This is a genomic window from Methylocaldum szegediense, from assembly GCF_949769195.1.
Taxonomy (GTDB): Bacteria; Pseudomonadota; Gammaproteobacteria; order Methylococcales; family Methylococcaceae; genus Methylocaldum; species Methylocaldum szegediense.
Genome location: NZ_OX458333.1, coordinates 576,713 through 1,038,085 on the forward strand (window position 1 = coordinate 576,713; position 461,373 = coordinate 1,038,085).

General features: G+C 56.5%; 361 protein-coding genes, 1 tRNA gene, 11 pseudogenes and 4 CRISPR repeat arrays (2 of these 377 only partly in view). Of the genes and pseudogenes, 171 read left to right on the forward strand and 202 right to left on the reverse strand.

What is annotated here, in order from left to right; translation table 11 throughout:
• A protein-coding gene (locus QEN43_RS02565) for a CAP domain-containing protein (RefSeq protein WP_084162132.1) crosses the window boundary here: on the forward strand, window positions 1-115 show its end. 680 nt of this gene lie to the left of the window's left edge; only the last 115 of its 795 coding nucleotides appear in the window; the start codon falls outside the window, past its left edge; it ends in the stop codon at window positions 113-115.
• 154 nt (window positions 116-269) lie between these two features.
• Window positions 270-617: a hypothetical protein gene (locus QEN43_RS02570; protein WP_026610787.1), complete on the forward strand. Its 348-nt coding sequence runs from the start codon at window positions 270-272 to the stop codon at window positions 615-617.
• A 1,268-nt stretch (window positions 618-1,885) separates the two neighbouring features.
• Here the strand turns inward: QEN43_RS02570 and istB (QEN43_RS02575) are convergent.
• The 8 genes and pseudogenes from istB (QEN43_RS02575) to QEN43_RS02610 form a co-directional block, all read right to left on the reverse strand.
• On the reverse strand, window positions 1,886-2,668 hold the full coding sequence (gene istB, locus QEN43_RS02575; RefSeq protein ID WP_026609733.1) for an IS21-like element helper ATPase IstB: 783 nt from the start codon (window positions 2,666-2,668) through the stop codon (window positions 1,886-1,888).
• Complete coding sequence (gene istA / locus QEN43_RS02580; protein WP_026609734.1) at window positions 2,665-3,687, reverse strand: IS21 family transposase; 1,023 nt, start codon at window positions 3,685-3,687, stop codon at window positions 2,665-2,667. Before istA (QEN43_RS02580) ends, istB (QEN43_RS02575) begins: the two co-directional genes overlap by 4 nt.
• A gap of 69 nt (window positions 3,688-3,756) precedes the next feature.
• Window positions 3,757-4,020, reverse strand: a complete 264-nt coding sequence (locus QEN43_RS02585; RefSeq protein WP_051331614.1) for a Uma2 family endonuclease — start codon at window positions 4,018-4,020, stop codon at window positions 3,757-3,759.
• Window positions 4,021-4,297: 277 nt separating this feature from the next.
• Window positions 4,298-5,266 carry a glycosyltransferase family 2 protein gene (locus tag QEN43_RS02590; RefSeq protein WP_026610265.1) on the reverse strand — a complete coding sequence of 323 codons (969 nt, stop codon included), beginning with the start codon at window positions 5,264-5,266 and terminating at the stop codon, window positions 4,298-4,300.
• Between the two features lie 422 nt (window positions 5,267-5,688).
• Window positions 5,689-6,711 (reverse strand): glycosyltransferase family 4 protein, encoded by a 1,023-nt coding sequence (locus QEN43_RS02595; RefSeq protein ID WP_026610266.1) that lies wholly within the window; start codon window positions 6,709-6,711, stop codon window positions 5,689-5,691.
• On the reverse strand, window positions 6,711-10,847 hold the full coding sequence (locus QEN43_RS02600) for a glycosyltransferase (RefSeq protein WP_317963666.1): 4,137 nt from the start codon (window positions 10,845-10,847) through the stop codon (window positions 6,711-6,713). Before QEN43_RS02600 ends, QEN43_RS02595 begins: the two co-directional genes overlap by 1 nt.
• A 189-nt stretch (window positions 10,848-11,036) precedes the next feature.
• Window positions 11,037-11,203 (reverse strand): annotated as a pseudogene (locus QEN43_RS02605) (IS3 family transposase); the annotation flags it as partial.
• A gap of 407 nt (window positions 11,204-11,610) precedes the next feature.
• The gene (locus QEN43_RS02610) at window positions 11,611-12,267 is read right to left on the reverse strand and encodes a methyltransferase domain-containing protein (protein ID WP_156912719.1); all 657 of its coding nucleotides are present in this window, start codon (window positions 12,265-12,267) and stop codon (window positions 11,611-11,613) included.
• Window positions 12,268-12,673: 406 nt separating this feature from the next.
• Between QEN43_RS02610 and QEN43_RS21635 the strand changes: the two genes are divergently transcribed.
• Window positions 12,674-12,943, forward strand: a complete 270-nt coding sequence (locus QEN43_RS21635) for a transposase-like zinc-binding domain-containing protein (protein ID WP_162144290.1) — start codon at window positions 12,674-12,676, stop codon at window positions 12,941-12,943.
• Between the two features lie 196 nt (window positions 12,944-13,139).
• Here the strand turns inward: QEN43_RS21635 and QEN43_RS02615 are convergent.
• The 10 genes from QEN43_RS02615 to QEN43_RS02660 all read right to left on the reverse strand — a co-directional run bounded on the left by QEN43_RS02615 (window position 13,140) and on the right by QEN43_RS02660 (window position 26,223).
• Window positions 13,140-14,272, reverse strand: a protein-coding gene (locus tag QEN43_RS02615; RefSeq protein ID WP_156912920.1) for an IS630 family transposase whose coding sequence is annotated in 2 segments (ribosomal slippage) — window positions 13,140-13,831 and window positions 13,831-14,272 — 1,134 coding nt in all. Because the reading frame shifts where the segments join, the coding sequence is not laid out codon by codon here.
• Window positions 14,273-14,314: 42 nt separating this feature from the next.
• Window positions 14,315-14,548 (reverse strand): hypothetical protein, encoded by a 234-nt coding sequence (locus QEN43_RS02620; protein ID WP_026610269.1) that lies wholly within the window; start codon window positions 14,546-14,548, stop codon window positions 14,315-14,317.
• 691 nt (window positions 14,549-15,239) lie between these two features.
• The gene (locus QEN43_RS02625; RefSeq protein ID WP_317963667.1) at window positions 15,240-15,719 is read right to left on the reverse strand and encodes a hypothetical protein; all 480 of its coding nucleotides are present in this window, start codon (window positions 15,717-15,719) and stop codon (window positions 15,240-15,242) included.
• Between the two features lie 38 nt (window positions 15,720-15,757).
• The gene (locus QEN43_RS02630; RefSeq protein WP_084161864.1) at window positions 15,758-16,231 is read right to left on the reverse strand and encodes a transposase family protein; all 474 of its coding nucleotides are present in this window, start codon (window positions 16,229-16,231) and stop codon (window positions 15,758-15,760) included.
• A complete protein-coding gene (locus QEN43_RS02635; protein WP_317963409.1) occupies window positions 16,155-16,685 on the reverse strand; it encodes a helix-turn-helix domain-containing protein in 531 nt (176 codons plus the stop codon). Before QEN43_RS02635 ends, QEN43_RS02630 begins: the two co-directional genes overlap by 77 nt.
• Window positions 16,666-17,565, reverse strand: coding sequence for a glycosyltransferase domain-containing protein (locus QEN43_RS02640; protein ID WP_317963668.1), 900 nt, complete (start codon window positions 17,563-17,565; stop codon window positions 16,666-16,668). The genes QEN43_RS02635 and QEN43_RS02640 overlap by 20 nt, the downstream gene beginning before the upstream one ends.
• Before the next feature lie 384 nt (window positions 17,566-17,949).
• Entirely contained in the window at window positions 17,950-18,696 is a 747-nt protein-coding gene (locus QEN43_RS02645) for a glycosyltransferase (RefSeq protein WP_317963669.1), read from the reverse strand.
• 71 nt (window positions 18,697-18,767) lie between these two features.
• The gene (locus tag QEN43_RS02650; RefSeq protein ID WP_317963670.1) at window positions 18,768-24,005 is read right to left on the reverse strand and encodes a glycosyltransferase; all 5,238 of its coding nucleotides are present in this window, start codon (window positions 24,003-24,005) and stop codon (window positions 18,768-18,770) included.
• 570 nt (window positions 24,006-24,575) lie between these two features.
• On the reverse strand, window positions 24,576-24,827 hold the full coding sequence (locus QEN43_RS02655) for a hypothetical protein (RefSeq protein ID WP_317963671.1): 252 nt from the start codon (window positions 24,825-24,827) through the stop codon (window positions 24,576-24,578).
• Between the two features lie 328 nt (window positions 24,828-25,155).
• On the reverse strand, window positions 25,156-26,223 hold the full coding sequence (locus QEN43_RS02660) for a glycosyltransferase (protein WP_317963672.1): 1,068 nt from the start codon (window positions 26,221-26,223) through the stop codon (window positions 25,156-25,158).
• Between the two features lie 116 nt (window positions 26,224-26,339).
• Here QEN43_RS02660 and QEN43_RS02665 point away from each other — a divergent pair, with 116 nt between their 5' ends.
• Window positions 26,340-27,305 carry an IS481 family transposase gene (locus tag QEN43_RS02665; RefSeq protein WP_317963673.1) on the forward strand — a complete coding sequence of 322 codons (966 nt, stop codon included), beginning with the start codon at window positions 26,340-26,342 and terminating at the stop codon, window positions 27,303-27,305.
• On the opposite strand, the gene QEN43_RS02670 is transcribed toward QEN43_RS02665, so the two are convergent.
• The 10 genes from QEN43_RS02670 to QEN43_RS02715 all read right to left on the reverse strand — a co-directional run bounded on the left by QEN43_RS02670 (window position 27,232) and on the right by QEN43_RS02715 (window position 41,422).
• A complete protein-coding gene (locus QEN43_RS02670) occupies window positions 27,232-30,354 on the reverse strand; it encodes a glycosyltransferase (RefSeq protein WP_317963674.1) in 3,123 nt (1,040 codons plus the stop codon). The two genes, QEN43_RS02665 and QEN43_RS02670, sit on opposite strands and share 74 nt — an antisense overlap.
• Window positions 30,344-31,309, reverse strand: a complete 966-nt coding sequence (locus QEN43_RS02675) for an IS481 family transposase (protein WP_317963675.1) — start codon at window positions 31,307-31,309, stop codon at window positions 30,344-30,346. Before QEN43_RS02675 ends, QEN43_RS02670 begins: the two co-directional genes overlap by 11 nt.
• Window positions 31,310-31,813: 504 nt before the next feature.
• On the reverse strand, window positions 31,814-32,437 hold the full coding sequence (locus QEN43_RS02680; RefSeq protein ID WP_317963676.1) for a hypothetical protein: 624 nt from the start codon (window positions 32,435-32,437) through the stop codon (window positions 31,814-31,816).
• Between the two features lie 400 nt (window positions 32,438-32,837).
• The gene (locus QEN43_RS02685) at window positions 32,838-33,152 is read right to left on the reverse strand and encodes a hypothetical protein (protein WP_317963677.1); all 315 of its coding nucleotides are present in this window, start codon (window positions 33,150-33,152) and stop codon (window positions 32,838-32,840) included.
• Window positions 33,142-34,134: an IS481 family transposase gene (locus QEN43_RS02690; RefSeq protein ID WP_317963678.1), complete on the reverse strand. Its 993-nt coding sequence runs from the start codon at window positions 34,132-34,134 to the stop codon at window positions 33,142-33,144. The genes QEN43_RS02685 and QEN43_RS02690 overlap by 11 nt, the downstream gene beginning before the upstream one ends.
• A 389-nt stretch (window positions 34,135-34,523) precedes the next feature.
• Window positions 34,524-35,267, reverse strand: a complete 744-nt coding sequence (locus QEN43_RS02695) for an ABC transporter ATP-binding protein (protein ID WP_026610271.1) — start codon at window positions 35,265-35,267, stop codon at window positions 34,524-34,526.
• An 18-nt stretch (window positions 35,268-35,285) separates the two neighbouring features.
• Window positions 35,286-36,098: an ABC transporter permease gene (locus tag QEN43_RS02700; protein WP_026610272.1), complete on the reverse strand. Its 813-nt coding sequence runs from the start codon at window positions 36,096-36,098 to the stop codon at window positions 35,286-35,288.
• Between the two features lie 368 nt (window positions 36,099-36,466).
• Window positions 36,467-38,329: a glycosyltransferase gene (locus QEN43_RS02705; RefSeq protein ID WP_202901103.1), complete on the reverse strand. Its 1,863-nt coding sequence runs from the start codon at window positions 38,327-38,329 to the stop codon at window positions 36,467-36,469.
• 1,184 nt (window positions 38,330-39,513) lie between these two features.
• Window positions 39,514-40,881, reverse strand: coding sequence for a UDP-N-acetylmuramate:L-alanyl-gamma-D-glutamyl-meso-diaminopimelate ligase (mpl, locus tag QEN43_RS02710; RefSeq protein ID WP_026610273.1), 1,368 nt, complete (start codon window positions 40,879-40,881; stop codon window positions 39,514-39,516).
• A gap of 28 nt (window positions 40,882-40,909) precedes the next feature.
• The gene (locus tag QEN43_RS02715) at window positions 40,910-41,422 is read right to left on the reverse strand and encodes an ankyrin repeat domain-containing protein (protein ID WP_051331619.1); all 513 of its coding nucleotides are present in this window, start codon (window positions 41,420-41,422) and stop codon (window positions 40,910-40,912) included.
• A 205-nt stretch (window positions 41,423-41,627) separates the two neighbouring features.
• Here QEN43_RS02715 and apaG point away from each other — a divergent pair, with 205 nt between their 5' ends.
• The 3 genes from apaG to QEN43_RS02730 are packed head-to-tail and all read left to right on the forward strand — an operon-like array spanning window position 41,628 to window position 43,985.
• The gene (apaG, locus tag QEN43_RS02720; protein WP_026610274.1) at window positions 41,628-42,005 is read left to right on the forward strand and encodes a Co2+/Mg2+ efflux protein ApaG; all 378 of its coding nucleotides are present in this window, start codon (window positions 41,628-41,630) and stop codon (window positions 42,003-42,005) included.
• A gap of 3 nt (window positions 42,006-42,008) precedes the next feature.
• Window positions 42,009-42,836 (forward strand): symmetrical bis(5'-nucleosyl)-tetraphosphatase, encoded by an 828-nt coding sequence (locus tag QEN43_RS02725; protein ID WP_317963679.1) that lies wholly within the window; start codon window positions 42,009-42,011, stop codon window positions 42,834-42,836.
• A 33-nt stretch (window positions 42,837-42,869) separates the two neighbouring features.
• Window positions 42,870-43,985: an AI-2E family transporter gene (locus QEN43_RS02730; protein ID WP_317963680.1), complete on the forward strand. Its 1,116-nt coding sequence runs from the start codon at window positions 42,870-42,872 to the stop codon at window positions 43,983-43,985.
• 239 nt (window positions 43,986-44,224) lie between these two features.
• Here the strand turns inward: QEN43_RS02730 and QEN43_RS02735 are convergent, their stop codons facing one another.
• From QEN43_RS02735 to htpX, 3 genes are all read right to left on the reverse strand, one after another.
• Entirely contained in the window at window positions 44,225-45,061 is an 837-nt protein-coding gene (locus QEN43_RS02735; RefSeq protein WP_026610276.1) for an HDOD domain-containing protein, read from the reverse strand.
• Between the two features lie 25 nt (window positions 45,062-45,086).
• On the reverse strand, window positions 45,087-46,070 hold the full coding sequence (gene ygfZ, locus QEN43_RS02740) for a CAF17-like 4Fe-4S cluster assembly/insertion protein YgfZ (protein WP_051331621.1): 984 nt from the start codon (window positions 46,068-46,070) through the stop codon (window positions 45,087-45,089).
• A gap of 78 nt (window positions 46,071-46,148) precedes the next feature.
• Complete coding sequence (gene htpX, locus QEN43_RS02745; RefSeq protein WP_026610277.1) at window positions 46,149-47,039, reverse strand: protease HtpX; 891 nt, start codon at window positions 47,037-47,039, stop codon at window positions 46,149-46,151.
• A 136-nt stretch (window positions 47,040-47,175) separates the two neighbouring features.
• Between htpX and QEN43_RS02750 the strand changes: the two genes are divergently transcribed.
• The 4 genes from QEN43_RS02750 to QEN43_RS02765 all read left to right on the forward strand — a co-directional run bounded on the left by QEN43_RS02750 (window position 47,176) and on the right by QEN43_RS02765 (window position 52,133).
• Complete coding sequence (locus tag QEN43_RS02750; RefSeq protein WP_026610278.1) at window positions 47,176-48,294, forward strand: PQQ-dependent sugar dehydrogenase; 1,119 nt, start codon at window positions 47,176-47,178, stop codon at window positions 48,292-48,294.
• A gap of 327 nt (window positions 48,295-48,621) precedes the next feature.
• The gene (locus tag QEN43_RS02755; protein ID WP_026610279.1) at window positions 48,622-49,362 is read left to right on the forward strand and encodes a class I SAM-dependent methyltransferase; all 741 of its coding nucleotides are present in this window, start codon (window positions 48,622-48,624) and stop codon (window positions 49,360-49,362) included.
• Window positions 49,353-50,732: a DNA repair protein RadA gene (gene radA / locus QEN43_RS02760; protein WP_317963681.1), complete on the forward strand. Its 1,380-nt coding sequence runs from the start codon at window positions 49,353-49,355 to the stop codon at window positions 50,730-50,732. Before QEN43_RS02755 ends, radA begins: the two co-directional genes overlap by 10 nt.
• 435 nt (window positions 50,733-51,167) lie before the next feature.
• Entirely contained in the window at window positions 51,168-52,133 is a 966-nt protein-coding gene (locus tag QEN43_RS02765) for an IS481 family transposase (RefSeq protein WP_317963682.1), read from the forward strand.
• 41 nt (window positions 52,134-52,174) lie between these two features.
• On the opposite strand, the gene QEN43_RS02770 is transcribed toward QEN43_RS02765, so the two are convergent.
• From QEN43_RS02770 to QEN43_RS02805, 8 genes and pseudogenes are all read right to left on the reverse strand, one after another.
• A complete protein-coding gene (locus tag QEN43_RS02770; protein WP_317963683.1) occupies window positions 52,175-55,330 on the reverse strand; it encodes a hypothetical protein in 3,156 nt (1,051 codons plus the stop codon).
• The gene (locus tag QEN43_RS02775) at window positions 55,330-56,175 is read right to left on the reverse strand and encodes a glycosyltransferase family 2 protein (protein WP_202901104.1); all 846 of its coding nucleotides are present in this window, start codon (window positions 56,173-56,175) and stop codon (window positions 55,330-55,332) included. The genes QEN43_RS02770 and QEN43_RS02775 overlap by 1 nt, the downstream gene beginning before the upstream one ends.
• Before the next feature lie 4 nt (window positions 56,176-56,179).
• A complete protein-coding gene (locus QEN43_RS02780; protein WP_026610283.1) occupies window positions 56,180-56,536 on the reverse strand; it encodes an EamA family transporter in 357 nt (118 codons plus the stop codon).
• A complete protein-coding gene (locus QEN43_RS02785) occupies window positions 56,533-57,366 on the reverse strand; it encodes a sugar phosphate isomerase/epimerase family protein (RefSeq protein WP_026610284.1) in 834 nt (277 codons plus the stop codon). The genes QEN43_RS02780 and QEN43_RS02785 overlap by 4 nt, the downstream gene beginning before the upstream one ends.
• A complete protein-coding gene (locus QEN43_RS02790; RefSeq protein WP_317963684.1) occupies window positions 57,363-58,157 on the reverse strand; it encodes an NAD-dependent epimerase/dehydratase family protein in 795 nt (264 codons plus the stop codon). Before QEN43_RS02790 ends, QEN43_RS02785 begins: the two co-directional genes overlap by 4 nt.
• Window positions 58,158-58,159: 2 nt before the next feature.
• Entirely contained in the window at window positions 58,160-59,302 is a 1,143-nt protein-coding gene (locus QEN43_RS02795; protein WP_317963685.1) for an NAD(P)/FAD-dependent oxidoreductase, read from the reverse strand.
• Window positions 59,299-60,324, reverse strand: a complete 1,026-nt coding sequence (locus QEN43_RS02800; protein WP_026610286.1) for a glycosyltransferase — start codon at window positions 60,322-60,324, stop codon at window positions 59,299-59,301. The genes QEN43_RS02795 and QEN43_RS02800 overlap by 4 nt, the downstream gene beginning before the upstream one ends.
• Window positions 60,325-60,903: 579 nt before the next feature.
• Window positions 60,904-62,126 (reverse strand): annotated as a pseudogene (locus QEN43_RS02805) (IS256 family transposase).
• Between the two features lie 327 nt (window positions 62,127-62,453).
• Here QEN43_RS02805 and tnpA point away from each other — a divergent pair.
• Window positions 62,454-62,882 (forward strand): IS200/IS605 family transposase, encoded by a 429-nt coding sequence (tnpA, locus tag QEN43_RS02810; RefSeq protein ID WP_026610287.1) that lies wholly within the window; start codon window positions 62,454-62,456, stop codon window positions 62,880-62,882.
• 131 nt (window positions 62,883-63,013) lie between these two features.
• Here the strand turns inward: tnpA and QEN43_RS02815 are convergent, their stop codons facing one another.
• Together QEN43_RS02815 and QEN43_RS21640 are read right to left on the reverse strand one after the other, a co-directional pair.
• Window positions 63,014-63,217: a transposase gene (locus QEN43_RS02815; RefSeq protein WP_317963686.1), complete on the reverse strand. Its 204-nt coding sequence runs from the start codon at window positions 63,215-63,217 to the stop codon at window positions 63,014-63,016.
• Window positions 63,218-63,684: 467 nt separating this feature from the next.
• On the reverse strand, window positions 63,685-63,942 hold the full coding sequence (locus tag QEN43_RS21640; RefSeq protein WP_396662282.1) for a DUF1643 domain-containing protein: 258 nt from the start codon (window positions 63,940-63,942) through the stop codon (window positions 63,685-63,687).
• Window positions 63,943-63,970: 28 nt separating this feature from the next.
• On the opposite strand from QEN43_RS21640, the pseudogene QEN43_RS02820 reads away from it, so the two are divergent.
• The 8 genes and pseudogenes from QEN43_RS02820 (at window position 63,971) to QEN43_RS02855 (ending at window position 75,726) form a co-directional block, all read left to right on the forward strand.
• Window positions 63,971-65,225 (forward strand): annotated as a pseudogene (locus QEN43_RS02820) (IS256 family transposase).
• Window positions 65,226-65,574: 349 nt separating this feature from the next.
• Window positions 65,575-65,958, forward strand: a complete 384-nt coding sequence (locus QEN43_RS02825) for a GIY-YIG nuclease family protein (RefSeq protein ID WP_084161905.1) — start codon at window positions 65,575-65,577, stop codon at window positions 65,956-65,958.
• Window positions 65,959-66,316: 358 nt separating this feature from the next.
• A complete protein-coding gene (ygiD, locus tag QEN43_RS02830; protein WP_026610291.1) occupies window positions 66,317-67,102 on the forward strand; it encodes a 4,5-DOPA-extradiol-dioxygenase in 786 nt (261 codons plus the stop codon).
• A 449-nt stretch (window positions 67,103-67,551) separates the two neighbouring features.
• Entirely contained in the window at window positions 67,552-68,724 is a 1,173-nt protein-coding gene (locus tag QEN43_RS02835) for a glycosyltransferase (protein ID WP_026610292.1), read from the forward strand.
• A gap of 1,325 nt (window positions 68,725-70,049) precedes the next feature.
• Window positions 70,050-71,186 carry an efflux RND transporter periplasmic adaptor subunit gene (locus QEN43_RS02840; protein WP_202901108.1) on the forward strand — a complete coding sequence of 379 codons (1,137 nt, stop codon included), beginning with the start codon at window positions 70,050-70,052 and terminating at the stop codon, window positions 71,184-71,186.
• Window positions 71,183-74,368 carry an efflux RND transporter permease subunit gene (locus QEN43_RS02845; protein ID WP_026610295.1) on the forward strand — a complete coding sequence of 1,062 codons (3,186 nt, stop codon included), beginning with the start codon at window positions 71,183-71,185 and terminating at the stop codon, window positions 74,366-74,368. The genes QEN43_RS02840 and QEN43_RS02845 overlap by 4 nt, the downstream gene beginning before the upstream one ends.
• 395 nt (window positions 74,369-74,763) lie before the next feature.
• Window positions 74,764-75,057: a DUF6794 domain-containing protein gene (locus tag QEN43_RS02850; RefSeq protein ID WP_036268752.1), complete on the forward strand. Its 294-nt coding sequence runs from the start codon at window positions 74,764-74,766 to the stop codon at window positions 75,055-75,057.
• Between the two features lie 114 nt (window positions 75,058-75,171).
• Window positions 75,172-75,726, forward strand: a complete 555-nt coding sequence (locus tag QEN43_RS02855) for a DUF2721 domain-containing protein (RefSeq protein WP_084161911.1) — start codon at window positions 75,172-75,174, stop codon at window positions 75,724-75,726.
• Between the two features lie 174 nt (window positions 75,727-75,900).
• Here QEN43_RS02855 and QEN43_RS02860 read toward each other — a convergent pair whose 3' ends face one another.
• The gene (locus tag QEN43_RS02860) at window positions 75,901-76,281 is read right to left on the reverse strand and encodes a PilZ domain-containing protein (protein ID WP_026610297.1); all 381 of its coding nucleotides are present in this window, start codon (window positions 76,279-76,281) and stop codon (window positions 75,901-75,903) included.
• Between the two features lie 17 nt (window positions 76,282-76,298).
• On the reverse strand, window positions 76,299-76,967 hold the full coding sequence (locus QEN43_RS02865; protein WP_317963687.1) for an FHA domain-containing protein: 669 nt from the start codon (window positions 76,965-76,967) through the stop codon (window positions 76,299-76,301).
• Window positions 76,968-77,220: 253 nt separating this feature from the next.
• Between QEN43_RS02865 and QEN43_RS02870 the strand changes: the two genes are divergently transcribed.
• The 15 genes from QEN43_RS02870 (at window position 77,221) to waaA (ending at window position 92,265) form a co-directional block, all read left to right on the forward strand.
• Window positions 77,221-78,627 (forward strand): sigma-54 interaction domain-containing protein, encoded by a 1,407-nt coding sequence (locus QEN43_RS02870; RefSeq protein WP_026610299.1) that lies wholly within the window; start codon window positions 77,221-77,223, stop codon window positions 78,625-78,627.
• A 211-nt stretch (window positions 78,628-78,838) separates the two neighbouring features.
• Complete coding sequence (locus QEN43_RS02875; protein ID WP_235726575.1) at window positions 78,839-80,110, forward strand: sensor histidine kinase; 1,272 nt, start codon at window positions 78,839-78,841, stop codon at window positions 80,108-80,110.
• Window positions 80,097-81,434 (forward strand): sigma-54-dependent transcriptional regulator, encoded by a 1,338-nt coding sequence (locus QEN43_RS02880; RefSeq protein WP_026610300.1) that lies wholly within the window; start codon window positions 80,097-80,099, stop codon window positions 81,432-81,434. Before QEN43_RS02875 ends, QEN43_RS02880 begins: the two co-directional genes overlap by 14 nt.
• A gap of 53 nt (window positions 81,435-81,487) precedes the next feature.
• Complete coding sequence (fliE, locus tag QEN43_RS02885) at window positions 81,488-81,799, forward strand: flagellar hook-basal body complex protein FliE (RefSeq protein ID WP_026610301.1); 312 nt, start codon at window positions 81,488-81,490, stop codon at window positions 81,797-81,799.
• 20 nt (window positions 81,800-81,819) lie between these two features.
• Window positions 81,820-83,523 (forward strand): flagellar basal-body MS-ring/collar protein FliF, encoded by a 1,704-nt coding sequence (gene fliF / locus QEN43_RS02890; protein WP_036268255.1) that lies wholly within the window; start codon window positions 81,820-81,822, stop codon window positions 83,521-83,523.
• Window positions 83,516-84,526 carry a flagellar motor switch protein FliG gene (gene fliG, locus QEN43_RS02895; protein ID WP_026610303.1) on the forward strand — a complete coding sequence of 337 codons (1,011 nt, stop codon included), beginning with the start codon at window positions 83,516-83,518 and terminating at the stop codon, window positions 84,524-84,526. Before fliF ends, fliG begins: the two co-directional genes overlap by 8 nt.
• A complete protein-coding gene (gene fliH / locus QEN43_RS02900; protein WP_317963688.1) occupies window positions 84,513-85,340 on the forward strand; it encodes a flagellar assembly protein FliH in 828 nt (275 codons plus the stop codon). Before fliG ends, fliH begins: the two co-directional genes overlap by 14 nt.
• Window positions 85,337-86,698, forward strand: a complete 1,362-nt coding sequence (gene fliI / locus QEN43_RS02905) for a flagellar protein export ATPase FliI (protein ID WP_396662289.1) — start codon at window positions 85,337-85,339, stop codon at window positions 86,696-86,698. The genes fliH and fliI overlap by 4 nt, the downstream gene beginning before the upstream one ends.
• Before the next feature lie 45 nt (window positions 86,699-86,743).
• On the forward strand, window positions 86,744-87,199 hold the full coding sequence (gene fliJ, locus QEN43_RS02910; RefSeq protein WP_084161917.1) for a flagellar export protein FliJ: 456 nt from the start codon (window positions 86,744-86,746) through the stop codon (window positions 87,197-87,199).
• A gap of 65 nt (window positions 87,200-87,264) precedes the next feature.
• Window positions 87,265-88,539, forward strand: coding sequence for a flagellar hook-length control protein FliK (locus QEN43_RS02915; RefSeq protein ID WP_026610307.1), 1,275 nt, complete (start codon window positions 87,265-87,267; stop codon window positions 88,537-88,539).
• A gap of 218 nt (window positions 88,540-88,757) precedes the next feature.
• On the forward strand, window positions 88,758-89,177 hold the full coding sequence (rpsF, locus tag QEN43_RS02920; protein ID WP_026610308.1) for a 30S ribosomal protein S6: 420 nt from the start codon (window positions 88,758-88,760) through the stop codon (window positions 89,175-89,177).
• Between the two features lie 78 nt (window positions 89,178-89,255).
• Window positions 89,256-89,486, forward strand: a complete 231-nt coding sequence (gene rpsR, locus QEN43_RS02925; protein WP_026610309.1) for a 30S ribosomal protein S18 — start codon at window positions 89,256-89,258, stop codon at window positions 89,484-89,486.
• Window positions 89,487-89,522: 36 nt separating this feature from the next.
• Window positions 89,523-90,431: a YybS family protein gene (locus QEN43_RS02930; protein WP_026610310.1), complete on the forward strand. Its 909-nt coding sequence runs from the start codon at window positions 89,523-89,525 to the stop codon at window positions 90,429-90,431.
• A 52-nt stretch (window positions 90,432-90,483) separates the two neighbouring features.
• Complete coding sequence (gene rplI, locus QEN43_RS02935) at window positions 90,484-90,930, forward strand: 50S ribosomal protein L9 (RefSeq protein WP_026610311.1); 447 nt, start codon at window positions 90,484-90,486, stop codon at window positions 90,928-90,930.
• Window positions 90,931-90,990: 60 nt separating this feature from the next.
• On the forward strand, window positions 90,991-92,265 hold the full coding sequence (gene waaA / locus QEN43_RS02940) for a lipid IV(A) 3-deoxy-D-manno-octulosonic acid transferase (protein WP_026610312.1): 1,275 nt from the start codon (window positions 90,991-90,993) through the stop codon (window positions 92,263-92,265).
• Here the strand turns inward: waaA and QEN43_RS02945 are convergent.
• Window positions 92,262-95,165: a bifunctional diguanylate cyclase/phosphodiesterase gene (locus tag QEN43_RS02945; RefSeq protein ID WP_317963689.1), complete on the reverse strand. Its 2,904-nt coding sequence runs from the start codon at window positions 95,163-95,165 to the stop codon at window positions 92,262-92,264. The two genes, waaA and QEN43_RS02945, sit on opposite strands and share 4 nt — an antisense overlap.
• A 199-nt stretch (window positions 95,166-95,364) precedes the next feature.
• On the opposite strand from QEN43_RS02945, the gene QEN43_RS02950 reads away from it, so the two are divergent.
• The 5 genes from QEN43_RS02950 to QEN43_RS02970 all read left to right on the forward strand — a co-directional run bounded on the left by QEN43_RS02950 (window position 95,365) and on the right by QEN43_RS02970 (window position 102,622).
• Window positions 95,365-96,831: a mannose-1-phosphate guanylyltransferase/mannose-6-phosphate isomerase gene (locus QEN43_RS02950; protein WP_026610313.1), complete on the forward strand. Its 1,467-nt coding sequence runs from the start codon at window positions 95,365-95,367 to the stop codon at window positions 96,829-96,831.
• A gap of 29 nt (window positions 96,832-96,860) precedes the next feature.
• Window positions 96,861-97,952 (forward strand): redox-regulated ATPase YchF, encoded by a 1,092-nt coding sequence (gene ychF / locus QEN43_RS02955; RefSeq protein WP_026610314.1) that lies wholly within the window; start codon window positions 96,861-96,863, stop codon window positions 97,950-97,952.
• 393 nt (window positions 97,953-98,345) lie between these two features.
• Entirely contained in the window at window positions 98,346-98,855 is a 510-nt protein-coding gene (locus QEN43_RS02960) for a transcriptional repressor (RefSeq protein WP_026610315.1), read from the forward strand.
• Window positions 98,856-98,949: 94 nt separating this feature from the next.
• Window positions 98,950-101,037, forward strand: a complete 2,088-nt coding sequence (locus tag QEN43_RS02965) for a TonB-dependent receptor (RefSeq protein WP_026610316.1) — start codon at window positions 98,950-98,952, stop codon at window positions 101,035-101,037.
• A gap of 274 nt (window positions 101,038-101,311) precedes the next feature.
• Window positions 101,312-102,622 carry a citrate synthase gene (locus QEN43_RS02970; protein ID WP_026610317.1) on the forward strand — a complete coding sequence of 437 codons (1,311 nt, stop codon included), beginning with the start codon at window positions 101,312-101,314 and terminating at the stop codon, window positions 102,620-102,622.
• 344 nt (window positions 102,623-102,966) lie between these two features.
• Here the strand turns inward: QEN43_RS02970 and QEN43_RS02975 are convergent, their stop codons facing one another.
• A complete protein-coding gene (locus QEN43_RS02975) occupies window positions 102,967-104,496 on the reverse strand; it encodes a GGDEF domain-containing response regulator (RefSeq protein ID WP_317963690.1) in 1,530 nt (509 codons plus the stop codon).
• A 373-nt stretch (window positions 104,497-104,869) separates the two neighbouring features.
• Between QEN43_RS02975 and QEN43_RS02980 the strand changes: the two genes are divergently transcribed.
• Window positions 104,870-105,253, forward strand: a complete 384-nt coding sequence (locus QEN43_RS02980; RefSeq protein ID WP_036268258.1) for a hypothetical protein — start codon at window positions 104,870-104,872, stop codon at window positions 105,251-105,253.
• 15 nt (window positions 105,254-105,268) lie between these two features.
• Here QEN43_RS02980 and QEN43_RS02985 read toward each other — a convergent pair whose 3' ends face one another.
• Complete coding sequence (locus tag QEN43_RS02985) at window positions 105,269-105,766, reverse strand: response regulator transcription factor (RefSeq protein ID WP_084162031.1); 498 nt, start codon at window positions 105,764-105,766, stop codon at window positions 105,269-105,271.
• Between the two features lie 431 nt (window positions 105,767-106,197).
• On the opposite strand from QEN43_RS02985, the gene istA (QEN43_RS02990) reads away from it, so the two are divergent.
• Entirely contained in the window at window positions 106,198-107,220 is a 1,023-nt protein-coding gene (gene istA, locus QEN43_RS02990) for an IS21 family transposase (RefSeq protein ID WP_026609734.1), read from the forward strand.
• Window positions 107,217-107,999 carry an IS21-like element helper ATPase IstB gene (gene istB, locus QEN43_RS02995; protein WP_026609733.1) on the forward strand — a complete coding sequence of 261 codons (783 nt, stop codon included), beginning with the start codon at window positions 107,217-107,219 and terminating at the stop codon, window positions 107,997-107,999. Before istA (QEN43_RS02990) ends, istB (QEN43_RS02995) begins: the two co-directional genes overlap by 4 nt.
• 250 nt (window positions 108,000-108,249) lie before the next feature.
• Here the strand turns inward: istB (QEN43_RS02995) and QEN43_RS03000 are convergent, their stop codons facing one another.
• From QEN43_RS03000 to QEN43_RS03020, 5 genes are all read right to left on the reverse strand, one after another.
• Window positions 108,250-109,269 (reverse strand): DUF4438 domain-containing protein, encoded by a 1,020-nt coding sequence (locus QEN43_RS03000; protein WP_026610319.1) that lies wholly within the window; start codon window positions 109,267-109,269, stop codon window positions 108,250-108,252.
• A gap of 13 nt (window positions 109,270-109,282) precedes the next feature.
• Window positions 109,283-110,134, reverse strand: a complete 852-nt coding sequence (locus QEN43_RS03005; RefSeq protein ID WP_026610320.1) for a hypothetical protein — start codon at window positions 110,132-110,134, stop codon at window positions 109,283-109,285.
• An 11-nt stretch (window positions 110,135-110,145) separates the two neighbouring features.
• Window positions 110,146-110,472 carry a hypothetical protein gene (locus QEN43_RS03010; protein WP_156912725.1) on the reverse strand — a complete coding sequence of 109 codons (327 nt, stop codon included), beginning with the start codon at window positions 110,470-110,472 and terminating at the stop codon, window positions 110,146-110,148.
• A gap of 76 nt (window positions 110,473-110,548) precedes the next feature.
• Window positions 110,549-111,226 (reverse strand): hypothetical protein, encoded by a 678-nt coding sequence (locus tag QEN43_RS03015; RefSeq protein ID WP_026610322.1) that lies wholly within the window; start codon window positions 111,224-111,226, stop codon window positions 110,549-110,551.
• Between the two features lie 21 nt (window positions 111,227-111,247).
• Entirely contained in the window at window positions 111,248-112,345 is a 1,098-nt protein-coding gene (locus QEN43_RS03020) for a hypothetical protein (RefSeq protein WP_026610323.1), read from the reverse strand.
• A gap of 502 nt (window positions 112,346-112,847) precedes the next feature.
• On the opposite strand from QEN43_RS03020, the gene QEN43_RS03025 reads away from it, so the two are divergent.
• Window positions 112,848-113,816, forward strand: coding sequence for an IS481 family transposase (locus QEN43_RS03025; protein WP_317963691.1), 969 nt, complete (start codon window positions 112,848-112,850; stop codon window positions 113,814-113,816).
• On the opposite strand, the gene QEN43_RS03030 is transcribed toward QEN43_RS03025, so the two are convergent.
• The 4 genes from QEN43_RS03030 to QEN43_RS03045 are packed head-to-tail and all read right to left on the reverse strand — an operon-like array spanning window position 113,786 to window position 118,798.
• Complete coding sequence (locus tag QEN43_RS03030) at window positions 113,786-115,483, reverse strand: hypothetical protein (RefSeq protein ID WP_317963692.1); 1,698 nt, start codon at window positions 115,481-115,483, stop codon at window positions 113,786-113,788. The genes QEN43_RS03025 and QEN43_RS03030 overlap by 31 nt on opposite strands.
• Window positions 115,484-115,518: 35 nt before the next feature.
• Window positions 115,519-116,799, reverse strand: a complete 1,281-nt coding sequence (locus tag QEN43_RS03035) for a hypothetical protein (RefSeq protein ID WP_036269283.1) — start codon at window positions 116,797-116,799, stop codon at window positions 115,519-115,521.
• A 26-nt stretch (window positions 116,800-116,825) separates the two neighbouring features.
• The gene (locus QEN43_RS03040) at window positions 116,826-117,692 is read right to left on the reverse strand and encodes a serine/threonine-protein kinase (protein WP_036269284.1); all 867 of its coding nucleotides are present in this window, start codon (window positions 117,690-117,692) and stop codon (window positions 116,826-116,828) included.
• A 47-nt stretch (window positions 117,693-117,739) separates the two neighbouring features.
• The gene (locus QEN43_RS03045) at window positions 117,740-118,798 is read right to left on the reverse strand and encodes a hypothetical protein (RefSeq protein ID WP_026611910.1); all 1,059 of its coding nucleotides are present in this window, start codon (window positions 118,796-118,798) and stop codon (window positions 117,740-117,742) included.
• 335 nt (window positions 118,799-119,133) lie between these two features.
• Here QEN43_RS03045 and atpD point away from each other — a divergent pair, with 335 nt between their 5' ends.
• The 4 genes from atpD (at window position 119,134) to QEN43_RS03065 (ending at window position 124,142) form a co-directional block, all read left to right on the forward strand.
• Window positions 119,134-120,519: a F0F1 ATP synthase subunit beta gene (gene atpD / locus QEN43_RS03050; RefSeq protein ID WP_026611911.1), complete on the forward strand. Its 1,386-nt coding sequence runs from the start codon at window positions 119,134-119,136 to the stop codon at window positions 120,517-120,519.
• A gap of 206 nt (window positions 120,520-120,725) precedes the next feature.
• Entirely contained in the window at window positions 120,726-121,895 is a 1,170-nt protein-coding gene (gene hxlAB / locus QEN43_RS03055; RefSeq protein WP_026611912.1) for a bifunctional 3-hexulose-6-phosphate synthase/6-phospho-3-hexuloisomerase, read from the forward strand.
• A 235-nt stretch (window positions 121,896-122,130) separates the two neighbouring features.
• Entirely contained in the window at window positions 122,131-123,039 is a 909-nt protein-coding gene (locus QEN43_RS03060) for a cation diffusion facilitator family transporter (protein WP_026611913.1), read from the forward strand.
• 230 nt (window positions 123,040-123,269) lie between these two features.
• Window positions 123,270-124,142 carry a L,D-transpeptidase family protein gene (locus QEN43_RS03065; RefSeq protein ID WP_084162359.1) on the forward strand — a complete coding sequence of 291 codons (873 nt, stop codon included), beginning with the start codon at window positions 123,270-123,272 and terminating at the stop codon, window positions 124,140-124,142.
• 371 nt (window positions 124,143-124,513) lie between these two features.
• On the opposite strand, the gene QEN43_RS03070 is transcribed toward QEN43_RS03065, so the two are convergent.
• A complete protein-coding gene (locus QEN43_RS03070) occupies window positions 124,514-124,675 on the reverse strand; it encodes a hypothetical protein (protein ID WP_317963693.1) in 162 nt (53 codons plus the stop codon).
• A 514-nt stretch (window positions 124,676-125,189) separates the two neighbouring features.
• Between QEN43_RS03070 and QEN43_RS03075 the strand changes: the two genes are divergently transcribed.
• The 13 genes from QEN43_RS03075 to hxlB all read left to right on the forward strand — a co-directional run bounded on the left by QEN43_RS03075 (window position 125,190) and on the right by hxlB (window position 138,532).
• The gene (locus QEN43_RS03075; RefSeq protein WP_026611914.1) at window positions 125,190-127,001 is read left to right on the forward strand and encodes an ABC transporter ATP-binding protein/permease; all 1,812 of its coding nucleotides are present in this window, start codon (window positions 125,190-125,192) and stop codon (window positions 126,999-127,001) included.
• Window positions 127,001-127,633 carry a transglycosylase SLT domain-containing protein gene (locus tag QEN43_RS03080; RefSeq protein ID WP_317963694.1) on the forward strand — a complete coding sequence of 211 codons (633 nt, stop codon included), beginning with the start codon at window positions 127,001-127,003 and terminating at the stop codon, window positions 127,631-127,633. Before QEN43_RS03075 ends, QEN43_RS03080 begins: the two co-directional genes overlap by 1 nt.
• Window positions 127,634-127,832: 199 nt before the next feature.
• Entirely contained in the window at window positions 127,833-130,034 is a 2,202-nt protein-coding gene (gene rlmKL, locus QEN43_RS03085) for a bifunctional 23S rRNA (guanine(2069)-N(7))-methyltransferase RlmK/23S rRNA (guanine(2445)-N(2))-methyltransferase RlmL (RefSeq protein WP_026611916.1), read from the forward strand.
• A complete protein-coding gene (locus tag QEN43_RS03090) occupies window positions 130,035-130,334 on the forward strand; it encodes an acylphosphatase (protein WP_036269285.1) in 300 nt (99 codons plus the stop codon).
• 569 nt (window positions 130,335-130,903) lie between these two features.
• On the forward strand, window positions 130,904-132,814 hold the full coding sequence (locus QEN43_RS03095; protein ID WP_317963695.1) for a DCC1-like thiol-disulfide oxidoreductase family protein: 1,911 nt from the start codon (window positions 130,904-130,906) through the stop codon (window positions 132,812-132,814).
• Window positions 132,815-132,974: 160 nt separating this feature from the next.
• On the forward strand, window positions 132,975-133,595 hold the full coding sequence (locus tag QEN43_RS03100; RefSeq protein WP_026611919.1) for a MotA/TolQ/ExbB proton channel family protein: 621 nt from the start codon (window positions 132,975-132,977) through the stop codon (window positions 133,593-133,595).
• Window positions 133,596-133,600: 5 nt separating this feature from the next.
• Window positions 133,601-134,023, forward strand: coding sequence for an ExbD/TolR family protein (locus QEN43_RS03105; protein ID WP_026611920.1), 423 nt, complete (start codon window positions 133,601-133,603; stop codon window positions 134,021-134,023).
• Window positions 134,024-134,063: 40 nt separating this feature from the next.
• Window positions 134,064-135,047 carry a tetraacyldisaccharide 4'-kinase gene (lpxK, locus tag QEN43_RS03110; RefSeq protein WP_051332041.1) on the forward strand — a complete coding sequence of 328 codons (984 nt, stop codon included), beginning with the start codon at window positions 134,064-134,066 and terminating at the stop codon, window positions 135,045-135,047.
• Window positions 135,028-135,216 (forward strand): Trm112 family protein, encoded by a 189-nt coding sequence (locus QEN43_RS03115; protein WP_026611922.1) that lies wholly within the window; start codon window positions 135,028-135,030, stop codon window positions 135,214-135,216. Before lpxK ends, QEN43_RS03115 begins: the two co-directional genes overlap by 20 nt.
• Before the next feature lie 10 nt (window positions 135,217-135,226).
• Window positions 135,227-135,988: a 3-deoxy-manno-octulosonate cytidylyltransferase gene (kdsB, locus tag QEN43_RS03120; RefSeq protein ID WP_026611923.1), complete on the forward strand. Its 762-nt coding sequence runs from the start codon at window positions 135,227-135,229 to the stop codon at window positions 135,986-135,988.
• A 409-nt stretch (window positions 135,989-136,397) separates the two neighbouring features.
• Complete coding sequence (locus tag QEN43_RS03125) at window positions 136,398-136,991, forward strand: hypothetical protein (RefSeq protein ID WP_026611925.1); 594 nt, start codon at window positions 136,398-136,400, stop codon at window positions 136,989-136,991.
• 356 nt (window positions 136,992-137,347) lie between these two features.
• Window positions 137,348-137,989, forward strand: coding sequence for a 3-hexulose-6-phosphate synthase (gene hxlA, locus QEN43_RS03130; protein WP_026611926.1), 642 nt, complete (start codon window positions 137,348-137,350; stop codon window positions 137,987-137,989).
• Between the two features lie 9 nt (window positions 137,990-137,998).
• On the forward strand, window positions 137,999-138,532 hold the full coding sequence (gene hxlB / locus QEN43_RS03135; protein WP_026611927.1) for a 6-phospho-3-hexuloisomerase: 534 nt from the start codon (window positions 137,999-138,001) through the stop codon (window positions 138,530-138,532).
• Between the two features lie 702 nt (window positions 138,533-139,234).
• Here the strand turns inward: hxlB and QEN43_RS03140 are convergent.
• Together QEN43_RS03140 and QEN43_RS03145 are read right to left on the reverse strand one after the other, a co-directional pair.
• Window positions 139,235-140,194 (reverse strand): annotated as a pseudogene (locus tag QEN43_RS03140) (IS481 family transposase); the annotation flags it as partial.
• Between the two features lie 505 nt (window positions 140,195-140,699).
• Entirely contained in the window at window positions 140,700-141,686 is a 987-nt protein-coding gene (locus QEN43_RS03145; protein ID WP_026611930.1) for a transaldolase, read from the reverse strand.
• Window positions 141,687-142,144: 458 nt separating this feature from the next.
• On the opposite strand from QEN43_RS03145, the gene tkt reads away from it, so the two are divergent.
• The 4 genes from tkt to QEN43_RS03165 all read left to right on the forward strand — a co-directional run bounded on the left by tkt (window position 142,145) and on the right by QEN43_RS03165 (window position 147,128).
• The gene (gene tkt / locus QEN43_RS03150; RefSeq protein WP_026611931.1) at window positions 142,145-144,157 is read left to right on the forward strand and encodes a transketolase; all 2,013 of its coding nucleotides are present in this window, start codon (window positions 142,145-142,147) and stop codon (window positions 144,155-144,157) included.
• A 184-nt stretch (window positions 144,158-144,341) separates the two neighbouring features.
• The gene (fba, locus tag QEN43_RS03155; RefSeq protein WP_317963696.1) at window positions 144,342-145,406 is read left to right on the forward strand and encodes a class II fructose-bisphosphate aldolase; all 1,065 of its coding nucleotides are present in this window, start codon (window positions 144,342-144,344) and stop codon (window positions 145,404-145,406) included.
• A gap of 19 nt (window positions 145,407-145,425) precedes the next feature.
• Window positions 145,426-146,202 (forward strand): HAD-IA family hydrolase, encoded by a 777-nt coding sequence (locus QEN43_RS03160; protein ID WP_026611933.1) that lies wholly within the window; start codon window positions 145,426-145,428, stop codon window positions 146,200-146,202.
• Between the two features lie 50 nt (window positions 146,203-146,252).
• Entirely contained in the window at window positions 146,253-147,128 is an 876-nt protein-coding gene (locus QEN43_RS03165; RefSeq protein WP_026611934.1) for a phosphoribulokinase, read from the forward strand.
• A 108-nt stretch (window positions 147,129-147,236) separates the two neighbouring features.
• Here QEN43_RS03165 and QEN43_RS03170 read toward each other — a convergent pair whose 3' ends face one another.
• On the reverse strand, window positions 147,237-149,564 hold the full coding sequence (locus QEN43_RS03170; protein ID WP_026611935.1) for a dynamin family protein: 2,328 nt from the start codon (window positions 149,562-149,564) through the stop codon (window positions 147,237-147,239).
• A 388-nt stretch (window positions 149,565-149,952) separates the two neighbouring features.
• On the opposite strand from QEN43_RS03170, the gene QEN43_RS03175 reads away from it, so the two are divergent.
• Together QEN43_RS03175 and gndA are read left to right on the forward strand one after the other, a co-directional pair.
• Window positions 149,953-150,663: a retropepsin-like aspartic protease family protein gene (locus QEN43_RS03175; protein WP_026611936.1), complete on the forward strand. Its 711-nt coding sequence runs from the start codon at window positions 149,953-149,955 to the stop codon at window positions 150,661-150,663.
• A gap of 128 nt (window positions 150,664-150,791) precedes the next feature.
• Window positions 150,792-152,303 carry an NADP-dependent phosphogluconate dehydrogenase gene (gndA, locus tag QEN43_RS03180; protein ID WP_026611937.1) on the forward strand — a complete coding sequence of 504 codons (1,512 nt, stop codon included), beginning with the start codon at window positions 150,792-150,794 and terminating at the stop codon, window positions 152,301-152,303.
• Between the two features lie 159 nt (window positions 152,304-152,462).
• On the opposite strand, the gene QEN43_RS03185 is transcribed toward gndA, so the two are convergent.
• Window positions 152,463-153,887 carry a c-type cytochrome gene (locus QEN43_RS03185; RefSeq protein WP_317963697.1) on the reverse strand — a complete coding sequence of 475 codons (1,425 nt, stop codon included), beginning with the start codon at window positions 153,885-153,887 and terminating at the stop codon, window positions 152,463-152,465.
• A 57-nt stretch (window positions 153,888-153,944) separates the two neighbouring features.
• Window positions 153,945-155,105 carry a lipocalin family protein gene (locus tag QEN43_RS03190; protein WP_084162363.1) on the reverse strand — a complete coding sequence of 387 codons (1,161 nt, stop codon included), beginning with the start codon at window positions 155,103-155,105 and terminating at the stop codon, window positions 153,945-153,947.
• 258 nt (window positions 155,106-155,363) lie between these two features.
• Between QEN43_RS03190 and QEN43_RS03195 the strand changes: the two genes are divergently transcribed.
• From QEN43_RS03195 to QEN43_RS03205, 3 genes are all read left to right on the forward strand, one after another.
• A complete protein-coding gene (locus QEN43_RS03195) occupies window positions 155,364-155,912 on the forward strand; it encodes a YihY/virulence factor BrkB family protein (RefSeq protein WP_051332044.1) in 549 nt (182 codons plus the stop codon).
• Window positions 155,912-156,430: a YhjD/YihY/BrkB family envelope integrity protein gene (locus QEN43_RS03200; RefSeq protein WP_051332045.1), complete on the forward strand. Its 519-nt coding sequence runs from the start codon at window positions 155,912-155,914 to the stop codon at window positions 156,428-156,430. The genes QEN43_RS03195 and QEN43_RS03200 overlap by 1 nt, the downstream gene beginning before the upstream one ends.
• 235 nt (window positions 156,431-156,665) lie before the next feature.
• On the forward strand, window positions 156,666-157,214 hold the full coding sequence (locus QEN43_RS03205) for a CAP domain-containing protein (protein ID WP_162144357.1): 549 nt from the start codon (window positions 156,666-156,668) through the stop codon (window positions 157,212-157,214).
• 239 nt (window positions 157,215-157,453) lie between these two features.
• On the opposite strand, the gene gnd is transcribed toward QEN43_RS03205, so the two are convergent.
• The 6 genes from gnd to QEN43_RS03235 are packed head-to-tail and all read right to left on the reverse strand — an operon-like array spanning window position 157,454 to window position 163,542.
• Window positions 157,454-158,545, reverse strand: a complete 1,092-nt coding sequence (gene gnd / locus QEN43_RS03210) for a phosphogluconate dehydrogenase (NAD(+)-dependent, decarboxylating) (protein WP_235726707.1) — start codon at window positions 158,543-158,545, stop codon at window positions 157,454-157,456.
• Between the two features lie 26 nt (window positions 158,546-158,571).
• The gene (mutM, locus tag QEN43_RS03215) at window positions 158,572-159,387 is read right to left on the reverse strand and encodes a bifunctional DNA-formamidopyrimidine glycosylase/DNA-(apurinic or apyrimidinic site) lyase (protein ID WP_026611940.1); all 816 of its coding nucleotides are present in this window, start codon (window positions 159,385-159,387) and stop codon (window positions 158,572-158,574) included.
• 42 nt (window positions 159,388-159,429) lie between these two features.
• The gene (locus QEN43_RS03220) at window positions 159,430-160,395 is read right to left on the reverse strand and encodes a DUF4340 domain-containing protein (protein ID WP_084162367.1); all 966 of its coding nucleotides are present in this window, start codon (window positions 160,393-160,395) and stop codon (window positions 159,430-159,432) included.
• A complete protein-coding gene (locus QEN43_RS03225) occupies window positions 160,395-161,858 on the reverse strand; it encodes a GldG family protein (protein WP_026611941.1) in 1,464 nt (487 codons plus the stop codon). Before QEN43_RS03225 ends, QEN43_RS03220 begins: the two co-directional genes overlap by 1 nt.
• A complete protein-coding gene (locus QEN43_RS03230; RefSeq protein ID WP_026611942.1) occupies window positions 161,855-162,601 on the reverse strand; it encodes an ABC transporter permease in 747 nt (248 codons plus the stop codon). Before QEN43_RS03230 ends, QEN43_RS03225 begins: the two co-directional genes overlap by 4 nt.
• Window positions 162,598-163,542 carry an ABC transporter ATP-binding protein gene (locus QEN43_RS03235; RefSeq protein WP_317963698.1) on the reverse strand — a complete coding sequence of 315 codons (945 nt, stop codon included), beginning with the start codon at window positions 163,540-163,542 and terminating at the stop codon, window positions 162,598-162,600. Before QEN43_RS03235 ends, QEN43_RS03230 begins: the two co-directional genes overlap by 4 nt.
• Before the next feature lie 631 nt (window positions 163,543-164,173).
• Between QEN43_RS03235 and QEN43_RS03240 the strand changes: the two genes are divergently transcribed.
• The 5 genes from QEN43_RS03240 (at window position 164,174) to QEN43_RS03260 (ending at window position 170,816) form a co-directional block, all read left to right on the forward strand.
• Window positions 164,174-165,736 (forward strand): Re/Si-specific NAD(P)(+) transhydrogenase subunit alpha, encoded by a 1,563-nt coding sequence (locus QEN43_RS03240; RefSeq protein WP_026611944.1) that lies wholly within the window; start codon window positions 164,174-164,176, stop codon window positions 165,734-165,736.
• A gap of 15 nt (window positions 165,737-165,751) precedes the next feature.
• Window positions 165,752-167,152, forward strand: a complete 1,401-nt coding sequence (gene pntB / locus QEN43_RS03245) for a Re/Si-specific NAD(P)(+) transhydrogenase subunit beta (RefSeq protein ID WP_026611945.1) — start codon at window positions 165,752-165,754, stop codon at window positions 167,150-167,152.
• 439 nt (window positions 167,153-167,591) lie between these two features.
• On the forward strand, window positions 167,592-167,840 hold the full coding sequence (locus QEN43_RS03250; RefSeq protein WP_026611946.1) for an OadG family protein: 249 nt from the start codon (window positions 167,592-167,594) through the stop codon (window positions 167,838-167,840).
• 34 nt (window positions 167,841-167,874) lie between these two features.
• Complete coding sequence (gene oadA, locus QEN43_RS03255) at window positions 167,875-169,680, forward strand: sodium-extruding oxaloacetate decarboxylase subunit alpha (protein WP_026611947.1); 1,806 nt, start codon at window positions 167,875-167,877, stop codon at window positions 169,678-169,680.
• 8 nt (window positions 169,681-169,688) lie between these two features.
• Window positions 169,689-170,816 carry a sodium ion-translocating decarboxylase subunit beta gene (locus QEN43_RS03260; protein ID WP_026611948.1) on the forward strand — a complete coding sequence of 376 codons (1,128 nt, stop codon included), beginning with the start codon at window positions 169,689-169,691 and terminating at the stop codon, window positions 170,814-170,816.
• 104 nt (window positions 170,817-170,920) lie between these two features.
• Here QEN43_RS03260 and QEN43_RS03265 read toward each other — a convergent pair whose 3' ends face one another.
• Window positions 170,921-171,865, reverse strand: coding sequence for an alpha/beta fold hydrolase (locus QEN43_RS03265; RefSeq protein ID WP_162144358.1), 945 nt, complete (start codon window positions 171,863-171,865; stop codon window positions 170,921-170,923).
• Window positions 171,866-172,089: 224 nt separating this feature from the next.
• On the opposite strand from QEN43_RS03265, the gene QEN43_RS03270 reads away from it, so the two are divergent.
• Together QEN43_RS03270 and QEN43_RS03275 are read left to right on the forward strand one after the other, a co-directional pair.
• Window positions 172,090-174,168 (forward strand): thioredoxin domain-containing protein, encoded by a 2,079-nt coding sequence (locus QEN43_RS03270; RefSeq protein ID WP_036269287.1) that lies wholly within the window; start codon window positions 172,090-172,092, stop codon window positions 174,166-174,168.
• Window positions 174,169-174,192: 24 nt separating this feature from the next.
• Window positions 174,193-175,398, forward strand: a complete 1,206-nt coding sequence (locus QEN43_RS03275) for a phospholipase D-like domain-containing protein (RefSeq protein ID WP_317963699.1) — start codon at window positions 174,193-174,195, stop codon at window positions 175,396-175,398.
• A 321-nt stretch (window positions 175,399-175,719) separates the two neighbouring features.
• Here the strand turns inward: QEN43_RS03275 and QEN43_RS03280 are convergent, their stop codons facing one another.
• The 6 genes and pseudogenes from QEN43_RS03280 to phaE form a co-directional block, all read right to left on the reverse strand.
• Window positions 175,720-176,055: an IS110 family transposase gene (locus tag QEN43_RS03280; RefSeq protein ID WP_026610154.1), complete on the reverse strand. Its 336-nt coding sequence runs from the start codon at window positions 176,053-176,055 to the stop codon at window positions 175,720-175,722.
• Window positions 176,056-176,067: 12 nt separating this feature from the next.
• A complete protein-coding gene (locus QEN43_RS03285; RefSeq protein ID WP_156912706.1) occupies window positions 176,068-176,223 on the reverse strand; it encodes a hypothetical protein in 156 nt (51 codons plus the stop codon).
• A gap of 175 nt (window positions 176,224-176,398) precedes the next feature.
• Window positions 176,399-176,593, reverse strand: a pseudogene (locus QEN43_RS21645) (IS110 family transposase); the annotation flags it as partial.
• Window positions 176,594-177,077: 484 nt separating this feature from the next.
• The gene (locus QEN43_RS03295) at window positions 177,078-177,791 is read right to left on the reverse strand and encodes a PEP-CTERM sorting domain-containing protein (protein WP_036269288.1); all 714 of its coding nucleotides are present in this window, start codon (window positions 177,789-177,791) and stop codon (window positions 177,078-177,080) included.
• Between the two features lie 263 nt (window positions 177,792-178,054).
• Complete coding sequence (phaC, locus tag QEN43_RS03300) at window positions 178,055-179,110, reverse strand: class III poly(R)-hydroxyalkanoic acid synthase subunit PhaC (protein ID WP_036269290.1); 1,056 nt, start codon at window positions 179,108-179,110, stop codon at window positions 178,055-178,057.
• 20 nt (window positions 179,111-179,130) lie between these two features.
• Window positions 179,131-180,417: a class III poly(R)-hydroxyalkanoic acid synthase subunit PhaE gene (phaE, locus tag QEN43_RS03305; protein ID WP_026611954.1), complete on the reverse strand. Its 1,287-nt coding sequence runs from the start codon at window positions 180,415-180,417 to the stop codon at window positions 179,131-179,133.
• 387 nt (window positions 180,418-180,804) lie between these two features.
• Here phaE and QEN43_RS03310 point away from each other — a divergent pair, with 387 nt between their 5' ends.
• From QEN43_RS03310 to phaR, 4 genes are all read left to right on the forward strand, one after another.
• The gene (locus QEN43_RS03310; RefSeq protein ID WP_026611955.1) at window positions 180,805-181,338 is read left to right on the forward strand and encodes a phasin family protein; all 534 of its coding nucleotides are present in this window, start codon (window positions 180,805-180,807) and stop codon (window positions 181,336-181,338) included.
• A 132-nt stretch (window positions 181,339-181,470) separates the two neighbouring features.
• Entirely contained in the window at window positions 181,471-182,649 is a 1,179-nt protein-coding gene (locus QEN43_RS03315; protein WP_317963700.1) for an acetyl-CoA C-acetyltransferase, read from the forward strand.
• 497 nt (window positions 182,650-183,146) lie between these two features.
• Window positions 183,147-183,893 (forward strand): acetoacetyl-CoA reductase, encoded by a 747-nt coding sequence (phbB, locus tag QEN43_RS03320; protein WP_026611957.1) that lies wholly within the window; start codon window positions 183,147-183,149, stop codon window positions 183,891-183,893.
• Window positions 183,894-183,908: 15 nt separating this feature from the next.
• On the forward strand, window positions 183,909-184,415 hold the full coding sequence (gene phaR / locus QEN43_RS03325) for a polyhydroxyalkanoate synthesis repressor PhaR (protein WP_036269292.1): 507 nt from the start codon (window positions 183,909-183,911) through the stop codon (window positions 184,413-184,415).
• Between the two features lie 724 nt (window positions 184,416-185,139).
• Here the strand turns inward: phaR and QEN43_RS03330 are convergent.
• Window positions 185,140-186,272 (reverse strand): IS630 family transposase gene (locus QEN43_RS03330; RefSeq protein ID WP_449814795.1). Its coding sequence is split into 2 segments (ribosomal slippage): window positions 185,140-185,840 and window positions 185,840-186,272, totalling 1,134 coding nucleotides; the frame shifts between segments, so codons are not numbered across the junction.
• A gap of 721 nt (window positions 186,273-186,993) precedes the next feature.
• Between QEN43_RS03330 and QEN43_RS03335 the strand changes: the two genes are divergently transcribed.
• Window positions 186,994-187,347, forward strand: a complete 354-nt coding sequence (locus QEN43_RS03335; protein ID WP_026611959.1) for a hypothetical protein — start codon at window positions 186,994-186,996, stop codon at window positions 187,345-187,347.
• A gap of 626 nt (window positions 187,348-187,973) precedes the next feature.
• Here the strand turns inward: QEN43_RS03335 and QEN43_RS03340 are convergent.
• From QEN43_RS03340 to QEN43_RS03375, 8 genes are all read right to left on the reverse strand, one after another.
• Window positions 187,974-189,110, reverse strand: coding sequence for a carboxylate-amine ligase (locus tag QEN43_RS03340; RefSeq protein WP_026611961.1), 1,137 nt, complete (start codon window positions 189,108-189,110; stop codon window positions 187,974-187,976).
• Window positions 189,100-190,296, reverse strand: a complete 1,197-nt coding sequence (locus tag QEN43_RS03345) for a M20 metallopeptidase family protein (RefSeq protein ID WP_084162369.1) — start codon at window positions 190,294-190,296, stop codon at window positions 189,100-189,102. Before QEN43_RS03345 ends, QEN43_RS03340 begins: the two co-directional genes overlap by 11 nt.
• Window positions 190,297-190,794: 498 nt before the next feature.
• Entirely contained in the window at window positions 190,795-190,926 is a 132-nt protein-coding gene (locus QEN43_RS03350) for a DUF3096 domain-containing protein (protein WP_084162371.1), read from the reverse strand.
• An 85-nt stretch (window positions 190,927-191,011) separates the two neighbouring features.
• Window positions 191,012-191,470 carry an AAA family ATPase gene (locus QEN43_RS03355; protein ID WP_026611963.1) on the reverse strand — a complete coding sequence of 153 codons (459 nt, stop codon included), beginning with the start codon at window positions 191,468-191,470 and terminating at the stop codon, window positions 191,012-191,014.
• Window positions 191,471-191,622: 152 nt separating this feature from the next.
• On the reverse strand, window positions 191,623-191,904 hold the full coding sequence (locus tag QEN43_RS03360; RefSeq protein ID WP_036269295.1) for an EF-hand domain-containing protein: 282 nt from the start codon (window positions 191,902-191,904) through the stop codon (window positions 191,623-191,625).
• A 183-nt stretch (window positions 191,905-192,087) separates the two neighbouring features.
• Window positions 192,088-192,441: a high-potential iron-sulfur protein gene (locus tag QEN43_RS03365; protein ID WP_026611964.1), complete on the reverse strand. Its 354-nt coding sequence runs from the start codon at window positions 192,439-192,441 to the stop codon at window positions 192,088-192,090.
• Window positions 192,442-192,692: 251 nt separating this feature from the next.
• The gene (locus QEN43_RS03370) at window positions 192,693-194,270 is read right to left on the reverse strand and encodes a cation-translocating P-type ATPase (RefSeq protein ID WP_317963701.1); all 1,578 of its coding nucleotides are present in this window, start codon (window positions 194,268-194,270) and stop codon (window positions 192,693-192,695) included.
• A complete protein-coding gene (locus QEN43_RS03375; RefSeq protein WP_317963702.1) occupies window positions 194,258-195,622 on the reverse strand; it encodes a cation-translocating P-type ATPase in 1,365 nt (454 codons plus the stop codon). The genes QEN43_RS03370 and QEN43_RS03375 overlap by 13 nt, the downstream gene beginning before the upstream one ends.
• 130 nt (window positions 195,623-195,752) lie before the next feature.
• Between QEN43_RS03375 and QEN43_RS03380 the strand changes: the two genes are divergently transcribed.
• The 6 genes from QEN43_RS03380 to QEN43_RS03405 all read left to right on the forward strand — a co-directional run bounded on the left by QEN43_RS03380 (window position 195,753) and on the right by QEN43_RS03405 (window position 207,137).
• Window positions 195,753-196,781, forward strand: coding sequence for an SDR family oxidoreductase (locus QEN43_RS03380; protein ID WP_156912905.1), 1,029 nt, complete (start codon window positions 195,753-195,755; stop codon window positions 196,779-196,781).
• A gap of 133 nt (window positions 196,782-196,914) precedes the next feature.
• Complete coding sequence (locus QEN43_RS03385) at window positions 196,915-198,348, forward strand: hypothetical protein (protein ID WP_026611965.1); 1,434 nt, start codon at window positions 196,915-196,917, stop codon at window positions 198,346-198,348.
• Between the two features lie 392 nt (window positions 198,349-198,740).
• Window positions 198,741-199,160: a four-helix bundle copper-binding protein gene (locus tag QEN43_RS03390; protein WP_026611966.1), complete on the forward strand. Its 420-nt coding sequence runs from the start codon at window positions 198,741-198,743 to the stop codon at window positions 199,158-199,160.
• Between the two features lie 228 nt (window positions 199,161-199,388).
• Entirely contained in the window at window positions 199,389-201,461 is a 2,073-nt protein-coding gene (locus tag QEN43_RS03395; protein WP_026611967.1) for a copper-translocating P-type ATPase, read from the forward strand.
• 606 nt (window positions 201,462-202,067) lie between these two features.
• Complete coding sequence (locus QEN43_RS03400; RefSeq protein ID WP_026611968.1) at window positions 202,068-202,880, forward strand: hypothetical protein; 813 nt, start codon at window positions 202,068-202,070, stop codon at window positions 202,878-202,880.
• Between the two features lie 462 nt (window positions 202,881-203,342).
• Window positions 203,343-207,137, forward strand: a complete 3,795-nt coding sequence (locus tag QEN43_RS03405) for an FG-GAP repeat domain-containing protein (protein WP_317963703.1) — start codon at window positions 203,343-203,345, stop codon at window positions 207,135-207,137.
• 546 nt (window positions 207,138-207,683) lie between these two features.
• On the opposite strand, the gene QEN43_RS03410 is transcribed toward QEN43_RS03405, so the two are convergent.
• Entirely contained in the window at window positions 207,684-209,687 is a 2,004-nt protein-coding gene (locus QEN43_RS03410) for a hypothetical protein (RefSeq protein ID WP_026611970.1), read from the reverse strand.
• A gap of 865 nt (window positions 209,688-210,552) precedes the next feature.
• Here QEN43_RS03410 and QEN43_RS03415 point away from each other — a divergent pair.
• Window positions 210,553-211,659 (forward strand): alpha/beta fold hydrolase, encoded by a 1,107-nt coding sequence (locus QEN43_RS03415; protein ID WP_084162373.1) that lies wholly within the window; start codon window positions 210,553-210,555, stop codon window positions 211,657-211,659.
• Window positions 211,660-212,081: 422 nt separating this feature from the next.
• Here QEN43_RS03415 and QEN43_RS03420 read toward each other — a convergent pair whose 3' ends face one another.
• Entirely contained in the window at window positions 212,082-213,146 is a 1,065-nt protein-coding gene (locus QEN43_RS03420; RefSeq protein ID WP_026611972.1) for a Rieske 2Fe-2S domain-containing protein, read from the reverse strand.
• 430 nt (window positions 213,147-213,576) lie between these two features.
• Complete coding sequence (dacB, locus tag QEN43_RS03425; protein WP_084162375.1) at window positions 213,577-215,232, reverse strand: D-alanyl-D-alanine carboxypeptidase/D-alanyl-D-alanine endopeptidase; 1,656 nt, start codon at window positions 215,230-215,232, stop codon at window positions 213,577-213,579.
• A gap of 344 nt (window positions 215,233-215,576) precedes the next feature.
• Here dacB and QEN43_RS03430 point away from each other — a divergent pair, with 344 nt between their 5' ends.
• From QEN43_RS03430 to QEN43_RS03445, 4 genes are all read left to right on the forward strand, one after another.
• Window positions 215,577-218,249, forward strand: a complete 2,673-nt coding sequence (locus QEN43_RS03430) for an AMP-binding protein (RefSeq protein ID WP_036269301.1) — start codon at window positions 215,577-215,579, stop codon at window positions 218,247-218,249.
• A gap of 352 nt (window positions 218,250-218,601) precedes the next feature.
• Window positions 218,602-218,889 (forward strand): hypothetical protein, encoded by a 288-nt coding sequence (locus QEN43_RS03435; protein WP_036269303.1) that lies wholly within the window; start codon window positions 218,602-218,604, stop codon window positions 218,887-218,889.
• 312 nt (window positions 218,890-219,201) lie between these two features.
• Window positions 219,202-220,587, forward strand: coding sequence for an MBL fold metallo-hydrolase (locus QEN43_RS03440; protein ID WP_026611974.1), 1,386 nt, complete (start codon window positions 219,202-219,204; stop codon window positions 220,585-220,587).
• A 350-nt stretch (window positions 220,588-220,937) separates the two neighbouring features.
• Window positions 220,938-221,120, forward strand: coding sequence for a hypothetical protein (locus QEN43_RS03445; protein ID WP_036269306.1), 183 nt, complete (start codon window positions 220,938-220,940; stop codon window positions 221,118-221,120).
• 134 nt (window positions 221,121-221,254) lie between these two features.
• Here QEN43_RS03445 and QEN43_RS03450 read toward each other — a convergent pair whose 3' ends face one another.
• The 5 genes from QEN43_RS03450 to QEN43_RS03470 all read right to left on the reverse strand — a co-directional run bounded on the left by QEN43_RS03450 (window position 221,255) and on the right by QEN43_RS03470 (window position 228,933).
• A complete protein-coding gene (locus QEN43_RS03450; protein WP_026611975.1) occupies window positions 221,255-221,581 on the reverse strand; it encodes a hypothetical protein in 327 nt (108 codons plus the stop codon).
• A 1,624-nt stretch (window positions 221,582-223,205) separates the two neighbouring features.
• Window positions 223,206-225,224 carry a family 2A encapsulin nanocompartment cargo protein cysteine desulfurase gene (locus QEN43_RS03455; RefSeq protein ID WP_084162377.1) on the reverse strand — a complete coding sequence of 673 codons (2,019 nt, stop codon included), beginning with the start codon at window positions 225,222-225,224 and terminating at the stop codon, window positions 223,206-223,208.
• Window positions 225,208-226,140 carry a family 2A encapsulin nanocompartment shell protein gene (locus QEN43_RS03460; protein WP_026611977.1) on the reverse strand — a complete coding sequence of 311 codons (933 nt, stop codon included), beginning with the start codon at window positions 226,138-226,140 and terminating at the stop codon, window positions 225,208-225,210. The genes QEN43_RS03455 and QEN43_RS03460 overlap by 17 nt, the downstream gene beginning before the upstream one ends.
• Window positions 226,141-226,231: 91 nt before the next feature.
• Window positions 226,232-227,161, reverse strand: coding sequence for a serine O-acetyltransferase EpsC (epsC, locus tag QEN43_RS03465; RefSeq protein WP_026611978.1), 930 nt, complete (start codon window positions 227,159-227,161; stop codon window positions 226,232-226,234).
• Window positions 227,162-227,967: 806 nt separating this feature from the next.
• The gene (locus tag QEN43_RS03470) at window positions 227,968-228,933 is read right to left on the reverse strand and encodes an IS481 family transposase (RefSeq protein ID WP_317963704.1); all 966 of its coding nucleotides are present in this window, start codon (window positions 228,931-228,933) and stop codon (window positions 227,968-227,970) included.
• Between the two features lie 1,017 nt (window positions 228,934-229,950).
• On the opposite strand from QEN43_RS03470, the gene QEN43_RS03475 reads away from it, so the two are divergent.
• Both QEN43_RS03475 and pssE read left to right on the forward strand, forming a co-directional pair.
• Window positions 229,951-230,460 carry a glycosyltransferase family protein gene (locus QEN43_RS03475; RefSeq protein WP_084162379.1) on the forward strand — a complete coding sequence of 170 codons (510 nt, stop codon included), beginning with the start codon at window positions 229,951-229,953 and terminating at the stop codon, window positions 230,458-230,460.
• A complete protein-coding gene (pssE, locus tag QEN43_RS03480; protein WP_026611980.1) occupies window positions 230,457-230,909 on the forward strand; it encodes a PssE/Cps14G family polysaccharide biosynthesis glycosyltransferase in 453 nt (150 codons plus the stop codon). The genes QEN43_RS03475 and pssE overlap by 4 nt, the downstream gene beginning before the upstream one ends.
• Window positions 230,910-231,714: 805 nt before the next feature.
• Here pssE and QEN43_RS03485 read toward each other — a convergent pair.
• Entirely contained in the window at window positions 231,715-232,293 is a 579-nt protein-coding gene (locus QEN43_RS03485; protein ID WP_026611981.1) for a helix-turn-helix domain-containing protein, read from the reverse strand.
• 381 nt (window positions 232,294-232,674) lie between these two features.
• On the opposite strand from QEN43_RS03485, the gene QEN43_RS03490 reads away from it, so the two are divergent.
• Window positions 232,675-233,682, forward strand: coding sequence for an IS481 family transposase (locus QEN43_RS03490; protein ID WP_317963705.1), 1,008 nt, complete (start codon window positions 232,675-232,677; stop codon window positions 233,680-233,682).
• Window positions 233,683-234,697: 1,015 nt separating this feature from the next.
• On the opposite strand, the gene QEN43_RS03495 is transcribed toward QEN43_RS03490, so the two are convergent.
• Window positions 234,698-236,344: an alpha-keto acid decarboxylase family protein gene (locus tag QEN43_RS03495; RefSeq protein WP_026611983.1), complete on the reverse strand. Its 1,647-nt coding sequence runs from the start codon at window positions 236,342-236,344 to the stop codon at window positions 234,698-234,700.
• Between the two features lie 512 nt (window positions 236,345-236,856).
• On the opposite strand from QEN43_RS03495, the gene QEN43_RS03500 reads away from it, so the two are divergent.
• Together QEN43_RS03500 and QEN43_RS03505 are read left to right on the forward strand one after the other, a co-directional pair.
• Window positions 236,857-237,027, forward strand: a complete 171-nt coding sequence (locus QEN43_RS03500) for a hypothetical protein (protein WP_156912908.1) — start codon at window positions 236,857-236,859, stop codon at window positions 237,025-237,027.
• Window positions 237,028-237,387: 360 nt separating this feature from the next.
• A complete protein-coding gene (locus QEN43_RS03505) occupies window positions 237,388-238,371 on the forward strand; it encodes a hypothetical protein (protein WP_051332050.1) in 984 nt (327 codons plus the stop codon).
• A 781-nt stretch (window positions 238,372-239,152) separates the two neighbouring features.
• On the opposite strand, the gene QEN43_RS03510 is transcribed toward QEN43_RS03505, so the two are convergent.
• Complete coding sequence (locus tag QEN43_RS03510; protein WP_026611984.1) at window positions 239,153-239,839, reverse strand: hypothetical protein; 687 nt, start codon at window positions 239,837-239,839, stop codon at window positions 239,153-239,155.
• Between the two features lie 402 nt (window positions 239,840-240,241).
• Here QEN43_RS03510 and QEN43_RS21650 point away from each other — a divergent pair.
• Window positions 240,242-240,562, forward strand: a pseudogene (locus QEN43_RS21650) (DUF5996 family protein); the annotation flags it as partial.
• 110 nt (window positions 240,563-240,672) lie between these two features.
• Here QEN43_RS21650 and QEN43_RS03515 read toward each other — a convergent pair.
• Entirely contained in the window at window positions 240,673-241,533 is an 861-nt protein-coding gene (locus QEN43_RS03515) for a pirin family protein (RefSeq protein WP_202901195.1), read from the reverse strand.
• Between the two features lie 23 nt (window positions 241,534-241,556).
• A complete protein-coding gene (locus QEN43_RS03520) occupies window positions 241,557-242,195 on the reverse strand; it encodes an FMN-dependent NADH-azoreductase (protein WP_026611987.1) in 639 nt (212 codons plus the stop codon).
• Window positions 242,196-242,298: 103 nt separating this feature from the next.
• On the opposite strand from QEN43_RS03520, the gene QEN43_RS03525 reads away from it, so the two are divergent.
• The 3 genes from QEN43_RS03525 to QEN43_RS03535 all read left to right on the forward strand — a co-directional run bounded on the left by QEN43_RS03525 (window position 242,299) and on the right by QEN43_RS03535 (window position 243,978).
• Window positions 242,299-243,216: a LysR family transcriptional regulator gene (locus QEN43_RS03525; RefSeq protein WP_026611988.1), complete on the forward strand. Its 918-nt coding sequence runs from the start codon at window positions 242,299-242,301 to the stop codon at window positions 243,214-243,216.
• Window positions 243,217-243,306: 90 nt separating this feature from the next.
• Entirely contained in the window at window positions 243,307-243,444 is a 138-nt protein-coding gene (locus QEN43_RS03530; protein ID WP_156912733.1) for a transposase, read from the forward strand.
• 93 nt (window positions 243,445-243,537) lie between these two features.
• On the forward strand, window positions 243,538-243,978 hold the full coding sequence (locus QEN43_RS03535; RefSeq protein ID WP_084162381.1) for a transposase: 441 nt from the start codon (window positions 243,538-243,540) through the stop codon (window positions 243,976-243,978).
• Between the two features lie 263 nt (window positions 243,979-244,241).
• Here the strand turns inward: QEN43_RS03535 and QEN43_RS03540 are convergent, their stop codons facing one another.
• The 5 genes from QEN43_RS03540 to QEN43_RS03560 form a co-directional block, all read right to left on the reverse strand.
• Window positions 244,242-245,873: a phospholipase D-like domain-containing protein gene (locus QEN43_RS03540; RefSeq protein WP_026611990.1), complete on the reverse strand. Its 1,632-nt coding sequence runs from the start codon at window positions 245,871-245,873 to the stop codon at window positions 244,242-244,244.
• Between the two features lie 254 nt (window positions 245,874-246,127).
• Window positions 246,128-247,351 (reverse strand): endonuclease/exonuclease/phosphatase family protein, encoded by a 1,224-nt coding sequence (locus QEN43_RS03545; protein ID WP_156912909.1) that lies wholly within the window; start codon window positions 247,349-247,351, stop codon window positions 246,128-246,130.
• Between the two features lie 163 nt (window positions 247,352-247,514).
• Complete coding sequence (locus tag QEN43_RS03550; RefSeq protein WP_026611992.1) at window positions 247,515-248,336, reverse strand: nucleotidyltransferase; 822 nt, start codon at window positions 248,334-248,336, stop codon at window positions 247,515-247,517.
• A gap of 14 nt (window positions 248,337-248,350) precedes the next feature.
• Window positions 248,351-249,145, reverse strand: a complete 795-nt coding sequence (locus QEN43_RS03555; RefSeq protein WP_026611993.1) for a metallophosphoesterase family protein — start codon at window positions 249,143-249,145, stop codon at window positions 248,351-248,353.
• Between the two features lie 168 nt (window positions 249,146-249,313).
• Entirely contained in the window at window positions 249,314-252,364 is a 3,051-nt protein-coding gene (locus QEN43_RS03560) for an MASE1 domain-containing protein (RefSeq protein WP_084162383.1), read from the reverse strand.
• 352 nt (window positions 252,365-252,716) lie between these two features.
• On the opposite strand from QEN43_RS03560, the gene QEN43_RS03565 reads away from it, so the two are divergent.
• A complete protein-coding gene (locus QEN43_RS03565) occupies window positions 252,717-252,989 on the forward strand; it encodes a hypothetical protein (protein ID WP_026611994.1) in 273 nt (90 codons plus the stop codon).
• 551 nt (window positions 252,990-253,540) lie between these two features.
• On the opposite strand, the gene eutC is transcribed toward QEN43_RS03565, so the two are convergent.
• From eutC to QEN43_RS03600, 7 genes are all read right to left on the reverse strand, one after another.
• Window positions 253,541-254,311, reverse strand: coding sequence for an ethanolamine ammonia-lyase subunit EutC (gene eutC / locus QEN43_RS03570; protein ID WP_317963706.1), 771 nt, complete (start codon window positions 254,309-254,311; stop codon window positions 253,541-253,543).
• Window positions 254,308-255,705 (reverse strand): ethanolamine ammonia-lyase subunit EutB, encoded by a 1,398-nt coding sequence (locus QEN43_RS03575; protein WP_026611996.1) that lies wholly within the window; start codon window positions 255,703-255,705, stop codon window positions 254,308-254,310. Before QEN43_RS03575 ends, eutC begins: the two co-directional genes overlap by 4 nt.
• Before the next feature lie 36 nt (window positions 255,706-255,741).
• Complete coding sequence (locus tag QEN43_RS03580; RefSeq protein WP_202901196.1) at window positions 255,742-256,419, reverse strand: DNA-3-methyladenine glycosylase family protein; 678 nt, start codon at window positions 256,417-256,419, stop codon at window positions 255,742-255,744.
• Between the two features lie 299 nt (window positions 256,420-256,718).
• Window positions 256,719-258,197, reverse strand: a complete 1,479-nt coding sequence (locus QEN43_RS03585; protein ID WP_036269309.1) for an aldehyde dehydrogenase family protein — start codon at window positions 258,195-258,197, stop codon at window positions 256,719-256,721.
• Window positions 258,198-258,578: 381 nt separating this feature from the next.
• On the reverse strand, window positions 258,579-258,833 hold the full coding sequence (locus tag QEN43_RS03590) for a type II toxin-antitoxin system VapC family toxin (protein ID WP_156912910.1): 255 nt from the start codon (window positions 258,831-258,833) through the stop codon (window positions 258,579-258,581).
• Between the two features lie 128 nt (window positions 258,834-258,961).
• On the reverse strand, window positions 258,962-259,201 hold the full coding sequence (locus tag QEN43_RS03595) for a type II toxin-antitoxin system Phd/YefM family antitoxin (protein WP_026611999.1): 240 nt from the start codon (window positions 259,199-259,201) through the stop codon (window positions 258,962-258,964).
• A gap of 227 nt (window positions 259,202-259,428) precedes the next feature.
• Window positions 259,429-260,088: a DUF2272 domain-containing protein gene (locus tag QEN43_RS03600; RefSeq protein WP_317963707.1), complete on the reverse strand. Its 660-nt coding sequence runs from the start codon at window positions 260,086-260,088 to the stop codon at window positions 259,429-259,431.
• Between the two features lie 93 nt (window positions 260,089-260,181).
• Between QEN43_RS03600 and QEN43_RS03605 the strand changes: the two genes are divergently transcribed.
• On the forward strand, window positions 260,182-260,412 hold the full coding sequence (locus QEN43_RS03605; RefSeq protein WP_026612001.1) for a hypothetical protein: 231 nt from the start codon (window positions 260,182-260,184) through the stop codon (window positions 260,410-260,412).
• Between the two features lie 19 nt (window positions 260,413-260,431).
• A complete protein-coding gene (locus QEN43_RS03610; protein WP_036269311.1) occupies window positions 260,432-261,085 on the forward strand; it encodes a DsbA family protein in 654 nt (217 codons plus the stop codon).
• Window positions 261,086-261,149: 64 nt separating this feature from the next.
• Here QEN43_RS03610 and QEN43_RS03615 read toward each other — a convergent pair whose 3' ends face one another.
• Window positions 261,150-261,389, reverse strand: a complete 240-nt coding sequence (locus tag QEN43_RS03615) for a hypothetical protein (protein ID WP_051332052.1) — start codon at window positions 261,387-261,389, stop codon at window positions 261,150-261,152.
• 321 nt (window positions 261,390-261,710) lie between these two features.
• Here QEN43_RS03615 and QEN43_RS03620 point away from each other — a divergent pair, with 321 nt between their 5' ends.
• The 3 genes from QEN43_RS03620 (at window position 261,711) to QEN43_RS03630 (ending at window position 265,297) form a co-directional block, all read left to right on the forward strand.
• Window positions 261,711-262,673 (forward strand): NAD(P)-dependent alcohol dehydrogenase, encoded by a 963-nt coding sequence (locus QEN43_RS03620; RefSeq protein ID WP_317963708.1) that lies wholly within the window; start codon window positions 261,711-261,713, stop codon window positions 262,671-262,673.
• Window positions 262,674-262,753: 80 nt separating this feature from the next.
• Entirely contained in the window at window positions 262,754-262,969 is a 216-nt protein-coding gene (locus QEN43_RS03625) for a hypothetical protein (RefSeq protein WP_026612005.1), read from the forward strand.
• 66 nt (window positions 262,970-263,035) lie between these two features.
• The gene (locus QEN43_RS03630) at window positions 263,036-265,297 is read left to right on the forward strand and encodes an autotransporter domain-containing protein (protein ID WP_162144361.1); all 2,262 of its coding nucleotides are present in this window, start codon (window positions 263,036-263,038) and stop codon (window positions 265,295-265,297) included.
• A 252-nt stretch (window positions 265,298-265,549) separates the two neighbouring features.
• Here QEN43_RS03630 and QEN43_RS03635 read toward each other — a convergent pair whose 3' ends face one another.
• From QEN43_RS03635 to QEN43_RS03645, 3 genes are all read right to left on the reverse strand, one after another.
• Window positions 265,550-268,501: a transketolase gene (locus QEN43_RS03635; RefSeq protein ID WP_084162385.1), complete on the reverse strand. Its 2,952-nt coding sequence runs from the start codon at window positions 268,499-268,501 to the stop codon at window positions 265,550-265,552.
• 152 nt (window positions 268,502-268,653) lie between these two features.
• A complete protein-coding gene (locus tag QEN43_RS03640) occupies window positions 268,654-269,841 on the reverse strand; it encodes an NAD(P)/FAD-dependent oxidoreductase (RefSeq protein WP_026612009.1) in 1,188 nt (395 codons plus the stop codon).
• A 68-nt stretch (window positions 269,842-269,909) separates the two neighbouring features.
• Window positions 269,910-270,335 carry an OsmC family protein gene (locus QEN43_RS03645; RefSeq protein WP_026612010.1) on the reverse strand — a complete coding sequence of 142 codons (426 nt, stop codon included), beginning with the start codon at window positions 270,333-270,335 and terminating at the stop codon, window positions 269,910-269,912.
• A gap of 154 nt (window positions 270,336-270,489) precedes the next feature.
• Here QEN43_RS03645 and QEN43_RS03650 point away from each other — a divergent pair, with 154 nt between their 5' ends.
• The 7 genes from QEN43_RS03650 (at window position 270,490) to QEN43_RS03680 (ending at window position 278,292) form a co-directional block, all read left to right on the forward strand.
• Window positions 270,490-272,307: a serine/threonine-protein kinase gene (locus tag QEN43_RS03650; RefSeq protein WP_235726708.1), complete on the forward strand. Its 1,818-nt coding sequence runs from the start codon at window positions 270,490-270,492 to the stop codon at window positions 272,305-272,307.
• Window positions 272,308-272,672: 365 nt separating this feature from the next.
• Window positions 272,673-273,650 (forward strand): cytochrome c oxidase assembly protein, encoded by a 978-nt coding sequence (locus QEN43_RS03655; RefSeq protein ID WP_051332055.1) that lies wholly within the window; start codon window positions 272,673-272,675, stop codon window positions 273,648-273,650.
• Between the two features lie 300 nt (window positions 273,651-273,950).
• Entirely contained in the window at window positions 273,951-274,244 is a 294-nt protein-coding gene (locus QEN43_RS03660; protein ID WP_026612011.1) for a hypothetical protein, read from the forward strand.
• A gap of 114 nt (window positions 274,245-274,358) precedes the next feature.
• A complete protein-coding gene (locus QEN43_RS03665; RefSeq protein ID WP_156912911.1) occupies window positions 274,359-274,730 on the forward strand; it encodes a hypothetical protein in 372 nt (123 codons plus the stop codon).
• A 503-nt stretch (window positions 274,731-275,233) separates the two neighbouring features.
• Complete coding sequence (locus tag QEN43_RS03670; RefSeq protein WP_051332056.1) at window positions 275,234-275,953, forward strand: TorF family putative porin; 720 nt, start codon at window positions 275,234-275,236, stop codon at window positions 275,951-275,953.
• A gap of 327 nt (window positions 275,954-276,280) precedes the next feature.
• Entirely contained in the window at window positions 276,281-276,988 is a 708-nt protein-coding gene (locus QEN43_RS03675) for a zf-HC2 domain-containing protein (protein WP_026612013.1), read from the forward strand.
• A complete protein-coding gene (locus tag QEN43_RS03680; RefSeq protein WP_051332057.1) occupies window positions 276,985-278,292 on the forward strand; it encodes a S8 family peptidase in 1,308 nt (435 codons plus the stop codon). The genes QEN43_RS03675 and QEN43_RS03680 overlap by 4 nt, the downstream gene beginning before the upstream one ends.
• 70 nt (window positions 278,293-278,362) lie before the next feature.
• Here the strand turns inward: QEN43_RS03680 and QEN43_RS03685 are convergent, their stop codons facing one another.
• The gene (locus QEN43_RS03685; protein WP_235726709.1) at window positions 278,363-278,905 is read right to left on the reverse strand and encodes an RNA polymerase sigma factor; all 543 of its coding nucleotides are present in this window, start codon (window positions 278,903-278,905) and stop codon (window positions 278,363-278,365) included.
• A gap of 583 nt (window positions 278,906-279,488) precedes the next feature.
• Here QEN43_RS03685 and QEN43_RS03690 point away from each other — a divergent pair.
• On the forward strand, window positions 279,489-280,433 hold the full coding sequence (locus QEN43_RS03690; RefSeq protein ID WP_084162387.1) for a DUF2231 domain-containing protein: 945 nt from the start codon (window positions 279,489-279,491) through the stop codon (window positions 280,431-280,433).
• A gap of 365 nt (window positions 280,434-280,798) precedes the next feature.
• Here QEN43_RS03690 and QEN43_RS03695 read toward each other — a convergent pair whose 3' ends face one another.
• The 5 genes from QEN43_RS03695 to QEN43_RS03715 form a co-directional block, all read right to left on the reverse strand.
• Window positions 280,799-282,586 carry a glycoside hydrolase family 15 protein gene (locus QEN43_RS03695; protein WP_026612014.1) on the reverse strand — a complete coding sequence of 596 codons (1,788 nt, stop codon included), beginning with the start codon at window positions 282,584-282,586 and terminating at the stop codon, window positions 280,799-280,801.
• A gap of 111 nt (window positions 282,587-282,697) precedes the next feature.
• Window positions 282,698-283,846 carry an ABC transporter ATP-binding protein gene (locus QEN43_RS03700; RefSeq protein WP_026612015.1) on the reverse strand — a complete coding sequence of 383 codons (1,149 nt, stop codon included), beginning with the start codon at window positions 283,844-283,846 and terminating at the stop codon, window positions 282,698-282,700.
• 15 nt (window positions 283,847-283,861) lie between these two features.
• The gene (locus QEN43_RS03705; protein ID WP_051332058.1) at window positions 283,862-284,698 is read right to left on the reverse strand and encodes a carbohydrate ABC transporter permease; all 837 of its coding nucleotides are present in this window, start codon (window positions 284,696-284,698) and stop codon (window positions 283,862-283,864) included.
• 6 nt (window positions 284,699-284,704) lie between these two features.
• On the reverse strand, window positions 284,705-285,568 hold the full coding sequence (locus QEN43_RS03710) for a carbohydrate ABC transporter permease (RefSeq protein WP_026612017.1): 864 nt from the start codon (window positions 285,566-285,568) through the stop codon (window positions 284,705-284,707).
• Window positions 285,565-286,884 carry an ABC transporter substrate-binding protein gene (locus tag QEN43_RS03715; protein WP_317963709.1) on the reverse strand — a complete coding sequence of 440 codons (1,320 nt, stop codon included), beginning with the start codon at window positions 286,882-286,884 and terminating at the stop codon, window positions 285,565-285,567. Before QEN43_RS03715 ends, QEN43_RS03710 begins: the two co-directional genes overlap by 4 nt.
• Window positions 286,885-287,425: 541 nt before the next feature.
• Here QEN43_RS03715 and QEN43_RS03720 point away from each other — a divergent pair.
• The 6 genes from QEN43_RS03720 to QEN43_RS03745 all read left to right on the forward strand — a co-directional run bounded on the left by QEN43_RS03720 (window position 287,426) and on the right by QEN43_RS03745 (window position 295,633).
• A complete protein-coding gene (locus tag QEN43_RS03720) occupies window positions 287,426-289,348 on the forward strand; it encodes a PrkA family serine protein kinase (RefSeq protein WP_026612019.1) in 1,923 nt (640 codons plus the stop codon).
• A gap of 23 nt (window positions 289,349-289,371) precedes the next feature.
• Window positions 289,372-290,634 carry a YeaH/YhbH family protein gene (locus QEN43_RS03725; protein WP_026612020.1) on the forward strand — a complete coding sequence of 421 codons (1,263 nt, stop codon included), beginning with the start codon at window positions 289,372-289,374 and terminating at the stop codon, window positions 290,632-290,634.
• Entirely contained in the window at window positions 290,631-292,121 is a 1,491-nt protein-coding gene (locus QEN43_RS03730; protein ID WP_026612021.1) for a SpoVR family protein, read from the forward strand. Before QEN43_RS03725 ends, QEN43_RS03730 begins: the two co-directional genes overlap by 4 nt.
• A gap of 148 nt (window positions 292,122-292,269) precedes the next feature.
• Window positions 292,270-293,787, forward strand: coding sequence for a R3H domain-containing nucleic acid-binding protein (locus QEN43_RS03735; protein ID WP_026612022.1), 1,518 nt, complete (start codon window positions 292,270-292,272; stop codon window positions 293,785-293,787).
• Window positions 293,788-293,815: 28 nt separating this feature from the next.
• Window positions 293,816-294,754: a diacylglycerol/lipid kinase family protein gene (locus QEN43_RS03740; RefSeq protein WP_036269324.1), complete on the forward strand. Its 939-nt coding sequence runs from the start codon at window positions 293,816-293,818 to the stop codon at window positions 294,752-294,754.
• A 42-nt stretch (window positions 294,755-294,796) separates the two neighbouring features.
• A complete protein-coding gene (locus tag QEN43_RS03745) occupies window positions 294,797-295,633 on the forward strand; it encodes a metallophosphoesterase family protein (protein ID WP_026612023.1) in 837 nt (278 codons plus the stop codon).
• Window positions 295,634-295,694: 61 nt separating this feature from the next.
• Here QEN43_RS03745 and QEN43_RS03750 read toward each other — a convergent pair whose 3' ends face one another.
• Both QEN43_RS03750 and QEN43_RS03755 read right to left on the reverse strand, forming a co-directional pair.
• On the reverse strand, window positions 295,695-295,997 hold the full coding sequence (locus tag QEN43_RS03750) for a BON domain-containing protein (protein WP_026612024.1): 303 nt from the start codon (window positions 295,995-295,997) through the stop codon (window positions 295,695-295,697).
• Between the two features lie 1,003 nt (window positions 295,998-297,000).
• Window positions 297,001-297,201, reverse strand: a complete 201-nt coding sequence (locus tag QEN43_RS03755; protein ID WP_317963710.1) for a hypothetical protein — start codon at window positions 297,199-297,201, stop codon at window positions 297,001-297,003.
• Here QEN43_RS03755 and QEN43_RS03760 point away from each other — a divergent pair.
• Both QEN43_RS03760 and QEN43_RS03765 read left to right on the forward strand, forming a co-directional pair.
• Window positions 297,196-298,368 carry a hypothetical protein gene (locus tag QEN43_RS03760; RefSeq protein ID WP_317963711.1) on the forward strand — a complete coding sequence of 391 codons (1,173 nt, stop codon included), beginning with the start codon at window positions 297,196-297,198 and terminating at the stop codon, window positions 298,366-298,368. The two genes, QEN43_RS03755 and QEN43_RS03760, sit on opposite strands and share 6 nt — an antisense overlap.
• A 165-nt stretch (window positions 298,369-298,533) precedes the next feature.
• Window positions 298,534-298,869 (forward strand): hypothetical protein, encoded by a 336-nt coding sequence (locus tag QEN43_RS03765; RefSeq protein ID WP_026612026.1) that lies wholly within the window; start codon window positions 298,534-298,536, stop codon window positions 298,867-298,869.
• A gap of 101 nt (window positions 298,870-298,970) precedes the next feature.
• Here the strand turns inward: QEN43_RS03765 and QEN43_RS03770 are convergent.
• Window positions 298,971-300,347: pseudogene (locus QEN43_RS03770) on the reverse strand (IS1380 family transposase).
• A gap of 805 nt (window positions 300,348-301,152) precedes the next feature.
• Between QEN43_RS03770 and QEN43_RS03775 the strand changes: the two are divergent.
• A complete protein-coding gene (locus tag QEN43_RS03775; protein WP_317963712.1) occupies window positions 301,153-301,638 on the forward strand; it encodes a pilin in 486 nt (161 codons plus the stop codon).
• Between the two features lie 282 nt (window positions 301,639-301,920).
• On the opposite strand, the gene QEN43_RS03780 is transcribed toward QEN43_RS03775, so the two are convergent.
• Both QEN43_RS03780 and QEN43_RS03785 read right to left on the reverse strand, forming a co-directional pair.
• Window positions 301,921-302,091: a hypothetical protein gene (locus tag QEN43_RS03780; RefSeq protein ID WP_156912913.1), complete on the reverse strand. Its 171-nt coding sequence runs from the start codon at window positions 302,089-302,091 to the stop codon at window positions 301,921-301,923.
• Between the two features lie 70 nt (window positions 302,092-302,161).
• Window positions 302,162-303,416 (reverse strand): annotated as a pseudogene (locus QEN43_RS03785) (IS256 family transposase).
• A gap of 473 nt (window positions 303,417-303,889) precedes the next feature.
• Here QEN43_RS03785 and QEN43_RS03790 point away from each other — a divergent pair.
• The 3 genes from QEN43_RS03790 to QEN43_RS03800 all read left to right on the forward strand — a co-directional run bounded on the left by QEN43_RS03790 (window position 303,890) and on the right by QEN43_RS03800 (window position 305,772).
• Window positions 303,890-304,384, forward strand: a complete 495-nt coding sequence (locus QEN43_RS03790; RefSeq protein WP_026612029.1) for a hypothetical protein — start codon at window positions 303,890-303,892, stop codon at window positions 304,382-304,384.
• Between the two features lie 690 nt (window positions 304,385-305,074).
• Window positions 305,075-305,389 carry a type II toxin-antitoxin system Phd/YefM family antitoxin gene (locus QEN43_RS03795; RefSeq protein WP_051332061.1) on the forward strand — a complete coding sequence of 105 codons (315 nt, stop codon included), beginning with the start codon at window positions 305,075-305,077 and terminating at the stop codon, window positions 305,387-305,389.
• An 8-nt stretch (window positions 305,390-305,397) separates the two neighbouring features.
• Window positions 305,398-305,772 carry a type II toxin-antitoxin system VapC family toxin gene (locus QEN43_RS03800; RefSeq protein WP_235726711.1) on the forward strand — a complete coding sequence of 125 codons (375 nt, stop codon included), beginning with the start codon at window positions 305,398-305,400 and terminating at the stop codon, window positions 305,770-305,772.
• Window positions 305,773-306,912: 1,140 nt separating this feature from the next.
• On the opposite strand, the gene QEN43_RS03805 is transcribed toward QEN43_RS03800, so the two are convergent.
• The 11 genes from QEN43_RS03805 to QEN43_RS03855 form a co-directional block, all read right to left on the reverse strand.
• Window positions 306,913-306,989, reverse strand: a tRNA-Met gene (locus QEN43_RS03805).
• Between the two features lie 146 nt (window positions 306,990-307,135).
• Window positions 307,136-307,648 carry a phosphatidylglycerophosphatase A family protein gene (locus QEN43_RS03810; RefSeq protein ID WP_051332062.1) on the reverse strand — a complete coding sequence of 171 codons (513 nt, stop codon included), beginning with the start codon at window positions 307,646-307,648 and terminating at the stop codon, window positions 307,136-307,138.
• Window positions 307,641-308,603 carry a thiamine-phosphate kinase gene (gene thiL / locus QEN43_RS03815; protein ID WP_026612034.1) on the reverse strand — a complete coding sequence of 321 codons (963 nt, stop codon included), beginning with the start codon at window positions 308,601-308,603 and terminating at the stop codon, window positions 307,641-307,643. The genes QEN43_RS03810 and thiL overlap by 8 nt, the downstream gene beginning before the upstream one ends.
• 33 nt (window positions 308,604-308,636) lie before the next feature.
• A complete protein-coding gene (gene nusB, locus QEN43_RS03820; protein ID WP_026612035.1) occupies window positions 308,637-309,227 on the reverse strand; it encodes a transcription antitermination factor NusB in 591 nt (196 codons plus the stop codon).
• Window positions 309,224-309,703: a 6,7-dimethyl-8-ribityllumazine synthase gene (gene ribH / locus QEN43_RS03825; RefSeq protein ID WP_026612036.1), complete on the reverse strand. Its 480-nt coding sequence runs from the start codon at window positions 309,701-309,703 to the stop codon at window positions 309,224-309,226. The genes nusB and ribH overlap by 4 nt, the downstream gene beginning before the upstream one ends.
• 12 nt (window positions 309,704-309,715) lie before the next feature.
• Window positions 309,716-310,825: a bifunctional 3,4-dihydroxy-2-butanone-4-phosphate synthase/GTP cyclohydrolase II gene (ribBA, locus tag QEN43_RS03830; RefSeq protein ID WP_036269342.1), complete on the reverse strand. Its 1,110-nt coding sequence runs from the start codon at window positions 310,823-310,825 to the stop codon at window positions 309,716-309,718.
• Window positions 310,826-310,827: 2 nt separating this feature from the next.
• A complete protein-coding gene (locus QEN43_RS03835) occupies window positions 310,828-311,484 on the reverse strand; it encodes a riboflavin synthase (protein ID WP_026612038.1) in 657 nt (218 codons plus the stop codon).
• A gap of 24 nt (window positions 311,485-311,508) precedes the next feature.
• Entirely contained in the window at window positions 311,509-312,621 is a 1,113-nt protein-coding gene (gene ribD / locus QEN43_RS03840; RefSeq protein ID WP_026612039.1) for a bifunctional diaminohydroxyphosphoribosylaminopyrimidine deaminase/5-amino-6-(5-phosphoribosylamino)uracil reductase RibD, read from the reverse strand.
• 4 nt (window positions 312,622-312,625) lie between these two features.
• Window positions 312,626-313,135 carry a transcriptional regulator NrdR gene (nrdR, locus tag QEN43_RS03845; RefSeq protein WP_026612040.1) on the reverse strand — a complete coding sequence of 170 codons (510 nt, stop codon included), beginning with the start codon at window positions 313,133-313,135 and terminating at the stop codon, window positions 312,626-312,628.
• A 64-nt stretch (window positions 313,136-313,199) separates the two neighbouring features.
• Window positions 313,200-314,456, reverse strand: coding sequence for a serine hydroxymethyltransferase (glyA, locus tag QEN43_RS03850; RefSeq protein WP_026612041.1), 1,257 nt, complete (start codon window positions 314,454-314,456; stop codon window positions 313,200-313,202).
• Between the two features lie 158 nt (window positions 314,457-314,614).
• Window positions 314,615-315,667: a PspC domain-containing protein gene (locus QEN43_RS03855; RefSeq protein WP_317963713.1), complete on the reverse strand. Its 1,053-nt coding sequence runs from the start codon at window positions 315,665-315,667 to the stop codon at window positions 314,615-314,617.
• Window positions 315,668-315,853: 186 nt separating this feature from the next.
• Between QEN43_RS03855 and QEN43_RS03860 the strand changes: the two genes are divergently transcribed.
• Both QEN43_RS03860 and QEN43_RS03865 read left to right on the forward strand, forming a co-directional pair.
• The gene (locus QEN43_RS03860) at window positions 315,854-317,179 is read left to right on the forward strand and encodes a PP2C family protein-serine/threonine phosphatase (protein WP_026612042.1); all 1,326 of its coding nucleotides are present in this window, start codon (window positions 315,854-315,856) and stop codon (window positions 317,177-317,179) included.
• A 109-nt stretch (window positions 317,180-317,288) separates the two neighbouring features.
• Window positions 317,289-318,311, forward strand: a complete 1,023-nt coding sequence (locus tag QEN43_RS03865; protein WP_317963714.1) for a glycerophosphodiester phosphodiesterase — start codon at window positions 317,289-317,291, stop codon at window positions 318,309-318,311.
• A gap of 663 nt (window positions 318,312-318,974) precedes the next feature.
• Here QEN43_RS03865 and QEN43_RS03870 read toward each other — a convergent pair.
• Complete coding sequence (locus QEN43_RS03870; RefSeq protein WP_317963715.1) at window positions 318,975-319,871, reverse strand: LysR family transcriptional regulator; 897 nt, start codon at window positions 319,869-319,871, stop codon at window positions 318,975-318,977.
• Between the two features lie 136 nt (window positions 319,872-320,007).
• Between QEN43_RS03870 and metE the strand changes: the two genes are divergently transcribed.
• Window positions 320,008-322,296, forward strand: a complete 2,289-nt coding sequence (metE, locus tag QEN43_RS03875; protein WP_026612045.1) for a 5-methyltetrahydropteroyltriglutamate--homocysteine S-methyltransferase — start codon at window positions 320,008-320,010, stop codon at window positions 322,294-322,296.
• Window positions 322,297-322,305: 9 nt separating this feature from the next.
• Here metE and QEN43_RS03880 read toward each other — a convergent pair whose 3' ends face one another.
• The 4 genes from QEN43_RS03880 to QEN43_RS03895 form a co-directional block, all read right to left on the reverse strand.
• Window positions 322,306-322,482 carry a hypothetical protein gene (locus QEN43_RS03880; protein ID WP_156912915.1) on the reverse strand — a complete coding sequence of 59 codons (177 nt, stop codon included), beginning with the start codon at window positions 322,480-322,482 and terminating at the stop codon, window positions 322,306-322,308.
• Between the two features lie 376 nt (window positions 322,483-322,858).
• Window positions 322,859-323,245: a YkvA family protein gene (locus QEN43_RS03885; RefSeq protein ID WP_317963716.1), complete on the reverse strand. Its 387-nt coding sequence runs from the start codon at window positions 323,243-323,245 to the stop codon at window positions 322,859-322,861.
• 277 nt (window positions 323,246-323,522) lie between these two features.
• Window positions 323,523-323,888 (reverse strand): hypothetical protein, encoded by a 366-nt coding sequence (locus QEN43_RS03890; protein WP_317963717.1) that lies wholly within the window; start codon window positions 323,886-323,888, stop codon window positions 323,523-323,525.
• A gap of 2,176 nt (window positions 323,889-326,064) precedes the next feature.
• Window positions 326,065-327,096: a hypothetical protein gene (locus tag QEN43_RS03895; RefSeq protein WP_156912916.1), complete on the reverse strand. Its 1,032-nt coding sequence runs from the start codon at window positions 327,094-327,096 to the stop codon at window positions 326,065-326,067.
• Between the two features lie 300 nt (window positions 327,097-327,396).
• Here QEN43_RS03895 and QEN43_RS21655 point away from each other — a divergent pair, with 300 nt between their 5' ends.
• A complete protein-coding gene (locus QEN43_RS21655) occupies window positions 327,397-327,645 on the forward strand; it encodes a hypothetical protein (protein ID WP_026612048.1) in 249 nt (82 codons plus the stop codon).
• A gap of 260 nt (window positions 327,646-327,905) precedes the next feature.
• Here the strand turns inward: QEN43_RS21655 and QEN43_RS03905 are convergent, their stop codons facing one another.
• Entirely contained in the window at window positions 327,906-328,403 is a 498-nt protein-coding gene (locus QEN43_RS03905; protein ID WP_036269345.1) for a hypothetical protein, read from the reverse strand.
• Between the two features lie 464 nt (window positions 328,404-328,867).
• The gene (locus QEN43_RS03910; RefSeq protein ID WP_051332066.1) at window positions 328,868-329,290 is read right to left on the reverse strand and encodes a lysozyme inhibitor LprI family protein; all 423 of its coding nucleotides are present in this window, start codon (window positions 329,288-329,290) and stop codon (window positions 328,868-328,870) included.
• 680 nt (window positions 329,291-329,970) lie between these two features.
• Here QEN43_RS03910 and QEN43_RS03915 point away from each other — a divergent pair.
• From QEN43_RS03915 to QEN43_RS03930, 4 genes and pseudogenes are all read left to right on the forward strand, one after another.
• The gene (locus QEN43_RS03915) at window positions 329,971-330,306 is read left to right on the forward strand and encodes a hypothetical protein (protein ID WP_156912918.1); all 336 of its coding nucleotides are present in this window, start codon (window positions 329,971-329,973) and stop codon (window positions 330,304-330,306) included.
• A gap of 838 nt (window positions 330,307-331,144) precedes the next feature.
• Window positions 331,145-331,984 carry a formate/nitrite transporter family protein gene (locus tag QEN43_RS03920; protein ID WP_026612051.1) on the forward strand — a complete coding sequence of 280 codons (840 nt, stop codon included), beginning with the start codon at window positions 331,145-331,147 and terminating at the stop codon, window positions 331,982-331,984.
• Window positions 331,985-332,399: 415 nt separating this feature from the next.
• Window positions 332,400-332,939: a PP2C family protein-serine/threonine phosphatase gene (locus QEN43_RS03925; RefSeq protein WP_026612052.1), complete on the forward strand. Its 540-nt coding sequence runs from the start codon at window positions 332,400-332,402 to the stop codon at window positions 332,937-332,939.
• Between the two features lie 87 nt (window positions 332,940-333,026).
• Window positions 333,027-333,986, forward strand: a pseudogene (locus QEN43_RS03930) (IS481 family transposase); the annotation flags it as partial.
• Between the two features lie 478 nt (window positions 333,987-334,464).
• Here the strand turns inward: QEN43_RS03930 and QEN43_RS03935 are convergent.
• Entirely contained in the window at window positions 334,465-334,905 is a 441-nt protein-coding gene (locus QEN43_RS03935) for a hypothetical protein (protein ID WP_026612053.1), read from the reverse strand.
• 1,294 nt (window positions 334,906-336,199) lie between these two features.
• Between QEN43_RS03935 and QEN43_RS03940 the strand changes: the two genes are divergently transcribed.
• The 11 genes from QEN43_RS03940 to QEN43_RS03985 all read left to right on the forward strand — a co-directional run bounded on the left by QEN43_RS03940 (window position 336,200) and on the right by QEN43_RS03985 (window position 345,502).
• Window positions 336,200-337,165, forward strand: coding sequence for an IS481 family transposase (locus tag QEN43_RS03940; RefSeq protein ID WP_026610199.1), 966 nt, complete (start codon window positions 336,200-336,202; stop codon window positions 337,163-337,165).
• Between the two features lie 948 nt (window positions 337,166-338,113).
• On the forward strand, window positions 338,114-338,713 hold the full coding sequence (locus QEN43_RS03945) for an SDR family oxidoreductase (RefSeq protein WP_202901197.1): 600 nt from the start codon (window positions 338,114-338,116) through the stop codon (window positions 338,711-338,713).
• Between the two features lie 24 nt (window positions 338,714-338,737).
• Entirely contained in the window at window positions 338,738-338,878 is a 141-nt protein-coding gene (locus tag QEN43_RS03950) for a hypothetical protein (protein ID WP_202901198.1), read from the forward strand.
• Window positions 338,878-339,612: an NAD-dependent epimerase/dehydratase family protein gene (locus QEN43_RS03955; protein ID WP_202901199.1), complete on the forward strand. Its 735-nt coding sequence runs from the start codon at window positions 338,878-338,880 to the stop codon at window positions 339,610-339,612. Before QEN43_RS03950 ends, QEN43_RS03955 begins: the two co-directional genes overlap by 1 nt.
• A 185-nt stretch (window positions 339,613-339,797) precedes the next feature.
• On the forward strand, window positions 339,798-340,031 hold the full coding sequence (locus QEN43_RS03960; RefSeq protein ID WP_202901200.1) for an HD domain-containing protein: 234 nt from the start codon (window positions 339,798-339,800) through the stop codon (window positions 340,029-340,031).
• A 63-nt stretch (window positions 340,032-340,094) separates the two neighbouring features.
• Window positions 340,095-340,268 carry a hypothetical protein gene (locus QEN43_RS03965; protein ID WP_202901201.1) on the forward strand — a complete coding sequence of 58 codons (174 nt, stop codon included), beginning with the start codon at window positions 340,095-340,097 and terminating at the stop codon, window positions 340,266-340,268.
• Between the two features lie 249 nt (window positions 340,269-340,517).
• Window positions 340,518-340,934, forward strand: coding sequence for a cupin domain-containing protein (locus QEN43_RS03970; protein ID WP_026612054.1), 417 nt, complete (start codon window positions 340,518-340,520; stop codon window positions 340,932-340,934).
• Window positions 340,935-342,099: 1,165 nt separating this feature from the next.
• Window positions 342,100-342,228 (forward strand): hypothetical protein, encoded by a 129-nt coding sequence (locus tag QEN43_RS03975; protein WP_317963718.1) that lies wholly within the window; start codon window positions 342,100-342,102, stop codon window positions 342,226-342,228.
• A 497-nt stretch (window positions 342,229-342,725) separates the two neighbouring features.
• The gene (locus tag QEN43_RS21660) at window positions 342,726-342,920 is read left to right on the forward strand and encodes a zinc ribbon domain-containing protein (RefSeq protein WP_162144363.1); all 195 of its coding nucleotides are present in this window, start codon (window positions 342,726-342,728) and stop codon (window positions 342,918-342,920) included.
• A gap of 147 nt (window positions 342,921-343,067) precedes the next feature.
• Window positions 343,068-344,003, forward strand: a complete 936-nt coding sequence (locus tag QEN43_RS03980; RefSeq protein WP_026612057.1) for a lipase family protein — start codon at window positions 343,068-343,070, stop codon at window positions 344,001-344,003.
• A gap of 366 nt (window positions 344,004-344,369) precedes the next feature.
• Window positions 344,370-345,502 (forward strand): IS630 family transposase gene (locus QEN43_RS03985; protein WP_317963719.1). Its coding sequence is split into 2 segments (ribosomal slippage): window positions 344,370-344,811 and window positions 344,811-345,502, totalling 1,134 coding nucleotides; the frame shifts between segments, so codons are not numbered across the junction.
• Window positions 345,503-346,455: 953 nt separating this feature from the next.
• Here the strand turns inward: QEN43_RS03985 and QEN43_RS03990 are convergent.
• Together QEN43_RS03990 and QEN43_RS21915 are read right to left on the reverse strand one after the other, a co-directional pair.
• Entirely contained in the window at window positions 346,456-347,211 is a 756-nt protein-coding gene (locus QEN43_RS03990; RefSeq protein WP_235726715.1) for a hypothetical protein, read from the reverse strand.
• Window positions 347,212-347,586: 375 nt separating this feature from the next.
• Entirely contained in the window at window positions 347,587-347,982 is a 396-nt protein-coding gene (locus QEN43_RS21915) for a hypothetical protein (protein WP_026612059.1), read from the reverse strand.
• Window positions 347,983-348,035: 53 nt separating this feature from the next.
• Between QEN43_RS21915 and QEN43_RS04000 the strand changes: the two genes are divergently transcribed.
• From QEN43_RS04000 to QEN43_RS21675, 3 genes and pseudogenes are all read left to right on the forward strand, one after another.
• Window positions 348,036-349,199: an RHS repeat domain-containing protein gene (locus QEN43_RS04000; RefSeq protein WP_026612060.1), complete on the forward strand. Its 1,164-nt coding sequence runs from the start codon at window positions 348,036-348,038 to the stop codon at window positions 349,197-349,199.
• 27 nt (window positions 349,200-349,226) lie between these two features.
• Window positions 349,227-349,388 (forward strand): hypothetical protein, encoded by a 162-nt coding sequence (locus QEN43_RS04005; RefSeq protein ID WP_156912921.1) that lies wholly within the window; start codon window positions 349,227-349,229, stop codon window positions 349,386-349,388.
• A gap of 36 nt (window positions 349,389-349,424) precedes the next feature.
• Window positions 349,425-349,634 (forward strand): annotated as a pseudogene (locus tag QEN43_RS21675) (RHS repeat-associated core domain-containing protein); the annotation flags it as partial.
• 275 nt (window positions 349,635-349,909) lie between these two features.
• Here the strand turns inward: QEN43_RS21675 and istB (QEN43_RS04010) are convergent.
• The 6 genes from istB (QEN43_RS04010) to QEN43_RS04035 all read right to left on the reverse strand — a co-directional run bounded on the left by istB (QEN43_RS04010) (window position 349,910) and on the right by QEN43_RS04035 (window position 355,262).
• Window positions 349,910-350,692, reverse strand: a complete 783-nt coding sequence (istB, locus tag QEN43_RS04010) for an IS21-like element helper ATPase IstB (RefSeq protein ID WP_026609733.1) — start codon at window positions 350,690-350,692, stop codon at window positions 349,910-349,912.
• Window positions 350,689-351,711 (reverse strand): IS21 family transposase, encoded by a 1,023-nt coding sequence (gene istA / locus QEN43_RS04015; protein ID WP_026609734.1) that lies wholly within the window; start codon window positions 351,709-351,711, stop codon window positions 350,689-350,691. The genes istB (QEN43_RS04010) and istA (QEN43_RS04015) overlap by 4 nt, the downstream gene beginning before the upstream one ends.
• Window positions 351,712-351,960: 249 nt before the next feature.
• Window positions 351,961-352,881 (reverse strand): FG-GAP repeat protein, encoded by a 921-nt coding sequence (locus QEN43_RS04020; RefSeq protein ID WP_026612062.1) that lies wholly within the window; start codon window positions 352,879-352,881, stop codon window positions 351,961-351,963.
• Between the two features lie 378 nt (window positions 352,882-353,259).
• Window positions 353,260-353,502, reverse strand: a complete 243-nt coding sequence (locus QEN43_RS04025) for a hypothetical protein (protein ID WP_084162397.1) — start codon at window positions 353,500-353,502, stop codon at window positions 353,260-353,262.
• Between the two features lie 9 nt (window positions 353,503-353,511).
• A complete protein-coding gene (locus QEN43_RS04030) occupies window positions 353,512-354,648 on the reverse strand; it encodes a CgeB family protein (RefSeq protein WP_051331470.1) in 1,137 nt (378 codons plus the stop codon).
• A gap of 455 nt (window positions 354,649-355,103) precedes the next feature.
• The gene (locus QEN43_RS04035) at window positions 355,104-355,262 is read right to left on the reverse strand and encodes a hypothetical protein (RefSeq protein ID WP_156912922.1); all 159 of its coding nucleotides are present in this window, start codon (window positions 355,260-355,262) and stop codon (window positions 355,104-355,106) included.
• A gap of 810 nt (window positions 355,263-356,072) precedes the next feature.
• Here QEN43_RS04035 and nifL point away from each other — a divergent pair.
• Window positions 356,073-357,668 (forward strand): nitrogen fixation negative regulator NifL, encoded by a 1,596-nt coding sequence (nifL, locus tag QEN43_RS04040; protein ID WP_156912923.1) that lies wholly within the window; start codon window positions 356,073-356,075, stop codon window positions 357,666-357,668.
• Window positions 357,661-359,193 (forward strand): nif-specific transcriptional activator NifA, encoded by a 1,533-nt coding sequence (gene nifA / locus QEN43_RS04045; protein WP_026612064.1) that lies wholly within the window; start codon window positions 357,661-357,663, stop codon window positions 359,191-359,193. Before nifL ends, nifA begins: the two co-directional genes overlap by 8 nt.
• Window positions 359,194-359,620: 427 nt before the next feature.
• Here nifA and QEN43_RS04050 read toward each other — a convergent pair whose 3' ends face one another.
• Complete coding sequence (locus tag QEN43_RS04050; RefSeq protein ID WP_156912924.1) at window positions 359,621-359,785, reverse strand: hypothetical protein; 165 nt, start codon at window positions 359,783-359,785, stop codon at window positions 359,621-359,623.
• A 250-nt stretch (window positions 359,786-360,035) separates the two neighbouring features.
• On the opposite strand from QEN43_RS04050, the gene QEN43_RS04055 reads away from it, so the two are divergent.
• Window positions 360,036-360,443, forward strand: a complete 408-nt coding sequence (locus tag QEN43_RS04055; protein WP_084162501.1) for a c-type cytochrome — start codon at window positions 360,036-360,038, stop codon at window positions 360,441-360,443.
• Between the two features lie 133 nt (window positions 360,444-360,576).
• On the opposite strand, the gene QEN43_RS04060 is transcribed toward QEN43_RS04055, so the two are convergent.
• The 37 genes from QEN43_RS04060 to rpoD form a co-directional block, all read right to left on the reverse strand.
• Window positions 360,577-361,803 (reverse strand): sialidase family protein, encoded by a 1,227-nt coding sequence (locus tag QEN43_RS04060; protein WP_051332070.1) that lies wholly within the window; start codon window positions 361,801-361,803, stop codon window positions 360,577-360,579.
• A gap of 1,080 nt (window positions 361,804-362,883) precedes the next feature.
• Window positions 362,884-365,322 (reverse strand): TonB-dependent siderophore receptor, encoded by a 2,439-nt coding sequence (locus QEN43_RS04065; RefSeq protein WP_051332071.1) that lies wholly within the window; start codon window positions 365,320-365,322, stop codon window positions 362,884-362,886.
• Between the two features lie 411 nt (window positions 365,323-365,733).
• On the reverse strand, window positions 365,734-366,774 hold the full coding sequence (locus QEN43_RS04070; RefSeq protein WP_026612066.1) for a FecR family protein: 1,041 nt from the start codon (window positions 366,772-366,774) through the stop codon (window positions 365,734-365,736).
• A 71-nt stretch (window positions 366,775-366,845) separates the two neighbouring features.
• A complete protein-coding gene (locus QEN43_RS04075; protein WP_036269352.1) occupies window positions 366,846-367,361 on the reverse strand; it encodes an RNA polymerase sigma factor in 516 nt (171 codons plus the stop codon).
• A 238-nt stretch (window positions 367,362-367,599) separates the two neighbouring features.
• Entirely contained in the window at window positions 367,600-368,832 is a 1,233-nt protein-coding gene (locus QEN43_RS04080; RefSeq protein ID WP_317963720.1) for a PepSY-associated TM helix domain-containing protein, read from the reverse strand.
• 474 nt (window positions 368,833-369,306) lie between these two features.
• Entirely contained in the window at window positions 369,307-369,621 is a 315-nt protein-coding gene (cas2, locus tag QEN43_RS04085; protein ID WP_026612068.1) for a CRISPR-associated endonuclease Cas2, read from the reverse strand.
• The gene (locus QEN43_RS04090; RefSeq protein WP_317963721.1) at window positions 369,621-370,388 is read right to left on the reverse strand and encodes a CRISPR-associated endonuclease Cas1; all 768 of its coding nucleotides are present in this window, start codon (window positions 370,386-370,388) and stop codon (window positions 369,621-369,623) included. Before QEN43_RS04090 ends, cas2 (QEN43_RS04085) begins: the two co-directional genes overlap by 1 nt.
• Window positions 370,385-371,326: a CRISPR-associated endonuclease Cas1 gene (gene cas1 / locus QEN43_RS04095; RefSeq protein ID WP_036269991.1), complete on the reverse strand. Its 942-nt coding sequence runs from the start codon at window positions 371,324-371,326 to the stop codon at window positions 370,385-370,387. Before cas1 ends, QEN43_RS04090 begins: the two co-directional genes overlap by 4 nt.
• A gap of 7 nt (window positions 371,327-371,333) precedes the next feature.
• Entirely contained in the window at window positions 371,334-371,618 is a 285-nt protein-coding gene (gene cas2 / locus QEN43_RS04100) for a CRISPR-associated endonuclease Cas2 (protein WP_026612069.1), read from the reverse strand.
• Window positions 371,619-372,440: 822 nt separating this feature from the next.
• Complete coding sequence (locus tag QEN43_RS04105) at window positions 372,441-374,549, reverse strand: CRISPR-associated ring nuclease (RefSeq protein ID WP_026612070.1); 2,109 nt, start codon at window positions 374,547-374,549, stop codon at window positions 372,441-372,443.
• Window positions 374,546-375,130 carry a hypothetical protein gene (locus QEN43_RS04110; protein WP_051332073.1) on the reverse strand — a complete coding sequence of 195 codons (585 nt, stop codon included), beginning with the start codon at window positions 375,128-375,130 and terminating at the stop codon, window positions 374,546-374,548. Before QEN43_RS04110 ends, QEN43_RS04105 begins: the two co-directional genes overlap by 4 nt.
• A complete protein-coding gene (gene csx16 / locus QEN43_RS04115; protein ID WP_026612071.1) occupies window positions 375,127-375,432 on the reverse strand; it encodes a CRISPR-associated protein Csx16 in 306 nt (101 codons plus the stop codon). Before csx16 ends, QEN43_RS04110 begins: the two co-directional genes overlap by 4 nt.
• A gap of 435 nt (window positions 375,433-375,867) precedes the next feature.
• Window positions 375,868-380,961: direct repeats of the CRISPR family, unit length 36 nt; unit sequence GTCTTAATCCCTTCTTGATCAGGTCTCGATTCAAAC.
• Window positions 380,962-381,065: 104 nt separating this feature from the next.
• Window positions 381,066-382,145, reverse strand: coding sequence for a type III-B CRISPR module RAMP protein Cmr6 (gene cmr6, locus QEN43_RS04120; RefSeq protein ID WP_051332074.1), 1,080 nt, complete (start codon window positions 382,143-382,145; stop codon window positions 381,066-381,068).
• 9 nt (window positions 382,146-382,154) lie between these two features.
• A complete protein-coding gene (gene cmr5, locus QEN43_RS04125; RefSeq protein WP_026612072.1) occupies window positions 382,155-382,496 on the reverse strand; it encodes a type III-B CRISPR module-associated protein Cmr5 in 342 nt (113 codons plus the stop codon).
• A gap of 85 nt (window positions 382,497-382,581) precedes the next feature.
• Window positions 382,582-383,502 (reverse strand): type III-B CRISPR module RAMP protein Cmr4, encoded by a 921-nt coding sequence (gene cmr4 / locus QEN43_RS04130; RefSeq protein WP_026612073.1) that lies wholly within the window; start codon window positions 383,500-383,502, stop codon window positions 382,582-382,584.
• 134 nt (window positions 383,503-383,636) lie between these two features.
• Window positions 383,637-384,788 carry a type III-B CRISPR module-associated protein Cmr3 gene (gene cmr3, locus QEN43_RS04135; RefSeq protein WP_026612074.1) on the reverse strand — a complete coding sequence of 384 codons (1,152 nt, stop codon included), beginning with the start codon at window positions 384,786-384,788 and terminating at the stop codon, window positions 383,637-383,639.
• 30 nt (window positions 384,789-384,818) lie between these two features.
• Window positions 384,819-387,788, reverse strand: a complete 2,970-nt coding sequence (gene cas10 / locus QEN43_RS04140; RefSeq protein WP_026612075.1) for a type III-B CRISPR-associated protein Cas10/Cmr2 — start codon at window positions 387,786-387,788, stop codon at window positions 384,819-384,821.
• Between the two features lie 13 nt (window positions 387,789-387,801).
• On the reverse strand, window positions 387,802-388,908 hold the full coding sequence (locus QEN43_RS04145) for a hypothetical protein (RefSeq protein ID WP_026612076.1): 1,107 nt from the start codon (window positions 388,906-388,908) through the stop codon (window positions 387,802-387,804).
• A gap of 297 nt (window positions 388,909-389,205) precedes the next feature.
• Window positions 389,206-390,492 (reverse strand): TIGR02710 family CRISPR-associated CARF protein, encoded by a 1,287-nt coding sequence (locus QEN43_RS04150; protein ID WP_026612077.1) that lies wholly within the window; start codon window positions 390,490-390,492, stop codon window positions 389,206-389,208.
• Between the two features lie 283 nt (window positions 390,493-390,775).
• A CRISPR array of direct repeats spans window positions 390,776-393,487; the repeat unit is 36 nt; unit sequence GTCTTAATCCCTTCTTAATCAGGTCTCGTTTCAAAC.
• A gap of 24 nt (window positions 393,488-393,511) precedes the next feature.
• Window positions 393,512-394,462, reverse strand: coding sequence for an IS1595 family transposase (locus tag QEN43_RS04155; RefSeq protein ID WP_317963722.1), 951 nt, complete (start codon window positions 394,460-394,462; stop codon window positions 393,512-393,514).
• Window positions 394,463-394,570: 108 nt separating this feature from the next.
• A CRISPR array of direct repeats spans window positions 394,571-400,012; the repeat unit is 36 nt; unit sequence GTCTTAATCCCTTCTTAATCAGGTCTCGTTTCAAAC.
• A gap of 104 nt (window positions 400,013-400,116) precedes the next feature.
• Entirely contained in the window at window positions 400,117-400,599 is a 483-nt protein-coding gene (locus QEN43_RS04160; protein WP_317963723.1) for a Uma2 family endonuclease, read from the reverse strand.
• A 53-nt stretch (window positions 400,600-400,652) separates the two neighbouring features.
• Entirely contained in the window at window positions 400,653-402,389 is a 1,737-nt protein-coding gene (locus tag QEN43_RS04165) for an RAMP superfamily CRISPR-associated protein (RefSeq protein ID WP_317963724.1), read from the reverse strand.
• Window positions 402,386-403,360: a type III-A CRISPR-associated RAMP protein Csm4 gene (gene csm4 / locus QEN43_RS04170; RefSeq protein WP_317963725.1), complete on the reverse strand. Its 975-nt coding sequence runs from the start codon at window positions 403,358-403,360 to the stop codon at window positions 402,386-402,388. Before csm4 ends, QEN43_RS04165 begins: the two co-directional genes overlap by 4 nt.
• A gap of 71 nt (window positions 403,361-403,431) precedes the next feature.
• On the reverse strand, window positions 403,432-404,154 hold the full coding sequence (gene csm3 / locus QEN43_RS04175) for a type III-A CRISPR-associated RAMP protein Csm3 (RefSeq protein WP_317963726.1): 723 nt from the start codon (window positions 404,152-404,154) through the stop codon (window positions 403,432-403,434).
• Between the two features lie 228 nt (window positions 404,155-404,382).
• Window positions 404,383-404,766: a GIY-YIG nuclease family protein gene (locus QEN43_RS04180; RefSeq protein ID WP_317964063.1), complete on the reverse strand. Its 384-nt coding sequence runs from the start codon at window positions 404,764-404,766 to the stop codon at window positions 404,383-404,385.
• 35 nt (window positions 404,767-404,801) lie between these two features.
• Window positions 404,802-405,281, reverse strand: coding sequence for a type III-A CRISPR-associated protein Csm2 (csm2, locus tag QEN43_RS04185; protein ID WP_317963727.1), 480 nt, complete (start codon window positions 405,279-405,281; stop codon window positions 404,802-404,804).
• 10 nt (window positions 405,282-405,291) lie between these two features.
• Window positions 405,292-408,066, reverse strand: a complete 2,775-nt coding sequence (gene cas10, locus QEN43_RS04190; protein ID WP_317963728.1) for a type III-A CRISPR-associated protein Cas10/Csm1 — start codon at window positions 408,064-408,066, stop codon at window positions 405,292-405,294.
• Between the two features lie 16 nt (window positions 408,067-408,082).
• Window positions 408,083-409,201: a CRISPR-associated ring nuclease Csm6 gene (gene csm6 / locus QEN43_RS04195; RefSeq protein WP_317963729.1), complete on the reverse strand. Its 1,119-nt coding sequence runs from the start codon at window positions 409,199-409,201 to the stop codon at window positions 408,083-408,085.
• 78 nt (window positions 409,202-409,279) lie between these two features.
• Window positions 409,280-410,242 carry a CRISPR system precrRNA processing endoribonuclease RAMP protein Cas6 gene (gene cas6 / locus QEN43_RS04200; protein ID WP_317963730.1) on the reverse strand — a complete coding sequence of 321 codons (963 nt, stop codon included), beginning with the start codon at window positions 410,240-410,242 and terminating at the stop codon, window positions 409,280-409,282.
• A gap of 382 nt (window positions 410,243-410,624) precedes the next feature.
• A CRISPR array of direct repeats spans window positions 410,625-415,220; the repeat unit is 36 nt; unit sequence GTCTTAATCCCTTCTTAATCAGGTCTCGTTTCAAAC.
• Between the two features lie 104 nt (window positions 415,221-415,324).
• Window positions 415,325-415,621: a Uma2 family endonuclease gene (locus QEN43_RS04205; protein WP_156912926.1), complete on the reverse strand. Its 297-nt coding sequence runs from the start codon at window positions 415,619-415,621 to the stop codon at window positions 415,325-415,327.
• Between the two features lie 21 nt (window positions 415,622-415,642).
• Window positions 415,643-415,804 (reverse strand): hypothetical protein, encoded by a 162-nt coding sequence (locus QEN43_RS04210; RefSeq protein WP_156912927.1) that lies wholly within the window; start codon window positions 415,802-415,804, stop codon window positions 415,643-415,645.
• Window positions 415,782-416,030 carry a hypothetical protein gene (locus QEN43_RS04215; protein ID WP_026612078.1) on the reverse strand — a complete coding sequence of 83 codons (249 nt, stop codon included), beginning with the start codon at window positions 416,028-416,030 and terminating at the stop codon, window positions 415,782-415,784. Before QEN43_RS04215 ends, QEN43_RS04210 begins: the two co-directional genes overlap by 23 nt.
• Before the next feature lie 715 nt (window positions 416,031-416,745).
• Window positions 416,746-419,571 (reverse strand): aconitate hydratase AcnA, encoded by a 2,826-nt coding sequence (acnA, locus tag QEN43_RS04220; protein ID WP_026612080.1) that lies wholly within the window; start codon window positions 419,569-419,571, stop codon window positions 416,746-416,748.
• Between the two features lie 466 nt (window positions 419,572-420,037).
• Entirely contained in the window at window positions 420,038-421,468 is a 1,431-nt protein-coding gene (locus QEN43_RS04225; RefSeq protein WP_026612081.1) for an RtcB family protein, read from the reverse strand.
• A 25-nt stretch (window positions 421,469-421,493) separates the two neighbouring features.
• The gene (locus QEN43_RS04230; RefSeq protein ID WP_036269353.1) at window positions 421,494-421,964 is read right to left on the reverse strand and encodes an archease; all 471 of its coding nucleotides are present in this window, start codon (window positions 421,962-421,964) and stop codon (window positions 421,494-421,496) included.
• 452 nt (window positions 421,965-422,416) lie between these two features.
• Window positions 422,417-422,725: a GYD domain-containing protein gene (locus tag QEN43_RS04235; protein WP_026612083.1), complete on the reverse strand. Its 309-nt coding sequence runs from the start codon at window positions 422,723-422,725 to the stop codon at window positions 422,417-422,419.
• Window positions 422,726-423,040: 315 nt separating this feature from the next.
• Window positions 423,041-424,840 carry an RNA polymerase sigma factor RpoD gene (gene rpoD / locus QEN43_RS04240; protein WP_317963731.1) on the reverse strand — a complete coding sequence of 600 codons (1,800 nt, stop codon included), beginning with the start codon at window positions 424,838-424,840 and terminating at the stop codon, window positions 423,041-423,043.
• Window positions 424,841-425,456: 616 nt separating this feature from the next.
• Here rpoD and QEN43_RS04245 point away from each other — a divergent pair.
• From QEN43_RS04245 to QEN43_RS04255, 3 genes are all read left to right on the forward strand, one after another.
• The gene (locus QEN43_RS04245) at window positions 425,457-425,879 is read left to right on the forward strand and encodes a hypothetical protein (protein WP_026612086.1); all 423 of its coding nucleotides are present in this window, start codon (window positions 425,457-425,459) and stop codon (window positions 425,877-425,879) included.
• Window positions 425,880-426,139: 260 nt separating this feature from the next.
• Window positions 426,140-427,855 carry an ABC transporter ATP-binding protein/permease gene (locus QEN43_RS04250; RefSeq protein WP_026612088.1) on the forward strand — a complete coding sequence of 572 codons (1,716 nt, stop codon included), beginning with the start codon at window positions 426,140-426,142 and terminating at the stop codon, window positions 427,853-427,855.
• Window positions 427,856-427,879: 24 nt separating this feature from the next.
• Window positions 427,880-431,062: a discoidin domain-containing protein gene (locus QEN43_RS04255; protein ID WP_026612089.1), complete on the forward strand. Its 3,183-nt coding sequence runs from the start codon at window positions 427,880-427,882 to the stop codon at window positions 431,060-431,062.
• Window positions 431,063-431,372: 310 nt separating this feature from the next.
• On the opposite strand, the gene QEN43_RS04260 is transcribed toward QEN43_RS04255, so the two are convergent.
• Together QEN43_RS04260 and QEN43_RS04265 are read right to left on the reverse strand one after the other, a co-directional pair.
• On the reverse strand, window positions 431,373-433,799 hold the full coding sequence (locus QEN43_RS04260) for a PAS domain S-box protein (RefSeq protein ID WP_317963732.1): 2,427 nt from the start codon (window positions 433,797-433,799) through the stop codon (window positions 431,373-431,375).
• 576 nt (window positions 433,800-434,375) lie between these two features.
• The gene (locus QEN43_RS04265; RefSeq protein ID WP_051332077.1) at window positions 434,376-434,876 is read right to left on the reverse strand and encodes a Spy/CpxP family protein refolding chaperone; all 501 of its coding nucleotides are present in this window, start codon (window positions 434,874-434,876) and stop codon (window positions 434,376-434,378) included.
• Between the two features lie 748 nt (window positions 434,877-435,624).
• Between QEN43_RS04265 and QEN43_RS04270 the strand changes: the two genes are divergently transcribed.
• Window positions 435,625-436,221: a SagB/ThcOx family dehydrogenase gene (locus QEN43_RS04270; RefSeq protein WP_036269996.1), complete on the forward strand. Its 597-nt coding sequence runs from the start codon at window positions 435,625-435,627 to the stop codon at window positions 436,219-436,221.
• Between the two features lie 270 nt (window positions 436,222-436,491).
• On the opposite strand, the gene QEN43_RS04275 is transcribed toward QEN43_RS04270, so the two are convergent.
• Window positions 436,492-436,962 (reverse strand): DUF6763 family protein, encoded by a 471-nt coding sequence (locus QEN43_RS04275; RefSeq protein ID WP_026612092.1) that lies wholly within the window; start codon window positions 436,960-436,962, stop codon window positions 436,492-436,494.
• A 293-nt stretch (window positions 436,963-437,255) separates the two neighbouring features.
• Here QEN43_RS04275 and lgt point away from each other — a divergent pair, with 293 nt between their 5' ends.
• On the forward strand, window positions 437,256-438,095 hold the full coding sequence (lgt, locus tag QEN43_RS04280) for a prolipoprotein diacylglyceryl transferase (protein ID WP_036269357.1): 840 nt from the start codon (window positions 437,256-437,258) through the stop codon (window positions 438,093-438,095).
• Between the two features lie 19 nt (window positions 438,096-438,114).
• Here lgt and QEN43_RS04285 read toward each other — a convergent pair whose 3' ends face one another.
• Window positions 438,115-438,939: a CheR family methyltransferase gene (locus QEN43_RS04285; RefSeq protein ID WP_036269359.1), complete on the reverse strand. Its 825-nt coding sequence runs from the start codon at window positions 438,937-438,939 to the stop codon at window positions 438,115-438,117.
• Window positions 438,940-439,204: 265 nt separating this feature from the next.
• Here QEN43_RS04285 and gdhA point away from each other — a divergent pair, with 265 nt between their 5' ends.
• A complete protein-coding gene (gene gdhA / locus QEN43_RS04290; RefSeq protein ID WP_026612093.1) occupies window positions 439,205-440,557 on the forward strand; it encodes an NADP-specific glutamate dehydrogenase in 1,353 nt (450 codons plus the stop codon).
• Window positions 440,558-440,683: 126 nt separating this feature from the next.
• Here gdhA and QEN43_RS04295 read toward each other — a convergent pair whose 3' ends face one another.
• Window positions 440,684-441,568: a carbohydrate kinase family protein gene (locus tag QEN43_RS04295; protein ID WP_026612094.1), complete on the reverse strand. Its 885-nt coding sequence runs from the start codon at window positions 441,566-441,568 to the stop codon at window positions 440,684-440,686.
• A 94-nt stretch (window positions 441,569-441,662) separates the two neighbouring features.
• On the opposite strand from QEN43_RS04295, the gene QEN43_RS04300 reads away from it, so the two are divergent.
• Window positions 441,663-442,364 (forward strand): protein-L-isoaspartate(D-aspartate) O-methyltransferase, encoded by a 702-nt coding sequence (locus QEN43_RS04300; RefSeq protein WP_396662383.1) that lies wholly within the window; start codon window positions 441,663-441,665, stop codon window positions 442,362-442,364.
• Window positions 442,361-442,756 (forward strand): TraR/DksA family transcriptional regulator, encoded by a 396-nt coding sequence (locus QEN43_RS04305; protein ID WP_026612095.1) that lies wholly within the window; start codon window positions 442,361-442,363, stop codon window positions 442,754-442,756. Before QEN43_RS04300 ends, QEN43_RS04305 begins: the two co-directional genes overlap by 4 nt.
• Before the next feature lie 75 nt (window positions 442,757-442,831).
• On the opposite strand, the gene QEN43_RS04310 is transcribed toward QEN43_RS04305, so the two are convergent.
• Window positions 442,832-444,070 carry a DUF1015 domain-containing protein gene (locus QEN43_RS04310; protein WP_026612096.1) on the reverse strand — a complete coding sequence of 413 codons (1,239 nt, stop codon included), beginning with the start codon at window positions 444,068-444,070 and terminating at the stop codon, window positions 442,832-442,834.
• A gap of 267 nt (window positions 444,071-444,337) precedes the next feature.
• Here QEN43_RS04310 and QEN43_RS04315 point away from each other — a divergent pair, with 267 nt between their 5' ends.
• The 3 genes from QEN43_RS04315 to tsaB all read left to right on the forward strand — a co-directional run bounded on the left by QEN43_RS04315 (window position 444,338) and on the right by tsaB (window position 447,493).
• A complete protein-coding gene (locus tag QEN43_RS04315) occupies window positions 444,338-444,868 on the forward strand; it encodes a tetratricopeptide repeat protein (RefSeq protein WP_026612097.1) in 531 nt (176 codons plus the stop codon).
• Between the two features lie 103 nt (window positions 444,869-444,971).
• Window positions 444,972-446,801 carry an ATP-dependent DNA helicase gene (locus QEN43_RS04320; protein WP_202901202.1) on the forward strand — a complete coding sequence of 610 codons (1,830 nt, stop codon included), beginning with the start codon at window positions 444,972-444,974 and terminating at the stop codon, window positions 446,799-446,801.
• A complete protein-coding gene (tsaB, locus tag QEN43_RS04325) occupies window positions 446,798-447,493 on the forward strand; it encodes a tRNA (adenosine(37)-N6)-threonylcarbamoyltransferase complex dimerization subunit type 1 TsaB (RefSeq protein ID WP_026612099.1) in 696 nt (231 codons plus the stop codon). Before QEN43_RS04320 ends, tsaB begins: the two co-directional genes overlap by 4 nt.
• A gap of 479 nt (window positions 447,494-447,972) precedes the next feature.
• Here tsaB and QEN43_RS04330 read toward each other — a convergent pair whose 3' ends face one another.
• The 5 genes and pseudogenes from QEN43_RS04330 to QEN43_RS04350 all read right to left on the reverse strand — a co-directional run bounded on the left by QEN43_RS04330 (window position 447,973) and on the right by QEN43_RS04350 (window position 453,104).
• On the reverse strand, window positions 447,973-448,287 hold the full coding sequence (locus QEN43_RS04330) for a hypothetical protein (RefSeq protein WP_036269361.1): 315 nt from the start codon (window positions 448,285-448,287) through the stop codon (window positions 447,973-447,975).
• 596 nt (window positions 448,288-448,883) lie between these two features.
• A complete protein-coding gene (gene istB / locus QEN43_RS04335) occupies window positions 448,884-449,666 on the reverse strand; it encodes an IS21-like element helper ATPase IstB (protein ID WP_026609733.1) in 783 nt (260 codons plus the stop codon).
• A complete protein-coding gene (gene istA / locus QEN43_RS04340; protein WP_026609734.1) occupies window positions 449,663-450,685 on the reverse strand; it encodes an IS21 family transposase in 1,023 nt (340 codons plus the stop codon). Before istA (QEN43_RS04340) ends, istB (QEN43_RS04335) begins: the two co-directional genes overlap by 4 nt.
• A 445-nt stretch (window positions 450,686-451,130) precedes the next feature.
• A pseudogene (locus tag QEN43_RS04345) lies at window positions 451,131-452,789 on the reverse strand (TonB-dependent receptor).
• A 21-nt stretch (window positions 452,790-452,810) separates the two neighbouring features.
• Window positions 452,811-453,104 (reverse strand): hypothetical protein, encoded by a 294-nt coding sequence (locus QEN43_RS04350; protein ID WP_317963733.1) that lies wholly within the window; start codon window positions 453,102-453,104, stop codon window positions 452,811-452,813.
• A 115-nt stretch (window positions 453,105-453,219) separates the two neighbouring features.
• Between QEN43_RS04350 and QEN43_RS04355 the strand changes: the two genes are divergently transcribed.
• The 6 genes from QEN43_RS04355 to rluB all read left to right on the forward strand — a co-directional run bounded on the left by QEN43_RS04355 (window position 453,220) and on the right by rluB (window position 458,381).
• Window positions 453,220-454,170: an IS1595-like element ISMsz1 family transposase gene (locus QEN43_RS04355; RefSeq protein ID WP_317963734.1), complete on the forward strand. Its 951-nt coding sequence runs from the start codon at window positions 453,220-453,222 to the stop codon at window positions 454,168-454,170.
• A gap of 588 nt (window positions 454,171-454,758) precedes the next feature.
• On the forward strand, window positions 454,759-455,379 hold the full coding sequence (locus tag QEN43_RS04360; protein WP_026612104.1) for an L-threonylcarbamoyladenylate synthase: 621 nt from the start codon (window positions 454,759-454,761) through the stop codon (window positions 455,377-455,379).
• A 30-nt stretch (window positions 455,380-455,409) separates the two neighbouring features.
• Window positions 455,410-456,057 (forward strand): site-2 protease family protein, encoded by a 648-nt coding sequence (locus QEN43_RS04365; protein WP_026612105.1) that lies wholly within the window; start codon window positions 455,410-455,412, stop codon window positions 456,055-456,057.
• Window positions 456,058-456,150: 93 nt separating this feature from the next.
• Window positions 456,151-456,942 (forward strand): segregation and condensation protein A, encoded by a 792-nt coding sequence (locus tag QEN43_RS04370; RefSeq protein ID WP_026612106.1) that lies wholly within the window; start codon window positions 456,151-456,153, stop codon window positions 456,940-456,942.
• Between the two features lies 1 nt (window position 456,943).
• On the forward strand, window positions 456,944-457,525 hold the full coding sequence (gene scpB / locus QEN43_RS04375) for an SMC-Scp complex subunit ScpB (protein ID WP_036269363.1): 582 nt from the start codon (window positions 456,944-456,946) through the stop codon (window positions 457,523-457,525).
• Complete coding sequence (rluB, locus tag QEN43_RS04380; protein WP_084162407.1) at window positions 457,503-458,381, forward strand: 23S rRNA pseudouridine(2605) synthase RluB; 879 nt, start codon at window positions 457,503-457,505, stop codon at window positions 458,379-458,381. The genes scpB and rluB overlap by 23 nt, the downstream gene beginning before the upstream one ends.
• 27 nt (window positions 458,382-458,408) lie before the next feature.
• On the opposite strand, the gene QEN43_RS04385 is transcribed toward rluB, so the two are convergent.
• From QEN43_RS04385 to QEN43_RS04395, 3 genes are all read right to left on the reverse strand, one after another.
• Entirely contained in the window at window positions 458,409-459,314 is a 906-nt protein-coding gene (locus tag QEN43_RS04385; protein WP_317963735.1) for a GGDEF domain-containing protein, read from the reverse strand.
• Between the two features lie 214 nt (window positions 459,315-459,528).
• Window positions 459,529-459,807, reverse strand: a complete 279-nt coding sequence (locus tag QEN43_RS04390; protein ID WP_317963736.1) for a hypothetical protein — start codon at window positions 459,805-459,807, stop codon at window positions 459,529-459,531.
• Between the two features lie 185 nt (window positions 459,808-459,992).
• Window positions 459,993-460,475, reverse strand: a complete 483-nt coding sequence (locus tag QEN43_RS04395) for a hypothetical protein (protein ID WP_026612110.1) — start codon at window positions 460,473-460,475, stop codon at window positions 459,993-459,995.
• 805 nt (window positions 460,476-461,280) lie between these two features.
• On the opposite strand from QEN43_RS04395, the gene QEN43_RS04400 reads away from it, so the two are divergent.
• Window positions 461,281-461,373, forward strand: the beginning of a protein-coding gene (locus QEN43_RS04400; RefSeq protein ID WP_026612111.1) for a hypothetical protein. It continues 1,206 nt past the right edge of the window; the window shows 93 of its 1,299 coding nt (coding positions 1-93); the start codon lies at window positions 461,281-461,283; the stop codon falls past the right edge of the window.

A 461,373-nucleotide genomic window follows, 5' to 3' on the forward strand; every position in this document is an offset into this window, starting at 1 on the left:
TAAACCTCCTGGTAATATATCTGGGCAACGTCCTTATAGTGTGAGGCCCGAAGGTGTTATAAATGGAGGACAAAAACAGAATTTAATACCACTGTTTCATCTTCTACTTAAATAAACATAACCGTTAATGTTTTGAAAACATAAATAACCTATAAATTATCTATTTGAAGAGCCGTATCTTTTAAGCATAGTCAGGAGCTATTTCTCGTATGCTGAACTAGATTAATGGATTAGGAATTACAATATTCAATGAATTACTGGAGGACAAAATGAAGACCAAAGCTCTCTTTTTTGCCATAGTATTTAGTATGGTAATTCGATCTAATCTGGCTATAGCGGATCAGGCTGTTTCGGAATGGGGGCGTATTCTCTGGTTCGAAACTGGCTGGAGTGCTGATACAATGGCTGTAATGCTTAATGTTGAAACCGTAAATCCAACAAATCCCTCGTGCAACGTCCTCGATGCTGGATATGCACTGGATCCTCAGGATCCAGGAGTGAGAGTGCATCAAGCGGCAATTATGGGCGCTTTTTTTAGTGGCAAGCAGGTACGCATCCGTGCGGAAGGTTGTGTTTACGGTAAGCCTAAAATCATTGCTGTTGCAGTTAAAAACTAAACGACAACAAGAAAAAGAGCCAGATTAAGCATCTACAATGGGTGGTGAGTTGATTGAGTTGACCCCACGCGGTAGGCCAGACCAAAAAGGGTTGCATGAGATTCATAAACTAATTCAGCCCACCGCCCTAATAAAAACGATAGAAATTTCAAAGGATCGTTCCCCATTGGAAATTGGGGAAAAACGCATAGAGCACATTGCCAACAACGGTGATAGTGTGAGCCGCCGTTTCCACGCCTTTAAGCATGAGTCTGCGAGGAGGAGTAGGCCTCTGTGATTGTCTCCGATCTTCGCGATGAGACGTAAGCGTCCCGCCTAGGACCATCGTGATGGATATAGAGGCTCATGATTGCAAGACCTGCCCCCCTGGTGTTCGCTAAGGTGCGACAATTGGAAACGCAATTGCTAGGACGGGGCCGCCCCCACCGTACGCCCCTCTATCGAGGCGGTGCTTGCCGCCCTCGTTGCCGAGATCGTCGGTAGCCGAGGCCGCATCTGGGCACACATCGATCACGGTTCCGGACCGCCGCCAACGGCGTGACCTACTCGACATCACTCCGGGCTTGGGTGACACCAAGATGTCAGTGCTGCTGACTGCCCTGAGCGAGGTTCACCGCTTTGAAAAACGCGCGCTGTGTTGCCGCCTTCGCCGGTCTCTCGCCCAAAGAGCACTAGTCCGGAAAATGGAGGAGTCATACCCGGCTACCCAAGACCGGCGATGCCTTGCTCCACAAGCCTCGCTACCTGCCGGCCATCGTCGCCCGGCGGCATAATCCGGCGATCCACGCCTTCTGTGAGCGCCTTAAAGCCCGCGGCAAGAACGGCAAACTGAAGGCATTGACAATCTGATCGCCATTGCAATCTCTTGACCGTTCATTCGGTACCCTGAACGAATATCTAGGACGGCAAGGCGAAATTCCGCTGTTCGACTAGTTTTGGCATTTGAGTTAACCGACGCCGGTCATTCGCCGATAGAGACTTCTTTCTTCAAATTCGAATGTAGCGCGGGATTAAAAAATTGGCATTCGTCCAATTTTGACGCATATGATCGGATTTAGGCCTGACGCAGCTGAAGCGCGCCGCTGATGCGGTGTGGAGAAGCTGCGAAGCTTTCCGGCGTCGTTTCCAGAGCCTGCTAGCGCCTTTGGACTCGAGGAATATAGAGTCGTAGTTGGGTTATGCTTCGTTTAACTGTCAACGCCGACTGAAAAGTGACCCCTTTTGAGGGTTTATCGCCGAAGTAAAATTGACCCCTTGAGGCCCAAAAGTTATTCGACGGCCGCTGTCTGCGGCGGGGTTGTGCCTGCCTTGCGCTTGTCCTTCAATCGGTAACTGTCGCCGGTGATTTGCACGATGTGGGCGTGATGCAGGAGCCGATCCAGCATCGCGGCCGTCAGGGTCTGATCATCGGCAAAGGTGCCCGCCCACTGGGTGAACGGCAGGTTGCTGGTGAGAATCAGGCTGCCGCGCTCGTAGCGCTTGGCGACGACGTTGAAGAAGAGATTCGCTTCGTCACGTCCGAGCGGCAGATAGCCGATCTCATCGATGACCAACAGCCTGGGCGCCATCACGACCCGGTTGAAGTACTCCTTGAGACGCTCCTGGCGGTGTGCGGCGGTGAGTTGCAACATCAGATCGGCGGCGGTGACGAAGCGTGTCTTGAGGCCGGCCATCACCGCGCGGTAGGCCAAGGCGATCGCCAGATGGGTTTTACCAACCCCGCTGGGGCCGAGCAGGACGATGTTCTCGGTGCGCTCGATAAAGCTCAAACCCGCCAGTTCCTGGAGCTGGGCCCGGGGCGCTCCCAAGGAGAAAGCAAAGTCGTACTGCTCCAAAGTCTTCACGACCGGCAAGGTGGCCATCTTGAGCAAGGTCTGCCGGGTGCGTTCGGCGCGGGCCTTGGCCTCGGCGATGAGCAGTTTCTCGAGGAAGTCGGCAAAGCTCTCCTCGCGATCGGCGGCCTGCTGGGCCAGGTGGGGCCAGTCCGACCCGATCCGCTCGAGCTTCAGGCTTTGGCTGAGTTCGGTAATCCGGGCGTGCTGCAGATTCATGCCGTCACCTCCAGCAACTGGTCGTACACCGACAGGGGATGTTGCAGGCTGTCATGGGGCAAGACGCGGCCAACGTGCCGCTGGGGTGCCGGCAAGCCTTGGGGTGCCTGAACCGGCAACGGCCGCAGGGCGAGGCGCTCTTCGGCCAATCGCACCGCGGGCTGTACGCCGGTGGTGCCGTGCACCCGTTGATGCGCCACCTGATCGAGCCAGGGGCCGATCTGGGCATTGGCGGTCTCGACATCGAGTGTCAAGCCGGCGCTCTTGAGCGTGGCCGCCAGTGGCGTGATGAAGCTGGCTTTCAGGTATCCGTTGAAGCGCTCCACCTTGCCCTTGGTTTGGGCCCGGTACGGCCGGCAGACCTTGGGCCGGAAGCCATACGCCCCGGCCAGCGCGTACAGGGCCGGGTGCCAGCGGTGCCGGCCTTCACCGTAGGCGTCCCGTTCGGTGATGATGGCGCCGGCATTGTCGAACAGCACCTCTTCGGGCACCCCGCCGAAGTAGTGGAGGGCCTCGCGCAGCCCCGTCAACCAGGCCGCGCTGTCCTCGCGGTCGGAAAAGCGCACGAACGTGGCGCGACTGAACCCCAGCGTGGCCACGAAGGCTTTGAGCGGATCGCGCCCCCGCCGGATCGTCGTGAAATCGGCCTGCATCTGGCGGCCCGGTGGGGTTTCAAAGCGGACCACCGGTTCTTCCGGTCGCCGTTTGAAGGGGGCGAGATACGCCTTGAGCTGGCTGATGCCGCCTGCATAGCCCCGTTCACGAAGCTCTCGCAGCAGCACCGTGGCCGGAATCCAATGCGGACGTGCCGCCTCGATGCGTTGCTGCAGATAGGCTTTGAAGGGATCCAACTTGCAGGGGCGGGGCGCCCGCAGCCGGTACCGGGGCAACGCGCTTTCGCTGCGCAGGTACTTGCGTACCGTGTTGCGCGAGACGCCCAGCTCCCGCGCGATGGCTTTGATGCCATGGCCCTGTCGGGCCAATACTTTGATCTCCACTGACTGCTCCTGAGTCAACATTTCCGCGGCTCAAAAAAGCCGCCATTTTCCCCCAAGGGGTCAAATTTACTTCGGTGTCAGGGGTCATTTTTACATCGGCGGTGACACGGAAGAACCCGGCAGCCGGACGGGATCCTGAACTCTGACCAGGGCGTCTGTACCTCGAACAAAAATCCGGTTTAGCTGAGTAACGCAGGCTGAATGTCTGCTACCGATCGGTGCCGTATCGATGACTTCCCCCTCGATGAGTTCCACCCGGTCATCTTCGGAAAAGATGCCGGCTTCGCCCATGCGATGGTACTCCTCGACGGTGATCCGGTGACGGCGAGGAAACGATTCGGCATTGACATTCATGACGGTCCTCCAGAGGAGAGTGGATAATCCAAAACTTAGATGCGCGAGAGGCAGCTGTCAATCGGTGGCTTTCGGGGCCGGATCGACAACAAGATATCCGACCGCCCGGCTTGGGCACCTCTTCATAAGACCCGAAGAGTGGGAAATCGACGCCGCGAATAGCAAGGCCAAAGAAGGTTGTCATACGGACTCGGCAGAGACGCACACCTTCCTTGGTATGTGAGCTTCCCAGCGACACTAGGCCCTTCGTGCGAGTACCTTGATTTTTCCGTTCATCTCAGCGACGGCTGCGGGTGGGAGTAAGGCGCTTATCCAACACATGCCATATATCCCTAACAGTGGCGACTCGGCTAGCTTGAATTTTCTTGCGCTTCGCCCAAGCTTGGGGCAACGCTTTGATTGCATGCCACTTGGCGCGGAGAATGACCCGGCCTTGCCCGCGAGCTGTGAACCACACTACTGTGACAAGGTTCAGCAATAAATGGAGGGGCAAGAGCAGCCAAAAGAGTGCACCCGGCATGTTCTTTACAAAGGTCCATACGAGATTGCGGTGGCCGTGGTAGACAGAAAAGTCGCTATGCTGGCCCCCGGTGGTTGCGGAGCCTACATGGTGCACTACCGCTTCCGGTACATACATGGCTTTGTGTCCCGCTAAGCGCAATCGGAAACCTAAGTCTACGTCCTCCACGTAACAAAAGTAGTCCTCATCAAAGCCGCCAACGTCAACCAAAGCCTGTCGTCGATATAGAGCCGCAGCAGCGCACGGCGAAAAAAATTCTTTCGCGGTATTGTCGGCATCGCCTTGAAAACGACCATGGCCGTCACGCCAAACTAACCCGGAGACATGATAGACATCTCCCTTTCCGTCGAGCATTCCGGGTACTCCGTGCATCATCTGTCGTGAACCAAAAGCAACTATATCTGGATGGGCGTGAGCAGCTTGGAGCAAGTGAGCCAACCAATGAGTATCAGGGAAAGCGTCCGGATTGAGCAGTGCCACAAATTCTGTGTCACATTCCTCCAAAGCCCGATTGTTTGCTGCGGCGAAACCGACATTCTCGCCGATCCGCCGAACCTTAACTCCCGGTACCAATTCTGCACGTTCAGCCGAACCATCGGTGCTGCCGTTATCTATAACCAAGACGGCCGTCGGCTGGACCGACTGCGATGACAAATGCGTCAGACATTGATCCAGCAGAGTGCTTCCGTTCCAATTAACGATGATGACCGTCACCGATGTTGCCATCAGTTCTGTCCAATATTTAGATTAATCATCGAAAGGTCAAAATTAGCGGATTAGCAATGAAACTCGGCCAAACAAACGGAATGTGCAGCTGGCGTTTTGGAGGGACGTACGGCCATTCGACCTCGCAGCTGAAGACACACCCTAAGATCGAATCGCCGATTGGGTCGGTATTCTAAATTCTAACCCGGGGCGGATGCCGCGGGTATTATTCTCGAAATCAAAGGCGCGATAGGGAGCGGAAATAGCGACTTTTACACATTTGCCCAACGAAAAATAGACTGTTGTGTCGACATTTTCCCGGACTGCAGGATAGGGTAAGAGAGGAACACGACGATCATGTTTTCGCGTTTCCGAGGGAGGGTTAGGTTCGTTGTTGGTGTCCGTTATTCCAAAACGCTGGAGGGTGAGCTTCTTGACCGAAATTACTGGCGTGAGAGATCTGCTAGCAACAGTCGTTTGGTCTTGGCAACAGCCTCAGACCAGCGAAATCTACTTCTACAGAATTCTTGCGCCTTGATCGCGTAACGCAACAACATGTCTCGATCAGAATCGAGAGCTAACAACAACGAGCGGAGCTCAGTCAGATCCGATACAACAAACGGCGTGACTTCAGGATGAGCGCCGACGTCGAACGCTATTGATAACACTCCAGACATCTGCGCCTCCACCAACGGCAGGTTAAATCCCTCCCACAAGCTTGGCGAAATAAAAACATCCAAATTTTGCAAATACGACGATCGTTCTTCGTTCGTACCATTAAGATGCACCAATATCCCCGCGTCCCGAAAGTCCTTTGCATCCGCCTCGGTACCCTTTCCCATCATCGAGAATACAATGTTGTGTTTATCGCGCAGATTCCGTGCGAGTTGAATGAATACGTCGCCACCTTTGTAGAAACGTTCACCGATTCCGAGTCGCATCAATGTTCCAACCCTAAGCGGGCCCTTTTTGGTACAGGTCGGCTGCCGCAAAGGGACATGATCCGCGCCATTCAAAACGACGTCCGCCATAGGCCAACCGATGTCTTCTCGTACGAACTCGGAGATTGCGATAACCCTGTCCACCAAAGGGTAAACATTACGGCGCTTGTTATCGATGACTCTTTCCCGTTCCCCATACTCGGATGGGAACAACTCGGGACTGGGATCACCGTGTTCCCAAACCCAGCACCTTACCCGTCCCCTGAATTCGGGAAGCACCTCGAAGTAGGGAGACGTATGGGCCACTACGTGGGTTACCGAACGAGGATCAATATGGCGCATTAAGATGTCTGGATCGGGATCAAGCTGGAAGACGTTAGGATAACGGTTATAATGATCGTCTGCCTCAAGGCAACCAATGTCTACGTCTATTCCGTCCAGAACAAGGCGCTTCGAGAGCTCATCGACGACAACGGTAACCCCGTATCCCATACTCATCCGGGCTGCGAGGAACAAAACACGCATCAGAAAGCCACCTCGCAGAATCTACTCCACTTTCTCACAAATCGGGCTCGATCCTGATGATTTTCTTCCCCTTTTGGGCGGGTGGCATTCTCGATATGAATAACTTTTCCCACGTGAACCAACTTCGTATTCCAACCCAGACGCTTAGCTTTCAGACATAAGTCAACGTCTTGCGCTTCTGTGCTGTAGCGTTCATCGAAACCGCCACATTCCCGGAATAGGGAGGAGCGAATCAGTAAGCAAGCACCGGTGACGGCCGGAAACTCTTGAGTCTCACCTAGAGGCAAAACGCTTTTGATTTCCTGTCCATGACCGGGGTGATAGCAAAGCCCTTTCAGTTCCCCATCTTTGAATAGATCGATGCCGCCATGCTGAAGCCTACCATCCGGATACACCAGTCGTGTTCCAACAACGCCGGTTGTCGGTTCCCGGTCCAATACACGACACATCTCGAGTATTTGTGCTGACGGGTCTGAAAAGACGATGTCGTTGTTTAGAAATAGTACCTTGTTGTAATTGACATAGCGTGCGAAGAGGTCGTTATTGCATCGAGAAAAGTGATATCGCATGCCATTTTCGAGGCGAATGTTTCTTTCGTGTCGAGCATAGATAGATCGTACGTCTTCGAGCTTCGAGCCGGTATCCCCGACTATGATCTCCATTTCAAACCCAAAATTCCGTTTCAGAACTTGCCGTGCCTCAACCAATGCGTCCAACAACGGCCCGATTAACTCAGGCTTTTCAAGCGTGAGGACAACTACAGAAAGTCCCGGTCCAAAGTGTTTTGACGTGTCGAACGAACGCCCCCCTGCGAGCACTTGCCTTGCACGGTCTATGCTGGATTCAAACGCGTACGGTTCACGAGCCGGGTTCGGCGATTCTCTTCCTGGGCGTTTCTTTTCTCGACGTAGCCACCTGGTCGACGGTCGAAATTCGGCATCAGATAACCCAAGGTTGATGTTGTAAGCCGGGTCGTTCATGATCCAACGATGCCACCGGACCTTCATGAAACGGATTTCTTGAGCAAACGCTTCGATTCGATCCGCGTCATCGCCTCGTGACTCGGATTCGCGGTGCACCAACCGCACATGGGGTGTCCAGCAGACTTTGAGGCCTGCTTCTCTCACTCGGAGACAATAGTCCACATCATTGAAAGCAACAGCGAGGTGCCGCTCGTTAAAACCGCCAAGCTTCACAAATAGCTCTCGCGGGGTTAATAGGCACGCGGCGGTGACAGCACTGTAATTCTGTACCGTGACCAGCCGATTTTGGTAACCGGTTGCCTCTGGATCTTTGCCACGGAATATGTGTCCGGCTACACCACCCTTTCCGATAAGCACACCTGCATGCTGCACGTTCCCATTTGGATAAAGTAGTTTAACGCCGACGCAGCCAGTGCCAGGCTGTTTTGCTAGCGAGACCATTTCCTTGAGCCAATCTGAATCGATAATCTCCGTGTCATTATTAAGAAAACATAGAAAATCCGACACTGTCTGCTCAACAGCGAAATTATTAATGGCGGAAAAGTTGAATGAGTGGTTGTATTGAAGTATTCGAACCTTATTATGCTCTCCGATCTTTTTTAGATATTTTTTCGTTCGTTTCTTGCGTGATTGATTGTCCACGACCACTAACTCATAGTTAGAATACCGCGTATTTTCCAATAATGTTGAAATACAGCGTTCCAGCAGATCGACTCTATCGCGGGTAGGAATAATGATGGTTACGCGGGGTTCATCATCGGGTGGACTGTACTTTATCCGAAAGGTGGCGTTGTATTTCCCGGTTACTGCCGACGCTTGGAATGATTTCAGCTCCTCGTTCAGCAGTTGCAGTCGGCGCTCTAACTTATAAAACTCGTCTATGTTCTTTTCGCGGTGAAACAATACAAACGGAATGTGCAACACATGGGCGCAGAGTTTACCGACAGCCTGCTGAAGGAGAATCCACCAGGCCATCAGCTCCGCGTCTGGGCAAGCATATATCTTGCTGGTTGCCAATACGGATTTCGAGACAGAGACCACCCTGTCGATATAGTCGTATTCGAGGAAATAATCTGGACTCCAATCGGGTTTGAAATTTGGATCGCAGCGCGAGCCTTGAGAATCCAGGAGATCGTTATCCGCGTATACAATATACGGTCTTTCCGAAGGTCCTGATAACTTCTCATTTAGAGCGAGCAAGTAGTATGGTGATAGGATTGAACCCGGTGAAATGAGTGTTACTATTTCGTTTTCCAGACGAGAAATCTCCGATCTTATTTCATCCGAACCAAACGATTCAAACCGTATCCTTTCATCTTCGCTTGCAAGCGCCTGAAAGTGTTTAGGCTCGACGTTCTCACAAAATATCGTGGCTCGCCAAGAAGCGACTTTCTGCGTTGTTATCGAGTGCAGTAATGATGGTAACCAGGAAGCCGATTGTGATGTTACAAATACAAAGAAAACATGTGCCGGTGTTTCCTCAGGCGCAGGTTTCTTTTCCTCCAGACTTGTGAAATATGCTTTCTCGATGCGATCGATCCACTGCTCGTAGGTCAGTTCGACGTCTTCTTCGATGACCGGAGTGGATGTTGCCGGCAAGTGCTTGAGCTTGGTGACAAGCTGCCTAGGTCCGAGCTGCCTGATTAATGCCAAATAATGGGCCACAACTCCAATCGGAGACATTCCCCGTTGGCGGTCCCGTCTATAGTTTGTAATCGCCTTCTCGGCAAGAATAGCGAATATCCACCTGCGCTTGATTATTATTTTTCTTAAGCTGAATTCTCCCGGAATCTCTCTTGGATCGAATCTCACTCGAGAGACCGGTTTGTTGAGCTTGAAGCTAGCCTCGAAATGCCCATTGCGTAATACGAGCGGGTGACATTCGCTGTTGTTGTAGTCGCTGTTCCCGCGGTCCAGATAAAGTTTCGGCTGCTGGAAACCTTGGCCTTCAATTTCAACTCGGTACCATCCGCGGCTTAACCCGAAACGGCCCGGTTGCACGTCGAATTGTGGATCTTCATCGAGCGCACGCCATCGCCTGTTCTCTAATGGCTCTAGCCCACGTAAAGGAACAAACCGGTTTCTTCGCGAAAATTTGATGTGATCAAGCGTATACGCCAACAGCTTATGACTCCAGCGAAGAGGCGCTGTAACTATCCAACTGCGCGAGCGATAAACCTCCGACAATTCACGATCTCGGTCTGCCACGGTTTGCCTCAGGCTGGCGATTTGAATATCACGTTCGGTCAGGGCTTGGTTGAGACTCGCGATCTGGGCATTGCACTCGGCTATCGCGTGGTTAAGGCTAGCGATTTCTTCAAGTCGTTGCTGCAATTCTTCGGCAGGGGTTGCGGGTCGCACAGTCCAGAAGTTGTGTTCCTGTGGAACAGACGGTACTAATGTCCCGTTCAATTGCAGATGTCCGGAAGTAACGAGTTCGGTTTGTCCAGCAATGACCCGATGCCCTAGCCGATTGAACTCCACGTTTTGCTTTCGCACAACACAGAGCGAATTGCTAAATTCAACCGAGTGAATCTGCGCGAGTACGTCGTCGTCAAGACCTAGCCCATATTTCTCACGGAAGCCGACAAGTAATGCACTGCAACTTCTATCGATGCCCCAGTGTTCTTGATTTATTATGTCGATCAATAGTTTGAAGAAGCTGACGGAAGAAAATGGGTGGAACAGCCCACCTTCGAATTGTTGCCAATAGCTGCAGTGAAGGTCTTCTGCAACAAAAACACCTCCGTCTTCGAGGCATGGAAAATAGCGACAGAACGTTTTGACTATATCAGAGGACTGATGCGATCCGTCACCAATAATGATATCGAAACGATCTGACTCCTTTTGAATCCTTTTTTGCGTGTCATCTGTATTTGCATCGCCAATGATTACCGAAATTCGCACGTCGTCGTACAGGAGCTTGCTGCAATCGTGATTAATATCACAACCCACAAGTTTTTCAGCTTGAGAAAAATACTTGGACCATAACTCAAGCGAGCCGCCATTTTGAATGCCTATCTCAAGCAAGCGAATAGGCTTATCCCGATAGTCAGCAAAAAGTCGATCGTATGCGGAAAGAAAGTTAGACCATTTATCCGATACTTTACCCCGATGTGTCGCGTATAGTTCTTGGAGCGTTTTCTTATCCATTTATTACCTCGCGAGACATGGGCTCAAACGAAAGCCCTGTCACCTCTCTGGACGAAGCTTACTCGATGAGACATTGACAACATAGGTTTGTTAGGACCGGCCCCGATTCCTTTCAAAAGGAGAACGAATCATCAATGAAATAGCGGCCTTCCAGTCGGAGTGCGCGATAAAATCCAATTACGGGCGATGTTGCAAAAGAGCCAGGGTCAAGGCCTGAATCAGCCGCTCACGGGTCATCCGCTCTTCGGTGGACCATCCCACTTCTGCACGGGAATACACGGCACCGCCGCCAAGTACAGCGAGCCCTCACGCTCCCACAAATAGGTTATGTCGGAAATCCATTTCTGGCTGGGCGCGCCAGTCCGTTGTCAATCAGACTATCGCTCACCCCTAATGCTGTGCCACCGCTGCAACGGCACGTCCGGACAGCACTCGCTTCACCACGTGTTGTTCAAATTCCGCCGTATACCGCTGGCAGTTTCTGTTTTTCTTTTCAACTCGCGGAACACCTTCAAAGGTTTAGCTCTGAACGATGGGGTATCCATCGAATCGTAGCAAGAGAGGGCTGTTTGGACAGATCAATAAAGCGATCGAAAACTACGTGGAGATACCTTTCTTCCAAAAAGCACTCAACCGTGGCGTCGGCATTCGAGATAAATATAGAGACCAGGGCGGCGATATAGGAAATAGCTCAGAAAAGTTCGATTGCCAGGACAGATTTCATATAACGTGAGACTTAATCTTACTGTATTTTTGAAGTGCTTTAAAGCAATACCATATCTTGTCGTTTTAGTGATAACACTGTTCCGATATGAAACCCTCGCCAATGATTTTCTGGAATGTTTGCTTCAATCAAAGTCTTTGGTGAAAAATCTTCGGTGGCGTCGAACTTTGACGGGAGCTTGAGTAATTTTCCAAGATGAGCGTGAATGTCATCAGACCCAAACCTACGCACATGATCATTTTGTCCAAATCGCCTTATACGCTCATGATCGCCTATATCTTGAAAACATTCATCATATTTTCCAGGCATAAAGGGAATAATGCATAAATGAGTTCCATTGTTGCTTAACATTCTATGTAAATGAAATAGCGTATAAGCAATATTACATGGAACATGCTCGAGAACATGAGAATGAATGATTAAATCGAATTCAAACGAAGGCCAATCCTCTAAGTCGCAGAGATCAATTTTTTTGCACTCTGGCGCGAAAGAGTAAGCTTTTGGATTTATATCCGCTACGACATAATTGCTCTTGTCTGTTAAGGTTTTTATGCGGTCGTATAAACCTCTTTCAGGAGCTAAATGCAAAATTCTCGTATTCTTGCTTATTTCAAGACGCTGAAGGTATAACCAAAGTAACCTAGTACGCTCCAATGACCCGCATTTTTTGCAGCGTACGGATTTTCTTGAGTTCATATCCAAAAACTCATAACAACCACATATATTGCACCTCATTCTCACCCCTTAATTTCGCATCTTTAGATGATAAAGCCTATCAATATGAGAGAAACACTTGTAAACGGAACATGATCAAAAATCTGCGTTCTTCCTTATTCCCCATTTTTCGCCGTTTATACAAGATTCGGCAGTATGGTCACTATCGTTTATTTTTATATTTAGAATATACAAAAAGAGGTCAAGTTGCACGCGTTTCTGCATGGATTGATTGTTCTGTTTAAACTGAGATACATTGTAAAGATCCTTTATAATCGTTTACCGAGAAGACGTAATACTTTGTTCGGGGCCCGGGTAGTGAACAACTCGGGAATGATGAAGTCTGAAGTAAATCCATGCTTCAGAGGTCTCAGCGATGGTGGTTCAAATGCTTGTCTGTCAGCACTGCGGAAGTGAATGGATCGTCCGAAACCGTCGCGCACCGAACGGGAAACAACGCTTTCTGTGCCGCACCTGTGATCGGCAATGTCGTCAAAATCCCGCGCCCCGTAGCTATGTAGCTATTTTCTCAAGCCGAGCGCGAACAGATTCTGCGTGCCTATCAGGAGCGCAGCAGTTTGTGGGGGCTCCAACGGACCTTTGGCGTCGCGCCCGCCACGGTGGTCGCCAAGTGGCTCAAAAAAAGTCCAAAGCCTGACGCCTCTGAACGTTCGCTGTTGTTGTAGTCGCTGTTCCCGCGGTCCAGATAAAGTTTCGGCTGCTGGAAACCTTGGCCTTCAATTTCAACTCGGTACCATCCGCGGCTTAACCCGAAACGGCCCGGTTGCACGTCGAATTGTGGATTTTCATCGAGCGCACGCCATCGCCTGTTCTCTAATGGCTCTAGTGCTCCGTCACCCGTCAAACGTGGGGTAAAGCTTACGGAGTTTGATCCGCGCGTCGGCCGTGGTGAATTGCCAGTTGGCTTTCACTTGGGTTTGGTTACGGCGCTGCGCCCAGGCGGCGACATGCCGGACCCGGTCGGCCCGTTCGCCGATCCGCTCCGGCAAATCGCGGGCCAAAGCGCTGAGTTCAATTTCCGCCATGTCCAGCCAGCTCCCGTGCTTCGGCGTGTGGTGAATCTCCAGCCGCTCGGCGAGCCGTCGAGCCTCCTCCGGCGCAAAAGCTTCATAGAGGCGCGCCGTCGAATGGGTGTTTAGCTGATCCATCACCAACACGATTTTATCTGCCTCCCGATAGCGCCCCTCCAGCAGGGTTCGCACAACCTGGGCAAAGTCCTGACGGGTCCGGCCATCGGTGACCTGAACGTCACGCCACCCGGCCAGCGGCTCGAAGGCCAAGAACACACTCGCCACCCCGTTCCGCACATAGACGCTGTCATAACGTGCCACCCGCCCCGGCTCCCTCGGCAGCGGTTCTCGGACCTCGCCGATCAGCTGGATAAAGGTCTCGTCCAAACAGACGACCGGCCGTTCGCTCCGGTACGGCCGCTGATAAACTTCTAGGACATCCTCCATGGCCGCAACAAACTCGGCCGAGGCTTTCGGCGGAATGACCCACCGCTTGCAGAGGTGCGGTTTGAGTTCGTTTTTTTCAGCACGCGCCGGACCGTTTCGTACGAGACGGTCTCAGCCATTTCCAGCTCGACCAGACGCTCAGCCAAGAGCCGCAAGGTCCAGCGCGACTTGCCCTCCGGCGGCGGCGAACAAGCCAGCGCGATCAGCCGGGCTTCCTGGGCACCATCCAGCCGCCGGAGATACACGCGTTCGCTCGGCTTGGGCACCAAGGCCGCCGGCAGACCTTGTTCCACGAACCGCTGCCGCACCCGTTCCACCGTACGAACGTGGACGTTTAACGCCCGAGCAATTTCGTCATCGGTGCGGCAAGGCCCGCCCTCGGCTTCATCGGCCTGTAACAAAATCCGGGCATGGGCCAGTTTTCGCGCTTCGCTCTTGCCCTTGTTGACCAACCCTTCCAGTTCGCGCCGCTCCTCACAGGTCAGCGTCACCCGATATTTTTTCGCCATCTTCGTCTCCTAACCAAGGATCCGGCCAGAAGCGCCGGACCGTCATTCCTTGGAATCGGCAATCGACGATTGATGCAGTACTAGCCCACGTAAAGGAACAAACCGGTTTCTTCGCGAAAATTTGATGTGATCAAGCGCATACGCCAACAGCTTATGACTCCAGCGAAGAGGCGCTGTAACTATCCAACTGCGCGAGCGATAAACCTCCGACAATTGGCGCTCTCGTTCTGCCTCGGCCCGGCTGAGTTCGGTGATCTGTTTGTTACGTTCGGTCATGGTTGACTCAGGCAGGCGAGCTGATTAATGCGTTCGGTCAAGGTTGGGTTGAGACTCGCGATCCGGGCGTTGTGCTCTGATAGATCACAAGCAAACACAGGAGCGCTGACATGACGAGCTTGCTAATACTCAAAAGGTGCACAGTTTTCACGTATTTGTTGGCTGACTTTTTCCAAAAGTGATGTCACGCAACCGCAGATCATCTACCGCGTGTTATCCATCTGTCGAGAGTCCCAGAAAAGCAGTGTAGAGCGTCCTTGCAGTCGCCGGTCCAGCCTTGTCCAACTTCAAATCGTCCTCCCGGTATCGAGTGTGGTGGCAAGTATCTCCAACGACCTGGGCTTGGTACTCCGCGAATTCGGGACCTTCGAGATTGAAAGTTAGACCTAAAGCCTGGCTTATTCTCGTCAACTCGCTAGCCGGATCGTCGATCAAATGATCATAGTCAACGACGATACGGGTCCGGTTCGCTTTTTGCCGGAAAGAAAAACGTGTGTTCCACCAAAGGTATAACCCTTTTTCTAGGTCGAAGCCATCCCTTTTGGGGAGCGATCGCGTCACACTCTTTGGTTGTTGGAAGCAATGGCGTAACTCGCTCGGACTCGCTACTGACCGAACACACTCTGTCGAAATGTTGGGCGTAGGTAGTTTCCTATTGCCTTCATTCGATATTATCGATTTGTTCACTAGGTTAGCGCTTTCGGATGACGGCCAGGGCATCTGCGCTATTAGGCCCGCCCATATAGTCCATTGAATCAAAGAAGCGGATTTCTGCTATCTCGTCAACGAGATATTTCACATCTTCATCAGAAATGAATGGTGAGTGACATGGCTCCTTTTTTTGGAGAGCATAAAGAAAGTCTCTGGTTTTTAGCGCGTCTTTTTTCTCAAGGTGGGGTGGTTGATAGCCCAAATCTTCGATGAAATAAATTCCACCACGCGCCAGGTGTTTAAATAAGAAGGCAAGAGATATTTGTTGGTGGTGTGACGCGTGGCTTGCATCGTCAATGATTACCCTTATTTCATGATTGCAGCGCTGTACGGCTCTTGTGAGATCGTCAAGATTCGATTGATCTGCCTGGGTAAATGTAATTTTACCGCGCACAGCTTGCGAAAAATCGGCAATATCGATTCCGTGTATTTGAGCGCGTTCGAAATAGTCATCCCACATATATAATAGAGTTGTTTCTGATGCTAAACAATTGTAAATCAACAGATTTTGTAGTTCCAAAGACCGGCGGAAAGTGAGAAAAAATAATCCACGAAGTGACCCAGATGATTTCTAATCCGATGCATCAAGCAGTGGAAGAACTTCATGCCACCGATGGCATGCTCAACGATGACCCGCGTGGCGGCTTGTTTTCTGTTCTGTTTCTTCTGCTCAGGCGTCAATGTCGGATTAGGGTTTTTCTTGGATTTTCTGGGTTTCTTGTGGGGTAGATATATTTGGGTACTTTGATAATCTTTGTCCGCGCCCAGAAATCCTAAGTCAAGCCATAAATTGACCTTCTCGAACCACGCTGAACCCGGTGTGAAGACGTCTTTCATGAGTGTGTAGTCATGTACGCTGCCTGCCACAATGCAGCACAAAAACAATATCCTTCGATTAAAGTCGGAGATTACGAGGGATTTGAGCGTATGTCTTTTTTTTTCCGCTGTAATGCTTTTCCTGTTCAGTTTCATCTTGGGGTCGAACGCAAGCGACCTCTACGCCATCGATCACTATGTTCTTATATTGATCAATGAGTTGAGAGAATTCTTCTGGGGTTGTTAGTGTGCGCTCCGGCATGACGTTGAGGCTTGTCAACGCTCGCACTAAAACCGGCAGCAACCGGTCGATATGGGCATGGGCATGTCCGCCACTAAAACCGAAATGAAAGCCCAGAACGTCAAAAGTGGGATAGGTTTTCAAATAGTACAAAACGAAAAACAGCTTTTTCTCGTAAGAATCAAGATAACCTTTAGGGCCGCCCTGTTTGACGTGTTTTATCTCGCCCTTTTCGACACGCTCTCGATCGATGGCGAGAGCGGCCGACTCGAATACTTTGACGAGGGCTGTGAACTTCGCCTTGGGCATTCCAATCAACGATGCCACGATACGGTCATCGGTTATTTGGCTAAATTTGTCGTAGATCACGGAAGGTTTTTATATTCGGATTTGTTTGAGAAACAAGTGGGCTATCAATACCATGCATTAGCATCAGGTACAACTCTAATGATGGCGTGTCATCGAAGGATTTGCCTTCTGACGCTTTTTGCACATCGTGTCTAAGGAGTCCGATCTCTAAAAGAGTGAATTCCTCGCGGCGGAGGGGCGATAAATAATATTCATAAATTCTTGTATAAAAATGTCTATTATAGTATAAGCTACCCTTATCAGTGCGATATTTATTTGCTAATTTGTCGAGAACAAGAGTATTTCGATATTTGTAACGTCTTTTTTCGTTGTATCCGAACTTAAACATATGTTCATGCGGATCAATACACGCTCTTGCTACATCTGGATTTAACCAAAGATACTCTTGGGCGTTAAAGTCATAAGGAATTCGTCGTTCTCCGACCGGCCAGTCAAACAGAGGATTTGAATTTAGCTTTAAGTCAATTGCCTTGTACGAAAAGTTTTCTCTCCATGCGATGAAGTTAAACGATAATTGATCTCTTTTCGAATATCTGAGGATATGGTTGAACCATATTTCGCTGACTCTTTTAACATCAGCTTGATTGTGCCTGCGTAGAATAAATCCTCCAGCAATCAATCCAGATCCAGGAGGGAAGCCTGCATTGCGATAGACGTCCATTTGCTCGCGAACGCGACTTTCGTCGTCCATCGCGTTCTTAATTATCACTTCTGCTTCATCGAAAATGCAATTGCGCCATGGATGCCTTAGACAAACAAACCCGGGACCGCCTCTGGGTAAAAATTCGTCAAACAACGAAGATGGATCTTTCTTTAATACAATACGATTATCAATATAAAGCGATTCATCATAGTCTGATAAATATAAATGAGGTAACAACTTGAGACGACGGCTTTCACGGGTACTACCAATCGCAATTGTGTCGATGCGTCGTATGTCCCATGTAGCCGACGTAAGATCATCTCTATCGGTGAAGCAAATAAATTTTATATTCTTCTTATTTTCACAATGTTGTTCATTTAAGGTCTCATAGTTACCGAATAAGCATTGTATAAACGACTCTCTTAGGTGACTTTAGGCGTAGCATTCTCAGTATTAAACAATAAAAAGGGAGGATAATAAAATCTGGTTTACGTTTAATGCTTTGATTGACCTAAGGATTGGAAGGTTGTCTTATTGGGACTGTTATGCGTTTTCAATGAGTTCATTCCATATTTTCGGTCCGTCTGTCGGACATCGTCGGCACCTGGCATCTTCGAAAGATTATTTAGCAAGAATCCGATCCAGCAACTTGTAATAGCGATCAATGTTCGCGGTGATCGTGTAACGTTCGCATACCATGCGATGGGCTTCAGACGCGAGCCTTTCACGCAACTGCCGGTCGACTATCATTTCGCGCAAGGCCTTGTACCAGGATTCGGTATCGTTAGCCACCATTAATGCATTTTCTCTGTGGCGGCCGACTGGTCTATACGTGTCAACATCAGAACAGATTATTGCTAATCGTAGCGCGGAATATTCCAAGAATTTCAAATAGCTCTTGCTGCGGTTGAAGACATCATCACGAAGCGGAATGATGCCAATGTCCCAGTTGACCTTCTTGATTAACCAGTTAACGAAATCCGGGTAAGCGTTTTTCTCCGGCAACGGTATTTTTCGCCCAAACATGGGCTCTTTACCTTCGAACGCGCCGATCACCTCGACCTCTATCTTTTTGCCAAAGTCGCGTTCGATGCGTTGTATGGCTTCAACCACAATCTCGAGATCTTGGTCGTGTGTCGGGGTGCCGATATACCCGATGCGTATCGGGTCGCTGTCCGTCTTATTCCGCGCATTGGCACGTGGAGAGGAGTTCAGTTGCCATAGTTCGGCGTCCAAGCAGTTTTCTAATAGTACTAGCTCACCGCGTGGGGACAGTTCGTGCACGCGGTCCAGCAACGCCGGGGTGGAAACGGTAATCAAATCTGCAAGGTTGATAAAAGCGATGATACGTGACGTCGTTTCAATCAAGTCCCTTTCGTTCCGACCAGTCCTTTTAGCCAAGCCTTCAGCATCTAACATATCATCGTCTAGGTCATAAATTATTTTTCCCCGGAAGCCTTCCATCTAAATGACCACGAGAGAAATTCATTTAAGTTAATTTTTGCCATATCACGCTGAAGGTACACAGCTCTAGCAGTGCCGGGTATGGGCAGGCCGTGAGACATATTGACCGTGATGTTCAGTCTCGAAGTCAGCTCTTTCTGAGAAAAGGGTTGTAGCAAACGCACATAAGCTGAACCTACCGGTAGACCTTTCCTGGTGAGAACGGGCAAGATCTCCATGCGCGGAGCATCGCCTTTCAACAACTGAGCGCGTTGACGCAAACCCACGAAGATCGGATTCTCTTCCATGGTCTTGACCGCTCGTCGCACTCGATGAACACCGTGAAGGCGAGATAAAGTCTCCGATGCCGCAGTCATAAGCGGTATTCGTTCATCGTCGGTATAGCTTTTTGATTTAGCGTGAAACACATAGGTATGTGTCGCAATGACGAGCTGAAAGCCGGCGTCCGTTGCGCGGAAACAATAATCGTTTTCCTCGCCGTATCCTTTGGGAAAGTTTTCTTCGTCAAAGAGCCCGATCTTATTGATGACTTCACGGGTTACTCCAAAGCAAAACCCATGGACGAGCGGCACAAACGGCAATATGTGCGCGGTGGTCCACTGCTCGCAATAGCTATTCATGTCATCGGCCGTCAGTCCTGGAGGAAGGTCATTGATCGCCGTTTGCTGCTTGGAACCCCGGTGCTCGGGAATGGATTGATGGCTGGCTGCGTTCGACATCGGTCCAACAATTCCGGCGCCTGGTGTCGAGAACACCGCGTCGGCCATTTTTTCCGCCCAGCCGTCGGTGACGATGGTATCGCTATTGAGCAGTATCACAAGTTCGCCGGTCGAAGCCGCCAGTCCCTGGTTTGCCGCCTTCGTATAGCCTTGAGCTCGCTCGTTTCGGTGTAACTCGCACCAAGAGGTACGGTCTGCAAAAGCTCTAAGGTATTCGGCAGTAGCGTAATCGGAACCGTCATCGATAAGGATCAGCCTTTGTTGTTCGCTGTTTCGTGCCCTGGCAATGGACTCAAGGCAGCGCTTGACCTCTTCAAGCGCATTATGAACGCACACGACGACGTCGATCCGGCGATGCTTCTGTGCGGCAATCCGTTCGTTTCGGACAGCCGCATACGACGGGCCGGCATAAGGATCGGCGAACGGCGCCTTGAGGTCGTAGACCAGTTCGCCCGCTACATCGTCGCCGGTACCATGCGTCACAAACGCAAAATGAGGGTGGTTGCGGAGGCTGTTGGGACGTCTCGTCAACGGGTGCCAGCTGATCCCAGTCAGTGCGAGTGCGTAATTGATGCTCAGCTGATCGCGTCTGCTATAGCGGTCGATTTCGGCCCACCAAGTATCAAGAAAATTCCTGGTGCGCTCATCCTTAAGGTCGAACATGAGCAGATTGCTTTCGATCAAATCATCATGTGCGAATCCTTGGCTGCGATAACGAGCTATTTGCTCATGCATGATTTCCTGGGCGTCCCTCTCATGCTTAATACACGCCCAGCGCTCCTCATAAATGGATTTTCTCATCGGGTGAGGTACGGCGCCGACAGGCTTGCCCGAAGCTAGAAAATTCTCGATCAGGGGATAGATGTCACCTAGAATCATGATGTTGGCGTCAATCCAAATCGCCAAATCGTAATCTTGGAGTAATACATGCGGATGGGTTTTTATATAGCGGGCGGTACGGGTTGCGTCTTCGTGAAAGTAGGTTATGGGTCTTATTTTGTAGACGCCGGTATCCGGCGCAGGGGTATCCGTGAACAGCACGTAGTCGAAGCGTGGGTCGAGTTTCTCGGGCAATTTAATGGAATCGTAACCCCCGGCAATTGCGGTATAGATCGCAATCTTCTTCTTGTCTTTTCCCCCTGAGATGTTTTCCGCGCGTGCCGCAAGATAGCTAGAGATCTGCTCCTTGTATGCATCGATGTGAGATAAGCGATAAATAACACTGCGGTCCACCTTCCTGCCCGCAGCGGCCAAAAGTGCTCCTGCCACTTCCTCGGTGATGCATCGGTCTTGAGTGAACTCAAAGTCTGCCCATGGCCTCCGGACACGCGGCGCGTTGGCGAGTTTAAAGGATGCCGAGTCAAGGGAAAGATTCGGGTTATAGTACGGATCGTTGTCCAGAATCGGGCCCCATTGCCGGCGCATATAGGCGCGCTCGGCATGATTCCTGGAAGCCTTTTTCGGCGTGGCCAGCGGATCACCGCGTGACACACTCTCATAATGGTAAAGCTCCGCGTGCGGTGTCCAGATGATCTTGTAACCCGCCTGCCGAACCCGAAGGCAGAAGTCCACATCGTTGTACGAGACGGCGAGATCCTGCTCGTTGAAGCCACCGACCGCGTCGTAAATCTCTCTACGTGTAGCAATGCACGCTCCGGTCACGCAGGAGAGGGAATGGGTCAAATTGAGCCGGTTCGCATAGCCCGGAGAATTCCGGGGGACGGTACGATGTACGTGTCCTCCCACAGATCCTCTCGCATTGTAGATTCCCAGAATCACGCCGCCATGCTGAAGGGTATCGTCGGCATAATAGAGCTTGGCTCCGACGGCCCCCACTTCGGGCCGCAGCGCATGACCGACCATTTCGCTCAGCCACTCCGGATTGATCACGTCTACGTCATTGTTCAGCAGCACGCAGACGTCCCCGGAGGAGACCGCGACGCCTCGGTTGACCAGCCGGGAGAAATTGAACGGCGCCGGATCGTCCACAACCTTGACGTTTTCCCGCGTCCTCATTTCGGCTAAGAAAGCAAGCGCGTCCGGTTCGCTGCTTCCGTTATCCACGATGATGATTTCAATCGGTTGGTAGTCAGTCCGGTTGACAAGGCCATCGATGCAGGTTCGTAGTAGACCGCACTGATCCTTCGTAGGGATCACAATGGAGACGAGGGGGCGTTGCGCCGGCAGATTCCGTCTGATACGTAGGTGATTTAGATGTCCGAGAGGACTTGCCATGGCGGATTGGCCGGTCCGCGTGAAGTGCTCGTTAACGGCGCGCTGGGCGGCATCGAGCGAAGCCCGTGAAAACTTGTCGGCTGTCTCGCGTCTATGACACAGGATAAAGGGAACGTGCCGCACTTTCGGACCCGAAGCGGCCTCCAATATCCGGAACGCGAAATCCCAATCGTGGGATCCTTCGAATCCTTCACGGAAGCCACCGACCTGGCGAGCCAGATCGGTGCGGTAGGCTGCAAGGCGACTGATCAGGTTCTGGCCTAGAAACAGGTCGTAATCCCAGTCAGGTTTGAAATAATGGTGGGAGCGACGGCCCACCGTATCGATCCGATCCTCGTCAGAATAAACGATCGCCGTGTCGGGGTCGCCGTTAATCGCCTCGGCAAGGAGATAGAGTGCGTGTTCTGAAAGCACATCGTCGTGGTCCATCAAGACGATCCAATCACCGGACGCCAGACCAAGGGCGGTGTTGGTACAGGCTGAGACGCCGCCGTTCTTGTTCCGGAAATACGGCTTAATCCTGCGATCCTTGCGGGCATATTCGTCCAGCAGGCCACGGACTTCCGCCGACGTGGACGCATCATCAACGGCACAGAGCTCCCAGTTTTCATAAATCTGGCCGCTTACGGATTCGAGTGCCTGCCGCAAATATGTTTTAGGCGTGTTATACACCGGCATCAGAATCGAAAACGTCGGCCTGTACTCGAAAGATTCAATGTGCCAGCGGATTAGGGTGCGGTCATAGTCGCTTAGCGTGTCGTTTTCGGCGATCCACTCACAGTAATCGATTTTTTCGTTGCTAAATCTTGTTTCAAACTTTCTTGCTCTTGCCGTGTTCAAGACGGTGCGACCAAAGCGCCGGGGCGAGCGCCCTTCTTGTTGGCCTGCGATGATGTAATGATAAAGGGGATTGACGCGCGCTCTGCGTACGTCTGGGTAAGCGTCGAGATAAAAACGGGTCTCGAAACTCGCGGAAGGATTCCGGCCTTCGTTTGCCCCATGTACGATATAGTGCCGGACTGGATCGATTCCTGCGGCGGCGACGTCGGGATACTGGGAAAGATACCACGCCTCATCGAACAAGGGGGAAGCGCGCAAAACCTTGTATACACGCCACTGTTTCAATCGAGCTTTCCATGCCATAGGGTTCGTGGCCAATTGGGTAATTCGAAAGAGGCGGATTAAGTGGCCACGAACAGGGGTCGGTATATAACCTGACAGGATTCTAAGCGGCTTAGTCAAGCGCCAGGATGTCGATGACAGAATGGCCTTGTTTTCCTGCTCCAGGCATAACGCCCGGTTTTCAGCCCATGTAACGCGCTCCTTCAATCTTTGGATTTCGGCGTCCTTATCGGATAGTCGTTTTTGAATTTTGGCATCTTTGTCGGATATCCGCTTTGCGGCATCGGTTTTCACACGCTCAATCTCGCAAGCCATTTTTTCTTCGATTTTTTTGATCTGATTCAGATGATCGGTCTTTTCCTTAATCGCTTTGGCTTCAGTGGCCCACAGCGAACCAAAGGCCTGAAAACGATTGCGGACCGTGGATATTTTTTCGTCGTCATCGAGACTGCACAGCTCGATAATTGCCGAGGGAGCGTTTTCTCCGACCGCAAGCACGCCGAGGCCATGGCTATGAAGGAATTCGAAAGACGGATAGCGTTCGCGCATTTCCGCCCAAAAGCGCCAAACGCCGAAGTCTTTCCTGTATTCGTTGGTATCGTGAAATAGTACTACCGCTCTGTCAGACAGCTTGGGCTGCCAGGATGTAAAATCATGACTTACCGCTTCATAGGTATGATAGCCATCGATGTGGAGAACATCGATGCTATTATCCGCAAAGTGATCAAGCGCTTCATCGAAGGTGCATCGCAGGAGGGTGGAAAAATGGCCATACCGTTTGTCGTTGAAGTTTTTTAGTTCATCGAATATTTCGTTGCCATACCAACCTGCGTGTTCATCGCCCATCCACGTATCCACGGCATAGCATCGCGTTTGAGTTTTCTCCTTGATCACCGCCGCACAAAAGGCCGAGTAAGAAACTCCTGCGTACGTTCCTAGTTCGACCAGTATCCTCGGACGCGTAACCCTGATTATCCAGTGAGCGAAGGGGATGTGACCAAACCAGGCGCTGGTTTTGTCGAGAAGATCCGGTCTTGCGAAAAGAGGATCCAGCTCATCACATAATAACGCCTCTAGAGAAGGAAATTTCTCGAATTGAGCCGCTTTCATATCCGATTTTGTAATGTTCATATTCATAGGCGTTATTATTTCCCGAAATAAGCTTTCGTGACGACGATGGGATCACCATCCATGCGAATCCTTCCATGGTCGAGCCAAATGACGCGATTGCAGGTATGTAAAATCAGGTCGCGTGAATGGCTGGCTAATACAAGTATGTTGGTAGCCTGAACCAGCTCCTTTGTTTTTCTATTCGCGTTATATTCAGAAAATCAATGCAAACATTGCGATATTCAACGAATGCTAGCGTTGAGGATTCGTCCTATTTTATAGGCAGTAGGCGATGCGGCGCTTGCCATTTTGTCATGGCTTGAACCGAGATGAGATGGCTCAAGGTCCGTTGAGGCTTTGTGGTGGTTGTGCAGTCGAACGATGGGTTTGCAGGACCACCTCATACGGCCGTTGAGGCGGAATCGGGCGGTGTTCGATGGTCTGCTTAGCTCGAAGTCCGTCGGAATCATCGTCGTCCGAGAGCTGCCGAGTTCAGGTCAGGAAACGGTCGGTCAACGCTTAGCGGTCGTCGGTTAGGCACGTCTAGCTAAGACAGGGGCGGTATGAATCGCCAATTTGAGGAAGACCTCGGCGCTCTCAGGGCGGCGCGGTTGTGCTCGAAGGCGACAAACCCAAGCAGGTGTCGCTCTCGATGGCGAACCAGGACTTGACATCCAAGCGAACGAAGCCGGGCTCATAGGCCTTGAAGAGTTTGACCTTGGTCTTCTCCGCTGGCGGGAGCAGGGCCTTGAGGGACGTCACCCCGTAGTGGCGCAGGCAGCGGTCCAGCCCAGAACAGGGCGCAGCGGGATTGAGACATTCTCGCGTCACCGCTAGGAGCTCGTCCACGGGCAGGTGCTGGGACTAGCAGAGATGGAAGACGATGCCTTTCTGGGAGGCTGAAGCGTGGTGTGCAGGGTGCGGGGCCGGTGCGAGGCATCCTCGATAGAATGGCGGCGTTTCCACTTGCGGACGGTCGTTTCGCTGATGCCATGCTTTTTGGCCAAGGCTCGCTCGCTCAACTCGGAATCTCGTGTTTCCTACGGTACGGTGGGGGTGATGCAGGCGTTTGTGTGAAGGCAAATCTCCACCATGACGAACCTTAACTGGCAGAGCCAAAGATCTCCAGAAGAAAGGTCTAGGCCTCAAACAGAGCATCACGCTTCTCGGTAAACCATTACACGGTACGTGACGTGAGGGAATCGATGACTCGCTCCCAAGCGTGCCTGGTGGAATCATTTTCTAGCCGATTTATAGCGCGCTTGTATGCGCAATCAATAATCCGTTGTCGAAGAACATTATCGGTGATTAGTTGAATTATGGAAGATTGCCATGATTCAAAGTCGTTTTCACAAAGCATTCCCGTTTTCAGATGCTCAACAGATTCGGTATACGGAGGCACTTTGCTAAAAATTGTCGGCACGCCGGCAAGAGCGTAGTCAAATGCTTTTATGTCAGACTTTGCGTTATTAAAGTGTGTATCCTTAAGTGGAGCCAAACCGATAGTGGCAGTAGTTGCAATAGCCCTGAACCAGGCAACAAAGTCAGGATATTCACAATATCTTTTTGGGACTGAAAGATAGCGAGCTCCTGGTAATTGATATCCACCACCAATTTGAATGATCTCAATATCAGGGTATTTCTCCAAAACGTAGCTCAAGGCAGGTGCGATCATTTCGAGATCTTCTTTATGGGATTTCGTACCCATATACAAGATGCGACGGCACTTCAGATCCAAGCCTTGCTCTCTGATAACTGATTCACACCATGCTTCTGAATTTGGTTTTAACCAGTATTGCTTGTTGATCCCATTGGGAATTATAAAAACAGAGGGGTTAATCTCGGCGGCCAAGTTTGCCAGCGAAGCCGTCGATGTAACAATTAGATCTGCATGCGACATCAGTTCGAGAATAGAACTTTTCTTAGCTTGATAAATTTCGTACTCAGGATGATTAGGAGGAATTTCCCACAGCAAATCATCGATTTCATATGCATATTTTAATCGAGCGTCCTTAACTTTCTTAATTAGAAGATGAGAAACTTCCGCCGATACCGCATCCCTCTGAATCACTAAGGCATCAATAGCGTTTATTCCTCCTGAAAGTAACCATGTTTCGCTGACTACTCGAAAATTTATTCGGTTATTAGAGATTCTGGAAAGTGGACCAAAGATTCGGATATATGTAGTGGCAGGAAAGGAGTCGTTTTCGGGGTTTACAAGCAAACCTAGAGTTGGTACATGCATTCGTGTATTAGCTGTCACGTCCCGTATGATTATTTACCGAGAAGGAGTTATGCTCTGTTCGAAGCCCGGAGCCTTCTCCAGGAGATATTCGGTTCGTCCAAGTGAGGTTTCTCTCCATGCAGATTCGTCTTCATAAGAACGCCCGTACCACCCCGGCCGTTCGGCAGGCCATTCAAGCGTCCACGTTGAGCGAGCGCGCCTTGGCCCAAAAGCATGGCATTAGCCGAACGACCGTCCGCAAGTGGAAACACCGATCCTCGGTCGAAGATGCCTCACACCGGCCCCACACCCTCAGAACCACGCTCACGCCCGCCCAGGAAGCCATCGTGGTCTACCTCCGCCAAGCTCTGCTCCTCCCCTTGGATGATCTCCTGGCCGTGACCCGGGAATTTCTCAATCCCGCCGTGTCCCGTTCCGGGCTAGACCGCTGCCTGCGCCGCCACGGGGTGGCGTCCCTCAAGACCCTGCTTCCGCCTACAGAGAAGGCGAAGGTCAAACCCTTCAAGGCCTATGAGCCCGGCTTCCTTCACCTGGATGTTAAGTACTTGCCCGCCATCGACGGCGAACCCCGCCGATACCTGTTCGTCGCCATCGACCGCGCCACCCGCTGGGTCTATGTCGCCCTCAAGCCCAACCGCACCGCCTTAAGCGCAAAGGACTTCCTCAAAGCGGTGATTCAGGCCGCGCCTTTCCGCATCCAGAAATGCCTGACCGACAACGGCTCGGAGTTTACCGACCGTTTCCTGACCCGAACTCGGCAGCCCTCGGGGACGCATGAGTTTGACCGCCTCTGTACTGAACAAGGCATCGAACATCGCCTGATTCCGCCGGGCCGGCCCCAAACGAATGGCCTGGTGGAACGCTTCAATGGCCGCATCGAGGAGGTGTTGCAAACCCATCACTTCGATTCAACCGCCGATCTGGACACCACCCTGCACCGCTATGTCGAGCTGTACAATCATCACATTCCCCAAAAGGCCTTACGCCATCTCACCCCGATCCAGGCTCTCAAAAACTGGCAACTGTCCCATCCTCATCTTTTTCACAAGAAGGTTTACAATCATTCGGGACATAACAATTAGCTACTCTTTTATAAATCTTGCGATATTCCTGTGCCATGGCAGCCGTATTGTTTTGAATTCCCTCCGATGTTTGCCAGTCACGGACTGCCTGAAGTTTTTCTCTATAGTCACTTCCGTCCTCAATGACAGAAAGAATTTTTGACAGAATTTCGCGCGCAGAGGCTCGGTGATCTAGTAGCCAACCTGCGCCCGTTTTTTTAATGCGCTCCCCAACAGCGCCAATGTTTAATCCGATCACAGGAATTCCACAAGCCCACATTTCAGTAAGCGTATGGCAATAAGTCTCAGGGCAAATAGACAATATTACGCCCAATTGCGGGCTAATCTTGGCTGCCATCGAGCTAAAATCATTCCGACTATACATGCCATGATGTACACCGATTCCCCTAAGGCCATCCCAGACACGCCCGAGAAAGTGGAACTCAAGTTGCTTATTTTCATCAAGCTCCGCAATCTCTTTAATTAGTAACGCACCTTTGGAGAAGGATATGTTACCGGGTACAAGGACTTTGATTTTATTTCCGTAGAAGGGGAGAGACGCCACTGAGTAGAAGTTAGAGAAATCTCGTCCGTGCGGGATAATACTAAGCTTACTGCTCGTGTCTGGATACGCACGAACAATCAGTTCTGCGGCAGATTGTGAAGTGGTGATCAAATGATCACAATCTGCAATGAACTCACTGAACATTTCTCTCCAGCGAAACACAAAACGGTGTTTAACCGGTGGCAAATCGTTTGGGGACCAAAGGCCAATCTGACAGGTACCGTCACCGCTAGTGCAGATGCCACCACAGAACTTGAGATTTTCATCCAACAAATTAAGAGAAGGGCAGAGCGAATAAAAATCGTGGAACGAATATACGACCGGAATTCCGATGGATTTCGCGGCTCGGGCTAAACCTAAGCTATGCCAAGCAATATGCCGGATATGCAACAACTCGATGGAGTATCGGTATAGCATATCCAGTACTACTCTATCATATTCATCGGAGCGATGAGTCACTGGATCGATAGGTCGAGAAAGTTGATAGGTCTCAAGGGTTTCAAGTTTGTCGCCTCGAAGCTCAAATAATGTTATTTGTCTTGAGTCTGAGCGAAGTAAGAAGCATTGATAGTATCCTTCCATGGCACGCATCAAGTCCATGTTGGTTTGTGGCGTGCCGCCAGTTTGGGTTGATAAGACATACATCGCTCGTGGTAATATAGGTTTAAGCCGATCGCGGGTTGCGGCGACTCGTGCGAGAGATCTAACATAAGAAAACTCAAGATCAACAAAGCGCCGCGTCAGGAAGCTGTAATCTGGATAGTCCTTATTAAGTTGTGAGCGACCTGCTTCCATTAAGTGAATTTTTTCCCTACCGAAGCTCTTTGACCTCTTATGGAAGACATAGACTTTATCACAAACGAGATTCTGCCAACCCTTGCGAAGTGCGCGCATGCAGAAATCGTTTTCTTCGCCATAACCCCTGGGATATTTGAGCTCATCAAATACCCCCAACTCATCAAAGGCAGCACGACGGATATACATGCAAAAACCATTGCCTGTCGGCACCGGCAGCAGACGTCCTTTTGCTGCTCCTGTGATAAGTCTGGCGTATGAACTACCATCCAGATGCGCCGGTACAGGGTTCAATACTCCAATCTCTGGAGCAGAAAAGGCGCCGGCATTGTCCGATAACGGAGTGACGGTTGCTACTTTAGAATGTGCGTAGGCGCAGTAGCGTAAGTTTTCGAGCCAGCGATCAGTAACTACTGTGTCACTATTGAGTAGAACAACATCACTCCGTCCACAAAGCTCGATACCCTTATTAATTGAACGCGTATAACCTATGTTTTCTGAGTTTCGCACTATACGGAAACGAGAACGATTTGCGTATGTAGACAGGAGATCCCGGATCCTCGTATCGGTGCTGCAGTCATCAATAAGGACAACCTCCACGTCGGGGCTTGTTGTGCGCTCTAAAGATAATAAGCACTCGCTAACTGCTTCAAAGGCGTTGAAGATCGTTACAATGATTTTGACATCATTGATTTGACCTGTGCGGTGAAAATCCAGCCACGAAAGATTTGCTCGCTGCGGTTGATGAGTTGAATTCTTTACGACACGTGGACTCATTAGAAGAGACTGACCTGTGGCCTTGAAGCGTAGATCGACGTTCGCACCGTTATGTAATAAGTCAGGGGGGTATCGCAGTGTGAAGCCCGCGCGATTCCCTTGAATGCCATTAATGGTTAGATCGCTTCTTGGCTCAGAGGTCTGAATATCAGTAATATGAATTCCGTCAATGAACAGGCTTAGCTCGACGGGCGCACCTGGTTTGGACTGATCAACCGCCCAACCGGATAAACGGTCTGGTGTGAGTTGATCAAAGTATCCCGTAAAGATTTGTGATTTATTTGTTTTGGCATGACGGGATGCTAAACGCCCTTCCTGCTGCCCAGCGGTAAGATAGTGGAAGAGGGGATTGACGCGCGCTCTGCGTACGTCTGGGTAAGCGTCGAGATAAAAACGGGTCTCGAAACTCGCGGAAGGATTCCGGCCTTCGTTTGCCCCATGTACGATATAGTGCCGGACTGGATCGATTCCTGCGGCGGCGACGTCGGGATACTGGGAAAGATACCACGCCTCATCGAACAAGGGGGAAGCGCGCAAAACCTTGTATACACGCCACTGTTTCAATCGAGCTTTCCATGCCATAGGGTTCGTGGCCAATTGGGTAATTCGAAAGAGGCGGATTAAGTGGCCACGAACAGGGGTCGGTATATAACCTGACAGGATTCTAAGCGGCTTAGTCAAGCGCCAGGATGTCGATGACAGAATGGCCTTGTTTTCCTGCTCCAGGCATAACGCCCGGTTTTCAGCCCATGTAACGCGCTCCTTCAATCTTTGGATTTCGGCGTCCTTATCGGATAGTCGTTTTTGAATTTTGGCATCTTTGTCGGATATCCGCTTTGCGGCATCGGTTTTCACACGCTCAATCTCGCAAGCCATTTTTTCTTCGATTTTTTTGATCTGATTCAGATGATCGGTCTTTTCCTTAATTGTCAAGTCCCGCACGATTGTAAACCCTCTTTCGAAAAAGATGAGGATGGGACAGTTGCCAGTTTTTGAGAGTCTGAATTGGGGTGAGATGGCCTAAGGCCTTTTGGGGAATGTGATGATTGTACAGCTCGACATAGCGGTGCAAGGTGGTGTCCAGATCGGCGGTTGAATCGAAGTGATGGGTTTGCAACACCTCCTCGATGCGGCCGTTGAATCGTTCCACCAGGCCATTCGTTTGGGGCCGTCCCGGCGGAATCAGGCGATGTTCGATGCCTTGTTCAGTACAGAGGCGGTCAAACTCATGCGTCCCCGAGGGCTGCCGAGTTCGGGTCAGGAAACGGTCGGTAAACTCCGAGCCGTTGTCGGTCAGGCATTTCTGGATGCGGAAAGGCGCGGCCTGAATCACCGCTTTGAGGAAGTCCTTTGCGCTTAAGGCGGAGCGGTTGGGCTTGAGGGCGACATAGACCCAGCGGGTGGCGCGGTCGATGGCGACGAACAGGTATCGGCGGGGTTCGCCGTCGATGGCGGGCAAGTACTTAACATCCAGGTGAAGGAAGCCGGGCTCATAGGCCTTGAAGGGTTTGACCTTCGCCTTCTCTGTAGGCGGAAGCAGGGTCTTGAGGGACGCCACCCCGTGGCGGCGCAGGCAGCGGTCTAGCCCGGAACGGGACACGGCGGGATTGAGAAATTCCCGGGTCACGGCCAGGAGATCATCCAAGGGGAGGAGCAGAGCTTGGCGGAGGTAGACCACGATGGCTTCCTGGGCGGGCGTGAGCGTGGTTCTGAGGGTGTGGGGCCGGTGTGAGGCATCTTCGACCGAGGAGCGGTGTTTCCACTTGCGGACGGTCGTTCGGCTAATGCCATGCTTTTGGGCCAAGGCGCGCTCGCTCAACGTGGACGCTTGAATGGCCTGCCGAACGGCCGGGGTGGTACGGGCGTTCTTATGAAGACGAATCTGCATGGAGAGAAACCTCACTTGGACGAACCGAATATCTCCTGGAGAAGGCTCCGGGCTTCAAACAGAGCATAACTCCTTCTCGGTAAATAATCATACGGGACGTGACACCTACATGGCCGCCTCATTCCCGACGAGGTTGAACTAGCGCCATTGGTTGATAACGTGACGCTTTTGTAATTCAAGACGCGGTCATGGTGCCTCGCTTTATCCTAAAGGGCGGCGCGAAATGTTGGATTGGCCTTTGTGACGTCGGAGAGTCAGCGCGAAATGGCGAAGACGGGCGCATACGCCAGGGTTCTTACAGATGCAGCCGCCCCGACTGGCTCACGATATGAACCTAACTAACCTTCGTCGCTAATCAGGAAACTTCTTGATTATTCCCGTCTCCAACGTTGCTACGTGGGATTTGGCTTTAACACTGTGCCAATTTGTGTACCACGCCGCATGCCATTGTTAGGCGCAAGTGTAGGTTGTCAGTACTTATTCTTATTCCTCTTTTTGATCTGCTCACTGTGCTAACGCCATCTCTCCTGTACGCTCTAGGCGGAAGTCATGTACGAGTTCCGGTCGCGCCACTTGCTTGAATACTTCTAAATATCTTTCGTACTTTATCCCATTCAAGATAGGCACAATCTTTCTGTAAAGATATTCCTCCTCGTAGATAAACCTCGGAAAATATAATAGCGTTACAGGGATATCCCGTTTCGCAATTGTGTAAATAATCTTGTATAGTTGTTCTGCCAGAACGGATTCCTGTTGTTGTGGGTTACTTGCGTGCCAAAGACCTCCGGGAATGTTGCCTGAATAAAGACTGGGATCAGTTCTCCGGGCCACATCCCTGCGACTCTCAGCGGCTGAGTAGAGATGCCTTATGGGGATAATCGCGTGGTCGATAACAATGTTTGTACTCCCTAACACGTCATCCAGATAATCACATAGCCAGGGGCTTTTTATTATGTAAGGAGCATTTGCCCGGCGAATATCCCATTCCATGCCCGCATTGCAGTTTGAGTGTACTGCTGAGGTAAGGTCAGAGAAGCCAGTATCGAAGCCTAAGGCTGTAAATAATTGAATCAAGAATGTTGTTCCGGAACGACCAGTACCGGATATGATTACATGGTGCTTTGACATAGTAATCCTATAGTCCTGACGGACAGCAATTTTTATTTATGGTTCAGGCAGCTTAACTAGTGCTTAATTGTAAAAATAAACGATTCACAAATTTTACATAACAAAATGTTTTGCTTAAATTTTTGTATTCAATGATTAGTGTTAAACACTAGTGTGTCTAAACGACAGGGAAACGCCTAGATGGACTAAGCCGTGAAAACGATTGCCACTGAAGGGGCAGGGCTATTTCTAAGCCTCGTTCAGAGTTTAAGAGCGATGCGCTCTCCCTACTTATAGAGTTTTCGATAAATCACGAAAATAATAGTTCTCGTCATATCCATAATCCCACATGACGGGCCCACAAACCGTTCTGAAATACTCGATTTCCTCATCGGCCCATCCCGCCCCTCTAGATAGCAGTTTACGGAGTTTTTTGCAGTTCAAGAGTCTCTTCCCAGCGATCGTTTTCGACGGCGCTGGCAAGGCCCTCGCCAAATAAGGCATCCAGGCACAAGAAATCGGCAAGACGCCGAGCTACTCTACGAGAAGCATTGAAAATTTCGTATTGATCGATCTCGATCCTGTTCGGCGCGGGAATCGAGTCCCTGATGAAGGGCCAAGAGTCTAGCGTATATGCCCGGTCATCGCAATGGGAATGGCCATACCGTTTGTCGTTGAAGTTTTTTAGTTCATCGAATATTTCGTTGCCATACCAACCTGCGTGTTCATCGCCCATCCACGTATCCACGGCATAGCATGTCAAGTCCCGCAAGATCGTAAACCTTCTTTCGAAAAAGATGAGGATGGGACAGTTGCCAGTTTTTGAGAGCCTGGATCGGGGTGAGATGGCCTAAGGCCTTTTGGGGAATGTGATGATTGTACAGCTCGACATAGCGGTGCAAGGTCGTTTCCAGATCGGCGGTTGAATCGAAGTGATGGGTTTGCAACACCTCCTCGATGCGGCCATTGAAGCGTTCCACCAGGCCATTCGTTTGGGGCCGGCCCGGCGGAATCAGGCGATGTTCGATGCCTTGTTCAGTACAGAGGCGGTCAAACTCATGCGTCCCCGAGGGCTGCCGAGTTCGGGTCAGGAAACGGTCGGTAAACTCCGAGCCGTTGTCGGTCAGGCATTTCTGGATGCGGAAAGGCGCGGCCTGAATCACCGCTTTGAGGAAGTCCTTTGCGCTTAAGGCGGAGCGGTTGGGCTTGAGGGCGACATAGACCCAGCGGGTGGCACGGTCAATGGCGACGAACAGGTATCGGCGGGGTTCGCCGTCGATGGCGGGCAAGTACTTAACATCCAGGTGAAGGAAGCCGGGCTCATAGGCCTTGAAGGGTTTGACCTTCGCCTTCTCTGTAGGCGGAAGCAGGGTCTTGAGGGACGCCACCCCGTGGCGGCGCAGGCAGCGGTCTAGCCCGGAACGGGACACGGCGGGATTGAGAAATTCCCGGGTCACGGCCAGGAGATCATCCAAGGGGAGGAGCAGAGCTTGGCGGAGGTAGACCACGATGGCTTCCTGGGCGGGCGTGAGCGTGGTTCTGAGGGTGTGGGGCCGGTGTGAGGCATCTTCGACCGAGGAGCGGTGTTTCCACTTGCGGACGGTCGTTCGGCTAATGCCATGCTTTTGGGCCAAGGCGCGCTCGCTCAACGTGGACGCTTGAATGGCCTGCCGAACGGCCGGGGTGGTACGGGCGTTCTTATGAAGACGAATCTGCATGGAGAGAAACCTCACTTGGACGAACCGAATATCTCCTGGAGAAGGCTCCGGGCTTCAAACAGAGCATAACTCCTTCTCGGTAAATAATCACACGAGACGCGACACATAGCATCGCGTTTGAGTTTTCTCCTTGATCACCGCCGCACAAAAGGCCGAGTAAGAAACTCCTGCGTACGTTCCTAGTTCGACCAGTATCCTCGGACGCGTAACCCTGATTATCCAGTGAGCGAAGGGGATGTGACCAAACCAGGCGCTGGTTTTGTCGAGAAGATCCGGTCTTGCGAAAAGAGGATCCAGCTCATCACATAATAACGCCTCTAGAGAAGGAAATTTCTCGAATTGAGCCGCTTTCATATCCGATTTTGTAATGTTCATATTCATAGGCGTTATTATTTCCCGAAATAAGCTTTCGTGACGACGATGGGATCACCATCCATGCGAATCCTTCCATGGTCGAGCCAAATGACGCGATTGCAGGTATGTAAAATCAGGTCGCGTGAATGGCTGGCTAATACAAGTATGTTGGTAGCCTGAACCAGCTCCTTCATACGCTTTTCTGCTTTGTGTTTGAAACTTTCATCCCCCACTGAGAGCCATTCGTCCATCAGGAGAATATCCGGGCGAAGAATCGTGGACACAGCGAACGCCAATCGAAGGTGCATCCCCGACGAATAGGTGCGCACCGGAAGATCGATGAAGTTGCCCAACTCGGAAAATTCTATTATGTCGTCGATTTGCCTGTTAATTTCGGCTCTGCTGATTCCAAGCATGCCACCGCGTAGATAGATATTTTCTCTGCCTGTGGCTTCGGGGTCGATGCCAAGGGAAATGGCTATTAATGACCCGACTTCTCCTTCTATGCGAGCGCTTCCCGACGAGGGCTCGTAAACACCGCTGAGAACACGAAGTAGCGTTGTTTTGCCCGCACCGTTATGGCCGAGTAGTCCAACGCGCTCACCGTCTCTGAGCGTAAAGCTCAGATTTTCCAAGGCTCGGACGACAACAAGCCCTTGTTGATTCGCGCCGATTTGCCCACCTGTCGCAACTTGGAATAAGCGGTTTTTTAATGATCTTCCATTTGCGTTGTATATCGGAAAATCAACGCAAACATTACGAAATTCAACGAATGCCATATTGAATATTCTTCCTATTTATAGCCAGTAGGCGATGCGGCACTTAAAGCGCCCATAAATTGCCAACGCTATACTCCATCCGGCGAATGCTAACGCAAGCGATACGACCCAATTCGTTAGGGATGGCATTTGTCCTAGCAAAGGGGAGCGAATGAGTTCAAGCAAATGATAAGCCGGATTGGCGTCGAGAAAAAAAAGCCCCGCTCGCTTCGGTAGGAGAGTAGGCATCCATATAACGGGTGTTAAATAGAAGAGAACCTGAAGCAGATTTCCGACCATTTGTGGAAGATCACGATATCTCGTACAGAGGACCGATAGTATCAGCGCGACCCAAGTCAAGTTGATGATCACTAGCAAGAAGCCGGGAATACTAATGAGTGCCAACCAATTTAAGGGTTTACCGACGACGAGAAGCGCCAGAGGAAAAATCACGAAATTATGTGCAAGAAGTAATATGTTACGCCAAACCATTCGTAAAATATGCACAAACAACGGAAAGGGAAGTTGTTTGATAATCGCTTCAGCAGAAATAAAGCTGGTACATCCCTCGTTTATAATTGAAGACATAAATCCCCAAAATATTATGCCAGCTGCAAGAAATGGCAGAAACTCTGTCATAGGAGAGCTAAAGATTTGCCCGAATACAACGCCAATTGTGCCGATCATTACTGCCATGCTGACGGTAAGCCAGAATGGCCCCAGGAAAGATCGGCGGTAACGTTGGCGCACATCCTGCCATCCTAACATTCCAACCAAGGAATAGCGTTTTGTTGCTGCTTTTATATCGGACCAGGCGACGTTTAAGGCTGTAGTTAACGTATAGGTTCGCATTAAGGATACCGAGTTATTTCAAGAAACCGTGACGAGCCATTTCAGTAGGATTTTCAGAAAAATGGTCTTAAACGGTCGCAAATACGGCTGATGACCGGGAGATCATTTGGGCTGTGCCTAACGGGATTAGCTTCGGCTCGGCCACGTGGCAAGCCGAACCGGCCATACCTTCATAAACTCCGCGGCTTGCGTGATGACTATTTCGTTCACCTCACGAAGAATCCATTACTCACGATGGTCTTGCGTAATCGTGTCTTAAAACCCTGTTTTAACGATCGGCGCGCTGCCGCGTTGGTCGAGCCTCGACCCGAGTGGCAATTTTGCTTGGCTAAAGCTAATCAAGAATCAGGATTTTCAATGGTAGTTATTTAAGAAATGAATCTTCGAGGTCTGAAGCTAATATCAGTCGTTGCATCGGAATGATCAAAACACATATCGAAATTGATTCGATTTGCGGCTTCCGGTGTTACTTTTCGATAACCGGGAAGATTGGATAACCAACCTAAGGCAAATCTCATAAGCGGTAGGGGTATATGGATGATTTTGCATCTCGTTCCAAGATGCGCGGATATACGATTGACCATCTCCCTATAGGTGAGAACTTCGCCGCCGCTCAGGTTGTAAGACTTGTTGAATGTCCTGGGATTGTCGACCGCATTGAGGCAGGCTAAGGCTAAATCTTCCGCGTGAACAGGTTGACGTAGGCCATTTCCGGTTCCGACCAATGGAAAGAACCGGAATCGCTTGATGAACCGGGCGATGGTGGTGACGTTTCTATCCCTTCCCAAGCTGTAGACCATCGTGGGACGGAAAATCGTCCAGTCGATGTTCCGCTCAGTGCAAAACGATTGAAGATTTTCCTCAGCTTTCTTCAGATTGGCGACCATCTGGCGCTCTCGCTCGGAGCCGGAGTTCTCTTTGGTGAAGAGGCTGGTCGAGCTGAAGGCGAGGATGCGCTTAATATTGCCTTCGGCGAGACTGTTCAATAAAGGGGGCAAGGTCCATAAAGGGGCTAAATGGATCAATACATCGGCTCCGTAAGTCTCGGCCAATCCGCCGGTTCCGACATCTAGTTTGTGCCAAACAGTGTGTCGATGAGGTCTCAGTGTCGGCGGTTTTCGGCTGATGGCGTGGACTTCGAAGCCGGCTCGAACCAAGGCGGGCAGCAGGAAATCGCCGATCAAGCTGGTGGCTCCGGTGACGATGACCCGCCGGGTGGGAACAACATGCTCGGCGGATTCGGTCGAGTGGGGGTAGGCGCTCTTGGTAGACGATGGGCACGGCTTGTTAGTTGTTTTGGTTTCCACTGGGGGTTCATGGGTGGAGCTTGCCTGAGTCGGATCGATACCGTCGGCTTTCTTTTTCGAAAGGATCATGACACCAAGCGATTTTGTGAGATATCGAAGGACGATGCCCGCCATGACCAGCCACATAAGGCCGGCCGGATACTGGTGGCGGAAAAACTTTCTGTAAAAGCGGACCATTCCTTTATGTTTGTAGTATTCGACCAGAGCCGGACGTGAGGCACTACAAACGCCGCCGACGTGTAGGATTTCGACGTCGGGTACGAAGAGTATCGGGAATCCGGCTTGTCGGAATCGCATGCACCAGTCCAAGTCCTCGCAGTGCATGAAATAGCCTTCGTCCAAAGGGCCGACTTTCTCCATGGCGCTGCGACGCACTAACATGAACGCGCCGGAGATGGCCTCGATCTCGACCGGCCCGGCGGGCAGGGGAGCATCCGTCTGGATAAAGCTGTCCAGTTTTGGGTGGTACTTCGACAACTTGTCGAGATGGCTGAGCCGAACGAAAGTACGCCACGGTGTCGGTACGTTACGCCGGCAGCCCGCCTGTTCGCTGCCATCGGCGTTGCGGATCAGGCAGCCGGCCATCCCTGCCTGCGGATGCTTTTCCATAACGGCCCGCATTTTGGCAAGCGTATCAGGCCCAATAAGACAGTCCGGATTAAGGAACAGAATGTAATCGCCTTGCGCAAAGGGCAGGGCGATATTGTTTGCCTTGGCGAAGCCGAGATTCTCCTGGTTCTCGATTAGCCTTAAGCGTTGCTCGGTCGGGAAGTCTCGCCGCAACTGATCGATGCTGTTGTCGGAAGATCGGTTGTCGACAACGATGACTTCCACCGGTTCGGTGGACGCGAGTACCGACCGCACGCATTCGGAAAGGAACTTGCCTGCATTGAAGTTAACGATGACAACGGATGTTTGCTTCATTGCGTCCAATTTTTGGCTAATCCTAAAGAAGACCGAAAACGATCCAACTTCGCTGCTTGAGGAAGCTCGGGGACGCTTCGCAGCGAGGCAAACAGCTTGGGTTAACACATAAGTGTTCACTCGACCCAATTACTTCACACTTTCGCTGCGCTGAACCGTAAGCGGTGCTCGGGTATGCACCCGTTTGCCGGGAGCGAACGGGAAGCTTCGAAGTACGGCCCGAAGGGCGAACCTCAGGGATAATGTGAGTAAAACGAACTCGCCGTGCTACGCTGACCCATTTCGCGTGCGAGTTCCGGACAGCGTATCGCCGGTTTGCCCACTCAGCGCGTCGTGTCTCGCTCCACCGGCTTGTCCCGGCGACAGAGGGCGTAATCAAAGCTTGCTTAAGGTCACTTGCCCTCACATACAAGGTGTCGGCAAAGAAATGCCAGCTGACGAGCCATGTATCGAGGACGGTGCGGGTCATGCTGCATAATCCCTGTCCTGCATTTTTTGCGTCGTTGGTTGCATACCAGTTCGCTGACGGCCTGGTGCAAGATAAACGACGTTTAGCCTGCGACCAAAGCCAGGGATGGCTTTCGTCGATTGGAATGTGAGGCACGCCCTGAAGGGACCGCGTCGCTGTTAATCGTTTGTCCTGCTGATTCGTCTTACGTGCATTCATTCCAGAAAGGCACCCGGCGGTCAGGAATTGCGGACCCACAAGCCATGTGGGGCACGCACCGAACGCATTGTGTACTTGATACCTCACGTTATAGGAACCGTCACCATGCAGGGTTTGAGCAACTCACGAAAGCCTTGGTCGAAAGTGACCAGGTGCAAATGTCGGCTTTGCGTTGCCGCGGCAATCCAGGTATCCCGGACTGCATTGCCGCTCAATTTGTGTTGTGTGCACAATTGCTCGACCTTTGGTCATTCGTCGCTCAACGATGGTAAGCCCCAAGGGCGAATCCAGCACGGCACGAAGAAAAGCCAAAGCCGCCACCGAGAGACGTGGTTCCACAAACCCCTTAGCCGCCAAAGCACTAGCGTCACTCAATAGGCAATTATCGATATCTGGCGTCGTTCGCACGGCGTAATGCCGGTACGGATTTCTACATAACTTATCCTTAGCCGGTGTTCCACGCACTGAAGCTGGCGATCGAGATGAATCTATCGCTGCGTTGGATTAGCCTTGCCGATCAGCCCCGCCGCAACGCGTCTTCGACCTTCTTGTGAATTCCGCCGAAGCTGCCGTTGCTCATGAAAACCAGGTGATCGCCAGGGCGGGCGTCCTTCGCCAACAGTTCCACGATGGAATCCAGCGAACGACAGACAGTGACGCTTTCGGCGCCCTTGATCGCCTGTTCGGCATCCCAACCGAGATCGTCCGGCTGGAAAATGATGGACTTGTCGGCGGCTTTCAGCGAATCGGCGATTGTGTCGGCGTGAACGCCCATGCGCATGGTATTCGATCGCGGTTCGAGCACGGCGATGATGCGGGCGCTGTTGACACGCGCGCGTAGACCTTGGAGTGTCGTGGCGATTGCGGTGGGATGATGGGCGAAGTCGTCGTACAGCGTGATTCCGTCGATGCAGGCGAGTACTTCCAGCCGTCGTTTGACGTTCTTGAACGAGCTCAATGCGGCTGCGGCTTCCTCAGGGCTGACGCCGGCGTGGTGGGCCGCGGCAATGGCCGAAAGGGCATTCATGACGTTGTGGCGGCCGGTCAAGCCCCACTCCACGATACCGCTAGGCTGCCCCCGGTGGAAAAGCTGAAAACGGCCACCGTCGGGTGTCAGTATTTCGGCGCGCCACACGGCGTTTTCAGAGGTTTCCTCGAGCGTCGTTTTCTCGACCGGAGTCCAGCAGCCCATTCGCAGCACTTCGGTCAAAGTCTCGTCGGTCTCGGGCGCTATAACGAGACCGTTTCCCGGTATGCTGCGTACCAAATGATGAAATTGCCGTTGGATTGCGGCCAGGTCGGGAAAAATATCGGCGTGGTCGAATTCCAGGTTATTGAGGATCGCGGTGCGCGGTCGGTAATGGACGAACTTGGATCGCTTGTCGAAGAAAGCAGTGTCGTATTCGTCCGCCTCGACGACGAAAAACCGACCGTCGCCCAGTCGAGCCGACACGCCGAAATTGAGCGGAACACCGCCGACCAGAAACCCGGGCTTCAGCCCTGCACTTTCCAGAATCCAGGCGAGCATGCTCGATGTGGTGGTCTTGCCGTGCGTCCCAGCCACAGCCAGTACCCAGGTGTTCTTTAGCACATAGCAATAAAGCCACTGCGGCCCGGAAGTATAAGCGAGCCCACGGTTGAGCACTGCTTCGATTTCCGGATTGCCACGGGAAATGGCATTACCCACGACGACCAGGTCAGGCGCCGGATCCAAATTAGCCGGGCTATAGCCTTTCATGAGCGCAATCCCTTGCTCCTCAAGCTGGGTGCTCATGGGGGGGTAAACGTTCTGATCCGAGCCGGTGACGTGATGGCCCATTTGTTTGGCCATGATCGCCAAACCACCCATGAATGTTCCGCAGATGCCCAAAATATGAATGTGCACGTTCCTGTCCTCTTAAGTTTCTGTCCGTTTAGTTCTTGACGTCGTCCGGATTCCTATTCGTAGTTATTCCGTTGTCCGCTGCGTTTTCGGACAGAGGCTTGACCGTTGCCGCCTGTTCCAGTAACGCCGCAATTCGCATATGTCCAGCTTTATTCGCTCGATCGACCGAGGTGAGGCCCGAGTGGTCCTTCGCGGAAACCTCCGCCCCACCGGCGATCAGCACCTTGACTGCTTCCTCGTAGCCTTGCGCGGCAGCCTCCATGAGGGCGGTCACGCCGCGTTGATCCGCCGCATTAGGATCCGCGCCGAAAGCCAGAAGCTTTCGGATGACCCGTACGTTACCCGAAAACGCGGCTGCTATGAGTGGCGTTCGGCCGGCTCCGTTCCTGCCGTTCACGTCTGCCCCCTGCGCAAGCAGCGAATCCAGCCGTTCCACTTGGCCGGCGGCGGCTACCGCGAACAAGGCGTGATTGATGTCTTCCGCTCGCGGATCGGCTACCGACGCAAGCAGGGCGAGGGCGAACATGGCTTTTTTTAACATATCGGAAACTTGTTCAGGCAAAAAGCATGACTGATGCAGGTGCGTACCCGATGAGATCAACTGAATGCATCCGCGGAAGTGTTCCACCGGATGTGCGCCTGGCGCTGGCGATCGGGCACGTTGAACGATACCTAGGATGCTCGAAGCACGCTCTTCTGTTTAAACTATCGGCAAAAAACACTTGTCCGCAACCATTAATCAAACTATGAACAACAAGTATCGAATCGATATCGACGCAGTCAGCGACTATCTGGAAGCGGAGTCCTCCCCGGAGACGAACCGCTATGTGTTCGCGTATACGATCACCATACGCAATGTAGGCCAGGTGGCTGCGAAATTGTTGTCCCGCCATTGGATCATCACCGACGCGCACGGAAAGGTACAGGAAGTCCGCGGCGAAGGAGTAGTAGGGGAACAGCCCCATCTTCTGCCGGGCGAGTCTTTCCGTTATACCAGTGCCGCTATGATCGAAACGCCGGTGGGCACCATGCGCGGCGAATACCAGATGGTTGCCGATGACGGCGAGCATTTCGACGCCGAGATTCCGTTGTTCACCCTGGCCATTCCCAGAACCTTGCATTAAGCGATGGCGATCTACGCGATCGGCGACGTACAAGGCTGCTTCGCCGAGCTTCGGCATCTCCTCAATCGGATTCGCTTCGATCCGACCCAAGACCGGCTTTGGTTCACGGGGGATTTGGTTAACCGCGGTCCGCAATCTCTGGAAACCTTGAGGTTTATCCGGTCCTTGGGCGACGCGGCCGTCACCGTGCTGGGCAATCACGACTTGCATCTTCTTGCCGTGGCGTACGGTGTGTCGAGGACAAAGCGCAAAGATACCTTCGCCGATGTCCTTACCGCTCCCGATCGGGACAGCCTCGTCGACTGGTTGCGTCATCGTCCGTTGTTGTATCGGGAGGGGACATTTTACCTGATCCATGCCGGTTTACCGCCTCAGTGGAGTACGGAAGATGCCGAGCGCCATGCCAAGGAGGTGGAGAGCTGTTTGCAGGGCGACGATTTCATCGAGCTGTTCCGGCATATGTATGGCGATCAGCCTGATCTGTGGACCGAGAGTTTGAAAGGCTGGGACCGGCTGCGTTTCATCACCAATAGTTTCACCCGCTTACGGTACTGCGATCGGTACGGGCGAACCGATTTTGAGGAGAAGGGCGCGCCTGGGACGCAACCGCCACATCTCATGCCGTGGTTCAAGGTGCCGGGGAGGAAGAGCGCCGGGGCGGAGATCGTTTTCGGCCACTGGTCCACGCTAGGGTTTTATGTGGGCGACGGCGTTTACGGGATCGATACCGGCTGCCTGTGGGGGGGCGAATTGACAGCGCTTCGACTCGACGGGGAAAAGCGGCGCTTCTGCGTCTCTTGCCGAGAAGGCGGCTATATGAGTCCTTTTTGAATTCGGCGCGACCGGGCGGTTTGTTCTTGTTTTATGGCTGTAGCCAAACGTTCGGACTTAACGGATAAGGACATCGTTTCGATCGCGTCAGGGAGACTAACCATCGACAGAGTTCTGCGCTTCATCACGCTCGGCCTTTTTTTGACCGTACTCGTGTTCTTGATCTTTCGGGTCATGAGCGCATTCCTCGAGCCTATCGGCTGGGCGGTGATTCTGGTTTACGCCACCTGGCCTGTCCACGTTCGGCTGAGCGGCTGGCTGGAAGGACGCAACGCCCTGAGCGCGCTCATCATGACACTGCTCTTCGGGACCTTGCTGGTCATCCCGTTCATCGCATTGACCGTAGTTCTTCAAGCCGAGATCGTCGAGTTTTTTCTGCGTCTTCCTGCTTGGCTGGAACAGAAGCCGGAGTTACCGGGATGGTTAAGCAATGTTCCTGTTCTCGGTGCTGAGCTTCAGTTCATATTTGATCAGTTCGAGGACTTGCAGGGATTGATGCGCCGATATCTGCTGCCCTGGCTGAGTCGAGTTTCGGGGCGGGTCGTCGGTATGTTGGAAGGCGTAGGGTACTTGGGGGCGAAGCTCTTCTTCACCGTCTTCTTGATGTTTTTCGTCTACCGCGATGGACACCGGCTGATTTACGAGGTGCGCCAGGGCTTGCGGCTCGCTCTGGGCGAACGGGCCGACGAGTACCTTTCCACGACTGAAGTTACGGTGAAGGCGGTGGTTTACGGCATCGTGCTGACCGCCATCGCCCAAGGTGTCATGGCCGGGATCGGGTATTGGATCGTCGGCATCAGGGCGCCCGTGATGCTCGCCGCATTCACCACGTTTTTCGCGTTGATCCCGTTCGGCACGGTGGCGGTTTGGGTTTCCGCAAGCGTGTGGCTGCTCCTAAACGGAGATTATTGGGCTGGAGTCGTATTGTTTCTCTGGGGAGCCTTGGTCGTAAGTTGGATCGACAACTTGATCCGCCCCCTCGTGATCAGCCGCACCACGCAGATTCCGTTCGTGATCGTGATGTTCGGGGTGTTGGGCGGTTTGGCCAGCTTCGGCTTCATAGGTTTGTTCGTTGGGCCCGTGATTCTGGCCGTCGGCATGGCCGTATGGCACGAATGGCTGGAGTCGGCACCGCCTTATCGTCCTTGAACGAAGCCTTCGAGCTACGGATCAGCCTCAATTCGGCAATCGGGAACAACGTGAAGGAAGCTCTGAGCACGTGGATTCCGTTAGTGCCCTTCGACGAGCTCAGGAGAGCGTTCGACAAGCTCACAACGAACGGAATCAATACCTTACCGTTCGTCGTGAGCCCTTCTCCCAGACGGATAAAGGAGTTTACGCACTCTCCTTCGGGTTTGTCGGCAAAGGAGTGCCGACTTACTTTGTGCCTACGCAAACAGTTGCTGCGCCTCCTCGACCTCGGCGGCGACGCCTTCGATTTCCAAGATCTCGATTTCCGGCGTGAGTCCGAGCTTGGTGAATGCGGGGACGCGAGATAGATCGACCGAGGGTGCCGCTTTCGTGCCCATGACGCTTCCCAAGTAGGCGACCTGAACAAGGTCCACATAATCCGGCGTGGAACCATCTCTCTGGAAGTCTCTGTATTCCCAGGCAGCACGACTCATGCTGTCGGGGAGAGCCCAAGTTTCCATGATGATTTTGCCGATCTGCGTATGCAGATTTTCCAAATGGTTTTCCAGGATTGCGTCGTCCTCCAGCAGTTCGGGAAACTTTTCCGCCAGCGTCAGAATGGGCAGCTTGCCGATTTGGTGAATGAGACCGGCAAGCATGGCCTGGTCCGGATCCAGGGGGCGGGTGCGCACTGCCAATGCTCGGCATACGGCGGCAACGGAGAGGCTATGTTGCCAGATCTCGTGGAAGCGGCTTTCCAACAGCAGGGAAGACGGTTTGAAGACCTGCTTCATCGCCAAGTTCATCACCACGTTCCGAACAGTTCTATGACCGAGGCGGGTGATGGCGGCCCGAAGGGTTTCGATTTTTTGGCGGGTCCTGTAGAGCGGGCTGTTGGCGATTTGCAGGAGCCGTGCGGATAGTGCTGGATCGGAAGAAATTGTTTCCGCGATTTCGGTATCCGAAGCGTTGTCCTTATTGATTGTCTGGCGGACTCTGAGGGCGACCTCCGGAATGGTGGGTAGCTGTAGTTTGTCGTTCTCGATCGCCGCTTTGATGTAATCGAGGAAAACTTGTTCGTTTCTTAGATCCATTGTGCAGAACCCTATACGCGTAACCTCATGGGACCTCGAAAGTATAGGGTAATGCCAGAAACTCGACGGCGGGGCCGTCGGGCCGAAAGAGCCGGATATCGGAATCTTGGGTGCGCTCGAGAGGCAGGACTGCCAGCAACTGGAAGCCCCGCTCCTCTTCCGGTGCTGCGGCAACGACTTGCCCAAGCCGCTGGCCTTCGGCTTCGCCTGCACGATAGAGCGGATCGCCGGGCACTGGCCGGCGTTCGTCGAGCGTGCGTAGGCGGAACATTCGGCGCTTCAGGTTTCCGAGGAAATGCGTTCGCGCGATGATCTCCTGGCCGGTGTAACAGCCCTTGCGATAGCTGACGCCGCCAAGGACATCGAGATTGAGCATTTGCGGAAGGAATTCTTCGCTGGTGGCCTGTGTTACGCTCGGGAGACCTTCTTCGATATTTCGGAGGTGCCAGGCATCAGATTTGACGAGGCTGTAGCCCGGCGTAGCTGCTAGCGCTTGCCAGATTCGTTTGGCCGATCCCATCTCCGCGGCGATCAGAACGCGCCGGCGACTCGGGCCGATGTCGACCATTATTGCCTCATCGTCTTGGATAAGGGCGGACAGGTCGGGAAGATCGGTATCAGGACGGAATAGGCCGATGAATCCTTGTCGCCCGGTCAGATCTTCTATGGAAACCTTGGAGCGTAGCACATAAAACTTAAGGCGCTTGTGTGCCGTTTCGACCAAATCAGCCGGAAGGAAAAGATAGTAGTCGCCGCCTCTTCGCGAGATGCAAAAGCTCGCGATGACTCGGCCCTTGGGATTGCAGAACGCTCCGAGACCGGGTTTGTCAGGTTCTAGGCCGGCAATGTCGCAGGTCGATTGGCCTTGCAGGAAAGTTATCGCGTCGCTGCCGGAAACCCGCAGCACACCGATGTCGGTCAAGCCGCAGAAAGCCGAAAGGTTGGACTGTGCTGACATGGCGGAATCCGCCGGGTTTTCGTTCAGAAAGGCCGACCACTCGTCGTTCATAGCTGTAATCCCATCATCTATCGAAAAAAAAGCCCGCCTGGATGAAGTCCTTGGGCGGGCGAATTAGGGGCCTTTTCGTTAACGGAGATTCTGTAGAGCGGCGATGCGTTCTTCCAGCGGCGGATGGCTCATGAAAAGCTTCTTGAAACCGTAGCCCAAACCGCCGTCGATTCCGAATGCCGCGAACTCGCCCGGCAAATCTCGATGGTCGTGGGTCCGCTGCAAGGCCCTCAGCGCCCCGATCATCTTCTGCCGACCGGCGAGACTCGCACCGCCGGCATCGGCGCGGAACTCGCGCCAGCGGGAAAACCACATGACGACCATGGTCGCGAGAATGGAGAGGAATACTTGCGCCACGATTTGTGTCAAATAGTAAGCCGGTCCGTAGCCGCCGCGGTCGTCTTCCGAGCGGAACACCACCCGGTCGATGAGATGCCCGGCAATGGAGGCGAAGAAGTAGACGAACGTGTTGACGACGCCCTGAATGAGCCCCAGGGTAACCATGTCGCCGTTGGCCACGTGGCTGATTTCGTGACCCAAGACGGCCTCGACCTCGTCGGTGTTCATGCGACGCAAGAGACCGGAGCTGACGGCGACCAGGGCATCGTTCTTGTTCATGCCGGTCGCGAACGCATTGGGGTCCGGAGAATCGAAAATGCCCACTTCGGGCATGCCGATGCCGGCTTGTTGTGCTTGGCGGCGGACGGTGTCGACCAGCCAACGCTCGGTCTGGTTGGCCGGCTGCTCGATGACGTGTACGCGCATGGACTGTTTCGCCATCCACTTGGACATCATCAGCGAAATGAACGAGCCGCTCATGCCGATGATGGCCGACATCACCAGCAGACCGTCGAGATTCAGATGAACGCCGCGCTGGCTGAGAAAATCGCCGAGTCCCAGTACGTGGAAGACGATACTGATCAGCAGCAGCACCGCGGCGTTAGTGAGCAGAAAGAGAAATACGCGCATGGTTATCGATCACCTGCTATCAAGACATGGGTGTTACCATAGATGGAGGCAAAACGTTAAGAAATCAAGTCGTTTGCCGTAGACGCACTTTTCACCGTAACTTTCTCTTAGTTCGTTCGGCTCAACGAGGACAGGTATGGGCTCAACTAAACATGCTTGGCTGACGTTCGCGGTATTCGCGCTTGGCGCCAGTGTTTGCTGCAACGTCCGCGCTGAAGTCAGACTGGGGGAGATCAAGCTCCCACCGGGCTTTCGTATTGGGCTCTACACCGATAAGACGCCGGACGCCAGATCGCTGGCTTTGGGCGATGATGGGACCGTGTACGTGGGTAGTATGGATGAAGGTCGTGTTTACGCGTTGCGGGATGGGAATGGAGACGGCAAGGCCGATCAGGTCCACGTGTTAGCCACGAACTTGAACATGCCGAACGGGGTCGCGTTCGCCGATGGCGATCTGTATATCGTCGAGATTCCACGTATCCTGAGGTTCCGGGATATCGGGCCGCGGTTGTCGAATCCGCCGGAACCGGAGGTCGTTTTCGACCGTTATCCCGAAGATGTTCACCACGGCTGGAAATATCTGCGGGTAGGGCCTGACGGGAAACTTTATGTCCCGGTTGGCGCACCATGCAATGTCTGCCTTTCCGAAAAGGACATTTATGCGACACTGACCCGACTGGACAAGGACGGATCGAATTTCGAAATTTATGCGCGCGGCGTCCGGAATACCGTCGGTTTCGATTGGCATCCGGAAACCAAGGAGCTTTGGATGAACGATAACGGACGAGACTGGCTCGGCGACGATCGTCCGCCCGACGAACTCAATCATGTGCCGAAACCGGGACTTCATTTTGGTTTTCCGTATTGCCACGGCAAGAACATCGCGGATCCATCGTTCGGTAAGGGCAAGTCTTGCGCCGAATTCGAGCCGCCGGCGTGGACTTATCCGGCCCATGTCGCGCCGCTCGGCATGCGCTTTTATACCGGTAAGCAGTTTCCGGCCGAATATCGCGGCCGACTTTTCGTCGCGCAACACGGCTCCTGGAATCGAAGCGCGCCCGTCGGTTATCGGATCGTGACGGTCGAATTCCGCGGCGGAAAACCCGTGGCCGACGAGGTTTTCGCGGAAGGCTGGCTGCGGCCGAACGGCGAAGTGCTAGGTCGCCCGGTGGACCTCTTGGAGATGCCGGATGGTGCGCTACTGGTGTCGGATGACAAGGCGGGGGCGATTTACCGTATCGTTTATCAGCCGTGAGCCGAAATAGGCAATTTATCGACTGAGCTCGAAAACGCGGCTCTAGCAACTTCGTGGATTCGTTTGGAGCGGGATTGCTCCGCCATTGTCGGGCGCTTCGGCGGTTGAAAACGGTAGCCGAGCCCAAGCGGGTTCAGGCACGGTGGAGAGAAAGACCGACGGGATGCGGTTTTCCGAGGCTCCCAAATTTCGGTCGGGGCAATCCGGGGCACGGTTTCGGCGCGGCGATCAGCCGAAGGCGCGAAGCCTCGACGTCCACCGGCCGTGATGGTGGCACGAAAGACCTGGAGGGTGTCTTACGGGCTGGAAGGTAATGAGAGAACGATCATGAACAAAGCGACTGCAGAAAAATTATTTTCGGGCCCCATTGGGGAAGAATACGAAATGCTGAAGCGGATTTGCCCGGCGGCGGCCGATATCAGCCGGCGAGTCGGCGAATTCGTGGCCAATTGGACGCCCAGGTTTCCGACCGAGTCCTTGAATCTCGTGGAGCTCGGCTGCGGTACCGGGGTGACGACCTTGAATCTCATCAACGCCCGCCCCGACACGGTGATCACATCGGTCGATAACGAACCGACCATGCTCAATCAGGCACGGCGGAATCTGGCCGACGCCGTCGCGCAGGGCCGCTTGCGGCTGTTTGAGAACGACGCCTTGTCTTACCTTCGGGAGCTGCCGTCGGCTAGCGTGGACATCCTCGCCTCGGCTTATACGCTGCACAATTTCCTGAACGATTATCGCGCTCGCGTCCTCGAAGAAATTTTTCGCGTTCTAAAGCCGGGCGGGATATTCGTCAACGGCGACCGCTACGCACTCGACGACTCGCTGGCTCACCTGCGGGCGACTCAGGAGGAGGTGAAGCAGTATTTCCGTGTGTTTACCGAACTGAACCGCGTGGATCTACTGGAGCAGTGGATTGTTCACCTGTTTAGTGACGAGTCTCCCGATCACGTGATGCCCCTCGAACCGAACTTGAGCGCCATGCGGGAAATCGGTTTCGATGCGGTGACGGTGCATTTCCGCGAGGATGTGAACGCGTTGGTTAGCGGGTCGAAGCCGTGGCCGTAAACCGCACCAAGGACCGGAAGATCGTTTTCCGCTGCACGGAATGCGGTCACGCCCAAACCAAATGGTCGGGGCAGTGTCCGGCCTGCATGGCGTGGAACTCGATGGTGGAAGGGGTGGAGGATAGGGTCGCACCGTCCACTTCGAGGTTTTCGGGCTACGCGGGAGCCGCGGAAAGCGCCGTTCCGGTCTCGCTGGCGGAGGTCGAAGCCGAAGAGATACAGAGGACACCGACCGGCATCGAAGAGTTCGACCGAGTCTTGGGCGGTGGCCTGGTTACCGGCTCCGCCATTCTGATCGGGGGTGATCCTGGAATCGGCAAATCGACGCTCTTGCTCCAGACGCTTACCAAGCTCAGCGAGCGTCAGCGGGTTCTTTACGTCACCGGAGAAGAATCGATTCGGCAGGTAAGCCTCCGCGCTAAGCGCTTGCAACTTTCCTGTACAGGCGTCCAAATCGTCGCCGAGACCTCGCTCGAGCGGATTCTGGCAGTTGCGTCGAACCTTCGGCCGGACGTTTTAGTCATCGATTCCATCCAAACCACTTTCAGCGAAGTCCTGCAATCGGCGCCCGGTTCCGTGGCGCAGGTGAGGGAATGCGCGGCGCAACTGGTCCGCTACGCGAAGCAAACGCCGACGACCGTGTTTCTGGTGGGGCATGTCACCAAGGAAGGTGCTCTGGCCGGGCCCCGGGTGTTGGAGCACATGGTGGATACCGTGCTGTATTTCGAAGGCGACTCGAGCAGCCGATTCCGGGTTATTCGCGCCTTCAAGAACCGCTTCGGCGCGGTCAACGAGCTCGGCGTGTTCGCCATGACGGAAACCGGGCTCCGTGAGGTCCGTAATCCTTCGGCGTTATTTCTGTCGCGCGGCGAGGAAGACGCGCCCGGCAGTGTTGTGATGGTGATGCGCGAAGGCAGCCGCCCGCTTCTGGCAGAAGTCCAAGCGCTCGTCGATGAATCCCATTCGCCGACACCGCGCCGAGTGACCGTGGGTATGGAGCAGAATCGCCTGGCCATGCTGCTGGCGATACTCCATAGGCACGGCGGAATTCCGCTGTTCAACCAGGACGTTTTCGTCAACATGGTGGGCGGCTTGCGTCTTACCGAGACCGCAGGCGATCTCGCAGTGGCATTGGCAGTCGTATCCAGCTACCGGGATCGTCCGATTCCGAAGGACTGGGTGGTATTCGGCGAACTCGGCTTGAACGGCGAGGTCAGGCCGGTCCAAAACGGGGAGGAACGGCTCAAGGAAGCTGCAAAACACGGGTTCACCCATGCCTTGGCGCCCGTCAAGAATATCGCGAAAGGGGGCATCAAGAATTTGGAGATCGTGCCGGTAAGAAGCCTACGCGATGCCCTGGCTGCATTGTGATCGAGAGCGATGCGGCGCAGTTGCCCCCTTGTCCGCCCGAGTTCGACGTGTTTCTTCATCTGATTGATTTTTAGGTAGTGATTAACTCTGGCGTAAGGTATTGTTCCATCGCTCGACGTGAACCGTTCGGTCCGCCGATTTCCGGAAAGGACGAGGTTGATTCATGGGGATGACCGCTGCGTGCAGTTTCTAGCTATTGGTGTAAGCCTTGGCCTAATAGATAACTCGCCGGAACTCGGTCTACAGTTGGCGGGTGGTGGCTTCCATTTAGCGGGAGGCGGGGCGAAGGCAATCCACAGCAAAACCGGTGTGGGTTTCCGGTTAACGTAGCTGTCGCGTCTCGTGTGATTATTTACCGAGAAGGAGTTATGCTCTGTTCGAAGCCCGGAGCCTTCTCCAGGAGATATTCGGTTCGTCCAAGTGAGGTTTCTCTCCATGCAGATTCGTCTTCATAAGAACGCCCGTACCACCCCGGCCGTTCGGCAGGCCATTCAAGCGTCCACGTTGAGCGAGCGCGCCTTGGCCCAAAAGCATGGCATTAGCCGAACGACCGTCCGCAAGTGGAAACACCGCTCCTCGGTCGAAGATGCCTCACACCGGCCCCACACCCTCAGAACCACGCTCACGCCCGCCCAGGAAGCCATCGTGGTCTACCTCCGCCAAGCTCTGCTCCTCCCCTTGGGTGATCTCCTGGCCGTGACCCGGGAATTTCTCAATCCCGCCGTGTCCCGTTCCGGGCTAGACCGCTGCCTGCGCCGCCACGGGGTGGCGTCCCTCAAGACCCTGCTTCCGCCTACAGAGAAGGCGAAGGTCAAACCCTTCAAGGCCTATGAGCCCGGCTTCCTTCACCTGGATGTTAAGTACTTGCCCGCCATCGACGGCGAACCCCGCCGATACCTGTTCGTCGCCATCGACCGCGCCACCCGCTGGGTCTATGTCGCCCTCAAGCCCAACCGCACCGCCTTAAGCGCAAAGGACTTCCTCAAAGCGGTGATTCAGGCCGCGCCTTTCCGCATCCAGAAATGCCTGACCGACAACGGCTCGGAGTTTACCGACCGTTTCCTGACCCGAACTCGGCAGTCCTCGGGGACGCATGAGTTTGACCGCCTCTGTACTGAACAAGGCATCGAACATCGCCTGATTCCGCCGGGCCGGCCCCAAACGAATGGCCTGGTGGAACGCTTCAATGGCCGCATCGAGGAGGTGTTGCAAACCCATCACTTCGATTCAACCGCCGATCTGGACACCACCCTGCACCGCTATGTCGAGCTGTACAATCATCACATTCCCCAAAAGGCCTTAGGCCATCTCACCCCGATCCAGGCTCTCAAAAACTGGCAACTGTCCCATCCTCATCTTTTTCGAAAGAAGGTTTACGATCTTGCGGGACTTGACACGTAGCTCCAGACTTCATCCCATTCAAGCACGGGTCCAGGGTGCGCCTACAACTGGCGCTGATAAAGAGTTATGTTCTTGACGCTAATTGCGCGACAAGCTGCCGGATTGTCAAGATCAAAACGGATTCCTTTTATTCTGTGCAAAATTAACCACCAAGGGGAGGCATCAAGCGGAACTATTAAAGTTCCGTTCTCAGCCGAAAATTTAAAGCTTGATTCTTCGAATGCGCCTTTGCGTTCATCACCCCACCAAAATATCTGTATTCTTGGTTCGACCTTGCGGTCGAAGCATTTGAAATCAAATCTAAGCAATCCAGCATCACGGCCGGACAAGCCGAAATCGGAAATATCGTAGATCACTTTTGGATCGCTTCCTTTAACCTCATAAACGCCGTTTTCAGAAGAAACATCAAATACTCTCGGAGATATTCCATCTAAATTTCGAATCGAGGTCATTTTAGCTCGTAGTGACTTTTCAGACCTACCCCATGAGACCGGTATCTTCTTAAGGTCTGAAACTGAAAATGACCTCTGAAAAAGCGAAGCAGTGTACTCTCGACAAACGTTTGGCGAAACAGTTATATCGACCAAGTTCTGATCAGAAGTGTCAGGAGGGGGGATTTGATCGCCGCTAAGCCAAACAACTGGCTGCTTATCGGAAATTCGTTTAATAACTCGAGTTTCACCGTCCGGAAAGCGAATCTGGTTTCCAGTCTTAAGCATTGAAACAAGAACAGGATCGCTTAAAACTATCGCAGCCTCATGTCGACCAAAACCGTAAATCCAATCTTCGTTAGTTATATTTCGAATTTCAGCAGTTATTTTATTATCAACATGCTCTTCTTTACCTGAGTTCCTGTAACCAATAATAAACCCGCTCTCCATTCTAGGTATATAATTATTTATCACAAATTTATATAGGTACGGATTACGCAGTGCAAGCCCACCACCATCATGAGTAATGTTGTCTGCCTGTAAAAGAGCGATTTTAGGGGGCGAAACAGCTAAAGCTTCTATAGCGCGCTTTTGTTGCTCTCGAGGAGCTAAATTATAAGGAGCGGTAATTGGTAATGGTGGTAAACGATTTAAATAAAAATAGTGCGCATTGCGGGAAGTTAGGTCTAGATAGGTTTCATCTGTAGAAAGTTTCGATTTAATAAGAGCATTTAATCTACTAATATGATTCCATTGATTTTTATCTACGTATGCAAGCCCAATATTAGGTAGTCCTGCCTTGGTCGCATCCGTTAAAGTGGGGGAACGAACTGTTTGTGCTGCACTTGAAAAAAGGCTGGATAAAGAAGTAGATCTAAATCCGAGCAGGGAGCTCATGAATACAACAGATAAAACCACGAACACTCGATTGTAATCCGTTAATGTGTTCCATATTAAAAGTGGAAATAGTACTGTCCAACCTAAAATAGACACTAGCCCGGGTCTAGATAAGTGACCGGGATCAAGTCGCCCCATAGAGTACGGAATTAAAAAAAGCAAAAAAACAAGAAATATAATGGCATGATAAAAGGAGCTTCGGGAGTCATTAAAGTCTCGCCAATACTTATATATAACATAAAGGCACGAGAGCGGTATCGCAATCCAAGACATTCTGATAACTTCTAAAACAAGTCCAGATGGCCTTGATGTATTCCAACTAAGACTCCATGGTATACCATAAGTAACCTGGTTAATTGGTCCATTTTCTAGCACATATTGGATGGCGCCAGCTAGCATGGTAAGTAAGGAGGTTGTAGTGAGTAAGAACAACAGCGAGACGAAAGTTAGGCCTAGACATCTCCACGACTCTTTGTCGCCGATACGTATTTGGTCCCATATCATTTTGAGAGCAAGAAAGCCAAAAGCCGCAACCAAAAGCAGCCCCGGAGCTGGTGTGCCTAAAATGACAACAGGAGCCGTGAGCATCCAAACAGAGAGCCATTTGGCAGGTTGAGCCCTCAAAATAGAGCTTAGCCATAGACAGATAAAAGGTACAAGGAAGAACCAACTAAAACGACCGCCAAGCAGGAAAATAGCTACAAAAGCGAGGATAAGGTTTCCTGTAAAATAATAAATTGACATAAAAGAAAAAAGGCTAAGAACGGCTAAGGCGGACCGTCCCGCCTCGCCAATACTTGCAGCAGTTCCGTCATAGAATATGGACGCAAAAAAAGCTCTCAAATCATCATCAATGAACCCATGGGGAGGTATATAATTAACATAGGGGATGAAGCCGTGCGAATAACTCCAGTAGCCGATTAGATGCTCGCCAAAATGATAGTCATCAGCACTAATTTTGGGCGTTATGGTAACGCCTGTTTTTAAGCCAACAAGAAGTCCGAAAAGCGCAAAAGGCGAAAATAATCTCCTCCAATCTCTATCTCGAAGGTTTGGTCGGAAACGCTTTAACACGTCATAGGTTCCATAAATAATAAAAGCGACGATTAAAGCCTTCAAATAAATAGTTGTGTTATATTTCACAATAGCGCCTGACGGCAGTAAAATCCTTGATGGGTACAGTGTCAAGAAAAAAAACGGGAGCCCAATCTGTCCCGCAAAGAAAAGTTTTATAAAACCAGGGTGTGGGCTACTACGGTACTTTATGAGCGCGAGTGTTCCCGCGAGGAATCCAATGACAATCAAGAAAGAGCTGACCTTGAAAGGAGAAACGACTCTTAAATTACCCACTAAGCTCATAGGGACCCTGCTTAAAAGGATTGCGATCTCAATGGGTATAAGAGAAATTAAAACTATCGATAATAGAATCGCGCCGCAAAAGTCCGGGTCGAATTTACCTTTATTTTTCCGATTGAAAAAAGCAATAACGGCAATAGAAGTTAATCCGAGCGCGGAAATAAATATCGGTTTAGTGTCTAACGTCGGACCTAAAAAAAGGGATCCGACGGTAGCGTAAAATGGGAGAGACCATAAAACTAGTTGTTTCAGGAAGCCGAAGAAGACCTCGCAGCTATGGCCTTCGCGTATACTGGAAGCTATTTTTGATAGGGCAAGAGAGCCAAAAAAGGAAGCTAGGATAAAAGCGGGCCACGCTATTAAATCTTGAATTTTAGTTCCGGCATCCCATGCGATCCGGCCGACGAGAAAATCACTATAATGCGGGGTAATCTTTAGCTTAAGCGCGGCGATAAAAAGCGTTGCTCCAAGAACCAGTGCAGAGGTTGTCGCAGTGAATTTTTTAGTATTCATTATCGAGACGTGCGATTAGGTCCTGTTGCTGTTTTTGGGTTAAAACGACCAAAGGATGATAAAAGAAGTGTTTTTAGAACGGATAAAGTTCCCCCAATGCCAGTTATTTTGGTAGGAATCGGCCCGGGGGGATATCGCCTGATTGTCGGCAGCTCTTTACACACATAGCCGAGCTTAGGCGCCCGGTATGACAAGTAGGCGAGAAGTTCATAGGTGACAAAAATATCTCGAAATGGAGCAATTCCGGGGTCTAGCAGCATCCTGCGACTGTATGCTCGGAACCCTTGCGTCGTGTCTGTCCATTTAAACCCTGATGCGAGACTTAGGCAGGGCGCATGGATATACCGGATTGCAAATTGTCGAAGCTTTGGCGTGTTCACTCCCATACCGCCGGGTAAAAAGCGAGATGCTTGTACAAAATCAACTCCATCTTCTAGAGCCTGGATGAATTGCGGTATCGCTCCCGGATCATCTTTGTCGTTGCCATCGATAGTGACTATACCGTTGTAGCCGTGATCGAGGGCAAAAGCATAGGCGCATCTTAGCTGGGCGCTCAGTTTTCCCGGGCCAGTTTTGACGAGAAGCGCTTTAACGCCCATTTGCTGCAACATATCGAGTTTCAGGGAACCGTCCGTGCTGCCGCCATCGACGATAATGATGTCCGCGATTGCAGTAATTTGGTTAGCTTTCATCCGTTTGAGGAAGGTCTTTATTCGCTCACCTTCGTTAATCACGGGGATTACGACACAGTAGGAATGTTGCTTGCCGAACCACAGTGGCACCTCCATAGCAGGCACTTGCCACTCGGCGCGGTCTCTTGGAGAAATTTCTTGTGTTGTATTCACTTGGTCATGTAACCCGAGCGGTGATCAGTGCCACGCCCACAATCACGAGAAAGATGCCGGCACCTGTTGTCCAGTGAAATGACTCACGAAAGATCAAAGCGGAACAAAGCGCGACAGACGCCACTGCTCCAGAAGTCAATACAGGGTGAGCGACATTGAGCGGTAGCCTTGCCAATGCAGCGGCGTAAAGGAGGAATGCGGCACCGTATAGACCTAAGCCTAACCAGAAGGGCCAGTTGCTTAAGGCCGCCAGGGGATCTGTTAAGGAAGGAAACTTCCTGGGAGGCATCATGGCGATCTTGACCATGATGCTGGCGGACGCATTAGCGGCGATGCCAAGCACCAAGATTAACCATTTCATGTGGCAGCACCTTGTGCTGATCTGTAGCACTCAACAGCACAAGACAAAGCTCGTTCGATGGACTGGAGATGAGGCTCTTCGTTTGTGGCCACCATCTCAATTGAAACCACGTGCTGAGGAAGGTATTGCAGGAGCGCTTCGTGCATAAGCCGATGATCAGTGCCGCCATCGCCGAGTGGCTTCAGATCCGGCTCGCTCGCATGCACATGGCCTATCAAGCCGGCGCAATTCTTCAGTACCGCTTTGGGAGATTCTCCATTAATCGTTAAGGACCCGGTGTCGAACTGCATTCGGATAGCACTGTGACCGACCGCGGTTACGACCTGGGCTGTCTCTACACTGTTGGTCATAAAGTTCGCGCCGTATCGGGTTGGATTAGGCTCCAGGCACACAATGACGCCATGCTCCTGCGCGGCATCACCGAGACGCAGGAAAAACTTGACTGCTTGCTCTAATGCTTGGGCATCGCCCAAGCCGGAGCGATCTCGGTTTTTGGGTGAGCCAAATACCAATCGGGTCGCACCAAGACCCGCACCGATACGGCACACCGCTCGCAGATGATCTAGCATCGCTTGCTGGCTTTTGTTGTCGCCAAATACATTCAACCCTGTCGTACCAAACAACAGGGCTTGCATACCGGTGATCTCGATACCGTGATCAGCCCACCATTGCTTGACCTTTGCAATGTCCTCGTCCTTAGTCTCTGCTGGATTGGCGAAGTATTTACCGGGCGCAACATCGATCGCATCTACGCCGAATTTATTCAGGAGTTGTGCGACGGCTAGATCTTCGGAAATGTCCCAGGCAATGTTCGATATCGCAAGCCTCACGACGCTGCTCCAGTTTCACCCTTCAAAGTAATAGGTTCTGATTGGGCATAGCTGCGGATGGCCAAGATCGATTCACGCGCACTGTATTGATAACGGCCTGAAACGCCGAATGCCTCTGCATATCGAGTTTGCATATCGTAACGAGCGGGAGTGTTCGGAAGCGAATGTGTGAACGGCTTGCCGAAACCCATCAGAGAAACGTCGGCAACGCTGATCGGTTCGGCGGTAAGATGCACAAGAGATAGGCGGGCGTCTAGTGCCATCTGGATGTCGTACCAAAGATTGACCATAGGGTAAAACTGGAAGATCGCTCTACTTTCGATTGCGTGAAGATTATTGTGATTAAGAAAGTCAAAGATCACGTTCTTGCGTAAACCGGGACCAACCAACCCTGGCAAGCGGACGATCAGATGGCGGGGAAAATGCTGTTCCACAAATTTTTCGAGGAGTCGACGATGAAGTCCGTAGGGATGCAAGCCCGCTTCGTTGACCGGAGTAGATTCATCAACTCCAACCGGAGTTTTGAATACATCGACGGTGCTAATCAATATGAATGTTTTGCACTTGAGGGTTCGAAGGTGGTCGATTAGGGAGTCAATCTTCTTTCGATCCACTTCGGGCTCGCGATTGGCAATCCATTTCTGGGCGGGAGCTCCTGCACAAACCACTACATTGAACTCACGATTGTCGACTTCATGGATATTGGTCGAACGGTAAAGCGCAGTAAAATGCGCTTGCTTTAGAAGCGTACTTCCGACAAAACCAGAAAATCCAATTAGGGCGTTTTCCATCGTCACTCCAGCGAACTTTTAAACTCTTCTGTTTCGAGTTTTTCAAGAATGTCGTAAATATTGTCTATCTTTCCGCCTAGCACCGAATAACAGCCCGGTAGCTTTTCATGCTTTTCGAAGAGAATCGGGCGGCCGTCATCTCCCTCGTTTTTGACCAAAACGGTTTTAACTTCGAAAAGCGAAGCAATATATTTGGCATTGCGTATGGCTGGGAGGTACCGGCCTGCATCCCGGACCATTCGATCAACCCGTGTAGCCTGATCGTATTCATCGAGCTTCTTGTATGGATCAATCCCTGGTTCGTCCTTCCAGCAAAAGTGCGGCGTGTAACGAACGTGCGACAGTGTGTGCAGGCCACGAGCAGGAAACGGCATCATCGAAAAAAATGGCCCGTCCATGACCGTGATTCCAAGCTCTTTGAGCACCTCGGGCACTTGCATAAGGGCTATTTCGGTCACCTCTTGCTTAAGCTCAGTTTGGGTGCGAGGGAAGTCGCCTGAAAACTGATTCAGTCCGCTATAGGTACAGTTGAAGACGTATTTACAGGTGATTGACGAAGCACCTCCTGACTCTGGCTGGATGGCTACTGTCAAATTGTTGTCTGCCTCTGAGCGGAAAATCGCTGTCGCGCGGGTTGAAAAGCGCACGTCGACGCCGGCATACTTAAGTTCTCTAACTGCCCACTCGGCGAGTCGCGTTGAGTCGAAGGCATACTCCTCGACGAGAAAAACATCTTCAATCAGCCGAGGCTCGAAAAGCTGTTTTAATTCAGCTTTTGCCGGTTTGAGTTCTGCTCCAATCTGATGACAAAAGCGTTCGAATTGCTTGGCAGTCACCTTCGAGTTACGCCTTGCAATAGCGTAAAGCTTTACAAAATCCTGTTTAATGGCTTGCGGCCAATCGCGTACGAAGCGGGGTAAATTGACACGACTGCGAAAAGCTGTAGTGAAGCTTCTAGGGTAGTGGTATCCGCTGTGTACGCGCGCCTGGTTGTTGTACGACGCACGAGTCAGAAGCCAAGGCTCCCGTTCAAGCAGGATCACTCGACGCAATCCACGGGTCTTAACAAGGTAAATCGCAATTGAAGATCCGTAGAAGCCACCGCCAATGATAACCGCATCTACAGTGCTCTGTCGCACGGTCACGTAACAAGCTGACCTGAATGGTGCGAGGCTTTGGTTGATGATGACGAAACGTCTTCAATATTCAGCTTCTCCCTGTGGGTCATGCGCATACTCGTGAATTCCTGGCCAACGTGATACAGCGGACCTTCATTGCTAAGGCTGGCCATATGCAATATGTATTCGCCTAGCACCAAAAGCACTAACGAGATCAAGAAAAACATGCCTGATTGCTGCAAAGACAGGCTCACCCAGCCGGGTGCAACGTCAGTTTTGAAAATGCCGACTGCAAGAACATAGACCGAATAAAGCAAGTTCGCAGCGGCTCCAAACAAGGACAGTGATGTCACAAGTCGCATCGGCGCTTGTGTCGTTGACACAAGGAGACGCATTCCTCGGTCGATGCTTTCCCCCAATTTCTTGGTCTTCGTTGCACGCGGTTTAGCGCTGTATTCCATGTTGACGCGCGCAAAACCACCGGTGGCCGGTAAGTGCCGGTAGGTTACGGCGGGCTGCGGGTGCTGAAGAATAAAGTTTACGACCCGCTTGCTCAATAGCCTGTACTGAGGCGCTTCTTTAGCAAGATGTATCCCGTTAAGTGATTTGTACAAGAGATTAAAGGCTGTATAAGCCGTGCGATAAGCAAAACTTTGGCGCGGCTTCTGCCGGTTATTTGCAAAAACAACATCGGCTCCAGTAACCGCTTTCTTGAGCATTTCGGGTAAGAAACCAATATCATCAAGCAGGGGATCGATTATAACGATGAAATCACCCAGCGCATTCTCGAGTCCTACCCATGAAGCCGTGTCGCTGTCAACTTCCTTCGTAAGGGCATAGACCTGCAAGTTTGGATAGCCCGAAGGACCTGTCAGGCTTTTTAGAACGTTGACGCTGTCATCATCGGATGCGTTGTCAACAATGATCAGCTCATAATCGATGACGAGCGATGTCAATTGAGCGGAGGCATACTGAATAATGCTTTCAAGCTGCTGGGCTTGGTTGCGCACGACATATACAACTGACAGAAATACTGGGAAAAAACCCATTTTTGTGGTCCTCCAACGCGCATCGTGGCGATGCGATTTCATTTATCGTACAAATTTTGTCATTTTAAATTGCACGCAGGGCAACGTCACTCTTATCCGCATTGTCCGTCCCAACATGCGATGCCTGAGGGGAATATTTAGTAAAGCAGTCGCGCCCGTGCATTGAGAGGAGTGACAGACAGAAAGCAAAGAGTTAAACGACAGAGTTCAAGGTATCAACCGTGGGGTCTACGGTGCAATTGGGACGTCCTTTGGTACAGACCGCCCCGAAAGTTGGGGGTAACAGGGATGCGTTGTAAGGCTGGGTTTGATGGGGTCATAAAAATCGTCTTTAGGTCAGGATAACGCTAACTCGGAAGTTTCTATGATGAGTTGACGCGGCTGCGTTCCGTTTCGAAAGCGCAGCGCCATATCTTGGTCAAGGCTCGAGTTATGGTCGACGGATCGGAGTAATGGTCAAAATGTTGTGTATCCGGAGCTGATCAGGCGGCGACTTTCTCGACGTCTTCCTGAACGCCGTCGATACAGGACTTTCAGAATCGCCGGGGGTGTCAAGTTAACTGTGTAACTGGGGTTAGTTCATAGGGTAACTCGATTACCAAAGAGGATCACGAAGTGGTTCAACGCCCGTTTCCAATCCTGGATCGGCAGGGTCCATTTCTTCTCGATCCGCTGCAGTCCCAGATACAGGACTTTCAGAATCGCCTCATCGTTCGGAAACGCGCCGCGGGTCTTGAGCAGCTTGCGCAGGCTGAAGTTGAGTGATTCGATCGCGTTGGTGGTCTACAGCACTTTGCGGATCTCCGGCGGATCATCGAAAAACACAGTCAAGCGCGTCCAATCCGCCCGCCAGCTTTGGCTGATGGCTGGGTACTTCGCGTCCCAGGTGTCCGCAAACCGCGCCAGGGCAGCTTCGGCCTCGGTCAAGGTCGCGGCGCCATCAATCGCCCGCAGGTCTTTCGCCACCGCCTTGCGCTCCTTCCAGGTGACATACTGCAGGCTGTGGCGCACCTGATGGACGAGGCACCGTTGGACCTGGATGTTGGGAAACACGGTTTCAATCGCTTCCGGCAGTCCCTTGAGGCCGTCGACACAGGCGATAAAGCCATCCTGAACGCCTCGGTTCTTCAACTCGGTAAAGACCGACAGCCAGAACTTGGCGCCTTCTGTGTCCGCGATCCAAAGGCCCAGCAGCTCCTTTTCGCCTTGCAGATTGACGCCCAAAGCGAGATAGACCGCCTTGTTCTTGACCGGTCCCGCTTCGCGTGATTTGACGATCAAAGCGTCGAAATACAGGATCGGATACACCGACGCCAAGGGCCGGCTCTGCCATGCCTTCACGTCCGCCAACACCGATTCGGTCACGTTGGAGATCAGCGTCGGCGAGACTTCCACGCCATACAGTTCTTCCAGATGCCCCTGAATACCACGGGTGGATAAGCCCCGCGCATACAGCGCCAGAACCTTCTCATCAAATCCTTCGAGCCGGCGTTGGCGCTTGGAAACCAGTTGCGGCTCGAAGTCTCCGTTGCGATCCCGCGGGACCTCAATCGCCAAGGGTCCGGTTTCCGTTTGAATCGTCTTCGCCGACTTGCCGTTGCGGGAGTTGCCACTGCCGCGCACTTCCAGGGCACGCGCCGCTACCCCAAATGGGCCGTCATTTCGGCTTCCAACGCCCGTTCCACCAGGCGTTTGGTCAGCTGTTTGAGCAAACCGTGTTCCCCCAGAAGGTCTTTCGGATTCGTATAGCCTTTGAGCAATTCATCCAATAAGGCGTCTTGTTTGGCTGTGTCACGGGTCATGTTTGAGTCTCTTTTTCTGGCTGATTTTACCAACCAGTTACACAGTTCTTTTTACACCCTCCCTGTATCTGGGACTGCAGCGGATCGAGAAGAAATGGACCCTGCCGATCCAGGATTGGAAACGGGCGTTGAACCACTTCGTGATCCTCTTTGGTAATCGAGTTACCCTATGAACTAACCCCGGTTACACAGTTAACTCCAACGCTAAGCCACCGCCTGTGGCGGTGAGAATAACCAAGGCTCTGCCCTCGAGTGGGATTGCGACGAGGGTTGTAGGTGATTTCTCCTCTATCTGGGCCTACCCAGTCCACAAGAGGAGAAATCGAGATGAGAGAATGGCAAAACCAATCTCATGTCACGTGGTATTGCCGATACCACGTGGTCATTGTGCCGAAGTATCGTCGCAAATCAATGTTTGGCCTGCTTCGGCGTGATATTGGCTTGATTTTAAAAGAGCTCTGCCGGCGATTCGGCATTGATTTGGTGGAGGGGCACGTGATGCCGGATCACATGCATATGTGTTTAGGGATTCCGCCGAAGTACAGTGTGGCAAATACGATCGGCAAGCTGAAAGGGAAGTCGGCGATCCTGATTCACCAGCGGTACGGACGGAAACGCAATTTTGTGGCGCTCAATTTCTGGGCGCGCGGGTACTGTGTGAGCACGGTGGGTCTCGATGAGGCGATGATTCGGAATTACATCCGATCCCAGGAAGAGCGCGAAAAGAAAGAAGAGCAGATGAATTTGGCACTGTAACGTCAAAACATCCGGTAGGCTCGGTGCCCCCTTATAAGGGGGCTTCCTCAAACTACCCGCTATGCGGGTAGTACGTGATTTTGACACCCCCGGTCATGATCATTGAGGTCCTCATAGCCGCAACACAGACCCTAAAGCCGTTGGGCGACCAGGTCTTGCAGGGCATGTGTGATGCGGTTCGGAGCCCTCGGATCGTTCAACGCCTGCGCTACCGCCTTCGATAAGCCAAGGCGTCGATCCAACTGCCGCAAGAGCACGAGTCCGCCATCGGAACGGATCGCTCCACCCCGGAAATTGGCTTTGATGACCCGCCGTCCCAGGCATCTAAATGTCATCTCATCAGCGGTACAATTTGGCATCGGCACAGCTCCCCACAAAATCTGTTTCGCAACCTGATTTAATGCGGGTTTCAACGCTGTGCCGACCCTCCTCATGATGAAATATCCGGGCTTGCGCCACCCTCGTTTAAAGCTTTTGCCCTCTCGTAACAAGCACTACGAGTGAGCGTAACCCCTGCCTTTGCTTCTGTCTCGTCATTCCACTCACCGGCCTCATTCAGCACCGCTTCACACTCGGTGCACCATGAATCAGGGTATAACTCGCCGGCTTCAGCTTCAGCAGGCCAGAATCCGCGGGGCTGGCCGTCCCTTAGCGTTTGAACAATGTGCTGGCAAACATACGTGGCAACGCGCCTGCCATGGATGCCGCACCCAACGTATTGGCTATCGTCCATAGTGCTCTCTAACGCCAAACTCAGCCGAGGAAGACCGCATCGCGACCTGACGTCGCCCGGAGCGACGTGTTAGCAACGGTATGGGATTGGAAGCAGACCATTCGGAAGACCTCTTGCATGGTGCGGTTGACCCGCTCCGGTTACGCGTAAACACCTCAACTCAGGAAACATTTTGACAACTTCATAAGCCCGGTTTCGAAACGCCCCTGAGTTTCCCCAAATGGCGACGATCAAGGACGCTTGCTGCGCCAGGTCTCGAGTTATGCTCGAAAGTTGTGGATGAGGGATTGAGATAGGCGGCGTATTCTGGATGGTCTTCGAAGTCATCCCTTCCTACAAGAGGAGCGAATACGCCATGAGTGACGATAAGATCATTCCGTTGAAGAATCCAGGGGCACCAGCTCCCGTGGCGGATGCCTTAACGGAGTTGTTACGGGAAGGCGCCCAGCGGATGCTGGCGGCGGCGATCGAAGCGGAGGTGGCCGCCTTTCTGGAGCGATTCAAGGACGAGAAAACGGCGGATGGGCGCCAAGCGGGTGGTGCGGAACGGTCATCTACCGACGCGGTCCATCCAGACCGGTGTGGGTCCTATCGAGGTCAAGGTGCCGCGGGTGCGAGATCGGTCGAAGGCGATCCGGTTGACCTCGGCGATTTTGCCGCCGTACCTTCGGCGCCCCCAGAGCCTTGAGGCGTTATTGCCGTGGTTGTACTTGAAAGGGATCTCGACCGGGGATGTTCAGGAGGCGCTGACGGTGCTGTTAGGGCGGGAGGCGCCGGGGCTGTCGGCGAGTACGATCAGCCGCTTGAAAGAGGTCTGGAAGGACGAGCATCAGCGTTGGTCGCGGCGGGATTTGTCGAACCGGCGTTATGTGTATCTCTGGGTAGATGGCATTCATTTCGGGGTGCGGCTGGAGGATGCGGCGCAGTGCATTCTGGTGGTGATAGGGGCTACGGCGGACGGCAAGAAGGAGTTGCTGGCGTTGGCTGATGGCTATCGGGAGAGCGAACCGTCCTGGCGCGAGGTGCTGTTGGATCTCAAAGCCCGGGGTCTCACCCTTGATCCGCACCTGGCCATCGGCGATGGCGCCTTAGGCTTCTGGAAAGCCTTACCGCAGGTGTACGGGACCACCCGTGGCCAACGCTGTTGGGTCCATAAGACGGCGAATGTGCTCAATAAGCTGCCGAAGAGCCAACAGCCCAAAGCCAAAGCGGCGTTGCACGAGATCTGGATGGCCGCCACCCGGCAGGAAGCGGAGAACGCGTTTAATCACTTCGTCGAGGTGTATCGGCCTAAGTATCCCAAGGCGGTGGCGTGCCTGGAAAAGGATCGGGAGACGCTGTTGGCGTTCTATGCTTTTCCGGCAGAGCATTGGATTCACCTGAGGACCACCAATCCGATCGAATCCACCTTTGCCACGGTGAGGCTCAGAACCGCTAAAACGCGAGGCTGCGTGTCACGGGGAAGTATTCTCGCGATGGTGTTCATGCTGGTGAAAAGCGCCGAGCGACACTGGCGGAGATTGAATGGAGTTCCGCGGCTGGCTCAGGTCCTTGAGGGAGTCGTGTTCAAGGACGGCGTTCAGGAAGACGCCGAGAAAGTCGCCGCCTGATCAACTCCCCATACACAAAATTTGACCATTACTCCCTGATGGCCGTTTTCGTGTACTTAGTTTTCGAGCATCGGCGCTTTTAAAGCGTTTTCACTTTTGGGTGAAAGGCAACCGTGGGAAAGCGAAATTAGCCAGGGCGGAGGACGCCGTAACCCGTCGCAGACCTCGAAAGAGCAGATCGCACGGATACACCGATCCGCCCTGCGGTACGGCCTTTGTGGCGGCTGAGGGTTAAGGTTCGACACTCGGGTCGCTCGATCGCTTGGGTCTAACCCTTCGAATAACGATCTGCGCTCCCAAACGGGACTGAGAAGACGTACGTGTCGGTAAATGATTTCCACAGCGGGTTATGCCAAACAAGCAAAGCGAAAGCGCTCAAACAAGCCCGATTTCTGAAGCCGATTTGAACGTCATTCCAGCAGGGACGCCGGAATCCAGCGTCCAGGATGGCAGGCGACGGAACAGTGTCGACGTCAACGGAACCCTCTATGTTGGTGTCACTTCGAAACTTGTTCGACGAGCGTTCCAACATCGCAATGGCCTTGTGGAGGGCTTTACCAACAAATATAGGGTGCACATGTTGGTCTGGTTCGAGCTGCACGAACGAATGGAGACCGCCATTCTCCGAGAAAAGCTCATCAAGAAATGGCCTCGAGCTGCGAAGATCGGACTGATTGAAGCGAGTAATTCGGAGTGGCGCGATTTGTGGACAAACGTGATTGGCATTTCGTGACAGACAACGACCTACACAATGCAGTCGAGTATCGACCGTCACGCCGGCAGGGGATGCCGGCCTCCAGGGCACAGGAAGGAACTGTGTTGAAGCCTTTCTTGGCTACCATCCATGGCGTGGATTCCAGCATCCCTGCCGGAATGACGAGCACTGGCGCAACGCGGACATCAAATCGGTTTTTCGTGTTTATCCCACTACTTATAGCGTGTTTTCACCATTACAGCGTTTTCATTTCCCATTTCTTATGGAGGCCCGGTTTCTTTGAAGCGCCTGTTCTGAGACCTAGGTCCAAAGAAGGACGGGGAAACACCCGTACACGGAAGAAATTTCCTGCGAGTATGCACATGAGTCCGGCAATATGACGAACCATCGACAACCCGCCGTATTTTTCGGTCACGGCAGCCCGATGAACACGCTACAGCAGAATAGGCACACCGACGCCTGGGCAGCGTTCGGAAGGCAGACGCTTCAACACCCACCGGCAGCCGTGCTTTGCATTTCGGCCCACTGGTATATCCATGGCACTGCTGTCACCGCTACTGCCACGCCACCCACGATTCATGATTTCGGCGGCTTTCCGAAAGCCTTGTACGAAGTGGAATACGCGGCGCCCGGTTCGCCCGAACTGGCGCAACGCATCGTGGAATTGTTGTCGCCGCTCGCTGTCGCGTTGGATCGGAAGCGGGGGCTGGATCACGGTGCCTGGTCGGTACTCGCGCGTGTTTTCCCGAAGGCCGAAATTCCCGTTGTGCAGTTGAGCATCGATGCGAGCATGCCGCCCGAGTTTCATTATGAGCTTGGCCAGAAATTGGCCGTATTGCGCGATGAAGGTGTGCTGATCATGGGCAGCGGCAATACCGTACACAATCTACGAACGGTGAACTGGGACCCTGACGCTCCGGCCTATGACTGGGCATTGCGTTTCGATGAGCGTGTGCGCGACTGTCTTGTCAACGGCGACTATAACGCATTGATCGACTATGAGCGGTTAACGCCTGACGCTAAGCTCGCCGTGCCGACGCCGGATCATTATTTGCCGCTGTTGTACATCCTTGGCGCGCGCCGGCCTGGAGACGACCTCCAATTCATTACCGAAGGTATCGAGCTAGGTTCAATCAGCATGTTGGCGTTTGCTTTTTCGTGACCAACTGTCCTGTGAATCGGCGAACACGAAAGCCGCCCGCAGGGCGAGATGACGGAACGCCAGCGAAACGTTATCGCATCTTTGGCCGATTTATCGGCCGAATACCGTTCTTCCGGTCGTTTTGGAAAGCTCTGATTGATTTGTTTCCGTTCATGCCTCTCGACCGCGTTCAGGACGGGCCCGTCGACGGAGCTTAGGACAGCCACCCGCCCGCCACCCACACTTGCTGCGCTTAACCGCCGTTTCTTGGAGCAATCACACGTCAAGACGCTCGCGCAAACGAAGCGTACCGCATGAGGTCATAATCACAGAATAGGAAGTACGGTGTTGCGAGAAGGCATCGTGATCGCCTTGCAGATAGCAAGAGAAGTGGCCTGGACGTTTCGTACTCCTGTTCAAAATCGGAGTTCAATCGCGGGTCGCAAGACCCAGTACGCGGACGGTGCCCCATGACGAAAACCATTGGAATTTCATCGGTCCAGGAGAGAGCTGTTATCAAGGAAGGCGAAGGCAAAAAAGTCGACATCCTTTACTTCGATGGCGGAGGCGCCCACAAAGGCGTAGCCAGGGCTCTAGAGGCGGAACTGAAACGGGCCTTCTCCGAAGCCTCTGTTAGAGCGGTCAACACCGACCTGATTTTTTCCCATTTTCCTTTGTTGGCAGGGCTCACCCGAGCGGGTATTTCGCTCTACAACACGGGCCTCAAATGGGAAACGCTGGTCGGTTTGCGCCAATACATCGCGCTGGGAAAGGGATTGATAACCCTGATGCAGCCGGCGGCTCCGCGGCTTGCAGCGTTTTGGCAGCACCAGGCACCGCATATGTTGATCTCGACGATCCCCTTGTATAACGGACTCATGTTTACTGCCGCCCGCGAGATTAACCCGGAAGTGCGCTGCGTGACGATCCCGGTCGATTTCGAAGAGTTTTACCGCCAGTACTGGTTCGATCCATCCTTGAAGTCCTACTACTTGTGCGGCACCGAGCGGCTCGTGCAGCAGGCCTTGCAAAGCGGAGTGCCGGAATCTCAGGTCTTTCCGCTCCGGGGTATGCCGGTTCACCCGTCTTTTCTCGAACCTATCGATACCGATCCGGCGGATGCTCTCGACGAATTGGGATTGCGAAGGGATCTTCCGACAGTCCTCGTCTTCTTCGGCGGACAAGGCTCAAGGTACCTGGTCGACATCGTGCAACGCTTGGATGCTTCGGCGACTCCGTGCAATCTGATCGCCATTTGTGGTTGCCACAAGGCAGCTTACGACTCGCTGAATCAGTGGCGATCGCGCAAGCCTAAGCTGATCGTGGGATATACCGCCAAGGTTGCGGAATACATGAGGCTTGCGGATGTCATGGTGGGTAAACCGGGCCCGATTTCCATTCATGAAGCCATAGCCTGCCGCGTCCCGCTCGTGCTCGTGGATAATCCATCCATGCGCATACTTTTCGAATACAACATCCGCTGGGCAGAGGAAAACGGCATCGCTAAACGCGTTCGGTCCCTAACGGACGTTCCCGGGGCGGTAAATGAAATCCTGGCATCGGATCACTGGTATCGGAACGTGGCTCGCCTGAACCTCGATGCCAATGCGGGTGTCGCGGCTTGTCTACGACAATTGATGTAATTCCAAATCGCGTTCAATAAGGCATTCATTTTTGTAGGGCGGGTTAGGCCGCGAGGCCGTAACCCACGGACCGACCTCGAATCGGTGGGTTACGCTGAGTCCGTCCTGAGCTCCGTCGAAGGGCTAACCCAGCCTACGATTCATGTTCACTCGAATGCCGAATGGAATAAGAGCGCTATTAGCGGTAGCCGGTTATAAGAGGATGGGTAGGGCGAAGTGGACTCCGTCGCTTTCTGACCTGAACCTTGAACATCGGAGAAACTGAATCGGAAGCCGGGATTGAACCGAAAGGCGGTCAGCTTGACTGGCTCCTTGAGTCGGCCTTGCTTGCCGGAACGCGACGGGTGGTGAAGCGGTGGCTTGCGGCGTTCAAATTTCCGGTTGAAAAGGGATTCCAAAAAAGCGGTCGTTCCGAGCTTCCGACGGCGCCAACCACATGCGAGCGTGTGTGAAGAAATCTCCGGAACTCGATCAGTTTTGATATCTTCATAAATCCTGGCGTACTGAGCACGAGCCGTTTTATCGCGCCTGGTCTGTCGAGAATTGCACGTTGAGGTTATCTTATCGAGGATAAACGCTTATTCTGAGTTTTCTAACGAACGCCATCTGATCCAATGCTTCTTCAAAAGATATAAGCATTGCCGCGGCATTTGCGGGTGCTTTGAGAAAACCGCCGTTCCTTTTTAATCTGTTCAAATATCGTCGCCATCTTGATGACGTGTTGTACGCTGCGGAGATACGCGGACGAAAGGAGTCTCGATCGATCCCCCTCCACGTTCGTAAGCGAGCAGTGGCTCCATGCGCCCGGCGCTGTTTTACACCGAACGAGAAAAAGCGGGGCTCGCCGAGTGTGCAGCGATCACCCGATTCGGCAAAGGACATGCCCCGGACAAGGTATTCGAACAGGTGGGGCGCAGTTCAGGGATGAAGACCCGGTCAAGCTCGCATTCAGGTGGCCTGTCGTGCAATCGGGTAGGTGGCGGCTTCACCCAGCGGTGAAATCGGTAGAAGGGACGATGGTCGGAATCCTTGCGGCGTGTCTACCGCATCGAAGCGGTCAACTGCCGTTTTTAGGATTATCGTCATCAACGCCTGAAACCGGCTCGCAATCGGCTTTCGGAAGGTACCGGACACCTTACCGGCCAGCATGTGAAAAGCTCCGGTAAAACGCAGGCGCGGTGGTGATGCGCTTGGGGAAATCGTGCAACGTAAACGGTAGCCATAACGTGATCAACGCAAGATATTGGATCATTCATACAATGCGGCTCGGCTTCCTTGTTTGCCTTTTGGTAGGTTGTAGCCAGCCGACGGCGGGACCTGAAGAAGTGCCGCCCCCATCGGTTTCGGTAAGCCGGCCGATTCAGCGGGAGGTCGCGGAATGGGACGAATATACCGGACGCTTCGAAGCTGTAGAGACCGTGGAAGTGCGGGCGCGGGTAGGGGGATATCTGGAAAAGGTGAATTTCAAGGATGGATCCCTGGTCAAGAAAGGCGATTTGTTGTTCGTCATCGATCCCAGGCCTTACAAAGCCGCACTGGGTCGGGCCCAAGGCGAGCTGGCGCGTGCCCAGGCTCGGCGTGATTTAGCGAAAAATGAACTGGCGCGAGCGCGACGGTTATTCGAGAAGCGGGTGATTTCCGAAGAAGCATTCGACACTCGCGACAAGAACCTGCGGGAAGCGGAAGCGGCCGTCCAGGCGGCACAAGCCGCAGTCGAGGAGGCCAGGCTCAACCTCGAGTTCACCGAGGTGCGTGCACCGATCAGCGGACGCATCAGCCGGCAACTCGTCACCGAGGGAAACCTGGTGAACGACAATATCGGGATGTCGACCTTGTTGACGACCATCGTTTCAATCGATCCCATTTACGTCTATTTCGAGGTCGATGAACAGGCTTATCTGCGCCATGGCGCCAGGAGGCGAACCGGCGAGCAAGGGACCTTGCAGTCAGCGGCTATTCCGGTGTTTGTGGGGCTGGCTGACGAAGAGGGTTTTCCGCACGAAGGACGCCTGGATTTTCTGGACAACCGGTTCGATCCTGCTGTCGGTACCATCCGCGCCCGCGCCGTGGTCGACAATCCGGACGGCCTCCTGACGCCAGGGCTGTTCGCGCGCGTGAAACTTCCGGGCGGCGAGAAGGTTCCCGCGGTGCTGGTGGATGACAAGGCCATCCTCACGGACCAGGACCGCAAGTACGTTTACGTGCTCGATGCCGAGAATAGAGCGCAGCGTCGCGACATCAAGCTTGGGCGGATGAGCGAAGGGCTACGCATCGTCACCGAGGGCTTAAGTGCCGACGATGTGGTGGTCGTGTATGGCGTGCAGAAGATTTTCTTCCCTGGCATGGCGGTTATCCCTCAATTCATCGACATGGGCGCTCCCCCTCCGCCTCCTCCCGGTCCCAAGCTGAACGCTGGCAATGAACCGCCTCCGGCCGACCGCACTCGGGAGCCGAACGCATGAGGGATTTTTCCGCCTTCTTCATCGATCGCCCGATTTTCGCAGCGGTCCTGTCCATTCTCCTGTTCATCGGCGGATTGATTGCAATCCCGCTGTTGCCGGTGGCCGAGTATCCCGATGTGGTGCCGCCTTCGGTCATGGTGCGCGCGGTCTATCCCGGCGCGAATCCCAAGGTCATCGCGGAGACTGTCGCCACCCCGCTCGAAGAAGCCATGAACGGGGTGGAACACATGATGTACATGAAGTCGGTAGCGGGTTCCGACGGGGTGATGTACCTGACGGTCACCTTCAGTCCGGGTACCGATGCCGATTTTGCCCAGGTGCAGGTCCAGAACCGGGTGAACCAGGCCTTGCCGCGACTTCCGGAAGACGTGCGCCGTCTCGGCGTGACCACCGAGAAGCAGTCGCCCAATCTGACCATGGTGGTGCACCTGCTCTCGCCGAACCAGAAATACGACACGCTTTATCTACGCAACTACGCCACGCTGCACGTCAAGGACGAGCTCTCTCGCCTTCCGGGCGTAGGGCAGGCCATGGTCTTCGGCGGCGGGGACTATTCGATGCGTATCTGGCTCGACCCCGACAAGATCTCCGCGCGCGGCATGACGGCGGGCGACGTGGTCCAGGCGATTCGCGAACAAAACATCCAGGTCTCGGCGGGGACGATCGGCGGCCCGCCTCAGCCGCGCGTCAGCGATTTCACGCTGTCGATCAACGCCCAGGGTCGGTTGGTCACCGAGGAGGAGTTCGGCGACATCGTGGTCAAGACCGGAGCCGGCGGCGAGATCACCCGTTTGCGCGACGTCGCTCGAATCGAACTCGGCGCCTCGGAATATGCGTTGCGCTCGCTGCTCAACAATCAACAGGCGGTGGCGATCGCGATCTTTCAGGCTCCCGGTTCGAACGCCATCGAGCTTTCCAATAGCGTGCGCGCCAAGATGCAGGAATTGGAGCGCTTCTTCCCCGAAGGCGTGAAGTGGGACGTGGTCTACGACCCGACGGTGTTCGTGCGCGATTCCATCAAGGCCGTCGTACAAACGCTGTTCGAGGCTGTGTTCCTGGTGGTGGTCGTGGTCATCCTGTTCCTTCAGACGTGGCGCGCTTCGATCATTCCGCTGCTCGCCGTGCCCGTTTCGATCATCGCTACCTTCGCGGTGTTGCTGTTACTGGGCTTTTCAATCAATACGCTCACCTTGTTCGGCCTGGTGCTTGCGATCGGCATCGTGGTGGACGATGCCATCGTCGTGGTCGAGAACGTGGAGCGCAACATCGCCAACGGACTTACCCCACGAGCGGCGGCCCATCAGGCCATGCGCGAGGTCAGCGGCCCCATCATCGCTATCGCGCTGGTCCTGGCGGCGGTGTTCGTGCCTATGGCCTTTCTGTCGGGCGTGACCGGCCAGTTCTACCGGCAGTTCGCCGTAGCCATCGCCGTCTCCACGGTCATTTCGGCAATCAACTCGCTGACACTGTCTCCGGCGTTGGCGGCGACCTTGCTCAAGCCGCACGGTGCGCCACCCGATACCGTTACGCGAATGCTGGACACGCTGTTCGGCTGGCTGTTTCGACCCTTCAACCATGGTTTTCAGCGCAGTGCCGAGGTGTATTCGGGCGTCGTGGTCCGAACCTTGCGCCGAAGCGGTCGGGTCCTAGTGCTCTACGCCGGCCTTATCGGTTTGACCTGGTTGAGTTTCGAGGCGGTACCGGGAGGTTTTATTCCAACCCAGGACAAGCTCTATCTCATAGGTGGTGTCAAGCTTCCTGAGGGCGCTTCGCTCGATCGTACCGAAGCCGTGGTGCGCGCAATGAGCGACATGGCTTTGTCCACCGAGGGGGTTCGGGATGCCGTGGCGTTTCCGGGACTCAATGCCCTCCAGTTCACCAACACGCCGAACGTCGGCACGATTTTCTTCGGGTTGGATGGATTCGATCGGCGGCAGCGCTCGGCTCCCGAAATCGTCGGTGAGCTGACGGCCAAGTTCTCCACGATCCAGGAAGCCTTTGCGTTCGCGATCATGCCCCCGGCGATTCTGGGTCTCGGTACCGGGTCCGGCTTTTCGCTCTACGTGCAGGACCGTGCGGGTCTTGGCTACGGCGAATTGCAGAGAGCGGTCCAGGACCTCTCTGGTGCACTGTCGCAAGTGCCAGGGATGGGCTTTCCCATCAGCTCCTATCAAGCCAACGTGCCGCAGTTGACGGTCGAGGTCGACCGCACCAAGGCGAAGCGACACGGTCTGGCTCTGAACGAAGTCTTCGAAACCCTGCAGACCTATCTGGGTTCCACCTACGTCAACGACTTCAACCGCTTCGGGCGCACCTATCAAGTCTACGCTCAAGCCGACGCCCGGTTTAGGGACGAGGTCGAGGACATCCTCTCGCTACGGGCTCGCAACCAGGCCGGCGAGATGGTGCCGATCGGTACCGTAGTGACGGTCGAACAGACCTACGGTCCCGACCCCGTCATCCGCTACAACGGTTATCCCGCGGCGGATCTTATCGGCGAGGCCGATCCCAGGATCATGTCCTCGAACGAAGCGATAGCCACCATTGCCGCCCTGGCGCCTCGGGTGCTTCCGGCCGGCACGAGCTTCGCTTGGACCGACTTGAGCTATCAGCAGGTTAACGAAGGCAGCGCTAACAAGGTGGTGTTTCCGTTGAGCGTGTTGTTGGTCTTTTTGGTTCTGGCTGCGCTCTACGAAAGCTGGACCTTGCCCCTGGCGGTGATCCTGATCGTGCCCATGTGTCTCCTCTCGGCGCTGTTCGGTGTGTGGCTGACAGGTGGTGACAACAACATCTTCGTCCAGATCGGGCTAGTCGTGTTGATGGGGCTTGCCTGCAAGAACGCGATCCTTATCGTCGAGTTCGCACGCGAACTCGAGCAGCAAGGTCGCAGCACCGTTGCGGCGGCAATCGAGGCGAGCCGGTTGCGGCTGCGGCCAATCGTGATGACCTCCGTGGCCTTCATCGCCGGCGTCGTTCCCCTCGTGTTCTCTCACGGCGCCGGAGCCGAGGTGCGCCAGGTCATGGGGATCACTGTTTTTTCCGGTATGCTCGGGGTGACCGTATTTGGCCTGTTTCTGACGCCCGTTTTCTACGTAGTCATCCGTGCAAAAGTGGCCCGTAGGCGCGCGCGGGCAGCTACTCCCGCCTTGGCGGAAGAACTGGGGACGGTGCCCGAAGATTAGCTCGGAATCCGTCCTCGGCGACATTGGGGAGCTTTTGCAGCGCGACCTCGTTGGCTTTCCTTCTTGTTAGAGCCTTCTGCTGCGAGGGAACTCGCTGCCGCGTATTCTCCACCTTGATAGGAACCGAAGAACGCCATGGAGGCCATATCGAAAATTGACATCATTCGTAACCGGGTACCACGGAGAACAGTGAAATTGCGGGGGAGGATAGACGGTCGGAATCCTCGCGGCGGTTCTACTCGAATCTTAGTAGTCAACTGCCGTTGCAACAGATACGATTAACGAAAGGTTCGGGCAAACTTATCCACAGTTCTTGTGGACAACTTTGTGATTTGACCGTAAATATTCACGCATTTGCCATGATTTCCACGAGTTTACGCTCGCTGTTAAAGAAAATGAACAACCCGTTACAGTCGTCTCGTTCTGACGCCGATCAGCGTTTGCCTCGCACCCTTCAAGAAGCCGTGGACCAGTTGATCCTCCTGTTGACTCAGGCCGAAAAAGATAAAATCGCGGCCGCACCCGACGCCGACACTATCATCGTCCACTTCAGCTTGGGGGCTTACATCCGGAAGGTCTTCGGCCTTTGGCGCGGGAACAAGGCGCTCATGGCATCCTGCCGTGCCCTCAACCCCGAGGACGCCTCGAGTGTGATCATCCGGGAGCTATGGGCCAGGTTGCGACGCTAATGCCGTGTGAGGCGTGAAGGGCACTCTCGACCATCGCCCACAGAGCACGGGGTTCATCATGAGTGATCTGCCAACGAATCATTCTTTTGTCTCGTTCACCCCGTAGGGCCAGCCGTGCAAGCCAGCGATATCGCTCATGTCATACAACTTGCGGTGGCGCCAGTCTTTCTCCTGAGCGGCATTGGCGCGCTGCTGTCGGTCCTCAGCGCCCGCGTGGGCCGCATCGTGGATCGGTCTCGCCAGATCGAGGAAAAGCATGTCGTCACGGGAGAAAATCTCGACCCGGAGGTTCGGTGTGAGATCGATATGCTGTCGCGCCGCACCCGTGTCGCGTATTGGGCCATCAGCCTTTGCACCGCCTGTGCGCTACTCATTTGCACGCTCATCGTCATTTTGTTCGTCGGCGCTTTTCTAAGCCTGGATGTTTCGAGCGCCATTGCGATCCTGTTCATTGCCGCGATGGCTGCTCTGATCATCGGTCTTTACTTCTTCCTGCACGAAATCTATCTGGCGACCGCCAGTTTGCGATTCCGGCGGCGCTCACGGGTAAATTCGGATAAGAATCGAACCGCGCGAGTACATCCCCTTCGTACCGAGCAGTCAGGGCCCGCCAATGGAGCGGGCAGTGAATCCGGGCTTCCCCACCCGGAAAAGGTGCCTAAGACCTAAATAAAAGACCGTATCGTTGGGTTGCCTACCATGCGCATCGTGCGTGCGGCCCTGAATGGGCGTGGAGTTGGACTATAGCGGGCAATAAGCGCTTCAATCGGGTTTTATGAATCGGTGCTGCTGGAGAAGCCGCTGTTTCGCGGCGCTTTTCGATGAGAATTGGGATTGACAGGGTTAATGGTCAGAGCTCGATGCCAGTGCCCGTAAATCCCGCTCGAGCAATTCCTCGTCGCCGAGATTGAGTTCGACCAACCTTTTCAGCGCAGAAATGCTATCGAGATCGGCGCGTTGGCACACGAAGCCAGCCTTTGTTCCGTCGCGGTGTGCGAGGGAAACGTCCATCACGATTCGAACCGTTGGGCTCAGATCGATGCGAAGTTCGTAAATTTGTCCAGGTTCGAAGTCCCAGTCGTTGCTGAGTTCTATAAGACAGCCCTTGAGCGAGAGATCCAGGATTTTGCACGGCAGGATTTTGTCGTCTCGAGACAGCGTGGCAGGCGCGTCGTGAGCGACACGATGAAAGTGGCGCTTGTCCGAGCGCCGGGCGCGGGACATGAAGCGGCTCCTCGCAATCACTCTTGGAAGAATTGCATGAGGGAATCGTTAATCTTGATGATGTCGCCGTCGCTCAAGAGTACGGCCTGATCCTTCACGGGCTTGTCGTTGACTGTGAGCGAGGTGCCTTCGGCCAAGGGCGAAATAAAATACCCGTCCTTGCGCTTGGCGATAATAACCACGTCGGAACCTTCCTTTCCGAGGCGGACCAATGATTTCTTCAAAGGGATCACGAGGCCGATCTGTCGTCCATTCAACACCTGCAAACTGCCGTTGAAGAATTTGGCGTCGGTGTCCGTCCAGACTTCCGGCTCTGGATCGGGTTCCAACTGGCTTTCTGATTGGAAGGTACTTTCCTCAGTAAAGAAGAGAACATGTTTGCCCACGGTAATTCGGTCACCGTGACTAAGCGCGTGCTCAACGACTTTCTTGTCGTTGACGAATACGGGAAAGCGACTGTCGACTTCGCGAATAATGTGTTGTTCGGGGGTCGATTCGACAATGGCGTGCTGAGGCGCAACGGCAAGACTGTCGATATGCAGGGCGTTGGACGGATCACGACCGATGCCGATCTCGCCCGGTTTTAGCGTGATGGCCTGGAGTGACTTACCTTTGAACGTGAGCGTTAATTTGGCCATTAAAATAGCTCGCTTTACCCTAAAGTCGTTGTTGCCAAAAGTATACACATAAGTACTATTGGTGTCGCAGATTGGCGACTTTCACCAGGCATGTCCGTGAACATCCCGCTAAAAATATAGTTGACATGGCTGTTTCTGGGCGCCAGATCGGTATCTTTCGGAGCCGATTCGAAGGGGGACCGTTTCGTTGACGACGAATTTTTGACGGCTAAACTTTCAGGCCGGTTGTTGTTGCAATTTCACCATATCATCCGGACCGGTCGGCTCAGATGCCTGTGCCGGCCTTTGGGGAGCAGACGAGATGGGCTTGCGCCGAATTTTATTAGTCCAAAGCGAGGACACTCTATATTCCGAGCTGAGCATAGTTCTGAAGTTCCTCGAGTGTGACGTCGTTATGCGCCGCCTGGATGCCCTCGAGGAGGAAACGGATGCTGAATTCGACGCCGTGTTCATCGGCGTGGGCAAGGATGTCGAGCAGGTGGTTTTGAAGACGGTGGAGCTTTATAGGCATGTTCCGCTCGTCCTGGTGATGGACAAGACTTCGCCCAGACCGCTGGCGAGCGGTCTGGAAAGTAGAGCCACCGCCGTTGTGGCATGGCCGGCCAATTACGCCACGTTGAGCGCCTGTCTCGATAAACTCGGAGGCGGTGCGCCCGAAGTCACGAGCGTCCGCCCGCCGGAGTTGTTCCGCAGTTTGACGGGGTCGAGCACGGCAATACAGCGCACGCGCAAGCTCATCCAGCAGGTCGCGCCGTCCGACGCGACGGTTCTCATCCTTGGGGAATCAGGCACGGGAAAGGAGGTAATCGCCCGCAACCTGCATTACTATTCGCCCCGTCGAAGCAAGCCTTTCGTACCGGTCAATTGCGGCGCCATACCCGGCGAATTGCTGGAAAGCGAGCTTTTCGGCCACGAGAAGGGTGCCTTCACCGGAGCGCTGAGCTCCCGCCAGGGGCGTTTCGAAATGGCCGAAGGCGGCACCCTTTTTCTGGACGAAATCGGCGATATGCCCTTGCCGATGCAGGTCAAGCTCCTGAGAGTCTTGCAGGAACGCTGTTTCGAGCGGGTCGGTAGCAACAAAACGATTTATTGCGATGTACGCATCATTGCGGCGACTCACCGCAATTTGGAAGATGAGATCGGTCGAAACCGGTTCCGGGAAGACCTCTATTACCGTCTCAACGTCTTTCCGATCGAGGTTCCTTCGTTACGCGACAGACTGGAAGATGTGCCGGCTCTCGTGGAGGATCTGACCGCCCGTCTTAGAGCCGAGAAGCGCGGTGATCTGCGACTCACCCCGGCGGCACTCCGAGCGCTTCAGCGCTATCACTGGCCCGGCAATGTCCGCGAACTAGCCAACTTGATCGAGCGTCTGGCGATTTTGTATCCGAACAGCGTGGTTGATGCGGCCGATCTGCCGGAAAAATTCCAGCAGTACGTCAAACCGGAAGACGCTGCTCCGAGGCGCCGGCTCCAGGGCGAGACCACCGCCTCTACCGAGGGGCTGGGGATTGTCCGGTTACCCGGGGAAGGCTTGGACTTGCGCGAACACCTCAACAATCTGGAATGCGAATTGATCAGACAGGCTTTGGATGAATGTAACGGCGTTGTGGCTCATGCCGCCAACCTTCTCAGAATGCGGCGTACCACCCTGGTCGAGAAATTGCGGAAATACGGCCTGCGGGGCGAGGAAACGACGGTAATTTGACGCCCCTACGAAAGCGGGCTGCTCAACTCTTTGTTTTCATTAGGCATTAAGCTGGCACCTTGATTGCTTCCTGCCGGTCAGGTTCAACATCACCGGATCCGGCATTTCCTTGGCTAAAGCGTTTCTTACCGCGGTTTATCGGTTCGTAGCGGGAAGCAGGGTTGTAGGTCGGCGATCCCTTGCCGATAAAGGGCCTTGGCAAACTGATAGCTTGGAAAAGGATTGTCGACATCGATCCGGGGCTCCGCTACACCGAGTCGAAAACGGCTCCAATCAAGCTTTCGACAACGTCCTGCGCTTGCAGGATGCCTTCGAGGTATTCAACGCGCTTTCGGAAAATCTGACCCGATCCTATCTCGACCTCGAAAGTCAGGTCGCGCGTCTTAGCGAAGAACTCGCTGCCGCCCGAAACGAAAAGCTGAAGACCCTAGCCGAAAAGGAGCGATTGGCGAATCGCCTGCAACTGCTGTTGGAAACCCTGCCGGGTGGCGTGGTCGTGATCGACGGCCAAGGCTTCGTCATCGAACACAACCCGGTGGCGGGACGCTTTCTCGGCGAGCCGCTGCTGGGTCGGAACTGGCGCGATGTCCTCGATTCCTTGCCCATTGTCGAGAACCCTCACCAACGGCTTTTGCCCGACGGAAAAACGGTCAGCCTGACCATCAGCCCGTTAGGCGACGAGCCGGGCCAGATCGTGCTCCTTACAGACGTCACGGAAATGCGCTCACTTCAGGAGTGGGCGGATCATCAGAGGCGACTTTCGGCGCTGGGAGAAATGGTAGCGAGTCTTGCCCACCAGGTTCGGACGCCTCTAGCTGCCGCGTTGCTGTATGCATCTCATCTTACGAGGCCCGACCTTGACGTTTCCCATCGCTTGAAATTCGGGGCCAAGCTGACCGAGCGGCTCCAGCATTTGGAACGTCAGGTCAACGATATGCTTGCGTTCGCCCGGATGGGGAGCTTGAGCAAGGAGCAGTTCTCCATCGACGATCTCCTGGCGAAGCTGGCGGAAAACTGCGAGCCGCTGATGCAGGGCAAGGCGATAGAGTTCACGGTGATCAACCGTTCCAGTGACGATGGTTTGCACGGCAACGGCGACGCACTCCTGGGCGTGTTGATCAATTTGGTGGCCAACGCTGTGGAAGCCGTCGGCGGTGAGGGCAGTATATGCGTCGTCGTGGATCAGCCCGAGCACCAATACTTGGATATCAGTGTGTCCGATGATGGCCCGGGCATTTCCGGAGACGTTAGAGAACGAATTTTCGAACCGTTTTTCACCACACGAAGTAACGGCACAGGGCTTGGGCTGGCTATCGCAGACTACGTGGTCAAGGCTCATTTCGGGCAAATATGGTGCGAGTCCGAGCAGGGATACGGCGCGACATTTCGTATTCGATTGCCTTTATGTCCGGGCGGCACGCCCTTGCCGGGCAGTTTTTCCGGCCGGTCCGTCTTCATGGGAGGAGTTGATGCAGCAAACTGATATTTTGATCGTGGAGGATGATCCTTCCTTGTCGGAGGCCTTAACGGACACCTTGGAAATGGCCGGCTATCGGACGATAGCCGCGGGCGACGGTGCGGAGGCGCTCGCCAGATTGGCGGAGGCGCCGGTTCGATTAGTGATCAGCGACTTGCAGATGCCCAAGGTGAACGGGATGAATCTGCTTGAGCGCATCAAAGCCGACTATCCGGAGATTCCGGTCCTGCTCATGACCGCTTACGGCACGATCGAGAACGCGGTACAAGCCATGCGCGCGGGTGCCTGCGATTATTTGGTCAAGCCCTTCGCGGCGGAAGCCTTGGTCGAGCATGTCTCGCGGCGTATCTTGCCCAAGCTTGGGAAGACCGACACGCGAGTGGTCGAAAGCCCGGCCATGAAAAAACTGTGGGGTTTAGCGGCCAGGATCGCCAAAACCGACGCAACGGTGCTCATTCAGGGCGAAAGCGGCACCGGCAAAGAAGTCCTGGCCCGTTATATCCACCAGAGTTCTCTTCGCCACAAAGGGCCGTTCGTGGCTATCAACTGCGCCGCAATTCCGGAAAACATGCTGGAAGCGGAGCTGTTCGGTTACGAAAAAGGGGCTTACACCGGCGCGGTCCAGTCAGTGCCCGGAAAGCTGGAGATAGCCCAGGGCGGGACCGTGCTATTCGATGAAATCACCGAGATGAGCTTGCCGCTACAGGCCAAACTGCTCAGGGTGCTCCAGGAGCGCGAGATCGAGCGTCTAGGCGGTCGCAAGCCGTTGGCTCTCGACATTCGCGTACTCGCGACCACCAACCGGAACCCGAAGGAATGGATCAGCCGTGGGTTGTTCAGGGAGGATCTCTATTACCGATTAAGCGTTTTTCCGCTGACCATTCCGCCTTTGCGGGAGCGGCGCGAAGACATCCTTCCGCTGGCGGAAGCGTTTATCCGGCGCCACTGGCAAAGCGGCAAACCGTTACCGGCATTGAGCGAGACGGCCGCCGAGCGACTATTGGCCTATGCCTGGCCGGGGAACGTGCGGGAATTGGACAACCTGATCCATCGAGCTTTGATCCTCCAGTCGGGCGACCGCATTACCGCGGATGACCTGGTGTTCGAGGATGATCTTTGCGGTGGCGGAAGTCCGACTTCATCGGACCGTAGAGCCGCCGATTCGCTGATGGACGAGCTGCGGACTCATGAGGAAAGACTGATTCTGGAAACGCTTAAGGAACAGAACGGCAGCCGTAAATCCACGGCCGAGCGCCTCGGCATCAGCGAGCGGACGCTTCGCTACAAGCTCGCTAAGATGCGCGAAGCCGGCTATGTGGTCGCTGTCTGAACTTGGCTTGGATTGTGCATTTCCTCGCGTAGTGACGAAAAACGGGCGTTACCATGAGCGAGCTTGATATCAATAAGGTTCTCACCCAGATGCGCATCATGCGGGATCAGGCCCGCAGCACCGCGTTGCCCGCCGATGACGCGGCCGACTTCGGCGCTTTGCTCAAGGCGTCGATCGACAAGGTCAACGAAACGCAGCAGCACGCCAACAAGCTGGCGGAAGCGTTTGAATCCGGCACAACCGATGTCAGTCTGTCCGAAGTGATGATATCGCTCGAGAAGGCGAGTCTTTCATTCCAGGCCATGGTGCAGGTCAGGAATAAGCTGGTGGAGGCTTACAAGGACGTGATGAATATGCCGATGTAATCGTAAGACCATAGAGCCGGATGGAACTTAGTCAAAGCGAAAGCAAGAACCTGGTGCCGGGCGGGCAAAGCGCCATTGCCGAGAATCAAGACACGTCGCCGGTCCTAAGAGCCTGGATGCAGATGCCGCGCGGCCGGCAAATCGCGCTGATCGCCGTGATCGCGTTTGCTCTCGCCGTCGCGATCGCCATGCTGTTGTGGGCGAACAGGACGGAGTACGTGCGGCTGTATTCCAATTTGGAGGAGAAGGAAGCGGGCGAAATCGTTGAAGCACTGCAAAAACTCAATATCGAACACGAGATCGACCCGACGACTGGCGTCATCCTAGTACCGGCCGGTCAGGTGCACGCGGTACGGCTGAAATTGGCCGGCATGGGGTTGCCCAGGGAAAGCGGTGCTGGCTTCGAAATTCTGGAAAAGCAATCGGGTTTCGGCACCAGTCAAATGATGGAGGGCGCACGTTATCAGCGCGCTTTGGAGGGGGAAATCGCCCGTTCGATCGCAACCATCCGGAACGTCAAATCGGCCCGCGTCCATCTCGCGTTGCCGAAAGAATCGGTTTTCGTGCGGCGTCCCAAGAAGCCGAGCGCTTCGGTCATCGTCGAACTACATTCGGGACGTGGGTTGGAGCCCGGACAGGTGGAGGCCATCGTCCATTTGGTGGCGTCCAGCGTTCCGCAGCTGGAGCCCGGCCAAGTCACAGTCGTCGACCAGCGCGGACACCTGCTCAACGCCAAGGACGATGGCAACGAGCTGTATCTCAACGCCAAGCAGTTCGACTACAAGAAGCAGGTCGAGGAGCATCTCATCGAGCGCATCGAAAACATTCTGGCTCCGGTGGTCGGGCGCGACGGCATTCGTACCCAGGTCACCGCGGATATCGATTTCACCGTCACCGAGCGCACTCAAGAAGTCTACAACCCGGATTTGCCCGCGTTGCGCAGCGAACAAACCAGCGAGGAACAAACCAAGGGTTCGGCGGTGCAGGGCGTCCCCGGCGCGCTGTCCAATCAGCCGCCGCCTGCCGGTATCGCACCAGAAACAACTGCCGCTACGCCGAACGATCAAGCCGGGCAAAAGCCGCCGGAGCTCCCGCTCAGCACGAGCAAGAGTGCGACAAGAAATTATGAGCTCGACAAAACCATCAGCCATTCGCGGCTCGCAACCGGCGTTATCCGCCGGATCACAGCGGCGGTCGTGGTTGACTATCGACATGTCCCGCAAGGTGAAAACGGCACGACACTGCAGCCGTATAGCGAGGAGGACCTGAACCGGTTCACCAGGCTGGTGCAGGAAGCTGTGGGCTACGACGCTTCTCGTGGAGATAGGGTTACCGTGACCAACGCGCCGTTCCGGACCGAAACCGAGGATTCGCAGGCGTTGCCAATGTGGGAACAGGATTGGTTTTGGTCGCTCGTGAAGCAGGCGGGAGCGGTTTTGGTCGTGCTCGCACTGGTTCTCGGCGTGCTGAGACCTGCGGTGAAAGGCCTGATCGGGCGTGGCGATTCGGCCGTCGATGGAAACGACGCTGCGGAACCGGGCACTCAAGACCGTGCCGTCGTCGAGCCCCGTGAAATATCCAAAGAGAGCGGAGACGACGAACTGCTGATGCTGGAAGCGCCGGAAAGCCACGAGAAGCGCGTGGCTTTCGCGCAGCGTGCAGTGGATCAGGACCCTAAGCGCGTCGCGCAAGTCATCAAGAACTGGATAAATGCCAATGGCTGAAGCGGATTCAATGAAATTGGACGGGCCGCAGCGGGCTGCATTGTTCTTTCTAACGATCGGACAGGACAGGGCAGCGGAAGTGCTCAAACATATGTCGCCCAAGGAAGTTCAACAAATCGGCGCGGCCATGGCCGAGCTTCGCAATATCACGATGCCTATGGTCGAGGACGTGCTCGGAAAATTCGTGGACGACATTCGGAACCAAACCGCGTTGGGCATCAATTCGGAAGAATATATCCGCAATCTGCTCACTCAGGCGCTCGGAGCCGACAAGGCCAGCAGCGTCTGCGACCGTATCTTGTTAGGCCGCAACAGCAAGGGCCTGGAGCAGCTTAAGTGGATGGATCCTCGCGCCGTCGCCGATCTGATCCGGCTCGAACACCCGCAAGTCATTGCGATCATCCTCTCTCTGCTGGATAGCGATCAAGCAGCGGAAACCTTGAGTCATCTCCCCGAAAAATTGCGACCGGATGTCATCATGCGCATCGCCACGCTCACTGGCGTGCAGCCCGCCGCGCTGCGGGAGCTCGACGACATCATGGAAAAACAGCTGAGCGGCAACACCAACGTCAAATCGTCGACGCTCGGCGGTATCGAAACGGCTGCCAACATACTCAACTTCATCGAGAGCAATGTGGAAGCGTCGATCATGGATCAGATCAGTGACATCGATCCGGATCTGAGCCAAAAGATTCAAGACAAGATGTTCGTGTTCGACGATCTGATCGATGTCGACGATCGCGGCATTCAAACCTTGCTCCGCGAGGTCTCCACCGATTCCTTACTGTTGGCGTTACGCGGCGCCGACGACGCGCTGAAAGAAAAAATCTTCAGCAATATGTCGCGCCGGGCGGCGGAGATGCTGCGCGATGATCTGGAGGCCGCGCCTCCGGCGCGCTTGAGTGAGGTAGAGGCTGCACAGAAAGAGATTCTCGCCATCGCCCGGCGCATGGCGGAAGCAGGCGAACTTTCTTTAGGCGGTGGCGGCGATGAGCTCATCTAAGGAAGCTCTGAATAAGCCCTCTCCCTCTGGGAGAGAGTTGGGTGAGGGCATATTAGATCAATTAGTCGGCCAGGTCGCTTCTCCGAATCGCAGACTTAATCAGAGCTTCTCTAAGGGATTCTCGGCAGAGGAACTCGCCTCGCTCGAGCCGTGGAAGTTGCCGGTCGTGGGCGAACCTGCGGAGGACGAGGAGCCGTCGGTCGTCGTGGTCGACGAAGAAACGGACTATCCGGCGATGCCGACCGCCGAAGAAATCGAGGCGATGCAGAAACAGGCCTACGAGGAGGCTCGTGCAGCCGGTTATCAGGATGGTTCGGAACGAGGCTATCGGGACGGCCGCGACGAAGGTTACCGGCAAGGGTTCGACGAGGGACGGGCAGACGCTGCTTCGTTGGCGAAGCGCCTGCAAGACATACTCGAATGCTTGAGCGAACCGCTCGCCCGGGTGGACGAACAGGTCGAGCAGGAGCTTGTCGCGCTGGCGATTGCAGTTGCTAAACAGCTCATTCGACGGGAACTTCGGACCGAGCCGGGCGAGATCGTCGCTGTGGTGCGCGAAGCCATGGCGATTCTGCCGTCTGGTGCCCGAAAGATCAGGCTGCACCTGCACCCTGACGATGCTGAACTGGTTCGGTCTTTGCTCGCGCTGGAGGAACTCGCGCCACGCTGGAAGATCGTCGAAGATCCGCTGTTGACCCGCGGCGGTTGCCGGATAATCACCGATGCTTCCCGCATCGACGCTACGGTGGAGAGTCGTCTCGCTTCCACGATCGCCCGCTTGTTCGGGGGCGAGAGGGAGGAGGATAAGCCGTGACCGATCTCGCTCCGGCAGCGAGGCTCAATGAATCGTGGGCTGCGAAGCTGGCTGCTTACCGCGCGCGCCTCAGCGAACCGCCGGAACTGGTGGTGGAAGGCAGGTTGAGCCGGATGGTCGGCCTTACCCTCGAGGCGGTTGGCTGCCGAGCGGCGGTAGGCGCCCGCTGTCTGGTCAAGACGGCGCACGGAAGAAGCGTGGAAGCGGAAGTGGTCGGCTTTGCCGGCGAACGGGTTTTTTTGATGCCGACCGGCGATATCCAAGGACTCGAAGCGGATTGCCGGGTCATACCGCTGACCCAAACCTCTTCCGTTCGAGTGGGATTCGGTCTTCTCGGGCGGGTTTTGGACGGAGCCGGCAAGCCTTTGGACGGAAAGGGTCCGGTTCTCACTGACCATTCGGTGCCGCTGACCGGCAGTGTGATAAACCCGCTGGCGCGAAAGCCGATCCGTGAGCCTTTGGATGTCGGCGTTCGGGCGATCAACGCCTTACTCACCGTGGGCCGCGGCCAGCGTCTGGGATTGTTCGCGGGAACCGGCGTGGGCAAGAGCAACCTGCTCGGTATGATGAGCAAATACACGAACACCGATGTAGTGGTGGTCGGCCTGATCGGTGAGCGCGGCCGCGAAGTCAACGAATTCGTGCAGAAGATTCTTGGGGAAGAGGGACGCGCTAAGGCCGTGGTGATCGCGACGCCGGCCGATTACCCGCCGTTGATGCGCCTGCACGGTGCCTTGCTGGCCACGAGCGTCGCCGAGTTTTTCCGGAGTCAGGGGTTGGACGTCTTGCTCCTGATGGACTCGTTGACGCGATTCGCCCAGGCGCAGCGCGAAATCGCGTTGGCGATCGATGAGCCGCCGGCCACCAAAGGCTATCCGCCCTCGGTGTTTGCGAAACTGCCGCAGCTTGTCGAGCGCGCGGGAAACGGCAATGAAGGGGAGGGGTCGATTACCGCCTTTTATACCGTGCTCACCGAAGGCGACGATGCCAACGACCCCATCGCCGATGCAGCGCGGGGTATTCTCGACGGTCATATCGTCCTGTCCCGCGCCTTGGCGGACTCGGGCCATTATCCGGCGATCGACATCGAAGCCTCGGTCAGCCGGGTGATGACGGACATCGCCGAAGAACGTCATCTGCAACTTGCTAGGCGCTTTAAACGCCTATACTCGATCTATCAACAAAATAGCGACCTGATCAGCGTGGGGGCTTATCACAAAGGATCCGATCCACGCATCGACGAGGCCATCGCAATGAATCCCGGGATCATGAGTTTTTTGCAGCAGGACCTGCATGAAGCGGTCGGTTTCGAACAAAGCCTCGACGCGTTGGAAAAATTGTTGGGTTCATCTGCATAAGTCGGCCCGCATGGCTCATAGCCTCAGCGAATAGGATTTTGATGCATGAAACGATCGAAGCGCTTAATGCCGGTATTGGAACTTGCCGAATCGAAAGAAAAACAGACCGCCCGGATTCTCAGCGAAAGCCGGCAAAAACTCGAAGCTGCGCAGCGGAATCTCTCCAGTTTAATCGGTTTTCGCGACAATTATTCAGCTCAGTTCCAGCGATCCGGAAACGCGGGTCTCGCTAGCCGCCAGTTGATCGAGTACCGCATATTTCTTGCGAAAATCAATACCGCGATTGCCGATCAAGAAAAGGCTGTTCATGCGGCGCAAACAGAGCTTCGAAAGCGCCAAGCGGAATGGGAGGCAGCACGCAAGCATAGCCTCGGTATAAGAAGGGTGTTCGAGCAATCGCTCAGCGAGGAGCGCCGTTCGGACGAGAAGAAACAGCAAACCGAACAGGACGAAAGAGCGGCCCGCCGTTCAAACGGCGGCATTCTGGCCGACTTCATCTGAGCTCATTTTGGGTGCTCTGGCACCCGAATTGCTAAATCGGGTCTGGCGAATTCGGAATTTAGATCATGAGCATTCATACTTTGACAACACCGGCTTCCGTTCTCGAAGTAGCGCGGCTCGTCCATAACGCGGAGGCGGAAGCCAATACAGACAGCGCGCTCTTTCTCGCTGCACTGGTCGGGCAATTGGACGCGGCAACGAGCAGCGCAGCGCCCGAAGTTGCCGAAGACACCCGGGCAATCGCCCCCGCCGAAGATAGCGATACTCCCGAGGATGTGCTACAGGCGCTTCTCCACTATGTATCCAACCTCGATGCGCTGTCCGCCCGGCCGATTGAAGACGGAACGGGTGGCAGCGGCGTGCCGGCGGGCGGCAATTCGTTGCCTGAAACGGCAGCGCTGCTCGCCGCGCATTCCGATTCGGGGCCGCTTTCGGCCGAGCAGTTGCAGGCGGAACTTGTGGCCTTTGTCACGCCACCGTCGTTTTCCGATCAGAACGCGCCGCCGGATGGGGGGCACGGAGAGGTAACGGACTCGGATCATGTGTTGGCGCTTGCCGGGGACGAGAAGCTTACCGGCGGACGCGACGCAGCGGTGTTCTATCAGTCTCGTCGCGAACAAAGCGGTTCCGCTGCGGCAGAAATGAGTTCGTTCGGGACAGCTTCTTTGGCTGCGAAAGAACCGGGTACGCTGTTGTCGCAGATGCCGGCTGCCGAACCGGAAGGGCGTGCAAGGGACGAACATCTTCTTTCCGATTTCGACAGAAAGCTCGGAAGTTTGGCCGAGGCTGCAGCCGAAGGCGTCCAGTTTGCGGCGGATCGCGGTTTGCCGGTAGAGGGTATACCGCTAGCAACGCAAGCTTCCATCACTTCTGCCGGTGAGTCGATGCCGCCACTTGGCAGGCCTTTGAATGAGGCTGGATGGCAAGAAGCATTAGGGGAGCGAATTTTGTGGATGACCGATAAAAACCTCATGGCGGCCGAGATCAGAGTTAATCCGGCTCATCTGGGGCCGTTGGAGATATGCATACAGATGGAGCAAGACCAGGCGTCTGTCCATTTCGCGACGCACGACGCCTCGGTTCGGGAGGCTATCGAGGCTGCCGTTCCCAAGCTACGGGAGATGTTCGGCGCCCGGGAAATCAATCTGGCCGACATCAATGTCACCGTCTCACCCGGGGTGTCGCACGAAAGCGGCACATCCGCCGAGTTCGGCCGCCAATCCGGCTTCGGCGATCGGAGCCGGTCGTTCCCGGACTCCGTCGCAGCGAAAAATGAAGATATTCCGCCAAGTTCGGGGCAGGCCATGGCGAATAATGGTTTGCTCAATTTATATGCCTGAATCCACTCGTCATTCGTCTGGCATCGTTACGGTCAGCACCTGGCCAGATCTCCCCTCCGGTTAAGCGACGATGGAACGATGGTTCGAGTTGTCACCGGACGATTTCTTGTAAGCAGAGCGGTAGCACATTACAATTCACCGTTTACGTTGGCGGCTTGGGCCGCTACTCCTTGCCTTACCGCCCATTCGGAAGGCTGTTCAATCCATAAGGAGCACATATGCGACATTATGAAATTGTTTTCATGGTTCACCCGGACCAGAGCGCGCAAGTCCCTGCCATGGTGGATCGTTATCGCAACCTGATCGAATCCGCCTCCGGGAAAATCCATCGTCTGGAGGATTGGGGACGCCGCCAATTAGCCTATCCCATTAACAAGGTTCATAAAGCACACTATGTGCTGATGAACATCGAGTGCGACCAAGAGACTCTCGATGAGCTGGAGAGCGGGTTTCGATTCAACGATGCCGTTTTGCGTAGTTTAACGATCCGTCGACGAGAGGCGATAACCGAGCCGTCGCCGATGGCAAAGTCCGGTCAGTCGGAACACGAAGCCGGGCGGGTCGAGGAAGCATCGGCGAGCACGGACGAAGAGGGTGCCGAAGACGCCGAAGAAACGGAAGCTCCGTTGGAAACCTGAGCCGTTCGCTTGGCGTCTAGCCGGCTTTCCTGGCGTCAGTTCGTATACGATTTACCTTAAGCAAGAAGCAGGTCTTTTATGGTTCGCCAATTTAAGCGCAAGAAATATTGCAGATTCACGGCCGAGGGTGTGAAAGAGATCGATTACAAGGATCTCGACGTGCTCAAAGAATATATCTCGGAAACGGGCAAGATCGTTCCCAGCCGCATCACGGGAACGAAAGCAAAATACCAGAGACAGCTTGCGACGGCCATCAAGCGTGCTCGTTTTTTGGCGCTGCTGCCGTATACCGACGCTCACAAAAAATAGAAGGGGCGCGGTCATTCGCGCAGGGCGCGTCCGATCATGAGACCATTGGCCGCTTACATCATGAGAGGGCGGATGCAGGCCATATCGGCGGCCTGTGCTTTAGCGGTCATGTCGTGGGTGATTCCGTTTCTCAGCCTACTCGCGGCGGCGGCCGTGGGGCTTCCGACACTACGAAAGGGTGCGTACGAAGGCGGAATCATCATTGCCACATCGATCGCGGCCCTCGGTGCCTTAGGGGGGCTCCTTGTCGGCAGTACGGGCGGTGCTGTCGGTTATGGGTGTCTCCTCTGGCTTCCCATGTGGTTGACAGCCGTGGTCTTGCGCGAATCCGGCAAGCTTTCGACGGCTTTCGGATTGGCGTCGTCCATGGGCGTTTTTATGGTACTCCTGATCTACGGGCTTTATCCGGATCCGCCTTCGCTATGGCTCGAAGGCTTGCAACGGTTTTTCGGGCCCTTGCTTGACCGCGCACCTCCGGAATTCGATGCAGATCAGTTCTGGAACAGTTTCTCCACGACGGTTGCGCGTTACATGACTGGGATGGTTTCCGCCAGCTTGGTGATCAGTCTGATCCTGAGTTTACTGATCGCACGTTGGTGGCAGGCGGTGCTGTTCAATCCGGGCGGCTTCCGCGCGGAATTCTTAAGGTTACGCATACATGCGGCGTTTTCCTATGCCGCGGTGGGCGTGTTGATTGCTGCTGCTGCCGCAAGCGGCACCGTCGCGGAAATCGCTTTGAATTTGACCTTTCCGCTATTTGCATTGTTCCTGTTGGTCGGCTTTTCGGTGTTTCATGCTTTGGTTGCCCGGAACAAATCGTGGAAAGTTTGGCTAGTCGGAACTTACGTGTCCCTATTATTCGTTCCGTACGTCATCCTGCCGATCGCATTGGTAGGCTTCAGCGATCTCTGGTTCGATTGGCGGGAAAGGCTGTCGCCTAGCTGAGCCGAATTGTTGTTTTATCAAAAGAACGCTAACACTATCGAGGCATTCGACGATGGAAGTTATTCTGTTAGAAAAGATCGCGGGTCTAGGGAATCTCGGCGACAAAGTCTCCGTCAGACCCGGTTATGGTCGAAATTTTTTGATCCCACAAGGCAAAGCCGTTGCGGCTACCGCTGAAAAATTGGCTGAATTCGAAAAACGGCGAGCCGAGCTCGAGAAAAAGGCGGCCGAAGACCTGGCTGCGGCTCAGGCACGCGCCGAAGCCATCAGTAAGCTCACCGTAAAGATCGTTCAGAAAGCGGGCGAAGAAGGACGCTTATATGGATCCGTCGGCACCAAGGACATCGCCGATGCCGTGACAGCCGCCGGTGTGACACTCCACAAACACGAAGTGCGGCTGCCTTCCGGGCCGATTCGGCAAGTGGGCGATTACGAGATTACGGTGCACTTGCACAGCGATGTCGATTGCAAGGTCGCGCTCTCGGTCGTTCCCGAATAAGTGCGAAGCCGGTCTGTATGGCTTCTATAGCCATACAGACCGCGATCGCCTGCTCGCCCAGTGAGGCTATTCTACTCAGCCCTGTTCTACATTTTCACGCCGGTTATCCTCGCACGTCTCTATTGGCGAGGACGCAAGCAGCCGGGTTACTCCGAGCGCTGGAGCGAAAGGCTGGCGCTCTACGATGCGGATCCGGAACCCGGTGTCATCTGGTTCCATGCGGTGTCTGTCGGCGAAGCCGAGGCCGCGTTTCCGCTGATTCGCGCGATCAAGCACCGATTTCCGGAAAGGACCATACTCGTTACCGCTACAACGCCGACAGGGTCGGCGCGGATCAAAGGGGTGCTCGGCGATACGGCAAGACATGTCTATTTGCCTTACGATCTCCCCGGTTGCGTGAACCGCTTCATTCGGCACTATCGACCGACGCTCGCGGTGGTGTTGGAAACCGAGATCTGGCCGAATCTCTACCACGCCTGTGGAAAATGCGGCATACCGCTGGCCATTGTCAACGCTCGTCTCTCCGAACGATCGGCGCGCGGTTACCTTAAACTTCGATCTCTGACGCGGGAAAGCCTTTCGCATGTACGCCTAGTCGCGGCTCAAACCGCGGAAGATGCCAAACGGTATATCGCAATAGGCGCCGATCCGAAATCCGTGGTCGTGACCGGCAACATCAAGTTTGATTTGGAATTGCCGGCCACAGCGGAAGAGCGTGCCCAGGCCATGCGTCGTGCACTTTTCGGTCATCGCCCCGTTTTCATCGCCGGCAGCACCCATCCCGGTGAGGAAAGCATGGTTCTGGCTGCCTTCGCTTCACTTCGAAGACAGTTACCGGAAGTGCTACTGATTCTCGCACCGCGTCATCCCCACCGTGTGGCGGAGATCGTTGCGGAGTGCAGGAAATTCGGCTTTTCGACTCGGCTCAGAAGTGATAGGAACGCCGGTGACGAGCCGGTCGACGTATTTCTTCTTGATACCTTGGGCGAACTACGCAGTTTTTACGCTGCCTCGGACGCAGCTTTCGTTGGAGGTAGCTTGGTGCCCGTCGGCGGACACAATGTACTAGAGCCGGCTGCCGTCGGGCTGCCGGTTATATTCGGACCTCACCTTTTCAATTTCGCCGAGATCGGCAGCAAGCTCAAAGAGAGCGGCGGCGGAATTGAAGTGAAAAACGTCGAGGAGTTGGCGCATTGGGCGGGGCGCCTCCTGAGCGACAAATCGTTGCGCAGCGAGATCGGCGGAAACGGGAAGCGGTTTGTCTGCGAGAATCAGGGAGTAGTGCGGAAGATCGCCGAACTTCTAGGCGGATTGATCGGTACGGAGCAAAGTTAATCGCTCATGAGGGGGGTCGGCTGTCCGATAAAGTAGCCTTGTGCCATGTCCACGCCCAATTCGGCCAGGGCAAGAAGAGTGGCTTCATCTTCAACACCTTCGGCAATCACCTCAATGTCGTTTCCGTGAGCGAGCGTCGTGATGGCTGAAACGAATGCTCGATCCTGCGGATTGTCGATCAAGTTAGTGACGTAACTCTTGTCGATCTTGACGAATTTCACAGGCAGGTGCCGCAAATACGAGAACGACGCGAAACCGGCGCCAAAGTCGTCGATAGCAAAACGAAACCCTAAATCCGCCAATTCTTCCATGATTTCCTTGGCGGTTCCGAAGTCGGCAATGGCAGCGGTTTCCGTAATCTCGAAAATGAGTTGCTCGGGTTTGAGCGAACCGTTCTTCAACGCGAATTTCAAGGCGCTGGTCCAGTCGCGGTCGGTCAAGGCAGACCCGGAAAGATTTACGTGAATCGCGCCTGGCGGTGCCCGTTCGACGAAGTCAGTCAGCAGGCGGATATTGGCTTCGACGGCATAGCGGTCGATCTCGCTGATGAGCCCGGTTAGTTGAGCGAATTCGAGAAATTCCTCCGGCGAGACCAAGACGCCGTCGGATCGTTTTAGGCGTATTAAGGATTCGTGGAAACGGACTTCGCGCCCCGCAATGGAAGCGATCGGTTGATAATGAAATATCAGCCGGCGTGCCGCGAGAGCTTCCTGAATGGCCTGTTTCCAGAGTGTGCGCTCGCTGATGCGCTGCTTGGAGCGATCGTCGTAAGAGAATAAATAGACCCGGCCGCGCCCGCGGTCTTTCGCTTGATACATCGCGAGATCCGCGTTCGCCATGATCTCGTCCATCTCCGTGCCGTGCTCGGGAATCATGGCAATGCCGATGCTGGCGGAAATCCGAAAGATTTTCTGCTGAATCCTGAGCGGCTGCTCCGCGAGTCGGTGATTTAGGAGATTGGCGAAGGCCAGCGCTCCCTCCGGGGTTTGGTTCGGCATCAAAATAGCGAATTCGTCGCCGCCCAGTCTTGCGGCGATGTCGGTCTTGCGCACACGGTTTTTCAGCTCTTGGGCGATCTTGCGGAGCAGCGCGTCGCCGGCTAGATGACCGCTGGTATCGTTGATGTCCTTGAAATGATCCAGGTCGAAAAGAAGGATGGCGGCTCGTGTTTTGTTCCTTTCCACTTCAGCAAATTGGCGCTCCAGCTCCTGCTGAAAGCGATGGCGATTATAGAGGCCGGTTAGGGGATCATGGTTGGCAAGCCAAATCATACGGTTCTCCGCCTCGACTCGGTCCGTGACATCGAGGCCGACCGATAAGATCGCAATGCCCTCCGCGTTGTTTTCGTGGAGACGGGTGTGTACCCAAACCACGAAACGACGGGAACCGTCTTTACACAACAACTCCGCCTCATGCTGCAAGCGTTTCCGTTGCCCGCTCCACAATCCGATCAGCGCCTGTTCCAGATCATCGCCGATCTTGCTTTTCAAGATTAAGGACAGAAATTCCTTGCCGCCGAGATCGCTTTGGCTGTACCCGGTAATTTGTATGACGAAGTCGTTGGCGGTGAGAATTCGCCCCTCCCTGGTTTGAGTCAGAATGATGACTTGAGCCGTGTCGAGCAATCCTTGAACGAAGTCGCGTTCGGCGGCGAGTTCGCTGGTTTTATGCGTAATGGCCTGCGCTTGCGCTTCGAGTTGATGCGACAAAGTCACAGCGGTGGCACTTAGAATGGTGATTTCGTCGTTTAGCCCCGAGGTTCGGTGGGCAAGACGCTGTCTCGCTTCCATATACGCTCCTTGTGCCAACATGGGCAGCGTGTCGGCCAAGCGCCGAAGTTGACGAATCGGCAGACGCATCAGCAAAAGCAGCAGCAGTTCGGCGGTCAACAGGCTCACACCGCTCAGCAGGATACCGTCCCGAGTCGCGCTTCTAATTTGGCTCACCTGAGCGGTGACGTCGCTGATCATCAGGACCAGTCCTTCGGCCTTAAGCAAGTCACTGAGCGGCATCACGTCGATGGCGTAATAGCGGCCTTTCCAATGATGAATCTCCTTACTGGCGGCTATCGCATCGTCAGAGTGTTCCGACAAATGCTCCAGGAATGGGGCCAGGCGTTCGGAGTGGGTGAGCGCAGCGACACGCATCGACCACTTCGGGATTGCGTAGCCACTGCTTTCCGAGCTGTTCGAGGTCAGGATCGCGAGGTCCGAACCGGTCAAGGAGCGGTGTTCGACGACGAGCTGTGCGATGGATTGGGTAAGGCTGAAAACGCCGACGACCCGGCCACGGGATAAAACTGGCTGATAGGTGCTGAGCGCGCAATGCGGTTCGCACGACAATAATGACAATGGCTTTTCTTCCATGAATACTTGCCGAACGGTCGCTTGCTCTTCCGGACGCGGCGCTTCAGACTGAGCAGCATTGCCCCATTGCCAGAAGCGCTGTGCATTCGGTTTGAATAGCACAAGGCGCTCTATGTCCAGGTCGTACTGAAAATCATTGAAAACGTTGGCGGCCTGCTGTAACCCAGCAAAATTCTCTCCAGTCAGGGCCGAAGCGAAGCCGCCCACGGAAGCCAGGAGAGAGCCGATTTGCTGCAGACGTGACGTCGAACGGTCCAGCAAATCCTGAACTTGGCGGCTCAACAGGCGTCTATCGAGTTGACGCTGCTGCTGAAACTGATACTCGAGGTAAAAGTAGTTCAGTACGGCGAAGGAACTGCCGATCCCCACGATCATAATGCTGAGAAACAGAAAGCCCTTCCAAAACAGGCTTAGAAAAGGCGAGCGTGGTTCGGAAACGATCCCAGTGATATTGACCGAAGGAGGAACTCGGCGCAGTTCCGCCTGGCCAGCCCAACCGATGTTGAGTCCGTTAAGTAGTTTTCTGAATGTCAAGCTTGTGAACAGTAAGTGGCGGGCTTGGTTGTTTACTCCGACAACTTTTTCAGTATAAACCATGAAATCATTAGCGCTGTCTGTTGTACATGGACCCTATGCTGTGAAAGCGTGAATGGCATGGTAGAGCGGGATGGCTAGGACGGAGCCGTGTCGGCTATACTTTCCGACTAACGAGACGACTTTTTTAGGGAGAGCTATGACGATACCTGTGCAGCCCGTGGTGTTGTCCGGAGGTGCCGGCACTCGGTTATGGCCATTTTCGCGGGAAGCCTACCCGAAGCAATTTCTCTCTCTGACCGGGGATAAGAGCCTGTTTCAGCAGACCGTTGATCGGGTTTTGAGCACGGACCCTGAAGACGGCCATTTGGAATTTCTATCGCCACTGATTGTTTGCAATGAAATTCACCGTTTCATCGTGGCGGAACAACTCAGACTGCTGGGCGTGGAGGGGAGCGGAATTCTTTTGGAGCCGGTTGGAAAAAATACCGCTCCGGCGGTAACGCTCGCGGCTTTGCACGCCCAGGAGAGCGGTCGGGATCCGGTTCTGGCGGTCTTGCCTTCAGACCATCACGTTGAGGACGTAGCCGAGTTTCAGGCGCGAATGTCGAAAGCTGTGGAAATGGCTGCGAAGGGTGACATCGTTACTTTCGGCATCGTTGCCGAGAGTCCGGAGACTGGCTTTGGCTATATTCGGCGAGGTCCCGAAATCGAGGACGGGGTATACGTTCTCGACGGCTTTACGGAAAAACCGGACGCCAAAACGGCTGCCGAGTATCTGGCTTCTGAGCGCTATTACTGGAACAGCGGGATCTTCGTCATGCGGGTCGGCACTTGGCTGGAACAGATCGCCCGGCACCAGCCCGCCATTTTCGACGCCTGCAAAGCGGCTTTGGCGGCGAGCAAGCGTGACGGCGATTTCATACGCATCGACAAAGAAGCTTTTGCGAAGTGTCCCAGCGACTCTATCGACTACGCGGTTATGGAAAAATTGACCTCGGGATCGCAAGAGGGACCTAGAGGCGCCGTGTTGCCGCTGGACGTGGGTTGGTCCGATCTAGGTTCATGGCCTGCACTCAGCAAAGTGAGACCTCGCGATGGCGACGGCAATGTCACGATAGGCGATGTTTTTCTGAAGGATACCCAGAACTCATTGCTGTATTCGCAGAGCCGCTTCGTGGCGGCTGTCGGTTTGGCGGACGTCGTGGTCATTGAAACCACCGATGCCGTCCTCGTAGCTCACAAGGACAGAGCCCAGGACGTCAAAACGATTACCGAGCATCTCAAGAAGGCCAATCGGTCTGAACACATATTCCATACGAAGGTGCATAGGCCATGGGGCGATTACGAGTCGATCGACAACGGCCAGCGCTACCAGGTTAAACGCCTCACGATCAAGCCGGGCGCGACCCTTTCGCTACAGCTGCACCATCATCGGGCGGAGCACTGGATTGTCGTGAAGGGAACGGCGCGGGTGACCCGCGGCGAAGAGACTTTTCTCCTTACGGAAAACGAGTCCACCTATATTCCTCTCGGTGTCAAACATCGTCTTGAAAACCCCGGTACGATTCCTTTGGAAATCATTGAAGTACAGTCCGGAAGTTATCTCGGCGAGGACGATATCGTTCGGTTCGAAGACCGATACCATCGCCTCGAATCTCCGTAATCTACAGTTCTTTATAAGATTATTCACGTATGACGCTGCACTGCGGGATCGTGGGTTTGCCGAATGTCGGCAAATCCACTTTGTTTAATGCCCTGACGAAAGCCGCCATTGCGGCGGAAAACTATCCTTTTTGCACCATCGATCCGAATGTCGGCGTGGTTCCTGTGCCTGACCCTCGGCTAGATGCGCTGGCGGAGATCGTCAAGCCGGAACGCGTCGTGCCGACGACCATCGAATTCGTCGATATCGCCGGCCTGGTCGCCGGCGCTTCGAAAGGGGAGGGACTGGGAAACCAGTTCCTTGCGCATATACGGGAAACCGACGCTATCGCTCACGTGGTCCGCTGCTTCGAAGACGAAGATGTGGTGCACGTGGCGGGAAAAGTCGATCCGATTTCCGATATCGAAGTCATCAACACGGAGCTGACCTTGGCCGATCTCGCAACTGTCGACAAGGCTTTGGCGCGCGTTTCGAAATCCGCGAAATCCGGAAACAAGAATGAGGTGGCAAAGAAGCAGATCATCGAGAAGCTGTTGGAACATCTCGACGCCGGTCAGCCGGCGCGTACGGCGCCGCTAGACGACGAGGCTAAGGCGCTGATTCGCGACCTGCATCTTCTAACGATGAAGCCGACGATGTACATCGCTAACGTACGCGAAGACGGATTTGAAAATAATCCTTATTTGGACGCCGTGGTTGCCTTCGCGAAGAAAGAGGATGCTGTAGTGGTGCCGGTTTGCGCGGCTTTCGAGGCCGAAATCGCGCAATTGGAGGACGACGAAAAGGAAGAGTTTTTGAAAGAAATGGGACTGACAGAACCGGGCCTCAACCGTGTCATTAGAGCGGCCTATCAGCTGCTCAACCTAGCGACATATTTCACTGCCGGGGTTAAGGAAGTGCGCGCTTGGACCATTCCGGTCGGAGCGACAGCTCCTCGAGCAGCGGGAGTCATACACACGGATTTCGAACGCGGTTTCATTCGTGCCGAGGTGATCGCTTATGAGGACTTCATCGCTTACCGGGGCGAACAGGGCGCCAAGGACGCGGGAAAATGGCGTCTCGAAGGAAAGGACTACGTTATGAAGGACGGCGACGTCGTTCACTTCCGTTTCAATGTTTGAATCCCGAATTCGCCTCATTGGACTTCGGTCGTTTCGAATCGTCTGACCCGATCGTGCACGAAAACCGGTAGCATCAGACTACTGAAATCTCTCGTTTCAAGCGACATTCGCCTTTTGTTGCTCGGTACTCAAAACCGCCCCTGTCCTGGCGGGGCGGCTTTTAAAGAGCGCCCACGTGACCCTTTCGTAGCGCAACAAGTCCACTGGACGTCATAATCCATTAAGCAATCTCGAATCGCGAGCTTATCCTGAGCCTGTTGGTAGGGTCTGGCCCAAACCGAGCCGAGGGACTCTACGATTAATGCCCTCTCGATTGCCGAGTGGAATAAGACTTGCCCTGGCCATGGAAACGTTATAAAGTCGCAAATTTGCGAAGTCCCTGAGGCCCGAGCGATGAAAATCCGGACAACGCCTGTTCCAAGCGAACACACCGCGCCAAATCATGATCACCGCGACTGCGTCGATAGGGCGCTCCGCGTCGCAGAAGAGCTGTGTGCCCAACGCGAGGTCCGGCTGACGCCGATCCGCCGTAAGGTGCTCGAACTAATTTGGGAAAGCCATCGTGCGGTCAAGGCTTACGACCTGCTCGACAGGATTAAGCCGTACGAGCGGACCGCGAAGCCGGCGACGGTCTACCGTGCCCTTGAGTTTCTGATGGAGCAGTGTCTGATTCATCGCGTGGAAAGCCTGAACGCTTTCATCGGCTGCAACTGCTCCGAACAACGGCATGAGCAATTGCTGTTGATCTGTGAGCGATGCGGAAATGTCGAGGAAAGAATGGGAGCCGACGTCATGCTGGCGGTTGCAAAGGAAGTGGAACAGGCAGGATTTACCCTTCACCGAAAAGCCATCGAGATTCACGGGCTATGCGCCGATTGTCGGAAGGCCGAGGGCGGCACCTGAGCCAAGACATATAAGACCCGAAGCTGTGCGAGCGACGTAACGCGCAGCAAACTGTAACGCTATAACATTAGACAATTGCTGTCATGGAAGAACCATGAACGACCGAGTCGTCCTGTCGATCACTCTGGCCATATCTTTTGCTTCCGTGGCAGCCGAAGAGGACCCCGTCAAAGAGTTGGATTCTGTATTGGTTACCGCACCGGTGGATCGGCAGGCCGGGGAAACTGCGCGTCCTTTCAATGCGCTGACCGGCGACGAACTGTCGCGGAAAGCGGCGAACACTTTGGGCGAAACCTTGAATCAAGAACTCGGGGTGACGAGTTCGTCTTTTGGCGCCGGTGTCGGTCAGCCAGTCATTCGTGGGCAAAGTGGCCCCCGCGTTCGGGTTATGCAAGATAGCTTGGGGATTCAAGACGTGTCCACCTTGAGCCCGGACCATGCGAACGTCATCGAGCCGATTCTCGCTGAGCGGATCGAAGTGTTGCGGGGGCCTCAAACCCTATTGTATGGCTCCGGCGCTATCGGTGGTCTGGTCAATGTCATCGACAACCGAATTCCCGATCGACTGCCGGAAAGGCTTGTCACAGGCGCGGTGGAGCAGCGCTACAGTACCGTATCCGACGAAACGACGAGCGTGGTGCGCTTGGATGCGGGGCACGGTTTTTTCGTGCTGCATCTGGACGGTTTCTACCGCGACCGGAACGATGTCGGGATTCCGGGGTTCGCCATCGACGAGAAGGCGGAGGCGGCTGCACACGGCGCTGAGGGCCATGAAGAAGCCGTCGTCAATACCAAAGGCTATATCGCTAACACGGACGCGAGGGCCAGGGGTGGCACGGTGGGTTTCTCTCTTGTCGGCGACTCCGGATTCCTCGGCTCTTCGGTCAACCGTCTGGAAAACGACTACGGCATACCACCCGGCGCGCATGACCATGTACACGAGGATGGCGACGAAACTGATAGCTTGGACAGGATACGGGTCGATATGGAGCAATCTCGTTACGATTTCAAAGGCGAGCTGTACGATCCCGTCCCTTTTGCCGAGACGCTGAGGATGCGGCTCGGCTATACCGATTACCGGCACGTCGAACGGCACAACGGAGCCGCCGGTACCGTGTTCAAGAACGAAGCCGTGGAAGGGCGGATCGAACTGGTTCATACCGATGTCGGTCCCTGGCACGGCATGGTCGGTGCTCAGGTGCAAGATGGCGAGTTCTCAGCCTTGGGCGAGGAGGCGGTGGTACCGAAATCGAACATTTCTTCCTACGGCTTTTTTGCGGTCGAGGATATGCACTGGCGCGATGTTCTCATCGAATTGGGCTTACGTGTCGAGGTTCAGACGATCAGTCCGGAAGGTCGAAAAAGCCGTTCGCACACGCCAGTTAGCGCATCGGGATCCTTGGTGTGGGATCTTAGAGAGGACACAGTGGTCACTTTCGCCGTGACGCGTTCTCAGCGGGCGCCCCAGGTCCAGGAGCTATTCTCGAACGGGTTTCACGCCGCGACGCGGAGTTTCGAACGCGGCAACCCAGGGCTCAAGGAAGAAACATCCTACAACCTCGACTTGGGGTTTCGATACAACCCGGGTTGGGTGAGCGCCGAAATCAATCTGTTCCACAATTGGGTCGACGACTATATCTTTCAGCGCAGTCCGGGCGTGGTGTTCAATCGGGAAAATGAGCAATTCGAAGCCGTCTGTTCCGAACAGGATGTCTGTATTCCGGTGCTCGAAAGTACCCAAGTAGACGCCACCTTCAAGGGCTTCGAAGCGAGCTTGAAGTTCCCGGTGTTCGATCGAAGCTTCGGAAAGCTGGAGCTCACGCTGTTTTCCGACTACGTTCGCGGTCGGCTCGACCATGGTGGCGATGTCCCGCGCATGCCGCCGCTTCGATATGGTTTTCAGGTCGATTACAGCTTAGAAAACCTCACTGCTTTCGCCCGGCTGATGAATGTCGAAGCGCAGAATAAACCGGGCGAGAACGAAACCAGGACGGACGGGTATCTGCTCTTCAATGTCGGTGCGGAATACCGGCTGGCGATGGCGGATTACGCCGAGTTCATGGTATTCGTGAGAGGCAAGAATCTCTTTGACGAACCTATACGCAACTCCACGTCCTACCTCCGCAATATCGCACCGGAGCCCGGTCGTACTGGCGAATTCGGGATACGCGTCAATTTTTAGCGCGTAGGCCGCGGCAACCAAGAAAGCAGAACGAGGTTGCGCACCGCCTGATGATTGCTGATAAATTGGTCATTTCAAAATCGAGCGACAATCGTTGAATCTCGAAAAGTTTCGCGTTTTGCGATTCCATAGCGTCGGCCGTTTTCTTTTTCCGGAAATGTATCGACCGTAAGAAAGTCGGCCAAATTGCAAAGTATCGGCGCGCCCGCGGCTGCTCGCGAACTTACCGAGGGCGAGTAGAATCAAATCAGATCAAATCGAACGGGAAACCGACATGACTAATCAATATGAATACCTCAATTTAACTGATCCCGAAGGTCGACGTCTTACGTCTTTGCCGGTCATCAAGGGGACGATGGGGCCGTCCGTCCTCGATATTTCCAAGCTTTACAAAGAGGTGGGATGCTTCACGGTAGACCCAGGCTTTTCGGCAACCGCGAGTTGTGCGAGTGGCATCACCTTCATCGACGGCGAACAAGGCATACTGCTGTACCGAGGGTATCCGATCGAGCAGTTAGCGGCCCGCAGCAACTTCCTGGAGGTCACGTATCTGTTGTGGTATGGCAAGCTGCCGAACGAGAGCCAGTTGCAGCAGTTTACCCATGAGGTCGTGCATCACACGATGATCAACGAATCCCTGCGACTTTTCTACCAGGGATTTCATCATGACGCACATCCGATGGCGGTCTTGGTTGGGGTAGTCGGATCACTTTCCGCGTTCTATCACGATTACTTGGATATCCACGATCAGAAATCACGGGAGATGGCGGCGCTCCGTCTGGTCGCCAAGATGCCGACGATAGCGGCGGCGGCTTATAAATACACCATGGGACAGCCGCAAATCTATCCCAAGAATTCTTTGAGCTATGCGGGCAATTTCTTGCACATGATGTTTGCGATGCCGACCCAGCCCTACGAGGTCGATCCGGTGGCCGAGCGCGCGCTGGACTTGCTTTTGGTACTGCATGCGGATCACGAACAAAACGCGAGCACATCGACGGTACGTTTGGCCGGGAGCTCGGGCGCCAATCCGTTCGCGTGCGTCGCCGCGGGGATCGCGGCACTTTGGGGACCCGCACATGGCGGCGCAAACGAGGCGGTGATCAGAATGCTGCAGGAGATCGGAGACGCCAAGAACATACCCAAGTACATTGCCCGCGCGAAAGACAAGAAAGACCCGTTCCGGCTTATGGGATTTGGTCATCGCGTGTACAAGAATTTCGATCCGCGCGCGACGATTATTCGCGAAACTTGCTATCAGGTGCTCGAAAAACTGGCCGATAGCAGAGACCCACTGTTCGAGCTGGCGCTTCGTTTGGAAGAAATCGCATTGAAGGATGAGTATTTCATCGAGCGCAAGCTCTATCCCAACGTCGATTTTTACTCGGGCATCATTTATCGTGCCTTGAACATCCCAATGAGCATGTTTACCGCCATGTTCGCGATTGCTCGCACCGCCGGTTGGATGGCTCACTGGATGGAGATGATGGCTGACCCTGAACTGCGGATCGGCCGCCCGAGACAGCTCTACACCGGACCCGTCATGCGGGACTATGTGCCGTTAGAAGAGCGGAAGCAGCGTTAAAGCGAGCTGGACGCGTTTTTCCAGTTTTGATGCGGCGCTTTAATGCCTTGTTACGGTTCTTGGTCGGCAAGGGATTGCCGCCGATTGATTCCGAACGGGCTTTTCCTCCAATGCCGCCAGACGACATTGATCTCGGGGGTGGGGCAAGACCGGCTGGGCGCAAGCAATTGGCACTTTCGGTTTGGGTGAATCGAGTCGAGCATTGGCTCGTCGGAAATCCTTCGCCGGCCGGCCTGCGTTGGTTTGAGGAAACCGTCAGGAATGGATTCCCGACCTTCTCGTGGACGCCAGTACGGTCCGTATGAAAAAACCAGATGCGTGCGACGCCGGGCGTGCCGTCTCGTTCAGGCTTTCTTTCTTAGCGGCATCGCATTGGTATCCACGATCACCGGCCAGTCCGTCCTCCGGGGTTTCGCAGATGATTTCGCGGTAAGCGCATCTCTCAGCTCGTCGGTGTCCCGACCATCGAAGATGTAGGTGCGATCGCGGCCTTTCATCTTGGCGATGCGACATGCCGAATCAGCGTCCCGTAGCACGGACGCGGCATTGCCGCCCGCGGCCCTCAACGCCGTGATGCCGATGCTGACGCTTATCCATAAGTCTTTTCCCGCCCAGGACAGAGAACAGTTCTTGACGGCGTCCCTGAGGTTGTTTGCGACGATCCACGCCCGTTCGAGTGGACAGTTTTCCAGCAACAGGCCGAATTTATCACCGCCAAGTCTCCCGAGAATGTCGCTCTGTCGCAATCGTCGTTCCAAGGCATCTCCTACGGATTGCAGCAGTCGGGTGCCGGCAGCGCTCCCATATGTGTCGGTGAAAATTTTGAAATGATCGAGGTCGAGATAGCAAAGCACATGCTCGGCTTGGCTTTCTCGGGAGGAAGCCAAAAGATATTCCAGGTGCTGCTCGAATTCGACACGATCGCACAGCGTACGGTCCGGATTGGCGTTCGCGACCCGGAGCACGCTAGCTTCTTTTTGCAGTCGTGCCGCACGCTCGGCTTCCAGCTCATCGAGTCGCCGGCGATACTGCTCCAGTTCCCGTTCCAGTGCCTTATCTTTGTCGATGTCGACGAGCGTTCCTTGCAGGAACAGCGGGTGTCCGGCGTCGTCTCGAACGATATCGGCCTGATCGCGCATCCAGCGCACCTTGCCGTCGTGGGTGATCACGCGGTATTCGCAATAAAGCGGCACGTGACGCTCATACGTCGTCGCGAACTGTTCGATTACCGCCTCCCGGTCGTCAGGATGGATCCACTTGAGTAGCCCGATGCCTAGCGGGTCATCCAGCCAGGTTTCGGGACTGTAGCCGAGCTGCCTTGTCTGTGGGCTTACGTACAGCAGCTTTCCAGGCGCTTCCAGCGAGGCGATGTAGGTGATCGCGGGAATTTGCTCCACCAGCGCGCGGTACTTAGCTTCCGCCTTCCGCAATTGTTCCAGAGCTTCGTTTTTTTCCCTCAGAAGTCGAATCCGGCTGACGTCGTGGGCGATCAGATCCGGAAGCCGGTGCGCGAATGAGGGATCAAGGGGTTCCGCAAGATAGTCCGCGACAAGGTTCTTAGGGACACCGGTTATAGCTGCTGCACTCTCCTCGGACCTTACTACAATCACCGGAGCGAGGTCCTCGCCCACGTTCGCAGCCAAGTCGGCGAGCAAATCGCGTGTGTCGAAATCCGGCAGTTGTCCATCGACCACGATGCAATCGGGCGCCTCACTTCGGATCAATTTCAGCCCTTGACGGCCAGTGCTGGCTTCGACGACCTCGAAGCGATAGGTCGAATGCCCCTCGAGCGCCTGTTTATAGTTTCGGCGACACTCGGGATCACTGTGGATGAGCACGAGGCGAATAATCGGTGTCATGTTGATGGAGTTCATTGTGATAACTCTCGTTACAGTCCTGTAAGTACATCTGAACGGGCTGTTCTGCGGCCGAATCCGATGGCGGTGAGGGATCGGTTTTCTATGTCGACTGCTCGTGTCTATCCCTTTTGGTGGTGCAAAACTCTAGACCAAGTTGCGGCGTTCGATAATAAGTACAGTTGCATATCGGACGGGAAACAGGTCGATTTCCCTGGTTTCAGGAACTAGCGCTGCGTGGTCGTTGCCAATCGTTGCTTTGTGATAGGGGATGCGAAGGTTTTCGATGGCTGTCGTAGATAAAATTCCGGCATGCTCTAGCGCTAGGTATGATGTCCGAGGACGCGATGGATACGAACCTCATAGGCAGCGCAAGTTCTGCTTAATCGCAATGAACGTTACGCAAGTCAAAAGTTTTCTTATTCTGACGGTGTTGGCGATCATCGGTTTCGGACCTTTGTCGCTGACTTGCCTGATTGGCCTTTACATCGTACTCAGGAGGCCGGACTGGTTTTACCGAGTCGTGAAAAATCTTTATCGGGGTACGGCCTGCGGATCAGAGCACTGCCCGGAGCAGGACGAGAAACGCCGTTCGGCAACTAGGATGGCTAGGATTAAGACGTTCTTGTCGCTGTTAGTGCTGCTGGTGTTGGATATTGCACCAATTCCCGTGGCGGGCTCGATCGGTCTGTACGTTGTCGTCGCGCGGCCATGCTGGTTCAGGAGGCTGGTCGAAAAAATATATGGCGATATGGATACGCAATCCGACATCTAACTGAAATCGAAAAGCTCAGACCAGGCTTTTACGCTGCTTCGGTTCAGGACATGAGGAGGTACCTTCAAATTTCCAGATGAGCTGCGCACAGCGAAACGCCATGGCTGCGCGGGTTTCCACTCCGAGCTTGGAAAAGATCCTGCGGAGATAGCTGGCTACCGTCCATTCGCTAATATGCAGTTTATAGGCGACGAGTTTGTTGGGATAACCCATCGCCACAAGGGCGGCGATCTGCAGTTCTCTTGCAGAGAGTAATGTGGCGAGGTCGTCGCGCTCGCTGGCGTCGTTGGAATTGTTTTGGATTACGGTGTAGGCTTCGCCGTTGATCGTGAAGTTTGCGATTACGGAGGTTCGTTCCTCACCCGAGTGTTTAGGGATGGCCGCTTTTTCGGCGTATTCTGGCGAAGGAGTCCTCACAATCTGGCATGAGCGCCCGGCAATGGTAAATTCGCAGACAACGTCGGCGGGATAGGCTGGGTTGAACGTCGATGTCGGATACTTGCTGTTCTTCATGAACACATCCCCCTGAACTTTACTCACCAGGCCCGTAAATCCTCTCCTGGCATTTACGGGCTGCTGCCTAGGCCGGTACAGCCCCGGCCAGGCCTCACGCGGCTTGTCGCCGCGGCGGGGCATCCGTGCCCCGAATTAACCTGGCCGATATTTCAGGCCGGGTTAATAGAGCGTCTTTGTATCGAGTGTGGGCGAATTCGTTCGCTTCGGGCGCTCTGAGCGTGCAAATTCATTCGCCCGTAGGCCGTATACAAACCGGGAATGCTCTAAGTACATTCCGCCAAGACCTCCGGAACCTCGACAGATTGATTGGGTTGGTGGGGTTCTCCTGCAGTGCTGCTTATGTGTCACCGCCGATGTAGAAATGACCCCTGACACCGAAGTAAATTTGACCCCTTGGGGGAAAATGGCGGCTTTTTTGAGCCGCGGAAATGTTGACTCAGGAGCAGTCAGTGGAGATCAAAGTATTGGCCCGACAGGGCCATGGCATCAAAGCCATCGCGCGGGAGCTGGGCGTCTCGCGCAACACGGTACGCAAGTACCTGCGCAGCGAAAGCGCGTTGCCCCGGTACCGGCTGCGGGCGCCCCGCCCCTGCAAGTTGGATCCCTTCAAAGCCTATCTGCAGCAACGCATCGAGGCGGCACGTCCGCATTGGATTCCGGCCACGGTGCTGCTGCGAGAGCTTCGTGAACGGGGCTATGCAGGCGGCATCAGCCAGCTCAAGGCGTATCTCGCCCCCTTCAAACGGCGACCGGAAGAACCGGTGGTCCGCTTTGAAACCCCACCGGGCCGCCAGATGCAGGCCGATTTCACGACGATCCGGCGGGGGCGCGATCCGCTCAAAGCCTTCGTGGCCACGCTGGGGTTCAGTCGCGCCACGTTCGTGCGCTTTTCCGACCGCGAGGACAGCGCGGCCTGGTTGACGGGGCTGCGCGAGGCCCTCCACTACTTCGGCGGGGTGCCCGAAGAGGTGCTGTTCGACAATGCCGGCGCCATCATCACCGAACGGGACGCCTACGGTGAAGGCCGGCACCGCTGGCACCCGGCCCTGTACGCGCTGGCCGGGGCGTATGGCTTCCGGCCCAAGGTCTGCCGGCCGTACCGGGCCCAAACCAAGGGCAAGGTGGAGCGCTTCAACGGATACCTGAAAGCCAGCTTCATCACGCCACTGGCGGCCACGCTCAAGAGCGCCGGCTTGACACTCGATGTCGAGACCGCCAATGCCCAGATCGGCCCCTGGCTCGATCAGGTGGCGCATCAACGGGTGCACGGCACCACCGGCGTACAGCCCGCGGTGCGATTGGCCGAAGAGCGCCTCGCCCTGCGGCCGTTGCCGGTTCAGGCACCCCAAGGCTTGCCGGCACCCCAGCGGCACGTTGGCCGCGTCTTGCCCCATGACAGCCTGCAACATCCCCTGTCGGTGTACGACCAGTTGCTGGAGGTGACGGCATGAATCTGCAGCACGCCCGGATTACCGAACTCAGCCAAAGCCTGAAGCTCGAGCGGATCGGGTCGGACTGGCCCCACCTGGCCCAGCAGGCCGCCGATCGCGAGGAGAGCTTTGCCGACTTCCTCGAGAAACTGCTCATCGCCGAGGCCAAGGCCCGCGCCGAACGCACCCGGCAGACCTTGCTCAAGATGGCCACCTTGCCGGTCGTGAAGACTTTGGAGCAGTACGACTTTGCTTTCTCCTTGGGAGCGCCCCGGGCCCAGCTCCAGGAACTGGCGGGTTTGAGCTTTATCGAGCGCACCGAGAACATCGTCCTGCTCGGCCCCAGCGGGGTTGGTAAAACCCATCTGGCGATCGCCTTGGCCTACCGCGCGGTGATGGCCGGCCTCAAGACACGCTTCGTCACCGCCGCCGATCTGATGTTGCAACTCACCGCCGCACACCGCCAGGAGCGTCTCAAGGAGTACTTCAACCGGGTCGTGATGGCGCCCAGGCTGTTGGTCATCGATGAGATCGGCTATCTGCCGCTCGGACGTGACGAAGCGAATCTCTTCTTCAACGTCGTCGCCAAGCGCTACGAGCGCGGCAGCCTGATTCTCACCAGCAACCTGCCGTTCACCCAGTGGGCGGGCACCTTTGCCGATGATCAGACCCTGACGGCCGCGATGCTGGATCGGCTCCTGCATCACGCCCACATCGTGCAAATCACCGGCGACAGTTACCGATTGAAGGACAAGCGCAAGGCAGGAACAACCCCGCCGCAGACAGCGGCCGTCGAATAACTTTTGGGCCTCAAGGGGTCAATTTTACTTCGGCGATAAACCCTCAAAAGGGGTCACTTTTCAGTCGGCGTTGACACTTATGCTGCAAGACTTCCCTGTTTGTACTTAGAAGCGCACGCCATCAGTACCTTTTCCCGATGCGCCGTTCGCCGAATTTCCTGGTCAACGGAAAGGAACGGTCGCTTTTAAGGACTGAGCCCGTGTGCTGAAGTTTGTACGTTTTCTACTCACAGTTACTCAAAGCACATTTTCATTCAGTGAGATATTTACGTTTTACGGTCGATGCCACGGGTTTTCTAAGAACGGCACTGAAAGCGGTCTGCTGCCGTTCGATCAAGGTTCGAGAGCGGGTCTGGGTTGTCGGACGACGAATATCAAACAATGCGGCCAAGTTCGCACGCGGATTGCGCACCGGTCGGATTCGGCTGTTTGCGCCAGTCAGCAATGGTGTAACACCCGGCCCGTGGCCGCTAACCGTGCTATCCCCGTGGACGATGATCCCGATGGTGATTCGGCCCCGTCTGTAACTGGGGCCAAAGCGCGTGTCTGCATCCGTGATCGCCACCAAGTCGCCGAATCGCAAGGAATCGAGCCGATAGCGTCGACGTAGTTCGGGATCGAACAACTGGATATCGTATTCGCCGCGCCACACAGTGTTCTTGCCAAGGCCGGAACCCATGATGCGAGCCGGAAAGCGGTGGGTTACCGGTACCTCGATGTAGCTTTCTCGTTCTTTGATGCCCCAGCGTCTAAGTAAGTCCGGCGAGCAATTGAAGACAGTGATGTCCGGGTAATCGAGGAGACTCATTCCCAGTCCGAAGCTATAGATCTGGACACGGTCGCCGATGGCTAGGCGTCTCAGTATTTCGGTCGGAAAGTCCACCAGCACATGATCGATGCCGCCATGCTTGCCGGTCACCAGACCCCAGTGGCCGGTGCAGGGACCGCTGATTACCCTTGCCCGGTTGCCGACGCAGGCGTAGGTGATCAGCGCCCGGTTGGGACCGCTCCGGTCGCCGACCACCTCGCGCTGGTTGTTGTGCAAAGCCACGCCCGGTTCGATGTGATCGCCGGCCAGGCCCACGCAGCGGTCGCCGATGCGTCGGTTGATCACGATGCCTCCGGTGGCGGGCAGCACCCGCGGCACTCCGTCGTTTCCAATGCGATAGGGGTTGGCCGCACCGATGGGATGGGCAATCTGTCCGGCGACAGCGACCATCACCAGGTCCGATAGGTTCAAGCGCAGGCTGTTTGGGTTCGGCTCGGACATGGTGTCTGATACCTCATCTGTTGAGGGCGTACCAAAAGGCCTTGGCTCCGCGCCAAAAATCGGACTCTGAGACCTCGACCTCTCTGTTGTCGTCCAGAAGTTCGCCCGCGAAGGAATCATCCGGCTCCGCGCGACTGGGTACCAGGTGCGCGCCCGGAGCGACGAGGTGCAGCACGGCGAGGCGAAGCCCGGCCCAACAGATGCCTGCGAGTCCGGACGAAACCAGTAGTTCCCGCAAATAGTGTCGCTCCAGCGCGACCAGCTCGTCGCTTTCGTCCAGTTCTTTGCAGGGGATTTCCCAAGTCTCCAGCGCCCGGCAAATTTCCGGTGTTCCAGTGGCCGAGGGTTGCAGCGTCAGAATAAAGGACGAGGGCAACGCGGCCGACAGAGCCACGGTATCGCAGAAGGCCGCATCCAGCGTCGAGCGGGTAGGCAGCCGGGCGTCCAGGGAATCGTTCAGGCTTTCGTACCGAAACACGATGTCGGCATCTGCGTCCTGTGGCAAAAAAGATTCGCTCAATCCATCGCCGATCCAGAACATTTTCAAGCGGATCAGGTCAGTGTTGAAGCGTAGGCGCTCCCATTCGCGCAGAGCCGAGACGAGCTGCTGTTCATCGAATGCTGTAGGACCGTCCGAAGAGAATTCGCGCGTTTGGATGCTGGTCAATGTCCGGGGCTGCCGCAGGTAGAAATGGGTATTGTCCAGGATGTGCCACATCTCTCGCGGAATCCAGGTGTCCACGAATTCGCCGAGCCGTTTGACCACCGCTAGACCTTGGGGCGACAACGCCAGTGCCGGATCGATCACGCAGGACCAGCGACGAGGGGTGAGTTTGACCTGTAATTCCTGGAATGCCGCGACCATGTTCCCTTGCCTCATAAACGCCAAATCGCACGCGCTTGTTTAAAATAAAGACTCTTTCCGTCAAGCGCCGACAGCGGATCGGGTGCATCACCCAAGGTCGGGCCGCTCGCGGTGTTGGGGCTATGGCTAAAACGCCGGAATTCCTGCCCGTGCAACCCCAAAGACATGCCCATCTGGTCCAACCGACCCTGTTCTGACCTATCGTCCGCGGGATCGAGGGTGAAGAACACCACGTCACGCAGTTGGAACTTAACCAGCGCCGCCTCTCCCATTCGAGTCGGGGAGGATTCCACCTGCCGAGTGCCCAGGGCTGATGAATCGGTCGTTCGATGAGACATGACAGCTTTCCTTGAGCTCTGGATAGGCTTCCGGCAAATAAAATGCAGCGTATTAACGCTGCCGATGACGCCTCTCTTAACCCAAATACGGGCTTATAGGAGAGAGCTCCCCGAAAGCATCGAAGCTTCTCGCCCGTATTGGCGGTAAACGGCCGAGGACCGAAAAGATTGGGTGCCGGGCAATCATTTCCGGTCTTGCGCCGCCCGACTGGCGCACCCAGCCGGTGGTTACAGGGCGTACCCTTCCGTCGCGCCCTGCGCGATACTGTACTTGACGCACCTCCGTGATTCTCCCGGCCTGCCCGCGTCGGGTTGGTTTTTGGGCGGAGACGAAGATGCTCGCCAAGCCTTCCATGGGATTGCGTCCCCGTTGGCCGCCTCGTATCCATCGCTCATAGGCTGTTTGCATCGCCCTCAAATGCTCCCGCCGATGCTGTCGTTGGCTTTGGGAATCGAGATCGACCTCCAGATTCATTCGCGTGCCCTTACCGGTCCGGTAATGGAGGTCAACTACCGGTCCCACTGCGCTCCGCGAGCCATAGACCGGGCGACCTCGTCCGTCGGTTATGCTATGTTCCTGGCTGTCTCGATTCCCGATCGGATCGAGTACCCGCCGGAGCTGATATAGGATGTCGAACTGAGGTTTGTCGGCCTCGTCGACGGAGTATGCCTCGAGGAAACCGTCAAAGTCGGTCATTTCGTCCCGGCTGTCGATGGTTTCAAGAAGGTCCAACCGATCCTCCGAGCGGCCCATGTTGTACCTCTTGCCTTTGGGTTACACCACCGCCCCTGCGGCGGCCTGCACACCCAACACGTTTCGTAAAGCGGGCGTAACACCCGAGAATCCTCTTCCTTCCGGCGTCATCCGATAGGCAGCTATCCAGGCTTCAGCATGAGCGCCCATGGGGCGGATCGTCGACTGGAACAGGATGGGATCGATGGCGGTTTTGAAATCGTTGTCGGCGATGAACTGCAGGATGCGCCGGCCGCTTTCCGCCATCTTGGCGCGCTGGGAGGGTTCAGCAATGCCGCCGAGATAGCGGTTGGAAACGATTTCCACCACATCCCATTTGGTGTTGGCGTCGAACGCTTTCTTGATATCCGGCGCGTCCAGGAGTTGCAACACGGACTTCAGGTAATGGCCGGTCTCCATGGTCAGCGAGAAGATGTTGCCGTAGGTGCAACGGTCCAGTGCGTAGCGAAGGTCCAGTCCTATGCGCTGTACTGTGGCGACAGATCCGAACGGCCGCTGCTCGATGAGTTGCCCGCCACGGATCACCTCACCGATCAAGAGATCGCGGAAGTATTGCGACACGGCCACCATGAAGCCCACCAACTGTCGGTGGAAATTCTGGTTCACGATGGCGCCGGCCGGAGCCTGGGCCGTGCCGTAATTGAACGCGCGCCGATACGCTATCATGCGATCCCGCTGGGTGTAGCGGAGCGGTTTCCATTTCTCCAAGAGATACAGCCCGCGGGCGCCGGGACCACGCTGGATACGCATCCTGCCCAGTCGGAACAGCCGGAGCAGCACGTCCACCACCTGGAAAATTTTCATGCGCTCGTGCTGGTAGATGTAATACAGCTCGGCGGCGGCATGGAGCTGGCTGGGCACCACCGAATCGTCGAAATCCGGCTGGATATAAGGGTAGGAGAGGTCTCCGAATTCCACTGGTCCTTTGCCGCCGAACCCGATCAGGTCCAGGAAGGCGTCTCGCTCTTCGCCGTTGGCCGCTTTTTTCAGCAGATCGCCGAAACGGTCTTCGAACTGCTGCTCGTACTGCTGGCGTTCCTCCGGCGGAAGCGCGGCCAATTGCTCCCTGAGGAACGACTCCCATAACCTTTGAATGGTTTCAGTGGTGTTGAAGCTCATGGCTGGCTCCTTGGTAAGAAGTCATATCGTCATATAATCCCGCCGGATCGCTCGGAGGCGAAAGTTCGTATCAAATCGTTGTACAAACCAAGAATTTCGATTAAACGCTTCGCTCGTTCGGTAAATTCGTCTGTCTTAAAGTCTCTAAACGCATTCTGGAATCTGTTTTGAATCGCTTCGGATTCCGATAGCTGGTTAAAAGCGGTGTTATAGGCGCTGCTGCACCGGAGTTTTGTCAAGGTCTCATTGTTTGTGTCAAGAACAAACTCCTTATCGGTTACCAGGTCCTGGATTTGACTGAGTATTCGAATGCAGTCAAAAGCTTCTTGCGTTACATCGTTTGGCGAAGGTTTGGAGTTGAAGCCCTTGATGATGTCCTCTTTCGCTTCTTCAATAAGTGTCGCGTCTCGTGTGATTATTTACCGAGAAGGAGTTATGCTCTGTTCGAAGCCCGGAGCCTTCTCCAGGAGATATTCGGTTCGTCCAAGTGAGGTTTCTCTCCATGCAGATTCGTCTTCATAAGAACGCCCGTACCACCCCGGCCGTTCGGCAGGCCATTCAAGCGTCCACGTTGAGCGAGCGCGCCTTGGCCCAAAAGCATGGCATTAGCCGAACGACCGTCCGCAAGTGGAAACACCGCTCCTCGGTCGAAGATGCCTCACACCGGCCCCACACCCTCAGAACCACGCTCACGCCCGCCCAGGAAGCCATCGTGGTCTACCTCCGCCAAGCTCTGCTCCTCCCCTTGGATGATCTCCTGGCCGTGACCCGGGAATTTCTCAATCCCGCCGTGTCCCGTTCCGGGCTAGACCGCTGCCTGCGCCGCCACGGGGTGGCGTCCCTCAAGACCCTGCTTCCGCCTACAGAGAAGGCGAAGGTCAAACCCTTCAAGGCCTATGAGCCCGGCTTCCTTCACCTGGATGTTAAGTACTTGCCCGCCATCGACGGCGAACCCCGCCGATACCTGTTCGTCGCCATCGACCGCGCCACCCGCTGGGTCTATGTCGCCCTCAAGCCCAACCGCTCCGCCTTAAGCGCAAAGGACTTCCTCAAAGCGGTGATTCAGGCCGCGCCTTTCCGCATCCAGAAATGCCTGACCGACAACGGCTCGGAGTTTACCGACCGTTTCCTGACCCGAACTCGGCAGCCCTCGGGGACGCATGAGTTTGACCGCCTCTGTACTGAACAAGGCATCGAACATCGCCTGATTCCGCCGGGCCGGCCCCAAACGAATGGCCTGGTGGAACGCTTCAATGGCCGCATCGAGGAGGTGTTGCAAACCCATCACTTCGATTCAACCGCCGATCTGGACACCACCCTGCACCGCTATGTCGAGCTGTACAATCATCACATTCCCCAAAAGGCCTTAGGCCATCTCACCCCGATCCAGGCTCTCAAAAACTGGCAACTGTCCCATCCTCATCTTTTTCGAAAGAAGGTTTACGATCTTGCGGGACTTGACAAGCTGTAGAGTGCCGTGAGATTGTCCATCGTAATGAGCCCGTTCTGTCGATCGGTGGCTAATCGATCGATATAAAGTTCGATTTCTTCGCAGAGGTTAGGAGATTCTTCGCACAACCCTGTATTTTTGAGCGTGGATTGGATGTCGTTAGCAAACTCAGTCAATTCATTGACCGCTCTCGCGGTGGATGGGTCTGTAACAGGCAATGGCGGGCGCAATTTAGCCTGGATAACCTGCAGAATTCCTGGCGGAGTATCGTTGCTCAGGGAAGTAGGAAGGCGGTACTTATCAGGGCCGGTATCGTCGGCGGTCTGGGAGTCGGTGTCGAGGAAATGCTCAATCAAATAGCTGTACGCGGCGGCGCGACGCTCAGGCGCGCCGAACGTATGCTTGCCCACCGCATAGAGATCGATCGCTCTATCCACATCGTAGAGGATCTTGTCGAGAATGATTTGGTAGCGCACGCTTTTCGGATTGCAGCCACACTGCATGAAGCAATCCAACTCGTCGGCCAATAAACCGCGCTGGATGATCAGGTCCAACAGCGTGCGGTCGGCATCCCCCATAGTGGTTGTTCCGTAGAGACCATAGAAGAGAATGGGTGGTCTTGCGATACGCATCAGGCGGAATCCGCCTGAACTCTCGAAAGCATCGGCAAAGAGTGCGAGCGCTTCGAGGAACGCTGTCAATGGTGGGGATTCTGGACTTACGGCCTGGCGGCCAACGATCACGAGGCGACGGAAGCGTTCCAAATCCACCTGGGCAGTCGCCCCGAGGGCGCGTAATCCCTCGGTTCTGCCGTGAGAAGCGCGCTGAATGAGTTCGTCCATGATGCGGACCAGTTCGTGTTCCAGCAGCAGCGAGCGCAAGTCTCCATGCCCTTGCTCCTCGAGAATCCTGAACAAATTGCGATAGGCATCCAAACCCCGTGGCCAGTCATTGGGCCCATAGGCTTCCTGAGTTGCGCCGATCAGGTTCCGCAACGCATAGATGACGGCATCGCGGCGGACCTGGAGTTCGCTATAAGGCGTCTGCAATAAGAAGCGCCCGCCGTTGAAGCCGACATTCGCCAAGGACTCACCCATAATCACCAGGATCACCGCAGCAACTTCGTCCAGGCTCTGAGCAAATTTACGATAGGACAGACTCATGGTGGGCGTCAGCGCTCCGACCAAGCGTGCCAGACGCGCGTAATCACCCAGCTGCCGTCGAATGGCAAAAGCCTTGTCTCGTTGTCTCGGGTCAAGCGCGAAACGTGCTGCGGTAGTTCCCTCCTGGATAGCTGTTCTAAGCGCCTGAGCCCAGCCTTGGATCTCAGGTGTTATGTCTTTCAACAAGGGGTTGGTGAGGAGTTCCTGCAGATCCCTCTCTACGTCGTTTTTAGCCTGCTGTAATTCAGCGTCGGACGATGTGGCCGCCTGTACCATCGGTACGAAGTTCGTCGACGTGGACAGCAAGAAGGGCAGTCCTTTCGCCTCCTGGCTGATCGCCTTGGCGCGCGGGTCGTCCTTGAAACGCTCGAGAAGGGCATTGGCGATCTGCTGGGGATCGTTGGGATCGCTGACCTTGAGTTCGCGCCGGATCAAGTTGTCCAGAGCCAGGCGCTGATAGCCGCTATTGGCGGGTGTGGTGCCGGCGGAACTACCGTAAAACGGATTGCTCGATGGGGATGCCATGGTTTTCACCTCGTCTATTCATTCAGATCGTTCCGTCATGCCGCCTGGGGCACACGTGTTAGTGAAGCGCTGCCTCCTCGGCTGGATTCGGTCAAATGGCGAATGACCCGAGTGGCTAGCGTATCCGGCGCGATGCGCCCTTGTGCCAGCGCGTAGCTCGCAGCGCTGACCAGATGGCGGGGCGCTAAATCCTGCGGAACGCTGCCTTGGACTAAGACTCGGACGCCGTCACGAATGGCGCGCTCGTCTTCAGGGCGAAACGGGATAACGTCTACCAGCGCCCGTTGCGCCAGATTGCGTCGGGTTTGGAAAGCGATTTCATCCACTACGTGGGGGATCAGCTGCTCGGACGTGGCCAGAAGACGCACCGGAAGCCTATGGAATCTTCGCGGGTCGTAAAGCCGTTTCCAGATCGCACGCAGTAATTCGCCATCCTTGCGGAAGCCCAGGCGTCTCAGCATTTCGGCCAATATGTGAATGCGCAAATAAGCGGTCGGGTGAGCGCCGCCTGGTCGGTAGGTTAGGGTGCGGGGCGCGGGATGGGCGAGGAAGTTCGCCATGCCGAAGGCCGCCGAAGGTCCGCCCAATAAGATCGCGGCGAGATCGGCAAAAATTTCCTTGTGCCAGCGCCCGTAGATACGGGTGATGCCGGGGTCGCCGCTGCTGCGCAGCAGCCTCCGAATCACCGCCTGACGGTTCTCCTGCCAGATGCCGAGATCCGCCTGAAGATTGTGGGCAACCTCGTGTAAGAACACCGCCTGCCAAGGGTTGTCCCTATCCCAGGGAATGCGCACGATGGGGAAGGGGTTGGGCTCGCCTAGCAGCCGGTTGAGCTGGACTCCGCGGCGCATGGTGGCAGGCGAAAAGCCGTGTTCCATGTAACACAGGGGCTTGAGCAGCGGCCCCCGGAAGATATAGGGTGCCGCCTCGCGCACAGCGCGGTAGCAATCCGCCGCGATGACGTCGTGGGCGGCCAGCGCAGGAGCGAACATCGATCCGCGCTGGCTGAAGATTTCGAAAAACAGTCCGAAGGCCCGGCGTGCCCGATCGATTTCCCGCTCCACCAGGGCGATGTCGATCAAAACACGCTGCATGGGCACGCTGCGCCAAGTCTCCTGGAGATGGCTTAGACGCCGTTCGACCTCGGCATCGATGGTGGCGAGACGCCGGTTGGCGGCACGGAAGTGAGCGGTGGAAGGTGCGTATAGCCGGTCCTGTGGACGGATGCCCACCGATTCGGGGTCGATCCGGGCTAGACGGCGGGCTCGTGCCGCCAGTGCCCGAATCTTTACTGCCAGAAATGTCCGTGTCACCATGACGCCGTACCCCGCGCGCTCCTAGCTTATCGCCCTTGGATGCTGATGGTTACCGGAGCGCGTAGAGTGAAGCGCCGGCGTCGACGACAGCTGGGACAGGTCACCCCGGTGCTTCTCCTGCCTACCACGGGCACGGCGCGTGATAGCCGGCGTACAGCCTGCGGACTGCGAGCGACGCGTTGAGCCGTGCGCTGGATCGCCCGGGGGGCCGCCTGGGCCGGAATGCGGCGTTGACGGACACCCCGCTGCACCGCTCTGACGACCGACGGAACGGCTCGGGCCGCCTGGGGTCCCTGGCGCCGGGCGATGGTTCGAGTGGCCTGGGTGACGCTCCGCACCAAGCGCCTGCGGGCGGGCCGTGACATCCGCGATACCCCGGGAACGGTCCGCCGAATGGTGAGTCCGGCGATGACGGGGGCTGCGGCGTCGATGCTGTCCTCCTCATCGGCCAGGTCGATCATCTCGTCGAGCGCCTCGAATTCGTCGGCTTCGTCGGCCATCAAACGGCCCACCACTCCCGCTACACGGCCGATGGCTTGGGTCCATGGCAGCGGAATGGCGCTGGCGATGGGCGCAACATTGCGGGCGATGCGGCCCACCACCGGGGCTGCCCGCCGGGCAACCTGGACCGCGCCGCGCGCTACCCGGCCTATGCCGCGCGCCAAACGCCGGAAGAACTCGTCGGCGTCTTCCGCTTCGAGCGCGTCGACTACCGCCTCCTCCATAGCGTCGAGCATCTCCTCGTCGCCCAGATCATAGGCGTCGTATTCGTCCCAGGACTCAAATTCGTCGAATTCGTCGTCCTCGAACTCGTCGAACTCGTCATAGGCACGAGCAGGGCTTTCCGCTTCATCGTAAAAGAGATCGTCCATCAGGTCGGTTTCGAAACTCATGGCTGTTACCTCGGTTATTGCATTGAAACGTTCGCAATCCGCAGGCGTTAGCGGCGGATAACGATTTCCACGGGTCCGCGCAGCACCACGCGCCGAGGAAGCCGACGCCGGGCCACGAAACTCCCGCCGGCCGCGGGAAGCGGTCGAGACAGGCTTTGCACCAGCACGGGCCGAGCCGCGACGCGCGCAGCGGTTCTCCGTAAGGCGGGGGCCACGGCTGCGGGGCGTGCGGCGGCTCGGCCTACGCTACGGGCGATGCGGGGCAGTGCACGAACGGCTTGCGGTCCCTGGCGGCGGACCAGGGTTTGCGCCGCCTGGGTCGCACTCCTTACCACCTGGCGCGCAGCCGTTCGTCCTACCGCGGTGCCGGTGCGTCTTACGATCGGGCGGATCGCGGCACGGGCCGCCACGCCGGCAATCACCGGCAGAGCTTCATCAACGCCTTCGTCTTCGAACCAATCCGCCAGGTCCTCGAATACGTCCATCTCGTTGGAACCTTGAGCGGCATGCTGCTGCAACATCGGCAGTATTTGGCTCAAGAGATTCGGCAGCCCGGCCGGCATTCCCGGCATGCCTCCCGGCCGGGGGCGGATCTGTGTTCCTCTGCGGCGCGGCCTGCGACCGCCGCCGGCGATCGCGCCTGCCAGACCCTGCACGCCTCTCGCGGCGGTCTGGACGTGGCCGGCAACGCGCCGGGCAGTGCCGGCGGCCCGTCGGACGGCGCGGGCGCCGCGCCCCACCACGCCGGCTATGCCGCGGATGCCTCCGATCAGCCGGCTGAGAAATTCGTCGCTGTCATCGGCATCGAGCGCGTCGGCCATTACCTCTTCCAGCTCGTCAGCTAGATCGGCTTCGTCTTCGTAGTACTCATCTCCGGAGTCCTCCGCTTCGTCGAATCCGTCCTCGAATCCATCGTCCTCGAGATAATCTTCTTCGCCTTCTTCGAAGCCGTCGGTTTCGTCGACCATGGCATCCTCATCCATGCCGTCCTCCTCGAAAGCGTCCTCTTCTTCGGCGGCATCCTCCTCGAACATGTCCTCGGCCGACTGTGGCGTGGTTTCCCCGGCCAGGTCCTGCATCACTTCACCTTCGAATTGCTCGTCCACGGGACAACCCTCCTACGACAGTGTGACGTCAAACGAGGAGCTTCATTGTGACGGCTCCCCCAATCTTTGGCCGTTACTTTGGTCTCGCTAGGCTAGCGCAGCAAGCCGCACGATTAGGGGCGTCAGCTTGGGGTAACTCGAATGAGGGACAGGGGGCGTTTTCGGGACAAGGCGGTTGCTCAACCGGCGGGAACCGATCGGGCAGCTCAGCGGATGCAGCCTATCCTGGCAGTCCGGGGGATCCTTCGGCAGTCTAAGGGCGAACGAATGGGGCGAATTGCTGGTATAAGGATCTCGGTCAGCGGATCGATCGGAACATCAAGCGTAAAGTCGCAATGAGCACTCCGGAAACACAAGTCACGCCTTCACCCATCGGCCATATCGCCGAGGTTTACGGTCCGGTGGTGGATATTGCCTGCGAAGCGCTGCCGCCTTTGCATCGAGCTTTGTATGCAGCGATCGATGACGAACGTTATGTATTCGAGGTTCATCAGCATCTCGATCCGACCCGGCTGAGGGCGATCACCTTGCACCGAACGGCCGGGCTGCGGCGCGGCATGTCGGTCTACGATACCGGGGGCGCCTTGCGCGTGCCGGTATCGCCGGAATGCCTGGGACGGCTCCTGAACGTTTTCGGTGCTCCACTGGATGGCGGCGCACCGCTGCCGAACCTTGAGTTCCGGGAGGTTTTAGCGCCCCCGGCCGCGCTTCATGAGACCGTTCCCGCCAGCCATATACTGGAGACCGGGATCAAAGTCATCGATCTCTTATGTCCCTTCGTGCGAGGTGGAAAGACCGGTTTGTTCGGCGGGGCCGGTGTCGGCAAGACAGTATTGATCATGGAATTCATGCACGCCATCGTCGCCCTGCACCAGGGCGTTTCCGTGTTTGCCGGGGTTGGGGAGCGCATCCGCGAGGGGCATGAGCTGTGGCACGAAATGCGCAACACGGGTGTCTTGGGTAATGCGGTGCTGGTTTTCGGACAGATGGACGAATCGCCCGGAGTTCGATTCCGGGTCGGCCTCACGGCGCTGACTTATGCGGAATATCTGCGTGATGCTATGGGGAAAGAGGTTTTGTTCCTCATGGATAACGCCTTTCGATTCGTACAGGCGGGCAGCGAGGTTTCCGGATTGCTCGGACGCATGCCGGCTACGGTGGGCTATCAACCGACCTTGTTGAGCGAGGTTGCGGAGCTTCAGGACCGCATCGTATCCACGCGTCGCGGCGGTATCACCTCGGTTCAGGCGATTTACGTTCCGGCCGATGACATGACCGATCCCGCAGTGAATGCCATTCTCGGCCATCTTGACACCAGCGTGATCCTGTCGCGTGCCCAGGCCGCCAAAGGGATTTATCCGGCCGTCGATCCCCTTCTATCCGGCAGCAAGATGATGGACCGCTATTTTCTAGGGGACCGCCATTACGTCGTAGCCGAGGCCGTACGCGAGCACCTGGCACGCTATCAGGAACTGGAGGACATCATCACGATGCTGGGCATCGAGGAGCTTTCCGAAAAAGATAGGCGTGTGGTCCTTCGAGCCCGCAGGCTTCAGCGTTACCTCAGTCAGCCGTTCCACATAGTCGCCGAACATACCGGCATTCAGGGCGTTTCCGTGCCTTTGGAAAGCACTCTAACCGACTGCGAAGCCTTCCTGCGCGGCGACTACGACGAGGTCCCGGAGGATCGCTGCTATATGCGCGGAGCAATGCGATCCTAACGGCCAGCATGATCATCGTGAATACCCGGGGATCATCGCCCGCCTTTCCATCTTGCTGAGGATCGACACTCTGCTAGCATAGTCAGTCCTGCGACGGGGGGAATCGGCCGGTGACCACCATTCGTATCCGCCGGGGCGGATCGCGGCCGACCGACAGCCCGCGCGCCTAGATGAAAACCAACAATAAGCAGTCGGAGCACAGATTCATGGCAAGACCATTACTACAATTGGCGTTGGACTCTTTGGACGTCGATCAAACCCTAAAGCTGGCGGGCCAAACTGCGCCGTATGTCGATATCTTCGAAATCGGCACGCCGTGTATCAAACATAACGGTATCGGTCTGGTTACGGAGCTGAAAAAACGGTTTCCGAACAAGCTGATTCTCGTCGACCTCAAGACCATGGATGCCGGCGAGTATGAAGCGACGCCTTTCTTCGCTGCGGGTGCCGATATCTGCACGGTGCTCGGCGTGTCCGGTCGCGCGACCATCGCCGGCGTGGTCAAGGCGGCTAACGCGCATAATGCCGAGGTTCAGGTCGATCTCATCAACGTGCCGGACAAGGTAGCGTGCGCGCAGGATGCGGCCAAGCTAGGTGCCCATATTATCGGCGTGCACACGGGACTCGATGCGCAGGCGGCGGGGCAAACGCCGTTCGCTGACTTGCAGGCGATCTCGAAATTGAAGCTGCCGGTCCGAGTATCCGTCGCAGGAGGAATAAACCAATCGACCGTTCGCCAGGTCGTGAAAACGGGGGCCGACATCATTGTTGTCGGTGCTGCTATCTATGGTGCTCCTTCACCTGCCGATGCCGCGCGCGAGATTCGCGACCTGGTCGAAGGCAAGCATCATAAATTCATCATGTCGAAGCTTGCGGGCGTACTCGAGTCTACCGACGCCAGTTACCAGGCAAGGCTGACAGCGATGCTGGATCGGGCTTCACGCGTCTTTATCGCAGGCGCGGGGCGGTCCGGCTTGGTCGCTAAGTTCTTCGGTATGCGCTTGATGCACGGTGGTTACGATGCTTACATCGTTGGCGAGGTCGTTACTCCCAGCATTCGAAAGGGCGATTTGTTCATCGTCATTTCCGGGTCCGGCGAAACCGAGACGATGTTGGCGTACACCAAACGCGCGAAGGAGATGGGCGCCAATATCGCCTTGATTACCACCAAAGACAGTTCGTCGATCGGTGATTTGGCCGATGTGGTGTTCCGGATCGGAACGCCGGAGCAGTATCGAAGAGTGGTTGGAATGCCGATGGGAACGACCTTCGAGCTATCGACGCTGATGTTCTTGGAGGCAACAATAGCCCACATCATCCACACCAAGAAGATCCCCGAAGAACAGATGCGTACCAGGCACGCCAATCTGGAATAAGATTGCGGCGGGCGGGATTGCGGAAGCCGCCGTGTTCCGCCCGTCACGCGTGTTTTTAGGGGATAGGTACTCGGCGGTCCATCGGTAGCGTCCTTGTGCTGCGAGGTAGGATTCGCAGGAGCCATCGCGCCTGCGAACGGTTCGTTTTGGCCACTCTGGTAAGAATGGGGGCTGAGCGGGGGGATGCTATGCTTTTTTCACGATTTCGATACAAGAAACGCCCACCAGAATATCCATGTCGCATCAAGCCGATTCGCTGAGGTCCATCCTGTTCGCCTTAGGCGCAAATGGGGCCATCGCCGCCTCCAAGCTGTTCGCCGCGATTTACACGGGATCCAATTCCATGCTGGCGGAGGCCATACATTCATTTGCCGATTGCGGCAACCAGGGTTTGCTGATTCTCGGCCTAAAGCGGGCGAAACGTCCACCTTCGCCCGACTTCCCCTTGGGATATGGCAAGGCAATTTATTTTTGGTCATTCATTGTCGCGCTGATACTCTTTAGCATGGGCGGCTTGTTTTCGATCTATGAAGGCATTCACAAGCTGGAGTCGCACGAGGGGCTGGAGTCGCCGTGGCTAGCCATAGGGATTCTGGTGTTCAGCATCGCCATGGAAAGCGTCTCGCTCTATGGGTGTCTCCAGGAAGTCAACAAAGCTAGAGGCACTCGTGGAATCTTGCGCTGGTTCCGCGAAACCCGACAGAGTGAGCTAATCGTGGTATTGGGCGAAGACGTCGCGGCTTTGGCGGGTCTGGTGTTCGCTCTGGTCGCGGTGGGGCTGGCCATGGTAACCGGCGATCCGGTTTATGACGCCGCCGGCAGTATCGTGATCGGCGCCCTACTGGTGCTGGTTGCGGTGGGCATAGGCGTCGAGGTCTCGGAGTTGTTGATCGGCCAAAGCGTCGAGCCCGAAATGAAGCAAGCCATACGGAATCATCTGGACAAGCGTGAGGAAGTTGCGCAGATTTTCAATCTGATTACCCTGCAACTCGGCAACGACGTGATGGTGGCGGTGAAGGCGAAGATGCGTCGGGTAGCCGAGACCAACGATATGATCGCTGATATCAACCGTTGTGAGGCGAGCTTGAAGACGGCGTTTCCTCAAGTGAAATGGGTGTTTTTTGAACCAGACAACATCGATTGATTGGGGTTGCACACAGTAGAGCCGGTGCGACGATTCGCACCAGACGGAATCAGCCTAAAAGTTGTGGAAATTTTCGATAAGGCGGTAAAGAACATGGTGTTCGATATAAAGGATAGGTCGGGACGTGGATTGGCGTTTTCTTGTCGAAATCGTATGGGTTTACAATCGGCATGCGATCGATTGACAGCCTTGCAGCCAAGGAGGCGAGATTCTTTGTGAGGGACCAGTGTATGAAATTGAAATTCGAGACTATCGTGTTGTTGATGGTGGCGGCTGCCTTTTTGGCATCATGCACCGGAACCGGCAAGAAGCCAGCAAAGACGGGAGGGAAGCAAGTGTTTAGAGTGGTCAAGAAACATCAGCCGGTCGCCAGCCGATCTCCAATTCCGACTATCGATCGATCGTCCATGCTTCCGCCGCCGCGCATCCTTGAACCGGGTCACCGGACCACGCAGGACGTGCTTGACCTGTTTGGCAGCTATGTCGAGCAGGAGCTCAAGCCTTATTTCCAGAACGCCGGTGTGTCATATCCGCCTAAAAAGCTCACGTTTATTGCGCTGAAGCAGGAGAAAAAGCTCGAAGTTTGGGCCCGGGACGATGGGGATTACCGGTTCATCCGTGACTACGATATCAAAGCGGCCAGCGGGGTGTCGGGACCCAAGCTGAGACAGGGGGACAAGCAGGTTCCAGAAGGGATATACCGCATCGTCGCGCTGAACCCTAACAGCAATTATCACCTGTCCATGAAATTGAACTATCCGAACGAGTTCGATTGGTTCCATGCTCAGCGCGAAGGTCGTTTCGATCCGGGTTCGGATATTTTTATTCATGGCGACAGCGTGTCCGCGGGCTGCCTTGCCATGGGCGACAGGGCAATCGAAGAATTGTTCGTGCTGACGGCACAGGTCGGGCCAGAAAACGTCAAGGTGATCATCGCGCCACGGGACCCGCGTGTTTTACCGCTAGATCCCAACGGCTACGGACTGCCGCCTTGGACATCGGAGCTGTACAGGATGATTTCCGCCGAGATGGAATTTTTCTCCGATGACATCAGAGTTTCGAATAGCCGGTCGTTGTACCCGGTGCGTTCACCGCTTCGTTAAGCAAGCTGGGAGTTAAGGTGGCGGCCATTCATCTGCTTTTGGCAGGCTCAGGAGAGCGTTCGGCAGGTTTGTCCTGAGCCGAGTGGAAAGGCCTGCCATTAACCAGCTTGTACTCACCGGTGGCCCTGGGCCTATCGCGGGATTCAATCAGCGCGTCTGTAGGAGCCTCATGGTTGTTCGGGATCGTTGCGCGCGCTGCGACTCGTCGGGCGATTTCGGGTCCCGGTGGTCAATGCGTTCCGAGTCTTTTCCGACCGATTGATCGCTCAGAGCCAGGGAAAGACTCAGCTCAACAAAACGCGTACGCTTTGCGTCCGAAATTTAGCCGAAAACGATGCGAATTTCGTGACGAAACAAGCCGCGATCGTCAATCATGGCGCATTTTCGATGCGATTCGAACTCTGCGCCTGGCTGTGCGCTTCAACTTCGTCGAGGATGCCTGCGAGATGCATCCGTAGGATGTATTTCACGTATTTCCATAGGACGGCGAACGTTTGTTCGCTGAGCTCGCGTTCGATAACTGTGGTCGACATAACATGTTCCTCCGGGTTCACGGTGTGCTCCCGTAAATGCGATTTCTATGATTCGCTGGCGACAGGGAATCGAATCCCAACGATTCAGATAATCGTCGTTGAATCGTGATCGGCCGCGCCGGAACCACGGCCTAGGGTCATTGCCGATGATGCGAAATCACTGACAAGCCGGCAAAGGCCGCAACCGAGCTGCCTTGTGTTTTTCCCTTTCCTGTTTACGAATGTTAGCCCAAACGAAAAAGAACCGTGAGCTTTTTCGAGTGACTCATTTCAACGATGGCAAATTTGGCTAAATACGACGAAACTTGAGATGTCGGCAGCATGCGCTCCCCTTGCAGGCAACACGAGACTTGCGTCACACTGCGCGCCGAATTGAGCGAGATCGGATGTCATCTTTCAGTCTATAAGTGCGAGAGCCGACCCGGCATCTCGGTTGTCTGGTCCGTTCGCGCTTGTTTGGGGCAGCACACCGGGTGGGAAGCACGCCGCTGCGGATATTACAAAGACAATCATTATGAGCTCAGAATTTTCACAGATTAACCGGTTGACTTGGCTTCGTTTCGTTCGCGGCATCAAGAGCTTCGTGTCGTCTGAGGTGGGCCGCAAGGCGGTGATGTTATTTGTCGGCCTGATTCTGTTCCTGTTGGCAATCAACGGTCTCAACGTTCTGAACAGCTACGTCGGTCGCGATTTCATGACCGCGATCGCGGAACGAAACCGGGAAGGTTTTGTTTGGATGGCCGTTGTCTATCTCGGTGTCTTGGCTGGATCCACCCTGGTTGCGGTTTACTACCGTTTCACCGAAGAGCGTTTGGGGTTGCTCTGGCGGGAGTGGTTAACGCGCCGCTTGGTGAACGTCTATCTGGAACATCCCACCTACTACCGGCTCAATGACCGGCTGATAGCAAACGGTGAGATCGCCAATCCGGATCAGCGGATTGCCGACGACGTGAAAGCGTTTACGGTAACCACGCTGTCGTTCACGTTGATCTTGCTCAACAGCGCGTTTACCGTTGTAGCATTCTCGGGCGTCATGTGGTCGATCAGTCCGCTGCTTTTCGGTGTGGCGGTGTTATATGCCCTGGCCGGATCCTTCCTAACGATTAAGTTCGGTTATTCCCTGGTCGGATTGAACTATACCCAGCTCGATAAAGAAGCCAACTTTCGGGCGGATCTCATTCATGTCCGGGAAAACGCCGAATCCATCGCGCTGTTACGCCGCGAGGGCCGCCTCAGGGCTAGGATTTTGCGTCATCTCGACGAACTGATCGCCAATTTCTACCGCATTGTCGTGGTGCATCGGAATCTGGGGTTCTTTACCACCGGCTACAACTATCTCACTCAGATCATTCCCGCTCTGATCGTGGCGCCTCTCTACATCCGCGGGGATGTCGAGTTCGGCGTGATCACCCAGGCGGCCATGGCATTTGCGCACCTCATTGGCGCATTCTCGGTGATCGTGACGAATTTCCAATCCATTTCCTCCTTTGCCGCGGTTATCGCCCGGCTCGGCTCGCTTGCGGAGGCGATCGAGCAAGCGCGAAATACACCTGTTTCAACCGGCGAAGTCTGCGCCCATCACCGTCGTACCGCGGAATGCCTGCTTTGTATCGAGAGACCGGTTGCTCCAGCTGCCATTGAAGTGTGCGAAAACGACGGGTTGCTGGCGTACGAGCATTTGACTCTACGATCGCCCGAGGATGGGCGCATCGTGGTCAAGGATTTGTCCGTGTCGGTGCCGCCCGGAACTAGACTTCTGGTTTACGGCGAAGACGACACTGCAAGGGTAGCCTTGTTCAAAGCAACCGCTGGTCTTTGGGAAGTCGGTGAGGGGCGGATCATACGACCGGATCTGGGCCAGATCATGTTTCTTCCGGAGCGGCCCTATCTGCCGCCTGGAACGCTTCGCGAAATATTGGTTCGCACCGGACAGGAGTTCGTAGTCGACGATGCGCGTATCCGTACCGTGCTTCGCACCTTGGATCTTGAACCAGTGCTTGCGAGAGCCGGCGGGCTGGATACGGAACAGGATTGGGACAGTATTCTGTCCCTGGCCGAACAGCAATTGGTGGCCGTCAGCCGGCTGCTGTTGGCCTCACCTAAATACGCGTTCTTGGACCGCATCGACACGGCTCTGAGCACGGAGCAAGTCGGTAAGGTTCTCGATATTCTCAATGCGAACCGGATTGGCTACGTTAATCTCGGGGAAGCGCACGACGGTCTCGATTACTACGACGCGGTTTTGGAATTTACCGCAAGCGGTGACTGGACATGGAAAGCACTTCGACCCGAGCTGGAAATGCATTCCGAAAACTCCGCCGTCTGATGCGTTTCGCAAATGCTGGAACAGCCGAGGTTCCTGTAAGATCGCTCCTTTTCGTCCTGTTTGCAGCTGTGCTGGCCAGTTGTGCAACTGCCCCGCCGAAAAATCCCTCGGATGTGTGCTCAATATTTTTCGAAAAAGAGGATTGGTACGCGAGTGCTAGGAAGGCACAACGGCGCTGGGGAATCCCAGTGCCGATTCAGATGGCGATCATCAATCAGGAATCAAGTTTTATCGAGGATGCGCGACCGCCGCGCTATCGTCTCTTGGGGATCCTGCCGCTCTGGCGTCGGTCATCAGCTTATGGTTATGGGCAGGTCAAGGACGAAACTTGGGACTGGTACCGCACTAAAACCGGCAACCGCAGCGCCGATCGGGATGAATTCGAAGACGTGGTCGATTTCATCGGCTGGTATGCGCATCAAAGTTACAAGAGTCTCGGCATTTCAAAGTCCGACGCTTACAACCAATACTTGGCGTATCATGAGGGGCACGGCGGGTTTCGGCGCAAGTCTTATCTGTCCAAGCCGTGGTTGATGCGAGTGGCTCGGCGCGTAGAGACAACCGCGGCACGTTACCGCCGGCAATTGCTGACTTGTCAACCATCGCTCGAAAGGTTATTGGCGAGCGATTGAGGGTTTGTCGGCCGCGCCGAAGCGGTGCTTGCAAACGGAGAGTCGGCAGCCAGGGCATGGCGTAAGCAATCCTGAGTTTTCTTTTTTCTTCCAGTAAAGAGGGCTCTTGTTTGGGTTCGATTGTCCCAATGTGTATCGCTCGGACTTTTTACGAGCTCTAGCTGATCTCCTCCGGTCCACTTATAGCCAGCACTGACCGATGATTCATTTTCAGCGCTTTTTTGCGACCGTTCCGCTCGGTATGGAATATCTTTTGGCCGACGAACTCAGGGCATTAGGGGCAGCAGAGGTCGCAATAAGCCGTGCGGGCGTGGCCTTTGGCGGCGACCTCGAAGTGGCTTACAAGGCCTGCTTATGGTCCCGCTTAGCCAATCGCATTTTGCTTCCGTTGGAACGCTTTCCGGCCGCAACGCCCGAAGCACTTTACGAAGGCATCCGTCGCATCGAATGGAACGCTCATCTGGATACGCAGGCAACTTTCGCCGTGGATTTTGCCTCCAGCCGATCCAGGATCAGCCACACGATGTTCGGCGCACAAAAAGTAAAGGACGGCATTGCCGATTATTTCCGGGAAAATTACGGGATACGCCCGTCGGTGCGTCCGGACCGACCCGATCTTCAGGTGAACGTTTATTTGGATCGCAATGTAGCGACAGTAAGTATCGACCTATCTGGGGAAAGTCTGCACAAACGCGCCTATCGGCAGGAAGGCGGTAAGGCTCCGCTCAAGGAAAACTTGGCGGCGGCTATTCTGCTTCGCGCCGGTTGGCCGGAGATCGCCGCGCACGGAGGACATTTCGTTGATCCCATGTGCGGGTCGGCCACCTTGCCTATCGAAGCTGCGCTCATGGCTGGCGATTTCGCCCCGGGTTTGCTGCGGCCTTATTTCGGTCTGTTCGGCTGGAAAAATCATGATCGAATGTTATGGCAGAAGCTCGTGGAAGACGCTCAACGGCGCTCCGAGCGAGGCTTGCGTGAACTTCCGCCGATTGTCGGCTACGATATCGACCGGCGAGCTATCCGCATCGCCTTGGAAAACATCGAGCACGCTGGGCTCAGGGGGTACGTGCACGTGGAGCGGAAGGACGTGGCCGATGTTCGGCCGCGTCACGGGTTCGGACTGATCGCGGTCAATCCGCCGTACGGCGAGCGCTTGGGCGAGGCGAGTACGCTGGTTCCGCTGTACACTGATCTTGGCGCGGTGCTCAAGACACATTTTGTCGGCTGGAAGGCTGCCGTACTGACCGGTAATCCGGAACTGGCGTTCAAATTGGGGATACGGGCCAGGCGCTATTACACGCTCTATAACGGGGCGCTCGAATGCCGGCTGTTCAATTTCGGCATTGAGCCGGAGCGTTTTTTCAACCCGCGCGAATCCGAGCCGTTGAATGAAACTCAACGTAAGATTCGCGAGATTGTCCGCAAAGCCAAGGCTGTGGATATGGCCGACAGCGGCGCGGAAATGTTCGCCAACCGTTTGCGCAAGAACCTTAAGAATCTCGGACGCTGGGCGCGGCAAAACGGAATCCGGTGCTATCGGCTGTATGACGCCGATTTGCCGGAATATGCCGTAGCCGTCGATGTGTATCAGGGCGACCTCACCTGTGTCCATATGCAAGAGTATGAGGCGCCGTCAAGCATCGATCCGGCCAAGGCCGAGATGCGATTGGTCCATGCCGTAGCGGTCGTTCCTCAAGTGCTTGAAATCCCCCCAGAGCAGCTTTTCCTAAAAATTCGGCGTAAGCAGAAAGGCTTAGCGCAATACGAAAAGCAAGCCGAGACTGGGCAGTTTCATGTGGTCGAGGAGAGTGGATTGAAATTTTGGGTCAATTTCGAGGATTACCTCGATACCGGGCTATTCCTCGACCATCGCATTACCCGGCGGATGATCCGAGATCGAGCGGCGGGCAAACGTTTTCTCAATCTCTTCGCCTACACCGGAACCGCTTCGGTGTACGCGGCCCAAGGCGGGGCGGCCTCGACCACCACCGTGGATTTGTCCCGCACCTATTTGGAGTGGGCGAAGCGTAATCTCGAGCTGAATGGCCTTCATGGCAGCCGCCACGAGTTCATACAGGCAGATTGTCTCGAATGGATCGATCAGGTATTGCGAGAGAAGCGGCGCTTCGATTTGATTTTCCTGGACCCGCCCACCTTCTCCACATCCAAGAGAATGCGGCAAACCTGGGATGTTCAGCGGGATCATGCCATGCTGATAAAAAAATGCACCGAACTCCTGGCACCGGACGGGACTTTGGTTTTTTCCACCAATTACCGGAAATTCAAACTCGATACTGAGGCCCTGGCGGGTATGAAGCTCGAGGATATCGGTCGGCAGACGATCCCTAAGGACTTCGAGCGCAATCCGCGGATTCATCATTGTTGGCTCATTACGCTTTGAATGCTTGGAGGTATACCTGTGACCAGGCGGGTTCACGTTTTTGTAGCGGGGTTGGTGCAAGGGGTGTTTTTCCGGGCGACCGCGCGTGATCGGGCGGTATCTCTTGGGCTTACGGGGTGGGTGCGAAATCTTCCCGACGGTCGCGTAGAAATTCTTGCGGAAGGTGAGTCGCAACGGATCGCCGAGTTTCTGGACTGGTGTGAGAGTGGTCCTCCTCGGGCACGAGTTGATTCAGTTGAAGTCATCGATGAAGTACCAGCTGAAGAATTCTCCACATTCGAGGTGCGTGGATGGTTTTAGCTTTTCATGGAGACATTCCCAACGCTTCGGTGGATTGTTGGCAAGCAGAACTCAGCGCAATTCGCGCCGATCAAGCAGCAAAACGTGGTTAATTCCGCAAGGGAAACATTACAATTTGCAGTGATCCGTTTTCGCAACCAGGGACAAGATTCTTTTTGGTCCGGGAAATCGGCCATGTTCCGGGACATTTTGAACTTTGGTTGTTCCGGCCGGGAATAGAGCGCTCGCGGACGAATTCATTGGCTCGAGCGAACAAAGCGAGTGACGGTAACGATACCATGGCGTTTTGGGGATCGATTCGGACTTATCTGACTTGGATCAAAGCGCCGGTCCGGAATCATGATACAGTGTTCGGATCCCTGCGGGGGGATGTCTATTCGCTTACGCCGGCGGCAACTGACAGAGCTTGTCTGAACCGCATTCGTCGATTTCGATCTATAACAAATTCCTAGCGTTCAACTTTATTCCCTCCGCTCCACTCTCGACTGAAACCCTAATAATCCTGTCCAATTGGATCGTTTTTTATTACTCAAAACCTGCTAATAATATCCAGTCAAAGTATTTAAGCAATGTATCGCAAATTGAAAACCTTAGTCGAGAAAGGACTCGTCAAACAAGTTCCCGCTGTCGGTCTCGGTGCCTTCCGAATTGGTTTTTCGTTAGTCATACTTCAGGAAATCGTTTTCTTATTTTATTTTCGACACCTCATTTTTGACCCAGTGCCTTTTTTCGATAGGGCCTCTCCGATATTGCACTTTTTTCTCCTGGTATGGGCGGCTATCGCGGTGTGCCTGGTGCTAGGCTACCATACCCGAAGAGCAGCGGTAGCCAATTATCTATTCTGGGTTGTTTTCGTCGTTTTTACGCCCATGTGGCAAGACTTCGACGGCGGATTCGATCAGTTGATGACCGGCTCGAGCTTTCTCCTGATTTTTCTGCCCACGGAACGTGCGTTGTCATTGGACAATCTACGCTCGAAACTGAGGTACTCGACTCCGGCGAGCCGATACGAGCCGAATGACAAGGTGTCCGTCCTTGCCTACTATCTTCCGCTCGCCATTTCCTTGGGATTGCTGTATCTCGACTCCGGTATTCATAAGCTTTCCGCGGAGTTTTGGCGTAACGGCATGGGGGCTTGGCTTCCGCCCACCATGCCTTATTACATGTCGGCTATCGACATGACCCCTTTGCTGAACCTAAAGCTCGTGGAGATGTTTATCGGTTACACGATAATCGTTTTCCAGTTGGTATTTTTATTTTTGTTTTGGTTCCGCCCCTTCCGTGTGCCGCTCCTATTCATCGGAGCAATATTCCATACCGGAATTATTCTTTCCCTCAATATCTATCCGTTCGGTTTTGCAATGCTGGTTCATTATTTCTTGATGGTTCCGTTCAAGTGGTGGCGGAAACTGACACAGGCGCTCCGGCTAGAGCAACCGAGATTGACCGTTTTCTACGATCGACAATGTCCATTGTGCAACCGCACGGTAATTATTATTCAGCATTTCGATATTTTCAGAGCTATAGAATTTAGGGATTTGCAAACTTACGCCAAGGAATATCGGCAACTCGAATCGATTCCGGAAAGCGAACTTTTAAAAGATCTTTATGCGCTGGACGGCGAGGGGAGGCTGTATTCTGGTCTGGATACTTATATTCAGATCATGGTCTGCATGGGATATACCGCACCTTTCGGCTGGTTCATGAAGTTGCCGGGCGTCTATCATTGGGGAAACCGGATTTATCGACGAATAGCTGATCGGCGAGAACGCGTTGTTTGCGACGAAACCTGTGCCGTTACTTCAGACCCAGGTTCTTGGGGCGAACATCCTTTTGGGGAATGGTACCGGCGGTATGCAGCGACGCCTGCGCAACAGACCCAGCGTATCGCAAAATTCCTCATCCTGATTCTGATGCTGCAACTGAACAGCACGGTTCACTACGGTCTCTTGTACCGCTGTGGTGACGACTGCGACATGGGTGAGTTCGGGCGCGTACTGGATGAAGTCAGCAACTCGATCATCAATTTTTCCCACGCCTTTCTTGGAATAACGCCACACGCCCTTTACATGCATGACCACTTTGCCGGCTACAATCACATCTTGGCGATCACGTACAGGGATGAGACCGGCCGCGAACACTGGCTGCCTTTCGTCAACGAGGAAGGACGGATAGTCGCGCCGAACTGGGGTCGGGTCCAGTCGATGTGGGCAAACGTTGCTGTGACGTCTCACATGCACCGAGAACGCTTGAGCAAGTTTCTGAAAAAAGTTACAGCCTTTTGGGGCACGAAATTAGGCCTGGATCTATCGCACGCCGAATTTGTGATCAAGCTGAAAGAAGTGAGCGTGCCTATGGATTGGGAAGAAGACTTACGCCGTAAGAATATCGCTCAGCCGTGGCGTGATATCGGTAAGATCGTTTGGGAACGTCGGAACTTTCGTGTCGAACTACCGCATATCGATGTGGAGGCCCTGTGATACCGTTAGCCGGCCTGACACCATGTGTCAGCGGTCGATGTGTCAGACCGCTAGGATACGCCGAAAGGTGTTTGGGCATGCTCGAATTTTAGTGTGTTGACCTCCGGGTTCGGTTGGATCGACTAGAATGGTTGGCTGACTGACATGGGGATAATTGACTATGTTTGAAATCATTAAAGCAGGTGGCTGGGTCATGATTCCCATCCTTGCCTGTTCAATACTGGCTCTGGCTATCATCGTAGAGCGATTTTGGGCGCTGCGCCCGGGTCGTATCATTCCGGCTCAGCTCGTGCCCGAAGTGTGGAACAAGTATCGGAACAATCAGCTCGACAGTGCCTATATCCGGCGGTTACGGGCCCATTCGCCCCTCGGCGCGGTTCTTGCCGCAGGGCTTATGAACTACTCTCACGGGCGCGAAGCGGTAAAAGAGAGTATCGAGCAGGCTGGGCGCCAAGTGATCCATGACTTGGAACGATATTTGAACACCCTTGGGACGATCGCGTCGGTGTCGCCTTATCTGGGACTGCTGGGTAGTGTGCTCGGTATGATCAAGGTTTTCTCGACGTTTTCTATGACGAGCGGGATCAGCAATCCTACCAAACTTGCAGGAGGTATATCCGAAATCCTTATCGCGACGGCTGCGGGATTGGCGGTAGCGATTCCGAGCTTGATCTTTTACCGATATTTTCAGGGGCGAGTGGTTGACTTTGCGGTTCGCATGGAAGAGGAGGCCGTGCGTTTGGTCGAGACGCTTTACAGCAGTCAGGAAGAGGAGGAGTAGGGGCGATGAATTTCCGGCCACGGCGTCGGGATTATCCCGAACTCAACCTGATTCCGATGATCGACGTCCTCATTGTGTTGCTAATTTTTCTGGTATTGACGACGACATTCAGTCGTGAAGCGGAATTGCAGATTCAGTTACCGGAGGCGACGGGACAGACGGCAAGCGAGGAAAAGAGCATCGACATTGTGGTAGACACAGAAGGGCGTTACTTCGTCAACGAGCATCAGGTGGTCAACACCCAAATCGAAACGTTGAAGAAAGCGATTTTGGAAGCCGCCGGCGAGAGGAAGGATCCACTGCTGGTGATTAATGCAGACCAGAGAGCCACGCACCAATCTGTCATCACGGTATTGGATGCCGCCAGCCAACTCGGGTTCACACACGTGACTTTCGCCGCTAAGAGCGAGGCAGGTGAAACTCACTAACCGGTCGAGTCAGGTGAGGAACCAATTTACCGGGTGGTTGATGCGGGAGTGGTATGAGAAACCGCGTCCGAATCTCTTTTTGGTCTCACTCGAACTGTTATTCCGACAAGTCGTCAGGGCTCGCCGCTGGGCATACCGGCACGGACTGAAGCGGGTCCGCCATTTTCCGGTTCCAGTTGTTGTGGTCGGCAACTTGACCGTCGGCGGTACCGGTAAGACGCCCTTAGTAATTTGGCTGGCACAATATCTTAAGGAGAATGGATTCAAGCCCGGGATCGTCAGCCGTGGCTATGGTGTCTCGACGGGATCTCGGCCGCTTCGGGTTTCGAAGGAATCGGATGCTTACGCTGTTGGCGACGAACCTTTGCTCATTGCGCGCCGAACCGGCTGTCCGGTGTTTGTTTTCGCAAAGCGTGCCAAGGCGGCAAGTGCGCTCGTGGAAAATGTCGACTGTGACATCATTCTGTCCGACGACGGATTACAGCACTATGCCTTGGGCCGCGATTTGGAGATAGCGGTAGTGGACGGCGCGAGGCGATTCGGGAATGGATACTGCCTGCCCGCAGGCCCTTTGCGGGAGCCGGTCGAGCGACTAAGCTCAGTCGATCTGAGGGTTTACTCAGGCGAAGCTCCTGTGGGTGAGTATGTCATGGTTTTGGAAGGGGATATGGCTGTCAATCTTCGGGACGAGAGCGTGAGAGTACCGTTGACGTCCTTTTCTGGATCGGTCTTTTGCGCGATTGCTGGAATCGGGCACCCAAAGCGGTTTTTTAAGCATCTTTCAGATTTTGGTTTGAAGTTCGAGTGTCGCGAATTTCCTGATCATTACCGATATCAGGCAGACGACTTTGAGTTTGTCGGCGACCGCGCGGTCGTGATGACAGAGAAGGATGCCGTAAAATGCCGCGCCTTTGCCACTCCCAATTTTTGGTATGTGCCAGTCGAAGCCCGGTTGCCGATGGAGTTCGGCGCAACACTGTTAACTTTATTGAAGGCTAAACGCAATGGATCGAAAACTACTTGAGATCTTGGTCTGTCCTGTCTGTAAAGGCGAACTTCGTTTCAAGAAGGAACAGCAAGAGTTAATCTGCAAAGCGGACCGACTTGCCTATCCGATACGCGATGACATCCCGGTGATGCTGGAAGACGAAGCCCGCAGAATCAGCCTAGAAGAATACGACGCGCTGTCGTAACGGCTAAAGCATGGCGTCCTTCAACATTGTCATTCCGGCACGCTACGGATCGAGCCGGCTGCCCGGAAAGCCTCTCCTCGAGTTGGCGGGTCGACCGATGATCGTCCATGTCTGCGAACGTGCGTTGGAGGCGGGCGGTAAGGTCTTCGTGGCCACCGATGACCAACGGATCTGTGATGCAGTGAGTCACCTGCCGGTACGTGCCGTGATAACTCGGAAGGATCATGCTAACGGTAGTCAACGGATCGCCGAGGTAGTGGATCGGTTGGGTTGGTCGGATGATGAAATCATCGTCAATCTGCAGGGTGACGAACCGCTCATGCGGCCGAGCTTGGTGAGACATGTCGCTGCCGCCCTGGTCGACCAAAGCGTGGCACAGGTTGCTACGCTCGCTGTTCCCATCCAAAGCCGCGCTGAAGTTTTCGATCCGAACGCCGTCAAGGTTGTGCTCGATCGAAATGGTTATGCGCTTTATTTTAGCCGTGCTCCCATTCCTTGGCATCGGGCTGGCTTCGTTGAAGCGGGCGCACTGTTACCCGATAACTTTCCATATCTCCGGCATATTGGTATCTACGCGTACTCGGCAGGTTTTCTGCGGCGCTACGCGGGTTGGCTTCCGACTCAACTCGAAACCGTGGAAGCGTTGGAACAACTACGTATCCTATGGTATGGAGAACGTATTCTCGTCTTACCCATCGAAGATGCTCCGGAGGCAGGGGTTGATACCGAAGATGATTTGCGAAGAGTCAGGCAGATCTTATCCACCCAGTGAATGGGTGTGAGTGGCGACCGACTGAGCGTTTAGAAGCCTCTCGCCACCGTTTATAAACTGAAATTCAGGATTTTCTCCCGGTGCGAAGCTCCATTGCATTTGTATACTCGGAGGTTGGCTGTTTGATGTTGTTCAGGAAAAGGTAGCCTGAACGACCAAAGCTCCATGTGTTTTGCTACTTTCGGCTCCAAAATTTCGGTGAGGTCTAGATTGATGCGTGGGGGGCAAGGCATGGAGTGTTTCTTCATGTCGTCCGAAGTGCGCGCGGCTAGCGGGCTCGCTTACGGGGAAAGAGCTCCATATATTCCATTTGATGATTCGCCCCCTTATACTAAGTTAGGAGCGGCCGTTCAGCTAATGCTGGCCTAGGTCTTCATCCGTTTTTATAAGATGTTTTTAGGAGAATGATGTGAAAAAACACGATTTGACGAAAGCTGTACTTGCAGCGCTGCTACTTGCCAGCCCACTGGCAAAGGCTGAATCCGAATATCCGGCAGCAGATTTTGAGCCGGTGGTGATTATTCAGGACGTTGACTTGATCGCCGAGCATGAAAAAGCTGCGAAAGAGCGTGTGGCGACCCTACAGGCTCAGGCGAAACAGGAGGCGACCAGTTCAACTTCCGCTGCTGCGTCATCAGCCGATCAACCCAGCTCCGCTCCCGCCTCCGCCGCGGCCAAAGCGGAAAATCCCTTGGCTGAAAATTATCCGATCGCGTTGATCGTTTTAGGACTCATCGGTTTTATGTTCTGGAGCAATCGCCAGGCAGGTTCCAAACGTGAGGCTGCTGTTCCACAGTCAGTTGCACCCGTTTCACAAGGCGCACAAGGAGGGGAAACCGGGGTTGCAAGATACCTGAAAAACCTGTCGGAACCAAGCAAAGCGGGGGCAGCCGAAACTGGTGTGGCTCGGTATCTAAAAAACTTGTCGGCAACGCCCACGTCGTCAGCGCGGTTGACTGGTGTAGCGAAGTACCTGAAAAACCTTGAAAGTAGCGCAAGATAAGACAGCTGCTTCGCCGAACGCGATAGGTTTCTCCAAGACTGAGCTTAGCTGTGCATGATAAGCAGAAGCTGGCAAAGTCACCTCTTAATGGGCTGGATCGATTGGTCCTGTATTTCCAGAACCATCGCCACTGTCCCCAGCTAATACCTTATGGCACATGGCGAAATTGTCTTAGCGTTTCGTACGGTTGTGCCAGCGTTGACGAATAATAAGAGAGTAACAGAGGATCGTTGACACCTATCCCGATTCTAATTTAGAGTACGAATAATGCGTTTATATTAAAGAATGCATTTTATAACTATTAAGTTTTAGTTAAATAGGTATCTACCTCAACTATAACAATTGGAGCACCCATCATGGCAAGACCCTTAATACAATTGGCACTGGATTCGCTAGACGTCAATCAGACCTTGAAACTCGCGACGCTCGCGGCTCCATACGTCGACATTTTTGAAATTGGAACACCGTGCATTAAGCATAACGGCATCGGGCTGGTCAGAGAGTTGAGGAAAAAGTTTCCCAACAAGCTGATTTTAGTCGATCTTAAGACCATGGATGCCGGCGAATACGAGGCGACGCCGTTCTATGCTGCGGGCGCTGATATTTGCACGGTTCTCGGTGTCTCCGGTTCGGCGACCATCGCTGGTGTAATCAAGGCGGCCAACGCTCATAACGCCGAGGTTCAGGTCGATCTCATTAACGTTCCTGATAAAGTGGCATGTGCGCGGGAGTCGGCGAGGCTCGGCGCCCATATCATCGGCGTTCACACAGGCTTGGATGCCCAAGCAGCTGGGCAAACCCCGTTTGCTGACCTGCAGGCTGTGGCTCGGCTGAATCTCCCCGTCAGAATATCGGTCGCCGGTGGGATTAAGCAATCCACCGTTCAGCAAGTCACGCGCGCTGGCGCAAATATCGTTGTTGTCGGTGCGGCCATTTATGGTGCTCCTTCGCCCGCCGATGCTGCACGCGAGATTTGCGAGCTCGCCAGTGCCGCATAGGGGCGTCAGATGCATCACAAAACAATCATAGAAAAGATTTCGGGCGTCTTAGAGGCAACGGATCCAACCTATGATGAGAAATTGACCCAGATGCTTGATGAGGCGTCGCGTATTTTTGTGGCTGGTGCCGGTCGTTCCGGCCTGGTCGCGAGATTCTTCGCGATGCGGCTGATGCATGGTGGGTATGATGCGTATGTTGTTGGTGAAATTGTCACCCCGAGCATTAGAAAAGGTGACTTATTTATCGTAATCTCAGGCTCTGGAGAGACTGAGACGATGATTGCTTTCACCAAACGCGCGAAGGAACAAGGCGCCAAGATCGCATTGCTGTCGACAAAGCGCAGTTCAACGATCGGCGACATGGCGGATTTCGTTTGCCAAATCGGCACCGCGGAGCAATACAGCAAGGTCGTCGGTATGCCTATGGGCACGACGTTTGAGTTGTCGGCATTGATCTTTTTAGAAGCTACGATCGCCCATATCATTCATGAAAAAGGAATTCCGGAAGAAGAAATGAGGACAAGACACGCTAACTTAGAGTAGTGTCAGAAGAGGTTTGACTCGGGGCGATATGCTCGCATATCGCCCTCCTTAAGTCGCAAACTTGCCGTAGAAATCGATGCGCCTGGACAAGTAGGTCAGGATTTAGACGATAAACATCGTCTTGAGCCCATTCAGGGGCGGTCAGCCTGGATCAATACCTTGCGGGCGCGTTTCTTTACACGGAACGGCAAACGCCACCGATCTCATTTTCTCCCCATTACCTGCAGGTAAAGTACATCGAAACGCGATGCCGCCCTGTATTTTAGCCAGGACGGTGGTCGGTATTTTACTTCAGTTAAGGCTTAAACTTCTGTTTTATGTCATTTGCTCGGTAAGAATCCTAAAGCCTCATTGAGGCAAACACCGGCTTTAGGCAGCAATTCGCGCGGGCTTGACTTGTATAACGGTCATCGTAAACCTGAAATTTCGGCTACCCCCGATCAGGATGAAACGGCTTAGGAACGGTGTTTTGCTAGTGAGCCTTTACACCGGGCATTCGACAGCTAAAGACTTAAAAACTCGTCCCACCTCCTGGTTGACCAGGTGTCAAATCTTTCGATTTTGCTTTATCGAAATATCGTCGCAGGGGTTGCTGACCGGTGTCCGTTGATAATCGACGGATTTATCGTTTTTGGAGTTTTTGATAGCAAAAATTCTCGGCCTGTCCCGCCTTGATGAGCAAAGATACGGGATATTTATTTTGTCAAGTCCCGCAAGATCGTAAACCTTCTTTCGAAAAAGATGAGGATGGGACAGTTGCCAGTTTTTGAGAGCCTGGATCGGGGTGAGATGGCCTAAGGCCTTTTGGGGAATGTGATGATTGTACAGCTCGACATAGCGGTGCAGGGTGGTGTCCAGATCGGCGGTTGAATCGAAGTGATGGGTTTGCAACACCTCCTCGATGCGGCCATTGAAGCGTTCCACCAGGCCATTCGTTTGGGGCCGGCCCGGCGGAATCAGGCGATGTTCGATGCCTTGTTCAGTACAGAGGCGGTCAAACTCATGCGTCCCCGAGGGCTGCCGAGTTCGGGTCAGGAAACGGTCGGTAAACTCCGAGCCGTTGTCGGTCAGGCATTTCTGGATGCGGAAAGGCGCGGCCTGAATCACCGCTTTGAGGAAGTCCTTTGCGCTTAAGGCGGAGCGGTTGGGCTTGAGGGCGACATAGACCCAGCGGGTGGCGCGGTCGATGGCGACGAACAGGTATCGGCGGGGTTCGCCGTCGATGGCGGGCAAGTACTTAACATCCAGGTGAAGGAAGCCGGGCTCATAGGCCTTGAAGGGTTTGACCTTCGCCTTCTCTGTAGGCGGAAGCAGGGTCTTGAGGGACGCCACCCCGTGGCGGCGCAGGCAGCGGTCTAGCCCGGAACGGGACACGGCGGGATTGAGAAATTCCCGGGTCACGGCCAGGAGATCATCCAAGGGGAGGAGCAGAGCTTGGCGGAGGTAGACCACGATGGCTTCCTGGGCGGGCGTGAGCGTGGTTCTGAGGGTGTGGGGCCGGTGTGAGGCATCTTCGACCGAGGAGCGGTGTTTCCACTTGCGGACGGTCGTTCGGCTAATGCCATGCTTTTGGGCCAAGGCGCGCTCGCTCAACGTGGACGCTTGAATGGCCTGCCGAACGGCCGGGGTGGTACGGGCGTTCTTATGAAGACGAATCTGCATGGAGAGAAACCTCACTTGGACGAACCGAATATCTCCTGGAGAAGGCTCCGGGCTTCGAACAGAGCATAACTCCTTCTCGGTAAATAATCATACGGGACGTGACACATAACGAGTTTTCTGTCGACGAGGCAGTATCTTTCCATAGAACCGGTTCCATCTGTGCGCACGGTATATCGACCTGTCCGTGTTGTAGGCTGTATTGTTCCGACAATTTCTCGTGGAGTCCATCCTGTGTCATCCTGCCTTCAGGTTTCCGAATGCCCGGATGCACGAGGTAGCATAAGTTGGCGAGCCCAATATCTGGGACCCACTTATCGGCAATAAGCCTGGCTTGGTAGACGCAACAGTGGCGTCGCTCAGGCTGATGCTTTTGTGAGGATACGGCAAAACGAATTGGGCGACTACTTCTAAGCCGTCGACAGATTCCACGGCTCCATCGAAGCGGCCGCCCCCAGGTTTCAGGAACTAACGTATTCTTAACCGGGTAGGTTGTGGATCAGGATACCTAGCCCTCAAGATAAGAAAGCCGGGTAGAAAGAAGTTGTTCCAGTGTCTCTAAGGCTTTGGTAAAGCCGTCAATACCTTCCGACAGTTTTTCCGAAGCCATTCGATTCTCAGCGTGCATCCGGTCGAACGTTTCTTTATCCATTGTAATCTTTTCGATCGAAGCTTCAGCTGCTTTTGCAGGATCCAATTTCCGTGGTAGATCACCCTCGGTAGACTGCAGCTCCGCCAGAAGCGAAGGCGCGATCGTCAGAAGGTCGCAGCCGGCCAGTTCGGTAATTTCCCCGATGTTCCGGAAGCTTGCACCCATGACTTCTGTCTTGTAGCCGAACTTCTTGTAATAGTTATAGATCTGAGTGACCGACTGGACGCCGGGGTCTTCGTGCGGCAGGTACGACTCACGGCCGGTATTCTTCTTGTACCAGTCGAGGATTCGACCGACGAACGGAGAAATCAAGGTCACGCCGGCCTCGGCACACGCGATTGCCTGGTGCAAACCGAACAATAACGTCAGGTTGCAATGAATGCCTTCTTTCTCAAGTACTGCGGCAGCTTGGATGCCTTCCCAAGTAGCCGCGATTTTGATGAGCACCCGCTCTTTCGAAACCCCAGCCGCTTCGTACTGAGCGATAATATCGCGAGCCTTTGCAATAGTCCCCTCGGTATCATATGAAAGTCTGGCATCCACTTCGGTGGAGACCCGACCTTCAATGATCTCGAGAATTTTGAGACCAAAAGAAACTGCCAGCCGATCGAAAGCGAGGGAAACGACTTGGGATGCCGGCGCGTCTTTTCCCAGAGTCTGCCTCGCACCTTTCAATGTATCATCTACGATGCTCTGGTACTGAGGCATTTGAGCAGCGGCAGTGATCAGCGACGGATTGGTCGTCGCGTCACGTGGTTTGAAGGTTTCTATGGCCTGAAGGTCACCGGTGTCGGCCACAACCACCGTCATTTCGCGGAGTTGTTCAAGTAAGTTCTTTGGCATAATCGAATCCTACATTTGCAAACTAGTGGTGTTAGGTGAGCGCCGGGAAGATCCGAGCTCCCGATTACTATTGCATGAGGCCCCGACGAACTATTCTGACGGAACCGCCTGATCAGAAATACGTGGGGCGTGTCACCGCAATAACCGGCTAAGAATACATGGAACCAAACGGTCTTAACAAGAACGATGCCGGAGATCGCCGGGTGACGCCAATGTTGCGGGATGGCACGTTCTGAGCACCGCGAGGCGACCCGCCAGCCTAATAGCGGCAACGTTCCCAGCTTATGTTCCAAGCGGCTTTTTCATTCTTGTGTAAAGGTTGAAGAATTCGTTTGCCGCAGACTCTCACAAACATAATTATTGACACGGTGCCTATGGGAGGCTCGTGACAAAGTTGATCATGCTGATAAAATTCCTTCCTCGATTTCGTAACCATAAAAACCATTAAGGAGAAAGACATGCCTTCGCGTCGAGAATTAGCAAATGCCATACGCGCCTTGAGCATGGATGCCGTGCAACAAGCAAATTCCGGGCATCCGGGAGCCCCCATGGGAATGGCAGATATTGCCGAAGTCCTTTGGAACGATTATCTGAAGCACAATCCAGCAAACCCCAAGTGGCCGGACCGCGACCGTTTCGTTCTTTCCAACGGTCACGCCTCGATGCTTATTTACTCGCTGCTGCATTTGACCGGCTACGATCTCCCAATCGAAGAGCTGAAAAATTTCCGCCAGCTGCATTCCAAGACGCCCGGCCATCCGGAGTATGGTTATACACCGGGCGTGGAAACGACAACCGGCCCGTTGGGCCAAGGCATCACGAACGCGGTCGGTATGGCCTTGGCGGAACGTACTCTCGCCGCGCAGTTCAATCGCCCCGGCCACAAGATCGTCGACCATTATACTTATGTTTTCTTGGGCGATGGCTGCTTGATGGAGGGTATTTCGCACGAAGCTTGCTCTCTAGCGGGTTCCATGAAGCTCGGCAAGCTGATCGCGTTCTACGATGACAATAACATTTCGATTGACGGTGAGGTGCGTGGTCACGGCAACACGCCTGGTTGGTTCATGGACGACACTCCAAAGCGCTTCGAGTCGTATGGTTGGCATGTCATTCCGAAAGTAGACGGCCACGACGCGGAAGCCGTAAAAAAAGCGATTGAGGAAGCGCGGTCTGTCACCGACAAGCCGTCCTTGATTTGTTGTCAGACGATCATTGGTTGGGGCTCGCCAAACAAGCAGGGCAAGGAAGAATGCCACGGTGCTGCGTTGGGTGCTGACGAAGTAGCGTTGGTTCGGGAAACGATAGGCTGGCGGTATCCGCCCTTCGAAATCCCGCCCGAAATCTATGAGGCCTGGGATGCCAGGGAAGTCGGCGCGAAGGCAGAGGCCGATTGGAACGACAGGTTTGAAAACTATCGCAGGGAATATCCGGAATTAGCGGCGGAATTCGAGCGCCGTATGGCCGGCGAGCTTCCTCGCGATTGGGCGGAAAAGTCTGAAGCCTTTATCGCCAAAGTTAATGAAAAGGCCGAAACCATTGCCACCCGCAAAGCGTCGCAGAACGCCCTCAACGGATATGGCCCACTGCTGCCGGAACTCATGGGCGGCTCCGCCGACCTTGCGGGTTCGAATCTGACCATCTGGTCTGGCTGCAAGAACGTGAACGCGGAACCCTACGACGGTAATTACGTCTACTACGGCGTGCGCGAGTTCGGTATGTCCGCGATCATGAACGGTATCGTTCTGCACGGCGGCTTCAAACCCTATGGCGGCACTTTCCTGATGTTTTCCGAATACGCTCGAAACGCCGTGCGCATGTCGGCCCTCATGAAAGCTCCGGTGATTTATGTCTATACGCACGATTCTATCGGCCTGGGCGAAGACGGGCCAACGCACCAGCCGGTCGAGCAGACTGCCACCTTGCGGATGATTCCGAACATGCAGGTTTGGCGTCCGTGTGACGCTGTGGAAACCGCGGTGGCTTGGAAAGCAGCAATCGAGCGTAAGGATGGGCCTACTGCGCTGATTCTTTCGCGTCAGAATCTGCCGCATGTGTCCCGAACGCCGGCGCAGATCGATGCGATCCGCCGGGGCGGCTACGTTCTTCGCGACTGCGACGGAACGCCGGACGCGATCATCATCGCTACGGGGTCGGAAGTCGATCTGGCGCTGAAGGTTGCGGAAGAACTGGCCGGCAAGGGTAAGAAAATACGCGTTGTATCCATGGTATCGACCAATGTATTCGATGCCCAGGACGCGGCCTATCGCGAATCGGTACTGCCATCCGCCGTCACCAAGCGCGTGGTCGTCGAAGCCGGCGTCAGCGATGGTTGGTATAAATACGTGGGATTCGGCGGCAAGATCGTTGGGCTAGACCGTTTTGGCGAATCGGCTCCGGCTGGACAGCTCTTCAAAGAGTTTGGTTTCACCGTCGAGAATGTCGTCAAACAGGTGGAGTCGATTCTCTAGCGTTAAAGAAACGGCCTAACTGTCGACGAATTTTCGACATGCCTCTCTCGGCGAATTTAAAGCCGAGAGAGGCATGTGTCGCCCAGCGGCTCGTTCTTGCAAGCAAATCACTTGCAAGAACGAGCCGCTGGGCGGCTGAATTTCGCCGCAAAGTAGGCGATCAGCAGGCGAGAGGAGTCGATCGATGGCTATCATTTCTTTAAGACAATTGTTGGATCACGCTGCCGAGCACGGCTATGGCTTGCCGGCGTTTAATGTCAATAACATGGAGCAGGTTAAGGCCATCATGGAAGCCGCTGCCGCAGTCGATGCCCCGGTTATCCTTCAGGGATCCGCCGGTGCTCGTACCTATGCGGGAGAGCCTTTCCTGCGGCATCTGGTGCTTGCAGCCGTGGAAATGTACCCGCACATCCCAATCTGCATGCATCAGGACCATGGCGCTTCGCCATCCGTTTGCGTTCGTGCGATTCAATCGGGCTTCAGCTCGGTCATGATGGATGGCTCATTGCTGGAGGACATGAAAACGCCGTCCAGCTATGAATACAACGTCGAAGTCACGCGCAAAGTCGTCGATATGGCTCACGCTTGCGGTGTTTCGGTCGAAGGTGAATTGGGTTGTCTCGGCTCCTTGGAAACTGGAAAAGCCGGGGAAGAAGACGGTCACGGCGCGGCGGGTGAGCTGGACCACTCTCAATTGCTGACCGACCCGGAAGAGGCCGCCGATTTCGTCAAGAAAACCAAGGTTGACGCTTTAGCAATCGCAATCGGTACCAGTCACGGGGCCTATAAATTCACTAGAAAGCCTACCGGTAAGGTGTTGCGCATCGATCGGGTCAAAGAGATCCACGCACGGATTCCAAACGTTCATTTGGTCATGCACGGCTCGTCTTCGGTACCCGAGGAGTGGGCAGTGATGATCAACCAGTATGGCGGTGATATCGGTCAGACCTATGGCGTGCCCGTCGAGGAGATCGTAGAAGGCATTCGTCATGGTGTTCGCAAGGTGAATATCGATACCGACCTGCGTATCGCATCCTATGGCGCTATGCGTAAGTTCATGGCCGAAGATAGAAAGAATTTCGATCCGCGCAAGCTCTACAAGGAGGCACAAAAGGCAATGACCAGCATTTGTACGGCTCGCTACGAGGCGTTCGGTGCTGCAGGGCAGGCGTCTAAGATCAAAGTCATCAGCTTGGAAGAAATGAGCAAGCGTTACAGCAAGGGCGAGTTGGATCCGGTTGTCACCTAGGCAGGGCCGTGGATAGCTAGTGCTCAAAGCCCTCATCTTCGACGTGGATGGCACGTTGGCGGACACTGAACGGTACGGCCATCGCGTCGCGTTCAACCGAGCTTTTGCAGAAGCTCGCCTGAATTGGGTCTGGGATGAAGCCTTGTACGGCGACTTATTGGCTGTCAGCGGAGGCAAGGAGCGTATTCGACATTTCATTGCCGCTTACCATCCGGACATCCCCTGCGGCGAAGGCGAGTTGGATGCCTTCATTGACGACTTGCACGCCGCAAAGACGCGCTACTATCTAAACTTGCTTGAAACCGTCGGTATTCCGGCTAGGCCGGGTGTCCGTCGGTTGATCAAGGAAGCCATGGCTGCGCGATTGGCGCTGGCTATTGCCACGACAGCGACTTCAGAAGATGTCAATGCTGTGTTATCAGCCTTGTTTGGCGCGGAAGCTCTCGATTGGTTCGAGGTGGTCGCGACTGGGGACGTTGTTTCGAATAAAAAGCCCGCGCCCGATATTTACGAGTACGTACTGGCGAAATTAAGCTTGGATGCTACCGACTGCGTGGCTTTCGAGGATTCGGAAAACGGCTTCCGAGCGGCGCTTGCAGCCGGCATTCCGACGCTAGTTACGGTCAATGACTATACCATCGACCAGGATTTCACCGGAGCGTTGCTCGTAACGGATCACCTTGGAGAGCCGGACTTGCCTTTGACGTGTCTGAGCAAAGCGCCTTGGGAACCATTCCGTTTGGTCGATATCGATGCTCTCAGGCGACTGCATGAAAACTGGACTCGCGAAAAATAGCGTAGCCATAGATCCGGACGCGGATTTCGAAGTTTTTTGAGGAGTCCTCCATGTCGAAAAAGCACCCCGTCATCGCCGTTACCGGCTCGTCCGGTGCCGGTACGACTACGGTCAAGAAGGCTTTCGAGCACATTTTTTTTCGGCTGGGAGTGAAACCTCTCATGATTGAGGGCGATAGCTATTTCCGTTATACCCTTCGGGAAATGCAAGCTCGCATCGCCCAGGCGCAAAAGGAAGGGAAGAATTTCAGCCATTTCTCGATCGAGGCGAACCTCCTCGACGAGCTGGAACAGACTTTCAGGACCTATGGTGAGACCGGTGCGGCCAAGCGTCGTTACTATATTCGCAGCGAAGAAGAGGGAAACAAACTCGGTTATCCAGTCGGCACGTTTTCGCCCTGGGAAGAGGTGCCGCCGGGCACTGATCTCATGTTCTACGAGGGGTTGCACGGTGCAATCAAGACCGAGACGATCGATGTAGCTAGATTTACCGACCTGCTTGTCGGCGTCGTTCCCATCGTCAATCTCGAATGGATCCAAAAAATACACCGGGATAATGCCCTATACGGGTATAAGCCGGAAGACACCACAGAGGTTATCCTGCGGCGCATGGAGGATTACGTAAAGGTGATCACACCGCAGTTTTCGCGCACCGATATCAATTTTCAGCGAGTGCCTCTGGTGGATACCTCAAATCCTTTCATCGCGCGCGATATTCCTACTCCGGATGAAAGCATCGTGATCATTCGTTTCAGGGACCCGCGCAAGTTCGACATCGACTTTGGGTATTTGCTGGCGATGATTCATAAGTCCTTCATGTCCAGACATAATTCCATTGTCATTCCGGGCGGTAAAATGGGCCTGGCGATGGAAATCATATTTCGGCCGATCATCGAGCGCCTAATGGAGGAACGCGCGACGACCTAACGGCCGCTGGAACATACGGGATGGACGTAAGCCAAGGAAGCCCATCGATCTCGAGCGCAGCGGCATATCATTCGCATTCGGGATCCTTTCCACGCTAATGATTTCATTTCAACTTTCGGCGTTTCGACGTCCCTGGCTGATGGCCGCGGTAACGACCTGATAAGCTTCCTTGATCACCTTCTGTTTTTGTAGTTCGGCATTCAATTCGGCGTCGATGTCGGTAGTGAGCTGTTTCATGATGGTTTTGGCGATTTCGTCCTTGACGGATTCGAAATAGGCCAACAAGTCCTGCTCCAATTCTTCGAAGTAATTCTTGATGCCGCGGCGGGCGAATTTGTTAATCTGGTATTGCTGTTTGCGGGTGTATTCAAGCAAGCCAGCTTTGTAGCACTCGAGAGCCCGGTCGATTTCGTCGGATTGACCTGTGGTCTTTACGGGTGAGATCGGCTGAGTATCGGTGATTGCTCGGTAAATGCCGGTCAGCTTGTCCATTCCCAAAGCCAGCAGCTGCTTGACACCAGCGTCGGGCCCGAGGAGGCGCCTGCTCTTCGCGATTTCCAGCGCGCGGTCGGCATTTTTCTGTACCAATTCCATGATGTCGTCTTTGCTCTGGACGGATTCGTCGGCCTCCTTGGCCATGATGGTGCGTCCGAGTTCGTCGATGACGCCGCCGTATTCGAAAAGGAAGACGTCGCACATTCCCTTCAGCCGGCTAATCATATCGCGCCCGCTCAAACGGTCTCTCAACACTGAAAGTACTTCCTCGGGAAGCGCCTCGTTGGATGAAATGCTGTCCAGCAAGCGAAAGAGATAGCGGCGGACGATCTGTTCTTCCAAGAGTTGCTGCAGCTGGCTGCGGAACGTGCGTTGAATGTGAAGGTTTTCTTCGATCTTGTGCGGCAGCCTGCTAACCACGCTGTGCAGATCCAGTCCTTTGAGCAGTTCGTTTTTTAAGGCTTTCCGATCCAAGGTGTCGATGGCGTGGACAATTTGTTCACCCAAGCGCTCTCGGTCTTCGTCGCTCCAGAATACGAAGTCCGGCAGTACCTCGGTACGAAGCACCTTGATATGTTCTTCCACCGTGGTACGGAGGTGTCGCAATACTTCGTCTTGACGGCGCGACAATTCTCCTGCGATAAATGTGCTTTTCATTCCTTCGTCGCTCTTGTTCTTGTAGGTCTGGTACAAAGGCTCCAAGCGCTCGCGCAGCTTTTTGGCCAGATCGAGATATTCGCTGCGCGCCTCGTCAAGAAACTCAGCCTTCGCCGTATTAGCCAAGTAGTCGAATAGGCTGCTGCGAAACGTTGCGAAATTCTTGGCTTCCTCCAGCGACTTGATGAAGCCCTCCGCCTCGCCTTTATTGGGTATTTTGCCGATCGCTTTCTGTAGTGCATCCACATGCTCGCGAATGCTGCCGCTCTTTTCCAACCGGCCTTCCTGGATCAGTTTCAGCAACAGGTAATTGAGTGCCGATACCCGAAATACGCGGTCCTTGGCGATGTGAAACCCATAATGGTCGATCTTCTGCGCGAAATTCGCCAATTCTTCCTTTTTCTGCTGGCTACTTAGTACGTCCCACTGATTGATCACCCAAAAGGCGCGTTGCAACACCCGCTTGCGATGGCTATGGATTTCGGCGAGCAGCTCAATTTCTTCCCCTTCCAGTAGGTGGAACACCTTCATGGCGATGACGAACGCCTTGGCGTCGTTTTCGACGTACGACTTGGTTACCTTGCGATGGCGCGGGTTGACGACGCCGAGACCCGGCAAATCGACAAGAACCACGTTTTCGGGAATGTTGACGTCGGTGAGGAAAATCTCCGCCTGGTCGACGAACAGTACGTCTTCATAATCTTCGGTCACATAGCTCGGCAACTCCGTTAGCGCGATGTCTTTCACCGCGCCGCTGAGTTTGTTCCAGCCTCCAATCAAGATTTTCAGCTCATCGAAAAATTTTTGCTTGTTGAACGAGCCAAACTGGTTCTTGTACTGTTCGATATCCTTTGCTAGCGTGCTCAGCAATTCGCCCTTGCTCAGCTTGCGATAAGTATCGCTGCTTTTGCGCAATTCCTTGGACAGCTCTTCCAGATACAGCTGTTTGAGCTCCTCTCGAGCACTTTCGTTTAAATAGTGAATGACGGCCCGGTTGGCCCGGCCTTTTCGAATCAGCGTGGGAATAGCGGTAAAAGACTTGGTGGCCTGGGGCAGGATATCGTCGCCCAATATGGCATTAATAATGGTACTCTTGCCGGCCGAGAATGCGCCCAGGAATGCCACTGGGAATTCCGGGGACTTGAGCCGTTCTAACCAGGTGCGTTTGCGGTTGACAAAGTATGTGAAATCGTCGGTGACGCCCAAGTAAGGCGCGGCGGCGTCATAGGCTTCGAACAGGCGTGTGAATGCTTTGACGTAATTGCTGTAATCCGACTCTTTCATCCGTACGTTTCCTGGTTATTTTTCGGGAGAGGTGGTGTTCCGGGTTTTGGCTGCCGGCGTCGGGGTGGTTCTAGCCGTAAGACCACGGTCAAACAGTGGGATATATTACCACTTATGTTACGTGTGCCTTAGTCGGCGTAATCGATCGGTACGCTAGTTTGATACGAGACTTCGAGCCTATTAAGCGGGCCGTTTGTTCCAAGCCGAGCCTAAGAGGCCCGTTCTGAGCCCGCCGATGGGTTTTCGGACCCACCTGGAGAGGCTGGGAGGTGTCCAGTTCCGGCAGGAGCATCGCTGTATACGGCAAAGGCCCGTTGACGTAAGCGTTGCTCGAAGAAACGGACGGGCCTTTCGGTCAAAGATGGGCTCAGAGTGCGAGAACGATCAGATGACGATTATGACGGTGCGAATTCGGCTGCGCGGTTTTATCGTGGGACTGCTTTTGATCGGTGCGGCGCCGGCATGGGCCGACCCCGAATCGCTTCGCGCACGTTTGGAGTCGTTGGCGGCCGAACACGGGTTCGTCGTCGAGGGATTGGATCGCCTGGAATCTCAATTGGCATCGACCTCGACCCCGAAGGGTGACCTGCCGACTCAACTGAAGGGGCTTCTCGAAGATTACAACTACATCCTTATCAGTGATCCGGCCGGTGCGGTCGAACGGTTGGTGATCACCAGTGCCAAGACGCCTACGCGAGCGCGTTCGATCAATGCGACGATCAAAACGACGCGGCTTGGTCCTCATCATCAGGTCGATACGGTTCTGGTGGGACCGAACGGCGTGGCGTTTCCAGTTACGTTGATTATCGACACTGGCGCCTCTACCATTGCTTTGCCGGAATCGATGGCGAGCGAACTGGGATTCTCGCCCGAGGCGCTCCAACCGGGCGTGAGCCACACAGCGAACGACATTGTGCCCATCAAAGTAGGCAACCTAGAATCCGTTCGGGTAGGACCGGTTTCGGCCAGCGCCGTACCGGTCGCGTTCTTTCCGGACGAGCGTCTACGCGGTGCAAAACTGTTGGGGATGAGTTTTCTGAGTCGGTTCCGCATGACCTTAGACGAAGCGGAAAACGAACTCATTCTGCTCGCGAAATAACGAAAGGCTCGAACGCTTTCCGTGAATCGGCGGGAAGAAGATCGGTCACATCGCTTCTCTTGAACGGACGCTGGCGTGATCAATTTCTGCAGACGTTTCGCTCATCATCCAACTAAAGGAGTGCCATTATGAATGCTAACAGCGCGGATATCGGTCTGATCGGATTGGCCGTCATGGGACAAAACCTGGCGCTGAACATCGCCGACCACGGCTACACCATCGCAGTCTATAACCGAAGTAGCGAGAAAACGGCCGAATTCATGGCGCGTTGCCGGGAAAAGGAGCCGTCTGGCGAGCGCGTCTTGGGTTTTACCGACCTGAAAGAATTCACCCAAGCTATCCGGCGTCCCCGCAAGATCATCTTGCTGGTGAAGGCGGGGACGCCGACCGACCGCATCATCGAAACCCTGCTGCCCCACCTTGAGCCGGGCGACATCATTGTCGACGGCGGCAACGCGCATTGGATGGACACCATCCGTCGAGACAGGGAATTGACCGAGCGAGGGTTTCGCTTTATCGGTTCCGGCGTCTCGGGCGGCGAGGTGGGTGCGCGCTTCGGACCTTCTCTGATGCCGGGCGGCAGTGAGAGCGCCTGGGCCGAGCTCGAGCCCATATGGCGCGCCATCGCCGCCAAGGTCGCTCCGGAGAGCGGTGTGCCTTTGGAAGGCGCCGCGCCGGGAAAGCCGGTAGAAGGCGGCGTACCCTGCACGGCTTATATCGGGCCGAATGGCGCGGGGCATTACGTCAAGATGGTGCACAACGGCATTGAGTACATCGACATGCAGTTGATCTGTGAAGCCTATTGGCTGATGAAGCATCTGCTCGGGCTGGATGCGGGCGCCATCGGCGCGATTTTCCGCGAATGGAACAGCGGCGAGTTGTCTAGCTACCTCATCGAGATCACCGGGGACATTTTGGGACAAAAGGATCCGGCGGGTGAGGGCTATCTGGTCGACAAAGTGTTGGATGCCGCCGGACAGAAAGGTACGGGTATGTGGACCGCCACCAGCGCACTGGAACTCGGCGTCCCAGCGAATTCAATCGCTGAAGCTGTGTTTGCCCGGACTCTATCGTCACTGAAGGAAGAGCGGGTGGAAGCAAGCTGCGTGCTGAAAGGACCGGAGATCCGGCTCCTGTCCAACGCCGCTGATACCATCGAGGCCATTCGGCGAGCTTTGTATTGCTCTAAAATTTGCGCTTATGCGCAAGGCTTTCAGCTCATGTCGGAGGCACAAAAAGCCTACGGTTGGACGCTCGATTTCGGAACCATCGCACAGATTTGGCGAGGCGGCTGTATCATCCGCGCACGTTTCCTGCAAAAGATCACCGATGCTTACGCCCACGACCCGGGGTTGAAGAATCTGATGCTTAATCCTTATTTTAGGGATGTCCTACACGAAGGGCAGGGACGGTGGCGGCAGACGGTTACCACCGCGATACAGAACGGCATCCCCGTTCCCGCCTTCAGTTCCGCGCTAGCCTATTTCGACGGTTACCGCAGCGCCCAGCTTCCCGCCAACCTGTTGCAGGCGCAACGAGATTATTTCGGAGCCCATACCTACGAGCGAACCGATCAACCGCGCGGCAAGTTCTTCCATCTCGATTGGCCGGCACCGGATCGTCCTGAGAAGGCGGTCTGAGCGTGCCAAGACCGGCCGCTCTGGCCAGATCAAGCGCCGGAGCGGTCGATCGGAACGGGTCTGGCGGTACAAATGAGAAAAGAGTCCTCGTTCGCCGGACCTGATACCTCGATACCTCACCTCTGAGGACGCGAGCGCGCGGCCAGTGGCCTTTGGAATCTACAGCGTTTTCAAGTATTCGAGCACGGCCTTGCGTTCGTCCGGACTCAAGCTGTCGCCGAAAACATGGCCGGCATTGGAGTGGCCGGGCAAGGTCGTATCGTAGATTTTTTTCCGCTCGCGTGCGTCTTTGGCGCCCCCTTTTCCCTCTGCGAGCTCAGTGTACCGCCATCCCAAGGCGACAGGATCGTAATCGGCCGCGGAAGACCCGTAGGACCGCGTCCAATATTTCGGCCGTTTCGAGCTGTCGAGCAGAGCTTCTATGGTCGGGACCGATCCGTTGTGGAGATAGGGGGCGGTGATCCAAATTCCGTCCAATGGTGGGGCGATATATCCGGGCGCTGGAGCGTCGACGGCTAATTCGCCGTAATAGGATCGCTCAAACCATTGAGTGAACTGGTCTGAGGCACCGTTTGTGCGATATTGCGCCACTACGGGATCGGTGCCGATCTCGTCGAGTCCTACCACTAGATTGGGATAGCTCGGCTGTTCGCCATAGGTGCCATGGCAGCCGGAGCAGGTTCGCTCGAATACGGTGCGCCCCTGTTCGGCGAGTTCGTGATCGACCCCGAACGGCCATGCGGGCGGCTTAATCGATGCGAGATAGGCCAGAATATCCGGCGCATAGGTATCGATCTTACGTACTGTATCGACGTCATCCGCACAGAATAGAGCGGCCGCCATCATGCCGCGAGCAAGGTCGCCGCGCCCCTCGGTGTTGTAGAACAACGCGTTTTTCTTCGCCACACGCCACCAGGGGGGAACGCTTACCGGAGCCACTGTTTTCGGCGGAGGCTCGATCAGCGGTTCAGGCGACCATGCCAGAGTCTCTGGATCCCGATGCGCGATGAGAGCGAAGGTTATATTAATGGCCGGATTTACGCCTATCGTGTCAGCTTTCATGTATGGGGTGATAGTACGAAGCCGGTCGGCCCAACGCCGCCATTCTGCGGCTTCGGCCTCATTCTCCACGTACGCACCGATGCTTTCGGCGACAGCCGTACGGTCCTCGGTGAAGTCGAGATTTTCGTTGCCCAGGCCGATGACGAGCTTTCCGTCGAAAAAACCGGCATGGCAGGACAAGCAATTGTTCACCACGAGTTCCACGCCTTTCGGCGTCGTGTAAGCGGTGAGGTTATACGGTAATTCCGCATTGCGGCCGGGTCTACCCGGAATCAGCGTTTCGGGTTCAGGCGGCGGGGCCGTTTGTTTGTAGGCCGAATAGGGTATACCGCAAGTAATGTAAGGTGCGTTGAGCAATGCCTCGTAACCCTTGACCGGGTCGCCCGGCCGTTGCGGTACGCGTGGTACAGGACCGATAGGCGAATAACTGACTGTATTGGCCTGTTCGCTGGAGTCGCAAGCCGTGAGCACGAAGGCAAGAATAGCGGTGATGACAAGAGTAAAGATATTGGCGTAGGGCATGTTCGAATCACAAGAGGTTTTTCCCGACCGGATGATTCTTATTCCCGGAACCTACTGTCAATAGCCGGTCAATTCGACGAAGCCTCGGCCCGTAAGGCGTTCTCCGCGCGGACCGGTTCCGGATACTGAGACAGAACCGGACCAGGTGCGGACCGACCAGTCGGTTTCCTGATTTTCGACTAAGGGCGACAGGCGCAGTTCGGTTCCGAGAGCCGGAAGATTCACTGTCCAGGCTACCGGATAACGGGTTCCCGAGGGACTTGACCAGAAAGTATTGGGGTCGAGCTTGACCTCGTTTTCAGAAATCAGCGAAACCCGTCCGTCGGCCTGGATTAAGAGCCCGTTCGAAACAGGCGGAGCGCTGCCGTCCTTGCGTCTCAATTGAAAAATCAGAATCTCGCGCCCGTCCTCGAGCTGGATCTGATACCGATTTAAAGCGATCTGTCCGCCGGGCGGAGTCATCTTCCCCCAACTGCGGTTGAGCCAAGCTTCGCCGCTTACGCTTCGTTCGTGTTCGCCATGGCGAACCGTGCCGGAAATCGCTAGGCGGCTCAGAATATACCCGCGAAGACGTCCGCCGGCCGCTGCCGGGAAATCTCCTGCAGCCGGCATCACGGCGGGTTTCCGGGCGTCCAGCCTCAGGTCGAGCCGCGTCCCCTCGGCTTCGGCTTGTAGAGCGAACGAAAACGCTTTCTCCAGCGCCACCCGTATCGTCCAGCTATCCAACCAGATCCGGCCAGAAGTCGGATCGTATCCGCTCATGCCGAGCGCGGTCCTCGCGAAACGCTCGGATGCCCGATAATGGTCGTTATCCGCGTCGAGGAATGCCAACAAGCCCCGATAGACATCACGAGTCGCCCAGGCCGATGGTCTCTCGGGCTCTTGGGGTTGTAGACCGATCCGTGTAATGCTCAGTAGGAAGCCATAACGGTGACCTTCTCCGGTTTGCATTTGGCCGACGAATTCCCAGACTTCGGTGGGCACTTCCGGGTGAGCCCCGTGATCCAAAGGAAAAGCCAAGGAGCGGTCGGAACGATCTTCAGGGAATTTATCTGCAATCGTCCTCAGCGTTTTCGAAAACGACGCAAAAGGCGCAGTCGCGCCGGGCGAACCGTGTTCTGCGGAACGCCGCTGCGTCGATGACGGCAGTAGCGACAGACTGATAGCAAGTAGAACGACGGCTATCCGAACGATCCCATCGCAGCGGCTAGTTGCCATGCACTGTCCCCGGTTGCTTCACACGGACCGTTGATGCGCCCCCCAAAAGAAATAGGAGAATGGGTTGATCCGGCACGGCGAAAAGCTGCGTGAACCGAGGCCCAGGCGTGTACGGTCCTTGGCGCGGCCGAAAAGATCGCGCCAGTGTTTACGGGTCTGATCAATAACGTTCAACCAATATCACCGTCAGCATGCCAATTAAACGCTTCAGCTCCGTCAAAATGGCGCGTCAAAAAGTCGATTCTCTCTCCCGAATCCGTGATTTGGCGAAGTTGGTGTACCTGGGCTAAGGCCCTGATCGGCGCCGTTCGCAGCGAAGGTTTGGACTATCGCGCCACGAGTCTCGCCTACACCACGTTATTGGCTATTGTGCCAGGGTTGGCCTTTTCCTGTTTGCTGCTGAAGGTTTTCGGTGTCAATGATCAGGTGGAACCATTTCTGCTGCAAATATTGGCTCCGCTCGGTGACAAGGCCAACGAGCTGACGAAGGCCATTCTCGGTTTCGTGACCAATGTCAACGTGGGGGTGCTCGGCTTCGTCGGCTTGATGGTGCTTATCTACACGATCATTTCCATGCTGGAAAAGATAAAAACGGCGTTCAATCACATCTGGCGGGTTAGCCAGGCCCGCGGCTTGGCAAGACGTGCGAGCGATTACCTCAGCGTAAGTCTGCTCGGGCCGGTGCCCATTTTTTCCGCTATCGGTCTCACGGCCTCTATGCCCCGTGCTAGCGCAGTCCGGCGGCTGATTGCTCAGGAGCCGTTCGGCACCCTGTTCTATTTCGGCGGAAGCTGCTTCCCTATTTGATGATCATCGTCGCGTTTGCGTTCGTGTACATCTATATCCAGAACACGCGGGTGACCTGGCGGGCCGCGTTGTTCGGCGGCGCCGTGGGAAGTGTGACGTGGAAACGGGCCGGCCTACTGTTCGCCAAGTTTGTGGTCGGATCGACCAGTTACCACGCCATTTTTTCAAGCCTGCTCATCGTCATCTTGTTCATGATTTGGCTGGATCTGAGTTGGCTGATTCTTTTTCTGGGAGGGCAAGCCGCTTTTTTCCAGCATCCGCATTATGCGCTTGGGAAAACCCGGTTCCTTCAGCTCAGCAATCGTTTGAAGGAGAGAATCGGGCTGGTGGTGATGTACCTGATCGGCGAACGTTTCGTTCATGGGCAAAAGCCCTGGACTATCGACGAGTCGGCGGAGCGTTTGTCGTTACCGGGGGAAACCATAAAAGACGGGCTAGCCGTGCTGCAGGCCGGCGGCTTGGTCGTGGAGACAGGGAAGGGCAACGGGAGCTTTATTCCTGGTAATGCGGTGACGTAGAGCATCTTCTGGCTTGGCATAACGCTCACGCATTACCGCTTTCTAGAGCACTTTCATATCGAGTGTAGGGGGAATTTGTTCGCCCATTTCGTGCACCGAAGGCGAATAAATTCGTCTCCGATCGGAACGTTCGTGATTGCCTTTTGTCGCAAAGTAGATACTACTGGTGAATTGTGTCCGACATGGGTACATCACGGTATGGTTGTTAATGATTCTTAACGTAATGGAGTACGTCATGTGCCGCTTTCGTAACCCGCCTTTTACCGTTTTCGCCCTAATCCTATGGAGTGGTGCTGGCCTCGCTGCTCAACCCGCCGACGCTGTGGCCACCATCACCGCCCACAACTTGGTGCGCTCCGCCGACGGGGTGCCGCCGCTCATCTGGTCAGAGGAGCTGGCTACCATCGCAACCAACTATGCCTCCACGCTTGAACGGGCGAACTGCCCGGGGTCCCTGCCCCACAGCAATGCTACCGACGCGAACGGAATCCTTTTGGGTGAAAACCTCCATTGGGCCAGCGCGGTGATGTGGTCCGATGGCCGCAGAGAACCGCAGCAGCTTACCCCGGCTGATGTCGTAAATTCGTGGGCCGCCGAGAAGGCCAACTACAATTACGAAACCAACAGCTGCGCACCCGGTAGGATGTGCGGCCACTATACCCAGTTGGTATGGGCTGAAACCACAGAAGTCGGCTGCGGCTATGCGGTTTGCTCCAGCAACAGCGACCAAGTCTGGGTCTGCAACTACAGGCCCGCCGGCAATAATGGGCAGAGGCCTTACTGATCTTCCAGGCGGGCTCTCACTGCGCGTTTGAGCCCCGTGTCTCGCCTTCCTGCGGGGGAGGCGAGATGCTGTTGTGGCACCGTGCCTGCGGACTGCTAGGAGGCTGAGCTGATAGACGTTGAGCCGCCTAGCGGCTCACCAAGGAGCTGGAAAAGCCCTGTTCCACCCTTTACCGATGTCACCATTTTGCTGACGCGAAGCGGCTCGGTTTGCCCTGCCAAGCCGCACAATTGTTTGCATCACGAGTTTTCACGATGCCCTCCGAACTGCCATCGCAAAGCCGATAAGAATTTGTCGGCAAACATGTCGCGCTCGCGCGACGAGAACCGCTGAAACAGCGCGGCGCTCAGTACAGGGGCGGGCACGCCTTCGTCGACAGCCGCATGTATCGTCCACCGGCCTTCGCCGGAATCCGCCACATGCTCGGAAAACTTCTCCAGATCCGGAGATTGCAGCAAGGCCGATGCTGCCAGATCGAGTAGCCATGACCGGACCACGCTGCCTCTGCGCCACAGCTCAGCGATCTCAGGTAGATCGAAATCGAAACGGTAATACTCAGGATCGCGCAAGGGTGCGGTCTCGGCATCCTGAGTTCGGTGCTCAGAGCCGATTCCGGCGTTTTTCAAAATATTGAAGCCTTCGGCATAAGCGGCCATGAGGCCATACTCGATGCCGTTATGAACCATCTTCACGAAGTGGCCGGCTCCGGTCGGGCCGCAATGCAAATACCCCTGTTCGGCGCTGGTCAGGCCTGTATTCTGGCGTTCCAGGGTACGCGAGGCTGCTTCGTGCGGCGGAGCCAAGGACTTAAAGATCGGGTCAAGCCTTCGAACGGGCTCTTCTTCTCCGCCGATCATCAGGCAGTAGCCTCGGTCCAGCCCCCATACGCCTCCGCTGACACCGACATCGAGATAATGAATGCCGCGCGGCTTCAAGCGTCGTGCTCTATCCATACTATCGCGGTAATGCGAATTGCCGCCGTCGACCAGGATGTCGCCGTTTTCGAGCTGAGGTGAGAGTTCGTCGATTGCCGCATCGACGAAACCGGCGGGAATCATCAGCCAGACAATACGCGGTTGGAGAAGCTTAGCCACCAAATCCTGCAGGCTCTCGGCAGCGACTGCACCTTCCTCGGACAGCGCGTCTATGGGTTGTCGCGCGCGGTCCCAAACCACGCAGGTATGATGGCCCCGCATCAACCGGCGCACCATATTGGCTCCCATTCGTCCCAAACCGATCATACCGATTTGCACGGGCAGTCCTCCTTTCCGGTCGAGCAATAGCGGTACCGATGCGCCGAGCGAAGCTTCCGCGTTCGGAAGGTCAGGCACCGGACGCTCGATTCATTGTCCCGCTTTTAACGTTGACAGCTTGGACACCAATAAGTTGAGCGCTGTCCCAATCTTTCCGTTCGAATGGATTGGCCGCATCGGTAACACGGAAGACCGCTCCGGCCGTAAATTTGCAGGGTTTGCTGAAAATACCCCGGGTTTCCGTTTTCGTTGACGAAGTCGCGAAGTGTCGTACCGCCTTGCTCTATGGCTTCGGAAAGCACCGCGCGTATTGACAGAACGAGCTTTTCATAGCGGGGGAGGGCGATGCGTCCTGCCTGTCGACGCGGAGCGATGCCAGCCCGGAACAAGGCTTCGTTGGCGTAAATGTTGCCGACTCCCACGACGACGTGACTGTCCATGATGAAGGATTTGACGGGCGTGCTTCGTCCCCGGGCCTTTCTATAAAGATAGGCTGCGTCAAAACTTGTGCTCAGGGGTTCCGGTCCGAGCCCGGCCAAGAGCGGATGGACTTGCGGATCATTTTCCGTCCAGACCACGCAGCCGAACCGGCGCGGATCATGGAAGCGGAGGCAGGTTCCGTTGGCGAGCACGATGTCGAGGTGATCGTGCTTTCTGGGCGGGCTGTCCGGGGACAGGATGCGGAGACTTCCGGACATGCCCAAATGGACGATCAGGGTTCCGCGATTCGTGCCAATCAGAAGGTATTTGCCCCGGCGCTCGACCGTTCGGACGGTCCGGCGATCGAGTCTTTCGGGCAAGTCCGCCGGAATCGGCCAGCGTAACTGGGGCTCGCGAATAACCGTCGCCTGAATCGTTTGCCCGATAAGATGGGGGGAAATGCCGCGCCGCGTGGTTTCGACTTCCGGCAACTCGGGCATGGCGATGTGATGGGATAGCGTCCAACCACCCGCGGAGAAGAATCAGTCGGCCGCCTCGTCGTCGGTTTCACCCTGCTCCTCGGATTCTTCCGGAATCGCGGGCGTGTCTTCGTCGTTCTCCTCGTCCTCGGTCTGGTTTGGCTCGGGTTCTTCAGACGGTTTCGATTCTTTTGGCTTGAGCTCTGGTTTTTGTAGGCTGAGCAACTGTTTCGAGACGCTTCCGGTCACTTCGTACTGAAGGCCCAAATCCGGACGGACAAGAAGAAGATCGAGTTCTCTTTGTACGATGAAGAATTCAATCGGGTTGCCCTCGGACAGCGTGATCCGGATCACGTCGCCTTGTGCGGACTGCTCCACTCGCTTCACGTCGATGGCCCGCGCCGTATTCCAGGCGTTGAGAAGATCCGAAACGCTTTGATTGGGCTCCGCCGGCGGCTCCAGGACCCACTTGCCGTCCTCGCCCAAGGTGGCTTTTAGGCCAGGGATGGAGATCTCTTTGATTTTCGCGTCTTCTGGCAGAAGCTTCTTATCTACGTAATCGGTCGCAGATGCGATGAGGTGGTGAAAGAAGTCGTCAGTAACAAGATGCAAGGTATCCCCAATCTGCACGTAGCGCCGCATGTTGATGGGATCCGACCCGCCGAACTTCAAGGTCGTCTCACCCAGAATCAACGTAGCTTTAGGCTTGTCGAGCTCGAACTTGGCGAGGTCCTCGGAACTGATCGGATACTGCGCTTCGCTGTTCGCCTCGGCGATACCGATCAACTGTCGGACGCGAACATCGTTGGCCGGGGCGCTGAAGGGCGCAGTCAAGCGCCAGTGGCCGTTCTGCTTTGCGAACGTGATGGTGTCCTTGTTTTGCAAGGTGACGGTGGTTAGCGCATTTTCGTCGACTGCCGCGAGAGGTGTTTTCTTGGGCTTTTCCTTGCCGGGCTCGAAAAAAGCGATCGCGCCGAGGATGGCGACAGCGATCAATAGCGCTAGGTTCAGGATCAGTCTCGACTTCATTAACGTCTCCGGCGTTTGAACCAAATGGCAGCACCCGTGCCGATCAGCCCGGCGGGCAACGCGATTAGGAAACCGACGCCGATCACGCCGGAAGCGACGGGCGACAGCTCCAATTTCCGGTCTGGCGCCGTCTTGGCGGGAATATTGATCAAGGCTTCGTTTTGGCTTAGCCAATGAATGATGTTAAGGCCAAGTTCCAGATTGCCACCGTTGCCGAGAAAGGCATTGGATAGAAAGTCACCGTCGCCGATCACGACGACACGCTGCTCAGCTGGTTTCGTGTCGGCTTCCTCGGAGGACTCGACGTCTTGTTTTTCGGTTTTTTCGGCTGCAGCTTGCTCACCGGTCTCTTCTTCGGGCTTTTTGTCCGATGCGGCTGACCCATCAGCGGGTTTGATCTCGCGCGTCAAGGCGTAACCGATGTGCAGCGGGCCTTTGCGCTCTCCCTTGTCTTCATCGAATTTAATTTTGCCTTCGATCGGTCCGGTTTCTGTCCAGGATCGCTCGAGGGTACTAAGGAGCGGTTCCCGCACGAAATCGCTGTCGGCACCTTTGTCCATGGCCGCCGCGGCCGGGAATAAGGTCATCGTCTGGAAATTATAGGTGACGGGGTGCGCCGGATAATCGGCGACCAGGGCGAAAGTGGGGTCGTCGATGCCGAACAGCTGGGTGGACGCGTCTACCACGGTTCCCGGAAGGAACGTGATACCGAGCTGTTCTGCCAAGGGAGAGAGACCGTGCAAATTACCGGGATCGGCCAGCCACAACAGGTTGCCGCCTTTTTTCACATAATCTTGGATCAGCGTGATCTCGCCGGGAAGGAGATTGGCGCGCGGTCCCGCCAACACCAAGACGTCGGTGTTGTCCGGTATATCCTGCGTGACCCCCAGATTAACCATGGATACCGTGATGCCCTTACGTTCCAGCTCTTCGCCAAACTGGCCCAGATCGTGATTCGCCTGGCCTTGCGGCGAGCGTTCCCCGTGCCCCTCGAGAAAGACGATATGTCTTTCCTTGGCTACGGCCAAACGCTGCAAGGCATTGGTCAGCGTGCTTTCCTCGGCGTTTTGGATTTTTTCAGTACGTCCTTGGTAATCCACTATCATTTCGCCGTCCATAGTGATGCCCAGTTCCCGGACCTTGTCGGGCTGAGTGTCCGGATTGACGAACTTCAGCGTCACGTCCTTTTTGTAACGGCTGTAGCGGCCAACCTGATCCCGGATCTGGTTTCGAAGCTGCGCGTTTTCGCGAGCGTACGCGGTGATCGTGATCGGTTCCTTCATGAGATCCAGGACCTTGCGGCTGGCATCAGACAGCGTGTGCCGGCCGCCTGCGGTCCAATCGAACTGGGCGCTGTAACGTGTGCTCAGCCAGCCCACCAAGCCGACGACGGCTAAGAACAGCACGGTGAAGAGAAGGTTCTGCAGCCGTAGTTCGAGGTGCGTCTTGCGGTTGATCTTCATTTTTGCAGCCGATCGTTATCCAGGCGATGGACACTCAAGACGAGGAACGTGAGCGTGAAGAGCAGGAAGTACACGAGGTCCGTCGTCGACACCAGACCTTTCAGCAAACTCTCGTAATGGCGCAAAAGCGAGAGATATTCGAGCACGCCGCCTGTGGAGTTACCGGTCCAGTCGATGATCCACAAAAGCAGCAAGGCGCCGAATGTGCTGATTGCGGCGATGGTCGGCTGGCTCGCGAGCGCCGACATGTAGAGTCCCACTGAGGCGAAGCCGGCCAAAAGCAATATCAGGGCCATGATACAGGCAGCTAGCTTGCCCATGTCCAATCCGCCGCCGACCAGTAGCGACAGCGGCATCAGCGCGATCATCGCGACCATGATGAGCAGAAAGCCGAATACGCCGAAATATTTCCCGAGAATGATCTCGGTCATCGACACCGGAGCGGTGAACAGGAGGCTCAGCGTGCGGTTGCGGCGCTCCTCGCTGATCAGCCGCATAGTCAGGAGTGGCGTGACCAGAAGGAGGATCACACCCGCATTGCCGAACAGCGGAACGGTGATCAGGTCGGTGACTCCGGGCGCGTCCTCCATGCCGGCGATACGCGCTTGCAGCATCATGTAATAGTCGAGCTGCGCTAGGAACATGTAGCCCAAAATAATCTGAATGACGCCTAGAATCGACCAGGCCAAAGGCGAAAGAAACAACGTGCGGAGCTCCCGCCCCGCGATGACGAGGGCCATCATGCGGCTTGCTCCTCCGTTACGGGTGTGTGTTGAGTGATGTCGATGAAAATCTCTTCCATGCTGCGCCGTTCAGGAGTTAGTTCGAGCAGTCCCCAACCCAGCGACACGGCTGTTTCGGCGATCCGCTCGGCGGGGTTTTTGTCCTTGTCGTGGAAAATCCGATAACGCCGCTCGCCGAGATCCTCGATTTTCTGAATGCCGCCTAGGGCATAGAGCTTCATCAGATCGGCTTCTTGCCGGGTTTCCAGCACTATGCTAGAGGCTCGCATCTGCTGTTCGAGACCTTCGATACTGTCGTTGAGCACCAGCTTGCCCTTGTGGATGATTTGTACGCGGGTGCAAGATTCCTGGACTTCGGGGAGGATATGCGTCGAAAGAATGATGCCGTGTTCCTTGCCGAGTTCTCGGATCAGCTCCCGGATTTCGCGGATCTGGATCGGATCCAATCCAACAGTCGGCTCATCGAGAATGATGACCGAAGGGGAATGAAGTATGGCCTGGGCGATGCCGACCCGCTGCTGATAGCCCTTCGACAGATTCCCGATCAGTCGTTCACCTACATCGGTCAAGCCGCAGCGATCTTTGGCGCTGTCGATCGCGGACGAGATCTTTTCCCGCGGAATCTGGTGCAACTTCCCGCAGTAGTTCAGATATTCGTCGACGGTCAGTTCACGGTATACCGGCGGTATCTCGGGCAAATAGCCGAGCTCCCGCTTGGCTTCCTTGGGGTTGTCGAGTATGTCGATCCCGTTGATGAGGATTTGTCCTGAGGTGGGCGCGAGGTTGCCGCAGATCATCTGCATAGTTGACGATTTGCCGGCTCCGTTGGGACCGAGAAACCCCAGGATTTCGCCCTTTTCTAGCGTGAACGAAACGTTGTTGACGGCGCAATGGTCGCCGTAATAGCGAAAAAGTTGTTCGACTTGAACGAGTTGAGTCATAGCGCGCGTAAGATACAAAAATTTTTCCGAATTGCAAGATACGGGCCATCTTGGCCTAATGGTGCCGCGCACCGTAAAAAAGGCAGAACCCAATAACGGTATCACAGACCGGTCCCGCCGTCCTTATCACAGCATCAAAATGGCGATTGAGATCTGTGCCGGCGGTGGCATAACCCTTCGGCAGGTCTACGACAGGCCCTTCGACAAGCTCAGAGCGAACGGTCAACGCTAAGAAGTCCAGCTCGAGACTGCGGGAAATTCCGTGCCCCGTCCCGGATTGAGTTGTACTCAATTCGAGCGAAGCGGGCGTTCCCAGTGGCGAACCAGGCGGATCTGCATGCGAAACCGTGCGCCACAAGGTTCGTTCCGGCTCGCTCCTGGCGGCGCTTCCAAAGCCAAAATAAGTTGACCTCTCCCGGCAATTACTTTAAGAAGGTGCGGGGGTTGTGAAGCCGGGCCAGAAAATTTTGTCAATCATGAAATCATAGATCGTGAATTTCTCGTCCTTGTACGTGTTTTAGCTTTTTTGTCCAGCGTTGGACGGAATTTCTGTCGCCCTGTTTTCGCCCTCTTGAGACAAAAACAACGTTAGTAATCGTTGCGCTTTGTAGCGCTAGGAGGAGTAACTTTTATGCGAATTGGGGTTCCCAAAGAACTACACGCCGGAGAAAAGCGTGTAGCGACCGTGCCGGAGGTGGCCGAAAAACTCATAAAGCTCGGTTTCTCCGTGTCCGTGGAGACCGGGGCTGGCGAGAGTGCCAATTTTTCCGATGACGCCTACCGCGAGGTCGGCTGCAGCATCGCGCCTGATGCCAAAACCCTCTGGGCGGAGTCGGACATCGTGCTAAAGGTACGTGGTCCACAGGTTCATCCTGAGCTGGCTGTGGACGAAGTCGAATATTTGCGCGAAGGCGGACACCTTATCAGTTTCATCTGGCCGGCCCAGAACCCCGAACTCATGGAACGCCTCGCGGCGAAGAAGGCCACCGTGCTGGCAATGGACAGCGTACCCCGCATTTCCCGTGCGCAGAAGCTGGATGCCTTGAGCTCGATGGCGAACATTGCCGGCTACCGTGCGGTGATCGAGGCGGCTCATCACTTCGGGCGGTTCTTCACCGGTCAGGTGACCGCCGCCGGCAAGGTACCGCCCGCGAAAGTTTTCGTGATCGGATGCGGCGTGGCCGGATTGGCTGCTCTCGGCGCGGCGAACGGTCTCGGTGCCATCGTTCGGGCTACGGATACCCGTTCGGAAGTCAGGGACCAGGTCAAGTCCATGGGCGCCGAATTCGTGGAAGTCAATTACCAGGAAGAGGGCGCCGGCGTCGGGGGCTATGCCAAAGAAATGAGCGAGGGCTACAAAAAAGCCCAAAGCGAAATGATCGCCCGCCAGTGCATGGATGTGGATATCATCATCACGACCGCCTTGATTCCCGGCAAGCCAGCGCCCAAGCTGATTACTGCTGGGATGGTGGAATCCATGAAGCCCGGCAGTGTCATCGTCGACTTGGCGGCCGAACAGGGCGGCAACTGCGAACTGACGGTTCCGGGCGAAGTCGTCGTCCGCCACGGTGTCACCATCATCGGCTACACCGATCTGCCCAGCCGCCTCGCTCGGCAGTCCAGCACGCTGTATGCCACCAACCTTCTGCGGCTGATCGAAGAGCTATGCCCGAACAAGGACGGCACGATTTACGTCAACATGGAGGATGAAGTCATTCGCGGAACCACGGTGATCAAAGATGGTGAGATCACTTGGCCGCCGCCACCGCCGAAAATCACCGCGGCCCCGGTAGGCGCCACCCCGGCACCGCCGGTCGAAATCAAAAAGGAGGAAAAGAAGCCGCTGCTGCCCGCCTGGGCGAAAACCGGTATCACGCTGGGCGTGGCGGGTCTCTTGTTCTACGGTCTCGGTGCCGTGGCTCCGGCAGCGTTCATGTCCCACTTCACCGTTTTCGTGCTGGCCTGTTTCGTAGGCTATATGGTGATCTGGAATGTCACCCCGGCCTTGCACACTCCGCTCATGAGCGTCACCAACGCCATTTCGAGCATCATCGCAATCGGCGCATTGATCCAGATTTCCTCGCCCGGTGCATTGATCACCATATTGGCGGGGCTCGCCATCGTGCTGACCTCGGTCAACATGGCCGGCGGTTTCTGGGTCACCCAGCGCATGCTGCGCATGTTCAGAAAATAAGCGGAGAGAATAACAATGTCAGAAGGCTTAGTTACCGTTTCCTATATCGGCTCGACGATACTGTTCATCTTGAGCCTGGGGGGGTTGTCCCATCCCGAAACTGCGCGGCGCGGCAACTTCTACGGCATTCTTGGCATGAGCATCGCCATACTAGCGACTGTGCTCGGGCCGAAGGTGACCAGCTACGTTCCGATCATCATCGCCATGTTGATCGGCAGCGCCGTCGGCATCTACGCCGCCATTAAGGTCAAGATGACCGAAATGCCGGAACTTGTCGCACTGATGCACAGCCTGGTGGGGCTGGCCGCCGTACTGGTGGGGTATGCGAATTTCATCGATCCGACCGCCGCCTTTACCGGAGTCGAAAAAACCATCCACGAAGTGGAAATCTATCTCGGCATCCTGATCGGCGCGGTTACGTTTTCCGGTTCGGTCATCGCCTTCGGTAAGTTGTCCGGCAAGATCGATGGCAAGCCGGTATTGCTTCCGGCCCGTCACTGGATCAATCTGGGCCTCTTGATTCTGGCCATCATCCTGGGCGTCGGCTTCATCAACGCGCAGTCCACGGCGGGCGGGTTCGTTCCCCTGCTGCTGATGACCGCGATCGCGTTGGCTTTCGGAGTGCACATGGTCATGGCGATCGGCGGCGCCGATATGCCGGTCGTGGTGTCCATGCTCAACAGCTACTCGGGATGGGCGGCTTCGGCTACCGGCTTCATGCTGTCCAACGATCTGCTGATCGTGACCGGCGCCCTGGTGGGTTCTTCCGGCGCGATTCTGTCCTACATCATGTGCCGCGCGATGAACCGTCATTTCCTCTCGGTCATCGCCGGCGGATTCGGTACCGGCACAGGGGTGACACCGGCCGGCGGCGCGGGCGCAGAGGGCGAGGTCCAGCCCATTACGCCAGAAGAAACGGCGGAACTGCTGCGCAATGCCAGCCGCGTGATTCTCGTCCCAGGTTACGGCATGGCGGTGGCCCAGGCGCAGCACACGGTATACGAGATCACCAAGCTGTTGCGTGAGAAAGGCGTCGACGTGCGCTTCGCCATCCATCCGGTGGCAGGCCGTATGCCTGGCCATATGAACGTGCTGTTGGCCGAGGCGAAGGTTCCTTATGACATCGTGCTCGAAATGGACGAAATCAACGAGGACTTCCCGGAAACCGATGTCGCCATGGTGATAGGCGCCAACGACATCGTGAATCCTGCCGCTCAGGAAGATCCGAACAGTCCCATCGCCGGCATGCCGGTCTTGGAGGTCTGGAAGGCGAAAACCTCCATCGTCATGAAGCGCTCAATGGCGTCCGGCTATGCCGGCGTCGACAATCCGCTGTTCTATAAAGAAAACAACCGGATGCTGTTCGGCGATGCCAAGAAGACCCTGGACGAGGTGCTGAAGTACTTGCAGGGTTGATTTACAGCGGTCGGAAGCGGTACGCACACACACCGTTTCCGACCGTCCTTCTTGCTTCTCGGCAGTATCCGAACTGCCAGCCTTGGGCACGTCGGCTTTTCGGCAATAGCGAGAAGTTTGAACGCCCGAGCCGTCGTTTTCTAACGCTCACGAGTGCATCGGTGCTCTGACGAGGAGCAGGACGGAACGGCATCCATCATTTCCGCAACCGCTACGGAAAGTGGCCCAGGTCCTCTGACATCGGATGCCGGCACCCCCGGGGCGGCCGTGCCTGGACAGAGGCACGGCCAATGTCATATTCGCCTCTTTCAAAGTCCGATACGGAGCGCCGGCCCGCGCCAGGTCATTGGGAATTTGCCCTAAAGATGTGACAATCCGGTTCGACTTTCGCCGGTTTGCACATTATCATTCGTCCGTTTGTTCAAAGCTTTTGCGAAGTATGGACTATTCAATCGGCGAATTGTTGCTTTCCGGTGTCAAGATCATGCTGGTCGGCATGGCGATCGTGTATCTTTTCTTGGCGCTGCTGGTCTGGGTGATCGGGATCACGTCGAAACTGCTTAACCGCTACGTACCGGAACCGGAACACGCTCCTGGTGCTTCTGCCCATCCCCCGGATGTTGATTCGGATAACTCCGAGATCGTAGCCGCCATCACGGCGGCCATCCACCGGTACCAGAATCAGTAATACATAGAAAAGAAGAAGGTTAGGAGTTTGTTCCATGGCTAACCCTTTAGGCATTACCGACGTCGTTCTGCGCGACGCGCACCAGTCGTTGCTGGCTACCCGTCTGCGGCTCGAGGACATGCTGCCGATTTGCGACAAGTTGGATCAAGTCGGTTTTTGGTCGCTCGAAAGCTGGGGGGGAGCGACGTTCGATGCCTGTATCCGTTACCTGGGCGAAGATCCGTGGGAGCGTTTGCGTGCTCTCAAGAAAGCGCTGCCCCGAACTCGCCTCCAGATGCTACTGCGCGGGCAGAATTTGCTCGGCTATCGGCATTATGCGGACGATGTGGTGGACCGGTTCGTCGAGCGGGCGGCGGAAAACGGCGTCGATGTGTTCCGCATCTTCGATGCGATGAACGATCTGCGAAATTTCGAGAGAGCCGTCAAAGCGACGATCAATGCTGGCAAACATGCCCAGGGCACGATCTCTTACACCGTGAGCCCGGTGCATACCATCCGGATGTGGGTGGACCTCGCGAAACGCCTGGAAGATATGGGCGTGCATTCGATCTGCATCAAGGACATGGCGGGCCTTCTCAAGCCTTACGTGGCCGAGGAACTGATTAAGAAGCTGAAGAGAGCCGTCAAGGTTCCGATTCATATGCAATGTCATGCCACGACCGGACTGAGCACCGCGACTATCCTCAAGGCGGTGGAAGCCGGGATCGACAACGTCGATACCGCGATTTCCTCCATGAGCATGACCTATGGGCACAGCCCCACCGAGGCTGTCGTCGCAGCTCTTCAAGGGCATAAACGCGACACCGGCCTGGATCTACGGCTTCTGGAAGAGATTGCGGCCTATTTCCGCGAGGTCCGGAAGAAATACGCGAAGTTCGAAGGCAGCCTCAAAGGTGTCGACAGCCGCATCCTGGTCGCGCAAGTTCCGGGCGGAATGCTCACCAACATGGAGAGCCAGCTGAAAGAGCAGGGCGCTTTGGATCGCTTCGACGAAGTGCTCGAAGAGATTCCGCGGGTTCGCGAAGATTTGGGTTTCATTCCGCTGGTTACGCCGACCTCGCAGATCGTCGGAACCCAGGCGGTCATCAATGTGCTGTCGGGCGAGCGCTACAAGACGATCACCAAGGAAACCGCAGGCGTACTCCGGGGCGAATACGGGGCGACCCCGGCACCGGTGAACAAAGAGTTACAGCAGCGAGTGCTCGAAGGCGCCGAGCCCATCACCGTCAGGCCGGCGGATCTCCTAGAGCCGGAGATGGAGAAACTTACGGCCGAGCTCAAGAAGATGGCGGCGGAAAATGGCGTAAAGCTGGCGGAAAACGAAGTGGAGGACGTGCTGACCTATGCGCTCTTCCCTCAGATCGGCTGGCGCTTCCTGCAAAATCGCGGCAACCCTGCGGCCTTCGAGCCGGCGCCCGGAACGGAAGAGGCCGCCAAGCCCGAAGCTCCGAAAGCCGAAGTGACCCAAGCTGTAGCATCGCCGGACGGAGCCAAAGCTTATACGGTGGCGGTTAACGGTAGGATTTTTCATGTGGAAGTCGCTCCGGGCGGTGCGATTACCTCTATACAACCTGCGTCACAACCAGCGTCGGCGCCAGTCGGGCAGCCCGCCGTTCGTTTAGGCGCGGGAGAAGCGGTGAAGGCCCCCATGGCCGGGCATATCCTCAGGATCAATGTTAAAGAAGGGCAGATCGTGGCGGAAAGCGAAGTCGTGGTCGTGATGGAGGCCATGAAGATGGAGACCGAGGTCCGCACGCGCGTGGGAGGTACGGTATCGCATGTCGCGGTCAAGGTCGGAGACACCGTCGCCGCCAACGATATTTTGGTGGTCTTGGGGTGAGGTAGTCGATGGAGGGATTTATCCAGCTGTGGCAAAGCACCGGGCTGTCCAATTTTTTGATCGGCCAGGTGCTCATGATGGGCGTCGGCTTTCTCCTGATCTTTCTGGCCATACGCAAGGGTTTCGAGCCGCTCCTCCTGCTTCCTATCGGATTCGGCGCCGTGTTGAGCAACATCCCCGTGGCCGGGATCGCCGAGGAAGGAGGCTTGCTGTCCTATCTTTACTACGGGATCAAGACGGGCATCTTTCCTTTGCTCATTTTCATGGGCGTAGGGGCGATGACGGATTTCGGTCCCATGTTGGCAAATCCTAAAACGCTGCTTTTGGGAGCGGCTGCACAATTCGGGATCTTCGGCACCTTGTTCGGGGCGTTAGCGCTGAATCTGGTTCCGGGCCTTACCTTTACGCTCAAGGACGCCGCCGCTATCGCAATCATCGGGGGAGCGGACGGGCCTACGGCGATTTACGTCGCCTCCAAACTGGCGCCTGAACTCTTGGGCGCGATCGCGGTGGCGGCTTATTCCTATATGGCTTTGGTGCCGCTGATCCAACCGCCCATCATGCGCGCTTTGACCACGCCTGACGAGCGCTTGATCGAAATGGCGCAGCTGCGCATCGTCAGCCGCAAGGAGAAGGTCATCTTCCCGGTGGTCTTGCTGATTCTAACCGCCCTGCTGCTGCCCTCGGCGGCTCCTCTGATTGGCATGTTCGCCCTAGGGAACCTGATGCGGGAATGCGGCGTCGTTGAACGCTTGAGCAAGACGGCGCAAAACGAACTGATCAACATCGTTACGATTTTCCTAGGCCTTTCGGTCGGATCAAAACTCAGCGCGGCTCAGTTTTTACGCGTCGAGACGTTAGGAATTTTGGTGCTTGGGGCGATCGCGTTCAGCTTCGGCACTGCGGCCGGCGTGCTGATGGCGAAGGTGATGAACAAGTTCAGCGAGAATAAGATCAATCCGCTGATCGGTGCAGCCGGAGTTTCCGCCGTGCCGATGTCGGCTCGTGTTGCCAACAAGGTCGGCCAGGAGAGCAACCCTTACAACTTCCTGCTCATGCATGCCATGGGTCCGAACGTCGCTGGCGTCATCGGCTCGGCAGTAGCGGCGGGCGTTCTTTTGGCGCTGGTTCAATAGATCGGAGCTTCGCGCCGTTTCGCCGGGACGAGCGGATCCGGAGTCGTGCGGAACGGATGGAGTGGCGCCAAGCCGATCCCGTTGGGGCCGATTTCTAGCGACCGTCACAGGCCAGCGGCCGCTTGTAGATGCTCGCGGTTCGCGCTGGCCGTCATGGCGTCCACGGCGCGCCAGAACTGCTCCAGTATGGTGTCATTTTCCATCATGATTTCGTGGCGCGCTCCTTTCAGTACCTGCAGTCGGCCGTTCGGCAGGCGTTGTACGAAGCGTTGCGCCGCTTCGGCATCGACGATTTGATCATTGTCGCCGATCAGAATCGTTACCGGCACGTGAATCGACTCCGGAACGCCCGGGGCATTCAGCTTGGCGATCGAGGCAAACGCTGCACGTACCCAGCGATAAGTCGCGCCGCGGCGTTCCAGCTGAGGATTGGATTTGACGAGTTCCGGCAAAATCTTAAATCGCTCCGGATCGCTGGTCAGCTTATTGCCTTCGAATTGTCGAACGGACGGCAGGTGATACCGTTCTCCGGGCACCTGGAAGTCCGCGAACCCCATGCTGGCGATGGCACCGACCAGTATCGGCGCGAACCAGCGCGGCCACCTTCTGGTTTTGAGATCGATCATGGGTGCGCAGAGCAAAGCTCCGTCAACCACGAGGCGCCGCTCTGCCATGAAGCGCAGGGCGACATGTCCGCCGGTGGAATGGGCGATGATGTATCGGCGGCCTTCGGGGCGGCACCACACCTCCCGAATAAACAGAGCTATGTCTTCCAGATAATCGTCGAAGGATTTCACGTCGACTCTTTTCCCGCGTTTCGAGAAACGCTCGGACAGACCCTGGCCATGCCAGTCGAAGGAGTAGACGTAAAGACCCCGGGCGGTGAGTCCCTCGACGATTTCCCGGTACTTCTCCAAACACTCGGCGCGGCCTTGAAGTAGCAGCACTGAGCCCCGTCGAATAGCATTGGCAGGGCGGGCGATGCCGTAACGGATGGTCGCGCCCTCGGCCGTCCTCAGATTCCCGACAAAGTCAAATGGCTCAGGCACAGGAACATCGCCCGACGAGCGTTTTGTCGGTTGGGCAACGAACAAAGGCCGTTTTCGGTGGAAAGGAAATAGTGTGGTTGCCACGATGATTCTTTCGCTCATGCAGTGTCAAAATAAACTTTAAGGTGCCTAGTCTCCATAGGCCCATACGCCGTCCGGTGACAGGCGTCGCCGCGAATGACGATCAACCCGCCGTACCCCGGCGTCATAAAAGGTGCAGTTTCATGGCCTCTATTCACAAGAACCGTCTGAGCTCCGAAACCAGTCCCTATTTGCTGCAGCATGCCGACAATCCGGTCGACTGGTACCCCTGGGGCGACGAGGCGCTCGAAAAAGCCCGCAAAGAAGACAAACCGATCTTGCTGTCCATCGGATACTCGGCCTGCCACTGGTGCCATGTCATGGCCCACGAATCGTTCGAGGACGAGGAGACCGCAGCGGTGATGAACGAACTGTTCGTCAATATCAAGGTGGATCGCGAGGAACGGCCCGATCTGGACAAGATCTATCAGCTAGCGCATCAAATTATCACCCGCCGTCCAGGCGGCTGGCCGCTGACCATGTTTCTCAATCCGCACAATCAGTTACCGTTCTTCGGCGGCACCTATTTCCCGAAAACCGCCCGCTATCAATTGCCGTCCTTCCGTTCCCTGTTGGAACAGGTCGCCGAATACTATCGTCGGCACAAACAAGATCTCGATGATCACAGCAGGTCTTTTACCGCGATCCTACAATCCATTGGACAGCCGGAAGCGTCGGAAGCTCCGGACCCGAGCACTCTGATTCATGCAAAACATGAAATGGAAGCCGCGTTCGACCGTGTCAACGGTGGATTCGGCGATGCGCCGAAGTTTCCTCAACTGTCCAACCTGGAGTTTTTGTTGCATTTATGGCGTCGGAATCCAAGCGAGCATGGCGCGGCCCTCGAAATGGTGACGATGACGCTCACTCGGATGGCGGAAGGCGGGATCTACGATCATATCGGCGGCGGGTTCGCCCGCTACTCGGTGGACGCGAGGTGGGAAATCCCACATTTCGAAAAAATGCTGTACGACAACGCTGTCTTTCTGCCCTTGTATGCCGAAGCCTGGCAGGCAACCGGAGACCCGTTGTTTCGGAAGGTCGCCGAAGAGACGGTGGAGTGGGCCCTACGTGAGATGCAATCGCCGGAAGGCGGTTTTTATTCGAGTCTCGATGCGGATTCCGAAGGGGAAGAGGGCAAGTATTACGTCTGGAACCGAGCGGAAATCGAGAGCTTGCTCTCGCCCGCGGAATACGCCGTCGTTGAGCCCCATTACGGTTTGGATCGAGGCCCCAATTTTGAAGGCCATTGGCACTTGCATGTGGCAAGGCCGCTAGAAGAAGTGGCCGCCGATTTGGGTATCGATGTCGATGAGGCGAAGCGCCGACTGGCATCGGCTCGGGCAACCTTGTTCCAGGCGCGCGAAAAACGGATCCGGCCGGGAAGGGATGACAAGATTCTGACCGCCTGGAACGGGTTGATGATCAAGGGGCTGGCTTTGGCCAGCCGGCTGTTGGATCGCCGAGATTGGACCAAATCGGCAGACCGCGCGTTCGAATTTTTGCGTCGCCAGCTTTGCGTCAACAATGACCGGCTCCTCGCGACCTATAAGGACGGCAGGGCTCGCTTCAACGCTTATTTGGACGATTATGCCTTCGTGCTCGATGCCGGTCTGGAATTGTTGCAATGTGAATGGCGAACGGATCGGCTCGTATGGCTCCTGAAATTGGCAGACCGCCTTCTAGCCCGGTTTGAAGACCACGAACATGGAGGCTTTTTCTTCACGTCCGACGACCACGAGGAGCTGATTCAGCGGCCGAAAACGCTGATGGACGAATCCACGCCTGCAGGCAACGCTATCGCAGCACGGGCGTTGCTGCAGATCGGTCATTTGGTGGGCGAACACCGGTATACCGAGGCCGCGGAACGCACGTTGAAGGCTGCCACTTCGTCGATGCGCCAATATCCCCATGCCCATGGCGCCTTGCTGGACGCGGCACTGGAATGGCTCTATCCGCAGCAATTCATTGTGCTGCGGGGAAACCTCGAAAGTCTTCGGACCTGGACAGCGGCGGTCCGTCGCGCGCCTGCGACCGCAGAGCAGCGTCTGGTATTCGCGATATCCGCCGAGGAAACGGATTTGCCCGGTCTTTTGGCCGAGCGCAAGGTGGAGTCGGGCGAAGTGGCTTATGTATGTTCCGGTATGACGTGTCTCGCACCGATTCGCACCCTGGCGGAATTCGAAGAGTTTCTGCGATCGTCCGGTGAAAATCGAAAGTAGCGGCGTGTTCAAGAAATAAAGGAAATGGGCGTCGGTTCCCGCGTGTTTTCTGCGATCGCTGACTCGCGAGCGGTTTCCGTCGAGCCTAGCCGCTCCACTACCGAAATGGCATCGGTAGTGAAAGAACGGCTTTACGTCCGAGGGGACGAGTTCTTCATCGATCTGGTGCGCGACATCAATGCGGCTGTTCGGGAGGTTTACCTCGAAACCTATATTTTCGAATTGGATCCGGTAGGGCGCGCCGTCATTGCCGCATTGAGCCATGCCCATCAGCGCGGCGTCAAAGTGCGCCTGCTCGTAGACGGCGTGGGATTGCCGCTGGCGGGGGGGCGTTTGCTTGCGGCGCTGGAGGAGGCTGGATTTCCGTTCCGGATATTCCACCCGATTCCGTGGTTTTTCCGCCACTGGCGGCATATGGCCGGCGGGCGGACGGTGTCGGCGCGATTTCTGCAACTGTTGACCCGGATCAACAACCGAAATCACCGGAAGGTGTGCACCATAGACCGAAGAATCGCCTGGATCGGTAGTTTCAATATCTGCGCCATACACCTGCCTACCGCCAACGGCGGGGAAGAGTGGCGGGACACTGCGGTTCGCGTGGAGGGTGTCGACACCCGGCCGCTGGAACAGGCGTTTCGACGTGCCTGGAATCCCTGGCGCTGGCGGTTTTTCGGTCGCCGTCTTCCGATGCGATCGCCGTTCCGCTTGAACGATACCCGGCACCTGCGCCGCGCGCGCGTGCGGGAACTCCTTCGGCGGATCGGCCGAAGCAAGCGGCGAATCTGGATCACCAACGCCTATTTCGTCCCGGACGAACGGCTCTTGCACAAGATCAACCGCGCTGCAAAACGGGGAGTCGACGTTCGCATCATCCTGCCATCGATTTCCGACGTTTTTTTCATGCCATGGACAGCGGCGACGTTCTACAAAAGTCTGCTGGATCACGGAGTAAGAATCTACGAATACCAGCCGGGCGTTTTGCACGCCAAGACCATCATCATCGATGATTGGATGACGGTAGGTTCGAGCAACATGAACTCGCGGAGTCTCCGCCACGACCTGGAAGTCGATTACGTGTTGAGCGGATCCGATACGAAGGCGGCCTTGGTACAGGCATTTCTGAAAGACCTAAAGCAGTCCAAGGAAATTTCATCGTCGGTTTACCCGCACCGGCCTTTATGGCAGCGCTTACTGGCGCATTTGATCCTTTTTGCGAAGTATTGGATTTGACGACCGGGGTGTCAGTGGGAATTGGCGCCTGACGAACTACCGTCGCAGGCCGCAAGTCCTGCGGTTTCCGTATTCAGCATATCCTGCGATTTGTAGGGTGTGCGGTGGGAACCGCACCAATTGAGTCCTCGATCGGTGCTGGTCCTGAGCCCGGACGAAGGGCGGTTCGCTTAGCTCACCACGTCCTACAACCTTGAGACTTAATCAGATCATATAGGGCCGATCAGTCCACCTGTCCCGCCATTTCGCGGCATGCGGCGGGTTACGAGGCCCTGTCCCGAGCGGAGTCGAGGGGCCTGTCCTGAGATTCTATGGTTCATGTCAAGCAGTCATTGCGAGCCGTGAAGGATCGAAGCTGGTGTTGTGGCGATACAGAGAAAACGCGATGCGCGCGATTTTGCGGGCGATCACGACAAGCGCAGCGGTGCTCAAAAGCCCTTTGCCTCGGTAGTACTCATACCAAGGTTTCCAGAGTTTGGATTTGCTGGCGGCGGAAGCGGCGTTGTAAAGCAATCGTCGGAGTTCTCCGGGGCCGCGCTTGGACAAACGCCGACGCCCGATCCGCTGGCCCGAGTCCTGAGGACGGGGATCGAGACCGAGGAAGGCGATGAAGGCATCGCCGTGAGTAAACGATACCCGCTCGAGGAGACTGAGCAAGCCTGCAGCGACCTAAGGGCCGACGCCGACGATGGTCTGCAAGCGCCGGTAAGCGGCTTGACGCTCGGGCTGCCGCGTCATCAAGCGTTTGAGTTCCGCATCGATGCGGGCGATCAGCTGATCCAGGTGTTGCAGAAGGGCGTTCAGGTCTGCCTGAAAATCGGCCACCCCCTGCAGGGTCTACCGGAGCGTTCCCTGAACGGTCACCCACTTGGCACGCCGCTGGATGAGCCGTGTCAGGCGACGCTGCTCGGCAGTTGGGGGGCGTGTAGGGGATCAAGTACGGGTGTTCATGTGCGACAAAACGGGCGATCAAACGGGCATCTACCCGATCGGTCTTACCCCGTTGCCCCATGGCCTTCGCATCATGGCGCATATCCTTGGGATTCAACAGAAACACGGTGAAGCCGTGGGCACGGGCCAGATCGGCGAGCCTTTCGTGATAGCTGCCCGTGGCTTCGAGGCCGAGGCGGCTGCCCGGAGGCAAGGTGTTGAGCCAAGCGAGGAGTGCGTTCTTCTCGTTGGGGAGGGACTTCACCGGCCAGGTGCCTTCAGCACAGGCGACAACGATCTCAGTTTTGGCGACATCGACACCGATGTTCAAAACGGTTGACAGGACAGGTCTCCGATCCGGTACCGTGATAGTGCTGGGTGGACGCGCACGGTCGTCAGCTTGCGTCCAAATCGGCGGTCGTCTCAGGAGCTTGGGGCGCCGCTGGATTCCTCATCGACGATCAATGCGCGGGTGGGAGAAAACTCAGTGAAGTCTGTCCACTCAAGATGGCAGATGCAAGCCGAGGTCTCTCCACCCCAGCTCTTCCCACAGTGTGCAGGAAAAGCCGTTAAAACCATACAAGCATCGTCGAAGGGCTAACCCGCCCTCTCATAGCCCAGTCAAGTACCCAATTCTTGGTTTTAAAGCATTCTCTTTTCCAGCACGAATCCAGGGCCTACATCTTTTACATCCCGCATTTTACATCCCGCACGCCCGCCTCGCCATGTCCCCGGCAAAGAGCGCGGATTCAGAGAACCCTAACCCGCCTGCGAAGATGCAGGTAACCGAAGCCAAGCGGACCGATCATGACCAGGACAAGGGTAGAAGGCTCCGGGACTGCCGCCTGTACCGAGGCCAGGGCGTAACGAAACTGGGCTGTGCGGAAGCCAGCTGGTTTTTCCATGGTCAACACGACCTTGGTGAACACATCACCGTCGGTCGCTGATGCGGCGAAAAGACGAGCTCCCGCATCCTCGTTCACATCGCGGTTAATCGAACCCACAAGGTCGTCCCCATTGTAGAACTCCAGTGTTACGGTGCTTTGAAGTAGCCATACCTCGAGGCCAAAGATGGAGAGGGGTTGGCTGAAGGTAAGGGTGTAAGTTCCGACGGGTGGCATCCGAACGTCCACCAGGATCCGCGGGGTATCGCTCTCGGTGTCCGGCGGACCGCCCCATCTCCCGGGTGCTGTTCCCGCAAGCAGAAAGTGGGAAAAGCTGATCGTGAGATTCCCATCGCTGAGAGAGTCTACCGAAGCAGAATCAGTGTCTGTGATCGAAATCAGGGTCGTGCTGGATATGTATTCGGCCGTCGGCTGGCTGATTGGGACCAGCCCCGCCTGAGCGGTTCCAGACGTCGCGACGAGAAAACTTGCAAGGAGCCCCCAAAAGGCCGTATTCTCATTTTTCTTTTCTCCTGAAGATTCCCCCATATCCACCAAACGATAGACCTCGCTCGCCACCGGGCCAAAGCAGGCCGATCGTTTCGAATGGCGCCGCGGAGGATAGGAACGTATATACGCAAGTCAAGTGCAGCCATTCATGTTGTTCGTTTGGTCCGCGCGGCATCGGCAAATCCTGTCCACCGGGACTGACCTTCCGTGCGTGAGGATTGGGCAGCGCATGCCGCTCTGTGTGTTGATTCAATTACCAGTTTGGAACGTGCGCCCAGCAGTGACAGGGCACTAGACGGCTCCGCGAATGAGTCGCATGGGAACGATGCAGCTCATTTCGACCGTGTCTGTAGCCACTCGGCGATCGCCGTTGGTATCTCCTTCTGCGAGCGGCTGCTAACGTAGATCCCGATGTGGCCGCCTTTGAAAGCTATGGTAGAGTAGTCTTTGCTTCCGATGTATTTTTCCAAAGGGATGGACGCCGACGGCGGCACCAAATGATCTTCGGTAGCATAGATGTTGAGCACCGGCATCTTGATCTGCTTGAGATCGACATTCCGCCCGCCGATTTTCAAGGTTCCTTTGATCAATCGGTTCTGCTGGTAGAAATATTTGATGAACTGCCGGAACATCTCGCCGGGCTGATCCGGGCTGTCGAAAATCCATTTCTCCATGCGCAGGAAATTTTTGAGTCTATCCTCGTCCTCGATGATGTCGGCCATGTCCACGTATTTTTGCCCCGTCAGGCGAAACGGCTTTAAGGACAAGAAGCTCCAGTTGAGCAGTTCGCCCGGAATGTTTCCCAGCGTATCGACCATGAGGTCCACATCGAGATCGCGATACCACTGGCTCAAGGTGTTATCCGGCGTGTGAAAATCAACGGGTGTCACCATCGTGATCAAGTTGCGCACCTTTTCCGGGTGTAAGGCGGCGTAACACAGGCTCAGGGTGCCGCCTTGGCAGATCCCGAGCAGGTTGATGCTGGGCAGATCGTGCCGTTTGCAGACTAAATCCACGCACCGGTGAATATAGCGGTTGACATAGTCATAGAGGTCGAGAAACCGGTCGGCCCCGTCGGGATAACCCCAGTCGATCAGGTAGAGGTCGATACCTTGATCGAGCAAGCCGCGGACGATGGAGCGGTCTTCCTGAAGGTCGGTCATGTAAGGGCGATTGACCAGGGCATAGACGATGAGTAACGGAACGGTGGACACTTGTTCCCGCCGTGGACGATAACGATAAAGAACCAGCTTGTCTTCGCGGAAAACCGGATCTTTGGGACTCGCTTCCACCTCGACACGGCCGATCTTGCTGAGCGTCGCCATGCCATTGGTCAATTTGCGATTGAGTTCAAAAAGCTCTTGAGTGATCTGTTCGGGCCGCAGCATGTACCACTTGCTCCTCGAAGTCAGGTGGATGTCTTGGTCTTCGTTCGGCGTGGAGCGACCGGGGCCGCGCTCTTTTCGCCCGGAACTCGGTGGCGTAGGCTCTCCAGCTCGCGCTTGAGCGCAGCGATTTCGGCGCGGAGTTCAGTCACTCCCGATTCGTCGAGTGTCTGCTCCAGCTGCCACACGCGTCGCTGCAACTGGTGAACTCGTCGGTGGCTGGTATCGAGCTCGCGCCGGGTCGGCATATTGAGCGCGCTGAGGATCTCCTCGACCATCTTCTGTTCCTGGCGCTTTACGGCGAAAACCGAGTTGGTCAGCGCCGATTGCGCCTGAGTGAACTCGTCCGAAGTCGAGATCTGGTTGTAGGCCTCTTCGCTGGCGTCGATCCACAGGTTATAGAGGCCGCGCAGGCTTTCGATGGATTCTCCTTTTTGAGCTTTTTCAGAAAGCGCGTTGGCGAACAAGTCGATTGCTTTTGCAGTCATTCCGGAAAGGGAGAGCGCATAGCCCTGGAGCGCCTGATGATGATCGAGCCATAACAACGCCCAGCGCTGTAGCTCTTCCTGCCATTCGCGGGTATAGCCTATGGTCGGCATGGATAACAGGCCAACCATGCCCTGGTGCAAGGTTTCCGGGCCATAAGGCGAGCCAAAGCCGCGCGCGGCTTTTTCCATGTCGCCCGGCATGATCGAGAACGCCGAACAGACCCGACGCCAGTTATCGAGAGGCATGCCCCAGAACGTGGCAAACCCGGACCAGGGATCTTTGGCGTTCCGGATCTGTTCGCCGAATTGCTCATGCATCTGCCTGATACCCTGACTCAGGGCGTCCCATGGGTTTTCCGTGCCTTGAGCGGCCCCATAGCTGGCCGAAAGAACCTTCCACAATCCCTCTCCCATACGGAAGTAGGCTTTGTTGGCCTCGAGCATTCTTGCCATCAATTCACGAGGTTGCCCTGGAATCAGAGGCGTCCAGAAGCTGCTCCAGAGATCGAGCAGGCGCGACCACAGATCGGCGGGAGCTTTGTCATCGCCCGTCGCCGTCGCTTCGGTTCTCGTTCCGAAAGCTTGCCGCGAAAGCTCGATCCAGTGCTCCCAGTTCTTCCGTTGCGCGGCAAGCCAGAAATCGGCCCAATTGGGCGAGGTGGACGGGGCCTCGCGGCTCTCCGCGCTCGTGTCTTCGGATTTGGTACGGGGTTCGGCACTCGATTTAGGGGAAAAAGCGGACCATGACTCCCAGTACTGGCGTTGGGCGTCCAGCCATAGGCGGGTCCAGGCATCGACTGGAGAGGATGATGTATCAGTCATTTGAATCTCCCATCAGCGGACTTGTTGCAGCATGGCGCCGTATCGGTATTAGACCAGACACATGCTGCGTCGCAGCATTATTAACTCGGGGAAAATCACCTGTTTCACCACGGTCGATGTGAGTATGGAAGGCGGCACTTTCGATGTGGATGAACGATGTCGACCGCTGACACGGAAATGCGCGAAGTTCGCCGTCTAAATTCATCAGACTCGTTATTCTTGGCTGCGGTTCCCGACTTCGGGACCAGTCGTTGTACCATGTCGAGCCTCGCCGGGACTCTAAGTATTCGGGCCTATTGATCGCTCTTTCGGGCTCGGTTATGGTGCAGTGCACCATAAAATCTGCCCGATGTCCAATGTTTTGAGGATTTTCAGAAGGAGGTACTGATGAACACTCGTCAAATCTACGAGCAGTGGTTCGAAATGAACCGGGCGGCCATCGACCCGTTCATGCGCTGGAACGAAATCGCGCTACAAGCTGCGGAACGAGTGGCCGGCACTCGTCAAGTGTACGATCAATGGTTCGAGATCAGCCGAATAGCGGTGGACCCCCTGATGCGCTGGAACGAGATCGCGCTGCAGGCAGCAGAGAGGGTCGCGAAGTACAACCTAGCCGTTGCGCAAGACTGCTTGGAAATGGGAACTCGCCAGATTGAATTGAATTGTGAAACGAGAGATCCGGACAAATGGAAGGATAGCGAGAAGAAATTGATCTCCGATTTCGGTCAGAAGATCGCGGACCGTGGAGCGGATTATTTGAAGCTAGTAAAGGAGACGCAGGACGCGCTCAACGAATGGGCAAGTCAAGCGGCCAAAGAAACCGCGGAGCGAGCGGCGAGAGCGGCCGAAAGCGCGGCGCGTGCCGGAGAGGAGGCGAAAGCCGCGGCCGGTGCCGGCGCACAGCGGGGAGCGAAAGCATGAAGCAACGCTCGGACTGAGCGAAGTTCGCCTGGCCGTAAAGGAATAGGCCGGTCGTCCGCTCCAAAGACGCCGGCCTTTTCGTATTTGAAGCATTTCTCAAGCATTTCAGCATCAACAACAAGAGGTCAATCGATGCAAGACGTGGTAATCGTAGGCGCCGTGCGTACGGCGATCGGCAAGTTCGGCGGCACGCTGGCCAGCCTTCCGGCAGCGCATCTCGGAGCCAAGCTCATCTCAGATCTTCTCGCCAAGACCGGCGTGAAGCCGCAGCACATCGACGAAGTCATCATGGGACAAGTGTTGACCGCCGGTATCGGGCAAAACGGCGCCCGACAAGCGGCACTCAAGGCCAATCTTCCGGTCGAAGTGCCGGCCACCACGGTCAACAAAGTGTGCGGGAGCGGCCTCAAGGCGATCCAACTTGCAGCTCAAGCGATCCGGTTAGGGGAATCAGAAATCGTGATTGCGGGCGGTCAGGAGAACATGAGCGCGGCCCCACACCTGCTGCCGAATTCGCGCAACGGCGTCAAGATGGGAGGTTGGACCCTCGTCGACAGCATGATCGTGGACGGGCTTTGGGACGCCTTCCATGATTGCCACATGGGTTGTACCGCGGAGAACATCGTCGATCGGTACGGTATTTCCCGCGAGGAGCAGGATGCATTCGCAGCGGCCTCCCAACAGAAGGCGGAAGCGGCGCAAAAAGCGGGCAGATTCCGGGACGAGATCGTACCGGTCGAAGTGCCGCAGCCGAAAGGCCCAGCCATCGTGTTCGATACCGACGAGTTTCCACGGCCTGGCACCACGGTGGAAGCGCTGGCGAAACTCAAACCGGCGTTTCGGCCCGACGGTACGGTAACGGCCGGCAATGCGTCCGGCATCAACGACGGTGCTGCTGCGGTCCTGGTGATGTCCGCCTCTGCAGCCGAGCGCTACGGTCTGAAGCCCATGGCGCGCATCGCCGGTTTCGGCAAAGCTGGGGTGGACCCAGCGATCATGGGTATCGGTCCGGTCCAGGCGACACGGCGCTGCCTCGACCGGGTCGGATGGACTATCGACGATCTGGACCTGATCGAGGCGAATGAGGCGTTTGCCGCCCAGGCGATTGCAGTCAGCCGCGATCTCGGCTGGGATACCGAAAAGCTCAACGTTAACGGAGGTGCCATTGCGCTCGGGCATCCGATCGGCGCGTCAGGCGCGAGGATTCTGGTGACCTTGTTGCACGAGATGGTCCGTCGTGACGTACACAAGGGTCTCGCCACGCTGTGTATCGGCGGGGGGCAGGGGATAGCTATCGCCGTTGAGCGTTAGCCGGCGATCGGAGGTTTATCGGGTTTCTGGATTGAACAGCATTTCTACAACGGGAAAAGTTGGACCGGAGTCAGCGGTTTGTCGGAAACGCTAACGTTTTTTAGGCCTGTAACCCTAATAACCGCAATGCCCCATCAACTGCCGCATTCCCTCACCCCAACCCCTCTCCCAGAGGGAGAGGGGCTAATTAAGCTCCCTTCTCCCTTTGGGAGAAGGGTAGGGGATGAGGGGCCAGCGTGCTGTAGGGTGCTTCCAGCTGCGGGGTTTAGGATAACGGCTTCTCCCTATGGAGGGTGTCGAAAAAGTAAGTAGTCCGGGGAAAACAAATCAACCTCGGCAGGCGGCTGAAAACGTCGAGTTTCGTCCCTCAACCCGGCCTACGATCTCGGCTGTTGCGACACCCTTTGCATTGGGAGCGTGAGGGACGATCAGACGTTCCCGGCGTAACGCGAGTTCCGGTCCGGCCAGACCTTATACCCAGCACGGAGGATTTTCTCATGAATGGACGAGTGGCCGTCGTAACCGGGGGTACCGGAACTATCGGCAATGAGATCTGCAAGCATCTCGCGGCGATGTCATGTCGCGTGATTGCCCTATGCCGTCCGCGGGCGGTAGACTGTCGCACCGCGGAATGGATGGAGGCGCGCAAGAATGAGGGTTACGACATGGAAGCGCTGGAGTGCGACGTCACGGATTTCGGGCATACCAGCACCGTGTTCGGAGACATCGCGCGCAGGTACGGCGGGGTGGATATCCTCGTCAACGCCGCCGGGATTACGAGCGATGCGACCTTGCGCAAGATGACCGTCGAGCAGTGGCAGTCGGTAGTCCGCACTAATCTCGATGGCGTTTTCAATGCCACGCGCTGCGTCATTGAGGGCATGCTCGATCGCGGTTTCGGCCGCGTCATCAATATTTCGTCAGTGAACGGACAAAAAGGCCAGTTCGGCCAGGCGAATTATGCCGCCAGCAAGGCCGGAATCCATGGATTCACGATGTCCGTCGCGCGCGAGGTAGCGAAAAAGGGCGTTACCGTGAACACGGTCTCGCCAGGCTATATCGAATCGCCCATGATCATGGCCGTCCCGGAGGAGCATAGGGCCAAGATTCTGGCCGAGATTCCGGTCGGACGATTCGGTCGGCCATCGGAGGTTGCTCGGGTGGTCGCTTTCCTGGCGGACGAAGAGTCCGGATTTATCACCGGTGCGGATATCTCGATCAACGGTGGGCAACATATGGGGTGAACCGAACCCCGGTGTATGAGCAACGAAAACAACGAACGCATCATCAAGAAATATCCCAATCGACGCCTTTACGATACGGCAATCAGCAAATACGTCACGTTCGGTGACATTCGGCGGTTGGTAAGAGAGGCGATCAAGTTCCGGGTGGTGGATGCCAAGACCGACGAGGACATCACCCGGAGCGTTCTCTTGCAGCTGATCTTGGAGGAGGAAGAAAAAGGCCAGCCGATTTTCACCACCGAGATTTTGGAACAGATCATCCGCACATACGGCAATGCGATGCAGGGCTTCATGACGGCTTATCTCAAGGAAAGCATGGACGTTTTTCTGACGCAGCAAAAACTCATGCAGGCCCAGATGACGAATCTGATCAAGCATGCGCCTTTGTCCGTATTCACCGAGCTGACCCAGCAGAACTTGAAGCTTTGGCAAACCATGCAGCAGCGCTTTTTTTCGGCTTATGGGCGAGACGGCGAGGGTACGGCGAGCGACGAAGAAGGCGAAAAAACACCTTCTTCCTAGTCTTCGTCAGAAACACCGCAGCTTCGCGGGAGCGTTTCATTCCCCTGTCTCGTTTGTCCTTCATGATCCACACGGGCTACGCTGGCTGACAAATTCCTGCTCATACGCCTCTCACCCCACGCGGAAGTAATGAGGCGCATGCTTCGCGCTCGGTGGTTTTCCATCCAGGGATCTATAAACTCCTATTGCCGCAGCGGGGGGTTAATGGTGTACGAAGCGCCTGACCTGGCGGCAGGAGAAATACGGCGATGCGCATGAAGCCATTTCGACCGGGCCGACTTCGCGACCGTTCGACTTGGTCGCGGTCGGGCATCCCCCTCATCGTCCATTGAGGCCCGGAATGGCCGTCCGCTAATGCGCGATAAGATCAATACAAATCTCGCGCCAAGTATGAATTGGACGAGATCTCAACGGCTTACGCAAATCGAAGCCGTTTCCGATAGCCGTCGGTGATGTTATACCGCTCAGTGTGCTGTGGGATAAGGCACACATGGTGTGCGACAAAATGTCCCATTGAATCAAATATTTAAGCTGTCTAATCTGTTCTGGTCTCGTGGGGTCCTCGGGTTCTTCCTCCACTCGAACCACGGGGTACGTGAGATCTCCTCGGTCTATCGGGATGCCGTTGATAGGGCATCCCTTTTTTCTTTTGAGACCTGGGCGGCGAAGAGTTGGCGTGGTTGGCGCGTTTCAGTGGTTCTGGTCTTCCCGGCCTAGTGCTCCGTCACCCGTCAAACGTGGGGTAAAGCTTACGGAGTTTGATCCGCGCGTCGGCCGTGGTGAATTGCCAGTTGGCTTTCACTTGGGTTTGGTTACGGCGCTGCGCCCAGGCGGCGACATGCCGGACCCGGTCGGCCCGTTCGCCGATCCGCTCCGGCAGATCGCGGGCCAAAGCGCTGAGTTCAATTTCCACCATGTCCAGCCAGCTCCCGTGCTTCGGCGTGTGGTGAATCTCCAGCCGCTCGGCGAGCCGTCGAGCCTCCTCCGGCGCAAAAGCTTCATAGAGGCGCGCCGTCGAATGGGTGTTTAGCTGATCCATCACCAACACGATTTTATCTGCCTCCCGATAGCGCCCCTCCAGCAGGGTTCGCACAACCTGGGCAAAGTCCTGACGGGTCCGGCCATCGGTGACCTGAACGTCACGCCACCCGGCCAGCGGCTCGAAGGCCAAGAACACACTCGCCACCCCGTTCCGCACATAGACGCTGTCATAACGTGCCACCCGCCCCGGCTCCCTCGGCAGCGGTTCTCGGACCTCGCCGATCAGCTGGATAAAGGTCTCGTCCAAACAGACGACCGGCCGTTCGCTCCGGTACGGCCGCTGATAAACTTCTAGGACATCCTCCATGGCCGCAACAAACTCGGCCGAGGCTTTCGGCGGAATGACCCACCGCTTGCAGAGGTGCGGTTTGAGTTCGTTTTTTTCAGCACGCGCCGGACCGTTTCGTACGAGACGGTCTCAGCCATTTCCAGCTCGACCAGACGCTCAGCCAAGAGCCGCAAGGTCCAGCGCGACTTGCCCTCCGGCGGCGGCGAACAAGCCAGCGCGATCAGCCGGGCTTCCTGGGCACCATCCAGCCGCCGGGGATACACGCGTTCGCTCGGCTTGGGCACCAAGGCCGCCGGCAGACCTTGTTCCACGAACCGCTGCCGCACCCGTTCCACCGTACGAACGTGGACGTTTAACGCCCGAGCAATTTCGTCATCGGTGCGGCAAGGCCCGCCCTCGGCTTCATCGGCCTGTAACAAAATCCGGGCATGGGCCAGTTTTCGCGCTTCGCTCTTGCCCTTGTTGACCAACCCTTCCAGTTCGCGCCGCTCCTCACAGGTCAGCGTCACCCGATATTTTTTCGCCATCTTCGTCTCCTAACCAAGGATCCGGCCAGAAGCGCCGGACCGTCATTCCTTGGACTCGGCAATCGACGATTGATGCAAGTACTAGAGGGAAAAGCCCCTTTCTCATGTCATAGTCGGCCGTATGGAGGTTGCTCGCGTTGAGTAGGCGTCATTGTCGCGATGCGTGCGGATCACAGAAGCCGACGGACCGTGGTAACGAGATATCTCCCGCCTAGATCTTTTCACCGGTGAAGCCAGTGTAGCCTGGATGGAGTTTTGCGAAATCTGGGATGTTCGGTGCTTCGAACTCCCCGGATTTCACTGCATAAAATACGGGCTACTGGCTTCGGCTGGTTCGGGATGAATCGGCGCGAGTCTCTCGCCAATGCGTTAGACGGACCAATCCAAAATACCAGTAACCGCCGCAGGGGAGCACGCCTTTCCAGCGGAATGTGCGCCGTGAGGTTCATGCCGTCAAACCCCGCATGTGCCACAGTCATTTGCCGCTGTATGGCGGCACCACCGGCCGGCTGCAACGCGGGATTGAATGAAGTTCAGCATCGTCCAACGGTTTTCCGCGCTCCTGGAATGTAGTGGTGTCCCTTGTTCCGCGCGGCTTTTCCGCCGGTTGTGCCGCCGCGCTCTCGTCCACTTGGTTTGTCGCCTGCGAGTTGGCTCGATTCTTTCATCGCTTAGGGCGCACATTGCTTTTCAACGTTTCATTCCACGGAGGACTCCAACTATGTTGATGGGTGCACTCGCTGTTTTTACCCTGGTAGCGGCCATGGGCTTGATGATGATTCGGGACGTCTGGCGCGGGCAACGTGTGGGGGCGGCTTACGCGCTGGTCCATGCTGCTGCCGCGCTGCTGGGTTCCGCTTTGGTGATTGCCGCCGCCTTGGATGGTGATACGCGGTTGTACGCCAATATCGGCATGGCCGTCGTCATTATCCTTTTAGGGCTGGCGATGGGTTTTGCAGTCAAGAAAGGGAAAACGGCGCCCAGGTTGGTACTGATGGCCCATGCGGTTTTGGCTGTTGCCTGCTATGGGCTCTTGGGTTTTTTCGCGTTGAACCCGGACGCGGTTTTGATGTAGACCTTGCTCATCCTACCTAAATCCCTTCTCGCATTGGGGGAAGGGAGTTAGCACTGGGTAAGGCGGGTTAGGCCGATAGGGCCGAAACCCGCCGGACACCTCGAAAAAGCTGGCTATGCGGAGCCGAGGGGCTAACCCGCCCCAATTCTTGGCGACCTCTTTGCTCGCGACGGGGGTTAATTCCTCGTGTCGTCGGGGCGGCATTTTTTGGTGTCGCCTGACCCTTAGAGTCTATCCAAATGGGCTTAAGAAACCCTTCGATAAGCCTGGCCTGGGTTCACCCGAAAGGCTCAGGGCAACGGCCTATTGGGATAGACTCTTAGGTCTGGAGCAGGAGGCGGCGGTGGATTATTTTCCGGATCAAGTTTTTCGCAAAAAAAGCACCGCTTTTGGCGGCGCGGTACAACCCAGTGAGGTGTAATAGCTGGCGCGGACGGACGATAGCCGTGGAGGAAGAGGGGGCCCGAGGTTCAGTGCCCGTCCGACGCTGTTCTTATTAAAGCAACAAAAATGCCATCCTCGAATCCAGCATCTACGCGTCACTCGCCGCGGCTATTTTGGGCGATGCGCGAAAAGGCTGCGTCCATTCGGGCATTTCACCCTCGTTGGTACTTTAGCCGGCAGGCTCAGGATATGAGCAATTCCTCGTCCAGTTCGGCGACCAGGCGGGCCGCAACCTCTCGCAATGATTTCGTTTCGGTGAAGACCGCTCGCTGACGGAGGTAACTCTGCGCGGTGTCGAGCCAGGTTTCGAGCTGATCGAGCCAGTGCTTGGTCCCTAGCTCTTCGGCGGTTTCTGCCAAGCCGGCTAAAAGCTCGCGTGCCAGGGCTTTGATCGGTCGGACGTGACCGGTTTCATCGACGATGATTTGCGCTTCCACGCCATGATGAGAGGCCCGAAAACAGTTTTCCTTTTGCGCCCACCATTGCTGCAGAATTGTGGGCTGTGCTGGTATTTCGCGCTGCCAGCACCGGAGCAGATAAACTTGCAGCGTCTGGACCAACGCAGCGAGCATGAATGTTTCGCGCAGGGTCGGCTGGACGTCCATGACCCGGACCTCGAGCGTACCGAAGCGAGGGTTCGGTCGGATATCCCAGTGGATGTCCCGTACTACATGAGCGGCGCCAGCCGCGCGCAGGTTATCGAAGCACCTGGCGAATTCGCGCCAAGAGGCGAAGCTCGGCGGCAGTCCATAGTCGCGCATTGCCGCGAGGATGCGCTGACGGAACGATGCGAAGCCGGTGTCCTGGCCCTGCCAGAACGGCGAACTGGCCGAGAGTGCCAGTAGAATGGGCAGGAACGGCTTCAGCAGACTCATAACCCCTACCGCGGCATCGCCCGACGGCATGCCGACATGGACGTGGAGGGCATAGGTTTTCAGCGTATGAGATAGGTAAACCATACGCTGTTCTATCTCGACATAATGGGGCAAGGGCGTTATTGCGGCCGGATGTAGCGAGAAGGGATGCGTACCGGCGCCGCAAAGTGCAAGATTCAATCGCTCGCAGTGACGTTTCAGCTCACTGACCAGGTTGGTAACATCCGAGCGAAGTTGATCGATAGTGGTGCAAACGCTGGAATTGATTTCTACCGTGCACTGGGTGAATTCCGGCTTGATGCGCGGTTCTTCGGAAAAGCTCTGCAGCAGGGGAAGAATCCCGTCGACCAGGTCGAGCGTGTCCGAATCGAGCAATTGAAACTCGATCTCGATTCCAACCGTAGGATATTCCGAACCGGCGAATTCTAGCTCGTCACCCTGCATATGCTTCGATGGCGTCGCGCGCCACCTGATCGAAGAAAGCCGCCCCGACTTTCATCGCTTCCTCGTCGAAGTCGAAGGCGGGACTATGCAAGGGAATATGTTCCCACCCGTCTCGGAGTGCGCCCAGTCTCACGTAGCAGCCCGGGATCTCCTGGAGATAGTAGGAGAAGTCTTCAGAGCCCATGCTGGGATATTCCATGGTCACGAGACCCTTTTCACCGACCACCTTCGCCGCCGCGCGCCGGGCAATTTCCGCTTCGGTGACGGTGTTCACCACGGGCGGATAGCCCTCGTTGATGATCACTTCGATCCGTGCGCCGTGGAGGTCCCCAATACCCTTGGCCATACGTTCGATACCTCCGATGAGCCGTTTTCGCACGTCCGGCAGGGTGGTGCGCATCGTGCCGCGCAGCGTCGCGGTTTCGGCGATGACGTTGGGGGCGCTGCCGGCGCTGATCTGACCGATGGTGATCACTGACGGATAAACGGGGTTGACTTCCCTGGAGACCAGTGTCTGTATGGCCACGATCAGGAGACTCGAGACCACGACCGCATCCACGGCTTCGTGGGGTCTCGCCCCGTGGCCACCGCGTCCCTGGACCTGGATAAGGAAGCCATCCGACTGGGCGGTAATTACGCCGGGAGTGACCATGATTTCCCCGACCCGGTAATGCCCCGTCAGATGCCCGCCGAAGATGGCTTTGACGCCTGAAAGGGCTCCCGAGCGCAGAATGACCCTTGAGCCGCCGCCGCGCTCCTCGGCCGGCTGGAAAACCAACAGGACGTTACCAGGGGGCGGATTGGACTTGAGCAGGGCCGCCGCCCCGAGCACCATGGCCATGTGCCCGTCGTGTCCGCAGGCGTGCATCTTGCCCGGATTCACGGAAGCGAAAGGCAGGCCGGTGCTCTCGAAGCCCGGCAAACCGTCCATTTCAGCCCGTAAGGCCACGGTGACACCGTCCGGCTTGCCCGTAATCCGGGCCACGATGCCGCCGCCGATGCCGCCGTATTCATACGGAATGCCGAGCCGATCGAGTTCCTCCATGATCACGCGAGCCGTTTGAACTTCCTCGAAGGCCAATTCGGGATAGCGGTGCAGCGTTCGGCGCAGTTCCACCATGCGGGGATAGATCCGCTCGACATCGGCACGCGAAGCTACGGAGGATTGGGCATTCGGTCGTTTCATCGTCAGGCGGAAAGATGGATTTAGCCGGTCTCACCATGAGGAAGGCGGGGCGGTCCCACAAAATCGTGCTGCTTCCAGCGGTAGGGTTCCGGCCTTTTGCCTGGGACCCCCTTGCTTGACCACCTGCCAGGACGGTGTCCGTTGTCGTACGGGCAAGCCCCGGCCGGTGGTTCTTGTCTTCGGTTCGGGATGTTCAAGCCTCAGCCTTCCATAGACTACGATGGTGGGGCGAGGAGATAGTTCCGCCTGCAGAGCCTTGTGACTGCTTCGAAGCCGTTCGGCCGGAGCCCTTCGACTCGGCTGAAGACGGGCATGCCGAAGTACCGAATCAGAGCTTCCTCAACCCATAGCTTCCGTGATTGAGAGGGCGCTATCGCGAGACAAAGCCAACCAGCATAGGCTGTAAATCGATCTGATGCTGACTTGACCGGACGGGTACCGACAGTCCTGATCGTTCGGGCGGTCGCCCGGCCCAAAGCGGGCATCTCCGAACTGGGATCATCGGTGCATCAGTCCCAATATGCCGATGACGATCAAATAGATCGCTACGAGATAATTCAATAATCTCGGCATAAGCAAGATCAATATACCAATGACCAGCGCGAGAACAGGCTGGAAGGGTACGTACATGAATCCTCCTGAATTTCTTATCTAACGTGATTGAGTCTAGTTGCTGGTCCTAGGTCAGGCAATGTGGAAGGTCCCCGTTCGCAGCCTATTTCGGCGGCTTACCCTCGCGTGGGATCGGTGCTATCTGAAATTCGCCGCCGCTGCTCCTCACCTCGAACAAGGCATCGAACCCTTCCTCCCAGGCTGGCGATTGCCAGCGCCGAAACGCGCTTCGGATGGCTTTTTCCGGCACCCTGCGGCGTACGTTCCGCAAAGCATTCCGAACCAGAGCCTCCTCCAGCTCGACTCGGAAGGCGTAACCGACGACGCGAAACCCGGCGCGTTTGGCGGGCGGAATATAACGGGCGCGGTCTTCTCGAGTCAGATTGGTATTTTCCACCACATAAGGCTGCTTCGCGCCCAGACAGGCGGCAATCAGCAGCCTTTCCCGATGCCGGGTGCGCAGCATGTCGAGGTTGATCCGGATATGCGTGTCGACGAAATACGCTTTAAAAAACGTCGACTTTCCGGCGGCTTGAATCCCCATAAACACGACGGTTTCCATGGCCGGCCGCGAATACGGAACGGTGAGGCGAGTCAACGATTTGAGCGATACGACATGGGACCCATTCCGGAAGGTCTCAAGCCCCTCCGACCTGGCAAGGCGAGCACGGACTCGCGAGACCGGCTCTGGACAGCAGCCTACGGGAGGGTAACCTAGGGTGTCAAAATGGCGGTATCGGTTGGGTCTGGCGCTAGGAGTTTAAGGTCCTCGTATTCCTCGGGACTGAGCTTCCCGTCACTGTTCTGATCCAGCGTCATGAAGTACACCGGCAAACCGGAAACCGCCTTGGACTCACGCGCTGAAATGTATCCGTCCTTGTCCTTGTCGACCTCGGAAAAAGGCGGGGGATATGCAGGGTCCGCCGCTTGCAGTGGCAGGACGCTGAAACTTGTGGCTAATGCTGGCAGTAGGCGGAAAATCGGGTTCGTTTTCATTGCGTCTCCTTACTCTATTGATCGGGCACCTAACCGAATCCGAGCGCAGCATCCCTGGATAGAGCGCGAACGGGATGAATCCGGTCAGCGTTACGCATCAGCGGTGGGGGTGGCGAAGCGCCTCCGAAGCTAGCCAGCACAGGTACGGGGCTTCCGCACCTGTGCTGACTCACTGGGCCGGTTTTAGCCCGCCTTCAGCCAAGAACTGCACCAGCCGTTAACGGATACGAGCTTGCCGCCGAAGATGCTGCACGGGCGCCATTCACCTTCTCCAGCCTGGAGAAACTTGCAATTGTGACAGAACTGCTGTTCACCCGGCGTGCCCTCTCGTGGCGGCCGCTTGGCCTTGCTCGCATCTTCCACGTAATGGAGCGATTTGGCCATCGGATCGTTCGGCGAAAGTTTTTGCCCTTCCGCTGGGGATGTTTCCTGAGCCTGCCCCCGTCGCATGAGTCCGCTGAGGGAAACGGTTATCACCGTAAGCAGCGCGGTTTTGATGGCTTGGCGGCGGCTGGGAACGAACCTTGAGTCTGACATGGCACCCTCCTTAGAACCAAGTTGTACGATTGCTTATGAAGCTCGCTTCGCGAGTTAATTGACGATGGAACCTCAAATTTCGAATTAGTTCCGACGTCAACAATGCACCTGCACCTACTCGCAGTCAAGCGACAAGGCGGTGAAACCGAAATCCGGTGTTTCCTCCTCGATTATCGTTCAACGAAAGCGTTCATTCGTCCATATCGGGATGGACTTCCAGACACTATGCGTCCTAGCGTTCCGCCTTTCCTTTAATCATCGCGGAGTTCCTCGTACGCTCTCAGCAAGGTTTCGCTTAGTATCCGGTAAGCCTCCAGTTTTTCGCTCGCCCTGCCTTCGGCCGCGACTTTTTCCACGGCTTCTTTGCCGAAGCTCGCGATGTAGGCTTCGAGCAAGGTCTTGCTCAATAGATAAAATTCCAGCAATCGTTCTTCGCGTCCCACCGGGACCGGTTTCCTCTTTGGAAGCGCTTTTTTCGGCACCCATTCGGTTGGCTTGCCGAATATCCGATCGAGACTCTTCTCCAACGTTACACCGAGGAACAGGAAGGCCGCGAAGGCGGTGCCGATCCATTGCCAGTCTACCGGAGCGAGGGGCGTTACCTCGAAGATCGTGTTCGCCGGCGTGTAAAGGACGATCGCCTGCAGGGCGAAGCTCGATATCACGGCGGCGACCAGCCACGGATTCGACAGTATCGAAAGTTCGTAGCGCGTCCGAATAATTTGGATTCGGACCATCTCGGCGACGACGATGAAGGTGAAGAGCCGGCTCTGCGCCAGTATCGGCTCGCCCGCATCCATGAGACCGTGGAAGAACAGCGGCAGCCCGGTCGCGGCCATGAGTAGGCCGAAGCCGAGAATCGAGACAACGATGCGGCGATCGATCACCGATTCGCCCGAACCGCGCGGCGGCCGTTTCATGATGCCTCGCATCTTGGGGTCGGCGGCCAGGGCCAGGGCGGGAAGACCGTCGGTCACCAGATTGATCCATAGCAGCATCACCGGCGTGAGAATCAAAGCCTCGCTCTGGCCCCCGAAAAGCTGCGGAAACAGCGCCGTGCCCGCCAATATACCCAGGAAGACGACCAGGATTTCGCCGGCGTTCGCCGAAAGCAAGAAATTGACGAACTTGCGGATGTTGTCGAAGATGCCCCGTCCTTCGGCGATGGCGTTGCGCAGGGTGACGAAATTGTCGTCCTGCAGCACCATGTCGGACGCTTCCTTGGCCACGTCGGTCCCGCGCTGACCCATGGCGATCCCGACATCGGCATGGCGGAGCGCGGCGGCGTCGTTCACGCCGTCACCCGTCATGGCCACCCGATGACCGTTTTCTTGAAGCGCTTTCAGGAGAGCAACTTTGTGATGGGGCGAAACGCGGGCGAAGACCTCGGTTCGCTCCACGATTTTTCTCAGTTCCTGCTCTGCGACGCGCTCGATGTCCGTACCGGTCATGGCGCCTTCCGGGCTGAATCCGAGCTGTGTCCCGATGGCTTTGGCCGTCGCCGGGTTATCGCCGGTGACCATGATGACCCGGATGCCCGCGTTTCGGCAGTCCTGGACCGCTTCCTTGACCTCGGCGCGGGGAGGGTCGATCATGGCCTGCAAGCCCAGAAAGACCATCCCACTCTCGGTCTCGTCTTCGTTCCGCTCTGTCTCCTGCACTTCCTTGTGAGCGCAGGCCAGAACGCGAAAGGCGCTGTTGGCAAACATCTTGTTCTGGTCCAGGATCGCCTGCCGGGTTTCCTCATCCAAGGGCCTGGCCTCGCCGTCCAGCCAAACCGAACCGCATCGATCCAGCACCACCTCCGGCGCGCCTTTCATATAGGCCATCGACGGCTGCTCTTTTTTTTTGCGATCACCGTCATCCGCTTGCGCTCGGATGAGAAAGGAACCTCGTGTAAGCGTTCCGCCTCGGGGTCTATGCCGGCCTTAGCGGCCGCGACCAGGAGGGCGACTTCCGTGGGATCGCCGGAATAGCCTGCCTTTCCGGACTCCTCGCTACGTTCCGCATCGTTGGCGACGGCCCCGCATACCAAGAGCGGTTCCAGCGCCTCGGCGGGCACGGGTTTGCCGTCCAGGCGGAAATCGCCCTCCGGTTTCGTGCCTTCTCCCGTCACCTCGTAGACCCGGCTGGAGAAATAAAGCCTTTTGACGGTCATCTGGTTTTCCGTGAGCGTGCCCGTCTTGTCGGTCAGGATCGCGTCCACCGAGCCCAGGCTCTCCACCACCGAAAGCCGCCGAACCAGGGCGTTCTGCCTGATCATTCTTTGCGAACCCAGAGCGAGGGCGAGCGTCACCACAGCGGGCAGACCCTCGGGTACAGCGGCCACGGCCAGGGTGACGGCCACTAGGATGATGGTGAGGAGTCCGGTCTCGGTGAAAAAGTACTGAACGGATGCTACGGCCCCAATTAAACCCAGAATGCCGTATCCGATCTGCTTTCCCAGGCGGTCGACCTCCTCTTGGAACGGCGTTCTCGGCTGTTCGGCCCTCTCGATCTCGGCAGCGATGGCGCCCACCTCCGTGTCCATGCCCGTGGCCACCACCACGGCCTTGGCCCGTCCTCTCACCGCATCGGTGTTCATGAACACCATATTGCTGCGCTGGGCCAAAGGCGCGTCTTCGTCCACCGGGGCTCGCTGTTTGGCTACCGTCGCGCTTTCCCCGGTCAGCGAGGCTTCGGTCGTTTCCAGGCTATGCGCCTCGAGTAAACGGGCGTCGGCCGGAATCCGGTTGCCCTGGCCGATTAGGATCACATCGCCCGGAACGAGTTCGGCCGCCCGCAGCGTGACCTTTTTTCCATCTCTGAGCACACGCGCTTCGGGCGTGGCGAGCTTCCGGAGCGACTGCATCGCTTTCTCGGCCCGGTAGTCCTGCACGAAGCCGAAAATCCCGTTGGCCAACACGATGAGCAGAATGAGCGCGGCTTCGGTGTATTCGGGCTCCGAGCCAGGCAGAAAACCCACGGCGACCGAGAGAACCGCCGCCGCGAGCAAGAGATAGATCAGGAAATCGTTGAACTGGGCTAGGAAAATTCTAAGCGGCGAGATGTTCCGTCCTTTACAGATCTCGTTGGGACCGTGTTCGGCGAGACGGCGCCGGGCCTCGTCGCCGGAAAGGCCTTCCGCCCGCGTCCTCAGCTCTTCAAGAGTCCGGTCTATGGATAGACTGTGCCAGCTCATGTTCGAGGTCCTTCTCTCATTTTCGACAGCCGAGAAGGTACCGCGTGCCTAGCGGTCTCCGCTGGCCGGTTCGAGTATCTTGGCTAAAGGAACCCGGTCGATTGCCCCTTGCCGATAGAGAACTTACGTTATGACGCCGGGTCTGCTTCTAGTAAGCCTGTTGCGTAGAGGAACAGTCATGCGGGGCAGGATCGAGGATACCGTTACCGTGATCACCGGTGCTTCGAGCGGTATCGGCAGAGCCGCGGCGCTGGCGTTCGTACGGGCGGGCGGGGCGGTGGTCGTCGCCGCGCGCCGTGAGGAGGCGCTCGAGGAGTTGGCGCTGGAGTGTGAGGCGGCTGGCGGGCAGGCATTGGCCGTGCCGGTCGATGTGACCGACGCGCAGGCGGTCGAAGCTCTGGCGCGACGGGCCGTCGAAACCTTCGGGCGGGTGGATTTCTGGATCAATAATGCGGCGGTGAGTCTCTTCGGTCGTTTCGAGGCAACCCCGGCTGCGGATTTCCGGCGGGTGATCGAGACCAACCTCTTGGGCTGTGTCCACGGCGCACGGGCGATTCTGCCGCGGTTCCGGGAGCAAGGAGACGGTGTGCTCGTCAATGTCTCTTCGGGGGTCGGCAAGATGCCCCAGCCATTCGCCAACGCTTACGTCATTAGCAAACACGGCATCGTCGCGCTGTCCGATTGCCTACGGCAGGAGCTTTGGGACATGCCGGACATCCATGTTGTCACGGTGCTCCCGCCGGCGACCGACACGCCCCTGTTTCAACAGGCCGGCAATTACATGGGACGCGCGGCCGAACCCATGTGGCCGGTCTATGACCCCGAAACAATTGCCCGAGCCATCGTATCGGCCGCGCTCGCGCCGCGCCGAGAGGTCATCGTGGGTCCCAACATCAGGGCAGCGATCGTTGCCTGGCGGATCGTGCCCGGCCTATTCGACCGATTGGCGGCTCGGGTGGTCGAAGCGAAGCACTTTCAAGACCGCGTCGTTCCACCGACATCAGGCAATCTGTTCGAACCCATGCCGGAATCTGCGAGTGTGCACGGCGGTTGGAAAAGACCCCGGCAAAGACCGTCGATCGCCTGGATGGCGCTGGCGGGAGCGCGGGGGATGGGTGTGGGTTACGGATTTGCCGGACGCGGAAGGCGGCCGCGATGAAATCTCGGGGCTTCGGATTTGCGCCGATGGTATCGAATACGCATCGGCAGGGCGTGAAATGCTGGTGTCTTCGACAAGCGAATGACCGGAGTCCCGCCCGATTTTTCTCCCTCAGATCAAGAGGAGCAAAGCCATGCTGTTTCGAACGGCTGTCGATATCGAGAGCACCCTCAGGGGAGTTCTCGAAATCAAGGGAAACGAGGTCGAAGTGGTCGATGCCGACAAGCTGCGGGAAACAGGTGTCGACCGCCTGGTCTACAACGCAGTCTTCCATGAAGACGAAGAACTCAGATATTTCCTGCAATGGTTGATCCGGGAAGCTGCCGCCAAAGAGGTCATTTATCCGACCTCGATCCAAGGGCTACAGGAGGCAGCGATCCGGGGAGCGGTGCCGCCGTTCACGATCCCGGTGCTGGGGCTGCACGCGCTCAGCTACGATGCGGCGAGGGCCTGCTTTCGTGCGGCGCACGACACGGGCGCGGGCGCTTTCAGCTTCGGATACGACGAGGAAATCGTGGCCTACGGCTACCAGCCGCCTGCCGAATATGTCACCTGCATCCTGGCCGCGGCCCTTCGGGAGGGTTATCGACGCGCCGTGTTCATACAGGGAGACCACATTCGGGTCGGCCCTGCCAGTTATCGGGTCAGCCGGGATGACGAGATCGATAGGCTCAAAGAACGTATCGAGGAGGCGGTCACCGCCGGAATTTTCAATATCGATCTCGATACGTCCGGCCTCGCGGACTTTTCCCGCCCGAGCGTCGCCGAGCAGCAGCTAAGCAGCCGCGAATGCGCCGAATTGGTCGCGTTCATCCGGGAGATCGAGCCGGCGGGGCTTTCTGTCGATATCGGTGCCGAAATCAGGGCGATGCGCAACGGAAACCTGATCGCGGACGAGTTTCGCGCTTTCATGGATGGCTTTTACGACCAGGTCGGCATTCCCGGGGGCAAGAAAGACCTTTCCAAGATCATCGTTCTGCTGGGCGGAGCCAAGGGGGCGGCGGACGTCGATCTTGAACTGCTTCGGGACATCGGCGAAATCGCCCGCCGGGAATATGGCCTGGGTCTTGCGGTGCGCAGCGGGGTAATGCCGATTCCCGAAACGCTGTTTCCGAGATTTCCAGAGCACAATGTCGGCGAGCTTCACCTGGCGGCGCCGTTCGAGGATTTGATCTTCGATCACGAGGCATTCGCCCCGGGATTGAAAAACGCCATCTACCGCTGGATCGATAACGAATGGCCGGGAGAACGGCAGCCCCACATGAGCGACGAGGATTTTTATCATGCCACCCGCAAACGGGCGCTACTGCCCTTCAAACAGGCTTTGTGGAATATGCCGGTGGAATGGCGCGATAGGATCATGGCCGATGTGCAGCGCAAGGCGGTTTCTTATTTCGACACTCTGAAAGTGAGCAACACGACCGGCCTCGTCCGCGACACCGTCGATATCGAGAGAGTGGGGTTGCCGACACCGGCTTCGGGTTATGCCCACACGGCGGAGACCACATTCAAGACTCTACTGGACCGAATGGGCGGTACCCGGCCGATTACAATCGGGCCTCTATAGTGAAAACACAGGATCGGTTGGTCGAAGGCGATGGACTCTCTCGTCATCTGTCGAGTGGTGTATTCGAATCGGCCGCTGATCGCATCCCGTTTTATCTCAAAACGATCGTATGGCGGGTTAGGCGCACACTGTCGCGAAACCTGCTGTGACCACAGGGCTTTCCGCGCGCCGTACCCACCCGATGTCGGATGTGCCATTAGAAACTCAGAGGATGTCCCGGAACCGGGACAGTTTGCCGCGGGTCCTAACTTACGGACTGGTTTTACGAGCATTCGCTCGAGATAACGAACTGGTCTCAAACCCAAGAGAAGCCTTCCAACAAAAGGGATAGAGGGACAGGTGGAGACGAAAGTCATCAATATCGACATGGCAAGGACTACAGGAGGCACATCATGAACGCGATCCAGGAAATGCTGAAAGCGCATCCGCACCCGGCCGTGATGGGGCGGGGCGTGGACATGGGATTGTTGTCCCAAACGGCAAGCGAACTGTTCGATTGCGCGCAAGCGTGCACGGCATGTGCCGACGCTTGCGTCGGCGAGGATCAGGTGCAGGAACTCAAGCGATGTATTCGGATGTGCATGGATTGCGCGGACATCTGCGAGGCGACAGGCCGGCTCGTTTCGCGCGAGACCGAATCGGACATGAGGATGATGCGCAGCCAGTTGCAAGCTTGCGCGACAGCCTGCGGAATCTGCGCCGAAGAGTGCGAGCGGCATGCCTCTCGTCACGAACACTGCCGCATTTGCGGTGAGTCGTGCCGCCGTTGCGAGCAAGCCTGCAACAAGCTGGCAAGCGCGATCACCATGTAACCGGCATGGGTTACGCCTGGAGCGAGCGGTTCGGTACCTGACCTAGGCGATCCGTTTGCAAGCAATCTGTGTAAAGGTGCGCTTTGCTTTGCTTTTCGCAGGGCGGGGCGCACTTCCCATCGAGTTCTCCCGGTATGAAAATGAATTCGCATAGCCCAGAACCGGAATCCGCCACCGACTAACCTCATCCATCGCTTGGCGGCCGGAACTATCCCACGGAGCGCCGCCATGAGACATCACACCCATTCCGAGCCGCAAGCCGCGCCCGCCCGGCATGCACACGCCCATCACCACGAGAACCATCAAGCGGAGCATCACCACCACGCGGCGATGGTGGCCGACTTTCGCCACCGCTTCTGGTTTTCGGTGGTTCTGACCGTTCCCATCCTGGCCCTTTCGCCCATGATCCAGGACTGGCTGGGTCTCGAGGAGAGCCTGGCCTTTCCGGGATCGATGTATGTTCTTTTCGGTCTCTCGACGGCCGTTTATCTCTATGGCGGCCGGCTCTTCATCCGCGGATTGTTCGACGAGCTTCGGCAGCTTCAGCCTGGCATGATGACGCTGATCTCGCTAGCGATTAGCGTGGCCTATTTCTATTCGAGCGCGGTGGTGTTCGGACTTCCGGGCGAGGTATTTTTCTGGGAGCTGGCGACCCTGATCGACGTCATGTTGCTCGGCCATTGGATCGAGATGAGGTCGGTCATAGGCGCTTCCGGCGCTTTGGATGCCCTGGTACGGCTGATGCCCACCGAAGCGCATCGGCTACGGGAAAACGGCGAAGTCGAAGAGGTGCCGGTTACCGAACTCAAACCCGGCGACCGGGTGCTGGTCAAGCCGGGCGAAAAAATCCCGACCGATGGCCTCATCGTCGAAGGCCGTTCGAGCCTCAACGAATCCATGCTGACCGGCGAATCCAAGCCCGTCACCCGCCAGAAAGGGGACGAAGCCATCGGCGGTGCGATGAACGGTGAAGGTGCGCTGGTGCTGGAAATACGAAAGACTGGTGCGGAAACCTATCTGGCGCAGGTCGTCGAAATGGTCCGGCAGGCTCAGGCTTCTCGTTCGCGGGCGCAGGATTTGGCGAACCGCGCCGCCCAGTGGCTGACTTATATCGCCCTCTCGGTCGGGACCCTGACCCTGGTCGTCTGGCTTCTGCTGGGCCAATCTTTCGCGTTCGCCCTGGAGCGCAGCGTAACCGTGATGGTCATCACCTGTCCGCATGCCCTGGGGCTCGCCGTACCGTTGGTGGTGGCGGTGAGCACTTCGCTGGCTGCCCTGAACGGTCTTCTCATCCGAAACCGGGCCGCTTTCGAGCGCGCCCGGAATCTGCAGGCGATCGTGTTCGACAAGACCGGCACCCTAACCGAAGGCCGCTTCGGCGTATCGGATGTGGTGCCGCTGGCGGATATCGACGAAGCGGAATTGCTGCGGCTGGCAGCCTCGCTGGAGCAGCAATCGGAACACCCGATCGCCCTGGGCATCGTCCGGGCGGCGGAGGAGCGCGGCATCCTTCTGACTAAGCCTGAGGAATTCCGGAACCTGACCGGCCGCGGCGCGGAAGCGCGGATCGAAGGTCGTATGATTCGGGTCGTCAGTCCTGGGTATGTCGAGGAGCAGGGATTTGACATTCGCGACGAGCGTTTAACCGAACTGGCGGGGCAGGGCAAGACTGTGGTCTATGTGACGGATGACGACCGGGTGCTCGGCGCCATCGCGCTGGCCGATGTGGTCCGTCCGGAATCCTTTGAAGCGATTGCGCGGCTCAAGGCCATGAACATCCGCTGCCTCATGCTCACCGGTGACAGCCGGGCGGTCGCAGCACATGTGGCCGCGCAACTCGGGATGGACGATTTCTTCGCCGAGGTTCTGCCCCACGAGAAGGCGGATAAGATCCGCGAGGTTAAATCCCAAGGTTTGACCGTCGCCATGGTAGGCGACGGGGTCAACGACGCACCGGCCCTGGTCGAGGCCGATCTCGGCATCGCCATCGGCGCCGGCACAGACGTGGCCATCGAATCGGCCGACATCATTCTGGTGCACAGCAACCCGCTCGACGTGGCCGCCACGCTCGGCCTATCCCGCGCCACCTACGGCAAGATGGTCCAGAACCTTCTATGGGCCACCGGCTACAACGCCGTGGCCATCCCCCTCGCGGCCGGTATCGCGGCGCCGTTCGGCTGGGTGCTGTCGCCGGCAATCGGGGCGGCGCTCATGTCCCTCAGCACCGTGATCGTCGCGATCAACGCCAAGCTTCTGGAGCGCTATCGCGGCCAGTCGTCTGGCCAGACGCGTACGGATTGAGCCGATCCACGCTCGGGTCTCCCAGTCTCGTAGACTGAAATAGGCCTTTCATTTTCGCTCAGGGCAGGCCTTTCGACGTCGCTCAGAACAGGCCCTTCGACCGAGCTCAAAACAGGCCCTACGGCGGTGTTCAGGGCAAACGCTTCAGCTCGGCTTAGGACAGTCCTTTCGGCAAACTTTTCCCAACTTACAAAACTGGCCTACCTACCTCTAAAGCGCTGACAGAACGAAACAGAGATGGCACTACCGTGACAGTGTCAAAAAATCTTACGGTGCACTGGCTCGAGGGGATGGTTGTCCGACAATCTTAAAATAAAAACAAAATCAATGATTTACATACACAGATGTTATTCCTGGGTACTACCCGATGATCGTTGAACATTGGAAATTGGGGATGTCGAGGCAAGGATGATGTGGTTGAAGGTTTCACAACAGGCACGGAAATAAACCCTATATCATTAAAAAATATTAATAAAAACAAATGGATGTAATTTGGCACGCCAATTGATGGAAGACTGCCGGCGTTCGGATTAACGCCAGCGAGGGCATTTGCCCAATGGGAAATGGAAGCGAGTCATTCCACTTCGCGCAATAAGGAGGAATGTCATGAAAAGGGAAAATTTGAAACGGTTGAGCATGGGCGTATCGCTCGGCATGTGTTTGGGAACGGGCGTTCTGCAACCTGCATGGGCGATCGAAAATGCCCTGGAAAACGGAGATTTCGAAACCGGCAACTTGAGCGGGTGGGATTCCAGTGGAGACGCGGGCGTACTTGACCAGAATGTCTTGGACGGCACTTGGTCTGCGTTCATCACTACGGCCGGCGAAGGGGAAAACCCTCTATCCGGAAATGACGCTGTCGGGAATACCGCTAGTTTCCTTGATAGCGACTTCGGTTTTCCGACGAAGCCGTACAAGGCAATCTCGGTATCGTTCCTGGTCCGATACAAGACCGACGAATCCGTGGGCCCGTTTTCTTTCTTTGAGGATCCATTCCACGCCGAACTCGTCACGGGACAGGGAGCCGTCGAGTTGCTGACCATCAAGACCGATGGGATTTCTGGGCCAACCTCCGCGTTTCCTCCGACCGGCATATCCACCAAGGTAACCGATCTCGAAACCGGGGAGAGGCTTTCATTGTCCCGCCCCGCCATTCCAACGTTCGTCGAGGACGAGCTTTTCGCATTGCGCACTCATACGCTGAAGGTCGAGAGCCGAGTTCCCGTTGGCCGCGACAGTTGCGATCGGGTCCGGATCAAGTTCCACATATTGGATTGGGAAGATACTGAGGTCAACAGCGCGGCTTTCATCGACAATGTGAAAGTCGCGTTTGTTTCCTCTCCCTTGGCTCCGCACTGTCCTCCGCAGCCAAACGGCCTGGCGACCTTTGCAACCGAGCCGCACGTGGGTGCCAGATAACCAGCAACGAGTAGCTTGGAGGTAACGCTCTGAAATCCGCCTACATCGGCGTTGGATTTTAAGCCCGTCAGCGTTGCGGAATGTAGCGATTCCCAGGCTCCGATCGCCCCAGATTTCGCTTGGGCTCCATGAAGGCTACACCTACACCGGCGATTGCCGAAATTCGATTTTCTTGGGGAGAGTCGAGGGCGTAGGTGTTTCATGGCGTTTACGGAGACAGGCCAAGCAATGTTTAAAAACAAACCGATACCGATGTTGAGAGGAACTTGCTTTCGCCACGACGGCATTTATGGAAAAGGGAGAGCCATGATGAAGATTCTGTCAGAAACGCGATTTTCCGGAGTAATGGCAAGCCTGCTATCGGCTGCCATGGCTGTGACAACAGGTCTTGGCAGTCCCCCGATTCGGGCCCAAACCAACGGATGCAATAGCAACGATCCCGGTGCTCCCTGCTTTGCAAACGTGAGCGACCTTCTACAGGGGCGGCGCCGGTTGCTGCCGGTGGACGACCTCGTGGTCACGAGCCAGATAGACGCCGTCAATAACGTGGTTCTGCAGACCAGCAATTCGTCGATCAGCGCGCAACTTCCGTATGCCATCACAGGTAGCGAGGTTCCGTCTTTCGTCACCGCAGTGGGACGAATGTTTAATCTGCCGCGCGATGTGATCGTCACGATGACGGACGGGTTGATCAACATACGGGATCAAGACCCTGCCGGCTTCGTCACCAAGGGATTTTCGGTTTCCGGCAACCCCCGGGGCATGGCCATGGCGGACTTCAACGGAGACGGATTCGCCGATATCGCGCTACTCACTGCCGATGCGGTCGGCAGCACGAGCGGGCTGCTGCGCATTGTCACGGCCAGCGACGTCAATAATCTCGATGCCGGTCTGTTTGTCAGCAACGGAATCGGTCCCGAATTCGTCAATTTCAACATCGATATTTCGATCGCCGCAGGCGATTTCAACGGGGACGGGAAGGCGGAGGTCGCCATCGCACAGGCGAGTCCGCTCAACGGCGGCGAGCTTCTGATATATGTCTTCGAAGTGGTCACGAACCCGGACGGCACGATTGCGAATCAAGCGCTTCGACAGGTGGCCGCCTCGACGGTTGCCATCAACGGAGTCGCCGAGACCGCGCTGACGGCGGGCGACTATGACGGTGTACTCAACGCCAACGGTCTTCCCGACGCTGAGTTGGTCATCGCCTATCGTTTTGGCGCCAACCTGGCTATGAACTCCATCGACGTCGCGCCGGATACCAATAATCCCGGTAGCTATCAGTTGATCCCCAGGGGAAACACGCTTTTATCGACCGTCCTTGACAGTGATTCCAACGCCGTCGCCGGCCTCGCGAGCGGCCGACTGGACTGGTTCGGCGACACCGATCAACTCGTGGTGGCGTTCAACTCGCAGGGCGCCGGCATAATCGGTGTTTTTTCGTTCGACAATGATCTCAACTTTCGCGCAGGCGGAGGGAGCTCACAATCGCCGCTCATGGCCATGGCCTTAGGTAATTATGCGCAAATTCTTGGACAGAACGACCCTCCCAACCTGCAGATCGCGGTAGTCATGGCGGATTCTGAGAGTTCGCTCCAACTGATCATCAATCGGGTGGACCCTAGCAACAACTTTTCCGTGTCAGCGGTATCGCAGACGCAAATTCTGCAGGGATCGTCGCCATCCGAAATCGACGAGATTCTCATGGTCTCCGGCGACACCCAAGGGCGGTCCTTGTTGCTGGGGCCGCCCGAGAGGGTAACCGTGGTCTCTCATATCCAGCCCGACACCATTCTCGGCCTTCCGCCTATGCACGTGGACTGGATCACCCCGGTCGGCGGGTCGGCGCCCGAAGTGCTCAACATTTCGGTTTTCCCGAATACCTTCAATGCCCAATACAACTTCCAGGACACCACGGGCACCCAGGCGAGCCGCAAGAAAACGACGAGCTATACGGTGGCGACCAAGGAATCCGCGGAGGAAAAGATCACGTACGGCATCCCTGGGATCGACAGCGTTAGCGCTACCCTCAAGGAGTCCGCGACGCAGACCCATCAGAATACGGTTGCCAAAACATTTAACACTTACCAGGGCAACTCCTTCAGATTGTCGGCGCAGACGGTGTTCGACGATCGGGTAGCGGCCACGGCTGACCGATTCAACCTCTACAGCTATCCGGTTATCGGCCACTGCGTCCCCCTCAGCGGCGCGCAGCCACTGGACGGTTGTCCAGCCGACATGGCTCCTCTACACGTGCAGTTTTCGGGACCCGACAACATCGTCTACATCGATCTCGCCGAAGGTGCTGCCATCGAGTGGTATCAGCCGGTACACGAACCCGGAAACGTGCTGTCCTATCCGGGAAGTCTCAGCCTGCTCCAAGCGAATCAGCCGGCGGCCACTCCGCTGCAGCTTCAATCGGCCGGCAACGATTTCTGGGATTCGCAGTCGCCGGAGCAAGTGTCCGTAACCTGGAGCGAGGGCGGAGGTCAAAGCGTAACCAGCGGATCGGTCAGCACGCACACCTTCGATACCTCGGTGAGCGTTTCAGGCAGTGCCAATATCGAGGGATTTGGTCTCAGCGGCAGCGCGAGCTTCGACTATAACCTGAGCCAGTCGGTGAGCACCCTGAATACGACGTCTAGCACCTTCTCCGAGTCCACCGGGGTGATCGTCAATCGCGGAATTCCGGGCGGACCGACCAGCCAGAGCACCTATCTCTATCAGGGACAGAGCTTCATATTCGGCCAGATGGCCCCGCTCGGCACCATCCAAGACGATCTCGCGACCGGTACCACCATTCAGGCCCAGGGCTTCCTTGCCGTCGGATTCGCCGCGAATCCGCTGAGCACCGGAACCATCCAGTCCGGCGACTGGTGGAAGCAGGCCTATATCGCCGCTCCGGACGTGGCCCTGAACCATCCGCAGCGTTGGCTTCAAAAAGCGCCGACGGGCACCAATCCGCAGCAGGTTTGGTTTAATTGTCCCGTGGGCTTCACGTCCTCGCAGACCTCGCCGGCCTGCACCCCGACTCAGCAGACACCGACTCCGGCCAATGTTTCGGTTGCGAGCTTTTATCAAATGAAGGGTCTGTTCGTGACCCCTGGTACTGCTATTGGTGGGCCGCAGATCACCATGGCCACTCAGGGTGAGACGGTGACCCTCCAGGCTCGGGTGTACAACTACAGTTTGGCGAATATGCCGACAGGCACCACCGTCCACGTCCGGTTCTATGCCCAGCCTTGGGATGCCACCGCCGGCCGGTTCCAGAGCCTTCCAGATAATCCCGATGCCTTTGCCCCGGCAATTCTGATTGGAGAGGACCAACTGGGGCCGATCCCAGCCTTCTGCGGCGGGGCGCAGGGCGATGTTGATCCCTGCGCGGACGATGGTGCGCCGCAGAATTGGGTCTACGCACAAGCTACCTGGGACACGAGTACGGTCGAAGCGAATACCGACTGGAAATTCTGGGTCGTCGTCTGGATGGAGGAGAACGGACAGCTGGTTCCAGAAATCCAGGATCATGGTCTCAGGGCGATCCCGGCGAGTTCCCTGAACTCTCTGGCCGATGTGGCTGTTGAGACCTACAGCAACAACCTGGGTTTCTACAATCAGACGTTCCATGTGGCATCCGCTCCTAGCGAGGAGCCATCCGAGGGGCTTGCGGCGCAGGAAGGCAGGGTGCTGACCATCGACCGGGTGGAGGTTCCCTCGGACAAAGTGCTGCTGCATCAGCCGGTGACAATCCGGGCTATCCATAGAGGCGATTCTTCTCACTTCGACTCGGTCCACGCCTTCTTCTACGATGGTGATCCGGAACAGGGCGGCGTGCTATTCGATCACGAGATTATCCCGAGGATCCGGGCAAATGATGTCTTTACTGCGTCTGTGTCCTATAAGCCCACCACCTGTGGGACACACGAGATCTTCGTTCGGAGCATTCCCGCGGACGGCTCGACGGAGCCAGTTATAGCGACGGCCACGCTCAAGGTAACCACCGACGTCCACGCCGAGCTCGTCTCGCTGGCGAATGCGATTGTAACGGCCGATTTGCCACACGGGCTCGAGAAGGGCCTCTTGGCTCAGATCAAAGCGGTTCAAAAACTTGCCGACTGGGGGAAAGTTGCTGCGGCCCGGTCGCTCCTGGCTGCTTTGAAGCACGAGATCAAGGCGCTGAGCAAAAAGACAATTTCGCCGAAAACCACGGCGCCTTGGCTGGAAGAAGTGGACCTGATCCTCGATTGCATCAACAATTGATGCCTCGTGAGTTTCCCGTAAGCCGGCCAGCGGTGATATGTCGGCTACGGGAAGCTTATTCAGTGGCCAAGCGCAGCATCACGTGTCGATTGCCGGGTGCAAGGAACGCTGGTTCTGCACTCCGGGTTGGCTCATTGGAGGGCGTACCACCGCCGGTGCGTAGGTCAAACTCGGTAGTTTTATCCTACCGTCGACGGGTAACAGAGCACTATTATTCTAGCCCGTAAACACCTTCCTGGTATCTACGGGCCGCCGCCCGAGCCGGTACGCCCGCCCCCGGGCTCACGCGACTTGTTGCCGCGCCGGGGTATCCCTGCCCCGGATTAACCCGGCCGTATTTTAGCCCGGGTTAATAGTTCACTTTCCGGCCTTCTCGATCCCATGTTGGTAAGCCAGGGTAAGGCAAAACCGTTCTCGGCGTTCAACAATAGAAACACCAGATCCGCTTTGCTTAATCCGGCCTACGTTTGGCTGATTGTCGTCAGGATTCAATCGAACCTTGACAGCGGGGGGGGGGCAGACCGCGCATGCGGGATCTGAAGTTGCTCACGGCAGCACGGCCGGCTCATCGTCCAGCGAGAGCAGAAAGGCAATGAGGTCGTCCTGATCCTGTAGAGAGAAGCCGGCTTCCTCGTCCACCCAAAAGGCATGGCCGCTGCCGTCCACATTGGCTTTTTGGAGGCGAGAATCGGCTCGGTTGGCGGCGATGACTGCGGCGCGCAAGCCTCGGTCGAGCAATACCCGCAGGCTGTTGCTAGGATCCGGAACTATGCCCCGAAAGAGAATGCTCGTCCCGAGTTGGTCGGGCTTGGAGATAACCGTGCGTCCGCCCTCTCGGCGAAAAGCTTCGGGTCCTGCAGCCACGCCGCCATCGTGCAGATAAGGTGCGCTGACCTTAAGGCCGATGAATGTGGGGACTTTATAGCCGCCGGCGGGATTGTCCTGAGCATAGGCCAATCGTTGATCTTCCTTCGGTGTGATTTCTGTCGGTACCGGCAGCATCTTCGGATCCGGAGGTAGCGGCACCGGCGTGTCGGCGGGGTAGGTCTTGGGCGGCACGAAAGTCCACCAAAAAGCGGCTAGCGCCTTGGCGCGAGAAGGCTGTGTGCCGATCTCTGGCTGGGGGAGGATGCGGTTGTTAGTGAAGCGGGGCCCGCTATGACAGCCGCTGCAGCCGGCTTTCGAGAAAACCTTCGCCCGACGCCGGACCGCTTCCTTGTCCTCGGAACGGCCGGGCGGAGGAGCCAATGTGTTCTGCCAGGCCGACAGGCCGTTGAGTTGAGCCGCCACGGGCAGTCCCGGCGTGTTGGGCATCAGCCCGTCCAGAATGAAAATCGAGCCTTTCGGATAACCCGGCATGGCGACGGCCGAATTCAAGCCCGGCACCCCTGGCGTTGGGTCGACGCGTTTGAAGAACAGCGAGGGCTGTTCGCCTTCGGGCAGCCGGAAATCCCCGTTCGCCGAGCGCTGCAAGATGACGCCGAGATACGTTTCCTTGTCGATTCCCAGCAGTTCCTCGCTGGAGTCCGCGCCGGTGGTCATGTCCGAATTGGTGCCGTGGACGTTGGCGTTTAATGTAGTTAACCCATGGAACCAGCCGGTCGAAGCGAAACCGCTCCAACCGTATGGCCAGGCACCGAAGGTGTAGGAGTTCGGAATCTGAGTTGGATTGTTCTCAAGGTCGCCGGTGGAATCGAAATTGCCTGGCGGCCAGGCGAGCAGGGCAGCGTCCACGGCGTCTTCGACCGCCTGCGGGTCGGGTAGGCGAGCCACCTGGCCGTCGGCTTTGAGATAGATATGATCGCCGGCCGGAAAACGAGTCGGATTGACGCCGGTCTGGCGGAAAAAAGCGGCGGAATTGGTGGCGAAGGCCAATAACAGCCCGGCGTTCACATCGGCATTCGGTGCGCCTTCGATGATGGCGCCGGTGTCCGGATCGACGGTAGCGTGACATGCGGCGCAGGTCATGCCGACGCGGAGCCGTCCATGTTGCAGAAAAATCCGCATGCCGAGCGGGACGAATGCGCCCCGCGGGACGTCCAGGCCGGTATTGATCCACGTTCCCCGTCTGAAAGTCTGCTCGCCGATCGTGACGTCGCGATCCAGACGAACCTGGAGGTTTGTGGTCGGTTTTCCGCCCAAAGCCATCACGGACTTGGCCAGTTTCCACAGGTTGATCGGTCCGTCGACAACCCCCACGACGTCCGTCAGGAAGACTTCATTGCCGTAAGTTTCCTCGTAAAAAGCCCGTCGCCCGAGAGCAATCAAGTCCCGGCTGATCTCGATGGCGCCATTTTCCAGCGCGAGTTGCCGCCGGCCATCTTCCGTCTGCAGGAGTCTTTGTGCCTCGGCTTTGCTGACGGTCCGGCCAAGCAGGTCGAAGGCACCAATTTCCTGTGGGGTTGCCTTGCTGGTCGAGGTCAGCGTTCGGCTCGTTTCAGGCGCGTCGGGAAACGCGAGGTTCGAGAAAAAGAAGACATACACCAGGCTGTCGCCAACCAATAACACCGCTAGCACCAGAGGAAGCCACACGCCTGGCCGGAATCGCATAGAACCCATCCTTGTTCGAGCGTGCTCAGTTTGATAATTAGCGCCGACTCCCAGTTTCCGAGAAATCCGTAAATGTACTTATGGAGGTTATGCAGAAGTCCCCTCCCTGCCGGTTTCACCCCTTCGGTCAGGACAGTCCTTTCGATAGGCTCGGGAAATGCATATTCGCGGACGCGCCCGGTGCGGTTTGTTCCTCACCGCATCCTACCGGTCATCGGTCGTAGGATGTGGTGAGCGGAGCGAACCGCATCATTCGGGGACACGATTGGTGCGGTTCGTTCCTCACCGCACCCTACAAGTTATCGGCGTAGGATGCGGAGAGCGAAGCGAACCGCATCGTTCGAGGACGCGACCGGTGTGGCTCATGCCGGACATCCTTTTCCGGCATTCTACGGGCGGCTTTGCCGTGCACCGATTCGTCGGGAACGAACGGGAACGTGCGGAGCACGGCCCGGAGGGCAAGTCTCAAGGAAGAGACGAGTAATTCGGCACCCCTCCTCCGGGAGAGGATTGGGACGCGGAGCGCCCGTGAGGGTGAAAAACAAGGATGTTTTTATCGATCCTGCCGGTTTGTCGTGCCTCACCGCACCCTACGGATGTCGGTTGTAGGATGTGGTGAGCGAAGTAAACCGCCCTTCGACATGGCTCAGGGCAGACCCTTCGGCGGAGCTCAGGGCAGGCTCTTCGGCGGAGCTGAGGACAGGCATCATTCGCGAACGTGATCGCTAAAAATTAGAGTTTTCTTATTGTTATCCGGCAACATCGCCGCCGCGTGTTGCAGAGTCTTGCGCACATCGCCAAGCCGGGAGTTTTCATCAGGCTTCTGGGTCGATATCGGGAATGATCGATTTTTTGAGGGCCATCCATGAGCGAGCACGGAAGCAGCGATTCAGCAATACGTCCGGGACTCGGGATTAATCTGGAACCTTCATTTTTCGAACCGATGGACCGGTTCCGCCGCGAACTCGGCGTGTGGCTGGACCGAGCCGGCTTGGGGCCGGAGGAGAGCCCATTTCGGACCGTGCTGTCCGAACCCGGCCTCACACTTCGAAACTATGATCCAGAGCCGAGGGCAGGGCCGGTCCTGTTGATCGTGCCGGCGCCCATCAAGCGCGCCTACATCTGGGACCTTTTGCCCCAAGCCAGCGTGGTCCGGCGCGGACTGGAGAACGGGCTGTCGGTTTATCTCGCCTACTGGGAGCATCCCGGCCGTGACGGACTAGCCTTCGGTCTCGGCGATTATGCCGAGAGGTTCATGCTGGACTGCGTCAGCGCGATCGAAAAGGAAAAAGGGAACGGGTCGGTTTTTCTAGCCGGACACTCCCTCGGTGGAACTCTGGCCGCTCTTTTTGCGGCGCTGCATCCGGAGTGTGTGCGCGGACTGATTCTTTTAGGTGCTCCGCTCCATTTCGGTCCGGATGTAGGCGCGCTGGACCGTTGGATCGCTAAGGCTCCGCCAGCGCAATACCTGACCGCCGTCATGACGCCAGTGGCAGGTTCGCTGCTCAGCGGTTGGTCGTTGGCCGCGGATCCCTTGACATTCGGTTGGCGGCGCGTGTGGGACGGGATCCGAAGTCTCGCGGACCCGAGCGCGCAGCGCACTTACCTCGCCGTCGAGCGGTGGGCGTGCGAAGAGATGCCCATGGCATCGACGCTTTTCGAGGAACTCGTGGAGTGGCTGTATCGCGAGGATAGATTCATGCAGGGGAATCTCATGATCGAAGGCCGCCGTGCCGCCCCGGAGCTAGTCCAGGCTCCGATCCTCGGCGTTATCGATCCGAACTGCCGCATCGTCCCGCCGCGAGCGGTACTGCCGTTTCTACAAGCGGCAAGGAGCCGCGATACCGCGGTGATTCGGTACGGCGGAGACGTCGGTGTGTCGCTTCAGCATGTCGGTATGCTGGTTGGTCGGGACGCCCATCGTATCCTGTGGCCGGAAATCATGCGCTGGCTGCACTCCCGTGCGGGCTGAGGTCGAGCGGACGCGAGTTCGTTTTCGCGGACTTCCGAAGACCAGTTGGTCGGCATCAACACCGTTCACCGACCCTTTCGGAATAACCCTTTACGAACAATTACCTACGAAGTCAGGCGTATTTCGAAACCGGCCGGAGTCGGGTTAAATGTCCCCCAGTTCCATGCAAACGGTGCATGTGAGCCCGAAACAAGTAGGTTTCGGTTGGGACTGCGGGATGCTGCGAAGGGATAGTGGAACTCGCCGGGAAAAGCATCTCGATAGTCGATGGAACCAGGCTATGACTGGATCGCCAAGGCACGGCCCTTGCGTTCACGGGAAAGTGATCGCGACGGACAAGGATGTCCGGATCCAGTTTCCCTTCCCCTCCCGCGTTTTGCCAGCCCACTCGAGTCCTTATTCGATCGCCGTCGTCAGCGTTGTCACACCTCACTACCCGGTTTCGGGGCGAGTCCTCGGGTCGCGAGCAACTCCCGGACAGCGAGCGTGACCGGATAGACCTCATAATTTCGATCGCCTCCTAGTTCGTCATAAGCCCGTTGCTCCGCTTCCACCGCCATGCGGTCTTCGGCGAACACCGATTCCGTGAAATGTCGAAGCAACGGCCACAAAAGATAAATCAGGCCGGGGATCCGGGGCTTCCGGACCATTAGAATGCCGACGCTCTGATTGGTTCTTTGGGCGTGGTCTTTCGGAACGTAAACCGACCACAGACGGACGCTCGGTGAGTCGGAATCGGCGCCAGCGATCGTCAGCGTCTGATAAGGGTATTCGGTGCGAATGGTCATGATGTCGTAGGTTTTCTCCGACGAATCGCCTCCGATCGAGAGCAGATCGGAGCCAAAGTGCCGTCGCCCGCCCAGATGATGAAAGTGGTACTTCGCTTCGACCCAGCCGTCTCCCGTCGAAGTATTGAGCAACTCCGGCTTGACTCTGCCCATCAGCCGTCTATGCAGAAATTGATGGTTCATGTCCATCAGGTTCTCGTGCATGAACGAATAATGGCAGTTGACCTGGCGGGAAAAATACATGGGCTTGTAGTCGGGGGAGTCGCGTAGCGAAAGATCGGGTAACGGAACCCGTTCCGCGAGATTCGGGTCGCCTGGAAACACGAAGATGGTTCCATAGGCTTCGCGGCACGGGTAGAAACGCACGCCGGGCGGCAAAGCGGTGTCGCGTCCGGCGTAGGGAATCGAAGTGATTTGGCCGTGCTCGTCGTAGCGCCAGGCATGATATCCGCATTGAAGGTGTTCCCCGCAGACAACCCCGAGGCTCAAGGGAAATTGGCGGTGGGCGCAACGGTCCTCCAGCGCAAATACCTTGCCCGACTGGGTCCTGACAATGGCAATCGGCTCGCCGGCAAACACCGCCCCACGCACCTTGCCTCTTCCGATCTCGTGAGACCAGGCCAGCGGGTACCAGAAATTGGGATTGATTCTCACCTTGCGCAAATCCACCGCAGTTCGGGGTTTTTCGAGCTGATTCATCAAACACCTCGCATTCACAACGAATCCGTCAAAGGCAAAAGACCAAACTCGCCGCCGCCAGCAGGCACGCGGTCGGAATCTTCAGTCGCCAAAAGCCGTTCCCTCTCGGCGCCGGTCGGATAGGATGCCCGCAGTCCGTAACGGGTTTGCGCCAAGGCTACTGCAGCGAGTGGGAATTACACGGCGTCGCAGCTGTACTATTAACCAATCCCGTAAATACAGGAGGGTTTTTACGGTTCGCCGCCCAGGTCGGTACGCGCCCGGCCCTGGACTCACGCGGCTTGTTGCCGCGCCGGGGCATCCGTGCCCCGGATTAACCCGGCCGATATTTATAGGTCGGGTTAATTAAGCATTTTCTCATCATCGGATATACGGCGTGCAAAATGGTCCCGTATGGCGCGCCCGAATCGTCAAGGTCTCCAATGGTAACTCAAAAGCCCTGTTGGATGATGGCTTCGATCGCGCCGAGGTCGTCCTCGGTGGCAGACAAATCCTCGATGCTGGCGAGCGGAACGTCCCGAAGCATGACGGCATGGACGAGCCGGCGACCGCTCTTCGCATCGATGTATCCGACATGCGTCAGTCCGGTAATGAGGACGCGATCATTCGGTGTGCCCGCGATTCGGCTGCCCGTTTTGGCGAAAACATGTCCGGCAGCGGGGCTGTCCTGCTGATTCATTGCCAGCGTGCCATCGACACCCAGAATCGGAAGCCCTTGCCGGAATGTCTCCCCATAGCTTTCTCCCGATACTGCGCGTAGGAAGGCGGTCATCGCGGCGGGTGTTGTGCGGTCGCGCTCGTCGCTGCCGGCACCATCGAAAAGAAAAGTGCTTTCAATGGGTACACCCAACTCGACGAGAGTCTTTGTCACCTCGGCGATGCCGGCGAGACAGTTGCGGCTCCCGGCTTTGACGGCGACCAGACAAAGCATGAGATCGGCGCCACGGTTGTAGCTGACTTTCATGATGACCTTAGTGAACTCGGCAAGCGGCGGAGACACGTGCTCCGCGACCTTGCTTTCCTCCGAGTAGGCGGTAGCGGAAGGAAGGAGCCGGACTGGATTTCGTCCCGTGGTCGAAGCGCCGACCGTAACCTCGGCGCGTCGCAAAGCCTCGATGAAGGCAGTGCGGGCAAAGTCGGCCGGATTCGGAATTTGCCAGATTTGTAACAGCGGCTTTTCGCCTGCGGCGATTTGTCCGCTGATCTCGACGGTCCCTGGCTCGACCAATCGGGTTTTCAGCACCGTCTGAGCGTCTTTGGAGACCACTTTGAGCTTGCCCGCTTCAACCTTGTACGCCGCCGTCTTGGGACGCCAGTCGATGGCGACTCGTCCGGAAGCGGTCGTTCGCAGCGTGATATCTAGGACGTTCTCGTTGATCCAGATGGGCGATATGATGCCGTCGGGCCATTCCCGAAAGGTCTCGAACAGACGATCGTCGATGATCACATCGCCCTTTATCGCGCGTATCCCGGCCGCGCGTACCTGTGCGGCGAGTTCGTCGAGGGCCGCGAGCGGATCGCTGTCCTTAAGGATCGCCGGGCCCGGCAGACCTGTGTCGGCGTAATTGTGATCGATCTCGGGCGCGCTGTTGAAGGCTAGTGTATCGTCCGGGCGGTCGCGCAATCCGAAGCTGAAATCGCCCGTCGCCACCAGGATGAGATGTCCATCCAGAACGCCTTGATCGATGGGCCCAGTCCGGTAAACCGGGGTGCGGAAGCGATACTCGTGCGTGTAGGCGTTCAGAACCGTGGCTGTGCTATAGGCCTTTAGGATCGAGCCTGGCACGAACATCTTTTCGTCCGCCTCGGCGAGCAGGACCTCGCCCGTGGTAAGGTCCATCACCGAGTAACCCCAAGTGCTTTGGGCATAGCGGCTTTGCGATGTAATGGTAGTGATGGCATCTCGAAGGCCCGCAGCCGACGGATCGGCCTGGGGATCGGCGGCCCGTACCACCGACTGCGAACAGCTCGATCCAAGGATGAAAAGCACGATTAGGGCAAGGTATGCCGTGAACGTGCTACGGTCCCTAGATTTGGCGAAAGGGATCGAAACGTGACTGCGGCTCCTGGGGGGTGAAACCGACATGATCGCCTCCTTGATCTATGGTCTTCCAACGAAGTGGTTTTCTTCGCTTGTCGATGTATTTAGAGCCTATCTTAGTAGCAGGAGGTTTAAAAGAACGGGCGAAGGGCCTGTCCTGAGCTTTGCCGAAGGGCGTGTCCTGAGCTCCGTCGAAGGGCCTGCCCTGAGCCATGTCGAAGGGTGTTTTGCTTCACTCGCCACATCCTCCGACCGATGACCTGTAAGGTGCGGTGAGCGTAGCGAACCGCACCTGTCGTATCCTTTCCGGCAAATACCTCAATGGGAACACAACCTAGTCCCTGTTCTTCTAAGAATTAGCGGGCATGTCGCCCGATGCGGGATGAATCGTGGCGATAGAAACCTTACAGGAACTCTTTCGGCAACTGTCCGGACATGGGCATAAGCCAGCCGTCATAGCTTTTCAGAAAAAGGGAGCCGTAACCTGGTCATTCGGAAAACTCGCCCACGCCGCTCGGTGCTTAGGGGCAGGGTTAACCACGGCGGGGTTGCGCCCGGGCGATACCGTAGGACTCTTCGCGCCTAACAGCCCGGAGTGGGTGGCTGCCTGTTTCGGTGCGATTCATGAAGGAATCGTGCCGGTCTTGATCGATGCCCAGATGGGCGACGACGATCTTCGCCATGTGGCGGCCGATAGCGGAATCCGGTGGCTGTTCACCACGCGCCGCCAGCTCCATCGATTGGAACGTTTGGGTTTGAGACGTGATCTCAGGCCGATACTTTTGGACGCGGAGCAGGACGACGAACTGAGTTGGCAACGGTTTTCTTCGGATGCGAAGACAACACCCGCGTCGGCTGCGCCCGAAGACATCGCCGTGCTTTTCTACACGTCCGGGACTACGGGCGCCCCTAAAGGCGTGCCGCTGAGCCACAGGAATCTCGCGAGCAATCTTCAGGGCATACTCGATCTTCACATGGTGGGCGAGCAGGAGCGATTTCTCCTACCTTTGCCCCTGCATCATGTCTATCCCTTCACCATAGGCTTGCTGACACCGTTCGGCGCGGGGGCTCCCGTCATCTTTCCGCTGTCTCTGACCGGCCCCGAGCTGTTGCGGGCGCTGAGAGAGGGAAGGGCCACGTTCCTGGTGGGCGTTCCCAGGATGTACGAAGCGTTGTTCGAGGCGATCGAAACTCAGGTTCGCCAGCGTGGACGTATGGTGTATGGGTTGTTTCGTTACAGCCTGGATCTCGCGGCCGCGCTGCGCCGGCGTTCGGACTTTGCCGTCGGCCGCCATTTGTTCGCCTTCCTCCACCGCCATTTTGCTCCGGACCTGCGCATGATGCTGTGCGGCGGCGCGATGCTCGCGCCCGATCTGGCCTTCAAGCTTGCCGGCCTCGGCTACGATCTCGCCACAGGCTACGGCCTCACCGAAACCTCACCCGTATTGACGTTTAACGTCCCTGGCCGAAGCCGCTTGGATACCGTCGGAGCGCCTTTGGCCGGCGTGGAAATCCGTATCGCGGAGCCGGCGGCCGAACACGGGGAGGTGCTGGCTAGGGGGCCCAACGTGTTTTCGGGCTACCGAAACCTGCCGGACCTGAACCGCGAGGTGTTTACGGACGATGGTTTCTTCCGCACCGGCGATCTCGGCTACTTGGAAGACGGGTACCTGCGCCTGGTCGGACGCGCCTCGGAAATGCTGGTGCTGTCCGGAGGCGAAAATATCCGTCCTGACCACGTCGAGGAGGTTCTGGCTCGAGGTCCGCACATCAAGGAGGTTGCCGTCCTGGAGAAAAACGGTCGATTGGCGGCCCTGGTCGTTCCGGCGCCGGGTGCGACTCGCGAGGGCGGAAATCTCGATGCGCTGATCCGCAAGGATATCGAAACGCAGTCGGCAAGCTTGCCCTCACATCATCAAATCAGCGACTACGTGATTACGCCGGATCCGCTGCCCCGAACCCACCTCGGCAAGCTCAGGCGGTTCGAACTCGATGCCATCTACGAGCAAGCCAAACAAAAAGGCAAGGCTGCAGCCTCGGAGCTCGGACCGCTGCCGTTGGAACGCATGGCGCCGGAAGACCGGGAATTGCTGGAGGAGCCGAACGCTCGCCAAGTCTGGCAGTGGATGGCCGAGCGCTTTCCCGATGTGCGCCTGACGCCGGGTACCCATCTTAGGATGGACCTGGCAGTGGATTCGCTCGAATGGCTGACGCTCACCTTGGAAATGGGTACGGCTACCGGAATCGAGCTGGACCAGGATGCCATCAGCCGCGTACAGACCGTCCGCGATCTGTTGCGGGAAGCCGCCGCAGCGAGCACTGGAACAGGGGGCGAAGCCCAGGATCTGCTGGCGCGGCTCGCTCAGCCCGAAGCCTTGCTGGACGAGGATCAGCGCCGTTGGGTCGAGCCGCCCGGTACCTGGTCGAGCGCCTTGGGCATCCTGTTGTTCGGGTTCGACCGCTGGCTGATGGAACGGGCGTTCAATGTGAGCGCCCAGGGACTGGAACGGCTACCGTCGAAACAGCCGTTCATCTTGGTCCCGAATCATGTCAGCTATCTCGATGCCATGGCCATCGCGGCAGTCCTGCCGCGGGAGATGCTATTGCGGACCAGTTGGGCGGGTTATATCGGGGTCATGTTCAGGAACGCTTTGATGCGTCAGGTCAGCCGTTCGACCGGCACATTCCCAGTCGATCCGAAGCGCGGCCCTTTGGCCAGTCTCGCTTTGGGTGTGTTGGCGCTCCACCGCGGGAACAATCTGGTCTGGTTTGCCGAGAGCGGCCGTTCGGAAAGCGGCGAACTCCAGCCTTTCGAGAGCGGAATCGGACTGTTGCTCCGCGCGGCGGGTGTGCTGGCCGTGCCGGCATGGGTAGGCGGGACCTACATGGCTTTGCCGGTAGGGAGTTGGCTGCTGCGTTTGCGGCCGATAGAAGTCCGCTTCGGCACGCCAGCGACAGCGGAGGAATTGGAGCGGGAGGGACATGGCAAGCGTCCGGAACAGCGTATCGCCTCGGCGCTGCATGACCGCGTCGCGCGGTTGGGTTCCGGTTCAGGCACGTAGGATGTGGTGAGCGGAGCGAACCGCCCTTCGACGTTGCTCAGGGCAGGCCTTTCGGCGGAGCTCAGGACAGGCATCGTTCGCGGGCGCGATTGGTGCGGTTCGTTCCTCACCGCACCCTACAGATTATCGGCCGTAGGATGTGGTGAGCGAAGCGAACCGCATCGTTCGGGGACATGAACGGTGCGGTTTGTTCTTCACCGAACAGTGCGGATTATCGTCGTGGGAAGTGGTGAGCGAAACGAACCGCCCTTTCGCAGAGCTCAGGACAGGCATCATTCGCGAACCACCCTTCGAAGTAGCTCAGGATAGGTGTCATTCGCGAACTGCCTTTGGATAGGACAGGCGTAGGCTTATGGCCAAGGTCATGAACGTGGAGAAGCAGATTTGGGACGTGGAGGGGTTCGCCGTGCGCATTCTCCACCTGGATGGCCGCGACGTGCGCGGCGACCGCATGGGTTTGCCTCCATATCCTTTCGAAACCCCGGCGAAGAACGATTTGAGCGTGGAGAAATGGAAAGCGACGCGTTTCCGCCAGATCTATCCCGGATTTGAAGTGGATGTGGTCGACTCGGACGGCGCCTCGGTGCATGGAAATACCCGGCTCGGCACCGTTCGGGACACTTATCTAGACGAGGAATAGTGTGTTTCCGTCTCTTCCGTAGAGCAAGACAGCACGTAGGATGAGGTGGCGAAAGATCGTCCCTCGATTAGTGCGGTTCGTTCCTCACCGCTACAGCAGCTGAAGTCGTTGGAAATGCCGCCTTGGTAGTCAAAATGCAAGCCGCGGGCAGAGCTGAGGCATGTGGCGACGGGCTTTGCGACCTACAGCGGCACGGTGATAGTTCGGCGTTGAAACGTGATCTGCTTTCGAGTGTCGATACAGCAGGTATGAAAAAACGCCGTAGCGGGAGCGGTGCCGCTCTCTGGCATTCAGGCGACACAGGAGGCAATCATGTTTTTGGAGACCGTGAGATCTGAAGGGCTTTCGCATTTGTCGTATGTTCTGGGCGACGAGGACGCCGGCGTCTGCGCCGTGATCGACCCGCGACGGGATATCGAAATCTATCTGGAAATCGCCAAGGACTACGATGTCCGCATCAGCCATATCCTGGAGACTCACGTGCACGAGGATTTCGTGTCGGGGAGCCGGGAACTCGCGGCGCAGACCGGTGCTCCGATCTACGCCGGCGAGTCGAACGAGCGCACCTTCGACCACGAAGCGGTCAGGGACGGAGACACCATTCGGGTCGGGAATCTTTTATTGCAGGTTCTTCACACGCCCGGGCATACCCCTGAGCATGTGTGCTACCAGGTAAGCGGCGGCAAGGGCGCCAAGGCACCCTGGGGCGTCTTCACCGGGGATACACTATTCTGCGGCGACGTCGGCCGCACCGATCTGCTCGGAAACGAAGAGGCAGACTCGCTGACTCGACAGCTGTATCATTCGCTCTTCGATAAGCTCCTGCCGCTGGGCGACGAGCTGACGATCTACCCGGCTCATGCCAAGGGCTCGCCATGCGGCGGCCATATAGGCGACCGGCTGACTAGCACACTGGGTTATGAACGGCGCCACAATCCCAAGCTGCAGTTCGACGATGAGGACGGGTTCGTAAAGAATCAGCTCGGATCGTTGCAGCCCGCTCCGTTCTATTATGCTCACCTGAAAGACGTTAACATCCACGGGCCACGCGTGCTGGCCTGCGTTCCGCCGATTCCGATGCTCGAGCCGCACGTGTTCGAACTAGAGATGACCAGGCCCGAAACGGTGGTCGTCGATACACGAGAGATCGAGTCCTTCGGCGGAGGGCATATCCGCAACGCATTGAATATCGGCTTGCGAGCCGAGTTTCCGATGTGGGCCGGGTGGATGCTGAAACCCAACCAGCGAATTTTGCTCGTCCTAGCTGAGGAAGACGATCTCGAAACGGTTCAGCGCCACCTGCTTCGGGTCGGGTTCGAGAAAATCGACGGTTATTTGGCCAAAGGCATGCGGGGCTGGTTCGAGGCGGGACTACCCTTCGAGAGCATCCCGGAACTGAGCGTTCATCAGCTGAAAGGATTAATCGCGGAGGGCGGTAGCGATCTCCAGATATTGGACGTGCGAAGTCCAGCGGAGTGTAGCCAGGGTCATATTCCAGGCGCGTTGCATCTGTATGCGCCTTATCTGCCTGACCATCTCCATTCCCTGGATCGCACCAAACCGACCGTCACATACTGCGGGAGCGGCTACCGGGCGAGCATCGCCGCGAGCGTGTTAAAACGCGGCGGATTCACGGATGTGTACAACGTCCCGGGCAGTATGAAGGCGTGGAAAGCGGCGGGCTACCCGGTCGAATGAGCGTCTTCTAAAGCAAAGGGGGCAGGAGAAGGCGGCTACGGAAAGACCGCGGGGAGTCCGGCATCACTTTTGGAGCCGTATCCGGCTCGGTTGAAGGGTGTCCGTCCGGGACCATTCGGCGCTAGGCCATGGCGGTTTGAAGGGATACTTTGGGTTGCGAGACTTCCCTGAGCACTTCTGCGGTCTTGCTCGTTTGGTGCGCGCCGGACGATATCCGCCAGGGGAGACCATGCCGCAACAGCGCCCGTTTTGATCAACCGCCAGCACGCGCCGGAGCTAATTTCTTTCTATCCGTTTTACAGCAGTTCTCTAGCGAGGTTTCCAGCGTAGCTGTCACGCACGAGGTCGACATGCATGCCCCGGCAGTTATGTGCATCGTGTCTTTGCCCTGGGAAGGCTGCGGCAGCCGTATCAACTCCAGATTCTCCACCCCCGGGATCTCGCCGCAGTCGCGCCGTACCATCAGCCGTGCGACCGATTCCAAATCGGTACACGAGGTACAGCAGACCGGATTGGGCGTCACGATTTTTTGACGTCCATGGGTGTTCCTCCATTCTCGGATTTCTCGCTCGTTCTGGATCGGGCGCCGCGTCGTTGCGGCGCGTAAGCGAAATAATGGGGCAGGGTGGGGTGGCGAAGGTTCGGCGTGTCGGAGCGAACGAATCGCTTAGGATCGAGATAATCCTGATGCGCGCCTCGGGTGTTCGGCCGCTGAGGCCGGACACTCCGGCGCGGCGGGTTCCGCATGATTCCTGTCGCAAACGCCCGTATCCGGGCCGAGCAGGGAAGAGCGGGTGCGCGGAGTGGTGGCGAAGTGAAAATGCCGGGGGAGCGTGATCTGTGGATTTCGGCGCTGTAACCGCTCGACGAGATCCAAAATGCGATTGAGTCGGGCACGATCCGCCTGCGGATCGAGATAGGTCGCATCGGCCGCGTCCAACAACTGCTGAATCAATTCTGGATGGTGGCACAGTCTATGTTTTCTGGTCGCCATCGTTTCCCTCGGTTTCAAGATCGCTAAAAGTTGCACCTAGTCTCGCGGTATCGTGGATATTCGAAATCTCGGCTAAAAGAAAACCTACTCTGATCAGATGGGCGAGGAGAAGGTAATCTCGGCGCGGTTCCGACGCTCTGCGGAAGGCGATTTGTGCGTGGAAAATTCCAACGCCGGAGCATTCGGGAAAGCGAGAGCCGTTGTACCGGATAGCCAACCAATATCGTCGATCTAGGCTTAGATTCAAACATATCATTTCCAGGATCAGACGAACTTGAAGTGAGTCACGAAATCTCGGTTTGCCCTTTTCCGCAGACGCGTTCGGCTGTCATAAGTGCACGGATATCTACGTACGAGGTCGCACGTATTCCGTTCGGCCCCATGCGGGCGCTTAAATGATAAGCACTCGAAAGGGCGGTAAGGAAGCGGCATTCGAGCACGGATTAGGGGTGCCGCGTCGCCCCCCAGGATGGGATAGGCCGGCATCCCACCGATCCGAACAAACCGCCCGATAACTTAAGCGAAGTCTCCTCATTACATATTACATATAGACGATTTCTTCCCGTATGACGGGGGTGTATTAGCCCTCTACGACCGAGAGGATTTCAACCGGCACCGGGTGAATCGGCAGTCGCCAGCGGAGCAGACACTCGGTGCCGCGTAGCCAGGAAGCTTCGTCTCGGAAAACCAGCAAAACGGTGGCGAATGGGTGTCGACGAGACGCCGCTTTGTTCAACCAATGCGCGCAACAGGGTTCTGGAAAGCCCGAGGCAAGTAAAAGCCACTCGTTTTTACCTGGCGCTGGCTTTTAGTGCGCAAAATGCAAAGGACCGGTTAAGCCTGAGCGGTAGAGATGATGTAACCGCAGCGTGACCGGGACGAATGTACCGCGTGCGGTTTGTGGAAGAGGCGGATCAACAGGTACTTCGCGGCACGGGTCGAGTGGAAACTTCCGTACCCCCGTGGTAAAAACCAGTCTTTCGCCGCGACCAATTGGTGCTAGGAGATCCGCTTTTTCGAGCAAGCCCTAATCAATTTGTTTCGTGGGCCACTGGACATCTCGCCCGTAATAGAGCACTGTGTCGAGATCAAGGATGACTCGTACAGGCATGCCACGGATCGTTCGGGGTGCCTCGGGAGAACGTAAACCCCATAGGCGAGCGGACGGCGAACGAAATTTTGGAGGTAGAGATGTCATCCACGAGTTCAACACACCCAGATCCTTCCCTTACCGCCAGCAGTTTTCGGCAGACCTGCGGGTTTTGCGGCTGCGTGTTCCTTGTGGAAATCACTAGGCGTATCTCTTATTCGTATTTCTCCAGGTCACTCCAGGACACGCACGGCTATTCCTGTCCCGAGTGTCAGCGCGATTCCCAGATCAAGACTTCAACCCCTCCTCGGGTGAGTTTGATTTCAAAGCGCACCGACGGCCGCAAAGAGCTTTGTCCGGCTAAATAGATACGGGCGAAAGCGTCGTCGATTGCATCGCCGTTTTTGGCAAAACCTTTTGGGACTTCCTGGTCGCCAAAAGGCGCCGGTTAGGGCGTCCGCTAGTGCCTTCGGCGGCGCATTTCGCTCCGTTGTCGCTCTGCTGACTGTGTTCCTTTCTAGCCGGGGTGAACCCTCAGTGCTGAAGTCCGTAGCGCCCCGTTCGAATCCGCCAGAGTGTAGCCACCAACGCGTCGATGTCTTCGCAGGTGTTGTAGAACGCCAACGATGGGCGGACCGTGCTTTCAAGGCCGAACCGCCTCAGGATCGGCTGAGCGCAATGATGGCCCGTGCGCACGGCGATACCCTCCCGATTCAGTGCGTCGCCGATATCCTCGTTACGGAATCCGTCGATGACGAAGGACAGCACCCCGGCCTTCTCGGGCGCAGTCCCGATCAGCCGTAGCCCTGGAATAGCACTGAGCTTTTCGGTTGCATAGACCAGGAGTTCGTGCTCGTAGCGGCTTATGTTTTCCATGCCGATTTTTTCGACATAGTCGAGGGCAGCTCCAAGTCCGACAGCGTCGGCGATGTTGCCCGTGCCGGCTTCGAAGCGGGCGGGCGCCGCTTGGTAGATGGTTCGCTCGAAGGTAACGTCCTGAATCATATTGCCGCCGCCCTGCCATACCGGCATGGCGTTGAGCAGGTCGAGTTTGCCGTACAGTACCCCGATACCGGTAGGTCCGAACACCTTATGGCCGGAGAAAACGTACCAGTCGGCGTCCAGCTCCTGCACGTCCACGCGCATGTGGGAAACCGCCTGTGCGCCATCCACCAGCACCCGCGCCCCGTAGCGATGGGCCATTGCCACCATCTCCCGTGCGGGCGTAATGGTGCCGAGAGCATTCGAGACCTGGGAAAACGCGACCAGCCGGGTACGGGGACCCAGCAGCTTTTCGTACTCGTCGAGCCGCACTTGACCTCGGTCGTCCACGGGCGCGACCCTGAGGCGAGCGCCTTTCTCGGCGGCCAGTAGCTGCCAGGGTACGATGTTGGCATGGTGTTCCAGCCAGGTGATCACGATTTCATCACCCGGCCCGATATGCCGGCGCCCCCAGGATTGGGCGACCAGGTTGATGGCCTCCGTAGTGCCCCGGAGGAAGATGATCTCGTCGCTGGAGGAGGCGTGGAGAAACCGGGCTACCTTATCCCGCGCGGCTTCGTAGGCATCGGTCGCGCGCGCCGCCAGCTCATGGGCCGCCCGGTGGATGTTGGAGTTCTCGTGCTGATAGAAGTACGTGAGCCGGTCTATCACCGCTTGGGGCTTTTGGGTGGTCGCAGCGTTATCGAGCCAGATCAGGGGGCGGCCATTCACCTGTTCCTGAAGGATCGGGAAGTCACGGCGCACCACGTAAGCATCGAATGCCGGATGGGAAGAACCGGAATCCGGAATTGCCTCGGGCAGCACTTCTGCCGATTCGATCACCGGCATGGTAGGTTTCCGGGCAAATGACCGTGCTTCCTCGAGGAAGTAAAACGAGGTTCCGGGCATCTCGCTGGAAATATGCGGCATGGCCGAGGCAGCATTCGTTGGCGCCGTGGGGTGGCCGAACGTACTCCCGGCCGGTAGACCAGGGAGTGATCCGTTTGGAATGCTCAACACTGGAGCGCCGTAGCCCTTTACGGAGGGCGTCGACGGCGCGGAAGCCGGATCGGCTATCGGAATCACCGGGGGCTCCGGCATGAACGGAACTCCCGCGGCAAGCGTCGCAACGCTTGCGGGTGCGCCTCCCGAGGATTCGAGATTCAGCGCCGGCGCATTGTGCCGCGAGACCGGTTGGGCCGACTGGAGGAAGTAGGCAAGCGACTCCGCGGATTCCGGTGTCGGTGGTGTAACCGGAGTCTGCGGTGACAAGCCCGTGGCGCCTGCCATCGCGGCGGGCAACGCACGGAGTTCCGCATCCGTAGGGCCGCCTTTATCGGAAACCGGAAGCCCGCCAGGGACTGGCGATCCCGAACCGAGCGTAGCTCCGGGCGGCGTTACCGCCGTTGGCGGCATGGCGAAGAGCTCGTTGGCGAGTTTCGTGAGCACCGCCGGATCGATTGGCGCGAGCGCATCGGCCGGGATATCCGCCCACTCTGGCGCCGGCCCCGCCGTCGGGATCGGAGTCGCTCCGGATCCATCGGAGGGCGGAGTGTTACTTCCGGTATTCATGTTTGTAGTCATGGTATTTACCCACTTCGACGTTTTCGAGCACCGCTACTGCGTCCTCGACCAGGACTGCCAGTGAGCAGTACAGGGAGATCAGATACGAAGTGATTGCTTTACGGTTGATGCCCATGAACTTCACGGATAGTCCCATTCCGTACTCGCCCGGCAAGCCCGGTTGATAGAGACCGACCACGCCGCGCCGGCTCTCACCGGTCCTAAGGAGCAGGATCTGAGTCTTACCGTCCTGGATTTGCAGCTTGTTCGTGGGCACCAGGGGAATGCCGCGCCAAGTGAGGAACGGCGAACCGAACATGTTGATGGTAGGTGGCGGGACGCCGCGGCGCGTGGCTTCCCGTCCGAAGGCTGCGATGGCCTTGGGATGGGCGAGGAAGAAAGCGGGTTCTTTCCAGACCAGCGTTATCAACTCATCCAGGTCGTCCGGGGTCGGAGCGCCGGTGAGGGTCGAGATGCGCTGCCCGGGCGCGATATTGTTCAGGAGACCGTAATCTGGGTTGTAGAGGAGTTCCGCTTCTTGCCGTTCCTTGATGGTTTCGATCGCCAGGCGGAGTTGCTCGGTGACCTGGTTGTAGGGGCTGCTGTAAAGATCGGATACCCGGCTATGAATATCCACTACCGTGGTGACCGCGCTCAGATAGTACTCGCGAGGCGTCTCGTCGTAGTTGACGAAGGTTTCCGGCAAGTCCCGCTCGTCTTCCGGCTGAGAGCAGGCGGTCAGCACTTGGGACTCATCTTTGACCCGGTTCAGCCGGTATATGCCCGCTTCGACGGGGACCCAGGGGAGTAGATGTACCAGCCAGCGCGGTGTAATGCCGAGCATCTGGGGTGGGGTTTTGGTAGCGTTGGCGAGCTGGCGTGCGGCAAGATCGCCTAGGGCTAGATGGCTTGGATTTTCGGCCATGTTTCTTCCTCTTTTTTGATTATCCGTTGCAAACGTATTTCAGTTTTTCAAGGTGGTTATGCGCTGCGGTTTGCCTCCTTCTTTAAGCGATTCAAAAACCGGTGCCGCCGTCCAACCTGTCGCTGCGGGTTTTCGCCTGGGTTATGTGGCTTCCCGGTGGCACACTGTACGTGAGCCAAACGTTGCCGCCTATCGTCGAACCGCGGCCGATGGTTACGCGACCAAGGATCGTGGCGCCTGCGTAGATCACGACGTCGTCCTCCACGATGGGGTGACGAGCGATGCCCTTGATCAGAGTGCCGTTCTCGTCGGCCGGGAATCGTTTCGCGCCCAACGTGACGGCCTGGTACAGACGTACCCGCTGGCCGATAACGGCGGTTTCGCCGATGACGACGCCGGTACCGTGGTCGATGAAAAAATGCCCGCCGATGCTCGCTCCCGGGTGGATGTCGATACCCGTTTCCGAGTGAGCGATCTCGGCGATCATGCGAGCGATTAGGGGCGTCCCTAATCGATAAAGTTCGTGAGCAAGCCGGTGATGGATGATGGCCGTGATGCCGGGGTAGCACACCAGCACCTCGTCGATACTCCGCGCCGCTGGGTCTCCTTGATAAGCGGCCTCGAGATCGCTATCCAGCAGTACCCGCAGATGTGGCAGACGCGCGGCGAAGTCCCGGACGATTTGCACCGCTCGCTCTGTCTGCCCGGTGCTGTCCTCGCTGGACTCCTCGGCCGTGAATTGAAGCTCCCGGCATACCTGTCCGTACAGCAGCCGCAGGGCCGCATCGAGCGTATGACCCACGAAATAATCGATGGCTTCGTCGGTGAGTTCTCCCGAACCCAGTCGGTTCGGAAACAGCACGGCGGAAAGACCTTGTACGATTTCCACCAGGACTTTTCGGGAGGGCAACTTGGGCGGTTTATTTTCCCTTTGCCGGCTCACTAGCGATTTGACTCTGATTTCCCGGAGTTCCGAGACGACCGAATCGATATTCCAATGCATTTTTCCAAAAGTTGTCATGTCAATTTCCTTGCCAGACGACGCAAGACGCATAGCCATGCCCACCGAACTTAGGCGGTAGAGACGCCTGGGAATCGGATGTCTAAAAAGTAATCGGCCTTATAAGGTTGGGCCTCAGCAATTCCTGCCGCGCGCTCACGTGTAAATGCCGGACCTGTCTCCGTTTCACCGTGATCGCTACGTTACGGCTTCGCCAATCAACTCCAGCGAGCGATGTGTTGGGATCCCGTTTGTGTCGCGATCGAGTTGGTCGGGGCAAAGCGGCCAGCGGAACGGCGAATGACACATAGCCCGGCATGACATAGATGTCACGTCCCGTGTGATCATTTACCAGGAAGGCGTGACGTCCTGTTCGAAGTCCGGAGCGTTCTTCAGAAGATCTTTGGTTTATCCAACTAAGGTTCATCACAAAGCCGATTCGCCTTCACAAGAAGGTCCGTACCACTCCCACCGTGCGGCAGGACGCGAAACTTCGAGTTGAGCGAGCCTTAGCCCAAAAGCAAGACGCCAGCCGGACGATGGTCCGCAAGGTCCCTTTCCGTATCCAGGCATATGTGGCCGACCCCGGCTTCAAGTTCAGCGACTGTTTCCCGACCTGCGCCAACAGCCTTCGGGCACACACGAGTTCGATCGGTTCTGCGGCGAACCAAACATCGAATATCCCTTTATCCCACTTTATCGGCCCCCAGCAGCAGATCGGCCGTTGTAGCAGTGGTACGAGGAGGTTCCGCAAACCGATCGCTTCGACACCACAGCCGATTAGGAGGCACCTGGCGCCTGTACAACCGTCCTTTCCTCAATGGCGCCTAGCTGTCAAGTCCCGCAAGATCGTAAACCTTCTTTCGAAAAAGATGAGGATGGGACAGTTGCCAGTTTTTGAGAGCCTGGATCGGGGTGAGATGGCCTAAGGCCTTTTGGGGAATGTGATGATTGTACAGCTCGACATAGCGGTGCAAGGTGGTGTCCAGATCGGCGGTTGAATCGAAGTGATGGGTTTGCAACACCTCCTCGATGCGGCCATTGAAGCGTTCCACCAGGCCATTCGTTTGGGGCCGGCCCGGCGGAATCAGGCGATGTTCGATGCCTTGTTCAGTACAGAGGCGGTCAAACTCATGCGTCCCCGAGGGCTGCCGAGTTCGGGTCAGGAAACGGTCGGTAAACTCCGAGCCGTTGTCGGTCAGGCATTTCTGGATGCGGAAAGGCGCGGCCTGAATCACCGCTTTGAGGAAGTCCTTTGCGCTTAAGGCGGTGCGGTTGGGCTTGAGGGCGACATAGACCCAGCGGGTGGCGCGGTCGATGGCGACGAACAGGTATCGGCGGGGTTCGCCGTCGATGGCGGGCAAGTACTTAACATCCAGGTGAAGGAAGCCGGGCTCATAGGCCTTGAAGGGTTTGACCTTCGCCTTCTCTGTAGGCGGAAGCAGGGTCTTGAGGGACGCCACCCCGTGGCGGCGCAGGCAGCGGTCTAGCCCGGAACGGGACACGGCGGGATTGAGAAATTCCCGGGTCACGGCCAGGAGATCATCCAAGGGGAGGAGCAGAGCTTGGCGGAGGTAGACCACGATGGCTTCCTGGGCGGGCGTGAGCGTGGTTCTGAGGGTGTGGGGCCGGTGTGAGGCATCTTCGACCGAGGAGCGGTGTTTCCACTTGCGGACGGTCGTTCGGCTAATGCCATGCTTTTGGGCCAAGGCGCGCTCGCTCAACGTGGACGCTTGAATGGCCTGCCGAACGGCCGGGGTGGTACGGGCGTTCTTATGAAGACGAATCTGCATGGAGAGAAACCTCACTTGGACGAACCGAATATCTCCTGGAGAAGGCTCCGGGCTTCGAACAGAGCATAACTCCTTCTGGGTAAATAATCATACGAGACGCGACACACACCTAGCCATCTCACCCAGTTCAAGTCCTCAAAGACTGGCAAGCATTTTACTCTTTCACAAACTTAAAAACAGTCGGGATTTGACGGTTGTCGAGTGTTCCTAAATCAGTAGTGAAGAACCTAATAACCGGCTTCGGCGGTGATCGCAGCTTTTTATGTTCTGATTTTGAAACATACTCGTTACGATCTCGAATCATTCTTTGTTATTTTTCACGCGACATACCTTATTCAAAGGCACAAAAAGAGTAAAGAATATCGATAGAAAAAATTGTTATATAAATTTGGTTTGTTATATCAATGAAGAGGATATTAAAATCCAACACACTGATAGGTATGCGCTAGGTTTATCCATTATTATGGATAAGTATCCAATATAGTGGAAAATCTTAATTAACCAAGGATAAAGATCTGTCAGGTCTGATTTGTTTCATAACTTTTTTTGTGGAAGCGATGGGGATGAAGTACTCGCTACTTTTTCACGGTTTGGATTGGGGTGAGATGGCCCAAGGACTGTTGAGGAAGGTGGTTGTTAGCGTGATGTAGCGAAACCGGGTGGTATTCGATGTTTGGTTCGCCGCAGAACCGATCGAACTCGTGTGTGCCCGAAGGCTGTTGGCGCAGGTCGGGAAACAGTCGCTGAACTTGAAGCCGGGGTCGGCCACATATGCCTGGATACGGAAAGGGACCTTGCGGACCATCGTCCGGCTGGCGTCTTGCTTTTGGGCTAAGGCTCGCTCAACTCGAAGTTTCGCGTCCTGCCGCACGGTGGGAGTGGTACGGACCTTCTTGTGAAGGCGAATCGGCTTTGTGATGAACCTTAGTTGGATAAACCAAAGATCTTCTGAAGAACGTTTTGGATTTCGAACGGATGATCGCTTCTTCTTAGAAGATAGTAACGGGATTTGACATTATGAATACGCATTCGACTGATTTTTCGAAAAAAAAAGTACTAGTAACCTTGGGCGGCGGTGGCCATCTGTGGCAATCAAAACGTCTTATAAGCGCTCTTGGCCAGAATTTCTATTATTGCTATGTGACTGGCTACGACTGCTTAGTTCCTCCGGAAGTACGTGATAAAGAGGTTTATCAACTAATAACATTCGCAACAATCAGCGGGCGCGGAATAATAAAAAGATTGGCACGGCTATTTAGCAGCTTGAAAGACGCTTTCCTGATTTTAAGGAAAGCAAATCCAGATGTTGTTATATGTGTCGGAACTTCGCTATCTGTGCCTTTAAGTTTATGGGCTAACCTATTTGGCAAGAAAGTGGTTTTCATTGAAAGTATTACCCGGATTCAGCGACCATCCGTAACTGGCCGAATTTTATCATCATTAAAATTAATTGATCGGCTTTATGTGCAATGGCCAGAAGCAACAAATCTTTATAAAGGGGCAATCTATAAGGGTACAGTTTTATGATTCTCGTTACGGTTGGAACTACAATCCCATTTGACGATTTGATACGTAGCATAGATAGCTTGATTGAGAAAAATAGGATCCATGATAAAGTGATCTGCCAGATAGGCCGAGGCAAGTATATTCCAAAAAATTGCGAGTATTTCCGTTTTAAAGACTCTCTCGACGAACTGGTAAAACAAGCTTCCTTAGTAGTCACACACGGCGGTACAGGTACCGTTCTGTCCTTGCTTACAGAAGGAAAACGATTTGTCGCCGTAGTCAACAAGGATGCAGCGGATAACCACCAACAGGACTTTCTTGATCGACTATCGAAAGAAATTCCTATACGTTGGGTTACCGATTGTTCAATGCTTGATCAGGCTATTCAGGAAGCGCAAAGCGCGCAAGTTCCATATTTGGCATTACCATCTCTTGCAGGTGATTTAATCAACTACATTCGGGCAATATAGTTTTAAGACAAATAAAAATTCTTGCGATTCTTGATGTGGCAGAGCGAACGTCACATTGAAATAATGCTACGAAAGCATGCTCACTCAATGTAAAAGCCCGTAAAGTTCAGCCACGAACTGACATAGAGCGTGCGCAAGAGAGCTGTACTATTCCACGTTAACGCATTAGAGCGCTCATAATCCCAGTGAATTGAGCAGATGCCGGGCGATCGTGCCCGGCAGACTTCGGGCGCGGTACGTGTAACCCAGCGTCGCCGTGCTACCCCGTCCTGCTTCGCCCCAAGCCCTGGATAATCCTTTCCATAGCTTGTCCGCTCGCCGCAAAAGCTTCTTTCAATGCCGCATCAGGACGGTCTAACCCATCGAGCGTTTATCGATTGGTGGCTTGTGTACGACGATCATGCCCAGGCGGCCAATCCATTCACCTTGCTAGGAAATCGCGTCGAATGGACGCGGAACCGGTCTTCCGATTCGCCAGCTACCCGAGAGGATTGGAGAAATGGTCATGAACACGGCAAAAGCGGATTCGATCGGACAATAGCTCCTCAAGCGTCTGTTCGACACAGGCGTAAAACATATCTTCGATGTTCCGGGGGACTACGTGCTCGGCTTCTACGATCCGATGGCGAAAAGCCCCATCCAGCATACTCCCCACGCTTCGGCGTTTGGTAAATCTCCAACCGCTTAGCGTGCCGTCAAGCTTTCCTTCCGCCGCAAGAATTTCATAGAGACTCCGCCCTTGAAACGGAAGCGACCATAAGCACCAAAGGGTCAATTCTTCGACCCAGCAATAATTGAGGACGCTCTAGCACCGGTGGTCAGCATAAGCCATAACGAGGTACAGATGAGCTTCGGCATCGGATGGGTTTTGATAAACATGTGGCACGTCGGCGTTGAAGAGAATGGAGTCACCGGTGTTAAGCGTGTAATCCTGTGAGCCTACAATGATCTGCACGATGCCTTGGCAGACGGCAAGATTTTCGGTAGTTCCCGCAGGATGGGGCTTCGCCTCCTCGACCGCTCGCGCAGCGAGCCTTACCTCGTAAAATTCGACCTTGCGGTTGACATCAAGAGGAAATAGAGCTCTTGAACAGAACGTACCATCCGGCGAAGAAATAATTTTCGCTTCATTGGCTTTAACGACCCGTGGGAGTTCCGAAGGATTTCCGCTAAGAAAGTTGCTGAGAGGCAAGTCCAGCGCCCGCGCGATTTTCCACAGGACTTTTATGGTGGGCACGCTGCGGCCCAATTCGATTTGTCCGAGCATGGCCCGACTTACTCCGGTCAGCTGCGCGAACTGCTCTAGAGATAGATTCCGTTGTTTGCGGAACCGATGCAGATTCTCAGCAATCACAGCGCTCAATGCGTATTCGTTTTCCTCCATGCTGTCTCCGTCAAAGAGATACAAGAAAGATATCCTTCGGGTTAATCCGCTTGTTTTTCCCGTTCGAGCATCGACTTTTTGCCGATGCGCTTGAAAATCGACAGCAAGAAACCACGGATTTTTTCGGCTGAGGGCGCGCTTCTATGGGCAGGACCCGCCTGGGCTCAAATGAACATGGCATTCGGCTCCCGGTAATCCAGAATTGTTATTTATCCGCGCTTGTACCGCTTGTAAACGAAGGTGGGTTCGGCATCAGGATGGCTCTAATCGACCTACGTGTCGCGTCTCGTGTGATTATTTACCGAGAAGGAGTTATGCTCTGTTCGAAGCCCGGAGCCTTCTCCAGGAGATATTCGGTTCGTCCAAGTGAGGTTTCTCTCCATGCCGATTCGTCTTCATAAGAACGCCCGTACCACCCCGGCCGTTCGGCAGGCCATTCAAGCGTCCACGTTGAGCGAGCGCGCCTTGGCCCAAAAGCATGGCATTAGCCGAACGACCGTCCGCAAGTGGAAACACCGCTCCTCGGTCGAAGATGCCTCACACCGGCCCCACACCCTCAGAACCACGCTCACGCCCGCCCAGGAAGCCATCGTGGTCTACCTCCGCCAAGCTCTGCTCCTCCCCTTGGATGATCTCCTGGCCGTGACCCGGGAATTTCTCAATCCCGCCGTGTCCCGTTCCGGGCTAGACCGCTGCCTGCGCCGCCACGGGGTGGCGTCCCTCAAGACCCTGCTTCCGCCTACAGAGAAGGCGAAGGTCAAACCCTTCAAGGCCTATGAGCCCGGCTTCCTTCACCTGGATGTTAAGTACTTGCCCGCCATCGACGGCGAACCCCGCCGATACCTGTTCGTCGCCATCGACCGCGCCACCCGCTGGGTCTATGTCGCCCTCAAGCCCAACCGCACCGCCTTAAGCGCAAAGGACTTCCTCAAAGCGGTGATTCAGGCCGCGCCTTTCCGCATCCAGAAATGCCTGACCGACAACGGCTCGGAGTTTACCGACCGTTTCCTGACCCGAACTCGGCAGCCCTCGGGGACGCATGAGTTTGACCGCCTCTGTACTGAACAAGGCATCGAACATCGCCTGATTCCGCCGGGCCGGCCCCAAACGAATGGCCTGGTGGAACGCTTCAATGGCCGCATCGAGGAGGTGTTGCAAACCCATCACTTCGATTCAACCGCCGATCTGGACACCACCCTGCACCGCTATGTCGAGCTGTACAATCATCACATTCCCCAAAAGGCCTTAGGCCATCTCACCCCGATCCAGGCTCTCAAAAACTGGCAACTGTCCCATCCTCATCTTTTTCGAAAGAAGGTTTACGATCTTGCGGGACTTGACACCTACGGGCAAGTTTTCTGTTATAGAGACAAGCCATACCCCGAATAGACCGTGGATGATCATTCCAATGCGGTCGAAACACTGTGATTATTTTAGGTTGCTGCCTTTCTGCCGGATTCCACCGTAGAGCTGCAGACGCAACGGACCACGGGGCCTGCGAGGTAACGTCCCGCTCGGTGAAGACGGGTCTTGAAGGCCCTTCAACCGAATTCAAGGCAGACTTCGCAAACGACCCGTCCTGCGCAATTGAGCACGTCCGACTGCGGTGTCTAAGAACGAGTGCTTCGTTCGTTGGCGCCTGGGTGGCAGAAATTGGCTGCTACGGTCCCCAGTTGCTCCCGCTGCGTGAAATCTGTCTTTTTTGCTGCCCCCTCGGCAACACCTTGAAGGAATTCGACAACCAAGGCATGGAGGTTATGCCCTTGAGCTTTGAGGTTCTGGGCTAAGACGTAAGGTATGGGTACTTGAACCGATGAGGGCGAATGGTGGACTGTACGATTAAGCATGGTCGTTTCCCTCTAATTACATGATGTGCAAGGCAAAAATAGCAGAGCAACAGTCGTTGCACGGTGATTGTTTTAGTTGAAAAGTAGCTTACCGATACTTTCTTATTTCTTAAAGGAATATTAATTAATAAAGTGATAACATTAAGTTATAAAAAGATAGGCATTCTTCGTACGGCCACATTCGTGTCAAGACGGCAAGCTGATCTTGACAGCCTGATTGTTTAAGAGACCCCGAGGCTAATAGCATTGTCATAGGGTAGGGCGCGAACATGGGTTTTGCCCATCTCGTCGCACATGAACACACGCACCTGATCCCCTCCGCCATGCCCCACCTCACAGCCGCGTCGCACGATACGTCTTATCCAACGGCGCACCAAACGGATGGCCGTTAAGAAACGCTCCCGCTAGTCTACGGAGGTTAAAAACCGTCGCGAGCGAAGGAAATTCTGCCGCGGCAAGCGGCTTTAGATCTCGCCAGGGTACGGGTGAGGAAAGCCATTTCGTACAGGCGCAGGTCGTTCTGTTTCTCTCCGGATATTGCTCGATCGAATCCCGCTTCAGCCCCTGACCCTGGATTTCAAGACTTCGGCAAGGCGCCTCATGGCCGAAGACGAGTCGTCACGCGAGATATGAACGTTGATGATGCTGGGTGTCGCGTGGTTGGCGAGCGCTTCGACAAGGGCTTTCTCGAAGGATTCTTCATCGGGTGCGTCGTACCCATTCAAAGGGCCGAAGAGCTCGCCGAGCCGGTCGAAATTCCAGCAGCTGATGTCGTTGAAAGGCCCGTCGAGGATGTACCTTTCGGTGCTGTACCCGCAATTGTTGAAAACCACCACGATCGGCGCGAGGCCGAAGCGTATGTGGGTCGAGAGTTCGGTGCCGGTCATCTGGAACGCGCCGTCTCCGACCAGAATTAGCGCGCGATGGTCAGGCCGGGCGATTTGCGCGCCGAGCGCCGCGGGCACCGCGAACCCCATCGTGGTGTAGAACGCGGAGGACAGAAATTCGCTCCGCTCATAGACCCGCAGGTCGATCGCGGCGAACAGACAATCCCCGACGTCGCTGACCACGATCATGTCGGGCGTAAGCGCGCGATCGAGCCGTTCGATCAGCCGCGCGATGGTCATTGGGCGCTCTGGCATGGGAAACTCGGTGGCCTCCGGCGTGGTTACCGGCGCCGGGAAGGTTTCGTGTTTAGCTTTCACCGTACGCGCGAGAGATAGGACGAAATCCGATAATGTGACGCGAGGATAGCGGTGATAGCGGATCACGACTTCATTTTGCGCTGCGCGCACGATGCGGTGAGGGTCGAGGCGCGCGGTGTAGACGCCAGTATCGATATCGTTCAACGTGACGCCCAACATCAGCAACAAATCGGATTGCTCTACCATGTACCGCGCGTTCTCCGAACTCATCGCGCCTTCATAGACCCCAAGATAGGCCGGATGCCGCTCGGCGATCACCGATTTACCGGTCAACGTGGCCGCCACTGGCAGACGCGCCCGCTCGACCAGCTCGACCAGAGCGTCCTGAAGGCCGCGCCGATGCAGCTCTACTCCCGCCAAGACGGTCGGCGAAACCGATTTACTCATGAGTTCTGCGGTCTCGGCGACCGCTTCCGATAGCGCGGCTTCGTCGCTGGCGGGCTCCTCCGGCGGCTCCGTGGGTACCGGATGGCCTTCTGCCATGACTAGATCTCGCGGCAGTTCGATGTAGACCGGCTTGCACGAATGGCGAGCGGCTGCGATGACCCGGTCGATCTGGCGAAAGGCGATGATCGGATCGTCGAGCGTCACAGCGGCGCAGGTGATGCGATCGAAAATTTCGCGCTGAAACGTGAAGGGACCGAAACGGTGATGAATCATTGGATCTTCCTTCTGTTCGCGCACCCCTGGAGCGCCGCTGATGACGATTACGGGCGAGCTTTCCGCATAGGCACCGGCGACCGCGTTGACCGTATTCAGAGCTCCCACGCCGTAAGTCACCGCCAAAGCGCCGAGTCCTCGGCAGCGGGCATAACCGTCCGCCGCAAAGGCCGCGGTATCCTCCCGCGTTGTGCCGACATGCTGGATGGGGCTCTTAGCCATCAGATCGTAAAAGCCGAGCACGTAATCCCCGGGAACGCCGAAGATGTGCTTTACGCCCGCTTCGTACAGACGCTTGAGGAGGTATTGTCCGATCGAATCCGCTTTTGCAGTGCCCATGACCATTTCTCCAATTCTCTCGGGTGGCTGGTGTGGTGGTTCGGAGATCCGATTGGATGTCCATTCGAGGCGATTTCCGGACGAGGTACATGGATCGGTCGTCCTACCGTGATCGTCGTCCACGAGCCACCTATCGATAAACACTCGATGCCTTAGACCGGTGCTGGCCTGCTCCGGCATCGATAAGGAAAGTGGCGGGGTATTCGAAACCTGGCGCATACCGCCCGTGCTTCGTTGTATAACCCAAAACCGGGTGTTTTAAAACCCGAGCCCAATCGCCGACCGTTTCGGTGAGGCGGACTCCCTTAAGAAAGCGCTGACGATATATCCAGGCGCTGGCTGTTTTCTTTTATTTGAATTAGCCGACCTCAATAAGTTAGGGCCGCCCCCCACGGGGTGAACGCGTGACCGATAGACGTACGGTGTCGTTGCGCCGAACGACCGTGAACACCACCGAGCAAGAACTGGATGCCTAGTGCTGCGATCAAGGTGCACTGACCGTAGAACGTTTCGTGGCATATCTCGATGTCGATGTGCTGCCGCTCTTGCTCGCCGATAGGACGCTGATTCTCGACCGATACCCGGTTCGCTGGACACGCGCTGTCCGGGCGTTTCTGGACCGCCATCACATCCGTTATGTCGACTTTCCGCTGCACCCACTGGCGTTCGATTCAAGCGAGTAAGCGTGGTTCAACTCAAGCACGTTTTGAAATGCGAGAATCCGCGCACCGTGGACCACCTCCTCAATACCCTTCACTGAGCCGGCCAATCCATTACCCCGAATGATGCTCATGAGTACTTGAACAGGTCGAGGACTTTTCAGTCACCGACTCAAATTGAAAACGCTGTAAGCCGGGTCGTTGCAAAAAGGAAAGTTACCGCTCGGTGAATTTTTCACAGGATTGTTAGTAACCTTTTTCTAGACTAGCTCCGGCTTGGAAACGCGTTAGACAAGAAACCGTTTTCGGATTTTTCGAAACTATATTCGACGGATGCCTTATTTAAGGTTTTTAGTCAACGAATATAAAAAAGGATAATCATCCATGATTATTAAACATAAGGTTTCCAAATTTCTGGTGACGGTATTTATCACGTTTCTAGTAACTTCGACCGTGTCGGCAGGCCCCAAAAAGAAGCCATCCAAGACTCGTAGCGAGGAGGCAATACAAGCCGAATTCTTCTTTTGGGAAGTTTTTCATAATGGCTTGTACGACTTGATTCCGGACGTGCTTAATGCGTTAACAGCGGCATATCTTACAAATCCTAACGATTCGACGACCGCGGCTTATATCGGGGCTGCGCATGCCTGGCGTCTGAGCGAAAGAGCGAGAACGGATCCTATTCCAGCGACCATTACCGATCACGCGGTACTCGCGCGCAAATACTTTGAAGAAAAGGTTCGCATGGATCCTCACGACGCTCATTACATTGGCTTCTTAGGCAGCCTGATGATGTCGGAAGCCGATGTACACGGGGATGCCAAGCTGATGGACGAAGGTTATAAGACCTTGCTGAAGTCCACCAAGCTTTATCCTGAGTTTAACTACGTTACCGCGGGGCTCACATTAACCGGTGGCATTGTGGAGTCACTGCCTTCGGCCAATTCGAAAATTTTCAAGACTGCGCTTGAATGGCAATGGAAAGCCATGGAATTGTGTTTGGGTGCAAGGATCAACCGTGCGAATCCCGACGCCTCCCCTTACATGGACCGCTTTACGACGGAAGGGCCTAAAAAAGTGTGCTGGAACACCGAGCTTGCACCGCATAAATTCGAAGGTTTCTACCTGAATATGGGCGATATGCTGGTCAAATCGGGCGACTGGCGCACGGCCCAGAAGATTTATGCCAATGCAAGGCTTTCACCTAACTACGCAACGTGGCAGTTTGCCCCGATTTTGGAGCAGCGTATCGCGGAAGCACAGTCGAATGTTGCTCTGTTCAACACGCCTCCTGGTCCGTCCGGACAGTTTGTTAAACCGATGATGGCTCAGTCCGCCTTTGCCTGCACGGGTTGTCATCAATATTAGAGCGGTTCTCAGGTCAGTGAAGGGTATAGCCACACCGGGTGAACGAGTGTCGAGCATCGATTGGGGTGGTTGTTGCCAGAACGGCGGCGAGAGCCTGATCTTCTCCAAAGTCCACAACACACTCTAGCAATGGTAATTCGATGGGCCGGAGCGCGCGGCCGACAGCTCGTCCGGCAATCCGGTCCTCAGCCTCGTTGCAGAGCCCGCCCCACGCTCTGTCCAAGGAGCGTGATACCTCGGTGCGTCCGCCCGCTGTGCGATGGGGGCGGGCGCAGCCGCACTCATACGGTAAACTCGACAAGAAAGGTAACTACCGACATCAAGGCTGCGTTTCGACCGCATTGACGCGATCGTCCGTCGTTTCCAGTACTCTGTTACCAATCGAAAGTGGGTCAAAGCTTACGGAGTTTGATCCGCACGTCGGCGTTGGTGAACAGCCCGTTTGCTTTCACTCTAGTGTGGCTACGGCACTGAGCCCAGGTGACGAGGCATCGCTGGCGCTCCCAACCAGCCGTTTGTGACCGGCGCACCCGGATGGCCGTTCCACCGTATGGGGCATTCCGTTTGACGCATTAAACGATAGCGTATGCCAATGCGCCCTATGCGAGCTGGACAGTTGGAACTCCAAGCAGGGCACATAGGGAAGCCTGCGCAGTGTAACGTGCCTTCTGAGATTCACCGATACTTCCCGGTTCAATACGCGCCGTTGTTTTCTGTGGAGAGCTGGACTGTCAAAGCAAATAACGAAAGCCTGACTTGTTTCTAAGGTTAGGCTTCTTTGTCAATTGAGCATCCCGAGTATGCTTTCCAGCTCAAACTCGTCAAAATTGACAATCTCTCTCAATCTGATCGGTTTTGAGAGCGCAAATTTCTTCCAACTTTCTTTGAATCTTTCGTCCCCGCCTTTTGCATTCTCATTGATGTTTTCTCTTATTCGCATCTTTTTGGTCAGAAGGTTTATGCTGACTGAGCGTTCAACAACAGGACCGCGGTTCACGCTGTCATCGTAACCAATTAGTTCAAAATCGGAGTTCTGGTATCGAAAACTGTAGGTCCGATAGCCGTATCTGCCATGGGCGTAGTGAAGGCGGAGATTTCCTTTGCTTATGGTGACGCTAAGCTCCGGCGCAAAATAGACGCCGCCATCCTCATTTTCAGATGAAAAACAATCGCTATTTTCCAGCACAAGTTCATATCCATCTTGACTTTTGAAGGCAATGATGATGCCTCGACGGTTGCGTTCCAGTTCCCCGCGATACTCATCTTTGACGACGTTATTTCTGTCCGTTCCCTTAATTATGAAGACGTAATCCGCTTGATTGTCTTTGTTTAAATCTCCCTGAATTTTCTCGAAGACAACATATCCGGCTGGGACAAATTCAGTGGGGGATTTTGCTATTCTCGCTTTCGGCTGTCCGAAAGCATTTGCTCCTATTGCAAGGAACATGATGAAAATAAGTTTTTTCATTCCGCACCTTAATATTGCATGGATTCAATTGAGCCTGACGATAAAAGCTGAAGCGCGCCTCTGATAACGCATGAAAAACCCGCAAAGCTTGCCGGGGTCGCGATGCTTCGAGCATCTTTTCGAGCTACGCCGAAAAAGGGGATTGATGAGTCTGAGGATTTTTCGTGGTCAATAAAGGGCCCGTTCCATATTCGAAATTCACACTCTTCGTAGGTGCGCCCGCGTTTCGACCCGGTGCCAGTAACCACAATTGTGCCCGCTGACTACCACCTGGTTCGGGCGGAGGACCCGCGATCTCATAAAAGCCCGTCGTTCAGCTCGCCAGAGAGGCTGAAATCCTGAGGCAAACGGCAACCCCGCTAAAGCGGCTTCTTCCGTCCACCCCGAGCTGTTGCAAAATTCAGTCCGGTCCATTTTTTCTGGGGCAGCTGCGAGCTGGCGGGCACGCGCTGCTCCGGCCGGCGCGCCCGAGCACCGCGGCGGCGTGTCCGATCTGCCTGACGGGGTGGTTCGGGAAGCCTATTCCCTGAGGTGAGCAGCTGAGGCTTCTAGTCGGGCAACGATGCCGTCCCGTTTCCGGCTTTCTATGGCTGTGTCTATCCGGAGCCGAAAGGATTTCCCGACGCGCGGGCACAGCCGGAAACCACGTTTTACAGCCCCGAACTCGAGGAATTCATCCTGCCTGATGCCGAGATGCGGCAGGCGGATTCGCCCGACAGCTAGAGACTCGAGTTTCTCCAAAGCACCCACGATGCGGCCGCCGATCTGGGACACTGGGATCGGCCGTCATCGGAACGGAACCTGTCCGGCAAAGAGTCGTCTTTTCTTTCGACCTAAAAGTTGCCCGACCGGAATTCTTGCATGGCCTGTTCGATTTCCTCGCGCGTGTTCATAACGAAGGGTCCCCACTGGACGATCGGCTCGTTGAGCGGGCGGCCGGCGGCCAGTAACAGTCTCGCTCCCCCAGTACTGGTCAGCCGTACGCCATCGGCATCAGCGCGGTTGGTCAGAACTGCGAGCTGACGGGCGCGCACCGGCTCGCCGCGTGTTCCGACGCAGATTTCTCCGTCGTAAACATACAGAAACGCGTTGTGTCCCGCAGGAATCCGCGCCTCGTAAGTGCTTCCGGCCGGCATTTCGAGGTCAAGATAGAGCGGCTCGGTCGCCTCGCGCCTGACCGCGCCATCGATGCCCTCCACTGATCCGGCGATGATCCGGATGGTGACGCCTTCCTGCGTGACGGTGCGCGGGATCGCTTCGGCCGGAATATCCCGGTAACCCGGCTCGGTCATCTTCTCACGCGCCGGGAGATTGATCCAAAGCTGAAAACCGTGCATCAGCCCCTGTTCCTGCTCGGGAAGCTCGGAATGGATGATGCCTCGACCGGCGGTCATCCATTGCACGCCGCCGGCGGCCAGCAAACCTTCGTGGCCGGCGTTGTCGCGATGCCGCATGCGCCCGGCGAGCATGTAGGTGACCGTCTCGAAGCCCCGATGGGGATGATCTGGAAAGCCCGCAAGATAGTCGTCCGGGTTGTCGGAACGAAACTCGTCGAGCATAAGGAAAGGATCGAGCCGGCGCTGCAGGTCCGGAGTCAGCACGCGCAGCAGTTTTACGCCGGCGCCGTCCGATACCGAGGCGCCGGTAACCAGTCGCTCGATCTCGCGGGTAACAAAATTCGGAGAGATGATCATGGGTGTTCTCCTAGAACAATCTGTCAAACATCGACCGGTTTCCCGGCAGTCGTGATCGTTCGGGAATCGATAAGTCGGGAGATTTGCCCGAGCGCGGCCGTCTCCGCCCGGTCCTTGGCGAGCTCCCCTAAAGCGAGTCCTTCCGCATAGATGAAACTCACATCCGTCATCCCGAGAAAGCCCAGCACATTGCGCAGGTAAGCGGTTTGCGTGTCCTGCGGTGTGCCGCTATAAATCCCGCCGCGGGCGGCAAGCACGAACACCTGCTTATCTTGGACCAGTCCGACCGGCCCGTTTTCGGTGTACTTGAACGTGATTCCGGCCCGGGCGACGTGGTCGATCCAGGCTTTAAGGGTCGACGGGATACCGAAGTTGTACATGGGAACGCCGAGCACGAGAACATCCGCCGCCTGAAGCTCCGCAATCAGTTCGTCGGAAAGTTCCACTGCCGCCCGCTGCTCGGGCGTGCGCCGCTCAGCCGGCGTGAAGAAGCCAGTGATTGCGGTCTCGTTCAAATGCGGAATCGGGTTGCGGCCGAGGTTGCGGGTGAGGATCCTGTCTTCCGGATGCCGCGCGCGCCACTGCGTGATGAAAGCGTCGACTAAGCGGTTGGCGTTGCCGGTATCGGACAGACTGGTCTTGATTTGCAGCACGGTGGTCATGGCGATCTCCTGGTAAGAATCGATAGACGGCACCAGGATAGTTTTGTGTGTTTCGATTAAAAAGCTCAAAATTTAGGTAGTTCTTATCGAAAAATTCGATCATATGAAAATTCCTCGGACTACCCTGGAGCAATGGCGCGTGTTGCAGGCTATCGTGGAATACGGCGGATTCGCCCAGGCCGCCGAAGCGCTGCACCGCAGCCAGTCCTCCGTCAGCTATACGGTCGGCAGGCTGCAGGAGCAACTCGGCCTGAAGTTGCTGGAGATTCACGGTCGCAAGGCGAAATTGACCGAGGCGGGAGAGACGCTGTTGCGGCATGCCGAAGAACTGCTCGGCGAAGCGTTCAAGCTGGAGAGACTGGCGTACAGCCTAGCCCAGGGCTGGGAGGCGGAAATCCGTCTGGTGGTTGATGCGCTGTTCCCCACTCCACTGCTGCTGCGCATCCTGAGGGAATTTGCGCCTTTGAGCCCGCACACGCGCGTGCTCCTCAGCGAGGAGGTATTGTCGGGGACGGACGAGGCGCTGATCACGGGTCGCGCCGATCTCGTGATCGGCGGACGAGTGCCGCCGGGATTTCTGGGAGACCACCTGCTGGACGTGGATCTCGTTGCCGTGGCGCATCCCGACCATCCCCTGCACCGGCTGGGAAGGCCCCTGGATGCCGATGACCTGAGCCGGGAACTGCACGTCGTCGTGAGCGACTCGGGCACGCTGGCGCCGCGCGATTCGGGCTGGCTCGGCGCGACGCGGCGCTGGAGCGTGACTAGCCCCGAGAAGCGGATCGCCTTGTTATGCGCGGGACTGGGCTTCGGCTGGATTCCATGCCATCTGATCGAAGAGCCTCTCGCGTCCGGCCGGCTCAAGCCGCTGCCTTTGCGCGAGGGACAGCACCGCAAGGTGCCGCTGTATCTCATGTTCGCCCAGCCCAGGCTCGCCGGCCCCGCCACCCGCAAGCTCGCCGAACTGATTCGCGCCTGCGTCGCCGAAGGCAGAACAGGGATGAACAGCGGTTCCGTCTAGTCCGGATATTTCACCATCAGGAGGTTCGGCGCAGCGTTGAACCCCGCATAAAATCAGGTTGCGAAACAGATTTTGCGGCGAGCTGTGCCGATGCCAAATTGTAGCGCTGATGAGATGACATTTGGACGCCTGGGACGGCGGGTCATCGAAGCCAATTTCCGGGGTGGAGCGATCAGTTCCGATGGCGGACTCGTGCTCTTGCGGCAGTTGGATCGACGCCTTGGCTGATCAAAGGCGGTAGCGCAGGCGTTGAACGATCCGAGGGCTCCGAACCGCATCACACATGCCCTGCAAGACCTGGTCGCCCAACGGCTTTAGGGTCTGTGTTGCGGCTATGAGGACCTCAATGATCATGACCGGCTGCGGCACGATCCGCTGCTGCAAACGGCGGTGGGCAAGGTGACGGCCCTGGCCAGCAGCCCGACGTTCTCACGCCTGGAAACCCGTGCCGGCCGTGCCGATGTGGTGGCCTTGAATCGGGTGCTGGTTGAGCAGTTCATCGCGTCCCAGCCTCGAACACCGCGCGAACTCATCCTCGACATCGACGCCTCCGATCTGCCGCTGCATGGGCATCAGGAATGGGCCCAGTTTCATGGCTCTTACGACCACTACTGCTATTATCTGCCGTTGTATGTATTCTGTGGCCAAGCGTTACTTGCGTGTCTCTTGCGGCCCAGCCGGATCGATGGGATGAAGCATTCGGCGGCCGTGATCAAACTGCCGGTGACGCGCTTGGCGAGCAGGCATGGCCGATCTTCCTAACGTGCTGCAACTGCCGTGGGGCGCCCTCGCGTATACGCTGATGCCGCGCCTGCGCGAGACTGTCTTCACCGCTACCCGTATCCTCGCCACCTGACCCGACCCGCGTGCGGTCCCCGGCACGACGGCCAACCAGGGGGTAAGGGGACTCGCGTCTTTTGTCCAGAAAGCCACTCGTTTTGCCCTATTGTCTCCCTAATCGTGCGCCTTTGAGCCTACCACCCTGTTACTGCAGCCGGTGAAAGGAAGCTGATGAAATAGTCGGGTCAGAAAAACAAACGCCCGCTGACCGCCTTCAATCCGCGGACCAGCCAGCGGTAGTGGCGGACGGCCGTCCACTCGTCCGGCTTTAGATGGTCGTTCGGGCCGAAAGCGATGATCGGCCGTCCGTCGAAGTCACGTAAAGGGCGACCCGCGTTGTTTCGGGCGATGTGGTATTCGTAGGCGGTCGGTGGGCCTGCGGTGATGAGTTGCCGGCCGGTTTTCAGCAGCTGTTCGGCGAACCGGGCGGACCATACCGCGACGACCAGTTCACTGTTGAGGGCCATGCTGAGGGGATCGAGATTGTATGTTCCCAATAGACCAAGCTGGTCGTCGATGACGGCGAACTTCCCGTGCAAGTTATGGCGATCCCCCGCGACGAACAGCCTCAGCGTCGGCACCCGGGCCATGAGTTCCGGCCATTGTTCGAGGAAGAAAGCTTGGCTGAGCGGGTTATCGCTGGATACGGGACTGTTGGTGAGAATCGTGATTTTTACGCCGCGTCGTGCCGCATCTTCCAAGGCTTGTACGGCTTGCTCCGGCAGTACCAAATAGGGGCTCACAACGAAGATCGATTTTTTGGCGCCGCGTACTAATCGGGCGAGGCTGGAGGTGATCGGGTCGTCGGTTCGGATCAGACGGGTGCGGCTGTCGAGAAGTCGAACCGGTGCTTGCACCGACTCGGGAGCCGGCCTTGCCAAGGCACCCTGGAGCGTCGGATGCGCCTGAAGTTCGTCGATCCAAGACAATCGACGGTCCCGAATCCGGTCTGACAAGGCTTCCGGAAACGGTTCACCCCGCAGCCAGTGATCCATGGCCTGGTACGCGAGCAACAAATCGGCGTTCGGATCGAGAATGTCGAGGGTCTCTTTTGTGATCGGGTGCACCTCCCCACCGTTGTATTGGGAATCGAACACGGCTTCGAGCACGGCACCAGCCTCCCGCCCGGTCAATACCGCATCAGCGTCGCGAAACGCCTTGGGGTCGACAGCTTGGTCGGCGAAATACTCGGCCGCGATGTTCCTTCCCCCGATCAGGCCGTGACTTCCGTCAGCGAGAAGAATCTTGTCGTGGTCGCTGGCGAAGATCGCGGCGGGATTCAGTGTGAGAAAGGCGTCCTGGAAGCGGTAGCGCAGCGGGCGGTACAGTTTGGCGGTGACGTTGGGCGTTTGCACCAATGTATCGAGATAATCGTTGCCCTGCACGGAGCGTGACATCTTGGTGCCTATGGCGTCCAGCATCACCCGGACCCTCACCCCCTGGCCGGCCTTGTGGACCAGATGACCGAGGAATGCGATGCCGAACACGTCCTGTTTCAGGATGAAATAGCAGATGTCCAGGCGCTTTCGGGCGCCGGCCAAGAGCCGCCAGCGCTCGACCCAGGCCATCGTATTGTCGTCCAACAGCGTGACCTGCGCGGGGGCGGTTCCTTCGGCGGGCAGGGACTCGAAAACCGCGCGCAAGGACGGTTCCCGGTTATGTAGCGGCTCGACATCGGCGGATGTGGCGACGGAGTCTGGGAACTGGACGTCCAAGAACAGACGACCGACCAGCCAGCTCGCAATCACGGCGGCCAGGGCGACAAGGACGAAGCGGCCGAATCGGCGGGTTTTGCGTCCTTTTCGTTTCGAACTCATCGGTGCTTGACGCGTACGGTTCTCGTCTTCCCGTTGGCGATGAATTCAAGAAATTCGTCATCCGGGAACAGCTAGTCGTCGCGTAGCCGGTTACTGCCGGGGGCGAGGATGATATGAGGCCAGGCAGTGTCCTTCGGCGACGTTCTGAACCAGTAGATTCCGTTCATATCCTTCGACAAGCCTGTCCTGAGCTTTGTCGACGGGCCTGTCCTGAGCCGTGTCGAAGGGCTGTCGGGGGCAGGTCGAATAAGTTCTTAATCAGCGTTTCCTAAAGACATTTCCTTCACTGTGTCACCGAGCCTATCGAGGAAGCTCGCGAAACCGGTATTCGCCTTTAGCCATTCGAGATAACGGTGCTTGTCCGGGACGAAGTCGGAAAGGTCGCAGTCGATGATACGGACGAATTGGCGCTCGCGCACCGCATCGCGCCAGCGGACGAACGCGGATTTCGCCTCGGGTGTGAGCCAGGCGTAAGTGACCGACAATCCGCGGTGGTCCGATTCGTCGCCGCCGATCACTTGTACGTCGTGGGGCGCCAGATCGGGGGTAGCGAATGAGCCGTCCAGGGCCCATACCGGCGCCGGTGCGGGATAGGTGGCCCAAGCGGAAAAGTCGCTCACGCCGCCGCGCGCCGCAGCGACAATCCGCGCGTCGGCGAGCTCGCCGCTGGTCAAAACGTCGTGCGTGCGGTCCGCGGCGAAATGAGGCCGTTCGTAGGTCAGGGCGGTCGGAACCGTGTTCATATCGCCCAGCAGAATCGACGTCCGGCCCGGTTCGATGAACCGCCGCAGAAGGTCCGCCGCCTGCGCTTCCCGCCGCGCCGGATTGAAGGCTTCGAGGTGGGTGACCAGAACATCGACGGGATGGCCGAAGAATTGGATTTGAACGTGCAGCACCCCGCGCGGCTCGTTCAAGAACTTGTCCAGAATTCCGGTAGGAAAAGCCGAGGCGTAGCTGGTTTTCTGGGGTTTCCGGAGCATCCGGGCGTCCATCGAGAGCGCCGAGTGCCGAAACAGAACGGCGTTGCCGAAACGCACCTCGAGTCCGGGCACCTTGCGGCGCCAGGTTTCGCCTCGCTCCACGGTGTAAGACTGGCCGGTACGGCGCTCGAGTTCGGCCGCGATAAACTCGGCTTGATCCATCCAGCCACTGCGCCGAGAACCGAAATCCACCTCGTTGAGCGCGACCACGTCGACCGGCGTTCCGGGCGATGCCACGGCGATCCTTTCGGCAATGCCGGCGAGATTGCGTTCGACCTCACGGCGATCGGCGTAAGCGCGCCAGCGCGGCCCGAGTCCCGAATGCAGGTTGTACGTCACGACCCGGAGCTCCGGGAGGTCGTTACGGGTTTCCAATTGCGGAAACGGCGCGGCGTGCTCCCAGCCGAACGAAGGAGCGGAGCAGAAAGCCCCAGCGTCGGGACGCCCGAGGGTGCTGGCCAACTGATATCCGCCCCAGAAATCGGTCAATGTCGTCATGGTCAAAATGCCGGAAAAGGCGGTCAATAAAGCGATTCGTAATAGTCTTAACACGTAAGCTTGGTTAATGGTGCGGGCGGATTTCCTTTCTCGGCTGTAGCGAACGGTATCGTATGAATCCCGGGAAAGCGTGATGAGCGGAAATTCGGTGGCTCATGCGGGCTCACTCCTTGACGTCGATCGCCGCTGTCCAGTGGGCGATGTTTTCGTGGGTCATTTGGCCCTTGGGCTGCAGCCGCGCATCCTCGTAGCCCCAGCGCATGATGTCGGTCAGATATTGTTCCCGCGAGAGCAGCGTGCCCTGGCAGAGACGGCCGGATGGCGGCGCGTTGCGGACCTCGTCGGCCAAGAGGATCAACAGCCGCTGCATGACCCACTCGGGAATTCGGCCTCTTTCGGTGGGATAGATAAAGCCGAAGAGAATGAGATGACTCAGCAACACGCGCCAATGAGGGCCGAAGCGATCCAGGAGCCGTGGCCAATTCAGTCGCTCGGCGCACACCCGGAGGATATGGGCGATGTCGGCGCCGTCATAACGTTCCCGCTCCAATACGAAAGCTTTCGACCAAATGATTTCCTCGATCGGGCAGAGCAGTACCGGCACGCCGAGCACTTCCCGCTCGGGGGCATGCTCGAACCAGGCTTCATCGACGACGCAGATGCCGTTTCCGGAACTGAAAATGATGTCGATGAAATATTCCCCGTAATACGCCTTGGCGAGCCAATGCGGATACGTTACGTCGGCTTGATAGCCGGCTCTCGCCAGAACGTCGATGATGCGATCGCGATCGCGAGGCTGAACGAAGATGTCCAGATCCTTGGTATATCGCGAAATTCCGGTGTAGCACTCCAAGGCGTAGGCGCCGCCGACCAGAAACGGAACCCCGGCTTCGTTCAGAAGCGTCAGCCCGTGGCGGTAGAACGTCCTTCCGGCTTGGTCGGGCGGCTGCCGGTGGTTATCGGTCGTCGGAAGCGGTGTGTCCATCGGTATCGCTAGCCTTATACGGGATGTGGCTTATAGGTGGATGATCGATACGCCTCCTCGCCGGGTGCTTCGATCGGAAGTTCGATCAGCCGGACAGGGGGACGGTCCGGAAAGGCGCGCCGCAGGAGGGGCAGGGCCACATTGTAGACGGGAATGTTGCCGCCGGTTCGTCCAATTGGGCTCCCGCGGTGAGCGTGTCCGTGAAATACCGCGGTTACCGAGTAGCGATTCAAAGGTTCTTCGAGTCGGCTCGACCCCAGGAAGGGATAGATCTCGACCGGCTCGCCCTCCACCGTGGCCTTGACCGGCGCATAGTGGAGCAGGGCGATTCGGTACTGGGTCCGCAGTTTGGCGAGCGCCGACTCCAGCTTCAGCGATTCTTCCACGGTTTCGTGAACGAAAAGTTTCATCGTCGGCTCTCCCCAGGCCTGCAGGGCATGCGCGCCGAAGCCTCCAGCAAAACCCTTGACGCCGGCGAAGCCAATGCCATGCACTTCGTGAGCGTCTCCGTCGAGCAGGATGATTCCGGCGTCGGAAAAAATGTCACGCACTTCCATTACCCGGCCCGCTTCGTACTCGTGGTTGCCGAGCACGGCGAGAGTTGGAATCTTCACGCCGCCCGTCAGTTCCTTAACGAACAGCCGCGCTTCCTCCGGTCGGCCGTCATCTACGATGTCGCCGCAGAGCAGCAGAATATCCGCGTTTTCGGAGACATAAGGACAAATGTTCTGAAGCATTCCCTGGGAGGAGGGCGTGTAGTGAATATCGGCCACGGCCGCGATGCGGACCGTTTGTCTATTTGACGGCATGGCGGTAGTTTGCGGTTTTTTCTCGTGAGGCGGGTGTCCAATAAACCAAAGACAGCTCGGCCGGGCAAAAGTGCCCGCGTGGGATCGGCTTAGCTCTTGTTCAATGATGCAGGTCCTGCCGGAGTCCGGTAAGTCGCATCCGGGTGTTTCCAGGATGACCGTGCAACCCTAATGCAAAGATGAATCGCGTACGGTTGCGGTTTGTCCCGATGCAGGAGTAGCGACCAAGGGAAGTTCGACCACGAACTCGCTGCCTTTGCCGGGTCCGCCGCTGAAAGCCTCGATCCGGCCACCGTGCAGTTCCACCAGACGCCGAACCAGCGTAAGTCCGATCCCGAGGCCGCCTTGGCTGCGGTCCAGCGAACGCTCGCCCTGGATGAAAAGATCGAAAACGTGGGGTAGCAATTCCGGCGCTATGCCAAGGCCCGTATCCTTGATACGGATCAACACGCGTTCCCCCCGCGTTTCGGTGCGGAGCGAAATGGACCCACCTTCCTCGGTATATTTGGCGGCGTTGTTCAAAAGGTTGGCGACAACCTGGATCAATCGGGTCGCGTCCCCGACGACCAGTAGCGGTGCCGGGGAAGTCTTGACGTCGAGATGGTGGCGCCGCGATTCGATTAACGGCCGCGTGGCCTCGATCGCTCGCTCGATGACGGTGTTCAGGGCGATGATTTCTTTTCTGAGGGTCACCTTGCCTTGGGTAATGCGTGAGACATCTAGTAGGTCGTCGACCAACCTGGAGAGATGGATGAGCTGACGGTCTATGATCTCCCTAGCGCCTTGAAGCCTGGGTTCGTCGGCGCCCAGCTTTCGTATCAGTTGGGCGGCATTGCGGATCGGTGCCAACGGATTGCGGAGTTCATGTGCGAGCATGGCGAGAAATTCGTTCTTTCGCCGATCGGCCTCATGCAGCGCATCCATCGCCCGGGTACGATCCCAAGCCATGGCGGTGAATAGGGAAAGCGTTCGGAGGAATTCGATTTCTTCCGGATCGAAATGGTCTCGCCGCGTGCTGGCGAACGACAGCGTGCCGAGGGGGCGCCCATCGCCCGCCATGAGAGGATGGCAGGCGTAGGCGCGTAGGCCCGCTTTGCGGAGAATGACGCCGTCGGGGTCGTCCTCGATACGCGCGCTGTCGGCACTCAGGGGAGAGCCAGTAGCGGCCACTGTGCCACACAAACTGGTTTCCATTTCCAACTTCTCGATATCCGGCAGCAACGTGTCGGAGACGCCATAGGAGGTGATCAGCCGAAGACTTTGGGCACTCTCGTCAACCCGGTGGCTGAAGCCCACGTCGGCATCGAGTAACGCGTGCACTTTCTCGAAGACCATACGGCTCAGTTGAACATCGGTGGTATGGCTGTCTAGGGCCGCGCGGCTGATCGCCAGAAGCTCCGCCTGCCGTTGATTGTGACGGCGTAGCGCCAGCTCGGCTCGTTTCAGGTCGGTGATGTCCTGGGTCGTGCCGAAGGCGCCGACCAACGTTCCCCGGTCGAATTCCAGCTCGGCTTTCTCGTGAACCCAACGGATGTCCTTGCCGACGACGATGCGGTGTTCGATATCGTACGGTGCACCGCCAAGTGCCGCCTTCCAGCTCCGGTCGACATACCTTCGATCGTCCGGATGAACGCAGTCGAGAAATGTCTGATAAGTCAGAGGCGTACCCTCGGGTATTCCGAAGATCCGGTGGTTTTCCGCCGACCAGAGCAACTCGTTGCTCTGAATATTCAGCCGCCAGCTCCCGATTTTGCCGACCGCCTGTGCACGGTTCAAATCGTGTTGGCTCTGCTGCAGCGCCTTTTGGGCCTCTTTGCGCATCGTGATGTCGTTGGCGATGCCGAGATAGCCGGTGATGGCCCCCTTTTCATCGCGCATGACCGAAATCGACACTTGAGCGGGAAAGCGGCTCCCGTCCTTGCGGATCAAACTCCATTCCGTTTCGGTCGATCCACAAGCTTCGATCAGCGCCGGCAAGACTGTGACAGACGACGAAGCGGGCTGGCCGAGCTTGTCGGCCAGCGTTTTCGCATAAGCTTCGAGCTCGGCAGGATCGTGAAAGATCGCGGGCGTCTCCTTGCCGACGAGTTCTTCGGCGGAATAGCCGAGCGCCTTCTCTGCGGCTTTATTGATGGTCTGGATGATGCCTTGTCTATTGACTGAGACGATGCAGTAATTGGCTCCGTCGAGGATTGCCTGCTGTAACCGGAGCGTGTCGCGCAAGATGGCCGTGCGTTCGTCGACTTTTTTCTCGAGCTGATCGCGCGCCCGCTTCAGCGCCACCAGCGCCTGCTGCCACTGGTTCGCCAGGGCGCCCAACACCAGTACCGAAATCGAGAACAGCACGATCAGGGACTGCACCAAAAGAGCGCGGTCGGAAGTGTCGAACTGCGGTTCAGCAAAAGCGCCGTGCCCCTCAGCCGTACACCGCGCGGCAATCACTCCCAGCACGAGAATCGAGAAGGAAACGCCGGGGATGCCGAAACGCACGCCCATCCAAAGCAGCGGCGGCATGATCACATAGGGAAAGGGGATGCGGTTGGTAAAAACGGCCAAAGCCAGACCCGCGACCGACGCCATGGCAGCCAACGCCTCGATCCGCCGGGCGGGCGCCAGCATCCGCCAATACGACCAAGTCGCCGGCAGCGCAAGGCTGAAGGGAGCCGTCACCATGATCCCGGCGATATCGCCCGTCCACCATGTGAGCCAGACCGAGGCGGGCGGCTCACCATAGGCTGCAGCTACGGCCACCGTTCCCACTGTTGCGCCAACAGCTGAGCTTAGCAGAGCTCCCAGTACGGTCAGCGCCACGACATTCTGAACCGTGTCCAGCCTCAGCGGTGTACCGATCACTCGCCCCAGCAGCCATGCGCCCGTCAATGCTTCAACTGTGTTGCCAAAAGAGAAAGCGGCGGCAACCGAATAAACTTGCTCGAAGACTAGGACATTGACGCTGAAATCGACCGTAAGCGCCGTGATGATGAACGCCGGCCAAAGCAGCCGGGGACGGGTGGCGAGCGTCGCCAAGTAAAACCCGCCGGGCAGCCAGAACGGAATGAAGTGATAAGGATTGGGGGAGATCCAATCGCTAGCCAGCGCAAGTCCGAAGAGACCGACGGCAAACCCAAGCAGCGACCAGACGGATGGCCACCGGTGGGTTGTTTTATAGCCTGATGAAAACCTTTCGCTTTGCATGCTTGCAGCAATGATAGTGTCCATACAATTCGACCAGTTCCGTGGCGTTTCGCTCAGGTCAGGGGCGGTCAGGCGCTCCCGTTCATCCTACGGTTACCGTAGCGCTTGCGCAATCCGCAGCTTGTTTAGCCAGGCCTGGAATGAGCAAAGCGAAGGCTTGTAGGTCAGCGATCCCTTGCCGACGAACCGCTTGGCTCAGCTGCGCCGTCGAGAAGAACTCCCGGGCTCGATCGGCGGAATGGGAAGCATAGTAAAGACCGGTGCTCGAAAGACTGGGGATCTTGTGGCGATTTTCCGTCCTTGACCTTGCCGGTATGATGATGACTTTGGCCGGATTACCGGAAAGATATAGAGAACGAGTGGACAGGAGACTGATATGGCGAAGGTGACGGTAAAAAAGTTGACGGAATCCACTTTCGAGGTGACGGTGGAAGCGCGGACCACGACGACGCATACGGTCACCGTGGATCCAGACTATGCGGCCCGATTGACCGACGGCAAGGTGCCGACCGAGCGACTGGTCAGCCGTTCGTTCGATTTCCTGTTGGAGCGGGAACCGAATACCAGCATCCTGCGCCGATTCGATCTCCCCGTCATCGGCCATTACTTCCCGGAGTACGAGCGGACGATCAAGAACATGCTGGCCTAATCCGATTGACTCGAAATCGGTTCAATAAGGCAGTCATTTTTTGTAGCGTGGGTTAGGGCGCGAGGCCGTAACCCACCGAGTAACCTCGAAGTCGCAGGATACACGGGACTTGTCCTGAGTTCGGTCGAACGGCGGTTCGGTTGGCTCACCACATCCGACGGGCGATAACGTGTAGGGTGCGGTGAAGAATGAACCGCACCGATCGCGTCCTGTCGATGTCACCTTAATCTAGGTCGAGAATGTTGCGGTTCGCTTCGCTTACGACATCCTACAGCCGGAAACTGGTAGGATGCGGTGAGGAACGACAAACCGGCAGGTTTGATGAAAAACATCCTTGTTTTTCACCCTTACGGGCGCTCCGCGTCCCAACCCTCTCCCGGAGGATTGGTGCCGGTTTACTCGTCTCATCCCTGAGACTCGCCCTTCGGGCCGTGCTTCGCACGTTCCCGTTCGCTCCCGGCGAACGGGTGCACGGAGCCCGTAGGGTGCCGGACAAGGATGTCCGGCATGAGCCGCGCCAGTCGAACCGCACCGGTTAGGTCTCGTCGCCATCACCTTTCCAGCTCTGGCGGCTCGGGAGACGGCGGTAAAACCGTATCCTGCTCGTCCTTGAGACCAACCCCGGAAATGCGGCGGCGCATGGCTTCCTCAGTCAGATAGATCAGCTTCGCGGCGGCGGTTTCGTAACTCAATCCTTCGGGCGGTCGGATATTGGAGATACAGTTGCGCTGGGCGTCGGTATTCCCGGGCCGCGGCGCGTAAGTGAGATAGATGCCTAGACTATCGGCGGCGCTGAGCCCGGGCCTTTCACCGACGATGATGACCGCCACACGCGCGCCGAGGGCGAAGCCGATTTCGTCCGAGAGGGCCACCCGGCCGTTCTCCACCAGAGCGATCGGCCCGAATCGGATACGGCGCGAGCGGTAGCAAGTGACCACCGTTTTGAGTAGGGACAGGCCATGGCGTTCGACCGCCGTAGAAGAAAGTCCGTTGGTGACGATCAGGGCCACATCCGGATCACCGCCGTTCAGGTCATCCAGCCGTCGGCGAGATTCGGTGTCGAGCATACGCCCGCGATCAGGGCGGCGCAGGTATTCGCCGCGGCTTCGGATGGGTGTTCGCAGGATTAGAGATTCCAACCTCATCGCGCGTAGGTCTTCGGCGAAGCGTTCGACGTTCCAGGGGAAGTGCACGGCGTCGCGCGCCCGGGCATGGGCGAGCTGGAAATCGAGCAGGGCCTGGGTCGGGACGGCGTGACCCGCGCGCCCCAGAGCGATACGGGCCTGGGTGAAACGTCGAAGGGCGAACCAGGGATCGGTCATGCGCCGTCCTTCGCCAATGCGTTGACCGCACCGAGCAGGCGAGGGGGCGAGGAACCGGGGCTCAGCGCGTTGCGTCCATCGAAAATGCCCATGCGGTTCAACCAATCCTCGAATTCCGGAGCGGGCCTGAGTCCTAGGACCTTGCGCAGATAAAGGGCGTCGTGAAAGGACGTGCTTTGATAGGCCAGCATGATGTCATCCGCACCGGGCACGCCCATGATATAGGTGCAGCCGGCCACCGCCAGCAGGGTCAGAAGATTGTCCATATCGTTCTGATCGGCTTCGGCGTGATTGGTGTAACACACGTCGCAACCCATGGGCAGGCCCAGCAGCTTTCCGCAGAAATGGTCTTCCAGCCCGGCGCGGATGATTTGTTTTCCGTCGTACAGATATTCCGGCCCGATGAAGCCGACCACAGTGTTCACCAAGAGCGGCGAGAACGCGCGGGCGACGGCGTAGGCTCGTGCTTCGCAGGTCTGCGCGTCGATGCCGTGGTGTGCGTCTGCCGACAGAGCGCTTCCTTGCCCTGTCTCGAAATACATCACGTTGTCACCGACTGTGCCGCGTTTCAATTCGAGCGCCATTTCGCGGGCTTCGCTTAACAGGGAAAGATCGATCCCGAAACTCCGGTTCGCCGCTTCGGTCCCGGCGATCGATTGGAACACCAGGTCCACCGGCGAGCCGCGCCGCATCAGTTCCATCGTCGTCGTGACATGGGCCAGCACGCACGACTGGGTGGGGATTTCGTGTTCGGCGATGATGTCGTTCAGCAGGCGGAGTAGGGTGTCGACGTTCCTCGGGCTATCGGTCGCGGGATTGATGCCAATCACCGCATCCCCGTTGCCGTACAGCAAACCGTCCAGAACGCTCGCAGCGATGCCGCGCGGGTCGTCGGTCGGATGGTTCGGTTGCAGCCGTGTGGAAAGCCGTCCCGGCAGGCCGATGGTATTGCGAAACCGGGTCGTCACCTTGCAGCGCTGGGCGGCGGCGATCAAATCCTGGTTGCGCATGATCTTCGATACCGCCGCGGCCATTTCCGGCATCAGGCCGGTTCGGATCCCGACTATGGTTTCGTCGGGGGTGGTGCCGGACAGCAGCCATTCGCGAAACTCACCGACCGTCAAAGGGGCGATAGGCTCGAACGCGGCGCTGTCGTGGGTTTCAAAAATCAGACGGCTTACCTCGTCGTCCTCGGGCGGAATCAGCGGCTCTTCTAGGAAGCGGCGCAAAGGAACCTCGGCCAACACCCGCTGAGCGACGGCGCGCTCCTCCTCGGATTCCGCCGCGATCCCGGCGAGTTCGTCCGCCGAGCGTAGAGGCGATGCCTTTGCCAGCAAAGTCTTCAGATCGGCGAACGCGTAGTGGCGTCCTTTAAGGCTTGCGCTGTATTTCATGGCGGAGACGTTCCTTTTAACAAAACAACCGAATTCCTAAACATCCGGAAGCGCGCTCCGCGGGTTTCCGTTCGCGGGCCTGTTGAACAGCCGGCTAAGGTAATGATGCCACAGCATCCGAGCGGCGACCGCTCGCCAGGGACGCCAGATTTCGGCGATCGCAACCATGGTTTCCGGATTCGGACGCGACGGCAAGCGCTTGACGTCTTGCACCGCTTGGATCAGCCCCAAATCCCCGGCGGGCCAGGCATCCGGCCGGCGCAGCGCCATCAAAAGATAAATATCCGCTGTCCAAGGGCCTATGCCTTTGAGTTCGATCAACCGGGCTTTTGCCGTTTCATCGTCCATCAGGTCCAGTTTATCGAGATCGAAGCGACCCTCGGCGATAGATTGGGCCAGGTACCGGCCGTAAGCCATCTTCTGGCGGCTAAATCCGATTCTGGCGAGCGCGGTATCGTGAAGGGCCAGAAAGCTCTCGGGGGTGAGCGGCGATGCCGAGGCGAGCAGCCGTTCAAAGGCGGCGCGCGCCGAGGCGAGTGACACTTGTTGCTCGAGAATGATGCGGATCAGCGTAGAAAAACCAGGATTCCGCGCCCACATCGGCGGTTTCCCGAGCTCGGTGTACAGCCTCGCCAGGTCCGCATCGCGCGCCGACAGCTCGGCCAGAGCGATTTCCAGATCGATTTCCGTCAGTTTGTTAGGAACGGCAATCAACGGCGGCTGCGTTAGGGGCGATTTGATTAGAAGCCTATCCCGGCTGGCCGTTCGCCCTGAGCCCTTCGACTGAGCTCAGGACAGGCCTGTCGAAGGGTATGATCGGAATCCGTTTGTTCAAAACAGGACTTGCGCATTTCGCCCCTTCTCCCTCCGGGAGAAGGTCGGGATGAGAGGATGGAAAAGAAAAACTCCTTCATTGCTTCGTCTTACCCTAACCCTCTCCCTCTGAAAGCCGGGCTAAAATCCGTTTGCCTCAGTCCTGCAAATTTCCTTAGCAGCCGCCTGAGCCCCATCGATCACAACGCCACGGTAACGGTCTTGACCTCGGTGTAGTTCTCCAGGGCATAACTGCCGAGTTCGCGGCCTATGCCGGACATCTTGAACCCGCCGAAAGGCGCGGCCGTGTCGAAGACGTCGTAGCAATTGATCCACACGGTGCCCGCCTTGAGCTCCGCCGCCAGGCGATGGGCCTTGTTGATGTCCTTGGTCCAAACCGCGGCCGCGAGCCCATACATGGTACGGTTGCCCCGGGCGATGACCTCGTCTACATCCTTGAACGGAATCATGGACAGCACCGGCCCGAATATTTCCTCGCGCGCGATCTTCATGTCCTCGCCGACGTCGGCGAAAATCGTCGGTTCTATGAAAAAGCCACAGCTGCCGACGCGATTGCCGCCGGTCAGAAGCTTCGCGCCTTGTTCCTTGCCGGAGCGGATGTAGTCCATGATCTTGTCGAACTGCTCCTGGCTGACCTGCGGCCCCTGAGTGGTTTTCGGATCGAACGGGTCACCCACGACTTGCTTGCGGCTCCGTTCGACCAGCTTCTGGGCGAAATCGTCGTAGACGTTCTTTTCCACAAAGAGGCGGGAACCGGCACAGCAGCACTGGCCCTGATTGAAAAAGAGTCCCTGGAAAGCGCCTTCTAGCGCCGCATCCAGATCGGAATCGGCGAACACGATGTTCGGGCTCTTTCCGCCGAGTTCCAGGGTGACGCGCTTCAAGTTCGAGCGTCCGGCGGCCTGCATGATCAGCTTGCCCACTTCAGTCGACCCGGTGAAAGCCACCTTGTCGATATCCATGTGTTCGGCAACCGCGGCTCCTGCGGTTTCGCCGAATCCCGGCACGATATTGACGACACCTTCCGGAATGCCAGCCTCGAGAGCCAGTTCACCCACCCGGAGCGCGGTCAGCGGCGTTTGCTCGGCGGGTTTGAGCACGATGGTGCAGCCGGCCGCGAGCGCCGGCCCCCACTTCCAGGCCTGCATCAGCAGCGGAAAATTCCAGGGAATGATTTGTCCCACCACGCCGACCGGTTCATGCCGCGTATAGGTAAAGAACGGGCCGTTGATCGGAATGGTCTTGCCCTCGATCTTGTCCGCCCAGCCGGCGTAGTAGCGGTAACACTCGATCGTCAGCGGCAGATCAGCCGATCTGCTTTCGTTGATCGGCTTGCCGTTGTTGAGCGTTTCCAGCGCCGCCAATTCGTCAAAGTGTTTCTCGATCAAATCCGCCAGGCGGTACAGGCACCGGCCCCGTTCGCGCGCGCTCATTTTCCGCCATGGGCCTTCCTCGAAAGCCTTACGGGCAGCACGAACTGCCCTGTCCACGTCCTCGCGGTCGCCTTCCGCGACATGGGCGATCACCTCGCCGGTCGCCGGGTTGATCGTTTCGAAAGTTTTTCCGCTCGCCGAATCGACCCATTTGCCGTCGATCAGCATCTTGGTTTGAGAGATTTTGATTTCGGACGGGTTAATCAGTTTGGGTTCCGCACTCATCTGTATTCCCTCGTGGTTGAATTCAAACGGGTCTCGGTTCGACCCTTGTTCTGAACTATCGTGTGCCGCCGCCTGCGGCCATGGTTTTGACAGACGGCGCCGCTCCAAAAATCCGCATCATCCGATTCCGGATAGCGTCCGCTTAGATTACACCTGTGGCCGGAAAAATCCTGCATCTGGCTTTTACGACCGATTTTCGAAGCGCCAAAAACCATGGGCGCCGCCGATTTGTCGCCGTTGCTGGCTGATAACGGGGGAGATAGGATCTCAGGATGCGGTGAAGGACGGATCGCCCCTCGACTTTGCTCGAGGCAGGTGTTGTCCGCGATTGGGGCAGTTTCTGTTGTCACCGCACCCTACGGGCTACACTTCGACACGGCGCTAGAAAACGCGAATGGTAGTCCCGTAGCGGGCCAGCTTTGCATCCGTCGTTACCAAAATCAGCGGTTCACTTACGCTTTGCGCTACTAGTAAGCGGTCGAACGGGTCTTTATGGTCATCGAATACCGGAAGGCTCGCCACCTGGAGCACATGATGATTTTCGATGGGAAGCCAGACAAAACCGTCAACGGTTACTTGCTGTGCAAAGCGAGGCAAATCGATGCGCAGTTTGCCCAAACCGATCTTGATCGCCATTTCTCACAGCGAGGCCCGACTGACATAAACGACCTCGGCCGCTTGCTCGACGAGTTCCCGCGCCTTGGGTGGAACCGCCGCGGCATGGGTTAGCTACCTAATGATCAGTTGGGTATCCAGCAGTAGTCTCATTCGGCATCATCCGGCCCGTCGAACAGCGCATCCACGGGTGCATCGAAATCCTCCGCGACCCATGCCTGCCCCTCCAGACTGCCCGGCGGAGCGATCTTGCATCGATTCGGTTGATACCGGCTCAAGCGCACGATAGGCTGACCAGAGCGCGCAATGACAACATCCTCACCCTTTTCGACTTCTTCAAGCAAGCGCGAGAGATGCGTTTTAGCTTCGTGAATATTGACAATGCGCATAGGATTTCAACGGTGTTAGCTAAGCGTTAGTCTAGCTCGGCAGCGGCAATGAAAACCAGCTTTAGGCGTCGCGCAAGGAAGGGCAGCACATGTAGTTGTCCGTATGGGTGGAGTTGTTATCACGCTGATTAGGAACTTCGCTACTCGCATACCGGGACTGACATGCGGTGCCGGAAAGGTACTCCCGTACTTCGCCGATTGGAAACCTTCCATTCGTCACACTACGCTCAAAGACGGTTCTCAATGATCAAAAACCACGGCCTTCTAGCCGTCGGTTGCAAATGTCCGTTCTTGTCGAGTTTCAAAATGTTCTTGGAAACGGAGTTTCTGACGTTTCCGCCGATGGCTTCAAGCGTGCGCCCGCGTCTTGCGACGACGATGTCGCAGTGAAGCTTGCTGTTCTCGATGACTTCGAGGGGTGGCAATTCGGCGAGCTGGGGAATGGTCGACGACCCTCGGCTCGCGCAGATCAGGTCGCCGGGGCGCGGGGTATAGTCGCGTATGCTTCTCGGCACGAAGCTCGCTCCGGGCGCGTCGGCGTTGCGGATGATGTGTGAAAGATAGATCCAGTGGGCTTCCGCGGGCGGAAATCGGTCTTTCGGCACACCCGCAGTGGCCATGACCCAACTGACGAAAGCCGCCGACCAGGGTTGTTCGCAGTTTCGGCCAGTACGTTCCGGCATGCCGACTGTACGCCAATACTGGTTGATGCGTTGAGCGTAAGGGGATTCGTCCTCCCAGTATCCGACCTGCGGGATGCTTTCCTTGTCGCCGTCGTGGACGACGGACTGCTGGCCGAAATAAAGCCACTCGCTGAGTGCGAGAGCAAGAATTCTGTTTTTGATGGGCGGGAGGTCGAAAACGCCGATGGAAGAAGTCGGCCCCATAGCCCTATCCGTGGATTTTCCGGGCAGCAGTCCGCAGGCGGATAAGCCAAGAAAAACAAGAAGAAAAAGGATTCGCATAGTTGCCGAACTTGGGTGATTTTCGATAGTCTGGCGGGCGGGGAGTTCGCCGCTTACTTCGGCTCTGTCTCCGATGATTACGAGATCAGCCGCAATCGGCTCATCCTGGGCATGGCCGAAGAAGGCACAATCGGACTCATAACGACGCTTATTCGCACGGATACAGGTCGATTTCATCATAGTTTCATCGGTGTCGCCGAGGCGATAAGCGGAACATCTGAATTTGAAGTAGAGATAAAGGCGTGAATCAAACGCCGATTTCGTAATGGTAAAGGCAGTGTTAACGAATCGACCCAATGCTGCTGGCCCGGTGCTGCTCTATTTCCACGATCCCATGTGCAGTTGGTGTTGGGCGTTTAGGCCGGTATGGCAGCGCGTTAAGAGCGGATTGCCGGCCGGTGTCGAGATCGAGCAGTTTTTGGGCGGCCTGGCACCGGACAGCACCGTGCCGATGCCGGCTGAAATGCGCGAAAAGATTCAGGGCACCTGGCGAACCATAGAGCGCTCCGTGCCGGGCACCCGGTTCAATTTCGATTTCTGGGAGAAATGTGTTCCGAGGCGCTCCACCTATCCGGCCTGCCGCGCGGTGATCGCCGCTCGCCGACAGGGCGCCGACTTCGAGGAAGCCATGATCTTCGCCATTCAGCGGGCGTATTACCTGCAAGCGCGCAACCCCTCGAACGATTCGACTTTGATCGAGCTGGCGGAAGAGGCCGGCTTGGATAAAGACCTTTTCGAGGCGAATCTCCGGCATCCGGATACTCAGGTGGAGCTGCTCGAGGAAATCCGTTGCACGCGAGAGTTCGGGGTTCGTGGTTTTCCGACCCTATTGTTGTCGCATGGTCGCGAATACTCGGAAATTCCCGTGAACTATCGCGACCCGGAGCCAATTTTGGCGGCTATCGCCGCGCATTTGTAGCGCCGCCGCGCCTAAGATGGCGCGAGCGTTCTCGAAAGCAGGCCAAGTCGCAGTCGCGTGCGGACTAGCCGCTTCGCAGGCGTTTTCGCACCTCTATTTCCAGTTGCCGCCACTGCGCGCCGTTCAGCCATTTCTCGCACCAGTATGCCAGCTGCGCCGGGTTGGTGTTCATGATTCTGTATTCCTGTTTGGCTTTTTCCGGCTCTTCCGTCGGCCACCAGGAATGCGTGTCGAATTGTTGCTGGATATGAGCCTTGGCGGCTTCGTACGTATCCCAATCGATTTGAAAATGTCGAGTAGTCACAATGGGTCTCCTGAAAGCGGTCGGGAATCCGCCGTTATCTGCTTTGACGTTTTATAAGGAGCTTATATCACTGGACTGAGGAGCTCGGCGCAAACGGTTTGCTGACATAGGCTCGCACGGCGTGATTATCGTCAGGCCCGTGAATACCCTCCTGGTATTGACGGGCCGCCGCTCAAGCCGGTAAACGCCCGGCCTGGGCTCACGCGGCTTGTTGCCGCGCCTGGGCATCCCTGCTCCGGATTAACCCGGGCGAAATTTATAGGCCGGGTTAATAGAAAACAAAATCCGTTTCGAGTTCGATATCCGCACAAGGAGTCATCCATGAAAGCGATGCAATATACGGGTTACGGCGATCCTTCGAAAATTCGTGAGGCCGACGTGCCGATACCGAAACCGGCGCCCGACCAACTGCTCGTCAAGGTAGCCGCGAGCTCGGTCAATCCCATTGACTGGAAGCTACGTAACGGCAGTCTGCGTTTTCTCGTTCCGGTCCGGTTTCCGTCCATTCCCGGCATGGACCTCGCCGGCGAAGTGGTGGAGATCGGCACCAAGGTCACGCGCTATCGGCCCGGCGACCGGGTGATGGCGTCTCTGACTTCTCGGCGCTTCGGAACGGCGGCTGAGTTCGCCGTCGTAGACGAACGGTTGGCCGCCCCAGTGCCGAAGATGATGAACGACCATGAGGCCGCTGCCTTGCCCCTGGCCGGGCAGACCGCACTCCAAGCCCTCCGCGACCTCGGCCGGGTGAAGGAGGGCGATACCGTCCTGATCGTGGGGGCGTCCGGCGGGGTCGGACATTATGCCGTGCAAATCGCCAAGGTGTTCGGGGCGAAGGTTTTCGCGGTATGCAGCGGCGTCAACGCGCCTTGGGTGCGTGAGCTCGGGGCGGACGAGATCATCGACTATACTCAGACCAGCGAGTTCGGTTCTCCGGCATCTTTCGATGTGATTTTCGATACCGTGGTTTCCGAACCTTTCGGGCGTTATCAGGGCCTACTGAAACCGGATGGCATTTATGTATCCACCCTACCGACGCTTGGACTGATGGCCCGCTCAGTATTATTGCGGCTTCTGTCGAAGCAGCGGATTAAGACCATCATGTTCAAGTCTAATGGAGAAGACTTAGCGTTCTTGAGCAAACTGGCGGAGGAGCGGCGATTGCGTTCCGTCATCGATAGTGTGTTTCCGCTGTCCCAGTTGGATCTGGCGCATCGACGAAGCCAATCGGGACATGCGAGGGGAAAAATCGTCATCGATCACGGCGGGTCTGCTGCACCGACTTGACGGCTCCGAGATTCGGAGACCGGTCCTCCCCAGGTTACCGGTAAGACGCTATTCACTTTAATCGTTTTGGCGACAGATCTATGCGTATCGACTCAGACGGCTACATGGAGTTAACGACGGAAGAAAACCAAGACCTCATGGATCGACTGGGTGTCTCCGAGAGCGAATACGACGATCCGCCGGTCGAAATCGAATGTGTCGGAGTGGAGAACGACACCGCCATCTTTAAAGCCACGAACACGAAAACGGGAAGATCGGTTCAGATGGTGTTCGATTTGATGGAGGAGGAAGACTAGGTTTTTCTTCGGGTGTAAGTCTGCCGAATCCGAAATGCATTTGTAGCCGCCGGGCCGATGTTCCACGTGCTTCTTCGTGCGTCGGGCGTTCGCCGTTTTTGCGGCATCACGGTCGCGCTACGGCTTGCGTTATGGCAAACGACGACCCATGCGGATTTCGTCCCGTTCGCCGATCAGATCGCCGTCAACTTCTATTCCTTGCAATTGCGGGGCATTTCCTTCGAATCGGAAGGACAGTTCGCCGAAGTTTACGTGGCCGAGGGGACCATGGATCCCGCCTCGTTCGGCCACATCCGGATCACCGACTTAAGCACCCAGTCGATTCTCTTCGAGCAAACCTACGGAGATCTGGGGGGCGTCTGCTGCAGTCCGCAGATCCGGGGCAGCTTTGCTCAGCAGCTGGTATTGCCCTATGCCACGCCGCTCCAGATCGACATGAACGGTCAGGAGTTCAGTGGAATGTCCATCCTCTACGGGGACACCGTTGTTGCATCGGGAAGAAGCGTCGACAACGTGTTTCCTTCCTTTTCGACAAGCCTGACCATAAATACGAACATACCGCCGACGGCAGTCGACGATCGCGTGGCGGTTATGCGCGAACAAGCGGCGGTGGTGGGTGTGCTGGACAACGATAGCGGAGTACAGCTCCAGCTCGCAGGCGTTTCCGCGCCGGCCCACGGTACCGCGGTCGCGAGCGGTGGGTCGGTGATCTATACCCCCGACGCGGGATACGTGGGTACGGATTCGTTCGTCTATACGGTTACCAACCCGGCCGGAAGCGCCAACGCAACCGTGACGATCACGGTCAACCCACTCCCGCCCAGCGCCTCCAGTCACAGAACCAGCACCACGACCGGGCAGCCGGTAACGATCACGGTGGTGGAAAGTAATCCGGATCAGGTCGTCGTGTCCTCGGTGTCCCAGCCCGCCAACGGCACCGCGACGGTGAGCGGAACCGCCCGGATCGTGTATACGCCGAGAGCGGGTTTCGTGGGGGAGGACCGTTTTACCTATACCGTCGTCAACTCGAGCGGTGAGAATACCGGCACGGTGACCGTGGTGGTCGGGGCCACTTTGAACACCGCCGGGGATCTGGTGCGGCAGGAATCCTTGGCCGGTACGATTCAGACCATCATCAGTACCGCCAGCGCGTCCGAAGCCTTGCGGGAGCGCATTCTAGGGCTTACCGAATTGTTGAATCGACCCGGCGGGCTGGAACGGGTGGCGGAAGCCCTCCACAGTATCAGTCCCGAAGAAGCCGCCGCGCAGGCCCTCGGCGGCGGGCGGATTTCGCAGATTCAAGTCGGCAATGTCAACCAGCGGCTGGTGGAACTGAGGGCCGGAAGTTCTGGTTTCAGCGTGAACGGATTGACCCTGAATCTCGGCGGACAGACCCTGCCGGGCAACCTGCTGGCCGCGATGCTTCCTTTCGGCAGCTCGGGCGGAGCCAGCGGAGACGAGGACAGCGGATTCAGCCGGTTGGGCGTGTTCGTGAACGGTCAATTCGAGTCGGGGTCCCGAAACACCACACGCTTGCAACGGGGATTCGATTCCAAGGTTTACGGCTTCACGACGGGCGTCGACTACTGGTTCACTCGGCAGTTCCTGATGGGTGTGTCCACGGGTTACGGCCATACCGAATCGAAAACGGTCCGAAACGGAGGCGATCTCGAAATCGACGGGATGACGTTTTCCCTGTTCGGCAGCTATCAGCTCACCGATCGCGGGTATGTGGACCTGGTGGTCAACGGTACCTATAACCAATATAGTTCGACCCGGAACATTGCCTATGTCGATGCGTTCGGGCCGGTGCGAATGAGTGCCAAGAGCAATACGGAAGGCTGGCAGCAACGCTACAGCATCAACAGCGGCTACGATTTTCCTTTGGGCGCGTGGACGCTCGGTTTACGCGGGCGCATGGAATACGGACGGACCACCATCGATGGCTATACGGAACGCGGCGCGGATCCGCTCAATCTGGTGATTGACGCTCAGACGGTGGATTCGGTAACCACGGCCTTAGGCGGAATCGTGTCTTATACCGCCGGTACGGCCGTGGGCGTATTCGTATCGCAGCTCGGCGTGGAATGGGAGCACGAATTCGAGAAGGACGGCCGTCTGATCGGCGCCCGTTTCGCGGCCGATGCCGGCAGGCATCGATTCACCGTTCGTACCGATAACCCGGACCGGGACTATGTCAATCTCAGAACCTCGGTTTCGGCGGTTCTCCCCCACGGCGGATCGGCATTCGTCCAGTACGAGACCCTGGTCGACAACCGCTTCGAAACCCGCCATACCGTCAATGCGGGCGTGCGGATGGAGTTTTAGAGGATTTTCCGGTTGGGTGCAGAGGATGCGTCGCCGAGCGGCTGCATTTCCTCTGTGTAGGGCGGGTTAGGTGCGCACCACGCCTTCCGCGCGTAACCACTCGAGTCCATGCGCGCACCGTAACCCGCCGAAGGACGGTGTGGAGGATTACGGCGCGCCCAACCCGCCATCGATGGGTTTCGCTTCGCTCTACCCATCCTACGAAATTCGGGTTCGCTAAGCCGTCTAAATGGGCGGAAGCTCGTTTCATCGCTATCCAAACGCCAGAATCGCTTCTTCAATCGCTCTCCGGGAAATACCGTGCCGTTCCAGCAGTTGTTCCATCGTACCCGAGCGGGGTTCTTTGCTTACCGCGAGACGATGCACGGGCACCGTGGAGTTCAGGGCCGCCGCGACCGCGTCGCCGAGTCCACCGTCGCGCCAGTGGTCCTCGACGACCACGATGCCCTGCGTCTCGCGCGCCGCCTGTTCCAGGGTCGCGACGTCCAGCGGCTTGACCGAGTAAGCATCGATGACGCGCACCGAGATGCCTCGCTGCTTCAGGCTGTCATGGGCGGCGAGCGCGTCGTGCACGGTGATGCCGGCCGCGACCACCGTGAAACGGTCGTTCCCGCCGGAGCGGAGCACCTTGCTTCCGCCGATCGGAAAGTCCTCGGCCTCGGAATAGATGACCGGGGTTGACGGGCGGGTGGTACGGAGATAGACGATGCCCGGCGTCTTCACCGCCAGTTCGGTCAGGCGTTCGGCGCTGACCGCGTCGCACGGGTACAGCACGGTGCTGCCGGCCAGGGCGCGGAACATGGCCAGATCCTCCAGTCCCATTTGCGAAGGGCCGTCCTCGCCGATGGACACGCCGGCGTGGCTGCCGCAGAGAACGAGGTGTGGAGGACGGCTGTGGCCCGCCATGCGGATGAAGTCGTAAGCACGCGAGAGAAAGCAGGCGAAAGTGGCGGCGACTGGAACCTTGCCGGACACAGCCAGACCGAGCGCGGTTCCGACCAGGTTCTGCTCGGCGATATAGCTTTGGAAGAAGCGCTTCGGATAGCGCCGGGCGAAAAATTCGGTGTAGGTCGAATTGCTCACGTCGCCGTCGAGCACCACGAGGTCCGGCATCGATTCCCCGAGTTTCTCGAGTGCAATCCCGAACCCTTTGCGCGTGGCGACCTTTTCGCCCGGCCGATAGCCGGGCTTGAGGGGCGGCACGGGTTCGGATTCGGAGCGGCGGATCTGGCCGAGCCGGCGCGGTTCGACCGTCATGTGCACGCCGGTTTCGCCGAGTTCCCTGAGCGCTTTTTCCATCGCTTCCCGGTCGAGCGCTTTTCCGTGCCAGCCGTGAACGCCTTCCAGGAAGGAAACGCCGCGGCCTTTTTCGGTTTTCGCGATGATCGCCGTCGGACCGCCTTTCCGGGCCCGATACAAGGCGTCGAGTAGGGCTTCTATGTCATGGCCGTCGATTTCGATGGTCGACCATCCGAAAGACTGAAAGCGGCGAGCGAAGACCTCGGTGCGGTGGCCGTAAGGCGTGGGGCCGGTCTGGCCCAGGCCGTTGACGTCGACGATCGCGACCAGTCCCGACAGCTTGTTGAGAGATGCGAACTGCGCCGCTTCCCAAACCGAGCCTTCGGAGCATTCGCCGTCTCCCAGCAGGCAATAGACCCGGCCGGGGATGCCGTCCAGACGATTGGCCAGTGCGATCCCGTTGGCCGCGGCCAGCCCCTGGCCGAGGGAACCGGTTGCGACTTTGACCCAAGGGTTGGTCGGCGTCGGATGTCCTTCGAAAGTGCTGCCGAGCTTGCGCAGCGAAGTCAGACTCTCATGACAGGCACCGGATTGGTGGAGGGCCGCCCACAAGATCGGCGCGGCGTGGCCCTTGGACAGAACGAACGTGTCCACGTCGCGGGCGCTCGGGTCCGTTGGGTCCCAGCGCATTTCATGAAAGAACAGGGCGGCGACGATGTCGGCGCAGGACAGACTCGAAGTCGGGTGCCCCGATCCGGCCTCGGTCGTCATGGTGACCACGTCGCGGCGGAGTTCCCGCGCCACTTTCTGCAAGAGGTCGACGCTGCGGCGGTTCGAATATTTCTGGCATTTGTCCGCCAAGCTGGCCATCAGGGCGTCGTACGGTTCGATGAATTTCTGAACGCCTTCGTTTTCGAGCTGAGCGGTGACCAGACCGAAATCGATGCCGAGTTTGGCAAGGCCGTTCATCACGGCGTTCGCCTCGTCCAAGCCTTCTTCGATTGTGTCGCGCACCGCGCCGTGATCGGCGAAGGCGTCGATCGTCTTTTCCGGCATGGTGTTAACCGTGTTGGGCCCGATCAGCGGCTCCACGTACATGACGTCCGAGTAGGCCGGATTTTTCGTGCTGGTGCTCGCCCAGAGCATGCGCTGTACGCGCGCGCCCTTGTCCTCCAGAGCTTTCCAGCGATCGCTCTCGATGATCCGCTTGAAGCTCTGATAAGCCAGCTTGGCGTTGGCGATCGCACTCTTTCCCAGCATCGTTTTCGGGTCCGGCTCGGGCCTGCGGGTAACCTCGGGGGTGATCCGGTGGCGTAGGAGTTCGTCGGTCAACACGTCGATCCGGCTCAGGAAGAAGCTGGCCACCGAGGCGACCTCGTCGAGCGGAAGGCCGGCTTCGCGCCGCCGTTCGAGCGCTCGGAGATAAGCCTCGGCGACGGCTTCGTAGCGTTCGACCGAGAAGAGCAGGGTGATATTGACGTTGATGCCCTCGAACAGAAGTTCCTCGATTGCGGGCAGGCCGGCCAGGGTGCCCGGAATCTTGATGAACAGATTGGGTCTGTCGACCAGGCGGAACAAATGCCGCGCCTGTTCGATCGATGCCTCGGTGTAATGGGCGAGGTGCGGGGATACTTCGAGGCTGACATAGCCGTCGAGGCCGGACGTGTCGTCGTAAACGGGGCGCAGGATGTCGCAGGCATTTCGGATGTCGGTGGTCACCAGCGCTTCGTAGATCTCGCGCACGTCGGGGCACGGACGGCCGCCTCCCACGAGATTCTCGATCTGCTCGTCGTAGTCCTTGGTCCCGGTGATGGCTTTCTGGAAGATCTGCGGGTTCGACGTCACCCCGCGTAAGCCTTCGCGGCGTACGCGGCATTCGAGTTCGCCGCTGGTGATCATGCGCCGGGTGAGGTTGTCGATCCAATAACTTTGGCCGTGCTCAACCAATTTCAATAGAGCATTCATGGTGTCCTCCGTCCTGTGGGGATTGCGGCGCTGGATACTGTTGGGCAAGGTCGAGGCGCGTTTCGCTGCCTATTAGAGGTGAGCTGTCGTTGCAACGGCTGTCGGAAGGAATTCCCGATTTGACCGGCAATCCCCGCCGACGAAAATCTTCGTCAAAGTCTCCCCTTCAAACTCTCGGGCTCGATAGGGCCGGGTTCGGCGATGAGTTCCCGTGCCAAATCGACCCGCTCCCATACATTCCATAACAGCACGCCTCTGACTCGGCCGTCCCTAAGGTAATAGACGACGCCTTTTCGGTTCGGCTCCGACCAATCGGCCACGGTTTCGAGCCGGGAATCCGTTTCTCCGACCGCTTCGTATCCAAGATCGAACAGGTCGGAGTAAAAAAACGGCAAGTGATGATAAGGAACACTTTCGCCGGCCATGTTTCGGCCCGCCTGTCTGCCCATGGTATTGGCATTATCCTCATGTTCGACTCGCAAACGCTTGCCCAGGGCGGGATTGAAGAAATTAGCGACGTCTCCGGCCGCATACACGTCCGGCACACCGGCTTGCAGGACCTCGTTCGTCACGATGCCGTCCTCCACCTGAAGTCCCGCGGCTTTCGCCAGCTCGATGTTGGGCACGATACCGATGCCAGCCACGGCAGCGTCCACGGAAATCGTCCGTTCATTGGTGGTCTTCCCGTCGCGTATGGTGAGAAGGAGTTGGTCGTTCGCGCGTCGAAAATCGGTGACCTTTTGTCCAGGCAGAACCTCGACGCCCTGTTGTCGATAGTAGTCGTTCAGGAACAGGCTGAGGTCGGGCGGGAACAGCCGCGCCCCTATCCCATCGTCAGGAAAGATCATGACCACTTCCTTGCCGTTCATCGCTAAGGCGGCCGCGATTTCGGAGCCGATGAACCCGCCGCCGATGACGGCGAAGCGCTGTTTTTCATCGCTCAGCGTGCGAAGACGCTGATAGTCGTCCAGGGTCCGAAAGTAAACGATATCGTCGCCGCCGAATGGGAAGCGCCGAGGCGTTCCGCCGGTCGCGAGCAGCAGTTTGTCAAAGGTGTAGGACACGCCTTGATCGTCGTCGACCCGCTTGGCGGCGAGATCCAACGCCTTGGCGGTCCGACCGAGGTGTAGGCCGACATTCCGTTCGGCGGTCTTGCGCCAGATGCGCTCGATCGGTTTTCCTTTCCACAGCCCTTTGGAGAGGGGCGGACGGTCATAGGGCGGGTGCGCTTCCGCGCCGATCAGACCTACCGAACCCTCGGTATCGATCTCGCGTATGCCCCGAATCGCGGCGTCGGCCGTCATTCCGCCGCCGATGATGAGATAGTTGTAGTGCGGCATATCGTTTATCTCCGTCGGCGCTCGGCTTCACCGGCGTTTGGAGCCAAGCGCCTTATGCTTGTGGGGTGCTAAACCAGCTTCGCCCGAAGTTCGATTTCGGCGCCGGTGAGAAGCTGGGAAACCGGACAATTCCGTTTTGCGTCGTCGGCGAAGGTTTGAAAGGTCGCTGCATCGATTCCGGGGACATCGCCCTCGGTATCTAACTCGATTCGAGTGATCTTGAATCCTTCGCCCACTTTTTCGAGACGAACTTTGGCGGTCGTCGCGATGCGTTTTGGGGTGTGTCCGGATTGCGACAAAGCGTGCGCCAGCGCCATAGAGAAGCATCCTGCATGCGCCGCGCCGATCAATTCCTCGGGATTGGTGCCCTGTCCTTCTTCAAATCGGGACGAAAAAGAATAGCTGCCGGTGAAGGCGCCGCTGCCCAATCGCATGCTTCCTTTTCCTTGAGCAAGGTCGCCCTCCCACTCGGCCGATGCGCTTCGTATCGCCATGATCCGTTCCTCCAAGCTTGGTCTATGGTGTGAGACCCATCTTCGGGAAGAGAGTTGCACGCTGGTTTTTCCGTGTTGCTCGGAGAACGGACTATCATAAAGAACGCTTTCGAACCGCGACGCCTTCGCAACACCATCCCGAATGAATAAAAATATGAGTGAGATCCAGCCAAACACCGATGATGACGCGCTCGACAAAACCAGAGTCGTGCCGTTTTCCGCTGTCCCGCGCTCTCGACTACCCGAGAATGACGACGAAAAGACGCGCCTAGGGACCTTGACTCCTGGGAGGTCGGACGCCTCATGCCCGGTTGCGGCTGACATGCCGAGCAAGGATATCGACTCGACACGACTGAATCCGAAGTCGAGCCGCGGCACGTCGTCTCCGGTCGAGATCTCAGCGTCGACAAGGTCTTCGCAGATCGGCGATTTCCTCAAGAAAGATATGAGTGAGATGCAGTCAAATGCCGGTGATGACGCGCTCGACAGGACCAGGGTTGTGCCATTATCCACGGCCACCGGTTCTCGACTACCCGAGGAAGACGACGAAAAAACCCAGGTAGCGGGTTTCGCCCCAGGTAGGTCTGATGCCTCACGTCCGGATACGACCAATGTACCAAGCCATGAGATCAGCGCGACACGGTTGAATCCACGTACGAGCCCCAGTACGCCTTCTCCGGTCGAGAGCTCAGGGTCGGCAAGGCCCTTGCAGGTCGGCGATGTCCTGAAGGAGCGATTCGTGCTGGAGCAGGTGCTGGGCGAAGGCGGCATGGGTGTGGTGTTCAAGGCACTGGACTTGCGCAAACGGGAAGCAAGGGACAAGGACCCCTATGTGGCTCTGAAAGTGCTCAATCAGGATTTCCAGCAAAATCCGGTTTCCCTGATCGCGCTCCAGAGGGAGACCAAACGGGCGCAGACGCTTTCCCACCCGAACATCATCAATGTGTACGATTTCGACAGGGACGGCCGGTATGTCTTCATGTCGATGGAATATCTGGAAGGCCAGCCTCTCAACCGGCTAATCCGGGAGCTTCCCGAGGGTGGCATGCCGTTTAAGAAGGCCTGGCCCATCATTCAGGGCATGGCGGCAGCGCTGGGCTACGCCCATAAGAAAAACATCGTCCACTCGGACTTCAAGCCGGGCAATGTCTTCGTCGATAAAAACGGTGAGGCCAAGGTGCTCGACTTCGGCATCGCCTGCGCGGCGGGCCGGGCGGACAAGAAAGGCGGCGACGCGACCGTGTTCAACGCCCGTGACCTGGGCGCCCTGACGCCGGCTTATGCCAGTTACGAGATGCTAAGGGGAGAGGAGCCGGACCCGTGTGACGACATTTACGCTTTGGCATGCGTCACGTACGAGCTTTTGGCGGGGAAACACCCGTACGCGAAAGTGTCGGCGGACGTCGCTGTCGAGCTGAAGCTGCAACCCAAACCCATCCCCGGTTTGAACGGCAGACAATGGAGAGGTCTTAAGAGAGCGCTCGCCCTCAAGCGGGAGGACCGAACCCCGACCGCTGAGGAATTCATCGGCGAGTTGCAAAAGCGATCGCCGCTTTTCTACGGAACTTGGGCAGCGGCTACGATCGCGGTCATCGCCATCGGCGGCAATGTTTACATGGGGCTTCACACAGCGAAGGAGCCGCCCAGGGTCCCGACCACACTCACCGCCGAGCAGCAGGCGAAAGTCGCGGATTTGTTGGAGTTAGCGGATATTCACTTCGAGGTCGGTTATCTGACCGCCCCGACCGGTGCCAACGCGCTGTGGGCCTACCGGGAAGCGCTCAAGATCGATCCCTATAACGAAAAGGCGGCCAACGGCATACAAAAGATCGCGAACGCCCTGGAACTGGAGGCATGGAAAGCGTTCGAGGAGGGCGATCGCGTCAACAGCCTGAAAAAAGTGCTGGAGGGCCTGGAGGCCGTGCCGAATCACGACGGTTTGCTCAAGCTCAAGGCTAAGCTCGAGCGTTGAATCCCAGACGAGATTGTCGAAATTCCGGCTCCGCTACGAACGGTTGCTTATTTCCGGATAGAACCGACTTCGCTCCGATCGAACCTATTGGGTACGGGCACCGGATCCCGTCCCGCTAGCCTAGAAGGGTTTAGGGCGAATAGCCTTCGGCCCATTGCTGGGGTCATCATCGGCTTTCAAAGCACTCATCGATCACGCCGATCCTGAAGGCGCTCGTGACCAGCACTCTCGCATGGATAGGCTCTCAGCGAACCGCACAGTCTGCTGGTGAGTGGCAACGGCATTTATTGGCACATCGTGGTGGTCTGGATGCCGCTGCGCGCCACTCTGTATTAGGGGCCACGGATTCTCAAGTGACGCGGGCCATGGAACGACACCGCCTTGTCCGCCGATATCAATTTTCTTCCCTGCTCGCTACGTTCGGCGTTCCCGCCTTTGCCCAGGCTCACGACGGGAGTTCCTCGATTTCAGGCTTTGAGTGGACCGCCTGGAATGTCGAACCTTGGGTACCACTCTGTCTTGCGCTGTCAGCCGGGTTGTTCACAGCCGGCTTGCTGCGGTTGTGGCCGAAAGTCGGCGCGGGCCGTCGGATGCTGGTTCAAAAGTCGCTGGTTTATGCCGGGGGATGGCTGTTCGTTGCCGTCGCGCTGGTTTCGCCTTTGGACCCGCTCTCCGACGTGTTGTTTTCGGCACACATGGTCCAGCACGAGGTTCTGATGCTTCTTGCCACACCGCTGCTGGTCCTGAGCCGGCCGATCGCCGTTGCTCTATGGGCGTTTCCGCGTGGGTGGCGGAGATTGCTTGTGAGGTTTTCTACCACCGGTTGGATCGGCCATTTCTGGCGTTACATAACCGCGCCGTTCGCCGCCTGGGCAATACACGGTGTCGTAATTTGGGCTTGGCACGCACCGATCTTGTTTCAGGCGGCGCTGAAGGATGAACAGGTCCATACCGTCCAACACCTGAGCTTTTTCATGTCCGCGTTGGTTTTCTGGTGGGCGATCATCCGTGGCCGCGAAGGAGCGAGAGGGTATGGTGCCGGGGTGTTGTACCTGTTCTTGACGACCGTCCATACAAGCCTGCTCGGAGCGCTGCTGACCTTTAGCCGCCAGCCATGGTATTCGGCTTACGGCGGCTCGGCGGCCGCCGGCTTGAGCGCGCTCGAGGATCAGCAGCTCGCGGGGCTCATCATGTGGATTCCGGCCGGCACGATCTATCTGCTCATTGCCCTCGGGATGTTCGCCGCGTGGCTGGAGGCGATCGGAAAAAACGCGGGCGGTGCCCCAGTACGTGACTGCCGAGAGGATAATGTCGTTATCGTTCCGTCGAAACATTCAACCTAAATCCGGCCGTTGGACACAATCTGAAAAGCGCAAGGCCCTCATCCCCGGCCCTTCTCCCAAATGGAGAAGGGAGTTTCGCCTCGCTCCTTCTGGGAGAGGGGTTAGGGTGACGGCATTCGGCGGCTGATGGGGCATTGCGGTCATTTCGGAAATTTAACCGCTGCCCGGCCTGCCATACCATCTCCCACTGCAAAAAATCCGGACGGCAGTGAACCTTTTCCGTATTTCCCGAAATTTACGGTGAAAGAAAGGACGCAAAGGTAGGGGAGGTGTTAACCCTTGAATACAAGGAGTTCGATTATGAAATCCTATGCAATGGCTGTTTTGTTATCTTCGGTAATTACTGCCGGGCCGGTAATGGCCGAGAGCGAGTTCCGGGCCTTGGACAAGGTGTCCGGTGTGACCGCGATGAGCGAAGGTCGACTCGCGAGCGTCGAAGGCGGTGTTATTAAGCACGGTAGCGGTACGTGCTCCGGCGTGGGAAATGTGTGTCTCAACCTGGCCATACCGACGATCACGGCGGTGAATCTCGGGCTTTTCAGCAAAAATGCCAACCAATTCATCGTGCAGAAGACGACTCAGGTCATCAGGTAACGACTAGTGCTGACCTCGTAAAGAATCCTGATCGGGGTCGGAGAAAGGGGCGGGGGAGCCGTCATGCGCGCCTCTGCCTTTTTACCTCAACTTGAAAATCTCATGGAGAGACCGATGAGAACATCATTCGTATGGGGTGGCCTGCTCTCGCTCGTTGTCTCAGCTACGACCTCTGTCTATGGTCAATCCGAATTTCATGCTTTGGATAAGCTGTCTTTGCAGGAAACCCATATCGCATCGTCTCGGCTGGACGACAGCGAACTCGGTCGAGTGGAAGGCGGGCTGGAAGTCGTAAGCGTCTCGACAATTCCGGTTGATTTGACATCACAGGTCGTTATGCAAGCGACATTGCTCGAAAGCACCGCACAAGCCTCCAGCAGTAGTGGGACCGAAAATCGGGTCGATCAGACGACCTCTCTGATTCAAGTTTGCGGGCCTCCACCCTGTAGCCAAAGCTTGAGTCAAACGACTTATTCGGGTTTTTAGGAAAGAGGGATAGCGATAATCGTCCATCGGTGTACGGAGTGAGGGGTATGGATTGGCTCAGCGATCCGTACACCGGTCGTCAATCAAGACGGTTCCCTCGCTTTTTCGCCGAACGGCAGACAGCATTTTTGATCTTCTGATTCCGTCCGGCACGTATGGGGCCGCCGTGATCATTTCAGAGCGGGTTGAACTTTCAGATATTCCTACTTATTCCAAGTAGAAGTCACGACTGACCGCCGTTATCTTTGAATTGGATCACGAACCCATCGGCTCCCGCCTTCGCATAGCCAGCGGATAGGTCTGTGAGCACCAGATCGGTCACCGACTCGGGAGGAGTTTCCTATGACTAGCCGACGCTCAACCCTCGAGATACGTTCTGCTCAGCTTACGTGCGCCGTCGCGGTGTGCACTGTCTGAATACACGCGTCTCGAACTCGATCTCTCCTGATCGTTCGCGGAGAGAATCCCGTCAAATCCCTTTGCCAAAACCGATTAGATTCTCGATGAATCGTAGCTTTTCGTGGCTGTTGCTCGCCTCGCTCAGCGTTCCGGCGTCTGCCGAATTCAAGGGATCCGCAACTTTTGCAACGGATTATGTTTACCGGGGCTATACGAAGAGCAGGAATAATCCTGTCGGCCTGGGAAATTTGGAATATGAGCACGAACTCGGCCTGTATGCCGGCTTCTGGGTGGCGCCGGTTAGTTTCGACGATGAACACGGCGACGATCGAGCCCGTGTGGAAATCAATCCGTATTTGGGCTGGGCGACCAAGTTTGCCAAGAACTGGAAGCTTGATCTCGCGGCTAGCCGGTATCTTTACGATGGTAATGTGTTCGGCCGGGACGCGGACTACAACGAATTCTACGGTTCGTTCCATTACCGCGATCTTCTGAGCGCTCGGGTGGCGTTTGCCTACGATACCTATAACCGTGATGCCAATACCTCGGCCTATGAGCTGATTGGCCGCTATAGCCCGTTGGATCGGCTGCAACTATCCGCGGGCGTGGGTTTTCATCAGGCTGGCGAACTGGCGCACTACGACTACTTTTTCTGGAATGCCGGCGTGACCTGGTATGTGAATCGGTACATTTCGGTCGATTTGCGCTATGTGGATACGAAGTTGCCGTATGAAGAGCGTCACGAGGACGAGCCCGAGAACGGATCGGTGTATCTTCGGCCGCTAGACAATCGCTTTCTGTTTTCCCTCTCTGTCGCCTTCTAGTGAACCTTTGGCCTTGCCGCGGAATAAATAGAGTAGAACCGCGGATTGACAAGTCCCCTGGTATGCGATTCGTCGCTTACGAGCCGAATGGCCGAACGGCCAAAAAAGCAAGGTCGACCTTGTCCGTGTCCAATGGTTCAGTAACGACGGCAGGTCGAGTTTCCCGTGAAGGAAGCTCCTGAAATGCAGGCGTATGGGTTAGACCTGTTCGATAGCGGTGTAGCGTTCGAGAAGCGCTGAACTTGTAATTCATATTTGCAAATAGCCCGAGCTCTTCTTGGATGACGGGATGCCCGAGTTGGAAGCTCTTATTGTTGGAGAAGTGCGATGAATCCGAGTAAGCCATCCCCGCCAGACCGTGAGCACGACGATGTGCTTTCGCTTTTGCCCTGGCATATCGCCGGAACCCTAGAGAGCGATGAACAGGCACGCGTTACGGCACATTTGAGCCGTTGTCCGATTTGCCGACGTGAACGGGCGAAGCTTTGCGCGCTTTCGGAACGGATCTCTCGCATACCCAGTCCGAATCAGGATCCAAAGGCCCGCTATTCTCGCCTGCTTGCCACCATTCGGCAGCGTGAACGATCCCAATCGGCGGCGTTGCATTTAGGTCGCTTCGGCCGACTTCGAACCCGGCTCCCGCGTTTTCCGGTCATTGCGAGTAAGCCTCCGCTCCGTATCGCTTTGGTGGTGGCGATTTTGCTGTTGGTCGTACCCTTGAGCTGGCACCGGTGGGATCAATTGACGGAGCCCCGGTTTCGGACTTTGGCCGATTCTGCTTCGACCGCGGCCTGGAATCAGGGGGATTTGCGCTTGGTGGTCGAACCCGGGCTCAGCGCCGAACGCATTGATGCGCTCTTGAAAGCCGTCGACGGGAGCCGAGTCGACACGCGCGGTTCGGCGGACGTTTATACGATCAGACTTGCAGACGGCATAGACAAGAATGCGAAGATCGAAACAGCCTTAGCCTACCTTCGGCGCCAACCGGGCGTATTGTTGGCTGAGCCGGCTACCGGACCGCCCGCGGTGCCATGAGCTTCGGCTTGACCGCTTTGGCCTTGGCGCTCTTGTTGCAACTGGCCGGATGCGCGACAGACCTCGACGTTCCTAGCATCGATCCAGCGCCGGACCCGTCGATCGAGGAGCGGCGCATCCTGGTGACCTTCACCGATTCGAGCATCGGACGCAAGGTACCCGGCAACATTCTGGATCGCTATCGCGCACATGGCCGTTACCTGGGTTCTGCCTGGAGCACTCGCGTCGCGGCAGACCTGGCGGAACAGTACGGGCTAAAGCTGGTCGCGGAATGGCCGGTTACCGTCTTGAGAGTGGTGTGCGTGGTGTATGAAATTCCTACAGATCAAATCCCGGTCGACATGATGAATACCATCGCGCAGGATCACCGGGTCGAATCCGTGCAGTTTATGCGGACCTTTCAGGCTTTAGTCGATGATACGTCGGCTTCCCTCGGCGGCGATCCTTACTTTCGATTGCAAAAAAATCTCCAGCGCATGCGCATCGAGACGGCTCACCGTCTGGCGACCGGAAGAGGCGTCCGCATCGCGCTGGTCGACACCGGCGTGGACGACGCCCACCCCGATCTCCAAGGCCAAATCGCTGTGTCGAAAAATCTGGCATCGTCGAATCACGACAAACCGACCGATGATGTCCACGGGACGGCGGTCGCCGGCATCGTCGCCGCTCGCAGTGGAAACGGAATCGGCATTGCCGGAATTGCGCCCGGTGCCAAGATCTACGCGCTCAAAGCGTGTTGGCCGGAGCACCCCGGTTCAGTTTCTGCGCTCTGCAACAGTTTTACGCTCTTGGCGGCGCTTAATGAGGCTGTGCGTCTTGGCATCCCCATCGTCAATCTGAGCTTGACCGGGGCTGACGATCCTCTGGTCGGAAGGCTTCTTCGGGCAGCGATCGATCAGGGTATCCTCGTGGTCGCCGCGGATGCCAGTGAAAACGGCTCAAACCCGGGTTTTCCCGCCAATCAGACCGGCGTCATTGCGGTTCGAACAGTCCAGACGGATCACAAGCCGAAAGCGACCGCCGATGATGGGATCGTTGCTCCGGGCACCGATATTCTCACGACACTGCCGTATGGGAGATACGACTTCGTGTCCGGCAGTTCTTTCGCCGCTCCCCATGTCACAGGCGTATTGGCACTGATGCGACAACTCAAGCCCAGCTTGACCGCGCCCGAGGCCGTAAAGCTCCTGCACGCATCGGTTGTGAGCTCTACGCAAGCTCAGGATCCTTTAAACCGGGTCATCGATGCTTGCCTTGCGCTCGCGCGATTGCTCGGTCTCCCTGATTGCGGGAAGCCTTCGTAGCTTTTTTCGTGCTCGCGCACGACCGCTTCATGGCGATATGGAGAGACTTCCTCCGCGCAAGCGCTCGGCGTCATGACATATCCACTCCGGCAGGCTCCGGCGTCAGTTCGCGAAATAAGGTCTGAAGTTTCTTGCGCGCGTGAAACATCCGTGTTTTCACCGTATTTTCCGGGCAGTCGAGAATGGCAGCGATCTCTTGATAGCGAAGCCCTTGGCCAAAGGTCAATTCGATAACGGCGCGTTGATCCTGCGGGAGTGACTCCAATGCCACCGAGAGGAGATCCTCGCCTTCCACCTGCCGGGCAGGTGACGCTTTGCTATCCGCCAATTCCTCCCCGAATTCGTCTATAGGCACGGCATGGGCGGATCGGGCCTGCTTCGCCGAGACTTTAAGTGCCTTGCGATAAGCAATACCGAAAATCCAAGTCGATACCTTACAGGTGTAATCAAAGGTCTCCGGCTTTTCCCAAACGACGAGCATCGTTTCATTGATCACATCCTCTACCATATCGAGCTGTCGCGTCACCTGAAAAACAAACCGGGACAAGCGCCGGTAAAAGCTCGAATACAGCGTCTCGAAAGCACCTATGTCGCGTGCCTGGATGCCTGTCATCAGTTTGCGATCTCGATGATCATCGATGCATGAGGCGGTTTGTCCATCAGACAGGCTTATCGTCGGATCGACAGTCATATGCATAGAATCGGTGCCATGACGAGTTCTTTCAAAGCAGGAATGGGCAGGGTCTAATCTGTAGATTTCCGGAAACGCAGAAAAGGTTCACGGTCGTCCGGATTTTTTCGCGAGGGACCAGGCGTGGTGGAAAAGGTCGTCTACCTTTGCGCGGGCGGTCGACAACTATGGCCGTGGGCACGCTCGGCTCATATCCGTTTCGGAGGCCAATCTCGGCCGGTGCAGTGCAGGAAGTTTCTAACCGGTAGAATGGCGCGAGTAGATGCGGGAAACCGGTGCGCCAGGTCGTGCATAGTTCCGAATCAGCGAGTTCTCTGCGAAACTTGTGTTTCTGAAGAACGACTAACAGCCTAACCCGGTCAGCCGTTTGCCTGAACTTCAGCTTCGTTCGGTACAGGTCTGGCGAAGGGTTGCTCGAGCCTATCGGGGTTAGCTTTACGAGAACGTTCCGGAGAGTTCTTCCACTTAACCCGCTCATCTTTCAACCCATCATTGGGAAGCGATCATGTTTGATTTTCTAGGACCGGATTCGACCGGACACTATTTACAGCCCGCCGTGCACGGAGCGGGCGACGGGAACGGCGGCGGATTTCTTGTGCTTATCGATAGTGCGTTGGACGCCGTGTCGCGTGCGCTGGAATCGGGGGATTCTGGTAACCCCTTGGTAGGCGTCGAGGCGTTAGGAACCAATTGGCACCCACTGATCGTTCACTTTCCGATCGCGTTTCTGACCGGCTTTTTTCTGCTTGAGCTCATAGGCGTAGTGCTGAGACGGCAGGGCTTACGGTACGCTGCCAGTTGGATGCTTTATCTTGGGGCGTTGGCAGCCATTGCGGCCGCTACCGCCGGATTGATTGCGGCAAATACCGTCCCCCACGGCAGCGGCGTACACGAGATCATGGAATGGCATGAACGACTGGGATTGACGATCGCGGGCCTTTCTTCTGTTCTGGCCATCTGGCGTTTGCTGGGTCGTGAGCGCATATCGGCGATGGCCGAAGCCCTGCATCTCTTCCTGGGAGCGATACTCGTCATCGCCATCGTTTTTGCGGCAGACCTGGGCGGATTGATGGTCTATCAGCACGGAGTGGGTGTCAAAAGTCTGCAGGTCGCCGACGATCACCATCACCATCATCATCACGACGATCACGAGCATGCTCAGGCGGATTCCAACCGGGCTTCGGATGCTCAGCCAACGCAAGGTGCCGAAGCGGCGGACAATTCCGGCGAGTCTGACGGTTCCTCCGTCGAACCGCGCTCCCACGGAGCATCGGATAGCGCCGACGAAGCCCATTCGCACGAGGCGTCCGGCTCCGAAGCGAAACCCCATTCGCACGAAACTCCCAGCGGCGATGGCAAAACGCACTCCCATAAGGATTCCCATACCCATGGCAAGCCCCATTCCCACGGAGTTGCCGGTACTCGCAAAGAACCTCGTGCCAAACCGTAATCACGGGTATTGCCGCGTCCGAGTTTCCGTCCCGCTGCCGAATCGTGTATCAAGGAACAATATGCGATTATAGGGGTGGGTGGCGGCTGCCGAGAGGCAGGTATGGCATCATTCCACGACGAGGTCTTTAGTTCGTAGGTTGAAGATCAGCACATGATCCTGCGGGAAAACCAGCGAGTGCTTTTACGCAGGACTCGGCTCACTCGACGTGCCGTGCTCTGTTCCAATCGGTGGCGGCGAATGTCGTCGCCGAAATACGCGAAACCCATGTGTTTGGGGTATCCAGTCCCGTGTGCTCCACTTGCTTGCCGTTTTTCAGAACCCGCGTCAGGGGCGTAAGCCGTTTCTCCGGTTTTTTCGGCGAGCTAGAAAGCCTCTTCCCACGGCTTGGACAGAACCATGGCCGAATGAATGATGCCGACCATCGAATAGGTCTGCGGAAAATTGCCCCACATTTCGCCGGTCCTGGGATCGGTGTCTTCGGACAAAAGCCCTAGGTGGTTGCGGCAGCGGAGCATCTCTTCAAACATGGCGCGAGCGTCCTCTTTTCTGCCGATAGCTGCGAGAGCGCTGATCATCCAGAAAGTACAGATGTTGAACGCGTTCTGCGGTTGGCCGAAATCGTCCGGTTCCACGTATCGCATCATGTGATTCCCTCGACGCAGTTCCTTTTCCACTGCCTCGACGGTGCCAATGAAGCGCGGATCGTCCGCTGCCAGGAATTGCAGGTCGTGCAGAAGCAAGAGGCTAGCGTCGAGTTCGGAACCGCCGAAGCTGCCGACGAAGGTATTCCGTCCGGGATCGTACGCGCGCTCCATGATTTCCGCTCGAATCCGCTCGGCCTGGGAACGCCAATATTGGGCGCGGTCGTGCAAGCCGATACGGTCGGCGATGCGGGCCAAGCGGTCGCAGCCCGCCCAGCACATCACCGCTGAAAAGGTATGGACGCGGGCGAAACCACGGAATTCCCACAAGCTCGCGTCCGGCTGGTTGTACACCCGGGTGCATTGACGGCCGAGATTCTCCAGGCGTTCGAACAGACGCTGATCGCCTGGGTGGGCGAGACGGAGGTCGAAAAAAGCTTGCGTCGCTGCCATGATCACGCTGCCGTAGATATCGTTCTGGACATGTTCGTAAGCTTGATTCCCGATGCGTACCGGCCTGTGATTCCGATAGCCGCGGAGCGATGAGATCGTGCATTCAATCAGCTTTTTCTCCAGTGCGATGCCGTAAACTGGTTGAAGCCGGCTGTCGTCGGCCTCGGCCGCGATATTGGAGATGTAGTCCAGATATTCCTCCATGGTTCCGGTCGCGCTCAGCCGGTTGAGCGCGTTGACGACGAAATAGGCGTCGCGCAGCCAGCAGTAGCGATAATCCCAGTTGCGCTCGGTTCCCGCGGCTTCGGGAATCGACGTGGTCATGGCGGCGATCACGGCGCCGGTTTCCTCGAAGCAGCAGAGCTTGAGGGTGATGGCGGCACGGATCACCGCTTCCTGCCATTCGAAGGGGATGGACAGCGAGCGGGTCCATTCGCGCCAGTACAACAGGGTCTGCTCGTAACTTTCCCGCGTCGCCTCGGCAACGGTGTAGCGGAGCGGTTCGTCCGGACCGAAGGTGATCGCCGACGGCTCTTCCAGCAAGAACGGTGTTTCGTCCAGGATGTAAGAAACCGGCATGTCAGTGGTCATGCGGAAACAGGTACCGGGCGCCAAAAATTGGATGTAGTTGGATCCCTGGATCGTTTGCATGGGTTTGGCGCCGTAGTCGTAGGTCGGGCGGACGCGCACCGAAATCCGTGGCGTGCCGTTGATCGGGTGAAGCCTTCTGACCAGCCGCTGCGAACGGTGCATATGGCCGTACCGTCTGAAGCGCGGCGCGAAATCGGTGATCTGTACCGCCGCGCCGTGCCGGTCGTAAAGCGTGGTCACCAGGATCGCGGTGTTGTGTTCGTAGTGTTGTTCGCTGTGGGAGAAATCGTCGATAAGGATATCGAAGAATCCTTCCTGAACCTCGTCCTCGTCACCATTGATCAGACTGCAGAAGATGGGATCGCCGTCGAACCGTGGCAGGCAGCACCAGACGATGCGCCCCTTGCGGTCGATTAGCGCGCTGTACATGCAGTTGCCGATGATTCCGAGTTCGAGATTGCTCATGACGACTCCCTCTTCGTTTTGATCATTTCGACCTGGAAACGGCAGTCCCCTTTCCGGGTTCTATCGCCGCCCGTCGCTAAATCATCGAAGGCGCTTCGACCAACGTTCGTTTCAATGGTTCCGCAAAAAACTCTCGCCGGTATCGGCATCGAATAGATGAATCTTCGTGGCGTCGTAGGTCAGTTCGATCCTCTCGCCGCGTCCGACCCGGAGATCGGGAGGCACACGCACGATCAGAACGACTCCGGGCTTGCCGGTTTCATGCGCGATGAGCGACGATGCTTCGTGCGGTCCCGGGTGCGGCAGGACCGGCTGAACATGAAGGTAAAGATCGGCGCCTAGCCACTCCGCCATGACGATCTCGGCCGAAAAAACCGGACCCGGCTGAGGCGCTGCTTCCGGCAGGTAAAAGTGCTCGGGACGGATGCCGACAACGACTGTGCGGTTGCCCAAGCGATCGAGAGGAAAAGATGCCGGCAGGGGGCAAGGCCCCATGGGCAGCAGCAGATTGTTGTCGCCGATCTCGGCATGCAGGAAGTTCATCGCAGGCGAGCCGATGAAGCCGGCCACGAATTCGTTGCGCGGTGTCTCGTATAGCTCCTTCGGCGTCCCGATCTGTTGCACTTCGCCGGCACGCAGCAGCGCCACCCTGTCACCCAGTACCATGGCTTCGGTTTGGTCGTGAGTGACATAAATGGTCGTGATGCCCAGCCGCTGCTGAAGCGCCGCGATTTCGGTACGCATTTGAACACGTAAGCGGGCGTCCAGGTTCGACAAGGGCTCGTCCAGCAAGAACACCTGCGGTCTGCGCACAATCGCCCGTCCCATGGCTACCCGCTGACGCTGCCCGCCCGAGAGATCAGAGGGTTTGCGGTCGAGCAGCGCATCCAGCTGCAGAATGCCTGCAACTTCGTCCACTCGCCGCTTAATTTCGCTCCGAGGCAGTTTGGCCAGCAGCAGCGGAAACGCGATGTTCTCCCGGACGGTCATGTGGGGGTAGAGCGCGTAGCTCTGGAACACCATGGCCATATTGCGGTCCTTGGGATCGAGCTCGTTGATTCTCTTGCCGTCTACCCGGATTTCGCCTTCGGTGATGTCTTCCAGACCAACGATCATATGAAGCAGGGTCGATTTGCCGCAGCCCGACGGCCCCACGAGGATGAAAAACTCTCCGTCTTTCACGGTGAAATTCGCCTTTCTGATCGCCCAGGCACCGCCAGCGAAACGTTTGCTGACATGATCGAGAACGATTTCAGCCACGTTGAGGTCTCCCGCTTATCCTTTGACCGCGCCGGCGGTGAGTCCCGCGATGATCCGGCGTTGAAACACCAGGACCAGCGCGATGACCGGTATCGTGACCACCACGGAAGCGGCGGCAATGGAACCAACCGGCAGTTCGTATTGAGAACTTCCCGTAAAAAACGCGATGGCGACCGGTACGGTGCGGGCGCGATCCGTGGAGGTGAGGGATGCCGCAAACAGAAAGTCGTTCCAGGCGAAGATGAAGACTAGGATGGCCGAAGCGAAAATGCCCGGCGTCACCAGCGGCAGAATGACCAGCCGGAACGCCTGCGACGGCGTAGCGCCGTCGACCCGGGCCGCTTTTTCCAGTTCCCACGGGACCTCGCGGAAAAAAGCCGTCAAGGTCCAAATGGCGAGCGGCAGGGTGAAGCTCAAATAAGGGAGGATGAGTCCGGGCCAGGTATCGAAAAGACGCAGCGTGCGCCAGAGCTCGAACAGAGGGCCGACCACGGAAACCGCGGGAAACATGGCAACGGCGAGCGTGCCGTAAAAAATCCATTGTTTGCCGCGAAATTCGAGCCGAACGATGGCGTAGGCCGCGAAAACGGCGATCAGTATCGATAATGCGGTCGTGATCGAGGCGATCCCTAACGAATTCAAGATCGCCGCTGGGAACTGCGGGTCCGTGAACACTGCGCGGTAGTGTTCCAGACTGAAGGTCTCGGGAAGAAAACGCCCATTGCCGAGCTCGCGGCCCGGTTTAAGCGACAACGACACGATCCAGATCACCGGCAGCAAGGCATACGCAACGGCTAGGATACTTCCCAAGGCACCGGGCAATCCGTCCATGCCTCTCAAGCTCAATCGCATTCGATATCACCTTCCGGCGCGGAGCAAAGGCGTGCCGAAGCCCTTAATGAACAGCAGGGCAATGGCGAGCGCGCACAAAAAAATGAGGACCGACACGGCCGAACCGAGTCCTAAGTTGAGACGGGCGATCAGCGTATTGTAGCCGACCACCGACACCGATTCCGTGCCGTGAGCGCCGCGCGTCAGAACATACACTGCATCGAAGATGCGAAACGCATCCAGGCTGCGGAACAGTAGAGCAACCACGATGGACGGTTTCATCAAGGGCAGGATGATAAGGCGCAAACGTTGCATTGCGGATGCGCCGTCGACCCTGGCTGCCTTGATCACCTCGTCCGGAATGAGGCTCAGTCCTGCGAGCAGGAGGAGCGCCATGAAAGGCGTGGTTTTCCAGATCTCGCTGACAATGATGACGACGAAGGCCGACCAGCGTTGGTTGAGCCAAGCCAGATCGGTGCCGAGTAGGCGGTTGACGAACCCGGTGGTTGGATCGAACGCGAATTTCCAAGCGAGAGCCGCAACCACAGTGATGATGGCGTAAGGCACCAAAACCGCGGATCGCACCGTGCGGCGCCCGAATACGGCTTTATGCATGAGAAGCGCGAGAGCGAATCCAAGCAGCAGTTCGAAAAAGACGGAAACGATCGTAATCAGGAGCGTGTTCCAAAGTGCCTGCCACCAGATTTCCGAGCTCAGAACGCTAAAATAATTGCCAAGACCAACAAACTCCGGCGGAGTCGCGAAGCGGAGATCGTAGCGGTAAAGCGAAAGCTGTACGGCATAGAGAATAGGGTAGGCCGTTACCAAGGCCATGGCGGCTAGGGCAGGGGTGCACAGAAGCCAGCCCTTGAGGTTCCGTGTTCGCTTCATAGTAGCCCTTCCGATCGTATCGCTCGTTGCACGGCTTTTCGCAAGCGCGCTTCATCGCGGTCCGGGTCGATGTCGCGCATGGGATGAAGGGTACGGCTGATGGCGAGGGAAACGTCGGCGTACAGCGGCGTTCGAGGACGCTCCACTGCGTTTTCCAAGGTAGCCCGCAGCACATCCGCGAACGGCAGCCGGCGACGTACGACCGGATCGTCGTAGAGTGCGTGCAACGTAGGCGGGAGTCCGCCCCGTTCGGCGGCGATACGTTGACTGGCCTTGCCGGCGAGACAATCGGCCGCATGGAAAGCGAGTTCGGGATAGCGCGAATAGGTGCTGACGGCCAGATCGATTCCACCGACCGTGACCCGGCTAGGTCGACCGGGTATGACCGCGGGCCAGCGCGCCCAGCCCATGTTCGCTGCGACTTCCGGCGCGTTCTGGAGAGCACTGGGCCAGACGAAGCTGTAATTCAGCATGAAAGTCGAATGGCCGGTTTCGAAAGCCAGCCGCGATTGGTCTTCCCGGCTCGTGGAAAGTCCCGGATCGGCCGCGGGAGACGTCGCCAAGCGCTTCATGATGCTCAGCGCTTTCCGGGTGGGTCCCGGCGCTAGGGAAACCTGGGTGCCATCACCGTCTAAAATCGTGCCGCCGGCCGAGGCGAGCAGGGAAACAAAAAAAACGGTCAAGCCTTCATAACGTTCGCCCTGGACTTGAATTCGACCGTTCACGCCGAGCTTTTCCGCCATATCGATCATTTCGTCCCAGGTTTCCGGCGGCTTCGGGACGCGGTCGGTTCTATACCAGAGCAACTGAGCGTTGGTCGTGAAAGGCGTCGCCCAAAGCACATTCTTATAGGTGGCGGTTTGAACGGCAATCGGGAAGCGCCCTGCGGAAGCGCGCTGTGTCAATCTCATCGGCCACTCCCGTATCCACCCCGCCTCGGCGAATTCGGCAGTCCAGATGACGTCCATTCCGATGATGTCGATGGATTCGTCGCGGGCTGCCAGGCGGCGTGCCAGCTGTTCGCGCTGCTGATCAGCATCGGCCGGCAGGGATACAATGTCGATACGATAACGGTCTCCCGACCGTTCGGTGCAGCGTCGGGCGGCTTCACGGAACGCACCGGACGGTTCGTCGAACACATACCAGGTCAAACGCGGCGGTCCAACGGGCTCCGGACCGCGACAAGACCATCCGAACAGGAAGAGCACTAGAAAAAATAGCCGGCGCAGCGACGTAACGGAGCGTCGCGCCGGAATGCGGACCGGCCGCTTGTCGGCTGGAGAAAACCGTCCCACGCTAGGGGGGTAGACGTCCATCGGGAAGTCCGTTCTCCTGGGCGTTCGATTTTGCGGGTGGCTCGAAGTGGAACATTGGCGCGGGTTTCGTGTCAAGTATGCGCCGAGGTATAAAAAGAGCTTGCAGAAGAGTTGATGAATTTCATGAGTCGATCGCTCAGTGCCGAACGTATGGTCAGTAATTAATTCTAAATTTTATAAGAGGCCAATATGACGGAGCGGACTTAAGTCCGATTTTCCTGAGGTTCTGTATATCGCTCGGACAGCAGTGCGAAACAAATTTGTTACATACTCGATGAGGCTCGGTTTGGCATAAAGTTTTTCTTGCGCGTCTCGCAGCCGAGGAACCGAAATATGTTAGGCTACGTCTTAGCGGTAAGAGCCGCGAGCGCTGTACGCTGTGTGCGGATGGATGAGAAAGCCACGTTCGCTATGATAGGGATAGTTCGAACGCTCGTTGTCTTAACCAGCACTTTATCGAACGAGGCAGCTTGCGGTCCTCTCGCCGGAGACGTTACGACCTTTTTGAGCATCTGCTGATTGCAGGGGAGACCTCGCATCTATGGGTATCTTCGATCATTATCAATCCCGCTATGAAAAAACGCGCGAAGAAGAGTATTCGCTTCAGGAGTATTTAGAAATCTGCCGTAAGGATCCGACGGCCTACGCCAGTCCCGCGGAGCGTATGCTTATCGCCATAGGCGAACCCGAGCTGGTCGACACCCGTCTGGATCCGCGTCTGTCGCGCATCTTTGCCAATAAAGTCATCAAGCGCTATCCGGCTTTTGCCGATTTCTACGGCATGGAAGAAACCATCGAGCAAATCGTGGCGTTTTTCCGCCACGCCGCTCAGGGTTTGGAAGAGCGTAAACAGATTTTGTACTTGCTCGGCCCGGTCGGAGGCGGTAAGTCTTCGCTGGCGGAGAAGTTGAAGCACCTTATGGAGCAGGTGCCTTTTTACGCGATCAAGGGTTCGCCCATCAACGAATCGCCGCTGGGCCTCTTCGATCCAGAGGAGGACGGCCCTATTCTGGAAAGCGAATACGGCATTCCGCGCCGTTACTTCAATACCATCATGTCGCCTTGGGCGGTCAAGCGCCTGCATGAGTACAACGGCGACATCACCAAGTTCCGTGTCGTCAAGATGCGCCCGTCGATATTGGACCAGAGGGCGGTGGCGAAGACCGAGCCGGGCGACGAGAACAATCAGGATATTTCATCGCTGGTCGGCAAGGTCGATATCCGGAAGCTTGAGCGCTACAGCCAGGACGATCCCGATGCGTACAGCTTCTCGGGTGGCCTCTGCCTCGGCAACCGCGGCATCATGGAATTCGTAGAGATGTTCAAGGCGCCGATCAAGGTGCTGCATCCTCTCCTGACCGCGACCCAGGAAGGCAATTACAAGGGTACGGAAGGGCTTTCGGCCATCCCGTTCGAGGGCATCATCATGGCCCATTCGAACGAGTCGGAGTGGCTGCAATTCAAGAATAACAAGAACAACGAGGCCTTTCTCGACCGTGTCTACGTCGTCAAGGTACCTTATTGCTTGAGAGTTTCGGAAGAAATTAAGATTTACGAGAAGCTTTTGATGAACAGCTCACTGGCGAATGCACCTTGCGCGCCGCATACCTTGAAAATGCTGGCGCAATTCGCCGTGCTGTCGCGACTGAAAGAGCCGGAGAACTCGAGCATTTACTCGAAGATGCGGGTCTACGACGGCGAGAATCTGAAGGATACCGACCCCAAGGCGAAGTCGTATCAAGAGTACCGAGATTTCGCGGGCGTGGACGAAGGGATGACCGGGCTTTCCACGCGCTTTGCGTTCAAGATCCTGTCGAAAGTCTTCAACTTCGACCACTCCGAAGTCGCGGCCAACCCTGTTCACCTGCTATACGTGCTTGAGCAGCAGATCCCGCAGGAGCAGTTCCCGCCCGAGATGCAGGAGCGTTATCTGCGCTTCATCAAGGAATTCCTGGTGCCGCGTTATATAGATTTTATCGGCAAGGAAATCCAAACCGCTTATCTGGAGTCGTATTCCGAATACGGGCAGAACATCTTCGATCGTTACGTCACCTATGCCGATTTCTGGATTCAGGATCAGGAGTACCGTGATCCGGACACTGGCGAAAGTTTCGATCGTAGGGCGCTCAACGAGGAGCTCGAAAAAATCGAAAAGCCAGCCGGTATCAGTAATCCCAAGGATTTCCGGAATGAGGTCGTGAACTTCGTGTTGCGCGCGCGCGCCAAGAATGCGGGCAAGAACCCGGCTTGGACCAGCTACGAAAAGCTGCGTGCAGTCATCGAGAAAAAGATGTTCGCCAACACGGAAGAATTGCTGCCGGTGATCTCCTTCAACGCCAAGGCGTCGTTGGACGATCAGAAGAAACATGAGGAGTTCGTGAACCGTATGGTTCAAAAAGGGTACACGCCGAAGCAGGTGCGGCTGTTGTGCGAATGGTATCTCAGGGTACGTAAATCCTCCTAACCGTGCGATAGGTATTCAAGCCCATGAGTCAATTTATAGACCGCCGCTTAAACCCGAAGAACAAAAGCGCTGTTAACCGCCAGCGCTTTCTTCAGCGCTTTCGCGGTCAGATTCGCAAGGCCGTGGCTGACGCCGTCGCGAGGCGTTCGGTAACGGACGTGGAACGCGGCGAAAAGATTCAGATTCCGACCAAGGATATTTCGGAACCGACCTTTCGGCATGGCTATGGTGGGCGGCGGGAAATCGTCCAACCCGGCAACAAGGAGTTCATCGCGGGCGACAAAGTGCCTCGTCCGGAAAGCGGCGAAGGGGGCTCGGGCAACCGTGCCAGCGATTCCGGCGAGGGCATGGACGACTTCGTGTTCGAACTGTCGCGCGAGGAGTTTTTGGAATTCATCTTCGAGGATCTCGAACTGCCCAACATGGTGAAGCGACAACTGGCGACGGAATCCACGTTCAGGAGCCAGCATGCGGGATTTACTACCGACGGATCGCCTTCGAATCTTCACGTCATCCGCTCGATGCGCGAAGCCTTGGCTCGACGCACGGCCCTGCGGGCTCCATCTGTCCAACGGAAAAGGGAACTGGAAAAAGAACTCGAGGCATTGCTGAATGGCGGAGAACCCGACGAGGAACGCATCACCGCCCTGAAAGAAGAGATTGCATTGTTGGAGCATAAGATTCGGGCGGTACCGTTTCTCGATACTTTCGACCTTCGCTACCGGAACCGTATTCAGGTCCCCAAGCCCAGCACCCAGGCTGTGATGTTCTGCCTCATGGACGTGTCCGGTTCCATGGATGAGGTGAAAAAGAACCTCGCGAAACGTTTCTTTCTGTTGCTGTACTTGTTTCTGACGCGGAATTACGAGAAAACAGACGTGGTTTTCATTCGCCATCATACGGTGGCGCTAGAGGTGGACGAACAGGATTTCTTCTATTCCAGGGAAACGGGCGGAACCGTGGTATCGAGCGCGCTCGAGCTGATGAAGGAGATTATCCGCGAGCGCTACCCGTCAAGCGACTGGAACATTTACGGCGCCCAGGCGTCGGACGGCGACAACTGGCCCGAGGATTCGACGAATTGCTCACGCTTGCTGATCGAGGACATCATGCCGAGCGTGCAGTATTACGCCTACATCGAAATTAACAACCATGAGCCCCACAGCCTCTGGATGGAATACGAAAAAGTGGCGGAATACTGGCCGAACTTTGCTATGCAGCCGATTTACAGCGCTGCGGACATTTATCCGGTCTTTCGAGAACTCTTCAAGAAGCAGCAGGCATGAGCCGCAAACCTCTTTCCGAAGGCTCCGAGTGGACTTTCGAGCTCCTTCAGAGCTATGACACCGAGATTGCCCGAATCGCGGCGGATTTCGGTTTGGACACATATCCTAACCAAATCGAGATCATTACCTCGGAACAGATGATGGACTGCTATTCGAGCACGGGCATGCCGGTGTTTTACCCGCATTGGTCCTTCGGCAAGCAGTTTTTGACTGTCGAGAAAAACTATCGGCGGGGTCACATGGGACTGGCCTATGAACTGGTCATCAATTCCAACCCATGTATCGCCTATCTCATGGAAGAAAACAGCATGACGATGCAGGCACTGGTCATCGCGCACGCCTGCTACGGCCACAATTCTTTCTTCAAAAATAATTATTTGTTCAAGACCTGGACCAATGCCGACGCCATCATCGATTATTTAGTGTTCGCCCGCAATTACGTCGCCGAGTGCGAAGAGCGCTATGGCGTCGCAGCCGTGGAGGAATTGTTGGATTCCTGCCATGCCCTAATGAACTATGGCGTGGACCGTTATCGCCGCCCTCCGCCGCTTTCGGTAAACGAGGAGAAGCACAGGCAGAAGGAGCGGGAGGAATATCTTCAGTCGCAGATCAACGATCTGTGGCTACGCACGGTTCCGAAAAAGGAAACCTATTTTCAGGAGCAGCCCCAGCATTTTCCGCCGGAGCCTGAGGAAAATCTTCTTTATTTCTTTGAGAAAAACGCGCCGCTCCTGGAGCCTTGGCAGCGGGAAATCATTCGAATCGTCCGGAAGATCGCGCAGTATCTCTACCCTCAGCGCCAGACCAAGGTGATGAACGAGGGTTGGGCGACGTTCTGGCATTACACTATTCTGAACCGGCTCTACGACGAAGGATTGGTTACCGACGGCTTCATGCTGGAATTCCTGCAGTCGCATACCAACGTCATCTACCAACCGCCGTATTACAGCAATCATTTTTCCGGCATCAATCCGTACGCCTTGGGATTCGCCATGATGAGCGACATCCGGCGGATCTGCGAGAACCCAACTGAGGAGGACCGTAAATGGTTCCCTGAACTGGCCGGCAGCGACTGGATCAAGGCGCTGGATTTCGCCATGCGCAACTTCAAGGACGAGAGTTTCATCGCGCAATACCTCTCACCCAAGGTCATTCGGGATTTCAAGCTGTTCAGCGTGCTGGACGACGATTTGAACGATGAACTGGAAATCACCCATATTCATGACGAGGACGGCTACCGAGCCGTTCGCCAGGTGCTTTCGGATCAATACAACCTCGGCAACCTGGAGCCCAGCATTCAGGTCTACCGGGTAGACACCCGTGGAGACCGGTCGCTGACCCTGCGACACTATCAGCATCACCGCAGGCCTTTGGGAGACAGTACCAACGAAATGTTGCGGCACGTGCGCCGGCTGTGGGGATTTAAGACGAGGCTCGAATCGGTAGACGAGAAAGGGCGGGTTCAGAAAACTTACGAATGTGATTGATCTCGGCCGTGCTTAGGCGGCCGGGAGGTCATGAGTTGTCGAGAATACTCCAGACTGGCCGATCCGAAAGGTTGCTCGAGCCGCCGATTCGGTTGTGGGGGTGGCTACGGCGTTGAGCGATTCTCGAAGCTCTACCGGGTATAACGACGTGACACCGAAGACCCATCTGGATGATCTCCACCTGCTCATAAAGCTTTTGCCCCCTGAGCTTCAGACCTCCCTCGCACTGCAGCCGAAAGGGGATTTACTCGAGATCATCCTGGATTTGGGGCGTGTGCCCCAGGCCCGCTATCCCGATGCCGCGCTGAATTTATCGAGTCGACCGGTAACCCGGAAAGACCTCGATACCGTCATTGGCGCGGTGGGAGAATTCGGCGCGGACAACCGCGCTGGCATCGAAGGGACTTTGCACCGCATCTCGGCGATCCGCAACCGGCGCAGCCAGATCATCGGCTTGACCTTGCGCGTAGGGCGTGCGGTATACGGAACCATAGACCTGATTCGGGATATCGTCGAAAGCGGCAAGAACATCTTGCTGCTCGGCCGGCCCGGTGTCGGGAAGACGACGAAGCTGCGAGAAGTTGCGCGGGTGCTGGCCGATGATTTCGGTAAGCGCGTAATCGTAATCGACACATCCAACGAGATCGGCGGCGACGGCGATGTTCCGCACCCGGCCATCGGTAGTGCCCGGCGAATGATGGTGGCTCACCCGGACCGGCAGCATGCGGTGATGATCGAGGCGGTGGAGAACCACATGCCGGAAGTGATCATCGTCGATGAAATCGGCACGGCTACCGAAGCGATGGCCGCACGCACCATAGCCGAACGGGGTGTGCAGCTGATCGGCACGGCTCACGGCAACATTCTGGAGAATTTGGTTCTGAATCCCACTCTGTCCGATTTGGTTGGCGGTGTGCAAACGGTCACTCTGAGTGACGAAGAGGCCCGCCTCCGGGGCACGCAAAAAACCGTTAACGAGCGGAAAGCTCCGCCCACTTTCGATATCGTCGTGGAAATTACCGCCAGGGACGAAGTAATCGTGCATCCAGACACAGCTCAGGCGGTCGATGCCATTCTGAGCGGCGTACAGCCCAAGGGCGTGCGCCGCGGAGGAGCGTCTCCTGTTCAGGCGCCGATGCCCCCGGCTGAATCGGAACTCGCCAATGAAACCGTGAAGGATGTTTTATTTATCCGCTCGGAGCGCCAAAGCCCGGTTCGCATCTACGCTTACGCGCTTAGCCGCGACTCGGTGGAACGCGTGATACGGGACCTTCAGTTGAAGGCGCGCACCGTGAAATACCCGGACCAGGCTGATTTGATCGTAACGCTGAGGTCGCGGGAAGACGACGCCAGCCTACAACGCATTGCTCAGGCCGCCCATGTGCCCGTCTTCTCGGTCAAGAAAAACACGACTGCTCAGATCCGGCAGCTCCTACGCGGTTTGTTCCATATCGTGCCCGGCGACAAACAGGACGAGATCGGGGAAATGGTGCGCGAGACCGAGCGTGCGGTACAACAGGTCAAGGCCGAAGGCGTCGTGGCGGAACTCGCGCCCCGGTCAGCGGCCTTGCGTCAGATGCAACACCGTATCGTCACCCGCCATGGCTTGATCGCCGAAAGCATAGGGAGTGAACCGAACCGTCATTTGGTGATCTACCCTATGTAATACTCTTTAATTTAATTTAAATTGGCTTATGGCCGCCGGCTTGGCGATCGTCGTTTGCACATCCGCGGGAAGTGACGAAAAGAAGGGACTGGAAACACGGCTCAAGGCATTTTTCGCTTCGCGCAACCGAGATTTGCACATTGCGGTCGCGAATAGAGGCGATGAAGTTTCCGACCTCGCTCGGCATGCTCTCGCCGAGAATGCCGACCCGATCGCGGCTGGTGGTGGGGACGGTACGATCAATGCCGTCGCCTCCGTGCTCGCAGGGACGGGAAAGACGCTAGGCATATTGCCGCTCGGTACTCTCAATCATTTTGCCAAGGATCTCGGAATTCCATTGGGTTTGGAACAAGCCGCAGAAGTGCTTGTCGACGGCAGGGTCGCACAGGTCGACGTTGGAGAGGTTAACGGCAGGATTTTCGTCAACAATTCCAGCCTGGGGCTGTATCCTAGCATCGTCCACGGCCGGGAGTCTTTGCAAGACCGGCTCGAATACGGCAAATGGCCCGCATTTCTCTGGGCAACAGCGTCGGTTCTGCGCCGCTATTCGATCCTGGAGGCCCGATTGCACGTCGATGGTCGAGAATTCGTGCGACACACGCCTTTCATTTTCGTCGGGAACAACCGCTACCAGGTCGAAGGATTCAACATTGGAGCGCGGTCCGTGCTCGATTCCGGTTGGTTGTGGTTGTACACCACGCGAGAAATCGGCCGTCTTGGGCTCCTAAAATTCGGGTTTCGCGCACTCTTGAGGAGCCTGCGCAAGGACAAGGATTTCGACATGATGCGGACCAAGGAGGTCATCATCGACACGGGGCACGAACACCGGCTTCGGGTTGCAACCGACGGCGAGGTAACTGTCATGCGGACCCCACTCCATTACCGCATTCGCCCGGGCGCGCTGCGGGTGATGGTGCCAAAGAAGAAGACGGAATCGGGCAAAAGCAAAAGCTCGGTTGCGAGCTAGTTCTCTGCCGCAAGCCGTTCGTCGAGGCGTAGTGCGGCGCGTATGCGAACCATCGTTCATCTTTCAGATCTACATTTTGGTCGCGTCGATTATGGTCTCGTCGATCCGCTGATCGATGCCATTCGGGAAATCCGGCCCGATTTGGTCGCGGTATCAGGTGATCTCACCCAGCGCGCGCGAACCGCTCAGTTCATCGAAGCCCGTCGTTTCCTCGACGCATTGCCAAAGCCGCTGATCGCGGTGCCCGGCAACCACGACGTACCACTTTATAATCCGCTGGCCCGTTTTTTGTATCCTCTCGTGAAATATCGCCGCTATATCAGCAAGAATCTCGAACCTTTCTACGGCGATGAGCAGATGGCTGTGGTCGGCGTCAACACTGCGCGCTCGCTGACCATCAAAAACGGACGGATCAATCGACGCCAGTTGGACCGAATACGGGATCGCCTGTGCGATTATCCCGACGCGGTAATCAAGATCGTGCTAACCCATCATCCGTTCGACCTACCCAAGAACTCTCGTGAAAGTGATTTGGTTGGGCGGGCCCGGATTGCCATGGAAGCGCTCGCAAGCTGCGGCGTGGACATCTTCTTGGCGGGGCATCTGCATGTGAGTCATGCGGCGCATACCGGGGAGCGTTATCGGATCGTGGGGTACAGGGCGCTCGTGATCAGTGCCGGAACTGCGCTCTCCATACGTACGCGCGGGGAAAACAACGCGTTCAACGTGCTTCGCATTGAACATCCTAAAGTCGGTTTGGAACGCTACACCTGGCAGCCGGAAAACGGGCGGTTCATCCCGTCTGTCGCGGAATCGTTCGAACGTCGAGCAGACGGCTGGATGCGAATTGCCAATGAAGCGCTTCACAGCAGCGACTGATAGCGGATGCGCATTTCTCCGCTAGCGGCGGCCGTTTGAACAGCCAAGATTTTGTCAACGGCTATTGCTTTACGCGGATATCGTTCTTGACGAATCGGACGCCGGCGACATCTCGGGCGATCGCTTCGGCGCGTTGTTTTTCGGAAGCGGTGTTGACGAAACCGCTGAGCTGGACCGTGCCTTTGAAAGTTTCGACCTGGATATCCAGTCCTTTAACGACTTCGTCTTGCAAGAGGGCGGTTTTTACCTTTGTGGTAACAGCCATGTCGTCGAGATATTCGCCGGTACTTTCGCGGGTTCTCGAGCCGGCGCAGGCGGCAATCATGGCGACTAATGCCAGGACGAGAAACTGCCTACCTTTCATAATTTCTCCTTCGATTGATTGCAAGGTCGACGCACCGGAAACGGTGTTCGAACCGGCACTCGGGGCATGAGCGTGAAACAGGCATTCTTATGTCGGAAACGGACGTCAGCAGAAACGGCAGTCGGTTATTCTTGCCGTGTCACGAGAGGCGTAAACGTGACTAGAGGAAGGGAGGAAGAAAAACGGAACGTCCGTGTTCCCAACGATACATCCCAGCCAAATTCGGATCAGTCCAGTTACATGCGGAGCATTCCACTTCCATGTCGGGCATCCCTAACCCGAAGCTACGAAGCGTCCGGTATCCATTGGACACTCCAAATCCCTTCGCAACATCCCGTTGCGTTTTGGAACATCCTGTTCCCGGCGATATCCCTAAGTCCGTTCGCCGCAATTCATCCTACGGGAACCTTCCTGTTCCGTACCCAAGATTGTCTCGGGTGGTCATATTTAATCTCACCGTCTCCAAGTTAAATATACGTAAATTTCCGTACGTTCCATGACAAAATGGTCGCGGCATTGTTGCCGGAGAACGTTGGCAGAGTTCTCGTCGCGATAGGCGGCTTGCTGGACTGGATGGGATCAGTCCGATCGACAAGCTCAGGAGCGGCTTATTCTGGCCTACATACGCTTTTATTAGAAATGGAATCAATTAACCGACACCTGGGCTGAAACCGGGCCGATGGTTTCGGGTACAAGAGCGCGCCAATCGACCATTAGGCATGAGTTGTGAACAAAATCGACTCATTTCGAGTCTCTTTTTATACAGGTCTGAATTGAATCATCGGGCTTTTCTGCCTCCCCCACTCTAAACCCATGGCGGTATCGGGTTTGCTTCATAAGCGTTTCACGAGAGCCGGAGGCATTTGCTGACAATCGCTCCTCCTGTCGAAGGGATAACAAGGGCCTGCCCCGTTCATGGGCAGGAAACTCATATTGGAATAGTGAGGAAAGACTTATGGAGAGAGTCACCCTTAGCACCCGGACAATCACTCGCTTATTTCTGTCACTTACAGTGTTCAGCTTGGCGGCGTCTGCCAATGATTCCCATCAGACCGGCAAATCGGCAGAGTCCGACATAGCCTCCCAATTGGAGCGCGACCACATTGTCCGAAATGCCGTGCAGATGGTTAACCAAGGAAGAGAAATTTTTCGCTTCGATACTTTTGGCGACGAACAATTCTGGGGTGATGCGCTTCAATTGCATAAAGCAATCGAGGGGGAACGCTTCGGCGGAATCGGTAATGGACTGACGCCGCAACAAGCCCTGGACTTGGGGCTAAAGGTTGACGTAGAGGCGCTGCCGGATTCAGTCGTTCAGCAACTCGAACAGGGGGCGGTCGATTTGGACGATGTCGCGGTTACGCTGGCTCTGATCAAGCAGGATGCGGTATTGGGTGTCAAAGGCACGTTCAACGACGATGGATCGCTCAAATCCGTGGGACTCACCTGTGCTCTTTGTCACTCCACCGTCAATGATTCGCTCGCTCCGGGCGTCGGCGAGCGCTTGGACGGCTGGGCGAATCGCGACCTCAACGTCGGAGCCATCATTGCCTTCGCTCCGAACCTACAACCGATCGTAGATTTGCTGAGAATCGTTCACCCCAACATTACCGACTCAGAAGTTCGCGACGTGCTACGGAGCTGGGGACCCGGCAAATTCGACGCGGAACTCCTGCTCGACGGTAAGGCATTCACGCCGGAAGGCAAGCCGGCTGCCACGCTCCTTCCGAACGCCTTTGGGCTTGCAGGCTACAATCAACACACTTGGACCGGCGACTGGGGTACGGTGACCTACTGGAATGCGTTTGTAGCCGTATTGGAACTGCGCGGAGTCGGCACCTTCTTTGATCCTCGGCTGGATGATGCCGATAAATATCCGATCGCCGCTGCGGAAAAATTTGGCCACATATTCGTCGATCCGAAAGAGGACCAAGTTACTCCCAAGCTGCCGGCGCTTCATGTCTATCAGCTAGCCTTGTCCGCACCCAAGCCCAAAGCTGGCGTGGACTTCGATGCAGGGGCGGCCGAACGGGGGAGCGAACTGTTCCGCGACAAAGCCAAGTGCGCAAGTTGTCATGTGGAGCCGCTGTGGACCGAGCCGGGCTGGAATCTGCACACACCGGAAGAGATGAAGATCGATGGTTTTCAGGCGAATCGTGCTCCCGGAAACGCCTACAAGACGATGAACCTCGCCGGAATTTTTGTGCGTGAACGAGGCCTTTACATGCGACCGGAGAATAAAGGACGTTTTTACCATGACGGTCGATTCAAAACCTTGATGGATGTTGTGGACAGTTACAACGAGCGCTTTGATTTGGGACTAAACGGTCGGGAAAAACGCGATTTGGTTGAGTATCTGAAATCGTTGTAACGATACGGTCAGCACATCGAACGGGGCGGATCAGCGGAGCCATTGGCCGCTCCGTTCGCAGTAGGGGACAGGCGTGTTAACCAATGCCGTCATGAGGCTATCCCGGTCGGTCATAACAAAACGATTTACAGTGGGTTAGCTGCTGGCCTTCATCGCTGAAGCCCGATGGTGGCCAATTTTGGGCTACGGTCGGGGAATGTCCACAGGGCCAATAATGCCCTGCAATTTCTCGAATCCACCCTGCACCACCTCGGGGAGATCATCGTGGGCTTTTTGCGGGCGAATTGTGGGTTCTTCGACGAGGATTTCCTGGCGGCTCTGGAGTACAAGCGTATCGCTTACATCATCGCCGCACGGCTGACGCAGCCCGTGCAACGAGCCCTCTATAGCGCCATGGGCTGGTGGGCACTGGTGCCCGGCCTGGAACTAACCCGGATATTTCATCAGCTCCTTTTCTCGGGCAGGAGTAATGGGGCGGTTGGGTCAACGGCATGCGACTAGGGAAGGCGATCGGGCAAAAACGAAGGGATTTCTGAACAATAGACGCAAGTCCCCCTTACCCCATTGTTTGTCATCGTGCCGGGGACCGCACTCGGACCGGGTCAGGTGGCGAGGATACGGGCGGCGACGAGAAAGGTCTCACGCTGGGGATGATGCGAGGCGAAGAGGATAGGAATGCGGCGCGTATTGCGCACCACCGAAGCGCCGATCTTAAGGAGGTTCACCCGAATCGTCGCGGCGGTTGCCCGCGCCAGCTCGGTACCGGCGAGCGCGATCTCGCGCAGCCGCTGCATCAGCGTATACGCGAGGGCAGCCCACAGCAGGCGCAGCGCGTTGGCGAGAAAATTATGGCCACTGGCGCGGGTGCCGAAGAGGTCCAGTTGTGTTTCCTTGATCCGATTTTGTTCGCCGCCTCCCTACGGCTCACCCCTTCGGGGCTTCCGCTCCCATTCGATCCTATCGAATGGGTCGGCTTCTCCGCGCTGACAGTAGAGCGGATCGTAGAGGGCGTCGGCGTTCCCTTCAAGATTCGTCACCACGAACCTTGGATTGGCGCCTTGGCTGCCAAACTCCAAGCAGGTGATGATGCGCCGTTCGATATTCCAGGAGTCGGCCGCGTAGCGGAATTCGTGAATGCGGCGCTGCTTGAGACCGGTTTCGGCAAAGGCGGCTTTGAGCTCGTCTTCCCAAGCCGCGACGGCCTTGTGCAAGCGCGCATTGCGCACCACACCGATCACATAGCCAACAGCATGGCGTTCGCACCAACGCAAGAGCCTCTGCCGGCAGAAGCCGGAATCGCCCCGGACGATGATGCGAACCTTCGGCCACGCCTGCCGTAAGCGTGTCACCAACAGTTTGATCACCGCCGCCGAATGCTTCGCCCCATCGATCCGGCTGGGCCGCAAAAGACAGATCAGGAGCGCTTGACCACAAAAGACATACAGCGGCAGATAGCAATACTGATCGTAGTCGCCGTGAAATGGGGCGAGTTCCTGATGCCCGTGCAGCGGCACATCGGAGGCGTCGATGTCGAGGATCAGCTCGCGCGGTGTTTGAGGCTGGGACGCGATGAACTGCTCAACCAGCACCCGATTCAAGGCCACCACATCGGCACGGCTGGCACGGGTTTCCAGGCGTGAGAACGTCGGGCTGCTGGCCAGAGCCGTCACCTTGCCCACCGCCGTTTGCAGCAGCGGATCGTGCCGCAGCCGGTCATGATCATTGAGGTCCTCATAGCCGCAACACAGACCCTAAAGCCGTTGGGCGACCAGGTCTTGCAGGGCATGTGTGATGCGGTTCGGAGCCCTCGGATCGTTCAACGCCTGCGCTACCGCCTTCGATAAGCCAAGGCGTCGATCCAACTGCCGCAAGAGCACGAGTCCGCCATCGGAACTGATCGCTCCACCCCGGAAATTGGCTTCGATGACCCGCCGTCCCAGGCGTCCAAATGTCATCTCATCAGCGCTACAATTTGGCATCGGCACAGCTCCCCACACAATCTGTTTCGCAACCTGATTTTATGCAGGTTTCAACGCTGTGCCGACCCTCCTCATGATGAAATATCCGGGCTAACGGGCTCTTAATCGCTTCGATGAAAAGTGGTTTCAACGGGAAGTTTTCGTTAAGCGGACTCGATGCGGGCGCTCAATATTTCGTGATTGCGTTCGATGACCTCAACCAGGCTCCAGACTTCAACACCGTAATCTACGGCCGACTAACAGCAGTATGAGCGATTACACGCCGCCCGAGGGCAACGATGTCATTCTCGACTTTGGTGGTGATTGCACGCCGCCAGCCGGGGACCAAATTGTCCCTAATTTCGGCAGTGACATCCCGCTATCGGCCGACCTGGCTGGCTCTGCGATCTCCAAGCCTACGGTCAGGCGTCCCTTTCCGTTACCAGGAGCTTGGCCGGGTTGGCAGCATATTCTTCCAGGCTGTTTGAGGCTACCCCGGCTCGCCTCGTCGCCACGACAGCATCCCGCAGCCGATTGTCATCGGTCCTGCCGGTTCGCAGAATGTTGGATGGGATTTCTTCGAGCAGGAGTGCGGCTAAAGGGCAGCTGTATTGAGAAATTTTTCAGCTGCTTGTTGGGCCTCCGGTGTTCGGTTGGATTGCCGGAGCCAGGTGGCCACGATATCCGCCGCCGAAACCACTCCACATGGCCCGAGGTTTACTTTGTCCTGCGGGCTCAGGACCCTCTCCCTCCCTTTCGATACGCATAGAAGGCCCCGATCCGTCAGGTAGAACTCCCCCACCTTCTCATCAACGAGAACGATGAATTGAACGGTCATTTTCTGCCCCTGGATACGTCACTTTCTGACCCGGTACCGCGTCAATTGATGATCGTGGTGGCGATCATCGGTATTTTGGCGGCCATCGGTATCCCTGCATACCAGGATTACATCAATCGATCAAAGGTTACCGAGGCGGTGAACGCGGCGTCGGCCTGCAAGACGAGCGTTATGGAGTTTGCGGCAGCCACCTCAAGATTGCCGGATGAAATTGGGGAAGCGGGGTGTCAAATTGAACAGACGCAATATGTTGAGTCCGTTGCTGTCGAGGACGGGGTTATCTCAGTCGTACTCCAGAACGTGCATAACGATGTAAACGGCAAAAAGCTCGTTCTTACGCCGACGAGTGATAAGGATTTGAAAACGAAAGCCGCCGATGGCGATACGATTGTCGCTTGGCATTGCGGCAATGACGGCAACGATACCAAACTGCACAAGTACTTCCCGGCAAATTGCCGTAAGGCTCCGCTCTAATCTAGTTGGCTCAATCTGCAAAGCTCCTCATTCGAGGAGCTTTGCATCTTCCTCGATTCTCTACTGCTCCAAGTCGGAAAACGCCTCTCCGATAGCAATAAGTCTGATTTTGTCGGCCGCCTTCAGGCGGCGGTGTGTCTCCAAAAGAATCCGTTCGTCCGGCTTCAGTACGTATCCGACTCTCTTCTCACAGACTCAGGGCTGTCGCGTAGGTATAGCGCCGTGTACCGTTCGAATAGGCCATCCGGCTTGATCATTTAATAGGTTCCGATTTCGCCGGAATCAGGAATACAACCTGATCATCGTCGCAGCTGAAATGCTCACCTCCAGGATTCCGACCCGGCGAAGCGCATCGAGCGTCTGCTGGCCGACCGGATCCGCGATCAGCTCGACTCGGTTGTAGTCGATCACTTTTTCTTCTGTTCGATCCTTGGTCTTGGTTTCGATGATCATCTGATCGGGGCGATTGAGTGCCAAGGCAAGGCGGGTGAGTAATGGTCAAATTTTGTGTATGGGGAGTTGATCAGGCGGCGACTTTCTCGGCGTCTTCCTGAACGCCGTCCTTGAACACGACTCCCTCAATGACCTGAGCCAGCCGGGGAATCCCATTCAATCTCCGCCAGTGTCGCTCGGCGCTTTTCACCAGCATGAACACCATCGCGAGAATACTTCCCCGTGACACGCAGCCTCGCGTTTTAGCGGTTCTGAGCCTCACCGTGGCAAAGGTGGATTCAATTGGATTAGTGGTCCTCAGGTGAATCCAATGCTCCGCCGGAAAATCGTAGAACGCCAACAGCGTCTCCCGATCCTTTTCCAGGCAGGCCACCGCCTTGGGCTACTTGGGCCGATACACCTCGACGAAGTGATTAAACGCGTTCTCCGCTTCCTGCCGGGTGGCGGCCATCCAGATCTCGTGCAACGCCGCTTTGGCTTTGGGCTGTTGGCTCTTCGGCAGCTTATTGAGCACATTCGCCGTCTTATGGACCCAACAGCGTTGGCCACGGGTGGTCCCGTACACCTGCGGTAAGGCTTTCCAGAAGCCTAAGGCGCCGTCGCCGATGGCCAGGTGCGGATCAAGGGTGAGACCCCGGGCTTTGAGATCCAACAGCACCTCGCGCCAGGACGGTTCGCTCTCCCGATAGCCATCAGCCAACGCCAGCAACTCCTTCTTGCCGTCCGCCGTAGCCCCTATCACCACCAGAATGCACTGCGCCGCATCCTCCAACCGCACCCCGAAATGGATACCGTCTACCCAGAGATACACATAACGCCGGTTCGACAAATCCCGCCGCGACCAACGCTGATGCTCGTCCTGCCAAGCCTCTTTCAAGCGGCTGATCGTACTCGCCGACAGCCCCGGCGCCTCCCGCCCTAACAGCACCGTCAGCGCCTCCTGAACATCCCCGGTCGAGATCCCTTTCAAGTACAACCACGGCAATAACGCCTCAAGGCTCTGGGGGCGCCGAAGGTACGGCGGCAAAATCGCCGAGGTCAACCAGATCGCCTTCGACCGATCTCGCACCCGCGGCACCTTGACCTCGATAGGACCCACACCGGTCTGGATGGACCGCGTCGGTAGATGACCGTTCCGCACCACCCGCTTGGCGCCCATCCGCCGTTTTCTCGTCCTTGAATCGCTCCAGAAAGGCGGCCACCTCCGCTTCGATCGCCGCCGCCAGCATCCGCTGGGCGCCTTCCCGTAACAACTCCGTTAAGGCATCCGCCACGGGAGCTGGTGCCCCTGGATTCTTCAACGGAATGATCTTATCGTCACTCATGGCGTATCCGCTCCTCCTGTAGGAATGGATGACCTCCAAGACCATCCGGAATACGCTGCCTACTTCAGCCTCTCGTCCACAAAATTCGAGGATAACTCCACCGACGGAATCCGCCTACGACGATTGACGCACACCGGGATCGGCTGTGTCTGCCAATTCCTACAGAAAAATCGGCCATGGATGACAAGCGTTTTGGCCTCGGTTGAAAGAAGATACGGCAGGTTACACACTGCGAATCGTGCGGAAGCAAAGCCGCCGGCAAGCGTTCGCGAATCCGTTCAGCGACAACATGCAGAAGGGGTTTGCCCTCAAGGGTTTTTGAACGCTTCATACCAACTGATTTGGGAGAACTCGAATGTTGAGGAATCGACCTTATCAGGCATTGTTAGGTTTGTTCGTGATTTCGATGGCGATCGCACCCGCTGCGCGGGCGGAGGACGGCGCGTGCGGCGTCCACAGCTTGAAAGGCCGGTATGGCTTTCAGACCTCTGACCGCGTGGACATGCCGAGCCAAACGACGTCCGGGCGCGTGGTTACCGATCGGCGGCCAGTTCATTTCGCCCATGTTGGGCACCTTCGATGCGGGTGGCGAAGGCAATGCATGGATCAAACTCACCGAATCCGGCGACACGATTTCGTCTTCAACCGGTCAAATCGGCGCCACCTATACCGTCAACCCCGATTGCACAGGCACCATTGAATTCCTGATTGGAGATTCCGGTTCGAAAGCGGACAACAGCGCACCCCACTACGCCTTCGTCCTCAAACGCGACAACACGTTCAGTTTTATCAGCACCATCGGCGGTGTCGTCCTGATCGGCTCCGCCTGGCAAATCAGCGATACCCTGAGCGAGCCGATTCCGGTCGGGACGGCGGCTACAACTGCAATCACTGCACCATGTGGGGACGGTTGTCCCCCGAACAGAATGCGGATTCCCGGAACATCACTTTGCTGGATTCCGTGTTGAGTTGACACGGAGGGCACGGCACGCGCACTCTCCGTCTTACCGCCAAATCCGCCCGCCCCCGAACCGCAACCCGCTCATCCTATCTTCCATCCATTCTCCACCCCCATCGATACTTGCAGATCGACGATTCTTGGCTGACGTTAACCCGTTGGCCAGCGCGGTTGCAAGGTATTGTTAACTTACGGCGAACCATGCGAGCGTTGAAGAAGGGAGGTCTACGACCGGCGAGCTGCCTTCGCCGGGAAGTAAAATTACGGAACAATCGCCTCGAGTCCGATTACGGCATACTAGGGTTCTCCCGATTTCCCCTGTCGAATGGTCGGTTGCTGCTGAGAGAGTTCGCGCGAGCATATTTTCAGCTTCGACCGGGTGACACGGACGGGAAAGGTGTTACGGGGGCCGTAAGAAAAGGCGTTCTGCTATGTGGCGGTCGGAAGCAGGAACCCTACCCACGCGACTCAGGGAGACTCAATGCCACCCCTGAGCGCGGTAGGATTCTCGGGCCTTCAGGCCGGGGAGAATGTCAAACGGTAAACAACGTTGATCGTATGGCTGCGATCCGCAAAAGGGAGGATTACTCGGAGCACCCAGATATAAGTCCATTCTTAAATTTGATCCGCACCGCCCGATTCGCGCGGCGATGCGAAAAGAAGTAAACTAACCTCTATTAGTTTACTCACGACACGCACCGTGCATATCGTTAACATCCACGAAGCCAAGACCCATTTGTCCCGCCTGGTCGATGAGGCGGCGCGGGGGGAAGCGTTTATCATCGCCAAAGCCGGTAAGCCGCTGGTCAAGGTTGTGCCACTCGATGCCGACGAAATTGGAGTCCATCGTCGTTTGGGATTTATGAAAGGCGAAATCCGAGTTCCGGACGACTTCGATCAGATGGGAGCCGAAACCGTCGAGCGACTTTTCCAAGAGCACGACTCAATCTCCCCGGAAGATGATGAGTCGCGATCGGAAGGCGGCATACCCGGGCGTGACCAAGGCAAGCGATGAATCTCTTGTTGGATACACATCTTATCTTGTGGGCCGCGGGCGATCCTGACCGACTTTCTGAAGAAGCCCGGCGACTGTTGCTGGATACTGCCAACGAGCTGTATTACAGTGCCGCCAGTCTCTGGGAGATCACGATTAAACAGACCCTGGGCCGTCCCGATTGTAAGGTCGATGTACATCGCCTATGGCGCATGCTCCCTCTCAGCGGCTACCGAGAGCTACCTGTTACCGGCGAACACGCCATCGCTATCGAAACTCTCCCGTTACTGCATAAAGATCCTTTCGATCGTCTTTTGTTGGCACAGGCGCGCGTTGAGAGTTTGACCCTGTTGACGGCCGATCGGCAGCTAGCCGGTTATGGAGCACCGGTGAGGCTTATTTGAGATGTAAGGGGGCGTGACAGTATCGGCTTACATGGCGTAGATTGATTTCGTAACAAATTCAATCTGCACGTGATGACACAAGGCGGAAAACGGACCGAGGCTGGGCGGAATTCGAAGTGGAACTGCGAAACCCGAACAATGCGAGTCCCGGCGCACTTGGTCGGGGAGATCGAGCAATTTATCGAAAAGCGCCTGGGCGAAGTTCTCGAAGTAGTCCCCGAAACCCAGCCCGCACCCGAACCACTTGAACTGTGGCAGGGCGACAAGCAGTGTCAGGCTAAAACGACAAAAGGCGCTCGATGCCGGTTACCCTCGGCGGTAGTCCACAAGCTTCAGCATGCGGGCCAAGTTATCGAAATTGGACTGTGCCAGCGGCATCGTGACCAAATCCGACAGGGAATCGAGCCGCAAGTCTATCCGTCCGTGTTTGATTCGGTGACAAAAAAAAGCTGCTAGGGAACCGATCTGTTGTTTGCGGTCCACCAGGTTCTTAAAAGGGTTGGCGTCAAAAGGTTAAACGGCCCAAGCAATTGCCCGTACTCAGGCGCCCTAACCGTGGACACTATCGGAACTCGCCCGGCATAAGCGGCGGCGAGTACCTCATCCAACCGCGCCAAGCTTTTTCGCTCGGTGAATGGATCGGTAGTGACCAGATTTACTTCTCTAAGGCCGCTCAGATAGGGAGGACCTATGTACAGTTGATAGCGCATTAACTTCTCCACCATGAAACAACAGCTTCGCGCTGCACATCATCCAACCGGCGCCAGCGGTCCTCCGGTTCGCAATCGTTGTAGTCACGAGGCAGAAATTCTGGATTGCAGAGCGCCAAGGCGAACATAATCATCTGCGACTGCTGGCGGCCACATTGTCAGGAGCTTTGTGCTTGGGATGCCTAGGCTCGGCTCGATGAGGCTAAACGGAGAATGAAAGAAATCGAGAACTGGCAGCCGACCCAAATGCTGCCCAGAGCCAAAGAGATTTACCGCACCCTGGCTTAACGGCTGGAAAGGATCGAAGACGTCGCCGACGCGCGTGAAGCGCTGAGGAGCATTCTGGGGGAAGAAATCAAGCTAGTGCCGGAAAACGGCCATTTGTGGACAGAACTCAAAGGCGGCTGTGCCGCCCTGAGTCAGATAACGGTGGTTGCGGGGGCAGGATTTGAACCTACGACCTTCGGGTTATGAGCCCGACGAGCTACCAGACTGCTCCACCCCGCGTCGATCTCAAATACTATACCGGAAACGAGGCTTCGATGCAATTAAACGTTAACATCGGACAACACAAGTTAAGGTCTTAGCTCTGATTGCAGTAAGCCGTTCACCCGGAGCGGAGCCGAAGGTTTCGGGGTAGTGGGGTAGGGCTCTTAGATTCCGAATCCGTTTCGAAGCATAACCAGGCAAGCGGCTCCGTAAACGCCGGCCAACAGATCGTCGAGCATGACGCCGAGCCCGCCATGGATGGTGCGGTCCAAATCGCCAATGGGCCATGGTTTCCAGATGTCGAAGAGGCGGAAAGCCAGGAAGCCTAGGAGCACCCATTGCCAGGACGCCGGCGCGAACATCATGGTGATCAGGAAGCCGATGATTTCATCCCAGACGATGCCTGGGTGATCTTGAACCTCCAGCCGTCGCTCGCATCGTCCGCAGATATAAACGCCGGCGATCGCGAGGGCGATGACTATGGACGCGTAAAGCGGTCTGCCTAGGCCAGCCACAAGCCAATAGATCGGGATGGCGGCGAGTGTTCCGAAGGTTCCGGGTGCAATCGGCGAAAGTCCGGAACCAAAGCCGAAAGCTAGGAAACACACGGGATCGCTGAAGATTTCTGCCGGTTTTACGGTGCGCTGGGTTTTTGTTTTCCTGGCCTGGCTAGTCATTTGAAAAATGCTGATAACCGTTACGGGAAAGTTCAATAGATCGGCCATCTTTGAACAACATCAGCCGTGCCTGAGGCTCGATGCGGCCGATCCGGGCGTATGGACAAGCTACCGATCTAAGGCGGGCCTCCAACTCATCGCGATTTGCCGGTGGAACGGTAAAACAAAGTTCGTAATCGTCGCCTGCCGAGAGAGGCATACTCCAGTCGCCCGTTTCAGCGAGGTAACGGCGCACCCCATCTGGCAAGGGCAGCTGCTCCCAATCGAGCGTTGCACCTACGCCGCTAGCTTCCAGAATATGCCACAGATCGGCGGCCAGCCCGTCAGATACGTCGATACAACTGCTCGCCAATCCGCGCAGTTTCAAGCCGATGTCGACTCGGGGTTCCGGTCTTTCGAGATGCCGTATTGCTGTTGGGTCTTCGATGGCTGTTTTTCCTTGGAGAATCTTGAGTCCCATGCCTGCCGCGCCCAACTCACCGGTCAAGTAAATCAGGTCGCCGGGGAGGGCGCCTGACCGGCGTAGTGCCCGGTCGCGCTCGACGAGACCCATGGCTTGGACCGTGAGGGTCAAAGGTCCACGTGTGGTATCTCCGCCGATCAACTCGACACCATAACGCTCGGCCAAGCCAAAAAAACCTCTCGCGAAGCCTTGCAGCCAGGCTTCGTCGCAATGAGGAAGGGTCAGTGCGAGCGTGGCCCATCTGGGTTCTGCGCCCATCGCGGCGAGATCGCTGAGATTAACGGCCAATAACTTATGGCCTAGATTTTCCGGGTCAACATCGGGCAGGAAATGCACACCTTCCACCATCGTGTCGGTGGTTACGACCAGGTCTTGGCCTTGCTCGATTTGCAGTAACGCACAATCGTCGCCGACGCTTAAAACCGTGGACGGATGCTTGACCTTTGGCTCTGCGAAAAACCGGCGAATCAGTTCGAACTCACCTAAAGCCATGGCTGTGTGTTGATAGGGAGACTGCCCGAATCGTTAGGCTTTATGCTGCGCTTCTATTTCCGCCATGCGGTGTTTGCGGGCTACCCGATCGAGAATCCCGTTGATGTATTTATGGCTTTCCGCAGCTCCGAAATGCTTGGCGAGATCGATGCCTTCGTTCAGCACCACCCGATACGGTATTTCCAGGCGGTACAGGAGTTCGTACACGCTGATTCTTAGAATGGCCCGCTCCACCGGATCGATTTCGGCCACCGGGCGATCGGCGAATTCGCTTACTGCAGCATCGATCGCGTGTAGGTGTTGGGGTACCCCGTGCAGCAGTTCCTTGAAATGCCGGGCGTTGATGTCGGGCGCGCAGCACTGCTCGATGAGGTTGTCGAGCGTCTGGGGTTGTTCCTCTTCCGTTTCTCGCTGGCGGCAGTATTTCTCGAGCGATTCTTCGAGAAGACTCTGTTCTTGATCGGTCAGCGTGTATCCGCTCTTGTATCGTCTGAGCAGGATTTTGGCCTCCTTCAATTCGGTGAGAAACTGGGCCTCGATTGACGAGAGATCGGCATCGCTCAACTGCCATTGATAAATGGCCTGTACCGCACAGCGCCTCGCCAGCGTTTTCGCATTGCTCATGCCAGGGCCATCTGGTTCAACAAATTGACCATCTCTATCGCAGACAAGGCCGCTTCGGCGCCTTTGTTGCCGGCCTTGGTTCCGGCCCGCTCGATCGCCTGTTCTATGGTGTCCACTGTAAGCACCCCGAAGGCGATCGGGATCTCGTGTTTGAGCGAGATGCTGCTGATACCTTTGACGCATTCGCCGGCAACATAATCGAAATGCGGCGTGGCTCCGCGAATGACCGCGCCAACGGCCACGATGGCGTCGTAGCGTTTCGATGCCGCTGCTTTCTGCACTGCCAGCGGCAGCTCATAAGCCCCCGGTGTTTTGACCAGATGGATATCTTCCTTCTTAGCCCCGTGCCGCAACAACGCATCTAAGGCGCCAGCCACCAAATGGTCGACGATGAAGCCATTGAAACGGGACGCCACGATGCAGAAACGGGCGCCTTGGACCATAAGCTGGCCTTCATAAGTCTTGATATCGGACATCGTTGTTCTCTCTTAGTCTTGGGAAACGTATTCGACGACTTCGAGGCCGTAGCCGGACAGCCCCAGGTATTTTTTCGGCGCACCTAGTACACGGAGTTTGCGCACACCCAGGTCGGCCAGAATCTGGGCACCCGTTCCGGTTGTGCGCCAATCGTCGGTCTTCGTCATGTCGACAGCCATTTCGATGCCGTTATCTTCCATTTGATACTGGTGTATGCGCTCGACCAGGAATTTATCGTCCTCCTCCTTGCGGATGACGACCAGAACGCCGCGTCCTTCATCGGCGATATACTTCATGGCGGTACGCAGAGGCAGCCCAACATCCCTCCGTCGGGCACCGAAGAGATCATTCAAAAGGTTGCGTCCGTGCACGCGCACCAGCACGGGCTCGTCGCCGGCGACTTTTCCCATGGTGAGGGCGAGATGCAGGCGTTTATCGACTTGGTCCTGGTAGGCGTGCAAGCGGAATTGGCCGAATTCGGTCGGAAAATCGCACGAACAGATCCGCTCCACTGTTTTTTCGTTTTGGATGCGGTAGTGAATCAGATCGGCGATCGTGCCGATCTTGAGGCCGTGTTCTTTCGCGAATTTCTCCAAGTCGCGGCCGCGCGCCATGGATCCGTCCTCGTTGAGGATCTCCACGATAACGGCGGCGGGTTCGAGCCCAGCCAAGCGGGCGAAATCACAGCCGGCCTCGGTGTGCCCCGCTCGGTTGAGCACCCCTCCCGGCTGCGCCATCAACGGAAAAACATGGCCTGGCTGGACCAGGTCTTCGGGTTTGGCGTCCGGTGCCACGGCGCAGAGAATGGTGCGGGCGCGGTCCGCGGCGGAAATGCCGGTGGTGATGCCGGTCGCGGCATCTATGGAGACGGTGAAATTGGTGGAGTGCGGCGTTTTGTTCTCGTTCACCATCAAGGGCAAGTGCAGTTGTTGGCAGCGCTCGCGGGTGAGCGTCAGACAGATCAATCCGCGACCGTAGCGCGCCATGAAGTTGATGTCTTCCGGGCGGGTATGGACGGCTGCCATGACGAGATCGCCTTCGTTCTCGCGATCCTCATCGTCCATGATGACCACCATTTTTCCGAGGCGGATATCTTCAATGATTTCTTCGATGCTGTTCATAGTCAGGTGATAAAACCGGTGTTTCTGAGGAGTTCTTCGGTGATGACCGGGCCGCTTTCGGCGGCGCGATCGCCGAGCAGGAGCCTCTCCAGATAACGGGCGATGATATCGACTTCCAGGTTGACCCGCCGTCCCGTGACCGTTTCACCCAGAGTGGTTTCGGCCAAAGTGTGCGGTACGATATTGACGCCGAATCGATTGCCATTCACCTCGTTGACCGTCAAGCTGATCCCGTCGACGCAGACCGAACCTTTTTCGGCAATATACTTGGCTAAGTCGGACGGGGTTTCGATCATGAACCGAACCGATCGAGCGTCGCTGTGCTTGTCGACCACTGTGCCGATACCATCGACATGACCGCTGACGAGATGACCGCCGAGCCGAGTGGTCGGCAGTAGAGCGAGCTCCAGATTCACATGGGTTCCGACCTTGGCTTCGCCGAGCGTGGTCCGTGAAAGGGTTTCGCGCGAGACGTCGGCAGCAAAAAGCCGATCCCCGAGTTCGACGACCGTCAGGCATACACCGCTGACAGCAATGCTATCGCCGAGTTTCACGTCCTCGAAGGGTAGTTTACCGGTGGCGACCGTTAAGCGGCAGTCGCCGCCTCTGGGCTCGATGCGGGTAATAGTTCCGATCGCTTGGATAATGCCGGTGAACATAAAGAGCTCGCGAGTGAGTTAAATTTAATTGCGCAAGGTCAGGCGGAGATCGCTCCCGATCCGACGCACGTCGCCGATGGTCAGTTCGAACCGTTCGGCCATGCTCGCCACATTGGGCAGCTCGAACAACCCTCGGGCCTGGTTGCCCAAAACCACGGGGGCGAGATAAACGATCCACTCGTCCACAAGCTTTTCCCGAAGCAGGGCGCCGTTCAGAGTCGGGCCGGCCTCGACCAGAACTTCGTTGAATTCGCGACGTCCAAGCCAATCGACGACCGCCGTCAGGTCCAGGCATCCGTTCGGCGCCGCGGGCAGGGTTTCGATGTCGAAATGGTCCGACAAAGTCCGAATTTGGTCCTTGTCCGATACGGTCGTCAAGACCACCGTGCGTTTCTGCCCGCCGGCGAGACGCATGGCGGCAGATATGCGCAGCCGGGAATCGAGAACGATACGCGCTGGCGGCAAAATGTCTCCCGCCGTTTCTGGCAAGCGCACCGTCAATTGCGGGTCGTCCTGGAGCACAGTGCCGATACCGGTCAGGATAGCGGAACTTCTAGCCCGCAAGCGATGGGCGTCGCGCCGGGCGTCTTCGCTGGTAATCCATTTGCTTTCTCCGGAGGAGAGCGCGGTGCGTCCGTCCAAGCTCATGGCCAGCTTGCTGCGGATATAGGGACGACCGGTCTTCATGCGCTTGCAGAACCCGGGATTCAATGCCGCCGCGGCATTTTCCAAAAGCCCGCAGCCGACCTCCACGCCGGCTTCGCGGAGTCTCGTCAAACCCTCGCCCTCGACCTGCGGATTCGGATCTCTCATGGCGGCCACCACGCGGGCGATTCCAGCAGATATTAAGGCCTCGGTACAGGGAGGCGTTTTACCATGATGACAACATGGTTCCAGGCTGACATAAGCGGTCGCGCCTCGGGCCAGATCGCCCGCCATGCGTAGGGCTTCGATTTCAGCATGCGGTCCGCCTGCCTGTCGATGCCAGCCTTCGCCGACGATCCGGCCGTCTTTCACGATCACGCAGCCGACCCGCGGATTGGGATCGGTCGTGTACAAACCCCGCTCGGCCAAATGCAGCGCACGAGACATGAACTCCGCATCCTCGCGGGAAAATACCTTAGGGGAAAGCTCCATCGGGTCAGGGCTCCGACTCGTCGTCGAACAAGTCCGGCTGATCCCGTTTCTCGTTCGGATGGGGCTGTCTCTCGAGGCGGTCTATGACCTCGCGAAATTCGTTCACGTCCTGGAAACTTCGGTACACCGAGGCAAACCGCACATAAGCGACATGGTCTAGTTCGCCGAGTTCCTGCATGACGCTTTCGCCGATGAATCGGGAAGAAACCTCCCGCTCGCCGCGAGCCAGTAATTTTTTCTTAATGCGATTGATTGCCGCTTCAATGCGGTCGCTACCGACCGGACGCTTTTCAAGCGCGCGTAGAATGCCGGCACGCAGCTTTTCCTCCCGGAACGGCTCCCGGCTGCCATTGGTCTTGATCACCCTGGGCATGTTGAGTTCTGCCGCCTCATAGGTCGTGAAGCGTTCCTTGCATTCGGTGCATTCACGGCGCCGGCGCACCTGATCGCCCTCTTGGGACAATCGGGAGTCGATGACTCTAGTATCTTGAGCACCGCAAAACGGACAGCGCATTACTGGATGGTCATAGGCGGAACGGCGCGGGTCGAGAACTTCCTCGCGCGTCCTAAGAAAACGCTCAGTGCGCGTAGACGGGATATCTGCGGCAAAGCTGAAGCACGTCCTCTTTCACCCGCTCGATAACCGCCTCGCTCTGCGGCTCGTCGAGCACGTCACACATCCAGTCGGCCAAGGTTTCACAGTCGAGCTTGGTGAAGCCGCGGGTGGTAACGGCCGGCGTGCCAACGCGAATACCGCTGGTGACGAAGGGCGACTGCGGGTCGTTCGGAACCGCATTCTTGTTCACGGTGATGTTGGCCCGACCGAGGGTTTCCTCCGCTAACTTGCCGGTAAGGCCCTTCTCGATCAAATCGACCAGGAACAGGTGGTTGTCGGTGCCGCCTGAAACGATTTTGTAGCCACGATCGATGAAGCGCTGCGCCATCGCGCGCGCGTTTTCGACGACTTTGGTCTGGTACTGCTTGAACTCGGGTTGAGCGGCTTCTTTCAGGGCAACGGCCTTGGCTGCGATCACATGCATCAGGGGCCCGCCCTGGATGCCGGGGAAGACCAATGAGTTCAGCTTTTTCTCGATCTCCGGGTTGGTTTTGGCCAGGATCAAGCCGCCACGAGGGCCGCGCAGGGTCTTGTGAGTGGTCGTCGTGGTGACGTCGGCGATCTGTACCGGGCTGGGATAGACGCCAGCCGCGACCAGCCCCGCGACATGCGCCATGTCCACGACCAGATAAGCGCCGACCGAATCCGCGATATCGCGGAAACGCTGCCACTCGACGATTCTGGAATAGGCCGAGAAACCAGCGACGATCATTTTCGGCCGGTGCTCCTTCGCCAAGGTTTCGACCTGGTCGTAATCGATATAGCCGGTGGCCGGATCAAGACCGTACTGGACGGCGTTATAAATTTTGCCCGAGAAGTTGACCTTGGCACCATGGGTGAGATGGCCGCCGTGGGCGAGGCTCATGCCGAGTAAGGTATCGCCCGGTTGGAGCAAGGCCATGTAAACCGCGGCGTTGGCCTGGGAGCCTGAATGTGGCTGAACGTTGGCGAAATCGGCGCCGAACAGCTTCTTTGCGCGTTCAATGGCCAGGCTTTCGACGACGTCTACGTATTCACAGCCGCCATAGTAGCGCTTGCCGGGATAGCCCTCGGCGTATTTATTGGTGAGCACGGTACCGTGTGCTTGCAATACGCGGGGACTTGCATAATTTTCGGAAGCGATCAGCTCGATATGGTCTTCTTGTCTTTTTTCTTCGTTTTGGATCGCAGACCACAGTTCATCGTCGAATCCCGCGATCTCCATACCCTTGCTAAACATAAAACGAACCTACAGGCTGGTTGGTGAATAGCATATTGTAACTCAACGGCCACGGCGGCAAACGCGGTTTTGACGCATAAAAATTCGTCGAGCGACGAACTGAAACCATTGTTCCGATCGATGGCAGCTAAATGCCGACAGTCGGCCGCAACGGCGCCTCAATCCGACAGCCGGAAGGTTTGTTCGGCAAATTTTTCCTTGAGGAATCGTCCGTGTACCAGCAAACCTTGGGCATCCTTTTCGAACAGACTCTTGGCGAGGTCGTGCAGGGCATGGTCAAGCAGGTTCAGTTGATCATTGAGCGATTCCTCGGCGGTCTTACCGCTGCTCAATTTTTGGGATCGCGCCATGCTCGGCGGAAGCTGCAAATATTGGTTGACGGTGTCCGGCAGGTAATCGAATGCGATTTTTCGCACTTCGAAAGGCGTCAGGTCGAACAGATCATCGGCTCCGCTTTCCGTCCGCTCCATGAGAAAGGCTAGTTTTTCCTCGATTTGTTGCAGCAGACACAAGGTATTTTCACCCGCACGCTGGCGCAGCGTCTCCCTAAGCGGCGCGAGCCGTTCTTTCCATAACCTGACCTGCGGCGAAATCAGATCGGCGTTCCAAGCAGTTCGGTGTATCTCCTGATCGAGCAAATCGTTCGCCGCGCGTTGAAGTTGGCCCTTCAACTCGGCGAGTTCAAGTTGGGCACGCTTGAAAGGAGGCAGGTTTTCCGGGCAGGACAGCATGTGTTTCAAGACGGACGGAAACCGCCGTAAAGCTTGCTCCCGGAGCGAGTCGACCGTCCTCGGAGCGAGAGCGATGTTTTCGAAATGCGGCGCGATGAGTTTGATGACGTCAAAGGTTTCCTGAATGTCGTCGGCGATCGAGGCGGGCAACCGCCGATGGGCTTTGCGAACCAGTTTCTCGATTCGCTTGAGTTCCCTTGACAGACGCCAGGAGACGTCCGGCATCGGTGTCTCGGGTCCGGCGGGCAGGAGAAGCCAGAGCGCCAGATAGATCCACACCGTCAGACTGAACGAAAAGAACACGGACAGGACGAACAGAAAGCGTACCAGCGTAACGTCGACGCCGAAATAATCGGCGATGCCGGCGCAAACGCCGGCTAGCCGGCGCCGTTGCCGGTTACGTTGGAGTCTGCGTCTGGCATTCATGATTCGGAGCGGTCGGAACGGATCGGCGGTTTCCGGATAGCCCATAGTCGGCATAACAGTAAATTCTAAACGAGAAGTCGACACTTCGAGTAAAAACCGGCATGAAAGTTTCGTTTTTCGAAACGCTGCCGGGCGTTGGAGATCGTCCGGAGAACTCGGATATTCCGCACGTCGGCAAGGTTCGATTCGGGTAAGATAAAGTCTCATGAGCGGGAATGGCGAGGCGCGGAAATCTTGGGGATGAGCGATTTGGAGACGGGACAGAACCCGATCGGCCTCATGGAATCGATTTCGGAGATCGGGAGTATCGATTGGGAAGCCCTAGTCGACCACCGAACCTGCGTCCAGCAGAATGAGGATCTGGCGAGCGTGCAGGAAAAGTTTCGTCAGACCAACGTCAGTTTCATGGCCGTGCTTGACCGCCAGCGCGTGGTCGGTCTTTGTGCGCGCCACGAGATCGCCATGCGTCTCGGCTCGCAGTACGGATTTGCGCTGTTCGGAAGGACCCCGGTCCGCGATCATCTGGTTGCGCAGCCTTTGTCGATCAATGTCAAGCAGGGTTGGTCCGACGTGCTTCAGCGCGTGTTCTTGCGTACCGGCGAAAGCTTCAATCAGGACGTGCTACTGGTCGATGACCGTTGCGCATTCCTAGGGCTTATTTCGGTACAAACCCTAGTTCGCCTCCAGACCCGGCTGCTGATGCAGAGCATCGTGGAGTTGGAGCAAAAGCAGGATGAGATTGGCAGGCGCAATCAGCAGTTGACGGAAGATCTGCGCATGGCTCGCGAAGTGCAATTGGCCATGCTACCGCGGACTCTGCCGACCATCCCTCCCGACGTCGCGCAGGATGCCAGCGCGGTACGCATATTCAGCCACTATGCGCCTTTTGGCCTGGTGAGCGGGGATTTTTTCGACGTTTTCCCTATCTCCGATACAGCGATCGCCGTTTTTATCGCCGACGTGATGGGGCACGGCGTGCAGGCCGCTTTGGTGATGGCTATGATGAGGGCCTTGATTCAGAACCATCGCGAAGAGGCTGCCGATCCGGGAAGATTGCTGACGGCGCTCAACGGTGACTTTTGCGACATGTTGAGGGGTAGCAGTCTGTCGACTTTTGCCTCCGCCTTTTCCTTGGTGATCGACGTCGGTGCCGGCGAGTTTCGTTACGCCAATGCCGGACATCCTTGCCCCATTCATCTGTGCCGGCAAACTGGGCAGGTAATGCACCTGGACTGCGTGCAATCGAGCAACGGCGGCGTCCTTGGCGTCCGCCCCGGCGTGAACTACCGCACCGGGAGCATCGAACTGAGGGCGCGAGACGCGGTTGTGCTCTTCACCGACGGATTGTTCGAGATCCGCGGACAGGATAGCGAGCTGCTGGGGCAGGAGCGGCTGCTGGCTCTGGTGGAATCAAACGTGAAACAATCGGGTCAGGCTTTGATCCGGGATTTGATCAACCGCGTTCAGGATTTTTCGGCGCAAGGTCAGTTCGAGGATGACGTGTGTCTGGTGACGGTGGAAATCGGTGAGATCGCGGCCGGAGAACCCCATCGACCCTCGACGTGACGTGGCGGGAGCGTGTTTGGAAAGGTTCCTGTGGCTTGGAGTTGGCGTATGGTGCATTGTGTTTATGAACGGCTGTGCTCGTGACTTCGTCTTTCCGACCTTAAACGGAATGCCTCCCATCGTCATTGCCCACCGAGGCGCCAGCGGCTATTTGCCCGAACACACGCTGGCTGCCTATGAACGCGCGATCGAACAGGGAGCGGACTTCATCGAACCCGATCTCGTGTCCACCAAGGACGGCGTTTTGATCGTGCGCCACGAGCTGAACATCACCGAAACGACGAACGTTTCCGACCACTCGGAGTTTGCTGCACGGCGGACGACCAAGGTGATTGATGGAACGAGCGTTGAAGGCTGGTTCGCCGACGACTTCACGCTTGCAGAAATCAAAACGCTACGAGCAAGGCAACGTCTTCCATTTCGCCCCCAGCAATTCAACGACCTTTTCGAAATCCCAACGTTCGAAGAGGTGATTTCATTGGCAAAACGCGAGAGCGAGCGGCGCGGGCGCGTCATCGGCATCTATCCGGAGACTAAGCATCCCAGTTATCACAGGTCGGTCGGCCTGCCGCTGGAGGAAAAACTAGTCGAAACGCTGAAGCGGCATGGATGGGCCGACAGAACCGCTCCCGTGGTCATTCAGTCCTTCGAGACAGCCAATTTAAGAGCCTTGAGGAAAATGACCGGCGTGCGGCTGGTGCAACTCATCGACGGAGTCGGTCTCGGGGCGGACGGAAGCCCGCTGCCGGGCCGTCCATACGATTTCGAAGCGGGCGGAGATTCCCGCACTTACGCGGATTTGCTGACCGAAGACGGCTTGGCCGAGATCAGAACCTATGCGGACGGCATTGGGCCGTGGAAACGCTATCTGGTTGGCGCTATCGCGCGCGCCGGCGCGGATGAGTCGGAAGCTAAACTTCTCGCCCCAAGCTCTGTGATCCGGGATGCACACAAAGCCGGTCTGTTCGTTCACGCTTGGACTTTCCGCAACGACCCCCAATACTTGGCGACTGACTATGGCGGCGATCCGCTGGAAGAATACCGGCAGTTTTACCGCCTTGGCGTCGATGGCGTTTTTTCGGACTTCCCAGATACCGCCATCGCCGCGCGTGCAGCCGAACGAAACCAATAGGATTGGTATCCAGTCCCGACAGAGCCGTTGGGCAAACAGGTTCGTCGGCAAATGATTGCCGAGCTACGACCGTGCCGCTGTAGGTCGCGAATCCCTTCGCGACATTACGCCGCTCGGCCAGAGGTTTGCATCTTGATTGCCAAGACGTTATTCACAACGCTTCGAGCGCGACCGCGGGAAGGCAGTGAATCCGTCGGGTGGTAGCTATGTTACGACCGGTTCGATATCGCTCTCGGGCACCCGCAAAATGCCGCCAGAAGGAAATTCTATGAAACAGTCGCCGCTGTTGAAGCGCGAGTAGCGCTTGATGATGGCGGGTTGGCCTGGCAGATGGGAATCCTTGAAAAAGCGGGGCCTTTTGGGTTTATACAGTACTGCTGTACCGAGGGGAATTTTGGTGCTTGATTGGGACAATCGTGGATTCATGGTTGTGGAAGATTTATCCATTATACGCTCAAACCGCGTCAAAATGTGGATAGTGTCGAGCGGAACCGAACTCGATGACGAATCGATGCGATCGATGCCGGAATGCGCAGGGACCGTGACTGAGGAGATCAACCATTCGGCGTGATTAGGCTATAGAGGGTTTCATTCAATCGTGCTTTGCACGCCGTGTAAGCACGTAAAAATACGTATGAGCCGTTTTCGAACGGGTCCGTCCGGTTACGGCAGCGGCTGAAGCCCCCGCAGATTTCGGAAGCTGCTGGAACGCACGGTGTCCAGGAAATCCAGCATGAAGGCCGACGCCGCCGCGGACTCCGTGGTCGCGGCATATAATGCGCTCCACAGACCTGTCTTGCCGATCGGTTTTGCCAAGACATAATCGCGCTCCAGATAGCTCTGCACCGTCCAGTTGGGCAAGGCCGCGATGCCGCGTCGGCTGGCGACGAGCTGCAGAATGGCCACGGTCAGCTCGGCGGTGCGCCGCTTCGGCTCTATCCCAACCGGTTTCAACACCTTGCGCACGATGTCCAGCATGTCGTCCGGCACCGGATAGCTGATCAATGTTTCTTCGGCGAAATCCTCTGGTTTCAGAAAGGGCTTGGACGCGAACGGATGCTGCCGCGATACCAGTCCGACGATTTCGAAACTGAACAGCCGGTGGAAAACCAGCCCGGAGCGCGGCTGCGGCTCGGAAACCACCACCAGTTCCGCTCGATTTTCCAACAGTAGGGCCAATGGGTCGGCGTGAAAGCCCGAGACCAGGTCCAGCTCGATTTCCGGCCAATGCTCGCGGAACTGATCCATGGCCGGCATGAGCCAATCGAAGCACGTATGACACTCCACCGCGATGCGGAGCTGCCCGGCTTCGCCCTGGGCGATGCGGGCGACGTCCCGCTCCGCCTCTCCGACCAGCTTCATGACCGTTTCCGCCAGCGTGTGCAGGCGCTGTCCGGCCGGCGACAGCCGCAGCGGCTGGCTTTTGCGCTCGAACAGGCTGACGCCGTAGTGCTCCTCCAGCTGCTTGATCTGGTGCGAGATCGCCGACTGGGTGAGATAGAGCCGCGTCGCGGCGCGGGACAAGGTGCCGGTTTCCACGAGCGCCAGCAGCGTCTGCAAGTGGCGAAGCTCCAAAATCGACTGGATCATGAATGAAATCGATGAAGATTATGAAAACAATGAGTTTGAATAATAATCATCGGGAACCGATCATGCCAGTTCCGAATTGATCCGTAATTAAAGAGGAGCAGGAATCATGGCGGTGACGCATTCTTTAGGATTTCCTCGCATCGGCGCCCGGCGCGAGTTGAAGCAGGCGCTGGAAGCCTACTGGACCGGCAAGATCGGCCTTTCGGATTTGACCGAAATCGGCCGACAGCTTCGCGAGCGGCATTGGACGCTGCAGCGCAGGGCAGGGATCGACCTGGTGCCGGTGGGCGATTTCGCCTACTACGATCAGATGCTGAACATGACGGTGTTGCTCGGCGCCGTTCCGGAACGCTTCGGCATCGGCCACGAGCCCCCGGGTCTCGACCGCTATTTCGAATTGGCCCGGGGCAACCAGGACCAACCGGCCATGGAGATGACCAAATGGTTCGATACCAACTACCACTACATCGTCCCTGAATTCCGTCGCGACACAGTGTTTCACCTGGGCGCGGAATGGCTGTTCGAGGAGGTGGGGGAGGCTAAGGCTCTTGGACTCAACGTCAAGCCCGTGCTGATCGGGCCTCTGACTTATCTGTTTCTGGGCAAGGCGAAGGACGAGGGTTTCGACCGGTTGGAGCTGTTGCCCCGCTTGCTGCCGGTCTATGCCCAAATCCTCGGGCGGCTCGAGGAGCAGGGTGTCGCCTGGGTACAGATGGACGAGCCGGCCCTGGTGCTCGATCTGCCTGCGGACTGGCTCGCAGGTTATCGGGAAGCCTACCGCACGCTGGCGTCGGGGCCGAAGATTCTTCTCGCGACCTATTTCGAGTCGGCGGCGGATCGTGCGGAATTGATGAAAACCCTGCCGGTGAGCGGCCTGCACATCGATGCGGTCGCAGCGCCGGAGCAGGTGTCGGATTTTCTGGACGGGTATCCTTCGGACAAGATCCTATCGCTCGGACTCATCGACGGTCGCAATGTTTGGCGCACGGATCTCGGACGGGCGCTGGCGCTGGCCGAGACTGCTCGCGCGGCCTTGGGCGAGCGCCTGTGGATCGCGCCGAGCTGTTCGCTGCTCCATGTGCCGCTGGATCTGGAGGCAGAGTCCGAGCTGGACCCCGAGATCAAGAGCTGGCTGGCTTTCGCCGTACAGAAGCTCGAAGAGTTGGCGATCTTAGACAAAGGCTTGCGGCTGGGTGTCGAGGCGGTCCGAAGCGAATTGGAAACCCAGGCTCGCGCCTTGCGAGAGCGGGCGACCTCGCCGAAGATTCACAATCCGGCGGTCGCGGCCCGACTCGAAAAACTGACGGAAGCGGATTTCCGGCGTTATTCACCGTTTCCCGAAAGGATCCCGTTGCAGCGGGAAAGGCTGCGGCTGCCTCTCTTTCCCACCACTACGATCGGCTCCTTTCCGCAGACCCCGGACATCCGCAAGGCCCGCGCCGATTACCGCAAAGGCGAGCGAAGCGAAGCCCAATACCGGGAAATTATGCGCAAGGCCATACGCGAAGCGGTACGCAAGCAGGAAGCCCTCGGCCTGGATCTCCTGGTGCACGGCGAGGCCGAGCGCAACGACATGGTGGAGTATTTCGCCGAGCAGTTGGAAGGTTTCGCCGTCACCCGACAGGGCTGGGTACAGAGTTACGGCTCTCGCTGCGTCAAGCCGCCGATCATCGTCGGCGACGTATCGAGACCCAAGCCCATGACCGTGGAATGGATCGCCTATGCCCAAAGGCAGACCCGGAAGCCGGTCAAGGGCATGCTGACCGGCCCCGTAACCATGCTGCAGTGGTCCTTCGTGCGCGACGATCAGCCCCGAGCGGTCACCGCTTTCCAAATCGCTCTGGCTATTCGCGACGAAGTGGGAGACCTCGAGCAAGCCGGCGTCGCCGCCATACAGATCGACGAACCCGCGATCCGCGAAGGCTTGCCGCTCAAGCGGCGCGACTGGGACGACTATCTGGACTGGGCGGTAAAAGCGTTTCGCCTGGCATCATCCGGCGTCGGGGACGATACCCAGATCCACACCCATATGTGCTACTCGGAGTTCGGCGACATTCTGCCCGCCATCACCGATATGGACGCCGACGTGATCACCATCGAAACCTCCCGTTCGGGGATGGATTTGCTGGCCGCCTTCCGGGAATTCCGCTATCCCAACGACATAGGCCCGGGCGTCTACGACATCCATTCCCCCCGCGTGCCGAACAAGGAGGAGATGCTGCGCCTTCTCCAAAAAGCGTGCGAAGCGATTTCGCCCGAGCGGCTTTGGGTCAATCCTGACTGCGGGCTCAAGACGCGCGGATGGCCGGAAGTGGAGCAGGCCCTGGCGAATATGGTCGAGGCGGCGAAAATGCTACGCCAAAGGTGGGTGATTGAAGGTCGACGCCGTTCGTGAAGCGACGGGTCAGGTGCGCCGTAGGTTCCCGAGGATCCGGATGACCTTCGTGAACGCCATAGCCCGCGCCACCGGGCCGCCGATCCCGAGCCCGGAAACGGCTTTGAGCAATTGTACGGCGACGAAGATGCGGGCGGCTGTCTTTGTCCAGCGCGGTAATCGTGACGACGATGAAATGTGGATCATGGCAGGGTGTCTATTCGCGGGAAAGCGACTGTGCGATGACGGGCAGAACTTCCGTGTTCACGCCGGATTCCGGCGAGCCCGGGCGGCCTCCCGCCCGCCAGCCCCCATCATCACACAGTGCATGCATTTGCCGTCCTTGGAAACATCCAGAAAGCCGCAGCTCCCTTGGCGCTCTGGGGCGAAACATCCCGCTTCGCACTCGGCGCGGCATTCCGCTCACCCCGCGGGCCGTGGCCGACGCCGGAGCCGAGTGGAGGGTATTAGATCGCGGCCAAGGACCTGGAACAATACGTGGGGTTACCTAGTCATGTGTCCGGCGCGCTGATCTAGGGGGCGCTTTCGAGCGAGGCGGTTCGATGCGCGGAGCCCTTCGGACTCAGGTCGACGTTTCGGCCGTGCGGGTTTCGTATTCGGCCAACTGCTGTTCGACCAGGAGCAGACAAACGCTCATCATCAGCGCATCGTCGGTGAATCCCAGAACAGGGACGACATCCGGAATCAAATCAACCGGACTCAAGACATAGAGCAGGGCGGCGGCGACGGCGGAAAGCGCATACCAGGGAATTTGGCGATAAGTGCCGTTCCGGTAGTCCCTCACCAGCGCGATCATCAATTTGACATCTTTCAGGAAACAGCCGAGAGAGCCGTTGGATTCGAACGTTCGTTTCAAATCGTCGGCCTTCTCGATGACTCGCTTGATATCGCTCTCGGTGAGCGTCTTGGCATTGGCTTTCAGCCGTTCTGAAATTTTTTGTCTCAGCATCGCTTACACCTCTCAAGGAGATTCGAAGAGCACCGATCACAATCGTGTGCGTTCGGCAAGGTTCTTCGATTAAGCTAGGTTTCATTCATTCCACAGTAGTCGACGCGATTATCCGCCAATACTCTTCAGTAAAGGGGGCTTAGTTAAGGAAAGCCGGCGAACGGAGAAGGACTGCCGTGTCGCGGATCGGTAGTACCGGTTGGCATTCCACTGCGCTGGACGGGGTGGAACCGAAATGAACACCCTGGCGTTCCTGGTGACTCGTCTCGGCGGATTCTCAGAACTCCCAATGGGTCAACAATAAGTAGATGGCGATAGTCATCACGACCACGACGAACGCCAGAATCGCCAATATCCCCGTTCCACAGGCGAGAAGCGTGAACGGGAATTTCCACGAGGCAAACAGGTTTGCCATGCCTTCGAGTGCCGCCAGCATCGCTAGGAGCATCCCGAAAATGACAGTCCATTTTGCCGTATAGCCTGGCAGGTAGACCCGTTTGGACCGGTTGCGGCGGTAAGCCGCAGCGCGTTCCAGAAAGGAGCCCGCATTTACGTTTTCAAAGATCCAGAGCGGCCACAGATAAAGGTAAAGGAGAGAGGGAAGGGACCTGTCGTTACGGATATTCGAGACATCGATATTCATTACTAAGCACCTCCATGATCGTTCAGACCGTCTACCGGCAAATATATTTCATCTGGAGATTCGTTGCAGAACTACGATTCAAACAGTCCGCTTCGGAAAGCCGAATCCCTGACATCCGACGGCGCCCGAGAACTTGGCAATTAGACCGCAAATGCCGAACTTAGCGGGTTCGGTTCACTCCTGCGCCAGCCTTTGGGCTCAGATTATCGTCCGGAGCAGCTGTCCATCCACCTTCACGCTGAGGATGTCGATGTGCTTGTTCGGTTCGGTCTCGGTGAGACGCAAGGGGGCTTGGCGGCTGACATCTCAGAAGAGGAACAAGCGTGCACCGAGGCGGCAAGAGCCGCGGCCACCACGACCGCGCCCGAACGCTTCCAGGTCAGGAAAAAGGGATCTCGACAGTGGGACCGCCGGACGCCATCGACAGTCGTAAGATGGGTCTTCGGAAAAGGAAAAAAGAAATTAGTGCTTATTCCTTTGAGACCGTGCCAAAGAGCGGAGCTACGTCACTTGCAGTTCTTTACCGCGGCTTCCGGCGTTTGTCGACGCGTTGGAGCGAAATCGTCGGCCCGACTGAGGGCCGCGTTGCGGAGTACGGTGCTGTCCCACCGTGTTTTGGTGTTCCGTCTACGGCATTACCGATCGTCCGAGTAGACTGGGGTTTGTTTTCCTCAGCCTGATCGTGATCGGAACCGCGCTGAAAGTCGGAGATTTGCTGTTGCAATGTATTGAGGCGGTGGCGTAGGTCGCGGAGTCGCTCATTCAGATAATCGAAATGAATCTGGAAATAGCGTGCCGAAGGAAACTCGGCTCCTTCCGCGGTTCCAGGTTCCGAGGCTTGCCTCTCGTTCAAGGTGGCCCTTGGGTCAGAGGCGGGATTATCTTTCTCGGTGTTCATGAGGATTCCTTTCATGTCGTGTCTCAATCCGTAAAGACGTGTGAGCGACGCTAATCCCGCACCTTACGGCGAAAAAATTTTTGGACTGCCGTAAACCTTATTTAGAACTTATAAACTTTTTTATGGTTGACAGGAAGGCGATCGGAGTCCTGAAGCCGCTGCTATGCCCCTGAATGCTTTCAAAAACACCCTCCTATACGGCTAGATCGAGCGCCTGCAGTGTCCGGTGCTGGCCTCTCCGGACCTCCGGTCGGACGATGTCCTTGCCGCCCGCCAACAGATCCAGGTGTTACGCTAACGATTTGCCGTCCTGCCTCGCGGCTGGGGCGCCCGGAACTCGTTTCGCTGTTCGCCGACGAGCCACCAGCACCGCCTGCCGCGAACACGCCACGACCTACTGGCTACGTCACGGTTATGCAAGCCGCAAGATGGAGGCGCTGCGGGGAAATCTCGGTGATGCCGGCCTTGCGACGACATCGCGCTAAGTGTCGGTTAAGCGCGGCGCCGCCGGGAAACCGTGTCGCGGTACTGCGTTACCCTGGCATCTCTGAACCGAAAGGCCTTCGGTCGATCCGATCGATGAGACAATCCGGGGACCGACTAGAGCACGCACCGGTTCCGAAAGCCGCCGTGCGAGAGAAACTACAAACCGTCGAAAAGCACTGCTCAGGCGGCGATAGAACTGAAACGATCCGGGCGCTATCTGCGCGCCCTCAGCGATGAAGGATGCGTGGCAGGCGTTGAGAATCGATGGACGGTGGGTTTGGCCGGGCGAGGTGATTATTCTCCTGTCCCAATCCCACCGGCGGAGCGATAAACCGGCACGCTAAACCTACGGCGAGACGCTTCTAGCCAATGGCAGGGTGGTCGCGCGACCAAGCTTGCCAAAGTGGCGCGCACCGTGAGTCATCGGTAATACCCGCGCCACTGGCCTGGATTCTTTGGCCGACGATTCGGTTCGTCCTCGGCGATCCTTAGCCTAGACGCTCTTGTGACGTGAGTCGAAGAGCACCAGGCGATCCTGCCGGCGATCAGCAGCGCGACACCGTCGGGAACGATTTGGGTGGCCGCAGGCTAACCAGTAGGGCAAACTCCAGAGGTGAGGCTCCGTAATAGCGACTGGCGGGACGTTGACAACCCAAGCCAGGATGGCCGCCCGAGGGCTGATTTCAATTCGTGATCTTTCGATGAAGGCCCAAGGTTATGCCTGTACCACCGGTGTGGATCCGTATGCCGTGATAGTATGGGAACAGGGGACTAGAAATTCCCGGTGCCCGATTAGGCATCCTCTGCTACGTACCTCCGTATAGTCGGATCCCAACGAAAGCTCTTGTGCCACGGCTTCTTCTTCGATTTGACAATCTTTTTCGGTTTGACAAGGAGCTTGAAATATCCGTTAGCAGTGGCCTCGGAGACGATGACAATATTTTCGCCTTCGTAGATATTATGATTCCGAGTGCCATCCTCGTTCCAATCTCCCGCAATATCTTGAAAGTAGTAAATAGGTTCGGAGAAGATTGCACGCAGTTCTCCGTCGACTACGGCGAACAGAGTCAGAATTTGAAAATTTCCGCCGCCTCCAGCATAACCTTTACTTATCCCGGAACGAATGCCAAAAGCAATGTTACTTTTGGTTATGGCGTACTTGGCGAAATCGAACCTGTAGATCTCCTCCGGGAAGAAAAGCGCGTATCTTGATTCGTTATCTTTGTCTTCGCTCCAAGCGATTCCATCAGGGTTAACGAGATTCGAATGTTCCCAGCTTGCGCCCAAGGGACTTCCCTCGATCCCAGACCAGCTGATAACCGTTGATGCCAAAGAAAGGCGCTTTTGTTCGTCATGCTTCAGCATGGCGAGCGCCATCAGGTACTCGTCTTCGGGGTTGCCGCTGGGGTCAACCACAACCTTGTCCCGAGGACTGCAAATTGGCTCGCCGTTGTTATATTTGATTACGCTGTCTTTCGTGGCCTGGTTTGGCGCTATGCAGGCAAAAGCAACATACATGTCCTTACCATAGGGCCAGCGTTTCATCCCAACGAGTGTGGCAAGAGACGGATCGGCTTTCGGCAGAATAAGTCGCACAACATCTTCCGCGGTAACGCCCCTCGGCAGCACAGTGCCAAAACCATCCGGGCGCGTTGAACCACTCATTTGTTCTTCATATATAGCCTTTCCTTCCGGACTTTCGATGGTTCCAAGAACCCGGGATAGGGACGACACTGATTTCGGGTTTGGGTTTTGAGCGGAAGCCGGCAGGATGAGCGAAACGGAAATCAGAGTGGCTGCAAGGATTTTGGCGGTAGTTCTCACGAATGGCATCTCAGGCAAATTGACAGGTAATGGAAAAGACCGATCTATCCTTGGATTTGAGAATAAACCCGGAAAGCCGCGCCTCGGTTCGGTTTTCGAATAGCGTGGATACGTCACTTATGTCTGGCGTATTGTCGATAAAACGCCGGCAATAAGCTTGGAATTCTCAGCTAGTTCTTTTATCTTCGACGGGCGAACGTTGCCATCGAAAAGTGCAGACAGGATAGCAAGACCCCAGGGTCATTAATGCCTTAGGCCATCTGCCGGTCACGTTGGCCAACGAGCAAGAGCGTGCCCCCAGTGGCGAACGGGCGCGCTCTGTTCACCAATTTTCGGTCCATAGAAATGGCATTTGTCGATCAAGGCTACACCGGCGACCAGGCGGCCGAGGCCGCCCGCCAGCAGGGCATTCGGCTCATCGTGGTCAAGCTGTCGGAGGCCAAAAGCACTTTTGCTCTTGTCCTGGCGTGGGTGGCGGCACTCCATGTCGGCTGGATTGCTCGGTTTCGGTGCTCGGCTCGCGATGTGAACGATTGGCTGAAACATTGATACGCTTTCAATCTATCGTCTTTGTCATCCTAATGCGTGCCAAAGGCAGCCCCGTTACCCCAAACGTATAGCGCGCCGGAGGCACCTACAGTGCCAGAGCATTAAGGCATCGACCATCTACGTCGTTTATTAGGCGAACAATCAAATGCCGAAATCGTGGAGCACGCCGTCAATGTGCTCTTACGTCTCAGAACGTCGCACAGGCTGCGCAGATGGCTGACCGACCGCTGTAACGAAATCTTAGTGGTCTTCGGCTTCGTTCACCACCCTGCCTCCACCTTATTGCAATACAGAGCTGACCGATTCGGATCATCGAAGCGCTCTACCAACGCCGGAGCCTCGCCAGCATCAGCTTGTTCAGACGGTGGGAATACATTCCCGAATACACGCTTAAACGTCTTTTGAGCTTCAGCGAGCGGAACATCAAAGACGATCGAATGAAAATCCCACGTACCGGGAATAATGATTTCCGACACAGGAAGACCAAAAAAAGAGTCCTTCACTTTGAAATAGTAGAGGCCATCTTTCTCTTTGTAGGGCGTTAACCCTCTCTCGGCGAGGTAGGGATGAACCTTTTGCTGTGAGTCCCATGGCGCGTAAAAGAAGTTTGGAAACTCGCACGTTCGGAAACCGGCGAACACTTCCTCTAAAGTAGTCGCCTTTGCGAACGAGGGGACGGCAAACACGAGGAAATAAACGAGGAGCGGGCGGCAGTAACGATACAAGAATTCGAGTACAGAGCTAACCGGACGCGTCATGGAAGGAAACCTGAAAATAAAAAACCATAAGAGTGCTATGTTAGGCCCGGCGACCTCACAGGCGCGCGTATTCAAGGATCTCTTGGCCCATCAGCGAGCCCCCGGAGACTGGTGAAGAGCAATAGAGGAACCGTATCCGTTGGCCCGTGTAGCGGAAACCCCATACCTCGTACGCCTTGAAACACTGTTTGGGATAGGCTGGGTTGCGGATGGATGGCAGTTCCTTGGCCTTATCCTGGATTGAAAATGGTTCGTCCGAGCCAAAAAGAAACGCGAGCAGGGGGTTAGCAGATGAACCCGCATCACTTGCGGACGAGGGCGTTTCGGCTGCGTAGCCCGTGCAGAGTCCTGTTAGACGTATGAGAAAGGCAACTTGTCGAATCATATGGTTTCCCCCTAATACCATTGATAGAGCGCGCCGTTAACGCAGCAAGAACGAAGCCTAAAGCTTTCCGGTGTCAGCTTCATCGATCTCGCTCTGAGTAACAGTTGTCGGCGGGGTGCCCTTTATCCAAAAACTGCTGAAGGCGCTGAGTCCGCTCCCGCGTCAACTTCGTCTTATAATCCGCGTAACACAGCGGCAGAATAGTACCCCAACAAGTACTTCCTTCCTCGCACGCGTACATTGCTTCTAACTCCGCATCTCGGAACGCTAACCATGCTCTTTGTGCCGCGCGAAGTTTTTGAATAAAAATTACATTCTTTTCCTCTTTCTTCAGTAGCGCCCTATAGACCTCATTGAGCTTGCGCTCCGCTTTGTCAAACTCATCGGCCGCGCACGCGTTAATTTCTAACTGAGTTCCATCTCGATTGCACTTTGGAAGATCTTCGGAATACGTGATTACTGGCGCCAACAGTAAAGTGATAAATACCACCTTTAGTGTCATGTGTTCTCCGGTAATCTAACAAAGGCTTAAAAGGAACTGTTTATATTCTGCGTTTCAGGATGACATACGGAAAGCTTCGCCTCGACGCGACATAATCCACGTAAACCAACTGAAGGATCTCATGAGAGATGCAAAACCACAACAGAAACAATCGAGATAATCATAGAAGACTTGCCGTTTTTTGAAAATAATCCCGTTAGTCAGTCCGTGATCTAAGAGCTTTCGTTAAACGATAAAAATCTTCTATCGAGTCACCATACCCCTCCAAGAAATCCATTATTGTTCCGGCCGTTAAATCAGAATCATGTGTTGGATGGGTTTCCCACTTTTGTCCTTTAATTGCCGAAGCAATAACTGCGCGTTAAGCACCAATGGAGACAGGACGCCGGCCCATTGGGGCATCTTGGGAAACCCTGCCCTGATATCATGGGGAGATCGACTTTTCCTCCGAGCCCGAATGGGATCAAAGAAAGCCTGTTTGCCGCCGACGAACGCGAAGCGAAGAAAGACCGGGAGACGTGCTGCAAGTGATGGCAAACGTGTTGACTATTAAGCCGTGGCTCCGGAGAGCGGTTGGGCGCCGCCGCCATTTGCCGCGTCCTCATGTCCCTGCCTTGGTGCTCCGAAATAGATATGGCAAAGGCCAGATGAGCTAATGAAATCCACGTGCGGTATTGGGGGTGAGCGTCCAACGTTTCCCGGGATTACGGCTTAGTTGTCAGGTGCCCTACCGCACCACGTTCTGTACTTTCCGGGAACCGATACCGGTGGACCGGACAAGGGACACCCTGTTCGAAGCCGTGAACAGTCAACTGGCTCGGGACGGCTATCTCGCCCATGGTGGACCGCTCTTGGACGCTAGCCTCATCTCGGTTCCCGCCAACACGTTACCGGAGAGGAACGAGACCAGCGCACGCAGCAGGCGAGTCCAGTGGACTGGCAGCCGGCCTCGCGCCGGCAGCAGGACATCCGATGCCGCCAAGACCCGGAAGTACGGGCAATCACGTTCCAGCTAAAAGGGTTCGGTCAGCGCCGCCAGCGGAAACGATGGGTTCTATCCAGAGGACGTGCGGAGTACCGGAGACGCCAGCCGTGACCCGTACCGCGAGAAGTGCTCCGTCGATAGCAAACAGGGGCGCCTCCTTCAGGCGAAGGGATGGCCGCTACCCGTCCAGCGCAAAGCGGCAGAGCAATAAGCCCCTGTCGGCCTGCCAAAAGGCCGCAACATTCGCATCACCCAAGCCTGTGCGGGTCGGCACGCGTTCGCCGCGATCGCGCAGATTGGAAAAAATCGCTGTGGAGCATCGGCCTGGTTGGGCACCTTCGTGCTTGTCGGGCAACTGGCAACCTATAGCTTATGCTGCCTGTGTAGCCTCGTAGCTTGTGGAGTCGCGGCCTTCTGATTTCCAAGGTGTGTCCGGAGTCGCTTAATTCGGCGGGTTCGGGCAAGAACGATTCCTCCGGACGCGAGAAAAGCCGAAAAGATGGCGAGGGTTACCGCTTTTCGATCCTATGTGGACCGGCTTTTTTCGGGCTTTTCAAGGGGCGTTTTTGTGCCAAGGTCTGTCAGAGGACAAGAAGCAGACTTTATGCACACTGTTGTTCCACTATGCACCATGGTGGTTCGCTCGACATTTTTTGTTTCGCTTTTTTCCATGGTGCAGAACGGCGTAATTGGCGATTTCCTTCAATGCTTTAGTTAGTACAACAAAAGTTGGCATAAATTGCGCTTATCGTACATTGAGGTTACTAAAGCAACGGCGCTTTAACCCCTTTGGGTTATGGCGCTTTTTTTTCGCCTCGGTGGTTCTTCCTTGCACGAACGAGTGGAAAATCGAGCTACAGGAGAAACTTATGTCGTATTTAGTTCCGTCAGAATTTGTCACCAAAATGGTGGATGCAGGTGAATCAAAAGTCTTCATGTCAACCAAGGATACGGTTATCAGAGCTTATATGGCCGGTGCCATCCTGGCATTGGCCGCTGTGTTTGCCGTTTCAATGACCGTACAGACGGGATCTCCGCTCATTGGCGCTATGTTGTTTCCAGTCGGGTTTTCCATGCTGTATTTGTTGGGCTTTGATTTGCTGACTGGGGTGTTTGTTTTGACACCTCTTGCGTGGATCGATAAACGCCCAGGGGTAACCATCGGCGGGATTTTGAGGAATTGGGGATTGGTCTTTATCGGTAATTTCATGGGAGCACTTACCGTAGCCGTGATGATGTCAATCGTTTTCACGTTCGGGTTTTCGACCGAGCCCAATGAGGTTGGTCAGAAAATTGCCGGTATCGGGGAAGCGCGTACTTTAGGTTACGCAAAATATGGCGCCGCAGGCATGTTGACGCTCTTTGTCAGAGCCATGCTTTGCAACTGGATGGTCTCGACCGGTGTTGTCGGGGCAATGATTTCAACTTCGGTGAGCGGTAAGGTGATCGCCATGTGGATGCCGATCATGCTCTTTTTTGCAATGACCTTCGAGCATTCCATCGTCAATATGTTCTTGTTTCCTTCGGCTTTGATCATGGGCGGGAAATTTTCGATCATGGATTATCTAATCTGGAATGAAATTCCGACCGTTTTAGGAAATCTAGTTGGTGGACTCGCGTTTACTGGGCTGACCTTGTATTCCACGCATATCAAAACGGCACCCCAACGGATCAGGAAAGGGCATGTTTCAATTGGGCGAGCAGCCTAACGAGGGTTTCCCAATGCCGCAGGGCTGCTGAAGTAGGGGTAATTGGACTGTGGTAATCAACGATGGTGGCTGACAGGTTTCGGGTGACATGGGAGCGGCGTGGTATATCGTGGCACGTACTCCATAGGTGACTTAATCGGTTCCGGCGTAAAAAACCGGGCCAATACCTATCTTGCCATGTTGTCCCACGACATCATCATTCGGTTTTCACCCGTCTGTCTTTAGGATCGGCCCTGGCGATTGCAATGAAAGAGCTTCAGCTGTCTGTATGCAGTTGAAGCTCCCTCAATCGTCCGAATTCGGCTCATTGATGCGTGAAAGATGTGTTTGTGTTGAGCTTGCCAAAGCCCTGTAGCCCTTCGACACGCGGCGAGTCACTTTAAAACCTTAGCAGCCCGGATCGATAAAAAACCAAATGCCCAGTCACCTCGAAATTGCCGTGGGCCAATACTCAGACAAAGGCCGTAAAGAAACCAACCAGGATTTTTACGGCGTTTGTATACCCAAAGAACCCCAGTTGAGTTCTAAGGGAGTTGCAATTGCTCTAGCCGACGGGATCAGCAGCAGCGATGTGAGCCAGATTGCCAGCGAAACCGCTGTTAGGAGTTTTCTTGAGGATTATTTCTGCACTTCGGACGCTTGGTCTGTCAGGAAATCAGCACAACGGGTTTTGATGGCGATTAACTCCTGGTTATATGCGCAGACACAAAAAAGCCAGTATCGTTACGATAAAGACAGAGGTTATGTGTGTACCTTAAGTGGCATGGTGATTAAATCAACCATCGCACATATTTTTCACGTGGGCGATGCACGCATCTACCGATTTCGTGATAAGGCTCTGGAGCAATTAACCAATGATCATCGATTTTGGGTATCACAGGATCAAAGCTATCTTAGTAGGGCTCTAGGAATCAATCCTCAGGTCGAAATTGATTATCTGTCACGTCCCGTATGATTATTTACCGAGAAGGAGTTATGCTCTGTTCGAAGCCCGGAGCCTTCTCCAGGAGATATTCGGTTCGTCCAAGTGAGGTTTCTCTCCATGCAGATTCGTCTTCATAAGAACGCCCGTACCACCCCGGCCGTTCGGCAGGCCATTCAAGCGTCCACGTTGAGCGAGCGCGCCTTGGCCCAAAAGCATGGCATTAGCCGAACGACCGTCCGCAAGTGGAAACACCGCTCCTCGGTCGAAGATGCCTCACACCGGCCCCACACCCTCAGAACCACGCTCACGCCCGCCCAGGAAGCCATCGTGGTCTACCTCCGCCAAGCTCTGCTCCTCCCCTTGGATGATCTCCTGGCCGTGACCCGGGAATTTCTCAATCCCGCCGTGTCCCGTTCCGGGCTAGACCGCTGCCTGCGCCGCCACGGGGTGGCGTCCCTCAAGACCCTGCTTCCGCCTACAGAGAAGGCGAAGGTCAAACCCTTCAAGGCCTATGAGCCCGGCTTCCTTCACCTGGATGTTAAGTACTTGCCCGCCATCGACGGCGAACCCCGCCGATACCTGTTCGTCGCCATCGACCGCGCCACCCGCTGGGTCTATGTCGCCCTCAAGCCCAACCGCACCGCCTTAAGCGCAAAGGACTTCCTCAAAGCGGTGATTCAGGCCGCGCCTTTCCGCATCCAGAAATGCCTGACCGACAACGGCTCGGAGTTTACCGACCGTTTCCTGACCCGAACTCGGCAGCCCTCGGGGACGCATGAGTTTGACCGCCTCTGTACTGAACAAGGCATCGAACATCGCCTGATTCCGCCGGGCCGGCCCCAAACGAATGGCCTGGTGGAACGCTTCAATGGCCGCATCGAGGAGGTGTTGCAAACCCATCACTTCGATTCAACCGCCGATCTGGACACCACCTTGCACCGCTATGTCGAGCTGTACAATCATCACATTCCCCAAAAGGCCTTAGGCCATCTCACCCCGATCCAGGCTCTCAAAAACTGGCAACTGTCCCACCCGCATCTCTTTCGCAAGAAGGTTTACAATCATGCGGGACATGACATCGACTCGTTTTTGCCCTATTGTCTTCCTAATCGCACATCTTTCGCCTCACCACCCTGCTACTGCAGCCCACGAGAGGAAGCTGATGAAATATCCGGGCTAGCGTCGGGGTTCGGGTTGATTTGGTCAACGCAGGGATGGATCTCGTACTCGTAGCGCAAGCTGGCGCGTGCTTTAAACAGTCATTCTTGGCAGGTTCGGTAACGTAACCCCCCTGATTTACATATAGAAACCTGCTACGGCGAGCATGAGCCCAAATGCCGAGAGTCGCACCACCTCTCCGTTCATCCACGGTTGCGGAAAAGGCGAGGTGGCGCGATGGCGAAAGAACGCCAGACCTAATCCTTTTCGCCACAGTCCTCATCGGTAACGGCTTCGAAATTGCCGTGCAGGCGTACCGCTAACCGCTGACCGATTTCGAACCGTTTGTTTCAGCGTGGTTCATGCCTGTAGTACGTTATAGGCTTCCTGCCGCAGACTAAAACGGAAACCGCACGATGGCGTGGCTGGTCAGGACTTGCAGATTGCCTGCGCCGTCGTTCCTGACGCACACTTCAACTGTGCAACGGTTATTGAAGGTGCATTGGGACACCAAGTTGAACCAGCCTTGCGTTCCCGCATTCGTGGTGGAGACGGAATAATAGAAGTGGGCAGGCTCATCGCGGCTCACTGGACGGTCTTCCCAGGCACAGGTTCCTGGAGCCAGGGTGCGTCCGCTCGATCCCGCGGCATTTGGCGATCTGACGAAGGTTATATCCTTTCGGCTGGTGTTAATCCCTCCATGGTTCTGGATTTGAAAGCCACCTCTGCAAATCAGAGTGAAACCGCCTTGATTGCCGGCGCAGGGCGTTGCATAAGCGGAGGGCGAGACGGCGATCGCGAAAAACAGAGCGGAAGCGAACGTGAGGAGTGTTTTCATGGGTAATCTCCTTGATAACCATGATTCCAACCAGAAAAAGCTCAATTCATCTGAGCTCTGAACACGGATATGGAAACGTACATTAGCCCTGGAATTCCTTTCAGGACTAATGAATAGTCTGCCCTGCGGGTCTACGGCAGCCAGCACCTACGAAGCGGGCGTCGAACCACCAGAATAAACAGGCCGACAGCGAGTCTCGTCCCCGTTTCATGATTCAACTCGACCGGCGATGCCGCAAGCATCGCTCGGAGCGATAAGATCGCTCCATAAAACCCTATAGCGGTTTTTCAGAAAAACATATAGGCACTATTTCGTAATGCGTTCATGACATGGGTTTTAATTTTGTAACGCTTTTTTCGCCGCACTCACCGTACTTCTGCTCGGCGAGTGCGCCGCTTGATATCGTTTGCGGTCACGGTGATGGCCTGTGTTCGACCAGAGCCGCCGTGCGCTCCTTTTTCCAGGTCGTCCCGTACAAATTCCCTGGCACGGACGCTCTGATTATGTCCCCAATTCAGGGAAATGACCTGTGTAAGTAATTGATCCAACAGACTCTCACCTCAGTCAGTCACTCCGCACATTCCCTGTGCGGAGCCGCAAGCGGTGCTCACGCGTGCGTTTGCCGGGAGCGAACGGGAACATGCGAAGCACGGCCCGAAAGGCGAGTTTCAGGGATGAAGTGGGTAGCGGCCGCGCCACACGGCGTTATCCCGCTTCGCTCGCGAGTCCGGGGCACCGCATCCCTGGCCTACCTGCTCACACGCTAAGCGCCAGGCCCGAATCTGCTCCGGATACAAGCCGCGCCGGCGGCAATACTCCCCCAATTCCGATTCACTTAGCGAAGACGTCTCCACCGCCGCCGCGAACTTGTCCCGCGACGTCCACCCTTCCGGACCCTGATCGCCATCCGGCAACAAACGTGCTTGGCGACGGGCTTCCTTCCGCTAGTGATACAGCGTCGCTTCCGAAATCCCTTCCTCTCGGGCCAACTCATAGCACTTGATGATGCGGCAATATCTTCTTCAACACAGCTTCTTTTCGTTCCAACGAATACTTCATCTCTCACTCACTTCCGTCCTCTTGACTCTGTAAGAGATCAATCCATCTGATACGACATCTATCCTGACAAAGGGGTTAGGGAGAACGCGGTCATTGTCTTCTCGAAAGACAACAGCAATGGACTGGCTAGATGTCGCGTCTCGTATGATTATTTACCCAGAAGGAGTTATGCTCTGTTCGAAGCCCGGAGCCTTCTCCAGGAGATATTCGGTTCGTCCAAGTGAGGTTTCTCTCCATGCCGATTCGTCTTCATAAGAACGCCCGTACCACCCCGGCCGTTCGGCAGGCCATTCAAGCGTCCACGTTGAGCGAGCGCGCCTTGGCCCAAAAGCATGGCATTAGCCGAACGACCGTCCGCAAGTGGAAACACCGCTCCTCGGTCGAAGATGCCTCACACCGGCCCCACACCCTCAGAACCACGCTCACGCCCGCCCAGGAAGCCATCGTGGTCTACCTCCGCCAAGCTCTGCTCCTCCCCTTGGATGATCTCCTGGCCGTGACCCGGGAATTTCTCAATCCCGCCGTGTCCCGTTCCGGGCTAGACCGCTGCCTGCGCCGCCACGGGGTGGCGTCCCTCAAGACCCTGCTTCCGCCTACAGAGAAGGCGAAGGTCAAACCCTTCAAGGCCTATGAGCCCGGCTTCCTTCACCTGGATGTTAAGTACTTGCCCGCCATCGACGGCGAACCCCGCCGATACCTGTTCGTCGCCATCGACCGCGCCACCCGCTGGGTCTATGTCGCCCTCAAGCCCAACCGCACCGCCTTAAGCGCAAAGGACTTCCTCAAAGCGGTGATTCAGGCCGCGCCTTTCCGCATCCAGAAATGCCTGACCGACAACGGCTCGGAGTTTACCGACCGTTTCCTGACCCGAACTCGGCAGCCCTCGGGGACGCATGAGTTTGACCGCCTCTGTACTGAACAAGGCATCGAACATCGCCTGATTCCGCCGGGCCGGCCCCAAACGAATGGCCTGGTGGAACGCTTCAATGGCCGCATCGAGGAGGTGTTGCAAACCCATCACTTCGATTCAACCGCCGATCTGGACACCACCCTGCACCGCTATGTCGAGCTGTACAATCATCACATTCCCCAAAAGGCCTTAGGCCATCTCACCCCGATCCAGGCTCTCAAAAACTGGCAACTGTCCCATCCTCATCTTTTTCGAAAGAAGGTTTACGATCTTGCGGGACTTGACAGCTAGAACATTTGGGAAGAGCGTGACATCCAGTAGTCACGCCCAGCTTTGGCAGATGCTTTCGTACAAGAGCCATGCAGGCGGGGCGAGATATGTCGAAGTGATTCCGCGGTTCCACCAAGATCTGCTCCGCCTGTGGGGTCTTGTCGGGTCCCACAGGGGGGCAGGCTTGTCGCTAAGGCAATAATGGGTGTGCTCAGAGCGTGGAACTCACCACGATCGCGGTGTCAATGCGGCGATCAATACACTCCTTGCCGGGCTTGGAAGGCGCCACGAGGGTTTGCGCCATGCGGCGTAAACGTCCGGAATCCCCTAGCTTTCAATCCGTGTGGAGCTTCAAATACTGGCTCCCTTGGAGGACATGGCCGCTACATCGTCTGCGACAGATCCTGATGCATCTGATTCGGCAGGCAAGACTCGGCTGCCAGACCCGTCATCAGTTGGCGGTCTTCCCAAGCGTATAGGACTGAAATCATAAAGCGTTGGGCCTGCAATCAGCGGTGCGGGACTGAAATCATCCGTCCAGGATCACATTAGCTGCAACTAACGGGGTTCAAACTATGAGGTTCGTCTACGGCATTCCATCCCGCCATTGAGCTTGCGGGAACCGGGTGGCCAATATAGCATTGGACTCCATCAATCGGCCGTGTGGGCTCAGCGGATACCTGGGTGAGCAGAGTGAACTTCCGGTGTTCGGCCATTGCTGACACTGGCCCTCTCCCGAAAACGGACGTTCGGGAATGACCGCTCCCAGGCCCCCTAATCACTGCTGCCCTTCAAGGCGTCAGTCAAGAAGCGGACGATCGGATCTTGCAAGGAATTCGGATGATGACGCTATCGACGATCCACGAAGCTCCACTGAATCTCCCGCTTATAAGAGAGGTATTGGAATTAATCAGATCGTGCGGAGTCTGGTTGTTAAGGGTCTCCGGGATCGACAAGGGCGGGTAAGCCATGAAGATCGTCGTTATAGGTGGCCCTGGCCTGCTCAGCTCGAAGACTGTCGCTATTCTGCGCCAGGGCGGCCACGAGGTCGTCGCTGTTTCGCCCAAAAGCGGCATCAACATCATCACCGGCGAGGGGCTCAAAGATGCCATGGCTGGCGCGCAGGTGGTGATCGACCTCGCCAATTCACCATCATTTGAAGACCAGGCGGTGCTGGAATTTTTCGATACCTCCGGCCGCAACCTTCTAGCGGCAGAGGCCGCAGCCGACGTCCGGCACCATGTCGCACTATCCATCGTCGGAACCGACCGGATGCCCGACAATGGCTATTTGCGCGCCAAGGTCGCCCAAGAGAAACTGATCAAGACCTCCGGCATTCCTTACACCATCATCCGCTCGACCCCATTCTTGGAATTTCTCGGCACCATCGCCGGTTCAAATGCGGATGGAAACATGGTCAGGATTTCGCCCGGCCTGTTCCAGCCCATCGCGGCGGACAACGTTGCTGCCATCGTTGCCGATGTGGCGCTCGCGGCGCCGCGAAACGGTATCGTCGAAGTCGCCGGCCCGGAACGAACACCGTCCAACGAAATCGCCGGCTATCTGTAGGCGGTCGGCGACCCGCGAGAGATCATGAGGGATAGCGAGGTCCGATACTTCGGCGGCCGGGTCGAGGAGTATTCGCTCGTGCCGACAGGCGAGGCGCGCCTCGGCCGCATCGGTTTCGACGAATGGCTCCGAGTCGCCGCAAAGCAAGCTGAGAGGGGAGCGTGATGAGAATTCTGATTGCCGGGGCAACCGGTGCGATTGGCCGGCCGTTGGTTCGTCGCTTGAGAGCGAACCAGTATGAGGTATTCGCACTTGCGCGATCGCCCGATTCCGCACTCGCTTTGAAGGAAATTGGCGCGGAGGCGGTCGTCGCCGACGCATGCGATTCCGCTGCGGTGAAGGCCGCCGTCGGACGAATCCGGCCCGACGCTGTGATCAACGAATTGACCTCACTGCCCCGGCACTACACGCCCGCCGAAATGAAGGCAGCGGCAGAACGCGATCGCAAAGTCCGAGTGGAAGGCAATATCAACTTGCTTGCGGCACTTTGCGATGCGGGTGTGCGCCGCTACCTGCTGCAAAGTTCCGGATTCTGGTATGAGCCCGGCGCGGGGCTCGCAGACGAGACTGTCCCGTTCATCTCCAGCGCATCCCCGGGAGTCGAGGCAAGAGCCCGCACCTATTTTGAATTGGAAGCGCGCGCATCGGCGACGCCAGGAATCGAGTTCGTCGCGCTGCGGTATGGATTCTTCTATGGCCCCGGCACCTGGTATACGCGCGAGGGAGATATGGGAGATCAGGTTCGGCAACAGCAGGTTCCGATTATCGGTAACGGCCAAGGCGTCTACAGCTTCGTGCATATCGAGATGCGGCCGAGGCGACCGTTGCCGCGCTGGAGTGCCCGCCGGGAGCCTACAACGTCGTTGACGGAAACCCGTCTCCTCAGCACCTGTGGCTGACGGCGTTCGCACGTGCTGCAGGAGCACCTGCGCCACCTCGCGTCAGCGAAGACGAGGCGCTTCGGGTGTTAGGCCCGGACGCGGTCTATTACGCGACCAGGCTTAGGGGTGCTTCGAACGAGAAAGCTAGGCGAGAACTTGGATTCCGCCCGCGCCGGCTTGAGTGGATCTAATAGCAGCTTGAAATGACTCAAGTGATAGCCGGCGTTAAAATTCCCGACAGCACGAGCGCGCGTGAGGCAGCTGAGCTGGTGCACCAGTACGAAAATGAGATGTTATTCAACCGTTCAGTTGTCTCTGTCGCGGCGCTGTTTCACGATCTTGGCCTTGTCAATCATTTCCATACGCAGACAAAGCTGTTTGAAGTTGATGGTGCTGCCGCCGCTCGCGAATTTCTAGAAGGGCACGGCATTCGTTAGCCAAAAGCGGATTTGGTGTGGGAAGCGATTGCCTGACATACCACGCCCGGAATTCCACAAGACATGCAGTCGGAAATTGCTCTTACAAACGCAGGGGTTTTAGTGGATGTCGCGGCAATTGGGTATGACGAGTACACGCCAGAACAACGCGACCAAGTTATCGCGGCATTTCCGCTCGGCGATTTCAAAAAAGGAATTCCTTCAGCTGCAAACCTTATCGGTCTTGAAGAAGCCTAAGACCACGTTCGGGACGGTCAATTTCGATTACATCGAAAATCACGATCCCACATTTCGCAAGCCAAACGCGGGCACTCGTGCCTGCAACGCTCCCTGGCTAACCTGAGCCGTAGTTACATGACGGCCGTCGCGAACCCCATAGCAGCAAACAGGTTGCAACAAGAGCAGTGCTTTCTGCACTTAGTCAGTAAGCGCCTTGGTCACTGGAACGAAATGCTCCCAAACTCGCCAACCGAATGATGGTGCTCTATGAAAAACATCCTCTACTCTCTGCTTCTCGCCATCCTGCCGTTCGGCAACGTACTCGCGGATGCGCCGAAATCGACGAACGTCCAGGTGACTCTCGTCTACCAGCACGAGCTGCCGAACGTTCCCGGCAAAAGCATCAAGGGCGTGCTCGTCGAATACGGCCCGGGCGGCTACTCGTCTGGTCACACGCATGCCAAATCCGCCTTCATTTATGCAACCGTGCTTGAGGGGACGATCCGCAGTCAGGTCAACGGCGGGCCGGTGACGACCTACGAGGCCAGACAGAGCTTCTCCGAGCTACCCGGCGACCGCCACGTCGTCAGCGCCAATGCCAGCGAGACAAAGCCGGCCAAGCTCCTCGCGGTGTTCGTAGTGGACACGAACGAGACGGAATTGACGATCCCATTCGGGAACTGAGGTTTGATACCTTTCGTGCGGAGATATTGCGTCGCGAGAAAATGCAGGACGCCATTCGAAGAAAATAAAGATTGGAGGCCAATGACCGGAATGGCCGAGAAGCCGCCCTTGGTAGTTCGTTGCGTCGGACAGGTAGATCGGCAAACTTGATTAGCGAGGAAGTCCAGTACAGGCTCACATCGTAAGCCATAAGGGCCTTGGACTACGGGCATCGATCACATGAGAGGTGTCCCATACCGATGAACCGGGTGCAGTTTCAAACGGTTGTCGTTGGCCGAGTTTCTGACGCAGACGGCTGTAAGGCGTAGTGCGAAGATATCCGTATCGCAGGCCACGCGACCGGAACACGGGCCGGTCGCTCTCGATATGGAGTCTAGGTCGTTGATGCCCTTATCGACAAGCCGGTTAATCTACCCCGCCATCGTCCCACTGCAGCGGCAAATCACACCTTTTTTCCGGTCGGGATAGTCGATGGTCATCGCCATAAAGGAAATCTCGACTCCTATTTATATTTAGAGGAAATCCAGCATTATTCAAACGAGCCTAAAACATTCCCAAGGTCAATTCTCAAATGGACGAAAGCCCTACCATGCCCGCGCCGCTTGATCTGACCTGAAGTCAATATGGTCAACTCACCGTGTTGAGTACCGATGGCCGAGTGAAGTTCGGACACCTGCAATCCGCCCGGCTCTGCCGGTGCGATTGCGGTGTCGAGATCACCGTGCCGCAAAACCGGCTGCCACATCGAGCTACAATTAGTTCCCGCCATGCCGTGAGCGCCTGCCCGGAGTGCCGGCGACCACGTTGCGTCATCCGCGGCGGAGTTGTCCGACAAGGCTCGCTCCCCCGCGAGACCTGCGCAAGAACGCGCTGCAAGGAAATCCAGAGCGCCAGCAGGCCTATTACGCCGAACATGCGGCTGAGATACAGGCTAAGCGCCGGCCGAGGCTGAACGCTCTGTCAATTGAGCAACGGGAACACTGGCTGGAACGGATGCGGTACTACGGGTGAGCCTAGCGGCAACGCTGGCGACAGGACAGGAACTCAAGGCCGATCCCGCCCGGCACCGAGAGTATCTCGACTGGATACGGGAACACCGACGCCAACGCCGTAAGCAGAGGTAGACAGTCGACAGGAAAACACCACAGTAATGACAAAACCGTCCATGTCTACCGATCCATCCGGCTCCGGTCGGGACTGGCCGCGCACCGTTAACGAAGCCGTAGACCGATTGGCGAGCACGCTGAGCCAAGCCGAAAAGGAGGAAATCGTGGCGCTAGCCGGAGATAATTGAATTGGTTTGCATTTCGGCCTTAGTCACGGATCTGAAACGACTTTGGGTTATGGCAGAACGACCTTAGCCGGCGAACAGATTGCCAGCAGATTCGTGTGCGGAGGACTCGATTCTTCGGCGGCTAGCCTGCTCATTCGTTCCGGGCGATGCCTTGATGGTGACTATTTGAGCGCTGTGGTGCGACTGCGGCATCAGTGCAAGTGCAGCAAATTGCTACACTTCGGCCGCAACTAGTTTTTCGATGAACCGGAGGGGCTTTTTTCTTTGGTTATCATTCCGCACTGGCGCCTTTAGCTTAACAACCAAGTCCTGCCCGTCCTCTGAAATTAAACCGACAATCTTGCAGTTGCGAATGAGATTGCGGATTTCTCTGCGAGAGTAGGTCGATCGCATAGTACGGGCTCGCAATTCCCGAAATTGGATACGATTTCGTAAGCCGCAAAAGGCCTGCATGGGGGCTGGTCTTTCCATTAACTGCGTGCCTTCGTCGAATACAAGTGGTCGATGCCCGGAATACGAGCCGCACGTGTTCGGTCTGCAAGCATGAGGACGAAGCCAATCGTCCATCGCAAACCGAGTTCCGCTGCGTGACCTATGGGCACACCGACTATGCGGACGAGAACGAGGCCCGGAACATTGCGTCCAGGGCTAGGGCCGTTGTCAATAGGTCGAAAGCCTCGGAACGGCACTAGGCAATTGACGCATGATAGGCTCCTCGTTGAAATGGCGGCACGGAATGCCGCGTTCGATGTGAATCGGGTAGGGCATCATCGCTCGCTGTGGTGTATGCTCGGGATCGCCTCTTGTGTACCTCGATTTATTCATGGAGTTGTGAAGCTATGGCTCCTCCCGAGAAAAAGACCCCTCCGCGTTTCGGACTCCTCAACCTTTCGGAGCTGCTGCTACCAGCTAGGAAATACCCCTATTTTGAGCAATGGAAGCAGTTCCCCTTCGAGGCGAAGGCGCGCGAGCACTCCCGGATCAACGCCTGGTGGCTCGCGGAGTGTGCGTTGTTGGCGTATGAAACCCACAAGGATATCGAATCGATTCTGAAACGCAGAGAGGTCGATTGTTTTGATCTAGAGTCCTTCCATCCCTGGTCGAATGCCGATACTGGATTGGATGGCTTTTCTATCCAAGGCGACGACTTTGCGCTTTTGGTCTTTCGTGGCACGGAATTTTACCGGCCGGAAGATATCCTGAAGGATATCCGCAAATTGCAAAGCTCAGCGAAAGATCTTCGTCAGGATACGAAGCTCCGGCTCAAGACGTACGAAGGTCCCCCGCGATTCGAGGTCCCAGTGGTCTGTGGTTTTTACCAGCCTCTGCAAAGCATTTGGCCGGAGTTGAAAAGCTGGATCGAATCGATCCCTCCGTCCAAGAGCTTTTGGCTCACCGGACACAGCCTAGGCGGCGCCATGGCCACGCTGCTGGCGTTTCAGTATCCCGAGCGTGTGGCTGGGGTGTATACCTTCGGTTGTCCTTGCCCGGGCGGAGCGGATTTCGCCCGGGAGTTTAACAAGCGAAGGCTCGACACCCGAACCTTCCGCTACGTGCATGGCGAGGACCTGGTGGCCTACGGCCTGGAAAAGGTGTCGGACGGGCCGAGATCTAAGGACAGCCTCTATCAGCCAGTTGGCAAGCTGGAGATGGTAGGGACGGAATCGCCAAGAAACCTTCTGGAACGGGCTTTGAACCGGCTGTTGCTTGGTGCTCTGACCGATCATGCCCCATTGTACTATGCCATACATACATGGAACCGCCTTCTGGATTAGAAGGTAGGATGGTCGCGCTGGGGAGAACGAGAATCTCCGTGCCGGAGGTCTCTTCACATATCGATGACGAATCGAAAGGTGGAGACGGCGCGGTATTGCTTCAGCTTGCTGTTAAGAAAAAGGGCTGCACGCCTACCGGCTGAATGCTAAAGACTTCAGCTTCTATACCGCGGTCTAACTAACGGCTTCGCTTGGATGATGGTAGTGCTTGGTAGGTCGATTCTCGTCGTGATCTCGTATAAAGCGAGGCTTGCTACTGGGTTACCACTTGGAGCCAAGCCACTAGTACTGCATCAATCGTCGATTGCCGAGTCCAAGGAATGACGGTCCGGCGTTTCTGGCCGGATCCTTGGTTAGGAGACGAAGATGTCGAAAAAATATCGGGTGACGCTGACCTGTGAGGAGCGGCGCGAACTGGAAGGGTTGGTCAACAAGGGTAAGAGCGAAGCGCGAAAACTGGCCCATGCCCGGATTTTGTTACAGGCCGATGAAGCCGAGGGCGGACCTTGCCGCACCGATGACGAAATTGCTCGGGCGTTAAACGTCCACGTTCGTACGGTGGAACGGGTGCGGCAGCGGTTCGTGGAACAAGGTCTGCCGGCGGCCTTGGTGCCCAAGCCGAGCGAACGCGTGTATCCCCGGCGGCTGGATGGTGCCCAGGAAGCCCGGCTGATCGCGCTGGCTTGTTCGCCGCCGCCGGAGGGCAAGTCGCGCTGGACCTTGCGGCTCTTGGCTGAGCGTCTGGTCGAGCTGGAAATGGCTGAGACCGTCTCGTACGAAACGGTCCGGCGCGTGCTGAAAAAAACGAACTCAAACCGCACCTCTGCAAGCGGTGGGTCATTCCGCCGAAAGCCTCGGCCGAGTTTGTTGCGGCCATGGAGGATGTCCTAGAAGTTTATCAGCGGCCGTACCGGAGCGAACGGCCGGTCGTCTGTTTGGACGAGACCTTTATCCAGCTGATCGGCGAGGTCCGAGAACCGCTGCCGAGGGAGCCGGGGCGGGTGGCACGTTATGACAGCGTCTATGTGCGGAACGGGGTGGCGAGTGTGTTCTTGGCCTTCGAGCCGCTGGCCGGGTGGCGTGACGTTCAGGTCACCGATGGCCGGACCCGTCAGGACTTTGCCCAGGTTGTGCGAACCCTGCTGGAGGGGCGCTATCGGGAGGCAGATAAAATCGTGTTGGTGATGGATCAGCTAAACACCCATTCGACGGCGCGCCTCTATGAAGCTTTTGCGCCGGAGGAGGCTCGACGGCTCGCCGAGCGGCTGGAGATTCACCACACGCCGAAGCACGGGAGCTGGCTGGACATGGTGGAAATTGAACTCAGCGCTTTGGCCCGCGATCTGCCGGAGCGGATCGGCGAACGGGCCGACCGGGTCCGGCATGTCGCCGCCTGGGCGCAGCGCCGTAACCAAACCCAAGTGAAAGCCAACTGGCAATTCACCACGGCCGACGCGCGGATCAAACTCCGTAAGCTTTACCCCACGTTTGACGGGTGACGGAGCACTAGTGCACCATCATCCCTCGATTGCCAGGTGCAAGCACCGAGGGTTCGAAGCTTCAGATTGGTTCTGTGGAACGCGGCTCACCATGTTCGACGCAAGAGATCCGTCCATAAGCTATATCTCACTTCCCAGCAGTGGCAGAGCACTAGAGCGATGTTCATCGTTGTACCAGCGTACAAACGCCAAGACCCAGCCACAGGCCGCCTCGATGCTCTCGAAGCCTCTATGGGGATAGTCTGGGCGGTAACTTGCAGGTGCGAAACAGCGTCCGGTCTAGGCATTGTCATCGCTCGCCCGTGGACGGCTGTAGGCGGGTTCAATCCCCATAGCGGCGAGTGTCGCTCGTAACGTGCTGCCCTTGTGCGGGCTGCCGTTGTCGGCGTGGAAGACCAAGGGTTTACCGATACAGCCTTCGGCCAGCACCGTGCGGCATACGACGGTTGACAGACACCGTGCTGACCGTCAGGGATCATGTCATAGTCGATTTGTTCGGGATCGTTGACCACTTCAGCGAAGCGGCAGGTGCTCAAGCGCTCATGGACGGGTCTTTTTTGGGGATCGTCTATTGAAATGGCTCCCGATATTGGAACTTGCCGTCTCTTTTTTTTCGGACGCAAGGCAGGCCGAGCAAGGATCTGTATGCGGTAATGGGCGCGTTCATTCTTCAACAACTGCGCGACTTGAACGATGCTGCGACCGTCGAACCTAGGTGTTCAATCAGATGTGGCTCTACGCCTTGAATGTGCGTCATGGGATGAGTAGGTCTGGTAGCGAACCCAGCGCAATGATCGGTGTCGGATTGTCGAGGTGGGTCCGGATAGGCACCTTTCAGGTGACGGAACTGACCGGCCCCAACGAGGCTGACGCTACGGTATGGATTGGACGCTGACAAACACTCTGACCAAGTGGTCGTTCGAAATGATCCGAACGATATGGACGACAACTTTCTACAAACCCGCCAATCTCCGCCACCCGGATGTCGCTGGTGTAGTTGTCGATCCCTCAGGAAATTCAGCGTCGAGACTTTCCGTGTTTGGTTCACCGATATCAGATTCCGTTTCGGCGGATGATGGATCGCTATCATCGCTGGGAGAGTTCGATCCCTCCAGATCCGGGATAGCTTCCGGTTCTGCTGCTAATCCGGAGCTCTCGCGTACCGCTTTCACCTCCTCGCCATGACCTTTTTCATAGGCGGCCCGATGTGCCCGCCGTTCGATAGTGATGATGCGACGACCGAGTCGCAGTAATCTCTGCTGCCATTGATAGTGCGCCTGTCCACACTGCTTGTTGTTTAGTACGCCGGTGAGCCAGAGGGCGTCCAAGGTGATCATGAGCTCATCAAGCATTTGGATCAGAGCCACGAACTGGGCAACCTGGGGTAAGACGATGTGCGCAGTGAAGTCCATGGGATGGGTGTACCGCGGCTTTTCGGTCACGCCGTTATCCGTACATAGTTTTTCCATTCGAGCCTTCTCGCGTTCCAGGTCGCGAGCACAGTCGCTGAACATCTTGCTGACGGCTTCTTCCACAGCATCGATCCCAGCTTCCTCACCAATAATCCGGAGGATCACGTCGATTGCGTACAAGGATCGCACGAGTGGGCGAAAAACACGGCGGACGACGCGCAACGCCTGCTCACTTTGAATTTTGATGGTACGGTCAACGACCGGGCGACTGATCGTATGAGGGGTTCGTTCAGCCATCGCTATATTCCTCTATGTGATTCTCTGGAGTGGAGTCCTAGGGACGTCGCTCCGAGCGCCAAATCGACATATCCATGAGCATACCGTCGTCGGCGGCTACCAGCGTTGCAATAAATGGCCGAAATCGGAATTTTGTGCGGCGATCCGGCTGTGAGATTCAATCAAGATTGACCATTGGCAGATCAGCCCGGTCTTGGTGGGTGATAGCCGCCATCCCGTTGATTTTCGTCCGTAACGCTTCATGGCGAGTCCCAGTGCACTTGGTCTGGGAGATCGGCCAATTAATCGAAAAGCGCGTGGCGAAGCTTTGGAAGTAGTACCCGAGACCCCGCCCGCACCCGAGCCGCTCGAACTCTGGCAGGGCGACAAACGGTGTCAGGCCGGAATGCAAAAGGCGCTCGATGCCGGTTGCCTTCGGCGGTTGTTCACAAGCTCCAGCACGCCGGTCAAAGCGTGCGATTCGAGTACGACGCCCTCAACCGGCCGACCCGTGCCATCGACCCACAGGGGAATGCAGTAGTCACCGAGTACGACATCGGCGGACGGCCCATCCGGGTGACCGACCCCAACGGTCTTGTCACCCAGTACGATTATTACGACCAGACCTAGAACGGGCGGCTGAAGCGCCTGACCGGCCCCGACGGGCGCTACACTGACTACTTCTACGACCCGAACGGCAATGTCGTCCGGACGGTTGACAACGGCGGGCGCGAAACGTTGACCGAGTACGATGTCCTCAACCGGCCGGTCAGGATCATCGGCCCAGTGCATGATGCCCTTGGTCTGACCAACATCCGTCAGGTCACTGAGATCCAGTACACCCCTTGGGCGATGTCCAAAAGATCCGGGCCGGCTATCGCACCGCCACCGGCAGCGAATCTCTGACGGACCAGGCGACCTGCGCCTACGACGATTTCGGCCGAGTGATCGAAGCCACCGACGCCAATGGCCGCACCACTCGCTGGACCTATGATGCCTACGGCAACCCTATCCGCCGCGCCGCCTCCAACGGCCATGTGGTCGAATGGGAATACGATCACACCCGCAACGGGCTGTTAGTTCGGCGCACCGCGAAGCTCTCCGACACCGATCCCGCGCCACACATCACCCGATACACCTATAATGCCTTGGGCCAGGTCCTGAGCACGAAGACGCCGGAAGTCACCTATGAATACACCTACGACACCGCCCATCGCCTCGCCACCGTGACCGGTAGCCGCGGTCCTAAGGCGCTGACCTACCGCTACAGCTCCGGTGGGCTCCTCGACAGTCTCGAAGACAGTGAAGGTCACCGTCGTGATTACCTGTACGATGCGGTCGGGCGTTTGAGTGCCGTGCGGGCACCGAGCGGTGAGCAGGTCAACTTCGTGTTCGACGGTGGCGGACAGCTCTTGGAAACCACCATGTCGAACGGCTACAGTACCCTCTACCGTTACACCCCAAAGGGTTACCTTGGGGAACTCGTCAACCGGGCGGCGGGCGGTACCGAAGTCAGCCGCCACACATACCAGTACGATCCGCTCGGCCGGCGTACCGGCCACCTGGAAGCCGTCGCCGGGGCGGTGACCGATTACACCTACCAGTACGACACCCTCGACTGGCTGCGGGAGGTGCGGACCAATGCGGGCGCGACCCTTTTTGAAGCCTTCGCCTACGATGTGTACGTCAACCGGCGGGAACGGATCACCCGGGACGGTAGCGTCCAGCGTCACGTCTACGACGCCGCCCAGCAATTCCGGGAAACCCGGGACGGTAGCGATACCGGCGCGATCCTCGCGAGCTACACCTACGATCTTGGCGGCAATCTGATTCAGCGGAGCGGCGGCGCGATGCTCAACTTAACCTATGATGCCCTGGAACGGCGGGTCGCCGCCAGCGGCACCGGCCTTGCCCCGGAAACCTATGCCTACGATCACCAGGACCGCCGCATCGAGACTAACGTGGATGGGACGCTACGGCGTTCTGTCTATGCCGGGCTTGAGATCTAGAGCGACTACGGCAACACCTGGACCCAGGTGCAGGCGCTGTACACCTATGCGGGGGTGGACCGTCCCCTGATTCGGACCGGTACCGGCGGCACCGTCTACTACCACGCCGATGCCCTCGGCTCGGTGGTGGCGGTCACCAATGCCGCTGGGGCGGTCACCGCCAGCGCCCGCTACGATGCTTTCGGCTGAACGCTCGCCGGCGGCAATCTCCCGCGCTACGGCTACACGGGGCGCGAGCCCGACGCCACCGGGCTCATGTATTACCGGGCACGCTATTACGATCCGACGATCGGCCGGTTCACCCAAAGGGACCCTGCGGGCTTTGCCGACGGGCTGAACCCGTATGCGTATGTCGGGAACAATCCGATCAGCTTTACTGATCCCTTGGGGCTGAACAAAGTGGCCCCAATTGCGAGCTCGAATGTCTCGGCGTAACAGGGAAGCAGGGTAGGGGATGGCCGGAGTGTCGACCAGATTAAGGGATTCGCGCTGGGTTTCGTGCCGGGCTATGACCTCTATCAGGCCGCTCGGAACCCAAATGCCACCGGGTGGGGTTACGCCATTGGCATCGCCGGCATTCTCCCCGGCACCGGCAAGGGCGGCGGGTTGTGGATGATATAAATCCCCTCGCAGATGTCAACGCCGACTGAAAAGTGACCCCTTTTGAGGGTTTATCGCCGAAGTAAAATTGACCCCTTGAGGCCCAAAAGTTATTCGACGGCCGCTGTCTGCGGCGGGGTTGTTCCTGCCTTGCGCTTGTCCTTCAATCGGTAACTGTCGCCGGTGATTTGCACGATGTGGGCGTGATGCAGGAGCCGATCCAGCATCGCGGCCGTCAGGGTCTGATCATCGGCAAAGGTGCCCGCCCACTGGGTGAACGGCAGGTTGCTGGTGAGAATCAGGCTGCCGCGCTCGTAGCGCTTGGCGACGACGTTGAAGAAGAGATTCGCTTCGTCACGTCCGAGCGGCAGATAGCCGATCTCATCGATGACCAACAGCCTGGGCGCCATCACGACCCGGTTGAAGTACTCCTTGAGACGCTCCTGGCGGTGTGCGGCGGTGAGTTGCAACATCAGATCGGCGGCGGTGACGAAGCGTGTCTTGAGGCCGGCCATCACCGCGCGGTAGGCCAAGGCGATCGCCAGATGGGTTTTACCAACCCCGCTGGGGCCGAGCAGGACGATGTTCTCGGTGCGCTCGATAAAGCTCAAACCCGCCAGTTCCTGGAGCTGGGCCCGGGGCGCTCCCAAGGAGAAAGCAAAGTCGTACTGCTCCAAAGTCTTCACGACCGGCAAGGTGGCCATCTTGAGCAAGGTCTGCCGGGTGCGTTCGGCGCGGGCCTTGGCCTCGGCGATGAGCAGTTTCTCGAGGAAGTCGGCAAAGCTCTCCTCGCGATCGGCGGCCTGCTGGGCCAGGTGGGGCCAGTCCGACCCGATCCGCTCGAGCTTCAGGCTTTGGCTGAGTTCGGTAATCCGGGCGTGCTGCAGATTCATGCCGTCACCTCCAGCAACTGGTCGTACACCGACAGGGGATGTTGCAGGCTGTCATGGGGCAAGACGCGGCCAACGTGCCGCTGGGGTGCCGGCAAGCCTTGGGGTGCCTGAACCGGCAACGGCCGCAGGGCGAGGCGCTCTTCGGCCAATCGCACCGCGGGCTGTACGCCGGTGGTGCCGTGCACCCGTTGATGCGCCACCTGATCGAGCCAGGGGCCGATCTGGGCATTGGCGGTCTCGACATCGAGTGTCAAGCCGGCGCTCTTGAGCGTGGCCGCCAGTGGCGTGATGAAGCTGGCTTTCAGGTATCCGTTGAAGCGCTCCACCTTGCCCTTGGTTTGGGCCCGGTACGGCCGGCAGACCTTGGGCCGGAAGCCATACGCCCCGGCCAGCGCGTACAGGGCCGGGTGCCAGCGGTGCCGGCCTTCACCGTAGGCGTCCCGTTCGGTGATGATGGCGCCGGCATTGTCGAACAGCACCTCTTCGGGCACCCCGCCGAAGTAGTGGAGGGCCTCGCGCAGCCCCGTCAACCAGGCCGCGCTGTCCTCGCGGTCGGAAAAGCGCACGAACGTGGCGCGACTGAACCCCAGCGTGGCCACGAAGGCTTTGAGCGGATCGCGCCCCCGCCGGATCGTCGTGAAATCGGCCTGCATCTGGCGGCCCGGTGGGGTTTCAAAGCGGACCACCGGTTCTTCCGGTCGCCGTTTGAAGGGGGCGAGATACGCCTTGAGCTGGCTGATGCCGCCTGCATAGCCCCGTTCACGAAGCTCTCGCAGCAGCACCGTGGCCGGAATCCAATGCGGACGTGCCGCCTCGATGCGTTGCTGCAGATAGGCTTTGAAGGGATCCAACTTGCAGGGGCGGGGCGCCCGCAGCCGGTACCGGGGCAACGCGCTTTCGCTGCGCAGGTACTTGCGTACCGTGTTGCGCGAGACGCCCAGCTCCCGCGCGATGGCTTTGATGCCATGGCCCTGTCGGGCCAATACTTTGATCTCCACTGACTGCTCCTGAGTCAACATTTCCGCGGCTCAAAAAAGCCGCCATTTTCCCCCAAGGGGTCAAATTTACTTCGGTGTCAGGGGTCATTTCTACATCGGCGGTGACATTTAACCCAACCTGCGCGGGTTGACCGGGGATGACGAAGCGTGGGAGGCGAGCTATGACAATGAAACCTCATACAAGCTTGATGGAAAAAGCTTCGGGTAAATATCGTGTCTGATCGCATATGTGTCGGTATTCAATACCGCAAATTTTCATCACAACAACGCTCAATACCGATAACAATCCCGCAACGCCTCCTTGCTTGCCTGCCCGGCGTTGGTTAATGACAGCAAGCCGTGTTTTTTTCCGTTGATAGTCGCTTCGCCGTAGGCTTCCCCGCTCAGTAGCCCTTTGGGTAGGCGTGAGTTGCGTAAACTCACCATGCGAATATCCTGCGTACCGGCTTGTTTTTTCATAACAATCGGATAAACCACATTGCTGATTTGTATGTGCAGGTGCACAGGATCTAAGCGGCTGGTCGTCCCTGAAAAGGTAGCGGCAAAAACGGGTTGATTGTCCTGGCAAAACAAATTGAGAGCACTAATGCCAACCACAGGATGCTGCACCCCCGCCATTTTGATGCCTCTGACTTGTTTATATTCCCATTTCACGTCACTGATGCCTGCGGGAAGCGGTACGGAAGACGTGGTAGGAGCGGATGCGGGCTTGCCTGCGGGGAAGATTTTGTTGCCATGCCATTGATACACGGAGGTTTTTTTCACGCTCGGACAACAGCGTGGATCATTCGGACCCGGCCATAAAGCGTGTACATGGATGAAACCGTCTTTGACCTCAACGCTTTCCACCTGCCCTAATGGGTCTGATGTTTCCGCAACGGCTTGATAGCCCTTGCCTATATCGGTGAACACCACCACGCGGTTATTCCACCATGTCCCGCCTGCCCACAAGGCATTTAAGACAATTTCAGCTTTGCCGTCGCCATTCAGGTCGGCACTTTGCGTGCTGACGAGTTCGACACTTTCATGGTTCGCTGATGCTTTTTTGTTGGCTTTGGCAAGGTAAGCTTGCACGGCTTTATTCTGAGCTGGGCTTAAATCCGCCGCCGGTACAGATCCGATCATCAGCCCAACCAACGCCACACCCATCAGTTTCCACACCGCCGGATCGAAGATAAATTTTTTTTGCATTCTGTTTTTCACTCTGAAAATTGGGTAACAACTCGCACTTCAGGAGGCACACTTGTCGCCTTTCAAAAAACTTTTTTAACGTGCCAGAGGGGGTTTGGCCTACCTGATCCGGCTTCTTTCTTTTCACACGGCTAGTGCAAAAAACCGACAAACCTCCGTACCGACTGCCAAAAACCAACGCTCACAAGAAAATCAAGCCACTTCCCAGGTCCATAAATCAGGACAACGTCGGATTTTATGCCATTGGCAGTCAGCGAGTTTGAAGCAGGTCTTGCCCCGCGGGCGAGTTTGGCTTTGCTTGTCCAAAGACAAACGGGGCGGGAACACATTTGGAGGTTCGGAGCACGCCCGCAGGGTTTGTGCCAGAGAGGGCGCGAATCAGTGGACATCCGGATGGTGCGCTGATCCTGCACGTCGCCGGCTTGAGCCGGGGCTACACAAGGCACGTTTCTGTGCCTTGTGTAGCCGCAAGCGATCCCGCGTGTCTGGTTCGTAGAAGGTGGTGCGGTACCCCAGCACGCTCAAAGCGCGAATCAGCCCGCGGTAATAAGTGGCTGCGCCGTTCCAGTAGGTCGAGACCAAGCTGGAGCCGAAGAATGCGACGTGGGGTCGATGTTTCATAACCACCTCTCACAGGACAGCGGGCTCTTTCCTCGATTTGCGCTTTGCGGAACGGGACAGACGAAGTTCCCGACAGATGTCGAGCAACTCGTCGACGCGGTGCGCGCAGGTATGCCGTTTCAATATGGCGGCGCGGCCGTGTTCGGCCAGCGTCCGCGCGAAGCTCCGATCGTTGAGGATGGCCGCGATGGCCTCCTCCATTTCACGGCGGGTGTGGGCGACCAGAAAATCCTGTCCCGGCGTGAATAAATGTTCGATGTCGTCCCAAGGGGCACTAACCAAAGGAATGCCGCAGGCCAACGCCTCGAAGGGGCGTATCGTCGGTATTCCGGGCAAAGCCCGGGCATACGGCCGCCGCGGGACATGGACTGTCACCTTGAAGCGGGCGAACACTCGCGGGACTTCGTAATTCGGCAGCCATCCGCCATATTCGATTCCGGCCTCAGACAAGACTTTGAGCGCCCGTTCCGGATAGCGCACACCGTAAACCCGCGCTTGAAGCCCGAGGGTTTTGGCCGGCTCGAACAGGAATTCCTCGAGTTCACGGGTGCGCTCGTCGTCGCCCCAATTGCCGATCCAAACCAAATCGCCTTCCTCGGGCTCGCACGGTATCGGCCGGAAGACCTGGGTGTCGGCTGCTTCGTGCCAGGTCCAGGCGCGCGCGGCCCAGCCGCGGTCCAGGTAGATGTCCCGTAGCACCTTGCCGAATGCCAATACGCCATCGTAGTGTTCGAGGTCGTATCGGGCGATCGACTCCGGATCGGTCACGGCACGATGGTGGGTGTCGTGGAACAACAAGAGATAGTGTCCCGAACGAGCGCGATGGCGCCCGATCTTCTTGACCAGGGCCGGATCGTTCCACTCGTGCACGATGACGACGTCGGCGTCGGCCAGGACGGCTCCGGGATCGAGTTGGTCGACGTCGTAGAACCGGCTGAGCAGGTGTGGATAGGCTTCGAAAAAGCCCCTGAGTGAACCGGGTGGCCTCTCGGCGCGGAGGTTGCGAAGACTCCAACCGTCGGTCGGCTCATACACTTCGACGCAGTGGCCGCGCTGCATCAGCTCGGTGACGATGCCCCGCAAGAAATGAGCATTGCCGTGATTCCAGTCGGAAATCAGAGAGTGATAAAAAAGTACAAACTTCATCCTGGGCTCCCACTTGTTTTGTTGGACGGAAGGGTGGGACCCAAATCGGTGTCAGTTTTCTTGCGGTGCGCGGACTCGATCGCTTCAGGGCGATAGTCCCCGGTGCGATGTCGCTCCGGCCGCGGTGCCGGCCCGGCATTCGGCCGCCCGGTTATCGGTAGTCAACTCCCGGTAGACCTTCCAATACGCCACTGTCATCCGTATTGGGACAGGCTTTTCGGACGCTCGCCGGAGCCTGTCGAACGGGAATGAACTGAATCCACTCATTCAGTGCTCCCTTAACGCGAGCGGCGGGTTCTCCTTCACTGTGCCACAAGATGCGGTGACCGAGATGGAACACAATTGTTCGAAAGCCTAAGTACATTCAGGGAAGTCTTGCGGCATAGGCAGCCTGCAGGACAACCCCGGCGATCAAGCCAATCTGTCGAGACTCCGCAAATATTTGCGGAATGTACTTAGGCGATACTCCAGGCGGTTTTTCCCGGGATCGGCGGAGGCGGGACGATATAGAACGGAAACTCGGTGGATTCGATTGTCTCCTCGGACTGCTCGGTCGGAGAACGGGGCATTTCCGTTTGATCGGATTCAACTTTCGGGGTGGTTTCACTGTTCATGATTTTCAGCCTCTTTGCTGGGTTTTTGAGCAACCCGGTTTACCGCGTATTAAGTGAGCTCTGATTAAGTCAGGGATTCGGAGAAGCGACCTGAGCAACTGGTCGATCTCATGCTCTTGCCCAACCCAATCACTCCCCGCATTCCCTATGCGGAGCCGCACGTGGCGCTCACGCGGGCACCCGTCCGCCGGGAGCGAAGGGGAACGAGCGAACTACCGCCCGAAAGGCGAGCCAGGGATGAGGCGAGTCAATCGGCCTCGCTATCTGGTCCCGCTTCGCTCCCAAGTACGGCGCAACCATTCCCTGGCTTGCCCGCTCGTTGTGTTGCGCCTAGCCGTGCCGATGTGGCCCGGAGGGAAAGGGCTTATTCAGAGCTTTCTTAACAACTGACGTGGAAACACGTGTTGTGGAAAGTGATGCGTCATCGTCATAACTCCTCGCAACCCTCGTGCCACCATCGCTTTCATACCATAAATCCTTGATATTTCTTTTGACTTCAATCAAAGGAAAGGGTCTGATCAAAGCGGAGTAACGACAACGTGGAGCCGGCTTGTGGGTTTTTCGACAAGCTTGCACGTGCGGAACCGATAGAGCTTCAAGACGCGAAAATTCATCACGAGGATGGTCGATCACTCTGTGTGCGCAGCTTTGTCGCGCGCGCTCCAAAATAGTGCAACAAAGCCATGGACGAACGGGGCAAAACGGCGCCGATACGAAATAACCATACGGTGTTCGGGGCAATAACGAGAGCTGGCATACATCCTGCAAAGCTTCAGTGCGAATCCAGGTAAATGCACCGAAGAGGCTCTCGTGTCCAAGGACTCTTTCGACAGCCCGCCGTCAGCATCGTCCTATGAGGCTTCCCTGGCCGACCCCAAGATGCTGGCTCTATTCGCGGAAACCGTAGAGCAGGCGCCGGTCGCCATCTCGATCACCGACGAAAACGCCAACATCCTCTATGTCAACAAGGCGTTTACCCGCGTCACGGGCTACACGCCGGAGGAGAGCATCGGTCGCAACGAATCCATGCTGTCCGACAAGAAAACGCCGAACTCTGTGTACGAGGAGCTTTGGAGCTGCATCAAGTCACAGCAAGTTTGGCACGGCTATCTGCTCAACCGTCATAAGGACGGCCGCCGCTACTTGGCCGATCTGACCATCGCTCCGATTCTGAACGACCGTCGCCAGACCACTCACTATATTGGCATGCATCGGGACATCACCGAGATGTACCGGCTGGAACGGAGGGTCAATCAACAGAAAGTCCTCATCGAAACCGTGGTCGATTCGATTCCGGTGGCGACCGTGCTTTTGGACGAAGCCGATCAGGTGGTACTGGACAACAAGATGTACAAGACCTTGTCCGCCGAGCTAGGTCTTAGTGATCCGGCGCGGACTTTCATCGACATCCTACGGGAAGAAATGGGGGAAGAATGGGAGCGGATTAAGAAGAACAAATCCAGCTTCCAGAACCGTGAAATCCGCTTTGATCGGGGCGGGCACTATGGACCGCGCTGGTATGCCTGCGCCGGTAGCTGGTTCTGCCAGGGCGACGACCGTGTCGAAGGGTTCTTTCACGAACACAGCCACACCTATCTGTTGCTGACCCTAACCGACGTCACCCAGCAGAAAAAGCAGGCGGAGGAGATCCGCATTAACGCACTCAAGGCGCTGATGGCGGAAGAAGAAAAGATTCAACGTCTTCGCGAAACGCTTTCGGGAGCCATTCATCACATCCAGGGTCCCATCAATCTGCTCAAAGCGGCCAAGACCATGTTGACGCGGCGGGGGCTGGACCCGCGCAACATCGCGCTGATCGAAATGTTGGATCAGATCCGGCAGGCGGGCGAAGAGTCCGTCGCGCACATGAAAAAGTGCATACCGGAGAACAACGCGTCGGCCATGACCCCGGTCAATCTGAATCAGCTGCTGCACGAGGTCATCGTGCTGCTAACCGAACGGCTGCTCGCCAGCGGTATCGTCGTCGACTGGAAACCGACCCCGGTGCTGCCTGCCCTGATGGGCCAAGAGAGCCATCTGCGCACCATGTTCAAGCAGATCATCGAGAATGCCATCGAGGCGATGAACCAGAGCGGGATTGTCACCCGAGAACTGCACATCGCGACCTGGTGCGACGATCATTTGCTGCACGTGTCCATCGAGGACACCGGCCCCGGCATTCCGGACGAGTTGCGCATCAAGGTTTTCGAGCCGTTTTTCTCTACCAAAAACGACAGCCGTGCCGGGCATTCCGGCACCGGCTTGACCATGGCCCAGGAAGTCATCAATCAGCACTTCGGCCTCATCCGTATCGATCCCCACTATCGGGACGGATGCCGGGTGCGCATTCAGTTCAACATTCACAACACGCTACCCGTACCGGCAAGAGCTTCCGAGCATGGATGAACGTACACAATTGATCGAGCGGGAGCTGGAAGCCCTCTACCAGGTCTCCCAGGTGCTCAATCGTCCCCTTGGGCTCAAGGCGAAGTTGGAAGGCATTCTGGAAATCTTGCAGGATTGCGCCGGCATGCGCTCCGGAATGCTGGCCCTGAGGGAACAGGAGGGCGACGCGCTTGAAGTTTGCTCCGTGCTGCGCAGCGACGGCGCCAAGATCGAAAAACCGGTCCGCTACGAACCCGGCGAAGGACTTATGGGAACGATTCTCGATGCGGGACGCACCATCGTGGTGGAACGCATCGCCGACGAACCGCGCTTTCTGGGCAAGCTGGGCCTGTACGATCCGGCCCTGCCGTTCATCGGTTCGCCGATCCGCGTCGGTGACCACGACTTGGTCGGCGTACTGGCGGCGCAGCCCGTGGACAGACAATGGCTGGACGTTCGAGCGCGATTTTTGGAAATGGTCGCTAACCTGATCGCGCAAAGCATCGATCTTCTGCGTGGTATGGAGCGAAAGCAGCTGGATTTGGCTGCGGAACGCGACCAGTTGAAACAGAGCCTTCGCAGGAATTACGGCTTCGACAACATCGTCGGCCGCAGCCCCCCAATGCAGCGGGTCTTCGAACTGGTCCGACAAGTCGCGAAATGGAACACAACCGTGCTAATTCGCGGCGAGTCCGGCACCGGCAAGGAGGCGATTGCCAACGCCATTCACTACAATTCAGCCTGCGCCGGCGGTCCTTTCGTCAAGCTCAATTGCGCGGCGCTTCCCGACAATCTTCTGGAATCGGAACTGTTTGGCCACGAGAAAGGCGCGTTTTCCGGGGCCATCGCCCAGCGTAAAGGGCGCTTCGAGCTGGCCAATCACGGCACAATCTTCTTGGACGAGATCGGCGAGACGTCTCCTTCCTTCCAGGCCAAGCTGCTGCGAATCATCCAAGAGGGCGAATTCGACCGGGTCGGGGGCACCCAGACGCTCAAGGTTCAGGTCCGCATCATCGCCGCCACCAACCGCAATCTGGAAGAAGAAGTCGAGGCGGGCCGGTTTCGGGAGGATCTCTACTATCGTCTCAATGTGATGCCGATTTTCATGCCGCCGTTGCGTGATCGGCTTGAAGACATTCCCGAGCTCGCGGAATTCCTGCTCAAACGGATTTCCCAGCAGCAGGGCGGAAGGCCGCTGACCATCAAGGAAAGCGCCATCCGGCTCCTGATGCGTCACAACTGGCCCGGCAACGTCCGCGAACTGGAAAATTGCCTGGAACGGGCTGCAATCCTGAGCCCGGACGGCGTCATCGACCGCGACGTCATTGCCATGACGGGCTTGGAGGACAGCGACATGGCGATTACGGGACCGGCGGTCAAGAAGCCGGAGATCAACTTCGAGGGCATGGACGAAAGAGAGCAAGTCATCGCCGCCCTGGAGCAAACCGGCTGGGTGCAAGCCAAAGCCGCCCGTCTCTTGAACATGACCCCGCGTCAGATCGCCTATCGGGTGAGAACGCTCAACATAAAGATGAAAAGAATTTGACCGCATTTGAGACACTAGCAGAACGCGCCGCCGATTCGCTGACAAGCCCCGTTTGTCGGGGTTTTTTTTCGCGGCGTTGCACAAGGTTTCAAACGTCGTGTGTAGCGACATGGGTACTCCTTTTCTCAACATGACGGAAATTCCGAATAGCTCGTTTGGGGTTCGAAAAATATCTACACGCCGGGCTGAAACCCGCGCCCGGCGGGTGTTTGAAAATCGAATGAGTGAGACCATGGCGAGACTGAGCGACCTACAAATCAAGAAAACGATCGTGGCAGGCAAGCCGTGCGACGCGATTGGCGATCGTTACAGGGCGGGTTCTTTGCCACACTTGAAGCTCCAACCGTAGCGGCCATATGCCACTCGAGCGTTGAGCCGGTTTATTGGACTAGACTGCGTGCTGTAGAAGTATGCGGTATAGGCGACGTTATTGAAGCTGACTTGGACGGTCAGTCTCGTGGGGGCCGACATTGAAACGATAGGCCGCCATCAAGTCCAAACACGCGCAGCGCTTATCGAAAAAATCGTCCAAGCTGAATGTGGATATGGCGTTGTTGAGTGTATTCCCGTACAACTGGGTGATAGACCTCACTTTTTTCCTCGATTCGACGCGGCAAACAGCGAGGTAGCCGGCAGTTGAGGCATTCGCTGGTTGGCATCAATCCTGCCTATATCTCTTTGTCGCATAACCTCACTCACGAATGATTGGCGGATGATTGGGCGTTTGTCCGGTGTACCCGGGTTTCGCTCTTCCATCCGCCGTTTTTTGTAGGGGTTGAGTGCAATTCGGAGGCGGCGACGTGAGCCTCGCAACAATTCCAAAAACAACCGAAGGAGAGTTTATGAGAAACAATGTTTGGCAAGCTGGGGTAAAGGTCTTGATCGCTGCCGCTACGCTTGGAGTTGCGACTTCTATTAGCACGGTCGCTCATGCGGAAACGCCTTACAAAGTCGAAGGGACATCGGTGGACAAAGCGACCTTCAACGGGTGGAAACTCTACAAGCGTCAGCGCTGCGAGACCTGCCACGGGCCGACCGCTGAAGGCGGGGCGGCTTTTCCCAGCCTAGTGGCCGCTTTAAAGAACATGAGCGCGGAAGATTTCAAGGCGACCGTGCTTAACGGTCGCAACAACATGCCGGCGTTCAAAGGTAACAAGGCGGTGGTCGACGGAATCGACGGTCTGTACGCTTACCTGAAAGGCCGTTCGGACGGGGCCATCCCGCCGGGTGAACTCCAGGAGTTGCCCTAATCCCGTCCCGATGAAGGATTGACGCGATCAGTCGGTGGCCCGTACGGAGCCGGAGGAATACGGATTTCTATCGGGGGAACCTTCCCGCATTCCGCAGTGGTTCATACGGGCTACGACTCTTTTCTTTTCCGGATTATTGCATCGCCAGTTCGTTGCCGCCGGCCGTGAGGACGGTCAGCGGCGTTTCGATGAGCCGGACCCGGCGTTCCGAAGCATCGGTCCAGGCGACGTAAATCTGGTCGCCCGCTTGCGCGAGGCTGAGATGGCGGCTGGGCCACCGTGGGAAGCCGCCGCGGTGCAGGCTGGCTCGAGCGAGTACGGTACCGTCCGGTCTTATCCTCGCCAAGCGGAGTTCCTCTTCGGGACCGGCGCGCCCCCGCCAAGCCACGACGGTCGAACCATCCTCCAGCAGCAGAGCGTCGACATAGCCGTTGGCGTCTGTGCCGAGTTCAACCGGTTTGTCGAAATGGGCGCCCTGGTCGGCGGAGAAAGCCGCCTTCACCCGTCCGACGCCGTCCGCTGCGGTGAACCAGGCCACCATCGTGTACGCGTCTCCCGAAGCCACGACCGGGCCGTTGCTAGGGCAACCTTCGATGACCCAGCCGTCGGCATGCACGATGCGATTCGAATCGATGCCTTTTGAATTCCAACGGGTGAGAGCGATGTCGCGGACCTCTCCGGCTAGATGGTCGCGGTAGGTTGTGAATAAGGTATTGCCGTTGGCCGCCGTGCGGGTTTCACAGCAGGAACAGACGTCCGGATCCAGGGTTTTCTCCGCCGTCGGGCGGCCGTCGGTGCCGATTAGGGCGGCCATCAGCCGATAACGATTGCCATCGCGCCGGTCGGTCCAAACCAGGGCGAAGCTGCCGTCATCCAGAGGCGCTGCCGACATTTGGGCATCGTAGATGCGGGCGGCGGCGGGGTAGGGACGTCGCGGCTCGCTCCAGTGGCGCCCACCGTCTTTAGAGAGCGCGATATAGATGTCGGCGGCGTAACGATCTTTTGCGTTTTCCGGATGAACCATCCAAATCGCGGCCAATGATCCGTCTTTAAGTCCGAGCACGCGCGGCGGCGCTGCGAAAGCATCTCGGGTCGTGACGATCGTATGCGGCTTGGACCAAGCTCCGCCCAGGCGCACGGCAAACCGGAAGCTGTTCGACGGCTTTTCGCCTTCGACCCAGCTCAACAAGAGCTTTCCGTTGTCGAGTTGGGTTAAATAGTGTTGCCGACTACCTTGTGGCGCCGGTGTAGCGATCTCGCGTGCGAGACTGTCCGATGCCGCCGAAGGCGTCGCCGTGAAGCACGTCAGAAGCGGCAGCACGATGCAGATACGTAAGAACAACAAATGTTTTACTGTCATAGCAATTACTCTGGGATTGGGCTAGTCCGGTCTGCAGTCCGGAAACGGGCGCCGCGGGCGTTTAGGTTTTTGACGTGGGAGATCCGAAACTGTCCGGCCGGGATTATTTGGGAAGAAAAGGTTCTTGAAGCATTCCATCCTGTCCCGCTACGGAATCGGACCAGGAAAACGAAAAAGATCGTTGGAACTTGCGCCTTAGCGGCGAACCGGATAAACCAGCGGAATGGTTGCGGTTGGTCTTTCCAGCAGGTACCCGCAGATACCGGGAAAGACCGACCGCGAGTCAGCATCGATTTCTTAACAACCTGCATGCCAATTTCTTCAATCTAAATCTCTCAATGACTTACAAAATGCCTGGCTTTTAGACTGATTTATATGGCACAGTCCATCGAGTGAAATGCCGCATCGGCTATGCGACAAAATGTCCTATTTGATCAATAAGTTAGAGGTGCTAGCATTACGTCAACTCGTTCGTAGTAGCTATTAGGTTCTCCTCCGGGACTCAACCGTACGAGTGCGTGAGATCTCCTCATTCAATCGGGATGCCGTTCTGTCGGCATCCCGATTTTTTTATCTAGACGTCTGGTTGAGCGGCAGTGTCGAGGCCCTGTTACGAGACCTGGGGATTCTTGCCCGAATCGACCTTTAGGTACTTGCAGACGGGTTCACTCGATCCGCATCGATCTCGAATAAGTCCCCGATTCGGGGAAGCAACCGGTGCAACGCAGTAATCGGTTCCCACCCGACGCAATTGTTAACCCGGCCTATAAATATCGGCTGGGTTAATCCGGGGCGAGGATACCCCGGCGTGGCAACAAGCCGCGTAAGCCCGGCCCGCGCGGCGGCCCGTAAATACCAGGAGGGCATTTACGGGCCTGATTAGAGCGTTTTCATTTTGTTTATACAGTAGATCTACGTTGCGGAAATCATTTAGCTGTAGTGGAAGTAGGGTGTGGTGAGCGAAGCGAACCGCACCGTTCGCGGATGGCTTCCAGTATGGAGTCCAGTTAGTCCTGCCTGACTTCCTTTCCCCTCGGTTGCCTTTCAATGAAGATGAAAACGCTTTAATAATCCGCACACTCAGTACTCGAAGCGAAGCGAGCCCAGCACCGTCAGCGGTTGGCCGGGAATTGCGCCGAACCTGGACTCGGTGGAGTGGCTGAAGTACTCCTTGTCCAAGACATTGTTGACGTTGACCTGGGCGGTCAGGCGGGTTGGTCCGATAAACCAGCGATAGGCAGCCATCATGTCGAGACGCGCATAGCCCGGCAGTTGATAGCTGTTGGCGGCATCTCCTTCGCGATGTCGGGCGACATAAACGCCTGCGCCCACCGTGAACTGGTCGGTCACATCGTAAGTCATCCATAGGCTACCCGCGTGCAAGGGTACGTTGGGCAACCGGTTGCCGCGGTCGCCGTCGTACGATTTGGTAATGCGGGTGTCGGTCAAGGCGTAAGAGCCGATGAGGTTTAGCCCTTCGATGACCCGACCGACAATCTCGAACTCGATGCCCTGACTGCGAGCTTCGCCGATATTCACCTTAAACGCCGGATTGGTCGGATCGGTGGTCAGAAGGTTCTGTTTTTCCAGCCGGAAAAATGCCAGAGACGAGGTCAGGCGTCCGTCGAAGAACTCGGTTTTGAACCCGACCTCGTATTGTTCGGCGGTTTGCGGTTCGAAGACTTTTCCGGTAGCCGAGCGACCACCGTTGTTGGCCCCCAAGGATTCCATGTATTGGAAGTAGGCGGAGAGCCAGGGCAGCGGCTGGTAGACGATGCCGTAACGTGGACTCAGACGGCCGACATGATTGATCTTCTCTTCCGCCGGGTTGCCGTTGTAATACTCGGTATCGTCGTAGCGCCCGCCCAGCGTCAGGTGTAATTGCTCGGTCAGATCGATTTGGTCCTGAATGTAAAGGCCGTACCAGCGATTGATCTGCACGTAATCGTCTGCCGGGGTGAGATCGGCCAGCACCTGCCTGCGGGACAAGTGCTTCACTTGACCATAGACCGGATTGTAGATGTTGAAAGCTAGGTCGACATCACGCCAGTAATAGGGCCCCTCGAATTTGTCGTTGTTGTAGTCGAAGCCGAACAGGAATTTATTCCGTATGCCGTAGATGTCGACGTTGCCGACCACGTTCAGGGACGTGAACCACCAGCGGCGGTGGTCGTTGGGTTCCGCCAGATTGAAGGCATAGGTGGCGTCGCCGGTGGCCTCGTCGAGGCCGCCGATGTTGGTATGATCGATGCCGATCAGTTTCTGATTGGCGTACAAGGCGGTCCAGCGTAAGGACCAGTCCTCGTTGAAACGGTGTTTCAGATCCACGCTGGCAACGTAGGTTTCCGCTTCCCAATCGGTGCCCGAGGCAGCCCCGTCGCCGATGAAACGTTTGAGCGGGATGTTGGCGGGTCTATTGCCCACCGCCGGTATGGCGGTCGGATAATTCCAGCCGGTGTCGCTGTATTCGAACTGAACGTCGATACGGGTATCTTCGCTCGGCTTCCAGGTCAGTGAGGGAGCGATGGACAGCAGGTTATTTTCAAGATAATCCCGAAACGAACCTTGTTCGACGTTCTGTAAGTTGAATCGGTAAAGGAGCGTGCCATCGTCGGTAATCGGACCGGTCGCGTCGACGCTGGTGCGGTACAAGTCGTAGTTGCCGAACTGCTGCTCGAGCATGTAATACGGCGTATCCAAGGGCCGCTTGTAAATCGCGTTGACCAGTCCTCCGGGTTCCGCCCGACCGTACAGCACGGACGCCGGGCCTTTGATGAGTTCGAGGCGGTCCAGGTTAGCGATGGGCAGCGGTATGCCGGACATGCGAAAGCCGTCACGGTAATAGAAACCGCCTAGAGCGCCGAATTCACCAGTGCTGAAGCCGCGCAGATAAAGTCCGGCATCGAACGGGGTGCGCCCGCCGACGCCGGGATTGACGCCGGCGGTGTACTTGAACGCCTCAGCCACGTCGAACACTTGGCGGTCGACCAACTGCTTGCGGGTCACCACGTTTACTGTACCTGGCGTTTCCAAGAATGGGGTTTCGGTCTTGGTGGCCGTGGTAGCGGTGGGAGCGGCATAGTTGTCGTTGTACGGATCGCTTGGATCGTCAATGCCGCTTGCCTGGACGCTTACCATCGGCAAATAGACCGGATCGGCCTGGCTATCAACTAGGATCGCAGGCTTATCCGCACGAGCGAGGGTGACCGTGCCACTGGGCGTCACGCTGTAGGTCAGTGCCGTGCCGGCCAGCAGCCGATCCAGTGCTTTTTCGGGCGGATACTCGCCTTTTAGCCCTCCCGTTTTCAAGCCTTCCGTCATTTCGCTGTGGTACAGAAGCTGCCGACCGCTCTGTTTGCCGAATGCGAGCAAAGCGCTTTTCAGAGGCTGGGGAGGAATGTCGAAACGAATATTTTCCGCGGCACCGGCGGTGATGGCGGAAAGCAAGGGCAGGCCGACCGCCAGTGTGCGGCAAGACTTGCGGCGCCGATCTTTCCAGGGTCGAGACGGCTGGGACATGCGGTTTTTCTCCTGTTTTCTTCTCGATTTTTTGGCGGGCGGGACGGTCCGCCCACGAGAGGAATGACGGAGCCCGAGAGAAAAACCACATGGTGTAACCGAGGGTGGATATGCCCGTGTCGCGCATTACGGTTTGTTACGGTTTGGAGCCCAGCCCTGTGGCGAGAAAGCCAGAATTCCTTCGTTGGGGTTGCCAACCTTACCGGTCGTCCTGATCCCTTCGACTCGGTTCATGACTTATTCAGAGGTTCCTCTAAGGTGTAAGGGGCGAATGAATGCGCCTTGGCACACGAATTGATAGTGCCCTGATGTTCTTGTCGTGCCCAACGGGAGAGAAGCGAGACACGGGATACGGCTTCGCTCGTCCCGGATTCGTTTCACGTCATCCGGGCTATCAGCCTTGCGAGTTGTTCAGTGCAAGATCACCCAGTATTCCGTCAGGCGGGTGATGCGCAGCGGCGTGGTTTCGGCGATGGCGGCGATGACCGCGTCGGTGTCGGCGAGACGGAAGAGTCCACTTAGGCGTCTGTCAGCGAAGGATTCGTCGAGCAGGGTCACTCGTCCCTTCCGGTAGCGGTTGAGGGTGGCGACTACCTCCGCCAGCGGGGTTTGATCGAAGATCAGGTAGCCTTCGCGCCAGGCGGCGGCATGTTCGACTCCGCTTTTCCGCGGGACGATCCGACCGTCCGCCTCGAGGCTGGCGCCTTGACCGGCTTTCAGCGAGACGCGCTGGCGGAACGTGCTGGCTTCGACTACGCCCTCCAGCATGGCGACTTCGGTCTTATCTTCCGACTGCCGGACAGTGAAGGCCGTGCCCACGGCCTTGACTTCGCCGTGGCGGCTCGCGGCGACGAACGGGCGCGTCGGGTCCTTGGCCACTTCGAAGAACGCTTCGCCCCGAAGCACCTCGATCCGCCGCGTCGACTGTTCGAAATGAACCGCGACGGCGCTGTCGGAATTCAAACTCGCGCGGGAACCGTCGGGCAGCAGTACCTCCTGGATCTCGCCCTTGGCGGTTCGATAATCGGCCTTGAGTGCGAGCATGGGGTCGAAAAAAGTGAGGCCCGCGATCAGAACGAAAAGGCAGGCAAAAGCCCAGGCGGGACGTACGGTACGACGTGGAATGGGGATGTCGTGGACGTTGCTTTGGGCAGGATCGATTTCGGGGCGTGATCGTTGCGGTCTCTCTGTCGCTTCCGTACGGTTCGCGCGAGCTGCTTCCGAGGGCAGGGGTGACGATCCGGGCAGCGGCCGATCGCGCAGCGGTTCCAGCCCTTCCCAGAGCGAGAGCGCGTTGCGCCAGGCGGCTTCATGCTGCGGGCTCTGCGCGCGCCAGCGCTCGAGTCGCCGTTTCTCGGCGGCTGTCGACGCGCGGGTCTTTAGAGCGATCAGCAGCTCAATCGCCTCGTTCAGTAAACGGTCGGGATCGTGGGAGGGTGGGGATTCGGGCATAAAGTGGCCGTTATCTTGGGAGCCTCGTGAAGATAGACGAGCCACTACAAAAAAACCACACCCGATACTCGCTAATCGTCGAATACGCGGCGCTTCAAATGCAACAGCGTGCGCTTGAGATGCTCCTCCACCGTGCGCAGGGAAACGCCGAGCCGTTCCGCGATTTCCCGTTGTTTCACTCCTTCGAACCGGCTCAGATAAAAAATGCGTTGGCTCAGCGGCGGAAGTTCTTCGAGCGCCGCCGCCGCGCGGTCGAGTTGGTCCGACGCGAGCGTCGCCGCCTCGCCGGTCCGTTCCTCGGTCGGAAATGTGTTGGAATCGGCTTCTTCCAAATCGGGGAAAAAGCTCGGCCGGTTTTTGCTGGAGCGGTGGTAGTCCGTAACGAGATTCAGAGCCGTCCTGAACAAATAAGCGCGGGGATTGGCGATGCGGCTTAAATCACCGCTTCGCGAGAGCCGCAAGAAGGATTCCTGGCAAAGATCGTCCGCGGTTTGGGCGCAGCCCAGCCGGCCGAATAGGAACGCGAGAAGTTCCTGGCGGCAATCCCGGAAAAGTTCGGCAAGCAGTTGACGGTCGGACGGCGACATAAGTATCGAGCACTTAGGACACAGCGGCCAGGCACGACGTATGCCAAAACATGTAAGCGAATGATTGCGAAGGAAAATATCAGCGAGCTCGGTGTTTTTACCGTCCCGGACTGCGGCAAATCACACAGTGCTTTGTATGCCAACCCATGTAAGCGAATGAATACAAAAGAAAATATCAGGAAGCGCGGTAATTTCGCCGTCCGCAACTGCGGCAAATCACACAGTGCTTTTCCGCTGCTCAGATTTCATTCCCTTGCGGTTGATCGTGAAGCCGTCGGTTCGCTACGTCGGTCGTGCGTCGTGCGGCTTTCCGTTTTTGCAGCCAACGGATCACCCCCGTTACATAAAGGACCGGACAGGCAAGGCCGGTGAGAAATACCAGAATGCGTCCGGTCATGCCGAAAGCCTGGCCTGAATGCAGCGGCCATTGCCAATGGGTGAATACCTCGCCCGCGGTGCCGGTAGCCGGATCGTCCACATCCAGGATGGCTCCGGTGTAACGGTCCATTACCACGCAGCGGCGATCGAGAAGGCTGCCGGGGTCGGCCACGTCGTGCTTGCACACGGTATAGGTGCTGGTCGCCTCCGGCGCGCCGTAGAGCCAGTCCGGGCGGCCGCTGGGGTAGAGGCCGTCGGCGATGGCAACGGCCTGCGCCATGCCGATGGGCTGCGAATCGGGGATCGGATTGGAGCGGAACCAATAGCGGTAGGTGACCGGCGAGAACAGTTCCAGGACCGGCACCACATGCTCCGGCAGGTTCATGTAGACGCCGGAGAACAGCACGGGAATCATGATGAGCGTGGTGTAGAAGCCGAAGGTCTTGTGCAGATCGAAATTGAGGCGTTCGGCGCTGGCTCGGCGCTTGATCGTGAGCGCTTGCAGCCACTTGCCGGTCAGCGGCCACCACACGATGAGGCCGGTCAGCACCGAGATGATGAGCGCGGCGCCGAGTATGCCCACAAGCGCATAGCCGATCCTTTCGCCGAGAAAAAAGGCGTAATGCAGCTCGAATATGAATCCGATGAAGGTCCTCGGAAAAGCGCTGTCCGGGCGCTTCATCAGGCGCTGGCCGCTCACTTCGGCGGTGTAGGGATTGACCGCCACTTCCCAGATCTCCGACTCGCCTTCCGGCAGTGCGGGCACCCGGAAGCGCATGCGAAACGCCGCCGCATCGTTGCGCGGGTAATTGGCGAAGGTCAATGTGGCGTCGGCCGGCATGGCCCGGACGCCCGCCTCGAAGATATCTTCCAGGGAACGGTAAGCCGATCTTCCTTCGGGTCGAGGCGTGACCGTCAGCAATTTGGGGTTCAACCATTCGTCGATTTCCAGGTGAAACACCAGAATGCTGCCGGTAATGCCGAATATGACCAGCGCCGCCCCGGCCACGAGCCCCAGCCAGAGGTGGACCTCCAACCAGAGCTTGCGACGAGCTTTGAGAGCGGCCAGGCGCTTGGATTTTTCGAGAGACATGGCGAATTCCGAGTGGTAATCGTCGAGTGCGGGCTTGTAGTGGATGCTATCGGGCGATGTGCTTGGACCTACGTTTCGGTGGAGCCGGAACGACGTTCGGGGCTCCATACATCTAAGACGAATGAGAAGGGAAAAACCGCACCTCAGGATGGCAGGGCGTGGGAACTGGACCCATCGGCAGGACAGCCGAATGACTTGCCCCATCCTGAAAGTCGTCCTGCGGGCCGCGACTCGCTTTATCCAAAAAAACGCAGTTGAACTTCCGAAATGCCTCTAATGTCCGATTGCCGCCGTATTCCCTCACCCCAACCCCCTCTTTCGGAGAGTGGCGCAACTCCCTTCTCCCTCTGGGAGAAGGGCCGGGGATGAGGGCCTAGCGTTTTTCAGCTTGTTTCCAACAGCCAGACTTAGGTTTACTGGCACAAAAACCGTTTCCGAAAGACGGAATCGGAAGCGGGTAGATGGGATAGTCGCCTACCGTAGCGGTCGCAGCAAATCCTTGCCTTTTTCAATCAGCAGAACTCCATCCGGGAAATATTGAAGCCCGAGACTGGTGTTTTCCGAACGGCTCGCCAAAGGATAGACCCGCACGTCGTCCACACGCTCGTCGATCCGCTCTATGAGTCCCGCTAGGATTCGGTCGAGCTCCTTGGCCGTCAGCCGGGCCGTGAACACTGAATATTGAACCGGGATGCCCTGTTCCCGGAGAAAGCGATGAACCCGGCTCAGCCGCTTGGGATCGGCGATGTCGTAGCACACCAGATAGGTGTGAGCTTGATTCTGCGCCATCACTCAAGCTCGATCAGCCAGCGGTGCAGCCGGTTGAGGAGACCGCGGGTCAAATGTACGGTGCGCTTCCGCCGAGCCTCGAAGAAGCTGACGATTTCGAGGCGCTCGGGAATGCCGAGCTGATTCTCGCGAAGACGGTCTTCGAGCCAGGCCAACCGCGCCAGCTGGAAATCCCAGAACAGAATGGAACTCAAGGTGGTCACCGGATTGAGCTCGCCCATGAGCTCCGTCTCGGTGGTGATCCCGGCGTCGGCCAGATGCTTCGTCACGACGCCCGTCAGCAGTCCGAACACCTCCCTTCCAATGCGCTCGTAGGCGGGAAGCTGCCCCATGCCCCTCGCGCCATCCTGGAACAACTGCCGCAAAGCCTTCGCCTCCGGCGGCTGATCGAAAGCCAGACCGGTGCGGCGGATCACGCTGCGCAACGCCATGCGCTCCATGGCCGTGGTCCATTGCTCGTATTGTTCGCGCCAATCCGGGCGCAGCAGAAAATCCAGCAGGCGCTGGCGAAGCTCGCAGCGATTCCCGGGTTTGCCTATCAATCTCGCGAGTACCGTACCTTCCTCGTCGATAAAGCTGACCGTGATGCGGCTTTCCGCGCAGGCGAGCAAGGCCTCGATAGACCAGTCAATATGCGCGGCTGAAACCACTTGCGAGATCCGGCGCAAAGGAAACCAGCGTTCAGCGGCACCGGAGCGGGCGACGCGCAGGGCCGGACCGTCGCGCCGGACCACGGTTCCGGGGCCTTGGAGATAAAGCGGTCTCACGGCGTCTCCTCGGTCAGACGGCGTGCGATCAACAGGCAATAGCGACGCAACAGTCCGCGCAGAGGACGAACGAAATGTTCGTAGCGGCCATAGAACATCTCCCGGCCGCTCTTTTTCAAGAGACAGCGGTCGGCCTCGGTCGCGAACGAGTCGGCACGCAGGTTTCGTTCGGCGAACAGCCGCCACACCCAGCGATCCACCCTGGGCCGCAGCGGCTCGATCAGATCGGCCGCAAGCGACTCGCGCGAGTAGGCCGGCTCGTGATAGAAGCCGACGCAAGGGTCCAGCCCCGCCGCATGGCAGGCATTGACAGCTTCGAAATGGAGCAGCGTGTAGGCGAGCGATAGGGCCGCGTTGACCGGATCTTTCGGGGGCCGGCGTTTGCGTCCGGTAAACCCGAGACTGGCCGGAAAGAGCTGCGTAAACCCGGCGAAATAGGCCGCCGCAGCAGCGCCTTCGATGCCCTGCAGCCGTTCCGGCCGCGCCGCGTCATCAACGGTAGTCAACGCGCGTTCGAGGCGTGCGATGGCGTCGGAAAGCGGCTTGCGGCAATCGGGCCGGACTTGTAGCGCTAACCGCAGCAGGCGAGTTTGTGCCTTCAGTTTGAGCGCCACCAGCCGGCGCGCCCAGGGCAGCCGAAACTCATCGTCATGGTGCCAACGGTATTGCGCGATGCGCCGCGCGGTGTCGCCATGTTTTTTTCCGTGCAGAATCGCCGCGGCGCGGCCTTGCCGGCCAGCCAAAACCAGAAGGCCGACGCCTTCCTCAGCGAGCAGGCCCAACACGCCCGTGCTGAGCGTCGCCTGCCCACGAATAACTACCCGTTCGACCACGTTCAGGGGAATCGTCGCGCTCCGGCTCCCCGCTTCATAAAGGCAGAGATGGCGGCCCTCGCGGCGCAATTCGATGTCTTTTCTATCGAGGTAAAGCGTGCCCATTCGATCCTCAGCCGACATAGAAGAATTCTGGATCCGCCGGTGGAACTGCGATGCCCAGCACGCGAACCTTCATCCGGGGATCCAGCCGCAGGAGCAGAAAGCGGTCGGCCTCCTCGTCGATGACCTCCCGGACCTCGGCGATCAATTGGCGTTTCTCAGCTTCGGTCAGAAAACACTCGAACACCGATTTCTGGCCGCCCGTGGAATAGTTGCGCAAAACGAACAGTGCCTTGCGCAGGCGGGTTTGGTCGGAGATGTCGTAAGCGGCGATGTAAAGCGACCGTTTGCTCATGGCCGCTAACTGTAATGGCGCGCAGGGAAGTCGGGGCGTTTCGCAAGCTTGCCGGCAGTTGGCCAACTAGCTCGCGGTGTCCGTACCGCGGCAAGTTAGTCAACGGAGCAGAGGACATTGCTTAGGGTACGGTGAGGCACGAACCGCACCGATGACATCCGCGAACGATGCGCTTCGCTCACCACATCCTACAACCGACGTATCGTAGGGTGCGGTGAGGGACGAACCGCACCAATCGCGTCTTCGACCAGTGGTGCGGTACCCTCCGGTCACCGTGTCTGACATTGTCGGGTGTGTTGAGGCACGAAGCGCATCAATTGTGTCCGCGAATGATGCGGTTCGCTTCGCTCACCACATCCTACGTCGTAGGGTTCGGCGAGGAACGACAAACCGGCTGCTCCGCGAATCAAACCGCGATTCTTTCGAGCGAGTAATGCCGGTCCCGCCGGTTATTACATCCGATAATCGTGGACAATTCGTAGGGTGCGGTGAGGCACGAACCGCACCGATAGCGTCCTCGAATGGTGCCCGTCCTGAACCTGGTCGAAGGGCGGTTCCCTTCGGTCACGCCATCTTCCTACCACGTGGGGTGCGGTGAACTATAAGCGACAACGATGCGTCGCGAACGATGCGGTTCGCTTCGCTCACCACATCCTACAACCGGCGTATCGTAGGGTGCGGTGAGGGATGAACCGCACCAATCGCCCCGCGAACTGCACCGGTCGTGTCCGCGAACGATACGGTTCGCTTCGCTTACCACATCCTACAACCGGCGTATCGTAGGGTGCGGTGAGGAACGAACCGCACCGATCATGCCTCAACTCAAACCCCAAACTGCTTGAGCACCTGCCGGTAAATCGCGTCATCCACGCGTTTAATCAGGATTTCCTTTTCCTGGCTTGGGAGGAAGGCGTGGACGAAGGCCTGCTTGATCATGGCCAAGGCATCCCAGCAATTGAATTTTTCCTCGCCAACCATACGCGCGGCGGCCAGGTATTCACCGGTCAGCGTGGTGCGGCTGATGCCGGGGTTGTCCGTGCATAGCGTCAGAGGGAGGCCGGCTTGCCAGAGTTTCCAGAGCGGGTATTCGCGACATTCCGCCGTTTCCGGATAAGCCGGATCACGGTAACCCACCACCTCTCGATTCGAACTGGGACAAAGCTCCAGGCAGATGCTTCGGTCGCGGAAGCGCTGGGCGAGAGGGGCATGATCGCCGATGGTCAGGCCGTGACCGATTCGGTCGGCATGAAAGTGATAAGCCGCCTTCCAGATTTGTTCCGCGGTTTCGCCCTCGCCGGCGTGGATGGTCAGCGGCAGGCAGATCTCGAAGGCGCGGGCAAAGGCGTTCGCGGCATCGGGAGGCAGCGCTTGCGCCTCGTCACCCGCCATGTCGAGCCCGACCACGAAGTCCGGCAGACACTCTTTCGCCCGAACCGCGAGGTCGATCACGTCTGAGAGCTTCTCGTGTTGGCGCCGGTCGGCGATGAGGATGAACCGGAACACGGGGCGCGGATCGTGCGGCAAGCTTGCCATCGCGGCTTGCAAGGCGGCGGCCAGGCGCTCCAGGAACAGCAGTCCGTCGCCATATTTGTGCGGGCTCCCGCGCAGCTCGACATAGGCGAGACCCTCGGCCTGTGCCTGACGAACAAGGCAAGCGGCGTAGGGGTCGATTGCGGCGGGATGCGACAGGATCGCCGAGCCGGACAGTTCGCCCGGCCGCTCGTAGGCCGCGAAGCCGAGCGGATGGCGCGATTTGAGCGCGACCCGCGGTTCCGTGACGTCGAATAGATTCGCGATCAGGCGGTCGGTGTCGGCATGGACGAGCAGGGCGGCGGTCCAATGCGGTCTCGGGATGTCGGATGTCACCCATCGCCTCGGCCAGTCGGAGGGCCAGAGGGTTTGTTCGAGCAGAGGCGCGACATGGTCGAGAGCACGCCCGCGCTCGGAAGGTGTCAACGTGTCCCATACCGCTCGGCCAACCGTGCGCTGGTCGTCGAGACCGAGGCAGCCGCCAATGTGCCGGTGCAAATCCCCCTTGGGCAGCGCTCGAAGCCAATCGGCGAGTCCCGGGTCCAACGGTCGCCTCCGCAGGTTTTCGATGACGCGCGGGGGTAGGCGATAAAGGCTACGCCAATTCTCGTGGTGTTCAGCCTCGCCGAGCGCTCTCAGATAATTACCGAGCAACTGGCTTCCGGCCGCTTCGCGCCTACGGATTTCATCGCGAAGCGAGTGGCCTTCCGTGTGTGCCCAGGGCAGCGGCGTGCCGGGCTCGGCGAGAGGCAAGGGAAAACCTCGGCTGGAGACTACGCCACGGCCGTCCAGTTCGACATCCAACAGCTCGCTGCGCCGGCCGACTCCCGCCACTAACGGTACCACCGCAGGGACGATCTCGGCCGGCAGCTCGCGGGTGAAAAATTCGACGGTCGGTTCCCTAAGCAGTTTCGGCAACGGTTCTTGGCCGACCACATGAATCAGCGCATCGCAGCCAAGCACGGAACCCGCCCATTGCAGATCGGCGCTCATGGTTTTGCGTCCGCCTGCGAGCGAAAACACGACCTGGCCGTCTCCGGCGCGCTCATGCGCCAAAAGGCAAAGGCGCAACAGCACTTCGCGGAACCGCTCGCACTCGGTCTGGCTCGCGAGCTGGTCGGTTCTTTCGGCCTGCCAGATCCTAAGCATTGGCGGGTGTTCCAGCCGAGCATGCCAATCGAGCAAGGCCGCGATACCTTCCTCGGGTTTATCGCCTTGCGTCGTGCAGACCCAGATTTCGTCCGGCGGTTCGAGCCGATATTCATGGCGCTGGCGTTCGAAGTCGGCGCGTTGAGGATGGCTGCGGTAGAGCGGCAAGCGGTCTGGGGAGAGAAAGCCATAAACTTCGGGAATCACCGCCCAGGACGCGCCGAGCGTGCACAGAAGAATGTTGGTTTTCATACGGAATTTCGGATCAGAAAGTCGGCCGCGAAGCGGCTCCACAACTCGAAGCGTAAATCGTCCATGATCCGTTCGGCCGGAACGAAGCCGATGCCCTTCAATCCTTGGCCTTCGACCGGTTGCGGCGGGCCATCCTCGCGCCAGCAGAGAACGTAAAGCAAACCGATGTGTACTCGTCCGACCGCTGAGAGTTCCTCGTAGATCCAGGCGGCCGGCTCCGGGACGTCGATTTTCGACTGCAACTGAAGCTCCTCTCGCAACTCGCGGAGAAGCGCTCGCTCGGCCATCGTACCGATCGATTCCGCCGCGTCAGTTTCGTCGATATGCCCGCCGACGCCGGCGCTGAACCGGTCCTGCAGTCGGGCATCGCCGCCGTTTCGCGCATAGCACCAGATGTCGCCCGAACGATTTCGGAGCAGCGCGTACGGAATGATTTGCAGAAAACGCTCGTCGGTTTCGGCGTCGGAACGCGGCCGCCAGGTCCACTCACTGGGGTAAGGCCAGTCGGATAGACGCCATGCACCGGTTCCTGGCAAAGGCAGCCAAGCGGCGCGGGGAACCACCAGGATGCGCGGGCTCAAGGGGTTTCCTTTCCGGCCTCGACCACGCGATATTCGACAATGCGGGCGCCGAATCGCCTAAGATCCTCGGCCGAGAGCTCGCGCCCTCGCCATCCCGGCGGTATTTCCAGAGCTAGATGAAAATAACGCGCACCGAGCGCGCACACCTCCGCCGCCAGATGGACGGGCAGGGTACCGATCACCCAATCCCCGGATTTCACCTCCGCGATGTCCAGATGCGCCAATTGCCGGTCGACAGAAATTCCGCTCTCGCGCGCCCAATCAACGGCGCCGGGATGGCGGGTTACGAAGTAAGTCGTCATAGGTCATACATACTCAGTGGGAATATCCAAGGAATTCGGTCTTAATTTATGGTTTCAGGGATTTGATAACCCTTGGAGGGTATGCCGATAAACAGGCGCATCTTTCACGAATGATGCCTGTCCTGAGCCCGGTCGAAGGGCCTGTCCCGAGTTCGGTTGAAGATCGGTTTTTCTGAGGTCCCCGCATTCTACGCTATGAATATTCCCCGGCTTCCGGTGTTTTTCATGGCCTCTTCCGCAGAAGGCTTTTCGATATGTGATCTCGATTCAAATCCGCTATGACAAGCAGACCGTAGGATGCGGTGAGGCACGAACCGCATCTTTCGGTTTTCTGCGCTCCCAGGACGACGGTTTGCGATTGAAAACGCATGGTCGAGAACGCGAACGATGCGGTTCCCTCCGGTCACTGCATCCTACGGCCTTTTCAGGTTTTTTATGGATACCCCTTCTTAATCAGGTCTCGATTCAAACTTTTAACGATGCGGAAAGACAAAATTGCTGAGGCGTCTTAATCCCTTCTTGATCAGGTCTCGATTCAAACGGATGCGGTATGACAAATAAAAAAAACTCGCCCGGTCTTAATCCCTTCTTGATCAGGTCTCGATTCAAACCAAACGACCAAGCCAATCACCGCTACAGCGAGCGTCTTAATCCCTTCTTGATCAGGTCTCGATTCAAACAAAGTGGCGGAACTCAATAACGCTTTCATGGATTTGGTCTTAATCCCTTCTTGATCAGGTCTCGATTCAAACAAAGTGGCGGAACTCAATAACGCTTTCATGGATTTGGTCTTAATCCCTTCTTGATCAGGTCTCGATTCAAACAATCACGCGGATCGAATGACCGAAAAGGCACAAGGTCTTAATCCCTTCTTGATCAGGTCTCGATTCAAACTCCGTTAAAGCTCTAGTTGAGATTTCTCGACTCAAGTCTTAATCCCTTCTTGATCAGGTCTCGATTCAAACGCGTTCTGGCGCCGATTCGCGCGCGCGGCGAGAAGTCTTAATCCCTTCTTGATCAGGTCTCGATTCAAACAGATAAGCCATGATTATTGAAGAGTTGAAAAAACAGTCTTAATCCCTTCTTGATCAGGTCTCGATTCAAACGCAGGAATTGGATGCGATAGCGATGGAGCGCGGAGGTCTTAATCCCTTCTTGATCAGGTCTCGATTCAAACCCAACGCCCGCGCCAATGCCGCCTTCATCGCCGGTCTTAATCCCTTCTTGATCAGGTCTCGATTCAAACTCTTGGGAAAGCTTAAAGATTGATGGCATGAAAGATGTCTTAATCCCTTCTTGATCAGGTCTCGATTCAAACCACTTTGAAAGAGTGGACCATGCCCTCATTCCTGTCTTAATCCCTTCTTGATCAGGTCTCGATTCAAACCACCGACCTGTCCACGCTCATCACCAGCAAGTGGGGTCTTAATCCCTTCTTGATCAGGTCTCGATTCAAACATCGAGTGGATTGAAAGTCTGAAGTTGTCTCCCGGTCTTAATCCCTTCTTGATCAGGTCTCGATTCAAACCCGATGCGCCAGCATCAGCTGCGCAAGAACGGGTCGTCTTAATCCCTTCTTGATCAGGTCTCGATTCAAACTATGGTCCGCCGCACGGACCAAAAAGGACGCGAAGTCTTAATCCCTTCTTGATCAGGTCTCGATTCAAACAATCAGTCATCGGTGGATATGCGATGACTAACCCGTCTTAATCCCTTCTTGATCAGGTCTCGATTCAAACGGAACGAGGACGCCTCTTATCCCTTCGGCCAGCCGTCTTAATCCCTTCTTGATCAGGTCTCGATTCAAACGTCTGAAGCCTACAAAAAAGCGGTGAAAATGTGTCTTAATCCCTTCTTGATCAGGTCTCGATTCAAACCCACTCGTGACTAACCAAACCACCGCCCAAGGATGGGTCTTAATCCCTTCTTGATCAGGTCTCGATTCAAACGATAAAGAAATGAAGGCCCTAGTCGACGCGTGTCCGTCTTAATCCCTTCTTGATCAGGTCTCGATTCAAACAAAGTCTGCATACTTAACCATGCTGTACCCTTTAGTCTTAATCCCTTCTTGATCAGGTCTCGATTCAAACAGTGGATATTCGAAAACAAGGTCCAATTGCCGGGTCTTAATCCCTTCTTGATCAGGTCTCGATTCAAACATATGCCGATACTTTATTATGAGTTTGAGGATGGTCTTAATCCCTTCTTGATCAGGTCTCGATTCAAACATGAGGTATTTCGCAGTGAGCTTTGGGGATCTGGTCTTAATCCCTTCTTGATCAGGTCTCGATTCAAACTGGCTGACCGACCTAAAAGATCGGCAGGCACGCGTCTTAATCCCTTCTTGATCAGGTCTCGATTCAAACTATTACGACATCCACATTGCTTATGGCGGTGATCGTCTTAATCCCTTCTTGATCAGGTCTCGATTCAAACTAAAGAGAGGAGAAAAACACATGAAAAACCAAGTCTTAATCCCTTCTTGATCAGGTCTCGATTCAAACACGAAATCGAATCCATCATTCCCGCTGAGTTGTGGTCTTAATCCCTTCTTGATCAGGTCTCGATTCAAACGAAGGAGGATGCCATGAATAAGAAATGTGATCATGTCTTAATCCCTTCTTGATCAGGTCTCGATTCAAACTAAGTCATGATCAAAAATTTTAAAGGAGGCGGAAGTCTTAATCCCTTCTTGATCAGGTCTCGATTCAAACCCCAAGACGGCACGGAAATCACGATCCCGCCCTGTCTTAATCCCTTCTTGATCAGGTCTCGATTCAAACTATTACGACATCCACATTGCTTATGGCGGTGATCGTCTTAATCCCTTCTTGATCAGGTCTCGATTCAAACCAATTCATGCCTACAATGGCATGAAAAGAGCTTCGGTCTTAATCCCTTCTTGATCAGGTCTCGATTCAAACATGCCAAAAGTCTTCTTAGGATGCGACAAGTCGCGTCTTAATCCCTTCTTGATCAGGTCTCGATTCAAACCTGAGGTGAAAAATGACTAAAAAGCAAGCATCTGTCTTAATCCCTTCTTGATCAGGTCTCGATTCAAACTTATTGACGCACTAGAAGAAAGCTTGGATTCCAAGTCTTAATCCCTTCTTGATCAGGTCTCGATTCAAACAAAAATGAAAAAACAAGCATCTAATATTCTTAAAGTCTTAATCCCTTCTTGATCAGGTCTCGATTCAAACATATATGTTTGTAGAGAGTGGTGTGATCATCTGTCTTAATCCCTTCTTGATCAGGTCTCGATTCAAACGGAGCACCAATTTGATGATGTTAAACTTTTAAGGTCTTAATCCCTTCTTGATCAGGTCTCGATTCAAACGATCACAACAGATTAATAGTAGACGGCGGATCTAGTCTTAATCCCTTCTTGATCAGGTCTCGATTCAAACATTCGCCTGTGGATAACTTGCGCCGCTTCCTGGAGTCTTAATCCCTTCTTGATCAGGTCTCGATTCAAACAACAACTGGAGAATAAAATGAAATTAAGCGAAGCGTCTTAATCCCTTCTTGATCAGGTCTCGATTCAAACGTAATCCGGAGGCCTCACGTTCATGAAGCTAAATGAAGTCTTAATCCCTTCTTGATCAGGTCTCGATTCAAACGCCCGTTTGGGTAGCCAACACCCGCGGGATTGGAGGGTCTTAATCCCTTCTTGATCAGGTCTCGATTCAAACCCCAGATGGCTCGTGTGTGTTGCCGGATCGGTTCCGTCTTAATCCCTTCTTGATCAGGTCTCGATTCAAACAACGGAGGACTGGGAATTGCCGTAATCAGTGTTCGTCTTAATCCCTTCTTGATCAGGTCTCGATTCAAACAGGTAAGCCATGATTAATCTGACTCCACACGCCATGTCTTAATCCCTTCTTGATCAGGTCTCGATTCAAACGAAACCCTGGAAGGCATCATGTCTTTGGCGGTTGCTGTCTTAATCCCTTCTTGATCAGGTCTCGATTCAAACAATCTGACTCCTCACCCAATTGTTATCCGCGGCCAGGTCTTAATCCCTTCTTGATCAGGTCTCGATTCAAACACGGTCGGTCTATCGGGTGCATCAATACCGTAGGGGTCTTAATCCCTTCTTGATCAGGTCTCGATTCAAACGAAAATGGGACTAAAACAAGCGATTGAGCAGGCAGTCTTAATCCCTTCTTGATCAGGTCTCGATTCAAACTACGAAAAAGACGTTTATGCCGCGATTGCAAAGGCGTCTTAATCCCTTCTTGATCAGGTCTCGATTCAAACGATCGAGACCAACGGGACCTTGTTCGTCCCGGACCGTCTTAATCCCTTCTTGATCAGGTCTCGATTCAAACTGCCGGTACTTAATGGATTCTACCTAGGGGCCTTGTCTTAATCCCTTCTTGATCAGGTCTCGATTCAAACCCACACTACTAAAAACTATCAATCAGAAGATCGTCTTAATCCCTTCTTGATCAGGTCTCGATTCAAACTTCTTGCTGCGCTATCAAAGCGCGGCAGGAGTATCAGTCTTAATCCCTTCTTGATCAGGTCTCGATTCAAACACGGTCGCCGAATACTACGCAACTCGGGTGGAACACGGTCTTAATCCCTTCTTGATCAGGTCTCGATTCAAACATTGCGTCGTGGTAAAACACGACGCGACGGAGCGGGTCTTAATCCCTTCTTGATCAGGTCTCGATTCAAACAAAAGGGGACATAATCGGGATCGAGGGGATACTCGTCTTAATCCCTTCTTGATCAGGTCTCGATTCAAACCAAGCGCGGCGAAGGCTATATATCACAGGTCTCCGTCTTAATCCCTTCTTGATCAGGTCTCGATTCAAACCAATGAGATTTGCGTTTATCAGCCGTCACACTCCCGTCTTAATCCCTTCTTGATCAGGTCTCGATTCAAACCGCTTGCATACGAGCAAAATGCCGACCAAGTGGTAGTCTTAATCCCTTCTTGATCAGGTCTCGATTCAAACGAAGCGATTAAACAGGCAGCAAATCTTGCTTATGGTCTTAATCCCTTCTTGATCAGGTCTCGATTCAAACAACCCAGGCGCGCTTACTCCCCGCGCCATCGTGTCTTAATCCCTTCTTGATCAGGTCTCGATTCAAACGAAACAACAGGTTTCAAACCTACAGGCTGAAATCGGTCTTAATCCCTTCTTGATCAGGTCTCGATTCAAACGGAGAATAGAGATGAAATTAAGCGAAGTAATTAAGTCTTAATCCCTTCTTGATCAGGTCTCGATTCAAACAGAAATCAATGAAGAAAACTTCCCAACCTACTTTGGTCTTAATCCCTTCTTGATCAGGTCTCGATTCAAACCTTTGGCCGCACTTGGCCATGGCGACAAAGTTGTGTCTTAATCCCTTCTTGATCAGGTCTCGATTCAAACGGGCAAGTCAACCTAACCCGGAAGAGCGGGAAAAGTCTTAATCCCTTCTTGATCAGGTCTCGATTCAAACTTAACCCACCACAAGCTATCTAACGTCGCTTAAGTCTTAATCCCTTCTTGATCAGGTCTCGATTCAAACGGCTCTCGTCTAAAACACCTCCATAATCAATAGGTTACAAAGGGGATTGCAGAAAATTTGGCTTGCCGAAAAGTTAGCATCAAACAAGCGCGAATTTCGGGGTGTCATTCCGGTAGAACCTCCAGCAATTCAGCAGTTCCGTTTTGCAAACGGACTCTAACTCGCGCTATCAGCTCCTTATTTTTCGCTTTCTCCTGTCGGCGCTTTGATCTCAAGGCATCGAACAACTCTTTGGCTTCCCGCCGGATGGCTTTCTGGGTTGTCACTTCGGCAACCATCTCCCGCGTATTCACACTATAGGATACTCGCGCGTTTTCCCAAATCACGTCTCCGGCTTCGGTAAGTTCTGGCTCGCCGGTTTTCGCCGAACTTTTCAGTGCACCATAACCGACTGCGGTCTTGGCGCCGAAACCCAGCCAGTCGAAGGCGTGGGCGAAGGCGGCGCGGAGCAGGTCTTGCCAGTGTCCCTCGGGCCAATCGGCCGGCAAGCGAGATATATCGCACACAACATGAAAAGTGAAAGGGGTTTTAGCCGGTACGGTGAGGAAGAAAATCGGTTTGGGACTATAGCAGTCCGCCGGTGTTTTACCTTCCTGATAGTAAGGACCGTAATGGGGATTCATGATATCGGCGGCGAGTGAATCGCATCGCGGAAAGACGTCCCAGAAGCTCAAGGCGCCGCGGGTATGGTCATCCTTCCGGTCTTCGGTTTCCTTTCCGAACAGGCAGTCTATGGCAGCCTGGTTCCAGCCTTGCGTGCCCTCGCCGAACAGATCGTCTCTCAGTTCTTCGGCGGCCTTGCGGAGAACGCCCTTGACACCCGAGCCCGGCAGATACGGAAGGCCATAGGGATTCAGAAAGGCCATGCCGTTTTCCAAAGGGTGTTCGATGCCGGTGCCCGTGACGAAAGGGGAAACGCTTTCTGTCTCCATGGTGAGAACGCGTTCCCCGAACTGTCGCGCGTGTTGGTATTGGCGTTCGATCACGGCATCGCGGAGACGCAGCGTGCTGTCCGGGAGCTTCCGGAACATGCGGTTCAAGGCTTCGGGCTTGACGTTTTCCACGCGCTTCCAGTCCCGTTCCGGCTCCCAGAACGCGCCGTAGAGCGTGTACCGATGTCCCGGCGGGCAGTCGGAAAACTCGGTGTTGCGTGTGAGATAGTCGGGTACTGCGGGTTGTGCCATGCTTGCCTCCTAGGCTACCGCTGCCGCAAACTGGCGTATCCATTTCAGAACCGCCAGGACTTCTTCGGTCGCAAGGCGGTAAGTCGCAGAATCGGCCTGCTGCAATTCTTTCATGGCGTCCTTGAAAGACGCTTCGCGGATGATCGACCGCCGCTGGAGCCATTCGCAAAGATGTCGGTTCAAAAGGAAATGATGATCCTTTTCCTTGCTTTGATAAAACGCCATAGCTTGCATTAGCCCGTTGTTCATGATGAACGCAGGGGCGCCCTTGACCAGGTTCTTGTATTCGTCGGTGCAGGGTTGAACTTTTTCCCACGCGAATGCCGCGCGCTGCTGTTCGAGGGTTGGCATATTTTCAGTTTCCGTATCGAGTCTCTTGTTCGGTTGGATACATCATCTCGAACGGTGCGCTTCACTTCGTTCAGCGCATCCTGTTTTACGAGACGGTGGTGACGACGACATGGCCGCGGCCGGTGGTGGCGTCACCGCCCACTTGCAGCACTTGTCCGTCGAGCCCTGGAATGCCTTCGCCGCCCTGGAGCACGATCTTCATCACGTCCTCCGCCCGCAGGCTGCCCTTGCCGCTGCGTTCGGGCGAAGCCATGACAGGAGCGATCAGCAGCGATTCGGGCGGTAGGTTTTCGGTGTAGAAAAGACCGCCATCCTCCGCTGTGCCTTTTTCGTTGTGGATGCGCACATGCGGTTCGACGACGGTGGCGTTCTTGACGTAGTAGCCGAAATCTCCGTCCGGCAGCAGCACCAGGTCATGTTTGAGCTTTTCCCGGAAGAACGCGTAAGCCTCGCTCGAAGGCAGGGCGTGTCCGGCCAGCCAGTCGGCGATGGCATTCATCTCCGGAGCGGCCACGGCGACATGCTCGAACGACTCCAAATGGAGCGGCTTACCGCTTTCGACCGGCGCTCCGTCGGTGACGATGCGGCAAAAGTTGTCTTTCACCTCCGGGATTTCCCAGGGGACTTCGATGCCGAGCAGGTTCAAGGTTCTTACCGTTCTCGCCAGGGCCGTCGGCGAAGTCGCATAGACGTAGGCACGCCGGGTGCAGCGTACCGGGAAGGCGACCAACTGGGCGTCGCCGAAGCTGATCGCACCGGCATGCAGCTCGGTGTTGCCTGCATCTGGACCGAACAAGCGGTCGAGCAGGCCGTTGTCGTTCGCGCCGTTCAGCGCCGTCCAGGCGCGATGACGGACTGCGCCCTTGAGCCCGGACCCTGCGAACAAGGGGTAGTCGGTATGGCGCTCGCGCTGGATGGGATTGTCGATCAAGCCGACCGCGGTGCCGGCACCCATGTGGACCGGACTGATGCAATACAGGAACAAGGCTTTTGCGGTTTGGAACATAGAGGCTCCTTAGAGTGAAAAACGGGTTCGGGACAAGTGGGCGAACGCCCGGGAAGGGATCGGTGATGGACCGAAGAGCGGAGTCGCTCCCACTTGCCGATTCCGAGCACTAACCGGATACAAAGCGTACATCCTCAGTTCTTTCGGTGCGGCCAAGCGGCCAGGGCGGCATTGTTGAACCCTTCTGCCTTGCGTTGCCGGTCAGGATACTCGGACAGGCACCAAAATCCGCTTTCCGCAAGCTTGCGGAGGTCCTCGGCTTTACCCTCGAACTCGTCCAACCAATACACCGAGCCGACCGGTACGGCGCGAAGCGCTTGTTTCGGCTGCCCTCGGGCCAGGTCCCAGCCGCTCACCACGGTATGGCGGCTGATCGCCGCGGATACCAGGCGAGCCGAACAGCCGCCGGGACCTCGCCAGCGATTGTTTCCATCGGTGCCGGGCAAGCGCCAGCCGTCCTCGAACAGTCCCGGCGACGTCAGCACGAGGCGAAAGCGCCGGTCGCGGAGGATGCCTTCCCAGTCTGGTTCCGGCCAGTCGATATCTGCCGGCCGTACTGCGGCGGCGCGTCCGTCTCCGCCGAGCCGTACCAATCCGCTGGAAGGCAGAAGGCTGTCAGCACCGGCGATGCGAACCAAGAATCCCACGTTCTCGCAAAGGCTCACGGTCTCGGCGGTATACAGCCGCCCCTCGGCGGCGACGGCCCGTTCCGGTTCCAGGGCGATGCCGAGGCGCGGATCGTGTTTCCAGAGCGTCGCGCTCGACACGAAATGGTCCTTCCCAAGGAGATCCCCTCGGAGGTATGCCTGCCATCCAGTCTGATTTAGCCAAAATCCGCCCTTGGGTTTTGCGGGGCCGTCGGTACACAGCGCAGGCAAGCGGGGCAGGGGATAGCCGGAGCGGACTCCGGGCGGCGGTTCCTTGGGTTCCAGGTATGCGGCATCGCTCGCATCGTCCTGGGTTATCACGACATCCGCCGGCAGGGGATGGAAGGGTTCCAGTCTTCCGTCGGTCGACCGCGCCAAGGTGAAGGACGCGATGCGGAAAGAACCGGGTGCGGTCGGCGTCCCTAAGGCTTCACGCAAGGCCGGATCGGCCAGGGAATCGCCGTTCGCGAACGAATTGGGATCGCTGCCTGCGTCGGCCAGCATGCGCGAGCGGATGGCGCCTGCCGCGAGCGACGGCCAGGGCGGCATCAGCGCTTCGCCGTGCGCGCCGGCGCCGTCGAACAGTTTGTTGCCGCGCAGATAAAGCACGTCCAGAGGTTCGAGAAACAGATCATTCATGCCAGTCGCCTTTCGTAGAACGTTTCAAGTTCAGCGTCGATCCTGCGCCGTGTCAGCTTGGAAACGCCCCTCACGGGCGAGAAATTCCGCCACGGCGAGAAAGTCGCGGATAAACCCTTCGGGATCGCCAGGCTTGACGGTATATGCCAACCCGGCCAGACGTCGCCCATATGTTTCCAATACCTCATCGCCGCCGCTCTGCCGGGCGAACTGATAGGCCAACATGCTGGCCAGCGATTCAGGATTGGCAGGTATGTTTTCCAGCCAGCCGTGGGTCAGGTAGGCGGCTCGACGCGAAAAACCTTCCCCCGCGAAGCTGTTGCGTAAACGGATGAGTTGACCCATGGGTGTGGTTTCGACGTCGCTGCCGCTCAGCGTTTCCCAATTCGAGCGGGCGCGGGGCTCCCTTTCCAGCCAGGGGCAGGTGAGATGGATCGCGCCGCCCGAACGCTTGAGCAGCGAGATCGAGAACGCATCGCGCCCGCCTTCGGACTTGGCGCGTCTTTCCGCTTCGCGCAGCTGGCGCAACACGTAACCGAGCGGTGCCTGATGATGGGCGATCACGGCGCCCATCGATGCCGTGGCCTTGTGGCCCATGACCCGGTACAGGCGGTCGTTGTAGAGCACATGGCCCCGCCTGAGGTCGAATCCAGACGCTCCGAGCCCGAGCAGTTTCCAGGCCTTGTTCGCGCAGTCGGGAAACACGCCGCTGTACGCGAGCCGCAACAGAAGCATCACCGACAGCAGATCGTCTACCGACACCATGGCCAGAACGTCGTCGCCGCCGGCGTAAATCAGCTTGCCCTTACCCAGGTCTTCGACGATATGACGAGCCAGGTGCAAGGCGTAGCCGTTCAGCGCGGCGGAAATCGCCATGTGACGGGCGGGAGACACCGGACGCCGCGCTTTGCGGTAGTCGGCCAAATCGCCGGACGGATGGCGCTGGCCGATCACTTCGCGAATGCGTGGATGCCAGGTGGTTTCGAACGGCAGCAGATAGGCTTTGCCTTCCTCCCCCTGGCCTGACAGCCATACCCCCATGCGGTCGCCATCCATGAGGATGAATGCGTAATAAGCCTCGGGTTTATGGCCGAAGACGGTTTCCTTGAGTTCTTTCTCGATGCTGTCGAGCAATTCGCGGGACTGTTCGCGCTCGTTCGGATCGTCGCTGGCGAGATTTTCCTTGCGCCGTTCCATGAACAACGGCAAGCCTCGCAACATCAGAAGTTCCTCGTGTCTTGCTTTGTGTAGGCGCAGGGCGAGCTTGCGCGGCAATGCGACCGTGTCTTCCTCGATCAACTGCTCCAATTGGCTGGCGAGAGGGATCGGGAGCGGTACCGGATTGTCGAGCCAGCGCTCGAGACTGGTCCCGAGTGCCATGGTATGCGTCGAAACGACATACCGCGTCAGTTTGAGGCCCAAGACATCCCTCATGTCGTCGGCAAACAGGTTCGGCCAGAACCGCTTGAGCGTACACGGTGCGCACAGGTGCTCACCCTTGCGGGCGAGGCTGGTTCCCTGTACCGCTGCCCAGAGGCTGCCCGATTCCTGCCGCCGGCCAGGCGGCAGATCTAAGAGCTTGCGCTCGTCGCTCAGCCACTCCCGTTCCCCGCAAAGGGAGCAGCGGTAACCTTCCTGCGGGGATTGAGCGAACGTGCGTACCGCTTTCGCGGCGGCCTGGGTGCGATCCAGAACATCGTACACGGCCGGATACAGCACGCCGGGATTGGGCGCGAAAAAGGTTTGGCCTTCCACTTTCAGTTCCCTGCTCAACAGCTTCCAGGCTTCGCTGCCGAGAAAACCCGGTTTGCCGTTTCCATTCGGATGGAATAACCGCATGGCTTCTTCCAATTTTTCCGTCGCCGGCGGCTGTCCGCTCCGTTCCTCGATCAGAGCGCCCCATTCCACGGCGGCCCAGTGAATCTCCGGGAAGCCTTCAAGTTGTTGCGCGATTTGGGTTTCCGCCGCTTCCGGACGCGCGGGGCGGTCCGCCCTTCGGCACAAGAGATCGAGCGCGCGTCTCGCTTGAGTCTTGACGCATTCGCGCACCCTTTGCCGGATGTCATCCGCCAGTTTCTCGACTTGCGCAGCCGGGACCAGCGCGACGAAACGGTTGGGAAGAGCGGCGGCGAACAGCGGATTGGCATCGGTTTTATGCTTGACCCAGTCGCAGTCCGCGAACCGTTCGGGCGGCAAGCCCATGTCGTCCCGCAGCCAGAGATCGACCAAAGGGACGCCGCGGAGTTGCGGGAACAGTACGGCATCCGGTCCGAGACGCTCGCAGACGACCCGGATCGCTTCCCAGGCGAGCCGCGATAGCAAGTGCGAACCAGCCCACAAGTCCGAGGTGGTCCGCGCTTGGGCGATGAAATCCTGAACCGGACCGAGGCTCACCGTGAACAGGGCGGGATTCCGGTTGGGATCGGCGTAAAAAGCCGAGGCATAGGCCGAGGTGAGATCGAGATGCGCCCAGATGGTGTGATCCGGCACGCGGGTGTCGGCAGGGAGGAGATCCCATAGCTTGGCGAGCTCCGGTGCCGGCGATTCCGGCCCGAAACGCCAGAAGGCGAGCGCCGTTTTTCGGGCGTCGACCGGCTCGCCGTTTCCCGGTTGGATCAAACTTTTGAAATGGGCGGTGCTAACCTCCTTGATCTGCCCGGGATCGATCTCGGTCAGCTTCGACAAGTCGTACTGTTCGCCTGAAAGAGGATGAATGAGTACCGCGCTTTCATCGAACCGAATCTGTGCCCAACTGGGATACCGGCCGTCCCGTTCGTCGCGCGGCCATTGAGGACGGTCGCCCGCGGACGCCCACCGGTCCGCTTTCGCGACGATATCCCTAAGCTCGGCCGGAATGCCGGGGTGCCCGAAGATGGCTTCTTGCAATACCGCGGCAGTACCGCCCTCGTGGCCGGCAGGGTCGCGCAGGAGGACCAGGGCTTTCTCGGCTGGATCATGGGTCCAGGCGGCCAGTTTGGCGTGCCAATGCGTAAGTGCCATGTATCGCGTTCCTTCAGATGCGTTGAAAAACAGAAGCAGATGAGTCGAGCCAAGCGTGAACGCGTGACCATACCTCGGCCTGCTTATCGACATTCGGTTTGTTCGGGCCGAGTTTTTGCGCGAGTTCGTACGGCAGCGCGCACGGGAGATGAAAGATCATCGAAACGAATTTACCGTTCGCGGTTTTCGCGACTTTGAAACGAAGCTGGTTGGCAAGACGTGCCTCTCGGGGAAGCTTTTCCACGTTATGGTTTGTCACTGGATAGGCAAGAAGATGACGATCCTCGAATGGTCCATTTCTACCGTGAGTAAACTTAAGGTGGGTGCGAAACCCGATTTTCGCCTTTGCCAATGTGGTCATTGCGTCCCGCCAAGTCGGGAATTCTTGCTTCGATTTCCAGAACAAGACTCCACGCGCATCCTTACCGAGAGCGTGTGGCCAGTCCTGTCTTAAGCATTGGTCGAGCGGAAGAGCTATTTCGGCAATCAGCGGATCGGATGCTGCCGGTATCGCCACGCTTTGAATGTCACCGCCAGTTAAAGCGAGTGAACCCCAGCCATTTCGCGATCTGCCCCCGATCGTGCCGAACCAATGAATGAGTTGCAGCGCCTCAGGCAAGGCCGCAGCAGCTTGAGAGATCGCACGGTCTGTCAACCCAGAAACCAAGGCACCATTCGTGTGAGTCGGAAAAGCGACATGAAGTCGGGCATGGTGGCCAGCTTGAATAGCGGCATTCGCTTTCAGTACGGTTTTCCCCTGTGCGAATGTAAGCGGGCCATATCCCAGATAGAGTTGTGCACCGATATTGCGTCCACCTCGCACCTCTCGGTGAAAAACCTGAGTGTCTTGCTCCCATGACCGCAGAACGCCATGATCCCACCGATCCAACCGCATCCGTACCGCGCTCTGCCGCGATTGGTTTTCGCCGGCCGTTCCGAACAGCAAGCCCTCAGCCTCCCGCAACCTTTCGCTGTCGTAGCCGAAGCCGTTAGCCGCCGCAATCCGCCACCACTGCCGTAATAGCGCCTTAAATGGCGGTGTGCGCCATTGGCTGCTCTGCTCGGCATTACCCAGAAATGCGGGCGTATTGAAGCGCACGGTCAGTTCCAGTTTTCTCATATCGATATCCCCCTTGCCGCGTTCAGCGCTGAGACTGAGCCAGCGCGCATGTGGTTATGGAAGCTAGAAAAATCCGGCTGGCGCTAGAGCAAAACAAATCCTCGACAGGCGCTAACCGCATAATGGTCGTGGTACGTCGATTCTGGTTAGGCGCGCTTCGAGTCACGCATGACCGATCTCGCTTTCTAGGCCGGAAGAATGAGGGTGCTATGAGCCGATCATCGAACACAGCGGATCGATTAGGACGCGTCGTTCCCGGGGCAGGGTAGTCGGATCGTAATTTTCTAGGGTCCATGATCACGATAAGTCGAACGGGTAAACACTCGGTAGTTGTGGGGGAAGGCAGCGGATGCCGGATTTTCGGCTCTCGGCAAGCAGCATGGGCAGGAATCGCTCACTGAGCCAATCGTGAAGCGCTTGCCAGTGCTCCCGACCGATCGGGGTGAAACCGTGGGCCAGTATGGAGTTATTCCGCGCATGTACATGATGTCGCAGACTCTCCCGTTCTTCCCGGATGAAATGGGCGGCTTCGCTGTCGAGCTTGGTACCCACGAGTTCCCAGGCCGCGAAAAGACCGGCTTGGAGCTTACCGTCTCGGGTACGGGACAGCTCGAGACCAGGCGGAACGAAATCTTCCGGAACCGCACTCGTGTCGACGCCGAAATCGCGCCGCAGTAGCCACTGCGCCGTCCACTCCAATAGCCGGTAAATTCGGGCGACCGCGTCGTCATAACGGCCCTGTGCGGCACGCCGCTCCGCGTTTCGATAGAGATCGAGCAACCGAGCGGGCTCGTTCTTGACATCGCCTTCCTTGCCGCATAAACGCAGCAGCACGCCGATATGGGACTTGAGTTCGTCCGGTAGTGCCGCCGCGTAAAGCTGCAATTTGGCCAGAGCCTCGCCATGCTCGAAGCGGTCCCAGGCGGCGTAGGCTTGGCTCAAGACGCGCGCACGATCCAGCCGAGCGGCCAACGATCCCCTGGGGCGCGGCAAGCTGGCCAGGCCAAGCGCTGCCTCGTCGTAAGCGTAGCGCGTCCAAGCCGCGAGATACGGACTCATGCGGCGCGTCAGCTTCAGCTCGTCCGCACTGGCTTCCCCTACCGACTGCCAGCCATCGTGCACTTTGATCAGATCGGCGCGGTTGCCAGTGACCAGTTGCAGTTCAACACCGTCGACTTCCAGAGCGGCGGCCACCAACCCGGCGCTCATGGTCTTCGTCCCACCGGTATAGTCGGCTATCACCCGCGCTTCTGCATCGCTGGTGCGAAGCTCCCGTAGAGCCTCGTAACAAACGCGAAACACGGCATCCAAATCGTCCGCCGGGCACAGCCTCACCTCGTAGCGGTCCGCATCCAGTCCAGTCTGAGTGGGGATATTCGGCAAGCTGGGGCGTTCGTCGTTGAAGTTCGCCTTTATACAGAAATCTTTTCCGGTGATCTGGATCTCGGACCCCGGCCGCCCGGTGCCCGGGTCTCTACCGGTACAGATGAAGCAGACGAAATCCGGTTTCAAAATTTCGATAGCGGAAACAATCGGTTGATGGGATCCACCTACAGTGCAGACGAGCAGAATCGGTTGTGGCATGGGAATGTCAACCTTTGGTTTAGGGAGATCGTTTCAGTTTAGGTGAAGACAGCAGCGGACGCAGTCGCGACTGGGCTATATGTCGAGAAAGTAACGTTGATAACTCGTTCGACAGGCCTGTTCTGAGCGTAGTCGAAGGGCCTGTCCTGAGCCTGGTCGAAGGGCGGTTCCCTCCGGTCACCGCATCCTGCGGCCTTTTGTTCATGTTTTTCTGGATATCCCTTCTTTATTAGAGGTAGCGATTCAAACTCAGCAGATGGCTGTAAACATGGACTCATCGTAAATCTTAATCCCTTCTTAATCAGGTCTCGTTTCAAACGCAACAAGCCCACCAAAATGGGCATTACCGGGGAGTCTTAATCCCTTCTTAATCAGGTCTCGTTTCAAACACATGACTGACAAAAACATGACGGCTGTTAATGGTCTTAATCCCTTCTTAATCAGGTCTCGTTTCAAACTGGCCTTCTTTCATCAATAAGAAGATAAACGAGTCTTAATCCCTTCTTAATCAGGTCTCGTTTCAAACCAATCTTCGGCAGCAAATCAGCCGGACGTAGCTGGGTCTTAATCCCTTCTTAATCAGGTCTCGTTTCAAACACGGAGGACAAGGGACTGGCTAAGAAGTTTCATGGTCTTAATCCCTTCTTAATCAGGTCTCGTTTCAAACGCACATTCAACCGATCAACAATCAATAGGAGATAAGGTCTTAATCCCTTCTTAATCAGGTCTCGTTTCAAACTACTTAAACCCGTAAACGTAATCAAGAGGAGTAAAGTCTTAATCCCTTCTTAATCAGGTCTCGTTTCAAACGTCATGTCGTAGAGATTTACCGTTCTGGTAAGTAGTCTTAATCCCTTCTTAATCAGGTCTCGTTTCAAACGGTTGCAACGCTTCATGTGCAGATAAAGCCGTGAGGTCTTAATCCCTTCTTAATCAGGTCTCGTTTCAAACAAACTAGCCGCCGTAAAGGAGGAAATGCAGGTCTGTCTTAATCCCTTCTTAATCAGGTCTCGTTTCAAACCGGGCGACAACGGCGAGCCGGTCATCACCATCATGTCTTAATCCCTTCTTAATCAGGTCTCGTTTCAAACCCAGGCGGTCGCTGCAAAAGCTCGGGACCGTCGAGTGTCTTAATCCCTTCTTAATCAGGTCTCGTTTCAAACGATAAGAGGAGATATGTTTATGAAATTCGCATTCAGTCTTAATCCCTTCTTAATCAGGTCTCGTTTCAAACTCAACGAACTCTTCACCATGGACGAGGAAAACGGGGTCTTAATCCCTTCTTAATCAGGTCTCGTTTCAAACGACACGTCTGGGCGGTATTTCATCTCGATTCTTGTGGTCTTAATCCCTTCTTAATCAGGTCTCGTTTCAAACCGGAGCCTGGATTTTATTTGGTTCAATTATTCGAGTCTTAATCCCTTCTTAATCAGGTCTCGTTTCAAACCAATTATTGAGAGACATAGTACATTTTACATTAAGGTCTTAATCCCTTCTTAATCAGGTCTCGTTTCAAACGGAGGTCAGGATGAAGAGAGAACAATTCGAAGCGGTGTCTTAATCCCTTCTTAATCAGGTCTCGTTTCAAACTTCCTGACGACTAATGCTGAGCTCGTTGCTGCGTCTTAATCCCTTCTTAATCAGGTCTCGTTTCAAACTCAGCTGAACGAAGAAGCCGCTCAGGCCATCGAGGTCTTAATCCCTTCTTAATCAGGTCTCGTTTCAAACATACCATGTATCGGGCATTCATCGACGGCCTCAAGTCTTAATCCCTTCTTAATCAGGTCTCGTTTCAAACCGAGCGCCCGACGAAGGCCGTCTGGCACATCGGTCTTAATCCCTTCTTAATCAGGTCTCGTTTCAAACCGCGGCCTGGCATCAGGCGCGGGCCGTCGCCAGGGTCTTAATCCCTTCTTAATCAGGTCTCGTTTCAAACGAAAGCCCGGTGGCAATGGAAGTTGAGAATATCTCGTCTTAATCCCTTCTTAATCAGGTCTCGTTTCAAACCGTTACGGCCTGACGAACTTGCGCGCTCACATAAGTCTTAATCCCTTCTTAATCAGGTCTCGTTTCAAACGCCACCAACGTCGAGGCGATTCGTAGGCTTGCGGGTCTTAATCCCTTCTTAATCAGGTCTCGTTTCAAACGGGATTCCATGAGCATGATCAATCTGACTCCCCAGTCTTAATCCCTTCTTAATCAGGTCTCGTTTCAAACAGCATAGAGCGCATTAAAGTGTGGCGACAAGCAAGTCTTAATCCCTTCTTAATCAGGTCTCGTTTCAAACAGGCGAAACAAGAGGAGACATAACGATGATTCAAGTCTTAATCCCTTCTTAATCAGGTCTCGTTTCAAACGGGTCGCTTACGCTCTATGTGCCGATGCCGGATGGGTCTTAATCCCTTCTTAATCAGGTCTCGTTTCAAACAGTTAGCGGCTGCGCAGGTAGAGAGAGCCGAGTTAGTCTTAATCCCTTCTTAATCAGGTCTCGTTTCAAACGCGTTCGAGGCGGGGCAAGTGACGGTTAGTCTTGGTCTTAATCCCTTCTTAATCAGGTCTCGTTTCAAACTGAACAGATTTTATGATACTGATATGGGCCTGCGCGTCTTAATCCCTTCTTAATCAGGTCTCGTTTCAAACTGAACAGATTTTATGATACTGATATGGGCCTGCGCGTCTTAATCCCTTCTTAATCAGGTCTCGTTTCAAACACAGGCGCGGAATACTACGCCTTGACTCACGGCGAGTCTTAATCCCTTCTTAATCAGGTCTCGTTTCAAACGGAATGAATGAGCAGATTTTATGAGACGGATTTGGTCTTAATCCCTTCTTAATCAGGTCTCGTTTCAAACAACGACAGCTTTCCAATTGTTGAGGTCCGGGGATTGTCTTAATCCCTTCTTAATCAGGTCTCGTTTCAAACCGTGCAAACACAAGGACCTTTTTATGGCCCTTGACGTCTTAATCCCTTCTTAATCAGGTCTCGTTTCAAACGAAATATGAGCAAATTTTATCCTGATTAGTGATGAATTTCAGCTAAGCGAAGTTGCCACTCGGGGCGAGGTGGAGTGAATACGGCAGCGTGCGCTAGCCGGCGAAGCAGCGTTTTGAGATCGAAACGCCGATTGAAACGGTATTGGAACTCGGTCAGATACCGCTTGGCGTATTTCTCGAATTTGAACGCGTGATAGGTACCGGAAATCGCGGTCTTCAGGTTACTCAACAACGTGTTAACCCAACGAAACTCAGGATGTTGTGCCGACTGCCGCCCAGAGCCCAGAATCAGGCATTCGTGGCGAGCGACGACGTGCTGCAAGCTCCGAAACCCGCTCAAACCATCGGTGAGTGCATAAGTCGACGGAGCTAAGGCGCGTTGAGCCCACTCCGCAATCGCCTGCTGGGTGAACGGCAGGGGATCGATACGCACAAATAACGGACGTCCGTCATCCGTGGTTTGCACCGCCATCACGAAGGCGACTTTGTTTTCCGACCCTCGTCCCCGTTTCCCCGAGCGCTCACCGCCCAGGTAAGCATCATCGATCTCGACCCGCCCGCTCAACTGCCGATCCGCCTCCCGCTCCGCCATCACCTGAATCAACTTGTGCTTTATCAGCCAGGCGGTGCGATAACACACGCCGAGATGACGCATCAACTCCAAGGCTGAGACATTGTTCTTGGCCTGGGTTAGGAGATACATCGCCAGAAACCAGGTGGTGAGCGGCAGCTTGGTCGCTTCGAAGAGCGTCCCGGCGGTTAACGTCGTTTGCTTTCGGCAGTGTCCGCATTGCCAGTAGGTTCGCTCATTTCGTTTGAATACCGTATGCCGTGCCTCGCCACAGGCTGGGCAACGGAAACCGTCCGGCCAACGCAGAGCTTGTAAGGCCGCTTCGCACTGTGCTTCGGTGCCGTATTGGGTCAGAAACTCGGCCAACGACAATCCCTTTTGAAATTGCACTTGGTTCATTGACATGGGACACCTCTCTTGTGATCGATGTCCATAGTCTAAAGCCTCTACTCGCTCACCACGTGAGCCTGTGCTGAACTTTCTCGCTAATCAGGAATTTTATTACACCGATATGTCTTAATCCCTTCTTAATCAGGTCTCGTTTCAAACGAATAGGCTCTACGCTAGAGCCTGTGCCCACAAGGGGTCTTAATCCCTTCTTAATCAGGTCTCGTTTCAAACACTATGAGAGCGATTAATATTTCAGACCTAGAGTCTTAATCCCTTCTTAATCAGGTCTCGTTTCAAACGCGGGGGTGGTGTGGGGTACGACTTCTCCGCCATGTCTTAATCCCTTCTTAATCAGGTCTCGTTTCAAACGAAGTTGTCGGCACGTGTCCCATCACCGGTGCACGTCTTAATCCCTTCTTAATCAGGTCTCGTTTCAAACGTATGGCGCACGTGAACAGCATATCGGGTCTCCGTCTTAATCCCTTCTTAATCAGGTCTCGTTTCAAACTTTCTCGGTCAACGTCAGCGACATTGACGAAGTCGGTCTTAATCCCTTCTTAATCAGGTCTCGTTTCAAACTGGAGAATAGAGATGAAATTACAGCAAGCAATTTGTCTTAATCCCTTCTTAATCAGGTCTCGTTTCAAACATAGCGCGAACCGCTTGTATGCTAGAGCCTGTGTCTTAATCCCTTCTTAATCAGGTCTCGTTTCAAACGCGGCTTCCACGACAACGGCGACTACGGGAAAAGTCTTAATCCCTTCTTAATCAGGTCTCGTTTCAAACTCAAAGTGCAGCAAATATATCGATCACCACGCCGTCTTAATCCCTTCTTAATCAGGTCTCGTTTCAAACGCGGCTTCCACGACAACGGCGACTACGGGAAAAGTCTTAATCCCTTCTTAATCAGGTCTCGTTTCAAACCCTACTGCTATTCGCAATGAGGCCGGCCAAATCGGTCTTAATCCCTTCTTAATCAGGTCTCGTTTCAAACATTGTCGCTATGGCAAAGCTCGGTGGACTGTGCGTCTTAATCCCTTCTTAATCAGGTCTCGTTTCAAACATCAAATGAAGATTACATTGACAACGGCGAACGGTCTTAATCCCTTCTTAATCAGGTCTCGTTTCAAACGATTCGGACGGCAGCAAAAGCGTTCGCTACGAGCAGTCTTAATCCCTTCTTAATCAGGTCTCGTTTCAAACCAAATTTGTTAGGCAAGACAATTACGCCGACATCGGTCTTAATCCCTTCTTAATCAGGTCTCGTTTCAAACCGGCCGAAATCGTTGAGGTTGAAGGCGGATGGATGTCTTAATCCCTTCTTAATCAGGTCTCGTTTCAAACTAATGAGCGAGAACACTGTGTCCACCAAGGACAGTCTTAATCCCTTCTTAATCAGGTCTCGTTTCAAACAGGCGCATGATCCTGTCTACATTGTGACAGTGGGTCTTAATCCCTTCTTAATCAGGTCTCGTTTCAAACGGGTGCAGATCGCGGCAAACGGGAATATACTAGTTCGTCTTAATCCCTTCTTAATCAGGTCTCGTTTCAAACGCCTGAGAACGGCGTATTGTGGGCAGAACTCAGTCTTAATCCCTTCTTAATCAGGTCTCGTTTCAAACGAAGGCCGATGGCAAATGAGGAGCGCCCGCGCTGGTCTTAATCCCTTCTTAATCAGGTCTCGTTTCAAACATGCGAGGACGGCGCAAATGCTCATCAATTTCCTGTCTTAATCCCTTCTTAATCAGGTCTCGTTTCAAACAGATTTAGGCTTGAGCGGGATGACCGCTCAAGAACTGTCTTAATCCCTTCTTAATCAGGTCTCGTTTCAAACGAATATTTACGCACAAATAGCACAAACGTTGACGGTCTTAATCCCTTCTTAATCAGGTCTCGTTTCAAACTCCTCGTGCCGCAGGATTCCCGCACGCGCGCAAGTCTTAATCCCTTCTTAATCAGGTCTCGTTTCAAACATGGGAAAATTTTACGACACAGATCTTGGCTTGAGGTCTTAATCCCTTCTTAATCAGGTCTCGTTTCAAACCGAAAACGGAACACGTAACCAATCAAGGAACCGTCTTAATCCCTTCTTAATCAGGTCTCGTTTCAAACAGGTGAAACCATGAAAACCGGTCTTAATCCCTTCGTCTTAATCCCTTCTTAATCAGGTCTCGTTTCAAACCCGTTACCCGACTCCAAAACGAAAACTGACGAGGTGTCTTAATCCCTTCTTAATCAGGTCTCGTTTCAAACAAGAGTCGACCGAGTCTTCGTTCCTCGGAACGAGGTCTTAATCCCTTCTTAATCAGGTCTCGTTTCAAACAGAGCTGTTACTGCAATATGCAGTAACAGATAAGTCTTAATCCCTTCTTAATCAGGTCTCGTTTCAAACGGATGGGCCAGAGCACAATTAACCAAAGGGGAAAAGTCTTAATCCCTTCTTAATCAGGTCTCGTTTCAAACCTCGCTAGCGTTCTGTCCTGCAAAGCCCAGACCTGTCTTAATCCCTTCTTAATCAGGTCTCGTTTCAAACAGGACTTGCGTCGGGGGTTCGCGGAATGCTTCCGGTCTTAATCCCTTCTTAATCAGGTCTCGTTTCAAACACCATGATCGAACAATTAAAACAGCAATTTCCGTCTTAATCCCTTCTTAATCAGGTCTCGTTTCAAACAATTTCCTCTGGTTAACTTTTTTAAAGTTGACCAGTCTTAATCCCTTCTTAATCAGGTCTCGTTTCAAACGAGGCTAGGAGGTAAGCCATGCAATGTGATCACGTCTTAATCCCTTCTTAATCAGGTCTCGTTTCAAACGCCAATACGGAGACAGTACTAGATACAAAGGGCAGTGTCTTAATCCCTTCTTAATCAGGTCTCGTTTCAAACAACCTAGCATGCAAAATCGCGCTAGAGGATTACCGGTCTTAATCCCTTCTTAATCAGGTCTCGTTTCAAACACTATGTCAACTTATAACTATGCCAACCTATAAAGGTCTTAATCCCTTCTTAATCAGGTCTCGTTTCAAACGCTGGCTTCGAAAAGGGTCAGTACGAGATCGTCGGTCTTAATCCCTTCTTAATCAGGTCTCGTTTCAAACACAAGATACCTAGCGGGGTATCTGTAGATACTAACGGTCTTAATCCCTTCTTAATCAGGTCTCGTTTCAAACTTAGACGCTTTTGAAGAGTGACATGGCTTACGGTCTTAATCCCTTCTTAATCAGGTCTCGTTTCAAACTTGCCTGCGATTCATGCCTACAATGGCATGAAACGCGTCTTAATCCCTTCTTAATCAGGTCTCGTTTCAAACAGCATGGAGGCAAGCAAATCAGCAAGCTGGCGGGGTCTTAATCCCTTCTTAATCAGGTCTCGTTTCAAACGATCAAAGAGAAACGAGTTAAGGGATCACTCAAGTCTTAATCCCTTCTTAATCAGGTCTCGTTTCAAACGGAGGCAAGCAAATCAGCAAGCTGGCGGGAAAGCGTCTTAATCCCTTCTTAATCAGGTCTCGTTTCAAACCGCCAATGGAAACGAAGACGGCGCGGCGTTCTTGGAGTCTTAATCCCTTCTTAATCAGGTCTCGTTTCAAACATCTATCGAAGGTGATGTATGAAGCTATTGGAGAGTCTTAATCCCTTCTTAATCAGGTCTCGTTTCAAACGTATATTCCTTCAGGATGTTGTTACCGTTAACGATGTCTTAATCCCTTCTTAATCAGGTCTCGTTTCAAACGAGCACGGCATTGAGCTAGTGCACATTGGTGACCGTCTTAATCCCTTCTTAATCAGGTCTCGTTTCAAACGAAAATGAACGTATTTGATACACACCAGGCTGAAAGTCTTAATCCCTTCTTAATCAGGTCTCGTTTCAAACGAAACGAAGACGGCGCGGCGTTCTTGGAGCAAAAAGTCTTAATCCCTTCTTAATCAGGTCTCGTTTCAAACGACGACCGCGATGGACATGAACAAGCTGCATCCGTCTTAATCCCTTCTTAATCAGGTCTCGTTTCAAACCAACGCAACGTTTTTAACTGGAGAACAGAATGATGTCTTAATCCCTTCTTAATCAGGTCTCGTTTCAAACAAATGAACGAAAACAAGCAGTATGAACTAGTAAAGGTCTTAATCCCTTCTTAATCAGGTCTCGTTTCAAACCAAACGCCCCCATAGAAGCGCGCGCGGGGCGCATCGTCTTAATCCCTTCTTAATCAGGTCTCGTTTCAAACAAAAAGCGCTTGGCTAGTTTGCGGTCCTAGTCAAGTCTTAATCCCTTCTTAATCAGGTCTCGTTTCAAACGCGATGCATACCAGAAAATCGCTCCTTTCGGCGGGTCCTAGTCAAGTCTTAATCCCTTCTTAATCAGGTCTCGTTTCAAACTAAAACACGGGCCAATACCTCCTAATTTCTGAGTCTTAATCCCTTCTTAATCAGGTCTCGTTTCAAACCAATACAGAACTTGAAGATGATAAGAGACGAAAAGTCTTAATCCCTTCTTAATCAGGTCTCGTTTCAAACCTGCCACCGTCGCGGATGCGCCCGAGTATCGACGTCTTAATCCCTTCTTAATCAGGTCTCGTTTCAAACTGCTGAAGGAAAAAGGCTTTGTCTTCGGCACTGAAGTCTTAATCCCTTCTTAATCAGGTCTCGTTTCAAACGGGTAGGTTTTACGAAACCGATTTAGGACTGCGGTCTTAATCCCTTCTTAATCAGGTCTCGTTTCAAACTCGATACAAGTTCGAGCTTCTGCCCGTCCTCGCGTCTTAATCCCTTCTTAATCAGGTCTCGTTTCAAACACTAGTCCCCATCGGTGACCGGGACGCTTTCTCGGGTCTTAATCCCTTCTTAATCAGGTCTCGTTTCAAACAATTGGAAAGTCATAGAGGAGATACTCGGGGGAAAGTCTTAATCCCTTCTTAATCAGGTCTCGTTTCAAACTAAGGCCCGCGAAGAACTCCGCGACATCGCGGAGGTCTTAATCCCTTCTTAATCAGGTCTCGTTTCAAACCGGCTTTGGTCGAAGAATCCGGCAGTTTATTTGCGTCTTAATCCCTTCTTAATCAGGTCTCGTTTCAAACTCGTCGAATTCATCGAGGATATCACCGATGCGGATTGTCTTAATCCCTTCTTAATCAGGTCTCGTTTCAAACAGCCTTTACGTCCAAATAGCACAAACTTTAGAAGGTCTTAATCCCTTCTTAATCAGGTCTCGTTTCAAACCACAACGCAAGCAAGAAGGAGGAAAAATGCTTAAAGTCTTAATCCCTTCTTAATCAGGTCTCGTTTCAAACATCAAAGCAGGTAAGCTCGATCCAGAACGGACCTGTCTTAATCCCTTCTTAATCAGGTCTCGTTTCAAACGGCACCTTTGCATATGAATACATTGCAGTGCCGAAGGTCTTAATCCCTTCTTAATCAGGTCTCGTTTCAAACTTTCCCCCATGCCGATTTATGGCCATCACGGGAGTCTTAATCCCTTCTTAATCAGGTCTCGTTTCAAACTTAAGGAAAACAAGCAACTTCGTGATCAGGTTGCGGTCTTAATCCCTTCTTAATCAGGTCTCGTTTCAAACGGCTCGTGTCTAAAACACCTCCATATTCAAAGGGTTACAAAGGGGGTTGCAGAAAAATCGACTTGCCGAAAAGTTAGCATCGAGCGAAGGCGATTTTCGGGGCATCATACGGGTAATTCAATGTGGATCGGAAAGTTGGGCGCAAGGGAGCTGCGTTCGAGCCTGGCATGGTTGTTGTAGAACAGCATCTTGCCGTCGTCCTGGCACACCCAGAATTCGCGTGCGCCGCGAGCGAAATAAAGCTCCTTCTTTTCTTCCATTTCGGCTAAGCCGTTTGAGGGTGAAAGTACTTCGATCACGATCTCTGGGGCTTCCGGGTATGGATGGGTCAGACCATGCCGTTCAAAGAACTCGGGGCTTGCCCAAACTACGTCGGCTACTTTCACGCCGTCGGAGGTCTGTATGCTGCACTCAGGCAACACCCGCCCATTAGGCAGATGTTGCCTGAGTAGGCCCAAAATCTCGCCTTGTAGCCAGGAGCGCTTGTTCGTGGCGGGACTCATGACGATATGCCCCCAGCGGTCGGTTTCGAATTTGAAAGGAAGGTCCTTGAACAACGGATTGTCGCAGATGTCTTGCCAGTTCATGTCAGCCTCCGGCGACCGGGATGCAAGTCGCTTCGCCATTTCAGCACGAATCATCAGTGGAGGTCCACCCAGTTTGAGCTATTCTCCAATTGTTCCAGCCACCCCCTCAGTTCGGCTTTGCGTTCCTTCTTATTGGGCCAGTCGGTCCATTCCTTGACGGTTTGGCGAAGCAGCGTCGCCAAGGCACGGCGGGCGTCGCTGTCTTGCCATTGCAAGGCGCAGGTAACGATAGCCCGGCGTTTTTCGTCGAATAGACCACCGGGTTGGTAGCGTCCTTTTGCTTTTTGTTCCAGGTAGAACGTCCGAAATGCTTCCACGGCTTGCATGTCTGCCGACATGGCGGCCAATCGCGCCTGCCGCTCCGCTTTTTCTTGAGCGAGACGAGCCTCTTCCTCCGCCTTGCGGCGTTCTTTTTCCTCTTCCTCCTGCCGCTTCGCCTCGGCTTCGGCGCGCGCTTTCGCCATGGCTTCCGCCTGCTCCCTGCGTTTCGCGGCGAACTCGCGGGCCGTATTCAAATGGGTTTCGCAAAGCTCTCGCAGTTCGGGCCATTCATGTTCCGGCGCATCCAGCGGCTGGACTTCCACCAGCAGCCAGCCGAAGGGCAGCAGGCCGGATCGCTGATCCTTTGTATCGGCGGCGAGCCAGAACGTTTTCGGAGTTTCGGCATAGCTGAACTGCTGTTTACCGGTTATAGGATCTTTGCCTTCCATGATCCTTATGTTTCTCGTCCCACTGACAGTGACAGATTCAGCTCCGGAGTGGCGGCCCACGCGAAGAAGGAAGGCCTCGCCGCGCCGAAGCTTGTCTTTGGCCACTTCGAATACGCGCAGTACACCCTGCGCCCAATGTGTGGACAGATAGCCTCGCTCGTTCAACTGCTTTATTTCCGCAGTAAGGATGTCTTGGTAAAAGGCGTTGCAACTGCCGGCTATCGTTTGCATGGAGTAGCGCAGGTTCCGATTGGGTAGGTTTTGTAAATCGCCGAGGCTGTTTACGTCTCGAAGGTTTATTTGCGCGGTGAAAGCCCGGTAATACCAAGCAGGAACACATTCGAGTATCTGATAAAGCTGTTTCTTCTCCGCCATCGATTCCCGGAGCTGGCCTTTTTCGTCGACAACTGCGGCTCTTTTGCGATTGACGGCTAGATGTATCTGAGCGGCGGGTAAATCGGGTTCCTGTTTCCAATGAGCGTCGGATATCTGGAATAGGCGCATCGGATCGCGTTCCAAGTAAAGCTTTCCGTTCTCAGCGTCGTAATAACGAAACAGCCTCCCCTGGAATGGATGTAAGCCTTTTTTCTCCGCAGCGGGTTGTTCGTTATTTTCTCGATTCAACAACGCTGTTCGAATCGCGCCTTTCAGCGATGATCCGAACAGAATCGGCTTGCGGGTAATGGGGTTGTATCCGGTACGGTCGATTTCCAGCCGGTTCAGTACCTGTTTGCCGTTGGCCTCTCGGTTGGCAGTCTGCCCGACCCGCGCCGCGTACAATTGCGCTACTCCGGGCAGTACGGGGATGGCATTCACCGCCCAAGCTTTCAGAATGTTCCTGCGTTGGTAGAAGAAACTCTGAAGACTCTTGATCATGTCTTCGTTGGGCTTGCGATTGGCTATCGTGAGCAATTCCTTCCGATCCTCGGCGGAAAACGCAGCCATCGCGGCGCCGGTATCGAATTCATGAAGAACGCCGTCGTCGATCACATAATTGGTGGGTTCGTAGCTTTCCCCGGTGCCGATGTGGACGGGCGACAAAGGTGTGATGTGCAATCTATAACTGGCGAAGGTGCTCATCTTGCATTCCTTTCCGGTAGCCGAATACCTACGGCGGGTGCGTAGCCTTGATGTACGGTACCCTGTAGGGAGCGGATCTTGGTCAACTGGCCGTTGCCTCCTAGCCCCTGGCCGACGAACGGGGCCGGATGAAATCGTTTCGGCGTCAGTACCGCTCCGGTTTGCGCCAACAACACGGGCGTTTTGAACGGATTTCCAAGGTGTACGCCGATGTCGCCATGACGGCCGAAGCGGGTGAAGGTTTGATAGAAGCTTCGTTCCGCGTCGAGTTCCAAGCCTTGGGGTGCGCTGGGGGCGAGCGTCAACCACGCGTTGGCATCCGCCTGGTCGGGTAGGGCATCCGGCTCGATTCCGGCTAGCTCGAACTTGCCGAGACCGATGGTTGCGTCACGGCCGAATCCGAATTCACCCATGTCCTGGAACAAGCGCTTCAGCTCTTCCCGTGACAATCGGGTTTCGTCGAGCACGACATAGATGTCTAGGTTTGGCTGAACATTGCTTTCAGATTTTTTTGTGCCGTACCAGAGCTGACTCATGGAATAGGGAGCGAACTGTCCGGTTCCGGTGGTGCCCGTGGCTCGGTTGATACTGTTGTGAGGTTGCGGCCGGCTGTGAGGTTCGGCCCCGGGAATGTCCGCAGCGGTCTTGCAGACGTTCAGCCAGTTTTCGACCGGCGTGGACAGATCTTCTTTGGGTAGCCAAACCCGTTTCTTTACTTGTTTGCGATCGGCGCTTTCGACTGCCGCAAACCAGTGGTTCGGCAATGTGGGGCGAGGTAAGTGGCCGCCCGGAAAGGCATCCGAAACGACGGCGTAGGGGCGGCCTTCAGTATAGCCCTGAAGGCATTCGACCAGTCGGTCTTCGCCATGGCGATTGCGCAAGGCCCAGCACAACTGGCCGAAAAGGGTGTCGCCCATAGGCCGCGTACCAAACGCGGTCCGGGGCGTGATCGTCAAGCGGATGAGGTTCATGCGGATGTTCCGTTTCTCCAATCGATGATGACAGCGCGTGAAGAGAGGCGAATGTCGCCGGCGGGTACGCGTCATGCGACCTGACTGAATTTGATCTCGCTGAGCTTTTTCAGGACGTCCTGGTCTTCCAATTCCAGCCGCGTGAACTTGATCTTGCCGTAGCCCCTCGAGCCGGAACCGCCGAGTCCGGTGAGTTCGAGCAACTTGAGCCCGCGCCACACGGTCGGCAGCAGATCCTCGTCGTCATGGACGCGGATTGTCAGATTGAAATCGAAGCGCGCCTGTGCGGGGACCCGTTCGGTATTGCGAGGATGTTCCGCCACGCCGCGGATGCGGTCGATCATGTTTTCCATTTTGGTTTCGGTCAGGAGCAGGTTGCTGCTGCCCATTTCCTCAACCCAAGTTCTGTCTAGAGCACAGTCCCAGAACGATAACCGGGTCGGACCGATTTCACGCACCAGGTCGTCGTTGTGGTTAGCGCCTTCAGGTGCGCCGCCGAACAGGCGAAGTATGTTTTTGGCTTGAACCTGCTGGGCTCCGGATAGTTGGGCAATATGTCTAAAGCTCAGTGGCTCGCCATTCGTGATTCCTACAACCCCAAGTTCCCATTCCAAAAGGCTACGGATTTTCCCTTTGATGCTGGAGCCGGGGATATAGGGCTCGAGCGTGAGAGGATGCTTCAACACCGGGTTATCGGTGCCGCCGATGCGCATTTCGTTATTCCCGGAACCGATATGGAGGCCGGAAATGAGTTCAAGGGTGCCAGTGAGTTTTTGGATAGCGGTGAGTTTCATAGTCGGTATTTCTCGAATTATTAAGTAAGCAGTTGGATAAACACGCAAAACCGATTTGATGTCCGTATTGCCGCAGCTCGCGTCATTCCGGCAGGGATGCCGGAATCCAGGCCATGGACGGTAACCGAGAAGTAGCCACAGACCGTTCCTTCCTGTGTCCTTGATGCCGGCATTCCCTGCCGGCATGACGGTCGATACCCGGCCGAATTAAGCGTAGGTAGTTGTCTGTCAGGAACCGCCAGTTAAATCTGTCCATAAATCGCGCCATTCCGGATTACTCGCTTCAATCAATCCGATCTTCGCTGCCCGAGGCCATTTCTTGATCCGCTTTTCCCGGAGAATGGCGCTTTCCATTCGTTCGTGCAGCTCGAACCATACCAACATGTGAACCCCGTATTTCTTGGTAAAGCCTTCCACAAGGCCGTTTCGATGTTGGAAAACTCGTCCGACAAGGTTCGAAGTTACGCCAACATACAGGGTTCCGTTGCGACGGCTCGCGAGCATGTAAACGCAAGGTTGTTTGTCCATATCAAGGCCATTTGTTCCGAGAAATCGCGTATTCGACGTCGATGCCGTATCGGGCCTGCCATCCTGGACGCTGGATTCCGGCATCCTTGCCGGAATGACGTTCAAATCGGTTTCAGAACCTAATTTGGCCGGGCTTGTTTAAAGAACCCGAGAAACGCTTCGAAGTGCGTACGAAAATTTCGGAATGCCGATAGTCCGGCCTCGCTCGAATCCTTGATTTGATCCATGCAAGTGGAAAACCACGTAACAAATTTGTCGTCTACCAATTCTCGACCTCTGGCATAGGCAACTTTGGCGTTCATCATTTTGATAAACGGCAGCATTTTTCCGAAGCTTTCGACGTCGCGCGCTTTTTGTTCCCACATGCAAAGCTCGTCATAAAATTTCCTGAGCTGAGTGGGTTTATTCGCCTTGTCGTCTCGCTTTACCCGCCATTGCCGGGATTTCTTGTCCTCGGTGAGAAGTTCCGGATCCTTCAACTCTTCCGCAAGCTGCCGAGCGGTTTTGTCGTACAGGTCGATACTCGGGTTGCAGATGTCGAACGGCTCCGTCTGGCAAGTGCATCTTGGTGGAGTGGTGCTGAATGCAAAAAGACCCATAGTTACCTCCTTAGTCACGTTGCTGATACAAATGGGTAAAGAGGGCGATCTTGTAGGCTGCCCCGTGTTGCTCTATGCCTAAGCGTGCGATTTCTTCGGCTAACAATCCCTGCCAGGCGCGGCGTTTGCGTTCGGTCTCCTGACGGTCGTCGCCGCCCCGGATGCGGCTTTCCGCCTGACGGCGGGTGCGATAAGCGAAGTAGGCGTGCCAAAGGGCGTTCTCCGGTTTCTCTCCGACTTTCGCCGCCATGTCCGTGAGGTGCAGCAGTCCGTAGAGGTAGCCTGTCGACAATGCCTCGTCTTTCGCCAGGCGCGTGAGCCCCGCTTCCCGTTCCATGAGGCTGTCGAAGTGCACCCACGAGACCGTATGCCCGAAGCAGGTGACGGCATTCTTGGGCGGCGACTTCCGATTGTCGGGATTGGACGATTTGGCGTCGTCCAGCGCTTCCTCGGCCAGCCGAGCCAGATGACGGATGGGCAAACCGGGTTTCGTCATGGATAGCCCGGCCGAAAAGTGAATATCCGGGTTTCCGGCCACATAATCGGCAAAATCCGCTTTCATGCGTTGGGCCAGTTTCAAGGTCGAGTGCCAAGGGCCGATGAGAAAGAAATCGTCTCCGCCCGCGAAGACGGTGTAGGTGTTGCGGTAACGCCGGACACCATTCTCCGTACCCTGCGCGCACAGCCAGGGCAGATAGACGGCGAAGAAAGCATTCATCTGCCGCGACAATCCCGCCATTTTGGCGAATGTGGGCCGTTCCAGCCCTTTCTGGAAAATCGTGCCGAGGTTGTCCACATCGCCTTTCAGCGTCATCAGGGCCTCCGCGCCGATCCAGTTCCCGTCTTGATCCAGGCGGCGGTCGTCACGCGCCAGGTGGTTCAGGGTCTTGATCTCTTCCGGATGGGGATCGAAGTCCTCCGGATTTTCGATGCCTTCGTAACGCTCCGCTTCCCAGGCATTGGTTTCGTCGAAGCGCGGCACATAGGCATTGATGTAGCGCCGGGCATAGCCGTCCCACAACGGCGCGTCGGCCGATTCGGGCAGAGAGAAGTCCCAGGCGCGCGCCAGGTTGCCGGACCGTGCCTCCCCGCCGAAATCTCCGGTGGCCTCTTTCGAGCGGGTGAACAGGATGTGATAGCCGAAAATGGAAAGTTCCAGGCGGTTCAGTTTCTGCCCCGGTCGCAGCGGCTCGATCGGCCGGCGAGTGACGAGCAAGCGATCCTGGGTGGCCAGGTAATGACCGGTCATGATCTGATCGTAGGCGAGAGCCGAGACATGGACATCCTTGCCTTCCTCCAGCGGACGACATGCCGGCGAACGGCCGTCGATCGCGCAAGCGCCTTTGTTGATGTCGAAAGCATTAAGAAATCCGGCGAAGACAGCCGGCGCAGGTGTGTCTCCGCATAGTCCGAAGCGGCGCAGCTTGGCTTCGTCCAGCTGCTCGAACAGGCGTTTCATCAGGTCTCGGAACGGGCTGTCCTGTCCGGCGCCATGTCGAAAATCTCGGCTCGCCGCGGGCAGCCAGGCCAGCCCGGCGCCGGATTGACCGTAGGTATGGGCCAGAAACCAGTCGTCAAGTTCGGTCTGGACGACCTTGAGTTTCTCGACGATCTCCGGCGTGTTCGGGGCCACGATGAGACACTTGCCGGCGGCATTGACGACTTGGCTCGTGGAGGGAAGGTCGAGCGCTTCCAGCACTTTCAAGGCCGCCAGTTCGTTGAGCAGCGAGACGTAGAAAGACCTTCCGCGCAAGAGCTTCGCGGCGCGCTTCTGGGTTTCGCCGCCGGTGGCGAAGATGAAATCCTGGATGCCGAAGAAATCCCCCTGAATGAGGAGGAATTTGGGCTCGTCCCAAGCTTTGCGGGCTTCTTCGCTCTCCGCCCGTTGCCTATCCCACATGGCGGCCAGTTCGCGTCGCGTGGCTCCGCCGCCGTGTTTTTGGTCGTCATGGTAGCGCCAGAGTGCGACTGCCAGGGCCGCGGTGGTTTTGGAATGGTCGTAAAGCGATACATCCGGTCGGACCTTGCCCACGGTCGCTGACGGAATCGCATGGGTGAAAGCGAGCCAGAGGCTATCGAAATGATCCAGCCAGAGCGGAAGGCTGTTCCGGTGCGCCTCCGGTATCTCCTCCATGGCGGCCTTGAATTGATCCCAAAGCTTTTGGTATTCGCCTTGCGCGGCGGCATTGTCGTCTTTTTCGTAGTCCGCCGCCTGCACGGGGAAAATGCCTTTCGGTGAAAGCGGCTTCAAGGGATAGCGCCAGCGCGGCAGTTTTTCCGGCGCGGTTTCGTCCAGACGGATCTGTTCCAAGAGCGTCCATTGCCGGGCGGTATAGTGGTTTTTGCGGTATTCGGTCTCATCCGACGAGGCGTTGTAGTTGTCGAACTCATCCCGCTCGAAACCAGAAGCAAGACGATCTGCCGTAGCGATGATCCATTGCAAAAGGCTGTCCGGCCTATGATGGCGCGCGGCGGCGTTGATCAGCGAATCGTCCGCGTTCTCTTCGCTCCAGGACGCGAACGGCGTCATATCCCGACCGACCAGCGCCGGCATGTGGCGCTCCAGCAAATCGAAGGCGATCGCGGTATAGGCCGCGTGGATATGGGTCGCACGGTTTTGGAAGTGAGGACAATAAAGCTGAACGTTGATGTCGCGGCGCGTACTGTCTTTATCGGTTTTCTGCATCGCTTCAGGAATGCGGGCACGCTCCGCGAATTTCCCCAAGTCGTGCAGAAACGCTGCCAGGGCCACACGGGCCGAGGCTTCCAGTCGTTCGGAATTCATCCGGGTCTCCTCTGAATCAAGCACAAAAGTCAATCTGGTGGGCCGACAGGCTCAGACCATACGTCGTCCTGGGGCGTCGACCGAAACCTTTGATCTCATAAGCGGCAGCTGCCGCCCCCAGAGCATCCCGCAGCATCCGGTTCACCCGGCTTTTGCGGCGCTCGAAATAATTCTTGTCCATCCCGTAGCGGAGCCCTTCCACCACGCGGTCAGCATCGCCGAGCTCGCCGAGGATAGTGTGGTATTCCCGGCGATATTCTTCGGCGTAGGCCTGGTTCGGATAATCCGGTAGGGAAGGCGATGGACACGGAATCGGATCGAGGCCTTGCTGCGCGCGCCGGGCGAGCCAGGCGTAGAAAGCGAGCTCAGCGGGTGGAAAGGGAATCTCGATGCCGCCGGCGGTCACGGTGCGCGCGGAGAGATCGATGTCGAGGCGCGCGGGTCCCAGGGCGGTTTGGGCAGCGCGCACGGTCGCCGAGAAACTGCTGCGGCCTTTGAGCAGCGCCTCGGGCAGGCCGTGGCGGAGGCGCACGAAAGGGATGTTGGCCAGGGTGACGACGGCGTTTTGGGTGTCGAGCGGCTTTTGATCGGGCGGCGAGGCGTAGATCACGTGGGAATACGGCGTGGGGTAGAAAAAACCGGGGTGCGACTCGAACGGCGCGTCGACCAGGACGTGGGAGAGCCGATCCTGCGGGCGTCCGTACAGCGAGAGGGCGTAGCCCGCGAAGAACCCGAGGGTTTTTCGGCCGCCGGCGAGCGACACGTGCAACTGGGTATCGTCGTCCTCGGTGAGGCGGCGCACCCATTCGGTGATGCCGTCTGCGGCCGCGGTGTTATCCGCGCCGCTGCGGATATCGGTCAGCGGATGGCCGTCAGCATCGGTTAAGGTGTGCAAGCTATCCACGCTGAACCGAATCGGCGGCAGCCGGTAATCCTTGCACAAGCGATGAAACCAGCCGGGTTCGTCGCTGAACAGCATCAGGCGCGCTCGCTCCACGCCTTCGGCGGTAGAGAGGACGTGAATCTCGGTGGGAAGCGATTCGGGCTCCTCCTGCGAGAGGGCAAACAGGGTTTCAGTCACAACTTGGGGCGTCAAGCCGGTAATGACGAGCAAAATTCGTCGAGGGTAGCTCATTCGTGTCGCAGTCGGTCAGATGAACGGTTGGGTTGCCGTCCCTGGCGGTCCTGTCCGTTGCGCGATAGTGTGCCTTCGCTAGTAGTCGGTCAGGGGTTCCGGCAAGCTTGCGGCGTGGATGCGGTAGCGGCCGAGTCCCATGGTGGCGCCCTTGCCTACGTGAGTCCATTGACCCAGCCAGAGGTAGGGCCAGAACGGCTCGACCTCCTCGCCGCGCAGTTCGAAGCGGCCGAGAAGCCCACCCATCTGCATGGTGGTTTGCTGGCGCGAGGAATAGCGCGTCCAGTCGTGCCAGCGGAGCTTGGGCTCATGCACCGGCACGTTGCGCGCGCTTTGGGCGAGGGCAGCGAAGTCGACCTCCAGCGGGGTATCGGTGTGGAAGTAGGTCAGCATGGACAGCCTCCGCAGCAGAGGGCCGAATAGATCACCGAAACGGAATTGCGCGGGCGTGACGAGGTGGTCCTCCCGTTTCAGTCGCAACGGGGTTTCGAGGCGGATTTCGAAACGTTCGGGGAGGGCAGGTATAGCCGGTGTTCGGGCGGGTGTCATCCGCAAGGGCTGGCCGGGCTCGTAGACGATCGGATTTTCCGTTGCCTCGGCCTGCTCCACCTTGATCAGTTCGAAGGCTTGCGAAGCGCGGCCGAGGCCCGTTTTGCCGGCCTGGTCCAGGGCATGGATGAAGTAGGGAAGATGGCGGTCGGCGCGTCCGAACAAAGTCAACCCGAGGCGGTAGGGCAAGCCATTGGGTCGCGGGTCGATGCGCAGCGCGAAGGGGTGCGGTGCCGTAGCGTAGCGCCGCATTTTTTCGCTGTCGGGCGGCGGCGGGGTTTCGAACACGTAGGGGAAGACGCAGCTTCGGTACAGTAGACAGGACGGACAGTCCGTGCCCCGCACCACGCACACCGTGCGCTTGAGCGCATGGCCGAGGGCACCGCGCCAGGCGGACCCGGGATAGGCGGGGAGGCGGAGCGGTTCGGTGGTTTCGAAATGGCAGCGGAACACCGCCAGGGGCAGGATCGGTAAGCGGGAGGCTGAGGACATGAAAACCTTTCTTCTACTCGGTAGCGGGAAAATCCATTACAAACCGAGAGGAAGTTTAGGAGAGATTCGGCAAGCTTGCGAAGCGATCGACAGCTTCCAGGGTATCGAATCGACTCAGCAGGCGCGGGGAAGGTCGGTTCGAACAGAGCCTTTTCATAGGTCCGCGTGATTCCGTTCCCCAGGCGGTCCACCCTTTGAATTCCCCCCTGATACTACTCGGTAAGTTTCCGGAACTATTTAGGATGTGGTGAGGTAAAAACCGAATCTTTCGAATTTCGGTGTTCCCGAAGACACCGTTTGCCGCTGGAGATACATCGGTCGATAACGGGAATGATGCGGTTCCCTCCGGTCACCGCATCCTACGGCCTTTTTATTCATGTCTTTTAATTCCCCTTCTTAATCAGGTCTCGTTTCAAACCTTAGACAAAAATCAGATTGAATCCGGCATTAAGTATTAATCACTTCTTAATCAGGTCTCGTTTCAAACCTCAACGCAACGCAACGTTTTTACGCCGCCGTGTGTCTTAATCCCTTCTTAATCAGGTCTCGTTTCAAACTGAACTGGCTCAGGAATTACAACGCCGGGCCGAGGTCTTAATCCCTTCTTAATCAGGTCTCGTTTCAAACGAGGGCGGCTGGATGGTGTTTGACACCGTGACGGGTCTTAATCCCTTCTTAATCAGGTCTCGTTTCAAACAGAATTAAAGAAGCAATATCCTTTGGTCGACTTTGTCTTAATCCCTTCTTAATCAGGTCTCGTTTCAAACGAGGACTTGCGTCGAGGGTTTGCGGAATGCTTCCGGTCTTAATCCCTTCTTAATCAGGTCTCGTTTCAAACTGAGCACGGACACGGAATTTGAGATCCTCAACGGGTCTTAATCCCTTCTTAATCAGGTCTCGTTTCAAACCCAAGTCCAGGACAAGTTGGACGCGGAAACCCGTCTTAATCCCTTCTTAATCAGGTCTCGTTTCAAACCAGCAGTCAGCGATACCTTGACGACGAGACTGTTGTCTTAATCCCTTCTTAATCAGGTCTCGTTTCAAACGCCGACGCGCTGGCAAAAGCAGCTTCCGACATCGTGTCTTAATCCCTTCTTAATCAGGTCTCGTTTCAAACCGTCCAAATAGCGCAAATTTTAGAAGCTCTTAAGGTCTTAATCCCTTCTTAATCAGGTCTCGTTTCAAACTGGGGTGGACAGAAAGTTCCGCGGCTTGACCGGTGTCTTAATCCCTTCTTAATCAGGTCTCGTTTCAAACGTACAAGTTCGAGCTTTTGCCCATTCTTGTTCAAGTCTTAATCCCTTCTTAATCAGGTCTCGTTTCAAACCTTTCCATACAGTTAGACTAGCATTAAGGGGGTGGTCTTAATCCCTTCTTAATCAGGTCTCGTTTCAAACAAAGACTTCAAACAAAACGATTGGCGCACGTTTGGTCTTAATCCCTTCTTAATCAGGTCTCGTTTCAAACGCCGCATTGCAAGCAAGCTTGGAACGTATCAAGGTCTTAATCCCTTCTTAATCAGGTCTCGTTTCAAACAGCTTGCCTGTTGCATTGCAGGCAAGCTTGGGTCTTAATCCCTTCTTAATCAGGTCTCGTTTCAAACATGACGATGAGTAAAATCACGATAACTGCCCAAATGTCTTAATCCCTTCTTAATCAGGTCTCGTTTCAAACAGTACGAACTCACCAACGATTCATTTCCAATCGTGTCTTAATCCCTTCTTAATCAGGTCTCGTTTCAAACTACGCAACAACTCCGAGAATGAAAGAATACTTGGGTCTTAATCCCTTCTTAATCAGGTCTCGTTTCAAACAAGACCCGCCTCAATGAGATGGGCATTTCGTTGCGGTCTTAATCCCTTCTTAATCAGGTCTCGTTTCAAACCAATAAACTAGCTATCATTTTGTCGAAGTAAGGAAGTCTTAATCCCTTCTTAATCAGGTCTCGTTTCAAACTTCCGTTGCGAGACGTAATCAATCAACCTATAAGAGTCTTAATCCCTTCTTAATCAGGTCTCGTTTCAAACCGTAGCGTTGTGGATAAACAGCGTCGAAGGATTGTGTCTTAATCCCTTCTTAATCAGGTCTCGTTTCAAACAAGGACGTGCCTTATCAGTTAGTCAATAATCAACTGTCTTAATCCCTTCTTAATCAGGTCTCGTTTCAAACGGGCACAATTGATCAACCGATAAAGAGAGGAGAAGTCTTAATCCCTTCTTAATCAGGTCTCGTTTCAAACAACAGCGAGGATCTTAGTCGACAGGCGGAAATGGTCTTAATCCCTTCTTAATCAGGTCTCGTTTCAAACGGCACAATCAGTCAAGCAACAACTGGAGAATAGAGTCTTAATCCCTTCTTAATCAGGTCTCGTTTCAAACACCTAATGAGGCACTACAATGCGCAAGATAAAGTCTTAATCCCTTCTTAATCAGGTCTCGTTTCAAACCGTTCATGAAGCTAAATGAAGCAATAAAGCAAGGTCTTAATCCCTTCTTAATCAGGTCTCGTTTCAAACTGCGATCTCGCCATCTTGTCGTGCGTCCCTCGTCTGTCTTAATCCCTTCTTAATCAGGTCTCGTTTCAAACGGTTACCCTTACGAATATTCAGGGATACAAGCTGTCTTAATCCCTTCTTAATCAGGTCTCGTTTCAAACCCTTCGCGAGTTCGATCAATCGCTTGAGAGGAATAGTCTTAATCCCTTCTTAATCAGGTCTCGTTTCAAACAGAACATGCTGCCAATATGGCTTATGAAGAGGAGTCTTAATCCCTTCTTAATCAGGTCTCGTTTCAAACGCCTACTCACTGGCTAAATAACGCGGGTCGAGTGGTCTTAATCCCTTCTTAATCAGGTCTCGTTTCAAACCTCTCTGACCTGGCGGTATTCTCCGAATACGCCGTCTTAATCCCTTCTTAATCAGGTCTCGTTTCAAACAATGCTAAGTGAGGTAATAGAATACGCTGCCTATTGTCTTAATCCCTTCTTAATCAGGTCTCGTTTCAAACGAAATTACGCGAAGCAATTCAAGAGGCAGCAAACGTCTTAATCCCTTCTTAATCAGGTCTCGTTTCAAACAATGCTAAGTGAGGTAATAGAATACGCTGCCTATTGTCTTAATCCCTTCTTAATCAGGTCTCGTTTCAAACGTAAACGTAATGAAATAAGGGGAGATACAATGGGTCTTAATCCCTTCTTAATCAGGTCTCGTTTCAAACCCCGCCAATCTGATCCACGACGGCAGCGACGAGGTTGTCTTAATCCCTTCTTAATCAGGTCTCGTTTCAAACAATGAATACGAGTGAAGAGTTGAGCCTTGACGAGGTCTTAATCCCTTCTTAATCAGGTCTCGTTTCAAACGGACGGCTGGCGGGACATTTTCATTCAGGCCGGGGTCTTAATCCCTTCTTAATCAGGTCTCGTTTCAAACCTCTTGTGGGCGGATACGTTCGCGTATCCGCTGCGTCTTAATCCCTTCTTAATCAGGTCTCGTTTCAAACTTGTTTTAATCAATCCAGCAAGCAAGAACCGATAGGTCTTAATCCCTTCTTAATCAGGTCTCGTTTCAAACGGCGCATTAACAGAAAGATTCGCATAATTCCGAAGTCTTAATCCCTTCTTAATCAGGTCTCGTTTCAAACTGCTCGAACATTTGAATATTTCCACGAAATATGGTCTTAATCCCTTCTTAATCAGGTCTCGTTTCAAACACAGGAATTGCTTAAGGAAAACAGGCAACTTCGTGATGTCTTAATCCCTTCTTAATCAGGTCTCGTTTCAAACACGGCGCACCCCGTCGAGCTGGTTCTGACCGGCACGGTCTTAATCCCTTCTTAATCAGGTCTCGTTTCAAACGCAGGCTATGACCGCAGCTGAGGCGGCACAGTTCGGTCTTAATCCCTTCTTAATCAGGTCTCGTTTCAAACCCGTTAAGGACATGTCCTTAAGCAAGCTTGAGGACAGTCTTAATCCCTTCTTAATCAGGTCTCGTTTCAAACGAAGGTAAAGCGGGTGTTGTCGCTGGGCGTGCAAGTCTTAATCCCTTCTTAATCAGGTCTCGTTTCAAACGAAACACTGGTCGCACTTTGATAGGGGGATACGGTCTTAATCCCTTCTTAATCAGGTCTCGTTTCAAACCCCGCGTACTGGACAAGGATGGTAACCCGTCGGGTCTTAATCCCTTCTTAATCAGGTCTCGTTTCAAACGGCTAGAACGTCTCAAGTATCAAGAGAAGTCTTCGTCTTAATCCCTTCTTAATCAGGTCTCGTTTCAAACGTAACCGAGAGAGGATATGTCTCGCAGGCAAGTCTTAATCCCTTCTTAATCAGGTCTCGTTTCAAACCGATCCCAGCAACGCAAAGTCGTTGCTTAGAATGCGTCTTAATCCCTTCTTAATCAGGTCTCGTTTCAAACAAGCTTTCGCGGCGTGACTTTTGAATTGACTGAAGTCTTAATCCCTTCTTAATCAGGTCTCGTTTCAAACTTGCTCAGCAAGTACCATGCCAAGCAAGCTGGCGTCTTAATCCCTTCTTAATCAGGTCTCGTTTCAAACGACACTATTGAAAACAATCAATCAAAAAATCGTCTGTCTTAATCCCTTCTTAATCAGGTCTCGTTTCAAACACATAGCTACAACATAGAAAACGCAGCGCGCGACCTGTCTTAATCCCTTCTTAATCAGGTCTCGTTTCAAACCGCTTATGCAGCCTTAACTTGCTTGGTCACGCGCTCGTCTTAATCCCTTCTTAATCAGGTCTCGTTTCAAACGTTCCGTTGCAAGGCAACCTAAGGAGGTAAGCCATGTCTTAATCCCTTCTTAATCAGGTCTCGTTTCAAACAGAAGAATTATCCGCTAAAGCGGACGACATCATTAGTCTTAATCCCTTCTTAATCAGGTCTCGTTTCAAACGCTTTGACGACTTGCAAGCATTGACAGTCGATGAGGTCTTAATCCCTTCTTAATCAGGTCTCGTTTCAAACAGCTCGCGTCTAAAACACCTCCATATTCAATAGGTTACAAAGGGGGTTGCAGAAAAATTGACTTCCCGAAAAGTTAGCGTCGAGCGAGGGCGATTTTTGGGGCCTCATGCGGGTAACTCGACACGGGTTGGAAAGTCGGGCCCGAGGGTGCTGCGTTCGAGCCGGGTGTGGTTATTGTAGAACAGCATTTCACCTTCTTGGCACACCCAGAATTCGCGCGCGCCACGGGCGAAATAAAGTTCCTTCTTTTCTTCCATTTCGGCCAGGCCGTTCGATGGCGAAAGCACTTCGACCACGATTTCACGGGCCTCGAGATAGGGACTGGCATCGCCGTTGCGAGCCAGAAAGTCCCGGCTCGCCCAAACAACGTCGGCGACTTTTATACCGTTGGCGGTTTGCACACTGCACTTCGGAAAGGCCTCTCAGTTTGTCAGGAAGCGTTCCAGCAAGCCGACAATCCGTACGTGATAGCGGGAATCGCGGTTGCCTGCCGGCCTCATGACGATATGGCCCCAGCGATCGGTTTCGAACTTGAAGGGAAAGTCCTTGAATAATGGGTTGTCACAGATGTCTTGCCAGTTCATGAACAGTCCTCCGAATCGTAGATAGCTCTTGCCGTCTTGGCGGCCTTGCCCGGCGGTTGATTTCAAAAGCCTTTTGTCCGCCACGCGTCATGATGTCTTCTAAGGCATGCCGCTTTAGATTGGGGCCGGTTAACACCTGCCACGCTTCGGCCAGGGTTTTTTCACGCACGGCTTTGTCCTCTTTGGAGCGATTGATGGAGATGATTTTAGCGAGTGCTTCATCCACTCAGCCGCAATGCTCTACGTTTGCTTTTTCGGTCTTGCCTTATGCGCGGCGACAGGCGGATTCAGTGTAGGCGGGGAGGCGGAGCGGTTCGGCGATTTCGAAATAGCAGCGGAATAATGCCAGGGGGAGAAAACCTTCTTTTTGGTGAAAGCGGGGCGTCCATTACATACCGAGAGGAATTTTTAAGAAAGGTCCGGCAAGCTTGCGAAATTCACGAACGAAGCGCCGGATGCGTCCGCGAGTGATGCCTGCCCTGAGCGTAGTCGAAGGGCCTGTCCTGAGCCTGGTCGAAGGGCGGTTCGCTTCGCTCACCACATCCTACCGTTTGCAGGGTGCGGTGAGGGACGAACCGCACCGATGGTGTCCGCGAACGATGCCTGTCCTGAGCGTAGCCGAAGGGCCTGTCCTGAGCCGGGTGGAAGGGCGGTTCCCTTCGGTCACCGCATCCTACGGTTTGTAGGGCGTGGTGAGGCACGACAAACCGGCAGGATTGATGAAAAACATCCTTGTTTTTCACCCTCGCGGGCGCTTCGCATCCCAATCCTCTCCCGGAGGATTGGTGCCGGTTTACTCGTCTCTTCCCTGAGACTCGCCCTTCGGGCCGCGCTCCGCACGTTCCCGTTCGTTCCGACGAACGGGTGCACGGCAAAGCCGCCCGTAGGGTGCCGGACCAGGATGGTCCGGCATGAGCCGCACTGGTGTGCGCGGATTCGCTTCAGTAAGCCGGCGGGTCGCTGGCCGGGAAGGAGTCCCTGGAACCTTGGTCGACCATGCCTTCGCACGGCGGTGTTTGTGGTTCTGGCCGGGAGGCCGTGGGCGTCGCGCCGAAAATGGACGCGGCGTTCTTGCCGGCCAGGAGTTGGCGAAGGACGTACTGGAGGATGCCGCCGTGCCGGTAATAGAGCACCTCCTGCGGCGTGTCGATGCGTACCGTCGCGCGGAACGTCTTGACCTGCCCGTTTTCGTCTGTGGCTTCAACGGTCACGTCGCGACCGTTGGCGAAGCGGGTGGCGATGGCTTCTCCGAGTCCGAGCACGGAGAAAGTCTCGCGGCCGCTCAAGCCTAAGGATTCGACGTTCTCGCCGTCCCGGAACTGGAGCGGAAGGATGCCCATGCCGACCAGGTTGGACCGGTGGATACGCTCGTAGCTTTCGGCGAGGACGAACCGAATTCCCTGTAGATAGGGGCCCTTGGCCGCCCAGTCGCGGGAGGAGCCCGAGCCGTATTCCTTTCCTGCTAGGATGCAGAGCGGCGTGCCGTCCTGCTGGTAGCGCACCGCCGCGTCGTAAATGGTCATGACGGTGTTTTCCGGGAAATAGGTGGTGTAGCCGCCTTCGGTTCCGGGCGCGAGCCGGTTCTTGATGCGCACGTTGGCGAAGGTGCCGCGCACCATGACTTCGTGGTTGCCGCGCCGCGAGCCGTAGGAGTTGAAGTCCTGCGGTTCCACGCCCTGTCCGATCAGGTATTTTCCGGCCGGTGAGTCTTTTTGGATGCTTCCCGCCGGGGAGATATGGTCGGTCGTGATCGAGTCGCCGAGTAGGGCGATCGCCCTAGCGCCATGGATGTCCTCGACGCCTGCCGGCGCTTGCTCCTGCATGCCGAGGAAATACGGCGGCTGGCGCACGTAGGTGGAGTTTTCATCCCAAGCGAAGCGGTCCGCCGAGGGGATGGGCATGGCTTTCCAGCGCTGGTCGCCTTCGTAGACCTGACCGTAGCTGGCGCGGTACATGTCGGACTGGATGGCCGTGCGGATGGTATTTTCGATCTCCTCCTCGCTGGGCCAGATGTCCTTGAGATACACCGGTTTGCCGTCCTTGCCCGTACCGATCGGCTCCTGTTCCGGGTTCCAGTCGATCCGGCCAGCGAGGGCGAAAGCGACGACCAACGGGGGCGACATCAGGAAATTGGCGCGCACTTCGGGGTTGATGCGCCCTTCGAAGTTACGGTTTCCGGATAGCACCGAGCAAGCGACCAGTCCGCGCTCTTGGATCTGGGCGGAAATTTCGGGCGGCAGAGGCCCGGAGTTGCCGATGCAGGTAGTGCAGCCGTAGGCGACGGTTTGAAAGCCGAGTTGATCCAGGTACGGTGTCAGTCCGGCCCGGCGGAAGTAGTCCGTCACCACTTTGGAGCCCGGCGCCAACGAGGTCTTGACCCAGGGTTTTCGGGTGAGTCCATGTTCGCAAGCCTTTTTGGCAAGAAGCCCCGCCGCGATCATGACCGAAGGATTGGATGTGTTGGTGCAACTGGTGATGGCGGCGATGACCACCGAGCCGTGATCGATGCGGGGTTCATGCTCCTTCGGTTGCGACTCCGGGGATTTAGCTCCGGCCGGAAGCAGGGAAGGGAGGGTTTCATGGAAGACCCGTTTCAGATCAGGGAGATCGATGCGGTCCTGTGGACGCTTGGGACCTGCGACACTGGGCCGTACCGAGCCGAGATCGAGGGATAGGGTGTCGGTGAAGACGGGCTCGGGTGCATTCGGGTCATGGAAAAGTCCTTGTTCTTTCAGGTAAGCCTCGACCAGCGCGATCCGCTCCTCGGGGCGGCCGGTGAAACGAAGATAGCGAAGGGTTTGCTCGTCGGGCGGAAAAATGGCGCAGGTCGCACCGTATTCCGGCGACATATTGCCGATGGTGGCACGGTCTTCCAGTTTCAGGGAGGCGATGCCCGGGCCGTAGAACTCGACAAACTTACCGACCACGCCTTTCTTGCGGAGCATTTCGGCGATGGTCAGAACCAGGTCGGTGGCGGTCACGCCCGGAGCCAGGGCGCCTTCGAGGCGGAAGCCGATGACCTCGGGAATGAGCATCGAAACCGGCTGCCCCAGCATGACCGCTTCGGCTTCGATGCCGCCCACGCCCCAGGCCAGCACGCCGAGGCCGTTGACCATGGGAGTGTGAGAGTCGGTGCCGACGCAGGTATCGGGATAGGCGAGCGGACGTCCGCCGTCGCGCGGCAGGTTGGGGTTCTCGTCGGTGGAGAAGACGACGCGCGCCAGATATTCCAGGTTCACTTGGTGGCAGATGCCGGTGTTGGGCGGCACCACCTTGAAATTGTCGAAAGCCTGCTGGCCCCAGCGCAAAAAGGCGTAGCGCTCGGCATTGCGGCGGTAATCGTGCTCCACGTTGTTTTCGAACGCATCGGGCGTGCCGAAAGCGTCGACCTGGACCGAGTGGTCGATGACCAGTTCGACCGGGATGAGAGGGTTGATCTTGGTTGGATCGCCGCCGAGTTCGGCCATGGCGTCACGCATGGCGGCCAGGTCGACGAGGGCCGGCACGCCGGTAAAATCCTGGAGCAGGACGCGCGCGGGCGAGAAGGCGATTTCTCGATTGGGCGGATTTTGGGGATTCCAGCCGGCGAGGGCTTCGATGTCCTCACGGGTGACGGTGACGCCATCCTCGTTGCGCAGCAGATTTTCCAGTAGAACGCGCAAGCTGTAGGGCAGGCGGCTGACGTCGCCGACAGCGTCCAGCCGATAGATCGTATACTCGCGGTCGGCGACGCGAATCGTCGAGCGGGCGTTAAAGCTGTTTTTCATTCGAGTCTCCCGTTTTCAAGTCGTCTTGGAGCATTTCGTAGCCACGGTACGAGTGCTTGGATCCATTCACCCGCATCGAAGGCGGTAGCGACTTCCGCCTAGTTCGTTATGCGATACGAGCGAGAGGAGAATGCTTTAAGCCATGGAGTCTATTCCGGTGCGGTTCGTTCCTCACCGCACCCTACAAACCGTAGGATGCGGTGAGCGAAGAGAACCGCCCTTCGACCGGGCTCAGGACAGGCCCTTCGACTACGCTCAGGACAGGCATCGTTCGCGGACGCGATTGGTGCGATTCGTCCCTCACCGCACCCTACAAGCGGTAGGATGTGGTGAGCGAAGCAAACCGCCCTTCGACCGGGCTCAGGACAGGCCCTTCGACTACGCTCAGGACAGGCATCATTCAGGGGCACGATCGGTGCGATTGGCCCCTCACCGCAGGCCGTGGGTTTAATGATGGGAACTCCGGTCATCCTTTGATGCAGACAATCGGCTTGACCTGGGCGACCAGACGCGCGAGCCCGGCTCGATCCGCAGCTATCACCACGTCGTGGACATCTTTGTAGGCGCCCGGCGCTTCCTCGGCGACTCCGCGCCAAGACGGGCTGCGCACAATGATGCCTCGTGCGGCGAGCTGGTCAACCACCTCACGGCCACTCCAAGTCCGCACGGCCTGATGTCGGCTCATGGCGCGCCCGGCGCCGTGACAGGCGGAGGCGAAGGATAGGGTTTCGCTGTCCGCGGTGCCGGCAAGGATATAGGATGCCGTTCCCATGGAACCGCCAATCAAGACTGGTTGTCCTGTTTCGCGGAACACCATCGGTAAGTCCGGGTGACCTGGTCCGAAAGCGCGGGTTGCGCCTTTCCGATGCACGTAGACCAGTTTTTTTCGGCCCTGCACCAGATGCTCTTCGACTTTGCAGGTGTTGTGCGAGACGTCGTAAAGCAGGTCCAGCCGGGCTTCTGGCAGGATTTCCGCGAACACCTTGCGCGTCAGATGGGTGATGATCTGCCGGTTCGCCAGCGCGCAGTTGATCGCCGCCCGCATCGCGCCGAGGTATTCCTGACCGACCGGCGACTCGATCGGCGCGCAGGCCAGCTCGCGGTCGGGCAGTGCGATGCCGTATTGGGCGGCGGCCCCTTGCATGCGCTTGAGAAAGTCGGTGCCGATCTGGTGTCCCAGCCCTCTGGAACCGCAATGTATCGTGACCACCACGTCCCCTTGGGCGAGGCCGAAAGCCGCGGCGATGGCGGGATCGTAAATCTCGCTGACTTCCTGGATCTCGAGATAATGATTGCCGGAACCCAGAGTCCCCATTTCCGCCCGCTGCCGCTCCTTGGCGTGAGAGGAAACAGCCTCCGGTCTTGCACCGGCCATGCGGCCGCGCTCTTCGATTCTTTCCAGATCTTCTGGGCGGCCATAACCTTGCTTAACCGCCCATTCGGCACCGCCGGTCAGCATTTCGTCCATTTCCGTTGGACTGAGGCGGATCTTGCCCCGGCTGCCTACGCCGACCGGTACGGTGGCGTAGAGGGCGTCGGCGAGCACGGTTTTGAGCGGCTCGATTTGTTCGCGTTTGAGGCCGGTATACAGCGTTCTGACTCCGCACGAGATGTCGAAGCCCACGCCGCCGGCCGAGACTACCCCGCCCTGTAGGGCATCGAACGCGGCCACGCCGCCGATTGGAAAGCCGTAACCCCAGTGCGCGTCCGGCATGGCGTAGCAGGCGCCGATGATGCCCGGCAGCTTGGTAACGTTCGCGGCCTGCTCGGCAACCTTTTCATCCATCTCGCTGATCAGGGCTTCATCGGCGTAAATGATCACGGGCACTCGCATGCCGTTTACGGGTTCGATGCGCCAAGCGAATTCGGATAGACGCGTCAAACGATTGATATCCATTGTCTATTCCTTCGTGAGTGGTGCTTCAGACATCTACGACACATTGTGCGATCCAGGCGCCGGCGTTTTCATCCCGATAGACTTTAAGTTCGGTATACGTGGCACCCTTGACTTCGACCGCCGGCTGATGGCGCTCGCGTTCGACTTGTTCCCCCCAGACGGTCGCTTCTAGGGCGGCGCTATCGAAGTAGATATTGACGCGCACGTCGAAGCGGCAGAACACCATTTGGCGTACCGCCATTTCATAAACGAGCGCATTGAGCCAGTCGACCAACAGCGATTCGACATCGGGTGCCTCGCAATGGATTTCGACAGGCGTCCTCACCTCGACTTCGGTGGGATCGCAGATGACCGCGGTCAGCGCTTCGGCAGCGTGAGAGAAAGCTTCTTCTATCGTCCTGCCGTAGCCGCGCACACCCATGTCGGCCACGTGAGGGAAAAGCTCCCAACGAGGCGGATTGATATCGGTTTTCGAATGGCCGGTTTGCGTGTTCATGAATTGCCTCATTGTGTGATTGGGACATCGTGAACGTGGTTGTAACCGGGAATGAAACGGCAGTCCAATTCACTCGTCGGTCGCTGGAGAACCGGCGGGTGGGATGCGGCGCTTTTGCCGGTCGGTGTACGCAAAGAAAGGCGATTCCTCCTTACCCCAATCCCATCACTCCGCATATTCCCTGTGCGGAGCCCCAAGCGGAATTCCCGCATGCAAATCGACACTCGTACCGATTTGTCCCAAAGTAAAGAGGGGCTTTCGTGGCTTGCCTTTCTTGACCATTGGTAGCGGCGAACGATTTGGTTCGGCCAGCGCCTGGGATAAGCTGAGACCCACAATCAGGATTTAATTATCCGACGATTTCCCATCGACCGCGGCATTCATAACAGAAGGGATGTCCAGAAGCCGCGACAAAATCACAGCACCTTGCGGCGACCCGCGAGTACGTCCGCTCAGGCGTGTCCCATCTGTTTTGGTCCCTTGAGCTTTTTGATGAAGTCGTCGATGTGCATCGCCGGCAAAGTCATGGGGATAACCGAGCCCCGCGAACCCAAATCGACGGCGAGATGGGCGGCGGTCTCGTTGTCCGGCGCCTCGATGATGGTTAGAAAATCATGAGATCCCAGAAGGGCGTATTGGGTGAGGACCTTGCAGCCGAACTGTTCGATTTCCTTGTTAACTTGCAGCAAGCGGTCCGGATTCTTGTGCAGTGTCTGTCGTCCTTCGGACGTCAACGTGGTCAGCAACACGTAGATGGCCATCGTATACCTCCTTCACTGGAGACCGAAAATTCCGACACTTTTCGATCAGCGTTCTTAATAAAGAAAGCTCTGACTAACGTCTGCGCCCGGAAAAGGGATTTGAACTTTCCCCAAAGGGAGATGGCTTATTTTCAGAGCTTCTTAAGCTTTGATCGCTTTCCCGATTCTCTGCTCCCTAACCTTTCCTTTCTTTCGAAGGAAGAAAGGAAAGGTTAGGGAACGGAGTCGAGCTAAGCCATCGTGTAGAAGAAGGTTTTTCCCCGACGGCTCTGACTGTTGGAGTAGGCCGGCAACGCCTTGCCGGCCATTATTCTATCAACTCAGGTCGAGGAAGCTTCGCAGCGGCTCCGAACCCGCGGATTGTCGGAGCTTGCGGAGAGCCTTTACCTCGATCTGGCGGATGCGCTCCCGGGTGATGTCGAACTGTCTGCCGACTTCTTCGAGCGTGTGGTCCGTGGCCGTATCAATGCCGAAACGCAGGCGCAGGACTGCGGCTTCCCGTTCGGGCAAGCTGGCCAGGGCTTTCCGCGTGGTTTCGCGCAAGCCCATCGTCGTCGCCGACTCAACGGGCGAGGTCGCATACGGGTCTTCGATGAGATCGCCGAGATGGGTGTCCCCGTCGTCGCCGATCGGTGTTGCCATCGAAACGGGCTCCCGGGTGACTTTGAGTATCGTGCGAACCTTCTCTTCGGACAGACCCATGCGGTTCGCCAATTCCTCAGCGGTGGGCTCTCGACCCAGTTCCTGCAGCAATTGGCGCGAGACTCGGTTCAGCTTGTTGATCGTTTCGATCATGTGCACTGGAATCCGAATGGTTCGCGCCTGGTCGGCGATCGCCCGGGTGATGGCCTGGCGGATCCACCATGTGGCATAAGTCGAAAACTTGTAGCCCCGGCGGTACTCGAATTTGTCCACTGCCCTCATCAAGCCGATGTTGCCTTCCTGGATAAGATCCGGAAACTGCAGTCCGCGGTTGGTGTATTTCCGGGCAATGGAAATTACGAGCCTCAGATTCGCCTCGACCATTTCCTTTTTCGCCTGCTGCGCCTGATTTTCCGCTATCGAGACACGCTTGTTCATTTCCTTGATCTCGCCGATGGAAAGGTGGGTAGCTTGCTCGATCTCGGCCAACTCCCTTTGTGCTGCCGCGATTTCATCGGCATACGTCGACAACGTCTCGGCAAAAGGCGCATCTTTCTTCAGCTGCTGTTGCAGCCAATCCGGAGAACTCTCGTTTCCGACAAAAGAAGCGACAAAATCGGCGCGTGGCATTTTCGCCCGATTCACGCAGATATCCTGGATTAGCCCTTCCCGCTCGCGGATTTTGCCGACAGTGTCATGCAAGACTCCGGTCAAATCCTTAAAAAACTGTGGCGTCTTCTTGAATTCGTGAAAACTCTCGGCCAAGGCATCGAACGCCTGTTGCGTCCGCTCGTGGCGATAGCCATACTCCCGAACCGCGCTGAGCACGGTGTGGTAGCGCTTGGAGAATTCCGCCAGTCGCTCTTTGACCTGCCCGGAATCGGGGCCGGTTTCAGGCTCCTCGCGTATTTCGGCGTCCGCTTCGTCGTCGAGCTCGACTGGTTCGGAAGTCTGCGCCGGACTGACAAAACCGGAAATCAGATCGGACAGACGCACGCCTCCCCGCTCTATCGTCTCAAAAGCCTCGAGGAAACGACTCATGGCGGGTAAGAAGCGTACCAGTTCCTGCCCCGCCCGAGTCAGACCATCTTCGATCCGCTTGGCGAGGCTCAACTCCCCTTCGCGGGTGAGCAAGCCGACCGATCCCATCTCGCGCATGTAGATGCGTACCGGATCGGACGTCCGCTTTTGCTCGGCTTCGACGGAGGAAGAAAGCACTGTCGCAACCGGCGCGGTATCCTCTTCATCCTCCTCGGTGATGACGGCGGGAGCCGACAGGAGATCGGCGTCCGGGGCTTCTTCGAAGACATCGATTCCGATATCCTCGATCAAGCTGACGATATCTTCCATCTGGTCCGTTTCGAGCATCTCGTCGGGCAACTGATCGCTGATCTCTGCATAGGTGAGATAGCCTTGCAGCTTGCCCTTGGCGATAAGCTCTTCGAATTGAAGTTGCTGCTGTTCGTGATTCATCAATTAATAATCGTTATGGCGATGTTGCTAGAAAATTCGGGTTGGTTTATTTACTGAAACCGTCATGACAAAACCGACGAACAGGATGCGTCATCCATAAACCTGAGACCGTTGAATTGAATTCGGATTCTGCGCCGCCGACGGATACGGAGTGTCTCGACAGATGAGCGTTTTCGCTCGGTCGGTCAGGTCGCTCAATTTAGGTGAGAAAAACGTGCCCCATTATTTTCAAAAGTACTCCGCAGCCTCCCGAAATGAACCCGGCAAGCTGTTGACGAAGTTCCATCTTTTCGAAGTTCTGTCGGTTTTTCAATGCAATAGACTGGACCATGGCCCTTAAGTTCCACCACTTTTTGGTGACTTTGATCCGGCAGGGCGGGGGCAAAGGAGCAACCGAGGGCGCCGAAAAATGTCTAATTTACCGATCTTTTTGCCATGCGCCGGACAGATCATCATCGGCTCTCGGGCCTTCCTCCGGGCTGTTCCGTCGATTCAGACCCATTCAAGGAGGTGATGGTGCCTGCCGCTGTGTTTTCACCTTATCGGAAGAGGTGCTCATGTTCGCGAGTTCATCCGCACGCCTGCCCGAAAACAAGGCGCGCAAGGCGGGGCACCGGTGAGCGGCTGGCCGAACGGTCCGGACGCTTGTCGCCGGGTCTCGCTAGGGTTAGCCATACTGGCGGCCGCCGGTTGCGCCATCGATCCCGCTAAGCTGAATAGCCTCAGCGATCTGGAGGTGTGCCGCGGCTATGCCGTTTACTCTGCCTGGGTTATCTCGAATTCCCGGGCCGATCAGTACAGACGGGAAATCGAGCGGCGCCACTTGCTCACACCACAGGAGTGGGCACTGGTAGAGCAGAAGCGAATCGAAAAAGGTATGAGCCGATGCGCGCTTTACGCGTCCTGGGGCGTCCCGGTCAGCGAAGAAGCGGTAGAGGGGGAGAAGGAAGAAATCCGGCATGTTTATCATTCGGGTTGGCTGATGTCACCTGGGGCCGTCTACACGAAGAACGGCAAGGTCGAGGCCTGGGCATACTGAATACCGGATGTATCGCAGCAGCCGGCGGTCTTCGGCCGGTTCCGGGCAAGGCGGATGCAGGTTGACTTGGACTTGCCACGGAGTGGTGCTTGCGCCACACTGGGGTTCGATGATCCCGTTGCGATCCCCACCCGGGACAGAATGGACTCGGACCGCACGGAATCGATGCTCGGGAGCCACAGGGACGTATGGGACGTCGTGGAGAAACTCTCTGCCCGAGCTTCCAGGGCAAGCGGCCAACGCTAACGGGTAAGGCACGGATGAATACAAGACAAGTCCTGATCAACCGGCAGACCTGGAATCAGTTTGTCCGCTCGGTCAAGAATTTCGCCAGCTCCGAAGTCGGCGGACAGGCCAAGCGGCTATTCGCCGGGCTCATACTCCTGTTGCTCGCCGTCAACGGCTTGAACGTAGCCAGCAGCTACGTCGGCCGGGATTTCATGACTGCAATCGAGAACCGTAACAAGACCGGTTTCATCATGCAGGGGCTCCTGTGGATCGGTGTGTTCGTCGTGGCCTCGGCAGTGGCCGCGATCTACCGGTTTACCGAGGAACGGCTCGGCTTGCTTTGGCGGGAGTGGCTGACGCGGGTTGCCGTACTTCGTTATCTAGAGCGCCGTGCCTTTTTTCGCCTGGATGAAACCGGCAAGATCACCAATCCGGACCAGCGTATAGCTGAGGACATCCGGGCGTATACCGCCACGACTCTGTCGTTTGTGCTCATGCTGCTCAACGCCACGTTGACCGTGCTGGCGTTCTCAGGGGTTATGTGGTCCATCAGTCCCATCCTGTTCGCCGTCACGATCGCGTACGCCGCCGGCGGCTCCTATCTGACCGTTGTTCTCGGCCGGACCTTGGTCGAGTTGAACTATAGCCAGCTCGACAAGGAAGCGAATTTCCGGGCGGATCTCATTCATGTCCGTGAAAATGCCGCCTCGGTGGCACTGCTGCATCGTGAAGGGCGGCTCGCCGCCCGGCTGTTACGCCATCTCGATGATTTGGCGACAAATTTCCGGCGCATCATCGCGGTGAACCGCAATCTGCATTTCTTTACGACGGGTTATAACTATTTGATCCAGATCATTCCGGCCCTCGTCATAGCGCCTTTTTTCATTCAGGGGCGAGTCGAGTTCGGCGTGATCACGCAGTCGGCGATCGCTTTCGCGCATTTGGTCGGCGCCTTTTCGTTAATCGTCACCCAGTTCCAATCTATCTCTTCCTTCGCGGCCGTAATAGCTCGGCTCGGTTCCCTGGCCGAGGCGATCAGGGAGGCGCAAGCGCCGGAGAGGTCGGCGATTGAGATCAACGAAGGCGCACATGTCGCCTATGTGGGGCTTAACCTGTTATCGCCGACCGATGGCCGTCCCTTGATCAAGAATTTGACCATCTCGATTTCGCCCGGAGTGCGTGTTCTGGTCATCGGGCCGAGCGAAGAAGCCAAGGTGGCGCTGTTCCGCGCGACGGCGGGAATCTGGGACAGCGGATCGGGGCGAATCGTTCGCCCCGACTCCAGCGATATCTACTTTCTTCCCGAGCAGCCTTACCTTCCCCCGGGCACATTACGGGAATTGCTCGTCCGGGGCGGTAACGAAGAAGTAACTCCGGAGAATCGGATATTGGCTGTGTTGGAGGCATTGGACCTCAAGCCGCTATTGGCTCGCACTGGCGGGTTGGATGTCGAGAGGGACTGGGATCACATGTTTTCACTCAGAGAGCAGCAACGATTGGCGTTCGCCCGCCTTTTGCTGGCCAAGCCGCGTTTCGCTTTTCTGGATCGCATTAGTACCTCCATGAGAGCCGACGAAACCAGCCAGATACTAAAAATGCTGACCAAGAGCGGGATTACCTATGTCACGTTTAGCCGATGGGTGCCCGGACGAAGGGGCACTGACGAGAAGCTGGAGAATTACGATGCGATTCTCGAACTCGTCGGCGACGGCAGGTGGAAATGGAAGCTGACCCAGTCAGGGACATGAGGAGAGAGGCATTCGCCGTTGCGGATGATGTATCGAACATGCCTGGCGCTTATGGCGCTTTTGATGTTGACCGCGGCGGAACGCACGTTGGCCGAGCCCGCGCAGGTGCTCGACCGGTTCGACAGGATGGATGGCTGGAGCGCGGTGGCAGGGCGGGGCGCCCAAGTGTCTTTGGTATCCGGCCGCGGCCGGCAAGGGCAGGCGCTGCGCGTTGACTTCGACTTCCGCAAGGGCGGGGGCGAGATCATCGTCCACAAATCTTTCCCAGTCAGGCTGCCGGAAAATTACGCCATCACCTTTGCCGTTCGCGGCACCGCGCCGCCGAACGTTCTTGAGGTTCGGCTGGTCGATGCTTCCGGGGCGAACGTGTGGCGTTTTCGGGATCCGGAATTCCGTTTTCCCAAGCATTGGCAAACGCAGCGCCTCAAGCGACGCCGATTCGAATTCGGTTGGGGACCCGCAGGCGAAAAGCCGCTGACGGAACTCGGGCTCGTTGAATTCGTTATCGCTCGCGGCACCGGAGGCCACGGTACGCTCTGGATTGATGATCTGCAGCTCGAACCGCTTCCGCCCCAGCGAGCTTATGCAGGATCGCCGGTCGTGACGGCGTCGAGTTCGCTCCCGGAATCGGGGCCGGAGCGCTTACTCGATGAAGAGCCCGGTTCGGGATGGCATAGCGCGCGCAACACTACGCCTCAGTGGTTGCGCCTCGACTTCGGAGAACTACGGGAATATGGCGGTCTCATCATCGACTGGGACCCGGAGGATTACGCCACGGCTTATTCGGTCGCGCATTCCGACGACGGTCAAAACTGGCGAGAGGCCTATAAGGTAACCCGCGGCAACGGGCAGCGCGATTACATTCCTATTCCTGAGTCGGAATCGCGTTTCATGCGCCTTTCTTTGGTGGAAAGCCGGCGCGGGAAGGGCTTCGGAATCCGCCGCATCGAGGTCGCACCGGTCGAATTCAGCGCATCGGCCAATCGACTGTTCGAACGCATTGCCCGCGAGTCTGAGCGGGGGACTTATCCTCGTTACTTTCTAGGCGAGCAAGCCTATTGGACTGTGGTTGGCGGTTTCGGGACGGAACGCCTGGGTGCGGAGCGGGAAGCACTTTTGAACGAGGACGGCGTGCTCGAAGTCGACGATGGCGCGTTTTCGGTCGAGCCTTTCCTGTACGCCGGCGGGCGGCTTCACACGTGGGCCGACGGAATCGGTGAGCCTTCTCTAGAGCAGGGGTACCTGCCAATCCCTTCGGTGCGCCTCGAACGCGGGCCACTTGCTCTCACGGTCACCGCGCTGGCGAGCGATGATCCGAAAGATTCGATCCTTGCCCGTTATCGCGTCGAGAATCGGAGCGGAGAGGCCGTAAAAGCGAGCCTTTTTCTCGCCGTGCGTCCTTTTTTGGTCAACCCTCCCTGGCAATCGCTGCATACGAAGGGCGGCGTTTCCCGCATCCGAGAGCTTCGCTATCGAAACGGCGTTCTTTGGGTCGATGACCGACTGGTCCTACCGCTCACCCAGCCCGCTCAGACCGGCGTGACGGGATTCGACAGTTACCCGATCACTTCCGAACCGGCTCGGGACACCGTTCCGCGCGCGAAAGCCGTGTCCGACCCGAACCGATTGGCGAGCGGGGTGTTTCGCTATCCGCTCGCCCTTGCCCCGGGCGAGGCGCGCGAAATTTACCTCGCCTTTCCCGGGAAAGGCGATCAGAGCAGCCAAAACAGAGACTTTCGGCGCGCGGACCCGGGCCGCTTCTGGGCCGAGCGCTATGCTGAGGCAGTCCGCAGCTGGGAGACGCGGCTCGGACAGGTCGTTTTTCGGGTGCCGCCGGACGGCGAGGATTTGGTCCGAGCCGTTAAGAGCAATCTCGCCTATATGCTCATCCATCGAGACGGTCAATCCTTGAGGCCAGGCTCGCGGCGCTACGGCCGCACCTGGATTCGTGACGGTGCCGTGACCTCCGCGACGCTGCTCGCGTTCGGGCATGGCGCGGAAGTGCGCGAGTTTTTGCGCTGGTACGCCAGGTTTCAAAGCGAGGACGGGGCGGTTCCTTGCTGCCTGGACCCGTGGGGGCCGGATGCCATGATCGAGCACGACAGTGCCGGCCAATTCGTTTTCACCGTAGCCGAATACTACCGTCACACGGGCGATCTACAGTTCTTGAAAGAACTATGGCCGAACGTCACGCGGGCTATCGATTATCTCGCCGCTTTGCGCCGCGAGCGTTTGACCGAGGCTTACACCCGAGGCGAGGCGTCGCGCTTTTTCGGGCTTCTGCCGGAATCGGCCAGCCATGAAGGCTATGTGGCCAAGCCGGTCCATTCCTATTGGGACGATTTTTGGGCGATTCGGGGTATAGACGATGCTGCGGGGCTGGCCGCTGTCCTCGGCGACAGGAAACGAGAAAGCCGCTACGCGGGTTTGCGGGACGCGCTTCGGGCCGATGTGCGGAGGTCGATCAAGCTGACTCGACAGCGGTTCGGCATCGACTATGTTCCGGGTTCCGCGGATCTCGGTGACTACGACCCGACGTCAACCGCAATCGCCGTTTCGATCGCGGGCCAGGGAACAGGGCCATTGAAGCCGGCTTTGGAGCGGACTTTCGACCGCTATGTGGCCGATATCGAGGCACGGGCGAGGCAGGAACGCGACGAGCACGCGTATGCGCCTTATGAATTTCGCAACGTCGGTGCCCTGCTGCGGCTCGAAAAGCGGGACGCGGCGTTCAAGACGCTACGGTTTCTTTTCGGAGGAAGGCGCCCGGCGGAGTGGAATCAGTGGCCCGAGATCGTTTGGCGCGATCCCCGTGCGCCACAGTTTATCGGTGACTTGCCGCATTCGTGGATCGGGGCAGAATTCATCCAAGCGTTCCTGAGCCTGTTCGCTTACGAAGAGACCGGTCAGCGCTTGGTACTAGCCGCAGGTCTACCTCGACACTGGATAAGCGCGCCTGGGGGAGTGGGAGTCGAGGGCTTGAAGACCTCCTACGGGACGCTGAGCTATCACGTCGAAGCGTCCACTCCGGGCGAATTCCGAATGCATATCAACGGGGGACTGACGATTCCGCCGGAAAACGTGGTCGTCGATCTGCCCCTGTCGCGACCCCCGCGCCGCATCGAAGTGAATGGAAAGCGGCTGGACACGACCGACGGCCGTTTCGTGCTTCGAGAGCTTCCCGCCGACGTAGTTCTACAGGAATGACGCTAGCCCTTGATAAAGAGAGGTAAATCGTAACCGAGAATTGACCGTTTCTTGACGACTCTTGCACGGCTGCGAGCCTATGATCACCATCACCGCAACTTGCAAGTGAGTCGATGACATGTATCCCTCGGAATCTAAACGACAAATCGGTTCTTATATGAGATTCTTTTTCTTGGGCCTGGCGGTATCGGCAACGTCTTGGCTGGCGACGATCTCTTTCGTCGTGTTCATTCTGGTTCCGGAAGAGGTTCGAAGCGCTACGCTTCGCGGGCCGTTCTTTCCTTGGTAGGTTCGACCGCCAAGGCAGGAATCATTTTGGCGAGTTGAGTAACGCCTTGAGCGTGTCTGGATCGATCGGCTTGACCAAATGATGATCGAAGCCTGCTGCTTTGCTTCGCTCCTTATCCTCCGTTTGCCCGTATCCCGTTAGAGCATATAGCAGCATCGAATCCCCGTGTTCCTCCCGCAGGCAGCGGGCGACTTCATAGCCGCTCATCCCCGGTAAACCGAGATCCAGCAACACCACATTCGGCTTGAATGTACGGCAGAGGTCCACGGCGGAACGGCCGTCGTGGACTATCCGTGTCTCATGCCCCCAAAGCTTTACCAGCAAGCCCATCGATTCGGCCGCGTCGTAATTGTCATCCACCACCATGATTCGTAATACGGCAGGAGGTACCGGCATCGGCTGCGCCTGTTCGTCGTCCGGCGGGTGGGCGATCTGCGATAAGAGCGGGAGATAGACGATGAACTCACTGCCTGTGCCATGGCCATCACTGTGCGCCCGGACACGGCCACCGTGCATTTCCACCAGCCGCTTGACCAGAGAAAGGCCGATACCCAAGCCGCCACGGGCACGGTCTATCCCCGGATCGACCTGAGCGAAGAGCTCGAAGACTCCGGGTAGTTCGTCTTCGGCTATCCCTATGCCGCTGTCGCGAACGGACACGATCGCTTCGCCTTGGCCCTCGCGAACCGTGATCCAGATATGTCCACCGTCCGGAGTGTACTTGTTGGCGTTGCTGAGGAGATTGTCGAGTACTTGGGTTAATCGAACGTCGTCCCCCTCGACGTAAAGTGGCCGTGGCGGCAGGGTCAACGAGACGGTGTGCTGATGCGCCGATGCGCTGGGTCGGTGGTTTTCCACGACTCGAGCAGTCAAGGCGACGAGATCCACCGGCATCTTTTGTAGGTTGATCTTGCCACGGGTTACTCGAGAGACGTCGAGAAGGTCGTCGACCAGTCTGGCCAGATGCTGGGTCTGCCGCTCGATCATCTCGAGAGGGCGCTGACTTTCGGGAAGCAACGGCGCTTGGCGGTGCAGAATGTGAACGGCGTTCCGGATTGGTGCCAGAGGATTCCGCAGTTCATGGGCCAGCATCGCTAGGAATTCGTCCTTACGGCGGTCGGCTTCGGCGAGTTCCGCCGCTCGACGCGTCAGCGAGTCTTCCAGGCGTTTGTATTCGCTCAGATCGACGATGAACGCTATCCAGGTGAACGGCGAGCGCTCCAGTATCGTGGCGCAGAGTAGGATCGGCACCCGGGTACCGTTTTTGCGGATGAATTCCTTTTCGAACGGTGGAATTGCGCCGTGATCCAGTAATTGGCTTCTGGCCGCATCATCCAAGGCGTGGTATTCGGGCGGCGTTATTTCGGGCCAACGCAGTCGGCCCCCCAACAGTTCTTCCCCGGTGTATCCCAACATGTCCAGGAAGATCTGGTTGGCATTGCAGATTTGGTCCTCGACCCCTTCTATGACGCCGATGATGTTGGCCTCCACCAGGCGCCGCGCGCGCATTTCGCTTTCGCGCAACGCCTCTTCGGTTTGCCGGCGTTCGATAGCCAGTGCCAAAATGTGAGCGACGGCCCGCAGGAACTGGGCATCGTCCTCTGAGAAAACGCGATGTTTCCGGGTGTGCACGCCCAGCACGCCATACGGCCGCGCATATCCCGGAATGGTGATGCTCATGCCGCTTACGACGCCGTGCTCGAAAAGTAAGGGTGGCCCGCTGAAACGGGTTTCGCGGCTGAGGTCTTCGACGATGACCGGTTTCCCGGCGATTAACGTGCTCTCATCCGCCGGTTTGGAAATCAGCAACGTGTAACCGGCTTGCGATTCCAAGCCGGCGCTGACCGTTGCCTTTCCCACCAATCCTTCTTTCCAGCCTACCCCCGCTTTCAGTAGCAAAGTCCGCCCATCGGGAAGGAGTTCCAAGATCTTGGCATACTCGAGATCGAGGCACCGGGCGACTTGCTCCACGACATATTCCATCAGCCGGTCGAGACCGGAACCGGCCAATGCCGATTGGCTAAGGTCGGCGATGACCGCTTTGCGGTGCGCGTGTTCCTGGATTTCCGCCTCCGCGGTCTTGTGCGAGGTGATATCGCGAATGACACTGATGATTCGGATGCCGTCCGCCGTTCTAATGGGAGCCAGATGGACGTCCACCGGAAACTCGGTGCCGTCTCGGCGTTGGCCGTAAAGTTCGGGGCGGTGGCTCATTTTGAGCCGGTAGGGTGCAGAGCGATAGCGTTCTCGGTGAGCGGTATGACTTTCCCGAAAACGTTCGGGAATCAGGCATTCGATTGGGCGATCCAGCAAGTCTTTACGGTCGTAACCGAAGAGTCGCTCCAGCTCGGCGTTGATCTGTCGGATGCGGCCTTCGGAGTCGACGACGGCGATTGCATCGGGCAAAGCTTCGAAGAGCGCCTGACACAGTGTTTGATCCTCGGACAACGCTTCGCCGGTCTCCTTGGATCTGGCAGTGTGCCGGAGCATTTCGAAAGAGCAGGAATTCGTATGTGTAATCATGTCCCTGAAAGCCGTGTTCAGACAGCCATATCGTGGAGTTTACATCTTCCGCTTGCGGGATGTGAGCTTCTTCTGCCCATGGCATAGAGCTCATCGTTGAAGGGCGGGGAAAAACCGCCCCAATATGCATCATTGGGGCATTCGGAAGGGCCGTGCCACAGGTGCGGGGCTTGTTGTTCGTGACCTTTTGACCCTTAAACATCGTCCGGGGTTCAGATTTCTGCGGCGCTTGGGGCGCATGGTAGACGAAAAAATTTTTTGCGGCCTGTCATTATCCGGACATATTGTTTCGGCAGAATACGCGCTTAGGACGCTGGCGTATTGGGTATTGCGCCGAATCGGACCAGGGATGGTCCACCTTCACTCGTCCAAGATCGATGCTCTTTCTTGGATCGAGAAGTCGAATTCGCCAAATGCCCTGTGGTCGGCCGGTGAAGCGATGTCTATCGCCTGTGAATCCGAAACCATGCGTTCACAGATTTGCGTGTCTTCGGACCGAAATCACGGTTGGGCCTTGAGTGTTTTCAGTCGATTCAGCTGTTCCGGCGTCAATACGGCGTTGATCGCGGCGCGGGAATTCAAGGCCGTATCCACCAGCGTGTCGAACATCTCGGTGTGGCGTTTAGCTGCGTTCCGGATATCCGCTTCGTCGCTGGCCGGGTTCAGGAAGAGCTGGTAAGCCGATCTTTGGGTTTCGCGAAGCTTTTTGGCAATTTCCTTGATTTTTTGCTGATTGTCCCGGTGAATCCGCACGATTTTGCCGATTTGATCGTCTGAAAGCTTCAGTTCGTCGATGTGGTGTAGCATCACATCGCCATAGCTTTTGTGTGCGCGAGTTCCTCCTTCATGCACTCTCTCGAAAAGCTTGTGGAGCTCATCGTGCTTCGGACTGTCCATAGCCTGCGGCTGGCTTTCCGGCGCTTGCGTTGCGGTGGCTGCTGCCGGTTCCAGCGCGGTTAGAAGGACAATCGAAGCCGTCAAAAAGGCGAACTGCTTATTCATGACATTCCTCGTCATACGATACCGATTCCAAGGTCATTGTGTTTCGAAGCCGGCGGAACGGCCGGAAGGGTCAGTCGGTTTTGCGTCGGAGAAGGACGCGTGGGAATGGGCCGAAGGACACGGAAAACGGACGGTTGGACCGCTTTCGCCGTATCCGAAAGATTCGATCGAATGGTTCCGGGCCTAGTTCCTACGCGATGTCATCGACGGTGTGTTCGGTATGTCCCACGGGTTAAGCTCGGCAACGCCGGAGCACTTGATCGCTTGGGCGAAATCGCTACGTACCCGATTGGGCCGCGGACGGGTCCAATGGCGCGTCGCGTGTCTTCGAACCGGGCTGGGGCAGTCCCTTCGACAGGGCTTAGAACAAGCCCTTCTACGGTGATCAGAGCTCGCCCTTCGACGGAGAGTTCGGAGTAGAGTCGCCTGCCGGTCCGACCTCCCCCTTGGGTCGACCAACGGCCGCTTATAAGGATGATCCATAGGCGTTTAAGGGGTATCCTGCGAGAATCGGTAGGCGTGACCGGAGTATCGCCGTTCGGTAATCGAGAGTGGCTTCCGGCCACGAAATCGATTCTTGTCTCAAGAATGGAGGTAGACGATGCGGAAGGCTTTCAATGGACGCAGCGTGTCACGTTTTATTAAGCTTCGGCTTGTCCTGGCAGGCGCGCTTGCAATCCATACCTCTCTATCTGCCGCGAGATCAATCGATACCGGGAGACATCGAGTAATTACCGCGGAGGTCATCATGCTGCCTGCGCCACGAACCTCAGGCACCGTATCGGTCGAGGAGGCCTTGCACAAGCGCTACTCGGTGCGGGAGTTTCGATCTGCGCCGATTTCGCTGAAAGACGTATCCCAGCTCTTATGGGCGGCACAGGGTATTACCCATGAGGATCGGCTGCGGACCGCACCCTCGGCAGGTGCAATCTATCCCTTGGAGCTTTACCTGGTAGCGGGTGACGTACTCAATCTGCCGGCCGGTATTTATCACTATCTTCCCGAGCGACACCGTCTGGCGGTGATTCGGCGCGGCGATTTCCGGGCAGATCTCGCCGCGGCGGCGATGCGCCAGGAGTGGCTGAAAGATAGTGCGGCCATTCTGGTTTTCGCGGCCGTCGAGCAGCGAACGAAGGCGAAGTACGACTCTCGCGGTCCCGGTTATGTCCGTATGGAAGTTGGACACGCGGCGCAAAATGCTTTGCTCCAGGCGGTGGCTTTGGGACTTGGCGGCACTCCGGTCGGGGCATTCGAGGAAGAATGGACGGCGCAGGTTCTGGGGCTCGCGGCGGACGAAAAAGTCCTGTACTTGGTGCCGGTCGGAAAGCCGCCCCGCGCCAAGTGATCAGGCTATTCAATAGGTAAGGAACAAACCGCGGGACAGGCCCCGGCACCAGTTTGACGGTGCCGCCGCTCACCGCATCGGCTTCGCCTGGAGATTTCATTACCGTTCCACCCGCTCCCGGCGCGGCCTCCCCAGCCGTTGCCGGCGGAACGTGCCGCCGGCCTCGATCTACTGAGTGAAATCCGGACTTTTGCCCTACGCTTTATCCGTTCCGGTACATAGCCACTTCAGCCGGCGAGGGCAGGGCATGCCGGATGACGTTAGGAATGCTTATTCTTCTTCTTCCATCCAAGAGTCGCCGTTTCCTTGCCTTAGCTCTTCCTCGTCCGGTTCCTCGGGCATTTCCGCCGGCGGTTCTTCTTCCAAGAGCTCTTCTTCTGGAAATCCACCGCCCCAGTCGTTTTCTGCCTCTTCCGGGATTGCTTCGACGGACCGCTCCTCGGGTTTCTCGACTTCTTCCAAAGGCTCGGCCCAATCTTCGGGCGGCGTGTCGGACACTTCGGTACCCGTAAGATCATCCAATTCGGAGATGTCCAAAGGCCCGCTCCAGTTTTCCGGTGCCTCGATCGGCTCAATATCGAGCCGGTGCCAGGTATCGAAATCCATTCCTTCGACGTCACCGTCAAAATACTGAATCTCCACCAGATCCGCCTCCTCATCCACATAGACGACCTGAAAGGCTTGGCCCTTGTCGAGGTGTTGATACCAATTGCCGACAATAGGATCTGCTTCAGAATTCATCGTTACGCCCTCGTCTCACACATAGAGGCTTCGTTTACCGTCGAGCGGCTCGGATACGGCCAGAATGCGTTTGGCCGATGACCAAGATGACTCGAAACCTATGTCCATCCTTTAGGTCGACAAAGTCGGAAGAAGTTTAATGGGGCGGGCGGTCGAGTTCCGTCATCGCACTGGCGTAACGAACTCCAATTGACAAAGTTCGCATAGAGGTCGACATTTTTTTGCCGACACGGCCCTGCCGGCTAGAGAATGCGTCACGAATCAAAGAAAGCACTGAGTTGGATCAATTCGCCATGTTGTGGGATGTTGCTCCTGTCGCCTTCACGATTTCCATAGGCTCTTTTCATCTTCCGGTCTATTGGTACGGACTTTTCTTTGCGTCGACCTTCGTCTATGGCCTCTTTATCTTCCGTTATTTGTTTCGGCGGGAAGGCCGTCCGGAAGATGAGGTTTACGACCTGGTCCTGTTCGTCCTTGCCGGGACCGTGATCGGAGCCCGTTTGGGTCATGTTCTGTTTTACAACCCCGGGTTTTATTTAAGTCATCCTTGGAAAATCCTCGCCGTATGGGAGGGCGGGCTCGCGAGTCACGGTGCGGTGGTCGGCATTTTGATCGCGGTCTGGCTGTATTCCCGCAGAGCGACCGATCAGCCTTTCCTTTGGGTTTGTGATCGAATCGGCGTTACTGTGCCTTTGTCCGGCTGCCTGATCCGCATCGGCAACTTTTTCAATTCGGAGATCCTTGGCCGACCGACCGATGTGCCTTGGGCTGTTATCTTTGCCCGCGTCGACGCCCTGCCGCGTCACCCAGCTCAGCTCTACGAGGCACTCTGTTACCTGCTGATTTTCCTGATTCAATTCCGCTTTTATCTCAAGCACGGGAACAGCGCGCCGTTGGGGCATATGTTCGGTCGGTTTTTTATCTTGGTGTTCGGTGCCCGCTTTGTGCTCGAATTCTTCAAGGAGGGCCAGGCCGCTTTCGAGAGCGGGTGGACGATTACCATGGGCCAATGGCTCAGCATTCCGGTGATCCTGGTCGGGGTCTATTTAATCTGGCGGGCGCGCCGGTTGCAGCAGGTATTCGGAGTGGGCTGGGATGCCGAGCCGCGCCGCCCGGATGCTCCCGAGACCTGAACAGGGGAGGGGATTCGACTTACCGGCCTTTGCGGTAGATGGGCAGCCCGGGTACCCAGGAGCTCCAGTGGGTCGGCAATTCGGGTAACGATTCGTGCACGCCGATCACGAGCAGCCCGCCGGTCGTCAGGCGAGCATCGAGACGGCGGAGGATTTGCCGCTGCAAGGCGGTCGAAAAATAGGTAAACGCCAGGTTCCGGCAGAGAACGAGATCGAAAGGGCCGTCCGGCATAGTTTGACGCATGTCTTGTACGGTCCAGTTCACCCCGAGGCGATATTCGGGTTTGATGCAATAGCCTTCCTGATCCTGGTTAAACGCCAGATCGCGCCAGAAAGGAGGCAGTTCCTTGAGACTGCTCGCTGGGTAACAACCGCGCCGGGCTCGCGCGATCTGATGAGGATCGGCGTCGGTCGCGGTCAGTTCGAACGCCATATCCGGATTTTGCGGTGCGATCGCCAGGGCCCAAATCAACGTCAGCGTATACGCTTCCTCGCCCGCGCCGCAGCCGGCACTCCAAGCGCGGATCAGGCGTTCGCCGCGGCTTCGGGAGAGGCGAATCAGCTCCGGCAGGCCGTTACGCGCAAGGATGTCGAAGACCCGGCGGTCGCGGTAGAAGCGGGAGATCGTGATCCGGCAAAAGCTGTCGAGCCGCTGCCATTCATCCGGATGCGTTTCGAGATAGCGGCGATAATCGTCAGGCACCCTCAACCGCAGTTCGGTCATACGCCGAGCAATGCGTCTAATAACCTGGCGCCGGACTTTGCGAAAACCCGGCCAGCGCAGTTCCATTCGCGGCAAAGCCCACCGCAAAAAATCCACCCACCGAGCATCCTGCTCTTCCATCGAAAGGCCTCCTCTAGCTCGCGATAGACAAGCAAAACCAACCGGCCGAGCGTCCCGGCGGAGAATGGACGGCGTCTGCCAAGGTGTTCAGGGCCCCGATTCGCCGTTTTGTTTGAAAGGGATACAGCCGATACGCAAGAAAATATCGACTCAACACTTGACCGACACCCCTTGGATGGGTAACCCTATGCGGCCGATTTTGCCGCGAGAGCGTGTGATATCGACTGTTCCGAGATAACTATTAATCGAGGGGGGGTACCCAAATATGCCGTACGTCCAGGACACCTTAGCCGCGTTAAGGCGGACCAGTCCTGCCCAGGATGAATTCTATCAAGCCGTCGAGGAGATCCTGCTGTCTTTGCGTCCTTTGCTCGATCGCGATCCCCGTTATCGGGCGAACAACATCATCGACCGTATCGTCGAACCGGAACGCCAAATCATGTTCCGAGTGACTTGGATCGACGACAAGGGCCGTATCCAGGTCAACAAGGGCTACCGCATCCAGTTCAACTCCACACTGGGGCCTTACAAGGGCGGCCTTCGGTTCCACCCAAGCGTAAACGCCGGCATCATCAAATTTCTGGGGTTCGAGCAGATCTTCAAGAATGCCCTGACCGGCCTGCCTATAGGCGGTGCCAAGGGTGGGGCGAATTTCGATCCCAAAGGTAAGTCCGACAATGAAATCATGCGCTTCTGTCAGTCGTTCATGACTGAGCTGTATCGGCATATTGGTCCGACCATCGACGTTCCGGCCGGGGACATCGGCGTGGGCATGCGCGAGATCGGCTATCTATACGGCCAATACAAGCGGCTCACCGGCAGTTATGACGGTGTGCTTACCGGCAAGGGCCTGAAATGGGGCGGTTCCCTTGTGCGCAAAGAGGCTACCGGTTACGGTGCGGTCTACCTGGCCGAGAACATGCTGAGAGCCAAGAAAGAATCGCTGGAAGGGAGAGTCTGCACCGTCTCCGGTGCAGGAAACGTGGCCATCTATACCATCGAGAAGCTCTATCAATTGGGTGCTATTCCTGTTACCGCCAGCGATTCCGGCGGCATGATCTATCACAAGACCGGCATCAATCTGGAAACCTTGAAGCGTATCAAAGAGGTTGAGCGGGTATCGCTGGAAGCCTATGTTAAGGAGCATCCCGATGCGGTTTACACACCGGTCGAGCAATATCCCGAAGGCCGTAATCCGGTGTGGTCGATACCGTGCGAAGCGGCGTTTCCCTCCGCCACGCAGAACGAACTCAACGGCGAAGACGCGGCCGAGTTGGTACGCAATGGCTGTAAACTGGTCTGCGAAGGCGCGAACATGCCGAGCACGCCGGAAGCTATCGATGTGTTCCTCGATGCCAAGATCGCTTTCGGGCCTGGAAAGGCCGCAAACGCCGGCGGCGTCGCTACCTCGCAGCTCGAGATGAGTCAGAACGCCAGCATGCATCAATGGAGCTTCGAAGAGGTGGATCGCCGGCTGAGGGAGATCATGGCGAATATCTATATCTCGATCAGCGAAACGGCGGCCGAATTCGGGGAACCGGGCAATTTCGTTCTGGGTGCTAATATCGCCGGCTTCCGCAAGGTTGCGGATGCGATGATCGAGCAGGGCGCGGTGTAAAAGCCGGTCCGTTTGGGCACGGGGGAGCGGGATCGCGGGTATTTTCCGTTTCTCCATCAGTTCACGCCGGATAGCGAAGTGTTCGGCTCCACGTTTCGGCCGGATCGCCGCGTACCGGCGCGATGTTCAAATTCCCCGCATCACGGGCGCAAGGGTTTCGGCCGCATCGACTGACTGCGGCCGACTTCCCTCGTGCGCGATCACCCGTGCGGCGAGAAGCAGGCCGAATCGCAGACAGGTTTCTGGCCCCGCAGCTCGCGCGAGTCCATATAAAAAGCCGGCGTCGAAGGCGTCGCCTCCACCGGTTCGGTCAACCACGATCGCCGGGAATGCGGGACAGGTGTACTCGCCGAACGGTCCCAACGCCATCGCTCCGCTGGCACCCCGGGTGACGACCAGTTGCGTCGAAGGCGGAAGACGCCTCCGGGCTTCGCGAGGATCATCCGCTCCGGACCAGCGGCGCAACTCGGTGTGGTTCATGAACACCCAATCCAGCCAAGGCATCATATCTGTCGAAGGACCTTCGTCCAGACCGCAGGAGACGGACGCGCCCCGCTGTCTGGCCAGACGGACGAGCGGCAACGCGATCTCGTTCAAGGATGTCGCCACGTGCAAGTGCGTACCCGGACCGAAAATCCCACTGTCGACTTCGGCGGGATTGAAATAGGTGTTAGCTCCGCCGGATGTGACCATGCGCTTGCTGCCAGGGCTCGCGAAGATGACGGCCATGCCGGTAAGACTGCGGCGAGTTCGTTGGATCAGGCTGGTATCGACGCCGGCCTCGGCGAGCTCGGCCACCGCGAGGGCGCCGAAAGGATCGTCGCCCACGCATCCCAGCATCTGTACCGGTTGCCCGAGCCGTGCCAGCCAATAGGCCGTATTGGCGGCCGAACCGCCGTAGTGTAGGGTCATTCCCTGGCAGCGCAGTTTCTCGTGTTCTGCGGGCAGGCGGGTGATCGGAAACGTGAGATCCACGTTCAGGTTCCCGACACAGATGAATCGATGAATCATTTCTTGTCCTCGATCGTCGATTAGAGCGTAAGATAAGCCTATGCTCCGCGGGGATCCAACGAGGTCTCAAGGCCCTATGACGAATTTGTCCCGAATGATGCGTGATATCGAGGAGGAGGTTTCCCTCACTCGGCATCTCATCGGTAAGAATGCGCTGAACCCGAAAGTGCTGGAAGCGATGCGAAAAGTCCCCCGCGACCGTTTCGTACCGCCCGAATCCAAGACCTACGCTTACGAGAACAGACCCCTGTCCATCGGTTACGGTCAAACTATTTCCCAGCCTTATATCGTGGCCTTGATGACTGATCTGCTCGATCCTGAACCCGACGATGTCGTCCTAGAAATCGGCACAGGCTCCTGCTATCAGGCAGCAGTGCTGTCGCTGTTGGTGAAGCGGGTTTACACGATGGAAATCATTCCGGAACTGGCCGAACAGGCGAAGGAACGGCTGAAGCGCCTCGGTTATCGTAACGTCGAGGTGCGTGCCGGCGATGGCCATTACGGCTGGCCGGAACATGCGCCCTATGACGGCATAATCGTCACGGCGGCCACCCCAAGTATCCCGGAACCCTTGTTGGCGCAGCTCAAGCCCGGCGGCAGGATGGTGATTCCGGTCGGTCTGCCTCATCAGCACCAGGAACTAATGCTGGTGGTAAAGGACGAACGAGGGCAAATCGAAACCCGTAGCGTATTGGACGTCGCTTTCGTACCTCTCACGGGCGGCAAGACGACCGAACCGGAGTACAAACCCGCTACCTCGGCTAATCGGACGAATTCGAACGGAGAACAACCATGATCGAACCACTTTCGGATACCCAGATCGCCGAACTGAAAGAAGCGCTCAAGAGCCGTTTTCGCGAATTGCGAGAGGAGATTCGTCAGGAACTCCTCGCTTCGGACAACGAGAGGTACATCGATCTCGCGGGACAAGTTCACGATATCGAGGAGGAATCGGTTGCCGATTTACTGGTGGATCTGAATCTCGCCATCATCGATCAGCACATCCGAGAGCTTCAGGCGATCGACGCCGCCCTGCTCAGGATCGCCAACAACGAGTACGGGGTGTGTGTCGACTGCGGAGGCGAGATCGGTTATTCGCGGCTCAAGGCCAATCCTGCCGCCGAGAGGTGCTTGGACTGCCAGGAGCGGTACGAGCACACCCACGCAACGCCCCCGGCGAGTCTATAAACGGGGACCTGTTCGGCTGGACTTTGTGGTGCTCGGTTGATTCTCAGACCGTTTTCCGGCGTCAGTCCTATCGGCCTAGTCCAGAACGTGCGAGGCTAAGCCGTCCGCCAGCTTGGGTTCGAACCAGGTCGACTTCGGGGGCATGACCTTGCCCGCATCGGCCACGGCCATTAAGTCTTCCATGCGAGTCGGATGCAGCGAAAATGCCAGTGCCATTTCGCCTGAGTCCACGCGGCGCTCGAGTTCCCGTAGACCCCGGATGCCGCCCACGAAATCAATTCGCCGGTCACGGCGCGGATCGGTGATGCCCAGGATGGGGGCGATGAGATTGTGCTGCAAGAGACTGACGTCAAGCCGTGCCACCGGGTCGGTTGGGATCAAGTCCGGCTTTATGCGCAGCTTGCGCCAACGGCCGCTGAAATAGAGGCCGAACTCGCCCGGTGTTTCCGGTTTTACGGGGCTGTCCGCTTCTTCCACGGCGAAGCGCTCGGCTACTCGCTGCAAAAACTCGGCTTCGCTCAGGCCGTTCAAGTCCCTGATCACGCGGTTGTAGTCCATGATGCGCATCTGCCAGTGCGGAAAAATCACCGACAGAAAATACTCGTAACTTTCATTTCCGGTATGGCCGGGATCAGACTGGCGGCGCGAGGCTGCGACGCGCGAAGCCGCGGCCGAGCGGTGATGGCCGTCGGCGATGTAAAGGGCGGGCAGCGTTTCGAATAGTTCGGTGATGCGCGTGATGGTGCCCGGGTCACGAATGACCCAGAGTGTGTGCCGTACGTCGGATTCGGAAACTGCATCCGCTTCGGGCGGACCGTCGGTGGTTTCCGCCAACAGACGGTCGATCTCGGGAGCCTCGGGATACGCAAGTAGGACCGGACCGGTTTGAGCGTTCAATGCGACGATCTGGCGTACTCGGTCGTCTTCCTTGTCGGGGCGGGTGAACTCGTGTTTGCGGATGCGGTTGGCGTCGTAAGCGGCGACGCTCGCGGTCGCGACCAGACCGAGCTGTTCGTGCTCGCCCATGACGAGTCGATAGGCATAATAGAACGGCTGCTCATCCCGCTTCAGGATGCCGGAATCCAACATCCGTCTCAGATTATCCGCGGCTTTGGCGTAGACCTCGGGGGCGTAGGGGGCGATTCCGGGAGCAAAATCGATTTCCGGTTTGGAGATGTGAAGGAAGCTCCATGGACGGTTTGCCGCCAGCGTTCTGGCTTCATCTGTATCCAACACGTCGTAGGGCGGTGCGATGACATCCTCGGCGCGGCCGGGAGCGGGACGAAGAGCGGCAAATGGGCGTATAAGAGACATGGTTTTCTTCCAAAGGGGTGTCGTTCGGATTCTATCAGTTGAGGCCAGGACCGTGTCCTAAGTAAGAGACTCGCGAGGCTCTCGGTAATTTCATCTAGCGCCGTGGGTCCAAGGAGGCAGAGAACGGCGAACTGGAGCGCGGCGGCGATGTCCTGTATGCTCCCTCTCCTTCGAGGGCAATCCGAGCCGGCGCTTTCTGCCCGTACCATGGGTGTTGTTCTACTATTTGGATATCTCACCTTTTTGCACAGAGGTCTGCATTTCAACATGACCAAAGCCTATCGTCTTCTCGTCGTCAGCGCGCTTCTCTTGCAAGCCGCTTGCGTCAGCGTATCGAATCAGCCGCGAGAGATTTACCGGCCCGAGCAGGTACCAGGCGACTCAACAGCCGCTCGCCAGCCGCCTTCGCCTCCGGCCACGCTACGAGAAGTTCCCGCTCCGTTGAGGGCGAGACCGCCCGCGAGAAGCGAGCCTGTCGCCTCGTCGCCGGCTGTTTTAGCCTTGTTGAGCGAGGCGGAGAGCAACCGCAAGGCTGGGGATCTGGATAACGCGGCTTCCGCGTTGGAAAGAGGCATACGCATACAGCCGCGCAATCCCCTGCTATGGCATGAATTAGCCGTGATCAGGCTACAGCAGCACCAGCCCGGGCTCGCCGAAGATCTGGCGAAGAAGTCAAATCAGCTTGCCAGGGGAAGTCAGCCGCTGACTCAAAGGAACTGGGCTATTATCGCCCAAGCCCGTCGGGCGAAAGGCGATCTGGCCGGCGCGGAACAGGCCGAGCGCAACGCCGGGAACTGAGTTGCGGGATCTCGACTGGATTTTGGGGGCGGAAGGACCATTTGCCCGATGCCTTCCCGGATTTAGCCCCCGCCCGGCCCAGGCAGAACTGGCGCAAGCGGTGATGCACGCGATCGATGGTAAAAGCTGCCTGGTCGCGGAAGCGGGGACCGGGACAGGCAAGACCTTGGCCTATTTGGTTCCCGCGGCACTATCAGGCAAGAAAGTCATCGTTTCGACTGCCACCAAGACCCTTCAAGATCAGCTGTTCCGCAAGGACTTGCCTCTAGTTAGGCAGGCTCTGACAGCGCCGTTCAAGGCCGTGCTGCTCAAAGGGCGAGCCAATTATCTGTGTCTATACCGCTTGGAAAATACCCTGGGGTTCAAAGCCGGCTACGGCTCGCGCGAGGCGCTTGATCTGGAGGCTATCCAGCGCTGGAGCAAGATCACCCGAACCGGCGATATCGCGGAAGTGGTCGACGTGCCGGAATCCTCGTTGCTATGGCCTTCGGTAACTTCGACCGGCGACAATTGCCTTGGCCAGGACTGCCCGCGCTATGACGACTGTTTTTTGGCGAAGGCGCGCCGGAACGCTCAGGACGCCGATATTCTCGTGATCAATCACCATCTCCTCTGGGCGGACTGGACCCTGAAGAACGATGGTTTCGGCGAGCTCTTGCCTGACTGCGAGGCCATCGTGGTCGATGAGGCTCATCAGTTCGTGGAATCCGCGACGCAGTTTCTGGGCCTCAGTATTACTTCCCGCCAGCTCAACGGACTGGCGGACGATGTTCTGGTCGAGCGGCTCAAGACCGCGAAAGACATGCCGCAGTTGCTCGAAAAAGCGGAAACACTGGAGCAACTGACGGCCGAAATGCGGCAGGCGCTCGGCGAACCGCCGCGGCGGGAGGCTTGGCACCGCGTAGCCGACGAGCTCGCCGTGACCGAAAAACTAGCCGAGTTGCGGCGGCATTTGCTGGATCTCGAGCCGATCCTGAAAGAAGCCGCGATTCGCAGCAAGGGTCTGGAGTCGTGCTGGAAGCGCTGCACGGAACTCGGCGCGAGGCTGGACACCTTCAGCAAGGACGAAGGTAGCGAGGCCGTACGCTGGTTCGAAGTCTACAAACACAGCTTTTCCTTGAACCGCACACCGTTGGCGATCGCCGGCGAGTTCGCGCGGTTTCGCAAGCATAGTCAAGCTGCCTGGATCTTCGCATCGGCGACGCTCACCGTGAGTGGCCGCTTCGATCATTTCGTCGGGCAATTAGGCCTGTACGGTGCCGAATGCCGAGCCTGGGACAGCCCTTTCGATTACCGCAACCGATGTCTGTTGTTCTTGCCGCCGGGACTTCCGGACCCAGGCGACGAGGGCTTTACCCAAGCCGTGGTGCGGGCTGCGCTGCCGGTGCTGAAGGCCAGTCGAGGCAGGGCGTTCATGTTGTTCACCTCGCATCAGGCCTTGGCCGCTGCTGCCGAGCTGGTCGGTCGGCATCTCGATTACCCGCTTTTCGTTCAGGGCGAGAAACCGAAAGCGGTGCTTTTGGAAGCGTTCAAGCAGGCTGGAAATGGCATCCTGCTCGGGACCGGAAGTTTCTGGGAGGGGGTCGATGTTCCGGGGCCGGCGCTGTCTTGCGTCATCATCGACAAATTGCCGTTCGCTTCGCCCAGCGACCCGGTAGTCAATGCCCGGCTGGAAACCCTACGCCGGAGCGGATTGAATCCCTTTGCCAGCTATCAGCTTCCGGCGGCCACCATCGCGCTCAAGCAAGGCGTGGGGCGTCTGATCCGGGATCAGTCTGACTGTGGCGTTCTGATGCTTTGCGACCCGCGTATTCTATCCCGTTCGTATGGAAAGGTTTTTCTGAACAGCTTGCCGGACATGCCGAGGACGCGTTCGCTCACCGACGTGCAGCGGTTTTTCGCCGGCGAAATCGAGGAAGAGATTGCGGTATGAAAATTCTGGCCATTGAGACCGCCACCGAAGCGTGTTCGGCCGCTTTGCTGATCGATGACGCCGTTATAGAACGTTATGAGCTAGCGCCGCAGCGGCATAATCGGTTGATACTGCCCATGATCGAGTCCCTGCTGGCCGAAGCCGGAATCAAGATTGCGCAAGTCGATGCGCTCGCGTTTGGACGAGGGCCTGGTTCCTTTACTGGCGTCCGCATCGCGGCCGGCGTGGCTCAGGGGATTGCGTTCGGCGCGGATCTGCCGGTGGTTCCGGTTTCGACCTTGGCAGCCCTAGCGCAAGACGCCTTAACCGAGGCTTCGGAAACCATCGCGTTCCCCTGTATTGATGCCCGCATGAGCGAAGTCTATTGGGGCGTTTACCGCAAGGGGGAAGCTGGATTAGCCGAGCTTTTGGGGCAGGAATCGGTGCTACCGCCCGATCGCGTTTCGTTCCCCGATCAGGCCGGGGGTGTAGGTATCGGCAGCGGATGGAAAACTTATGGTTCGGTTCTCGAAGAACGTTTGGGCGGATGTGTGAAAAGACTCATGCCGGATCGCTTCCCGCGTGCGGCCATGGTCGCGCGTCTTGGGGCCGATGCTTTCGGTAAGGGTTTGTTCGTGCAGCCGGAACAGGCGCTGCCGGTTTATCTGCGTGATAACGTGGCGAAAAAGCCCGGTGGTGACCGTCGTGCTTGATTTGCCCTTAGATCAGGCCGTCATGCTTTGCGCTTTACGGATGACCGTCTACGGTTCACAGCATATTCTTACTTTTTTACTCGGAAACAGGAAAAGTAGGCGGACAATCCTTCGTAGACGGGAATGACTCAACCTAATGACCGTGCAAATTAAGCCGGTCCCACCAGAATTCGCTTCACCAATTCGGTCTGGCGATGGGTGCCAGTCTTTGTTGAGTAACTGCCTTAACGGCGTACGAACCGTATTGTGAGGCTAACCCGCCGACCTCCGGCGAAGTTATTGAGAGTTTCAGCCTATCCGCTGAACGGCCGGGCAATGCCGCGACCAGCACCGGCAGGGAATGGACATATCCAGGGCGGGGTACCTTCATTCCGGCGACCTTCCGGCTTTAAAAATGAGAACAGCCTGCTTGATGAGTCTTTCCAAAGCTAGGGTTTAGATGCCGATAGCGGCACGGCAACAACCGTAGGCATCCAAGGTCAAGCCTTTGTTTGGACAGATGAGATGATGTCGGCTGCCGCCATATTGCGGTACAGCGCTCGACCATCCCGGTCAAGCAAAATGACACCCACAAGCAGCAGGTTCAAGACGTCTTCGATCACTTCGAAAGACACTTCTTTTGCCGGCAATGTGGCTTTGCATTGCGAGGGAACGCCCTTGTTCCGGTACGTAGAACGTCCTTTTTCACGACCATTCTGCAAAGCCGTGAGCCGCATCGTCATCATCCAAATGTATGATGACAGCTTAATGGAAATATGCTCCGGGAGATCGTCGGTTGGACATAGCGGCAGCATTCACCAACGTCTGGTCTGGGAAAAATACGGGCGACCCACTGCCGCTGCCGGACCAGGTCTTCCAGCCGCAGGCTATTACCCAGGCTCAACTCGGCCCGGTTCAAAACCTCCTTCCTCCTTAACGCTGCTCGGGACGCGGGCATCGGCCGCGGTCAAATGAAGGGTGATCAACATGTGGCCGTGGCCTTCACGGAAGATTGATGCGGCCCGACGGTTAGGGAACAACAAACACCCGGCCCTTCTCATCCAGAAATACCACGGTATGCGGTTCAAGGCCGCTTCCCACAGAGCGCGGGCTTTCGTCGCATCGCTTCATTTGCAAAGGGAAAAGCAGGGCGCGCTACGAGTGAGGAAACAGGTGAGGGAGGAGTCGCTCTTCCCGAGAGCCGAAGGCCATCGGCCCCAGGGGAGCGGAAGAAGCTTAGACAAGCCGGGTTCGGGTCTTGTAGCACACGGCCATCGAGCAGGACGGTACATAGCAATACCTCGATTTCCCCGGGTTTCTGCAGGTCTTGGTAAATGTCAACGCCGACTGAAAAGTGACCCCTTTTGAGGGTTTATCGCCGAAGTAAAATTGACCCCTTGAGGCCCAAAAGTTATTCGACGGCCGCTGTCTGCGGCGGGGTTGTTCCTGCCTTGCGCTTGTCCTTCAATCGGTAACTGTCGCCGGTGATTTGCACGATGTGGGCGTGATGCAGGAGCCGATCCAGCATCGCGGCCGTCAGGGTCTGATCATCGGCAAAGGTGCCCGCCCACTGGGTGAACGGCAGGTTGCTGGTGAGAATCAGGCTGCCGCGCTCGTAGCGCTTGGCGACGACGTTGAAGAAGAGATTCGCTTCGTCACGTCCGAGCGGCAGATAGCCGATCTCATCGATGACCAACAGCCTGGGCGCCATCACGACCCGGTTGAAGTACTCCTTGAGACGCTCCTGGCGGTGTGCGGCGGTGAGTTGCAACATCAGATCGGCGGCGGTGACGAAGCGTGTCTTGAGGCCGGCCATCACCGCGCGGTAGGCCAAGGCGATCGCCAGATGGGTTTTACCAACCCCGCTGGGGCCGAGCAGGACGATGTTCTCGGTGCGCTCGATAAAGCTCAAACCCGCCAGTTCCTGGAGCTGGGCCCGGGGCGCTCCCAAGGAGAAAGCAAAGTCGTACTGCTCCAAAGTCTTCACGACCGGCAAGGTGGCCATCTTGAGCAAGGTCTGCCGGGTGCGTTCGGCGCGGGCCTTGGCCTCGGCGATGAGCAGTTTCTCGAGGAAGTCGGCAAAGCTCTCCTCGCGATCGGCGGCCTGCTGGGCCAGGTGGGGCCAGTCCGACCCGATCCGCTCGAGCTTCAGGCTTTGGCTGAGTTCGGTAATCCGGGCGTGCTGCAGATTCATGCCGTCACCTCCAGCAACTGGTCGTACACCGACAGGGGATGTTGCAGGCTGTCATGGGGCAAGACGCGGCCAACGTGCCGCTGGGGTGCCGGCAAGCCTTGGGGTGCCTGAACCGGCAACGGCCGCAGGGCGAGGCGCTCTTCGGCCAATCGCACCGCGGGCTGTACGCCGGTGGTGCCGTGCACCCGTTGATGCGCCACCTGATCGAGCCAGGGGCCGATCTGGGCATTGGCGGTCTCGACATCGAGTGTCAAGCCGGCGCTCTTGAGCGTGGCCGCCAGTGGCGTGATGAAGCTGGCTTTCAGGTATCCGTTGAAGCGCTCCACCTTGCCCTTGGTTTGGGCCCGGTACGGCCGGCAGACCTTGGGCCGGAAGCCATACGCCCCGGCCAGCGCGTACAGGGCCGGGTGCCAGCGGTGCCGGCCTTCACCGTAGGCGTCCCGTTCGGTGATGATGGCGCCGGCATTGTCGAACAGCACCTCTTCGGGCACCCCGCCGAAGTAGTGGAGGGCCTCGCGCAGCCCCGTCAACCAGGCCGCGCTGTCCTCGCGGTCGGAAAAGCGCACGAACGTGGCGCGACTGAACCCCAGCGTGGCCACGAAGGCTTTGAGCGGATCGCGCCCCCGCCGGATCGTCGTGAAATCGGCCTGCATCTGGCGGCCCGGTGGGGTTTCAAAGCGGACCACCGGTTCTTCCGGTCGCCGTTTGAAGGGGGCGAGATACGCCTTGAGCTGGCTGATGCCGCCTGCATAGCCCCGTTCACGAAGCTCTCGCAGCAGCACCGTGGCCGGAATCCAATGCGGACGTGCCGCCTCGATGCGTTGCTGCAGATAGGCTTTGAAGGGATCCAACTTGCAGGGGCGGGGCGCCCGCAGCCGGTACCGGGGCAACGCGCTTTCGCTGCGCAGGTACTTGCGTACCGTGTTGCGCGAGACGCCCAGCTCCCGCGCGATGGCTTTGATGCCATGGCCCTGTCGGGCCAATACTTTGATCTCCACTGACTGCTCCTGAGTCAACATTTCCGCGGCTCAAAAAAGCCGCCATTTTCCCCCAAGGGGTCAAATTTACTTCGGTGTCAGGGGTCATTTTTACATCGGCGGTGACAGGTAAAATTCCGTGTGGCGTAATTGGTTTCTTGGAATAAGGCTTTCACTGAGGAGAAAAACACCTCTTAGGCCGACACTCGGATTCATCGCGCCTTGCTTCCAAACGTCTTTCTGCCAATAGTAAGCCTCATAAAGGGCCTAGAAATCATCGTATACGTCATGCTTGACCAGTCGTTGGGGCGGTGGATTAGTCGACGGGTTGGCAACTGGACTGAACAACCAAGATTGAGTGGCTCCAGCAAGCTCCATGATTCGACCCATGGCTGGCGGCCATAGGGCATCATCTATTGCTGCGTCATCGATAGAGCCTATCCGATCGTTCCAGGTGGGTAGCTTAGCGTTGACAGCGAATATCTCTTTATAACTCCAGCATCACACCGCCATATACCACGGCACCGGGATGATCGAAGCTGAAGGCGTCCGGGATCCTGTCATTGCTGAGATTTTCGCCTCGCAAGTAGACCTCGAATTTAGGCAAAAGGCGATAGTTGATATGGGCATTGACCCGAACCGCGCCATTCACGTCCAGGGTATTGCCGACATCATTGTAGGATAAGCCGCGGTACACGCCTTCGGCCCACACGATGACAGGAAGAAAGGGAGCACGCCATTCACCCCAGATGCGCACGCTGTTGCGCGGACGGAACGGCACCCGGCGACCGTTGTCAAGGTTGCGGCTGTCCGTGTAAGTGTAGGCACCACCGCCGCGCCAGTGTTCGCTGAAGCGGTATTCGGCGTTGGCTTCAAACCCGGCAATGGTGGCGTTCGGCAGGTTGGACAAGCATTCGCCGACTCACGGGATTTGGGCGCGGGGTTGAGGATTCCAGGTGACAATAATGAAGTCATCGTAACGGCTGTAGAAACGGGGCAAGTTGAGCGTGAGGTTCGATAGCGGCTGCCAGTCTAGTCCTACGTCGCCGCCGGCACCGCGTTCCGGTTGGATGGCAAGATTGCCGAGTAGGGGATACAGCCGCTCGGCATAACTGGGAATGCGGAAACCGTTGCCGCCGTTGGCACGGAATTTCAATGTCGGTAGCAGCTTCCAGGCGACGCCGGCCTGAAACAGAGCGTGGTTAGAAAATCGGTCGTAAGCTTCGTAGCGTACCCCGACGGTGCCGCTGAGAGGGCCGTAGGCGAAACGGGTTTCCAGAAAGCCGGCCTGTTGGCTCCGTGCCTCGCTGAAAGGTGTTCCCGCTGCAAAGGTAAACGGCCCAATCGGAGCGTAAGTGGGGCCGGAAGCGCTTTCGTGGCGGCCTTCGCCGCCCCAAATCAGGCGGACCGAGTCCTCGCTTTCCCCACGCCAAAGCCGTTGGTCGTTTTCCCAGCGGACCAGGTAAAAATCCGTCGTGTAGCCCAGGTTCAGGCCCATGGTACGTCCTCGGTCGCGGGTCTGGGTGTAGCCGAGTTGCAAACGCGTGAGCCAATCATCGGTGAGATGAGCCTTGACGCTGCTTTGTACCATCCAGACTTCCTCGGCAAAAAAGCCATGTTTATCGTCCACCACGGCGAGCACACCACGGCGAATGCCATAGCGGTCCCAGCCATTCCGTGACTTTCGGTACAAAAGCGAAGCTTCCCAATTGATATCGTCGCTGATGTCCAATTCCGCTTTCGTCAAAATCTGAGTGTCATGAAACGGGTCTCGCTCTGGATTGTTGTTGGACCGTTGCGCGTGCCAGGCACCATCGAAAGCATCTGAGCGGGTCACCGTAATGGCCAGGTGCGCCCGTTCGTTGGCTAGATTGCCGCGCAAGGTTTCCTTGAGAAAGCCGAAGGTACCGCCTTCGATACGAAGATCGCCGCTGTTGTTAAGGGCCGTACGGGATATCATTCGGATGGCGCCGCGATGAGAAGAGAATGGTTGAGAAGCAGGCCCGAAACCTCGGCTGACTTCCACGTATTGTAGGCCGTCCGGTAGCAGCGCGTTGAGGTGGATTACGCCGGGCAGCGAATCGGGGACCGGCAGCCCGTCCAGCGTCACCAAGCCTTGTCCGCCGGCACCGCGAAGATAAAGCATCCCAAGTCCGTGCACACCAGCTTAGCTGATTGCGAGCCCGGCTTCGCCGCGCAGGATTTCATCAAGGCTGCGTTCGTGGGCGATGCTCAGGTGTCCTTCATCGTAGAGGCTGATACTTTGGCTGGCCGGTGAGAGTTCGCTGAGGTCGCTGGTGGGCGCTTGAATGGTAACCGCAGGCAGCGTGGCAGCTTGATAGGGTTCGGCGGAAGTCACTGACCCGAACAGTGAAACAAGCGCCGACAGGACCGGAGCAGAAAAGAACTTATCGATCCTTCTTGGAACGAATGCGAGATTTTTCGCCGGATGTTGGAGCACCGCTTCTAATGCTTTTTATTCTTTTTCCTGATTAGCGATGAAGTTCAGTATCGGCTCACGCTGTGAGCCACTAGGGGGCTTAGACTAGGGGCATCGATCACAAAAGAGGTGTCCCATGCCGATGAACCGAGTGCAATTTCAAAAGGGGTTGTCGTTGGCCGAGTTTCTGGCCCAATACGGCCGTGAAGAGCAATGCGAAGCGGCACTGGAAGCCCTACGCTGGCCGGAGGATTTCCGCTGCCCAGCCTGTGGTGGCGCGCACCACACGGCGTTCGAACGGAGCGGGCGAAAATACTGGCAATGCGGGCACTGCCGAAAGCAAACGACGCTGACCGCTGGGACGATCTTCGAAGCGACCAAGCTGCCGCTCTCTACCTGGTTTCTGGCGATGTATCTCCTGACCCAGGGCAAGAACAATGTCTCAGCACTGGAATTGATGCGTCATCTCGGAGTGTGTTATCGCACCGCCTGGCTGGTGAAGCATAAGCTGATCCAGGTGATGGCGGAGCAGGAAGCGGATCGACAATTGACCGGGCGGGTCGAGATTGACGATGCTTACCTGGGCGGTGAACGGTCCGGGAAACGCGGACGGGGTTGCGAAAACAAAGTCAGCTTTGTGATGGCGGTACAAACCACGGACGACGGTCACCCATGGTTTGTGCGCCTTGATCCCCTGCCGTTCACCCAGCAGGCGATCGCGGACTCGGCCCAACGCGCCTTGGCCCCGTCGACCTACGCCCTCACCGATGGCCTGAGCGGGTTTCGGAGCTTGCACCAGGTCATCGCGGGGCATCAACGCCTGATTCTGGGCTCTGGGCGGCCATCGGCCCAACATCCGGCGTTTCGTTGGGTCAACACGCTGTTGAGCAACCTGAAGACCGCCCTTTCCGGCACCTATCATGCGATCAAATTTAGGAAATATGCCAAGCGATATCTGGCCGAGTTCCAATATCGTTTCAATCGGCGTTTCGATCTCAAAATTCTGCTTCGACGGCTGGCCCGTGCTGCGATGTTGACTCAACCCCGAGCCGAGTGGCGACTTCGCTTGGCTGACGTTCATCGCTAATCAGATTCACTTTTCACTTTTTCACTTTTATATCGCAAAGACCCATCGGTGCGCGGCCGGAAGAGGCGGCCGAACTTTACCGTCACGTGCGAGAGCTTTTTGATGTCGCGGCCGAGGGACTAATCCTGCCGGGCAAGATGAGGGCCATGGCGCGGGCTTAGCCGAAACGCCCATTGTCTCGAGCTGCCGGACCTTTATTGAGCATTCGATGAACGTCAATCCCTGGGGTAGACGCACCGCCTCTTGCCGCCGTGTTCATAAACGATCTGGACTCAGGAAAACTCGGACGAACTGTTCCAACGCCTGTATGGGTTGACCTCGGCCGGGCCGGCGTACTGGAGCAATTGGCAGCCAGCACAAAGCTTTAGGAGATCGTGGGCCGTTTGAGCGTTTTGATCAACACCATCCGCTCGCATTTCCAAAGCATGTCCGACAAAAACAGCGCGGGCAGCCACAGGCCGAACCGGTTCGCCTAGTCTTAACCAGCCAGGCGCTGGCGCAATTCTGAAGAAGATCGAGCTGTATCGGGTGGTAAGGCTTCCGTGGGAAAAGTCCCTGAAAAGACGCCCTCTATAGTAAACTATCAAAATGGCTCAATACTTTCAGATTCATCCGGATAATCCGCAGCCCCGGCTGATCCGCCGGAGCGTCGAGATCATTCGCCAGGGGGGCGTCATCGTTTATCCTACCGATTCCTCCTACGCCTTCGGCTGCCAAATGGACAATAAGTCAGGGCTGGACCGCATCCGCCAAATTCGTCAGTTGGAGGAGGATCATCATTTTACCCTGGTGTGCCGCGATCTCTCGCAGATATCCACTTTCGCAAAGATCAACAACGAAGCCTTCCGGCTCATCAAATCGCTGACGCCGGGGCCATATACCTTCATTCTCAAAGCGACCCGCGAGACGCCGCGTCGCCTGCAGCATGCCAAGCGCAAGACCATCGGAATCCGCTTGCCGGACAACCCGATCACGCTGGCACTGATGGCGGAGTTGAACGAGCCTTTGTTCAGTTCGACCCTGATCCTCCCCGGCGAAGAGGATGCCATGAGCGATCCGGAAGACATTCGCGACCGCCTCGAGAAAGAAGTGGATTTGATTATCGACGCCGGAATCGTTCCCTATACCCCGACCACGATTGTCGGCTTCATGGAAGACACGCCTGAGATCGTCCGGCAGGGATCGGGTGTCGTCCCTTCGCTTCAATAACCTCCGTTCACTGGCTCAAGAATTGTACCAATGGAAGAACTGACTTTTGTTCAACGCGTCGCTGTCTGGATTCTCCCGGTTCTGTTCGCCATCACCGTGCATGAAGTGGCCCACGGTTGGGTCGCCAGAATGCTCGGCGACAACACGGCAGCGCGGCTAGGCCGGCTATCCTTGAATCCCTTGCATCATATCGATCCGGTCGGTACCTTGCTGGTGCCGGGCGTCCTGTTGGCGCTGGGTGGGTTTATCTTTGGTTGGGCCAAACCCGTTCCCGTGGATTTCGGCAAGTTGCGCAACCCGAAGCGGGACATGGCATTAGTTGCCATCGCGGGACCCGCCGCGAATTTTTTGATGGCCATCGCCTGGGCACTTGTCGCCCGTTTGGCTAGCTTTATCGATTTCGACTATGTGTCGGTGCCTCTGGGGCTTATGGGTATTGCCGGCATCGTGATCAATATCGTGCTGATGCTCTTGAACCTGCTGCCGATTCCGCCGCTAGACGGCGGGCGAATCGCGACGAGTTTCTTGCCACCTAAGCTGGCCATCAAATTCAGTCAGATCGAGCCCTACGGTTTCTTCATTCTGCTGGCACTGATCGCGACCGGCGGGTTGTCCATGATTCTGGGTTTTCCGATCTATGCCATGCAGCGCTTGCTGTTCGGTTTCGCCGGCCTGTAAATGACCGATCTCGCGGAGCCAGGAAATTCTGCCGTCGACGGCACGGAGCAAGAAACGCAGCAGAGCAGTTCGCAAGAGGTTGATACGGAAGGAATGGCTGTCGAGCCGGTGGCTATAGTCAACGGCACGCCTCTGACCGAATTGCCCGAAGACCTTTACATCCCGCCCGATGCGTTGGAAGTATTCCTCGAGACTTTTGAAGGCCCGCTCGACCTTCTGCTGTATTTGATCCGCCGCCAGAACCTTTCCATCGTGGACATTCCCATCGCCGATATCACGCGTCAGTACATGGGCTACATCGAGATGATGAGCGAGCTCCGTATCGAGCTTGCCGCCGAATACCTGCTGATGGCGGCGATTCTGGCCGAAATCAAATCGCGCATGCTGTTGCCGCGCCCAGCGAACCCGGAACAGGAAGAGGAGGATCCTCGCGCCGAATTGGTACGTCGGCTCCAGGAGTACGAGCGCTACAAGCATGCGGCCCAAGAGCTCGACGCCTTGCCGCGCTGCGAGCGCGATGTTTTCGAAGCTTCGGCGGATACGAGCGCTATCCAGGTAAAAAAGGTTTATCCGGAAGTGGACTTAAAGGAAGTTCTCCTGGCTTTTCAGGACGTACTGCGGCGCGCCGAACGACTTACGCATCATCATATCCAGCGCGAGCCTCTATCGGTTCGTGAACGCATGGCGAGCATATTAGCCCGCTTGCAGACCCAGTTGCTGGTTCCATTCCCTAGCCTGTTTGAACGAAGGGAGGGGCGGCAAGGCGCTGTCGTTTCCTTGCTCGCCATACTCGAGCTCAGCAAAGAACGCTTGATCGAGATCATCCAGGAGGAACCCTTGGGCGAGTTACTGGTAAAGCCGTTGACAGCGTCCAGTATCGATTGACGTGGAACTGAAAGCGATTATCGAGGCGGCGCTGTTGGCCGCCGGCAGACCCTTGTCCTTGGTCGACTTGGAAAGCCTGTTCGCCGAACACGAACGGCCGGAACAGGGGGAAATCCTTGCGGCACTGGCGGACTTGGCGGAGGATTGCCGCGGTCGGCCCATCGAACTGAAGCAGGTGGCGAGCGGATACCGGCTCCAAGTGCGAGCGGATTTCTCGCCTTGGGTTTCTCGCTTGTTCGAAGAGCGCCCCGGTCGTTATTCGCGCGCCTTCCTGGAAACGCTCGCGATCATCGCTTACCGTCAGCCGGTCACGCGCGGCGAGATCGAGGATATTCGAGGTGTCACCGTCAGCTCGAGTATCGTTCGGGCATTGCAAGACCGGGGATGGATACAGGTCGTGGGACACAAGGAGGTGCCGGGGCGTCCGGCACTGCTCGGCACGACCAAGCAATTCCTAGACTATTTCAACCTGAAGAGTCTCGACGAACTCCCGCCGCTTCGGGAATTTCTAGATGATATGGCGCTGCAGGCGGTGCCGAAAGACCAGCCAATAATCGAAGATGCGGATCACCAATCAACGTAGTAGAACTAAGGCGCCTACGGATAAACGCTCGTCCTGGGATGACGCCGGTGAGCGGATTCAAAAAGTTCTTGCTCGGTTGGGCTTGGGATCGCGCCGGGAGATCGAGGAATGGATCAAAGCTGGCCGAATCGCGATAAACGGCAAACCGGCCGAACGTGGGGATCGTTACCGCAAGGGCGACCGTGTCACCGTCAACGGCCGTCCAATCGATATCGCCAAGCGCTCCGAAGCGCCCACCCGCGTGCTCATTTATCACAAGCCGATCGGGGAGGTAGTCAGCCGCCGCGATCCGGAGGGGCGCCCGGTGATCTTTACCCGGTTGCCTAAGCCCATGACGGGGCGTTGGATTGCCGTCGGCCGTCTCGACATCAACACGCAAGGTCTGCTGTTGGTCACCAATAACGGCGAACTCGCCAATCGTCTGATGCACCCGTCGCAGGAAATCGAGCGCGAGTATGCGGTTCGGGTTCTTGGCCCCGTCAACGACGAGATGTTGACGCGGCTATCGAACGGTGTCTTGCTGGAAGACGGACCCGCACGATTCGAGACGATCGAACCCGCGGGCGGCGAGGGCGCGAACCGGTGGTTTCGAGTCACTTTGAAGGAAGGGCGCAACCGCATTGTTCGGAGGCTTTGGGAATCGCAAGGAATTACCGTGAGCCGGCTGATTCGGACGCGGTTTGCCGGCATCAGGCTACCGCCCCGATTGAGAGCAGGAACTACCTACGAGCTTCCGGCGGAAGACGTCGGCGATTTGATGCGCTCTGTTGGACTGGAGGCCGAAAAGGTAGCAGCCGGTCGCCGCACCGGGCATCGGCATCGAGGTGACAAAGGCGCGAGAAGCGGAAGACGATGAGTTGCGAATCGGCGGTGTCCTGGGCTACTAGGCCTCGATTTCGATCGCGTCGGCGACCCGATTGCGTCCGCTGCGCTTCGCCTGGTACATGGCCTGATCGACACGGTGCAGCAGCTCCAGATGGGTTTCCCCTGGACGAAGTGTCGCGACCCCCAAGCTCAGTGTAATACGTAAGTTTAAGCCGCGGACATCGCAAACCGACGTCTCGACTATCCGTCGAATGCGCTCAGCGAGGTTCATCGCGCCGCCTTTTGCCGTATTGGACAGCACGATGACAAATTCTTCCCCGCCATAGCGGAACAGAATGTCGCTCCCGCGTACCGAGTCTTTGATCGAGCGGGCTATCGATCGCAACACGGCGTCGCCGGTGTCGTGCCCAAAATTGTCGTTGATCGATTTGAAGTGGTCGACGTCAAGAAGAATGAGGGAAAGCGGTGTGCCGTAGCGACGCGCCAGTTCCAGTTCCCGCTGCAGGCTTTGGAACAGTGCAGCTCGATTTCCGGTTTGGGTCAATGGATCGGTGTAGGCATGAGACAGCGCTACGCGATATTTGAGGCCGTTGCGCAAGGGATAGAGCAAGTGGCAGAGCAGAGCTTCGGTACGGTCGAGTTCCGGTTCCGTAAATCGCCGGTCTCGACTCATCTGCCATTCGCCCAGCGACTCACCCTCGAGTTGGAGATTGTAACTGCAGACATGCCGTCCTTTTCTGCCCAGCGAAAGTTCCACCTCCAGTGCCTCGTTAGAAAAGCTCGATCCGGAATGGGCAACAAAGGCCTGTAAATGCATGCTGAACAAGTTCAGAAGCTGTTCTAAGTCCAGGGTCGTCTGAAGCGCTAATACCATTTGAAAGGACGAGGAATCGCTCGTAGCGCTTTTTTCCTTGTTCTCCTGGTTTAATAAGCCGGCTTGATTTCCCGCTTTTTTATTTTTCATCGCGCGGCGTCTCGCTGGAAATATGCCTTGGTGGAGTTCACCCGAGTAAAGCAAGAATTGTGTCATGGGTGATAGCCCAGAAGCTTGAAGCTTCCAAAGCTCGTAGCCGACGGAAATTTGGCGGACAACGCAAAAGGGCGCTCATCCGCATTATGACAAGCGTCGGATTCTTAGCCTGAGGCGCCGCGTGAGGCGGCGTCTCGCTCGAAAAATATCAGTGAACTCTCGGTTTCTTGCCGACGTCCAAGACCGGCAAAAATTCGGATTGTTTGTAAAGCGTTAGTGCCCAGCGGTCCTGGTCGCTATCGTGGCGAAGAATATAGATGCCGTCAGTCGTCAGGAGCTTGAAATAGCCATAATCCGACGCCAGCCATCTATCTATGATTTCCACGACTTCGATTCGCCTGTCCCCGAGGAAGAAAGCGGATGGTTCCTGTATACCCAGTTCACTCTGGTTGGCCAGAACTGTGATTGGCTGCAAATTGTCGGACATGAGAGATCTCTGAGTCGTTCGCCAAGAAAATATTTGCAGTACGCGCAGCATACGGCGACCTACCGTATTGCCGTGAGTCTGCAGCTTTTTGCTGATAATCGTACCTTATCCGAAAGGTCCTGTTAACGGAAGCGCGGATCGGATGTGGTTCAAGCAAGGGCATCCTTAACTTGCTTCAATCCGCTTTAGACCAAGACGAACAGACTGCCTATCAGTACGCTCACGACCACGCCTTTCCAGGGCCACCAAAGGGCCGACCAGGACAGGCGTAGGAGGGTAAGCTGCTTCCGAGTCCAACGTATCAGGGCAGGAATGAGACGCGTTCGGGAATAGCGCCACAGCCATCGTAAAGCGAAGATAGCGAACAGTATTTTTAGCGGTGTCAGCGTCCAAGCCGTGATCAGCTCGGCATGGCGCGGCGAAAGGTCGAACCAGTCCTCCAATTTGTCTTCTATGAACAATTCCTCGCTGCCTTCCACAAGGGTATACAGCACGTTCCATAGCACGTCCAGGAGGCTGAGAGTCAGATCGAAAATCAGATCCGCGAATGCGATCAGGGCAATCAATCCGCCTCCGAACCATAGGAGCGGTTTCAAACCGGGCTGGAGATCGGGTTTGGTGCCCGAATGTTTTGAGCCTGAGTTCGGCTTATTCGGTACGTCACTCATGTCTGATTGGTGATTACACTAAAGTGTGCGCAAGGGTAGCTTCGTTTCGCATGCCGTTCAAGCTCTGGCAAGATCTTGGTTCCCCGGGAACGTAGCTCTCACCTGAAAGGGTAGTTGACTGTTTTGACGCGCCGGAAACGCGCCATGAATGCAGAACGTCCTTGTCTGGCAAGGACGTCCCCCTTTATGGGTAAAGCCCCTATGCACCCGATAGCACAGTGCGCATCCGACTGCTGTTTCGCGGTTCAACTTTGGTTATCTCCAAGTTTCGTCGGTCGTCCACTTGCGCGCGTCGGGAATCGAGATATCTGCCGTCAGGAAGCCCTGTATAAGCCTTCTCCCTCCACGATAATTCGGCAGGGCGAGGCGCAATGCGACGAGTGGGTAAGCCGGGAACGGGCTGCCTCGGGCTTTCGAATGAAAGGTGACAGCATAGTAATTGTCTCATGCCGGAGACTCTCTTTTCAGGCCGAGCTTGGTACGTTCCCGCTCGCTCCTCGCGAACGAATGTACGTGCGGGCGTCGCTCGTAGCCCCAGACAGGCAAAGTGAGGAATCGGAAACTCAACTAGAGCGTTCTTTAAGGAGGCGAGGCGGCTGGAATCGACGTGAACTATGCTATAGTTCGGCAGCCATGGGGGCATGGTTATCCCGGGAACAATAAGAGCCTATTTCAGTAGGCCGTTCGCCCTGAGCCTATCGAAGGGTTTTCGGAACCGACTTAGGTAGGCTTAAGTCTTCCAATTTCGAGACCGTCTCGGGGCAGTAGCGAATTTTCCGACGAATAAGATCTCATCGAGAGTCTGATGGAAATAAAAGAATGGCTGCATGTATGGCAGTTTGAACATCATCCCTTCGTAATCTTCGACGCAGACCGCGATCCTTATTTGCAGGCGGCC

Excerpts from the sequence above, each read along its gene's own strand:
- QEN43_RS02850 (WP_036268752.1), top strand. The coding sequence starts at position 74,764 with ATGAACAACCCGTTACAGTCGTCTCGTTCTGACGCCGATCAGCGTTTG.
- QEN43_RS03020 (WP_026610323.1), bottom strand. The coding sequence starts at position 112,345 with ATGAGCTTCAACACCACTGAAACCATTCAAAGGTTATGGGAGTCGTTC.
- QEN43_RS02780 (WP_026610283.1), bottom strand. The coding sequence starts at position 56,536 with ATGAAATGGTTAATCTTGGTGCTTGGCATCGCCGCTAATGCGTCCGCC.
- QEN43_RS03485 (WP_026611981.1), bottom strand. The coding sequence starts at position 232,293 with ATGGAGGAAAACGAATACGCATTGAGCGCTGTGATTGCTGAGAATCTG.
- QEN43_RS03670 (WP_051332056.1), top strand. The coding sequence starts at position 275,234 with ATGAATCGTAGCTTTTCGTGGCTGTTGCTCGCCTCGCTCAGCGTTCCG.
- QEN43_RS03625 (WP_026612005.1), top strand. The coding sequence starts at position 262,754 with ATGCGTATCGACTCAGACGGCTACATGGAGTTAACGACGGAAGAAAAC.
- QEN43_RS03685 (WP_235726709.1), bottom strand. The coding sequence starts at position 278,905 with ATGACAGGCATCCAGGCACGCGACATAGGTGCTTTCGAGACGCTGTAT.
- QEN43_RS03010 (WP_156912725.1), bottom strand. The coding sequence starts at position 110,472 with ATGTCTCATCGAACGACCGATTCATCAGCCCTGGGCACTCGGCAGGTG.
- QEN43_RS03440 (WP_026611974.1), top strand. The coding sequence starts at position 219,202 with ATGTTTTTGGAGACCGTGAGATCTGAAGGGCTTTCGCATTTGTCGTAT.
- QEN43_RS21635 (WP_162144290.1), top strand. The coding sequence starts at position 12,674 with ATGCTTGTCTGTCAGCACTGCGGAAGTGAATGGATCGTCCGAAACCGT.
- QEN43_RS03660 (WP_026612011.1), top strand. The coding sequence starts at position 273,951 with ATGAAATCCTATGCAATGGCTGTTTTGTTATCTTCGGTAATTACTGCC.
- QEN43_RS03455 (WP_084162377.1), bottom strand. The coding sequence starts at position 225,224 with ATGAATACCGGAAGTAACACTCCGCCCTCCGATGGATCCGGAGCGACT.
- QEN43_RS04235 (WP_026612083.1), bottom strand. The coding sequence starts at position 422,725 with ATGGCCATCTACGTGTTGCTGACCACGTTGACGTCCGAAGGACGACAG.
- QEN43_RS03560 (WP_084162383.1), bottom strand. The coding sequence starts at position 252,364 with ATGGACACTATCATTGCTGCAAGCATGCAAAGCGAAAGGTTTTCATCA.
- QEN43_RS03910 (WP_051332066.1), bottom strand. The coding sequence starts at position 329,290 with ATGACACTAAAGGTGGTATTTATCACTTTACTGTTGGCGCCAGTAATC.
- QEN43_RS03385 (WP_026611965.1), top strand. The coding sequence starts at position 196,915 with ATGCTGTTTCGAACGGCTGTCGATATCGAGAGCACCCTCAGGGGAGTT.
- QEN43_RS02700 (WP_026610272.1), bottom strand. The coding sequence starts at position 36,098 with ATGCGAACCTATACGTTAACTACAGCCTTAAACGTCGCCTGGTCCGAT.
- QEN43_RS03220 (WP_084162367.1), bottom strand. The coding sequence starts at position 160,395 with ATGAAGTCGAGACTGATCCTGAACCTAGCGCTATTGATCGCTGTCGCC.
- istA (WP_026609734.1), bottom strand. The coding sequence starts at position 351,711 with ATGTTGACTCAGGAGCAGTCAGTGGAGATCAAAGTATTGGCCCGACAG.
- QEN43_RS03205 (WP_162144357.1), top strand. The coding sequence starts at position 156,666 with ATGTGCCGCTTTCGTAACCCGCCTTTTACCGTTTTCGCCCTAATCCTA.
- QEN43_RS02985 (WP_084162031.1), bottom strand. The coding sequence starts at position 105,766 with ATGAAGAACAGCAAGTATCCGACATCGACGTTCAACCCAGCCTATCCC.
- fliH (WP_317963688.1), top strand. The coding sequence starts at position 84,513 with ATGAGCTCATCTAAGGAAGCTCTGAATAAGCCCTCTCCCTCTGGGAGA.
- ygfZ (WP_051331621.1), bottom strand. The coding sequence starts at position 46,070 with ATGAACGACGAGTGGTCGGCCTTTCTGAACGAAAACCCGGCGGATTCC.
- QEN43_RS03635 (WP_084162385.1), bottom strand. The coding sequence starts at position 268,501 with ATGAATGCTCTATTGAAATTGGTTGAGCACGGCCAAAGTTATTGGATC.
- QEN43_RS03315 (WP_317963700.1), top strand. The coding sequence starts at position 181,471 with ATGCAAGACGTGGTAATCGTAGGCGCCGTGCGTACGGCGATCGGCAAG.
- QEN43_RS03370 (WP_317963701.1), bottom strand. The coding sequence starts at position 194,270 with ATGGCCTATATGAAAGGCGCGCCGGAGGTGGTGCTGGATCGATGCGGT.
- QEN43_RS02860 (WP_026610297.1), bottom strand. The coding sequence starts at position 76,281 with ATGTCCCGCGCCCGGCGCTCGGACAAGCGCCACTTTCATCGTGTCGCT.
- QEN43_RS02685 (WP_317963677.1), bottom strand. The coding sequence starts at position 33,152 with ATGGGCGATGAACACGCAGGTTGGTATGGCAACGAAATATTCGATGAA.
- tkt (WP_026611931.1), top strand. The coding sequence starts at position 142,145 with ATGCCTTCGCGTCGAGAATTAGCAAATGCCATACGCGCCTTGAGCATG.
- fliF (WP_036268255.1), top strand. The coding sequence starts at position 81,820 with ATGGAACTTAGTCAAAGCGAAAGCAAGAACCTGGTGCCGGGCGGGCAA.
- QEN43_RS03610 (WP_036269311.1), top strand. The coding sequence starts at position 260,432 with ATGGTAAAGGCAGTGTTAACGAATCGACCCAATGCTGCTGGCCCGGTG.
- QEN43_RS03940 (WP_026610199.1), top strand. The coding sequence starts at position 336,200 with ATGCCGATTCGTCTTCATAAGAACGCCCGTACCACCCCGGCCGTTCGG.
- QEN43_RS04355 (WP_317963734.1), top strand. The coding sequence starts at position 453,220 with ATGCCGATGAACCGAGTGCAATTTCAAAAGGGGTTGTCGTTGGCCGAG.
- QEN43_RS04320 (WP_202901202.1), top strand. The coding sequence starts at position 444,972 with ATGCACGCGATCGATGGTAAAAGCTGCCTGGTCGCGGAAGCGGGGACC.
- QEN43_RS03355 (WP_026611963.1), bottom strand. The coding sequence starts at position 191,470 with ATGGAAACCGTCGTGTTTATGGGGATTCAAGCCGCCGGAAAGTCGACG.
- fba (WP_317963696.1), top strand. The coding sequence starts at position 144,342 with ATGGCTATCATTTCTTTAAGACAATTGTTGGATCACGCTGCCGAGCAC.
- ribD (WP_026612039.1), bottom strand. The coding sequence starts at position 312,621 with ATGGAGCTTTCCCCTAAGGTATTTTCCCGCGAGGATGCGGAGTTCATG.
- QEN43_RS04025 (WP_084162397.1), bottom strand. The coding sequence starts at position 353,502 with ATGAAACATCGACCCCACGTCGCATTCTTCGGCTCCAGCTTGGTCTCG.
- nrdR (WP_026612040.1), bottom strand. The coding sequence starts at position 313,135 with ATGCGCTGTCCGTTTTGCGGTGCTCAAGATACTAGAGTCATCGACTCC.
- csm3 (WP_317963726.1), bottom strand. The coding sequence starts at position 404,154 with ATGAAACTCACCGCTATCCAAAAACTCACTGGCACCCTTGAACTCATT.
- QEN43_RS04270 (WP_036269996.1), top strand. The coding sequence starts at position 435,625 with ATGCTGCCTGCGCCACGAACCTCAGGCACCGTATCGGTCGAGGAGGCC.
- QEN43_RS04390 (WP_317963736.1), bottom strand. The coding sequence starts at position 459,807 with ATGTCCGACAATTTGCAGCCAATCACAGTTCTGGCCAACCAGAGTGAA.
- fliE (WP_026610301.1), top strand. The coding sequence starts at position 81,488 with ATGAGCGAGCTTGATATCAATAAGGTTCTCACCCAGATGCGCATCATG.
- QEN43_RS03950 (WP_202901198.1), top strand. The coding sequence starts at position 338,738 with ATGAGGGATAGCGAGGTCCGATACTTCGGCGGCCGGGTCGAGGAGTAT.
- QEN43_RS03080 (WP_317963694.1), top strand. The coding sequence starts at position 127,001 with ATGCGTTTCGCAAATGCTGGAACAGCCGAGGTTCCTGTAAGATCGCTC.
- rpsR (WP_026610309.1), top strand. The coding sequence starts at position 89,256 with ATGGTTCGCCAATTTAAGCGCAAGAAATATTGCAGATTCACGGCCGAG.
- QEN43_RS02800 (WP_026610286.1), bottom strand. The coding sequence starts at position 60,324 with ATGGGTTTTTTCCCAGTATTTCTGTCAGTTGTATATGTCGTGCGCAAC.
- istA (WP_026609734.1), top strand. The coding sequence starts at position 106,198 with ATGTTGACTCAGGAGCAGTCAGTGGAGATCAAAGTATTGGCCCGACAG.
- QEN43_RS03540 (WP_026611990.1), bottom strand. The coding sequence starts at position 245,873 with ATGAGTTCGAAACGAAAAGGACGCAAAACCCGCCGATTCGGCCGCTTC.
- QEN43_RS02660 (WP_317963672.1), bottom strand. The coding sequence starts at position 26,223 with ATGCATGTACCAACTCTAGGTTTGCTTGTAAACCCCGAAAACGACTCC.
- QEN43_RS03945 (WP_202901197.1), top strand. The coding sequence starts at position 338,114 with ATGAAGATCGTCGTTATAGGTGGCCCTGGCCTGCTCAGCTCGAAGACT.
- QEN43_RS03185 (WP_317963697.1), bottom strand. The coding sequence starts at position 153,887 with ATGCCCTACGCCAATATCTTTACTCTTGTCATCACCGCTATTCTTGCC.
- QEN43_RS03585 (WP_036269309.1), bottom strand. The coding sequence starts at position 258,197 with ATGAGTGCGGAACCCAAACTGATTAACCCGTCCGAAATCAAAATCTCT.
- QEN43_RS03745 (WP_026612023.1), top strand. The coding sequence starts at position 294,797 with ATGCGAACCATCGTTCATCTTTCAGATCTACATTTTGGTCGCGTCGAT.
- csm6 (WP_317963729.1), bottom strand. The coding sequence starts at position 409,201 with ATGAGCTACCCTCGACGAATTTTGCTCGTCATTACCGGCTTGACGCCC.
- QEN43_RS02815 (WP_317963686.1), bottom strand. The coding sequence starts at position 63,217 with ATGACATTTAGATGCCTGGGACGGCGGGTCATCAAAGCCAATTTCCGG.
- QEN43_RS02595 (WP_026610266.1), bottom strand. The coding sequence starts at position 6,711 with ATGCGTGTTTTGTTCCTCGCAGCCCGGATGAGTATGGGATACGGGGTT.
- QEN43_RS03675 (WP_026612013.1), top strand. The coding sequence starts at position 276,281 with ATGAATCCGAGTAAGCCATCCCCGCCAGACCGTGAGCACGACGATGTG.
- QEN43_RS03715 (WP_317963709.1), bottom strand. The coding sequence starts at position 286,884 with ATGGACGTCTACCCCCCTAGCGTGGGACGGTTTTCTCCAGCCGACAAG.
- QEN43_RS03720 (WP_026612019.1), top strand. The coding sequence starts at position 287,426 with ATGGGTATCTTCGATCATTATCAATCCCGCTATGAAAAAACGCGCGAA.
- QEN43_RS02690 (WP_317963678.1), bottom strand. The coding sequence starts at position 34,134 with ATGCAGATTCGTCTTCATAAGAACGCCCGTACCACCCCGGCCGTTCGG.
- QEN43_RS04365 (WP_026612105.1), top strand. The coding sequence starts at position 455,410 with ATGGAAGAACTGACTTTTGTTCAACGCGTCGCTGTCTGGATTCTCCCG.
- QEN43_RS03015 (WP_026610322.1), bottom strand. The coding sequence starts at position 111,226 with ATGGGCCGCTCGGAGGATCGGTTGGACCTTCTTGAAACCATCGACAGC.
- QEN43_RS03095 (WP_317963695.1), top strand. The coding sequence starts at position 130,904 with ATGTATCGCAAATTGAAAACCTTAGTCGAGAAAGGACTCGTCAAACAA.
- QEN43_RS03380 (WP_156912905.1), top strand. The coding sequence starts at position 195,753 with ATGACGCCGGGTCTGCTTCTAGTAAGCCTGTTGCGTAGAGGAACAGTC.
- QEN43_RS03200 (WP_051332045.1), top strand. The coding sequence starts at position 155,912 with ATGATCATCGTCGCGTTTGCGTTCGTGTACATCTATATCCAGAACACG.
- QEN43_RS04315 (WP_026612097.1), top strand. The coding sequence starts at position 444,338 with ATGACCAAAGCCTATCGTCTTCTCGTCGTCAGCGCGCTTCTCTTGCAA.
- QEN43_RS03565 (WP_026611994.1), top strand. The coding sequence starts at position 252,717 with ATGGCGAAGGTGACGGTAAAAAAGTTGACGGAATCCACTTTCGAGGTG.
- QEN43_RS04300 (WP_396662383.1), top strand. The coding sequence starts at position 441,663 with ATGATGCGTGATATCGAGGAGGAGGTTTCCCTCACTCGGCATCTCATC.
- csm2 (WP_317963727.1), bottom strand. The coding sequence starts at position 405,281 with ATGGGTCTTTTTGCATTCAGCACCACTCCACCAAGATGCACTTGCCAG.
- QEN43_RS03695 (WP_026612014.1), bottom strand. The coding sequence starts at position 282,586 with ATGAGCAATCTCGAACTCGGAATCATCGGCAACTGCATGTACAGCGCG.
- oadA (WP_026611947.1), top strand. The coding sequence starts at position 167,875 with ATGGCTAACCCTTTAGGCATTACCGACGTCGTTCTGCGCGACGCGCAC.
- QEN43_RS03260 (WP_026611948.1), top strand. The coding sequence starts at position 169,689 with ATGGAGGGATTTATCCAGCTGTGGCAAAGCACCGGGCTGTCCAATTTT.
- QEN43_RS04065 (WP_051332071.1), bottom strand. The coding sequence starts at position 365,322 with ATGTCCCAGCCGTCTCGACCCTGGAAAGATCGGCGCCGCAAGTCTTGC.
- QEN43_RS02845 (WP_026610295.1), top strand. The coding sequence starts at position 71,183 with ATGAGGGATTTTTCCGCCTTCTTCATCGATCGCCCGATTTTCGCAGCG.
- QEN43_RS03680 (WP_051332057.1), top strand. The coding sequence starts at position 276,985 with ATGAGCTTCGGCTTGACCGCTTTGGCCTTGGCGCTCTTGTTGCAACTG.
- QEN43_RS02770 (WP_317963683.1), bottom strand. The coding sequence starts at position 55,330 with ATGAATACTAAAAAATTCACTGCGACAACCTCTGCACTGGTTCTTGGA.
- QEN43_RS04160 (WP_317963723.1), bottom strand. The coding sequence starts at position 400,599 with ATGAACTGGCAAGACATCTGCGACAATCCGTTGTTCAAGGACCTTCCT.
- QEN43_RS02585 (WP_051331614.1), bottom strand. The coding sequence starts at position 4,020 with ATGAATGTCAATGCCGAATCGTTTCCTCGCCGTCACCGGATCACCGTC.
- ribBA (WP_036269342.1), bottom strand. The coding sequence starts at position 310,825 with ATGAACAGCATCGAAGAAATCATTGAAGATATCCGCCTCGGAAAAATG.
- QEN43_RS03070 (WP_317963693.1), bottom strand. The coding sequence starts at position 124,675 with ATGTCGACCACAGTTATCGAACGCGAGCTCAGCGAACAAACGTTCGCC.
- QEN43_RS04020 (WP_026612062.1), bottom strand. The coding sequence starts at position 352,881 with ATGCAAAAAAAATTTATCTTCGATCCGGCGGTGTGGAAACTGATGGGT.
- QEN43_RS02975 (WP_317963690.1), bottom strand. The coding sequence starts at position 104,496 with ATGAACTCCATCAACATGACACCGATTATTCGCCTCGTGCTCATCCAC.
- QEN43_RS03665 (WP_156912911.1), top strand. The coding sequence starts at position 274,359 with ATGAGAACATCATTCGTATGGGGTGGCCTGCTCTCGCTCGTTGTCTCA.
- QEN43_RS03780 (WP_156912913.1), bottom strand. The coding sequence starts at position 302,091 with ATGATCATCGAAACCAAGACCAAGGATCGAACAGAAGAAAAAGTGATC.
- epsC (WP_026611978.1), bottom strand. The coding sequence starts at position 227,161 with ATGACAACTTTTGGAAAAATGCATTGGAATATCGATTCGGTCGTCTCG.
- QEN43_RS03360 (WP_036269295.1), bottom strand. The coding sequence starts at position 191,904 with ATGAAAACGAACCCGATTTTCCGCCTACTGCCAGCATTAGCCACAAGT.
- QEN43_RS03190 (WP_084162363.1), bottom strand. The coding sequence starts at position 155,105 with ATGGCAACTAGCCGCTGCGATGGGATCGTTCGGATAGCCGTCGTTCTA.
- istB (WP_026609733.1), bottom strand. The coding sequence starts at position 350,692 with ATGAATCTGCAGCACGCCCGGATTACCGAACTCAGCCAAAGCCTGAAG.
- QEN43_RS04230 (WP_036269353.1), bottom strand. The coding sequence starts at position 421,964 with ATGAACACGCAAACCGGCCATTCGAAAACCGATATCAATCCGCCTCGT.
- QEN43_RS03725 (WP_026612020.1), top strand. The coding sequence starts at position 289,372 with ATGAGTCAATTTATAGACCGCCGCTTAAACCCGAAGAACAAAAGCGCT.
- hxlA (WP_026611926.1), top strand. The coding sequence starts at position 137,348 with ATGGCAAGACCCTTAATACAATTGGCACTGGATTCGCTAGACGTCAAT.
- acnA (WP_026612080.1), bottom strand. The coding sequence starts at position 419,571 with ATGAAAAACAGCTTTAACGCCCGCTCGACGATTCGCGTCGCCGACCGC.
- QEN43_RS04035 (WP_156912922.1), bottom strand. The coding sequence starts at position 355,262 with ATGAACAGTGAAACCACCCCGAAAGTTGAATCCGATCAAACGGAAATG.
- QEN43_RS03620 (WP_317963708.1), top strand. The coding sequence starts at position 261,711 with ATGAAAGCGATGCAATATACGGGTTACGGCGATCCTTCGAAAATTCGT.
- QEN43_RS02750 (WP_026610278.1), top strand. The coding sequence starts at position 47,176 with ATGGGCTCAACTAAACATGCTTGGCTGACGTTCGCGGTATTCGCGCTT.
- QEN43_RS03640 (WP_026612009.1), bottom strand. The coding sequence starts at position 269,841 with ATGCCGCACTACAACTATCTCATCATCGGCGGCGGAATGACGGCCGAC.
- QEN43_RS03860 (WP_026612042.1), top strand. The coding sequence starts at position 315,854 with ATGAGCGATTTGGAGACGGGACAGAACCCGATCGGCCTCATGGAATCG.
- QEN43_RS03350 (WP_084162371.1), bottom strand. The coding sequence starts at position 190,926 with ATGTACGTACCCTTCCAGCCTGTTCTCGCGCTGGTCATTGGTATATTG.
- glyA (WP_026612041.1), bottom strand. The coding sequence starts at position 314,456 with ATGTTTAGCAAGGGTATGGAGATCGCGGGATTCGACGATGAACTGTGG.
- QEN43_RS03590 (WP_156912910.1), bottom strand. The coding sequence starts at position 258,833 with ATGGCGATCAAGATCGGTTTGGGCAAACTGCGCATCGATTTGCCTCGC.
- QEN43_RS02695 (WP_026610271.1), bottom strand. The coding sequence starts at position 35,267 with ATGGCATTCGTTGAATTTCGTAATGTTTGCGTTGATTTTCCGATATAC.
- QEN43_RS03145 (WP_026611930.1), bottom strand. The coding sequence starts at position 141,686 with ATGCCAAAGAACTTACTTGAACAACTCCGCGAAATGACGGTGGTTGTG.
- cmr3 (WP_026612074.1), bottom strand. The coding sequence starts at position 384,788 with ATGAATGATCTGTTTCTCGAACCTCTGGACGTGCTTTATCTGCGCGGC.
- QEN43_RS04055 (WP_084162501.1), top strand. The coding sequence starts at position 360,036 with ATGAGAAACAATGTTTGGCAAGCTGGGGTAAAGGTCTTGATCGCTGCC.
- QEN43_RS02620 (WP_026610269.1), bottom strand. The coding sequence starts at position 14,548 with ATGACCGAACGTAACAAACAGATCACCGAACTCAGCCGGGCCGAGGCA.
- QEN43_RS03470 (WP_317963704.1), bottom strand. The coding sequence starts at position 228,933 with ATGCAGATTCGTCTTCATAAGAACGCCCGTACCACCCCGGCCGTTCGG.
- QEN43_RS03075 (WP_026611914.1), top strand. The coding sequence starts at position 125,190 with ATGAGCTCAGAATTTTCACAGATTAACCGGTTGACTTGGCTTCGTTTC.
- QEN43_RS03880 (WP_156912915.1), bottom strand. The coding sequence starts at position 322,482 with ATGATCCACATTTCATCGTCGTCACGATTACCGCGCTGGACAAAGACA.
- QEN43_RS03235 (WP_317963698.1), bottom strand. The coding sequence starts at position 163,542 with ATGACTCAACTCGTTCAAGTCGAACAACTTTTTCGCTATTACGGCGAC.
- QEN43_RS03740 (WP_036269324.1), top strand. The coding sequence starts at position 293,816 with ATGGCCGCCGGCTTGGCGATCGTCGTTTGCACATCCGCGGGAAGTGAC.
- QEN43_RS03175 (WP_026611936.1), top strand. The coding sequence starts at position 149,953 with ATGACGATTATGACGGTGCGAATTCGGCTGCGCGGTTTTATCGTGGGA.
- cas2 (WP_026612068.1), bottom strand. The coding sequence starts at position 369,621 with ATGGCGCAGAATCAAGCTCACACCTATCTGGTGTGCTACGACATCGCC.
- ychF (WP_026610314.1), top strand. The coding sequence starts at position 96,861 with ATGACGCTGCACTGCGGGATCGTGGGTTTGCCGAATGTCGGCAAATCC.
- thiL (WP_026612034.1), bottom strand. The coding sequence starts at position 308,603 with ATGGCTTTAGGTGAGTTCGAACTGATTCGCCGGTTTTTCGCAGAGCCA.
- QEN43_RS04150 (WP_026612077.1), bottom strand. The coding sequence starts at position 390,492 with ATGCCACAACCGATTCTGCTCGTCTGCACTGTAGGTGGATCCCATCAA.
- QEN43_RS02650 (WP_317963670.1), bottom strand. The coding sequence starts at position 24,005 with ATGAATATGAACATTACAAAATCGGATATGAAAGCGGCTCAATTCGAG.
- cas6 (WP_317963730.1), bottom strand. The coding sequence starts at position 410,242 with ATGTCCTCAGCCTCCCGCTTACCGATCCTGCCCCTGGCGGTGTTCCGC.
- QEN43_RS03240 (WP_026611944.1), top strand. The coding sequence starts at position 164,174 with ATGCGAATTGGGGTTCCCAAAGAACTACACGCCGGAGAAAAGCGTGTA.
- cas10 (WP_026612075.1), bottom strand. The coding sequence starts at position 387,788 with ATGGCACTTACGCATTGGCACGCCAAACTGGCCGCCTGGACCCATGAT.
- QEN43_RS02930 (WP_026610310.1), top strand. The coding sequence starts at position 89,523 with ATGAGACCATTGGCCGCTTACATCATGAGAGGGCGGATGCAGGCCATA.
- QEN43_RS03730 (WP_026612021.1), top strand. The coding sequence starts at position 290,631 with ATGAGCCGCAAACCTCTTTCCGAAGGCTCCGAGTGGACTTTCGAGCTC.
- QEN43_RS03250 (WP_026611946.1), top strand. The coding sequence starts at position 167,592 with ATGGACTATTCAATCGGCGAATTGTTGCTTTCCGGTGTCAAGATCATG.
- QEN43_RS04305 (WP_026612095.1), top strand. The coding sequence starts at position 442,361 with ATGATCGAACCACTTTCGGATACCCAGATCGCCGAACTGAAAGAAGCG.
- QEN43_RS03525 (WP_026611988.1), top strand. The coding sequence starts at position 242,299 with ATGAAAATTCCTCGGACTACCCTGGAGCAATGGCGCGTGTTGCAGGCT.
- QEN43_RS03755 (WP_317963710.1), bottom strand. The coding sequence starts at position 297,201 with ATGCAATTGAAGCGCATCACCCCAGAATTGTTCGTCGCCAAAAGTATC.
- csm4 (WP_317963725.1), bottom strand. The coding sequence starts at position 403,360 with ATGAACCTCATCCGCTTGACGATCACGCCCCGGACCGCGTTTGGTACG.
- lgt (WP_036269357.1), top strand. The coding sequence starts at position 437,256 with ATGTTGTGGGATGTTGCTCCTGTCGCCTTCACGATTTCCATAGGCTCT.
- QEN43_RS03415 (WP_084162373.1), top strand. The coding sequence starts at position 210,553 with ATGAGCGAGCACGGAAGCAGCGATTCAGCAATACGTCCGGGACTCGGG.
- QEN43_RS03060 (WP_026611913.1), top strand. The coding sequence starts at position 122,131 with ATGTCGCATCAAGCCGATTCGCTGAGGTCCATCCTGTTCGCCTTAGGC.
- QEN43_RS03340 (WP_026611961.1), bottom strand. The coding sequence starts at position 189,110 with ATGCAGGGTGACGAGCTAGAATTCGCCGGTTCGGAATATCCTACGGTT.
- QEN43_RS03550 (WP_026611992.1), bottom strand. The coding sequence starts at position 248,336 with ATGGACACACCGCTTCCGACGACCGATAACCACCGGCAGCCGCCCGAC.
- kdsB (WP_026611923.1), top strand. The coding sequence starts at position 135,227 with ATGGCGTCCTTCAACATTGTCATTCCGGCACGCTACGGATCGAGCCGG.
- QEN43_RS03765 (WP_026612026.1), top strand. The coding sequence starts at position 298,534 with ATGGTGGCCAATTTTGGGCTACGGTCGGGGAATGTCCACAGGGCCAAT.
- QEN43_RS03890 (WP_317963717.1), bottom strand. The coding sequence starts at position 323,888 with ATGAATATCGATGTCTCGAATATCCGTAACGACAGGTCCCTTCCCTCT.
- QEN43_RS03100 (WP_026611919.1), top strand. The coding sequence starts at position 132,975 with ATGTTTGAAATCATTAAAGCAGGTGGCTGGGTCATGATTCCCATCCTT.
- phbB (WP_026611957.1), top strand. The coding sequence starts at position 183,147 with ATGAATGGACGAGTGGCCGTCGTAACCGGGGGTACCGGAACTATCGGC.
- QEN43_RS03545 (WP_156912909.1), bottom strand. The coding sequence starts at position 247,351 with ATGACGACATTGACCGATTTCTGGGGCGGATATCAGTTGGCCAGCACC.
- dacB (WP_084162375.1), bottom strand. The coding sequence starts at position 215,232 with ATGTCGGTTTCACCCCCCAGGAGCCGCAGTCACGTTTCGATCCCTTTC.
- QEN43_RS03005 (WP_026610320.1), bottom strand. The coding sequence starts at position 110,134 with ATGGTCGCGGCATTCCAGGAATTACAGGTCAAACTCACCCCTCGTCGC.
- pntB (WP_026611945.1), top strand. The coding sequence starts at position 165,752 with ATGTCAGAAGGCTTAGTTACCGTTTCCTATATCGGCTCGACGATACTG.
- rpoD (WP_317963731.1), bottom strand. The coding sequence starts at position 424,840 with ATGAATCACGAACAGCAGCAACTTCAATTCGAAGAGCTTATCGCCAAG.
- QEN43_RS03310 (WP_026611955.1), top strand. The coding sequence starts at position 180,805 with ATGAACACTCGTCAAATCTACGAGCAGTGGTTCGAAATGAACCGGGCG.
- QEN43_RS04225 (WP_026612081.1), bottom strand. The coding sequence starts at position 421,468 with ATGGATATCAATCGTTTGACGCGTCTATCCGAATTCGCTTGGCGCATC.
- QEN43_RS03365 (WP_026611964.1), bottom strand. The coding sequence starts at position 192,441 with ATGTCAGACTCAAGGTTCGTTCCCAGCCGCCGCCAAGCCATCAAAACC.
- QEN43_RS03750 (WP_026612024.1), bottom strand. The coding sequence starts at position 295,997 with ATGAAAGGTAGGCAGTTTCTCGTCCTGGCATTAGTCGCCATGATTGCC.
- QEN43_RS03865 (WP_317963714.1), top strand. The coding sequence starts at position 317,289 with ATGCCTCCCATCGTCATTGCCCACCGAGGCGCCAGCGGCTATTTGCCC.
- QEN43_RS02600 (WP_317963666.1), bottom strand. The coding sequence starts at position 10,847 with ATGGATAAGAAAACGCTCCAAGAACTATACGCGACACATCGGGGTAAA.
- QEN43_RS04255 (WP_026612089.1), top strand. The coding sequence starts at position 427,880 with ATGATGTATCGAACATGCCTGGCGCTTATGGCGCTTTTGATGTTGACC.
- QEN43_RS03410 (WP_026611970.1), bottom strand. The coding sequence starts at position 209,687 with ATGCGATTCCGGCCAGGCGTGTGGCTTCCTCTGGTGCTAGCGGTGTTA.
- fliJ (WP_084161917.1), top strand. The coding sequence starts at position 86,744 with ATGAAACGATCGAAGCGCTTAATGCCGGTATTGGAACTTGCCGAATCG.
- ygiD (WP_026610291.1), top strand. The coding sequence starts at position 66,317 with ATGACGAACCATCGACAACCCGCCGTATTTTTCGGTCACGGCAGCCCG.
- cas10 (WP_317963728.1), bottom strand. The coding sequence starts at position 408,066 with ATGAATTCCGAACGACTGGAAGCCTCGGCCCGTGTGGCCCTGGCAGCG.
- rluB (WP_084162407.1), top strand. The coding sequence starts at position 457,503 with ATGCGGATCACCAATCAACGTAGTAGAACTAAGGCGCCTACGGATAAA.
- QEN43_RS03375 (WP_317963702.1), bottom strand. The coding sequence starts at position 195,622 with ATGAGCTGGCACAGTCTATCCATAGACCGGACTCTTGAAGAGCTGAGG.
- QEN43_RS04060 (WP_051332070.1), bottom strand. The coding sequence starts at position 361,803 with ATGACAGTAAAACATTTGTTGTTCTTACGTATCTGCATCGTGCTGCCG.
- QEN43_RS03600 (WP_317963707.1), bottom strand. The coding sequence starts at position 260,088 with ATGGGGCCGACTTCTTCCATCGGCGTTTTCGACCTCCCGCCCATCAAA.
- QEN43_RS04265 (WP_051332077.1), bottom strand. The coding sequence starts at position 434,876 with ATGAATAAGCAGTTCGCCTTTTTGACGGCTTCGATTGTCCTTCTAACC.
- QEN43_RS03335 (WP_026611959.1), top strand. The coding sequence starts at position 186,994 with ATGTTGATGGGTGCACTCGCTGTTTTTACCCTGGTAGCGGCCATGGGC.
- QEN43_RS02950 (WP_026610313.1), top strand. The coding sequence starts at position 95,365 with ATGACGATACCTGTGCAGCCCGTGGTGTTGTCCGGAGGTGCCGGCACT.
- gdhA (WP_026612093.1), top strand. The coding sequence starts at position 439,205 with ATGCCGTACGTCCAGGACACCTTAGCCGCGTTAAGGCGGACCAGTCCT.
- QEN43_RS04030 (WP_051331470.1), bottom strand. The coding sequence starts at position 354,648 with ATGAAGTTTGTACTTTTTTATCACTCTCTGATTTCCGACTGGAATCAC.
- QEN43_RS03855 (WP_317963713.1), bottom strand. The coding sequence starts at position 315,667 with ATGCCGACTATGGGCTATCCGGAAACCGCCGATCCGTTCCGACCGCTC.
- pssE (WP_026611980.1), top strand. The coding sequence starts at position 230,457 with ATGATTCTCGTTACGGTTGGAACTACAATCCCATTTGACGATTTGATA.
- QEN43_RS03445 (WP_036269306.1), top strand. The coding sequence starts at position 220,938 with ATGCATGCCCCGGCAGTTATGTGCATCGTGTCTTTGCCCTGGGAAGGC.
- QEN43_RS04360 (WP_026612104.1), top strand. The coding sequence starts at position 454,759 with ATGGCTCAATACTTTCAGATTCATCCGGATAATCCGCAGCCCCGGCTG.
- fliG (WP_026610303.1), top strand. The coding sequence starts at position 83,516 with ATGGCTGAAGCGGATTCAATGAAATTGGACGGGCCGCAGCGGGCTGCA.
- csx16 (WP_026612071.1), bottom strand. The coding sequence starts at position 375,432 with ATGACGACTTACTTCGTAACCCGCCATCCCGGCGCCGTTGATTGGGCG.
- QEN43_RS03495 (WP_026611983.1), bottom strand. The coding sequence starts at position 236,344 with ATGGGCACTGCAAAAGCGGATTCGATCGGACAATACCTCCTCAAGCGT.
- QEN43_RS04080 (WP_317963720.1), bottom strand. The coding sequence starts at position 368,832 with ATGTCTCTCGAAAAATCCAAGCGCCTGGCCGCTCTCAAAGCTCGTCGC.
- QEN43_RS03505 (WP_051332050.1), top strand. The coding sequence starts at position 237,388 with ATGATTATTAAACATAAGGTTTCCAAATTTCTGGTGACGGTATTTATC.
- QEN43_RS02730 (WP_317963680.1), top strand. The coding sequence starts at position 42,870 with ATGGCTGTAGCCAAACGTTCGGACTTAACGGATAAGGACATCGTTTCG.
- QEN43_RS03925 (WP_026612052.1), top strand. The coding sequence starts at position 332,400 with ATGCCCAGTCACCTCGAAATTGCCGTGGGCCAATACTCAGACAAAGGC.
- QEN43_RS04295 (WP_026612094.1), bottom strand. The coding sequence starts at position 441,568 with ATGATTCATCGATTCATCTGTGTCGGGAACCTGAACGTGGATCTCACG.
- QEN43_RS03115 (WP_026611922.1), top strand. The coding sequence starts at position 135,028 with ATGGATCGAAAACTACTTGAGATCTTGGTCTGTCCTGTCTGTAAAGGC.
- QEN43_RS02590 (WP_026610265.1), bottom strand. The coding sequence starts at position 5,266 with ATGGCAACATCGGTGACGGTCATCATCGTTAATTGGAACGGAAGCACT.
- QEN43_RS03065 (WP_084162359.1), top strand. The coding sequence starts at position 123,270 with ATGAAATTGAAATTCGAGACTATCGTGTTGTTGATGGTGGCGGCTGCC.
- QEN43_RS03960 (WP_202901200.1), top strand. The coding sequence starts at position 339,798 with ATGACTCAAGTGATAGCCGGCGTTAAAATTCCCGACAGCACGAGCGCG.
- QEN43_RS02665 (WP_317963673.1), top strand. The coding sequence starts at position 26,340 with ATGCAGATTCGTCTTCATAAGAACGCCCGTACCACCCCGGCCGTTCGG.
- QEN43_RS04395 (WP_026612110.1), bottom strand. The coding sequence starts at position 460,475 with ATGAGTGACGTACCGAATAAGCCGAACTCAGGCTCAAAACATTCGGGC.
- QEN43_RS03555 (WP_026611993.1), bottom strand. The coding sequence starts at position 249,145 with ATGCCGTCAAATAGACAAACGGTCCGCATCGCGGCCGTGGCCGATATT.
- cas1 (WP_036269991.1), bottom strand. The coding sequence starts at position 371,326 with ATGGGCACGCTTTACCTCGATAGAAAAGACATCGAATTGCGCCGCGAG.
- QEN43_RS04330 (WP_036269361.1), bottom strand. The coding sequence starts at position 448,287 with ATGCTGCCGCTATGTCCAACCGACGATCTCCCGGAGCATATTTCCATT.
- QEN43_RS03835 (WP_026612038.1), bottom strand. The coding sequence starts at position 311,484 with ATGTTCACCGGCATTATCCAAGCGATCGGAACTATTACCCGCATCGAG.
- QEN43_RS04070 (WP_026612066.1), bottom strand. The coding sequence starts at position 366,774 with ATGCCCGAATCCCCACCCTCCCACGATCCCGACCGTTTACTGAACGAG.
- QEN43_RS02915 (WP_026610307.1), top strand. The coding sequence starts at position 87,265 with ATGAGCATTCATACTTTGACAACACCGGCTTCCGTTCTCGAAGTAGCG.
- QEN43_RS03510 (WP_026611984.1), bottom strand. The coding sequence starts at position 239,839 with ATGAAAAAACTTATTTTCATCATGTTCCTTGCAATAGGAGCAAATGCT.
- tnpA (WP_026610287.1), top strand. The coding sequence starts at position 62,454 with ATGAGAGAATGGCAAAACCAATCTCATGTCACGTGGTATTGCCGATAC.
- rplI (WP_026610311.1), top strand. The coding sequence starts at position 90,484 with ATGGAAGTTATTCTGTTAGAAAAGATCGCGGGTCTAGGGAATCTCGGC.
- QEN43_RS02755 (WP_026610279.1), top strand. The coding sequence starts at position 48,622 with ATGAACAAAGCGACTGCAGAAAAATTATTTTCGGGCCCCATTGGGGAA.
- cas2 (WP_026612069.1), bottom strand. The coding sequence starts at position 371,618 with ATGAGCAAACGGTCGCTTTACATCGCCGCTTACGACATCTCCGACCAA.
- nifA (WP_026612064.1), top strand. The coding sequence starts at position 357,661 with ATGGATGAACGTACACAATTGATCGAGCGGGAGCTGGAAGCCCTCTAC.
- QEN43_RS03965 (WP_202901201.1), top strand. The coding sequence starts at position 340,095 with ATGCAGTCGGAAATTGCTCTTACAAACGCAGGGGTTTTAGTGGATGTC.
- phaE (WP_026611954.1), bottom strand. The coding sequence starts at position 180,417 with ATGACTGATACATCATCCTCTCCAGTCGATGCCTGGACCCGCCTATGG.
- QEN43_RS03595 (WP_026611999.1), bottom strand. The coding sequence starts at position 259,201 with ATGCGCATTGTCAATATTCACGAAGCTAAAACGCATCTCTCGCGCTTG.
- htpX (WP_026610277.1), bottom strand. The coding sequence starts at position 47,039 with ATGCGCGTATTTCTCTTTCTGCTCACTAACGCCGCGGTGCTGCTGCTG.
- QEN43_RS03885 (WP_317963716.1), bottom strand. The coding sequence starts at position 323,245 with ATGCTGAGACAAAAAATTTCAGAACGGCTGAAAGCCAATGCCAAGACG.
- QEN43_RS03475 (WP_084162379.1), top strand. The coding sequence starts at position 229,951 with ATGAATACGCATTCGACTGATTTTTCGAAAAAAAAAGTACTAGTAACC.
- QEN43_RS03710 (WP_026612017.1), bottom strand. The coding sequence starts at position 285,568 with ATGAAGCGAACACGGAACCTCAAGGGCTGGCTTCTGTGCACCCCTGCC.
- QEN43_RS02715 (WP_051331619.1), bottom strand. The coding sequence starts at position 41,422 with ATGTTAAAAAAAGCCATGTTCGCCCTCGCCCTGCTTGCGTCGGTAGCC.
- QEN43_RS02630 (WP_084161864.1), bottom strand. The coding sequence starts at position 16,231 with ATGAAACTGAACAGGAAAAGCATTACAGCGGAAAAAAAAAGACATACG.
- istB (WP_026609733.1), top strand. The coding sequence starts at position 107,217 with ATGAATCTGCAGCACGCCCGGATTACCGAACTCAGCCAAAGCCTGAAG.
- nusB (WP_026612035.1), bottom strand. The coding sequence starts at position 309,227 with ATGAGCAATGCGAAAACGCTGGCGAGGCGCTGTGCGGTACAGGCCATT.
- QEN43_RS03345 (WP_084162369.1), bottom strand. The coding sequence starts at position 190,296 with ATGAAACGACCGAATGCCCAATCCTCCGTAGCTTCGCGTGCCGATGTC.
- QEN43_RS03955 (WP_202901199.1), top strand. The coding sequence starts at position 338,878 with ATGAGAATTCTGATTGCCGGGGCAACCGGTGCGATTGGCCGGCCGTTG.
- QEN43_RS04155 (WP_317963722.1), bottom strand. The coding sequence starts at position 394,462 with ATGTCAATGAACCAAGTGCAATTTCAAAAGGGATTGTCGTTGGCCGAG.
- QEN43_RS04385 (WP_317963735.1), bottom strand. The coding sequence starts at position 459,314 with ATGAAAAATAAAAAAGCGGGAAATCAAGCCGGCTTATTAAACCAGGAG.
- phaR (WP_036269292.1), top strand. The coding sequence starts at position 183,909 with ATGAGCAACGAAAACAACGAACGCATCATCAAGAAATATCCCAATCGA.
- QEN43_RS02735 (WP_026610276.1), bottom strand. The coding sequence starts at position 45,061 with ATGGATCTAAGAAACGAACAAGTTTTCCTCGATTACATCAAAGCGGCG.
- metE (WP_026612045.1), top strand. The coding sequence starts at position 320,008 with ATGGCGGTGACGCATTCTTTAGGATTTCCTCGCATCGGCGCCCGGCGC.
- QEN43_RS03490 (WP_317963705.1), top strand. The coding sequence starts at position 232,675 with ATGCCGATTCGTCTTCATAAGAACGCCCGTACCACCCCGGCCGTTCGG.
- QEN43_RS03435 (WP_036269303.1), top strand. The coding sequence starts at position 218,602 with ATGGCCAAGGTCATGAACGTGGAGAAGCAGATTTGGGACGTGGAGGGG.
- QEN43_RS04165 (WP_317963724.1), bottom strand. The coding sequence starts at position 402,389 with ATGAGCACCTTCGCCAGTTATAGATTGCACATCACACCTTTGTCGCCC.
- QEN43_RS02625 (WP_317963667.1), bottom strand. The coding sequence starts at position 15,719 with ATGTGGGATGACTATTTCGAACGCGCTCAAATACACGGAATCGATATT.
- QEN43_RS04310 (WP_026612096.1), bottom strand. The coding sequence starts at position 444,070 with ATGTCTCTTATACGCCCATTTGCCGCTCTTCGTCCCGCTCCCGGCCGC.
- tsaB (WP_026612099.1), top strand. The coding sequence starts at position 446,798 with ATGAAAATTCTGGCCATTGAGACCGCCACCGAAGCGTGTTCGGCCGCT.
- istB (WP_026609733.1), bottom strand. The coding sequence starts at position 2,668 with ATGAATCTGCAGCACGCCCGGATTACCGAACTCAGCCAAAGCCTGAAG.
- QEN43_RS03025 (WP_317963691.1), top strand. The coding sequence starts at position 112,848 with ATGCAGATTCGTCTTCATAAGAACGCCCGTACCACCCCGGCCGTTCGG.
- QEN43_RS21915 (WP_026612059.1), bottom strand. The coding sequence starts at position 347,982 with ATGCACTGGGCCGATGATCCTGACCGGCCGGTTGAGGACATCGTACTC.
- QEN43_RS02835 (WP_026610292.1), top strand. The coding sequence starts at position 67,552 with ATGACGAAAACCATTGGAATTTCATCGGTCCAGGAGAGAGCTGTTATC.
- QEN43_RS04145 (WP_026612076.1), bottom strand. The coding sequence starts at position 388,908 with ATGAGAAAACTGGAACTGACCGTGCGCTTCAATACGCCCGCATTTCTG.
- QEN43_RS03905 (WP_036269345.1), bottom strand. The coding sequence starts at position 328,403 with ATGACGCGTCCGGTTAGCTCTGTACTCGAATTCTTGTATCGTTACTGC.
- QEN43_RS02725 (WP_317963679.1), top strand. The coding sequence starts at position 42,009 with ATGGCGATCTACGCGATCGGCGACGTACAAGGCTGCTTCGCCGAGCTT.
- QEN43_RS21640 (WP_396662282.1), bottom strand. The coding sequence starts at position 63,942 with ATGACTTCGAAGACCATCCAGAATACGCCGCCTATCTCAATCCCTCAT.
- QEN43_RS02825 (WP_084161905.1), top strand. The coding sequence starts at position 65,575 with ATGCCAAACAAGCAAAGCGAAAGCGCTCAAACAAGCCCGATTTCTGAA.
- QEN43_RS02610 (WP_156912719.1), bottom strand. The coding sequence starts at position 12,267 with ATGAACTCAAGAAAATCCGTACGCTGCAAAAAATGCGGGTCATTGGAG.
- QEN43_RS04370 (WP_026612106.1), top strand. The coding sequence starts at position 456,151 with ATGGCTGTCGAGCCGGTGGCTATAGTCAACGGCACGCCTCTGACCGAA.
- cmr4 (WP_026612073.1), bottom strand. The coding sequence starts at position 383,502 with ATGTTCCAAACCGCAAAAGCCTTGTTCCTGTATTGCATCAGTCCGGTC.
- QEN43_RS02960 (WP_026610315.1), top strand. The coding sequence starts at position 98,346 with ATGAAAATCCGGACAACGCCTGTTCCAAGCGAACACACCGCGCCAAAT.
- QEN43_RS03520 (WP_026611987.1), bottom strand. The coding sequence starts at position 242,195 with ATGACCACCGTGCTGCAAATCAAGACCAGTCTGTCCGATACCGGCAAC.
- QEN43_RS03225 (WP_026611941.1), bottom strand. The coding sequence starts at position 161,858 with ATGAAGATCAACCGCAAGACGCACCTCGAACTACGGCTGCAGAACCTT.
- QEN43_RS03575 (WP_026611996.1), bottom strand. The coding sequence starts at position 255,705 with ATGAAATACAGCGCAAGCCTTAAAGGACGCCACTACGCGTTCGCCGAT.
- QEN43_RS03395 (WP_026611967.1), top strand. The coding sequence starts at position 199,389 with ATGAGACATCACACCCATTCCGAGCCGCAAGCCGCGCCCGCCCGGCAT.
- QEN43_RS02680 (WP_317963676.1), bottom strand. The coding sequence starts at position 32,437 with ATGTCAAAGCACCATGTAATCATATCCGGTACTGGTCGTTCCGGAACA.
- QEN43_RS03400 (WP_026611968.1), top strand. The coding sequence starts at position 202,068 with ATGAAAAGGGAAAATTTGAAACGGTTGAGCATGGGCGTATCGCTCGGC.
- QEN43_RS02980 (WP_036268258.1), top strand. The coding sequence starts at position 104,870 with ATGAACGTTACGCAAGTCAAAAGTTTTCTTATTCTGACGGTGTTGGCG.
- phaC (WP_036269290.1), bottom strand. The coding sequence starts at position 179,110 with ATGCTGCGGCCCGAACAGATCACTCAAGAGCTTTTTGAACTCAATCGC.
- rpsF (WP_026610308.1), top strand. The coding sequence starts at position 88,758 with ATGCGACATTATGAAATTGTTTTCATGGTTCACCCGGACCAGAGCGCG.
- QEN43_RS03035 (WP_036269283.1), bottom strand. The coding sequence starts at position 116,799 with ATGGTGACACGGACATTTCTGGCAGTAAAGATTCGGGCACTGGCGGCA.
- QEN43_RS03705 (WP_051332058.1), bottom strand. The coding sequence starts at position 284,698 with ATGCGATTGAGCTTGAGAGGCATGGACGGATTGCCCGGTGCCTTGGGA.
- istA (WP_026609734.1), bottom strand. The coding sequence starts at position 3,687 with ATGTTGACTCAGGAGCAGTCAGTGGAGATCAAAGTATTGGCCCGACAG.
- eutC (WP_317963706.1), bottom strand. The coding sequence starts at position 254,311 with ATGACCGATCCCTGGTTCGCCCTTCGACGTTTCACCCAGGCCCGTATC.
- QEN43_RS03230 (WP_026611942.1), bottom strand. The coding sequence starts at position 162,601 with ATGATGGCCCTCGTCATCGCGGGGCGGGAGCTCCGCACGTTGTTTCTT.
- QEN43_RS02880 (WP_026610300.1), top strand. The coding sequence starts at position 80,097 with ATGCAGCAAACTGATATTTTGATCGTGGAGGATGATCCTTCCTTGTCG.
- QEN43_RS02870 (WP_026610299.1), top strand. The coding sequence starts at position 77,221 with ATGGGCTTGCGCCGAATTTTATTAGTCCAAAGCGAGGACACTCTATAT.
- QEN43_RS03460 (WP_026611977.1), bottom strand. The coding sequence starts at position 226,140 with ATGGCCGAAAATCCAAGCCATCTAGCCCTAGGCGATCTTGCCGCACGC.
- QEN43_RS04275 (WP_026612092.1), bottom strand. The coding sequence starts at position 436,962 with ATGAATTCTGAAGCAGATCCTATTGTCGGCAATTGGTATCAACACCTC.
- QEN43_RS04075 (WP_036269352.1), bottom strand. The coding sequence starts at position 367,361 with ATGTCGCCGTCCGACCGTCAACTGCTTGCCGAACTTTTCCGGGATTGC.
- rlmKL (WP_026611916.1), top strand. The coding sequence starts at position 127,833 with ATGATTCATTTTCAGCGCTTTTTTGCGACCGTTCCGCTCGGTATGGAA.
- QEN43_RS03790 (WP_026612029.1), top strand. The coding sequence starts at position 303,890 with ATGGCTTTCAGACCTCTGACCGCGTGGACATGCCGAGCCAAACGACGT.
- QEN43_RS02765 (WP_317963682.1), top strand. The coding sequence starts at position 51,168 with ATGCAGATTCGTCTTCATAAGAACGCCCGTACCACCCCGGCCGTTCGG.
- QEN43_RS03420 (WP_026611972.1), bottom strand. The coding sequence starts at position 213,146 with ATGAATCAGCTCGAAAAACCCCGAACTGCGGTGGATTTGCGCAAGGTG.
- QEN43_RS03000 (WP_026610319.1), bottom strand. The coding sequence starts at position 109,269 with ATGTCCGAGCCGAACCCAAACAGCCTGCGCTTGAACCTATCGGACCTG.
- QEN43_RS04180 (WP_317964063.1), bottom strand. The coding sequence starts at position 404,766 with ATGCCGGAATCCAGCGTCCAGGATGGCAGGCCCGATACGGCATCGACG.
- hxlAB (WP_026611912.1), top strand. The coding sequence starts at position 120,726 with ATGGCAAGACCATTACTACAATTGGCGTTGGACTCTTTGGACGTCGAT.
- QEN43_RS03105 (WP_026611920.1), top strand. The coding sequence starts at position 133,601 with ATGAATTTCCGGCCACGGCGTCGGGATTATCCCGAACTCAACCTGATT.
- QEN43_RS03040 (WP_036269284.1), bottom strand. The coding sequence starts at position 117,692 with ATGAGTTTCGAAACCGACCTGATGGACGATCTCTTTTACGATGAAGCG.
- ribH (WP_026612036.1), bottom strand. The coding sequence starts at position 309,703 with ATGTCCGATATCAAGACTTATGAAGGCCAGCTTATGGTCCAAGGCGCC.
- mutM (WP_026611940.1), bottom strand. The coding sequence starts at position 159,387 with ATGCCCGAGTTGCCGGAAGTCGAAACCACGCGGCGCGGCATTTCCCCC.
- QEN43_RS03655 (WP_051332055.1), top strand. The coding sequence starts at position 272,673 with ATGGAACGACACCGCCTTGTCCGCCGATATCAATTTTCTTCCCTGCTC.
- QEN43_RS02790 (WP_317963684.1), bottom strand. The coding sequence starts at position 58,157 with ATGGAAAACGCCCTAATTGGATTTTCTGGTTTTGTCGGAAGTACGCTT.
- QEN43_RS03165 (WP_026611934.1), top strand. The coding sequence starts at position 146,253 with ATGTCGAAAAAGCACCCCGTCATCGCCGTTACCGGCTCGTCCGGTGCC.
- QEN43_RS03450 (WP_026611975.1), bottom strand. The coding sequence starts at position 221,581 with ATGGCGACCAGAAAACATAGACTGTGCCACCATCCAGAATTGATTCAG.
- QEN43_RS03975 (WP_317963718.1), top strand. The coding sequence starts at position 342,100 with ATGTCTACCGATCCATCCGGCTCCGGTCGGGACTGGCCGCGCACCGTT.
- QEN43_RS02970 (WP_026610317.1), top strand. The coding sequence starts at position 101,312 with ATGACTAATCAATATGAATACCTCAATTTAACTGATCCCGAAGGTCGA.
- istB (WP_026609733.1), bottom strand. The coding sequence starts at position 449,666 with ATGAATCTGCAGCACGCCCGGATTACCGAACTCAGCCAAAGCCTGAAG.
- QEN43_RS03690 (WP_084162387.1), top strand. The coding sequence starts at position 279,489 with ATGTTTGATTTTCTAGGACCGGATTCGACCGGACACTATTTACAGCCC.
- QEN43_RS03990 (WP_235726715.1), bottom strand. The coding sequence starts at position 347,211 with ATGGCTGAACGAACCCCTCATACGATCAGTCGCCCGGTCGTTGACCGT.
- QEN43_RS04105 (WP_026612070.1), bottom strand. The coding sequence starts at position 374,549 with ATGAAAACCAACATTCTTCTGTGCACGCTCGGCGCGTCCTGGGCGGTG.
- istA (WP_026609734.1), bottom strand. The coding sequence starts at position 450,685 with ATGTTGACTCAGGAGCAGTCAGTGGAGATCAAAGTATTGGCCCGACAG.
- QEN43_RS03275 (WP_317963699.1), top strand. The coding sequence starts at position 174,193 with ATGGGCGTCGGTTCCCGCGTGTTTTCTGCGATCGCTGACTCGCGAGCG.
- cmr6 (WP_051332074.1), bottom strand. The coding sequence starts at position 382,145 with ATGGCACAACCCGCAGTACCCGACTATCTCACACGCAACACCGAGTTT.
- QEN43_RS03170 (WP_026611935.1), bottom strand. The coding sequence starts at position 149,564 with ATGAAAGAGTCGGATTACAGCAATTACGTCAAAGCATTCACACGCCTG.
- atpD (WP_026611911.1), top strand. The coding sequence starts at position 119,134 with ATGAGCACTCCGGAAACACAAGTCACGCCTTCACCCATCGGCCATATC.
- QEN43_RS03650 (WP_235726708.1), top strand. The coding sequence starts at position 270,490 with ATGAGTGAGATCCAGCCAAACACCGATGATGACGCGCTCGACAAAACC.
- QEN43_RS02570 (WP_026610787.1), top strand. The coding sequence starts at position 270 with ATGAAGACCAAAGCTCTCTTTTTTGCCATAGTATTTAGTATGGTAATT.
- QEN43_RS03515 (WP_202901195.1), bottom strand. The coding sequence starts at position 241,533 with ATGATCATCTCTCCGAATTTTGTTACCCGCGAGATCGAGCGACTGGTT.
- QEN43_RS03390 (WP_026611966.1), top strand. The coding sequence starts at position 198,741 with ATGAACGCGATCCAGGAAATGCTGAAAGCGCATCCGCACCCGGCCGTG.
- QEN43_RS03645 (WP_026612010.1), bottom strand. The coding sequence starts at position 270,335 with ATGGCGATACGAAGCGCATCGGCCGAGTGGGAGGGCGACCTTGCTCAA.
- QEN43_RS03030 (WP_317963692.1), bottom strand. The coding sequence starts at position 115,483 with ATGGCATCCCCATCGAGCAATCCGTTTTACGGTAGTTCCGCCGGCACC.
- QEN43_RS04285 (WP_036269359.1), bottom strand. The coding sequence starts at position 438,939 with ATGGAAGAGCAGGATGCTCGGTGGGTGGATTTTTTGCGGTGGGCTTTG.
- QEN43_RS03090 (WP_036269285.1), top strand. The coding sequence starts at position 130,035 with ATGCTTGGAGGTATACCTGTGACCAGGCGGGTTCACGTTTTTGTAGCG.
- QEN43_RS03530 (WP_156912733.1), top strand. The coding sequence starts at position 243,307 with ATGCCAAATTGTAGCGCTGATGAGATGACATTTGGACGCCTGGGACGG.
- QEN43_RS03935 (WP_026612053.1), bottom strand. The coding sequence starts at position 334,905 with ATGAAAACACTCCTCACGTTCGCTTCCGCTCTGTTTTTCGCGATCGCC.
- QEN43_RS03810 (WP_051332062.1), bottom strand. The coding sequence starts at position 307,648 with ATGACTAGCCAGGCCAGGAAAACAAAAACCCAGCGCACCGTAAAACCG.
- QEN43_RS02965 (WP_026610316.1), top strand. The coding sequence starts at position 98,950 with ATGAACGACCGAGTCGTCCTGTCGATCACTCTGGCCATATCTTTTGCT.
- QEN43_RS03970 (WP_026612054.1), top strand. The coding sequence starts at position 340,518 with ATGAAAAACATCCTCTACTCTCTGCTTCTCGCCATCCTGCCGTTCGGC.
- QEN43_RS02675 (WP_317963675.1), bottom strand. The coding sequence starts at position 31,309 with ATGCAGATTCGTCTTCATAAGAACGCCCGTACCACCCCGGCCGTTCGG.
- QEN43_RS02705 (WP_202901103.1), bottom strand. The coding sequence starts at position 38,329 with ATGAAGCAAACATCCGTTGTCATCGTTAACTTCAATGCAGGCAAGTTC.
- QEN43_RS04210 (WP_156912927.1), bottom strand. The coding sequence starts at position 415,804 with ATGAACTGGCAAGACATCTGTGACAACCCATTATTCAAGGACTTTCCC.
- apaG (WP_026610274.1), top strand. The coding sequence starts at position 41,628 with ATGAACAACAAGTATCGAATCGATATCGACGCAGTCAGCGACTATCTG.
- QEN43_RS03270 (WP_036269287.1), top strand. The coding sequence starts at position 172,090 with ATGGCCTCTATTCACAAGAACCGTCTGAGCTCCGAAACCAGTCCCTAT.
- hxlB (WP_026611927.1), top strand. The coding sequence starts at position 137,999 with ATGCATCACAAAACAATCATAGAAAAGATTTCGGGCGTCTTAGAGGCA.
- cmr5 (WP_026612072.1), bottom strand. The coding sequence starts at position 382,496 with ATGCCAACCCTCGAACAGCAGCGCGCGGCATTCGCGTGGGAAAAAGTT.
- QEN43_RS03980 (WP_026612057.1), top strand. The coding sequence starts at position 343,068 with ATGGCTCCTCCCGAGAAAAAGACCCCTCCGCGTTTCGGACTCCTCAAC.
- QEN43_RS04250 (WP_026612088.1), top strand. The coding sequence starts at position 426,140 with ATGAATACAAGACAAGTCCTGATCAACCGGCAGACCTGGAATCAGTTT.
- lpxK (WP_051332041.1), top strand. The coding sequence starts at position 134,064 with ATGCGGGAGTGGTATGAGAAACCGCGTCCGAATCTCTTTTTGGTCTCA.
- gndA (WP_026611937.1), top strand. The coding sequence starts at position 150,792 with ATGAATGCTAACAGCGCGGATATCGGTCTGATCGGATTGGCCGTCATG.
- QEN43_RS03920 (WP_026612051.1), top strand. The coding sequence starts at position 331,145 with ATGTCGTATTTAGTTCCGTCAGAATTTGTCACCAAAATGGTGGATGCA.